Here is a 461373-nt window from a genome sequence, read left to right on the forward strand (position 1 = left end):
CCGCGCGCAGACCCAGGCTGATACGCCGACCGGAGGTCTCATCCATGGTCGGGAACGACGGGTCCATGGTGTAGCCGCTGGTGCGTTCGTTGGTGAGGTTGATGCCCTTCAGACTGATCTTGATGTTGTCAGTGATGCGGTAGCCAATCGACACATCCATCTGGCCATAGGCATCGCGCCAGATCGGGTACAGGTTGTAACCGATCGACTCGACGTACTCATCCTTGTGGTTGTACGAAACGCGGGCATCGAAGCGATCGTTCTCGTAGTACGCGGTGAAGTTCCAGGTCTTCTCCGACAAACCCGGCATCGGCGTGCGGATGCCCAGGGCAGACTCACCGGCCAGCGAGCTGTCCAGCATCGTGTAGTTGGCATTGATGCCGAAACCATCCAGCCAAGGTGTGAACATGTTCAACGGCAGCTGCGCGACGAGCTCGATGCCGTCGACTTCGTACGCTCCCTTGGCGTTGACCGGCTGGTACACATCAAAGTCGTAGATGCCATTGAGGCTGCCGTTGGCGTTGTACACCGCCACGTCCTCGACCACGCCGGTCAGCGCGTTGATGACTACACCGTCAATATTTTTGCGGAAGTAGCTGGCGGCGAACAGCGCACCGTTGTCCATGTACTTCTCAAGGCCAATTTCCCATTGCTTGGCATAGGTCGGCTTCAGCGCCGGGTTGCCGTCGGTGAAGCGATAGGAGCTCCAGCTGGCGGTGCGCTTGTAAGCGATATCGGTCAGCGCCGGGCGCATCATCACCTTGGAGGCGGCCGCTCGCAGCAACAGACCCGAAGAAAGCTCGGCGGTCATGTTGAAGCTGGGCAGCAGGTCGTCATAGCTGCCGTCCTTTGATACCGGGCTGTCTGTATAGCCGGTGCTGCCATTGGGAAGCTGGATGGGATGGTAGCCGAACGAATCAACCTTGGTGTCCACGTAGCGCGCGCCGGCGTTGACGGTGAACGGGACACTGCCGATGTCAAAGGCGAAGTCGGCCATGGCATAGAAGCTCATCACCTTTTCGTCGACCTGGTAGTACTGGCCCGGGTCAAAAGGCGTGTAGAAGCCGTCGTAGCGGAACGCGTTGCGCGCGTACGCGTTGGAGATCTGCTGCCAGTTCAGTCCCTTGTTGGAGTAGCTGCCACCCGGAACGATGTCGTCGATGTACTCCAGCGGGCTGTCAGCCATCGTGCGGGTATTGACCCATGCGGCGCTTCCGGCAGTGGGGCCGGTGATCTTCAGCTCCCCGTACTGGCGCTGCTTGGAACGGTCGGTATAGCGTGCACCGAACCTGACCGTATGCAGGGCTGGCAGGAAGGCCATCTCCAGCAAACGGGTGACATTGACCTGGCCGGCGTACTTGTCGTCCTTCACCTTCTCCAGCGTGGTCTCATACGCTTCGAACAGGTAACGGCTGGGATCGTTGTACATGTCGAAACTGCCCGCCGCAGCAGTTGGAATCGTCTCGCCACTGCTGCCATTCCAGCGGGTGCGTGAGGGTGCATACGCAACGTGCTTGAGGTTGGAGGAATCCGAGGTCTTCTCCGCACCGGAATAGCCAACCAGGGCGTCCACCGACCAGCTGTCACCCTTCCAGTCCAACGCCAGGCTGTACTGGCTGTAGTCGGTCTTGTTTATCCGCTCCTTGCTCAGCATCTCGTGCTGGGTCGCGGTGTAAGAGACGTCACGCAGTACCACCATGCCGTATTCGGACAGCGTGGTCGCGTCGTACTCGTGGATGGTATCGAAGGTGCTGCGACTGGAAGCGGAATACGCAGCCGCATCGTATTCGTCCTCGGTGCTGTCATAGCCACCGACCATCGCGTCGAACGTCAGGCTGAAGTTGTTGCTTGGTTTGTACTGCAACGAGCCGGTCGCGCCCCACTTGTCCTGCTCGTTGAGGTAGACGCGGTCACCAACCTTGTCCTGGAACACCACCAGGTTGGTCTGGTTGGCGTCATTGCGGTTGGTGATATTGATCCCGGCATCGCGCAGCAGCACTGCCTGCGCCTGCGTACCGCGGGTGCCGGACGCAGTCAGGAAACGGGAGGATGGGCGGAAGTTGATGCCCGAGGTCGAATCAGTCCGGTTGGTACGCTTGGACTGCGAGTACGACACCAGCGCACCCCAATCGCCCCAGGTATCCGCGGCAAGGAAGGCAAAGCGCGGGTCCACCTCTTCCGAGATGCTGTTGTGCGCACCTTCGGCAGAGAACACCAGCTTGCGCTCGTTGTAGTCGAATGGACGCGCGGTTGAGATCTTCACCGACCCGGCAATACCACCCTCCTCGTCTGCCGCGGTTGGGGACTTCTGCACGGTCACCTGCTGGATGATCTCCGAGGCGAACATGTCGAACTCCACATCACGCCCACCGCTACCGGAAGCCGTCGCCAGGTCGTTGATCGAAACGTGGGTGTACTCCGAAGGCAGGCCGCGCACATTGACCTTTGTACCCAGGCCTTTGCTGCGCTCGATGGTCACACCCGGGACGCGCTGCAGGGCTTCTGCAAGGTTCTGTTCCGGAAAGTCAGCCACATCGGTGGCGACAATCGAGTCGGAGAACCCCACCGTGGCTCGCTTGATGTCCACCGCCTGCTCCAGACTGCGGCTGTAACTGCCGGTCACCTGGATGGTTTCCAGGTTGGCGGCTTCCGCTGCAGGGGCGCTGGCGCCGCTCTGGGCCAATGTCGCTTCCGGTGCTGTCACTGCAGCCGGTACCGCCAACGCGGAGACAGGAGCAGGTGAAGCCGGATCCTGCGCTTCGATGGTGACCGTGGTGGCGTTGAGGTAGCGATAGCGCAGCCCTGTCCCGGCCAGCAAGCGGGTGAGCACCGCATTCGCGCTCAGTCCCGCTGGCACGCCTTGCGTGCGCGGATTGCCTGCACTCTGGGCGTTGTAGACGAACTGCAGACCGGTCTGCCGCGACAGGGCGTTGAGCGCCATGTCCAAGGGCTGTGAAGCGATGGCTTCGCTGGCCACGCGGTCAGGCTCTGCAGCGTTGGCAGCTGCGGTGGCGGTGACTTGTAGTGCAAGAGCAATGGAAAGGAACAGTGTGCGGCGCATCGTGGGATCCAGTGAGGGAATGGCGGTGGTCACAGAACAGGTTTGTTCCTGCTTTCCCAAACTACGAGTGCGCAACGTGCCGATCGGGCACCGGTTTTTTAATGAATTTTTTCTTACAGCGCCTGCGCGGCCTGTGCGCGCACGCGCACGTGGATTCCGTCTGGCGCCACCTGCGTAACCAGTGTCGGTTGCTGGTCAAGAAACGCACGTAGTGATGCCACGTCATCCACACGCAGATTCCCCGTGAGCCGCAGTGCGCCCGCATCGTTGCTTACATGCAGGCGCAGCGTGTTGCGCCTATTGAAGCGGTCGGCCACGTCGCGTAGCGATTCGTCCCGGAACACCACCCTGCCCTTCCACCATGCGCTCATGCTGGCGGGATCTTCCTCGCTAACCGCCACACGTTGGTCGCGATAGTCCACCTGGGCCGCCTGACCGGCGCCGAGATTGGCCAGCATGCGTCCGCTTCCCCGGTCGCCACGCACGTGCACGCGTCCCTCGCTGACGGCAATGCGCGCCTGTTCCCGCAGCAACGACACATCGAACGTGGTGCCGATGTCGGTCACCTGCAGACCTGCGGCGTTTACCGAAAATGGGCGGCGATCCTTGCCCACCACGAAACTGGCCTGGCCGCGCTCGAGCTCAACGCGTCGCCCCAGCAGTGTCATGCGAACTGATATCTCGCTTTCCGCATCCAGCTGCACCACGGTGCCGTCTGTCAGCTTGATTTCGCGGGGAACCCTATGTGCGGCGGCGTAGTGCCCGGTACGGGGCCAGGCCAAGGTGGTCGCAACGCCCACAGCCAACATCAGAGCAGCCGCAAGCGCGATGCGCGGCCTTCCTAGTGCTGGGCTGGCGTTCGCTGCCGTAGGCTCTGCACGCGCACGCAATGGAAAACGTACTACGTTGTGTTCATTGCCAACGGGTGCTGGGGCCTGCAGCAGCGATTCCACGTCGATCGGCATCGCCCGGAATGCTTCCCCAAGCGCAGCGGCCACCTCGCTGATAGCCAAGTACTCACGCAGGTGTTCAGGAGAGACCAGCAGCCACTGCATGAACTCGCGCTGTTGCGAAGGGCTGAGTTCGCCTTCACGTTGCAGGGCATGCCAGTGCGCGGCTGCACTGGTCAGCGCCGAGGGATGTTCCACGGCCATGCTCAGCGGCTCCCCGCAGGATCGGCCATTACCCGGCGGCATACCGAAAGCCCGCGAACAACGTGCTTCTTCACCATGTGCGGCGATACACCCATGCGTTCTGCAATCTGCTTGTAGCTCAGTCCATCGCGATACTGCATGACCAGAACGGCGCGTGTGTGCTCTGGCAGCGTCGCCAGCAAGGTTTGTAGGTGCTGGCTGCGTTGTTCGCGTTCGGCGGCATCTTCCACGCATTCTCCGCTGGCCAGGTTTTGGGCCAGGCCGGTGATCTCTTCGATGGACAGCGTCGACCAACGTCGCCTCGTGGCTTGCTCGCGCGCGAGGTTCTGCGCGACGGTAAAAAGATACGCTTCCGGATTGGCGATCGGCTCACCCTTGCGTTCGTGTGCATGCAGCAGGCGCAGATAGGTTTCCTGCACAAGGTCCTCGGCATCCTGCCGCGCACCACGCCGCACGAAGAAACCGCGCAGCAATGGCGCGTGGTCTTCGAACATGCGCGCCAAGCGCCGTCTTGCCTGCTCGGCCACCTGCGTCGCCCTTACCCCTGAAGTGCGCGCAAGGTAGGCGGCGGATGTTACGAGCGCATGACCGACGGGCGCGCAATAGCTTCTTCCTCCTTGAAACGACGTCCGGTTGCATCATCTCAAGTACGCATGACGTCATGCCTTCGGCGGGGCGAAACCCGTCTGAGGGCATCAAGATCTGGACGATTCATGGAAGGATTTCGCTGCCGACGGTCTGCCGCAGCAATTGCCTCGTCAGCTGTAATCCGGTTTCGTCGCCTTAAGCCGCCCTTCGTCGCAATCTGTTTGCAAATTGAGCGACGGGTGTAACAAGGTGCGCCCCGGGGATGGGGCTGGCAGGCGGAACAGCTCCCCAGCGACACGGGCATATTCCACGGGGTTGATGCATGCACTTTGCAAACATTGCGGTTCACGTCGTGGCAGGCTCGATCGCGTTGGTGATAGGTTTCCTGATCCTGCTCAAGGAAAAGGGAACGGCAGGTCATCAGCGGCTTGGACTCGCGTTCTTATGGATGACGTTGCTGGTCTGTGCAACGGCTGCCATCGGAACGATCTTCTTCCGCTTCCTGCCTGCATTTGCCGTGCTGAGCCTGCTGGTCCCCTATCAGCTGTTCGGCGGCTGGCGTGCGGTGCGTACGCGGGAAAGAGGTCCAATGCGGATTGACGCGGGCGCGCTGCTGATTGCCCTGTTGCTCGCCTTGCCCTTGACCATGGAGGTACTCGGGCACGGCCGTCGGTTGACGGCCGTTGACTACTCGGCTGTAGGAGCGCTGGGCTTGATCCTGGCCTACGACGCCGCCAAATGGACGTTTCCCCGAAGCTGGCACGGCGCGATCTGGCGGTATGAGCACAGCTACAAAATGACGGCTTCGGTGTTTGCCATGCTTTCAGCGTTGATCGGCAACGTTGTCCGGATCGGCCAGCCGTGGTCGCAGTTGGCGCCTTCGGTGATCGGCTTGGTGGTGATCGCCGTATCGTTTGTTCGGTTGGGGCAACGGCAGATGTCTGGCAAGGAATCCCTATGAGCAGCCACCGTACCCATTGAAGGCACACTGCATTGGCTTTCAGTTGGCGCCGTTGGTCGCCACCTCAAGAATGTGGCGCGATTGGGGAAGTCCCCATCGCGCCACGTGGCAAGGGTGATGCTGGGCAAAACCTGACGGCGCTTACACCTGCGCCATACCACCATCCACAAAGAACTCGATGCTGTTGACGAAGCTGGCGTCTTCCGAGGCAAGGAAAGCCACCGCCTTGGCCACTTCCTGCGGCTCGCCCAACCGTCCCAACGGAACCTGTGCAGCCAGGTGATCGAACAACCCCTGCCTTGCCTCATCAGGCACCAGGTCACCCAGTCCAGGTGTACGGATCGGCCCCGGGCTCACCACATTGACCCGGATGTGGCGATCCTTCAGATCCAGCGCCCATGAGCGGGCAAAGTTGCGCACCGCAGCCTTGCTGGCGCTGTACACGCTGAAATTGGCAGTGCCCTGGACGGAAACCGTTGAGCCGGTGAGGATGACCGAAGCGCCATCAACCAGCAGCGGCAGCGCCTTCTGCACGGTGAACAGCACACCGCGTACATTGGTGGCGAAGATCCGGTCGAAGTGTTCCTCGGTGATCGCCCCCAAGGGCAGCATGTCGCCGCCGCCGGCGTTCGCGAACAGGATGTCCAGCTTCCCGGCGGCCTTGGCGATCTGGGCGTAGACCACGTCCAGGTCGCCAGGAAGCGATGCATCGGCACGAATGCCGCTGGCAGCCGGACCGATCGCGGTTACCGCCGCGTCCAGCTCAACCTGGCGACGGCCGGTAACAAACACGCGGGCACCAAGCGCAGCAAGGTGCTGGGCGGTGGCCAGGCCAATACCGGTGGTGCCGCCAGTGACCAGCGCTACCTTGCCGTTGAAACGATTGCTCATGACATTCTCCTGAGTGGCTGCCGGAAGGGGGTGGCAGCGGGTGGAAGAAGAATGGGCCAGTGCCAATCAGCGATAAATGCCACCTAATGACAATAACTATGCATGTGCATGCATAATCAATGTCATGAACCAACTCATCGCCATCCGTGCGTTTGCCCGCGTTGTCGAGGCCGGCAGCTTTACCCGTGCCGCTGACTCACTGGACATTCCCGTCACCACCTTGAGCAAGCTGGTGCGCGACCTGGAAGCGCACCTTGGCGTGCGCCTGCTGCAAAGGACCACCCGTCGGATAGCAATCACCGCAGAGGGCCAGTCGTACTACGAGAAGACCGGCCGCGTGCTACGCGACCTTGAAGACATCGACACCTCATTCGGCACCGCGCGCAGCGCGCCTCGCGGACTACTGCGCGTGGACATTGGCGGTTCTACTGCCCGCGATGTGTTGATACCGGCATTGCCGGACTTCATGGCGCGCTATCCGGACATCCGCATTGAACTGGGCGTCTCCGACCGCCAAGTAAACCTGATCGGCGAGAACGTGGACTGCGTTATACGTGGCGGTGCACTGGACGACTCCTCCCTGGTGGCCCGTCATCTGGGCGACACCCACCTGATAACCTGCGCGAGCCCGGGCTATCTGAAGGCGCACGGCGTACCGGCCTATCCCGACGAACTGCGTAACGGGCATCGTCTCGTCAGCTACCTGATGCCCTCCACCGGGCGTCCGGTACCGTTCCGTTTCCGGGGGGAAAATGGGGCTTTCGAGATCAAGCTCGATCATCGCATCGGCATCAACGAAAGCAACGCGCATCTCGCCGCTGCCATCGCCGGCATGGGGCTGGTGCAGACCTTCAGCTATGCAGCAGGCCCCGCGCTGCGGAACAACAGCCTGATAGAGGTGCTGCGGCCATGGCGACCGGCCGCATATCCATTCCATGTGGTGTACCCCACCAGCAGGCACGTAAGCCACCGCCTGCGGGTATTCCTGGATTGGTTGGCAGCCGTGATGCCACAACTGCTGGACGCGGATGGCGAGCTTGCCCCAGCGGACCAGCCAGCTCGTCGAGTCTGATCACAGGAGGTACTGCGGCGCAAATGCCGACTGTCCGCAAACGTGTTTCAGGCTTCTCTGAAAATGGATCGCAGTCGGCGTCCGCTGTCAGCCGGAAACAACGGTCCATACGCCAAATGTGCGTAGGCCTATCGGGCTTCCAGCTCCTTGAGAAGCTCGCGTATGCGCGTTTCGCCCGGCGCAAGTTCGCTGGCCCTCCGGTAACTGCTTATCGCCTGATCACGCTGCCCATTGGCAAGATAGGCTTCACCAAGACTGTCATGGACGTTCGCCGATTCCGGGTGTGCGTAGGCATTCCATTGGAACACCGTTACGGCTTCCGGCAGGCGCTTCATTCTCAACAGGCGATAGCCCAGTGAGTTCAAAGCTCTCTCGGAAACGTCGTACTCACTACTGGTGGCGCCCAATGCTTCATATGCACGCGTCATCCCAGGCACGCCCTGCGACAGCGCCACCGGCACCAGCAGGTCGCCCAGATTCTTCTTCGCCAGCGCAACTGGCTGGCCGTGGAGCACCGACATCAGCTCCTTGCCCAAGGTCGCCACCGTTTCGCCCTGCCAATAGTTGTCCAGGATGATCACCACTGACTGGTCCTGTTCAGCGCGGAGCCAATAACTCTGGTAGCCGGGAACGCTGCCTGTGTGCGATTCCACCTTGTAGGTGCCACCCGCAGGCAGCGACCAGTTTTCCACCTCCCAGCCGTATCCATAGCCTGAACGATGGTTTGTCCACATCACTTGCCGGGACTGCTCTGCCAATAGCAGATCGCCGTGCAACGCCTGATCCAGCCGGAACAGATCGTCAACCGTGGAATAGAGACCGGCTGCAGCGAACGAGACGCTGGGGTCGATCGGCATGGGCCGCGCCAGGCTGAGGTCGGGCCGGGTTTGGTAGCCGGTTGCCAAGCGCGGAACAAGTTCGCTGGCGTGATACAGCCCGCTCGCCGTCATCCCCGCCTTGCCCAGGATCCGCTGCTGCAGGTTCGCTTCGTAGCTGGCCCCGGTCACTTTCTCGATGATCAGGCCAAGCAGGAAGTATCCGTTGTTGTTGTACCGCCACTCTGCCCCCGGAGCGCTCACCAGCTTCCCGGGGATCCACGCCTTGGCGAAATCCTCTGGCTCGAACGAAAGCCGCGCTTGGGTGTTCCACCACGGGTCTTCGTAGCTGCGTGGAAGATCGGCGACGCCGGAAGTATGGTTCAGTAGCTGCGCAATGGTGACAGCGGCTGCAGGTGTGTTGGCGTATAGCGCCGGCAGGTACTCACCGAGTGTTCCATCCAGTCGCAAGCTGTTTTCCTGCACCAGTTGCATCACCAGGATCGCGGTGATCGGCTTGCTCAACGAGCCGATGCGAAAGACGCCGTCGCCCGTGTTTGCTACCTGCCATTCCCGGTTGGCCAGTCCGTATGCGCCGCGATACATGATGCGTCCGTGCTGGGCGACCAGCACAACGCCGTTAAAGCTGCGGTTCGCTGCATAGCTGTCCACCAACTGCTTCAGCTCAGCTGGGCCGGCCTGTGCCTTGGCCGTGCCAGCTGTGCCGGCAAACACTGCAAGAATGGTTGCTGCCAAGAGAATGGCCCGGCAAAAGCTTCGACTTCCCTTCACGGAAAACAGCAACATGGCGCCGGGCATCCCTGTATCTCGTCAGTAGAGACGGAGTTTAGCGGCCCAGAGCACGCGCCAGCTGGTCCAGGAGCCGTGACTAATGACCTATAGCTGCAATGCTCGAATGCTTGGCCATGGAAAGTTTCGTGGCATGCCAGACAAGCACTGTCGCATGCCCCGGCGCGCTGTCAGCACCGGGGCATGCGTTTCCTGCTGCCGATCAATATGTGCCGGTCAGGTTGAGGAACCAACCCTTGTGGTCGTAATCGAAGTCAGTCAGGTCATCGCTGAAGCGGGTGAAGTTGTATCCCGCACCGATGCGGAAGTGCTTGTTGATGTCACGGTCCACGCCGACCAGGAAGCCGTGCTTGGCACCGCCATCTTTCACATCCAGCCAACGGTACTCACCCAATGCATGCCACTGCGCACGAAGCTCGTAGCGCGCCTGGACCGCCGCGAAGGTGGTCGCCGAATCCAGCCACACCCCAGTGCCACGTCCCATCCGAACCTCACCTTCACGACGCGCCAGCTTGCCGGCGAATTCCCAGTGTTGGTCGTGCTTGTACACGCCCTCCAACGACACCACCTGCGAGCGCTGGTCATACTGTGCGCCGCCAAGCTGGCCCATGCTGGCCAGGTCGTAGAGGTAGGTGTAGCGGCCGAACAAGCCCCAGCGCTCGCTGTTCCACGGGCGATAGGCAAAGCCGAGGTTGCCCTCGATGAAGCGCGCGCCTTCCTGCGGGTTGCGGACGTCGTCGGTGTCGGCGTAGTTCAAACGTGCCGCAATCCGCCAGCTGTCGTTGATGCGGTGGGTCAGGCGGGTGGTGCTGACCCACTGCTCACGCTGCTCCGCACCGCTGTCCTCGCGCCACTCGATCTTGCTCTGCCAATCGGTCTCCGGAGACGTGTGGCCACCGGAGACGCTTATTGCGCGTCGGTCGACGATGCCGCCTGATCCAAGTTCCTGCAGCTCGCCCTCAGACAAGGTGAAACCGGTGTTCCAACCGCGTGCCGGGTAGAAATCCATGCCGAAGGTATGGGCAAGACCACTCTGTCCGCGCTCCTTCAGGAACTGGCTTTCGTTGAACACGTTGACCTGATTCGAGAGACGCCAACGCTGACCCAAGGTCCAGCCGTTCTGGCCCCCTGCGTTGAACAGAGAGTCATACTCGGTGGTATCGGTCGAATAGGTATAGCCACCGTATAGCGCGTGCTCCGGGCTCAGACGGTACTCGGCGTTCACCGTTGCCGCATGGCCGCGATCACCATCAGTGACCTCGGCGCCGACCGAAGAGTTGTCACCAAACAGATGCTTGGCACCAACGGTGAAGGCATCGTTGTCGGCATAGCGACCACCGTCATCATCGACGGTAAACTGCGCCACGCCGTAGAGCTCCAGCGTGGAGGCAATACGGTGCTGGTACTTCAACGCCGCCAACGTACCAACCGCATCTAAATAACTTCCTTCCTGGTTGACACGCCGCACTTCCAGCCCAAGCGTGCCGTCTTCACTGACGCGCCAATCCAAGGTCGCTTGCGCCTGGGTCAGCACGTCAGCGCCACGCTCGGCGCGGGTGTAGCGCGTGTAGATGCCAAGATCGGGTGTGAACTGGCCCAGCAGCTCGGCACCGTACTCCGTTACCGGCAAGCCATTGTCGTAGCGAGAGATCGAGTAGCCGGCATCGGTACGTCGCCACCACGCGCCCGCACTCCAGTCCTGCTCGGTCCAGCCCAGTTCCCTGAAATTGGCGCGTGCCTCGAGCGACTTCGCATCGCCTTCGCGGTTGAGCGCGGTGTTGTTCTGCTGGATGAAGCTCAGGCCACCATTGTCGGAGAAGAACGCCGGGACCCCGAAGGACTCGCTGCGTGCGTACTCAGCCTTCAGGTAAGTTCCCTTGCCGGCCTGCAGGGTGATATCGCCGCCCTTGAGCGTGTAGTCCTCTCCTGCCCTGTTTTCATCGATGTAGGTTGCACCAACGCCAACATGATCGCCGAACCAGTGTTTGCCGCGCAGGCCTACGGTCAATTCATCAGCATCGAAGCCAGAAGGAACCCACTCATAGTCCACCAGCAGGCGTTGTTCCAGTCCATCCAGCGGCGTGTCACGGGTCAATGTTGGGTTGTTGTCGCGGCTGATCTGGGCCAATGGCCGGGTCAGCAGGATGCGCCCCTGCAGTTCATCGACCTCATAGTCGGCGCCACGCTGCAGCACCACACGGTTCTCGGTACGTCCGGTGCTGCGGTCACGCGTTTCCAGCGTCACCACGTCCGAACCTGGCAGCAGATCGGTATGCCGCAGATAGTAGAGGCTGCCACCAGTACCGATGAATTCGTTATGTCCCGGCGCACTCTCCGGCTGCGACCCGAACACACGCAGTTCGCTGCCCGCATCACCCCAGCGGTTGCTCGCATTGGATCGCCAGTTCAGCGCCGCGCCGTACAGCGAACGCACGTATTGGCCGAATTCGGTACCAGTGAGCCCGGTGGCGTAGTTGCCCCATAGCGCCTGGTTCTTGTCCCAGTCCACGCGCAGGTAGAACCGCCCCATCGTGTCCACGTCACGATAGGTATTGGAATCGTCGCCATAGACCGGGTAGTACAGGTCTGGATCGAGGCGGCGGAACACATCCTGCGGATCAGCCTTGGTGAAACCATCGAACAGGCGCTCCAGGTCACGCTCGGTGGTATCGGCCTGGGCGGTCACGAGGTACTTGCCGCGTAGCTTGGCCTTGCCATAGAAAGCAAGCCGGCCATCGCTGATGACGTCATCCTGGTAGCGGCTGTCGCCCACGAAGGGCCGTGACGAACCACTGACCTTGTTCTGTGCGACGGTGACATCAGCCAGGCCGACACCAAAGAAGTAACGACCGGTTACATCCACGTCCAGCGTGTGCGCTGGCGCCGATGCTGCATCGCTGCCAGCGGCACCACCGAGCGTGATGTCAAAACGGTGACGTCCAACCGGCACAAGGTACTCGGCAACGAACTTGCGCTCCAGGTCGACCGGATAGCTCTGCCCGTTGATGTTCAACCCCGCGTCGGCCGGAATGTTGCGGCCCTGGATGCGCACCCGCGAACCGTATAGCGGTATGTTCTGCTGGCGCAGGCCGTTCTCGGTGAAGACGTCGTCGATCAGGCTTTGCGCCTGCGCCTGATCGCTGCTCATCGCGTTGCCCAGGCGGCGCTCGGTACTGTTGCGCAGCGCAGTGGCACCGCGCTCGGCCTCTTCCGGTGACACCAACTGCAGGCTGCGCGGCGAGGTTTCATCCACCTGCCCTTCGCCGCCGGTAGCCCGCACCACATACACCAAGGCGTCGCCCTTGCGGAAACGATACTTGGCAGGCAGCGTGCCATCCCACGCAACCTGGCTGACCGCGGCAACCTCCAGCGGTACCACCGCCAGCGGTTCGATCAGGTCAGCGTCATTGGCGCGATAGATACTGATTTCCAGCCGTTCGATGAACGCTGGATAGTTGCCGCGGACGTAAAACTGCACCGGCTTGAGGATGCGTGCACCGTCGAACGACACCACCGATGGCGCCGATACCGACAGCTCCGGCTGGCCAAGGGTTGGATCTTCTGTAGCCCAGATCACACCGCCACCTGGCAGGTCGATCGAGAACTTGCCGGTCACCACCGCCTTGTCCGCCGGCAGTGTCTCGATGCTCACGCGACGATCAGCCTGCAGCGCGGCCGAAGAGGAGCTCGCGCTGGTACCTTGGGAGACCGGGCTGTCATAGCTGCGGGTCCGCAGGCGGAACGATAGCCCGTCAGCTGCCCTGCAACCGTCGCTGTCACAGCTCACCTGCGCGGTGGTATCCGCACTTGCACTGGTGTCGCCGACAGTTGCAGCTTCCTGTGCCGCGGCGATCGGCGCCATGCCGGCCAGCAGCGAAATCAGGGTGTAATCCAGCAACTTCATCTTCATGTGCTTTTCCATGACCCGCCCCCCTTACTTGGTTGCGCCGGTTGGCGCACCCGGGTCGTTATCCAGTTCCACACGCAGTCCGCTCCGGGCCTGCGCACCAAGGCGCCCGGCGAGCGCGTCGAACACCGCCTTGGCCCGCTGCATACCCAGCGTCGCGTTGTAGGCATGGGCGCCGCGCGCGTCGGTGTGGCCCACCAGCAGCACGCTGCCCCCCTTCATCTGTTCCAGCGTCGCCGCCACGGTGTCTAGCAACGGAAAGAACTCCGGCCGGATCGTCGCCTTGGCGGTGTCGAACAGCACCGTGCCCAGCAACGCACCGTCGTGGCTTACACCTGCAACCATTGCGTCCTCACCTTCGGCCCGCGCCCGCGCAGTGACGACGAGCCCCTTGGCCGAAGTCTCATCGAGCTGCGACAGCAATGCGCCCTTGACGGCATTGGCGCGTTCCAGCGCCAGCGCCGCTTGCTCTGCGTCGGCCACGATCAGCACTTCGCCTCCATGGTGTGCGCGCACCTTGGCTGCCATCGCCTCCAGCAGCGGAGCATGGCCGGTCGGCAACATGGCGCTGCCGGGCGCGAAGAACACTTCGCCAAGCTCCATTTCCAGCTGCCCGCCTTCGGCCTGGATCAGCGCCTCGTCGTACTTCACGCCCCAATCGAAACGCACCGGCACGCCCGGCGTGAGCCGCCGCAGCAGCGGATTGTCAGTAGTGAACTGCGCTCCCGCCGGCAAGGTGGTCGGGTCGACCTTGAGAATGAAGTTGCGACCGCGTTCCCACGCGCCGCCGGAGATGCCAGCCAGGTGATAACGACCAAACTGGTCGGTCTCGATCAGCAGGCCTTCCACCGAGGCAATGCGGACGCCCGGAATACCACGCTCGTCGATGCCCAGGTTGCTGATCACGTAGTCCACCACGTAACCGTTCTCGCCCTGTGCGACCCTGCGTTCCACCACGGGCTGCGCTGCAGTCAGGCCCTTGGCAGCGTCTCCACTGGTTTCCACCGTGGTCACGCCATTGCGGTCCATCCGCACCGTTACGCCCTGTGCACTGGTCAGCACGAAATCGTCGGTGAACTCCAATGCGCGCAACGTCTGCCGCACCACCACCTGGTGATCACGCGCCGGATCGGCTGCCGACTGGCGGCCACTGATCGTGCCGACGTCAATACCATGCAACAACGGCGCGCTGGCATCGGCCTGCGGCTGCGGGCCGGCACCACGGTCCAGCGTGGTCGAGTTGGCCACGTAGACAGTCGCGGCAAAGCCGCCACGTACCTGCACACCGGCCAGTTGCGCGCTGTCCTGCCAACCATCGCCGTCGCGGTCATTGAAGACCGTACCAAACACCAGGCTGTCATCCAGCAGGGTATCGCCGACCACCGAAACTTCGGCGGTTGCGAGGTTGGACAGCACCGTACCGGTTGCCGACAACGCCTGCGCCTGGTTCACCTGGATGCCAACGCGGGTGCCAGCACCGACGCGCATCATGTAGACCAGCTTGGCGCTGCCACCAACCGCGATGTCCAGCCCTTCGAATCGCACCGGCGACTGGCCGGAGACGGTGGCGGCATTGTCACCATCGCTGACCACCAGCGAACCTTCCACGTAGCTGAAGCCTGCCGCCGGCGAGTCAACGATGCTGCCGTTGAGCAGCGGGCCGTCGCCGAGGTTCTCCACTGACAAGGTGTAGCGCACGAGGTCACCGATACGTGCTTCACGTGCGCCAGCGGTCTTGACCACGCGCAACAGTGCCTCGCCGCTCACCAGCACGATTGCATCGGCACTGTCGCAGTTGCTCGGGTTGAGCACTTCACAGATGGTGTACGGATAGCGATAGGTTGCAGGCGGCGTGCCCGCGGTGATGCGGATGCTGCCATCGGCATTCATCAGCAGGCCCGGGTGCGGGGCTGCGCCTGGAACCAGGGTCACCTGGCCAAGCTGTGCCGGATTGCCACCCAGGGTGTCGTTGCCGAGCACGCTGGGCGAGCTGCCACCACCGCCACTGCGTACCGGCAGCTGGGTGTCGTCTACCGCGCGGATGGTGGTCGCGCTTATCGTCAGCGTGACCGTGGCATCGTCGCAGTTGTCCGGGTTCAACGTCTCGCAGATGCGATAGCCGATGATGTAGGTGCCAGCTGGCGTACCCGCAGGAACGGAAACGATACCGGTAGCCGGATCCAGCAGCGGAACCAACCCACCATTGATCGCCACCGCCGGCACGGTCACGCTGCCGGTGATCTTCGCCGTATCAACCGGGCTGCCGTTGATCACGTCATTGTCATAGGCATTGCCGGCGACGGGCGTGCCGACGGAGCCATCCAGCGGAACAAGAACATCGTCGACCGCACCCAGCAAAGGCAGGATCGCCACGTCCACAGCACTGGAAGGGCTGTTCACCACGGGTGGCGCCGGCGTGCCTGGCGCGGTCGGCGGCTGACCAGCGGCCGTCGCACTGTTATGCACGGTGCCAGCCATCACGTCGGCGGCGGTCACGGTGTAGGTCGCTGTTGCAGTGGCCTTCTCAGCAGGCAGCAACTGGCCGCCTACACCCGGCCAGATGTAGGCCAGAGCGCTCAGCCCGGACAGCTGATCGTTGACCGAAACGCTGCTCAGGATGACGTTGCCGGTATTCTCGATCTCGAACGCGTAGGCGATGACGCTGCCCTCGCGATACGGACCGATCGAGGTGACGGACTTGCGCAAGGTCATCGACGGGACCTGCTCGGTGGCGGTATCCACCGAATCGGCGGGGCTGGTAACTGGCGGCGGTGTAGCGCCACCCGGTACGGTCGGGGGCTGACCAGTCGCGGTTGCACTGTTGTGCACGTGGCCTACAGCAACTTCTGCGGCGGTCACGGTGTGCACGCCGGTGCAGGTGGTATCCGCACCCGGCTGCAGCACGCTGCTTGTGCAGGCCGCTGCTGCATCCAACAACGGATCATTGACGACCACGCCAGTGAGGATCACATCGCCGGTGTTTGTCACCACGAACTGGTAACTGATCGCACCGCCAACGCTGTAAGGGCCGGTCGAAGTCACCGACTTGACGATGGACAGCGACGGGTTCTGGGCGGTAGCGGTATCCACCGAATCAGCCGGGCTGGTCACCTGCGGAGGCGTGGATGCGCCCGGTGCAGTCGGTGGTTGACCGGTTACGGTGGCGCTGTTGTGCACATAGCCCGCAGCGACTTCGGCCGCGGTCACGGTGTGCAGGCCAGCACAGGTGGTGTCTGCGCCTGGCTGCAGGGTAGTGACGGCACATACGGCGGGTGCATCCAGCAGCGGATCGTTGACCACGATGGCGGTCAACGTCACGTCGCCGGTGTTGCTCACCACGAATTGATAGCTGATTGCGCTGCCTACACCATACGGACCGGTCGAAACCACCGACTTGACGATCTCCAGCGACGGATTCTGCGCGGTAGCGGTATCCACCTGGCTCGGCGTACTGGTGATCGGCGACGGCGGTGTGCCTCCTGGCGGTGTCGGCGGCTGGCCAGACACGGTAGCGCTGTTGTGCACGTGACCCACTGCCACTTCAGCAGCAGTCACGGTATGCACACCTGTGCACGTCGTGCTTCCACCCGGCTGCAGCGTGGTTGCCAGGCAGATAGCCGGTGCGTCCAGCTGCGCGTCGTTGACCACGACGCCGGACAGGATCACATCACCGGTATTGGTGATGGCAAATGCATAGGTGATGGTGCTGCCAGCCCCATAGGGACCGCTGGATGTCACCGACTTGACCACGGTCATCGCCGGCGCCTGGTCGGTTGCGGTGTCTACCTCGCTCGGCACGCTGGTCACCACCGCCGGGGCTGGGCCACCAGGCGGGGTCGGCGGCTGGCCGGATACGGTCGCACTGTTATGCACGTTACCCACTGCGACTTCAGCAGCGGTCACCGTATGCACGCCCGTACAGATCGTGCTCGCACCAGGTTGAAGCGTCGTTACGGCGCAGCTGGCGGGCGCGTCAAGTCGTGCATCGTTGACGACTACCCCGCTCAGCGGCACGTTGCCGGTGTTCTCCAGCGCAAACTGATAGGTGACGCTGCTGCCGTTCGTGTACGGACCGGTCGAAGTAACCGTCTTGAGAATGGACAACGCAGCTGCCTGTGCGGCCACGCTGGTGGCCACCGGCGTGCTGTTGCAGCCGCTGATGCAGGCCGGGTCGCCACCACCAGTCACGCCGGCGGTGTTGTTGGCACTGCCGGCGGTCTTCGGCGTCACATTGATCGTGATGGTTTCCGATCCGCCGATCTGCAGCGCGGCCATCGCCACGCTGCAGCTGACGTTCTGGCCACTGATCACACAGTTCGGCGTGGCGGTGTTGATCGCCAGGTTGGCGGGTACCGCATCAGTCACGGTTGCATCAGCGGTAGCGTCAGCAGTACCGGTGTTGCTGACGATGATGGTGTAGTCGAACGGAACGGCGACCACAGCGGTTGCCGGACCGGTCTTGCTGATCTCAAGCCGCGGTGCGTTGATGGTGGTCGACACCGCGGTGCTGGCGCAGCCACTCGCGCAGGCAGCGTCGCCGCCACCAGTGACGGTGGCGGTATTGCTGACGTTGTTACCGGCAGCGGCGGTCGCAGTCACCGGAATGATGAAACTCGCCACGTTGCTGGGTGCGGTATTGGACAGACCAGCGGCAATGCTGCACACCACGGACTGGCTGCCGGCCGGAATCGCGGCGCAGCTGGCTGGGAGCGTACCTATGGTCAGGCCAGTTGGCACCAAGTCGGTGACGGTGGCCGCGACCGGGGTGGCGGCTTGGCCGACATTGCTCACATTGAGGGTGTAGTTGTATGGCACGCCGACCACGGCGGTGGCCGGGCCCGACTTGCTGATCTCCAGGCGTGCAGCGACAACCGGCGTATCTACCGCAGCGCTGCTGCAGCTACCGGCCGTTGCGCAGGCTGGATCACCACCACCGGTGACGGTCGCGGTATTGCTCAGCGTTGTGTTGTTGGTGATTCCCTGCGGCGTGACCGGAATGGTGATGGAGACAACGTTAGCCGGTGCCACATTCGACAGACCGGCGGCGATGCTGCACACCACGTTCTGGCTGCCGTTTGGACTGGTCGTGCAGATGGCCGGCAAGGTGCCGATGGTCAGACCGGTCGGCACCACGTCGGTAACGGTAGCAACGGCGGTGGTCGCAATGGCACCGGTATTGGTTACCGTCAGGGTGTAGTTGAACGATGCACCAACCACCGCGGACGCTGGTGCGGTGATGGATGCGCTCTTGCTGATCGCAAGCCGCGGCTGACCGGCAAACGCAACATGGAACGCACAATCCTCGTTCACCGGACTGATCGTGTATGTGTATGCGCCAGCCGTCGGACCGGTCAGCGTTCCTGGGCATGTGGCCGCGCCATTGGGAGTGGTCACCACCGGAACGTGGCCGGCAGTGCTGGGGGTGAGCGTGAAGCTGGTGCCCTGCCCGTCTTCGACTACCTGCGGCGAGGAATTGTTCAATGTGCCGCCGGCAACGCTTGGCGTCACCATCCACACCTTGGCGAACTCGGCGGTGACTTCGAGGTTCTGCGTGCCCATGCGTACATGGCATTCGCTGCCTGTTACGGTCGTGCAACCACCGGTCCAGGCCTTGAAGATCGAGCCATTGTCCGCCACGGCGGTCAGGTAGGCTTCCTGGGCCTCGCCCAGATTCGCCGAACTGCAGCCTGCGCGTGCACCACCCGAGGGGCAGGCGTAGACCGCAGGAATGGCATTGATACGGCCATCGCCAGCACCAATCGTATTGGCCGTAAGCCGGTGCTCTGCGCCGCTGACCGGCGTGCTGAGTCCGTCGGTGTTATTGCTGGAAACGCTGTCGGACATGCCTGCTGGTGGCGCGACGTTGACCACCGTCACAACTGGCGTGCCCGCTGCTGCAGCATTGAAACCGCTGACGGTGTAGGTCAACGACTGTCCGATAGGCAGATTGGCGGTAGTGGTCTGGATGGCGCCAACGCCGGAGCTGGTGGCTCCGCAGGTCGCCGTGCTGCCAGACGGCACCGCGCACGACCAGCTACCTGGGCCAGTGGTACCACTCACGGTCTGCGAAAGGCTTGCTCCGTTGGCGGCGACCGGACCATTGTTGGTCACCGTCACCGTGTAATTGATGCTGCCGTTGACCAGGTATGACGGGACATTCCCGTTGCTGACCTTGACATCAAGGTCGAGCAGCGAGGTGGAGGCAGTGAGGATGTTGGTTTTCACCAACGGACCGATGAACGGACTGACCGTATTGGCGCGGACGTCGTAGTCACCGTTGTTGATGACGTTGCTGGGGCTGGTGGTCGCTGCATCCGACGGCACAGTGAAAGTCACCGGGAAACTGCCACCGGCGCCCGCCACCAGGTCACCCACCGGGCAATCGATGTAGTCCGCGCGCGGCGACGTACCCGTGTGCGGCCCTGTGCAGGTGGCGGGCCAGGTTCCAGGCACGAACGCGAGCTTCTTACGGTCCTCCGTGATCGGCGCGGCAATGCGGACCACCGAGTTCAACGCGTACACACCGGTGTTGTTGACGTAGTTGTAGGTGTAAGTGACCTGCTGACCAGGCTTGCTCGTCGATGGACCGGTAGCGGCAACGCTCAGGCCTGGCATACGAGAGCCGAAGACGTCGATATAGAGCTGAGCGGTGTGGGAAGGGCCGCCATCCGCGCAGTTGGAGACGTAAATCTTCAGGCGCACCTGATCGCCCACGTCCAGCCTTCCATTACCTGGAGCGATGTCGAAACCCTGCCAGTTGGTGAACTGATAGTCGCCAAATGACTGCCAGGGAATGCCGGTCTGATTTGAGTAATTGAACGTATTGAAGAGCTGTGTATTGCCCTTGGTGAGGTTGATGACCTCAACAAAGAAGAACGGCTGGCGCTCGGCAGGATGGCCTGGATTGTTCAACACAGGCGCCATAGCGAAGCGGATGTGCACCTTGCCATCTACCGGATCGACATCGCTCAGAACCATCGTCGCGGTCTGTTCGAGCGCGTACGCCGCGTAGCCACCGTTGCCACCCAGAAGCGCGGAGGCAGCGCCTGAGAACGGATATTTGGCACCATTGCCGTTTGTCGACTCGGCTGTGCCCGGCGTGGTCAGGATCCTGACATTGTTGCTGAACGCGGACGCCATCGTATTGGTGCTTGGATAGGTTTCCAGCACACCACCCAAGGTCAACTGGCTACCCGAAGTTGGCGGAACGCTGGACAAGCCTACGTTCGAGCGCGTGTAGCGTTCCAGCTTCCACTCGGAGAAGTTCTGGGTCTCGAAACCACCGTTCTTGATCTGCGCCTGTGCTGCCGGTGCAACGCCAAACAGTCCGACCATGGCGAGCAACACGCCTGCAATCGAATGTCGACTGACGATAGAGTTCAAGGAATTGAGAAATGGAGCAACGATTTGCATGACGCGTTCCGTTGGGTTTGCGGAATGCTTGGAAGCCCGCGTGAATTGAGACGATGCTTCATGGGCAGCGGATGGGGGGCGTGCACCGAAAATCGGCGACACATCCACGATCTGTTCGCGGCGCCGCGGGCAATTGATCGGCTGTTTCAATGTGTGTGCTCCGCTGCGCGCTTGGCGTCATCCACCGTGTTGACGGTGATGCCGTTGGGCAAAACCATGTCTCCGGCGCGCTGTCCGGCCTTGCAGGTGCCCAACCAGCGGGCCTGGAACGGAACAGGCCCTGTGTTGCCCAGAGGAGCACCGGGCTTGCTGACGGTGTACGTACCGCCGTAGACATCCCGCATGTCGCCCCAGAGTTTCAGCTGCATGTCTGTTCGCTGGCCGTGGGTCGCGCAGACGGTAGCCACTTCGTGACCTGCACCGTTCGCATCACGTTTTACGGTGATGCTGCTGCACCCTTGCGGGGCCGGCAGCAGGAAGAACGGCACCACACGTTCGGCGTTGGCATCGGTGCACTGGAGCACGGTCAAAGCCTCCTGGCGGGGGCCACCAAGGCCACGCGGCGAATGTGCCTGCACGGTCACTTCCCACAGACCGGCTTGCCGCTGCGGCAAGCCGGTATAGGACGGCTTGCCTGCACTTGCGGCCAGCGCAAGTGGCGACCATGCCAGCAGCACAGCGATCACGGCATGCAACAAGCGTTCACCGATAGCTCGTAGCGCATATGCACGCACCGCGCCGCCAATCACGTGGGGCGTGCGTACGTCAGATACTGAATCCATAAACCCATCCAAGGTTTTGCGAGACATCCATTCACCGCCACCTCCTGTCCGCAGAAGCGCCGCTGATCGAAAAAAACACGTACGGAACCAGCGCCAGCTGCATTGCGGGCAGCGGTGCTAGTGCACAAAAACGACGGAATTAAGTTCAGAACTGCGAAACACACCCCTGCGCAGAACTGCACCCCGTCACAAGTTTAGCGGCCACCTTCACGAAATCTCAACAGGCAATATGCGTCACAAATTGCCCTTGGCCGCGCCAACATCGAACTACGGCAACCACGCAAGCCCTTCGCCGGCGACATGCAAGAACCGGGCCGCTTCACAAACACGGGCGCATCAGGTTGCACATGAAACGCGGAGAATTTCACTCACTATTTTTCACGGATGCGGTGAATATCGGTGCGTGCAATACACGAAGCCGATCAATAGATTCGGCCGCAGGATCACCGTCCCGCCACATGGGCCAACCGCAGCCGATCCAGTTGCGCCGCCCGAACCTGCATATGTTCGTATACCCAGTCAGAGCCGAAGAGCAGTCCCCCCATCCCGTGATCCACTTGACGGACTGGCCAGAGATCGCCACTTCCAGTGCAAACCACATGGAGAAGATCCTGGGTTCCGCACTTAGGTCGGAGATACGAAGAAGATTCCACGCAGGCATGACGGTTCCCTTGCCGCGGACCAAGCCCAGCAAGGGCATCAACATCAACCTGTCGGCGGGCGAGTCGCTCAAGGTGCTGGTGCACAATGAAATAGTGCGGAGCCAGATCACACATGAGGCGCTGGCCAGATCCTTGAGCATACCCACGCCATCATTGAAGCGGGCGCTGGACCTGCAACAGCCGGCTGACGTCGACCTTCTTTCCAGCATGGTGGCCGCCGTAGGCAAGCGACTGGTCGCCTACATCTCCTGACGCGATGGTGTTCGCGGACGGCGCAGATTGCCGACGCAGGCCTCCGGCTGATGGGCGGTGGCGCTCACCGGACGTTTTCGAACACGGCAACGTGAGAATCTGCCAGGTCGCTGGCAAAATGCATGGATACCGTCGTACCGATGCCCACGTCGCTCTGCGCGCTGACACTCCCGCCCGCGCGCACCAGCAGGTCGTGCACGACGGACAGACCAAGCCCGCTGCCCTGCCCCCTGGGCTTGGTGGTGAAGAAAGGCTCGAAAGCGCGTGCCAGTACCTCCGCCTCCATGCCCGTGCCGGTATCCGCCAGGTCCAGCACAAATCGACTGCCGTCCCTCCGTGCGCGCAGGGTGAAGTCACCCCCGCCAGGCATCACATGATCCGCGTTCGCGGCCACGTTGAGGACCATCAGGTCGAACTGCATCCGGTCGAAGAACACGGGCGGCAGATCATCATCCAGCTTGATATCAACGTTCACCCCCGGCCCCATCAACTGCCGCACCATGGGCAGGAGCAGTTTCAATGCTTCGCCGGGATCGAACCACTCCTCAACCCCATCCTCATGATGCACCAGGGACAGCAGCCGACGCGTCATCAGGTTGGCACGCGCCAGCGCCGAGTCCACGCCAATCAGGGACTCCCGCATCCTCGCTCCATCATCGCTGCGTAGGCCGCCCTGTACGTAGCCGCCTGCAACCGCCAGAACATTGCCGAAGTCATGGGCGACGCCACTTGCAAGCCTGCCGACGGCTTCCATCTTCTGCGCCTGGACCAGCTGTGCGAAGGTCCTTTCGCGCTCGGCCATCTCTTCGGTCAGGCGCTGGTTGGCCACATCGAGCGCATCTCCGCGTTGCCTTGCCTCAAGAAAGCTCTCACGCAGCGCTGCCGAGCTTCGGTCAAGCACGATCGTGATCATCAGGAACATCGCGGTGCTGAAAGCAGCGTCGCCCAGAAGCGCGGCTGCTTCACCCTGGCGGCCAATGTCGACCCAAATGCCAAGGAAGAAGGCGACGCTGATGCACAGGAACATCAACCACAGCGCCAACCGCCCGACAATCAAGGCCGCGATGGCCAGCCAGATCGCCAGTACGGGTTGATCGAAACGCTGCCCTCCAAAACCGGAGTTCAGGTATGCCGGAATCAAGGTCACGCTGAAGATGCCCAGCAGTACATATGCGGCGGCTTCAAACTTCCCCCTGCGAACGAGGAAGAAGCTCATTGCCGCAACGCAGATCACGGACAGGCTCAGCAACATGCTGGTTACTTCACCGGGCCGCCAGGGAATGTCCACCAGGAACGCCCGGTAACACCAGGCCGCCGCCGGCAATGCCGCCAGAAGAAAGGCGATCAGCTGGAGCATCGGCGCATTGCGCCGATTAACCGGATCGGCGATGGGCACGTCACGCAGCCATCCCAGCATGGCCCGCCATAGCCGCGGGCCGGCGCCCCACACGCTTTTGGCTGGCATCGACAGTTTGCTCTCCATCCCTGATCTCTCCGCCCTTCTATCCGTCCGACAATAGGATGAAACACTTGCCAACGACTCTGCAAAGGGCGCGGAGCCGAACCGGCGCTGGCATAGCTTGCTTACAGGAGCAGCAGATAGCCAACCCCGCGGACCGTGGTAAGCGGCAATTCGCTGCCGGTCGTAGCATGGATCTTGCGCCGTAGGCGATGGATCAGCATTTCAAGGCGATGCAGATCGAAGTCCTCCCCTTCGCTGCCCAGATGCTGCAGGACGAGGTCCCGCGCCACCACACCTCCATTGGCCCCTTCCAGCATAAGCAGGAACAGGCGCTCGCCCTCTGACAAGGCGACCTCTACCCCGGAAGGCGAGGAGAGGCGCCAGCCCTGTGCGATCAGACTCCACCCAGCCCTCGGTGGATCACGCAGAGCGGGCATCTGCGCGCCCGGCGAGGTCCGGCGCAGGACGCTGCGTACTGTGGCGACAAGCACGTCGATGTCCACTGGCTTGGCGAGATAGGCATCCGCCCCCTCCTCCAGCCCGCGGACGTGGTCCTCCGAACCACGCCGCCCGGTCAACATCACAATGCCGACGTTACCGAGCTTGCGCAGGTGCTGGGTGACCATGAAGCCGCTCTCGTCGGGCAGGCCGACATCCACGATGAACAGGTCATGGGAGCGGAAACTCAGTGCCCGGTACAAATCCATTGCGCAGCCCACGCCATGGACGTCAAAACCCTCCTGTCGCAACCCCGGGACAAGGAAGTTCTCGCGCAGTTCGTCCTCGTCCTCGACGACCATCACGGACAGTTTCTTCGGTTGCTCCTGCATGCCGTCTCTACACGGTGACAAGCGCGCATGATCGCACCTGTCGTTGGCCACGTCATTTCACCCCTAGCGCCGCAAGCTGCGCCACAACGGCCATCAGCCTTGGCTGCGGTAATGCTCAACCCATTCCACGGACTGGGCGACGCCGCCAAACGGGAAGATATGCAGGCTCACGGTTCCATGTGCTTCCGTCAGCCCGCTGGCCAGGCGATCAACAAACCGATCCGGCCCCGCCGTTCCAAACAGCTTGCCGATCGAGATGCCGTACTTGGACCAGATCGATGCGCTTGCACTGACGCCGCACATCGCCGCATAGCGTGCGAGCACCGCAACCCCTGCCGGGCCTGGCACACCCACGCGCACTGGGTGATTGATGCCGCGCTGGCGCAGCTCGGCCAGCCACGTCAACACGATGTCGGCATCAAACCCGAACTGGGTGACGATCAGTGGCACCATGCCACGGCGCTCGATGCTGTGGCACTTGCGCTCAAGCACTTCCCAGCGCTGGCTCTCATCCATCACCGGGTGACCTTCCGGATGCCCGCCCACGCCTATGCGCTTGATACCCGAGCGCTCGAACACACCCGTTTCGATCAGCGAGGCGCTATCGGCAAACGGCCCCTTGGGGCTTGCTGCGTCCCCGGCAATCACGAAGCAGCGGTCGACTCCGGCGGCGTCGACCGCGCGGGAAATAAACGACTCCACCTCGGCGAGCGAGGCGAAGCGTCGAGCCGGTACATGCAGCATGGGTTCAAAGCCCAATCCGCGAACTGCGACGGCTGCGGCCAGTCGCGCTGCGTTGTCTTCACCCGGCAGGTAGGGAATGAAGACGGTCGAGCCGGATGAGATCCGGGCTGCTGTTGCGGTCAATGCGGGAATGGCTTTGGCGCTCACTTCCAACGAGTAACCTGCGGTGATGTCGTTCGCGGACATGGGCATATCGGGATGATTCAAGGGTCTTACCGTAATGGCTTTCAAGTTAGCACCCCGCTCCGCTCTCTGATCCAGCGGGCGAAGCGCCGGTGAGCAGCTTGCTCGTGGTGTGTGTCAAACAGCGTCAACGGTGGTGTTCAACGGCGCGGCTTGTCTTCGGCCGCCGGTCCAATGGTCGAGGCGGCCACAGCGGTTGAGTTGCGTGCCAGCTCGATGAAGGCGCGCACATAGTCGATGCTGGTGTCCGTTTCACGCGCACCAAGGAAGATCTGTTTGGCGATGCCGCGCGCGCCCAGCCGCACCGGCACCACCTCCATCCTGCTTGCATATTCTTCCACCAACCAGCGCGGCAGTGCGGCTACGCCGCGGCCGCTGGCCACCATCTGCACCATGATGTCGGTGGTTTCGATGGCTTTGTGCCGCCGTGGCGTGACGCCCGCAGGCAGCAGGAACTGGCTGTAGATATCCAGGCGCTCGATATCCACCGGATAGCTGATCAGGACCTCGCGGGTCAGCTGCCGCGGTTTCACGTAGGTCGCCGAGGCCAGCGGATGGTCCTTGGCCACGACCAGCACCTGCTCATAGTCGAACACGGGCTCGAACTTCAGGCCTAGTTTGAACAGGGGGTCGGGGGTGACCAGCAGGTCGATCTCGTAACCGAACAGCGCCCCGATTCCGCCGAACTGGAACTTCTGCCTGACGTCCACGTCCACGTCGGGCCATGCCGCCAGATAGGGCGACACCACCTTGAGCAGCCACTGATAGCAGGGATGGCATTCCATGCCGATGCGCAGCGCGCCGCGCTCGCCCTGCGCGAACTGGCCCAGGCGCTCTTCGGCCAAGTCCAGCTGTGGCAACACCCGGTTCGCTACCGCCAACAGGTATTGCCCGGACTGGGTGAGCCGCAGGCTTCGGCCTTCGCGCAGCCAGATGTCGGTTCCCAGCTGCTGTTCGAGCTTGCGGATGCTGTGGCTCAACGCTGACTGGGTCAGGTTCAGCACGCCTGCCGCAGCGGTCAAGGAGCCCTGCTTCTCGACCTGCTGGACGATGCTCAGGTGGATGCGCTCAAGCATATGAATGAATTTTCTTCATGGAATGGTGAAATTAAACCATTTTACGTCATGGAAAACCGCAACTAGGATCGAAGCTCACCAGCCGCTCCATTCAGCTGGCTGACGATCCAGCCCCCAAGAAGGCAGAAATGACTCACCCTCCCCCACTTCGCGTCGTCTCGGTCTCCGGTGGGCTGCACCGCCCCTCCAAGGCCGCAGCCCTGGTCGAGCACCTGTCGAACCTGATTGCAGCCGAGGTTCACTGCGAAACCCAGCTTGTCGAGCTGGGCCAGCTCGCCCCGCACATGGCCGGCACCGTCAGACGCAGTGAACTCCCGGATACGGTGGAGCTCGGACTGGCAGCAGTCGAGCAGGCGGATGTGCTGGTGGTCGCCACGCCTGTCTACCGCGGCTCGTATACAGGGCTGTTCAAGCACTTCTTCGACTTTGTTGACCAGGACGCGCTGATCGACACACCGGTTCTATTGGCCGCCACAGGCGGCAGCGAGCGCCATGCGCTGATGATCGATCACCAGTTGCGACCACTTTTCAGTTTTTTCCAGGCGCGCACCTTGCCGCTGGGCGTGTATGCGACCGACAAGGACTTCGCCGGCCACACGTTGGACAACGCGGACCTGATCCAGCGCGCCAGGCTGGCGGTCGAGCGGGCATTGCCAGTGCTCGACTTGACCCGCCGCACGACAACAAACATCAGCCGAAACATCGCCGCAGCCTGACAGCGATTCCCCCTGCCGAATCAGCACGACGCTGTGCCGGCCCTCATCCGCAGAACCTACGGTAGCGCCCCGCCATGAAAGACAACTTCGAATTCAGCATCAAGCGCATCAGCTTCGATGAAAACTACCAGCCATTGGACAGTACGCGGCTGACGACCAACTTCGCCAACCTGGCCAGAGGCAATAGCCGCCAGGAAAACCTGCGCAATACGCTGAAAATGATCGACAACCGGTTCAACAGCCTTGCCGATTGGGACAACCCGATGGGCGACCGCTACGGCGTCGAGCTCGAGATCATCTCTGCCGAGATGGAGGTTTCCGGTGCAGGCCAGGCAGACGCCTTCCCGCTGATCGAGATACTGAAGACAACCATCGTAGACAGCCGGACCAAGGCGCGCATCGACGGAATCGTAGGGAACAACTTCTCTTCCTACGTGCGTGACTACGACTTCAGCGTGCTGTTGCCGGACTACAACAGCACCCGGACTGCGTTTGCAACGCCGGATGACTTTGGCGACCTGCACGGAAAGCTGTTCAAGCACTTCGTGAACTCGCGCGTCTACCAGGAGAACTTCAGCAAGCCGCCGGTGATCTGCATCAGCGCATCCAGCAGCAAGATCTACCACCGCACCGCCAATCAACACCCTGCTCTCGGCGTGGAGTATCTGCAGAACGAGCTGTCCTCAACCGACCAGTACTTCGCGAAGATGGGCATGCAGGTTCGCTTCTTCATGCCGCCGGACAGCGTTGCGCCGCTGGCGTTCTACTTTTTCGGCGACCTGCTGGGCGACTACACCGATCTCGAACTGATTGGCACCATCAGCACGATGGAGACCTTCCAGAAGATCTACCGGCCCGAGATCTACAACGCCAACTCGGCGGCAGGAAGTGTCTATCAGCCGAGCTTGAAACACCAGGACTACTCGCTGACGAAGATTGTCTATGACCGTGAGGAACGCAGTCAGTTGGCAATCAAGCAGGGACGCTTCACCGAAGAGAACTTCATCAAGCCTCACCGGCAGACGCTGGAACAGTGGGCCGCTGCCTGCGCGCTCTGATCACTCCAAGGATTACGAAACAACCCACCATGAAGAAATTGTTGCCTACCTCTACCGCCGGCAGTCTGCCCAAACCCGCCTGGCTTGCCCAACCCGAAAAACTCTGGTCGCCATGGAAGCTCCAGGACGAGGAGCTGCTTGAAGGCAAGCAGGACGCGCTGCGCCTGTCCCTGCACGAGCAGCAGCAGGCTGGCATCGACATCGTCAGCGATGGCGAGCAGACCCGCCAGCACTTCGTCACCACCTTCATCGAACACCTGGACGGCGTTGACTTCGAGAAGCGCGAGACCGTACGGATCCGCAACCGCTACGACGCCAGCGTGCCCACCGTCGTGGGCGCGGTCAGCCGGCAGAAGCCGGTGTTCATCGAGGACGCCAAGTTCCTGCGCCAGCAGACCAAGCAGCCGATCAAATGGGCGTTGCCCGGCCCGATGACGATGATCGACACGCTCTACGACGACCACTACAAGAGCCGCGAAAAGCTGGCCTGGGAGTTCGCCAGGATCCTCAATCAGGAGGCCAAGGAACTGGAGGCCGCAGGCGTCGACATCATCCAGTTCGACGAACCCGCCTTCAACGTCTTCTTCGATGAAGTCAACGATTGGGGTGTTGCCGCCCTTGAGCGTGCGATCGAGGGACTCAAGTGCGAGACCGCCGTGCACATCTGCTACGGCTACGGCATCAAGGCCAATACCGACTGGAAGAAGACGCTGGGCTCGGAATGGCGCCAGTACGAAGAGTCCTTCCCGAAACTGCAGCAGTCCAACATCGACATCATCTCGCTGGAATGCCAGAACTCGCATGTGCCGATTGACCTGATCGAGCTGGTACGTGGCAAGAAGGTGATGGTCGGTGCAATCGATGTGGCCAGTGACATCATTGAGACACCTGAGGATGTCGCCAATACCCTGCGCAAGGCACTGCATTTCGTGGATGCAGACAAGCTCTATCCATCCACCAACTGCGGCATGGCTCCGCTGTCTCGCCCGGTAGCCAGGGGCAAGCTGCATGCGCTCAGTGCTGGCGCTGAGATCGTTCGTCGCGAACTATTGACCTGAACTGCATGGCCCCGGAAAGCGAGCACCCGGGGTAAATGTTTGACAGGCACCGAAAGCAGGCCTTGAAGGTAAATCAGGGTGCCCATCAAATCGTGGATATCCTCCACTACAGCCGATTGTCAGCTGCACGCACGCCGGTAACGCACGGCAACCGCGCCGTTGCGCAACGGCGTCGACGAGATCAGCTCGAGATGCCGCGTCTTGGCCAACCCACGCTGATAGAGGGTTGGCCCGTGACCGGCGATCCTGGGGTGAATGAGGAACCTGTACTCGTCGATCAGATCCAGCCTGTCCAACTCGGTAGCGAGCCTGCCGCTACCGAGCAGCACGCCAGCCGGGGTCGCCTCCTTGAGTTCCTGCACGCGCGTGCGCAGGTCACCCCCGAGGCGGTGGCTGTTGGTCCAAGGGAAGTCCGTTCGCGTTGACGACACCACGTACTTCGGCTTGGTCTCCAGTTTGACGGCCCATTCACGCATGGCCGCTGTCGCTTCTTCGTCACCGCGGACGACAGCCGGCCAGTAGGCCTCCATCATCTCGTAGGTAACCCGGCCCCAAAGCATCGCCCTGGCCTCGTCCATAAGGCGACTGAAGAACGCATGTGTTTCATCGTCTGCGATACCCTCCTGGTGATCGACGCAACCGTCCAGGGTGAGATTCAGGCTTAAAGTCAGAAGTCCCATGTGAACCAGCTCGACGTTGGGGGTTCTAGCGGTTTGGCACCGGCCAGCATGAGCATTGCAGCACTGCCCAGGTATTCATGCCGTGATTAGCCAGCACCTGCATGTCCTGCAGCAACTGACAGCGCGAAAATTATCTGGGCCATATAGTAGAGCGGCAATCCCCATAGCCGGTTGATCGCTCCCGGCGCTACGAAACGATTGCGGGCGACCGCAACGTCGGAGATCGCAAACATCACCGCACCCAGCGCAGGCAGCCACATTCCGGAGGCTCCACTTGCTGCGATTGCCAAGGCGCACATGGCAACAATGGCTGTCACGTAAGCGCCAACGGCGCCGCGATAGAACGCCTTCAAGTAGTTCCAGAGCCATGCCATAACCGCGACTCCGACGCAGCCCATGGCGGCGAACCCCGCAAGCAACGCGGTGGCCGCAATGGGTCTTGATGCAAACGCAATGGCATAAGCCACATGCGCTAGCAGGAAGCTGGCCAGCCCAAACAGGAAGATTCGGCTTTTCTGAGACAGCAGGAAGACATCGCCCACCCAACTCAGCGCAAGCCCAAGCAGGATCCATTGGCCGTAGGACGAAGCCGTCGCGCCGAGCTGAAGCGCCAAAGCTAGGAATGCGGTACTTGCGGCAACTTTCAGCAGGGCTTTGCCTGCTTTCCAGCCGCGGTACTCGCAGAACAGCAGCGCAGCACAGGCGGCGAGGCAAGCGATTATTGTGCAACTTGTTGCAGTAGGCATGGTGATCGGCGTTTCCCCAACGCTGCAGTGATGTCAAGCTGAAAGTGCGGCGCGAAGGCGCGAACTATCGGCCATGGTTACGGTGACCAGAGGACGAACGGAATCGCAGCCAGCCTCTATACCAAGATTGCCTTGGCCGGTGCCGCCGGGGCAACAGGGTCGGTCCAGACCGGGAGATGGGCATTTATATGTCTGTTGCACCCGCGTGGCCGTACTCATCACAGGGTTGAGCTATTCTTCCCCCAAGAAGCGCATTCCAGTACTCCACATCGCTCAGCCAAGCCGACAGGTCGCCGCCCGCATGTCCAGAGTCGATCCAACTTCTGTTGACGAAAGACCACTTGGAGTCACCGCTCGACGCACCGTCCGCTGGTGCAAGGGCACACGGAGCGCCATTGTCGATAGCGTGGCCGAGGAAGTGCCCGTCGCGATGCGCTACAACGGCGAGCCCTTCTCGGTAATGATGGCCACACCGTCAGATCTCGAAGATCTGGCGTTGGGTTTCTCGCTGACCGAAGGGCTCATCACCGATGCCTCGGAGTTGATCGGGGTCGAAGTACGCCCGTGCATTGAGGGCATAGAGCTGCACATGCAGGTATCCCTTGCTGCACCTGCAGCTACGCTATCAGCGGCGTCCAGTCGGGCCTTGCCCGGCCGTAGCGGCTGCGGCTTATGCGGTGCACGATTGCTGGAAGACGTGGTGCGGCTGGCACCGCCGATTCAGGCGCCATCGACGTTTCCACTCGCCTCACTTCGGTTGGCTCTGTCCTCGCTTCCCGCAATGCAGCCCTTGAACCTCGCCTCGGGCTCCACCCATGCCGCGGCATGGGTGGAGTTGGACGGGCGAATCTCGCACGTTCGAGAGGATGTCGGTAGGCACAACGCATTGGACAAGCTGGTCGGCGGCCTGCGTCGCGGGTCCGTCTCTACCGAAGCGGGCCTCGCCCTTATTTCGAGCCGGGCCAGTTATGAAATGGTGAGCAAGGCCGCCCACGCTGGCATGGCCGTTGTTGCTGCCGTTTCTGCGCCCACGGCGCTTGCCATCGATCTGGCCAACGCAGCTGGCATCTGCCTGATCGGCTTCGCCCGGCGTGATCGATTCAACGTGTATTCGCACCCGGAACGGTTGCTGGGATTTGAAGATCCGAACAAGGAATGGTGAAGACCAGGAATCAGCCAGCGGAAAGCAACAGAGCGCCCGCGCCGTGAAATCACGTGGAAACAACATTCGCACGCTCAGTGTTGCAGTCGGATCTGGAGTTGCCCCGTCGTCTGGAGTGAGATCCTGGAGGCATCGCTTGGGAAACCCGCTTGACGATCACACCGTCCTGACTGGGTTTGAAGGTGCCGACCGGAAGCAGACGTTCGACAGCCCGTCGCAAGTGACAACGGCCGCCGGGAGCAGGTGTCGGGTTCGCCCTCCCCTTCTTCGATGTACCCCTGAGAGAGTGAGGCTTCAACATGACCGAGAAGGACATCCCCGGCATTCGCCAATACGATGCTCCGGCAGGCGGCTGGGGAGCGCTGCGGGCTACTGCGAAGGCAATCAGTGATCAGATGGCCGCCCCGGAGGCCGCGGTCACCTTGTTCCGGACCAACAAGCCGGAAGGCTTCGATTGTCCCGGCTGCGCGTGGCCTGACCGCAAGCACACTTCGACCTTCCAGTTCTGCGAGAACGGCGCGAAGGCGGTGACCTGGGAAGCCACCAGGAAGCGGGTCACCCCGGAGTTCTTCGCGGCAAACACCGTTTCCTCGCTTCTGGAAATGACGGATTTCCAGTTGGAGGATCAGGGGCGTCTGACCCATCCCTTGGCCTACAACCCGGAGAAGGACATCTATGAGGCCGTGGAATGGGATGACGCGCTCAGCCGGATCGGGCAAATCCTGCGCGATCAGCCCGACCCGAACATGGTTGAGTTCTACACCTCCGGGCGCGCTTCCAACGAGGCTGCGTTCCTTTACCAGATATTCGCCCGTGAATACGGGACGAACAATTTCCCCGACTGCTCCAACATGTGCCATGAGGCAACCAGCGTTGGCCTTCCGTCGTCGATAGGTATCGGCAAGGGCACCGTCTCGCTGGATGATTTCGATGCCTGCGAGCTGATCATTTCCATCGGGCACAATCCTGGAACCAACCACCCCCGCATGATGGGAACGCTGCACGAGGTCGCACGCCGCGGCGCCCCCATCATCGTGCTCAATCCCCTGCGTGAGCGCGCCCTGGAACGCTTTGCCGATCCGCAGGACCCGCTGGAGATGGCGACACTCGGGGCAACGGAAATCGCCTCTTCCTATCTGCAGCCGCGCATAGGCGGCGATGCCGCAGCACTGAAAGGCATCATGAAGGCCCTGCTGGAGATGGACGCGGCCGAGGGTAGAGACGCCGGGATTCTGGATCGCGCGTTCATTGAAGAACACACCCGGGGATTCGACGCCCTCGCCGAAGACTTGCAGGCAGCGAGTTGGGACGGAATCGTGTCCGAATCCGGCTTGCTTGAGGATGACCTGCGCAAGGTCGCCCAAGCCTATGCCAAGTCCAACGCGACCATCATCACCTACGGCATGGGGATCACCCAGCACAGCACGGGCACCAGGAACGTCCAGCAGATCGCCAACCTGCTGCTCCTGCGAGGCAACTTTGGAAAGCCCGGTGCAGGCATTTGCCCACTACGTGGGCACTCCAACGTCCAGGGTGACCGCAGCGTCGGCATTACCGAGAAGCCAAGCGCAGAGATGATCGATCGGATCGAGAAGCGGTTCGGATTCCGCGCCCCAGAAGATCATGGTCACGATGCCGTTGCTGCCATGCAGGCCATCATCGAAGGCCGATCGACCGTACTGATCTGTCTCGGCGGCAATCTGGCGGTGGCGCTCCCCGATGGCGACGCCTGCTTCGCCGGCATGCGCGGGCTCGTGATGTCGGTACACATTGCAACCAAGCTCAATCGAAGTCATCTGCTGGTCGGCAAGAACACCTTCATCCTGCCCTGCCTCGGCCGAACCGAGCTGGACATCCAAGCCACCGGGCCGCAGGCAGTCACCGTCGAAGACTCAATGTCGATGGTGCATGCATCGCGCGGAAAGCTGAAGCCAGCCTCCGAACAACTGCGTTCCGAGCCGGCAATCGTTGCCGGCATTGCCAGTGCAGCCCTGCCATCAAGTCGCGTGCAGTGGATGGATTTGGTGGCCGACTACGATCTGATACGCGAGGCCATCGAAGCGGTATTCCCAGATTTTTCAGACTACAACGCCAGAATCCGGATTCCGGGTGGCTTCCGCCTGCCACTGCCGCCTACTGAACGCATCTGGCGCACTGCATCGGGCAAGGCCGAGTTCCTTCGCTTCCCGGGGCTGGCCGAAGACCCAAAACCTGCTGACAAGGCGGTACTCAAGCTGGCAACCATTCGGAGCCACGACCAGTACAACACCACCATCTACAGCCTGGATGATCGCTACCGCGGTGTCTTTGGTCGCCGCGATGTCGTGTTTATGAACGAAGCGGACATGGTCGAGCGCGGGATCCAGCAGGGCGATTGGATTCGTATCAGGACGGCGCTGGACAACGAGGGCGACAGGTTGCTTGAGAACGTCATCGCAGTGAGCTACCAGATTTCCCGTGGCTCAGTAGCAACTTATTACCCCGAGGGAAACTGCCTAATCCCGCTGAGCTACATCGACCCTGCCAGTGGCACGCCTTCCTACAAATCAGTGCCGGTGCACATCAGCCGGGCGTAGTCACCTTCCTACCTTCGTGGCGATTGGTGGTTGAAGGGTATCGGGCGGGAGGCTTCCTGGGGCGTTGCTTCATGACGCGGCCTCAACTCTCTCCCGCAGGACCGCCCTTCCCCGCCGCGAACGCGAGGAACTGGTGGATGGGAAGCGCCTTCGCATATAGCCAGCCCTGCCCGAACTGCACATCGGAGTGCTTCAGATAGCCTTCCTGTTCCAGCGTCTCGATTCCTTCGGCGATGACCATCAGCTTCAGGGCATGCGCCATGTTGATGATGTGGTCCGCCACGATGCTCTGCGCGGCGTCAGCGCCGATAACACGGGTAAAGGACTTGTCTATCTTGAGTGCGTCAAGCGAGAGGCCTTCCAGCAGGGAAAGGCTCGAATAGCCGGTACCGAAGTCATCAATGGTGATCCGGTAGCCAAGGGAGCGGGCGTTGCCGATCACCGCTGCAGCCGCTGCGGCATTGATGAACCCCCGTTCGGTGATCTCCAGCCAGATCTGTGTCGGCTGGAGACCTGCCTTGGCCACTGCTGCGTTCAAGCCATGCAGGAACCGCCCACTCTCCATCTCATTGGCGGGTATGTTGATAGCAAGATGGGCATCAGCATGCCCACGCAGATACTGGCTCATTTCGGCCACGCCTACGTCGATCACCAGGTCGGTCAGCGGTGAGATGAGGCCGGTGGCCTCCGCCAGCGGAATGAACTGGTCAGGGAATGCCATCGGCGTACCTGGCCGCTGCCACCTGACCAGCGCTTCGGCACCGATGCACAGCCCAGTCGCAAGGTTGATGATCGGCTGGTAATGAACCACGAACTCCCTGTTCCTGATCGCCAACTCCAGCGTCTTCGCCGGCGACAGCTGCTGCCTCGATACCCAGATGATGAGGCCGATCAGGATCAACGAGATCGCCGCGCCGATGGGTAACAGGTAACGCCAGTCCATGCCCGCCGTGGCTCCGGTCAGTGCGGTATCGGTCAGCGCAAAGGCGACGAGGCCAGCCACAGGTCGGGAGGAGAATGCGTATCCAGCGCCACTGCCCGGATCCGCTCCCGCAAGCAGTCTCTGCATCACCTGCGGTTTGACGACCCCTGAGGCTTCGAGAACCCGCCCGTCCCGACTCGCCACGCCATACACGACCTGGGTACTGATCACCAGGTCGGTAAGCCTGCCCGGGGTAATCAGCACACCATAGTCACCGCGGCGGACCTCCACCCGGGGCTCTCCCCTGAACAACCTGGGCAACTCGGCATAGGAGAGTGTGCTGCCGTCGCCAAGATCCAGATCCGCATCGCCGGCCGGCACTGGTGGCGAGATCACGCCAAGCCGGGTGCACACCAGCTGACCATCCCGGAAGTAACCAAGATCCTCGATGCTGCGCGCATCGGCGACCACCTGTCCCATCTCCTTCAAGTGTTCCGGCGAGCAGTCGGCTCTATCGATGCGGCCGGCACGCAGCAGTGCTCGCTTGGCATCATCCAGCGTTCGCTCGGTGCGCTTTGCAGTGGATGCGGCGACATCGTCCAGATGCTGTTGCTGCGAGCCCAGCGCCTGCTCGCGCTGCACCCAGGACAAGCCGATCAACGGAAGAACACCCGCCGCAATTGCCAGAACGCCGGCGGCAAGCAGTACCGATTTCCGTCTCATGCAACCCCGCCGTCTCGGCACGCATCCAATCCGGTCAGCGTACCGCAAAGGCGCTGGTCATCGCAGCGTGCGAAGCCGTCAGGCGGACGGGGGGCCGATCAGGCCGTCAATGTCGAGTCCCGGCGGGCTTGGCCCCGACCAAAGCCCTGCCCGCATTTCACATCGACACCCCAATGATCACACTGGAGGCATTGAACAGCACTGTCGCTGAGCTGCCTTCTTCCAGTTCCAACGCCTCAGTTGCGGCACGCGTGATTACCGCGACAACACTGCAGCCATGGCCGATGTCCACCACCACTTCGTCGTTCACCGCACCCTCGGTTATCCGCGCGACTTTGCCGCTGAACTGGTTCCGCGCCGAGCATCGCGCGCTCCGGTCCTGCGCCAGAATCACCGAAGACGCCTTGACCAGCGCGTAGGCGGGCATACCTACCTCCAGCCCCAACGATTCCATGCTGCCGTGGGTGATGGTCGCAACAACCGTCAGCCCGGGCGCGACTTCAATCTGCACCTCATCGTTGACCGCACCGGCGGCGACAGCGCTGATCCTGCCGTGGAATTGATTGCGTGCGCTGGTGATCATGCCGATTCTCCGTATCAGTGCCATGTCTTCGTCGAGACCAGCGGGAGCCTGCTGGGATTGCAGAAAGGCGCGGTGCGCACGTTCCAGCTGCTCGAAGCGTGCAACCAGCTGGCGCCCGCGTTCGGTCAGTTGGGCGCCACCGCCGCCACGGCCGCCTACGCTGCGTGCCACCAGCGGTTCACCCGCTGCGGTGTTCATTGCGTCCACGGCATCCCAGGCATTCTTGTAGGTCATGCCCATCCGCTTGGCGGCCTGGCTGATCGACCCGCAGGCGTCGATGAAGCCCAGCAAGGCGAAGCGCCCACGACCGCCCAGGCTTTGCCCGGCCACGTTCAGCCATAGGCTGCCTTGCAGCTCAAGCAAAGGATCGGTCTCGCTCATCTTGTCTCGTCCTGCCTGCAGTAGCTGCTGAAAGTGTAAGGCCCGGGCGATCTCCTTCCGGCTTGATATCGATCAAGGACGACCTGGCGCTGGCCGCTGAGAATCCCCGCATCGGTCACGAAGTTGACCTCACCGCACCGTTATATCATCTTGGATATAACGAACCCGAGGAATGCGAGCATGCGCACTTGTCGTTTCGTTCTGCCGCTGTCAGCCCTACTGCTACCCCTGTCCGCCGCAGCCGCCGATACGGCAGCCGCCCCGCCGGTTTTCACCTTGGGCAGCGTCGATGTCCATGCCGAGCGCGGCACCTCCCCTACCGTCGCCGAACGCAGCCTGGATGCTGACCGCATCCAGCAGCTGGATCGCAATACCGTCGGCGATGCGGTCAGCGTACTGCCCGGCGTCAGCCTGGCGCGCAATTCCCGTAACGAGGACATGGTCTACCTGCGCGGTTTTGACCCCCGCCAGGTACCGGTGTTCCTTGATGGTGTTCCGCTCTATGTCCCATACGACGGCTATGTCGATTTCGGCCGTTTCACTACCTTCGACCTCGCCCGCATCGAAGTCGCGAGCGGCGCCGCTTCGCTGCTCTACGGCCCCAACATCCTGGGCGGCGCCATCAACCTGATCAGCCGGCGGCCAGAGCGCCCATTCGAGGCCGACCTGCGCCTAGGCATCGCGGATGGCGGCGAGCGCAAGGCAGCAGTGAACCTCGGCGGTCGCCAGGGAGATTGGTACTACCAGATCGGCTGGTCGATGCTGAAGGCGGATGAGTTCCCGCTTCCCGACGGATTCGTTGATTACAAACGCGTGCCTACAGACACCGGCGATGATCGCCGCAACGCCGACCGTGAGGACCGCAGGCTGTCATTCAAGCTCGGTTACATGCCCCGCGAAGGCGATGAATATGCGATCGGCTACGCACGCCAGGATGGCGAGAAGGGCAACCCGGTATATACCGGCACCGCACGCAGCGGCATCCGCTACTGGCGCTGGCCGTGGTGGGACAAGGACAGCCTGTACTTCATCGGCAATACCCAGCTCGGCCAGCACACGACACTGCGCACCCGCCTGTACCGCGACACCTACGGCAACGGACTGGAGGCCTATACCGACGGCAGCTATCAGACCGCCTTGGACAACACCAGCTTCCCCAGCATCTACGACGACAAGACGATCGGTGGCTCGCTCACCTTGGCCAACGATGCCCTGCCTCGCCAGCAGCTGCAGCTGGCGCTGCACTACAAGGAAGACCAGCACAGCGAGCGCAACCCGCACTCGCCGACCAAGGACTACCGCGATGTCACCACCTCGGTGGCGATTGAAGACCGCATCGCCTTGACCGACACCGCGCACCTGCGGGCAGGCATCGGCTACGACCGCCGTGAGGCCAAACGTGTCTATTACTGGCCTACCGGCAGCGCCGACGCCACCAATGCCGTACTGGAATATGCGCAGCAGTTGGCGCCGGACCAGCAATGGTATGCAAGCGCCGCGCGGCGTACGCGCTTCCCCACCATCAAGGACCGCTACTCAGCCCGCATGGGCGCCGCCCTGCCCAACCCGGACCTGGCACCTGAGCACGCCACCCATTTCGAACTGGGCCTGCGCGGTAGCTGGTGGCAAGGCAGCCAGCTGCAGGCAGCTGTGTTCCACAGCCACATTGATGACCTGATCCAGACTGCGATAGTTGCCTCCACGGAGTGCGGCGGACGTACCTGCAACCAGGCGCAGAACATCGGCCGCGCCCGCAACGTCGGCTTGGAGCTCGGTCTGCAACAACATCTTGGCGACAACTGGAATCTGCAGGGCAGCTACACCTGGCTCCGCCGTACAAACCTGGAAAACCGCAACGTGGCCCTGCTCGACACCCCGCGGCAGCGGCTGTTCATGGCGGTTGCCTGGCAGTTGCTGCCGCAGCTGCGACTGCAGGCAACGCTGGAGGCCGAACAAGGCCGCAAGGTCAGCTATGCCGACACTGCACGACCGGTGCGCGCCCTGCCGGGCTTCGGCACCACCGGGCTGAAAGCGAGCTGGTCGCCACGTGGCAATGTCGACTTCGATCTGGGTGTGCGCAGTATCGGCGACAAATGGTATGAGCTGGCCGACGGCTACCCGATGCCCGGCCGCACCTGGTTTGCCAACGCCAACTGGAAGTATTGAGCATGAGCAGTCTTCAACCAGCTCGCATCGCCGCCATCGTGCATGACGGCAACGGCGAGCCTGATGGCCTGCTGGCGGCATTCGCTGCCCGCCAGCTCACAGCAGGCCATCGGGTTCGCGGGCTGGTGCACCTTCCGCATGAGCCAAGCGCGACAGGCAAACGCATGGTGCTGATGGACGTGACCGATCCACACTCGCGTTACCCGATCAGCCAGGCGCTGGGCGCTGCTTCCTGTGGCTGCAATCTTGATCCCCGCGGCATCGCTGACGCCAGCGTGGTACTGCGTCGCGCAGCGCAGGAACCCGCGGCGCTGGTGATCGCCAATCGTTTCGGCACCTTGGAGTCACAGGGAGGTGGCATGGCCGACGAACTGCTGGCGCTGATGCTGGCCGGCATTCCCCTTCTCACAGCGGTGAAGCTGCCTTATCTGGATGCCTGGAGGGAGTTCACTGGCGGTATGGCGGTTGAGCTTCCCGCTACGGACCAGGCACTGCAGCAATGGTGGGATGACTGTCGTTCGCATGATCAGGAGGTGACATGAAGCGTCGCGCATTGTTGCAGGCGTTTGCGCTGGCTCCGCTGTTGTTTGGCGGGGGCAAGTTGCTGGCCATGCCCGCACAACGGGTGCTGCGCTTGGGTGAAACCAAGAGCACGCCGCAGCGGGTATTTGCCGCTGGCGCACCCGCGGCGGTACTGGTAGCGGCAATCGCACCGCAACGGCTGCTGGGTTGGCCCATGCGGGTTTCGCCTGCAGCACTGGCGCAGCTGCCTGCTTCATTGCGCAACCTGCCGATGGTCGGCCGGCTTGCCGGTCGTGGCAGCACCGTCAGCCTTGAACGCCTGCTTGAGCTGCAGCCGGATCTGGTGCTTGATGCCGGTGATTTCGACGCGAGCTACCGCGATTCCGCCGAGCGCGTTTGGCAGCAGACCGGTATTCCGGTCGAGCTGGTAGCCGGTCGCCTCCCCGATCATCCCGCACAGCTGCGCCATGTCGGCAGGCTGCTCGGCGTCACCGCGCGTGGCGAGGCCCTGGCGCGGGCAGCTGAAGCACAACTGGCGCTGGTGCGCGAAGTGCTCGCCACCCGCCCTGCCAGCTCACGCCCGACGGTCTATTACGGTCGCGGCAGCGATGGTCTTGAAAGCGGCTTGGCCGGTTCGATCAACACGGAAGTCATCGAGTTCTGCGGTGGCCGCAATGTTGCCGCGGCGGCAGGTAACGGAGGGCTGGCACGTGTCTCATTGGAGCAGTTGCTGGCTTGGGACCCGGACGTGATCCTGACCCAGGACGCTGCTTTCGCTGCAAGCGCTGCCAAGGACGCGCGTTGGCGCAGCCTGCGTGCGGTTCGCGAAGGCCGCCTGCACTGCGCGCCATCCCTGCCGTTTGGCTGGCTGGACGGACCGCCCGGTATCAATCGTCTGCCGGGCTTGCCGTGGTTGTTATCGCGCCTGCACCCAGGCGCATCGCCCGCGCTTGCGCCAGCGGCGCTGCGTGCACGTATCAGCACCCTGCATCAGCTGCTATGGAGCCAACCATTGCCTGATGAAATCGCTCGCAGTCTGGATGGTCGCCTGTGACAGTGCGGCCAATGCCCCGTTGGGCTTGGCATGCCGGCGGCTGGGCGCTGCTGGCGACAATGGTGTTGCTGGCATTCTCGGTTGGCAAGTTCCCCATATCTCCAACAACGTTGATGCAGGCGATCGGCTGGAAGCTGTTCGGCATCGGCGAGCCAAGCCCGTCTGCCGTGCATGCGGCGCTGTGGAATATCCGCCTGCCGCGCGTGATCGCCGCTGTGCTGATTGGCGCTGTGCTGTCTGCGGCCGGGGCCGCCTATCAGGCGATGTTCCGCAATCCACTGGTCTCGCCGGACATTCTCGGTGTGTCAGCGGGCGCGGGGCTTGGTGCATCGTTGGCATTGTTCCTCGGCCTGCCTTTGTTGCTGGTGCAGGGCTTCGCGTTTGCCGGCGGGCTGGCCGCAGTTGGCCTTGTCTGTCTTGTAGCCGCGCTTGTGCGTCGGCACGAGCCAGTATTGGTTTTGGTGCTGGCCGGCGTTGCGGTGTCTGCGCTGTTGGGCGCTGGTATCTCGCTGCTTAAGCTGCTGGCAGATCCGTACACCCAGCTTCCCTCGATCACGTTCTGGCTGCTCGGTGGCTTGAACGCGGTTGTAGTTGGCGATTTGCGCGTGACCGCGCCGCTGCTGCTGGTCGGCTTGCTGCCGCTGCTATTGCTGCGCTGGCGGGTAAATCTGCTGAGCCTGGGCGACGAAGAAGCACGTGCATTGGGAGTCGCGGTCACGCCTTTGCGCTGGACGCTGATTGCCGCCGCCACGCTGTGCACGGCCGCCGCTGTGTCACTGGCCGGCATCATCGGTTGGGTTGGGCTGGTCGTACCGCATATCGCGCGTCTGCTGGTAGGCGCGGATTTCCGTCGGCTATTGCCGGCCAGCCTGTTGCTCGGCGCCAGCTTCCTCCTGGCCGCCGACACACTTGCACGTACCTTGGCGCCGATTGAACTGCCGCTCGGCATTCTTACCGCCTTCGTCGGTGTCCCGTGCTTCCTGTTGGTGCTTGCACGCAGCGAGAGCCGGGCATGAACACGGAAGCCAAGCTGCTGGAAGCACGCCAACTGACGATAGGCCACCATCGGCTTCCCTTGGGCACTCCCATGGACTTGCACGTCCGGGCAGGCGAAGTCCTATGCCTGTTGGGCCCCAACGGCTGCGGCAAGACCACGCTGTTCCGTACGCTGCTTGGTCTGCTTCCCCCCATTTCCGGGCAGGTTGAGTTGCAGGGTGAACCACTGCATCTGCTAGGCCGCAGTCAGCGTGCGCGGCAACTGGCTTATGTTCCGCAGTCGGCGCCCTTCGCCTTTGCGTGGCGGGTGCTGGAAGTGGTCGCGATGGGCCGCGCGGCCCATCTTGGTTTGCTGGCCACACCAACGCGTGCAGATGAAGCGATTGCCATCGAATGCCTGGATCAGCTTGGGATTGCGACTTTGGCACAACGCGTGGTCGGCACACTCAGCGGCGGCGAGCGCCAGCTGGTGCTGATCGCGCGTGCGCTTGCGCAACGTGCGCGGGTCCTGATCATGGACGAACCCACCGCCAGCCTCGACTTCGGCAACCAGCTACGCATTCTCGATACCGTTCGCACGCTCGCTGATCGCGGCATCGGCGTGCTGCTGTCCACGCACCAACCGCAGCATGCCCTGCAGGTGGCTGACCGCATTGCGCTGATGGCCAATGGAAGCCTGCGAGCGGTTGGACCAGCGCACCAAGTGGCCACGCCCGAGCGGCTTGCGCAGCTCTACAACGTCGACGCCTCACGCATTGCCACCGCCCTTCCCAGCTTGCAGCAACTGACCTGATGACCTCACTTCCTGCCCCTATCGATCACATGTCCCGCTACCGCCAGCACCTGCTGGCCTGCGGCTTCCAGGCCAAGCCAGCCAGCGAATGGGATGCGCGGGCGACACAATCCAGCTGGAAGCGACGGCACGACGACTACAGCCAGGCCTTTCTGGCACGGCTCGACCTGAGCGGCGTGGACAGTGTGCTGGACGTGGGATGCGGCCCTGGCTTGCTGAGCATTCCAATCGCCGCGCAGGTGCAAGAGGTTCACGCGCTGGACTACAGCCAGTGCATGCTTGATGGCCTGCATGCTGCCATCGGCGCGCAGCAGGTACACAACATCGAAGCGCATCACCTGTCATGGGAGGACGACTGGAGCGAAGTGCCTGTCTGCGACGTCGCCATCGCCTCACGTTCGCTGATGGTCCCTGAGCTGGAGCGGGCGCTGATCAAGCTCGACGCGCACGCAGCACAGCGCGCCTACGTGACCTGCACCACGCAGCCGCGTTCTGGCGTCCTGGAGCTTGCGATGCTGCTTGGCCGGCAATGGATCCCCATGCCGGACCATCGCTATGTGATGGAACTGCTTTGGGAAATGGGGCGGGAACCCCGGCTCGACTACCTGCCGGTTTCAGCATTGGACCAGACGCAGACCGCCGAAGACCTGATCCGTCAGGCAGAACAGTTGTTCGGCGAGCTGCAGATGAACGAGCGCAGCAGGATTGCGGAGTGGCACGGGCATTCGCCCCTGAATCGGCTCGGACTCGCACCCACAAAGCGCTGGGCCTTCATCTCCTGGGAGACCGCCAGTCACAGTCGCTGAAGCGACGCGGGGAGCTGATGTCTCAGGGGCCTGGGCCCGGTACCTGGCCTTGATTCCCCTGCATCAGCTCCAGAAGGACCGGCCCAAAACGCAGCTGAGCAGGCTCTGCAGCCCGCCCATCAGTCCGGCATTGGCGCCAAGCCCCTGATATCTGGGACAATTGCCGCCGGTCGGGCGTGCCCGGCCCGCTACAGCATGGACCCGCATCGAGGCGGTCATCGCTCTGCTGTCCATTCACGGCTTGCTGCCGCTATTCCCGGATCGTCATTTGAACGCCATCGATACACCTGTTGCTCCTGCCCTGCCCCTGGCCGATCGTCTGCGCGAAGCGCTGGATCTGTTGGAAGCCATCGAAGCCGATCGCGGCATGCTCGACGCGCTGCCCGAAGCAGACCGCGTGCGCCTGCACCAGGTCGTTGCCAAGGTATTCCACCCGGAACCAAAGGCTCGCCGGCAGATGCTCAAGAAGCAGGCCCGTGAGCGTCATCAGGAAAAGGTGCGCAAGTCCGAGGCGCTGCTTGAACAGACTGGCATCCGCGCCCTGCGTCGCAAGCCAGTATTCAGTACCCCGAACTACTTCCCGCCGCATGCCGCCGGCCTGCACGATGCCAGCAACGGTGAAGGCGCTGCAGCAGCCGAAGAGCCGGTGCATTCGCCCGAACTACGCCATTGCTATGTCTGCAAGCAGAAGTTCACCCAGCTGCATCACTTCTACGACCAGATGTGCCCGGTTTGCGCCGACCTGAACTACATCAAACGCACCGAGACCGCCGACCTGCGCGGACGTGTGGCGCTGCTGACCGGTGGCCGGGTCAAGATCGGCTATCAGGCTGGTTTGAAACTGCTGCGTGCCGGTGCCGAGCTGATCGTCACCACCCGCTTCCCGCGCGACTCGGCGGCACGATATGCCGAAGAACCCGACTTCGCCGTGTGGGGTCATCGCCTGCAGGTATACGGGCTGGATCTGCGCCACACGCCGAGCGTGGAAGCCTTCTGCAGTGAGCTGCTGGCCACGCGCACCCGCCTGGACTTCATCATCAACAACGCCTGCCAGACCGTGCGCCGCCCGCCGCAGTTCTACGCGCATATGATGGCTGGCGAGACCGCTGCCGTGCAGAGCCTGCCGGACACCATCCGCAAGTTGATCGGCAATTACGAAGGCCTGCGCAGCGCTGACCTGCTGCCGGTCGCAACGACTGCGCTGCCTTCGCCGCAAGCGATCGGCACCGATGGCCTGACCCGCGCCGCCGAGTTGTCGCAGGTGCCGCTGCTGGCCGACGAACTGCTGGGCCAGCACCACCTGTTCCCGGATGGCCGCCTCGATCAGGACCTGCAGCAGGTGGATCTGCGCGACAGCAATTCCTGGCGTCTGCGCATGGCCGAAGTACCTTCGGTGGAGCTGCTGGAAACGCAGCTGGTCAATGCCATCGCCCCGTTCATCATCAATGCGCGCCTGAAGCCGCTGATGCTGGCCACGCCGGAGCGTGACAAGCACATCGTCAATGTGTCGGCGATGGAAGGTCAGTTCTACCGCAACTTCAAGACCACCCGTCATCCGCATACCAATATGGCCAAGGCCGCGCTGAACATGATGACGCGCACCTCGGCGGCCGATTACCAGAATGACGGCATCCACATGAACAGTGTGGATACCGGTTGGGTGACCGACGAAGATCCGGCGGGCCTGGCAGCGCGCAAGGTGCAGGAAGAACGCTTCCACCCACCGTTGGACATCGTTGATGGTGCCGCACGCATCGTCGACCCGATCATCCACGGCTTCAACACCGGCGAGCATGTCTGGGGACAGTTCCTGAAGGACTACGCTCCTACCGACTGGTGAGGCCGCAGCAGCAGTCTGAGCCGACAATTCGACGCCCCCGGCTGTAAATCCTGTCGTTTGGCTCGGGCCCGGCTACCCTCATCCTGTCGTAAGGTATGCCGGCGCCCTGCTGGCGATCCGGACCACCCGCAGATACTGAATTGCGACACCATGATCTGCGCCGGCACCGACTGCGGAATGGAATGACACGTGGAGAAGAAGTCCTTGCCTGAGGGTATGTCGGTGCTGCCGCGCGAGTTCTACCGCCGCCACCCGACATTGGTGGCTCCGGAGCTGCTCAACAAGCTGCTCCTGCGCGCGGATGGTCGCTGTGCGCGCATCGTTGAAGTTGAAGCCTATGCTGGCAGCGAGGATCCTGCTGCCCACTCGTATCGCGGAAAGACAGCTCGCAACGCAACGATGTTCGGCCCGCCAGGGCATCTATATGTCTATTTCACCTATGGCATGCACTGGGGCAGCAACGCGGTCTGCGGGGAAGTCGATGAAGGCGTGGGAGTGCTGCTGCGCGCGGCGCAACCGCTTGATGGCCTGGATCTGATGCACCGTGCCAGGCCTGCCGCGAAACGCTTGATCGATCTGGCCAACGGTCCTGGCAAGCTTTCGCAGGCGTTCGGCATCAACCGCGAGTTTGACGGCGCGGATCTCGTGAGTGGCGATCACGGCATCCGCATCGTGTCCGATGGCACGCCTCCGCCAGCGTCGCCGGCAATAGGTCCACGCGTTGGGATATCCAAAGCCGTGGACTTGCCGTGGCGCTGGTCAGTGCCGGGGCATCCCAGCGTTTCAAGGCGTTAGTCACCGCCCAGGGGAGCAGATTGGCGCACCCAGCGCCGCGCCCGCGATAGCGCGCCAGCCATCATGGCGTCACCAGACAGGTAACGGAGACCACTACCGTCCCGTTGTTTGCAGGAAGGCTTGGGATGATCAGCCCTGAACCGAACAGCCCCGCTCGACTGAGCGTTGCGGGACACGTCGCCGCCCCGCTTGCACTGCAGGTAGGGGGCGCGGTTGGCGTCATGCAGTCCAGATGCCCATTCGGGGTATCACTGAGGATGGCGTTGCTGACGTCCGCGGGGCCGAGATTGCTCGCCGTCAAGGTGTAGTTGATGGTGTCGCCGACCCTTGCGTTGGCGCTGGGCGTGGCTTTCACAACCGATAGGTCGGCCTGGGGTGCAGGATCGGTATCGGTGGCGGTGTTGTCGTTCGGCGTTGCATCTTCATAGTCGGGCGGCACGGTGATGGTCGCGGTATTGGTGAGCATCGGGTGGGTCTGCGGATATCCCAATGGCACGGCCATGGTCAGCGTGTAGGTCGCCTGCGACACAACGCGGCTGGTCTCATCAAACTCCAGGTCCAACGTGTCATCGATGGCGCCGGTGCCGCTGCTCTGTCCGCACTCGCCGTTGCCCTGGGTAATCTGGCAGGTCCAGCTGGCGGTGGAGATACCGGCGGGCAAAGCATCCTGTACGCGCAGGTTCTGTACGCCGATCGGGCCGCGATTGCTGACCACGATGCTGTACACCACGTTGGTTCCGGGCATATAGGTGTCGCTGGGCAGGTCGTTTGGTCCTTGTGTCGGCGTATTGGTCTTGCTGATGCCCACATCAACGCCAAAGACTATCTGCGCCGATGCGCAGTGCGCCCCGTCATTGCTGCCGACCACCGGCGAGCCGGATAGCCGGGTGCCTTCACCGGTGATCAGATCGAACGCATAGAACCCGCCCGGATCATTTCGCGAGCCATACAACGCAGTTGGGGTTCCAAACAGTGCACCCACATTGCCCAGTGCACCGTTCGCAACTGGCAATGTGGTGACCTGCCCGGTACCCGGATTGATCCAGGCGACGGTACCGTTCTGGTTGACCGTGTACAGCCTGTCATTGATCCATGCCAGGTCAGCGCCGCTGACTGTGCCACCAACAAGATTGATGCGGGTCGCGGTGCCGGGCAGCGTGCTCAGGTCGATACGGTAGATCGCACTGACCGTCGATTGGGTTTTGACATACAGGAAGCCATCCGTGCCGATCTCACCGGCGTTGTAGGTGTTGTTCACGGGCGTTCCCGGCGGTGCCGGCAAGCCGCTGACCGCGCCCAGTACTTCGGTGGAACCATCGGAATGGATGCGCACCAGGTTGGTGGTACCGATGCGAATGCCATACAGGAAGTTGTCGGCCGCGCGGAAGCCAACCGCGTTGTACGGCACGCTGCCCGTTCCTATCGGTATCAACGTGAACGGCACGGAGCTGGTATCCACCCGCGACAAGGTGGTGTTGTCCTGCCCGGTTGGTGCCTGGCTGATGAACATGTCCGGGCTGCACTGCGGGAACGGCCCTGCTATTGCAAACAAGCGGTTTCTGTCCAGGCCGGACCGCAACCCGCTCGGCGAGGACTGCAAGCCTGGGCTGGCGCGGCTGGCTGAACGATTGCCACTGCCGCGGGCAGCGCTGTCACTGGCAGCGGCTTGCGGTGCCGATGGCGCAGGCAAGGCTGCCACTGGCTGCACGCTGTCACTGTCACGCACACTCAAGCGTGGCGCAGTGCTGTCGGCAGCCGGTTGCAGGGCGGCCTCAACCGTGAGGGCAGAATGCTGCTGCGGGTACTCCGCAGGCACGTTGAATGTCAGCCGGTACAACAGGTTGCTGTTTGTCGGCAAATGCGCAAGCGCGTCAAACGCACCAGCACCCTGCGCCGCAGGGCAACGTGCGCCCCCCTCTGCCTGGCATGTCCATCGTGCCTGTGCGATGCCAGCTGGCAGTTTGATCTGCAACCGGCCCCGGAACGTTTCCGCACCGGTATTGGACGCACGCAGTTGATAGCTGACCTCACTGCCAGCTTGATAGTGGTCATCAGGCAAGTCCGCTGCGCCGAGCGCCGGACTATTGGTGATGGTCAACAGCAAGCCCTTCTCGCTTTCTTCGGCGCCTGCGGCATGCTGCGCACGCGCGGATCCCGCCACGCCAAGCATCAGCAACATCCATAACGCCGCCGCCCACCAATGTGTTGGCATCAAAACAGGCTGACCATTACTGGTCGGAAGCTGCCGGGTACGGTCATTGGTCATGGCTTCAGTCCTGGGGAGCGCCCGTTGGCGTCAGTACATGCCGGTCATGTTGAGGAACCAGCCGCGGTGGTCGTAGTCGAAGTCGGTCAGGTCATCACTGAAGTCGGTGAAGTTATAGCCAACGCCAAGGCGGAAATTGCGACTGATATCGCGGTCCACGCCTACCAGGAAACCCTGCCGGGTGCCACCATCGGCAACGTCCAACCAGCGGTACTCGGCTAGTGCGTGCCACTGGCTGCGTAGCTCGTAGCGCAGTTGCGCGGCTGCGAAGTTGGTAGCCGAATCGAGCCAGGGGCCATAGCCGCGCTGCATGCGCACATCGCCATCGCGGCGCGCCAGCTTCAATGCGTATTCCCAATGCTGGTCCTGCTTGTAGACACCTTCCAGCGAGAAGACTTGCGTGCGTTGATCGTACTCGGCACCTCCAACCTGCCCCAACGTAGCCAGGTCGTACAGATAGGTGTAGCGGCCGAACAATGCCCAACGCGTGCTGTTCCAAGGCCGCCAGGCGAAGCCGAGGTTGCTCTCCAGGAAGCGTGCATCCGCCAGCCGGTCGTAGGCATCATCGGTATCCGAATAGTTCACACGCGCGGCGATCCGCCAGCTTTCGTTGATCTTCCAGGTGAGCCGATGGGTGGTTACCCATTGCGTTCGATTCTCCGCACCCCGGTCCCGCCGCCATTCAACCTTGCTCTGCCAGTCTGTCGCTGGTGCTGTATGGCCGCCACTGATGCTGACCGCACGGCGGTCGACATTGGCGCCGCCGGCTTTTTCCAGGTCGCCGCTCTGCAAGGTGAAGCCGAGGTTCCAGCCTTGCGCGGGATAGAAGTCCATACCATAGGTGTGCGATAGCCCGGACTGCTGCGGCTCCTTGATGAACTGGCTTTCGTTGAACATGTTGCTGCGCTCGGACAGGCGCCAGCGCTGGCCCAGCGTCCAGCCGTTCTGACGATTGGGCTCGAACAGTGATTCATAGTCGGTGGCGTCAGTGGAATAGGTGTAGCCGGCATACAGCGAGTGCTCCGGTGTCAGCCGGTACTCGCCGCTGAGCAAGGCGGAGTTCCCCCGATCACCAACGCTGCCTTCGACAGTGACGGACGACTGGTCACCAAACAAGTACTTGCCTCCAGCAACCAAGGCGTTGTTGTCTTCGTACTGGCCGTGGTCGTCATCCAGCGTCGCCTGTGCCAGCCCATATAGATTGACGCTGGTGCCGAATTGATGTGCATACTTGACCGCACCCAACAGCCCCATCGCATTGCCAAGCAGGCGCTGCTCTTCTACCCGACGGACTTCAGCGCTGAGCGTGTCGTCATCACCAATACGCCACTCCACGCTCGCCTGCGCCTGGGTAAGCGCCTGCCGCCCGATTTCGGCACGGCTATAGCGGGCGTACAGGCTCAGATCGGTCGTCAGCTGGCCGAGAACCTCGGCTCCGTATTCGGTGACGTCGCGATTGGTGTCGTAGCGGGCAGTGGAGTAACCCGCATCGGTATCGCGCCACCACGCCCCGGCGCTCCAATCGAGCGTGGTCCAACCCAATTCCTTGAGATTGGCGCGGGCCTCGATGGACCGGGCGTCGCCCTTGCGTTGGCCGACCAGCCGATTGCTCTGCACGAAGCTCATGCCGCCGTTGTCCGAATAGAACACCGGCGTACCGAATGACTCGGTGTGGGCATACTCGGCCTTGAGGTAAGTACCCTTGCCGGCCTGCAGGGTCAGGTCGGCGCCGCTGAGGGTATAGTCCTCGCCGCTGCGGTTCTCCTTGACATAGGTAACGCCTACACCAACATGATCGCCGAGCCATTGCTTGGCGCGTACACCGGCGGTGATGTTGTCATCGTCGAAGTCGCTGGGTACCCATTCGTAGTCCACCACCAGGCGCTGCTCGTAGCCTTCCAGGGGGCTGTCGCGGGTGAGCGTAGGCACGTTTTCGCGGGTGATCTGGGCCAGTGGTCGGGTCAATAGCAGCCGGCCCTGCAGCTCATTTATCTGGTAATCCACGCCGCGAATCAGGGTGAGGCGCTGCTCAACGCGGCCAGTGGCAGGATCACGGATCTCCAGTACCACGACATCCGAGCCCGGCAGGATATCGGTGTTGCGCAGGTAGTAAAGACTGCCGCCGGTACCGGCGAACTCATTGTGCCCGGGGGCGGTTTCGGCCTGTGAAGCAAAGCCACGCAGCTCGGTGCGCGGCTCACCCCAGGCATTGATGGCGCGCGAGCGCCAGTTCACCGCTGCACCATAAAGTGAGCGCACGTACTGGGCATACTCGGTACCGGTCAGGCCGGTAGCGTAGTTGCCCCACAGGGCCTGGTTCTTGTCCCAGTCCACACGCACATAGAAGCGCCCCATCGTGTCGACGTCGCGGTAGGTACTCGAGTCGTCACCGTAGGTCGGGTAATACAGGTTCGGGTCCAGGCGCCGGAAGATGTCCTGTGGCGTGGCGCTGGTGAAACCATCAAACAAATGCCCGAGATCCTGTTCGGTGGTGTCGGCCTGGGCGGTGATCAGGTATCTGCCCCGCGCCTTGGCTTTCAGGTAGAACGCCAGACGCCCATCGCTGATGATGTCGTCACGATAGCGCCCGTCCACGCTGAGCGGCGCAGTCGAGCGACTGATGTCATTCTGCGCGATGGTGACATCGGCCAGACCGATACCGAAGAAGTAGCTGCCGGTTACATCCACTTCCAGTTGCTGATGCTGCGCCTCCGCAGGCCCGTTCCCCTGCCCCGCTGCTTGCAGTGCGATATCAAAGCCGTGGCGGCCGACCGGCATCAGGAACTCCGCTGCGAACTTTCCCTGCAGATCGACGGGATAGGGCTCGCCATTGATGCTCAGGCTGCGACCTTGCGGCAGGTTACGGCCCTGTATGCGCACCCTCGAGCCGTAGACCGGGATGTTCTGCTGTCGCAACCCGTTGCGGGAAAACACATCGTCGACCAAGCGCTGCTGTTGCGCCTGCTCCACACTCAGGGCGCTACCCAACGCCTTCTCGGTGGCATCACGCAGCGAACGGTTGCCCCGCTCCGCTTCTTCCGGGGTGACCAGCTGTATTCGGCTCGGTGCGGTCTCGTCCCACGCACCGTCTGCTGCATAAGCGCGCACCACGTAGACCAGATCATCACCCGCACGGTAGCGATAGCGCTCCGGCAGCGCACCATCCCATTCGGCCTGGGCAACACCGCTTGGTTCGACTGCAACCGTGGCCAACGGTTCGATAAGGTCGACGTCGGCATCCCGGTACAGCAGCAACTCCATGCGCTGGATGAAGGCCGGGTAGTTGCTGCGCACTGCAAAACGTACTGGCGCAACAACGCGCTGCCCGTCGAATGCAACGAACGACGGTGCCGATACAGCCAGCTCCGGCTGGCCGAGATTGGGATCCTCGGTTGCCCATACAACACCGCCATCTGCCAATTGCAGCGAGAAACGACCAATCGCCACCGCCTGCCCAGGAAGCTTACGCGCCACGGTGACACGGCGGTCCGGTTGCAGCGCCTGGATCGAAGAACGCGGGCTGGTGCCGGTGGTAACAGGCTGGTCATAACTGCGTGTACGCAGTTGGAACAACAGACCTTGATCACTGCTGCAGCGCGTCGTGCTGCAGTCCAATGCTGCAGCATCCGCGGACGTTGGAGGAACTGTTGCAGCAGGCGTCTGCGCGTGGGCGGCGCCGCTGGCCAGCAGCCCTGCCAGCGTGCAATCGAGCAGTCTGCGCTTCATGGCGTTCCCTCCTGCAGCGGCACGTCCAAGGGTGCATTGGGATCCGATTCGGCCTGTACCCGCACCTTGCCACGCATGGATGGTGACAACAGCGCAGCGATTGCCTCCTGCACCGCGCGGGCACGGCGCAGCCCGAGTGCGATGTTGTACGCATAACTGCCGTGCACGTCGGTGTGGCCGACGATGCCGATCTGGCCACCACCATCGCGTTCCAGCGCAGCGGCCACCTCTGCAATCAAAGGCTTGAATTCAGGACGAATGATGGCCTTGTCGTTGTCGAACAGGATGGTCCCGAGTAGTGCTGCGTTACTGGACCAGCCAGCGATCAACGGTGACAGGCTGCTGGCATCATTGCGGATACTGAACCGCAGCTGCTCCAACTCCGACGGCTGCAAGCGCGATTGCAGCGCGTTCCTGAGTGCAGTGGCGCGAGCAAATGCGAGCGCCGTCGGCTCGCCATCGGCACTGATCTGTATCTCCCCGCGTCGGCCCCGCATCTGTTCGGCGATCCGATCGATTACCGAGCCATAGCGTTCGGAAATATCGGAACTTCCAGGTGCGAACAACACTTTTCCAAGCGCCAGTTCAACCAACTCTTCGCCACCAGCAATGCGTCCAGGCGGCAGCTTGACCCCCCAATCGAAACGGACCGGGAGCCCGGGTGTAACGCGCCGCAGCAGCGGGTTGTCGGTGGTGAATTCAGCGCCGGCCGGCAAGGTGACCGGATCCACTTTGAGGATGAAGTTGCGCCCGCGTTCCCACGCGCCGCCGTTCACGCCGACCAGGTGATAGCGACCGAACTGGTCGGTCTCCATCAACAAGCCCTCAACCGAGGCGATGCGCACGCCGGGAATGCCACGCTCGTCCACACCTTCATTGCTGATAACGTACTCGACGGTAGTACCTTCGGTGTCCACCGATACCCTGCGCTCCACCTGCGGCAAGGCTGCACTCAAACCCTTGCTTGCGTCGCCCTGCAACTGCACCCGGGTCTGACCGGACGTGTCCATGCGCAGTTTGAATCCTTCCGCGCTGGTCAATACGAAATCATCGCTGAAGTTGGCGGCGTGCAAACGCTGGCGAATTACCACCTGGTGCCGCTGCGCTGGATCGGCATCAGACTGACGGGCAGCGATTTCCCCGAGCGCCAGCCCCTTCAGCAAGGGCACACTCGCATCGCTCTGCGCGATCTCCGCACCATTGCGCACCACCACGGTGGAACCGGGAACATAGTCAGCCGCCGCGAAGCCGCCCTGCACGCTCACCGAAGTCAGATCCGCACGATCCTGCCAACCATCACCATCACGGTCATCGAATACGGTGCCGATGATCAGGCTTTCATCGAGCAATGGGTCTGGGCTGAGTACTACCTCGGCGGTGGCAATGTTGGATATCGGGGTATTGGCTGGCGACATCGCCTGGGCCTGGTTGATGTGGGTACCCTGGCGCACGCCTGCGCCAACACGCATCAGGTACGCCACGCTGATCACGCCGCCGGCCGGCAGGTTGAGTCCGCTCAACCGCACCGGTCCGACGCCGCTGGCGGCCAGCGGATCGCCCCCGCTTTGCTGAAGCGAGCCGGATACGAAACTGAAGCCCGCAGGTGTGCTGTCAACGATGCTGCCATCGATCAGATCTACGCCACTGACGTTCTCGATCCGCAGTGTGTAGCGCACCAGATCGCCGACCTTCACTTCACGAACGCCCGCAGTCTTGGTGATGCGCAGTAGCGGATCATCGACTGGATGCTGGGTACTGCAGTTGTCACAGCCCGGCGGCTCGGGCCCACCACCGCTGGGTACAACACTGTTGTTGACGACACTTCCGGCTTGCTCGTTGACCGTCGCGTCGTAGCTGAGGTTGTGTACGCCAACCGCGGTTCCCACCGGCAAAGTGCAGGTCACCGTGGTTCCACTCCGGCTGCACTGGGCAGGCAATCCAGTGATGGTCAGCCCCGCATCGGCCGTGTCGACCAGGACCAAGGCTTGCGTGATGGGCGCATTGCCGATCACTGCAGTCAATGTGTAGCGCAGCACCTGGCCACGTTCGACTTGGGTACCGCTGCTGGGATCGGCAGACTTGCTGACATCCACTATCGGGGTCAGTACGGGCGTGTCGGTTCCGCAGTTGCCGGTGCAGGTAGGATTGTCGCCGCCGCTGGCAAGCACGGCATTGCGCACCGAACCGCTTGCCGCGGACGTCACCACCGCCGTATAGCTCAGCGTATAGGTACCAACGGCTGTGCCAGCGGGCAGGCTGCAGACCAACGGGCTGCCCGCGGTGCAGGTGTAATTGCCTACATCACCCAAGGTACCGAACTGCAGGCCCGGTCCCGGCGTGTCGGTGAGGGTTACCACATCAGTGGTCGGCGCCACCGTGATGGTAGTGGTCAAGGTGAAGGTCATGCTGTCGCCGGCCCGCACCTCCGTCTGCCCTGCCGGCAACAGCACGCTCTTGGTGTAATTGACCACTGGTTCGGACAGCGGATTGTCGATCTGGCAGACGGCACAGCTGCCATCGCTGGGCACGACGCTGTTGTGCACGGCGGTGGTGGCTGCAGTGGTCACCAGCGCGCTGTAGTTGACCGTATAACTGCCCGCAGGCGTTCCCGCCGGAAGGCTGCACACTACCGGGCTTGCAGCATTGCAACTGAAGCTTCCGGCAGCAGTTATCGCAGTGAAACCCAGGCCTGGACCGAGCGTATCGGTCAAGGTCAGCGGGGCAGTAAGCGCGCCACCCGAGATCACGGTGGTAACGCTGTAGACCAGGCTCTGCCCGCGCACAACTGCGATACCCGCACCTACATCAACGGTTTTACTGGTGGCTATCTCCACCAACGGGTTGACCGTTGTACACGTGGTACAGGTACCTTCGCTTGGTACCACGCTGTTTGCCACGGATGTTGTCGCGTCCGCGCTTACCCGTGCGCTGTAACTGACGGCATAACTGCCGGTTGCGGTCCCGGATGGCAAGGTGCACACCACCGGGTTCCCGGTGGTGCACGAGAACGCTCCGGCGCTGGTGATCGCATTGAACGTGAGCCCGGCACCCAGGGTGTCGGTGATGGTGAAAGGTTGGCTCAAGCTGCCATTGCCGCTGATCACCGTTGTCACCGTATAAGTCAGCAGCTGGCCACGCTGTACCGCGGTGCCGCTGCCAACGTCCACGGCTTTGCTGCTGACGATCTGCAGCAATGGGTTGTCAGTCGAGCAATCGACGCAGCCTCCTTGGCTGGGAACCACGGTATTGCTGACCGAGGTGGTCGCGCTGGCCTGCACCAGCGCCGTGTAGCTGACTGTGTATACGCCTGCAGCCGTTCCGGTTGGCAATGTGCATATGACTGGATTACTGCCATTGCAGCTGAAGCTGCCGGCATTGGTGATCGCCCCGAACGCCAATCCCGCGCTCAGGGTATCGGTCAGCACCAGATCGCTGAGCAGGGTGCCCGCGCCAGAGATGCGCGTGGTCAGGGTGTAAGTGATGGTGTCGCCAACCTGCACACCCGTGCCATTGCCGATGTCTGAGGCTTTGCTGGTCAGCACATCGACAAGAGGATCAAGCGTGGAACAAGGGTCACAGCTGCCTGCACTGGCCGTCACCGTATTACGTACCGAAACGGTCGCACTGGCCGCCACCGTTGCCGCATAGCTGACTTCATAGGTACCGGCGGGCGTACCGGCAGGCAGGCTGCAAACCACAGGATTGGCAGCATTGCAGCTGAAGGCACCTGCGCGGGTAATCGAATCAAAGCTCAGGCCACTGCCCATGCTGTCGGTCAGGGCCAACGGCTGCGTCAGCGCACCGCCGGTGATCGTCGTGGTAAGCGTGTAGATCAAGGTGTCGCCAATCGCAACCTGGGCACCATCACCCACGTTGGAGCTCTTGACCGTGGAGATCTCCACCAGCGGATTGACCGTGGTGCAGTCAGTGCAGGTGCCACCATCTGGAACGACCGTGTTGCTGACCTGGGTCACAGCGCTGGCATTGACCGTAGCGCTGTAGCTGACTGGATAGCTGCCCGCCACTGTGCCTATAGGCAAAGTGCAGCGGACCGGATTGCCTGCGACGCAGCTGAAGTTCCCTGCCGCAACAATGCCACCAAAGCTCAAGCCAGGGCTAAGCGTGTCGGTCAACAGCAGTGGTACGGTCAGGCTGCCATCACCGCTGACCACGGTGGTAACCGTGTAGACAATGGTCTGTCCCCGCTCGACGGCAATACCGTTGCCGATGTCCGAGCGCTTGCTGGTTGCAAGGGTCACCAAGGGATTGGTGGTTGTGCAATCAGTGCATGTTCCTTCACTTGGAACAACCGTATTGCTGACTTGGGTTACCGCGTTCTGAGCCACCTCCGCGGTATAGGAAACGCTGTAGCTGCCTTCCGCCGTTCCAGCGGGCAAGGTGCAGACCACCGGTGCGGTGGTGTTGCAACTGAAGCTTCCGGCTGTGGTTACTGCGCCGAAGTTCAAGCCACTACTCAGCGTATCGGTCAGTGTCAGGGTATTTCCCAGTGGACCGCCACTGACCTTGGTCGTCAAGGTATAGGTGATCGTCTGGCCGATGCCGACCGATACCCCGTTGCCCACGTCCGAGCCTTTCACCGTTTCCAAGGTGCCAACCAAGGGGGTGACCACGGTGGACGTGTTGTTTGCTGGATTGGTGTCGGTCACGCCCGCAGGTGTGGCAATCCTCGCGGTATTGGATACCTGGGCCGTCGCAAGCGCTGGTAGCAGCCCCAGCGCCATGGCGAGGTACACGGTTCGCAGCAGTTTGGCAGGCCGAACGTAGGAATGATTGGTCACGTGGACTATTTCCTGGCAGGCAACGCAACCGCACTCCGGCTATCTCAACCGATGGGCGCAGCGTTCGCACAAACGGGTAATTACGTTCTGCTGAATGAGCCAACCGCTGCGGACCTTCGTAACAGCCGGCTACTAGCCATTAACGCCGCTGAATGTAGGCGCGCACCTGATGGCTGCACCAGCGTAGATACACCGCGTGGTGACCAGTAAAACTACGAGATTCAGCGCCACTAACACCCAAAGGGAGCCAGCTTTCTGGACTATGCCGGTTAGATCCGCTCGGCCCAGAATTTATGCGGCGATGCTTGTGATCGACGCCCATCGAAGCCCTGATTCACCAACCTGCGATTCGCTGCCGGCCGAGTAGTTTTACCGAACAAACCTGCGAGTGTTTACGTATTGCCTGGGATTTGTGCATGCCGAATTCTAGTCATCGGTGCTTGAAGCGCCTCCCCTCCCCGCGCGGACCGGTGACCATGAGCAGATTCCCTCCTCCCACTGCTATCGCCGGAGTGATTGCTGGCGTGGTTTCCCTGTTTGGCTTGGCCTCACCAGCGCACGCGGTTGAGGGTGGGCTGGGTCGGTCTATTACCGGCCTGCAGGTCACCGACTACGCCGGCGTGGTTCCGCCGAAACCCGGTTGGAACATGGCACTGGGTTATGTCCATTACTCCGGGCAATTCGGTGCCGATCGCGAGCTGCCGATCAGTGGCGTCGCCACCCTGGGCATGGACGCCAGCTTCGATCTGTACTCGATCAGCGGTGTGTACGTGTGGCCGACCAAAGCCGGACGCTGGAACTTCGCATCATTGCTGACCGTGCCATTTGCCAACATCGACCTCACCGCGCATGTCTCCGCTGGCCGCTTGACCGGCCGGGTCAACGACAGCCTGAAGGGCGATCTCTACGACATAAGTTTCTCACCGGCGACGGCGGGCTACCATTTCGACGAGACCCATCATCTGTCGCTGGCGCTATCGATATCGGCGCCGGCAGGCAGCTATGACCCGGATCGATTGGCAAACCCCAGTCTCAACGCCTGGGTGTATACGCCCACGGTTGCCTACACCCAACTTGGCAGCCATGGCACGGTGGAATGGAGCACGTCCGTCGGCGTCGACTTCTCCACCCGCAACAACGCCACCAACTACCGCAGCGGTGCCGTATTCCACGTCGACTCACAGCTGGTCAAGCGCTGGCCCAATGGCTGGGGACTTGGCGGTGTTGGTGGCTGGATCGAGCAGATCGGAGATGACAGCGGCCCGCTTGCCGACCGCCTCAATGGCTTCAAGGGCCACTCACTCGCTGCTGGCGCCGTCGTCTCGTATACGCACAAGCATGAAGACATGAGCGTGGCGGTGTCGCTGCGTTGGCTGCATGAGTTCGATGTCAGCCGGCGGCTGGAAGGCGATCCTTTGATGCTCACTGGGACGATATCCTTCTGATCGGGCCCGCCCCGTGCACGCCAACGGAGCACTCGCCGATCGCGCCGTTGGCCGTACCAGCACACTGCTCGCGACAGGTCACCGAGCGGGGCCTCGCCCAAGAACGCCAGGCTTCGCGCTTCGCTGATAGGCTCAACGTGGATACAGCAACGTCACAGTGAAGCGCAGACCCCAATCCGGGCCGCCACGCGGGGTCTCCATGTAGCCGCGAACGCCGCCTTGGAAGCTGATCATCTGACTACCAATCTTTGTCACCTTCGAGTAGCCGATATTCAACGGCACGCTCCACTGACTCGCCTTCCAGTCATAGGAAGATTCCAAGTTGAAGGTCAGCGTACGGCCGCCAGGGAAGGCACGCGAAAGAAAGGGCTGCACGAAGCTTGTGCTGATGTCGGAGCGCCGGCTACCTACACCAGCCACATCGACGATGTGGTTGACCAATGCGCCGTATGTCCACTGATGGTCTTGCTTGAGCAGCACGACCGTTGGCCCGGCACCCCAGGTATCAGCACTCAGATCATCGGTGCCTGTCGGCAACAAGAGTACAGGACCAACGCCCCAGACCAGGCCCCCAGGGCCAGATTCTTTCGGGGAGAAAAAGAAGCTCTGGGTGATATCACCTATCCCAGCCTGGTCTGTGCCGGGAATTACGTCGTCCTGGTAGACCAAAGGAAGAATGGTGCGTGAGATGACGTTCCAATCCTCGGAGATGGAGAACGGCGCCACTGGCTGGACATTCAGCTGATGCCGGTAGCCTTCATCACCCCAGGTTTCATCATAGTTGTATTGAAGCGGCACGCTGATCAAGGCGGCGACCGGATTGGACAGCTTCCTGGCAAGTTCGTCTGCATTCTGTGCCGCTGCCGTTCCAGGGATAACCGGGGCTGCAGCAAGGACAAGGATCAAGAAAGGCTTCATCGTCTGCGTTCCTCTTGGTTCCAATGTGGCTTTCAATGCACGCTACGCTGCAGGTCCAACATCGGCTCCTGCGGGACTGTAGTCATGCCGGTGGTTGGGCGATCCAGATCCAGCACCAAACTCACGGCCAACGAGAATGCCAGCAGCAACAGCGAGGTCGCTTTTCGCTGTTGCGCGCGCTCGTAACCCACCAGACCGGCTGCCAGAAGTGCAAAGAACAGCAGCATGCGCAGTATTCGCGGGGGAATATGATCCTGTCGTGCCGCGTAGCGTTCGGCAGCCAGGTCAATCGACTCATTGGTGGTACTGATCAACAACGACGCGCGCGGCGTGTCTTGGAAGCTCGCCACACTTTTCGTCATGACGTCCCACAGCTCGGCTTGCACGGAGACCGTGCGAGCGTACCGCCGCGCCTCTTCATCGGCGCTGTCGGCCTTCGCGAACTCCACCCGGACATCGATGTAGCGCCGCAACACATCCCGCACCCGGTCAGCTTCATCCACCGGCAAAAGATCGGTTCGAAGCCACATCGTCCCCAGAGCATTGGCCTCTTTGACCACAAGCTGACGGCGTTCGTCGTAACGTCCAAGCGCTATCGAGAACGTAAAACCGATCAACAGCGCCAGCAGGCCAAGTACCGACGTCATCGCAAAAGCGTCTCCGTCGGCCTTCTCGTCAGCGGCAAGTTCATCTTCTGCAAAGTCGGGCTTGCTTGTACGCCAAGCATCTCGTTGGCGCCGAATCAGTGCGCCGATCTCCCGAGCACCCAACAACAACAGAAGAAACAGTATCGTCAGTAGCCACAATGGAAGATAGGGGTAACTGGTCGAGAACATGTCTACCTCAGTCCGATCTGGGCTTGGCGCGAGGCGTAACCATCTGATTGCGAGGGCTGCCTCCGCTGGCAGAACGCGATGGTGTCAAGCATGTGCCTTGCAGTTGGCACTTACCTCAGTAAAGCCATCAACTTCCTTCCGGTATTTCTACTGGCAGAGCGCTGTACTCACTTGAATCTTGGCTGGTAGATTTACTGGAGAAAGCTAAGCATTGCCACGCATGCACAAGCTGCGACTACGCGCCACAGTTGGGGGCACTAAAGACGTCAGCGAGGACATCATGAGTCAGCCTTCCCTCCCCCTCGAACCAGCCGAAAAGCCCACTACATCCACCGTTCTTGCCCGTGGCCGCACGCATCTGGCCAATGAGCGCACGCATCTGGCTTATCTGCGCACCACAGTCTCTTTGATCGGCTTCGGCATCACCATCAATCGGTTCAGTGGCTATCTCATCCAGAATGACGATGTGCCAAAGGGCGACCACCTGCTGCTGCGCAATGCCGAGAGCGCGGGCTTCGGAATGGTTCTACTTGGGCTCGCGCTGCTGGTTTGGTCGCTACTGCGCTATAGAGATGTCAGCAAGGACATTGACCGTGGGGTGATGGTGTCGCGTCATCGCGCGACCACCATCGTCACCTTGGGTCTGCTATTTCTCGGCGGCGTGACCGCCGTCTGGCTGTTCATCAGCTGAGGAGCATGATGATGAAAATCTGCCCGATACGGGTGACGCTGTCATTGCTGTTGGCCGCATTGATTTTGATTGCCGCGCCGCTGATACATGTTCATGCAAAGCCCGCGACTGACTCGGCGCCTGCATCTGCCGATCCCGGAATACCACGCAGCTCGGGCAAATGACTGGCCCCATGGGGGTACTGCACCGGCAAACGAAAGCTGCTGCCGGGCCAGGCTCCAACTACGGTTGATTAGACGCCGGGGCGCACGGGTGTTCTGGCGCTCCAGGCACTTGCAAGCGCCGTTATTCCGGCTCGGCACGCCCATGATGCTGCCGCTCACGAATTTCCTCCATGTCCCTCTCCAGGAAGTAATTGAGGAATGTCCTTACCACCGCAATAGCCGCAAGCTGGCCAATCGCATCCCATGTGGTGTAGATCGATGACTCGATGATGTCTGCGGCTAGCTGGAACGTAAGCGCGGCAACCAGCCATCGTCCATAGTCGAGCCAGATGTCACGCCGCTGCACGTTCGTTCCACCTTTAGCCAGCATCTTCATGACCTTTGCGAAGGCTATCGTCGTTGCGATGACGATGAGGATCAAGGCAAGCATATCGATCACGGCGACTGTTGGTTCTGTCAGGCGTATCAGCCACGCTCTCAACGGCAGTAGATCCTGCTCCCTTTCCATAGCAGCCAATACATTCATTTCAAACCCTTTTCATTCAAGGCTTCATTGCACGAGATCACGCTGCTCGCAGCGTTTGTCCGTCCGACCCAACGCAATGCTCACCGACCGTCATCCTCGTACGGGAGTAATTCCCCCCGACGCTCGCCAACCAAAGTGGTTCAAAGCTTCGCTCGTGGATGACGCATACGCATCAGTAAACCTTCCCTTCTTGCATGCGTAGTCTTACTTGGAGCAGTAAATGTACTGAGCTGGCCTAGGCCTTTTTTCTGTAGCCGGCGTACTGGCGCAGGCACATATTTCAACGGGCAATCCCTTCCCTGCAGCAACGCCGCCCCGTCGCTCCCGCAATCGTTTCTCCGGGTGCTCTGAACGTATCGGCGGAAGTTCAGTACCGACCTCCTGGAGAGAGACACTCATGGCCAGCAAACGTTCCGGCGCAGCGTCCAGCACTTCGTCCACCCTTACTCCCAACATTCTCCCTCGCCCGGACTTCAAGTTTCCCGGCGAAGTTGGCCGGACCTACCTGGAGTCGGATCCACCGCAGTTCCCGCAACCCGTAGCCGCGCCCGAGGGCGCACCGAACATCGTCCTGCTGCTGATTGATGACTGCGGCTTTGGCCAGTACGGTACCTTCGGTGGTGGAATTCCCTCGCCAACGATGGACAAGCTGGCCGCCGAAGGCCTGCGCTTCAACCGCTTCCATACCACTGCGCTGTGCAGCCCAACCCGTGCTGCGTTGATCACCGGGCGCAATCATCACTCTGCCTCGTTCGCCGGTATCACCGAGCTGGCCACTGGTTACGACGGTTACACCTGCGTCTTGCCAAAGAGCTGCGGAACCATTGGGGAAGTACTGCGCCAGAACGGCTACATGACCGCCTGGATAGGCAAGAACCACAACACACCGCCGTGGGACACCAGCCAGGCCGGGCCATTCGATCGCTGGGCCAATGGACTGGGGTTCGACTATTTCTATGGCTTCAACGCGGGCGACATGAACCATTGGGATCCGATCCTCTACGAGAATCGCAACCTCGTCCCGAGATCGACCGATCCTGATTACCACCTCACCACCGACATTGCTGACAAGGCCATCGCCTGGGTACGCCAGGTCAGTAGCCTGGCTGCCAACCACCCCTACATGCTCTATGTCGCCACCGGCGCTACGCATGCGCCGCACCATATATGGAGTGAGTGGGCGGACAAATTCAAAGGGCAGTTCGATGGTGGCTGGGACAAGTACCGTGAGCTGACTCTGGAGCGGCAGAAGAAGCTGGGCGTCGTTCCCAAGGACACCAAGTTGACCACCCGCTCGAAGGGATTGCCGGCATGGAGCTCGCTCAATGCTGACCAGAAGCGCCTCTACGCGCGGATGATGGAAGTGTTTGCCGGCTACGCCGCCCATTGCGACTACGAGCTCGGCCGCGTCGTCGATGCCTGCAAGGCACTTCCGGGTGGCGACAACACGATCTTCATCTATATCGCTGGCGACAACGGGTCCAGCGCTGAAGGCGGGCTTGAAGGCTCGCTGTGCGAGAACCTGTTCTTCAATGGCATCAGCGAAAAATGGACTGACAACATCAAGGTCATTGATGAGCTGGGCGGACCAAAGCACTTCAACCACTTTCCCTCCGCCTGGGCGCATGCAATGAACGCGCCGTTCCAATGGACCAAGCAGGTCGCCTCGCACTTCGGTGGCACCCGCAATCCGATGATCATCTCCTGGCCCGCCAGGATCAAGGACAAGGGTGCATTGCGCAGCCAGTTCCTGCATACCATCGACCTTGTGCCGACGCTGTATGAACTTTGCGGGGTGACTGCGCCACGCGAACTCAATGGCGTTGCACAAAAGCCAATCGAAGGAGTCAGTTTCGCCTCCGCGTTGTGGGATGCGAAGGCCGCGGAGACCCGCAAGACCCAGTACTTCGAGCTCGGCTGCAACCGAGGTCTTTATCACGACGGATGGATGGCTTCCTCGCCATCGTTCGTTCCGTGGGAGCCGAACCGCGGCGAATGGGATCCGGACACCGCGCCGTGGGAACTCTACAACGTGGCGGAGGATTTCTCGCAGGCCAATGACCTCGCGCGCAAGTACCCGGAGAAACTGCGGCAGCTGCAGGACGCCTGGTGGGTTGAGGCCGCCAAGTACAACGTGCTGCCGTTGGACTGGCGGGCAAGCGCGCGCTTGAACTCCGAAGCCATGGGCCGCCCCAGCCTGGTTCGTGGCCGCGAGGAGATTATCTACTACCCCGGTACGATTGCCGTGCCGGATGGTGCCTCACCGCCGATGCTCAACAAATCCTGGACCATTACCGCTGAAATCGAGGTGCCCAAGGGACTTGCCGAGGGCATGATCGTCACCCATGGCGGGCTGGAAGGCGGCTATGGCCTTTATCTTCGCGACGGAAAGCCGACCTTCGTCTACAACTTCCTCTCCCAGGAACGCAGCACCTTCGCCGCCACCCAGGCACTTCCACCCGGCAAGACGAAATTGGTGGTCGACTTCAAGTACGACGGCGGCGGCATGGGCAAGGGTGGGACGATCACCCTCAGCGCCAATGGCAAAACCCTGCTCAAGGGACGCCTTGAGCGTACCGTGCCGGTGCAGTTCTCGCTGGGCGAAGGATTGGACATCGGGATGGATATCGGCTCACCGATCGACTTCACCTACGAGCTTCCCTTTGTCTACACCGGCAAGATCAAACAGGTGCAGATCCGGCTGGGGAAGCTCGATATCGCACCCAAGAAAACAAGCGCTGCGGTGAAACAGCAGGCAACAGCGAAGAAGACCGCCAAGGCCTGATTGACACCCACCAACAAAGAGCGCTGCCCGTTTGCGCAGCGCTCTTTGCTTTTTCAATCTATGGCTATCACTCCCTGCTCAGGTGCAGGCTCAGCCCTTCTGCGGTGTTTCTCACCAGCACCAGGTCGATATCAGGGTTGCGTCCGCGAACCTTGACCAGCACATCCTCGCCGTCATCGATCTCGGTCTTGTACAGCGACGTCCCGTACTGCTTGCGAATTGCATCGCGGATGAGATGCGCCACGCGGTTCTCGTGGGTTCCCGCTGGTATTGGCACAACCAGGCTGCTCGCCTGCGCTCCTTCGGGTGTCAGTGAGAACTCAAGTTCACCAGCAACATTGGCGCTATGGTTCACCGCGATCCGCCACTTGTTGGACGGCTCGGCGGCGGCAGGTGGTGCAATGGTCACCACCGCGCCGAGCACGCCTAGGAGCAGATAACCAGCTTTGATTTTCATGAGCCACCTCGTCAGGTTGTCCATCCGGGAAACAGCATAGTTGAACAGCACGCCTCCATCCGGTCATGGGCAGAGCACTCACTTATCCGGATACACGCGCTTCCACTCGTTCTTCATGTCCACGACAACCCACTTGCCGGTGGCTGCCGCGTCCAGCGCCTTGTCCAAGGTGCCTATCTTCGAATGACGGTCATAGGCCCATTCACGCTCGGCATCGGTGTGGTGGACCAAGCCAGCGAAACGCGGTCCCTGCCCTGCGCTGGTCCATTGCAGCATTTCCAGATCGCCATCGGAATTACCGAAGGCGAACAGTGGGCGGCGCCCGATGAAGCGCTGGATGGCAACCGGCTTGCCGGCATGGTCATCCAACAGGCCCAGTTCGGGCAGTTTCATCAGGGTCGGCACGCCATCGCGCAGCCGGTATTCGAGCTCGCCGTAGCTGCCTATCACCTGGTTCGGCGGGATGCCGTAGGTCTGCTCGGCCCAAGGCCGCATGAACTCCTGTCCGCCACCGGAGACGATATACGTGGTGTAGCCATGCGCTCGCAGGTAGTCCAGCAACTCCAGCATGGGCTGATAGATCATGTCGGTGAAGCGGCGCTGGCTGGTGGGATGGCGTGCGTGCTCGGCCCAGTCCAGCACCTGAGCGTGGAACTCATCCACACTCATGCCTGCGTGCGTGGTTGCCATGAGCTGCATCAAACCCTTCTCCCCGCTTGCCAATGCCCCTTTGATGTCGCCGGCGAGGATGGAGCGAGTGGGTTCGGTGTCCTTCATTTCCGGATGCTCCGCAGCCAGTGCGCGCACCCGCTCCATCAGGAAGAACACCTGGAAGTACACCGGCTGCTCCGCCCATAGCGTGCCATCGTTGTCGAAGGTGGCAATACGCTCCGGCTCCGGCACGAAGTCAGCGGAGCCTGCGCTGGTAGTACGCTCGACGAATGCGATGATCGCCTTGCGCGACGGTCCGTTCTGCCACGATGGCAGGGGCTCGGCGGCCCAGGCGCCAACCTGGATCAGCAACGCTGCAAACAGGACTATGCCCCGTATCAGAACTCTGTTCATTTCATTCTCCTGTCCCTTAGCGCCAGGCACTGCCCATCTGGATGTAGAAGGTTTCGTCCTCCGGCCCCCAGGCGTAATCGATGCCGGCATACATGCCCAGCTGGCGAACCAGCAGGTAGCGGAAACCCGCCCCTTTGCTGACCTGGCTGGATCCGTCCGCAAAGCTGTTATGGCGGCCCCAGGTACGGCCGGCACCGACAAAGCCAATCAAGGCCCAGCGATGGCTGACATTCCAGCGCAGCTCGCTCTCCAATGTGGCCGCGCGCCGGTCCTGGTAACGCGCCGAGCCAATGCCGCGCAGGTCGATATACGGCAAGCGATAGAAAGGAACCTCGCCATTGGCCCAGCGCATGTCTGCACGCAGGCCGAGCACCGTGCGGCTGCCCAAAGGCACATAACCGTAAGCGTGCCCTCGGTAGCTCTGGAAGTTGCTGTCGCTGCCGAAGGCTTCGTCATAGGCGTTTCCTTCCACCATTCCCAGCCAACCACGTGACGGGGTGAATGTGTTGTCACGGCTGTCGTACTCCAATGACACCCCCAGCCCGGAAGTCTTGCTGGCAAGTTCCTTGTCAGTGAAGAACGTGCGATCACTGTCCTGGTTGAACGAAAGCTCCAGATCCATATAGATCCAGGCCAGGCCAAGGTAAAGGTCGCGCTTGCCGAGACGCCGGAACACCTGTTGGAACGAGGCAATGCCATCGGTGTTGTAACTGATCTCACGCGGTGCCAGCAGCTTGTTGCCAGGCGTGTGGAAATCCAGATTCACAGATGCTTTACCGACACCACCGCGATATCGCCAACGGTCCTCGTCGAAATGCAACTCCGCACCAGCGCCAAATGCTTCGGTGCCGTTGGAGGTACGCATCGCCATCACGCCATAGATGTCCGGCGCCACCATCGCCAGCTTTTCGCTGCTGTCCGGTTCGGCTGCAGGTCGCGCGTTCGGGCGAAAGAAAATCAGCGCGACGCCGCCACCATTGCCTACCGCCGGATCGGTGATGATGATGGGCACAGGCAGGAAGCCGCCCTTGCGCTCCAGCAGCCAGCGGGACGCGTCGAGCTTGCCGTCCTGCGGATCGTGCATCAGTTCCCAGAATCCGGGCCTCTCCTCTGCGTTTTCGGCAGCTTCATCTGGAACAGCAGCCCGCGGTGCCTTTGCCGCCGCATGCAGACAAGCTGCGCATGCCAGCACGCCCAGCAGCCGCAATGGCAGCCGCGCACGCATCAGTGGCGGAATCCGCCGCCATGCATCCGTCCACCGCCCAGCCCTGGCCGGAAGCCACCGACAGGTCGACCGCTACCGCCGCCACTGCGCGGTACATTCACATGGGTGGGCTGGCGGGCGCTGATGCGTTCGTCACCACGTTCGCGCGCGGCACGGTCGCGATCCAGTGATTGCCGGGTCTGTCCGCTCAGGTTCTTCGAGGTGTCCGGACGGGTTACCTGGCTCCAGTCACCGTCGTTGTAGTGATACACATGGCCATCGTGACCGGCATAGATGTTGTCATTGACGTCGACGACACCGCCATGATGCAGCGTGCCGGTATCGGCGTTGTAGTGGAAACCACCAGCGCCCTTGGCTTCATTGCCCGCCCGGTCTTGCGTATCGAAGGCCGCGCCACCGGCAGCACCATGCGGTCCGGCAACCGCGCCACCCGCTGTCTCGGTCACCCGGCCGGTACGGTCGTTGACCACGGTTCGTGCGCCTGCCGCTGCTGCGCGATCCGTATAGGGATTTACGGCCACCGCGCCACCACCGGCAACCACGCGGCCGGTCTGCGGGTTGTAACGGATACCTTGTGCGGCAGCTGTGGTAGTGCCGGTGTACAGATTGGTGTTGATGCCAGCGCGGCCAACACCACGGCCGCCTGTCGCCTCGTTGTAGAAGCCGCCGCGTGCGGCGCGACCAACATTTCCGGTCCATGGGTCGGCCCATGCCGCAGCGGTACCGCGCACGGCGGCATTGCCCCAATGCCCGTAGACATTCCATGCAGCCGCACCACCGCCCCACCAACCCCACGGCGTGGCGGGCCCGTACCACGGTCCCCACCAGGGACTATAAGGACCGTACCAACCGTCGTACCAGCCCCAACCCCAGCCAAACGTCCAACCAACCCAGGCGTTCCAGCCGAAGTACACACCCATGCCATAGGTCAACGGACAGCCGTACCAGTACGTGCCGATCCAGGGATTGCAGGGATATGCAGTGCCGTACACCACCACGTTGTCGGACACCACGGTGCCGTAGTAGCCCGGCGTATAGCCAACCTGCACCTGGTCGTTGTCATGCGAGTAAATACGAACGTAGGTGACGTAGTGCAGCGCTGAGCGCGTCGGGATGCTGTAGATCACTGCCGGTACCGACGTTGCAACCGTCCACGGGCCGATTGCGGTATTGGCGACGAACCAGATGCCTTTGTCGACAGCATAGAAATGGCTGGCATCCACCCGCAGCACCGGCGTTGCGGTGTTACGTGCGTACTGCAGCTTGGTCCCTTCGATTGCCACGAAACTCGGTGCACCGTCATAGATCACGTCCAGATTGACGCTGCCGCGCTGCACGCTGGCGGTCTGCGGAATGCTGTTGGCGATCAGTGCTTCACGCGCTTCCGGGGTGCCGGCAATCGAAGCCAGGACGCCGCTCTTTGGGTGGTCCGGCGGGATTTTTGCGAAGCCGGCAGGCAGTTGCCGTGATGCGACGTACGTCCACGGGCCGTGGCTGCTCTGCGCACTGAACCAGCGCCCCGACACCAGTACGTACCAGCGATGCCCTGCGGCACCATCGACGAACACGTCGGCGCCGGTATTGGTGATATAGCTCAGCTGTGTACCGGGGATCGCTGCGAACGCCGGCTCGCCCTGTACCGAGATCAGCTCGGCAGGACTGCTGTGCACGTAGATCTCCGGCCACTGGCCAGCGTCCAACATGCTTTTCAGTGCTGCCGGCGGCTCAGCCATCGCATCCACCTGCCTGCTATCGAGCGCTGCTTTGGCTGCCTGCTGCAGCGCTGCAGCAGGCGTGGCTTCCGGGCTCCAGGGGCCGGCGAGTGTGGCGGCGCTGGCCCAGCGCCCACCCAACGACAGGTAGTAGCGCCCTTCCCGCTGCAGCAGCAACGAGCGGCTGTTTATCACCCGCTGCACGCCAGCCACGTTGGTAGGCTTCAGCACGGGTTTGCCGTCCACCAGCACCAGCACAGCTGGCGTGATGCTGAAGATGATCTCCGGTGGATCATTGCGCACGGGCTGGGACGGTGTTGGTGCGGCTGCGCCGACAATGGCCAGTGCCGACTCCAGTTGGTCCAGCGACACCGTCAGCGTCGGCGTTGCCAGCAGTTGCTTGCGTGCGGCAGCCAGATACGCTGCCTGCCTGTCGGTAGCGGTTGGAAAATTGGCGTTGCTGATCACGGTGTCCGACAGCACCACGGCACGTGCCTGTTTGTCTACCTGGGTCTGTGCACTGAAATCCAAGGTGCCGTAGTCGGCGGTGGGCAGCTTTTTGCCATCCGCACCCGTTTGTTCGCCGGTGTCCACCGACATCACCATCTGCCCACGCAGCGTTTCGCCCTGCCACGACTGCAACTGTGGCTGGTGCAGATGGAAGTTGATGCCGTCAGCGGAGTATGCGCGTGGGAACGGACGCGCGTCGACATTGTCCGTGGTGGTTGCGCGCGGAGGCGGCGGCTGGCCCGCGGCACCAGCCGGATTGCTGACGGCCATGATTGCAAGCAGCAACCAGCGCACCACCGTGCTTCCACCAAACCATGCGTTGCACATATGCCACCCCGATACGGACATCACGATGCTGAGCGATAAAAACGGCGCGGGCCCGGAACCGGCCATGAGCCAGTGGGAGAGGGCCGGGCCCGCGCCAAGACAAACCTGTCGTGCTTCAAGGCGTGGAAGAACCCCCCGGGAACTCGGCAAACATCTTGTTCAAGCCTGCCTCGACTGCTTCGTTGACCTTCTCTGGCGAGCTGGGAACCGTGCCACTGGCCGTGCCACGCCAGATCGCCTGCTGGGTGCGCGCGTCGAACATGTCCAGCACCAGCGTCCCAACATCGTAGGTATGCACCGTCGTGCTTGCCGAACCCATCCCCATGCCGCCGCCCCAGCCACCGCGCCAACCCCAGCCACCCATGCCGGTACCGGTGTAGAAGGTGTCCAGGGTCTGCTTCTGCGAGGTAGCCACATGCCCGGCCAGGGCAACATCGCCGCTGCTTTGACCCTGTGTCCAGCCCTTGGCGCGCAGCCGCGCATCGATACCGTCCACGATCCGCTGCTGGACCAGCGGCGACACGCCGGAGGGCTTCTGTGCCCAGTAATAGGAATGGTAGTTGGCGAAATTCGCATTGCTGGCCTGGTCCGTCTTGACCGTCGGTGTCGACGTACAGGCAGCCAGCGTCAAGGTGGCCAATGCCATGGTGAGGATCTTCATTGCAGTTCTCCAGTCGGGGTTGGCCGTGGCCTGCGTTGGCAGACGTACGGAAAGCACTCAGCGTGGTGGATTGACGACGATGTACTGCACATTGGTCCCGGCGTACTGCGGCTGGTACCAGGTATTGCCGCATTGCTGGTAGGCGATGCCGTTGATGACGGTGGTGACGCAATTGGGCTGCAGCGAAGTGACGATCGAGCCGATCACCGCCGAGGTGACGGCAACGCCAGCGGTGACCGCTGCTGCCGTCGCGAACGGATGGTCGTCCCAATCGTCCCAGTGATCGTGATGATCGTCATGCACATCAACGTCGACATTGACGTTGCGGTTGATGTCGCGGTTCACGTTGCGGTTGTGGTTTATGTTGGCGTTGTTGTTGGTACCACCACCACGATTGATGTCGTGCCGCGGCGTCTGGCCACCGGCCTGCCTGTTGTGCGCAGGGCTGGTCGCCGGCCGGTTGACGCTGGTACGCGCGGTCGCGCGGGCTCCGCCTTGGTGGCCCGCAACACCACCGCCACGCGCCGCCTGCGCGTCCACTGCCACGCCAACTGCGAAGGCCAGCAGCAGTGCGCCCGCCGCCGGGATGGAGAATCGGCATTCGTTAGGTGCACGCATGTTCATTTCCCCTCTGGCTGCATGGCAACCGCATCGACAACGAGGATGCCGATACGCGCAGCATCCTTCGGCGGCGTGAATGTGTACGCTGTGGACGCGATGGGAGCACGGACATCCCATTTCAAGCGCGCCGTGTACGCAGGCTGCGCGGGATCATCCTGACTGATGATGACGATCTTTCGCGGCAGGTTATCGCTTGTACCGATCCACAGCTGCCAATCCACATCCGTTTGCTGGAAGGCGTATTGCTCGACCGGCGTACCATCCACGCTCCCAGCGCCTATATGGTTTGCCGATATGAGCGTGGGACGCGGCGCTGTGGCGCTTCCCCATTGAAACAGGTCGGCCAAGGGCAGATCGATGCCGTAGTTGTTCCACAGTTTTCCGGCGAGCTCACCCAGGGTCGCGTTGACTCCATCGACGCTGGCGTAGTATTTCAAGCGTGGCGAATACAGCGTCATCGTGTTGCCATCGTAATAAAGCTGGCGATGGGCACGCGCACTTTCGATATCCACGAACAGATGCCTGGGCGGCTGCACCTGGTACTTGAGCTGACTGTCCAGCTCGATTTTCTGGCCGTTGTCGAGCACTACTTCGGTACTGGCCTCCGACGCAAGCGTGAACTGCTTCAGTGCCCGCAATGCAGCGCCCATTCGTTCCAGCGCGGCTACGGCTTCGGCGTCCACCGCAGGGCTCTGCGCCTCCGCAGGTGCAACCGCAGCAGGCTTGGCAGCCTGCAAGGTCACAGGCAGCGCCGACAGCAACAGCGCGGCTCCGGCAACGATGCCTATTCGTTTTGTCGTATTCATGCGTTCTGCTCCGTTTACGAGGCTCACATTCGCTGCGTTCGCCGGCAATCGTCATGTCATTACGTGGTCCCCGATGCTGCCGGTGGAGGCTGTTGCATCAGCAGTTACCCGCGCACCACACACCTGAACCCAAGGTGCGACGTCGCCGTGTCGATGCATTGCGCCATCCGTGCTGCGGGCCGATAGCGCCTGCAGTAGCTAGGCGCACAAAGATGCGAGCCACCTTTGGTAACCCTGCGCGGTATGGCAATGGCACTGTGCGGGTCATGGCTGTGCTCTTGCTTGCCGCCGCGAGGATTGTCGATGGCGCAGCACGGCTTTCCCTGCAGTTCGTGATGGGAGCCGTACCAGTCGTCGGTCCATTCCCAGACGTTCCCAATCATGTCCAGCAAGCCGTAGCCGTTAGCCGGGTATGCGCCTACCGGCGATGTCCACTCATAGCCGTCATGCTTGTCGTTGCGCCACGGAAACTCACCCTGGAAGGTGTTGGCCATGAATCGACCGCCTGGAACCAGCTCATCGCCCCAGGCAAATTCGCTATCGGCGCGGCCACCGCGAGCGGCGAACTCCCACTCGGCTTCGCTGGGTAGGTGTTTTCCGGCCCAAGCGGCGTAGGCCGCTGCATCCTCATGCGCAACCTGCACTACGGGATGCAAGTCCAGGCCTTCGATTGAGCTCTCGGGACCACGCGGGTGGCGCCAGTCAGCGCCCGCGATGTACTGCCACCACTGATAGTGGTCCGAATGATCCACCGGCCCTGGCGGCGGCACGAACACCACCGACGACGGCACCAGCATCGCAGGGTCCGCACCCGGATAGTCCTCCGGATTGGCTGGCCGCTCGGCCAAGGTCACATGCCCGGTTGCCTCGACAAACTGCCTGAACTGGTAGTTGGTGACCGGACTGACGTCAATACGGAACGGCGCCACCCTCACCTTGTGGGCAGGACGTTCCTCGGGATAGTGATCGTCCGAACCCATGACGAACACGCCGCCCGGGATCGATACAGGAACTTCACTTGCTTGGCACATCTGGGCTCTCCCTGCAGAAGTGTTGCCATTCGTTCGATGGCGTGGCGGAATCCTGTTCTATCCAAGTGCTGATCCGTCGAGTACCTCGCGGCCAGCACCAATCAAACCGAGCAGTGGCACAGCAGCCAGCTGGATGACGAGCTTCACTCAGGCGAACGGCGCCACGTTGAAGACCATGCTGACAATCGCAAACAATCCGAGCAGCCAGAGCAGGCCCGCGGTGATCAAGGTCGCAGATATCGGATAGGGGCTCTCCCCATGCAACAGACCTTGCTGCACCATCTGGTTGCGCTCCTGCCGCAGCGCTCTCATGAAGTTCAAGTGATAGACAATGCCCAACGTCAGCGCCAGGATGCCCAGCGCGACCATTGCCACGCCGAAATTTCGCGGCGCATTGGACGCCAAGCGCAGGTCCGTGTCGTGAATCAATTTGCTGAAGACCTGGAAGATCGTGAAGCCGAAGCTGATCAACGACAACGCCGTGCGCATGATCGACATCAGCGTCCGGTCAGCACTCATGCGGGTACGCTGGAAGGACATTCCCGTACGCCGCATCGACATCTCGCTGCGATCGCTGGACAGGTCCGTCCGATACTCGGACAGGTCGGTGCGATGCTCGGACAGCCCGGTCCGGTGATTGGACAGGCCCGTACGGTATGCCGAGTAGGCAACTGACGCTTCGTCGCTGTTGTCCTGGCTCACATCCGGAATCGGGGGAATCGGCTGGGACACATTGCGGTCCGGCCGCGCGTGCGCATCAGCGTGCACGACAGCTTTGTTCCTGTGCTTCATGAGTGACGCCCGCCAGCGTTGCGCAGGTTCCACCATCTGGCGACACGGGCGACTGGCCCGCGCAGCAACAGATAGGGAATGAAGGCCAGCAATACCGAGATGACGAAGGTCTCCAACGGGTATTTGAAGGCGCCGAACACCTTGAACTGGTAGATCACATCCATTGCGACGCCGAGCAGCAAGACCCGCGTCACCGCGGTCACACCTTCGCGGATCGACTGCACGCGCTCGTTGTGCGGCGAGGACATCAACCCAACCATGTACGGTGAGCGGCCCAGCTTTGCATCCTTGATGCCATCGTGCAGCGCGGCCAGGAACGCCATCGTCGGCTGCAGGAAGAATCGAAAGGTCATCGGCCCATCGGCTCTCCCGAACATATCGCTGGCAAACCGGTGCAGATACTCCAGGAAGCCATCCACGGGCGACACTCCTCTGGCTGAGTGGGCAGCATGGTCGCGGCGGGCAACGCAGACAATCACGATTACTACTGATGGTGGTTCAGTATTTTTACTGCTGGTTGCGCGACGCCCGGTCACTAAGCTGGCTGCACCGCGTCAGTCCGTCGCGAAGAGGCCGCATAGGATGACATCCGACGACTTGTCGCTGATGCGGGGCGGGCTGGTCTATCGCATCATGCATCGGCTAGGCCTGCTGCACAGCAGGCACTCGTTGCCACCGCTGCTGGCGACGCTGCTGGTTCTGCTAGCTTGCCTGCCCTTGGTGCTGATCTCTGCGTCGGAAGGCACCTTGCTGCCTGGAAAGGTCACCATGCCGTTGAGTGCCGACGCTTCGGTCTATGCACGTTTTGCCTTGGCCCTGCCTTTGCTTGTGCTTGCCGCCGCACCTGCTGATCGCCTGCTGCGCAGCGCCGTGCGCCAGCTCAACCGTGCCGGCTTGATCCCACACAGCCAGCGCGAAGCCTTCGACGCGCTGGTCACGCGTGCACGTGCCTTGCGCGATTCGCACCTCCCGGAATGGCTATGCCTGCTGGTAGCGCTGGTACCGGCCTTTCTGAGCGCGCCAATCGTCACCGAGCTGCACCAGATCAGCGGCTGGCACAATCGTGCCGATGGCGCCGCATCGGTCGCGGCGTGGTGGGCGTGGTGGGTATCAATGCCGCTGTTTCGCCTGGTAGGCCTGATGTGGATCTGGCGCTTCCTGATCTGGACCGTATTGCTGTGGCGGCTGACCCGGCTGGACCTTGACCTGCGCCCACCGCATCCTGATGGGGCCGGCGGACTCGGCTTTCTGGGCTTCGCGCAACAACGTTTCTCCGCACTGTCGCTGGCCGGCGGCATTGTGCTGTCAGGCAGCTGTATCAATCATTTTGCTTATGCCGGGCAGACGCTCGCCGATGTCCGCTATCTACTGGCCGCCTACATCATTGGTTCGACTGTATTGTTCCTGGCGCCCTTGGGCTTGCTGTCACCCGCATTGATACGCGCCAAGCGCCATGCGCTGCTCAAGTACAGCGCACTCGGCCACCGCGCCATTCGCAGCTTCGATCTGTATTGGAAGCGCGGGCGGCCAGAGGAAGAGACACCGCGCCTGGTGGACAGCCCGCAGCCGTCGGCCCTGGCCGACTTCGGCAGCGTGTATGCCAGCCTTGCCAATATGTCGTTGATACCGATTTGCCGCGGCAACGTGCTGTGGATGCTGCTGACGGCAGCGGCTCCCCTGCTGCCACTGGTGTTCTTCGCGATGTCGGTCGACAGTCTGGTGCGCAAGCTGGCCTCGATCCTGTTCTGAGGTCGGCAGCAGATAGCGTCACGGCGGGGAATCGGTGTGCTCGGCATCCATCCGTTTGCTGATAGATGCGGACATGAAGGGCCTTCCCGCAAGCACCTCGTGCATGCCGAACAGCAGCTCTTCGCCCGCGTCGGCCTTCAGCACATAACCGCAATGCGGGTGCGCCATCGCACGCTGCACCAGTGCTGGATCATCGTGCATAGTGATGAAAACAACATACTCAACCACGCCTTCGGCGAGCAGCTGCTCAGCCGCTGCCAGTCCATCCAGCCCCGGCATGGTGATATCGGTGACCACCACTTGTGGCCGCAGATCGCGCGCCATCGACAGCAGTGAGTGCCCATCCTCGACCCAGCAAACCACATCAAACTCGGTGGCAAGCAGCATCTGCAGCGGCCGGGCTACCGCCATGCTGTCTTCTGCCAGCAGTACCCGAATCGGCTTCATTGTTTTCACCGACGCAACCGTCGTCGATGCGATGTTGGCCTGTGCCCAACGTTGCCGCCACAGGAAAACAACCAGCCAGCTGCAAGTAAAACTACTTGCTTTGTTCAGGCCAGTTGCTGGCCTTCGTCACGGAAGGCCTTGATCAACCCGAGCTGGTGCGCCCTACGCACCAACTCCAGCGTTCCGTGCACCCCCATCTGCTGCATGATCGCGTACTTGTGCGATTCCACCGTTCGCACCGACACCCCAAGCTCGTAGGCGATCTGCTTGGAGCGCAGGCCCTGCGCGACCCAATCGAGAATACGCCGCTGTTTGTCCGTAAGCGCGAAACGGTCAACCCGCCCAGCGGAGGTCAGTGCCATGGCCGCCAGCCCGGAGGCCAGATACACCCGCCCAGCCAACACTTCGTCCATGGCATGCAGCAGCTCATCGCCTGCTGCTGTCTTGAGTACGTAACCCCCCGCGCCGGTACGCAGCGCCTCGGCGACGATGGCGCAGCTATGGTGCATGGTCAGGAACACGAAGGGAGTGCTGTCACCTTCAGCACGTAGCCGGCGCATCACATCAATACCGGTCATGTCATCCATGCTGATATCGGTGACCACGATGTCCACACCGCCTGCCCGGACCGCGCGCAGCAGTGCCTCGCCAGACAGGACCAGGCGGACTTCAGAGAATCGGTCACGCAACAGGCGGACGACCCCCTCGCCGACCATCACGTGATCGTCGGCGACCAACACCCGCAGGCTCGGCCCCGCTTCTTGCAAAGAGCGTGTTTCCATTCATGCACCTCCACCAGATAGCGAAAGCGAAAACCGGAAAGCGCCGCGCAGATAGCGCAAGCCCCCTTATGTAGGCCGCATGGTATTAGCTGAGCGTGTAGTCAGTGTGATTTTTTTGTTTTATTGCATGCTGTGTGCGTTTCACTTGGCCGCTCACCGAACAAGTCGCGGTAGTCACTGGCAAAACGACCGAGGTGAGAGAACCCTGAGCGAAACGCAATCTCGGTTACACGACTGCCAGGCTCGTCCAGCAGCAGCTTGCGTGCCTGGTTCAAACGCGCCACCTGATACCAGCGCTTTGGCGTCATGCCGTAGATATCGCGAAACACACGCTCCATCTGCCGCTCGCTCATCGACAATGCCGACTCCAGCGAGCGGCTGCTGAACTGCTGCGCCTCGTGACTGCGCAGGTATGCCTCGGCCCGCTGCAGAAAACGCTCCTTCTGTTGCAGGCGATCCATGGTTACAACAGCCTCGCCAGCACCAGACGCACGCTCCAACGCAGTGACGAACGCATCCAGCAGCAGTTCGCCAAGCATGTCTGCTTCGGCGACCGGGGTTGAAGGGCCCCATTGCGACGCCCGGTGCAAGGCAAGCTGCACGCGCATCCTCAGCTTCAGGTTGCGGTCTGCTGTTCGCGGACAAAGCCTCCATCCGTGCTGGGGCAGCGCCAGCTCGCGCCTGAGGCGGCAGAAAATGGCTGCCTGCAAGCTGCTGCGCGGGATACGCAACACCGCCCACTGCCACAAGGGTGATACCGACCGCACCGCCAACTCGCGATCTTCGGCGAAGATCATCAACTGCCCTTCCTCGACGCGGCGGCCGTTGAGCCACATAGGTTCGCCGCAGCGGGTTGCCAATGCCAAACCCATCATGTCGGGGGCAAACATGCCCTTGGCCAGCACCTGCTGGGTGTAAGTGCCGCGGTCCAGGCTGAATGCTGGAAACACCAGGCGCTGCGCACGGGCTTTGAAGTAGCCTGCTCCAAGCAGGCGCTGCTCGAAACTCGTGTCCTTGACCACACCCAGCAACGCGTCAGGGTTGAATCCGTCTATATCGAGGCAACCGTACTGCATGCCGTGAGCTGCAAGAATCGTGGCGTCCATCGCTCACCTGTCGGAAAGTGGATAGCGGGTTGGATCCGTGCGCCGTATAACAAAGGGTGAAACGGGGGCGGGATCAATGCTCCCATCGCCGTTCGCGTAGCAGCCTGCCCTTTCAGCGGCGGCACAGCATGTGCGATGCAGCGATGGCGCCATGTGAAGATGGAGCTACGTGCATGGGTGTGCGCAGCCTTTTGGTGCAGTTGTCACAGATTGAGTCACACCGAGCCACAACCCGGTTTGCGGGCATGGCGGCCATTGCTGCCACCGCCCAGCTGGTGTCCGTGGAGCCATGGATCTCCGGTCGCGGTGGCCATGCGCTGTGGATGCCCGGCGCAGCCTTGATGTGCGCATTGCTATGGCGGCCCTATCGCGAGTGGCTTGCGTGCTTCGCCGGTGCTCTGCTTGGTTGCATCGGCGTGCTGGCACTGCGTGGTGCTACCGCGGCGGAGACCAGCTCGCTGATCCTCGGCCTGCTGATACTGGTCACCGCCGCCACCTTGTTGATCCGCCAGTTCGGCCTGCTCGATGTGGTGAGGGTGGACTTTCCACAGGTCGCCACATTCTGGGTGATAGCGGTGCTGGCACTACCGCTGACCAGTACCGGCTGGACTCTGTTGGTGCTGCGCAACACACCACTGCCCGACTTTTCCGGCACCTGGCAGAACCTGCTGCTGGCCAATGCCCTGCCCTACCTGCTTATCGTGCCCACCTTCATCGCCTTGGTGCGCATGCATCGGCGAGGCAGGGCCAACCGGTTGTTGCCACCGTTGCACGCATTCCTGGCATTGGCATCACTGCTGCTGTTGTGGATTGCATGGATGTTGCCCTGGGCTTCACCAATGGCCGAGCCGGTACTGATGCTGGCCTCCACCCTGCTGATGGCGGGGCTGCTACTGGTGTTGGGACCTGCGGGAGCATTCCTCGGCTTGTCATGTTCGACCGTGCTGTGCATGGCGATCAGCACCCATGGTTGGGGTCCGCTGGCCATGGGTGATGGCCAGCGCACCACGCTGGCAGTGCAATTGTGGGCATTTGGCGATGGCATCACCCTGCTCCTGCTGAGCGTGCTGGTGGAACAGCGGCAGAGCGCGCGCAGTTCGCTGCAGGCTGCAAGCACGCGTCTGGCTGACATGACCGCGCAGATGCTGCGTGTTCAGGAAGAAGAGCGAACCCGCATCGCGCGTGACCTGCACGACGACATCAACCAGTCGCTGGCTGCGATTTCCATCCAACTCAGCTCGCTCAAGCGCGCAGCTCCGGCCGTGGCACGCGAGCAGATGGAGCGCCTGCAGGAGCAGGTGCTGGAAGTATCCGGCGATGTTCGCCGGCTCTCGCACGACCTGCACCCGAGCCTGCTGCGCTACACCAGCCTGTCCAGCGCACTGCGTGGCCTGTGCGGCAGCTCCTGCAGGCACGCCAACACCCGCGTTCACTGCGACATCAACGACGAAGACGTGCTGGACGAACAGCAGAAGCTCAACCTGTTCCGCATCACCCAGGAGGCGATCCACAACGTCAACCAGCATGCGCATGCGCACAACGCATGGGTGCGACTGCACTTTGGCAGTGGCCAAGGGTTGCTGGAGATCGAAGATGACGGCGTAGGCGTTGACCTTGATGGTCGCGGCGTCCGCCGCGGGTTGGGCATGATCAGCATCGAGGAGCGCGCAAGGCTTCTAGGGGGCAGCTCACACCTGCAGCGGGCTCGCGACAGCGGCACCCTGCTGTCGATCATCTTTCCTATCCACCGCCCCGCACTGGCCGATTCGCCGATAAGCGAAACTACCTAGCAGCCCCCAGTAGATTTACCGCAGCCCACGTTGGTCGCGCCTCGCACAATGTTGGCTCGACCGTTGGCGCTGCGGCAGCGGCGCGTTGGAGCTCCGCATGCCCGACCCTGCCAAGCAACGCGAGCGTGCACCGACAACCGACAGGCGGGCCCGGCAGCGCTGTGCTTGGGGTTGCTGGGCAGGCATTCTGCTGGCGATCTGCCTGCCCAGCGCAGCGGCGGCGCAAACTCCCGTCCATGCATCGACCCCAACCCTGCCGGAGCCTCCGACACAGTGCGTTGGCTTGGTGCTGGGTGGCGGCGGCGCGCGCGGGGCAGCACATATCGGCGTACTGCAGGTGATGGAGCGCGAACGCATTCCGGTCTGTCAGATTGCCGGCACAAGCATGGGCGCAATTGTCGGCGGGCTCTATGCCAGCGGCTATACCACCGACGAGCTGCAATCCCTGATCGAAACCCTGGATTGGGCAGATCTGTTTGTCGACGACGCCCCACGGCGCGATCAGCCGATGCGGCGCAAGGATGCGGACTTCCGCTATCTGTTGAATCTCGAGCTCGGCATCCGCGATGGCAAGGTAGTGATGCCGGGCGGACTGGTACAGGGACAGAAGCTGTTGCTGCTGCTACGGCGCCTGACCCTGTCCAGCTGGAATGTGGACGACTTCGCTGCATTGCCCATCCCTTTCCGCGCCGTTGCCGCCGACATCGGCACCGGTCAACGGGTTGTCATGCAGAGCGGCGACCTGGCACTGGCGATCCGCTCCAGCATGTCCGTGCCAGGTGCGTTCGCCCCGTTGCGCGTGGACGGGCATCTTCTGGTTGACGGCGGCATGGTCGACAACGTGCCGATCGACGTGGTCCGCGACATGGGCGCGCAGCAGCTGATCGTGATCGACGTCGGCTCACCGCTACGCACGGAAGCCTCACTGACCAATCCGGTGGCGATCATGGACCAGATGATCGGCGCACTGATGATCGAGAAGACCCAGCGTCAGCTGGCCACGCTTGGCCCTGAGGATGTGCTCATTCGCCCCGAGCTCGGTGATATCAGTGCCGCACAGTTTGACCGTGGCAAGGAAGCAATCGCCGCTGGCGTCGCAGCCGCGGAGGCGGCCTTGCCACAGCTGCGCAAGCATGCCGTTGATCCTCAGCACTACACGGCCTACCGTGCACAGCAGCGCAAGCGGGACTTTGACCCCGGCCTGGTCAGCTTCCTGGAAATCGCCCCCAGCCACTCTGTCGCCGCGCAACAACGCGTGCAGCGCGCCTTGCAGGGTGAAGTTGGGCAGCCGCTGGATGTCGAACGCCTGCAGCAGGATCTGGGCGTCGCCTATGGCTCCAACCGCTTCCAGCAGCTGGACTACCGCGTAATGGAACGCGACGGCGAACGCGGCCTGCAGATCATCCCCACCGACCGGCCCTGGTCGGTGTTCGGCAAGGTTGGTTTCCAGCTCAGCGACAACTTTGCCGGCCGCAACAGCTACATGATCTCGGCCGAGCTGACGGTTGCCGACATCAACCGCTGGGGGGGGGAATGGCTCAACGTTCTGCGCGCCGGGCATATAAGCGGCCTGCATTCCGAGTTCCATCAGCCACTGGGCGCAGCCTCCAATTTCTACCTGCAACCGAGCCTGCAGGCGGAAGCCGAGACGCTGCCGCTGTGGGCAGGCGACCAGCAGATCGCAGAGTACCGGATCAAACGCCGCGCACTTGGCCTGACCGTTGGCTACACCCCGACCCCCACCTTTCGAATCAGCGCGGATATCGCACGCGGCCGTGACAGCAGTGACGAGCTGATTGGTAACCCACTGGACTTCCAGCGTGACAAGCAGGATTTCGCAGCACTGACCCTGGGCACCACCTGGGACTCGCTGGACAGCATCAACTTCCCCACCCGCGGCTGGCGCCTGGATCTCGATTACGAAATGTACCGGCAGGCGCTGGGCGCTGACGTGGACGGTGATGTAGTGCGGATTACCGGCGACTGGGCGCATGCCTGGGGCCGCTACCACCTGCTGCTTGGCGCACACCTGAGCAGCGCAGTGGACGACGATCATTTCTTCCGCGCGCAGAGCTTTCTCGGTGGCTTCCTGAATCTCTCCGGCTACGACGAGCGCGCCCTGTTCGGCAACCAGAGTGCCTTGCTGCGTGCAGTGGTTTACCGCCGCACCGGCGACACCACCCGCCTGTTCTCACTGCCGGTTTACCTAGGTGCCAGCGTGGAGACAGGCAACGTCTGGCAGACCCGTGCAGCGGTGGACGCTGACGACCTGGTCCTGGCTGGCAGCCTCTTCGCTGCAATCAATACTCCACTCGGGCCGATGTTCCTGGCTTACGGCTACAACGACCAGGGCCAGTCCTCGTGGTACCTGACATTTGGTTCGCTGCTGCAGCCGATGAGTAAATAGACACGCAGCTAGGTAGTTTTACTGCCGCGATCCTGCTGCTTTTTCGGGTTCGCCAGCGTGCTGAGATCCGTAGGCTTCCCAGTTAAACCCCGGAGCCAAACCATGGACGCCAAGAAGCCAAACATCCTGTTCATCATGGCCGACGACATCGGCTGGTTCAACGCCAGCTGCTACAACGACGGCATCATGGGCTACCGCACTCCCAATATCGATCGCATCGCCAAAGAGGGTGCGAAGTTCACTGATTTCTACGGCCAGCAAAGTTGTACCGCCGGCCGTGCCGCATTCATTACCGGGCAATCGCCGATCCGCACAGGCCTCACCAAGGTCGGCATGCCAGGCGCCACGTTGGGCCTTGGAAAGGATGATCCTTCTGTGGCCAACGTACTCAAAAGCTACGGCTATGCGACCGGCCAGTTTGGCAAGAACCATCTCGGCGATCGCAACGAGCACCTGCCTACCGTGCATGGCTTCGACGAGTTCTTCGGCAACCTCTATCACCTCAATGCCGAGGAAGAACCGGAGTATGAGAACTACCCGAAGGACCCCGCGTTTCGCAAGCGCTTCGGGCCGCGCGGCGTGCTCAAGTGCAAGGCGACGGACAAGGACGATGCAACCGTCGACGAACAGTTCGGCAAGGTCGGCAAGCAGGTGATCGAGAACACAGGGCCGCTTACCCGCAAGCGCATGGAAACGGTGGACGAGGAGTTCGTGGGCGCGGCACTGGACTTCATCGACCGCAACAATAGTGCTGGCACGCCCTGGTTCTGCTACGTCAACCCCACCCGCATGCATGTCTTCACCCATCTCAAGCCGGCATCACATGGCAAGACCGGGTTGGGGCTGTATCCGGACGGCATGGTCGAGCTGGACGGCTACGTTGGCGAGCTGCTGAAGAAACTCGATGATCTGGGGATCGCCGACAACACCATGGTGGTGTTCACCACCGATAACGGTGCTGAAGTGATGACCTGGCCGGACGGTGGCGCGACCCCGTTCCGCGGTGAGAAGGACACCAACTGGGAAGGCGGCTGGCGTATTCCCTGCGTATGGAAGTGGCCGGGGGTGATCGAGCCGGGCCGCGTCATCAACGATATTGCCTCCTTGCAGGACTTCATCCCAACCTTTGCTGCAGCAAACGGTGATACGGATCTGGTCGAGAACCTCAAGAAAGGACATGCACTGAACGGGCAGCAATTCAAGGTGCACATGGATGGCGAGAATCTGCTGCCGTTCCTGCGCGGAAAAGAAGCCGAGTCCCCGCGCAAGGCCTTCATCTATTGGAGCGATGACGGTGAGTGCATGGCCGTGCGCATTGGGCGCTACAAGGTCGTGTTCCTCGAGCAGGTAGAGAGCGGAATCGAAGTGTGGCGAACGCCGCTACGCGAAATGCGGGTTCCAAAATTCTTCGACCTGCGCTCGGATCCGTTCGAGCGCGGCGAGGAGAGCATCAAGTACAACGATTGGCTATTGCAGCAGAACTTCCTGATGTATGCGGCCCCACCACTGTTGGTCAAATGGTTGGAAAGCTTCAAGGAATTTCCGCCGAGGGCGAAGTCTGCCAGCTTTACCATCGACCGGGTCGTTGAATCAATGATGCCGAAATCCTGAGCTCCGGCTTCCGCTCGGCCCCCGCCGGAATCTTCTGCAAGGCAGAAGTGCCTTTGACGCTGCGCAGCCTAACGAGGTCTGCGCAGCGTTTGGAAACGGCCCGCGCCACACGTTTGACCGGATGCTGTTCTACGCACAGGCATGACGTCCTCTCCACAGCATCCAGCACAAGAGAGTCCCCATGAAAGACCATCCTTGGTTCTGGGTCATCAGCTTGTTCGTCGTCCCGCTGGTGGCCGCGTTGGTGGTCAGCCTGGCGGTACGCCATCGAGGTCTTACCGCCAATGCCGTGCTGACGTGGTTTGTGCTGGTGTGCTGGTGCGCAGCCGTGGGGATAATTCTGGTCAAGGTCGAATGAGTCAGCTGGGCCGTATTGGCGTGGCCTCCACCGCCGAGCCCTCATCAGGGCGCACACTTCCATCGCGTCGTATGTCGGGTTTCCGCCTGGAGTGGGGACCTGCAGCGCAGGCGTAACTTGACTGGAAGGGGTTTTTCTCAATACTCCGCTGATGCTGAGCCAACACTTCCTGTTCTTCTTCGCCATGCTCGGCGCCTTCAATGGCCTGATCGCGGCAACCCTGCTGTGGTCACGGGCCAAGGGCGAGCCCACCCAGCGCTGGCTTGCACTGCTGATCCTGGTGGTCGGCGTACGCACCGGCAAATCGGTCGCTTTTTACTTCTGGCCGGACATTCCCAGAGTCGTTCTGCAGCTCGGGCTGACCGCCTGCTTCCTGATCGGGCCGTGCCTGTTCTTTCTATTACGCTCTGCCCAACGTAACAGCGCTGGACTGACCAGCGTCGACCGTTGGCATGTTGGCGCACTGCTGGCGGCAGCCACCGCAGTGAATCTGTTCCTGCCCTACCCCAGCCATCCCGAGCTCTGGCGGTGGACTTTGACCCCTGCCATCCAGTACGTCTGGCTTGGCTACCTGCTGCTTGCCAGCGCGCAGCTGTACCGCCACCGCAGTGGTGTGATGTCGACGCCATCGGGCAAGCTGCTGCTCGGCGCGCTGGTCGGGGTCTGGCTGATCTGGGCGGCTTATTTCACCTCCGGCTATACCTCTTACATTGTTGGCGCGCTGTCCTTCACCTTCGTCATGGCTGCCAGCGTGCTGGTTTATCTGCGGCTTCGCTCCGGCCAGGCACCGATCGAGCCCTACCAGGATCGGCGGATTTCCGACGCCGATGCCGCCCCGCAACTGCAGGCCCTGGCCGAGCTGATGGGCAGTGAGCGTCTGCACCTCGATCCGGCCCTGACCCTGCCGCGACTTGCGCGCCGGCTGGGCATACCGCAGACCCGCTTGTCGCAGCTGCTCAACGACAACCAGCAGACCTCGTTCAAGCAGTACCTGGCACAACTAAGGGTGGTCGAGGCCAAAGAGCTCCTCCTGCAGCTGCCCGCGAAGCCGCTGGAGCTGGTTGCAGAACAGGCCGGCTTCCAGTCCATGTCGACCTTCCACAGCGCCTTCAAGAAACATGAAGGCATTACGCCTGCAGCCTTCCGTGCGGCTGCAAGCGACTCCGGGAATCGATTCCAGCACTCCTGAATTAATTCCCAAGACATTGATTTGAAAGGGATCGCCTAGCCTGCTGACTCCACACCACGAGTCAGCACCGATGCCCATATCCCGCTTCATCCCCACCCTGCTGATACTGCTGCTGTTCGCCTGGCCAGGCGCCTCCCCAAGCGCCCACGCCAGTGGACGCGGCGTCCTGAGCAATCCACTGGCCAGCGCATCGGCACCAGCCACCTTCGCGGCAATCTCCACCAGCAAAGCCGGGACGGCCGCCGGCACCGACGCCAAACAGGGCCGGATCCTGTTCATCATCGCCAGCAGCAAGGTCCACGGCGGCTCGACGCTGCCGGCGAGTGTCAGCTTCGGCGAGGTGGTCAACGCCTGGGATGTCTTCCAGGCTGCCGGCTACGGCGTGGACTTCGTCTCCCCGGAGGGCGGCGCGGTGCCGATCCTGGACAGCTATGTCAGCCAGGACATGGAGCCCCGCCTGCAGGACACCCGCATCATGGACGGCCTGCGCAATACGGCCACCCCGGACCGGATCGACCCCGATCGTTATCGCGCCGTCTATTACGTTGGTGGCAGCAACGCCATGTACGGCGTTGCCGAAGATAGCCGCTTGCAGGCCATCGCCATGCACGTCTACGAGCACAACGGCGGGGTGGTATCGGCGGTCTGTCACGGCACCGCTGGGATCGTGAACCTCAAGCTGGGCAATGGCCAGAGCCTGCTCGCCGGCAAGCGCATCACCGGCTTTCCGGAAGAGCACGAGGACCGCGATGCGGCCTACTTCAAGCAGTTCCCGTTCCTGATCCGGGAAACCGTGCAGGCCCGCGGCGGCATCTTCCGCGCCGTGGACAACGAGGCGCCTTACATCGAAGCCGACCAGCGCGTGCTGACCGGCCAGAACTACGCCTCGGCGACGCCGCTTGCGCAAGCCGTGGTCGACCTGCTCCGCAGCCAGGCCAAGCCTGTCACCAACAACGCAGCCAGCAACTGATCCGCGCAGCCGCGACCAATCGCTTCACTGATCCCGTTGCATCCAACCTACCCAGGACACCCATGAACATGTCAATCCGCTCAGCCTTCCTTGCAGCAGCACTGCTCCTGCTTCCCACCTCTGCCATGGCGCAGAACGCAAATCGACCTGCAGTCGACCAGGTAATGCAGCAATTGATGCGCGGCTTCGAAGCCGGCGACGCCGCTGAGATACACAAGGCATTCCGCAAAGATGGCGTGGTCACCGGCTATTCGACAACCGACAACAAAGTGAGGACGATCAGCGGCGAGGAATGGGCATCGGGGTTTCCAGGCAGGCCAGCTGCAGATGAGGATCAGCGCCACCGCAGCTACGAGATCCTCGACGTCACTGACGAGATCGCAATGGTGAAGGTGTCGCTGGACTACCCCGGCTGGGACGGCGTGGACTACCTGGCGCTGCTGAAGATCGACGGCAAGTGGATGATCGTCAGCAAGTCGTGGGGTGGCAAGCGCAAGCCTGCGAAGTCATAAGCCGCGCCCGCAGTAACGACAATGACCGCCTCGCAGCGCGCCTGGGCTATTCCAGCCGCGCTGCCAGTGCATCAGCGTTGCCGCCACAGCGCGCAGCAACGGGCTGCGGCAATGGACTTGCTGGCTGCCAGCACTCAGAACGAAGCGTCGTGACCCTGTGCCTCACGCTGCAGCCAGCCCAGGAACGATGCGACTGCCGGTTTCTCATCCGCGCCAGGCAAGGTCACCGCATAGTAGGCAAATGCAGCCGGCCAGGGCCGGTCAAGTGCGACCGAAAGGTGTCCGCCAGCCACTTCCGCCTGCACGTACACGTCGCGCACCAAGGCGATTCCCTGCCCTGCCTCTGCGGCTCGTATCAGCAGCACGTCATCATCGAACGCCGCGCCGCGCTCGATGCGTGGGTCATCCGCCATCCCCAATGCCTTGAACCAGAGACGCCAGTCGCTGCGATCCGAATCCTGCAGCAATGGATACTTGAGGCAGTCCTTTGGCGATTGAATACGTGGGCCATCCGCCAGCAAACGAGGGCTTGCCACCGGCAGCAGAACCGGCGACGCCAGATGCCGGGATACCAGGCCCGGGTAGCTGCCAAGACCATGGCGGACCGCGACGTCGACACGATCCCGCCGCAGATCGACCAGTACCGACGAAGCTTCCACGCGCACCTCGATATCCGGATGCGCTTCGGTAAAGCGCCCAAGCCGCGGCACCAGCCATGACGCAGCAAAACTTGGCACGGTACTTACCGTCAGTGTCTGCCGTCCATTGATTGCCTCCAACACCGCCATGCTGTCCTGGATGGTATCGAAGGCACGTAACAACGCTGGATATACCTGCGCTCCTGCAGGACTGAGCGCTACCCCATGGCGGTTGCGTACGAACAACGTCACGCCAGTGCGCTCACTCAACAACTTCAACTGCTGACTGACCGCGCCTGGGCTGACCCCCATGACCTCGGCGGCCGCCTTGAGACTGCCGTGGCGGCCGGTCTCGACGAAGGCGCGCAACGCCAGCAAGGGCAGGACTGCTCCCATGAAGATTTTTCCTGATTCAGAGTAAAGGCATCGCTTGCCGGCGACGCCAGCCGGACAACAGCATGCGACGTTTTAGCAGGTTAGGAAAGCTAACTTTCGCAAGGACCGAGGTTTGTCGCTCTCAGCCTGGCGTGGGCGTACTGATCTAGAGCTGCACCCAACCGCTATGGCCATAACGCACAGGTGCTTGCAAAAGCCAACGCAGCAGTAAATCCAATAGACGAGAGCAAAGCGCGGTGCCGCAGCGGCGGGTTCCGTACCCCATGCCCGGAGCGCCTGACATCCCGATCGGCGCCCATCTATACATTAGATTTTCTAACTTCATGGCGCCGCGTAAATCGTTTTTCGACGCGGCACGCGATGTCTAGACTGCGCGCATCCCAGCCACTCGATCTTCTCCGCAACGAAACACGTAGCCGCCACACGCGTGGGCACAGGCGCCAAGGCTGTTCATGCGCAGTAGCAGCTGAAGAACGCCGCCAAGCCCAGAAATCCTGGACCTGCTCAACCACGAGTACCCCGTCTACGTTTCGCCAGATCACCCGCTTAAAAGGACCGGCCCATGTCGAACCCGATGCTCCACCTCTACACCGATAGCTCGCCAAACGGTTTCAAGATATCCATTGCGCTGGAGGAGCTCAGTCTTCCTTATCAACTGCATCATGTTCGCATCGGCAATGGCGAGCATCAGCATCCGGACTACGTGAAACTGCATCCGCATGCACGCATCCCGGTGTTGGTAGACGATTCTGCGGGCGTCACGATCTTTGAATCGTCCGCCATCCTCCTGTATCTGGCCGAACGCACTGGTCGTCTGCTGCCACGCGAGCCTGCTGAGCGCTGGGAAGCCATCACCTGGCTGATGTTCCATTCCGCCAGCGTCGGGCCGATTCTTGGCCAGCGGGTTCACTTCGAGCTGTTCGTCGAGCCAGCCTTGCCGCCAGTAACTGATCGCTACCGTCGTTTGAGTAACAATTTCTTTGAGACGTTGGATCGACGGCTTGCTGATCGGCCATGGCTTGCTGGCGACGAATACTCAATCGCCGATATCGCTGGCTTCGGCTGGACGCACATCGCCCGCATCGTTGGTTTTGATTTCAGCGCCTACCCGAACCTGACTGCTTGGCATGAGCGTGTCGCCCAGCGACCAGCCGTACAACGCGGCGTACTGATCCCCGAAGCCGCAAGCGGCGCATGAACGAGACTCCAGCAATGACTTCAACGATTTCCATCGCCGCATCTACAGCGGGTGTAGCTGGCGCGTCTTCTGCGGCGTTCGCCCACCACCCCGGCTACCAGCGCATGTTCCGCCAAGATGCCCTGAGCCTGGGCATCTTCCTGCCGCTGCGCTTCTATCGCGGCGACATGCAGGTGCTCGAAGGCCAGGCCAAATGGGTGAGCCAACTCGACCGTGCCGGCTTCGCGGCCGTGTGGACGCGCGATGTTCCGCTGTTCGATCCGCTGTTCGGCGATGCCGGTCAGGTATTCGATCCCTTCACCTATCTGGCCTTCCTCGCAGCACAGACCGAGCGGATTGCGTTGGCCACTGGCAGTGCCATCTTCTCGCTGCGCCACCCCATAGATCTTGCGAAGTCGGCAACAACCATCGACCAGCTGTCCGGAGGACGCCTGGTAATGGGAATCGCCTCTGGTGATAGGCCGGTAGAGTTTCCCGCCTACGGACTGGAGCACGCCACCCGTGCGGAACGATTTGCAGACACGCTCGAGTATGTCCGCCAACTGATGCAGGCCGGTGACCTGAACGTCAACTCGCGACTGGGCACCGCCCGAGGCGTGCAACTACTGCCCAAGCCCGTCGCAGGCAAGGTGCCGATGCTGGTAACCGGCAGCTCCCGGCAGACGTTGCAGTGGGTCGCGGAGCATGCCGATGGCTGGCTGACGTATCCTGACGCGACCCACGACGCTGCGGGCCCGAAACGACTTGCAGCAAAGATCCGCGCGTGGCGTGCACTCATTCCTGACGGTGGTTTCCGCCCCCATGTCACCAACGAATGGCTGGACCTGGTCGAAGATCCCAACCATCCACGGACGCCCATGGATGGCGGCTACACGCTGAGAACCGGCCGCAATGGACTGATCGATCTGCTTGGCGAATGGCGGCTTGCAGGCGTAAATCATGCGGCGTTGGGCATCCAATTCAGCAAGCGACCAGTTGCTGAAGTCCTGCAGGAGCTGTCCGAATACGTTCTGCCGTTGTTCCCGTCCCACCATGCGCCCACACCCATAACACCGGGTTGGTAGCTGCTATTGCTTCGCGCTCGGCTCATCGAGCGCGAAGCAGGTATGACTGCAAACGCCAGGCCAAGACCAGCTTAGGCGCTAGCGCCAGCATTGAGATGCAACACTCACGCTGCCTGCTCCGGCGGAGCGCGCGCCGTCAGCATCGCAAGCACCGCGGCAGATACCAGTACCCCTGCGCTCATCACGAAACTGCTGCGGTAGCCAGAATAGTCAAACAGCAGCCCGCCGAAAGTGGAGCCCAAGGCAATCGCCAGCTGGATCACTGCCACCATCAGGCCGCCACCGGCTTCTGCATCGCCCGGCATGGTCTGTGCGATCCAGCTCCACCAGCCTACCGGCGCAGCAGTTGCAAAGAGCCCCCAAAGTGCCAGCAGAAGCGCTACCGCACCCGCTGAGCTACCGAACAGCGTCAAACCCAGCGCGATCGCGGCCATGAGTACCGGGATAACGACCAACACCCGGTACAGGCCGTGCTTGAGGATGCTGCCTACAACGGCTGTACCGATGACGCCGCTGAAACCGATGCCCAACAGCACCCAGGACAACGCAGAGACCTCAAGCCGTGTCACCGTCTCCAGGAATGGCCGGATGTATGTAAACAGCGCGAACTGGCCCATGAAGAATGCGGCGCAGGCCAGCATCCCGAGCAGGACAATCCTGCTCCGAAGCAAACGGATAACGCCACCGGCAGCAATACCCTGCCCAGCTTTCATGGAGGGCAAGCTACGCCACTGCCAGACCAGCGCAACCAGTGCTATCGGTACAAGGCAGAAGAACGCGCTGCGCCAGCCCATGACCGCGCCAAGATAGCTGCCCAGCGGGGCGGCAATCACCGTTGCCAAGGCATTGCCCCCATTGAAGATGGCCAGGGCGCGTGGCACCTGTGCCGGCGGCACCAGTCGCATCGCCGTGGCTGCGGACATCGACCAGAAGCCGCCGACAACGATGCCGATAAGCGCGCGGCCGATCAGATAGACCGGGTAGTTCGGCGCCAAGGCCACGACACTGCCGGATACCGCCATCAATGCGGTCAATACCAGCAGCAACAATTTGCGATCCGCATTGCCTGCCAACCGCGAAATGCACAAGCTGGTCAGCACCGCGAAAGCGCCGGAGATGGCAATACCCTGCCCCACCTGCCCTTCGCTGACATGCAGGTCCGCAGCCATCGGCGTGAGCAGGCTGACAGGGAGGAATTCGGACGCAATCAAGGCGAACACGCACAGAGTCATGGAGAACACGCCACTCCAATGCGATGCAGCCTCTTCCAGCTCCGGACAGGCACGCTCGGGCGTGCCGACAACGGGAGTCGACATGGGAAACCTCTTTGATGATGTTGGTTGTTATCAGCAGCGCGACATTGGCGCAGCTGCCACGCAAACGAGCGCGTGCGCTCAGCCGTGCTGAAAGAACAGCAGAAGGATCACAGCGTCTTTTAGTCGGTGCTGGTACGGATTGAATGCTCGCCGCGTGCCCACGAGCACAGCCGCAACCTTAGGCGACAGTTCCAGCTCCGCCGCAGCCACGTCGGCACAGACAAGGCGCGAAAGCCTAGCGAGCAGCTTGGTACTGCTCGTCGCTAACCTGCTCCATCCACTCGACGTTCTCGCCTTCAAGTACGCCGGTGACAGCCAAGTGCGTCATCGCGGCTGTTGCACTGGCACCGTGCCAATGCTTTACGCCTGCTGGACAGATGACTACGTCGCCCGGGTGAATCTCCTGAACAGGCTTGCCCCATTCCTGCGTCAGCCCCACGCCAGACGTCACCACCAGGCGCTGCCCTGCCGGATGCGTGTGCCACGCCGAGCGTGCGCCCGGCTCGAAGGTGACCCATGCACCGGAAGCAGTCAGCGCCTCATCGGCAGACCACGCCGGGTCAATGCGCACTCGCCCAATGAAGTATTCCGAAGGGCCTTCCAGCGAGGCTTGGCTGCCAACGCTTGCCACGAGTTGGGCTTGTACTGCTGCAGGCAGTGGCTTCTCCGCGACCGCGGCCATCGGCAAAGCCACCGCGACGAGCCCAAGGCTCTTCAGTGAGTCGTGCATGTAGGTTCCTTGATGGCGCTCTGGCGTATCCGCCAAGCGGGTAACGACTGCTGCATTCAATCGGCAGGTCGTTGATGTAGATGCAGGCTCGGCGGGCGACGCCGCATGCGTAGCCCACCATGCCGTTCGCCGTAGCTGGCACGTCGCTCCCGGCAATGGAAGCGACGACCACTTGCTACGGTCCCCAGTCCGGAACCGCATGGCTGCCCTCGGGCAACCATGCATCTGCTTGAACGCCAGCCGGACTCAGTTACCCAAGGTGGCGTTGTCGATCACGAAGCGGTACTTGATATCGCCCTTGAGCATGCGCTCGTAGGCTTCGTTGATCTCCTCGGCACGGATCAACTCGATATCGGCCACGATCTTGTGCTTGGCGCAGAAATCCAGCATCGCCTGGGTTTCCGGAATACCACCAATCATCGAACCGGCCAGGGTGCGACGCTTGGTGATCATGTTGAACACATTCGGCGAGGGATGCGGCGTTGCCGGGGCGCCCACCAGCACCATTGCACCGTCACGCTTGAGCAGTGCCAGGAAGGCATCCAGATCATGCGGCGCGGCCACGGTGTTGACGATCAGGTCGAAGCGTTTGGCCTGTGCCGCCATTGCTTCGGGATCGCGCGAGACGACTACTTCATCCGCACCCAACGCCAACGCTGCCTCGCGCTTGGACTCGGAGGTGGTGAAGGCAATGACGTGCGCGCCCAGCGCATGCGCCAGCTTGATGCCCATATGGCCGAGACCACCAATGCCGACCACGCCCACCGTCTTGCCAGGGCCGGCATTCCAATGCTTCAGCGGCGAATATGTGGTGATGCCAGCGCACAGCAAGGGCGCTACGGCTGCGAGCTGGTCCTCGGGATGACCGATGCGCAATACATAGCGCTCGTGGACGACGATTTCCTGCGAGTAACCGCCCAGGGTCCAACCGGGTGCATCAGCAGTGGTGCCGTTATAGGTGCCGACCATGCCGTCGCAATAGTTTTCCAGACCGGCATCGCAGTCGTCGCACTGCTTGCAGCTGTCAACGATGCAACCGATACCAACCAGGTCGCCCGGCTTGAAGCCACTGACGTGTGCGCCTACTGCGGCAACACGGCCGACGATTTCATGGCCAGGCACACAGGGGAACTGGGTGCCCGCCCATTCGGCGCGGACCTGGTGCAGGTCGGAGTGGCAGATGCCGCAATAGGCGATGTCGATCTGCACATCATGCGCACCCGGCGCCCGGCGGCTGATATCCATCGATTCCAGCGGCTTATCGGCGGCATAGGCGCCATAGGCTTTGACAGACATGGGAACTCCGGCGGTGATTGGGGAAGGCGGCCATTGTCCACCCGGATGACTCGCCTGATAAGGTAATCAATGCTTCTAGCCATTATTAGCTGAACTAATCAATCAGCCATGCCACACTGCCGTCATGGCACGACGCAACCTCAACGATCTACTCGCCTTCGTCACCGTCGCACGTGAAGGAAACTTCACCCGCGCCGGGGCGCTGCTGGGCGTCTCACAATCCGCCCTGAGCCAGGCCATCAAGGCACTGGAAGAGCGCCTGCAGATCCGCCTGCTCACCCGCACCACCCGCAGCGTCTCGCCCACGCCAGCGGGGGATCGCCTGTTGCTGGCCATCGGCAACCGTTTCGATGAGATCGAAGCCGAACTCGACGCACTGACCGAACTACGTGACAAACCGGCCGGTTCCCTGCGCCTGACCTGCGGCGACCATTCGCTGCAGACCATCCTGTTGCCCAAGCTGCTGCCGCTGCTGCACCGCTACCCGGACATCCGCATCGAGTTCGACGTCAGCTACGCGCTGCGCGATATCGTCGCCGACCGTTTCGATGCCGGCGTGCGGCTGGGCGAAAGCATCGACAAGGACATGATCGCTCTCCCGATCAGCCCGATGGTACGGATGGCGGCAGCTGCCTCGCCGGCCTACTTCGAGAAACATCCGATCCCCAAAGTCCCCGCCGACCTGACCCGCCACAGCTGCATCAACATCCGCTTCGCCACCTCAGGCGGCCTGTACGTCTGGGAGTTCGAGCGCAATGGCCGGCAAGTGAACGTGCGAGTGGAGAGCCAGCTGGTGTTCAACACCTCGCCGCCAATGGTGCAGGCGGCGCTGGATGGCCTGGGCATCACCTTCCTGCCAGAGGAAGAATTCGGCAATCACATTGAACAAGGCCGATTGGTGCGCGTGCTGCAGAACTGGTGCCCGCCCTTCCCCGGCTACCATCTCTACTATCCCAGCCGCCGTCAGCACTCAGCTGCGTTCGCGCTGGTGGTGGATGCACTGCGGATCTGAGCGGAGGCCTCAGACGTGCTGCTCCCGACAGCAGGCAACAAGGCGGAAAAACTCAGTGTTCAACTGCAACAGGCATTCGCATGCACAGTCAACGATCGCCAGCGAGCAGATGATTCGGCCTGGCCCGGGGTGCCAGCATTACTTGAGTGCCAGCTTGCCTTTGCTGTGGTGCCGTCGCACCAGTTCTTCCAGATAGATATCCAACGCAGCCCTTGCGTCCTCGGATGTTTCCTTGTGCTTCAAGGCCCAACTCAATCGATCCATGAGCACCGGGTCACGGCAATCGTCCAGGCTGCTTTCATCCCATTGCCGTGCTTTGCGATAGCGCTTGGCGCGCTCGGCCTGCGATAGCGGCGTATCGTAAAGCCGAGGCCGGCCCCGACGTTTTGCTGGTGCGGGCACGGCGTCATCCACTACCTGCTGATCATCAACCATTTTCATTTCCCTGCAGATCGCGGGCAATCATAGAGTGATACGTCACTATTTGTGTACTGATTTGTACCGCGTTGCGTTTTCCAGCAAATAATCGTGCAACAGCATCGATCATGCCGCGATTTCCTTGCCAGAAACCGCAGGCCAGAAGTGCAAACGAGCATGCCTTCTTCTACTTCCGAGCCTCCTTCGGCAACGCCCCGGTTCGTAGAAAAGTCTGCACAAGCAGGGCATCTGCATGCAATTGCAGGGATCCTGACAGGTAAACTAATTCGCTCCCTGCTGTGCGGATATCGAGCCGACACTGCGCAAAGTTCAGACTTGTCCTACAAAGCCCAAGCGTTGAATAGGACCCGTAGTGCTTACTTTGCTGACAGGACGCTCATAAAGTAACGACAGACGCATAGCAACCCATAGCCTCTTTGCCCCTTCATGCCATGCGCCGGCCATCTGCAGCGCAGCTGACTGCGCTGCAGACGTTTCCCCCGTTCAATAACTGAAGCCGATCCGCCATGAAGCCACTCAGCCTCCGCGTTGTCCTCGCGGACGATCATTCAGCCGTGCGTGCCGGCCTTCAGTACGTACTCACCGCCGCCGGTACCATTTCCGTCACCGGCTCGGCGCGTAATTCCACCGAGCTCATGGACGTACTCGCACGCAGCCCCTGCGATGTCCTGATCTCCGACTACTCCATGCCGGGTGGTCGCTACGGGGACGGCATTGCGCTGTTCAAGCTGGTCAAGAAGCGCTACCCGTCGATCAAGATCGTGGTACTGACCATGCTCGAAAACCCGGGCATCGTGCATTCACTGTTGAGTCTTGGCATTTCCTGCATCCTCAGCAAATCCGATTCACTGAATCACCTGATGCCTGCAGTGCACGGCGCCTTCGCCAATGGTCGCTATCTTTCGCCCACCATCACCGAGATCGCAGGTTCCGTCACTTCCGGCAACTCCGGCGTGCAGACACTCACCACCCGCGAGCTGGAGGTGATCCGCTTCTTTGTCTCCGGCTTGACTGTCAACGAAATCGCCGAGCGCTTGAGCCGAAGCAAGAAAACAATCAGCACCCAAAAGGGAGCAGCCATGTTGAAGCTGGGATTGAAGCGCGATGTCGACCTGCTCAGGTACGGCATCGAGTCTGGTCTGGCCGATGCCGAGGCAGGGCCATCCATCGCACGCGCCTCCTAGTCCGCCATGCAGCATTCACCGGCAGCCTTGGCTCTTTGCTGACAGCATCGCAAGTGAGCCAGCACAGCCCCTGCAGCCGCCAATTCCGAAGTCTATCGGCCTTGTAAAAGGCAAGATATCTCCGGCTTATTGGGACAGGTCCTATGGCTGCGCCAGACCGCTTGACACAACATGAGCAAATTCCTTGTGCGGCGCCAATGTGGCGCTCGCATGCGTGCTTTGCTTTTGAGCTGCGGCTGAGAACCTACAAAGATGGACAAGAAAACCGCAGACGTAAGGCGGCTGCTGATCGACTTCGCCCGACTATCCACCCTTCAGAAGAATCAATTCCTGGAGACACTCAATCTCTTCATGTACGCCTCGCCACAGCGCAGGCGCAAAATCATGTTGCAGTGGGAGTCGGGGAAGAACGGGCTCGACCTTGATTGACCCAGCCTTGTGCTGAGCCGATCACCAGGCTCCATCGTTCCCGGCAACGATACGACGCCAGCTACCTCAACCTCAACTTGCCTCGGATGCGGGCGGGGTACCGCCTGACGAGGTAACCAGCCCGTTTTCCATGGCATAGCGCAGCAGGTCAACGTCCTTCTCGATGGACAGCTTCTCCATCGCACTGGCCTTCTGCGTACTGATGGTTTTCTTGCTTCGATGCAAGCGCTCGGCGATCTCGTTGACCGTCAATCCAGACGCATAGAGCCTCACTACCTCAGACTCACGGATACTCAGGACACCGGCAGGGTTGCGACTGCGACGGTTGAGCTCGATTCCCTGTACAACCTTTTCAATGGTGGGCGAGTAGTAACGCCCACCGCTCTGTGCTGCATGTACAGCCGGCACAAGATGCGTCAGGGCATCCGACTTGCTTACTATGCACATCACGCCCTGCGTCAACAGGGTGTGCAGCACCGCTGGATTATCCAACATGGTAAGCACCACCAGCTTCACCTGCGGGTAGCGCCTGGCAATCATTCCGAACAGCGCGATCCCATCGCCAAAGTCGCCCGCGGGCATCGCGTAGTCAGAAACAACCACATCGCATGCAACACTACCCAACAGCGCCATCAGCTCCGTTGAGTCCGCCGCTGTCCCTACAAGATCGAGGGTAGCCACGGTTGAAAGCTCGTACTTCACCCCGGCGATCATACCCGGATGATCGTCAGCCAAGATCACCCGGATCTTGAAACCACTCATGGCTTGGCTCTCCCTGAAGTGCGCTGGCAGCTGGCCAATCCAGGCTGAGGAGGCATCCCCTACCCTGCCAGGCACGTCAGGACAGAATTTATGTCACATCGCGCTCAAAGACAAAGACTTATGAGAGAAATTTTGAGACACCCCGGCTGGGCCAACGCCGGCGGCCCGATCAGCCCATATTCCAGACCCTCCGCATGGAGTCCGCATGCTTTTTGGCCCGCTGACGAGAACTGCGACCACCACGGCTGGGGCGCTTCCTGGATACATGCCGGGAGCAACCGTCGCCCCTCTGCCTCCTCGCACCGCGTCGCTCTCGCGCCGGGCGGTTGACCGGCATGCGCAGGGGTCTGCCGAATCCGCACCGGGCGACTCAACAACTGCCGTGATCACCCACCTGCACCTCCGCTGCCTGTCACCGGATCCTTCGACCGTAATGGCCAGCCACTGAGCGCACCCGGCAAACCGCGCGACACCGCAAATGCCACAACACGAAAACCCCTGGCCTGCTGGCCAGGGGCTTTGGAGAGAAACCCTGCAATGGCTGGCGATACAGGCTCCGTGTATCCATGCGGCATCAGCCATCATGCACTGCGCCGACGCCGCAGTGCGCCCCAGTTCAATCCTGTTGCGCCATGTATTGCACATAGTCGGCCTTGCTCATCGCACGTCCATGCAGATAGCCCTGGGTGGTGTGGCAGCCCAGGCTACGCACCATGTCCAGATCCAGATAGGTCTCCACACCCTCGACAACTACCGTGGCGACCATCTGCCTGGCCATCGCAATCGTACTGGCGAGCAAGCAGCGCGCATGGGCATGATCACGCGCGGCCACCAGCATGCTGCGGTTGATCTTCAGCTCGTTGAAGGGCACGTGCAGCAGTCGGTCCAAGGAGGAATCGCCGCTGCCGAAATCATCGATGGCGCAATTGAAGCCGCGCAACCGCAGCTGGGTGACAGCCCCCGCAAGCGCTGGATTGCACAGCTCACCGCCATCTTCGGTGATCTCGATGACCACCCGGCCCGGGTCTACACCTGCATGGTAGGCATGATCGGCAACGCTCTGCGCCCAATGCACACCCGTTGCCACCCGCGCCGGCACATTGACCGCCATCAGCAAGGTTGAACCGGGGTCTTCGGCAGCGAGGCAGTCAAATGCGCAGGAAAGCATATAGTCCGTAAAGGACTCGAGCAGCCCGGCGCGCTCGATTGCCGGGAGAAACTCAGCGGGTGCCAGCACCGTGCCGTCCGGCCGGTGCCAACGCGCCAGCACTTCGGCGCCTCGCAGCACCCCGGTGATGGCGCAGTGCTGCGGCTGGTAATAGGCCTGAATCTGCTGATCGAGCAAGGCTTGACGCAGATCTTCGGCAGTGAACGCCTGCGCCGTCGTACCGGCGGCAGCCATGGACGCCGGCGGCTGCGTCGCCAGCTCCAGCGAGGTGGTGATGATGCCGCGAATCTGCTCAGCCTTGAGCGGCTTGCGTAGCGCCGCAACCACGCTGAGGCCACGATACGCTGCGTAAGCAGATGCAGCGTTCAGAATCCGACTGGGCTGGCTGCTGACGATCACCAGGCGGGCAGATCGGCAACGCTCGGCCAGCAGGTCGATGACCTGCAGCCCGGTGAGGTCGGTGATGTCCAGATCGAGGACCACCAGATCCCAGCTCCGATCCCGCAATGCGGCTACCGCGCGGGCTCCGTCCAGGGCGGAAATCACTTCAGACACGCCTGATTGACGCAGCATCTTGACCATCGGAAGATGCTGCAGCTCATTGCCGTCAATCACCAGAGCGTTCTGGATCATCTGGTTGTCCGGTCGCGGCGACACAAATTGTGCAAGAGCGTTCATTGGTGATGTCTCCACGCCAGAAGCGGCGGTATCAGGGAAGGGACTGTATTCGATGAAGTCATTGTTCCAGCGCAGCCATCGGGGCTACATCGGCCTAGTCCGAATATTTGTCTCGCTCCCCTCAGACAACGCCCAGAAACTAGGCCTTTCACCAGCGAAACAGGCGATTGCCAATCGTGAGTGGAATCTCAAATGGCAGCTGACAGCAGCCCGGCGCAGAACCCGCCTGGCCCACGGCTACCTTCCCGTGCAAATGTCTTGAAGCTGTTGAGCCGGCATCAACGTACCCTGCTCTATGTGGGCGGCATCGTCACGACGCTGATCCTTGGCGTGGTGACGGCCGTGGTGATCCACTCGCAGATCAGGGACTACATCGCAGAGCGGCACGCCGACCAGACCAGCCGTCGCATCGCACTGCAATCGGTCTTTGCTGTGCGCGAAGGCGCCATGCGGATTACCACTGCGCAGGAAGAATACGCATGGGAGTCACGGCAGAAACCTGACCCTGAGCTTGTCGGCAGGCTCAGGGACAGTCGCGGCCGCATGACCATCCAACGCTCGGGCAACTCACCGTATGTACTGGTTCTTGCCGACACCGACCAAGGGCATACCCTGGAAAGTTTCGCGCCCTATCTCAAGCTGGCCGACGAAGTCAGCAATCAGGCAGGCACCTTCGCCCGCGCCTTGATGGCATCGATCTATTTTTCGAACCCCGACCGAACCTTCCTCGGCGCCGGCCCGCTTGCCGACGGCAAGCTGCTCACCTCACACGCGACAGAATCCACCGCTGCCCTCATCCAGCGGTTTACTCCAGAACAGCCACCGTCAATCACCATGGTCGACCGGCTACAAACAACCGTTCCCCAGTGGTTGCCAATCAGCAGTGATCCGCTGACCGGCAAGCCTTCAATGCTGCCGCAGCAACAGGCGTTTGCCAACGACAAACCGTTTGCCGTGTTCGTCGCCTCGTACCCCATTGAACTTGTAACCAGCTCGCTTGCTTCAACGCAGACGGACGAGTTCTGGATGATTGCCAACTCCCGAGGTGATCTGTTCCTCGGTGCCCACCAGCCCAACGCACGCCAGATCGCAGGTTTCCCGGTCAGTCGCTGGGCCGCAGGCGCACCCGCCGACAAGCGCGGCAGGTTCGAGAAAATGGATGGCCGCTTCATCGCCACAGATCCGATTTCTCCTGCCAACGGCGGTTGGCAGCTGATCCATACGTTCTCCTGGCGGACCATCATCACCGCCTTGTGGCCAACCCTGCTTGCGTACATCGCATCAATGCTGCTCGCGATAGGCTTTGTCTGGACGGTACTGCTGCTGATTGAACGAAAGGTTTTCCGTCCCGGCTATGTCCGATCGGAACAGATAGTCGAAAGCGAGAACCTGAACCGGACCATGGTTGAGTCCGCGGCATTCGGTCAAGCGCTTGTTTCGGTTTCAACGGGCGAGGTGCTGCTACAGAACGCGGTCATGGCATCGTATGCGGCGGCGAGCAGCGATTCGGCTCAGCCACTGCACCTTGAGTTTCTCGATGCATTCCGTACACACGATGCCGAAGCCCTGGCTTCACCGGGCATCGAGCTCAACCTGAGGACGGGCGACGGCACAATCTGCGCGTTACTGGTGAGCATCGTCCCGACCAAGTACCGCAGCATGGATGTCCTGCTCTGCAACTTCACCGATATCACCCTGCGCAAGAAGATCGAGCAGGAACTGGAGAATGCGCGCAAGGCTTCGGAAGCCGCAAACGAGGCAAAGTCGACCTTCCTGGCCATCATGAGCCATGAAATCCGCACACCGCTCAATGCGATCATGGGCAACCTTGAGCTGCTTGAACGCACAACGTTGACGGCGGAACAGAGCAATCGGCTACACGCGGTTACCTCATCATCCTCTGCCCTGTTGAATATCATCAATGACATTCTGGACTTCTCCAAGGTCGAGTCCGGGCAGATGACGATTGAGTCGATACCATTCGACCTCAAGGAAGTCGCGCAGCAGTGCATCGAGATGTTCGCACCCATGGCCCAGGCCAAGGGACTGGGTATCGACCTCATTGTCGACGATGGCCTGCATGCGCGTTATATGGGCGATCCGACACGCATCCGCCAGATAATTTTCAATCTGGTCAGTAACGCAATCAAGTTCACCGAGGCTGGCGATGTGCTGCTCGAGGTATACCTGCAGGATGATGCAAGCAGCAACTCCGCCATCGTGCTCGGCGTGAGCGATACCGGCATTGGCATCAGCGCGGCACAGCAGGCCACGCTTTTCACCACGTACTCGCAGGCCGATTCCAGCATTGCCCGTCGCTACGGCGGCACCGGCTTGGGCCTCGCACTTTGCAGGCGCTTGGCGGAGCTGATGCACGGCAACATCCAGGTCAAGAGTGCACCGGGCAACGGCAGCACCTTCATCGTCACCCTGCCATTGCAGGATGCCGGCACAACGACCACCCAGGAACTGCCGACGACTAGTGCGAAAACCCAGCAGCGCGCCGCAATGCACGTACTCGTCGTCGACGATCATCCGGCCAACAGAAAGCTGCTGCAGTTGCAGCTGGAGGCACTCGGCTGCACCGCAAGCACGTTCGAAGAATGTGGCTCAGCAATAGCTACATTCAGCAGCCAGCACTACGACTTGATTCTGACCGATCTGAACATGCCGGGCATGGATGGTTTTACCTTCGCCAGCTATCTGCGTAACCGCGGGGTCGATACCCCCATCATCGCCGTTACCGCGCATGCCTCTGACCGGGACCAGGCCCGCAGCAAGGAGGCCGGCATCAGCACCATTTTGATAAAGCCTGTTCTGCTTGAGGCACTGCGTACGACGCTTGCGCAGATCGGCAATGGCGTTCCAGCCACACCGCGTGGTCAGGAACAATGGGATATCGCCACGGGGGTATTGCCACCAGAGGTGCACGCCCCGCTACTGTCGTCCCTTGAGGCATCCGTTGCAGCCATCCAGCAACTCTTGCAGGACAAGCAAGCTGGCTCTGCATCGCAGGCCGCCCAACAAGCGCTCGAGCCGATTGGAAAGCACCTGCATTCCCTGCGCGGGGCTTTCGCCTTCATACATGAAACAGTCATTGCGCAGAAATGTGCTGCGATGGAGCAGTTACTGCAGGAGAAAAATCTGAGCGCGCTGCAGACCGCATTGGACGAGTTTGACATGGCAGCTCACGCCGCGTTGGAGCGCAGGCGCCTGCAATCCGCGCCCACGGCGGGCCCGGATCAGCAACGCTTGTGATGGCTCACCCCGCCTGTATGTTTGGCGGCAGCTAGCAGCGCTGCGATGGCACTCTGTCCGCGATAGCCGCCAAGGAGCCATCCGCACCACAGGCACCGACCGGCCAGGCAGCTGCAGCAGCCGCCCGCTCCATCGCCTTACCAGCAAGCCTCATGAACCTTGTTGTCCCAGAAGCTCGACATCGCGAAGTCACGCTTCAACCCCGCCTTCGCATAGGCGCGCTCGCGGCCCAACCGTGCTTGGGCACAAGCGTCGATCTTCGCCCCAGCCCTGCTGCGCTGCCCTGCGCTTGACCCTCTTCGTCTCTGCGATCGATCGTTCTGTCGCGGTTGAGGCCGCGACGACGTCTTGGGCTCTCCCGCCGCGCCATCAATGGCTTCTGCCCGCACAGCCCAATGCCTCACCTCGGCGCCGGAGCATGGCGTGGATTGATAGACATGCCCTTCACCCTCCAAGCACTTGTAGACCGTCAGCTCCTGCGCCAAAGCGTCTGCAGTGATCAGCCCCAACAACATCACCGGAAGCAAGCTTCTCAAGGCACCGTCCCTGTTTACCTTTATGGTCTACAAGGTGCCAAACGCCTGGAGTGCTGGATGTCCGCGATCAGAGCGTATTGGCGTCGGACTTCGCCGCTGCATGTCGCAGCACACCTCCTCGGCGCGTGCTGCACCGGACGTCGCATCCAGTCCGGGCCTCCACCGTACCCAGACGGCGGATTGCGTCTTTTTCAGCCCCGTCTCATTGGATGAAGAAATTTCTTCACAAATCGCTTGCGGGAAATATGAAGCCCCGCTATTATTTCTTTCTCGGCAACGACGTAACAACGTTTCACCGGGGCCATAGCTCAGCTGGGAGAGCGCCTGCATGGCATGCAGGAGGTCAGCGGTTCGATCCCGCTTGGCTCCACCAAATCCGAACATTAGGCCGTTTGGATTGTCGACAATTTGATGAGTATAACGCGTCCCCATCGTCTAGAGGCCTAGGACATCACCCTTTCACGGTGGCGACCGGGGTTCGAATCCCCGTGGGGACGCCATTCATCAGGTACAAACGGACCCAGCCGTATCGGGTCTTTTTTTATCGAAGCAATCCTCCCAAGAAATTGCACGGAAGAAGAAAAAGCTTCCAATTCGATAAAAGACCGCTATAATAGCGGGCTAGCAACAACGTGGGGCCATAGCTCAGCTGGGAGAGCGCCTGCATGGCATGCAGGAGGTCAGCGGTTCGATCCCGCTTGGCTCCACCAATTCAGGCCTTAGGCCGCCTGAATCTACAACTTGAGATTTGAAGAATACGCGTCCCCATCGTCTAGAGGCCTAGGACATCACCCTTTCACGGTGGCGACCGGGGTTCGAATCCCCGTGGGGACGCCATTTCTAAAAAGCTTCGAGCGATCGAAGCTTTTTTCTTGCCTGCGATTTACAGCGGTGCTGCCCTGCCCGCCCAGGCCGAACACAGCACCCAACCGCCAGCGAGTCCTTCATCGACAGCCAGCATCCCGCGCCAGCATACTTGAGCGCTATTTGGGCGCGGGCAACAGCAAGGATCAACCAATGAACATGAAAGCACTCGCCATCTTGTTGGCCGGGGCACTTCTGGCGTTCGCAGGGACCACGCTACACGCCAACTACCTCTTTGCCGAACGCTCGCAAGCGCCCGACCCGAGCAAAGGCGAGATCATTGAGTTCAAGGTAAAAGGATCGGATCGCACGGTTTACATCACCAGCGGTGACCGCATGCAGCATTGGTCGATTCTCGGCGCCGGGATTCTATTGTTCCTACTGGGCGCCAAGGGCGGCGCCCTGCAGCGAAACCGCGTACAGAACTAAGCCCGCGAGCAGCTGCATACCTTTGTGGGAGCGGCGTAAGCCGCGAAGCCACGGATCCAGAAGGCGGCAGCACGACACTCGGTTGTTCCCAATATCGCCAGCTTCGCGGCTTACTCGGCTCTCACATCGATGCGGGAGATTAAGGCATCGCCGGGCACGCCCCTGCCGAGCATGGCTCGGCACTACAGGCCCGAGCAAGCGTGTTGCTGCGCTTGGTTTTGTAGGAGCGGCGTAAGCCGCGAAGCCACAGATCCAGCAGGTGGCAATGCGATGCCCAGGTATTACTGGCTTCGCGGCTTACACCGCTCCGACATCCATCGTGCAGATCATCGTATGGGCGGGAACGCCCCTGCCGAGCATGGCTCGGCACTACTGGACTGCACGTCGCAATTGGAACTGCCTGCCAAATTTCAGGCAAAGAAAAAGGCACCGATGGGTGCCTGTTTTCTCTGGTGCCGAAGGGGGGACTCGAACCCCCACGCTTTTAAGGGCGGCGGATTTTGAATCCGCTGCGTCTACCGATTCCGCCACTTCGGCTGGCAGGAGCGGAATTATAGCGGAGCTTTGCGCGCTTGGGCAGGTCCCAGCCAAAAATATTTCTGTAATGCCTGTTTCGGCGACTGGCTATACTTCACCCGATCCGGATACAGGGGCAAACGATGGGCTCGCTCGAAGGCACGAGAGTGCTGGTCGTGGAGAACGACGAGTTGAATGCCATGCTGCTGCAGATGCAGCTGGAGATGGAAGGCATGCAGGTTGGCGGTGTTGCCGCCTCGGTCAGCGCTGCCCTGCAGATGATCGACGAGCTGCAGCCACAACTGGTTTTCCTGGACTATTGGCTGGCATGCAATGAGAACAGCAGCCCGGTTGCCGAATGTCTGAGGCAGCGTGGCATTCCATTCCTGGTTGCTACCGGCATGGAAATCAACCAGCTTCCAGCGGTGTTCGATGCCGGCGTAAAGCTTTCCAAGCCCTATACCGGCAGTGATCTCAGCCAGGCACTGCGTCGCGCACTTGCTCCGGCCTGAGCAAGCTCATGAGTGCGTAGAGCAAGTTGCCCTGTAGGAGCGGCGTGAGCCGCGAAGCAGATGCTGCTACAGGTCGCCTTGAATTCCTGCGCTCCAGCACCGTCAGCTTCGCGGCTTACGCCGCTCCTACAAGAGCGGCGACTCCTACTCAGCTGCCGCGCTTTGCCCTTGCGAACGCATCGGCCAGTGCATTGTTCGCCGGCGCAGCAGACACTGCCGGCCGGCCACCGCCATTGCCCGGATTGCGCGGACGCTGGCCACCATCACGTCCAGCACCCGGGCCACGCCCCTGCCCCGCATTGCGCTCATCACGCTCGGGCTTCCTGGCGGGCGCGGGCGTATCTTCCAGACGCCGGGTCAACGCGATGCGCTTGCGCGCCACATCCACCTCCAGCACTTTGACCTTGACGATATCGCCCGCCTTGACCACGTCGCGCGGGTCTTTGACGAAGGTATCGGACAAGGCCGAGATGTGGATCAGGCCATCCTGGTGCACACCGATATCGACGAAGGCACCAAACGCGGCGACGTTGCTGACAACGCCTTCCAGAATCATGCCTTCGCGCAGATCCTTGATGTCCTCGACGCCCTCGGCAAAACGCGCGGCCTTGAACTCGGGGCGTGGATCGCGGCCTGGCTTCTCCATTTCCTTGAGGATGTCGCGCACGGTCGGCACACCGAACTTGTCGTCGGTGAACTGCTCGGCCTTCAGACTGCGCAGGTAACTGCCATCACCCAATAGCGCCTTGATCGGCTTTGCCGCGGCAGCGACGATGCGCTCGACCACCGGATACGCTTCCGGGTGAACCGCGGAGGCGTCCAGCGGCTCGTCGCCATCGGCGATCCGCAGGAAGCCAGCGCATTGCTCAAAGGTCTTGTCGCCCAGGCGCGACACCTTCAACAGATCCTTGCGGCGCTTGAACGGGCCGTTCTCGTCGCGGTGACGAACGATGTTCTCGGCCACCGTCGCAGACAGACCCGAAACGCGGGTCAACAACGCTGCAGATGCCGTGTTGACGAAGACGCCAACCGCGTTGACGCAGTCCTCGACCCGCGCGTCCAGGGCCTTGGCCAGGCGGAACTGGTCGACATCATGCTGGTATTGGCCCACGCCTATGGCCTTGGGCTCGATCTTGACCAGTTCGGCCAAGGGATCCTGCAGGCGCCGCGCAATCGAGACCGCCCCGCGCAGCGACACATCCAACTCCGGGAATTCCTTGGCAGCAAACTCAGACGCGGAATACACCGAGGCGCCGGCTTCGCTGACCACCACTTTCTGCAGTTTGGAATTGCCGCAGGCAGCGATTGCCTCACCGGCCAGCTTGTCGGTCTCGCGGCTGGCGGTGCCGTTGCCAATCGCGATCAGCTCGACGTTGTGCTTGATGCACAGCTGTTTGATCGTCTGCAGCGACTGCTCCCACTGCCGGCGCGGTTCGTGCGGATACACCGTATCGGTGGCCAGCAGCTTGCCGGTCGCATCGACCACGGCGATTTTGCAACCGGTACGGATGCCCGGATCCAGCCCCAGTACTGCCTTCGGCCCAGCCGGCGCTGCCAGCATCAGATCTTTCAGGTTATCGCCGAACACCGTGATCGCCTCGGCCTCGGCTTTCTCGCGCGCCTGATTGAACAAGTCCAGCAGCAGGTGCATATGCAGCTTGGCGCGCCAGGTCAGGCGGCAGGCATCCAGCAGCCAGCGATCGGCCGGGCGCTCCTTGTTTGCGATGCCCGCGTTGAACGCAACGCGGCCTTCCGCATACTGGTGCCCGGCTTCAACATCGCTGCCCGGGTCCAACTCAAGGAACAGGAATTCCTCGCGACGCGCGCGGAACAAGGCCAGCAAACGGTGCGAGGGAATCTTTGCCAACGCTTCGGCATGCTCGAAGTAATCGCGGTATTTGGCGCCTTCGGCTTCTTTGCCTTCAGCTACCCGCGCACGGATGATGCCGTTGCCAGCCAACCAGCTGCGCAACTCACCAACCAACGCGGCGTCTTCGCCCCAACGCTCCATCAGGATGGCGCGCGCGCCCTCCAGTGCAGCCTTGGTATCGGCGACACCCTTTTCGGCATCGACAAACCCAGCAGCAAAGACCTGCGGGTCCAACATCGGATCGCCGAGCAGACCGTCGGCCAGCGGCTCCAGCCCTGCTTCGCGCGCGATCTGCGCACGCGTGCGACGCTTCTGCTTGTAAGGCAGGTACAGATCTTCCAGCCGCGACTTGGTATCCGCGCCCATGATCTGCTCGCGCAAGGCGTCGCTGAGCTTGCCCTGTTCGTCAATGCTGGACAGGACTGCCTTGCGGCGATCCTCGAGCTCACGCAGATAGGTAAGACGACTCTCAAGATTACGCAGTTGGGTGTCGTCCAGGCCGCCGGTCACTTCCTTGCGGTAGCGGGCGATGAACGGAACGCTGGCGCCCTCATCAAGCAGCGCGATGGCTGCCTTGGTTTGAGCGGCCTGTGCGCCGATCTCGTCGGCGATTGTCTGCGCGATCTGCTGCGCGAGCTTGATGTCTTGCATTGCCGGTGCGGTAGCCACGGTGACGGGAGCTACCATTCTGGCAATGCGCGGGCGCCGGGGAAAGCCGTTGACAGCACGCGCCGGACCTGTTGCCCGGCGCGTATAGCTGAATACTCAGGCCAGATGCTTGTACAGCCGTTGGCTGGCGACATCGTCACGCAGGTCTTCCAGCACCATTACGCGCATCGAGCCCCTGCCGGTCACTGGCATCATCCGTTCGACGTAAATTTCCGGGCCATGCTCGGTATCTGCGCGGGTTTTGCTGAAGCCGTAGGGCAACACACCCTTATCGCCATCCTTGCTGCCACCGATATAAAGAACAATTGCCATGGTGGTTCGTGCTCCTGTTGGATCTGTAACAGGTGCAACGATACGTGGGGATACGTTACAGAGATGTACATAAAAGGTTGTCGTTTGATGTCAGCGTTCATTGCAGCAACATCGACGACAGCCGCTTTCAGTGCCGCGCAGGCCACCAACCACGGCCGTGCATGGCGTAATAGTCTGCCGCACGCTCGAATGGGTTACGCACGCTTACGCCTCCGCACAACAGGTAGACCGGCAGGAAAAACGGGCCCAACACCAGGTACTGGAAAACATGCGCGCGCTCGTGATCGCCGAGGCGCACGCGCGGCTGTACGCAACGACCGGCGCGGTGCTCGTAGGTCAGGCACAAACCGTCCAGATCATCGCCGGTGTGCAGGATCACCATACCGAAGGTGATCGCACCGCCTGGCCCCCAAGGCCAACGCCGGAACACCAGGGCAGATTCCTTGCTGCTCCAATAGGGACGGGCCCCGGCAAGCGCGCCCAGTGCGCCGCCGATCAGACCGATCAAGGTATTGGGCGAGGTCCAGATTCCACCCAGAATGCGCAGCCACACCGGAGCCATCGCGAGCTGCATGAGGCTCAGACCCGCTGCCTGGTTCTGGTGACCGGCCAGCTCACCTCAGCCAGCCGGCGCACGCAGGCGACGCAGTTGCTGCAGGAACCACGCCGAGGCGTCCTGCTCCTGCGCGCCGCTGCAGGAGACCTTGTACGCCTTGCCACTCATGCTGCTGCGGCTGGCGGCACGATCGATGAACTGCTCGCTGCTGTCGACCATGTCGCGCTTGAGCAGGTAATCGTATTTGCGCTGCAAATGGCCGCGCGCAGCCACTGCGTCGTACCAGGTGCCATTGCGCTGAAAACGGCAGCCGGAGGTTTCCAGCGCCTGCATCAAGCCACTGATCTCATGCTGTGTTGCCGCATTGGGAGCGGCAGCTGCAGGCAGTGCCACCAGTGCCAAACTTGCGGCCATCAGCAAATTACGAACCAGCTTCTTCATACTCGCTCACCCAACCAATCATTGATGGCGCCAGGCACTTCGCGCTGGGCGCGCCCCGACACATAGATGCCGATGTGGCCACCGCGAAAACCCAGCTCGGTGTAATCGGTGCTGCCAACCTGCGCCTGCATCGCCTTGGATGCGGACGGCGGAACCAGATGGTCCTGCTCGGCATAGATGTTCAAGATCGGCATCTGCACCTTGGCCAGATCCACCACCTCGTCGCCGATGCGGATGCTGCCATTCATCAGGCCATTGCCTTGATAGAACTGTTTGACGAACTCGCGGAACGTTTCGCCCGCCAGATCCGGTGAATCGAAGATCCACTTTTCCATCCGCAGGAAGTCCTCGAGGGCTTGCTTGTCGTCGAGGATGTCCATCAAGCCCACGTATTTCTGCACGTTCAAGCGGAATGGCTTGAGCATCAGGTAACTGGCGTTCATCAGATCAGCCGGGATGTTGCCCAGGGTGTCGACGAACAGATCCACGTCCACATGCCGCGCCCAATGCGAGAGCATGTTGTCCGCAGTGTGGAAGTCCACCGGCGTCACCATGCTGATCAGGTTCTGCACTTTGTGCGGGCGCAGCGCGCTGTAGCACAGCGCAAAAACACCGCCCTGGCAGATGCCAAGCAGGTTGACCGGTGCATTATCACGCTGCGCACGCAGGTGGTCGACCGCGCCGTCGATGTAACGCAGCAGATAGTCTTCCAGGGTAAGGAAGCGCTCGGAGCGGTCCGGGTAGCCCCAGTCCAGCACGTAGACGTCCTGGCCAAGCGCCAGCAGCTTCTGCACCAGCGAGCGCCCGTCCTGCAGGTCAACCATGTAAGGCCGGTTGACCAAGGCGTAGACAATCAGCAAGGGCGGCTTGCTGGCATCGGCCTGATCGCTGACGAAGCGATACAACTTGACCTTGCCGTCGCTCCACACTTCCTGGCGCTCGGTGACGCCATAGTCCACGTCTTCAACGCCGGGCAGCAGCTTCAAGCCATCGACAAGCTTACGCTGCCATTGCAGGGTTTCCTGCAACAGGTCGTCATTGCCAAAACCAAGCGGGCCCTTCATTTGCTGCTCCTGCGGCGGGCCGGTGCTGCTTTCGGCTTGGCGGCGGCAGCGGTTTTCTTCGCCGCCACTTTCTTTGCTACAACCTTCTTGGCTGCAGGCTTCTGCGCGGATTTCCCGGCAGACTTCTTGACGACTGCTTTCGACACCTTTGTCACTGCCTGTTTTGGCACAGGTTTCACCGGCTTGACAGCGGGCTTGGGCTGCGAAGGCGTTGCCGCCTTGCCCGCTGCTGCGCCCTGCGCTGCCGGGCTCGCCTGCTGAGTAGCAGCAATCAAACGCCGTACCTGCCGCTCAAGCTCGGCGATGCGCCGATGCGCGGCATCCATTTCAGTGCGGGTGGGCACGCCCATCGCATCGCAGGCGCGCTCCAGCTCGCTCTGCGAGGCTGCGCGCAGCCGCATCTGGGCGTTGGCCAACTCCCCATAGATGCGTTGGAAGTCTTCGGAGAGGGCTACCTTTGCGTAGGCTTCCTCAGCGGCATCGATCCATAGATCGAACATCGCACGGGCGCTGGTCAGCTGGCTGCCGGGCACTTCGTGCTCGGCCAGCTTGGCCTCGAAACGCTTGAATGCGTCGTCCAGAACCGCGCGAATGGTGTCCACATAAGCTTCGGCGCGCGCCTGGTATTCCTGCTGGATCTTCAGCAAGGCCTGCCAGCGTGCCTGGTGCTCACGGGCCGGGCCAAATGCCGGTGCGTTCAACCAGTCGCCGCCGCCGAAGCCGCTTTGTGCCGCCTTGGCGAACTCGCGCAGCCAAGGCTGGTCGTTCAGTGCGTTGCCGCCGCGTGCGGCGCCCAGCATCCACTGCAGCAGGTCATCACCCTGCCCCGCCTGCACCGCTTCGCGCCATGCGCCGGCCACTTCCGACGCCGAGGTGTCTTTGCCGGCAAAGCGCGCGGCCACCTGCTGCATCATGCCCAACCAATCGCCGGCCTGATGCTGGAAACGCGCGCCCAGCGCCTGTACTTCCGGAGGCGTGTCGGTGCTGACCAAGCGGGTCCACTGGGCAATGCTTTCACGCCAGGGGAAATCGCCGCCCGCCGCCGCACCGGTACCTTGCATGGTCTGTGACCACGCCTCCCAGTAGCCGCGCATGCTGGCCTCGAAATCCGTGTTGTCGTTGTTGCCTGCCGCCATTGCCTTGCTCCCGGGATGCCCGGTGATGATAGCAATGCGACCGGGCTACCGGCGTCAGGGCTTGGGAATACGCAGCGTCTTGCTGATCATCAACGAGCCGGACAGCGCGAACAGCAGCACCAACGGATGCAACTGCCACGGCCCCAGCTGCCAGCTGCCGCCCCACAGCGCCGGACCAATCGCACTGAAGTGGGCCGCCAGGGCCAGGACGATGACCAGCGCCAGGCTGGTGGGGATCGGCGTGCCTTCGAAATACGGCACCTTGTCCGACTCACCGGCGATCTCCTCGGCAGTGACGTTGTAACGGGCCAGTCGGCTGACACCGCAGCAGACGAAGTAGCTCAGGATAAGCCAGTCCCAGCCGCCCTGCATACCGCAGGCATACGCAAGTGCCGCCGGCGCCACACCAAAGGAAATGACGTCGGCCAGCGAATCCAGCTCGCGCCCCAAGGTGGACGAGGACTGCCGCCAACGGGCAACGCGCCCATCCAGCGCATCGAAGATGAAGGCCAGCGGGATCAAGGCCATGCCGAACATCAGGAAGCCGCGTTCGCCATCCTGCAGGAAGCGCATCGCCGCGAACACCGCACCGGTGCCGCAGAAGGCGTTGCCGAGGGTGAACCAATCGGCAAGCTGGAACTCACGGAGCATCGAGAAATGGCGTTTCATGGGAACTCGCGGTGCATGGACCGCAACAGGGTACCGCGAGCACCTGAACAGTGGACAGTACCCGCGCCGCGACGCACGAAATGAGGTTCCCAAATATCGCTTGGATCGCTAAGGTCGCTGCAGGACCCAGCCATCGCCACGTCCCAACCACACACCTGGACGCAGACGATGCTGGACACCCCCACCCTGGCCGCGCAGTTGCGGCAGCCCCATGGCGATGCCGCACTGGCGGTCGCTGACTCGATGAACCGCAGCAACGGCGAGCTCAACAAAGCCGCGATCAGCTTGCTGGCAGTACTGCCCGGTGAGCACGTACTGGAGATCGGCCCCGGCAATGCCGCCTTCGCTCCCTTGCTGCTGAAAGCACCGGGCAGTCGCTATCTCGGCATCGAGCTGTCGCCGGAAATGGTGCGGGCAGGCAATGCCAGGCTTGCTGATGCGGGATTGGCAGAACGCGCGGCACTGCAGCTGGGCGACGCCAATGCACTTGCGCTGGAAGATGCCTGCGTCGACGCCGTGCTGGCAGTCAACATCAGCTACTTCTGGCCGTCATTGCCGCCGGTGCTGGGCGAACTGGCACGCGTGCTGCGTCCGGGCGGCAGGCTGTGCCTGGCGTTCGGCGACCCGGCGTTCATGCGAACGCTGGCCTTCAGCGCCCACGACTTCCATCTGTACACGCGCGAAGACTTCGAACATGCCCTGCACTCGACCGGGCAGTTTGCTCGCCCGGCATGGCACAGCCATCAGGAGACGGGCATCAGCAACGACGGCCGGCAGGTGCAGAAGCACTTCCACATCCTGCTGGCACAACGCGAATGAGCGCTTACAGGCGGGTGTAGCTCCAGGACTGCATGCGTCCGTCGCGGTACGGCATCACGCCGTGGAACGGGCGCGGGTCCGCATCGAACACCAGCGGCAGGAAATGGCGGTCGCCCTCCCACAACGGCAGCGACTCCAACTGGTCCACCGCCACCCATTCCAGAGTGCCTTCGCGATTCACTTCCATCGGCGTGCCGGTGAAGTCATCAATGACGAAGATGAAGGCGAACCAGTCCTCGCCGTTCTTGCCGAAGCCAGGCCAGCTGATGCTGCCGCGCAGGCGCGTCGTGCCGCACTCGATGCCCGCCTCTTCGCGAATCTCGCGATGCATGCAGGCGAGGATGTCCTCGTCGGCTTCCATCTTGCCGCCCAGCCCGTTGTACTTGCCCAGGTGCATGTCACCGGGACGGGTATTGCGGTGGATCATCAAGGCCTTGCTGCCGTCGGCGGACAGTACGTAGCCGAGCGTGGCCATAATCGGGGTGTACGGCATAGCGACAACCGGAACCAGAGGGGCGTGCAGTATGCCCGATGCGCACGCCGCGCCTCAGCTCGGCAGCACATCCATGCGTCGCATTGGCACGACAGTCTCGTCGACACGGCGCAGCGTGGCAACGCTGTGGCCGCGCTCGGCCAGATATTCCAGCCATTTCCCAAGGAAGGTATTCATGCGCATGCGGTGGCTGATCAGCGCTTCCGGCGGCGGATACATACCCATCACGTCCTGCCAGCGCCGGCCCACGTAGCAATGCGTGGTTTCGGCCTGGCGTGCATCGCGGTACAGACGCACGAACGCGGAGGGATCCGGCTCGCCGGTGACCGGATCGCAAAGGTCGTAGGTCAGACGCAGCTCCACCGTATAGCGGTGGCATTCGATCACATCCAGGCGCACGTCCAGGCCATCGCCGACGCTTGAAAGGTGACTGCCGACATGCAGACGATCCGGCGCGAACAGCCGCATCAAATGATCATGATTCTCCGCATACAAGCCCATCAGCCAGCCGAGCCGGCTGAGCCTGGGGATGCGATCGATGCGGGAAAGTGCGCCTGCCATGGAGCCGATCCTACACGTCAGGGCATGCAAGTGGCATCACCAGTAGTGCCGAGCCATGCTCGGCAGAGGCATTACCCAGGAACCCACCTGTAGTGCCGAGCCATGCTCGGCAGGGGCGTTACCGGTAGAGCCTCTGCCGAGCATGGCTCGGCACTACCGTTGGTTTTTCAAGCGCCCTTTGGCTTAGAACATCTCCCGCTGCAGGCTCAAGGTGCTCAGCACCTTGCTGGAGATCTCCTCGATCGAGGTGTGGGTGGTGCTCAAAGTCGGGATGCGCTCCATGCGGAACATGGTCTCGGCCGCGGCGACCTCGCGCTTACAGGTCTCGAAACTGGCATAGCGCGAATTCGGGCGCCGCTCCTGGCGGATCTGCTGCAGGCGTTCCGGGTCGATGGTCAAGCCGAACAGCTTGTTGCGGTACGCGCGCAGACGCGGCGGCAGGCGATCCTGCTCCAGGTCTTCCTCGGTCAAGGGGTAGTTGGCCGCGCGGATGCCGTAATGCAGTGCCAGGTAGATGCAGGTCGGGGTCTTGCCGGCGCGCGACACCGCCACCAGCACCACGTCGGCCTCGTCATAGTTCACCGCGATGCCATCGTCGTGGCTCAGCGCGAAATTCATCGCATTGATCCGGCGGTGGTAGGTATCGAAGTCCACCATGCCGTGCGCCTGCCCCACCTTGGAGTGCCGCGCGGAACTCAGCTCCTGCTCCAATGGCCCGATGAATGGGGCGAAGACATCCAGAACCAGCGCCCCGCTCTCTTCCAGAATCATCCCCAAACTGGAATCCACGCAGGAACTGATCACGATCGGACGCACCTGGTAGCGCTCGCCGGCGGCTCGGATACGCGCCGCCGCGTCGTGCGCCTTGTCGGCATCGTCCACGAACGACATGCGATCAGTAACGAAACTGAAGCCATTGAACTGGGTCAACAGACTGTGGCCAACGGTCTCGGCGGTGATGCCGGTGCCGTCAGAAACATAGAAAACCGGCCGGATTGCCGTCATGAAAGCTTCCTTCAGAGTGTGATCCTGACCACGGGTCAAGCGTGATGGCCTAGCCTGTCCCCAAAAAGACAAGCACAAGACAAAGTATTGTCACAAGCTTGTGCGGCTTCGGTGTGCACTGCATCATATTGGCTTCTTCCTACGGACGTGGCCATCCCAAGCCCGCCACGGGCGATGGCCTCAACGGAGCATCGCGCTTGAACGAGAATATCCTGTGGTTGCATGAGCTGCGCTTGGCCGATCTGGCCCGCGTAGGTGGCAAGAACTCCTCGCTCGGGGAGATGATCGGCAATCTAGCCGGTCTGGGGGTGTCCGTCCCCGGTGGTTACGCAACCACCTCCGAAGCGTTCAAGGACTTCATCGCCCATAACGACCTGTCCAAGCGCATTTTCGACAAGCTGGCCACGCTGGACGTGGAAGATGTCGCTGCACTGACCGTTGCCGGCAAGGAAATCCGCGGCTGGGTGATCGACGCCCCGCTGCAGCCGCAGCTGGACAAGGACATCCGCGATGCCTACGCCAAGCTGAGCGCCGAGAATGGCGGCGGTGACATCGCCGTTGCCGTGCGCTCCTCGGCCACCGCCGAAGATCTGCCGGACGCCTCGTTCGCCGGCCAGCAGGAAACCTTCCTCAACGTGACCGGTGCCGACGACGTCGTGCACAAGGTCAAGGAAGTGTTCGCCTCGCTGTACAACGACCGTGCCATCGCCTACCGCGTGCACCACGGCTTCAAGCACGAAGACGTGTTCCTGTCCGCCGGCGTGCAGCTGATGGTGCGCTCGGGCGTGGGTTCTTCCGGCGTGCTGTTCACCCTGGACACCGAATCCGGCTTCCGCGACGTGGTGTTCGTCACCTCCTCGGTCGGCCTGGGCGAAATGGTCGTACAGGGCGCGGTCAACCCGGACGAGTTCTACGTCTACAAGCCCAGCCTGCATGCTGGCAAGCCGGCGATCCTGCGCCGCTCGCTGGGCTCCAAGGCCATCCGCATGGTCTATTCGGACGTCCCGGGCGAGCGCGTCAAGATCGAAGACACCCCGGTCGAGGTGCGCAACACCTTCTCGATCAGCGATGAGGACGTGCAGGAACTGTCCAAGCAGGCGCTGGTCATCGAAAAGCATTACGGCCGCCCGATGGATATCGAGTGGGCCAAGGACGGCGTCAGCGGCAAGCTGTTCATCGTCCAGGCGCGCCCGGAAACCGTGAAGTCGCGCGCCAAGGCCACCCAGATCGAGCGCTACGCGCTGCAGGAAAAGGGTGAAGTCATTGCCGAAGGCCGTGCCGTTGGCGCCAAGATCGGCGCTGGCGTCGCCCGCGTGGTCAAGTCGCTGGACGACATGGCCCGCGTGCAGCCGGGCGACGTGCTGATTGCCGACATGACCGACCCCGATTGGGAGCCGGTGATGAAGCGCGCTTCGGCCATCGTCACCAACCGTGGTGGCCGCACCTGCCACGCCGCGATCATCGCGCGTGAGCTTGGCGTGCCGGCCGTGGTCGGCTCGGGCAATGCGACCCAGCTGATCCAGGACGGCCAGGAAGTGACCGTCAGCTGCGCCGAAGGCGACACCGGCTTCATCTACGCCGGCAAGCTGGCCTTCGACCGCAGCACTACCGATCTGGGCAACATGCCGCCGGCACCGTTGAAGATCATGATGAACGTGGCCAACCCGGAACGTGCCTTCGACTTCGGCCAGCTGCCGAATGCCGGAATCGGCCTGGCCCGCCTGGAAATGATCATCGCCAGCCACATCGGCATCCACCCGAATGCGCTGCTGGAGTACGACCGCCAGGACGCTGCCACCAAGAAAAAGATCGACGAGAAGATTGCCGGCTACAAGGATCCGGTGAGCTTCTATGTGGACCGTCTGGCCGAGGGCATCGCCACCCTGACCGCCTCGGTCGCACCGAACCCGGTGATCGTGCGCCTGTCGGACTTCAAGTCCAACGAGTACGCCAACCTGATCGGCGGCAACAACTACGAGCCGCACGAAGAGAACCCGATGATCGGCTTCCGCGGCGCCAGCCGTTATGTCGATCCGAGCTTCTCCAAGGCCTTCGCGCTGGAATGCCAGGCCGTGTTGCGCGTGCGCAACGAAATGGGCCTGGAGAACCTATGGGTGATGATCCCGTTTGTTCGCACCCTGGAAGAAGGCCGCAAGGTGGTGGACGTGCTCGCCGCCAATGGCCTGAAGCAGGGCGAGAACGGCCTGAAGATCATCATGATGTGCGAAGTGCCGTCCAACGCACTGCTGGCCGATGAATTCCTGGAAATCTTCGACGGCTTCTCGATCGGCTCCAACGACCTGACCCAGCTGACCCTGGGCCTGGACCGCGATTCCTCGATCGTCGCGCACCTGTTCGACGAGCGTAATCTTGCGGTCAAGAAGCTGCTGTCGATGGCGATCAAGAGCGCACGCGCCAAGGGCAAGTACGTCGGCATCTGCGGCCAGGGCCCGTCCGATCACCCGGATCTGGCCGAATGGCTGATGCAGGAAGGCATCGAGTCGGTGTCGCTGAACCCGGACACCGTGGTCGACACCTGGCTGCGCCTGGCCAAGCTGAAAGCCAATAGCTGATCCAGCGATTGATGCATGAAAACAAAACCCCGCCTTGGCGGGGTTTTGTTTGTCTGCGAGGTGGCGACAGCTTCAGATGATTGTGGGAGCGGCGTAAGCCGCGAAGCTGGCAGTACCTGCAGGCATCAAAAGCCAACCCCTCCCCAACCCTCCCCTTGGCTGCGCCAAAGGGAGGGAGCGCAGCTGTAGGAGCGGCGTAAGCCGCGAAGCCACGGTTCAGCCAGGTCGCAGGTGTGTTGGTGATTTCAGCATTTCCAGCTTCGCGGCTGACGCCGCTCCTACAAGGCGGCGCTAGCGGCTCACACCAACTCCGCCGCAGCAGCCACCACATCCGCATCACCCGGCAACACCAACAGTGCCGCACCAGCCAGCGGCGTATAGGTATCCACACCGGTCACCCGACGCAGCGGCACCTGCCCATGGCCGGCCTCGACCAGGGCGGTGATCACGCCCTCGCCGACACCTGCACTCTGCCGGCCTTCGTCGAGCACGATGATGCGCTTGGCACCCTTGGCCTGCCCGGCGATATAGCCGGCATTGAGCGGCACCAGCCAGCGCAGATCCACCACCCGTACCTTCCAGCCATGCTGCTGCTCGATGGTCCTGGCAGCACGCAGCGCCATCGGCACGCCATTGCCGTAGCTGATGATCAACAGATCATCATTGCCTTCGCCGTAAACCCTGCCCTCGCCCAGCGTCAGCGCCTGATCCGGCGCCGGATACGGGAACAGCCATTGGCCATCACCTGCGGCATGCAGATCCTTGGTCATGTACAGCGCGATCGGCTCCAGGAATACGCAGACCCGCCCGTCCACTTTGGCCAGCGCAGCAAGCGTACGCAGCATCGCCGCGGCATCATCGCCGCGCGATGGGCAACCAACCACCAGACCCGGGATATCGCGGATGGCAGCGATCGAGTTGTCGTTGTGGAAGTGCCCACCAAAGCCCCTCTGATAGCCCAGCCCAGCGATGCGGATCAGCATCGGGTTGCGGTACTGGTCATTGGAGAAGAACTGCAGTGAACAGGCCTCACCGCGAACCTGATCGGCCGCGTTATGCAGATAGGCCAGGTACTGGATCTCCGGCAGCGGCAGCATGCCCATGTTGGCGAAGCCCTGGGCCATGCCCAGGATCATGGTTTCGTCGAGCAGGGTATTGAACACACGACGCGGACCAAATGCCTTCTGCAAACCCTTGGTGACGGTGTAGACCCCGCCCTTCTGCGCCACGTCCTCACCGAACAGCAAGGTCTCGGGGTACTTGGCGAACAGGTCGTGAAGCGCCTGGTTGATCTGCACCGCCAGATGCTTGGCCGGCTGGTTCTCCGGCAAACCAGCCTCACTGCCGAATACCTGCAGGCGTCGTTCGCTGTAATCGGCGCGCGCCGCCTCGGCCTGCACCTTGTCCGGCGTATACGGCGCCAGCGGCGCGATCACATCCTGCAGCGCGGTCAGGCGTGGGCGTTTGTCGGCGTCTTCGGCGGCGGCAAAGCAGCGCTGGCGGGTGTGTTCGTACAAGGCCAGCACTTCGGCCTTGTCCATCAGCCCGGACTCCACCGCAACCTGTGCCGAACGCAGCAACGGATCGCCTGCTTCGACCGCACACAACTCCTCGAGTGCGCGCCATTCGATCTCGAAATCGGTACCGGCATGGCCCATCAGCCGCGTGGTGCGCAGGTGCAGGAAGGTCGGCCGCCGCGTGCGCCGGCAATGCTCGACTGCGCGCTGCACGTCGGCATAACCGTTGACCAGATCCAGACCGTCAGCATGGAAGTAGTCCAGCCCGGGCCGATGGCGGAAGCTCTCGGCGATCCAGCCTTCCGGCGTCTTCACCGAGATACCGATGCCATTGTCTTCGCAGACGAACAGTACCGGAGCGGGCAGCTTCTGGAAGCTGCTCCAGGCGGCTGCATTGAACGCGGTCTGCGCGGTGGCGTGGTTTGCCGAGGCATCGCCGAACGAGCAGATGGTGATGCTGTCATCGGGAATCGGCAGCCCATGCCCCAGCCGCTTGCCCGCCTCGATCGCCATCGCCGTGCCCAAGGCCTTGGGCAGGTGCGAAGCGATGGTCGAGGTCTGTGGCAGCACCCACAAAGGCTTGCTGCCCCACACCTTGTGGCGGCCGCCGCTGGCCGGGTCGTCCTTGCTGGCCGCGAAGGACAGCGCCGAGTCCATCACCGGGTCCATGCCCGGCAGCTTGCGGAAGCGCTCGGCCATGAAGCCGCCGGAGCGGTAGTGCAGGAAAGCCGGATCGGTATGCCGGGCAGCACGGGCCACCATGGCATTGCCTTCGTGGCCGGAGGAGCCGATCGTGTAGAAGACCTTGTTCTGTACACGCAACACGCGCGCCATCAGGTCCAGATGGCGGCTGATCAACTGCGACTCGAACAACTCGCGGAAGCCTTGGGCATCCAAAGCACTACCGGGCAACACCGGCGCTGCAGGTTGTGGTCCATGGTCCGGGCCTGGCGGCAGTGCGCCGACGAATTCGGTGAAGTTGGTATCGCAGATCTCAGCGCGGTTCAGCCCTTTCATGCGGGCCGGGATGGGATTCGGTACACGAGCAAACATGCAGACAGGCTCCACAGAAAACTGGTGAGACGACGGAATCAAGCATCGATGCGAAGGTTCAACCCGCGAGTATCGGCATGAAGCCGGGCTGGGCCTGCACGGCCTGCAGCCAGCGCTGGATCGCTGGGTAGGAGGACAGGCCAATGCCGCCGTCTTCGGCGACAGCGGTATAGGCAAACAGGGCGATATCGGCCACACCGTAGTCAGCACCGGTGAACCATGCGTTGTTCTGAAGGTGCCGCTCCATCACCGCCAGGGCCTCATGGCCGCGCTCGCGCAGCCGCGGCAGCTCAGCGCGACGCGGTGAATCGGCCGGCGTCCAGATGCTGATGAAGCGCGCAACGGCGATGTAGGGCTCGTGGCTGTACTGCTCGAAGAACATCCAGGACAGTGCCTGGGCCCGCTGCCAGCCGTCGCTGGGCAGGTAGGGGGTGCCTTCGGCCAACCAGAACAGGATGGCATTGGATTCGACCAGCACGCGGCCATCGGCGCGCTGCACCAGCGGGACTTTTCCGTTGGGATTGAGGGCGAGGAATTCCGGCGTGCGGGTCTGGCCCTCGGCGCTGTTCACCTCAACCCAGTCGTAGCGCGTGCCCAACTGCTCCAGCAGCAACCTCACTTTGTGGCAGTTGCCCGAGGTGGACATGCCATACACCCGCAACCCTGCACCCGAAACACTCACTGATCCACTCCCCGCTGCTGATTGGCAGACGACAGTATCCATCTGAACGGATCAAGGGGGCTGCGGTAAAGCTGCGACCGCAGCAAAAAAACTGTCAGCGACGCGTCATCCATGCGTGCCTGGATTGCCCCCACACATCCACCTCGATATCGGCCGGCGCCGGCAATCGCGCTTGCCGCAGCAAGGTGGAGCCCAACTTGCGCGCCACCGCCACCGAGCTGGTATTGGCGGGCACGATGGTATGGATCACTTCCTGCCAAGCCAGCGTATCGAAGGCCCAGTCGATGCTCGCCCGCGCCGCCTCCGGTGCGTAGCCACGGCCCCAGAACTCGGAAGCAATACCCCAACCTACTTCCGTGCCCGGCCAGCCATGCGGCTGCCACGGCCCGATCCGGCCAATCCAGCGCCCGCTGCTTTTCTCGATCACCGAGAACATGGAGTAGCCCAGCAACTGCCAACTCCCGGTCAGCGCAGCCAGGCTGCGCCAGGCGACCGAAGGCGGTTGCACGCCGCCGAGATGCTGCATGGTCTGGGGATCGGCGCAGAACGCAGAGAAGGCCTCGAAGTCTTCGGCAGCCGGTGGCCGCAGCAGTAGGCGCTCGGTTTCCAATCGCAGGTCGAAAACACTCATCGCGGTTCCTGTGTGCAGACAAACAAGGACGACGAGCTTGCGCCGGCCACCCGAACCGGTCAAATCGGTGATACCCGGCCGGTAACTACTTGTGGGAGCGGCGTAAGCCGCGAAGCTGACAGTGTTCGCTACCTGAAGATGTATTCGAGCCACCCGATAGCGTGTGGGCTTCGCGGCTCACGCCGCGCCTACAAAAACAAAAATCCGATGCCAGAGGTCTGACATCGGATTCCGGGTGACTCGCTTACTGAAGCAGTCGGCTTACGGCTGGCGCTGCTTACTGACGGTTCGCAGCCGGTGCCATCGCCGCGGTCTGCGTCACCAGCTGGCCGTCGATGACCGGCAGGCGGTCACTGGCCGGCTTGTCCTGCATGCGCACGGTCTTCTCCGCACCGTCGTAACGGTAGGTCACGTCGTAACCGATGGTCTGGTTGGCATTACCCAGCGACACACGCTCGCCCGGACGGCTGTCCATTCGCATCGTGCCGGTGCTGCCATCAGGCTTGCGGTAGGTGACGTTGTAACCTGTGATGCGACTGGATTCGGCAGTGCGCTGTTCGGTATGGCACTGGCGCTCGGTGCGGTTGACCACACGGCCACCCACATGGCGCTTGTCGACCTGGTTACCGATCACGCCACCGGCGACGGCACCGGCTGCAGTGGCGGCCTTCTTGCCATTGCCGCCGCCGACCTGGTTGCCCAGCAGGCCACCGATCAGGGCACCGGCCACGGTGCCACCCACATTGCCATCACGCTCGGGCAGGCGCTCCTGCACCACAACGTCCTCGCAGACTTCATGCGGGGTGCTGGTGGTGGAGGTTTCGCGGATCGGGTCACTGCCGGTGACAGTGCCGTAGACGCGCTCCTTCTGCGTCACCGGGGCTACCTTGAGCACGTCGGCGTACTGCAGCTGCGGCTCGGCCGGGGTTTCCACCTTGCCGGTAACGGCCGCATCGTCCACCAGTGGCGAGCTGTCCAATACCGGGCGCGCACCTTCCACCAACGGTGCGGTGCTGGCCTTGTCGCGGCCCTGCATGAAGGCGGCAGTGGCGATGCCACCTACCAGCAACGCGCCGGCGGCAACCAAAACGGTCGTGGTTGTGCTCTTCATGATCTGTCTCCGTGCGGCTGCCCGCGTTTGTCTTGGGTGAATTCCAGCACGAGCTAGCTGAACAAAGCCCGGTATTTCTGTCACATCCCTATCGAAATCATTCAACTCGTCGCAATATTCAGCCTGCCAGCCCCGATCCCACGGGGCAGCCTGAATCTCCCTTCATCTGGATACGCCATGTCGAGCATGATGTTGTCGCCGTTTCTGGAATGGGCACGCAAGCTGCGCTACCCCACCCTGTTCAAGCTGACCGGTGCGCTGTTCGTCATCAGCATGCTGCTGCCCGACCCGATTCCGTTTGTCGACGAGATCCTGTTTGGCCTGAGCACCCTGTTGCTGGCCAACTGGAAGCGACGCAAGGATCCGGCCGAGCCGCCGATCCTGCCGGGCAAGCGCTGAGCCGTGCAGCTGGTAGACAGCCACTGCCACCTGGATGCAGCTGAATTCGACGCCGACCGTGAGGCGGTGATCGCCCGCGCCGGCGCTGCTGGCGTGGGCATGCAGATCGTGCCGGCGGTGACCGCTGCCAGTTGGCCCAAGTTACGCGACGTGTGCGCTGCAGACACCGGGCTGCATCCGGCTTACGGCCTGCATCCCATGTTCCTGGTCGAGCACCGTCCCGAGCATCTGCAGCAACTGCGAGATTGGGTGGAACGCGAAAAGCCCTGCGCCATTGGCGAATGCGGGCTGGATTTCTTTGTCGGCGATCTCGACCCGGCAGCACAGCGCATGTACTTCCAGGGCCAGCTTGAGGTCGCGCGGGACTTCCAGCTACCGCTGATCGTGCATGCGCGCCGCGCCCTGGATGAAGTGATCCTGCGCATCCGCCGGGTTGGCGGACTCAGTGGCGTGGTGCACAGTTTTTCCGGCAGTCCAGAGCAGGCCAGGCAGCTATGGGATATGGGCTTCATGATCGGCTTGGGCGGTCCCATCACCTATACGCGCGCCAACCGGTTGCGCGGCCTGGTGACGCAGATGCCCTTGGAGTTCCTGCTATTGGAAACCGATGCCCCGGATCAGCCGGATGCCGGCATCCGCGGCCAACGCAACGAGCCATCGCGATTGCGGCAGATCCTCGACACCGTCGCTGAGCTGCGGCAACACCCTGCGGCGGATATCGCAGCGCAGACCACGGCCAATGCAAAGCGGTTGTTCAATTTGTAGGAGCGGCGTAAGCCGCGAAGCTCGTACCGCCCCCGCCGCCAGAGATTCCGGAATCACTGCAATCTTGGATTGCGTGCCTACGCTGGCTCGGAGAGATGCTCAGCTTCGCGGCTTACGCCGCTCCTACAAACCAACGCCGCTCCCACAAGTCCGCTCGCCTTTACGCGCGGTTCTTCAGCAGCATTTCCAGCGCCTTGCCCACTGCCACGAATGCAAATGCACCGGTGATGTGGGTTGCCGCGCCCAAGCCACCGCCGCAATCCAGATTCAACGCTTCGTCCAGGCCAAGGTTCGGGCGGATGCCGCAGACGCTGCCGTCGGCCTGCGGGTATTTCACGTTTTCCAGCGAGTACACTGCCGGCACGCCAAAGTAGCGCTTTGCGCTCTTGGGGAAGTTGAACTCGCTGCGCAGCTTCTTGCGGATCAGCGCCATCATCGCGTCGTGTTCGGTACGCGACACGTCGCGCACCCGCACCAGGGTCGGATCGGTACGTCCGCCAGCCGCGCCGATGGTGAGCATCGGCAGCTTGCGGCGGCGGCACCAGGCGATGGTTTCCACCTTGACCCGGAAGCTGTCGCAGGCGTCGATCACCAGGTCAAAACCACGGTCCAGCAGCTCGGCCATGTTGGCCGGGGTCAGGAACGACTCCACCGCCTCGACCTGGACGTCCGGATTGATCGCGCGGCAGCGCTCAGCCATCGCCACGGCTTTGTTGCGACCGTACTGCCCGGCCATCGCCGGCAGCTGGCGATTGGTATTGGATACGCAGATATCGTCAGCATCGATCAGGCTCAGGTGGCCAACGGCAGAGCGCACCAGCGCTTCCACGATCCACGAGCCAACCCCACCCATGCCGACCACGGCGACCTTGCAACCACTCAGGTGGGTGATGGTACCGGCCCCGTACAGCCGGTCGATACCGGCAAAGCGCTCACGCAGTTCTTCTTTCATCCACGCATTTTACGGCCTGCCCCGACCTGCGGCGAGCCGGCCGCAAGCACAATGACGCGGGCTTCGCCTGTACCGCTGCATAATCGACGGAAGTCCCCACTCGTTGCCATTAGCCTGGAGCCAACGCAATGTCCGACCCCGCAACCACCCGCCCTCCGTCCAAAGCCTCGCGCTACCTGTTCGTGCTGCTCGCCGGCCTGTTGATCGGGGTGATTGCCACCGTGATGGGGATGCGCGCCATCCAGGCCCGCCAGGATCATTTCCCGGACAGCCTGATGACGGTCATGGCCAAGCAGACCCAGCTATTGGGCGAGAGCCAGAAACAGAACCGCTGCAGCATCAACGACACCACGCCGCGCCTGCAGACCTTGCGCGCCCTGGCCAACGACCTGGAGACCGCATTCCCGGGCCTGCGCGATGACGAACGCTTCCAGCAACATGCCAGCCGCTACCGCGCCACATTGAATGATGCGCTGGCCAAACCACCGGCAGATTGCGCAACACTCGCTGCTGCAGTGCAAAAAATCGGCAGCGACTGCAAGTCGTGCCATCAGGACTTCAAGTAAGCAGACTGCGTTTTCACCTGTGATTGGCCCTCCATTCACATGCAAAACCGCAGGATCTTCGCCGCGGGTCACTCAGTAGTACCCACTTCCAATCTGGCAAGGAGAAACATCATGAAGATCCAACTGATCGCTGCAGGCGCAATTGCCAGTCTGGCGCTGGCCGGTTGCGCCACTTCCCCCGGTTACGGCGGTGGGTACAACAACGGCGGCTACAACAATGGTGGCAACTACGGCAACAACGGCGGCTACAACCAGAACCGCTGCACCGATTGCGGCATCGTCACCCGCATCGATACCGTTGCCTCCGGCCGCACCGCACCGAGCGCTACCGGCGCGATTCTCGGCGGCATCGTCGGCGCTGTCGCCGGCCATGAGATCTCAGACAAGACTGGCGGCAGCAAGGGCAACCAGAACATCGCCGCCGTGGCAGGTGCCGTAGGCGGCGCGATGGCCGGCAACAAGATCCAGCAGAACGTCACCGGCAACTCGTATGACATCCAGGTGCGCATGGACGATGGCCGCGTGATCGTGGTCAACCAGAAGGATCTGGCCGGCATCCGCGAGAACACCTATGTGCGCGTGGTCAACGGCCGCGTGGTCATCCGCTAAGCCCGCAATACCAGCACTGAAGGAAAAGGCCCGCTTGCGCGGGCCTTTTCTTGACTGGACTGCCGGCCGGATCAGACCGGTTGTACGGCGTCAGCCTGCAGGCCCTTCTGGCCCTGCACGACGGTGAAGGTGACCTGCTGGCCTTCCTTCAAACTCTTGAAGCCATCGGACTGGATGGCGCGGAAGTGCACGAACACGTCCTCACCACTTTCGCGGCTGATGAAGCCAAAGCCCTTGGCGTCGTTGAACCACTTGACGGTACCGGTTTCACGATCAGACATTTCGACTAACTCCTTGTAACGCTCTTGTTTGATGGATACGCCCGGTGAGGCGGCTGGTTGCAAGGAGGAAGCGAGGTGCAGCGATGTAGCAAATCCTTCGATCTACCCATCAGGCCACGATTCACGGTGACCTTGCCAAGCTCAGCGGCTGCAACTTAACCCGGGTCAAACCAAATTGCAACACCGCGCAGCAGGTTAAAGTCAACCCCTATTGGACCCCCTTCAGAACACACATGGACTATTCATTCATCTTCTATCTGGTCGGCGCCCTGCTGGTTCTGGTTGGCATAGCCGGCATCATCCTGCCTGCACTCCCGGGGGTTCCGCTGGTTTTCGTCGGTCTGTTGCTGGCCGCCTGGGGGGATGGCTTCAACCGGGTCGGCCGGTTGCCGCTGGTGGTACTGGGTGTGCTCACGGTCATTTCGATAATCGTCGATGTGATCTCCACCATCGCCGGGGCCAAGAAGGTGGGCGCCAGCAAGCTGGCCCTGATCGGCTCGGCCATCGGCACGGTGGTCGGGCTGTTCTTCATGCCGATCGGCCTGTTCGTGGGCCCATTCATCGGCGCGCTGGGGGGCGAATACCTGCACGGCCGCCAGCTCGGGCAGGCCACCAAGGTCGGCCTCGGCACCTGGCTGGGAATCGTGCTTGGGGTAGCCCTGAAGCTGGGCCTGGCCATCACCATGGTCGGCGTATTCGCCCTGGCGTGGTTCTTCTGAACCGCGTCGTGACTCCCCCTCGACAGGCGAATCGCCGACAATCCCTGACTAGCCACTGATGGCGGTGGGCGAGCCTTGCTGTTCGCCCCGGCCCGGCCACCCCACAGCGACCGGATGGAACCCATGCAAACCCGAGCCCTTCCCCATGCCCTGCTGCTCGCCCTGAGCGGCGTCAGCACCTCCGTCCTCGCCCAGGAATCGATCACCACCCCGGCATCACCGCAGGCCTGCTTCGCACTGGAGACGGATGCTGCCCGCCTGGCCTGCTATGACAGCGCACTCGGCCGCAATCCAACTGACACCCGCGCCGCCGACGCTGCCGCCGCTGCCGCCCAGCAGGCGCGCAAGGAAGCCAAGGCCACCGCCAAGGAACTGGACGAGCCTCTGCCGCGCCGCAACGAGCTGTTCGCCCACGACGAGCTGGCGACTGCTGCCGCCAATGCCGGACGCGGCTCCCTGCTGGACAGCCGTTGGGAACTGGCCAAGGACTCCAAGCTGGGCCTGTTCCAGCTGCGCGCCTACAAGCCGGTCTACCTGTTGCCCGCGTTCTGGAGCAGCAAGCCCAACGAGATGCCGCACTCGCCCAACCCGAACAACACGGTGACCCAGGCCGAGGAGCTCGACAGCACCGAGTTGAAATTCCAGCTCAGCTTCAAGACCAAGGTCACCGAGAATCTGTTCGGCGACAACGGCGACATCTGGGTCGGTTACACCCAGAGCTCGCGCTGGCAGGCCTACAACAGCGAGCTGTCACGCCCGTTCCGTGAAACCAACTACGAGCCGGAGGTGATGCTGACCTTCCGCAATGGCTACTCGCTGTTTGGCTGGAACGGCCGCATGACCGGCATCAGCCTCAACCATCAGTCCAATGGCCGCAGCGATCCACTGTCGCGCAGCTGGAACCGGGTGGTGGCCAACATCGGCCTGGACCGCGAGAACTGGGCCATCATGCTGCGCCCCTGGTACCGCATCCCGGAAGGCCGCCGCGATGACAACAACCCGGACATCGAGGACTACATGGGCCGCGGCGACGCCACGCTGGTCTATAACCGCAACGGGCACGAGCTGGCCATCACCGGCCGTCACTCGCTGCGCAGCGGTGCCCGCGCGCACGGCTCGCTGCAGATGGATTACGGCTTCCCGATCAACAACCTGCTGCGCGGCCACGTGCAGGTGTTTGATGGCTATGGCGAGAGCATGATCGACTACAACCACCGCGCCACCTACATCGGTGTCGGCGTGTCGTTGCTTGAGTGGTTCTAAGACCATGAAGGCGACCATCTGGCATAACAACCGCTGTTCCAATTCGCGCGGCGCACTGGCCTTGCTGCAGGAGTCAGGCGTCGAGGTCGAGGTGATCAATTACCTCGACACACCACCTTCGCAGGCCGAGCTGCGCGACCTGCTCACCGCGATGGGCATGCCCGCACGCGACCTGCTGCGCAGCAAGGAGGCCGCCTATGCCGAACTGGGCCTGGCCGCCAAGCTCGATGACGAGGCCGCACTGATCGAAGCAATGAGCGCACACCCGGCGCTGATCAACCGGCCCATCGTGCGCACCGCCAAGGGCACCGCGCTGTGCCGGCCACCGGAAACCGTGCTGGGCTTGATCAGCTGAGCCTGCGGCGCTGAAACAGACCCGTCGGCGCAGGCACTGCCTGCGCCGATGCTGTTTCAGTGCGCCTTGGCGCTGGCCTGGACGATGGCATCGTAGAGCTCTTCAAAACTGTGCTGGGGCTGGAACAGCTCGCCGTTGATGAAGAACGCCGGCGTGCCGTTTACCCCGCTGCGCAGGCCGCTCTCCACATCACGCTGGACACGCTGCAGCTTCTCGCTGTCATCCATCGCCGCAGCCAGACCTTCTTCAGGCAAGCCCAGCTCGCGCATCAGTTCGCGATACACCACTTCGCCCAGCTGCTGCTGGCTACGAAACAAGGCATCGTGCGCCTCCCAGAACTTGCCGTGCACGGCGGCGAACTCGGCAGTGATTGCCGCCGGTAGCGCCTGTGGATGCGACTGCACCAACGGGAAGTTCCGGAACACCAGGCAGAGCTCGGCGCCAAAACGCTGCTGCAGCCGCTTGACCAGCGAGAACGCCTCACCGCAGTAAGGGCATTGGTAATCGGCGTATTCCACCAGCACGACCGCCGCATCCAGGCGTCCCTGGATATGGTCATTGGCACTCACCGGCACACTCAATCTGCTCATCCGCCTACTCCAGATCATTGCTGGCATGCCAACGCGAGGCCTGGCACGTGCCCACTACCGCAACGCTAACCGGAGCGCTGCTCAACCGGTGTGAATTGTGCTGCCTGGGAATGCCGCGCTACTTCCCCCGTTCAGCAGACACAGGCAGAATCGGCCGACCGAAGACAGGAAGTCCCCACATGGCCCGTGCCCACCGCTCATTCTTTGCCTATGGCTCTGCGTTGCTCGGCGTGCTGAGCCTGTTGGCTGTGGCCTGCTTCCACTTTCCCGAACTGCTGACCAGCCGGGAGTTCCGCGCGGTCTACAACGAGCAGTTTGCCCGCCATATGCTTCTGGTTGGCCTGGCCGCCGCCTTCATCATGGGCACCATTGCGATCCTGCGTGATCGCAACAAGCGCATCGCTACCCTGGGCGTAGGCACGGCCACCCTGGCGGTGCTGCTCGGCGGTACCAATGTGCAGTTCGACGCCATTGGCCAGACGCCTTACTCGCTGGGACTGGACTGGTTCGTGCTGTCGTTGTTCTTCTCGGCGCTGGTGTTCGTGCCGCTGGAACGCTACCTGGGCAAGCGCGAACTGTCGCCGCTGCGCCCGGGCTGGCGCACCGACGTGGCCTACTTCTTCATGAGCCATGTACTGGTGCAGTTCATCCTGATCCTGGTGACCGCTTCCACCTCGACGATTGCCGGTCTGGCAGCCTTTCCGTCGTTGAAAGCGGCGATCCAGTCACTGCCGGTGTGGGCGCAGTTCCTGATCGCAGTCTTCGTCGCCGACATGGCGCAGGCGTTGCTGCACCGCGCCTACCACAACATTCCCTGGCTCTGGCGCTTCCACGCGGTGCACCACTCCAGCCGGCACATGGATTGGCTGGCCGGCTCACGCGTACATTTCGTCGAGATCGTGCTGACCCGCAGTGCGGTCCTGCTGCCATTGCTGATCCTCGGCTTCTCCACCTCGGCAGTGAATGCCTACGTGATCCTGGTCGGCCTGCAGGCGGTGCTGGCACATGCCAATCTCGGCATCCGCTTCGGCTGGCTGGAGTACCTGCTGGTATTACCGCGCTACCACCATTGGCACCACGCCCGTCAGCAGGAGTACATCGACGTCAACTACGCCATCCACCTGCCGCTGGTGGACATGCTGATGGGCACCTTCAAGCTGCCGCGCGACCAGACGCAATGGCCGCAGGAGTACGGCGTGATGAAGCTGGAGACAGTACCGAACGGCATCATCAAGCAACACCTGATGCCGTTCCAGGGCGGGCGCAAGTTCGAGGACCACGTGGATTGAGCGATCCAGGCTTTTGCTCTTGTGGGAGCGGCGTCAGCCGCGAAGCCACAAATGTCTACGCTTCATCCTGCATACCACCGCCCACTCACCACCAATCATCAATCCCCTCACGCCGATACACCTCGGCGAAGGCTGGCCGCGCTTTCATCCGCGCAGCATGCGCTGCCAGCACTGGCCAGCTATCGGTAGGCCGCGGCATGTTCCGGCTCCAGCGCATCAGCATGGTCAGCATGAAATCAACCACACTCAGCTGCTCATCCAGCATGTAGGGCCCGTGCGCGGCCAGGTGCTCAGCCACTTGCTGCCAGGCCGCTTCCAACTGGGCGCGAGCGCGCAGTTTCACCTCGTCTGCATTCGCCTCACCGGCCGGCTCCTGCGGGTAGAACCAGCCACGATACGCGGGCATCAAGGTGTAGATGCAGAAGCACATCCAGCGGTAATAGTCCCCGCGCGCAACCGTACCCGGTGCGGGCGCCAGCCCTGCCTGCGGATACAGATCGGCCAGCTGCATGGCAATGGCACCGGACTCGGTTAGCACCTGACCATCGATGATCAACGCGGGCACACGACCGGCCGGATTGATCGCCAGGAATTCCGCTGACTTCTGCTCACCGCGTTCAAAGTCGAGCTGGCGCAGTTCATGCTCAACGCCGAGCTCGATCAGCAACCAATGCACCACCAACGACGCTGTACTTTGCGATCCATACAAAACAACCGACATGCGCGGAATCCCCGGCTGGAAAGAGACATTCTAACCAGGCCAGACACCGCACTTGCAGGAGCGGCGTAAGACGCGAAGTTGATGAACCAACCGCCACAGCAACAGCAAAAACCAAATGCCCCCTCCCCAACCCTCCCCTTGCCTACGGCAAAGGGAGGGCGTAGTGCCGAGCCATGCTCGGCAGGGGATTTCCCTGCACCCCATCAGCCACGGAATGTGGGAGCGGCCTAAGCCGCGAAGCTGATGATTTGATGCTTCCCCGGCAAAGCCTCTGCCGAGCATGGCTCGGCACTACAGGCTCGCTGAAGCTATCGGTCGGTTCAGTTGCAGCTGTTCATGCAGCTGTTCAAGCGCTCTCCGCACACCGAGGCGGCAGACCGGTTCTGGCAGAACGCCTGCGAGGTCTGGCAGGCGCCGCGCAGCTCCGGATTGGTGATCTTGTCGCACTGGTTGCCGCGGTTCGCATCGCCGCAATCACCGTAGCCGCTGGGGTTGGCGTTGCAGCGCTGATAGGCATTCTGGCAATAGTTCACGCAGGCTGCCGGGTCATTGCGCGGCGCGTTACCCCAACCTCCACCATCACTCGCACAAGCTCCGAGCAACAACACCACACAGGCAAACAACCATTGGAACCGGTGCATCGAACAGTCCTTGAAAACGACGACGGCCCGAGCATAGCCCGGGCCGTCATTGCATCACCAGTGACAGGTGTCGATTACTCGACGATCACCGGAATCTTGCCGATGCGTGCCTGCCATTCGCGGGGACCAGTCTTGTGCACCGATTCGCCGGTGGAGTCGACCGCCACGGTCACCGGCATGTCCTGCACGGTGAATTCGTAGATGGCTTCCATGCCCAGGTCAGCAAAGCCGACCACCTTGGAAGCCTTGATCGCCTTGGACACCAGATAGGCCGAACCACCGACCGCCATCAGGTAGGCCGACTTGTTGTCACGGATCGCCTCGATCGCCGCCGGGCCGCGCTCGGCCTTGCCGACCATGCCCAGCAGGCCGGTCTGCTCGAGGATCTGGCGGGTGAACTTGTCCATGCGGGTCGCGGTGGTCGGGCCGGCCGGGCCCACCACTTCGTCACGCACCGGATCAACCGGGCCGACGTAATAGATGAAGCGGCCCTTCAGGTCCACCGGCAGCTGCTCACCCTTGTTGAGCATCTCGACCATGCGCTTGTGCGCGGCGTCGCGGCCAGTCAGCAGCTTGCCATTGAGCAGCAAGGTCTGGCCCGGCTTCCATGCAGCCACTTCTTCCGGGGTGATGTTGTCCAGATCGACGCGGGTGCCCTTGGAGGCGTCGTAGGTCAGCTTCGGCCAGTCTTCCAGCGACGGCGGGTCCAGCATCACCGGGCCGCTGCCATCCAGGGTGAAGTGCGCATGGCGGGTAGCCGCACAGTTCGGGATCATCGCGATCGGCAAGTTGGCAGCGTGGGTCGGGAAATCCTTGACCTTGATGTCGAGCACCGTGGTCAGGCCGCCCAGGCCCTGCGCGCCAATGCCGAGTGCGTTGACCTTCTCGTACAGCTCCAGGCGCAGCTCCTCGGCACGGTTGGAAGCACCACGGGCCTGCAGATCGGTGATGTCGATCGGCTCCATCAGCGATTCCTTGGCCAGCAGCATCGCCTTCTCGGCGGTGCCGCCGATGCCGATGCCGAGCATGCCCGGCGGGCACCAGCCGGCGCCCATGGTCGGCACGGTCTTGAGCACCCAGTCGACGATGGAATCGGACGGGTTGAGCATGGCGAACTTGCTCTTGGCCTCCGAACCGCCACCCTTGGCGGCGACGATCACATCGACCGTATTACCCGGCACGACCTTGACGTTGACCACACCCGGGGTGTTGTCCTTGGTATTGGTGCGCTTGCCGGCCGGATCAGCCAGCACCGAGGCGCGCAGCTTGTTGTCCGGGTAGGCGTAGGCGCGGCGGATGCCCTCATTGGCCATGTCCTCGACGCCCATGGTGGCGTCGTCCCAGCGCACGTTCATGCCGATTTCCAGGAACACGGTGACGATGCCGGTGTCCTGGCAGATCGGCCGATGGCCTTCGGCGCACATGCGCGAGTTGATCAGGATTTGCGCGATGGCCTCTTTGGCCGCCGGCGACTCTTCGCGCTCATAGGCAGCGGAGAGGTTCTTGATGTAGTCGACCGGGTGGTAGTACGAGATGTACTGCAGTGCGTCGGCGACGGACTGGATGAGGTCTTCCTGCTTGATCGATGTCACGGCTTGCTCGCTTGCTGAAGGCTGGCGGGGGTTCAGCCCACCATTTTACGCCTTGGAGCCGCGCAGTGCCGCCCGCCCTTGGTTGTAGGAGCGGCGTCAGCCGCGAAGCCGGTGAACGGACAGATCTCCAGCTTCGCGGCTCACGCCGCTCCCACAAAAGCTGGACCTTGTTCAGGCAAAGTGGCGCTGTCACGCCAGCCCGCCCCACGCCGTCCTGCCCGTATGAACCCCGAAACCACCTTCCAGACCCATCGCCCGCGCCTGCTGGCACTGGCCTACCGCATGCTGGGCAGCCGCGCCGATGCCGAGGACGTGTTGCAGGACGCCTGGCTGCGCTGGGCGGGCAGCGACACCTCCGACATCCGCGACGCCGAGGCCTGGCTCGTCACCGCCACCACCCGACTCAGCCTGGACCGCCTGCGCGCGGCCAAGCGTGAGCGCGAGCACTACCCCGGCCCGTGGCTCCCGGAACCATTGCAGGTCGAACTGCCGCCCGACACCGCATCCGATCCTGCACAGATCCACGCCGTCGCCAACGAAGTCTCCGTCGCCTTCCTGACCCTGCTGGAGCAACTGAGCCCGGACGAGCGCGCCGCTTTCCTGCTGAAAGAAGCCTTCGACCACGACTACCGCCAGATCGGCAGCCTGCTTGGCCACAGCGAGGCCAACTGCCGGCAACTGGTGCGTCGGGCCAAGCAGCGCCTGCAGGCAGGTGCACCACGCTTCCAGCCGGCGCCGGCACAGCATAGGCAGCTGCTGCAGCGCTTCATGGACGCGGCCCAGCGTGGCGACAGCCCCGCCATCCAGGCCCTGCTGCATGCCAATGCCACCCAGTTCCCCGACGGTGGCGGCATCGTCACCGCTGCCATCCGCCCACTGCGGGGCGCCGAGCGCATCGGCCGCCTGTACTGGGCCATCGCCCGCCGCGGTGCTGCCCTGCCCGCCCAACTTGGCTACGTCAACGGCGAACTGGCAATCCTGCGCTTCGCCGAAGGCAGGTTGGCGTCATTCACCACCATCGAAGTGGTGGATGGGCGCATCGCAGCCCTCTACAGCGTGCTCAATCCAGAAAAGTTGCCCCCGCTTGTCACGCACGAAGCCGCTGCTGCGTCCTTGTAACGAAAGACGGCCATCGTGGCTGTCTGGAGAAACCTGATGTCCGCTACCACCTTCCCACGCGTGCCCTACACCCGCCTTGCCGCCGATGCCTTCAAGGGTCTGCTGGCCACCAGCAAGGCCGTGCATGACAGCTCCATCGACCACGAACTGCAGGAGCTGGTGTTCCTGCGCGTATCGCAGATCAACGGCTGCGGCTACTGCATGGACATGCATGCCACCGCACTGCGCAAGGCCGGCATCGAGCCACGCAAGCTGGACACCCTGCCGGCCTGGCATGAAAGCCGCTTTTTCGATGAGCGCGAGCGCGCCGCCCTGGGCTGGGCCGAGGCGATGACCCGGCTGCCGGATGGCGCGCCCTCGCAGACCGCCTTCGACGCGTTGAGGCCGCATTTCGACGACAAGGGCATCAGCGACCTGAGCATGGCCGTGGCGGTGATCAACGCCTGGAACCGACTCGGCGCCAGCCTGCTGCCCCCGCTGCCCTGATCGAATGGCGAACCCAAGGCCATCAATCCAGACCGGACTGATGGCCGCAGCCGGCGCCACACCGCACAATACGGCGCATGGGAACCCTTGTACTGATCCTCGACCTCATCGGCACCTTCGTCTTCGCCCTGTCCGGGGCGACGATGGGTGTGCGCCGACGGCTGGATATCTTCGGCGTGCTGGTGCTGTCGTTCGCGGCGGCACTGGCCGGCGGCATGACCCGCGACCTGCTGATCGGCGCTACCCCCGTGGCGGCCATCAGCGACTGGCGCTACCCGGCGATCACCTTGGCCGCTGGCGTCGTCACCTTCTTCTGGGCGCCGCTGATCGAGCGCATGCAGTACCCGGTGCGGATGTTCGATGCGATGGGGCTGGCTTTGTTTGCCGTGGCCGGTACGCAGAAGGCACTGGCGTATGGCATCGACCCGCCGATGGCGGCTGCCTTGGGCATGTTGACTGGCATTGGCGGCGGCATTGCCCGTGATGTGCTGCTGGCACAGGTGCCGCTGGTCTTGCAGGCCGAGTTGTATGCGGTTGCGGCGTTGGCCGGTGCTGCCGTGGTCGCCGTCGGTTATTGGCTGGGCTTGCCGCCGTTGCCGTGCGCCCTGGTAGGTGCTGGACTGTGTTTTGGCCTGCGGATGATGGCGATGCATTTTGGTTGGCATCTGCCAGTGGCCTTGCAGTCATCGGAGCCCCCGCCGCCGGAAGGGCCGCGGAGTTGAGGTAGAGCAAGAACCAAAGCCAAGGCACCCCTCCCCGGCCCTCCCCTTGCCTGCGGCAAAGGGAGGGAGCGAAGCCCCGGTAACACCAAACTCACACTGCATCGGCCATCTTGGAAGTCCCGTTTCAACAGGACCCAACCATGTCCGCAGAACGCTCCGACACCCTGATCGGCGATGACGTCGTCCGTACCCTTGGCCAACAATCCGAGACGTCGCAGGTGCTGGCCCAGGTCAAAGACGGTCAGGTGACCTTGTCCGGCGATGTACCCAGCACCGATGCGAAGCACAAGGTCGAGACCGTTGTTGCGGCCATCGAAGGCGTGCACAAGGTGATCAATCATCTCAACGTCGACAGTGGCAAACGCTCGTTCGGTGCCGCCGGCGAGGCTGTCCGTGACAACCCAGATGGTCGCGACGATGCGCAAATGGGCGATATCGACCTCGGCAAGGACGGTTGAGCCCACTGATGCACCGGGGCCAGTGCATTTGCGGGTAACCTGAACCCGCACCTCGCCGCTTGAGCCACACATGCCACACCCCGAGCCCGCTCCCGCCAAGAAACCCAGCTTCCGCGAGCGCGTCGATGCGATGCGCAACCTGCCGCCCTTCCTGCGGCAGGTGTGGCAGACCAGCCGTTGGCTGACACTCGCCAGCCTCGGCCTGCGCCTGGTCCGCGCCTTGATGCCGGTGGCGATGCTGTATGTGGGCAAGCTGATCATCGATGAAGCGGTGCGCCTGGCCGGCGCAGGCCCGATGCCGCCACTGGCAGAGGCGTTCTCCAGCGGTCATCTCAACACCCTGCTTGAACTGCTGTTGCTGGAATTGGCCATCGCGATCGGCTCGGACCTGCTCGGCCGGCTGATCAGCTACGCCGATTCACTGCTCTCCGAGCTGTTCACCAATGCAACCAGCGTACGGTTGATGGAGCATGCCGCCGAACTCGATCTGGAAGATTTCGAGGACCCCGACCTACAGGACAAGCTGGACCGCGCACGCCGCCAGACCATGGGCCGCATGAGTTTGATGAGCCAACTGTTCGGGCAGGTGCAGGACACCATCACCGTCATAAGTTTTGCCGCCGGCCTAGTGGTATATGCGCCGTGGCTGATCGTGCTGCTGGCAATTGCCCTGGTCCCGGCCTTCATTGGCGAATCGCATTTCAACACCCTGGGCTATTCGCTCAACTTCAGCTGGACGCCCGAGCGCCGCCAGCTTGATTACCTGCGCCAGGTTGGCGCCAGCGTGGAAACGGCCAAGGAGGTGAAGATCTTCAACCTCAACCGCTTCCTGATCGACCGCTACAAACTGCTGGCCGAACGCTTCTACAAGGCCAACCGCGCACTGGCCCGCAAACGCGCCTTCTGGGGCACGCTGCTGGCCGCCCTGGGCACGCTTGGCTATTACGCTGCCTATGGGTACATCGCCTGGCGCACCATCCGCGGCGACTTCAGCATCGGCGACCTGACCTTCCTGTCCGGCAGTTTCCTGCGCCTGCGCCAGTTGCTGGAAGGCCTGCTCACCGGCTTCTCGCAGGTCGCCGGGCAGGCGCTGTACCTGGATGACCTGTTCTCGTTCTATGCCATCGAACCGGAGATCCGCTCACGCCCGGATGCAGTGGCGATACCGCGCCCGATCCGCGAAGGCTTCGTGTTCGACAACGTTGGCTTCCGTTACCCCGATGCCGAGCGCTGGGCGGTACGCAACCTCAGTTTCCATCTGCAGGCGGGTGAAGTCATCGCCCTGGTCGGCGAGAACGGCGCCGGCAAGACCACACTGGTCAAACTGCTGGCGCGCCTGTACGACCCGGACGAGGGCCGCATCCTGCTCGATGGCCGCGACCTGCGCGATTACGACCTGGATGACCTGCGCGCAAATATGGGCGTGATCTTCCAGGATTTCGTGCGTTATCACCTGTCCGCCGGCGAGAACATCGGCGTCGGTCTGGTGGAGTCGATGTACGACAAGGACCGCATACAGAACGCGGCGCGGCGCGCGCTGGCCGATGAAGTGATCGACGCCCTGCCCGCTGGCTACGACCAGCTGATCGGCCGCCGCTTCAAGACCGGCGTGGACCTGTCCGGCGGCCAGTGGCAGAAGATCGCCATCGCCCGCGCCTATATGCGCGACGCGCAGGTGATGATCCTCGACGAACCGACCGCAGCCCTGGATGCGCGGGCGGAGTTCGAGGTGTTCCAGCGCTTCAAGGAGCTGTCCGACAACCGCACAGCGGTGCTGATCTCGCACCGGTTCTCATCGGTACGCATGGCCGACCGCATCCTGGTGTTGGCCGACGGCCGCATCGAAGCCAGCGGCACTCACGAAGAACTGATGATCGAAGGCGGGCGCTATGCGGAGTTGTTCGAGCTGCAGGCAGCGGGCTATAGGTAAGCCACCACATGTAGTGCCGAGCCATGCTCGGCAGAGAGCCCACCTGTAGTGCCGAGCCATGCTCGGCAGGGGCTCTACCGGTAAAGCCCTTGCCGAGCATGGCTCGGCACTACCCATACTTCGGTCAAATGAGATTCATTCCCATTTATGGGAAATCGGCTAGAATAGACCGGTCTCCAATCTACGAATCACGGCATGTCTTCCGCTTTTGGCGCCGAAACGGTGCTTGAGGTCCGTCACTGGACGGACGCCTACTTCAGCTTCTCCACCACCCGCGACAGCGGCTTCCGCTTCGAGAATGGCCAGTTCGTGATGATCGGGCTGGAAAACGAAAACGAAGGCGCCCGCCCGGTGTTGCGTGCCTACTCCATCGCCAGCGCCAACTGGGAAGAGCAGCTGCACTTCTTCAGCATCAAGGTGCAGGAAGGTGCGCTGACCTCGCGCCTGCAGCACCTCAAGCCCGGCGACAAGGTACTGGTCGGCAAGAAGCCCACCGGCACCCTGCTGATCAGCGATCTGCATCCTGGCAAGAACCTCTACCTGCTGGGCACCGGCACCGGCCTGGCGCCTTGGTTGAGCGTGGTCAAGGACCCGGAAACCTACGAGCGCTTCGACAAGGTGATCGTCTGCCACGGTGTGCGCTACGAGAAGGACCTCGCCTACCGCGAGTACTTCGAGCAGGAGCTGCCGAACGACGAGATCCTCGGCGATATCGTCCGCGACAAGTTGCTGTACTACCCGGCGGTTACCCGCGAGCCCTTCCCCAACCAGGGCCGCCTGACCTCGCTGATGGAAAGCGGGCAGATGCAGGAAGCACTTGGCCTGCCGCAGCTGGATCCGGCCAATGATCGCTTCATGATCTGCGGCAGCCCGCAGATGCTGGCCGACCTGCGCACCGTGCTGGATGCACGTGGCTTTGAGGTCTCCACCCGCATCGGCACCCCGGGTCACTACGTGTTCGAGCGCGCTTTCGTAGAGAAATAAGAAGATCTGTGGGAGCGGCGCAAGCCGCGAAGCTGGCGTTGCCGCCGAGTTGGGCGGTTCTGCGAGCTTCGCGGCTTACGCCGCTCCCACACGACGACGCTTACAGCGCCGCCTTGATATCCGCTTCCAGCGCCTCCGGGCGCGCGGTCGGCGCGTAGCGGGCAAGCACCTGCCCGTTGCGGCCGATCAGGAACTTGCTGAAGTTCCATTTGATCGCGGCAATGCCCAGTGCGCCCCGCTTTTGCCGCTGCAGCCACTGCCATAGCGGATCAGCGTCGGCCCCGTTGACCTTGAGTTTGGCCGACAGCGGGAAACTGACCCCGTAATTGATGCTGCAGAAGTCCTGGATGGCGGCGGCATCGCCCGGCTCCTGGTGACCGAACTGGTCGCAGGGGCAGCCCAGCACCACCAGCCCCTGCGGGCCCAGCGCCTGCCACAGCTGCTCCAGCCCCTCGTACTGCGGGGTGAAGCCGCATTTGGACGCTGTGTTCACTATCAGCAGCACCTTGCCATCAAAGGCGGCCAGCGGCAGCGGACGGCCATCCAGGGCGGTCAGCTCGAAATCAAAGGCATTGGGCATGGCGCGGCTCCTGACAGGACGGCCAGCGTACGCCATCACGGCGCCAACGGCATGCAAGATGTGGCCTTTCAGCGCAACCCTGCCATTCGACACACCCCTACGGGCGCGCCTGCAGGTACCCTGAAAGATCAGTCTTTTACCGGAGTTTCCGCCTTGAACACCCGTCTCGCCCTCGCCCTTGCCGCGACCCTGGGTCTTGCCCTGCCGGCCTACAGCCAGGTCGCAACCACTGCGACCACCCAGTCAGCCCAGCAGGCCAATCCGTTCTTCGCTGAAAGCCCGCTGCCGCTGCACTACCCGCAGTTCGACAAGATCAAGGATGCCGACTTCGCACCGGCCTTCGACGCTGGCATGGCCCAGCAGTTGCAGGAAGTGGAAGCGATCGCCAACAACCCGGCCGCCCCCACCTTTGAAAACACCCTGGTCGCGCTGGAAAACAGCGGCGCCGTGCTCGACCGTGCCACCACCGTGTTCTTCGCGCTGATTGGCGCCGACACCAACGACGCGCGCAAGAAGCTGCAGGCCGACTATTCGGCCAAGTTCGCCGCGCACAGCGATGCCATCAACCTCAACGGCAAGCTGTTCTCGCGTATCGAGACCCTGTACAACAACCGCACCAAGCTGGGCCTGGATGCGGAAAGCCTGCGTCTGGTCGAGAAGTACCACGACAACTTCGTCCGCTCCGGCGCCAAGCTGTCCGACGCCGACAAGGCCAAGCTCAAGGCGATGAACGCCGAGCTGGCCAACCTGGGCACCAAGTTCAGCCAGAACGTGCTGGCCGAGGTCAACGCCTCTTTCATCGTCGTCGATGACGTCAAGCAGCTGGACGGCCTGTCGGCCGAGCAGATCGCTGCTGCCGCCGAAGCCGCCAAGGCCCGCAAGCTGGATGGCAAGTATGTCATCGCCCTGCTCAACACCACTGGCCAGCCGCCGCTGACCAACCTGGCCAACCGCGAGCTGCGCCAGAAGATCTACGAAGCCTCGATCTCGCGTGGCAGCAAGGGTGGCGAGTACGACAACACCGCGCTGGTGTCGCGCATCATGACCCTGCGCGCAGAGAAGGCCGCACTGATGGGCTTCCCGAACTTCGCCAGCTACTCGCTGGGCAACCAGACCGCCAAGACCCCGGAAGCAGTCAATGCGATGCTGGGCCAGCTGGCTCCGGCCGCCGTCACCAACGCCAAGCGCGAAGCCGCCGACCTGCAGGCGATGATCGACAGCGAGCAGAAAGCCGCTGGCAAGCCGACGTTCGAGCTGCAGCCGTGGGACTGGGCCTTCTACAGCGAGAAGGTGCGCCAGGCCAAGTACAACTTCGACGAGTCGCAGCTCAAGCCCTACTTCGAGCTGAAGAACGTGTTGGAGAACGGCGTGTTCTTCGCCGCCGGCAAGGAATTCGGCCTGAGCTTCAAGCAGCGCAGCGACCTGCCGGTCTACCACGAGGACGTCACCGTCTATGACGTGTTCGACGCCGACGGCAGCCAGCTGGCGATCTTCATCTTCGATCCGTATGCACGCGAGTCCAAGCGTGGCGGTGCATGGATGAATGCCTACGTGTCGCAGTCGGGCCTGACCGGCGACAAGCCGGTGGTCGCCAACCACCTCAACATCCCCAAGCCGCCGGCCGGCAAGCCGACCCTGCTGACCTGGGACGAAGTGACCACCACCTTCCACGAATTCGGCCATGCGCTGCACGGCATGTTCTCGGACGTGAAGTACCCGTACTTCGCCGGCACCGCGGTGCCGCGTGACTTCGTCGAGTTCCCCTCGCAGGTCAACGAGATGTGGTCCGACGAGCCGACCATCCTGGCCAACTACGCCAAGCACTACCAGAACGGCTCGGCCATGCCGCAGGCGCTGCTGGACAAGGTGATCGCCGCGTCCAAGTTCAACCAGGGCTTTGCCACCACCGAGTACCTGGGCGCAGCAATGCTGGACCAGAACTGGCACCAGATCGGTGTTGGTCAGATCCCGGCACCGAAGGACGTGATGAAGTTCGAGCATGAAGCGCTGGTCAAGGACGGCATCTATTACGCGCCGGTCCCGCCGCGCTACAAGACCCCGTACTTCAGCCACATCATGGGCGGCTACTCGGCTGGCTACTACGCCTACATCTGGTCGGAAGTGCTGGACGCCAATACCCAGAAGTGGTTCCGCGAAAATGGCGGCCTGTCGCGCGCCAACGGCGACCATTTCCGCAAGACCCTGCTGTCCAAGGGCGGCAGCGTTGATGCGATGGAGCTGTTCCGCAACTTCGCCGGCCACGAGCCGCAGATCGAGCCGCTGCTGGAGAAGCGTGGTTTGACCACCGGCGCTGCTGCCAAGTAAGCAGTCGCTGGTTTTGTTGGAATGAAAACGCCCGGCTTTGCCGGGCGTTTTCTTTTGCTTCGTGCGGTAGATCAAAAGCCACCCTCATCCGCCCTCCGGGCACCTTCTCCCGCACGCGGGAGAAGGGAGTGGTCGGGCACCGCGGGGGTCTTATGCATTGTTTGCGCGCATGCATTGCGCGGCGAGCCTTCAGCTCAAGCAGCATCCCGCTTTCCCTTCTCCCGCAAGCGGGAGAAGGTGCCCGGAGGGCGGATGAGGGGGCTTTGTGCTTCTGGCTTTGTGCTTCTGGCTTTGTGCTTCTGGCTCTATGCTCTGGACTTCGCACAACCAACGAGCAGTCAGCGAGAAGGTTCAACCAAGCCTACCGCCCGCGCTCCACAATCACCGTAGCAGTCATGCCATTGGCCAGCACAACACCCTTCGCAAACGAGCCCGCATCCAATTTGATCCGCACCGGAATCCGCTGCGCCAAGCGCACCCAGTTGTAGGTCGGGTTCACGTTCGCCAGCAGGTCGCTGCCGGTCGGGCTGTCCGCATCGGTGATGCCATGCGAGATGCTTTCGATATGCCCGTGCAGCTCCTGCCCGCTCATCAGCTGCACGCGCGTGCCATCACCCACATGCAGCTGCGCCAACTTGGTCTCTTCGAAATAGCCGTAGACCCAGAACGAATTGGTATCGATCACCGCCAACTTTGCCGCACCAGCGGTGGCATAGTCGCCCTGCCGCACTTCCAGATTGGTCACATAGCCATCCACCGGCGCCCGCACCTGGGTGCGCTCCAGGTTCAATTCGGCCGTATCCAATGCCGCCTGCGCCTGCTCCACTGCAGCCAAAGCCTGCTGCTGCGACGCACTGGCCTGTTGGCGACTGGCCTGCGCCTGGGCAACACCGGCGCGTGCGGCCTGCGCAGCACTGAGCGCATCGGTACGCGCTTCTTCGGAGATCAAGCTGCCGGTAATGCGCTGGCGCCGCTCGTACTGCTGCTCGTAGCGACTGGCATTTGCACTCTGCTGTGCAGCTCCCGCCGCCGCTACCTGGATGCTTGCGCCCGCGGCTCGCGCGGAAGCCTGGGCGGCGGCCAGGTTACCGCGCGCCTGGTTCAAGGCGTTCTGGTAGCGCGCCGGATCGATCTGATAGAGCACGTCGCCACGCTTCACCAACTGGTTATCACGCACGGCTACCGTGCTGACAGGGCCGGAGACATCCGGCGCCACGCGCACCACTTCCGCACGCAGGCGACCTTCGCGGGTCCATGGCGAGTACATGTAATGGCGCCACATCGCCATCGCGATCAGGGCGGCAATCACCACCACCACGGCGGTTATGGAGAAACGAAGGATGGATTGGACTTTGGGGGTCATGGGAATTCTCAGAACAGCAGCAGGCCGAAGCCACCAAACAGACAGATGAAGATCGCGGTACGGAACAGGGCCGGATGCCAGACATTGCGATACCAACCGCGACGACCAGCCAGCGTGTCCAACGCCCATAGCGCGACGCAGACCAGCAGGAACAACAGCAGCAGGCCGGGAAACAGGGTTCCGGCGAATGCGATTTCAATGGGCATGACGGGGTGTCTCCAGAATGTGATCCGCTGGCGCGATATAGGTCGCCATGACCGAGCTGTCATCCACCATCGCCAATCGCACAAGGCGCAGATGCAGCAGCACTCGCGCAGCAACACCACCGGCAACAGCCTGCATGCGGGCCAGCGCGATCGCCTGGGTCAGCGCAGCATCGGCGCGCTGCCATGCCTTCGCATCCGGCATGGCGAAGAAATCGGCCAAGGCCTGCACCACCGAATCCACATGCAGGTGCAGCTGCGTTGATGCCGGCTCACGTGCAACATCCTGCCGCAGGTGGATCAGGGCGCGTCCCGTTTCATTGACTGCCAAGGCCCAGGCCAGCTGCTCGCGTGACTCCTGGCTGCCTGCTGCGGTATGGGTGACGATCTGGTGCAACAGATCGCTGTTGATGCTCTCGAAGCGGTGCTGGAGTCCACGCAGCGGTGCCTGTGCAGCCAACCCAACCTGCGCGCGCAAGCCAGCCATCTGCCGCCGTCGCAACCACGCCGTTCCTACCAGCGGTGGCATCAGGGCGAAGCTCAGCACCGCCGCACCCATCGCCATCATCTGCGAGGTGCCTTCGTTGAAAAAGCGCACCGGATCAAACGCATGCACGCTGGTGATGGCAAGGATATTGACCAGACCCATCGTGTAGCCAAGACCGAATACCGACAGCTTGGGCCGACTGACCATATAGGGGCCGACCATGAAGAACGGCAGCAACCCCGCAACCAGCAGGGTGAAGCCCTCCATCCGGGTCAGCACCATGTAATCGCAGACATAGGCCGCGATCACGCCGAGCAGATACCCCCAGGCTACCCTCCCGGTGATACGCGCTGCGTTCGGCATGGTGGCGAACAGGCCGGAGAAGATGGTCGCCAACAACATCACGTTGACCGCCATCGCCCAGCCGCTGGCGGCCCACAGCGCGCCAAGCAGCAACATGGTGATGGCGGTACGAGTGAATGCTACTGCGGCGCCGAGGTAATCATTGCCGCGGGTGAAATGCGCGCGCGCATCGTCTTCGGTGGGTGCGATCTGCAGGGTCAGCTGCCGGCGTGCATGCACGTAGTGCTCGAGCTCCTTCACGAAGCGCCGCAACAACTGCGCACCGACATCGAAGTCTTCGATGTGTGCGACATCACTCATGGCATCGCGCAACTCGACTGATCGCGCCGTCAGGCCTCTGCGTACTGCATTGATCTGCTCCGCCAGTTGCGCCGGCGACTGTTCGCTGGATTGCAGGGCCGTGCCCAGAGGCTTGTACAAGGACTGCAATGCCAGACCCGCGGATGGATCAGGCTGACGCAACAGACGGTTGATCAGATGGTGCAAGGACTGGAACGTAGTCGATGCCGCCATGAAGCGCTGGTTGAAGTGCTGCAGGTGCGCGCTGCGGGCGCGGGCTTCACCGTCTTCGAAGATCACCGAGCTGCGCAGGTCTTCCAGCGCCACCGCGTCGCGAACCACGCGCAGATGCGCCTGCTCCATGCGCTCGCGCGGGACCTCGCCAAGCAAGGCGCCGCGCATGAAGCCAAGGAAGTTCTCGTACTGGCTGTTGATTGCTGCGCGCAAGGTGTCACGCAGGCGCACCGGGAACAACGTGTCGCTGATCACAGCGGTCACCAGCAGGCCCAACAGTACTTCGCTGATACGCGCTACCGCCGAGTCGAAGACCTGCCCCGGATGGGTGGAGATCACCGGCAAGGCGATGATCGCAGCGGTATAACCGGCCAGCACGAAGGCATAAGACTTGAAGTTGCGATGCAGGGTGGCCCCGGCAGTGCAGCCGGCGATCCATAGCGCCATCAACAGCAGGAACGGCTCTCGCTGTTGCGGAAACAGGCCCACGATCAACAGCGCACCTGCTGCCCCGGCGAAGGTGCCGAGTACCCGGTAGAAGGCCTTGGCCAGCACCATGCCGCTTTGCCGGTGCATGACGATGACCGTGGTCATCATTGCCGTGCCCGGCTGCGGCAACTGCAAGCGCATCGCCAGCCAACCGGTCAGGAAGAACGCCACGGTCGTTCGCAACACGAACAGCCAGGTGTCGGCTTCGCCCTTGAGGAAGCCGCGCATGCCAGCGTACCAAGGCGCCGCCGGCGCACTTGTCGATGATGGGATGGAAGACATGGCGCGCTCAGATGGCCTCGATGCCGCCCAGCATCTTTTTCAGCAGCCGTTCGAGCTGGTGCTGCTCACCCTCATCCAGACCCTGCACCTGCAGGGTCAGCAGCTCCGCCATCTCCGGAAGCAGACTCTGGATGCAGGCCAGGCCTTTGTCGGTCAGGTGCAGGCCCAGCTTGCGCCGGTCATTGGTGTCCGGAATCCGCTCCAGCAGGCCCTTGTTGCACAGCTGGTCGGTGAGCCGGGTGATGTTGGCCGACTTCTCTGTGGCGGCCTCGGCTAGCTCCGATGGCGTCAGCGGGTGATCCGGCGTGCCGTACAACATCATCAGGATGTTGTATTCGGCGTGGCTCAGGTCGAAATCACGCAGCACCGCGTTGGCGCGGTCGTGTACGGTCTTGTAGATGCCCTTGACCAGGCGCACCAGCACCGCCGGTTCACGCGGGAACCCCGGCCAGCGGGCGCAGGTGGCATCAATCCGGGTTTCGGTCGCGTCGAAGCTGCTCATGGGCTATCCGGCTCATCGAGGAATGAGGCAGATAATACACATGTGTAATATAAACTTCTAAAACAGTTTTACGGTTACAGCGCTCCGCGTTCAGCGTGGCGACAGATATCCCTCCCGAACCCCACGTGGCGACAGCAGCAATTGCCACAGCTGCGAGTGTCGGGTGCGGAAAGTCGCCATCGAGGCGGCCAGGTAGAAGCGCCACATGCGCCTGAAGCGCTCGTCGTAGCGCGCGTCCAGTTGCTCCCAGGCCGCTTCCACGTTGTCGCGCCAGGCCTGCAGGGTGCGGTCGTAGTCGGTGCCGAAGTTGTGCCAGTCCTCCAGCACGAACAGCCCTTCCATGGCATGGGTGATCTGCGCGGCCGAAGGCAGCATCGAGTTGGGGAAGATGTATTTGGCGATCCACGGGTCGGTGCGGTCGCGGCTGACGTTGGTGCCAATGCTGTGCAGCAGGAACAAACCCTGCTCGCCCAGGCAGCGCCGGGTAACCTCGAAGTAGCTGCGATAATTCTTGACCCCGACATGCTCGAACATGCCCACCGAGAACACGGCGTCGAAATGTTCGTCCAGCTCGCGGTAGTCCTGCAGGCGTATCTCGATCGGCAGGCCAGCACACAGCTCACGGGCAAACCCGGCCTGCTCCTGCGAGATGGTCACGCCGACGCCCTGCACGCCATAGCGCTCGGCAGCGAACTTGAGAGCCTCACCCCAACCACAGCCGATATCCAGCACACGCATGCCCGGTTGCAGGCCGAGCTTGCGGCAGATCAGTTCGAGCTTGGCTTCCTGCGCGTCGTCCAGACTGCTGGCGTTGCGCCAGTATCCGCAGCTGTAGACCAGCCGCTTGCCAAGCATGGCCCGGTAAAGATCGTTGCCCAGGTCGTAATGACGCTTGCCGACCTCGTAGCTGCCATGCCCACTCTGCAGGTTGAAGAGCTTGGCCTTGAGCGCATCCCAGACTTCGCCGCTGCCATGCACGCGTTCATCCAGCCGTGCATCCAGCAGATGGGTGAGCAGGCCATCCAGCGAATGCGCCTGCCACCATCCATCCATGTAACTCTCACCCAGACCGAGCGAGCCGTCGGCCAGCACCCGCGCATAAAAGCGCGGGTCGAGGATGTCCAGGTCCTGCGGCCGGTCACCGCCAGGGGTGATATCGGCCTCCTGCAGCAGTGCTTCCACACGTCGTTGCAGCCCCGCATCCATCACTGACCTCCTGTGTTTCAGGGGCTCGCGAACAGGCCCCGATAATCCGCCGCCACATGCGGCAACAACACGGCTGCGGGCACATCCACCGTCTGCGTGCCATCCGAGTACGGACCCACCTGGTAAGGCGGGAACACGAAGCGCAGTGCCGCAATCTTGCCCGCCACGTCCATCACCGGCTGGAACTGGGCGAAGTTGGTGGCGTCGGCCGTGGTGCCTTCGTCGATCATCTTGGACAGGTTGCGGACCTGGGCCTGCTGCTCTTCCGGCGACAGGTCTTCGCCCTGCGCGCGCACCGTGGCCTGCTCAAGCAGCTTGTCCTCGGTGAAGTCGCTGACTGCCTGCCAGCCCTTGGCCGTCGTGATCAGATCCTCGGCCTTGAGCAAGTGTTGCTGCTCCGGCAGCCATACAAAACGCGCAACCAACGGCTGGCCATGAGCGCCGCCGGTATAGCTGCTGCCATCGGCAGAGACCGCCACCACCGTCGGCGATTCGACCAGCATGTCGAAGGCGAGTGACAGTTCGTACGGCGCGGTCGGCTTGTCGTTGCCCAGCTCGGCCACCGACTTCAGCAGGTCGGCCTTGGCATGCCCTGCATAGTCGCTCAGTGCGTTGGCCAGGCCCGGGTACTTGGCGGCTGCCGGCGGGTAGCTGATGCCGACGACATAGCTGGGGGTATTTTCGATCACATCGCGCAGATCGACTGCCGCAGGTGCGACCGCAACCGGCGCCTGCACCGGTTCCGCGGCCGGTGCGGCCGGCGCACCTTGCTCATCCTGCTTGCAGCCAGCCAATGCCAGCAGCAATACCGCTGCGGCAGACGATCCCCGTACCAACCTGTTCATGCCCTGTCATCCCTTGAAGGTTTGTGCGGCCGCCCGGTCGGGCTTGGCCATGCAAGCGGAATTATCCCAGCAGGTCCGCATATTCGCCATGGCGCTGCATGAAAGTAGCGGCATACGCGCAGGCCGGCACCACCTTCCAGCCCGCTGCCCGGGCGTGATCCAGCGCGAACCGGGTCAACTGGGCGGCGATGCCGCGGCCACCGATGGCCTCGGGGACCCCCGTATGGATGATGACCATGACCCCGTCACGCAGCTCGTATTCCAGCACCGCGCGCTGGCCATCGACCACGGTCTGGAACCGATGCGCTGCGGCGTCATGCTCAATGGTTGGAACTGGCGGTTGGTTCAAGCTCATGGCTGCTCCTGCATGGCGCGGTGGATTGGGTCGAATGGGCGTGGCGGCGTGCCCAATCGGACACAAACGCCGCATTGCGTCACTTTCCGACATCAGTGCCGCCAACACCACCCCAATCAAACCATGGACTACGTCTCAAAAGCTGGCACGGGTTTTGCTGTGCTTACCAACAGACAGACAACAACGGAGGTGTCCCATGTTCGACAACGACCGCACGATGCAGATCCCGGCAGACGATCATGATGCCACCCTGCTCGAAGGCCTGTTCCAGCTGACCGTCGCTGGGGAAACCAACGGCTGGGAATTCAAGAAGATCGACAGCGAAGTCTATTCGCGCTTCCTCGACAACTACGCCGTCTAAGCCCAGCTTCAGCCCCCGCTCTGAACGCGCGCCGGCCGCCATTGCCGCAGCGCCGGCGCTGTGAAAAAGAAAGGGGCCGTGACGCAACAAAGCGCCCGGCCCCTACTCTTGCGGGCCAGGCCCGCTCCCGCCCCACTCCGCCGATCAGAAGCGGAAGCTGGGGTTCATCAGACTCTGCAGGAAGTGCTGCAGCAGCTCGGGCTCCATGATCAGCATGAACATCACGCCGAACGCGGCACCGGCAAGGTGCGCGCTGTGATTGACGTTGTCCCCGCCCTTCTTGTCCATCCAGATGCTGTAGCCAACGTAGAACGCGGCGTACACGATGGCCGGGGCCGGGATGAACATGACCAGGATCAGCTTCCACGGCGCGATCAGGATGTAGGCGAACAGCACCGCTGACACCGCGCCTGACGCCCCCAGGCTCAGGTAGTTCGGGTTCTTCTGGTTCTTCAGGTAGGTCGGCAGGATCGATACCACCAGCGCCGACAGGTAGAACAGCGGATAGACCCACCACTGCCCGGTCGTACCGAGCATGATGACCTCGATCGAGCGCCCGAAGAAATACAGGGTGACCATGTTGAACAGCAGGTGCCCGAAATCAGCGTGGATGAACCCATAGGTCACCAGCCGGTCGTACTGCTTGTGTTTGTCGATCGCCGGCGGCCACAGGATCAAGCGGTCAGCCAGCTTGCGGTTGTTGAACGCCATCCACGACACCAGGGCGGTGACGGCGATCAGGATCAGGGTTATCGGTCCTTGCATGTTCAAACCGCCCGGTAGTTGTCGACCATCTTGTAACGGCGTGCGTAGATGCCGAATGCCAGTGCCGCAATGAAGGCAAAGCCGGCGAAGAAGAACATCAGGAACGCGGTCTCGCTCAAGCCAGTACTGGCAATACGGTCAGTGACCGCATGGTTGCGCACCGCCGCATTGGACAGCAGCACCCACAGGTTACCGATGGTGGTGGTCAGGTTCCAGAAGCTCATCACCACGCCCTTCATCGACGCCGGCGCCTGGCTGTAGGCAAACTCAAGACCAGTCGCCGAGACCAGCACTTCACCGAAGGTCAGCAGCGCATAAGGCAGTACCTGCCAGAAGATCGACATGGCATCGCCACCGTCCATCACCACCTGGATGCCGCCCACCACGATCCAGGCCAGGCCACTGAAGGCGATACCGGCGGTCATGCGCCGCAGCGCGGTCGGCTCGAAGCCGAAGCGACGCAGGGCCGGGTACAGCACCAGATTGTTGAACGGGATCAGGATCATCACCAGCAGCGGGTTGAGCGCCTGCATCTGCGAGGCGGTGAACCAGCTGGGCATGCTCATCTGCTGGCCCTGCAACACCCAAGTCGAGGCCTTCTGGTCAAACAGCGAAAAGAACGGGGTGGTCAGGGCGAAGATCACCAGCACCTTCATTACCGAACGCACGCCCTCGACAGCCGCCTCCGGGTGCACGCCGCGGGCGCGGTCCAGCTGCAGCATGGTGCCGCCACCGATACCGGCCAGCACCGAGACCAGTGCCAGACACAGGCAGATCACGATGCCCAGGCTGGGCACCAGGGCGAACGAAGCCAGCGCCAGCAGTACGCCGAGCACCGCCACCACCAGGCCCATACGGCCCTGGCCCGGGGCTTGTGCCAGCAGCGCTGTACGCACCACGTTGGCGAAAGAATGCGGGTCCTTGGGCGGCAGCGGTACCAGCACATAGCGCTTGCGGCCCAGCCAGAACACGAAGGTGGCCACGAACATCAGGATGCCGGGGATACCGAACGCCCACTGTGGGCCGAGGTTCTTCAGCGCCAGCGGGATCAGCAGCGAGGCGAACAGCGAGCCGAAATTGATGATCCAGTAGAACGCGTCAAACACGATCTTGGCCAGATGCTTGTTGCCCTGGTCGAACTGGTCGCCCATGAACGACGCCACCAGCGGCTTGATGCCACCAGCGCCCAGGGCGATCAGCCCCAAGCCCAGGAAGAAGCCTTGGCGGTTGCCCTCGAACAGCGCCAGGCACAGATGGCCGACACAGTAGATCAAGCTGAACCAGAGAATGGTGTGGTACTTGCCGAAAAAGCGGTCTGCCAGCCAGCCACCGAGCAGCGGGAAGAAGTACACGCCGATCATGAAGCTGTGCATGATGTCCTTCGCCTCGCCAGCACGGCCTTCGGCGGTGATCTCCTGCAACAGCAGCGAGGTGATCAGGAACTGCACCAGGATGTTGCGCATCCCGTAGAAACTGAAGCGTTCGCACGCCTCATTACCGATGATGTAGCCGATCTGGCGCGGCATCTTTGCCTTGGGGTTCGGGGCTGCTGCCACGTCGTTGGTCGTCATCTGCGGGCGATCCGTGAGTACAAAGGTTGCAAGCGTAACGCATCACGCTGCCTGCCAGACTGGAACCGCTAGGTAAAACACCTACCGCCCATACCAGCAAAACCCTATTACAGCCGTCTGCACGCCCCTTCTACGCGGAAAGCATTAGGATGACATTCCCTCATCTTGAGGCGTTGCAATGCTGCGCTGGGGCTGTTTTGGTCTGCTTGTCCTGTCATTTGGCGTCATGGCTGAGCCGGTCATACCGGTCATCAAGATCGCCAACCTGCGCCTGCCCGACAGCGGCGAAATCTGGACCGGCCAGCGCGACCGGATCGCCGCGCTGATGGAAGACCTGCGGCCGGACGTGATCGTGGTGCAGGACGTGCGCCAGCTGGCCAACACCGCCAACCCCGCCTGCTGGCTGGGCAGCCGCCTCAAGTACAGCTGCGACTTCATCAGTGCCGACCGCCCCAGCCAGCCGGTGCGCCGCGGCAATGCGGTGCTGACCCGCCTGCAAGCCCAGCAGGACGGCATTACCCTGCTGCACGGCGACGACGCGCCAACCGCCGCAGGCATGCAGCGCCTGCAGCTGCAGCAGGCCCAACTGAACATCTATGCCGCCAGTATGTGCCCCAGCGACAACAACCCGGTCTCGCGCGGTCACCAGGCCGCGGATCTGCGCTCCTGGATGGATGCCACCGCCGAAGGCCTGCCGTCACTGATCATCGGCAACTTTGCCGCGCCCACCGAGGAACTGGTACGGCAACTGCCCGGTTATCAGCCGGCACGCAGGAATCCGTCCAATCGCCGTGGTGATGCCCGCGTCGCAGCCGACGCGCAACACGGGCTGGACGTGCTGTATCAGGTCCGCAGCTTCGCCGACATCACCCAGCAGGCGATCCAGCTGCCGGCCAGCGATGCACAGCCGGCCCCCGAGCCGCTGGGCATGATGGCAACGCTGCGCATTACCCGCCTCCCCGCCACCGATAGCGTCGAGCAACCCTGAGGCGGCAGTTGCCCAGGGTCGTTTGTGGGAGCGGCGTCAGCCGCGAAGCTGGCATTGCTGCTGGGCCTGGCATCCAGGCAATCTGATGAATGCACTGGCTTCGCGGCTGACGCCGCTCCTACAAAAGCCAGCCAACGCGCGTACAAACCAACCGCCCATGACCGGCTTTGTTTGTAGGAGCGGCGTCAGCCGCGAAGCTGAGGTTGTTGCAGCTTCCGGAAGCATCGCAACCTGCTGATTGGCGTGCTTCGCGGCTGACGCTGCTCCCACAACATGGGGTTTGGGACGCCTTCAACGGCAAAGGCCGGGCAATGCCCGGCCTTTGCAGGAGCGGCAGTCCCAGCCGGGACCGCCGCTTCATGTCACCGCTATCAGGCAATCGCTTCCTGGTAACGACGCTCGACTTCGTTCCAGTCGACCACGTTGAAGAACGCGCCGATGTATTCCGGGCGACGGTTCTGGTACTTCAGGTAGTAGGCGTGTTCCCACACGTCCAGCGCCAGGATCGGGGTGTTGCCGTCCATCAGCGGGCTGTCCTGGTTGGCCGAGGACTCAACGACAACCTTCTTGTCCGGAGTCACGCTCAGCCACGCCCAGCCGCTGCCGAAACGGGTCAGCGCAGCCTTGGTGAAGGCTTCCTTGAACTTCTCGAAACCGCCAAGCTGCGATTCGATGGCCTTGCCGACGTCACCGACCGGCTCGCCGCCGCCGTTGGGCGACATCACGGTCCAGAACAGCGAGTGGTTGGCGTGGCCGCCACCGTTGTTGCGCACCGGGCCCTGCAGGTTTTCCGGCAGCGACTTGGTCTTCTTCACCAGCTCGTCAACCGGCAGGTCGGCGTATTCGGTGCCTTCCAGCGCAGCATTGACGTTGTTGATGTAGGTCTGGTGGTGCTTGCTGTGGTGGATCTCCATCGTGGCCGCATCGATATGCGGTTCCAGGGCGTCGTAGGCGTAAGGCAGCTTGGGCAGGGTGTAAGCCATGAGGGATCTCCTTTGGATAGCCGGTTTCTGTGTCTGGTCGAAAAACCAGACGGTGCGCTATCAATGGTAGGGACGAAGCAGCAACTTACCAAGGGTGTTGTAAAGGAAACTTTGTCCCGCACGCGGGCGGTGGACAGTGCAGGCGCGATCTGCGCGGGCGTTGTTACCACCACGTGAAACCTGCGTACTGAACCATCTGTTCAACAAAGACGCTGTCATGGCGTGATAATCACCGCCTGTTCCGGAATTCTCCTACTGCCCATGCGCAAGCCCATGCTCCTTGTCTTCGCCATCGTCCTGCTTATCGGCGGGCTGTGGGGCATGCGCGTGCTGCAGCAACCTGCGCCTCCGCAGTTCGCGCCGTCGCTTTCGCAGGACTCGCCTGCATCGGCCGAAACCAGCCAAGCCGCACACGCTGAGGAACGCAGCAAGGACCCGCTCCCGGCTTTCCTGCCGGCAGAAGCGCGCGAGACCATCGCCCTGATCCAGCGCGGCGGACCGTACCCGCATCGCCAGGACGGCAGCACCTTCGGCAACCGCGAGCGCCAGTTGCCGCAGAGGCCGCGTGGCTATTACCGCGAATACACCGTGGATACACCAGGACTGAGCCATCGTGGCGCCAAGCGCATCGTCACCGGCGGCGACCCGCCGGATGCCTGGTATTACACCGATGACCATTACGAGAGCTTCCGCAGCTTCGAAGTCCCCGCCAGGAGTACGCCATGAGTGACAGCGGTTTCGATATGGGCCTGGAAGATGTGAGCCAGGCCGGCGTCTACGGAGTCGGCGACGGCGACCTCGGTGGCTTGGCCGCGGTAGCCCGCGATGCCGGCTTGCGCGTGTGCCGCATCGATCTGGAAGGCTGCGCCGACAAGCGCACCTTGTTGATGCGACTCGGCACCCAGCTCGACTTCCCCACCGGCTGGAGCCGCAACTGGGATGCGCTGTCTGATGGCCTGCGCGATCTGTCCTGGTTGCCGGCAAACGGCTATGCCTTGCTGTTCAGTGACGCAAATGACCTGCGCCAAGGCAGCCCGGCTGACTTCGATACCCTGCTGGACGTGCTATCCGAAGCCTCGGCCAGCTGGGCCGAGGACAAGGTGGCGTTCTGGGCCTTCCTGGAACTGCCCGGTGGCGGTGAGGAAGCAGCTGGCGACGAAGAAGAGTAACCCTCAGCGGGCGGCCTGCAGCCAGCGCGCCAGGCCTTCCAGCTGTTGCGCCTGGACCTTGTCCACCACTGGCGCCAGGGCGCTGAGATCATCGGGGCTGTAACCGCCTGCGCGGTAGCGCCAACTTATCCGGGTAGATGAGCCTTCTGCCTGCAACGTCCACTCGGCGACACCGTACAGGCCCATGCCCTGCATCGGCCCCAGGCCGCCAGTCATGCGCAGGGTTTTCTCCGGATCTACGAACACGACCTGCAGGTGTTGCGCTTGCTGTGCGCCTGCGCGTTCGCAAAAGCAGCCACCGGCACGGGCATCGATGGAGAGCGTTGCAGCCTTGCCCCACCAACTGTGGTCTTTTGGCCACCAATGATCGATATCAGCCGTCATCGCCTGCCAGACGCGCGCTGGCGTGGCAGCGATCTGGACACTGTTTTCGACGGTGAAGCCACCGGGTGTGGCGTCTTTGACTTCGGCGTAGGCCGGTAAGGCGAAAGCTGTTGCGAGCAGCAGGAGCGTATTGAGTCTGCGGTGCATGGCTGCTGCTCTTGTTGAATGGCATGAGCATGCGCGGAGCGTGGTTGGGCCGCAAGCGCTTGGGCTCATGGCGAAGAGCCCCCCCCCAGCCCTCCCCTGCACCTGCGGTGCAAGGGAGGGAGCGTAGTGCCGAGCCATGCTCGGCAGGAGCCTTCCCAGCAACCAATCAGCGCTGCAGCTGTAGGCAGAAAAACCCAAAGATCAACAACTCAAAGCACCCCTCCCCAACCCTCCCCTACGCCCACGGCGCAAGGGAGGGAGCAGAGCATCAGCCGACCGACGCCGAAACCGGCCCTTTCAGTTCGATGGTGTTGCCATCCGGGTCTTTGAAGTACAACGACAGGCCATCCCCTTCTGCGCCGAAGTTCACCTCGGCCGCCGCCAACGGCGTTGCGCCGTGCTCGGACAGATACGCAACCATGCCCGCCTCATCGAAAGGCTCGACCCGCAGGCACAAATGATCAACATTGCGCGCCTCCGCTCCCGGCCCGGCACCACCGCGCGCACCCAACGTGCCATCCAGACTGATCAAGTCGATCATCGACGCACCGGCACGCAGATGCACCAGACCAAGATGGTCGCGTCGTCGCACCACCTCGCAGCCCAGCACGGTTGAATAGAACGCAATGCTGCGCTCCAGGTCGCGGACCCGGAACACCACATGATCGATACGTGCAACGTCGAACGGCCGTTTCATCATCACCTCGCAGCATCCATGGACACCATCGTGCCGTCCTCGGCGAGGACGGCAGGTGAAGCAAGGCGTAGACCGTCAACGCCGGATCAGGCGTCCAGTTCCTGCCAACGTGCGTAGGCGGCATCCAGTTCGGCCTGCACCTTGGTCAGCTGCTGCGTATGCGCGGTGACTTCGGCGCTGGATCGGGTATAGAACGAGGGATCGTTCATCGCCGAGGTCAGACCTTCCACATCCAGCTCCAGCTTTTCGATCCTGGCCGGCAGCTGCTCCAGCTCGCGCGCGTCCTTGAAGCTGAGCTTGCGCTTGGGCGCGGCCTCGGCAACCGGGGCCGCCGGTGCAGCAGCAGGTGCTGCGGTCGCCGAAGCCTTGGCCACCGCCATTGCGGTCTGGGTCGGTGCCGGGCGCTGGCGCAGCGAGTCGCTGTAGCCGCCAATGTAATCGCCCACCTTGCCCTCGCCTTCCAGCACCAGCGTGGACGTCACCACGTTGTCGAGGAAGTCACGGTCATGGCTGACCAGCAGCAAGGTGCCGGTGTAATCCGCCAGCAGCTCTTCCAGCAGCTCCAGGGTTTCCACGTCCAGGTCGTTGGTCGGTTCGTCCATCACCAGCAGATTGGACGGCTGTGCGAACAGCTTGGCCAGCAGCAGGCGGTTGCGCTCGCCACCGGACAGGCGGGTGATCGGCGCGCGTGCGCGTTCCGGGGTGAACAGGAAGTCCTGCAGGTAGGCATGCACATGCTTGCGCTTGCCGTTGAGGTCGATGAAGTCCGCGCCTTCGGCCACGTTCTCGATCGCGCTCCAGTCCTCGCGCAAGGTGGCGCGGTACTGGTCGAAATAGGCGATCTGCAGGTTGGTGCCCTGCCGCACTTCGCCGCTGTCCGGCTGCAGTTCGCCCAGCAGCAGCTTCAGCAAGGTGGTCTTGCCGCTGCCATTGGGGCCGATCAGGCCGATGCGGTCACCGCGCAGGATGGTGGTTTCGAAATCCTTGACCATCACCCGCTCGCCGAACGAGAAGGAGATGTTCTTGATGTCGATGACCTTCTTGCCGGAGTTCTCGGCACCGGCCGCTTCCAGCTTGACGTTGCCACCAAGCTCACGGCGCTGGCTGCGCTCGTTGCGCATCGCCTTGAGCCGGCGCACGCGGCCTTCGTCGCGGGTACGGCGCGCCTTGATGCCTTGGCGGATCCAGACTTCTTCCTGCGCCAACAGCTTGTCGAAGCGGGCGTTTTCCTGCGCCTGCGCGTTGAGGCGTTCTTCGCGACGGCGCTCGTAGTTGTCCCAGTCGCCCGGCCAGCTGGTCACCTGGCCGCGATCGATCTCGACGATGCGCGTGGCCAGGGCACGCAGGAAGCGGCGGTCATGGGTGACGAACACCACGCAGCCGTTCCAGCCCTTGAGGAAGGTTTCCAGCCAATCGATGGCTTCGATGTCCAGGTGGTTGGTCGGCTCGTCGAGCAACAGCACGTCCGGTCCGGCGACCAGCGCACGCGCCAGCAGCACACGGCGCTTCATGCCGCCGGAGAGTCGACCGAATTCGGCGTCGCCATCCAGGTCGAGCTTGGTCAGGGTTTCCTCGACGCGCTGGTCCAGGCCCCAGCCATCGGCGGCATCGATCTTGGCCTGCACATTGCCCATTGCCTCGCCATCGAAGACTTCGGCGTGGCTCAGGCGATGGAACTCGGCCAGCCAGTGACCGAGCTCGCCGAGGCCATCGGCGACCACGTCGAACACGCTGCCGGCAGCGCCGTGCGGCACTTCCTGCTCGAGCCGGGTGACGCGCACGCCCTGCTGCACGCGCACCTCGCCGTCATCGGGCTTGAGCTCGCCAGCCATCAGCTTCATGAGAGTGGATTTGCCGGCGCCGTTGCGGCCGATCAGGGCGATGCGCTCGCCAGTCTCGATCGACAGTTCGGCTTTTTCCAGCAACAACGGGCCGCCGACGCTGTAGTCGACGTTCTGCAAGGTAATCAAAGGCATGGGCGTATTGTACGGGCTCTGGCGGTCGACCGCGCTCAATCGTCGCTAAACACATCCGCCGGCAGGCCGAGCAGCTGGCGCAGGCTGGCCGGAATCCGCTTTCCGGGATGGCGAACCGCCCATAGCTGACGCTGCAATGGCGGCAAGGGCGTCGCCAACACCTGCAGCTTGCCCAACGTCACCAGGTCAGCCACCGTATGCCGCGACAGGCAGGCCAGACCCAGCCCGGCGACCGCGCCCTGCTTGATCGCTTCGGTGCCGCCCAACTGCAGCACTTCCGCGAAGCCATGGAGATGCGGCAACAAGGCCTGTTCGGCAGCCTCGCGAGTACCTGAACCGGGTTCGCGCAGCAGCCAGCGTGCTTGTCGCAGCATCGCCAGATCCGCTCCGCTTTTGTACCGCGCGGAAAGCGGGTGACGTTCGCCAAACACCACCACCAGTTCGTCCTGCTGCCAGTGCGCCACTTCCAGCCCGGGCTCGTGGCTGGGCCCTTCAATCAGGCCGACATCCACTTCCAGCCGTTGCACGGCGGTGGTGACCTCGCGGGTATTGCCGATCACCAGTTCGACATGCGCGTGTGGATTGGAGGCCTGCAGGTCGGCGATACGTGCCGGCATCAGGTAGTTGCCGATGGTGGTGCTGGCCCCGACCTGCCAACGCACGGCCGCACCGGTCTGGCTGTCGGCTCGGAACCGACGCTCGATATCGGTCATACCCGCGAGCAGGGCCCGCGCCTGTGGCAGCAAGGCCCGGCCGTGGCCGTTCAGCACCAATCTGCGGCCAATCCGATCGAACAAGGCCAACCCGAGCAGGTTCTCCAGTTCGACCAGCGCAGCACTGACCGCCGATTGCGACAAGCCCAGTAACTCGCCTGCCGCCGTAGTGGTACCGGCTTCGGCAATGCCGGAAAAGATCTGCAACTGGCGTAGGGAGAGGTGCACGGCCTATCTCTAAAATAGGTAGATTTAACCAATATTATCCGTTTTACAGGTAATAACCTCGGATGCAGCATGGGCTATCTTCTAATAACCCAACGTTATGAACACCTCGACCCAAGGGCTGACCTCAATGCCCCTCCCCCGCCTCCCCGGCCTGCTGCTGACGGCCGCCGTCGCTGGCCTGTCGATCTGGCTGGGCACCTTGCCGTGGATGCAGGACCACGGCATCAGCGCGCTGACCCTGGCCATCGTCATCGGTATCGTGCTGGGCAACACGGTCTATCGCAGCCTGGCGACACGTGCTGATGCAGGCGTTGGTTTCTCCAAGGCCACCCTGCTGCGCGCCGGCATCATTCTCTATGGTCTGCGTCTTACTCTGCAGGATATCGGCCAGGTTGGTGTTGCTGGCGTGGCGATCGATGCGCTGGTGCTGTGCTCGACCTTCGGCCTGGCCTGGTGGCTGGGCACCAGGTTGCTGGGCATGGATCGCAATTCGGCGCTGCTGATCGGCGCTGGCAGCTCGATCTGTGGCGCTGCAGCGGTGATGGCGGCAGAACCGGTGATCAAGGGCCGCGCCGAACAGGTGGCCGTTGCCGTGGCCACGGTGGTGGTGTTTGGCACGATCGCGATGTTCCTGTACCCGCTGCTGTATCAGTGGGGCGTGTCGGCGGGCTGGATGCCGCTGGATGAAACCGCGTTCGGCGTGTTTACCGGTTCTACCGTGCATGAGGTTGCGCAGGTAGTGGCTGCAGGTCGTGCGGTCAGTGAGCCTGCCGCCGATGCCGCGGTCATCACCAAGATGGTGCGGGTGATGATGCTGGCGCCGTTCCTGGTTGGTCTGTCTGCATTGCTGGCGCGTGGCCAGAACGGCGGAAATGGCGAGCGTTCGAAGATCACCATTCCGTGGTTTGCGTTCGGCTTCATCGCGATGGTTGGATTCAATTCTTTGCAGCTGCTGCCGGTTGGGCTGGTGCATGTGCTTGTTGAGCTGGACACCGTGTTGCTGGCGATGGCGATGGCTGCGCTTGGTCTGACCACGCACGCTTCGGCGTTGCGTCAGGCCGGTGCCAAGCCGATGTTGTTGGCTTTGTTGTTATTTGCCTGGCTGTTGGTTGGCGGCATGCTGATCAATCTGGGTGTGCGGGCTGTCCTGGGCTGAGGCGCTAGCGGGAAGGCCCCTGCCGAGCATGGCTCGGCACTACAGGATTGGGGCCGCGACTGCTTTAGCCCCTCTCCCGCGTGCGGGAGAGGGGTTGGGGTGAGGGCCGCTTTTCGCTGGTAAAGCCCCTGCCGAGCATGCCTCGGCACTACAGGATTGGGGCCGCGATGGCTTTAGCCCCTCTCCCGTGTGCGGGAGAGGGGTTGGGGTGAGGGCCGCTTTTCGCTGGTAAAGCTTCTGCCGAGCATGGCTCGGCACTACAGGATTGGGCCCCCGATGGCTTTAGCCCCTCTCCCGTGTGCGGGAGAGGGGTTGGGGTGAGGGCCGCTTTTCGCTGGTAAAGCCTCTGCCGAGCATGGCTCGGCACTACAGGATTGGGGCCGCGATGGCTTTAGCCCCTCTCCCGCGTGCGGGAGAGGGGATGGGGTGAGGGGCGCTTTTCGCTGGTAAAGCACCTGCCGAGCATGGCTCGGCACTACATTTCAGAAACAAAAAAGGCCTTCCCGGTTACGGGAAGGCCTTTGCACTTTCGCTTGCAGCTCGATCAGGCTTCCGGGCGCATGTACGGGAACAGCAGCACGTCGCGGATCGAGGCGCGGCCGGTCAGCATCATCACCAGGCGATCGATACCGATACCCAGACCGCCGGTCGGTGCCATGCCGTATTCCAGCGCACGGATGTAGTCGGCGTCGTAATGCATGGCCTCGTCATCGCCACCGTCCTTGGCTTCAACCTGGGCCTGGAAGCGTGCAGCCTGGTCTTCCGGGTCGTTCAACTCGGAGAAGCCATTGGCCAGCTCCTTGCCGTTGACGAACAGTTCGAAGCGATCGGTGTAGCCGGCGTCGTTGTCGCTGGCACGGGCCAGCGGCGAGACCTCGACCGGGTGATCGGTGATGAAGGTCGGCTGGATCAAGGTGTGCTCGACCGTGGCTTCGAAGATTTCCAGCAGCAGCTTGCCCCAACCGTAGCTGGGCTTGACGCGGATCTTCAGGCGTTCGCAATGGCGCAGCAGCGCATCACGATCAGTGCAGTCAGCGGCAGTGATTTCCGGATTGTGGTGACGCACGGCTTCGTCCATGCGCCAGCGGCGGAACGCCGGAGCCAGGTCGATCTGTGCGCCATCCCATTCAACAACGGTGGTGCCGAGCACGCTCTGCGCGACATCGCGGATCACGCCTTCGGTCAGGTCCATCACTTCGTTGTACGTGGCGTAAGCCTCGTACAACTCCATCATGGTGAATTCCGGGTTGTGGCGGGTGCTGACGCCTTCGTTGCGGAAATTGCGGTTGATCTCGTAGACGCGCTCAAGGCCGCCAACCACCAAACGCTTCAGGTACAGCTCCGGCGCAACGCGCAGATACAGATCCAGGTCCAGCGCATTGTGGTGGGTGGTGAACGGCTTGGCCGTGGCGCCGCCGGGAATGTAATGCATCATCGGCGTCTCGACTTCGAGGAAGTCGCGGTTGTCCAGCCATGCACGCATCGCGCGGATGATCTTGGAACGCTTGATGAAGACGTCGCGCGATTCCGGAGTGACGATCAGGTCGACATAACGCTGGCGGTAGCGCTGTTCGACGTCGGCCAGACCGTGCCACTTGTCCGGCAGCGGGCGCAGCGACTTGGTGAGCAGGCGGATGCTGGTCGCCTTGACCGACAGTTCGCCGGTCTTGGTACGGGTCAGGCCGCCTTCGACGGCGATGATATCGCCCACGTCCCAGCCTTTGAACGCCGCGTAGATCTCGCCCAGTGCGGTGGCCTGCAGGAACAGCTGGATGCGGCCGCTCTCGTCCTGGATCTGGGCGAAGCTGGCCTTGCCCATGATGCGCTTGGCCATCAAGCGGCCGGCCATCTTCACGGTGCGGCCGGTGGCTTCCAGCGCTTCGCTGGTCCAGGCCTCGGCATCGGCGTACTCGGCCTGCAAGGTGCCGGCGAAGTCTTCACGGCGGAAGTCGTTCGGGTAGGCGATGCCCTGCCCGCGCAGCGCCGTGAGTTTCGCGCGGCGCTCGGCGATGAGGCTGTTCTCGTCGACGGGAAGCTGCTGCGTTTCAGGGGTCTGTTCGGTCATGGCTTTGATTTCAATTTGGGGGAGATAACCAAGGTGCGGCCACCGTCTGGTGAAACCGCACCGTACAACAAGGGAATGGCCCGCGCAGGGCCATTCCGGATCACGCGTCGCTGCGTTTGGCGCCGGCTTCCAGGCCAGACTTGAGGCTGGCCTCGATGAACTCATCCAGGTCGCCGTCCAGCACCTTCTGCGTATCGGTACGCTCAACGCCGGTGCGCAGGTCCTTGATACGGCTCTGGTCGAGCACGTAGTTACGGATCTGGCTACCCCAGCCGATGTCCGACTTGGTCGCTTCCAGCGCATCACGCTCGCTGTTGCGCTTCTGCACTTCCAGTTCGTACAGCTTGGCGGCCAGCATCTTCATCGCGGTGTCGCGGTTCTGGTGCTGGCTGCGGCCGGTCTGGCAGGCAACCACGGTGTTGGTCGGGATGTGGGTGATACGCACCGCCGACTCGGTCTTGTTGACGTGCTGGCCGCCGGCACCGGAAGAACGGTACACGTCGGTGCGCAGGTCAGCCGGGTTGATGTCGATCTCGATGTTGTCATCGACTTCCGGCGACACGAACACCGAGGTGAAGCTGGTGTGGCGGCGGTTGTCCGAGTCGAACGGCGACTTGCGCACCAGGCGGTGCACGCCGATCTCGGTCTTCAGCCAGCCGTAGGCGAACTCGCCTTCGACGCGGAAGGTGGCCGACTTGATGCCTGCGACGTCGCCGCCGGACACTTCCATCAGCTCGGTCTTCCAGCCGCGCGCTTCGCACCAGCGCAGGTACATGCGCAGCATCATTTCCGCCCAGTCCTGGGCTTCGGTACCACCGGCACCGGCCTGGATGTCGACGAAGGCGTTGCAGCTGTCCATTTCACCGGAGAACATGCGCTGGAACTCGAGCTTCTCGATGTGCGACTGGAACTTGTCCAGATCAGCCACCACCGCCAACGCGGTGTCCTCGTCCTGCTCGCTCTCGGCGAGTTCAAGCAGTTCGGTGGCTTCGGACAGGCCGTCCAGTACATCGGCAATGCCGGTGACGGTCTTGTCCAGCATCGAGCGTTCACGGCCCAGGGTCTGGGCGTACTCGGGGTTGTTCCAGATGTCCGGGTTTTCGAGTTCGCGGGTTACTTCTTCGAGACGTTCTTTCTTGACGTCGTAGTCAAAGATACCCCCTGAGCGATAGCACGCGATCGGTGAGATCGGTGATTCGCTGGCGGATGGGATTCAGTTCGATCATGGTCGGTCTAGTAAGGCAGACAAGCCGACGATTCTAGCATCCAGGCGGCTCCTGAATTGGCCCTTTGGGGCGTGAAGACGTTCTCGCTGAATAGACACAACTTAACGTTAGAATCGCCTCCTGACCCGCGAAGACGGGAAAAGGAGACATTTCTGACCATGAAGGACCTAAGCTTGAACGCCAGACACGCTCGCCTCTTTGCAGCTATCACCTTGACCCTGGCCCTTGGCGCCTGCCAGAAGCTGGGCGGGATCGCCTCCACCGGCGGTGACAAGGCCCCTAACCTGACCGTCGGGGAGACGGTTTCCGGTGAAATCACCTCTTCCAGCACCCTGAACTACAACGACGGCAGCCGTCACCAGGGCTACAAGGTCACCATGAAGAGCGGCGAAGCCGTCTCGCTGGAACTGGGCGGCTCGCTCAGCGGCCAGCTGGCGGTGTTCGACGGCCAGAACATGATTGCCAATGCGTCCTCCTCCGGCTCCGGCGAAGGTGACTCCAGCAGCTCGGTCAACCTGGCCTTCCGTGCCCCCAAGGACGGCACCTTCCTGGTCGCGGTCAACAGCGCCAGCGCCGACGCGTTTGGCCCGTTCAAGCTCAAGAGCGCCAAGGTCGTGCCGTACGACGGCAAGCCGCTGGGCGCCGACAGCGAGATCACTGACTGGCTGATGGGCGACAAGCAGGAATACAAGCTCAAGGTCGACAAGGCCGGCCTGTACGCCGTCACCCTGGAGTCCAGCGCGTTCGACTCCTACCTGCACCTGAACGGCCGCAACGTCGAGCTGGAAGACGACGACAACGGCGGCAACCTCAACGCCCGCATCCGCACCTACCTGGAGCCGGGTGAGTACACCATCGCCGCCTCCTCGGTGAACAGCCACACCGGCTCGTTCAAGCTCAACGTCAAGCTGACCCCGACCGAGAATGGCCTGGTCACCCGTGACGGCACCGCGCTGACCGTTGGCCAGACCGCTCAGTCGATGATGGACTCGCGCGGCCGCCGCACCTTCGTGCTGAACCTGGACGCGCCCAAGCAGATCCAGTTCGACGCCATTGCCGACGGTTTCGACTCGGTGCTGCACATCACCGGCCCGGGTGTGGACGAGGAGAACGACGACGGCGGCAACGGCACCAACGCCCGACTGACCCTGGACCTGCGCGCCGGCCGTTACATCGTTGCAGTCACCAGCCTGGGCAGCCAGCAGGGCGTGTTCGAGCTGGAAACCACCGATCTGGGTGGTGATGTCGCCGCGCCCAGCAGCAACCGCAAGGATGCCGCCGAAGAAGCTGCCAGCGCTACCGCTGACGCAGCCGCTGCTGTCATCAACTAAGCCACACCGCCTATCCCGCCTACCGGCGTGATGGGCCATCCGCCACGCTGCCTGCCCCCGCAGGCAGCGTGGCTGCTTTTTACCCCTGCTTCCACATCAAGGAGTTCAAGTGAAGCGACTCGCAGCCGGACTGCTGTCCCTTGCCATTGCCGCCGCCGTGCACGCCCCCGCGTATGCCGCCGGCCCTGCCCGCCCGCTCGCCGTTGACGGCGATGTTTCCGGCGAAATCACCTCTTCCAGCCAGATCAACTACAGCGACGGAACCCGCAGCCAGCTGTTCTCGCTGCAGATGGGTGCAGGCCAGGCGGTATCGCTGAAGCTCAACGGCGCGCTCAAGGGCACGCTGGCCGTGTTCAACCGCGACGTGCTGGTATCGCGCACCGACGGTGGTGGCGAAGGTAATGCCACGCTGAGCATGCGCGCCGACAAGGCCGGCCAGTACCTGGTCGCCGTCAGCGGCGCCGACGCCCGTGCGTTCGGCCCGTTCCAGCTGTCTGCCGAACCCATCGTCGCCTATGACGGCAAGCCGCTGACCGCTGGCCGCCGGGTAACCGATTGGCTGACCAACGGCGACAAGACCTTCGTCCTGCAGGTCGACAAGCCGGGCCTTTACACCATCAACCTGGAGTCCAGCGAGTTCGATGCCCGCCTGGAACTGAGCGGCAACGGCCTGAACTTGGAAGACGATGACGGCGGCAGCAACCTCAACTCTCGCCTGGTCGCTCCGCTGCAGCCGGGCCGTTACACGCTGACCGCAGGTGGTCTGGGCGAGGCCTCGGGTGCGTTCTACCTCGGCGTCGAGCAATCGGATTTCCCGGAAGGCCTGGTCTTCAACGACGGCACCACTCTGCCGCTGGAAGGCACGGTCAGCGGCTTCATCGGTGCTGATGACACCCGCAGCTTCGTGCTGAAGCTGCCGGAGCGTCGTCGCGTGCAGCTCGATGCCAGCGGCAAGGAACTGGACACCATGCTCACCGTGCAGGGCGGCGATATCACCCTGAGCGACGATGATGGCGGCGGCGGAGTCAACTCGCGCATCAGCCAGGTGCTGGATGCTGGCGAGTACAACGTCTCGGTGCGTTCGGTGAACAGCCGTGGCGGTGTGTTCCAGCTGGCTACCTCCACTGCGGCCGCACCCGATGGCCCGACCCGCCCCGAGCTCAAGCTTGGCCAGGTAGTCAACGGCCAGCTGCGTGCCGGCAACCGCGACCTGTACACCCTGGAAATCCCGCGCAAGGGCAAGTACGTGATCAGCATGACCTCAGGCTCCTCCAGCCTGGACGGCATGATCACCCTGATGCGCAATGGCGAGGAGGTCGCCCAGCAGGACGACAGCGACTCCAGCCTGGATCCGAACCTGGAAATCGAACTGGAAGCAGGCCGTTACATCGTCTTCGCGCACAGCTTCGACCCCAACGCCACCGGCAGCTACCGCCTGCTGGCGCGCCGCAAGTAAGCGAGCGGCACAGAAAGGCCGATGCCAGATCCCTGGCATCGGCCTTTTCTTTTTGCAGGAGCGGTGTAAGCCGCGAAGCTAGCACCGCCAAACCCTCGCCCTGACGCATCGATTGCTTCGCGGCTTACGCCGCTCCCACAAACAGATGGCAGATGGCAGATAGCCAGCAAGCGGCTCAGCGCACCTCGAACTCACCCACCAACACGGTATCGCTGGCGTCCTGCAAACGCATGGTCACCGCTTTGTCCTGCTGCTGCGGCGTGCCCCAATGCGTACTCAACCTCAGCATCAAGGTGGTCGCCCCGGTGACCAGCTGCTGACGGCTGCCAAAGTAATTTGCCTCCACCTTGTAAAGGCCCGGCTTGGCCTCGCGCAACGAGAACTGCTCCGGACCATAACCACCGGTGAAGTCCTGCGACATCTGCCCACCTTGGCGAGTCAGGCGGTTGCCGTAGTACGCACGTTCGCCGTTGGGATCGGTCACCCACAGATCCATGTCGCTGTTGTCCGCATCCCAGGCCAGCACCACACGCAGATCCAATGGCATGGCCTTGCGCAAGCGTGGATCAACCTGCTTTGCATCCAGCGACGGGCCACCGCGTGCGATCAGGTTGGTCAGTTCATCCAGCGCGATCAACGCCACCCCATCGAAGCGCCCGTCCCATTGCCGCTGCACCACCTGATAGAACGGATCAATCGACTGCTGCGAACGCCCCGCCGCTTCCAATGCCAACCCCAGATCACGGAAGCTCTGCGGCTCATCATCGGCCATCGCCAGAACCTGCTCGAACACCGGCACTGCCAGCGCCGGTTCACCCGTCTGCATCAAACGATAGCCAAGCACGCGCAGCAGATGGCGATTATCCAGTTCCATTTCCGCCAGATTGGACAGCACCCGCAGCGCCAACTCGCGCTGCCCACCGGCCAACATCATGTCGGCCACATCCAGGAAGAACGCGCTGCTGTTGGCATTTGCTTCGCGCTCGTCCAGGTACCAGGCATACAACTCGGCGGCAGGTGCCTTGCGCAGGCGCTGCGCGACCGGCGAGTCCGGTTCCCACGCAGCAAGTTTGATCTGTACGTCGCCGGAATTGATCGGCGTATCCACGGCAGGGTATTGGCGCGGAGCGGCGGCGTTGGCGTTAACTACCACCCTGTCCAATGACTGTGATTCGGCCGCTACGTACGCGGGCGGTGGCGGTGGCGGTGGCAGGGGCGACGCCATTGCCGGCGCCGACGCTGGCGCGTCGCGTAAACGATGCCTCTCCGACTGCTCAGTCTGCGCCACCTTCGGTGGTGCATCTTTCGGCCAACGCTTGTCCCACCACGCCTGACGCTGCTTCCATTGCTCGGCTACATCGTCGAGATGGGTCTTGCGCGCGGCCTCGCGGTCGGCAACCTGACGGGCAAACCGGCGGTCATATTCAGCGCGCAAAGCTGCCGGCGGACGGATCGCGTAACGCAGGTAGTCCTCGATCGTATCCAGCACCAGCAAGGAGCTGCCTTCGCTGACCATGCCGAACTGCTGCGACAGCAACTGCATCGCCTCGCGATTGCCGCGCGGATCTGCGGCCAATTGCTGCAAGCGCGCCTGCGCCCACAATCCAGCCATCAGACCAGCATCAGCGTTGTCAGAGGTGGCGCTCAATGTCTGCCATTGGCCGCCATTGATCCGCACGCGCAACCCGGTCGGCGCTGCTTCGGCGCGTGCATACAGCCACAACCAGCCCTGCTCCAGACTTCGGCGATCAATCACCACATCGTGCAGCCCCGGAGCTGGCGCCACTTCCACTGTCGTCGGTGTGGCCAGCAAGCGGCTTGCCGCCGCACTCACATCATCGGTTCCGAGCTGCACCAGGCTGCCACCATTCGCCTCGCTCCAGCCACGCAGACGCGCCGTGTCGGCGCCAGCGGCCGCACTGCTGATGGCAAACAGTCGCTGACCCGCTGTCAGCGCAGGCAAGGCCGATGCCCCCCAATTGGACAAGCCATCACTGAGCAGCAGGTACTCGCCGAGCGCTGCATCCGGCTTCCAGGATGCCAAGGCGCTGGCACCATCATTTGGCGTCTGCTCCAGGACCCGCCGCAACGCACTCCAGTCGCCCTTGCGGATGCTGAAACGCCGCTCGGGCTCCGGCCTATCGCGCAGCACCGTCAATACAACATTGCCCTCGCCCATCGCAGCGAAGTAGCGATCCAGCAAAGCGAACTCGCGTGCCCGGTTGCGCGAGTTCGCCGAACCCGATGCATCCCACAGCAGGCCAACTGCCGACGGCAGTTGGCGCGCTGGTGCCAGTACAACCGGCAGTTGCGCGGACAGATAGTGCTGGCCGTCATGGCGCGCGACCTGCAACGCGGCTTGCGGTTTGGCTGGCAACTGCCATTGCAGCTGCGTCGGCAGCTGCCGACCGCTGCCCTGCCAATCCAGCGCACCGGCCATAAGTCGGAACGGTGCCTGCCCCAGCTTGTCCGCGCCCGCCGCACGCAAGCGCAGGCTGACCTTCCCGGCGGATGCAGCAAACTGCAGAGGCAGGCGCCATTGCCATCCCGCGCTGGACAAGGGCATCGCCTCGCGGATGGTCAGCTGCACCCGGCGGCTACCACCTGCAGGCAAGGGATATACGCGAAGGCGGAACTGGTTGCCGGCGGTCTGCTCAAGCAGCGCCGGGTCCTGGCCTTGCCGAGTGATCGCCTCGAACACCTGGCGCCCACGCTCCTTCGGCACCGGCACCGCGTCGCGCAGCTGCCCATCGATATCCAGGGCGAAGCCACTGATCTGCTGGCCATCGGCCAGGGGGAACTGCAGTTCGCCCTCCATCACCCGTCGATTGGGATTGTGGAAGACCAGCTCGATCCGGGTCTGGGCGACGCCAGCCTGCACCTCGCCGTCGATGCTCGCCCGACGCAGCTCGATTGGCTGTTCGTCCTTGGACACGGCAATCAGTACCGGCGGCCGCACCAACTCCCTGCCCTGCTGCGCGGCAACGGGCGTCACCGCCACGCCCAACAGCAGGCAAATCATCCAACAACGCCGCCAGCTAACCATGCTCATCGCAGCACTCCGTCCAAGGGTTGGAAGATCAAACGCACCAACAGCCACAACGGGGTTGGCGGATCGATCGTTCCGCTGCTGGCGCCTGCATCCCCCACCGGGCTGCCCAACACAAGCTCCCCCCTTTTGGCATTGTGCCGGGATTCGGTGGGAAACAACCTGCTGGGACCTATCCCCCCTGCAACAGTTTTGCCATTACGCGGACGTCAGTCGATCGCTTGCGCCCGCACAGAGGGCCAGAACATCATGAGCCGGCCGTTGCGGAGTGGCTACTTACAAAGTTGTTGGAACTACCGCTCCAGAACATACACAGCAGCCTCTTCACCAAACTCCAACTCCATGGCTCGCCTTACCAGCCCGGGAAGGGCGTACCAGGACTTCCCAGCGAACGCATCGAGATTGGCAGAATCCGCCTGCTGACTCAGCCATAACACCTCAGCACGACGCATTCTGATGTTCTCGTCTTTCAAGAGGGCCCGTCTGTGCCTCTTCATGAGAAGCCGCAGATCTTTCACCGTCAGAATCCCAAACCTACTGAGTTCAGAGGGGAGCTCATCAAGAGTGGCTTGGCTGTAATCATTGCGGCGCCGAAACAGCGGTCGAACCACCATGCCAATGGTCTTTGTATTCAAAGGTGCCAATTCGGCTTTTACACGTGCACTTTGATGCCTCATGAAAACCCCTCTCGCCCGAGTTGAGCCAACATCCGCCAAGTCGTGCACAGATCGCGTGCATGCAGAGCGTGCATGAAAAAAACGCAGCTCAGAAGATCATGGTCATCGCCGAAGTAAGAACACGCCAACCCGACGCGTCGTGGCGCAGCACGGCCGCGTGCTGCGATCCGCAGGTTCCACCGCACCAGAACCCAAATCCAAGGTCGTAATCACCATCCGGACGCCGGGTGGGGATGCCCAAGCCCATGTTCATCGAATCACCTACACGCGTGCCCTCGCTTGGTGGCTGCCACGCCGAGCCAGGCATCAGCTGGACGCCAAGTTCCCCAAGGTCGCGGATCGACGCCGGCGACAGGTCGATCGCGCTGTCGCCCTTGGGTGAACTGATGGAGACATAAACCGGCATGCGGTTGCTTGCCAGATAGCCGCCGGGCGCTGATTGATGGCGCAAGACTGCCTTCATTACTCCCTGCAGATCAGGTACCGGATTCAGCACAGCCTCGGCCAGCGCCTGCCGCTTGTCACGTGCTGACTGCAATGCAACTCCTGCGTCGCCCTTGGTGACGCAATCGGTGGCTGGAAGTTCGCGTACGCAGACCTCATCGGAGGTCTCATTGACGGATATCTGGTAACGGTGGAGCGCACTGGATTCACCGCGCTCGATCAACAACGCCCACTCGTTGTTGGCTGGGTCGAAATCCGGTCCATTGACCATCGAATCAGCACGGCCAAACCTTGCAACCAGCGCCTTGTCCGCTTCCGCGATCACCTGCATCTGGTTCAACAAGGGCTGTGTTTCCTCCCCATGGGCGGCAACCACAGCGAACGAAACCGATGTTGCCAGCACTGTTGCAAGAACCGACTTCTGCATCATGTTTGTTCCATCCAGACCCGTTGAACGCATTGTGCCGCTTTTAGCCAGCGCGCCAAGGGCCCCGCCCCCCCCCTTTTTTCTTGCTCAAGCCGACGCAGACTCCTCCCGGTGGTTGCTCAACCTTGACTTGAGTGCCGGCAAGTACCGCCGGCTACAGGCAACCTGCTTGCCATCGGTCATGTGCAGCAAGGCCTCGCCACCTTCCAGCGGTTCAATGGATACCAGGTGGCCGAGATTGATAAGCCAGCTGCGATGGACACGGACGAAGCATGCCGCATCCAGCTTCAGTTCCAGCGCGGCCATGGTGATCCGCAGCGGGTAGTCATGGCCTCGCAGGTGCAGGTTGACGTAGTTACCGGCGGCCTGCGCCCATTCGATATCGGCGGTTGCGATCAGGAAGTCACGGCCGAGCTTGCGCACCAGCAGGCGCTCGGGATGCTCGATCGACTCCATCGGCGGCCCGGCATCGGGCTCGGCCAGCAGCTGTGCCTCGCCCTGCAGGCGTCGGCGCAGGAAGCGGTAGCCATCGATGCAGAACAGGATGGCCGCGTAGGTGCGCACGTCCTTGAGGTATTCGTAGAGCAGCTCGTCAAGCCAGGCGCCGACGTGGTAGCGCTCCCCGACCAATGCATAGGCGAGCATTCTGAGCCCGAACATCGTCAGCACATGCAGCAATGAGATCGGCACGCTTGCCAGCAGGTACCACGGCAGGCGCCGGCGCCAGTTGTCCATGTGCAACGGCCAGCGCCGGCTGAACCAGACGATCGCCGGCACCAGCAACAGCAACCAGACCAGCCCGCTGGAGAACTCCCAGACCCAGGGTTCCCACCACTCCATGGAGGGCGCACCGGAGCGGTTCGCATCCATCCAAGTGGTGATCGCATTGCCGCTGCAGTTGATCAGCACCAGCAGCAACCAGAACAGCAGCTCCAGTGTTCGCCGCGGCGGGGTCGAACGGTTCAACAGTGTAGGCAATACGATCTGGCTCATCCGCGCATTCTAGACGGCGCTGCCAACGCCACTGTCTTTGGCCATCCCCCGATCGCCTCCATTCGTCCCTCAAAGCCCGCAGGCCGGCCCTTTCCGGCCAACGAACCGAGCTGCGCGGGCTGATATGTAGACCTTCTCCATACGCAGGACATGCAATGCACAGGCGCCACGATCTGGATTGGCTGCGGGTGATCGCCTTTGGCATGTTGGTGGTCTACCACGTGGGCATGTACTACGTGAGTTGGGACTGGCACGTCAAAAGCCCGGCGGCGAGCACCGCGCCGGAACCCTTCATGCTGCTGACCTCGCCATGGCGGATGTCGCTGCTGTTCCTGATCTCCGGCGTCGCCACCGCTTTCATGTTCGAACGCCAACCCGCCGGGCCGCTGCGACGTCGCTCCTGGCAACTCTTGCTGCCGCTGCTGTTCGGAATGGCGGTGATCGTGCCGCCGCAGGCCTACTACCAGGTGGTCGAACAACTGCCCGGCGGCTACAGCGAGTCTTATTGGGCGTTCTACGGCAAGTACCTCAGCGCCTACCAAGGCTTCTGCGACAGCGACGGCTGCCTGCGGGTGCCGACCTGGAACCACCTCTGGTTCCTGCCCTATCTGTGGAGCTACACCGTGCTGGCCTGGCTGTTGTGGCGGCTGTTGCCGGCGCGCGCGCTGCAGCGCCTGCGGCAATGGGCCGGCGTTGCCCTGGGCGGATGGGGAGCACTACTGGTGCCGGTACTGCTGCTGGCAACAGCGCGCCTGCTGCTGGTCAACCGCTTCGAGCAGACCCACGCTCTGACCGATGACTGGTACAACCATGCCCAGTACGCAAGCGCGTTCCTGATCGGTTTCCTCGCCGCCTTCAGCGGCCGCTTCTGGGAGTCACTGCAGCGGCTGCGCTGGCTGTCGTTGGCCCTGGCAGGCGCCTGCTATGCAGCCCTGATCCATACATGGTACTTCTCCGGCTACAACGATGCGCAACCGCCGCCGCTGGAGCTGCGCCTTGCATTGCGGGTCGCCTGGGCGGTGGATCAATGGTGCGCCATCGCCGCCTTGCTGGGCTTCGCCTACCGCTGGCGCGAAGCCGACAGCCCGCTGTTGCGCTATCTCACGCTTGCCGTGTTTCCGCTCTACATCCTGCATCAGACCGTGATCGTGGTGCTGGCGCACAGGCTCAAGCCGCTGCAGCTGCAACCTGGCATCGAGGCCGTGCTGCTGATCGTGGCGACCTTCGCCCTGTGCCTGGCCGCCTACGAACTCATCAAGCGCTGCGGGCCGTTGCGACCACTGTTTGGGCTGCGCAGCCGGCCGCCAGAACGCTTCGTCCGGGTAACTGCCAAAGCTGTGCGCGAGCGAGGAAACTGAGTTGGAACCAACACCAGACTGTTGCGCTTTCGCCCAGCCCCACAGCCTGTACCGGCCGGGCTGAAAGCAACTCAGCCGGCCTCGGCGCGCGGCTCGCCAACCAGCGGCCGTTCCGGCGCCGGCTTGCTGGGGAAGGCATGGCGCAGGATGCGCCACACCACCTGGCCAAACTGGCGCGGCAGCGAACCTGTGTTGTAGTGCTGGCCGTAGCGCGCGCAGATGTCCTTCACGTCCACCGCCATCGCCGCATAGCGGTTAGCGGGAATATCCGGGTAGAAATGGTGTTCGATCTGATGACTGAGATTGCCGGTCATCACGTTCATCAACTTGCCGCCGGTGAGATTGGACGAGCCGCGCAGCTGGCGCAGATACCAATGGCCGCGGCCTTCGTTGCGGACACATTCCTTGGGAAAGGTCTCGGCGTCGGCGGTGAAGTGACCGCAGAAGATCACCACGTAGGTCCAGACGTTGCGGATGATGTTGGCCGCCACATTGCCCAGCAATACCGGCAGGAAGAACGGGCCGGCCAAGGCCGGGAACAACACATAGTCCTTGAGGATCTGCAGCATCGCCTTGCGGCCTACCGGACGCGCCTGCTTCCACAGCTGCTTGAGCGTCATCTTGCCCACCAGCACGCGGCCGATACGCAGATCCTGTATGGCGATACCCCACTCGAACAGCAGCGCGAACACCACCGCCACGAACGGCTGGGCCAGGAAGAAGGGGTGCCAGCGCTGCTCGGGGAAGATCCGCAGCAGGCCGTAGCCGATGTCATCGTCCAGCCCACGCACATTGGTGTAAGTGTGATGGCGGAAGTTATGCGTCTTGCGCCAGTTTTCCGAGGTGCCGGCGATATCCCACTCGTAGGTCTTGCCCTGCAGCTGCGGGTCGCCCATCCAGTCGTACTGGCCGTGGATGACGTTGTGCGCCAACTCCATGTTTTCCAGGATCTTGGAAAGTGCCAGCAGCAGCACACCGGCTATCCAGGCCGGCACCAGCACGCTGTGCACGAAGGCACCGAGGAACAACAGTGCCCGCCCCGCCACGCCTGTCCAGCGCACCGCGGCGACGATCCGGCGGATGTAGCGGGCGTCGCTGGCACCCAGCAAGGCCTGGTGCTTGGCTTTTACGGCGTCGAGTTCATCACCGAAGGTCTGCAGCTCGGCAGGCGACAGCACGCGGTTGTGCACGGAAGACATGACTTACAGCTCCAAGGTCAAATCGGTACTGGCGCTGCTAACGCACAGTTTGAGCGGAACGGACGGTTCGCTGGTGTAATCGCCGGTCAAGGTGTGGCGGGTAATACCCGAGGTCTTGCCGCATACGCAGGTATTGCAGATGCCCATCCGGCAGCCGCTGGCTGGCTGGATGCCTGCGGCTTCCAGCGCTGGCAACAAGGCAACCCCACGCGGCACGGTCAGCGTGCGGCCGCTCTTGAGCAGCTGTACCTGCACGCTACCCTCCTCCAACTCGGCCAGCTGCGGGACGCTGAACGCCTCGCTGTCGAAATGCGCCACCTTGGCCTGCAGGCGCGCACGCGCGGCCTCGACAAAGCCTCCGGGGCCGCAAGCCAGCACATGGGCGGAATCCAGCTCGCCAAGGCTGGCGAGATCGAAGCTGTCCACGCGTGGCGCGGCTTCACCGGTCACCGCCAGATGCAGGCGGAACGACGGGTGCCGCGCGGCAATGGCATTGAATTCGTCAACGAAGCACAGCTGCTCGCGCTGACGCGCCCAGTAGATGAGATCGACCGGACCCGGCATACCCTGCGCGTCGAGCAGGCGCAGCAAGGCCCGCATCGGCGTGATGCCGCTGCCCGCGGCCAACATCACCAGCTTGGGGTCTGGTGTTGCCGGCAGCAGCATCTGGCCAAACGCCTGGCCCAGCGCGAATACCTCGCCCACTTCGGCCTGCTGTACCAGGTGCTGGCTGAGCTTGCCGCCGGCAATGCGCTTGACCGTGATCGCCAGACGGCCGCTCTGCAGCAGGGTCGGGCTGTAGCTGCGGGTGGTCAATCGCCCATCCAGCTCCGCGCCCAGATTGATGTGCTGGCCTGCCTGCAGCCCCAGGAAGTGGCGATTGGGCTGCAGCTCAAGCGTTACCGCGTCGGCGCTGGCCGGGTAGCGCGCCACAAGACGGGCCAAAGGCCGCCGCAGCGTCCACAGCGGATGCACCCGGGTAGACCAGAAATCGAAGAAGCCCTCGCTCAGCCAGGGGATCGGCGGCGGCGCGGTATTGCGGTAGACAGCACTCATGGGCCAACTATACGACCGAGCATACAAGCGTGTATACACTTGTATATTGCCAGTACAGGCTATGATTCACGGACCTGACCGGCCCGAGCCCCATGACAGCACGCGAACAGCCCCTGCCCGCACACGACGACCTGCACCCGGCGCGCAAGGCTTCCATCTCGCGTGACGACCTGCTTGCGGCCGCCCTGTCCCTTATTGGCCCGCACCGCAGCGTGTCCACGCTGAGTCTGCGCGAGGTTGCACGCGAGGCCGGGATCGCACCGAATTCGTTCTACCGCCAGTTCCGCGACATGGATGAATTGACGGTTGCGCTGATAGATCTGGCCGGCCGCTCGCTGCGCACCATCATCGGTCAGGCGCGGCTGCGCGCGGCCGACAGCAACCGCGGCGTGATCCGGCTGTCGGTGGAAACCTTCATGGAGCAGCTGCGCGCCGACGACCGGCTGATGCATGTATTGCTGCGTGAAGGCACCGCCGGCTCGGATGCGTTCAAGCAGGCCGTGGACCGCGAGCTGGGGTATTTCGAGGAAGAGCTGAAGGCCGATCTGGTCCGTTTGGCTGCGCTCGATGGCGCGACCCTGTTCGAGCCGGCGCTTGCTGCCAAAGCCATCACCCGCCTGGTGTTCGCCATGGGCGGTAGCGCGATCGACCTTCCGGAAGAGCGCGACCCGGAGCTGATCGAGGAGATGTCGCAGATGATCCGCATGATCATCACCGGCGCCCGCGCGCTGGCACGGCATCCGGTCAGAGCCTGAACCCCGCAGGGCTTTTGTAGGAGCGGCGTAAGCCGCGAAGCTGGCGGTCCGTCCGATCACAGCTGATCCCGCAACTTCATTGATGCCAGCTTCGCGGCTTACGCCGCTCCCACAAGCTGCCTATCGGTAATGCCCCTACCGAGCATGGCTCGGCACTACCTCTGCAAGCATTCGCGGTAACGGCCATCTACCCGGTTCGCGAACCACTCGGTGGTCAGTTCACGGGTGATCTTGGGGCTGTCCAGGCGGATGCCGGGAATAACCGCGCGCGGCAACGACGTTCCGGCGCGTGCATCCGCCAGCGCAAAGACCTGTCGGTGCAGATCGCCATCACTGAACTCCAACCGGTCTGACTGCGAAAGCGCAAGGCGTATCTCGCGTTCATCCATGCCCAGCTGCGGCGCCAGACTGCGCACCGCGCGCTCGGTCTGCCCGGGTTCATCGAGTGGCGCATCCGGCACCAGCAGGTCACCGTCCAGTGCCAACGGCTCACCGGTCAAGCTGCTGACCGCGCTCTGGAATGCGGCATTCCGGCTGGCATAGCGCCCTGCGTTGTAATCGGCAAAACGATGCACTTTCCGGGTGTAGGGCGTCTGGTAGTCGAGAAGATGCGCGATGCCGAAGTACACGCCACCACGACGGGTGAACACTTCATCGCGAATGCTGCGTGCCACCGGATAGGGATAGCGCTGCGCGTTGGCCTCCGCAAACGGAATGCTGACCTGCATCGCGCCTCCGGTCTGCACCGGGTTCTTGCCAGCGAACAAGCGTCGGCCCATCGGTGCACGGCCGATGATCTCCTCATAGAGCTCGCTCAGATCACGCTCGCTGCGCACCCGCGCCAGCTGCTCACCATAGCTGCGACCATCATTGCCCTTCACCTTCAAACCAGCGTCCACCAGCAACTTCGGTATATGCATGGCGGCCGCGCGGCGGTCTATTTCACCGCGCGCAATCCGCGGCAGATTCGGCACCTCGGGATTGGCGCGGTAACCGGACTCCTGCTCGATCACCGCCAGCGTCGCGCAGATGTTCTCTGGATTGGCTGGCAATTGCTGCGCGGCCAACGCTGCCTGGATATCTGCCGCCCAAGCTGTACGGTCAGCGGTCTTGGCGGGGATGCGCCGCGCGATGTCCGCGCGCACTACATCCACAGCTGGCCCCGCCGATTTTGGCGGCGCACTGCTACAAGCGGCCAGCGCGGCCAATACCACCATACCGAAGCTGCTGCGGAACCCGCGCGGAAATACCATAAATCCAAGCTTCATTACACAGACCCTTACAGCCGCGTTCGTGCGCAGACCCTACCGCAGCAGGCCAGCTACGCAAAGCCCGTCACCCTGCGAGCACGGCTGCTCGGCTTTGCGCTAGGCTTGCCGTCCCACCCTGCCCGTGCAGCCAGTGAAAACCGTCCACGCCACCCGATACATCACACCGCTGCGCGAAGGCGGTTCATTGCCGGCAGTGATAGAAGCCGATGACGATGGCATGTACGTCATCAAATTCCGTGGTGCCGGCCAAGGCCCCAAAGCCCTGATCGCCGAGCTGGTGGTTGGCCGGCTTGCACAGGTACTCGGCCTGCCGATGCCGGACATCGCCTTGGTCGAGCTCGACAAGGAATTCGCCCGCACCGAGCCCGACCCGGAAATCCAGGACCTGATCCGCGCCAGCGAAGGCACCAATCTGGGCAGCGATTACCTGCCCGGCGCGATCAATTACGACCCGGCCGCGATGCAACCCGATGCCGAACTGGCCTCGCGCATCGTCTGGTTTGATGCCTATACCAGCAACGTGGACCGCACCGCGCGCAATCCCAACCTGATGGTCTGGCACCGCAAGCTCTATCTCATCGATCACGGCGCCGCGCTGTACTTCCACCACGACTGGGAGAACGCCGGTGAAGCCTGCGGCAAGCCCTTCGTGCTGATCAAGGACCACGTGCTGTTACCGTATGCCAGCGCGATTGCTGAAGCCGACAAGCACTTGAGCCCCTTGCTGACCGATGCGGTGATCGACGGCATCGTCGCGCAGATTCCGGAGAGCTGGCTGCAGACCGAGCCAAGCTTCGCCGATGCCAGCGCCTACCGCTCGGCCTACGCCAGCTATTTGAAACGCCGTCTGCAATTGCGCGAAGCCTTCGTCCAGGAGGCCATCCGTGCCCACGCTGCACACCTATGATTACGCCGTCATCCGCGTGGTACCGCGGGTGGAACGCGAAGAATTCATCAACGTTGGCGTAATCGTCTCCTGCCCCAGCGCCGGCCATCTGCAGGCCGCCATCGAGATCGATGTCGCGCGCCTGCAGGCATTTGCGCCGCAACTGGATCTGGGCGGCGTGCAGCCCTGGCTCGATGCCATCGTTGCGATCTGCCGCGGCGAGCCAGGTGCTGGTCCGATCGCGCAGCTGCCGCCACGCGCACGCTTCCACTTCCTCACCGCCAAGCGTAGTTCGGTGGTGCAGACCTCGGTCACCCATGTCGGGCGTACCGCCAACCCAGCCGGCATCGTCGAGCATTTGCTGGAACGTATGGTGCGTACACCGCGCTGAGTCGTCGGCGGGGATGCCGGGCCAGCCGATAACTGTGGAGCGGAGCCATGCTCGGCATGGGCTCTAGCAGTGAAGCACCTGCCGAGCATGGCTCGGCACTACGGGATCCGCACGGTACAGGTAGTGCTTTTCGCTGCGGCATTGCGCCGCAGCGGCTGGTTGGCTATGGGCTTGCCGCTACGAGCTAAAGCCTTGCCCTCACCCCAACCCCTCTCCCGCGAGCGGGAGAAGGGCTAAAGCACTGCGAGCGCAAGCATTCCTAGCCCCTCTCCCGCTTGCGGGAGAGGGGTTGGGGTGAGGGCAAGCTTCTAGCCGATGAAGCCAGACGCCTCAAAAGAAAAGCGCCGGCATGCCGGCGCTTTTCCAAACCCAAACCCTGCAGAATCAGGCTTCCGGTACGGCCGGTTCCACTGCTTCCACAGTGCCTGCTGCATCGTCTTCCAGCACCTCGTCCTCGGCATCGAGCGAAGCATCCAGACGCTCAACCGCCTGCAGCTTCTCGCCCTTGGAGAGGCGTATCAGGGTCACACCCTGGGTGTTACGGCCGACGCGCGAGATCTCCGAACCGCGGGTACGCACCAAGGTGCCACCGTCGGAAATCAACAGCACTTCATCACCCGTACCCAACAGCACCGCGCTGACCAACTTGCCGTTGCGCTCGCTGGTCTGGATGCCGATAACGCCCTGGGTGCCACGCCCCTTGCGCGGGTAATCGGCCAGCGGGGTGCGCTTGCCGTAGCCGTTCTCGGTCGCGGTCAGGATGTACTGCACGCCGGCATCGTCTGCAGCTTCGACGATCTCGCCGCCGTCCACTGCCACTTCCTCGACGCCGTTGTCATCCTCGTTCTCATCCTCAACGCCGCCCGCACTTTCAGCGACGATCAGGCTGACCACTTCCTCGCCCTTGGGCATCTTGATGCCGCGCACGCCGGTGGCGGTACGGCCCATCGAGCGGACCTTGTCCTCGCCGAAGCGAACGGTCTTGCCGTTGGAGGCGAACAGCACGATGTCGCGCTCACCATCGGTCAGGCCAACGCCAACCAGCGCGTCGCCGTCATCCAGATTGATGGCGATCTTGCCGCGTGCCAGACGGAACGCGAACTCGCTCAGCGGGGTCTTCTTGACCGTGCCGTTGCGGGTAGCAAAGAACACGAAGTGGTTTTCGTCGTACTCACGCACCGGCAGCACGGCCTGCACGCGTTCACCGTTCTCCAGCGCGATCCAGTTGATGATCGGACGACCACGTGCGTTGGAACCGGCTTCCGGCAACTGATGCACCGGCAACCAGAACACCTTGCCCGAGCTGGTGAAGGTCAGCAGCGTGTCGTGCGTGTTGACCAGCCACAGCTGCTCGATGAAATCCTCGTCCTTGGTCGCTGCGGCACTGCGACCACGGCCACCGCGACGCTGGGCACGGTAGGCACTAACCGGCTGACGCTTGACGTAACCGGCACGCGACAGCGTCACCACCACGTCTTCCGGCGCGATCAGATCCAGGATGTCCAGGTCTTCTTCGCTGTGACGGATTTCGCTGCGACGCACATCGCCAAACTCGGAACGCACGTTCTCCAGCTCTTCGCGGATCCCCTGCAGCAGTACATCCGGGTTCTCCAGGATGCGGATCAGGCCAGCGATGGTTTCCAGCAGCAGCTTGTACTCTTCGGTCAGCCTGTCCTGCTCCAGCCCGGTCAGGCGGTGCAGGCGCATTTCCAGGATCTGCGTGGCCTGGACTTCGCTGAGCTGGTAGTTGCCATTGACCAGGCCGATGCCCTTGGGCAGGTCTTCCGGACGCGATGCCTCGGCGCCAGCAGCGCCCAGCAATGCACCCACCAAGCCCGGCTGCCACACCTTGGAGAGCATGCGCTCCTTGGCTTCAGCCGGATTGGCCGAGGTCTTGATCAACTCGATCATTTCATCGATGTTGGCCAAGGCAACGGTCAGGCCTTCCAACACGTGCGCACGCGCACGCGCCTTGCGCAGTTCAAAGATGGTGCGGCGGGTGACAACCTCACGGCGGTGGCGGATGAACGCCTCCAGCATTTCCTTGAGGTTCAACAGCTTCGGCCGGCCATCGACCAGCGCCACCATGTTGATGCCGAACACCGACTCCATCTGGGTCTGCTGGTACAGGTTGTTGAGCACAACCTCGGCCGACTCGCCACGCTTGATTTCGATGTAGATGCGCATGCCGTCCTTGTCGGACTCATCACGCAGCTCGCTGATGCCTTCGAGCTTCTTTTCCTTGACCAGCTCGGCGATCTTCTCGATCAGCCGTGCCTTATTCACCTGGTACGGAATCTCGGTGACGATGATCGACTCGCGACCATTGTCGGCCACTTCGATATCGGCCTTGGCACGGATGCGCACGCGGCCACGGCCGGTGCGGTAACCGGCAATGATGCCGGCGGTGCCATTGATGATACCGGCGGTCGGGAAATCCGGGCCCGGGATGTATTCCATCAGCCCATCCACGTCGATCGACGGCTCGTCGATCAGCGCGATGCAGGCATTGATGCACTCGGTGAGGTTGTGCGGCGGGATATTGGTCGCCATGCCCACCGCGATACCGGCCGAACCGTTGACCAGCAGGTTCGGGAACCGGGTCGGCATGACCGTCGGTTCCAGTTCCTTTTCATCGTAGTTGGGCTGGAAATCGACGGTTTCCTTGTCGATATCGGCCATCAGCTCATGCGTCAGGCGCGACATGCGCGCCTCGGTGTAACGCATTGCTGCAGCAGAGTCACCATCGACCGAACCGAAGTTACCCTGGCCGTCCACCATCATGTAACGCAGCGAGAACGGCTGCGCCATGCGCACCAGCGTGTCGTAGACCGACGCGTCGCCATGCGGGTGGTACTTACCGATGACGTCACCGACGATACGCGCCGACTTGTAGTACGGCTTGTTGCTGTGCGCGCCCAGTTCATTCATCGCGAACAGGACGCGGCGATGAACCGGCTTGAGGCCATCGCGGGCATCGGGAAGTGCGCGGCCGACGATCACGCTCATCGCGTAATCGAGGTAGCTCTTGCGCATCTCGTCTTCCAGGTTGACCTGGATGATTTCCTTGGCGTTTTCTGCCATTCGGGTTCCGTTGTCAGGTAGCGATCCCGTCCGCCGGCAGCACCTTGACGGGCCGCCCTGCCGGAAACTCGGATCAACCTGCGGAGTCTACCACAAGGGCAGGTTTTTCGCCGCCATTTAGGGCGCTTTTACCGGAAGAAATCAGGAACTTAGGGGCAGCCAGTGGTAGAGCCGAGCCATGCTCGGCTGAGGCCTTACCGATAGACCTTAGTAGGAGCGGCGCAAGCCGCGAAACCACACATCCAGCAGGCCATAGCCCTATTCAACCTGTAGAGCCGAACCATGCTCGGCTGGGGCACTACCGGGAAGGCCTCTGCCGAGCATGGCTCGGCACTACCCTTGACGCCTTACCGGGAAGGCCTCTGCCGAGCGCGGCTCGGCACTACCATTCGCGCCTTACCGGGAACGCCTCTGCCGAGCGCGGCTCGGCACTACCGGTTAGTCGGCGAACGCGGCAGACATCGTGGCCAGGTCCGGCTTCAGGATCACGCCGCGCTCGGTGACGATGGCGTCGATCAGCTCGCCCGGAGTCACGTCGAACACCGGGTTCCAGGCGGCGATGCCCTCGGCCACGGTGCGCACGCCGCCCACGCCGAACAGTTCACCCGGATCGCGCTGCTCGATCTCGATCTCGTCGCCGTGCGCGGTGTTCATGTCCACGGTCGAAGACGGGGCGACAACCATGAACTTGACCCCGTGATGGCGCGCCGCGATGGCCAACTGATAGGTGCCGATCTTGTTGGCGGTGTCACCATTGGCACAGATTCGGTCAGCACCAACGATTACCCACTGCACCGCTCCAGTCTTCATCAGGTGCGAGGCGGCCGAATCGGCAATCAGGGTCGCGTCGATACCGTCCTGCTGCAGCTCCCAGACGGTCAGGCGTGCGCCCTGCAGCCACGGCCGGGTTTCGCCTGCAAACACCTTCGCAATACGTTCCTGCGCGACGCCTGCGCGGATCACACCCAGGGCGGTGCCGAAGCCGGCGGTTGCCAGCGAGCCGGTATTGCAGTGGGTAAGCACACCGCTACCAGCGTCGATCAAACCCGCTCCCAATGCACCCATGCGGCGATTGGCAGCGAGATCCTCATCGGCGATGGCCTGCGCTTCCAGCGCGGCAACCTGCTTCCAATCCGCACCAGCAGCAGCCAGTGCGCGGCGCATGCGCGCCAGCGCCCAAGCCAGGTTGACCGCAGTCGGGCGTGAGGCATTGAGTCGATCCAGTGCCGGTGCCAGCACCTGCAAGGCAGCTACACCGTCTGCGGCCTGGACCTCTTTCGCCGCCAACACCACGCCCCACGCAGCCGCGATACCAATGGCGGGCGCACCGCGCACGGTCAAGGCGTGAATGGCCTCGGCAACCGCATCGCTGTCATGGCAGAGCACATGCTCAACGACAAACGGCAGCTTGCGCTGGTCCAGCAGCTCCAGGGCCTCGCCGGTCCAGCGGATCGGGCGGATATGGTCGTAACGGGCGTAATCAATTGCAGAGGTATCGTTCATGCCGCCATTGTAATAGGCGCCGCCCGGCCCGGATCAACAACTCAGTCGCGGCACATCGGCCTCAATCCGCGGAAAACTCGCCGCGACAGCCCTTGTCCACCCAGATGCCGTTGCGGTCCCAGCCCCAGCTGTCACCTTCACGACAGGCAGCATTGGACAACTGCTCGACCAGAATGACTCTGCGCGTGACGCTGACGCCGCATTCGCGGCGCAGTTCGCCCTTGGACTCGCAGGTGATCCTGCGGGGAACCTCGACAAACCCCGAACCATCCTCGGCGCCAACCTCGAACAGGCCCTGGCAACCGCGACTAACCCAGATTTCCTTGCCACTGTATCCCCAGCTGCGTCCTTCACGGCACGGCAGCACCGACTGCTGTCGCAGCAAGCGCACAGGCGCTCCGCGCAAAATCACCGGGCAAACCTCGGTCCGCCCCTTTGATTCACAGCGCACCACGCGGCGTGTCGTGCGGGTGGAAGCCTGCCGTCTCGCGAATTCGGCCTTGCAGCCCTGGCTTACCCAAACCGCGTCACCCTCGACACCCCAACTGGTCTCGCGGATGCAGTCGCGCTTGGACAGCTGCCGCACCAGCTGCACGCCGGCACTGGTGTCCATCGGGCAGAACGCCCGCATTTCACCGTCAGCTTCGCAGCGCACCACCTGCCTGCTCGCCGCCGTTGGCGCGGCCTCCTGCGCCGCCAGCATTGTCGGCGCGAGCACTAGCAGCAAGCCGCAGAGCCGTTTCATCAGGTGTTCCCCTACTGGGTCATGATGGCTTCCGGTGATCACACACTGCCTGAGTCATTGTGAGCAAAGCATCATCATCGTCGCGGAAACAATGCAGGTCCATGATCAAACGCAAACCAGATTCAGGCGTTGGCGAAATCGAACGCCAGCACATCGGCAATGCGTGGCGTCCCGGCCAAGGCCATCAACAGCCGATCAACACCTACCGCGACACCGGCACAGGCCGGCAATGACGGCAACGCTGCCAGGAACGGCTCGTCCAGCGGCGGCTGTTCAGCGCCACGCGCCGCACGCACTGCCAGATCGCGCGCAAACCGCTGCCGTTGCTCGTGCGCGTCGTTCAGCTCGTGGTAGCCATTGGCCAGCTCGACCGGCCCAAGGTAAAGCTCGAAGCGTTCAGCCAGTGGCGGCGTGCCGGGACGGATCTTCGCGAGCGCGGCCTGGCTGGCCGGCCAGTCATGGATCACGGTGATGGCGTCCACGGCGAACTGGGACTGGATGCGATGGGTCATCAGCAGGTCCAGCCAGTCATCGCGGGTCAAACCATCCGCGGCAATCCCGACATCACCCAAGCCCGAGCGCAGCTGTGATTCATCGGCCAGGAATGGATCCAACGCAACCGCCTGCAGGAACAGGTCGCGGTAGCTGACGATACGCACCGATGCGTGCGGCCGCCCCACCAACGCCAACGACTCCTGCACCAGCGTGATGGTTTCATCGATCAGGCGGTGGTGATCCCAACCAACCCGATACCACTCCAGCATGGTGAACTCGGGATTGTGGCGGCCACCGGTCTCCCCATTGCGGAACACCCGCCCCAGCTCATAGCAATCGCCAACGCCTGCGGCCAGTAAACGCTTGAGCGGATATTCCGGCGACGTACGCAGCCAACGCTGCGCCGAACCGGCATCGACATGACCGCTGAAACGGGTGTGGAAGCCTTCGATGTTCGGCTCGGTATTGCCCGCCGCCGACATGATCGGGGTTTCCACTTCGAGTACGTCGCGCTCGGCAAAAAAATGCCGGATCAACGCATTCAAACGGGCACGCTGGCGCAGGGCTTCGATCACGAGTGCAGACGCCCGGCAGCGCCGTTCAAGGCCAGCGTCAGGATGTCGCGCTCATCGTCGCGATAGCCCGCCGACAGATACAGCGACTTGGCCTTGGCATTGTGGTGATTCACTTCCAGACGGATCACCGCTGCGCCCTGCCCTGCGGCCCAGTCGCGGGCCAGTCCAAGCGCCTGTCGGCCCCAGCCGCGGCCGCGTGCAGCCGGCCCCAGATACAGCTCATCCAGCAGCACGAAACGACCGCCCTGCTCGACACTGAAGCACCAACCCAAGGTGATGTAGCCGACGACACTGTCATCGGCCTGCAACAGCAACACCGAGCCACAGCTCGGCTGCTCCAGCAAGGTCTGCAGGCCCGGTTCGACCCGCTCGGCGATATAGGGAATCTGGTCTTCCACATAAAAATCGCGAACCATCGCGATCAGCAGCGGGAAGTCTGCGGTTTGCGCGATGCGCACCTTGATCTCACTCATGCCTGTTCTCCCTGCTCAGCGAGGAAGGCAAGCAGACGCGCTTCGTCCCACACCTCCACACCGAGCTCGTTTGCCTTGTCCAACTTGGAACCGGCTTCGGTGCCGGCCACCACGAAACTGGTTCTCTTCGACACGCTGCCTGAAACCTTGGCACCCAGCGCCTCCAGCTTGGCCTTGGCTTCGTCGCGACTCATCTGCGCCAAGGTGCCAGTCAGCACCGCGGTCTTGCCATCGAGTACGCCTGCGACCTGTTGCTGTTCCAACGGAGTGATCGCAAGCAGACGCTCCAATGCAGCACCGGCGTCGCTGAACAACTGCGCGTTGGCATCGACATTCAGCCACGCGACCAGGGCATTGGCGGTCTCCGCCGGCAGGCCAGCGGTCATGAAGTTATGAGCATCTTCGTCAAGAATCGCCGCAGTCGAACGGAACGCTTCGGCCAGCTGACGCGCGCGCACCGGCGTGACCTTGGGGATTTCCAGATCCGCCAGCAGCGTAGCCAGGTTCAGGTCCACGCGCAGCTTGGCGTTGGGCGCGTGGGTATCGCTGATCTGCACGCCACGTTCCAGCAATGCATCAATGGCTTGCTGGTTACCCGGCTGGGCCATGAAGTGGCCAATCGAACGAGCCACTTCGCCACCGATATCGGGCACGCGCTTGAATACCGGCCACGGCAGGTGGCGGATCAACTCAAGATCACCGAACCACGCAGAAAGCGCCTTGGCAGTGCTTTCGCCCACATGTTCGATACCCAGCGCGAACAGCAACCGTTCCAACGTGGTGTTGCGGCTGGCAGCAATCGCAGCGATCAGGTTGTCGGCCCACTTGGTGGCGATCTTTTTGGTGTTCCACTGGAAGCTGGCAGGCACCGACAAGGCCTGTGCACGCCAGGACGCATCGCCTGCATCCAGCTTGAGGATGCGATTGAGCGTGTCACCGCTACCTTCCGGCTGCAGGTGCAGGCCGAGCTGCGACGCCAGCGTTTCCGGTGAGTCGGCATCCAGCGCCAGCTTCAGCACCAGCAACTGGTCGCGGTTGAGTGCATACAGATCGGCGACGCCGCGCACGATGCCTGCATCGACCAACACCTCGATGTACTTGTCGCCGAGCCCGTCGATGTCCATCGCCTTGCGTGAGGCGAAATGGGCAATGGCTTCCTTGCGTTGTGCCGGGCAGCTCAGTTCGCCCGAGCAGCGCCAAGCCGCCTCGCCTTCCTCGCGCACGATCTCCGAGCCGCACACCGGGCAGGCACGCGGCATCTGCCAAGGCATGGTGCCTTCGGGGCGACGATCAACAATGACGCTGACCACTTCCGGGATCACGTCGCCGGCACGGCGCACGATAACCGAGTCGCCAACCCGCACGTCCAGGCGCGCGATCTGGTCGGCGTTGTGCAAGGTGGCATTGGTTACGACGACACCGGCCACATGCACGGGCTTCAACCGTGCAACCGGCGTCGCCGCGCCGGTGCGGCCGATCTGGATCTCGATGGCCTCGACCGTTGTTGTCTGTTCCTGCGCAGGGAATTTGTGCGCGATCGCCCATCGCGGTGCGCGTGCGACAAAGCCCATTTCCTGCTGGCCATCGCGATCATCGAGCTTGTAGACCACGCCATCGATGTCATAGGCCAGGCTGTCGCGGCGCTCACCGATGTCGCGGTAGTACGCCAACAGACCTTCGGCACCCTGCACCACCTTGCACAGGTCGCTGACCGGGAAGCCCCACTGTGCCAGCTGCGCCAGGGTTGCCGAATGCGTTTCGGGCAGCTCGCCACCGGACACTTCACCGAGGCCATAGGCATAGAAACTCAGCGGCCGTTGCGCACTGATCTTCGGGTCAAGCTGGCGCAGTGAGCCGGCCGCGCCATTGCGCGGATTGGCGAGCACCTTGCCGCCGTGCAGGCGGGCCTGCTCGTTGTAACGCTCGAAATCGGCGCGCGGCATGTAAACCTCGCCACGCACCTCCAGCACTTCAGGCCAGCCCTGGCCGTCCAGTTGCTGCGGAATAACCTTGATCTGGCGAAGGTTGGCGCTGACATCTTCGCCGGTGGCACCGTCGCCACGGGTGGCACCCTGCACGAACACGCCGTTCTCGTAGCGCAGATTGATGGCCAGGCCATCGAGCTTGGGCTCAGCGGAGAAGAACAGCTCGCGGCGATGCAGGCGCTCATCGATGCGGCGCACGAAGTCATGTACTTCGGCATCGCTGAAGGCATTACCCAGCGACAGCATCGGCACGGCATGCACGACTTCCGGGAAGCGCGATGACGGCTTGCCACCGACCTGATGGCTGGGCGAGTCCGCACTGTCCAGTTCCGGGTGTGCGGCTTCGAGCGCTTCCAGCTCGCGCATCAACCGGTCGTAGTCGGCGTCCGGGATGATCTGCTCGTCGTGCTCGTGATAGGCACGCGAGGCGTCGGCCAGCTGGCGGCGGAGTTCGCTGATGCGCTGGGTGGCGTCGGTATTTTGATTCATGCGGCGATTTTACCTGCGCGGAGTGAAAGCGCGGGTGAGCTGGTGGTGCATTGGCTTTACGTCTACTGCGAACAGCACCCCTCCCCGACCCTCCCCTTGCCTGCGGCAAAGGGAGGGAGCGACGCTCTGCCCCCTCCCTTTCGCGTAGCGAAGGGGAGGGTTGGGGAGGGGTAGCTCTTAGAGCTTTACCAACGCGGCGACTTGGTCAGCGGCGGCGCCTGATGCTGGCGGTCATAGGCGCGCAGATCATCGCGGATATGCGCGATGCGCTGACGGCCCAGGGCATTGCGGCTGTCATCCAGCACCACGCCATCCAACAGTTCGCCCATGCGCTGCACGGTCGGCAGCATTTTTTCCCAGGCATCGAGCGCGGTCATTGGCGCCGGCAAAGTCAGGAAGAAGGCGATGGCCGGGGTTTCCATCTCACGGATGTTGGCCATGTCGAAACTGCCCGGCTTCATGATGCTGGCCATCGAGAAGATCGGGCCGCGCTCCGAGTGTCCTTCCACCAGACGATGGAATACATTCATGTAGCCGAAGACCAGACCGGTCTTCTCCGCCGCCACCACGATGTCCTCGCCACGCAGCACCTGCCCGGAACGGGCAGCCACGTACAGCGAGACGATCTTGTCGAAATCCTGGGTAGGCCGCTTGCCCAGCTCACTGAGGTTGCCTGCGTCCACATCGGGCAGGCCGAGCTCGGGCTGGGTTACGCCGTCGCCTTCTGTGCCACCCTCAGCCCGCTCGGCACCGACAGCACCGTCGGCGGCGCCCAACACCGGCTCGCGACGCGGTTGCTCGCCACTGGCAGGCTCCTTGCGCTTGCCTTGCGCCAGCCGCTTGGGCCGACTGAAAAAGAAAATGGCCGCTACCAGCAAAACGCCGGCAACCAGAATGCCGATACGCAACAGTGCCGTGTCAGACATGCGCTGCAGTCTCCGGATTAATCGTTCAGGTGGTTAAAGGATGGCACGTCAGGCCGCGCCCGCCAATCGGGCAGCCTCTTCCAGATCAACACTGACCAGGCGGCTGACGCCCGGCTCACGCATGGTGACACCCGACAACTGGTGCGCCGCCTCCATCGTCGCCTTGTTATGGCTGACGAACAGGAACTGCACTTTCTCGCTCATTTCCTTGACCATATTGGCCAGGCGACCGACGTTGGCCTCGTCCAGCGGCGCATCCACCTCGTCCAGCAGGCAGAACGGGGCCGGGTTGAGCTGGAAGATCGCAAACACCAGCGCCACCGCGGTCATCGCCTTCTCACCGCCGGACAGCAACGAGATATTGGATACGCGCTTGCCCGGCGGCCGCGCCATGATGGTCACGCCGGTATCGAGCAGGTCTTCGCCAGTCAGCTCCAGGTAGGCATGGCCACCACCGAACAGGCGCGGATACAGCGCCTGTACGCCGGAGTTGACCCGGTCGAAGGTGTCCTTGAAGCGGCCGCGGGTTTCGCGGTCGATCTTGCGGATGGCGTCTTCCAGGGTTTCCAGCGCGGTATTCAGATCGACGTTCTGCGCCTCCAGGTACTCCGAACGCTGCGAGGCCTCGCCGTATTCGTGGATTGCAGCCAGATTGACCGGCTCCAGGCGACGCATGCGGCCGTCGATCTGGTGCACGGTCGATTCCCAATCCGACACGCGCGCATCTTCGGGCAGCGTGTTGATCACGTCCTGCAGCACGAAGCCGGCCTTCTCCACCGCAGCCGACAGCTGCTCGGCACTGAGCACCAAGGCCTGCTGGTCCAGCTTGCGCTGCGAGATGCGTTCGCGCTGCGCCAGTGACTGTTCGTCGCGCTGGTGGCGGGTCTGCTCCAGGCCGCGCAACTCATGATCGATACCATCGAGCAATGTGCGCGCTTCGGCCAGCACGCGATCAACTCGTACGCGCTCGGCCAATGCGTTCTGGTGCTCGGCCTCCAGCGTATGGACCGGTGTATCGCCCTCGTCCAGCTGCGAGTGCAATTCGCCAAGACGTGAATCCAGCTGGCCGCGCTGGGTGCCCATGCGTTCCAGTGCATGGCTGAGCGAACTGATCTGGGTGCGCTGCGATTCCAGCGTCAAGGCCAGCGCATGCATGCTGTCGCGCACATTGCGTGCAGCATCTCGGGCCTGGTCGCGGGCATCACTCATCTGCCTGCGCTCGCTTTCCAGCGCGTGCCGGGCCGACTCCAGGTCGCCCATGCTGGACACGGCCTCATCCAGTCGCAGGCGCGCCTCGGTGGCCTGCTCGCGGCTGGCGTCGAGGGTTTCCAGCAATTGCGCCAACTCGGCTTCGATACGTTCAATGCGTGTGCGCGTGGATTCCAGCTTGCCCTGCTGGCTCTGCAGTTGCCCCGCCAGCTCCGAAGCACCACGGTGGGCCTGATACAACGATCGCTGCACGTCCTCCCGCTGCTGTTCGGCGGCCAATAGCTGGTCCCGCAGCGCAGCCAGTTGCTGCTCCAATGCAGCCTCACGTTGCTGCAAGGTCTCGATCTGCTCGCGCAAGGTGACAATCTCGCGCTCACGCAACAAGGCGCCCTGCTCGGCAGCGCCGGAGCGCGACAAGCGCACCCAGCCCTGCCCCAGGCGTTCACCGCTGCGGGTTATCACCGAATCGTTGTCACCCAGCTTGCGCTGCAGCTGCTGTGCCTGGGCGAGATCTTCAGCGCCGTGCAGATGCGCCAGCAAGCGACGGATCGCCAGCGGCCCCTGCACTTTTGCCGCCAATGAGGTCGGCGCGAAGTCCGCCTTGCCATCGGCGCTGGCAACCAGCGCGATGCGCCCCTCACCCAGCTCAGCCAGCGCATCAACCAGGGCTTCCGGTGCATCCACCAGCACACCTTCGATCAGCTGGCCGAGCGCGCTTTCAACGGCATTTTCCCAGCCGCTTTCAACGGTGATGCGCTCGCCAACGCGCGCTGCCGAATCCAGCCCGCGTGCTTTCAGCCATGCCGCAGCCGCGCCCTGCTCCTGGCCGAGTGCAGCCTGCTGCAGCGTTTCCAATGAGGAAAGCCGGCCGCGCGAGGACTGCGCCTGCTTGCGAACATCAGCCAGTTCCGACTGCCCGGCACGCTGCTGCTCCTGCAGCGTCGCCACCGATTCCTTGCGCAGCTCGACCTGCTCACTCAAGGTTTCCAGCGCGGTCTTCTGGGTTTCGTGTTCCACCTGCAGCTGTTCGAAGGCCTCGGCCAGCGCATCCAGGTCCAGACCTGCGCGCTCTGCCTGCAATGCTTCGCGGCGGCGATCGGCTTCGAGGACTTGTTTGTCCAGATAATCCACGCGGGTGCGCTCGACCTCGCCGGAGCGGGTTGCTTCGGAGGTATTGCGGTTATGCGCTTCCCAGCGCTGCTGCCAATCAGCCAGTTTTGCCTCGGCCTCGCGCAGCGCTTCTTGGCGGATCTCGTTATCTTCCTGCAACTGCTCCAGCTGCGGCTCGGCGTTCTCCACCGACTCACGCAGCACGATCAACTTGGCTTCGTCGCCGCTGATGTGCTGACCCAGTTCGGACAGCGCCTGGCGGGTTTCATCGCGCGCCTTGTGCAGGCGCTGCGCCAGCTCCCGCTGGTGATGAATCTGCTGCTCAAGCCGGGCCAAGGTGCTGCCCACCTGGTACACGTCGGCCTGCGCCTTGTTCAAATTCTCTGACGCTTCTTCGCGACGCACACGGCCGGTTTCAATGCGGCTCTCGGCATCACGCTGCTCGGCGATCAGCTGCTGCAGTTTGGTCTCTTCACGCGACAGCGCTTCGCGCAGGCCGCCCAGACGCCCATCAAGGCCACGGTATTCCAAGGCCTTCCATTCCGCATCCTTGACCCGGCGCTCTTCCTGCAGCGCCTGGTACTGCTCAGCCTGGCGCGCCTGCCGCTTGAGGTGTTCGAGCTGCTTGCCGATTTCCTCGCGCAGGTCGTTGAGGCGATCCAGGTTCTCGCGGGTGTGGCGGATGCGGGTTTCGGTCTCCTTGCGACGCTCCTTGTACTTGGAGATGCCGGCGGCCTCTTCCAGGTACACGCGCAGGTCTTCCGGGCGCGCCTCGATGATCTGGCTGATCATGCCCTGCTCGATGATCGAGTAGCTGCGCGGGCCCAGCCCGGTGCCGAGGAACAAATCGGTGATATCGCGGCGGCGGCACTTGGTGCCGTTCAAGTAATAGTTGCTGCTGCCATCACGGCTGACCGTGCGCTTGACCGAGATCTCGTTGAACGAGGCGTACTCGCCAGAGATGGTGTGGTCAGCGTTGTCGAAGATCAGCTCCACGGTCGCCTGCGACACCGGCTTGCGTCCGGCCGAACCGGAGAAGATCACGTCGGTCAGCGAATCGCCGCGCAAGCGGCTGGCCGAGCTCTCGCCCATCACCCAGCGCACCGCATCGATGATGTTGGACTTGCCACAGCCATTGGGACCGACGACGCCGGTCATATTGGTCGGCAGGTGCAACGTCGTTGGATCGACGAACGACTTGAAACCGGAGAGCTTGATCGTGGATAGACGCATGGAATCGGGCTGTTGGCGGACATCGGCAGCAACTGCCGACACCCGGAATGAGGTTCCGGAGGTTCCCTTCCCGCACTCAACCCGTTGATATTCCGCAGAATTCAACTGAAAAAGCGCGGCACTGGCAACCGAGTATAGCTATACCCATGGCCGCCGGTGGCCAGGCCGACCGGCCGGCCAAAAGAAACGGGCGCCTTGCGGCGCCCGTTCTTTACAGCCAATGCGGCAGGATCAAGCGTCGGCTTCGACGATGACCTTGACGGTGGCTTCCACATCGGCGTGCAGCTTGACGATGACGTCGAATTCACCGACGTTGCGGAAAGCGCCTTCGCCCATGATCACTTCGCTCTTGTTCAGCTCCAGGCCGGCAGCGGTGAAGGCTTCAGCGATATCGCGCGGGCCAACCGAGCCGTACAGCTTGCCTTCGGTCGAAGCGTGCGCACCGATGGTGACGCTGGCGCCTTCGAACTTGGCAGCGCGGGCTTCGGCTTCGTTGTGCGAGGCCTGTGCCTTGGCTTCGTACTCAGCGCGCTTGGCTTCGAACTCGGCGATGTTGCTGGCGGTGGCCGGAACGGCCTTGCCCTGCGGCACGAGGAAGTTACGGCCGTAGCCCGGCTTCACGTCAACCAGGTCGCCCAGGCCGCCGAGGTTGGTCACTTTCTGGATAAGAATCAGCTTCATGGTGTAGCTCCGTTATTCGTTAGCGGCGCCAATGGCACCGCAACGCTTGCTGTCCGAATAGGACGGTGGGTACGGAAAATCCGGCCAAGGCCGGATTTCCTGTCGAGAATCCGCAGCGAGTGCGGATTCCTCCGAAAAATCGGATTAGACGTCGTGGTTGTCCGTGTACGGGATCAGGGCCAGGAAACGGGCGCGCTTGACGGCCGTGGCCAGCTGGCGCTGGTACTTGGACTTGGTGCCGGTCACGCGGCTCGGAACGATCTTGCCGTTCTCGGTCAGGTACTGACGCAGGGTGTTGAGATCCTTGTAATCGATCTCTTTCACGCCTTCAGCGGTGAACTTGCAGAACTTGCGGCGGCGGAAGAACTTGGACATGAAAGTGCTCCTTATTCAGCAGAAGCGGCGTCGTCGCCGGCTTCGTCATTGTTGGAAGATGCACCTTCTTCGTCGTCACGACGACGGCGCTCGCCACGCTCGGGCTTGTCACCCTTCTCGTCCTTGCTCTTCATGATCAGCGACTGCTCGGTGTCGGCCTCGTCACGCTTGATGACCAGGTTGCGCAGCACGGCGTCGTTGAAGCGGAAGCTCTCGGTCAGTTCGTTCAGAACTGCCTGGTCGGCTTCGATGTTCAGCAGAACATAGTGAGCCTTCACCAGGTTCTGGATCGGGTAAGCCAGCTGACGACGGCCCCAATCTTCCAGACGGTGGATGGTGCCGTTGCCGGCTTCGACCAGCGCCTTGTAGCGCTCGATCATGGCGGGGACCTGTTCGCTCTGGTCCGGGTGGACCAGGAACACGACTTCGTAATGACGACTCATGTTTTTATACCTTTCGGATATAGCCCTGACGGGCTGGACAGCCCCCCGCTGTGTATCGCGGTGGGGCAAGGAATCCTGCACTTGGAGCGCAGGAAGCCGGGCATTATCCATTGGAAGTGGACTGGAGGCAAGTTACCCCGGCCGGTGCAACACAGTATCCGGCGCCGGAACGGGCCTCGGCCGCTACGGATGCTGCGTCGCAACAGTACACTATGTAACCGATTCCACGCCCTCCCCGGACCGCCTGACGTGAATTCCACGCTTTCCTTGGCAGCGCAGCTGACGCCGCGCCAGCGCACTTTCATCCTCATCGCACTCTCACTGGGTGGCTTCGCCATCGGCACCAGTGAGTTCGCCAGCATGGGCTTGATGCTGGAAATCAGCCGCGGCCTGGCAATCAGCGAAGCCCAGGTCGGCCACCTGATCAGCGCCTACGCCATCGGCGTGGTGGTCGGCGCACCACTTCTGGCCTTCGCCGGGGCCAGCCTGCGCCGCCGCAGCCTGCTGCTATGGCTGATGGGCTTCTACGCCATCGGCAATCTGGCCAGTGCACTGGCGCCGAGCTATCACACGATGCTGCTGGCGCGTTTCGTCGCCGGCCTGCCGCATGGCGCCTATTTCGGCGTGGCCATGCTGGTCGCCGCCTCGATCAGCCCGCCGGAACAGCGTGGCGCCGCTGTTTCCAAGGTGCTGCTGGGCCTGTCCATTGCCATCCTGCTCGGCAACCCGCTGACCACCTGGCTTGGCCAGCAGTTCAACTGGCGCAGTGCCTTCGTGCTGGTCAGCCTGCTCGCCCTTGCCACGGTGACGATGGTTGCCCGCCAGCTGCCAGCCGATCCGAACGAAGTCCGCACCTCGCCGATGCGTGAACTGCGTGCCTTCAACACCAGCCAGGTATGGCTGGCATTGGCCATCGGCGCGATCGGCTTTGCCGGCATGTTCTGCGTATTTACCTATCTCGCACCAACCCTGGTCAATGTCACCGGCATCAATGAGCGCTGGATGCCGGTTGCGGTCGGCCTGTTCGGCGTCGGCGCGATCATCGGCAATGTTGCCGGCGGCAAGCTGGTTGACCGGCTGCAGTTCCGCGCCGCCGGCGTACTGCTGGCGTGGTCGATCGTTGTGTTGATGCTGTTCCCACTGGCCGCGAATTCAGCCTGGGCGATGGTGCCGGCGATCATCGCCGTGGGCACGATGGGCGCGTTGGCGGTGGCCCTGCAGACCCGCTTGATGGACGCCGCCGGCGAGGCCCAGACCCTGGCCGCCGCCTCCAACCATGCCGCCTTCAATACGGCGAACGCGCTCGGCCCGTGGCTGGGCGGCATGGCGATTGGCGCGGGTTATGGCCACGCCTCCACCGGCTATGTAGGCGCGGCGACGGCAGCGGTTGGTTTGCTGCTGTGGGGTATTGCGGTGATGCTGCAGCGACGCGCCAGCACCTCAACACAGACCGCCAACCCCTGCCTGGACAGCTGAAACGGCGGCGACGGCATTTGTATTCAATAAGGGATAGTATTGAATACAGCCGCAATCGGAGACTCCCATGTCACGAGCAAACACCACGACCATGACGGTTCGACTCAGCGGACCTTTGAGCGACTTCGTGGCCGCCAACGTGGGAGAACACGGCGCTTATGAAAATGTCAGCGAATACATGCGCGACTTGATCCGACGCGACAAGGAACGTGCGGAAACTGAAGCTTTCGAGCGACTCAAGGCAGAGCTGGCTCACGCCTTTGCCGCGCCCGAGTCGTCGTACCAGCCGTTGACGGCAGCCGAGGTCATCGCCCGTAACCGGCGCTGAGCACCGGAACATGGCCCAGATCCGAATCCAGGAAGCCGCGTCCTACCGGCTTGACGAGATCTACCGCTACACGCGGGACCATTGGGGCGAAGAACAGGCGGAGCGCTACATCAACGGATTGTTCGAGGCGCTGGATGGTGTTTCGACACGGCTTACGCCATCACGCCCCATTCCGGGTGAGTTTGGCATCGATGGTTTCTTCTTTCGTTACGAGCAGCATGTCGTGTACTGGCGACGGCTTTCCAATGGGGACATCGGTGTCGTCACCATCCTGCATGCACGAATGCACCAGATCGACAGGTTCAGCGAAGACTTCGAAACCTAGCCAGTAGTGCCGAGCCGTGCTCGGCAGGGCTTTCCCGGCAAAAACCAGCACCCGTAGTGCCGAGCCATGCTCGGCAGGGGCCTTATGCACAATCCCGGGCGTCGCCGGTAATGTCCCAGCCGAGCATCGCTCGGCTCTACAGGGGCAGGCGCTCTGCGATCCTGGCTTCTCTGGCCTCGACACCGCGCCTGCTTCGCGGCTTACGCCGCTACAGAAGGAGCAACCACCGCCTTGCTCAGCGGTGCATGTCGTCGGTGGTGAAGCTCTCGCCGCAACCGCATTCGGCCGCTGCGTTGGGATTCTTGAAGGTGAAGGTCTCGCTCAGACCCTGCTTGCCGAAGTCGATCTCGGTGCCATCCACCAGCGGCAGGCTCTGTGCGTCCACGTAGATGCGCACGCCGTCCTGCTCGAATACGGTGTCGCCCTCACGCTCATCCTTGGCCAGGTCGGTGACATGGCCCCAGCCCGAGCAACCGGTGCGGGTCACGCCAAAACGCAGGCCAAGCGCACCCGGGGTGCCGCTGACGAAGCGCTGCACGCGGGAATGGGCGATGGGGGTCAGATGAACAGCCATGGTGGGGCGACTCCAGCAGAATTACGGTCCAATTATAGATGGAGGCGGCCCGCCGGACTGCAAGCGTCGATAAATGCTCGCTTGCCCGGGTGTTGAACCGCTAAAATCTCGCATTCACAGATCGAGTCGATCAACAGAGGATTCAAGTCATGACGGTGGTCAGCGTTGCACACGCCCTTGCCGGGAAGTTCCCGGAAGGCGGAGAAGTCACAGTCCGCGGGTGGGTCCGCACGGTGCGCGGCTCGGCTGGACTGGCCTTCGTCAACGTCAGCGATGGCTCGGGCTTTGCCCCGATCCAGGTCGTGGCCACCGAAGCCCTGTCCAATTTCGAAGACATCAAGAAGCTGACCCCAAGCTGCTCGGTGATCGCCACCGGCACCCTGGTCAAGTCGCAGGGCAAGGGCCAGAGCTTCGAGATCCAGGCACAGAGCCTCGAAATAGTCGGCTGGGTCGAAGATCCGCTGACCTACCCGATCCAGCCCAAGCCGATGTCGCCGGAGTTCCTGCGCGAAGTGGCGCACCTGCGCCCGCGCACCAACCTGTTCGGCGCTGTCACCCGCATCCGTGACTGCCTGTCCAAGGCCGTGCACCGTTACTTCCACGAGAACGGTTTCTACTGGATCAGCACGCCCATCATCACCAGCTCCGATGCGGAAGGTGCCGGCCAGATGTTCCGTGTCTCGACACTGGACATGGCCAACCTGCCGCGCAGCAGCGATGGCCAGATTGACTTCAGCCGTGACTTCTTCGGCAAGGAAACCTTCCTGACCGTGTCCGGCCAGCTCAACGTCGAGGCTTACTGCCTGGCACTGAGCAAGGTCTACACCTTCGGCCCGACCTTCCGTGCCGAGAACAGCCACACCACCCGCCACTTGGCCGAGTTCTGGATGGTGGAGCCGGAAATCGCCTTCGCCGACCTGGCCGAAAACGCACGCGTGGCCGAAGATTTCCTGAAGTACCTGTTCCGCGCCGTGCTCGACGAGCGCGCCGACGACATGGCCTTCATCGCCGAGCGCGTGCAGAAAGACGCCATCACCCGCCTGGAAGCCTTCGTCAACGCACCGTTCGAGCGCATCGAGTACACCGATGCGATCAGCCTGCTGCAGAAGTCCGGCAAGAAGTTCGACTATCCGGTCGAATGGGGCCTGGACCTGCAGACCGAGCACGAACGCTGGTTGACCGAGGAGCACGTAGGCCGCCCGGTCGTGGTGACCAACTATCCGGAGCACTTCAAGGCTTTCTACATGCGCCTGAACGATGACGGCAAAACCGTCGCCGCGATGGACGTATTGGCCCCGGGCATCGGCGAGATCATTGGCGGCAGCCAGCGCGAAGAGCGCCTGAACGTGCTCGACGCACGCATGGCGCAGTTCGGCCTGGATCCGGAGCACTACCAGTGGTACCGCGATTTCCGCCGCTACGGTTCGGTGCCGCATGCCGGTTTCGGCCTAGGCTTCGAGCGCCTGGTGGTCTACGTCTGCGGTCTGTCCAACATCCGCGACGCAATCCCCTACCCGCGCGCACCGGGTTCGGCGGAGTACTGATTCATTTGATCCAGTAACAGGAGGCGGTGCCGTTGACCTTGTTCTTCGCTCTTTGCTTCGTTGGCGTGGCCATTGCCGGCCTCAGCGCCTTCCTGATTTTCTGGCCGTTGACGCTGGTCCATATCCGCGACCGGCATCCGGCGCTGGCCACCGAATTCGGTGCCGGCGCCTTCCTGAAACCAGAGTGCCTGCGCTGGCTGCTGGGCCGCGGCTTCACCGGCATCGCCGACCGCTCACTTTCCGGGCTGGCAACGCCCGCCCGCATCGCCCTGTTGGTGACGTTCGGCGGGCTGGGCATGGCACTGCTGTTGTGGCTTTTTTCGCAGGTAATGAAATGACTGACTTCGAGAACACTCCTGACCAGTGGTGGCTGGCACAGCTCGGCGGCACCCTGATCTGGGCGCGCCTGCGGGTCCGTCCGGGCGGCACCGCCGAGATCCTTGACAGCGATGGCAACACGCTGAGCTACGACAGCGAAGACACCGCCCGCGGACAGCTGTTCGATGCCGAATTCGTCGCCTTCGACGGCATGGACGAAGAGGATGCGCTGCACCGTGGTTTCTCGCTGCACGAGGTGACCCCGCCGCAAGGCGACGACGACACGCTGCGCGAGCGCATGGTGCAGTTGCTCGGCACCCGGGTCTAAGCGGCCATTCGTGTTCGCCCAGCGCGCCTTCGTCGAGACCGACCTGCTCTGGCTGGACCGCCTGCTGGCCCGCGACCCGTTCGTGACCCTGCTGACCACCGGCGACGATGGACTACCGGAGCTGACCCGCGTGCCGGTGCTGTACCGGCGCGAAGGACAAAAAGTCGAACTGATCGGGCATTGGGCCCGAGCCAACAAACAGTCGCGCCACCTCGGCCGCGCCAAGGTATTGGTCGACGGCCCGCAAGGCTATGTATCGGCCAGCTGGTATCCGGACAAGGAAAGCGCTGCGCGCGTGCCTACCTGGAACTACGCCGCCGCTGAACTTGTCGGCGAACTGCATAGCTTCGACGACACGCCGGCATTGGCCCAACTGCTGTCAGACACCAGCCATTTCTTCGAGGCCAGCGTCGGCCAGGACTGGCAGTTCGATGCCAGTCTGGACGATCACGCCCCTTCGCTGCGCGCCATCGTAGGCTTCCGCCTGGACGTGCAGCAGATCCAGATCAAGCTGAAATTGAGCCAGAACCACCCGCAGGCAAACCAACTGGCGGTGATCGAGGCCTTGCAGGCCCTGGACACCGCCGATGCCCGCGAACTGGCGCAGTGGATGCAGCTGTATCGCAATGAGCACGGCGACCAGCCTGATGTCTGACCCGCGCACCGTTTCCCGCGACGCTGCCGTGCAAACGCGCAGCAGCGCCCTCCCCCTCAAGATCGCAAGGGAAGCTTCACCATGAAAGACATCCATAACCTGCTGCAGAAGAACCGCGAATGGGCGGACCGGATCGAAAAGGAAGATCCCGAGTTCTTCCAGCAACTGTCCAAGCAGCAGAGCCCCGAGTACCTGTGGATTGGCTGTTCCGATTCGCGCGTACCCGCCAACCAGATCATCGGCATGGCGCCGGGCGAGATCTTCGTCCACCGCAACATCGCCAACGTGGTGGTGCATACCGACCTGAACTGCCTGAGCGTGATCCAATACGCCGTGGACCAGCTCAAGATCAAGCACATCCTGATCGTCGGCCATTACGGCTGCGGCGGCGTGCATGCAGCCTTGAACAAGGTGCGCGTTGGCCTGGCCGACAACTGGCTGCGGCACGTCGGTGATGTCGCCCAGAAGCACGACGACATCCTGTCACAGATCGACGACCCGGAGCTGCGCCATGCGCGCCTGTGCGAGTTGAACGTGATCGAGCAGGTGGTCAACGCCTGCCGTTCGACCATCGTGCAGGACGCCTGGGCCCGCGGCCAGAAGCTGATGGTGCACGGCTGGGTCTACAGCCTGCGCGACGGCCGCGTCAGCGAGATGGGCATTGATGTGGGCTCGCCGGAGGAGTTGCAGCCTGCGTATGAAAAAGCACTTTCGTTCGTACCGCGCAAAGGCAAACGGCACTGAGCGGGGGAAAATCCTGCCGGAGTTGGGCTCCCCAAATCCCAACCGGAGCTAGGCTTCCTCCCCTCTCCCGCTTGCGGGAGAGGGGCTGGGGGTGAGGGCCTACCGCCCCAGCCAAGTCAAAACCCTGCCCTCATCCGCCCTTCGGGCACCTTCTCCCGCATGCGGGAGAAGGGACAGAGCAGAAGCCAGAGCAAAGCCAAAGCCAAAGCAACAGCCAAAGCAAGAGCAAGAGCAAGGCCAAAACCGCAACAGCCCACCTCCCCAACCCCCCAGCCCTCACCAAACAGGCCCCGCATGCTCCCCCTACCCCTGAACCTGCTCGGCTGGATCGAAGAACACCGCCATCTCCTGAAGCCGCCGGTCGGCAACAAGATGATCGAGAACGGTGACTTCATCGTCATGGTGGTTGCCGGCCCGAACAGCCGCAACGACTACCACTGGGATGAGGGCCCGGAGTGGTTCTTCCAGCTCGAAGGCGAAATGGTGCTGCGCGTGCAGGAAGATGGCGCAGTGCGCGACATCCCGATCCGCGCCGGCGAGATATTCCTGCTACCACCCCGCGTGCCGCATTCGCCACAGCGCATGCCCGGCTCGATCGGCCTGGTCGTCGAGCGCAAGCGCCTGGACCATGAACTCGATGGCTTCATGTGGTTCTGCCAGCAATGCAACCACAAGATCTACGAAGAGTTCTTCCACCTGAAGAACATCGAGACCGATCTGCCCAAGGTCTTCGACCGGTTCCATGCATCCATCGAACACCGTACCTGTAGCCAATGCGGGGCCGTGCACCCACTGCCAAAACCGGTCACGCCAGAGGCCTGAGTGGCCGGGCGCGGTTACACTGCGGGTACATCCTCGACGTGCCCGCACCGATGAACGAAACGCTGTCACCTGCCCACGCCACCGCACTTGATGCCGCCGATCTGCTGCGCCACCTGCGCAGCCAGTTCCTGATCCCGCAGCACCAAGGCACCGATCAAACCTATTTCGTCGGCAATTCGCTGGGCCTGCAGCCACGCGGCGCACAAGCGATGGTGCAGGAAGTGATGGACCAGTGGGGCCGCATCGCCGTCGAAGGCCACTTCACCGGGCCGACGCAATGGCTGAGCTATCACCGTCTGGTGCGCGATTCCTTGGCCGGCGTGGTTGGCGCGCTGCCGCACGAAGTCGTCGCGATGAACACGCTGAGCGTGAACCTGCACCTGATGATGGTCAGCTTCTACCGCCCGAGCAGCGAACGCCCGGCGATCCTGATGGAAGCCGGGGCCTTCCCGACCGACCGCCATGCGGTCGAGGCACAGATCCGCTTCCACGGCTTCAATCCGGCCACCGATCTGATCGAAGTGCAGCCGGACGAAGCCAACGGCACCATCTCGATGCAGGCCATCGAACAGGCCATAAGCGAACACGGCAAGCGCGTCGCACTGGTGCTGTGGCCGGGCGTGCAGTACCGCACCGGCCAGGTGTTCGATCTGGACGCGATCACCCGCCTCGCACGCGCGCAAGGCGCCAACATCGGATTCGATCTGGCCCACTCGGTTGGCAACGTGCCGTTGAACCTGCATGAGGTCGCACCCGATTTCGCGGTGTGGTGCCACTACAAATACTTGAATGCCGGTCCGGGTGCGGTTGCCGGCGCATTCGTGCACGAACGCCATGCCAAGGACACCTCGTTGCCGCGCTTCGCCGGTTGGTGGGGCCACGAGCAGGCCACGCGCTTCCAGATGGCACCGGAGTTCGTGCCGGAACTGGGCGCCGAAGGCTGGCAGCTGAGCAATCCGCCGGTGCTTGGGCTGGCCCCGCTACGCGCATCGCTGGCGCTGTATGACGAGGCCGGCATGGATGCGCTGCGCACGAAGTCGCTGAAGCTCACCGGCTACCTGGAGACCATGGTGCGTGCGCGCCTGGACCATGTACTGCAGATCATCACCCCTGCCGAACCCGAGCGCCGCGGCTGCCAGCTGTCGCTGCGCGTGGCCGGTGGCCGCGCGCAGGGCCGCTCGCTGTTCGAGTACCTGCAATCGGTGGGCGTGCTCGGCGACTGGCGCGAGCCCGATGTGATCCGCATCTCGCCCACGCCCCTGTACAACCGCTACAGCGATGTCTACCGCTTCGTCGACGAAGTGGAAACCTGGGCTGGCGTCTGACCAACGGAATACTGTGACTTGAACACCCCCACCCCACGCAGCCTCACCCTGATCGGCGCCGGCCTGGCCGGCTCCCTGCTTGCCATCCTGCTGTCGCGACAAGGCTGGAAAATCACGATCTACGAACGTCGTGGCGACCCGCGCATCGCCGACTACGAGTCCGGCCGCTCCATCAACCTGGCGCTGGCCGAACGCGGCCGCAATGCCTTGCGTCAGGCTGGCGTCGAAGACGAGGTGATGGCCAAGGCGGTGATGATGCGCGGGCGCATGGTGCACCCGCGCCAAGGCGCGGCCGACCTGCAGCGCTACGGCCGCGATGACAGCGAAGTGATCTGGTCGGTGCACCGCAAGGACCTCAACACCACCTTGCTGCAGCTGGCCGAGGAAGCCGGTGCGACCGTGCATTTCCACCGTCGCCTGCATACCGTGGACTTCGATGCCGGCTATGCCCGCTTCATCGATGACCGCGACGACCAGCCGCATGACATCCACTTCAACACGCCGCTGATCGGTGCCGATGGTGCTGGCTCGGCGCTGCGTGCAGCGATGAATCGCAAGCTGCCGTTGGGCGAGCGCATCGAGTTCCTCGATCATTCGTACAAGGAACTGGAGATCCCGCCGGCAGCAGATGGCAGCTTCCAGATCGAAGCCAATGCCCTGCACATCTGGCCGCGCGGCAACTACATGTGCATCGCCCTGCCCAACGACGAAGGCACCTTCACAGTCACCCTGTTCCTGCCCAATGAGGGCGAGCCCAGCTTCGCAACGGTGCGCAACGGTGCCGAGGCCGAGGCGCTGTTCCAACGCGACTTCGCTGATGCGCTGCCGTTGATACCGGACCTGCGCGCCGACTGGGAGCAGCATCCGCCTGGCCTGCTCGGCACGCTGTATCTGGAGCGCTGGCACCAGCGTGGCAAGGCGGTGCTGATCGGCGATGCCGCGCATGCGATGGTGCCGTTCCACGGCCAGGGCATGAACTGCGCATTCGAAGACTGCGTGGTGCTCGCGCGTTGCCTGGCCGAGCATCCCGGCACCGAACAAGCCTTCGCCGCATTTGAAGCCGAGCGCAAACCCAATGCCGCCGCCATCCAGCAGATGGCCCTGGACAACTATCTGGAGATGCGCGACCGCGTCGCCGACCCAAGCTACCTGCTGCAGCGCGAGCTGGAGCAGGCCCTGCAGGCACGCTGGCCAACCCGTTTTGTGCCGCATTACACGATGGTCACCTTCCTGCACACGCCGTATGCGATTGCGTTGGAGCGTACCCGTCTGCAGCAGACCATTCTTGCCGACGCCACCGCCGGTCATGATTCGCTGGACAACATCGACTGGGCCGCTTTGGAGCGGATCGTCCACGACCGCCTGTCGGTACTGGAAGGAGCGCACTGATGGCAGAGAGCTTCCTGTTCTATGACCTGGAAACCTTTGGCCAGGACCCGCGCCGCACCCGCATCGCCCAGTTCGCCGCGGTACGCACCGATGCCAATCTGAAAGTCATCGACGAGCCGGTCAGCTTCTACGTCCAGCCGGCCGACGACCTGCTGCCCTCGCCGATTGCCACGCTGATCACCGGCATCACCCCGCAGCATGCGTTGGCCGAAGGTGTCAGCGAGGCCGAGGCCTTCGCCCGCATCAACGAGTTGATGAGCAAGCCGCAGACCTGCACGCTTGGCTACAACACGCTGCGGTTCGATGATGAATTCGTGCGTTACGGCCTGTTCCGCAACTTCCACGATCCCTATGAGCGCGAGTGGCGCAGCGGCAACTCGCGCTGGGACCTGCTCGACATGCTGCGGCTGGTGCACGCACTGCGCCCGGACGGCGTCAACTGGCCCAAGCGCGAAGACGGCGCCACCTCGTTCAAGCTCGAACACCTGGCGTTGGCCAATGACGTGCGCGAGGGCGATGCCCACGAGGCGCTGTCCGACGTCTACGCCACCATAGGCATGGCAAAACGCTTCCGTGAAGCGCAGCCGCGCATGTGGGACTACGCATTGCGCCTGCGCGACAAGCGCTACGTCGGCAGCCTGCTCGACGTGGTGGCGATGGAGCCGGTGCTGCACATCTCAATGCGCTACCCGGCCAGCCGCCTGTGCGCCGCGCCGGTGCTGCCACTGGCGCGCCACCCACACATCAACAACCGGGTGATCGTGTTCGATCTGGAAGGCGATATCGAGCCGCTGCTGGAGCTGTCGGTGGAAGAAATCACCGCGCGCTTGTACACCCGCGCGGCCGATCTGCCCGAAGGCCAGCAACGCATTCCGCTGAAGGAAGTGCACCTCAACAAGGTGCCGGCACTGGTTGCCTGGAACCACCTGCGCCATGCCGACTTCGAGCGCCTGGACATCGACCCGGCAGTGATTGAGGCCAAGGCCGAAAAGCTGCGCGCGCTCGCCCCGCAACTGGCCGAGAAGGCTCGTCAGGTGTTCGCCCGTGAACGTACGAACGATGGCCCGATCGACGCCGATGCCTCGCTGTACGATGGCTTCCTTGCCGAAGGCGACAAGGGCCTGCTCAGCAAGGTGCGCACCGCCCCGCCGGACGCATTGGCCGAGCTGGAACAGCGCTTCCGCGATCCGCGCCTGCCCGAGCTGCTGTTCCGCTACCGTGCCCGCAACCATCCGCAAACGCTGGACGCGACCGCACGCTCACGTTGGGACGCATATCGTCAGCAACGTTTCACCATTCCTGGCATGGCCGAGCAGACCTTGCCGGAATACGTCGCGCAGATTGCCGAATTGCGCGAGGAACACAAGGACAACCCGGCTTCGCTGGCCCTGCTTGATGCACTGGACCAGTGGGGCCACAGCCTGCAGGACACACCATGACCCAGTATTTCAGCGACGCCAGCTTCAAGTTCCTGCGCGGGCTGGCCCGCCACAACGACAAGACCTGGTTTGCCGAGCACAAGCAGCAGTACGAGGACCATGTACGCCAGCCCTTCCTGCGCCTGATCACCGACCTGCAGCCCGACCTGAGCGAGGTCAGCACGCATTTCCAGGCCGATCCGCGCACCGTTGGCGGCTCGCTGTTCCGCATCTACCGTGATTCGCGCTTCTCCCACGACAAAGCACCCTACAAGACCTGGCAGGGTGCACGCCTGTTCCATGAGCGCCGCAAGCAGGTGCCGGCGCCGTCGTATTACATCCACCTGGCACCGGGCGAGAGCTTTGTTGGTGCTGGTATTTGGCACCCGGAACCGGACGTACAGCGCCGCCTGCGTCAGTTCATCCTCGACAACCCCGGCAGCTGGAAGGCCGCCGCGCATGCGCCGGCCACGCGCAAGCGCTACGAGTTCGAATCCAGCGAGAAGCTGGTACGGCCACCGCGCGGTTTCCCGGCCGACTTCGAGTTCATCGACGACCTCAAGCACCGCAATTGGGTGCTGTGGCGCTCGCTGGACGACGAGGTGATGACCGGCCCGCGCCTGCGCCAGACCCTGGCCAAGGACCTGGCCGCACTCGGTCCGTTCGTCGACTACCTATGCGCCGCGCTGGACCTGGAGTTCTGATTAGCGTGGGCTTCACGCAAACCAACCTGGTTTGCGGCACGCTTGGCGGCAACCTTCGACAGGAAGCCGCCATGACCAGCATCCACCTGCAAGTCTGGATCGATGCCCCGCTGGCCACCGTCTACAGCGGCCTGGCCAGCGCCGAGGGACTGAGTCACTGGTGGATACCGCACCAGCAATCGCTCATCGACGGCGACACCGTGATCAGCCACAACCCCGGCTCCGGCCATGGCGTGGTCGCGCTGAAGCTGCTGGAGATCATTCCCGAGCGCTGTATCCGCTGGGAAGTGATCAGCCGTCACCCGCCACAAAGCCCGGCCTCGGCCTGGACTGGCACCGAGATCCGTTTCGACCTGTCACGCCGGGCCAGCCCCGGCGCCTGGCGCGGTCTTCCGCATGAAGGCGAGCCGATGACCGTACTGGAGTTCCATCATCTGGGCTGGAACGGCGACAGCGAATACCTTGGCTTCTGCAGCCAGGCCTGGGCCGAGACACTGGTACTGTTGCGGCGCTGGGCCGAAGCGCGCAGCCCAGCACACAGCTGATACCGAGGACCGCAACGCAATGAAGAAGTGGATACTGCCCGCCGTCATCGCTGCACTAGTGCTGCTGGGCGCTTACGTGATCGGAGGCCCCTATCTGGCAATCCGCGGCATCAGCCAGGCCATCGAGCAACGCGACACCGGCAAGCTCGCGCGCCATGTCGACTTCGGTGCGGTGCGGGTCAACATCAAGGCCCAGCTCAACGACTATGTGGTGCGACGTGCTGGCACCGCCGTGCAGTCCAGTCTTCTTGGCCAGGTAGCATTGGGTGTGGCCGGCAACCTCACTGGCGCCAGCGTCGATACCTTCGTCACCCCGCTGGGCATTGCCGCCCTACTGCAAGGCGACAGCCTGTGGAAGCGGGCCATCGGTGACACCGTCGGTGGTGACACATGGGCACCGCCATCGCCGGCCAAGCCACTGGCCAATACCACCGGCCATTACGAATCGCTGTCGCGCTACACCGCCACCACCCATCTGGAGGATGGCCGCGAAGTCGTGTTCGTGCTCAGTCGCCAGGGGCTGCGCTGGCGGCTGACCAATATCGTGCTGCCGCTGGGACAGGCGCCGGGCTGACCGGCGCCGGTTCCGTCAGGCAATCCTGCGCGGCGCTTCCTCGATCACGCTATCGGCGAGGAAAGCCTCCAGCGAATCATCCATCGCCTGCATCCACGGGGTGTGATGCAACGGTGCCAGCGTGCCGGTCAGCACCGAGCGATAGCTGTAGTTGCGATAGCCAAGGATGTCCTTCTTCTTGTCGTGCTTCCACTGTTTGAACAACGTGGCCACGGCCTCGACGTTGAAGTCCGGGTAGTCGGTGGCATCGAGCAGATCACGCACGTATTCGGTCTGGAAGTCGATGTCCTGTGCCGCCGAAGTCGTCGCCTCCTCGCGCGCCAGCCAGGCTTCGCTGTCTGCACGCATTGCCTCGGTGGTCGGTAGCGCGATCCTGCCGAGGATCACGTCGCGCGCATACCAGGCCTGCGCATCGAACATGTTGAAGGTGTAGTACTGATCCTGCATGCCGAGATAGATCAGCTTGGGGTTGTCGATCCAGAACACACCCTTGTACAGATCACCGGGATACAGGCGATTGCGGGTACGCAGGGTCAATGCATCGGGCAGGAACGGGAAATGGTGCTGATAACCCGTGCACAGCACGATCGCATCCACGTCCTTGCTGCTGCCATCGATGAAGTGCGCGGTGTTGCCTTCAACACGCTGCAGCAGGGGTTTTTCTTCAAAGGCCGCCGGCCAGTCGTAGCCGGTTGCCGCGCTGCGATAGCTGAAAGTCACCGACTTTGCACCGTACTTGTAGCATTGCGTACCGATGTCCTCGGCCGAATAGCTGCTACCTACCAGCAGCAGGTCCTTGTCGGCGAATTCGCAGGCATCACGGAAGTCGTGCGCATGCAGCACGCGCCCCGGGAAACGATCCACGCCTTCGAAGAACGGCGCGTTCGGCGTGGAGAAATGCCCGGTGGCAACGATTACCCGGTCGAACTCCTCGGTCAGCAACTCGTCTTTCTTCAGGTCGCGGACGGTGACGGTGAAGCGCTCGGTCTCTTCCGAGTAATCGACCCATTGCACGGCCATGTTGAAGCGGATCTGATCACGCACACCGCTCTTTTCGATACGGCCCATGATGTAGTCGCGCAGCACGGCACGAGGCGGATAGGAGGCGATCGGGCGGCCAAAATGCTCTTCGAAACTGTAGTCGGCAAACTCCAGCGCTTCCTTCGGGCCGTTCGACCAGAGGTAGCGGTACATGCTGCCATGTACGGGTTCGCCATAAGCATCCAGCCCGGTACGCCATGTGTAGTTCCACATCCCGCCGAGATCGGATTGCTTTTCAAAGCAGACGATCTCTGGCACTTCAGCCCCACCTCGACGGGCGGATTCAAAGGCACGAAGTTGCGCCAGGCCGCTCGGGCCGGCTCCAAGAATGGCGATACGCATGGTCATTCGGGTTGTTTCTCCTGTGTAGCTGCAATCGCGTAAACGCGACGGCACTGCGCAAGGGCGCGTTATGCGCCGTGCAGGAGAGACAATGCGTCCAGTCCCGCGCGGCGCGCGAAACACCCGGCCGCCACGCAAGGCAGCGCGAAAGGGAATGGCAGGTACATGACGCTACCGGTCGGGGAACAGGCCCCGCCCCTGGATCACCGGGTGGGTGCAGTGCGGGAGAGATCTGCTGCATTCGTGCAGATCAGGACGCGGCGGGATTGCCGCTGGTTCAGCTTGGAACCCGCGAAAGCGCCTTCATCCTAGCATGCGACGCTTTTGTAGGAGCGGCGTAAGCCGCGAAGCCACAAATGTTGCTGAAGCGGCATTGGCTGCAATTGCAGGCAGCAAGCATTCGGCCTTGTTACCAGCTTCGCGGCTTACGCCGCTCCTACAAACAACCGGTTCAATCCGGATTGGCTACACCATGCGGCACATGACCAGCGGCCACGTGCTGACGTGCACTGTCGATGTTGTGCTGTGAATCGTCAAAGAAGATGTCGGCACCGAACGCTTCCAGGAACGGGCCTTTGTGGCGGCCGCCGAGGAACAGCGCTTCATCCAGGCGCACGCCCCACTCGCGCAGGGTGCGGATCACGCGTTCGTGCGCAGGTGCCGAACGTGCGGTCACAAGCGCGGTGCGAATCGGTGCTGCTTCACCGGCCGGGAATGCGGCCTGCAAGGCATGCAGGGCCGACAGGAAATTACGGAACGGACCACCGCTGAGCGGCTCATGCGCGCGTTCGCGCTCATGACGACCGAACGCCTCCACGCCCTGCTCGCGCGAGATGCGCTCGCTTTCATCACCAAAGATCACCGCGTCACCATCGAAGGCGATGCGCAGCTGGGTCTTGGAGCGGCCGGTATCGGTAGCCGCTGCCGAAGCAGCAGCTACCTCCTGCGCGCTCTGCGGCAGGATCGTCGCCGCAGCGATGCCGTTGACCAGCGCACGACGCACCGAGTCCGGGTTGGCCGAGAGGAACAGATCGGTACCAAACGGCTTGACGTAAGGCCAGGTCGGCTCGCCAGCAGTGAAGGTTGCCCGCACGATATCCAGCTTGTAGTGCTGGATGGAATTGAAGATGCGCAGGCCGGTATCGGCGGAATTGCGCGATAGCAGGATCACCTCGACCCGCGGCGTTTCCACCGGTGCGCCGTCATTCAATGCCAGCAGCTTGAGCACCACCGGGAAGGCCACACCCGGCTTGAGCACATCGTCTTCGTGCGCCCGCTGGTAGGCGGCATAGGCCTCAAGACCTTCGCGTTCGAACAGGGCATGGCCCTCTTCAAGGTCGAACAAAGCACGCGAGGTAACCGCGACGGTGAGAAGCCGGGGAGTGTTGTCACCCATGGACGATGAACCCAATACGATCAAGGAACGGGACCCAGTCTACCCGGAAGCGGCCCCGCTGCTGCCATTCCGGCATTCAGACCATGAACTGTTCGCTCAGGATGCGTTCTTCGAGGTTGTGCTCGGGGTCGAACAGCAGGGTCACCTGGCGCTCGCGCGACTCACGGATGGTCACTTCCACCACGTCGCGGGTTTCGTGCGAATCGGCGGTGACGCTGACCGGGCGCTTGTAAGGATCAAGCACGCGGAAGCGTACTTCGGTCTCGGCCTTGAGGATGGCGCCACGCCAACGCCGCGGGCGATACGGCGCCAACGGGGTCAAGGCGATGGTGTTCGAACCCAGCGGCAGGATCGGACCGTGCGCCGAGTAGTTATACGCGGTGCTGCCGGCGGGGGTGGAGACCAGCACGCCGTCGCAGATAAGCTCTTCCACCCGCTGCTGGCCATTGAGATCGATGCCGATATGCGCGGCCTGGCGGGTCTGGCGCAGCATCGAGACGTCGTTATAGGCCAGCGAACCGGTGGTGGTGCCGGATTCGGTTAGCGCGATCATTTCCAGCGGCCGCAGGTGGGCTGGCTCAGCCAAGGCCAGACGCTGGATCAGATCGTCTTCGCGATGGTGGTTCATCAGGAAGCCGACGGTGCCCAGTTTCATGCCGAACACCGGCTTGCCCTTGCTGCCATGGCGATGCAGGGTCTGCAACATGAAGCCATCGCCGCCCAGCGGGCAGATCACGTCCGCGTCCTCCGGGTTGTGGTCGCCGTAGCGGGCAGCCAGGGTGACACGGGCCTGCTGGGCAGTCTCGACGGTGCTGGCGAGGAATGCGATTCGGGGGGACACGGGCGCGTCTTTTGGTTCGGCTTGGAGGGCGAGGATAACCCGCTGATGCGTTGGCTGGTGCTTTCGTTTGCTTGGAAACTGAAGGCCAACGGCAACAGCTTGCCCTCACCCCAACCCCTCTCCCGCAGGCGGGAGAGGGGCTACAGCTGCAATTGCGCAGAATGCCTGCGCTCGCGGTGGACTAGCCCCTCTCCCGCGAGCGGGAGAGGGGTTGGGGTGAGGGCAAGCTCTTGATTTCCCCAAAAGAAAACGGGCCCAAAGGGCCCGTTCTCCAAAACAAAACCTAACGCCTTAAGCGCCGTGCGCAGCCAACTGGCCCAAACGCTGCACCGCCACCGACACCGTCGGGTAGTCCAGCGTCTTCTGCTCGGCCAGCTCGGCCAGCATTGCCAGGGTGAAGCGCAGGCCACTGTCATCACGGCCCAACCACGCAGCCACCTTGGCCTCCGCGGTCGCACCCTTCATCGACAGCACCTGGCCAGCCAATGCACGCTGATGTGCGGCCAGCTCGTCGCGCAGCACGCCACGGGCAACTGCATGCCAACGGCCGTTGACCTCCAGCGCGTCGATCTGCTCGAACAGCCACGGCATCTGCAGGGCTTCGCCCAGGCGGAAGTGGACCTTGGACACGTCCACCGGCTTGAGCTTGCGCGGACGCGCCAGCTCAATGATGTCGAATGCCGGTTCCAGGAACTGCAGTTCGGACAGCTGCTGTGCCAGTGCCGCCGGCAAGCCCTTCTCCTTCCACGCCACAACGCTGGCCTCATAGGCCGGACGCTGCGAATCAGGCAGCACGCCCGAGGCGACGCGGATGTCGTTGAACGGGCCCTGGTAGCGATCCACCGCGGCAGTGATGCCCGGCATCGCACCCGGACGGGTCAGCAGCCAACGCACGAACGAGCGCTGCAGCTTCCAGATCACTTCCAGTGCGTCCACCTGCACCGCTTCCGGCAAGGTGCCGTCGAGCGCATCGATCTGCGTCCACAGTGCACGTGCGTCCAGCGTTTCACGGCTGATGGTGTAAGCCTTGGCGACCTCGGCCACGGTGCGGCCGGTGTCTTCCTGCATGCGCATCAGGAAGGTGGCGCCCATGCGGTTGATGGTCTGGTTGGTCACGGCCGTGGCGATGATTTCGCGCTTCAGGCGGTGACGCTCCATCGCGTCGGCGTACTTCTTCTGCAGCGGCTGCGGGAAGTAACGCAGCAGCTCCTTGGACAGGTACGGATCTTCCGGGATGTCCGACTCCAGCAGCTGCTGGAAGGCGACGATCTTGGAATACGACAGCAGTACCGACAGCTCCGGACGGGTCAGGCCCTGGCCGCGCAACTTGCGTGCCGACAGCTCGGCGTCGGACGGCAGGAACTCGATCTGGCGATCCAGCAGGCCCTGCTTTTCAAGCGTGCGGATGAAGTGCTGCTTGGAGCCCAGACGCTTGCTGCTCATCCGCTCCATCAGGCTCAGTGCCTGGTTCTGGCGGTAGTTGTCCATCAGCACCAGCTCGCCAACCTCGTCGGTCATCGAGGCCAGCAGCTTGTTGCGCTGGTCCACGGTGAGCTTCTTGGCACGCACCACATCATTGAGCAGGATCTTGATGTTGACTTCGTGGTCGGAGGTATCCACACCGGCCGAGTTGTCGATGAAGTCGGTGTTGAGCAGCACGCCGACCTGCGCGGCCTCGATGCGGCCGAGCTGGGTCATGCCCAGGTTGCCGCCCTCGCCCACGATTTTGCAGCGCAGCTCGCCACCGTTGACGCGCAGGCCGTTGTTGGCACGGTCGCCGACATCGGCATTGGTTTCGCTGGCCGACTTGACGTAGGTACCGATGCCGCCATTCCACAGCAGGTCAACCGGTGCCTTCAGCGCGGCATTGATCAGGTCGGTCGGGTTCATCGCCTTGACACTGGCGTCGATGCCCAGTGCTTCACGCACTTCCGGGGTGATCTCGATCGACTTGAGCGAACGCGGGTAGATACCGCCGCCCTTGCTGATCAGCTTGCTGTCGTAATCAGCCCAGCTCGAACGCGGCACCTTGAACATGCGCGCGCGTTCCTTGAACGAGCTGGCAGCCACCGGGTTCGGGTCGAGGAAGATGTGGCGGTGATCGAAGGCGCAGACCAGGCGGATGTGCTCGGACAGCAGCATGCCGTTGCCGAACACGTCGCCAGACATGTCGCCGACGCCGACCACGGTGAAGTCCTGCTTCTGGCAGTCACGGCCCAGCGCACGGAAGTGGCGCTTGACCGACTCCCACGCACCACGCGCGGTGATGCCCATGCCCTTGTGGTCGTAGCCGACCGAACCACCAGAGGCGAACGCGTCGTCCAGCCAGAAACCGTGCGCACGGGCGATGCCGTTGGCGGTGTCGGAGAACGTCGCGGTGCCCTTGTCGGCAGCGACGACCAGGTACGGATCGTCCATGTCATGACGCACCACGCCCTGCGGCGGCACGATCTTGTTGTTGACGATGTTGTCGGTGATGTCGAGCAGGCCGTTGATGAAGCGCTTGTAGCAGGCCACGCCCTCGGCGAACCACGCATCGCGGTCCACCGACGGATCCGGCAGCTGCTTGGCGAAGAAGCCGCCCTTGGAGCCGACCGGCACGATCACGGTGTTCTTGACCATCTGTGCCTTGACCAGGCCCAGCACCTCGGTGCGGAAGTCTTCGCGACGGTCCGACCAGCGCAGGCCGCCACGGGCAACCGGGCCGAAGCGCAGGTGGGTACCTTCCACACGCGGGCCGCACACGAAGATCTCGCGGTACGGGCGCGGCTTGGGCAGGTCCGGCACCTTGGCGGCGTCGAACTTGAAGCTGATGTAGTCAGCCGGGCCGCCATCGGCGCGCACGCCGTCCTTGCGGACCATGTAATAGCTGGTACGCAGGGTGGCTTCGATCACGCCGATGAAGCTGCGCAGAATGCGGTCTTCGTCCAGGCTGGAGACGCCGTCGAGCAGCTTGATCAGCACTTCGTGGACCAGCGCCATGCGCGCGGCACGGTCGCTCTTGCGCGCCTTGACCACGCCATCGAGCAGCTTGATGGTGGCAGCGTCGTCACCGGCCAGCTGCTTGAACTGGGCCAGCTGCGCGTCCAGCACCGCCTTGTCGGCCGACGGGGTCGGCTCGAAGCGGGCTTCGAACAGTTCCACGATCAGGCGCGCCAGCAGCGGGTAGCGGTTGAAGGTGCCTTCCACATAGGTCTGCGAGAACGGCACGCCGATCTGCAGCAGGTACTTGCAGTAGCCACGCAGCATCGATACCTGGCGCCAATCCAGACCGGCGCCCAACACCAGACGATTGAAGCCGTCGTTCTCGGCATCGCCGTGCCAGACGCGGGCGAAGGCGTCGCTGAAAGCGGCATTGGCGCTGGCCGGGTCGATCGCACCAATGGTGGATTCGACTTCGAAGTCCTGCACGTAGACCGGCGCTTCGTCGACCATCAGCTTGTACGGGCGCTCGGCGATCACGCGCAGGCCCATGTTTTCCATCATCGGCAGCACGTCGGACAGCGGAATGTCTTCCAGCTGGCGGTACAGCTTCAGGCGCAGGCCATCGACCTCGTCACGACGGATCGCCTGCAGGCTCAAGCGCAGATCGTCCGGACCGGTCAAGGCATCCAGCTGGGCAACGTCGGCCGCAGCGATTTCGGCACTGGAATCTTCGATGTAACCGGCAGGCAGGGCCTTGCCGATACGCGAGGCAATGCGCAGGCCTTCGCCTTCACCATGGCTGTTGACCAGCGCTTCGCGCAGGTCGTCCTGCCAGTTGCGCAGCACGTGGGCCAGGCGCTTCTCCATGCCCTCCACGTCCAGCTCCAGGCTCTCACCAGCCTTGGGACGCACGATCAGGTGCACCTGGGCCAGCGGCGAATCACCCAATACCACGCTGGAATCGACGTATTCGCCGTGCAGCGCATCCTTCAACATGCTTTCAACGCGCAGGCGCACGTCGGTGTTGAAGCGTTCGCGCGGCAGGAACACAAGCGCCGAGATGAAGCGGCTGAACTTGTCGCGGCGCAGGAACAGGCGGCTACGCACGCGCTCCTGCAGGCCGAGCACGCCCATGGCGGTGCGGAACAGCTCGTCCTCGCTGGACTGGAACAGTTCTTCGCGCGGCAGCGACTCCAGGATGTGGCGCAGTGCCTTGCCGCTGTGGCTGGACAGGCTCAGGCCCGAACGCGCCATCACGTTCTCGTAGCGCTGGCGCACCAGCGGGATCTCCCACGGGCGGCGGTTGTAGGCGCTGGAGGTGAACAGGCCAAGGAAGCGCTGCTCGCCGATGATCTTGCCCTTGGCGTCGAATTCCAGCACGCCGATGTAGTCCATGTAGCCGCCGCGATGGATATGCGAGCGGGCATTGGTCTTGGTCAGGATGAGTGCGTCGTGCAGGCTGCTGGTGGCATTCAAGCCTTCCGCCGCCAGGCCCTTGACCGGGCGCGCGACCATCGTGTCCTTGCCACGCATCAGGCCCAGGCCGGTGCCGTTCTGGGCGACCAGCACTTCTTCCTTGCCCTTCTTCTCTACCTTGTATTCGCGGTAGCCGAAGAAGGTGAAATGGTTGTCAGCCGCCCAGCGCAGGAATTCCTGTGCTTCGGCGCGCGAAGCCTTGCTGACCGGCAACGGACGCTTGCCGAGGTCGTCGGCCAGTGCCACGGCCTTGTCGGTCATCGGCTGCCAGTCATTGACGATGGCGCGCACGTCTTCAACGGCGTTGGCAACGCGCTTGGCAACGGCATCCAGAGCATCGGCCGGCTGGCGGTCGATCTCCAGCAGCATCACCGATTCCAGCGCGCCGTTGCCGACGCCGCTGAGCTTGCCAGCCTTGTCGCGCGCGATGCTGATCACCGGATGACCCAGCACGTGCACGCCGATGCCCTGCTCGGCCAGTGCCAGCGTCACCGTGTCGACCAGGAACGGCATGTCGTCGTTGACGATCTGCAGCACGGTATGGGCCGATTCCCAACCGTCGGCCTTCAAGGTCGGGTTGAACACCCGCACATTGGCCTTGCCCGGCTTGCGGGTGCGGGCGAACTCCAGCATGCCCGCGGCCAACACCGCCCAGTCATCGGCCGAGTGCAGCGTGAACTCATCGGCCTCCATGCGCTTGTAGAACGCCGTAGCAAATGCGACTGCCTGCGCCTGCGCGGCTGCAGCGGGATAACGCTTCCGCAAGGCTGCAAATACCGGTTCTAGCGAGAGGCCGGCTTCCGCGATGTTCTGCTTCACAGCCGGTTTGGATTTCGTCTTTACGGACTTGGCAGCACTGTTTTGCGATTTCATGGCAGAGCTTTGGGTGTTGCTCGTTTGGAGAAACCGCGATTGTATCGCTGGTAACAAAAAGAACCTTGCTGCAGGGCCGCATTATCTGCATCGCGATTCAACGCGAAACCAATGCAACCACCATGTTTTTTGCTGCCGCAAGATCATCGAACGATGTCCGCCACCTGAATCTCGTTTGCTCACGTGACAGAGTGAAAGACGAATTACGTTGCGGTGTTTCTGAACTGGACGGTATAGTCCACCGCTTATGCAGACCCCCTTTGCCAACCCCGCGCCAATCGACGCGCGTGACGAGCGCGTGTTCGAAGCCGTGCGCGAATTGCTGGCCGAGCAAGGCATACGCTTGAGTATGGACGCGGTCGCATCGGCGGCTGGCTGTTCCAAACAGACGCTCTACAGCCGCTATGGCTGCAAACGCGAGTTGTTGCGGCAGGCCATGCAGTTGCATGTCTCCACCGCGACCGCCGCGTTATCTGTACGTGAAGACAAAGCGCTGCACGAAACCGTGCTCGATTTTGCGGTCGGCTACCTTGAGCATCGCAACAAACCCGGCGCCCGCCGTACCGCACAGTTGATTGGTGCCAGCGTCCACGAGTTCCGCGACGAAGCACAGTTCATGTATCAGGGAAGCAGCGAAGCGCTGCGAGAACATGTGGCTGAATGGATGCACACCGAGATGCAGCGCGGGCGCCTCAAGCATGACGACCCGCAGTTCCTGGCCGAGCTGCTGATCAGCATGATTGCCGGCCAGGATTTTGAAAGACAGCGCTTTCACGCCCCCTACCGCGATGATCCACAACAGCGTCGCCGCTGGGCCGAATTTGCCACCGACGGCTTTCTACGCGCCTTTGCCTGCGAGTACGAAACCGCCGCAGCTCCAAATAAAAACAACACCCGGAGTTCCTCCCGATGACCGCCCCACTCCGTCTTCTCGCTCTCACCTGTGCAGCGACACTGAGCCTTGCCGCCTGCAAGAAACCGCAGGAGCAAGCAGCCCCTCCTCCGCCGGAGGTTGGCGTGGTAGACGCCACACCACAGACCCTGCCTTTGCAGCGCGAGCTGGTTGGTCGCCTGTCGCCGTTCCGCTCCGCCGACGTGCGTGCCCGCGTGGCCGGCGTACTGCAGAAGCGCGTCTATGAGGAAGGCAGCACGGTCAAGGAAGGCCAGGTGCTGTTCCTGATCGATCCAGCACCGCTGCAGGCCTCGCTGGCGTCGGCCGAAGCTGCACTGGCTTCGGCCCGCGCCACCTACGTCAACGCCCGCGCCACCGCCAACCGCGCCCGCTCGCTGGCACCGCAGAGTTATGTGTCCAAGTCGGACCTGGACAGCGCCGAAGCCGCCGAGCGCTCCTCGGCAGCTGCCGTGCAGCAGGCCGAAGCGGCGGTCACCACCGCCCGCATCAACCTTGGCTATGCACGCGTCAGCGCGCCGATCGCCGGCCAGGCTGGCAAGCAGCAGGTCACCGAAGGGGCGCTGGTCGGCCAGGGCGATGTCACCCTGCTGACTACCGTCGACCAGATCGATCCGCTGTACGTGAACTTCTCGATGACTGCCGACGAGCTGAGCCTGCTGCGCGCAGCCCAGGACAAGGGCGCGGTGGCACTGGCCGGCGACGGCAAGACCACCGTGCAGGTCAACCTGCCCGACGGCAGTGCCTATGGCCACGAAGGGACGCTGGACTTCTCCTCGACCACGGTTGATCCGGCTACCGGCACCGTGTCCTTGCGGGCACAGCTGCCCAACCCGAACCACATCCTGCTGCCGGGTTCGTTCGTCAGCTTCAAGGCCAACCTGGGCGAGCGCCACAACGCTTTCCTGGTGCCGCAGCAGGCCGTGCAGCGTGATACCCAGGGCGGCTATGTGCTGATCGTGGGCAAGGACGGCAAGGTCGTGCGCAAGAACGTAAGCCTGGACAACCAGCAGGGCGGCAACTGGCTGGTTTCCTCCGGTCTGGCTGTTGGCGACAAGATCATTGTTTCCGGTGTCCAGAAGGTCAAGGAAGGCGCACCGGCCACGGCCAAGCCGTGGCAGCCCGATGCCGCCAAGCCCGCCGCTGGCGCACCGGCCGCGGCCCCGGCAAAGAAGGAATAACGGGACTCCGTCATGCCTAAATTTTTCATCGAGCATCCCGTCTTCGCCTGGGTGGTGGCGATCCTGATCTCGCTTGGCGGCGTGATCTCGATCCTCAACCTGGGCATCGAGTCCTATCCCAGCGTGGCGCCACCGCAGGTGACCGTCACCGCCAACTACCCGGGCGCCAGTGCGTCCACCGCGGAAAAATCGGTCACCCAGGTGATCGAGCAGCAGCTGACCGGCATCGACAACCTGATGTACTTCAGCTCGTCGTCGTCCTCCACCGGTCGCGTCACCATCACCCTCACCTTCGACAGCGGCACCGATGCCGATATCGCCCAGGTGCAGGTACAGAACAAGGTGTCGCTGGCAACCCCGCGTCTGCCCTCGGAAGTGACCAAGCAGGGCGTGGTGGTGGCCAAGGCCAACGCCGGCTTCCTGATGGCCGTTGGCGTGCGCTCGGACGACGGCAGCGTCGACCGTGACGCGCTGAACGACATCGTCGGTGCGCGTGTGCTGGAACAGATTTCGCGCGTTCCCGGCGTCGGCAGCACCCAGCAGTTCGGTTCCGAATACGCCATGCGCGTGTGGTTGAACCCGGAAAAGCTGCAGGGTTACCACCTGTCGGCAACCGACGTATACAACGCCATAGGCACCCAGAACCTGCAGTTCGCCGCAGGCTCGGTGGGCGGTGACCCGGCCCCCAACGGTCAGGCGTTCACCGCAACCGTGGCCGCCGAAGGCCGTTACAGCTCGCCGGAGGAGTTCGAGAACACCATCCTGCGGGCCAACAACGACGGCAGCGTGGTCAAGCTCAAGGACGTCGCCAAGGTCTCCTTCGGCGCATCCAACTACGGCTTTGACACCAAGTACAACGGCAAGCCGGTGGCGGTGTTCGCCATCCAGCTGCTGCCGGGTGCCAATGCACTGGACGTCTCCGAGGCCGTGCGTGCCAAGATGGACGAGCTTGCACCCAGCTTCCCGCAGGGTGTGAGCTGGTTCACCCCGTACGACAGCACCACCTTCGTCACCATCTCCATCGAGGAAGTGATCCACACGCTGGTGGAAGCCATCATCCTGGTGTTCCTGGTGATGCTGATCTTCCTGCAGAACTTCCGCGCGACGATCATCCCCACCCTGGTCATCCCGGTTGCCCTGCTCGGCACCTTCATGGGCATGCTGGCGATCGGCTTCACCATCAACCAGCTGACCCTGTTCGCGATGGTGCTGGCAATCGGCATCGTGGTCGATGACGCCATCGTCGTCATCGAAAACGTCGAACGCATCATGAGCGAGGAGAAGCTCGACCCGAAGCCGGCAACGCAGAAAGCCATGAGCCAGATCACCGGCGCCGTGGTTGCCATCACCGTGGTGCTGGCTGCGGTGTTCATTCCGTCCGCCCTGCAGCCGGGCGCATCCGGTGAGATCTACAAGCAGTTCGCGCTGACCATCGCCATGGCGATGGCATTCTCCGCCCTGCTCGCACTGACCTTCACCCCGGCCTTGTGTGCGGCCTTCCTCAAGCCTACCCACAACGAGAACCCGAACTGGGTCTACCGCACCTTCAACAAGTACTACGGCAAGCTGGAAAAGAGCTATGTCGGCACCGTCGGTGGCGTCATCAAGCACGCCCCGCGCTGGTTGATGGTGTTCGCGCTGCTGCTGGTGCTGTGTGGTTTCCTGTTCACCCGCCTGCCGGGCAGTTTCCTGCCGGAAGAAGACCAGGGCTATGCGCTGGCCATCGTGCAGTTGCCGCCCGGTGCCACCAAAACCCGTACCAGCGCCGTGTTCGACCAGTTGCTGGGCACCCTGCAGGAAGAAGAGGCCTTTGAAGGCCTGATGCAGATCACCGGCTTCAGCTTCATCGGTGCCGGTGAGAACGTGGGCATGGCCTTTGTCCGCCTCAAGGACTGGAGTGATCGCAAGGAAACTGCGCCTGAGTTCATCCAGAAAATGAACCAGAAGGCCTACGGCATCAAGGATGCGCAGATCTTCTTCGTCAACCTGCCGACCGTGCAGGGCCTGGGTCAGTTCGGCGGCTTCGACATGTGGCTGCAGGACCGTACCGGCGCAGGCCAGGACGCCTTGATGGATGCGCGTAACACCTTGTTGGGCGCCGCCAGCCAGGACAAATCGCTGGTCGGCGTACGCCCCAACACCCTGGAAAACGCACCGCAGCTGCAGTTGAAGGTTGACCGCGTGCAGGCCCAGGCCATGGGCGTGTCGGTCAATGACGTGTATACCGCGATCCAGATGATGCTGGCCCCGGTCTACGTCAACGACTTCTTCTATGGCGGCCGCATCAAGCGCGTCAACATGCAGGCCGACGCGGCCTACCGCACCGGTCCGGAATCGTTGAACAGCTACTTCGTACCGAGTTCGCTGAGCAAGGACGCCACCGGCCAGCCGGCGATGATTCCGCTCAGCGCGGTAGTGAAGTCGCAGTGGATCTACGCCCCGCCGGCGCTGAACCGCTACAACGGCTATTCGGCGGTGAACATCGTTGGTGCACCGGCTCCGGGCGGCAGTTCCGGCCAGGCGATGAGCACGATGGAACGGCTGGTGCATGACGACCTGCCGGTTGGCTTCGGCTATGACTGGTCGGGCATGTCCTACCAGGAAATCCTGGCCGGTAACGCCGCAACCCTGCTGATGGTGTTGTCGATCGTGGTGGTGTTCCTGTGCCTTGCTGCGTTGTACGAGAGCTGGTCGATCCCGGTCTCGGTGTTGTTGGTTGTGCCAATCGGCATCCTGGGCGCAGTGGTGTTCTCGCTGATGCGCGGCCTGCCGAACGATCTGTACTTCAAGATCGGCATGGTGACGGTGATTGGCCTGGCGGCAAAGAACGCGATTCTTATCGTCGAGTTCGCGGTGGAGCAGCGTGCCGCCGGCAAGACCCTGCGTGAGGCCACCATCGAAGCGGCGCACCTGCGTTTCCGCCCGATCCTGATGACCTCGTTCGCCTTCATCCTCGGCGTGCTGCCGATGGCGATCTCCACCGGTGCCGGCGCCAACGCCCGTCACTCGCTGGGTACCGGCGTGATCGGCGGCATGTTGTTCGCCACCGTGATCGGCGTGTTGCTGATCCCGCTGTTCTTCGTGAGCGTGCGGCGCATGCTCGGCGACAAGCTGGACGAGCAATCCAAGGAGTACATCGCACAGCACAAGGTGCACGCGATCCAGAAGGACCGCTGATACGAAAAGCCCCGGCAATGCCGGGGCTTTTTTTAAGCTTTTGTAGTGCCGAGCCATGCTCGGCAGAGGCATTACCGGTAAAGCCAATGCCGAGCATGGCTCGGCACTACAGGGGCAGTGCACGCCGGTGTGTTTAGCGCACGCCGGTTTCGTTGCGGGCGATGACCAGACGCTGGATCTCCGAGGTGCCTTCGTAGATCTCGGTAATCTTGGCGTCACGGAAGTAACGTTCCAGCGGCATCTCCTTGGAGTAACCCATGCCGCCATGGATCTGCACCGCCTGGTGGGCGATCCACATCGCCGCTTCCGATGCAGTCAGCTTGGCCACCGCTGCTTCAGTAGAAAAGCGCTTGTCCTGCGACTTGGTCCAGGCGGCACGCAAGGTCAGCAGCATCGCCGCGTCGAGCTTGCACTTCATGTCGGCGATCTTGGCTTGGATCATCTGGAAGCTGCCGATCGGCGCGCCGAACGACTTGCGATCCTTCACGTACGCCAATGAAGCTTCATAGGCGGCACGGGCGATGCCCACCGCCTGCGAAGCAATGCCGATGCGGCCCGAATCCAACAAGCTCATCGCGATCTTGAAACCCTCACCTTCCTTGCCGATCACATCTTCCGCGGTGGCAACGTAGTCCTGGAACTCGATCTCGCAGGTCGCCGATGCACGCACGCCGAGCTTGGGCTCGGTCTTGCCACGGCCGAAGCCAGGCTTGCTGGTGTCGATCATGAAAGCCGTGATACCGCGCGAGCGCTGTTCCGGGTCGGTCATCGCAAACAGCACGATGTAACGGGCCACCGGGCCGGAGGTGATCCAGCTCTTCTGGCCATTGATCACGAACGAACCATCGGCCTGCTTGACCGCGCGGCAGCGCATGGCGGTCGCATCGGAGCCGGACTGCGATTCCGTCAGCGCGAAGGCGCCGATCTCGCGGCCTTCGGCAATCGCCCGCACATAGGTCTGCTTCTGCGCCTCGGTGCCGTAGCCCAGCAGCGCGTTGCAGAACAGCGAGTTGTTGACCGACATGATGGTCGCGTGGGCGGCGTCGGCTGCCGACACCTCGATGATGGCCAGCACGCTGGAAATCGGATCCATGCCCGAGCCGCCGTACTCGACCGGCACCTCGATGCCCATCAAGCCGTTCTCACCCAGCAGGCGGATGTTGTCCAACGGGTACTCGCCAGTAGCGTCGAAGTGCTCGGCGCTGGGGGCGATCTTTTCTTTGGCGATACGGCGCGCGACGTCCTGCAGCATCAGCTGCTCGTCGGAAAAACTGAAGTCCACTACACCCCTCCCAGGGTTCATCAAGTTGCGATTGTAACCATCGCAACCCCATTCAGCCTATGCATCGCCTTGACCGAAACTGGCAACATCGCCAAAATATCTCTATATCGCGATAGGTAGATATTTATGGATCTGGAAGACTGGTCAACCCGTCTGAAAGTGTTCGCCGATGCGACGCGCGTGCGTCTGCTGACCTTGCTGGAACAGGAAGAATTGACCGTGGCCGAGCTGTCGGCCATCACCACGCTGGCGCAGCCGCGCGTGTCCACCCATCTGGCCCGGCTCAAGGAAGCCGGCCTGGTGCGCGACCGTCGCGCAGGTGTCTCGGCGTACTACCGCTTTGATGAAGCCGCGCTGGATCCTGCCCAGCGCGCATTGTGGCACGCGCTGAGCACTGGCAGCGACGATCCGCTGCTGCGCCAGGATGCTGAGCGCGTGCCGGCCGTGCTGGCCATGCGCGCCGCCGACCAGAACTGGGCCGACAGCGTCGCCGGTGACATGGAGCGCCATTACTCACCGGGTCGCACCTGGGAAGCGATGGCGCGCAGCGCCCTGCCCTTGCTGGAAACCGGCGACGTGCTGGATATCGCCTCCGGTGACGGCGTCCTCGCCGAGCTGCTGGCACCGCATGCACAGCGCTATGTCTGCATCGATACCAGTGCCCGCGTCGTCGCTGCCGCCAGCGAGCGCCTGCGCAAGCTGCCCAATGTCGAAGTACTGGAAGGCGACATGCACAAGCTGCCGTTCGCCGATGGCAGCTTTGATCTGGTCGTGCTGATGCATGCCCTCACCTATTCCAGCCACCCGGCCAAGGCCGTGGCCGAATGTGCTCGGGTACTGCGCCCACAAGGCCGGCTGATGCTGTGCAGCCTCGCCCGCCATGAGCACAAGGTCGCGGTGGAAGCGTATGGCCACGTCAATCTCGGCTTCAGCGGCAAGGAGCTACGCAAGTTCGTGGAGAAGGCCGGCCTTGAAGTTTCCAGTCTGGAAACCGTCACCCGCGAAAAGCGTCCGCCGCATTTCGAAGTGATTTCCCTGATCGCGCATCAACCCTGACACCTCTGGAATCCGGCCCGCCCTATGCAAGCCCTCCCCTGGCTCCACCCCGAACGCGTCAGCAAGCTGCTCGACGGCCTGGCCACGCGCATCCTGATCATCGATGGCGCGATGGGCACGATGATCCAGCGCCATCGGCTTGAGGAAGGCGATTACCGGGGGACGCGCTTCAGTGGCGGCTTTGACAGCCAGCACGTGCACGGCGCTGGCTGCGAACACGACCTCAAGGGCAACAACGACCTGCTGCTGCTGACCAAGCCTGAGGTGATCGCAGGCATTCACACCGCCTACCTGGAAGCGGGCGCGGACCTGCTGGAAACCAACACCTTCAACGCCACTTCGGTCAGCCAGGCCGATTACCACCTCGAGCATCTGGTCTACGAGTTGAACAAGGCCGGCGCCCAGATCGCCCGCCAGTGCTGCGACTCCATCGAAGCCACTACACCGGACAAGCCACGCTTCGTCATCGGTGTGTTGGGCCCAACCAGCCGTACCGCCTCGATCAGCCCGGACGTCAACGACCCTGGCTTCCGCAACACCAGCTTCGACGAACTGCGCGCCACCTACCGCGAGGCCATCGACGGCCTGATCGACGGTGGTGCCGACACCTTGATGGTGGAAACCATCTTCGACACGCTCAACGCAAAAGCCGCCTTGTTCGCTATCGAAGAAGTGTTCGATGCGCGTGGTGGCCGCCTGCCGATCATGATCTCCGGCACCATCACCGATGCATCCGGCCGCACCTTGTCCGGGCAGACTGCTGAAGCCTTCTATGCCTCGGTCTCGCATAGCCACCCCCTGTCAGTCGGCTTCAACTGCGCCTTGGGTGCCACCGACATGCGCCCGCACGTGGAAACGCTGTCACAGGTCTCCAGTGGCTATGTCAGTGCGCATCCGAATGCTGGCCTGCCCAACGCCTTTGGTGAGTACGACGAAACCCCCGAGGAAATGGCCACCACCCTGAAAGAGTTCGCCCAATCCGGCCTGCTCAATCTGGTCGGCGGCTGTTGCGGCACCTCGCCTGATCACATCCGTGCAATCGCCGAAGCCGTCGCCGGCCTGCCGCCGCGCAGGCTGCCGTTGGCGGCAGACAAGGCTGCTTGAGGAGCACATGATGAAGAAGATTCTTGTGGTCGGTGCCAGTGGCACCCTGGGTTCGGCAGTTGCGCAGCACCTGCGGCAACGGCATCAGGTCATCACCGCATCGCGCTCTGACCCACAGCACAGCGTCGATCTGGGCAGCGACGACAGCGTGGCCGCGCTGCTGCAGGCAGTCGGTCCGCTCGACGCCATTGTCGCCACCACCGGCAGCGTCCACTTCGGCCCGCTGACGGAGATGAGCCCCGCACAGTTTTCGCAGGGGCTGAACGACAAACTGCTCGGCCAGGTGCGGCTGGCCTTGCTTGGCCAGCACCATCTTCGTGATGGCGGCAGCATCACCTTGACCACCGGCATCCTGACCGAACAGCCGATCGCCCAAGGCGCCAGCGCCACCAGCGTCAACGCAGCGATCGAGGGTTTCGTCCGCGCCGCCGCGCTCGAACTTCCGCGCAGCCTGCGCATCAATGCAGTAAGCCCCAGCGTGCTCAGCGAAGCGCTGGACGCCTACGGCGACTTCTTCCCCGGCTTTGAACCGGTCACCGCCGCCCGCGCCGCGCTCGCCTACCAGCGCAGCGTCGACGGCATCGCCAATGGACAGGTTTTCAAGGTCTGGTAATGAGCAACGACACCGCAAGCCACTACACCCGCCTGTCCGGCCTTGAGCCGCTGGTCATCACGCCTGACCTGTTGTTCATCAACGTCGGCGAGCGCACCAACGTCACCGGCAGCGCGCAGTTCCGCAAGCTGGTCAAGGAAGAACGTTACGAGGAAGCCGTTGACGTTGCCCGTCAGCAGGTCGCCAGCGGCGCGCAGATCCTCGACGTCAACATGGACGAAGGCCTGATCGATTCCGAAAAGGCGATGGGGCGCTTCCTCAACCTGATCATGTCCGAGCCGGACATCGCCCGTATTCCGGTGATGGTCGACTCCTCCAAGTGGAGCGTGATCGAGGCCGGCCTGAAATGCCTGCAGGGCAAGAGCGTGGTCAACTCGATCTCGCTGAAGGAAGGCGAGGAACTGTTCATCGAACATGCACGCCTGGTGCGCCGTTACGGCGCCGCTGCGGTGGTGATGGCCTTCGACGAAGTGGGCCAGGCCGATACCTGTGAACGCAAGGTGGAGATCTGCACCCGCGCTTACCGCATCCTGACCGAGCAGGTGGGTTTCCCGCCGGAAGACATCATCTTCGACCCGAACATCTTTGCCGTCGCCACCGGCATCGAGGAACACGACAACTACGCCGTGGACTTCATCGAGGCCACCCGCATCATCAAGCGCACGCTGCCGCATTGCCATGTGTCCGGCGGCGTGTCGAATGTGTCGTTCTCGTTCCGCGGCAATGAAACAGTGCGGCAGGCGATCCACTCGGTGTTCCTGTACCACGCCATCAAGGCCGGCATGGACATGGGCATCGTCAACGCTGGTGCGATGCCGATCTACGACCAGCTCGACCCGGAACTGCGCGAGCGCGTCGAGGACGTCATCCTCAACCGTCGCCGCGACGGCACCGAGCGGCTGCTGGAAATCGCCGAGCGCTACAAGGGCAAGAAAGGCGAGAAGAAGGTCGAGGACCTCGCCTGGCGCGAGCGTCCGGTACGCGATCGTCTTGCCCATGCGCTGGTGCAAGGCCTGGATGCCTGGGTTGAGGAAGACACCGAGGAAGCACGCCTGCAGGCAGCGCGCCCGCTGGACGTGATCGAAGGCGCCCTGATGGACGGCATGAATGTGGTCGGCGATCTGTTCGGCGCTGGCAAGATGTTCCTGCCGCAGGTGGTCAAGTCCGCGCGTGTGATGAAGAAGGCGGTTGCCTACCTGCTGCCCTTCATCGAAGAAGAAAAGGCACGCACCGGCGAGGTCGGCAAGTCCAACGGCAAGATCATCATGGCCACGGTCAAGGGTGACGTACACGACATCGGCAAGAACATCGTCGGGGTGGTGCTTGCCTGCAACAACTTCGAGGTGGTGGACCTTGGCGTGATGGTGCCGGCGCAGAAGATCCTGGACGCCGCGCGCGCCGAAAATGCCGACATCATCGGCCTGTCCGGCCTGATCACGCCTTCCCTGGAGGAAATGAGCCACGTTGCCAAGGAAATGCAGCGCCAGGGCTTCGAGATGCCGTTGATGATCGGCGGCGCCACCACCTCACGCGCACACACTGCATTGAAGATCGACCCGTTCTACAGCGCGCCGACCGTATGGGTGAAGGATGCCTCGCGCGCCGTCGGCGTGGCCCAGTCGCTGATCTCGCGCGAACTGCGCGCCAGCTTCGTCGCCGCCAACGATGCCGACTATGCCGACATCCGCCAGCGTCATCGCAACCGTGGCGACGCCAAGCGTCTGGTCTCGCTGGAGCATGCACGCGGCCAGCGATTCACCTGCGACTGGAGCCAGTACACACCACCGACGCCAAACCAGCCGGGCGTGCATGTATTCGACAACTATCCGCTGGAAGATCTGCTGCCGGTCATCGACTGGACGCCATTCTTCCAGGCCTGGGAACTGGCTGGAAAGTACCCGGCAATCCTGACCGATGAGATCGTGGGCCCGCAGGCTAGTGATCTGTTTGCGGATGCGCAGGCGATGTTGAAGCGAATTGTTGATGAGAAGTGGTTGACTGCGCGGGCTGTGTTTGGGATCTGGCCGGCGAACAGTGATGGCGACGATGTGCGTATCTCCCTTCTCCCGCTTGCGGGGGAAGGTGCCCAAAGGGCGGATGGGGGGGGGCTTTCAGCTCCATCGCTTGTACCTCTTACCCTCACCCCAACCCCTCTCCCGGAGGGAGAGGGGCTTGAGCAACGCACCCTCCACTTCCTCCGCCAACAGGTCGACAAGCCTGCCGAGCGCCCTGATTTCTGCCTGGCCGATTTCATCGCGCCTGCAGACAGCGGCAAGCAGGATTGGATCGGCGCGTTCGCGGTCACCGCCGGCATCGGCATTGACGAACACGTTGCCCGCTTTGAAGCCCACCACGACGACTACAACGCCATCCTGCTCAAGGCGCTCGCCGACCGTCTGGCGGAAGCCATGGCAGAGCGCCTGCACCAACGTGTACGCACCGAATTCTGGGGCTATGCCAAGGATGAGCAGCTCGACAATGAGGCTTTGATCGCCGAGAAGTACAGCGGCATCCGCCCTGCCCCCGGCTACCCGGCCTGCCCCGAGCACAGTGAGAAGCAGACCATCTTCCAGCTGCTCGGTGCCGAAGGCATCGGCATGTCGCTGACCGAGAGCTTCGCCATGCTGCCGACCGCAGCGGTATCCGGCTATTACTTCAGCCATCCGCAAAGCCAGTACTTCGTGGTTGGCCGGGTATCGCGCGAGCAGGTCACCGACTACGCCAAGCGCAAGGGCGTGGAGCGGGCGCAGGTGGAGCGCTGGTTGGCCTCCAATCTGGATTACGATCCGGAATGATCCGCAGTTGCTGGCGGCGACAACCGCGCCGCCAGCGCCTATCCTGCCCGCAGTCCTCCAAGCCCGAACCCCATGCATAGCCGCAATGCAGAGCTGATCCGCAAGCACGCCGCACCCGGCCGCATTGGCCTGTGCGGCACGGATGACTGGGTGGGAAAGGCAATCCGCAAAGCGCAGGCGCCCTTGACCCGCGACGGTCACCGCAGCCTGTGGTCGCACGCCTTCCTGTTCAGTGAACAACGGTTGGATGGTCATTGGTGGGTGTTGGAGTCGGACCTGGACCTGCGTAATCGCCAACTTCGCCTCGGTGCACAGGAAAACCGCGCAGATCGCTATTTCGACGACGAAGCCTTCCCGAACCTGGCAATCCTCGACTTCGGCCTGGATGCCGCACAGACCCACAAGGTACAGATCGCCGCCTTGGACCTGCTCTCAGGACTGTCCAGTTACTCGCTGAGCGAACTGGTCGGCACCTTGTTCGCGATGCACAGCACCCGCCTGCGCCGCCGCACCAACCTGCTGTCCAAGGAAGGCGCGCTGTACTGCTCGGCGATGGTGCAACACTGCTATGCCGCCGCCGGCATCGATCTGCTGCCCGGCGTACATGGCAAGAACGTGGCACCGCAGGACATCTATGACGCCGCCCTGCCGCACACCACCCATTCGCTGATCCGCGACCTGGGCATTTCCAGCCTGCGCCGTTTCACCCATGGCGCCAAAGAGCTGCTGGACACACCGGTCGAAGACCTGTTCTGACCCGGTTGGCGTTGCGCTGCCGCCGACCTCAGCCCATTTCCTGCTCAAGCATCTGGATCAACAACGCGGCCAAGGCCTTGGCTTCAGGATCCGCTGAAGGACGGTGGAGGACCGCCAGCTCGACGCTGTCGATCCGCGGCAAGCCGGTCTCCACACCCAGCACCACATGTCCGGCTGTCATCGCGCGCGCCGGCAACAGGCTGATGCCCAAACCGTCGGCAACCGCCGATTGGATGCCACCAAGACTGGAGCTGGTGAAGCTGATGCGCCACCGCCGCCCCAGGCTTTCAATCGCGTCAATCATGTCCTCGCGGTACATGCCGCGCGGTGGAAACGCCACCAACTGCACTGGCTCCGTCCCGAACGAGGGACTGCTGGCACTGTCCACCCAGCACATCGGCTCCGGCCAGCACGCCACGCCCTCGCGGCTGCCACGCCGTTGCTTGACCAGGATCAGGTCGAGCTCGCCGCGGTCGTAACCCTCGGCCAAGGCACGACTCAAGCCGCTGCTGACCTCCAGCTTCACCCGCGGATAGGCCCTGGTGAACTCAGCCAACACCGGCGTGGTACGTCCTGCAGCGAAATCTTCCGGCACGCCCAGCCTTATCACCACCGCGGCACCATCGCCCGACAAGGCTTCTGCCAGCTGCTCGTTGAGCGACAACATCCGTCGGGCGTAACCCAGTACGGTCTCACCGATGTCCGTCGGCCGCACATCGCGCACCCCGCGATCCAGCAGGCGATGCCCGGCAAGGTCCTCCAGTCGCCGCACTTTCTGGCTGATGGTGGACTGGGTGGAATGCAGGCGCGCCGCGGCGGCAGTGAAACTGCCGCAATCGGCCACCATCACCAGTGCCCGCAGCAGATCCAGCTCGAAGTAAGCCCTATTTGTTTTTGAACTGGACTCGACCACGACATTTAATTTCACGATGGCTCGCCGCACTTGTAGCATCGCCTGCAGGTTTGGGCAAACGCCCTTCCCCGCTGCAGGCACACAGCAACCCGGACAGAGGCAGGCAATGAGCGTAGAGAACTGGATCGCCGCCCCGGCATTGGCTGCCGTGCTGCTCACTTCCAGCGGCGTCGGCACCAGCACGGTCAACGCGGAGCATCTGCAACAAGCGGCTGAAGCCGGCGACAGCCAGCGCATCGCCTTGTTGCTCAGCCAGGGCAGCGGCATCGACAGCCGCGATGCCAATGGACGCACGCCCTTGCTGCTCGCCATCCGTGCGCGGCAGGCCGAAGCCGCACGCGTATTGATCGCCGCTGGCGCTGATGTCAACGCCAAGGACCGCATGCAGGACAGCCCCTATCTCTACGCCGGCGCCAGCGGGCAGACCGAGATCCTGCAGATGACCCTGGCGCACGGCGCCGACCTGCGCAGTACCAACCGTTACGGCGGCACCGCGTTGATACCCGCTGCCGAACGCGGCCATGTCAGCACGGTGCAGCTGCTGATAGAGGCCGGCGTTGACGTCGACCACATCAACAACCTTGGTTGGACCGCGCTGCTGGAGACCGTCATCCTTGGTGACGGCAGCCAACGCTACGCGCAGATCACCCAATTGCTCATTGCCGCCGGTGCGGACGTCAATCTTGCCGATGAGCAGGGTGTGACGCCCCTGGCACATGCACGCCAACGCCGGCAAACCGTTATTGAACAGCTGCTGCGCGCAGCAGGTGCTCGTTGAAGCACTCCACGAACTCGCACTACCCGGCAACCGCCTACCACTGGAACCACCGATGAAGACCACGCTCGGCCTGCTGTTGACCACCCTCGCAGCAACCATCTCCCCTGCGATCGCAGCCCAATCCCAAGCAGACGTGGTGATCCGCCATGCAACCGTGATCGATGTCGAACACGGCCGCGCGATAGCTGACCAGGCCGTGGCCATCCGCGGCGGCAACATCGTCGCCGTCGGTGACGATGCACACATCGGAACGCAATGGCACGCGAACACCGCCATCGACGGCCACGGTCGGTATCTCATTCCCGGGCTGTGGGACATGCACGTCCACTTCGGCGGCGGTCCCGCGCTGATTGACGAGAACAAGGCCCTGCTGCCGCTTTACGTTGCACATGGCATCACCACCGTACGTGATGCATCCGGTGATCTGGCCGAGCAGGTGTTGTCGTGGCGCGGGCAGATCGCCAATGGCCAGTTGTTCGGGCCGCAGCTGTTCACCTCCGGTGCCAAGATCGAAGGCCTGGCGCCGGTCTGGAAAGGCACGATCGAAGCGGGCGACGAGGCTGGCGTCGATGCAGCCCTGGACCGCGAACAACGCGACAAGGTCGACTTCGTCAAGATCACCGACAGCACGCTGAAGCCGGAGTTGTTCCTGTACGCAGTCAGCCAGGCCAAGGCACGCGGCCTGCGCAGCTCCGGTCACGTGCCGATGGCATTGACCGTGGGCCAGGCCATCGAGGCCGGCATGAGCTCGATCGAGCATCTGGATTACGCCTACAAGGCTGGCGTGAAGGACGAAGCCGCGATCGCCGCTGATTTCGGCGCCGGCAAAATCGACCGTGCTGAAGCCAATCGCAGGCTGCGCACCGGCTTCGACCGCGCCACGGCGATGGCAGCCTATCGCCGTTTCGCTGAGCTCGGCGTCGCAGTGACCCCCACCTTGGACGGCGGCCGCATCATCGACTTCCTGGATGTCGAACCGCGCGACAACGACCCCTATCTGGCTTATATCGGTCCGGGGCTGCGCGACACCTACACCTGGCGCGTTGAACGTGCAGCCAAGGCTACCCCCACGCAGATCGAAGCCCGCCATGCGCATTACGCCGAGGTCGCCGCGGTGCTGCCGATGCTGCAGGAGGCAGGCGTGCGCATCATGGCGGGCACCGATGCGGGCTTCCTGAACTCCTATAACTTCCCGGGAATCGGCCTGCATAACGAGCTCGCACTGTATGTACGCGAAGGGCTGACGCCGGTCCAGGCGCTGCAGTCGGCTACCCGTGCTGGCCCGGCGTGGTTCGGCAAGCTCGACCGCTACGGCGCAGTCGCTGAAGGCAAGGCTGCCGACCTTGTGTTGCTGGAGCGCAACCCGCTGCAGGACATCGCGGCCACCCGCGCGATCAACACCGTGGTGATGCGCGGCAAGGTCTACGACCGCGCCGCGCTGGACGCCATGCTGGCCGAGACGAAGGCGCAGGTCGCCGAGTGGAACGCCAAGGCCAAGCCCTGATCTGCGCACACGGGCATAGACCGGCGAAGCGACTCAAGCAGCACCGAAGCCCGCCTTTTGTAGGAGCGGCGTAAGCCGCGAAGCAAATGATGTGTCAGCTGGCATGTATCTCGAGAACTGCAGCAGCGCCAGCTTCGCGGCTGACGCCGCTCCTACATACGGATATCCAACCTGTCTCCCGGATGCACTGCGCCAACCCGGGCTACCTGCAGGACGCACAGACCTGCATCGATTTTGTGGGGGCGGCGTAAGCCGCGAAGCAAGCGCATTGCCAGCTGGCAAGGACCTCAAGCACTCCAACAACACCAGCTTCGCGGCTCACGCCGCTCCTACAATCCCAAGCCCGCAAAAGGCACAATAGGCATCGCGGCACATGCCGCCCCCCTTGCCTACCCAGCGCGTCCAGCGCCTTGCCATGACGTCCGTTGCCCTGCCAGCGCAGACCGTGCCGACCGCACGCCTGTCGAGCTTCTATTTCTTCTACTACGCCGCGCTGGGCGCGTTTACGCCGTATTGGAGCCTGTACCTGCAGTCGCGCGGCATGACCGTCACCGCCATCAGCGTGATGATGAGTCTGTGGTACGCCACGCGGGTGATCGCTCCCAGCACCTGGACCTCGCTGGCGGCGGTCTCGCCACACCCGATCCGCTGGCTGCGCGTGGGCTGCATACTGACCATCGCCTGCTTTGCCGGTTTCCTGGTGCCCGCGCCGCCCTGGACGCTGTACGCGGTAATGATCGCGTTCTGTTTCTTCTACAACGCGGTGATGCCGCAGTTCGAATCGATCACCATCACCCACCTGGGCGCGGACAGCCATCGCTACGGCATGATCCGGGTCTGGGGCTCGCTGGGCTTCATCATCGTGGTCACCCTGTTCGGCTGGCTGATCGAAAAGCATGGCGCGGGCAAACTGCCGTGGCTGATGCTGCCGCTGTTCGCGCTGTTGACCGGCTCGGCCTTCCTCAACCGTTATGCGCGCGATATCGGTGCGCGCAGCCAGCACGGTGCAGGCTTCTGGAGCATCGTGCGGCAGAAGCCGGTCCTGGCCTTCTTCATTGCCGCCTTTCTCGAGCAGCTGTCGTTCGGTCCTTACTACACCTTCTTCTCGCTCTACATGGACCAGCACGGCTACAGCACCTCGGTGCTCGGGCTGATGTGGACCATCGGCGTGGTGTTCGAAGTGGCGGTGTTCTTCCTGATCGCGCGCTTCTTCCGTCGCTGGGATGCCAGCTGGCTGTTGATCATCTCGATGGGCAGCGCGGTGTTGCGCTGGTGGGTTACGGCGCTGTGGCCGGAGAACCTGCCGGTGATGCTGGTAGCACAGACCACCCATTGCCTGGGCTTCGCCGCCTTCTTCGCCTCGGCCATGCAGCTGCTGGCGCGCTACTTTCCGGGCAACCTCAATGGCCACGGCCAGGGCCTGTTCTATGGCTTTTCGTCTGGGCTCGGCGGTGTGCTCGGCGCGCTGATCGCTGGACAGCTCTGGCAGTTCGGCGACGGCAAGGTCGCCTTCATGGTCGGCGGCTGTTTCGCCCTGCTCGGCACCCTGATCGCCTGGTACTGGCTACCGCCTTCGCGCCAGGCCCGGCGCATCCGCTGAATCCTGCAGGCAGGCCAAACCCCTGCTATAACTGCGCCATCTCACGGCACAGGGGGCTCTGTCATGAAATACGGTTCCAGCCTGTACACCTTGCTGTCGGCGATACCTCTGCTTGCAAGCAGTACTGCCCACGCCAGCGACAACTCGATCGCGCCGATCGGCATGTTCGCCGGCGTCTGCCTCGATCTGCTCGACAAGCCCGATACCTTTGCCGAGGTGATGAGCAACCGCGCAGACCGCGTGCAGGGTGCGGAGGCAAGCGAGTTCCTCGGCCACAAACCCGGCAAAGCCTGGTATGTCAGCCACGAAGGCGTCCCTTACGGCTTCTCCTGGGCCGATGATGGAACCTGCCGGACAACCATCTTCAGCGGCGATTCCAAGGGGCTCGCCAAAGAGTTCGGTGACCTTGGTCGGATGGCCCCTGCAGGCTACACCTCGAAAGCGGAACTCACCTCGATCGACGAAAGGGGCTGGACGGTCCACACCTACACCTGGCACGGCGACGGCGAAGACCGCGCCATCCAGATGCGCCTGTCACTCAATCCCGAACCCGGTACGGGTTTACGCGGCAATGCCAGTGCCCGTTACGTTGCAGCACCGCGTTGAGCTCGGGCAACTGATCCGCGATCACACAACCTCGCGCCGCGTGCACGCTGCGCGATCGCACCAGGTCGAGGAACACACCGAACCTTCAGCCTCGATTCCGGGCCAAGGCAGCGATCCCAGCCTCCCTATCGCACGCAGAACACGTCCGACTCAACGTATTTCCGCCGCCTGATGGCTGCGGAATGAGGGCAGCAACACGCGATTGCCGTAACCGCTCAAATGGTCACCGTCGAAATAGAGCGGCCTCCCCGCTTGCTCTGGCTGGCAGGTCGTCCCTGGGCACAGTACCGGCAACGGGTCCCAGACACTTGCGCCAGACAGCGCCTGCGCCACCTGCTGCAAGCTGGTCAATGCGGGTGCCCGCAGTGCTTCCATTCGCTCACGCGCAACCGCCATGCCATTCACACAGATTGGATTGCTGCGGTTGAACGCATCCGAGCAGCGGAACGGCGGGGCAGCCAGCACCGGCTTCGGCGCTTCCAGCACGATCCGCACGCCGCGATCCGCCAGTGGTTTCAGCTCGACGATCGCAGCCTGCACGTCGGCAGCACGTTGCGCGGCTGATGCCTCACTCAGTACCGATGCATACGCCTGCTGTTGATCGAACAGGCCATATTGCTCAACCAGCCTTGGCACCCGCAGACCGGGCAGGAACAGCACATCGCCGGCACGCGCCTGGGCGGTAACATCAGCCAGCGTGTTGTGTACGTAGGCATCGCAGCCCGGATCGGCTTGTTGCCGACCTTGCAATCCGACCAGCGCACAGCCTGTACTTGCGTACAGGCGGGCCTGCCCACCGTCGAGTAGAACCACGCGGCGGAGCATTTCGCCATATGCCAATGCATGCGAGTCACCCGCCACGAACAGACGCCACTCAGCGCCTTTCCCAGCAGCGCACTTGCCACGCTCGAACTGCTGCACGTGACCATCCGTGATCGACACGCGCGACACCACCAGTTCGCAATCAGGGAATTCCTTCTTCAAGCTCTTCGCATATGGGTACCAGTCCAGCGGATGGCGACTGACCGTGCTCAGGGAAATATGCTTGGCAGCGCGTTCCAACTGTTTCTGCGCGGCCATACCCAGCAACACCAACACTACGCCGGTTGCCACCCAACGCAGGTCCGAGCCACGCCAGCGTCTGCCAAAGCGCAGCGGCTGCTCGACCCAGCGCCATGACAGCCAAGCCAACACCGCGGTGCAAACCAAAGCCAGTGCCCCGGTGAGCAACGAGTCCAAGCCAACCGTCCAACGGAACAGCACGAATACCGGCCAATGCCATAGATAAAGCGAATATGACATCCGCCCTATCAGCAGCATCGGTTGCGCCGACAGACCGCTGCCGACCCAGCTGGCAGCGGAGCGATGCAGCAACGCCAGCAAACCCAGCGTGCCCAGCACCGGCCATAAACCATCGATCCACGGCGAGTGGCCGGGACGCGCAGCCCACAACCCATAAGCCAGCATGCTGGCACTGCCCAACTGCAACAGCATGGACCAAGGCCCCGTCGTCAGGCGCGACTCTGCGGTCACATGCCTACGCATGTCGAGCATCTGGAACAGCAGTACACCCGCGCCCAACTGCCAGAACCGCGTGGTGGTCTGGTAGAAGGACGCGATCTCCTGCCCGCCCTGCAGCGCGCGGCTGATCGCAAACAGCAGCGAACCAGCCGTGGCAAGGCCAAACAACAGCATCGACAAGCCCCGGCCCCGGCCGCCTTTGGACCAAGCCATGAACAACAGGGGGAACAGCAGATAGAACTGTTCCTCCACGCCGAGTGACCAGGTATGGGTGTAAGGATTGAACTCACTACGTGGCGAGAAGTAATCGTTGTCCGTGCCGGCCAATACCCAGTTGCTCAGCCCCACAAAGGCCATGCGCCCGGTCTTGCCACTGGTTTCGCTGAGCCAGGACTCGGGAATGAACAAGGTGCTCAGCAGGCCGGTGACCAGCAGGCACACGACCAGCGCCGGCATGATCCGGCGCATGCGCCGCGCATAGAAACCCAGCACTCCCTTCCAGCCACCGAAGCTGGAAGAGCGCGCCACAGAGGCACTGACCACATAGCCGGAGATCACGAAGAAGACATCCACGCCGGTAAAACCGCCCGGCAACCAGCTCGGATTGAGGTGGTAGAAGATGACCGCGAGCACGGCAATGGCACGCAGGCCGTCAACGTGGGGGTAATAGCCTTCCTGCTTCGGATGTCCCTGCATTGCATTCCCCTCAAGAAAACGGGCGCCGCTGGCGCCCGTTGTCTGCATCATATCGAATCGCTTACCAGACCAGATCATCCGGCACCTGGTACTGCGGATCCGCGTAGGGATCCGCATCGGCCGGCGCGTTCGGGTCGACCTTCAGCGCCACGGACTGGGCAAACACCTGCTCGGCCTGCGCCAGTACTTCGGCGGTCACCAACAGGTAGCGACCGTTCTGCTGCAGCACGCCCAACTCACCTGCATTGAGCGCCTTGAGCTGTTCGGCATTGACGTAGACACGCTTGATCTTGCCGCCATAGGGGAAGTGACGGGCGATGTCGGCGTTCGGGTCATTCAAACCCTTGTCCTTGATCAGCTCGTCGAGCTTGGCGCGCGCTTCACGGCGCAGGCGTGCTTCTTCCTGTTTGGCCTGCTCGGCCTGGATACGCTCGTCCTTTTCCTTCTGCGCACGGATCGCATAGGCCTTGGCCAGGTCGATGTCTTCCTGCGAGCGCGGCTTGCGTGGACCGGACTGCGGCCGGCCCTGCCCCGGCTTGCCAGCATGGGCAGGCTTGTTGCCTGCCTGCTGCGGTCGGCCTTGGCCCGGCTTGCCCTGCGGACGGCCGTCCCGGCGCACTTCCGGCTTGCGCTCCGGCTTGGGAGCAGGCTTGAAACCCAGCCCGAGCAGCTGGTCGCGAATATTGTCACTCATAGGGAATATCAGTAGTGCGGGGGCGGTGGTTCGTCGGCGGCATCGGCATACAACGCCGTGCGCACCTTGCCCAGGTCATCAAGAAGGTGGCGCAGGAGATCTGCATTGCGTGAGCCCTGCATCCGGGCATCAGCCAATGCTTCGCTCATCTCCGCCAGGGCATGCTCCTGGAAAGAGACGCGCATCTCCAGCTCAACCAAGCGTGCTTCCAGCGCCTGCTCGCGCTGCTCAGGTGTTGATTCATGCATGTACGGAACGTCCTCGACCAATGCCGTAATACGCCAGGCCTGCGGCTTCTATTTCTGCCGGGTCGTAGAGGTTACGGCCATCAAATACCACCGCATCGCCGAGCGCTTCGCGCATACGCGTGAAATCGGGGCTGCGGAACTGCTTCCACTCGGTGACTACCACCAGAGCGTCTGCGTCATGTAGTGCGGCAAATGCGGAATCGCAGAAAACCAGGTCATCTCGCTCGCCAAAAATACGGCGTGCTTCTTCCATGGCCTCCGGATCGAACACCTGCACCTTTGCTCCGGCCTCCCACAGCTGGGCCAATACGCGTCGGCTCGGTGCCTCGCGCATATCGTCGGTATTCGGCTTGAATGCCAAACCCCACACAGCGAAGGTCTTGCCGCGCACGCCCTCGTCTTCGCCGCGGTCGTAATGACGTTGGATCAGCTCGAAGAGATGACCCTTCTGCGCGGCATTCACCGCTTCAACCGCGTTGAGCAGCTGCGGCTGATGGCCGTGCTGTGCGGCCGTGCGCGCCAGCGCCTGCACGTCCTTGGGGAAACAGGAGCCGCCGTAGCCTGCGCCTGGATAAATGAAATGCCAGCCAATACGTGGATCAGAACCGATGCCCTGGCGCACCTGCTCGATATCGGCGCCTACGCGCTCGGCGATATTGGCGATTTCATTCATGAAACTGATCTTGGTCGCCAACATCGCATTGGCGGCGTACTTGGTCAGCTCGGCCGAACGCACGTCCATTTCCACGACGCGGTCGCGGTTGCGATTGAACGGCGCATACAAGCGGCGCAATACCGCAACCGCCTGCGCACTGCTGGCACCAATGACGATGCGATCCGGGCGCATGCAGTCTGCGACCGCATCGCCTTCCTTCAGGAATTCGGGATTGGAGACGACGTCGAACGCGATCTCCTGGCCTCGTGCTGCCAGCTCTTCGGCAATGGCAGCACGAACCTTGTCCGCGGTGCCAACCGGCACCGTCGATTTGTTCACCACCACCGTCGGCCGCGCCAGATGGCGGCCGATGGTGCGGGCGACCGCCAACACGTACTGCAGGTCGGCGCTGCCGTCTTCATCGGGCGGCGTGCCAACCGCGATGAAAACCACTTCACCGTGGCCAATGGCCTGCGCGGCGTCGGTGGTGAAAGCCAGCCGCCCGGAGGCGTGATTGGCTTTCACCATCGGTTCCAGGCCAGGCTCGTAGATCGGGATGATGCCCCGCTCCAAGCCCTGGACCTTGGCCTGGTCGATGTCGACGCAGACCACGTCGTGTCCTACTTCCGCCAGGCAGGTCCCGGTGACGAGACCTACATAGCCGGTGCCGAAAATAGCTACACGCATGGTTGCGCCTGCTCCGTGGCCAGCCTTACGGCATCACGCCCAGCAACTCGACGTCGAAGGTCAAGGTTGCGTTCGGGCCGATCGGACCACCCTGGGTGCCGTTCTCGCCGTAAGCCAGCTCGCCCGGAATCCAGAAGCGGTACTTGGAGCCAACCGGCATCAATGCGACGCCTTCGGTCCAACCCTTGATGACCTGGTCCAGGCCGAAATCAACCGGCTGACCGCGCTGGTAGCTGCTATCGAACACTTCGCCGCTGAGCAGCTTGCCTTCGTAGTTGACGCGCACGCGGCTGGTAGCCATCGGGCGCTCGCCGCTGCCGGCGCGAAGCACCTGGTACTGCAGGCCCGAAGCGGTGGTCACCACGCCCGGCTGGGTCTTGTTCTTGGCGAGGAAGGCATTGCCCGCTTCACGGTTGGCCTGGGCGGCCTTGCCAGCCTCAGCCTTCATTTCAGCTTCCTTGGTGGCGCTGAATGCCTGCAGCACGCCCTGCGCCTGCTCGTGGGTCATCAGCGGGGTGCCCTTGGAGAACACGGTGCTGATCGCCTGGAACACCGAATCCAGATCGATATCCTTCTGGATGCGCGCCAGCGACGGACCAACGGCAAAGCTGCCCAGCATCAGGCCAACCTTCTCGCGGTCAACCGACGGCGGTGCGCTGCCCGGAGCCATGCCCGGAACCTGCTGACCCGAACGGGCCATCATCACGGTGCGCAGCGCCTGGTCGGTCTTCTGTGCTTCTTCCTGCGACAGCAGCGGCGGGTTGCCGGCAAAGGCGTTCTCGACAGCGCGGCGCAAAGCAGCCACGTCTACTTCCGAGGCAACCGGCTCAAACGAGCTGGCCACGTCGATACCGATGGCGTAGCCAATCTTTTCACGATCCGAGGTCAAAACAGACTTCTCCTTGGTCGCCGCCGCAGCGGCAGGTTGTTGCGAAAAAACGACCCCGGGGGCCGCCATCGCCAAAATCAGAAGCGACGCAACCGCGCCACGCTTTCCCATCTTCATTCGCTGCATTCCTGGAAGTGAACAAACGCCACCGGCGGCGCGAGGGGCGACATTGTCGCATGCACGCCGCAGATGTCGAGGCGCATCAGCGCCGTGGTGCTGGTGCGGCCAGCGCGCGGTCGATTGCCGCACGCAGCTCGGGATCATCCGGCTTCACCCGGCTCGGGAACTGTGCCAGCACCCGCCCATCGCGTGATATCAGATATTTGTGAAAGTTCCATGCCGGCGCCACGCCGCTGATACGGGTCAGGTCCTGGTACAGCGGCGTCGTTTCCGGGCCGATTACATGGACTTTCTGGAACATCGGGAATTTCACCCCGTATGTAAGCGTGCAGAACTCCTGGATCTGCTCCTCGCTGCCCGGCTCCTGGCCTTTGAAATCGTTGGACGGGAAGCCCAATACAGCAAAACCGCGCGGCGACAGTTCCTGCTGCAATGCCTCCAGGCCCTCGTATTGCGGGGTGAATCCGCATTTGGAGGCGGTGTTGACCACCAGCAGCACCTTGCCGCCATATGCGCGATTCAGGTTTATCTCGTCTTTTCCGGCCAGCGAACGGAAGTTGCGGTCCAGCAAAGGACCCGCCACCGCATCCAAGGCGCCGCCCGAGGCAGCCACAAAAGCAATTGAAATCAATAAATTACGAATGTTCACTGGATTCTCCTGAACACGACAAGCAAGTTTGGAACGGCATAGGCCATTAGTTTGGTCAGAATCGGTTGCATGTCGGCGTGTCGGTGTTATAGTTGCATACAACACCAGCCACCCTACACAGGGAGCCCTCATGAACACCAAGCACGGCAGACACGCTCTCCACGCACTGATGGTCACAGGCACCTTGTTGTTGCTGGGCTGCTCAACCTCCCTCGGCAACGGACTTGCCGATGCCAAGGATTATGCAGCCCAGGCGGTCGGTGATGGACAGGATGCCGACGAAAGCCCCAAAGCGAAACGACCGGCCCGGCGCATGCGGACCAGCCTTTCGATGCCTTATTTTTCTTTCGCACAGCTGAATTCGCGGAGCTGACCCATGAGCGATATCCAGTGGAGCGATGGCGCTCCCATTTACCGCCAGCTGAAGGATCGCGTGATTGCGATGATGCTGGACGGAATCCTGAAGCCGGGCGATGCCCTGCCCTCGGTACGCCAGGTGGCGGCCGAGTACCAATTGAACCCGATCACCGTCTCGCGCGCCTACCAGGAGTTGGCCGACGAGAACCTGGTCGAGAAGCGCCGTGGCCTTGGTATGTTCATGACCGAGGAGGCCGCACAGAAACTGCGCGGCAACGAGCGCGATCGTTTTCTCAATGACGAATGGCCGGCCGTGCTGGAGCGCATCCAGCGCCTGGGCCTGACCATGAAAGATTTGCTGCCACCGGGGACCAACCTATGAACGCCGCCGTCGAAGCCGTCGTTTCCGCCAAGGGCCTGCGCAAGGCTTACAAGCAGAAGCCAGCGCTGGACAACACTAGTTTCACCATTGAACCAGGCCGCATCGTCGGTCTGATCGGCCCCAACGGTGCCGGCAAGACCACGGCGCTCAAGGCCGTACTCGGCCTGACCTCGTTTGACGGCGACCTGCAGGTGCTGGGCATGGACCCGCGCAGCCAGCGCGACGATCTGATGAACGATGTCTGCTTCATTGCCGACGTGGCAGTGCTGCCGCGCTGGTTGCGGGTCAAGGAGGCCATCGATTTCGTCGCCGGCGTGCACCCGCGTTTTGACCGCGCCCGCTGCGAGCGCTTCCTGGCCAATACCAAGCTCAATCCGAAGCAGCGCGTGCGTGAGATGTCCAAGGGCATGGTCGTGCAGCTGCACCTGGCGCTGGTGATGGCGATCGACGCCAGGATCCTGGTGCTGGATGAGCCCACCCTGGGCCTGGACATCATGTACCGCAAGGAGTTCTACCAGCGCCTGCTGGAGGATTACTTCGACGAACAGAAGACCATCATCATCACCACCCACCAGGTGGAAGAAGTCGAGCACATCCTTACCGACGTGCTGTTCATCCGCGATGGCAGGATCGTGCTGTCGTCGGACATGGAAGCCCTGGCTGGTCGCTACACCGAGCTGCTGGCTTCCGCCGACGCGCTGCAGGCCGCACGCGCCCTGGCGCCGATCGAAGAGCGCGCACTACCGTTCGGCAAAACCGTGCTGCTGTTCGACGGCGTTGACCGTAACCAACTCGCCGCCATGGGCGAGATCCGCACCCCCGGCCTGGCCGACCTGTTCGTGGCCACCATGAAGGGAACCTACGCATGAACGCCGCTCATCACATCTCCCCGCTCGGCAAGTTCAAATGGCTGCTCAAGCGTGAGTACTGGGAAAACCGGGGCGGCTTCGTCTGGGCCCAGGTCATCACCGGTGGCATTGCCATCCTGTTCGCCACCATTGGCGCCCTGATTGGTGCGTTCGCCGCGCGCAAATCCGATGGCATCAACCACATGGGGGATATCAGCGAGTACCTGAAGGTAATGGGCGCGTTCGGCGATGGTCTGCTGCTGGCAGGCATCTTCCTGGCCTCGCTGATACTTGCCTTCGTCGTGTTCTTCTACGCGCTGGGCAGTCTCTACGATGACCGCCGCGACCGCAGCGTGTTGTTCTGGAAGTCGCTGCCGGTATCCGACACCCAGACCGTGCTGTCCAAGGCATTGTGGGCGCTGGTGCTGGCACCGCTGATCGCAATGGCGATCGGCCTGGCTGTCGGTCTGGTGTTGTGGGTGGTTGCCATGTTGGGTGCGGCCGGTGCCGGCGCCACCAGCCCCTGGGCAATCGCCACCCATTCGCACCCGTTCCGCATCCTTGGCCTGGTCCTGAGCACCTTGCCGATCAGCCTGCTCTGGGCACTGCCTACCGTTGGTTGGTTGATGTTCTGCTCGGCGCTGGTACGTACCAAGCCGTTCCTGTGGGCAGTGCTGCTGCCGCTGCTGGCCTGCACCATGATCAGCATCCTCGGCGCCATGCCGGGCGTGAAGCTGCCACTGGGCTGGATCTGGTACACCGTCGCCTACCGCGGCCTGCTCAGCGTGTTCCCGTCATCCTGGCTGCCGCGTGGCCTGACCGACACCAACATCAGCGGTGAAAACCTGCAGACCCCGGCCGACCTGGTTCAGTGGCTGCTGCAGCATCACAGCCTGGGTCAGGTATTGTCGAACCCGGATATCTGGATCGGCGCCGCGGTCGGTATCGTTCTGATCGTCGCCGCTATCTACCTGCGCCGCCGTCGCGACGACATCTGAGTTCTGATCAGGAGAATGTTCATGCACAAGACGTTTGTATTGGCCGCATTGCTGGCTGCGCCGGGCGCAGCCATCGCCAGCCAGCCCTGCGCGTTTACCGCACCGCAGTCGCTGAACCTCGACCTGGGCAGCAGCAAGACCGTGATGTTCGAGGTGAACAGCCATGACCTGCGCCTGCAGGCCAGCCCAGGAGCGAGAGCGGCCATCAGCGGACGTGGCTGCGCTTCCAGCCAGGAACTGCTGGACCAGCTCACGCTGAGCCAGCGCAAGGTTGGCGACAAGCTGGTGGTGACGCTGGAACGCCGGAACCAGGGGCTGAACATCAACATGGGCAACACCTACGCCTATCTGGACCTGACCGGCAGCCTGCCGGACGACATCCTGGTACAGCTCAAGGTCGGTTCCGGTGATGCCTCTCTGGTCGGTGCCAAGAGCATGAGCGCCGACGTGGGTTCTGGCGATGTCAGTGCGCGTGATATCAAGGGCCTGGCAACGGCGGCAGTGGGCTCAGGCGATGTCGAGTTCCACAACATCGGCTCGCTTCACGTGCTTTCGGTGGGCTCCGGCGACGCCAGGATCGACGGCGTCCGCGGCGACGCCCGGGTTGGCACTGTCGGTTCCGGCGACGTCGAGCTGCGCGGTGTACAGGGTGCCGTAAGCATCGAAAGCATCGGCTCCGGTGACGTCGACATTCGCGATAGCCGCGGCGCCGTGCAGTTGGGCTCACTGGGCTCGGGCGACCTCGACGTCCGTGGCGCCGCCAGCCTCAAGGTCGATAGCCTCGGCAGCGGCTCGGTGAACCACTCCGACATCACCGGCAGCATCGACCTGCCGAAAAAACGCTAATTCCTTCTTATCGCAACGGAACGCAGACCATGAAGATCCTCAACGCACCCCTGCTTGCTCTTGCATTGGCCATCCCGCTGGCCGCCTGTGGTGAAAAGCCGGCAACCAACGCACCGGCGACCGACAGCACCATTGGTGCCAAGGTCCGCGAAGCAACCGACAAGGCCCGCAAGGAAATGGCGGAGGGCAACATCAGCATCGGCTCCGATGGCGCCAAGGTCGAGGTCACTCCGACCGGCGACCTGCTGATCAACAGTACCTCCATCCCGCTCAACGACAGCCAACGCGCGATTACCCTGCGCTACCGCACGCAGGTGATCGGCATCGCCGAGGCTGGCATCGACATCGGCGTGCAGGGGGCCAACCTCGGTGCGCAGGCTGCGGGCGAAGCGATCAAGGGCATCTTCTCTGGCAACTCCGAGCAGATCGAAGCACGCATCAATGCCGAGGCGGACAAGATCAAGGCCAGCGCCGCCAAGATCTGCGACCAGCTGCCTGCACTGATGGCCACCCAGCAGCAACTGGCTGCGGCGGTGCCCGAGTTCAAGCCGTACGCAAAGATGGACCAGAGCGATATCGACGATTGCCGCAATGGCAATGGCAATGTCCAGCTCCCCTGATCCGGGGGCCTGACCTGCACTCTGGCGGGGGCGGTAGAATGACCGCCCCCGTCGTTGTTGCCCCACTGCCATGAAAAGACTGCTGTTGCTGATCCTCGTTGCCTTCGCCACCCTCGCGACCGGCTGTGATCGTGAGAAGTACGCCGAGCACCGCAGCGAGCGCAGCAAGCCCAAGACCGAAGTCACCCTGGAGCGCATCGCCATCCGCCGCGCGCCCTACCCCAACCTGGACATCCTGCCGGACGGCCGCCTGCGCGTGGATGACATCGTCATTCCCTTGAATGCCGAGCAGCAGGCAATGCTGCAGACCAGCTTCGTCAAGCTGCAGATCCTGCGCCAGAACACCTTGGTGGACGCCGATCCGGCAGCGGCGCAGGAGCGCACGTTGCCGCTGCAGCTTCCGGAAGGTCAGTCGCCGTTCCCGCCGGACCTGGCCAAGCACATTCCCGAGTTCGAGAAGTACGACGAAGCCCTGGCCAACCTGCGCGCCGTGCGCTGAGCCAGCCGCACCCCGGGCAACGCGATTAACGCCATGTAGTGCCGAGCCATGCTCGGCAGAGGCCTTACCGGCGAACGCTGCCCTCACCCCAATCCCTCTCCCGTACACGCGAGAGGGGCTCAAGCCGCAACGCCGACCATGGGTCGGCGCTACGCGACTCAATGGTCGTGGATGCCGCCCAGGGTCAATGCCGCCGGGTCCAGCAGGCGCTTCAGCTCGGCCTCGGACAAACCACTGTCCTCCAGCGCCACTTCCAGCACCGGCCGCTGCTCCTTGTAGGCACGCTTGGCAATCGCCGCCGCCTTCTCATAACCGATGATCGGGTTCAGCGCCGTCACCAGGATGGGATTGCGGGCCAAGGCTTCACGCACCCGCTCCTGCTTGACCACCAGGCCCACGAACACCTTGTCGGCCAGCAACGTCATCACGTTGGACAGCAGCTGGATCGAATCCAGCAGGTTGGCCGCGATCAGCGGTAGCGCCACGTTCAACTGGAAGTTGCCGGTCTGCCCGGCCACGGTGATCGCCGCATGGTGGCCAATCACCTGCGCAGCCACCATCACGGTTGCCTCCGGAATCACCGGATTGACCTTGCCCGGCATGATCGAGCTGCCCGGCTGCAAGGCGGGCAGTTCCAGCTCACCCAGACCCGCCAGCGGACCGGAGTTCATCCAGCGCAGGTCATTGGCGATCTTGATCAAGGCCACCGCCAGCGCATTGAGCTGGCCTGACAGTTCCACCGCGTCATCCTGCGCAGCCAGCCCTTCAAACTTGTTGGCCGCACTCTCGAACTTGACCCCGGTGCTGAGCGACAGCGCCCGTGCCACCTTGCCGCCAAAGCGCGGATCGGCGTTGATGCCGGTACCGATCGCGGTACCGCCCAACGGCAAACGGCGCAGGCGCTTCAAGGCATCCTCGATGCGTCCTTCGGCCGAGGCCAGCTGTGCCGACCAGGCACCGAATTCCTGGGCGAAGGTCAGCGGCATCGCATCCATCAGATGGGTGCGGCCGGTCTTGACGATCTTGCCCAGCGTGCGGGCGCGCTTGTCGATGGTCTTGCGCAGGTGCTTCAGCGCCGGCAGCAGCGATTCCACCACCTCGAGCTGGGCCGAGACGCGGATGGCGGTCGGGATCACGTCATTGGAGCTCTGCCCCAGGTTGACGTGATCGTTGGGGTGCACCGCGGTCTTGCCGGCCTTGCCGCCATGGTTGGCAAGCGTGGCGATGACCTCGTTGGCATTCATGTTGGACGAGGTGCCGGAGCCGGTCTGGTAGACATCGATCGGGAACTGGCTGTCATGCGCGCCGATGGCCACCTCGGTCGCCGCCGACTGGATCGCCTTGCCAACGCCCTTGGGCAGCAGCCCCAGCCCGGTGTTGACCTCGGCCGCGGCGCCCTTGATCAGGCCCAGCGCCCGGATGAAGGCGCGCGGCATGCGCTGCCCGGAAATCGGGAAATTCTCGACTGCACGCTGCGTCTGCGCGCCCCACAGGGCCTCGGCGGGCACCTGCAGTTCGCCCATGCTGTCGTGTTCGGTCCGGAAACCACTCTTGGAAACCTTGCTCATCATCAACTCCGCACATCTTCGTTGGGGTAAAAGGAAGCTGCTGCGGCTGGCAATGGGCAGACTTCCCGGGCTGGCGGCTGCGCACACCATACCCGTCATGTGCGGCGATGGCACCTGCGGCCGACGGGATTCAATGGCCCGCCAGCGGTCGTTGCCCCGGCAGCGTAGAATATGCGCCCCCGCTACTGCCCAACGCCTGCCGCCATGACGGATACGTCCCGCCAAGAAGCCGCCCTGCTCGCCCTGTCCCCGCTTGATGGCCGTTATGCCGGCAAGGTCGACGCCCTGCGTCCGATCTTCTCCGAGTACGGCCTGATCAAGGCCCGCGTCAAGGTCGAGATCGAATGGCTGCTGGCGCTGGGCGCCGAACCGGGCATCACCGAGCTGGCCGACTTCTCGGCGGCCGGCAAGGCCAAGCTGCGCGCGCTGGCCGATGGCTTCTCGGTCGAGAACGCTGCCCGCGTCAAGGAGATCGAGCGCACCACCAACCACGACGTCAAGGCCGTGGAGTACTTCATCAAGGAGCAGCTCAAGGACGACGCCGAGCTGGCACCGGCACTGGAATTCGTGCATTTCGCCTGCACCAGCGAGGACATCAACAACCTGTCCTACGGCCTGATGCTGGCTGAAGCCCGCGACAAGGTGATCCTGCCCGGTTACAGCGGCATCGCCGCCTCGCTGCGCCAGCTGGCCCACGCCCAGGCCGAACAGCCGATGCTGTCGCGCACCCACGGCCAGACCGCCTCGCCAACCACCCTGGGCAAGGAACTGGCCAACGTCGTCGCCCGCCTGGAACGGCAGATCCGCCAGATCGGCGCGGTCGAGCTGACCGGCAAGATCAACGGCGCCGTCGGCAACTACAACGCCCATGTCGTGTCTTACCCGAACATCGACTGGCCGGCCTTCGCCGAGCGTTTCGTCACCTCCCTGGGCCTGGTATTCAACCCCTACACCACCCAGATCGAGCCGCACGACAACGTCGCCGAGATCGGTGACGCCGCGCGCCGCGCCAACACCATCCTGATCGACCTGGCCCGCGACATCTGGGGCTATATCTCGCTGGGCTACTTCAAGCAGAAGCTCAAGGAAGGCGAAGTCGGCTCCTCGACCATGCCGCACAAGGTCAACCCGATCGACTTCGAGAATGCCGAAGGCAACTTCGGTATCGCGAATGCCCTGTTCGAGCACTTCAGTGCCAAGCTGCCGATCAGCCGCTGGCAGCGCGACCTGACCGACTCCACCGTACTGCGCGCCGTCGGCACCGCCTTCGGCCACAGTCAGGTCGGCCTGGAGTCGCTGGCCAAGGGCCTGGGCAAGCTGACCGTGAACCCGGAGCGCCTGGACGCCGATTTGGACGCCGCCTGGGAAGTGCTGGCCGAGGCCGTGCAGACGGTGATGCGCCGCCACGGCCTGCCGAACCCGTATGAGCAGCTCAAGGCGCTGACCCGCGGTCACGGCATCACCGTCGATTCGATGCGCGAGTTCATCGAGACCCTGGAACTGCCGGCCGATGCCAAGCAGCGCCTGCGCGAGCTGACCCCGGGTGGGTATGCCGGTCTGGCGGCGCAGCTGGCCAAGGCGATCTGAGCCGCAGAAATGCTGGATACCTAGAGCCCCTCTCCCGCTTGCGGGAGAGGGGTTGGGGTGAGGGGAAGCTTCTGGATGTAGTGCCGAGCCACGCTCGGCAGAAGCTTTCCCGGTAGAGCCCCTTGCCGAGCATGGCTCGGCACTACAACTGCATTATCTGCATTGCCGGTGAAGCCCCTTGCCGAGCGTGGCTCGGCACTACAGATGCTTTGCTGGTAACGCCCCCTGCCGAGCATGGCACTACGGGTGCATTCTTTTCGCTGGATTTGATCCAGATCAGTCGCCTACGGTGCGTATTGCCGCGAACAAGGGGACAATGGAGGTCTGCGCGTCATCCGCGCCCCTGTTCGACCTCCGTTGCAAAGGATTTCCCCCATGGCTGCACGCAAGCAAAAGACCTATCCGATCGAAGTCCAGGCCAAGCCCGGCCTGCCGCTGGGCATGAGCCCGGCCACCTTCCTGCGCGATTACTGGCAGAAGCGCCCGCTGCTGATCCGCGCCGCCTTCCCGGATTTCGAAACCCCGGTAATGCCTGAAGACCTGGCCGGCCTGGCCTGCGAAGAAGGCGCGCTGGCGCGCATCGTCAGCCATGACCGCGCCACCGACGGCTGGACCCTGCGCACCGGCCCGTTCCAGGAAGAAGACTTCCCCGGCATGCCTGACCACAACTGGACCCTGCTGGTGCAGGACGTGGACAAGTGGGACCCCGAAGTGCGCGCCCTGACCTCCTACTTCAACTTCCTGCCGCGCTGGCGCATGGACGACGTGATGATCAGCTTTGCCGCCACCGGCGGTTCGGTTGGCGCCCACGTCGACCAGTACGACGTGTTCTTGCTGCAGGCCCATGGCCAGCGCCGCTGGCAGATCGATGCCAGCGAGTCGACCAAGGGCAAGCGTCCGTCGCTGGAGTTCCGTCCCGACGTCGAACTGAAGCTGCTGAAGAAGTTCAAGGCGACCCACGACTGGGTGCTGGGCCCGGGTGACATGCTGTACCTGCCGCCGAACGTGCCGCACAACGGCGTTGCCGTGAACCCCTGCCTGACCTTCTCGTTCGGCATGCGCGCGCCGTCCTCCGCTGAGCTGATCAGCGACTACCTGGACGATCTGGTCGCCGATGCCGACGAATCCATCCGCTTCCAGGACCCAGACCTGAAGCTGCCGGAAGACCCGAACGAGATCGACGAGGCCGCGATGAAGCGCGTTGTCGCCGCGCTCAACGCGCTGCGCATGAACGACCCGGATCGCCTCGGCAACTGGTTCGGCCGCTTCATCACCACTTACCGCGCTGCTGGTGACATCCTGCCGTCGCAGGCACCGCCGTCGCCGGAAGAAGTGGTCGCCGAGCTGGAAAATGGCGGCGTGCTTGAGCGCCACCCGTGGGCCCGTCTGGCCTGGCGCCGCGCCACCCGTGGCGCCTCGCTGTACTGCTCCGGGCTGGCGTTCCAGCTGTCGACCAAGGACGCACAGACCCTTGCCGGTACCGAACAGATCGATATCGCCCTGTTCAACAAACTCGGCAACAAGGGCCGTGATGCGCTGATGGAGCTGATCGTCGGCGGCCATTACCAGTTGCTGGACGTGGAAACCATTGCCGCCATGCTCGCCGAGCAGGACGCGCTGGAAGCCATGGACGAGGTGGCCGAAGACGACCAGGTCGAGGAAGAGTTCGACGACGAGGACTTCGATGACGAGGCCGATGCCCCGGAAGTCGAGATCGAAGTGATCGAGTACAGCGAAGCCGGTGAAGGCGAGCCGTCCAGCGCCAACATCGAGACCGTGCTGGTCAATGAGGAAGGCGTCGAAGTCGTGGTGATCTGTGACGACGGCGAGGAAGAAGACGAAGACGACGCGGAAACCCCGTCGGCATGAGCCAAACCGCGATCTTCCATGTAGAGATCGCCGACTACGCCGTGCAGCAGGCCCTGCTGCACGGCGTGCGTCATACCGTATTCGTCAGCGAGCAGAACGTCCCGGCCGAGCTGGAAGTAGACGAGCTGGACCCGCTCAGCGACCACGCGCTGGCCCTGGATGAACACGGCCAAGCCATCGGCGCCGCCCGCTTGACCCCCGACCAGCACATCGGCCGGATGGCGGTGCTTGCCGGCTGGCGCGGCAAAGGCGTTGGCCAGGCCCTGCTGAATACGCTCTTGGTTGCTGCCCGCAAACGCGGCTGGGGCGAGGTCAGCCTGCATGCACAGCTGCATGCCCGCGACTTCTACGCCTGCAATGGGTTTCTGCCGGAAGGTGTTGAATTTGAAGAAGCCGGCATCGGTCACCAGACCATGCGCCGGCGTCTGGACGGAGCAATGCGGGTGCAGGACCCGGATCAGGCCCGCGCTGCCACCGCTGCGGTGATCCATGCTGCGCGCCGCCATTTGCACCTGCAGCTGCGCGGCAATGACGCACTGCTCGCCCAGCCCCTGGTACTGGACGCCTTGCGTCGGTTTGCCACCGCCCGCCACGACAAGCAGGTACACGTGCTGCTGCACGAAGCCGACCTGCCCGCCTTGCCCGCGGCCTTCATCGCACTGGTGCAGCGCCTGCCCAGTGTGTTCCATCTGCGTGAACCAGTGGACCCGGCGGATTGCCAGGTAGCCTCGGCGGCGATCAGCAACGATCAGGGAGACTGCTACTTTCGTCCAATAGGTGCCCGCGTCGAAGGCGAACTGGCACTGGACAGCCCCGCCCGCGCCCAGCAGCAGGAGCTGCTGTTCAAGCGCATATGGGAGCGTTCACGCGCTTGCAACGGACTGCGCGTACTAGGTGTCTGAGCATTGACCTGGGCAGGACAAGCCGCAGTCAGGTATTAATGCGCGGGACAGTGTAGGTGCCCCTTCCTGTCCAGTGAGGGGTATAATTTCGTGGTTAGAACACGCCCGCGCGCGACGCTGTCGCAGGTCCGCCGGTTCCCAGAACTACCCCACAAGTGAATCCGACTCTCCATCGTGGACAATCTACTGAAGCAGTTTGCGCAATCATCGCAGCTCGCCGGCGGCAACGCCTCCTATGTCGAGGACCTGTACGAACAGTACCTCGTCTCCCCGGACAGTGTGGACCCCAAGTGGAAGTCCTACTTTGACGGCTTCAAAGGCCGCGAAGCTGGCGATGTGCCGCACTCTGCCGCCATCGCACACATCACCGAAGCCGCGAAGAACGCCGGCAAAGTCGGCGCCAACGCCGGTTCCGGCGACGAGCGCGAGCGCAATGTCGGCCGCCTGATCACCGCCTACCGTTCACGCGGCCACCTCGGCGCCAATCTTGATCCGCTGGGCCTGACCCCGCCGGTCAACCCGCCGGACCTGGGCCTGCCCTTCCACCACCTCAGCGATGCCGACCTCAACGACGAGTTCAGCACCGGTGGTGTCGGCGGCCAGCCGCGGATGAAGCTGCGTGACCTGTTTGCGCGCCTGAAGGCGACGTATACCGGCTCGATCGGCGCAGAGTTCATGTATATCGCCGAAGTCGAGCAGCGCCAGTGGCTCTACCAGCGCCTTGAGGCTGCCGGTGGCAACTACAACCTGGATGCCGACACCAAGCGTCGCACCCTGGAGCGCCTGACCGCGGCCGAAGGCCTCGAGCGTTACCTGCACACCAAGTACGTCGGCCAGAAGCGCTTCTCGCTGGAAGGCGGCGACTCGCTGATCCCGATGATGGACACCATCATCCGCGACGCCGGCAAGGAAGGCGTCAAGGACGTGATCATCGGCATGGCCCACCGTGGCCGCCTGAACGTGCTGGTCAACACCCTCGGCAAGAACCCGCGCAAGCTGTTCGACGAATTCGAAGGCAAGTTCGAGCACGACGACCGCGCCGTTGCCGGTGACGTGAAGTACCACATGGGCTTCTCGGCCGACGTCGCCAGCGATGGTGGCCCGGTGCACCTGGCCCTGGCGTTCAACCCGTCCCACCTTGAAATCGCCGATCCGGTAGTTGTCGGCTCGGTGCGCTCGCGCCAGGAACGCCGCAACGACACCGCGCGCAAGCAGGTGATGCCGGTCCTGATCCACGGCGACGCTGCATTCGCTGGCCAGGGCGTGGTGATGGAGCTGTTCCAGATGTCGCAGGCCCGCGGTTTCGCGGTCGGCGGCACCGTGCACATCGTCATCAACAACCAGGTGGGCTTCACCACCTCCAACCGCGACGACTCGCGCTCGACCCTGTACTGCACCGACATCGCCAAGATGGTTGCTGCCCCGGTCCTGCACGTGAACGGCGACGATCCCGAAGCCGTGGTGTTCGCGGCCAAGCTGGCTTATGACTTCCGCCAGCAGTTCAACAAGGACGTCGTGATCGACCTGGTCTGCTACCGCCGCTGGGGCCATAACGAAGCCGACGAACCAGCGATCACCCAGCCGCTGATGTACCAGGTGATCCGCAAGCACAAGACCACCCGCGAGCTCTACGCAGAGCAGCTGGAAGCCGCAGGCATCATTGCTGCCGGCGCCGGCAAGGAAATGGTCGACGCTTACCGCAACAAGCTGGACTCCGGTGAAGTCACCACCGAGCTGGCCACGGTCGAAAAGACCCCGGCCACCAGCAAGATGTTCGTCAACTGGCCGAAGTACCTGTCGGGCAAGCTGTCCGATCCGGTCAGCACCAAGGTCGACATGGGCAAGCTGACCCAGCTGGCCACCATGATCAACACCATTCCGGAAGGAGTGGAAGTGCATTCGCGCGTGGCCAAGGTGTACGACGACCGTCGCAAGATGGCCGCCGGTGAAATCCTGGGCGACTGGGGCTTCGCCGAGAACCTGGCATACGCAACGCTGCTGGACGAAGGCAATGGCCTGCGCCTGGTCGGCCAGGACGTCGGTCGCGGCACCTTTACCCACCGCCACGCGATCCTGCACGACCAGAAGACCGATAACTACTACCTGCCGCTGCGGCAGCTGGTCGAGTCGCCGGAGCAGGCCACCATCATCGATTCGCTGCTGAGCGAAGAAGCAGTGATGGCGTTCGAGTACGGCTTCTCCACCACCGACCCGAACACCCTGTGCATCTGGGAAGGCCAGTTCGGCGACTTTGCCAACGGTGCCCAGGTCGTGATCGACCAGTTCATCGCCTCCGGCGAAGCAAAGTGGGGCCGCATCTCCGGCCTGACCCTGCTGCTGCCGCACGGCTATGAAGGCCAGGGCCCGGAGCACAGCTCGGCACGCCTTGAGCGCTTCCTGCAGCTGTGCGCACTGGAGAACATGCTGGTCTGCGTGCCGTCGACCCCGGCGCAGGCATTCCACATGCTGCGTCGCCAGATGCGCATGGACACCCGCAAGCCGCTGGTCGTCATGTCGCCCAAGTCGCTGCTGCGTCACAAGCTGGCCGTGTCCAGCCTGGACGAAATGGCCAATGGCGAGTTCCAGCACCTGATCGGCGACGCCACCGCGGACGTCAAGAAGGTCAAGCGCGTGGTCGTGTGCTCGGGCAAGGTCTACTACGACCTGCTGGAAGACGTGACCAAGCGCGGCCAGGACGACGTTGCACTGGTTCGCGTTGAACAGCTTTACCCGTTCCCGCGCCCGGCGCTGGCTGCCGAACTGAAGAAGTACGGCAAGGCCACCGACGTCGTGTGGTGCCAGGAAGAGCCGATGAACCAGGGTGCGTGGTACCAGATCAAGCACCACCTGCAGGCATGCGTGGCTGATGGCCAGGCCCTGCACTATGCCGGTCGCCCGCGTTCTCCGTCGCCTGCTGTTGGCCACATGTCCGATCACCTGCGCGAACTCGCACAGCTGCTCGCCGACGCGCTGGTCAACAAGATCGACGACAACTACGCCGAATAAGCCCCCTTTTCCACAAGAAAACGAAACCAGGAAATCAGCCAAATGGCCACCGAAGTCAAAGTACCGGTACTGCCCGAATCCGTCTCCGACGCCACCATCGCCACCTGGCACAAGAAGGCTGGCGAGGCCGTCAAGCGTGATGAGAACCTGCTCGACCTGGAAACCGACAAGGTCGTGTTGGAAGTACCGGCGCCGGTTGATGGCGTGCTGAAGGAAATCAAGTTCCAGGAAGGCGACACCGTCACCTCGAGCCAGATCCTGGCGATCATCGAGGAAGGCGCGGTTGCTGCTGCCGCTCCGGCTGCTGCTGCCGAAGCACCGAAGGCTGCTGCCCCGGCCGCCGCCGCTCCGGCTGCTGCCGCTGCACCGGCCCCGGCTGCCAAGTCGGCTGCCGACGCCCTGCCCCCGGGCGCCCGCTTCTCGGCCATCACCGAAGGCGTGAACCCGGCTGACGTGTCCGGCACCGGCCGCCACGGCGCGGTCACCAAGGAAGACATCGTCAACTTCGCCCGCAACGGCGGTGTCGGCAAGGCCGGCGGTGCACGTCCGGAAGAACGCGTGCCGATGACCCGCATGCGCAAGCGCATTGCCGAGCGTCTGATGCAGTCGAAGAACTCGACCGCCATGCTGACCACCTTCAACGAAGTCAACCTGTCCAAGGTCTCGGCTGCGCGCAAGGAACTGCAGGAAGAGTTCGTCAAGGCCCATGGCATCAAGCTCGGCTTCATGAGCTTCTTCGTCAAGGCTGCCGCCAACGCGCTGCAGCGCTTCCCGCTGGTCAATGCTTCGATCGATGGTGACGACATCATCTATCACGGCTACTCGGACATCTCGATCGCGGTGTCGACCGAGAAGGGCCTGGTGACCCCGGTGCTGCGCAACGTCGAGCGCATGTCGTTCGCCGACATCGAGAAGGCAATTGCCGATTACGCCAAGAAGGCCCGTGACGGCAAGCTGTCGCTGGAAGAACTGCAGGGCGGCACCTTCACCGTGACCAACGGTGGCACCTTCGGCTCGCTGATGTCGACGCCGATCGTCAACCCGCCGCAGAGCGCCATCCTCGGCATGCACGCCATCAAGGACCGTCCGATCGCCGAGAACGGCCAGATCGTGATCGCTCCGATGATGTATCTGGCCATGTCCTATGACCACCGCATCATCGACGGCAAGGATTCGGTGCAGTTCCTGGTGGACATCAAGAACCAGCTGGAAAACCCGGGCCGCATGCTGTTCGGTCTGTAATTGCTCTGAGCCCCTCTCCCGCTCGCGGGAGAGGGGTTGGGGTGAGGGCAAGCCTCACCCGCACCCTCATCCGGCGCTACGCGCCACCTTCTCCCGGCGGGAGAAGGGACAGGCAACAAGGAATCTCAAATGGCTGAACAATTCGACGTCGTCGTCATCGGTGCTGGTCCGGCCGGCTACCACGCTGCCATCCGCGCCGCACAGCTGGGCCTGAAGACCGCCTGCATCGATGCAGCGCTGGGCAAGGACGGCAAGCCGGCCCTGGGCGGCACCTGCCTGCGCGTGGGCTGCATCCCGTCCAAGGCGCTGCTGGACTCCTCGCGCCAGTACTGGAACATGGGCCACATCTTCGATCAGCACGGCATCAGCTTCAACGACGCCAAGATCGACGTGAACAAGATGGTCGGCCGCAAGGACGCCATCGTGAAGCAGTTCACCGGCGGCATCGCCCAGTTGTTCAAGGCCAACAAGGTTGCCACCTACTACGGCTTCGGCCAGCTGCAGGCCGGCAATGTGGTCAAGGTCAAGCAGCACGACGGTTCGGAAGTCGAGCTCAAGGGCACCAACGTCATCATCGCCGCAGGTTCGGATTCGATCGAACTGCCGTTCGCCAAGTTTGACGGCAAGCACATCGTCGACAACGTCGGCGCGCTGGACTTCACCGAAGTGCCGAAGCGCCTGGCCGTGATCGGCGCCGGCGTGATCGGCCTGGAACTGGGCAGCGTGTGGAAGCGCCTGGGTTCGGAAGTGGTCATCCTGGAAGCACTGCCGGACTTCCTGGCCGCCGCCGACGCCGAAGTGGCCAAGGTTGCTGCCAAGGAATTCAAGAAGCAGGGCCTGGACATCCGCCTCAACGCCAAGGTCTCCAAGACCGAGATCAAGGGCGAGGAAGTCATCGTCAGCTACACCGATGCCGAAGGCGAAAAGACCCTGACCGTCGACAAGCTGCTGGTGGCCGTTGGCCGCCGCGCCGCCAGCAAGGGCCTGTTGGCCGAAGGCACCGGCGTGCAGCTCAACGAGCGTGGCCAGATCGTGGTCGACGACCATTGCCACACCGGCGTCGATGGCGTCTGGGCGGTCGGTGACTGCGTGCGCGGCCCGATGCTGGCCCACAAGGGCTTTGAAGAAGGCGTCGCCGTGGCTGAACTGATCGCTGGCCTGCCGGGCCACGTCAACTTCGACACCATCCCGTGGGTCATCTACACCGAGCCGGAACTGGCATGGGTCGGCAAGACCGAAGCCCAGCTCAAGGCCGAGGGCATCCCGTACAAGGCTGGCAGCTTCCCGTTCGCCGCCAACGGCCGCGCCGTCGCCATGGTGGAGCCGGCTGGCTTCGTCAAGGTGCTGGCACACGCCGAAACCGACCGCGTGCTGGGTATGCACCTGGTCGGCGCCAATGTCTCCGAGCTGGTGCACGAAGGTGTGCTGACCATGGAGTTCAGCGGCTCGTCCGATGACCTGGCCCGCATCTGCCACGCCCACCCGTCGCTGTCCGAAGCAGTACACGACGCGGCGATGGCAGTGACCAAGCGCGCCATCCACAAGGCCAACTAAGCTCCACGGCCTGTGACCTGAAGGCTCCGCTCCGGCGGAGCCTTCTTGCTTTTGTAGTCCCCGGTCTGCACGCGTATTCATCAGCAGCAGAGCGACCACCTCTTCCCATCCATCAGGAACAACACATGAAGTCCATCTGCGTCTATTGCGGCTCCAACCCCGGCGCCAAGCCCATCTACGTCGAACGCGCCACCGAATTGGGCACGCGCATCGCCAACGAAGGCCTGCGCCTGGTCTATGGCGGCGGCCGTACCGGTCTGATGGGCGCGGTTGCAGATGGCGTGCTGGCAGCAGGTGGCGAAGTCACCGGCGTGATCCCGCAGCACCTGGTGGACATGGAAGTCGCGCACAAGGGCGTGACCTCGCTGGAAATCGTCGGCTCGATGCATGAACGCAAGTCGCGCATGTTCGACCTGTCCGATGCCTTCGTCGCCCTGCCCGGCGGCTTCGGTACCGCCGAGGAGATCTTCGAGATGCTGACCTGGCGCCAGCTCGGTATCGGCCACAAGCCCTGCGCCTTCCTCGACATCGACGGCTTCTACCAGCCGCTGATCGGCATGATCGACACCATGGTCAGCGAGCGTTTCCTGCACCCGGAGCAGCGCGAAGACCTGTGGTACGGCGACGACGCCACCCAGATGCTGGAGTGGATGCGCAACTACTCGCCGGCCCAGGCCGACAAGTGGTTCGACGAGAAGAAGCGCAACGCGCTGCGCTGAAGCAACCAGCAAGCTTTTATGTAGAAGCGGCGTAAGCCGCGAAGCTCGTAGACCATGCAGGTCGCATACATTCCGCGCTCAAGAGCAAACGCGCATCGCGCAATTGCAACTGACACGCACCGGATGGATTGCCAGCTTCGCGGCTTACGCCGCTCCTACAGACCTGCAGCAGCCTTCTTGCGCTGCAGGCTCTGCTCGCACGGGGCCGGGTAGCCGAGCAGATAGCCCTGGCCGAAATTGCAGCCGAGCTCCTTGAGCGTCTGCAGCTGGCGCTCGTCTTCTATGCCCTCACCTATCGTCTCGATGCCCAGCGTGCGCGCCAACGAGAGCACACCCTGTACCAGGGCCATCGTGCTGCTGCTTCCTTCATTGTGCAGACCGGCTACGAAACTCCGATCCACTTTCAATGCGCTGATCGGGAACCGGTGCAGATAGGACAATGCCGAATAGCCGGTGCCAAAGTCATCCAGCTGCACCACAACGCCGCGCTCGCGCAGCTGGTGCAGGGCGCGCAAGGTGCGCGGCTCATCGTCCAGCAAGGCCATTTCGGTTATCTCGACGCGCAGCCGTGCGGGGTCCGCGCCCGCCGCATCCAGCATTCCCAACAGCCGTGGAGCGAACTCAACCGAGCGGAAATGACGGGGCGAGACATTCACGGAGATATAGCCGGCCGTCGACGCCGCCATGTCTTCCATCACCTGCTCGTAGATCTGCCAATCCACCTGCTCGATCAGGCCACTTTCTTCACCCAGTGACAGGAACTGCCCGGGCAGCAGTACGCCACGGCGCTCATGCTGCCAGCGCAGCAGCGCCTCGTGGCCAACCACCTGCCCGTCAAGCAGCGACACGATGGGCTGGTAGTAAGGCAGGAAGTCGCGCTTCTTGATTGCCCGCCGCAGGTCCGCTTCCAGCTCCAGGCTGCGCATGGCCTCGTCATGCATCGCACCGTCGAACATCACGCAGCGGTCCTGGCCCTTGAGCTTGGCCCGGTACATCGCCGCATCCGCGTCGCGCAGCAGGTCCGCGCCGGAGGTGTAGCGTGTATCCCACACTGCAATGCCGATGCTGCCGGACGGGAACAATTCGCGCCCATCCACCCACATCGGAGCTTCCAGCGCCTTGAGCAGGCGCCGGCCCAGATCCATCGCCGCGTTAGAACCACGGTCGGAGTGGACCAACAGCGCGAACTCATCGCCGCCCAAACGCGCCACGACATCGTCGCCACGCACCAGACCGACCAGGCGTCGTGCAACCTCGACCAGCATCTGGTCGCCTGCCGCATGGCCGATACTGTCATTGACCCACTTGAAGCGATCCAGATCGAGGAACAACAACGCAAAGTGCGGGGTGATGCCCAACTCCGCATTCTCGATGGCACGCTCCAATCGATCCTGCAGGTGCAGGCGATTGGGCAAGCCGGTCAACACATCGTGCATCGCAAGATGGGTCAGGCGTTGCTCGGCGCGCATGCGCTCGCCGATCTGGCCCAGCAGCTTCTGGTTGACTTCGCCCAGCTCGCGGGTGCGTTCGGTTACCCGCAGCTCCAGGTCCGCATGTGCCTGCACCAGGCGCTGTTGATCGCGCTGGCGGGCAAGACTGTTGCCGATGGTGCGGGCCACAAACACCAACAGGCGCTGGTCATCAGCGGTGAATACGACCTGCGGGTTATAGCTCTGCACCGCGATGACGCCGACAACCTCGTCATCGCTGAACAAGGGCACGCCCAACCAGCACTGCGACTTGGCACCGAATTCCTTCAGGGCGCCAGTGGCGATCAGCTTGTCGATGTCCGCGCGCGTCAGCAACACCGGCTCACGCCGCTTCAACGCGTACTCGGTCAATCCATCACTGAAAACACGGGTTGCACGTTCGCGGTTGAAACGATCAACCGAGTAGACGAATTCGATGCCTGCTGCATCTTCGGTCACCATCGCGACATAGAAATTGCTGGCATCCAGCAGGCGACCGATGATCTCGTGCACCTGCGCATAGAACTCGCCAGCGGCCTTGCCGCTCATCGCCAGCTCGGAGATGTTGAACAGCGCGGCCTGCAGCAGCTCGGCACGCCGGCGCTCGATGATCTCGCCCTGCAGGTGATCGTTGATGTGCTCCAGGTCCTGGGTACGCTGCCACACACGTTGTTCCAGCTGTGCATGCGCCTGATGCCGGTCCATCGCGGTGAGGATGTGTTTGGCGACGAAATTCAGCAGCGCCAACTCCTCCTCGCCATAGCAGGCATCGGCCACATAACTCTGCACCACGATCGCCCCGCATACGCGGTTGTCGCGCCACATCGGCACGCCGAGCCAGTCGGTGCTCTCAACGCCTTCGGAGACGTCGTACTGCTGTTCCAGGTACTTGGCCAACTCACGCGAGGGGCCGCTCAGCGCGCGCCCCTTGCGCAATACTGCAAAGGTCAGGCTGGCCGGCATTTCCTCGTAGCTGTAGCGACGTCCGGGTTCTGGCAGATAACTGTCGTGGGTATCGACGAAATACAGGAACTCCAGGTTCTGCTGGTTCTCGTCGCACTCCACGATGTAGCAGTTCTCGGCATACATCAGCGAGCCGAGGATGCGATGGAAGTGCGCCATCATCTCGGTCATCGCCAGATCGGCACCAGCCAGGTCGGCAATCTCGAACAAGGCCTTCTGCAATTGTTTGGAGCGCTGCAGCTCTTCAATCTGTAGCCGCTGCCGCATCAGCTCCATGACCGATGCAAGCAACACCCGTGCGGTGCCCTGCCACGCGTCACCGCGGACCGTGGACATGGCCTCATCGGCATCGACCAGTACGACATAATCGGCGCCGACCTCGTCGCTCCAACTGAAGGCGTGGACAGACGCAGGCAGATCCGATGGATGCCCGGCCAAACGGTTGCTTGCCATCAGGCACAGCCGTCCGTCAGCTTCCGGAAAGCTGCAGCTGCCTTTGCCCAGCACACCATCACGCCACGCCAGCGCTACCGTGCTGGCGCGGGGCAGCATGCCCTGCAATGTCGCCACCGCCTTGGTGACCGGCGAAAATGTGTCGGCGCGCGGAGGATCAACCCGTGCGTCAAGCTCGCTATACGACATGTATCCGTTCTCTCTGGGTTCCGGTCTCCCGGAACTCCCCCCTGATTCCGCAGCATACCTTTCGCAGCGGTCAAGAGCAGTGGGTCGCAGAAAAAAGATTCCATTTCACAATTCTGAATAAGGCATTCCGCCCGCGCTCGCCGAGCTAGGCAGAACCCAGCCCAGCCACTACGCTTGGCAGGTGGATACCGCTGTCCAAACCCCTACCGATGAAGTGCTGATGTTGGCCTATGCCGACGGTGACAGCGATGCGTTCTCCGAGCTCTACGCCCGGCACCGCGCGCGGCTGTTCCACTATCTGCTGGGCCAGCTGCGTGACCGCCCCTTGGCCGAGGAGCTGTTCCAGGACGTCTGGCAGAAGATGATCAACGCCCGGGCCGGCTGGAAGCCCGATGCGGCCTTCGCCACCTGGCTGTTCCGAATCGCCCATAACCGCCTGAATGACCATTGGCGAGCTGCCCGTCATCGCCCGGCAGCGCCGGAAGACGCCGACGAGCGCACCGCGCGCCTGGCCGACGACTGCACGCCGGAGCTGGTCGCCGACGAACAGGCCCAGCGCCTGCAACTGCGCCAGGCCCTGGCCGAGTTGCCGCCGGAGCAACAGGAAGTCGTGATCCTGCGACTGGAACAGGAACTCAGCCTGGAGGAGATCGGGCAGATCACCGGCGTTGGCCGGGAAACCGTCAAGTCGCGGCTGCGCTATGCGATGGACAAGCTGCGCGCGAGGTTGAGCGAATGAACATTCCAGACATGCTGACCCCCGAAGAGCGCGAGATGGCGCGGCTGCTCGGCCGGCCTGGTGCCGGTGCGGCCACACCCAGCGCGCAACTGGACGCACGCATCCTGGAGATGGCGCGCACCGGGCCGCAGGCACAGGCGCAATCGGAGCAGCCTCAAATAGAAGTACAGCCCCAATACCGCGCCGCGACGGCGTCCGCCTCGCGTGGCCGCGGCTGGGGACGCCGCCGTGGGCTGGTGTCTTCATTCGCAGTGGCCGCGTCACTGGTATTGGTGGTTGGCCTGGCCTGGCAGCTGCGGCCGCTGACGCCACAGCAACCGGCGATGCAGCACGCCGAAATGTCCGCGCCCGCCGCTGAGGTAGCGCCCGCGGATATGGCAGCCGCCGAAGTCGCTGCTGCACCTGCGGCGCCACTTCCCGTCCAGGCCGCTGAGGATGCCGCAACGCCCGCTCCCGCTGAACCGCAGGTCAAAACCGTAGTCAGCGCGAAGGAGCGCAGCGTCGGCGCCGCACAGCCAGGCGCTGCGCACAACGACGAAATACCCGTCATCGAAAAGCCCGACGCCAGCAATGCAGGGCAATCGCCTCGCGCCTTCTCCGCCGCACCGGTTGTTGCGCCGCCCGCCCCACCTGCACCTCCCGCACCCATGATGGCTCCCGCACCGATGGCTGCCCCGGTTCAAGGCGAACAGGCCGCCACTGCCGACGTCGCACAGGACCAGCGTTACAGAACCGAGGCGGCACCAGCACGCGCAGCGCCGCCACGACTGACCACGACGGGCTCCACACCAGTTCCGCATGCCGGTGCCAAGACAGTCAGCAAGGCCGCCGAGGCACGCCGCCAGCGTGCGGAAGCCATTGCGGCCGACAGCACCCCCGACATCGAAGCCGATGCCATGCTGTCGCGCCACCAGTGGATCAAGCGCATCCGCGAACGGCACGAAAGCGGTGATCTGGAAGGCGCAAAGGCCAGCCTTCGCCGCTTTGCCCATGATTACCCGGAAGCCCGAATTCCGCGCGACCTGCGACCACTGCTCAAGGATTGAGCCGCATCCGCTACAGCTTTGCGGCGCGGCCACTAGAATGACGGCAATGCTCGATACTCTCGCCGTACCTGCCAGCCACGAGCTGGACGTCAAACACAGCCGCTTCCTCGCCCAGGCAGCGCCGATCGGTGATGCCGACGCGGCGCTGGCGTTCATCCAATCGGTTTCGGATGTGGATGCTACCCATAACTGCTGGGCCTACCGGCATGGCAATGAATACCGTTCCAGCGACGACGGCGAACCTGCCGGCACCGCCGGGCGCCCGATCCTGGCCGCGATCGATGGCCAAGGCTACGACCGCATCGCGGTGGTGGTGACCCGCTGGTACGGCGGCATCAAACTCGGTGCCGGCGGCCTGGTCCGCGCCTATGGCGGCACTGCAGCCGAATGCCTGCGATTGGCTCAACGCAGCCCCTTGGTGCCGATGACCGAACGCATCCTGCAATGCGGCTTCGAGGACATGGGCGTCGTACACACCCTGCTCGGCAACGCCGGCGCCGAGAAACTCGAAGAGCACTTCCTGCCCGAAGGCCTGCGCCTGCACGTGCGGCTGCCGGCAGACCAGATCGATGCGTTGGCCCTGCGCCTGCGCGACGCCACCCGCGACCGCCTACGTTTGAGCGAACCCGTGAACCATGACTGACACCTCTCCCGCCCAGCCCCGCAAGCTGCAGAAACTCGGCAGCCTGAAAACCCTGTGGCCGTTCGTGCGTCGCCACAGCGGCCTGTTCACGGCCTGGCTGCTTGCATTGGCGGTGTCATCCACGGCGACGCTGAGCCTGCCGATGGCGGTCAAGCAGATGATCGACCACGGCTTCTCCGGCGGTGGCGAAATCAACCGCGCCTTCCTGTTGCTGTTCATCGTCGCCGTGGTGCTGGCATTGGCAACCGCTGCGCGCTTCTTCTTCGTTTCCCTGTTGGGCGAAAAAGTCGTCGCCGACCTGCGCGGCAAGCTCTATGCACACCTGATTGGCCTGGATGCCGGCTTCCATGACCGCACCCGCAGCGGCGAGCTGGTATCGCGCCTCTCCGCCGACAGCGAACTGCTGCGCAGTGTGATCGGCTCGACCATGTCGGTCGCGCTACGCAGCAGCGTCACCGTGGTCGGCGCGATGGTGATGCTGTTCGTGACCAGCCCGCGGCTGGCGGTGTACTCCTTGATCGGCATCCCGCTGGCGGTGCTACCCATCGTCCTTGGCGCGCGCAAGTTGCAGAAGATCGCGCGTGCCAGCCAGGACCGTGTCGCAGACGCCAATGCGTTGGCTTCCGAAACATTGGGCGCGGTGCGCACGGTGCAGGCGCATGCCCGCGAGCCTTATGAGCGCGGTCGCTTCGAGGCCGCACTGGATGTGTCCGTGGCTACTGCAAGGCGCCGCATCCGCACCCAATCCTTCGTCACCGCCATCGCCATGGTGCTGGTGTTCGGGGCAATCGTTGCTGTCTTGTGGTCCGGTGCGCACGATGTGGTTGATCACCGGATGAGCGCAGGTACGCTTGGGCAATTCCTGTTGTATGCCTTGATCGGCGGCGGCTCGGTCGGCGCCCTGGCCGAAGTGTGGAACGAACTGCAGCGTGCTTCCGGCGGCATGGGCCGTATCGGTGAACTGTTGGCGGAGAGCCCGCAGATCACCGCCCCTGCGCAGCCGCACGCCCTGCCCTCACCGATTCGCGGCGAGATCCGTTTCGAGCATGTGTCCTTCCACTACCCGCAGCGACCGGATCAGCCAGCGCTGGATGATTTCAGCCTGAGCGTCGCGCCGGGCGAAACCGTCGCGCTGGTTGGGCCATCTGGCGCTGGCAAGAGCACTGTATTGTCGTTGCTGCTGCGCTTCCACGACCCGGACAGCGGCAAGCTATGCTTGGACGGCGTCAACCTGCGCGAACTCGATCCAGCACAACTTCGGCAAAGCATCGCCTTGGTGCCACAGCAGCCTGCCCTGTTCGCCGCCAGTGCCGCCGACAACATCCGTTATGGCCGGCTGGAGGCCAGCGACGAGGAAGTACGCGCCGCCGCACGTTCAGCCGAGGCCGATGACTTCCTGATGCAGCTTCCGGAAGGCTATGCCAGCGACCTGGGCGAACGCGGCGCACGCCTGTCCGGCGGCCAGCAGCAACGCGTGGCCATCGCCCGCGCATTGCTGAAGGACGCACCGGTACTGCTGCTGGACGAAGCCACCAGCGCACTGGATGCGCAGAGCGAACGTGCGGTGCAGCAGGCACTGGAGCGGCTGATGGCCGGGCGCACGACGCTGGTTATCGCCCATCGCCTGGCAACGGTGCTCAAGGCCGACCGCATCGTGGTGATGGACCACGGTCGCATTGTCGCGCAGGGCACGCATGCTGAACTGTTGGCACAGGACGGTTTGTACGCCGAGCTGGCGCGCCTGCAATTCATAGATTGAGAACGCTGCGCTAACGCCTGGGTAACAAGGCCAGCGGCAAGCTCGCTGTGTGCCCGCAGGTACTGAAATGCGAGCACCTTTCCAGCATTGGAGGCGAACCATGGCGTTCAGACAGTTCCCCGCAACCACACGCGATGGCGAGAGCTGCATCGTCATCGAATTCCTTGATGAGCCCGGCAACACTCAGGCCAGCAGCACAAGCCGTCCACCGCGTTACGAGCTTGCCGATGGCCGACCCTTGCTGCGTCGCGGCAGCAACCTGTTCAGTGCCGACGGCGAAGTCAGCCTGTCGATGAACCAGCCCTACCGGGCCTGACCCACACCCAACAGCGCGCCGTGACGATCGCCGGCGCGCATCGGGACGCTTACCTCGGCCGGTCTCCGGTAATTCTGAATACGCTATGCCGATCCGGCTGCAGACTGGTCAAATTTTCACCAACCATCTTGACAGCCTTGTGCCCCAAGGGATGTAGGGGTTTATCCACATGCTTGCACACACTCGCCTGTGGATTAAGTCGCAGACTTTGAGACGCAGGTGGGGTGGCCCCCTCCCTTTGGCGCAGCCAAGGGGAGGGTTGGGGAGGGGTGCTTTGGGCTCTTGCAGTTGCAGTTGCTCTTGCAGCTGTTGCCTCGCGAGCTTCGCGGCTTACGCCGCTCCCACAGATCCGCCCCCTCCCTTTGGCGCAGCCAAGGGGAGGGTTGGGGAGGGGTGCTTTTGGGCTGTTGCCGTTGCCGTTGCTCTAGTTGCTGGCTCGCGAGCCGCGTGGCTTACGCCGCTCCTACAACCGATGCGCTTACCGATCCAGCACGCGGCCTATGCCGCTGCTGTTGATCTCGTCGCTGGCCGCTGCAATCACCCCAGCCGAATAAGCCTGCACGAAGCCCATACGGAAGTGCACTTCGCCACTCGGCGTACGCGAAGAGTGAATCGAGGCCAGGCTGATGCGATGCCGCTCGAACACATGCAGCAGCTCACGCAATGAACCGGCGCGATCCTCCGGCAGATGCACGCTCATCGCGCGTTGATCGGTCAGGTCCGCCAGCAGGTAACCAATACGCTCGAAGCTGTAGTTGCCATCGCGCAGGGTCTGCTCATCCACCGCGGCCTTGTTGTCGGCCAGATACTGCGTACGGAACGCCGCACGCGCGGCATCATCGCCCTGCCCCACCAGACCGCGCAGCTGCTGCAGCTGCTGCAAGAGGTGATCCAGCACTTCGCCTGCGTGCGGATTACCAAACTGGATGTCTTCGTAGATGGCCGGATTCAACGACAGGATGCGCGAGATCACCGCTGCATCCAGCTCGAACGCAGCCGAGCGATAAGGCATCAACTCGCTCAGCGAACCCAACATCGGCGCGTACTCGCGCAGCACGCCGGCCTGGGCCAGATGGGTGGCATGCACCATCGCCTGCACCAGCGCCATCACCCGGTCGTGGTGCTCGGCTGTCCCCCGCACGCATTCGGCCTGCAAGGCGATGCACAGTTCATCCAGCCATGCCTGCCAACGCGCATCCAACCGCGCTTCGCAGACCACCATCACCCTGCCCTTCAAGGTCGGCGCCTTGGGTGGCGCAGTCATCGGGTGCAGGCCTGCGACCGACGCCTGCGATTCCAGCATCGCCGCGACCGGCTCGGCCTTGATCGAGGTGACGTCCAGCCACAGCTTGCCGCGCTCACGCCCGGCCGATTTCCGGATGTAGTCGCGGATCAATGCAGGCGTATGTCGGATCGGTGCCGAGAACAGCAGCACATCGGCCTGTTCCAGCAACTGCTCCGGCGTCTGCGAGTCCACATCGACCGGATCATGACCGATCACCTGCAAGCCCATGCGCGTTTCGAAGAAACCGCGCAGCCAACGCCCAAAGGCACCGCCGCTACCGACGATGCCGATGACCGGACGCATGCTCACGCCAGACGCTCGGCGCGGAAGCGGTACGGGGTACCCAAGGCAGCTGGTGCAGCCGCCAACACGTCAAACTCTTCCACTCCAGTAGCCAGCGTCGCTTCCAACGCCGCATGCACGCCGGCGATCGCGCGGCTCACACCGTCCTCGAAACTATGGCCTTTGAGCAGGAAGGCGACCAGCAGCGACATCAGTACATCACCGGTACCGGCCACATCCACCGGCAGATGCGGCGAGGTCCAACGCCAGATCTGTTCGCGGCCGATGGCCAAGGTCACCAGCTCGCCCGGATCACCGGACACCGAATGCGCGATCACCCATTCCGGCCCGCGCTCCAGCAGCTTGCGCGAAGCAGCGATGGCATCGTCCTGCTCCAAGGCAGGCATACCGGTCAGCCGACCGAGCTCGAAGGCGTTGGGCGTTACCAACCAGGCATGCGGCAACAGGCGCTCGATGAAGATCTTTTCCAGCCCCGGCTCAACGTAGGGGCCGGTATGGGTGTCACCGATAACTGGATCCAGGCAGTAACGCAGGTTCGGCGATTGCGGCAGTACTTCATCCAGCCAATCAGCAAACGCGGCTCCATTGGCGACGCTGCCGAAATAACCGGAAACCAAGGCACCGGCGCGTTGCGGCAAGCCCCGTTCGGTTGCGCCCTGCAGCAGTTCCGCGAACCAGTCTGCAGGCAGCACACGGCCGCGCAACGTCGCGTAGAACGGCGCGTTGCTGAGCAGCGTGGTGGGAATTTCGGCGACGCGCAGGCCCAGGGCGCGCAGCGGCGGTACTGCCGCGCTGTTGCCGGCATGGCCGTACACAAGCTGGGATTGCACGGAGATCACGTCCACCGGCGACGGCCCATCCGGGCGTTGCCGACGACCGTGCACGAGATGGCTATGGTCGACTTCGTTCATCGCCCTATTCTACGTCCGCAGGGCAAGGCGCGACTGCATACGCTTGCGCGCGCAACCAATAGCAGAGGGCATAACGAGGTAGTGCCGAGCCATGCTCGGCAGGGGCATTACCGGGAACGCCTCTGCCGAGCATGGCTCGGCACTACAGTGACGCATCAGGACTTCATGCGTTCCCAGAAGCCCTTTACGCCGTCGATGAAGGTCGCCGACTTCGGCGAGTGCTTGCGCGCTTCTTCGCCGACAAAGGTGGCTTCAAACTGCTCCAGCAGCTTGCGCTGCTCGGCCGTCAGGTTGACTGGGGTTTCCACCACGACGCGGCAGTACAGGTCACCTTCGGTACGGCTGCGCACCGACTTGACGCCCTTGCCGCGCAGGCGGAACAGCTTGCCGGTCTGGGTCTCGGCCGGGATGCGGATTTCCGCCTCGCCGCCCAGGGTTGCGACACGGATTGCGTCGCCCAGCGCTGCCTGCGAGATACGTACCGGCACTTCGCAGTGCAGGTCATCGCCATCGCGGGTGAAGATGGCATGCTCGCGCACGCGCACTTCCACGTACAGATCGCCTGCCGGCGCACCGGCCGGCCCGGCCTCGCCTTCGCCCTGCAGGCGGATGCGGTCGCCGGTATCAACGCCTGCAGGCACCTTGACCGACAACACCTTGTCTTCCTCGACACGACCGTTGCCGTGGCAGGTCTTGCATGGCTTGCTGATGATCTGACCGCGACCATCGCAGTTATGGCAGGCCTGCTGCATGGCGAAGATGCCACGCTGCACACGCACCTGGCCACGACCACCGCAGACATTACAGGTCTCGACCTTGCGGTCTTCCGAGCCGCTGCCGTCGCAATCGCCGCACTCGGCCAGGGTCGGGATCTCGATGCGGCGCTCAACGCCGGCCACCGCTTCTTCCAGGTCCAGCTCCATCACGTAGCCGATGTCGGCACCGCGACGCGGCTGACGCGGACCGCCGCCACCTCCGCCAAAGATATTGCCGAAGATGTCGCCGAAAATATCATTCATGTCCGGACCACCCGGACCACCGCCGCCGCCCATGCCATGCTCGAACGCAGCGTGGCCGTGGGCGTCGTACATGCGCCGCTTATTGCCGTCGGACAGGGTTTCGTACGCCTCCTTGCACTCCTTGAAGGCAGCTTCAGCGGCAGCATCGCCCGGGTTGCGGTCCGGGTGGTGCTTCATCGCGCAACGGCGATAGGCCTTCTTCAACTCTTCATCGGTGGCGGTGCGGGCTACGCCCAGTACTTCGTAATAATCGCGTTTCATCGGCACATGAGGTTCTGTAATCGGGGTTGGGAATCAGGGACGAAAAGCCTGGTATTGCAGATACCGGAAGGGGATCCGGAAGCCGGAACAGTAGTTCCGGACCCCGAATCCCCAGTTACAACACCGGCCTTGCTTACTTCTTGTCGTCCTTGACTTCGGTGAACTCGGCGTCCACCACATCGTCATTGGACTGGGCACCGGCGTCGCCGCCCGGAGCCGGACCGCCCTGCTCACCAGCCGAAGCGGCGGCAAACAGCGCCTGACCGGCTTCTTCCAGCGACTTCGACTTGGCTTCGATCTGTGCCTTGTCGTCGCCCTTCATCGCGGTTTCCAGATCGGCCAGTGCGGCTTCAACCTTGCCGATCACGTCGCCGCCAACCTTGCTGCCATGCTCGGTGATGGCGCTGCGGGTGGCGTGGATCAGACCGTCAGCCTGGTTGCGGGCCTGGACCAGCTCCTGGAACTTCTTGTCTTCTTCGCGGTTGGCTTCCGCGTCGGCGACCATGCGTGCGATCTCTTCCTCGGACAGACCCGAACCGGCCTTGATCTCGACCTTCTGTTCCTTGTTGGTCTTCTTGTCCTTGGCCGACACGTGCAGGATGCCGTTGGCGTCGATGTCGAAGGACACCTCGACCTGCGGCATGCCGCGCGGTGCCGGCTCGATGCCGGACAGGTCGAACTTGGCCAGCGACTTGTTGTAACGGGCCTGCTCGCGCTCACCCTGCAGCACGTGCACGGTCACGGCCGACTGGTTGTCCTCGGCGGTCGAGAAGGTCTGCGAGGCCTTGGTCGGGATGGTGGTGTTCTTTTCGATGATCTTGGTGAACACACCGCCCATGGTCTCGATGCCCAGCGACAGCGGGGTCACGTCCAGCAGCAGCACGTCCTTGACGTCGCCGCCCAGCACGCCGCCCTGGATCGCAGCACCCAGTGCCACGGCTTCGTCCGGGTTGACGTCCTTGCGCGGTTCCTTACCGAAGAACTCGGTAACAGCCTGCTGCACCTTCGGCATGCGGGTCTGGCCGCCGACCAGGATCACTTCGCTGATGTCGCTCGAACGCAGGCCTGCGTCATTCAACGCAACGCGGCACGGCTCGATCGACTTCTTGATCAGCTCTTCGACCAGGCTTTCCAGCTTGGCGCGGGTCAGCTTGATGTTCAGGTGCTTCGGACCGGAAGCGTCTGCAGTGACGTACGGCAGGTTCACTTCGGTCTGCTGCGCGGAAGACAGCTCGATCTTGGCGCGCTCGGCGGCGTCCTTCAGGCGCTGCAGGGCCAACGGATCCTTGCGCAGGTCGATGCCCTGGTCCTTCTGGAACTCTTCAACCAGGTATTCGATGACGCGGTTGTCGAAATCTTCGCCGCCGAGGAAGGTGTCACCGTTGGTGGCCAGCACTTCGAACTGCTTCTCGCCGTCGACGTTGGCGATCTCGATGATCGACACGTCGAAGGTGCCGCCGCCCAAGTCATACACAACGATCTTGCGGTCCTTGTTGTCACCCTTGTCCAGGCCATAGGCCAGGGCAGCCGCGGTCGGCTCGTTGATGATGCGCTTGACGTCCAGGCCAGCAATGCGGCCTGCGTCCTTGGTTGCCTGGCGCTGGCTGTCGTTGAAGTAGGCCGGCACGGTGATGACCGCTTCGGTGACCTTTTCACCGAGGAAGTCTTCGGCGGTCTTCTTCATCTTTTCCAGCACGCGGGCAGAGATTTCCTGCGGCGCCATCTTCTTGGCATCGCTGGTCTGTACCCATGCATCGCCGTTGTCATGCGCCAGGATGGCGTACGGCACGTGGGCGATGTCCTTCTGCACTTCGGCGTCGGTGAACTTGCGGCCGATAAGGCGCTTCACCGCGTAGAAGGTGTTCTTCGGGTTGGTGACGGCCTGACGCTTGGCCGAGGCACCCACCAGTACTTCGCCGTCCTTGGTGTAGGCGACGATGGAGGGCGTGGTGCGATCGCCTTCCGAGTTTTCAATGACGCGGGCCTTGCCGCCGTCCATGATCGCCACGCACGAGTTGGTGGTGCCGAGGTCGATACCAATGATCTTGCCCATGGGGGACTCCTGAGATTCGTTTGCCGGCAGCCGCCGGGGATGAATGGGATGTGGGGGACGACCTGATGACATTCAAGTCATCCCCGGAACACTGTTTGCCGACGGCCGCGCCGGATTTAGGCAGCGGCCAGCCAGCGCGGCCGATCAGTCGGCCTGGGCCACCACAACCAGCGCCGGCCGCAGCAGGCGCTCGTTGAGCAGGTAGCCCTTCTGGAACACGGTCACTACCGCACCCGGGGCCACGCCAGCCGGTGCCGGCACCTGGCTGATGGCCTGGTGATGCTCCGGATTGAAAGCCTGGCCGGCCGGGTCCAGCAGGACCAGACCGTTGTCAGCGGCTACTTTGAGCAGCTGCTTGTAGGTCAGCTCCATACCTTCACGCAGCGGATTGGGCTCACCGCCAGCGGCAGCCAAGCCTGCATCCAGGCTGTCGAACACCGGCAACAATTCGCCAAGCAGCTTCTCGTTGGCGAACTTGCGGGCCTGGTCGATGTCACGGGCCACACGCTTGCGCTGGTTGTCCAGATCGGCGCGTTCGCGCAGCGATTCGGCCTTGACCTGCTCCAGCTCGGCACGCAAGGCCTCGATCTGGTCGTGCTGCGCGTCGTCACCGCCCATGGCGGCGTTCTCGGGGTCGAATTCAGTGTGCTCTTGGTTCATTTCCGGTTTCCTTGGCGGATGTTCTGCCGCCTACCCCGCCCCGTATGTGGGCTGTACCGAAAGTTTCAAGGCTCCGGCTCACTCCATGAGACGCTTTGTTCCTAATCTGGGCCGGCCATCGCCTGTCCTACATTGACCTATCCGGCCCGCATGCTAGCTTTGCGCGGCCCCTAGACCTGCCCGCCATGCTCAGACATCTATCGATCAAGGATTTTGCCGTTGTCCGCGCCACCGAACTCGAGTTCGGACCAGGCATGACTGTTGTTTCCGGCGAGACCGGCGCCGGCAAGTCATTGATGGTGGACGCATTGGGCTTCCTGTCCGGCCTGCGCGCAGACTCCGGCGTGGTCCGCCACGGCGCCAGCCGCGCCGAGCTGTCAGCCGAATTCAGCCTGGACGACGACGCCCCGGCGCGCAGCTGGCTGCGCGACAACGAGCTGGACGACGAGGAGCAATGCCAGTTGCGCCGGGTGATCCGCGCCGACGGCGGCTCCCGCGCCTTCATCAACGGCCGCCCGGTGCCGGTATCACAGCTGTCCGAACTGGCCGGCTTCCTGGTCGAGATCCACGGCCAGCACGACCAGCAGGCGCTGCTGTCGCGCCCCAGCCAGCTTGCCCTGCTCGACGCATTTGCCCGCAACGAGGCCGAGCGCACCGCTGTGCGTGGCGCCACCACGCAATGGCAGGCATTACTCGACGAGCGCGATGCGCTGTCCCAGCAAGGCGACGTCTCCGACCGCATCGGCTTTCTTGAGCACCAGCTCGGTGAGCTGCAGCGCGAAGAGCTGGAGCCGGCAGCCATCGCAGCGCTGGGCGCCAGCCATCGCCGCCAGGCCCATTCCACCGCCCTGATCGAAGCCTGCCAGCGCGCTGGCGGACTGCTCAATGGCGATGAAGACGAACCGTCGCTGCTCTCGTTACTGCAGCAGGTGCGAAATGAGCTAGGCAGGGTCAGCCAACACGACGCCCGCCTCGGCGAGGTCGACGCCATGCTGGATGCCGCCGGTATCCAACTGCACGAAGCGCTGGCCCAGCTGGACCGGGTCCAGGACGACCTGGATAGCGACCCGGAAGCCTTCGAGGACATCGAGCACCGGCTGAGCCGCCTGCACGATCTGGCCCGCAAGCACCGCGTGCCAATGGAAGAGCTGGCCGCCACCCGCGACCGCCTCGAAGCCGAGCTGGAGCAGCTGCGCGGCGCCGACGAGCGGCTGGCCAAGCTGGCCGGCGAGATCGACAAGGCTGCCGCCCGCTGGCAGGCCGTGGCTGCCAGCCTTTCCAGCAGCCGCCAGGCGGCAGCCACCTCCCTGTCCGACACCACCACCGCGCTGATCGGCGAGCTGGGCATGGGTGGCGGCCAGTTCCTTATCGAACTGGAGCCACAGACACAGCTGCGCCCGGACCCGAATGGTGCCGAGCGGGTCGAATTCCTGGTCGCCGCCAACGCCGGCCAGCCGGCCCGGGCCCTGCGCAAGGTCGCCTCCGGCGGTGAGTTGTCGCGCATCTCCCTGGCCATCGAAGTCGCGGCATTGGGCTTGGACGCCGTGCCAACCATGGTTTTCGACGAAGTGGACTCCGGCATCGGTGGCGCCATCGCCGACATCGTCGGCAAGAAGCTGCGCGCCCTGGGCGAGCGTCGCCAGGTTCTGTGCGTGACCCATCTGCCGCAGGTCGCCTCCAAGGGCCACAGCCATTACCGGGTCAGCAAGGCACCGGTGGAAGGCATGACCCAGAGCGCGGTTGAGCTGCTGGATGCCAAGGGCCGCGAGGAAGAGCTTGCGCGGATGCTGGGCGGTGCCGAGGTGAGCAAGGAAGCGCGGGCCGCGGCGCGGAAGTTGCTGACGGAAGCCTGATAGCAAAGAGGCTTGGCTTTTGGCTTTTGGCTTTTGGCTCTGGCTCTAGCTTTAAAGCCCCTCTCCCGCCTGCGGGAGAGGGGTTGGGGTGAGGGCAGCTTTGGGCTCTTGAGGCTCCGCTCCAAAAACACCCCTCCCCAACCCTCCCCTTCGCTGCGCGAAAGGGAGGGAGCAGATCTCGAGCGGGAGCGCTGCCCGCTGAGGCCGCACCCGTGAAGCCCCTGCCGAGCATGGCTCAGCACTACAACGGCCTTGGCAGTGCCTTGGGAAGGCCCCTGCCGAGCGTGGCTCGGCTCTACATCCAAGCCATTGGGGGACACAAACAAAAACACCGGCCATTGGCCGGTGTTTTCAATTCAGCAGCAACAGCCCAGAGGCTGCGCCGCCAACGCCTTATTTACGCTTTTTGCGCACATAGAGCACCAACGAGTGCTCCTCCAGCTCGAAACCGTGCTCTGCCGCAATCTTCCGCTGCAGCTCCTCGATTTCCGGGCTTTCGAACTCGATGATCTTGCCCGAGTCCACGTCCACCATATGGTCGTGGTGGCCGCCACGGTCCAGCTCATAAACCGCCTGGCCGCCCTCGAAATTGTGCTTGAGGACCAGCCCAGCCGCCTCGAACTGGGTCAGCACACGGTAAACCGTGGCGAGCCCGATCTCATCACCGCAATCAAGCAGCTGGCGGTAGATGTCCTCGGCAGTGAGGTGGTGGTGCTGGGGGGTGTTCTGTTCGAGCAAGGCAAGGATGCGCATCCGTGGATGCGTTACTTTCAAGCCGACTTTGCGCAGGTCATTGGATTCCATAGCCATCATGTTCATTGGCGGTTTAACGCCAGTTATCTCCGGTCAGATCGCGCTGGGTGCCGGGGAGTGTATCATCGACCTGATTTCCTCAACCGCCCTACCTAATGCGCAACCTCCTGTTGATCGCCGTTGTCGCCCTGTCCACTACTGGCTGCGGCATCATCTACAAGCAGCCCATCTATCAGGGCAACCTGATCCGTGAACAGTCCGTTGCGCAGTTGCAGGTCGGCCAAAGCAAGCAGCAGGTCAATGCGCTGCTGGGCACGCCGTCCATTGCCGACCCGTTCCACGCCCAGCGCTGGGACTACACCGCCAGCCAGCGCGTGAACCGCCTGGGCAAGACCGAGGTGAAGAACTTCGTCGTTTTCTTCGAAAACGACCTGGTCACCCGCTGGGAAGGCGAGTATTTCCCGACCCAGGACGCGGATCTGGCCCGCAACAGCGTGCGTCAGTTCGGCCGCAACCTGGCCAAGGACAAGAAGAAGGGCCGCTGACCCGGCGCCTCTTCGCAGGTCAATCGCCGCCGCGCGCCCGCCGGCGGCGATTTTCTTTGGGGTCGACCAGCAAGGGGCGTAGCAGCTCCACCCGATCGCCGTCCTGCAGCAGTTGCTGTGGCCGCGCCAGCACACCGTGCACCGCCATTGCCACTGCTTCCGCTGCACCATCCAGCGCCGCCTCGGCCACCGCATCGGCGACCGTGCAGCCTTCAGGCAGCTCCAGCTGCCGCTGCTGGTAATGGTCCGGCCAGGCCAGTACCACCTCTACGCGCATCGCTCAGAGTTCCTGATCGGCCACGCGCACGAAATCGTTGACCATGCGGTCAGCCAGCCCCTGGAAGCCCAGCGCCAAGGCCGGCCCCAGCAACCGCGAAGTCGGTTCGAACTCCAGTTCCAGACTGACCTTGCAGGCGCCTTCGGACAGGGCATGGAACTCCCAGCGGCCGTGCAGGCGCTTGAACGGGCCTTCGCGCAGCTTCATATCGATGCTGTGCGGGCGCTGCAGCGTGTTTTCGGTCATGAACCAGGTACGGAACGAACCCAGCCCCAGATCGAGCCTGGCGACCAGCCGCTCCTCGCCCTGCTCCAGGATTTCCGCCTTGTCACACCAGCGGAACCGGCCCGGATAGGCGGCGACATCGTTGACCAGGTTGAACATGCGCTCGGCGGAGTGTTCGACCAGCGCGCTGCGACGAATGGTTGTCATGGCGATACAGATACAGAAAGTGTTCGGGGAGCCCCCGAATCGGAGACAATACGGAAATGAGCAAGAAACAAAGCAAGGATAAAGCAAAGAGCGGGACGGCCGACAAAACCATCTCGTTGAACAAGCGCGCGCGCCACGAATTCCACCTGGAAGATCGGGTTGAAGCCGGCTTGGTGCTGCAGGGCTGGGAGGTCAAGGCGATCCGCGCCGGTCGCGGCAACATGACAGACGCCTATGCGTATGTCCGTGATGGCGAGATCTTCCTGATCGGCGCGCAGATCACCCCGCTGATCCAAGCCTCCACCCACACCGTTCCGGAAGACCGCCGCCAGCGCAAGCTGCTGCTGCACCGTCGCGAGATCGACAAACTGATCGGCCGCGTCGAACGCGACGGCTACACGCTGGTGCCTACCGCGATGTACTGGAGCAAGAACAAGATCAAGATCGAGATCGCGCTGGCCAAGGGCAAGCAGAATCACGACAAGCGCGATACCGCCAAGGAACGCGACTGGGACCGTGAGAAGCAGCGCGCGATGCGCGCCCACAACCGCAACGCCTGATGTCTACACAGCGCGCAGTGCAGGTAGCCAGCGCGCAGGATGTGCAGACGCTGTGCGCAAAGCTGCTGGCCTTCAATCGCAAGGCCAGCGGCCATAGTTTCGATGAGCTGCCAGTGCAGCTGGCCAGCCATGACCGGGACGGAACCTTGTGCGGCGGATTGCTCGGCGATATCTGCGCAGGCTGGCTCGCCATCCATGTGCTGTGGGTTGATCCGCAGCTGCGCGGTCAGGGATTGGGCAGCCAACTTCTGCTACAGGCCGAGCAACAGGCCAAGGCTGCTGGCGCGCACAGCGTTGTGCTGGATACCTTCGACTGGCAGGCCGAAGGCTTCTATCTCCGGCACGGCTACGAGGCTTTCGGGCGACTGCCCGACTTTCCGCCCGGCCATGAACGCATCTACCTGCGCAAGACGCTTTAGCCCATCAATATCCGACGCAGATCGCGTCGTTGCACGCCGGGCGATTGCAAGACCGCGTACAGCACACTCAGGCTGACCACTTCACTCAACTCAACCGCTCTGCGGTCATCACCGCCGAGCCATCGCCGTGCTTCCTCGGCAGCTTCCGGCGGCAACAGGGCAAGAATCGCGGCATCGTCCAAGCCATCAACCTGCAGCTGCAGCGCGCGCGAAAACCGCATGACACGCGCGGTATGGATCAGCAACTGAGCCAAACCCAATGCCATCGCGACGACTGCAGCCCGCTCCACCCCGGCGGCCACGAGTCCAGACCATGATGATTGCAGCACCAGCAACAGCACTACCGCCACCAGATAGACACCAAGCCAGCGCTGACGCACTCGCCGCACCCAACCCAGAAGTCCCGCGCAGAGCAGCAACACCAGCGGCGCCAGCTGCGGCCAATAGCTCCGCCCCAACCACGCCGTGATCACCACAACAACCACCAGCAACAGGTAGAGCGGAGCCGGCGCCAGCGCGCGTCGCCGAAATCCTGTTCCAACTCCACCTGCCAACAATCGCAGGCTGCGCAGACCGCGCTGCTGCATGACCACATCCACCAACTCTAACTTGATGCCGACCATGGTCCGTCGGCAGACGTCGCAGAAAGGTCGGTGCGGCGTTAAGCCCCACCTGATGCATTCAAGTTGATGCGACGACGCAGACGCAGGTAGCCATGAAGATAGTTGACTAGACTGGCGCCCTACCAAGGAGCTCTACGACGATGGATCGCTGGTACACCGCAACGCTGTTGTCGCTGATCGTTCACCAGATAGATGCCGCTTACTGGCACGAATGGGAGATGTTCCGCGTGCCCGGCGGCATTCAAGGCTTTCTGTTGTTCAACGTACTGGCAGTGGGCCTGCTGCTCCACGGCTATCGGCAAGTGGCGTTGGCTACGCCACAAGCGAGGCGTTATGCCCTGCTCTGCGGCGGCATTGGTGTGCTAACCGCCCTGCTCCACGCCGGCTTTGCCGCAACAGGCAAAGACCAGTTCGGCCTGCCGTTATCCATCGCGACCATTGTCGCCTGCCTGGCGACAGGCACCGGCCTTTTGCTGAAAGCCCGGCAAGATCCCAATTCACGCGGGTGACTGTTCAGGGTTTTCCCTGTAGCATTCGTCTCGTCAGCGAGGCTGTGGTCAGAACATCGTCTACAGCCCTCATGAATCAACGTCTTACCGGGGGTGCACTGGTTTCGACGGGGGTTGTGAAGTCGCTTGGCGCATGCCGAGGGGGTAGCTTTCCTCGTAAATCCAGCTGCAAAACTCTAGTTGCCAACGACGACAACTACGCTCTCGCCGCTTAAGGCGTAAGCCCCGAACCCACTTGTGCCCGTGCTCGTGGATGTAGGGTCATTATCACGGAACCGGCTGTGACGGCTGCCTGTCAGTCATGGCTTAACCAAAACAGGCTGGTCCTGGGGTGCGCTTTGCACACCGTGCTGCCACGGGACGAGACCCAACGGTGAGCTAAGCATGTAGTGCCGGGGATGGAGTGCCTTCGGACGGCGGTTCAATTCCGCCCACCTCCACCATTCTCACCTGCAAAACTAGCGTAAGTAGCTTGATTTTGCAAGGTTTATTGGTGATTTACGAGCCTCAAACGATACCCCTTCAAGGTATCGTTTGAGGTATCGTTTTGCCCAAACCCTTTCTGTTGAAGCGCGCCAGCGGGCTCTATGCCCGCTTTCTTGTGCCCGCTGACCTGCGCTCGCTGTTGGGGTGCCGCTTCCTCGTCCGCGCCCTGCCCGGTCGAGGCGACGCCGCCCGACTGGTCGCGGCACGCATGGCGATGGCACTATCAGAGTCCTTCAAGGCGCTACGCACAGGGACGATAGTGAACGACGACATCAAGGACATCTTGCGCAGGGTGCGCGAGAACGGGCATCAGGACCTGACTATCCAACAGGTGCGCCTGCCCAACGGGCTGACGCTCGGCGGCGTGGAAATCAACACGGCCGAGGACCGCCGCCTGTTCCGGCAGACCGTTCAGGACTTGAACGCCCTGGCAGCAAAAGACCCGCTCATGGCGGGCATGCACGGGTGGGAACCACCACGGCCCCCAGCACCACCTGCGCCTCCCGCCGGGCCGCTGCTCTCCGAGCGCATTGACGTCTACCTCAGCGACATGCGGCGAGCCCAGCGGGCCGTGCGCAACGTGATGGACACCGAATACACGCTGCGCCTGTTCCTCGCCCTCGGCGGCGACAAGGCGATTGAAGAGGTCACGGCCACGGACGTGCGTTCCTTCCTGGACGCCCTGGCGGTCTACCCGGCAAATGCCAGCAAGAAAGCCGTGTTTCGTGGCCTGACGCCCCTGGAAGTGGTGCAAAAGGCGAAGGGCGGCGGCCACCCCACCCTGCTGGAACGCACCCAGGAAAAGCGCCGCGACCACTTGGCCGCTTTCTTCAACGCTCAGGCCGACGAGGCCCTCATTCCCAAGGCGCCGCACAAGGCCATCATGAACCGCTCCAAGTCCAAAACTGATGCCCCAACCCGCGAACCCTTCACGCCCGCAGAGCTGGCCGCGCTGTTCGATTCCGAAGCCTTTCCTGAGTGGGCCAGCAAATACCCGCACCGCTGGTTCGGCTCTATCCTGGGCGTGGCCACGGGCGCGCGCATCAATGAGTTGGCCCAGCTCTACGTCGATGACGTGGCCGAGGTTGGGGGCCACTGGGGCATCCACATTCGCGCCCAGCGACCGGACCAGCGGCTGAAGAACGCGCACTCCTCGCGTTTCGTCCCCCTGTCCGACACCGTGCTGCAGGCGGGGTTCCTGGCGTTCGTCGAGGACGTGAAGCGCGCCGGGTTTGAACGCCTGTTCCCGCACCTCCAGCACACAGAGGCCGGCGGCTACGGCGACACCATGGGCGACCAGTTTCGCGCCTACGCCATCAAGCGCGGCCTGACCGGCCGCCTGAAATCCTTCCATTGCTTCCGCCACAACATCGTGAGCAACCTGGTCAACGAGCGGGGCATTGCCATCCAGGTGGTGCAGGAAATCACGGGGCACGACCTGACCTTGCCCAGCGGCCTCAGGCACTACGTCAATCCGGGCACCATCCCGAAACGCTTTGACGCGCTGAATGCGTATGGCCCGCCGGTGACACTGCCCGCCTACACCTCCGGCCAGTTTGAGCTAGCGTTCAAGCAGGTCCGCCACATCGAGCGGCGGCGCGCAACGGCCGCGAGCAAACGCCACTCAACCAGCCAGAAAGGATAGCCATGGAAACATCACCCAAATCACTGAAAGCTGCTTCGCTGAAGGATATCGAGGAAGCTATTGCGCAGGCCCTCTCTCAGTTCACCGCCTTCTCACCCACTGTCGAAATCCGGGCATTCGAAGTGGTCGAAGCAACCGCAATCGATGTATTGACCCGTGACACCTATCGTTTTGAGCTGAAAGTGAAGGTTCCGAAGCATGACCCCACCAAAGGACACTTCGATTTTGAATGAGCGCGCGCCCGATATGCTTTGCAGTAACAGAAAAGCACTCATGCGTTTGCCTTCTCAGAGCCTAAAGCTTTGCTAAAGCTCCCCTGCTTTTGCCCTTCGGCTTCGGGGTCGCCTCCGGCTCCCCCTTGCCGAAGGGCAAAGTCTCCCCTAACCCCGCTGACTAAAAGCGGTGGGGTGGACTTGGCCCGTGCGTTGCCCCGTGATGGCGGCCCCTAGCACTCAGGGCGTGGTGATTCTCTGCTCTGCACCACTACGACAGGTTCACGCGAGCAACCGCGCCGGGTCCGGGTCCTGTCACCAAGGTTCTCTTGGCGTCTCTCCGGTGTTGCTTTACTTTTCCCGTGCCCAGGCGCGTTTTTCCTGGGGCTTCTCCTAGCAACGAACCATTGGTAACGGGACCGCGAATGGGAGACGCTGCTGGGGCCAGATTGAGCACTCCCCAGTTACCATCGACATCTGCGTTACCTGGCTGGCGCGAGTTTCACCCCCCTCGCTTTACTGCCTGCGCACCCGGTGGCGGTCAGCCCGAGCCCGCAATGGGCTCCCGGAAACCGTGCGCACCCCAACTCAATGGGTCGTCGTGATACGGCTACCAACGGCCTTCGGGCTGGGCAGACAGGGAGGAGAGAAAAGGAGGGGGGCTTGCGGGTCCGTCCAGGCTTGCTAAGGTGTCCTCAAGGGGCACCGCCTGGGCATGTCGTAGCTGATTCCTACATTTGCTCGCCTCCGAGTCGCTCAAACTCGGGGGCCATGAATCCAAACTAAGACGCCCTCGGCTTTTGTCAAGCCGGGGCGTTTTCGGCTCGGAAGGCAACTTAGGAAGCGCGACCATCCACAAGGAGCGCGTTGAAGGCTTCGCCTATTGCCTTCTCCGTCTCCTGGATTTGCTCCAGAGCAGCTTGGATGTGGTTATGGAGTTCCTTCTCATCACCCCCGTCAGGAACGTCTGACGCGATTTTCCAGGCGCTGTGGAGGCGGCTCGTCTGAGAGAGCGCAAACGCCAAGCGGTTCGCAGTCCTCTCGCCAAATAGGTCTGCTTTTTCTAGAAACTGTGAAGGAAGTTCCACTTTTACTTCATAGGCTTTGCCTGCAAAAACTCGCCTCAGCGCCTGGCTGTCAATCAGATCCAGGAGAGTCGTTGTATCGCCGTTTGATGGAACGACTGACGCTCGGAAGCGCGCGATGTCTATCTGTGCTGCTCCGACCGGCGCCGTCATTATCTGGGCCAGCAAGCGACGGGTGGCGGCCCGCTCCCTCGCCCTTCGCATGCCGTCCGCTATCCATATGCCCAATGCGATAAGAGCTGCAATGGCTGTCCAGTCCAAGCCTGAGTCTTTACAGAGCCACACGGATTCACCATCCTTCAGTCGTAGCGGTTGAAGCAATCCTGCTTGCGCGCGTGATCCTAGGCAAGACCTTAACGAGGCCGGTTCGATACCTGGTAGGAGACGGATGTGCTCGTAACAAAGGTTTTAGGCCCGTGCCCCGCCTGCGGTCATGGGCGATACGGCAATGTAGACGTATACGGCAATCATGTCCTTCGGGGATGCGAGCGTTGCCGGGTGTCAGAGCAGCTCTGGCTTCCCCCACTTCGCAAGAAGATCCTATATCTGGACCAACCGTTTTTCAGCGGGGCGTTTCGTGGGGGGGAGAGGAACCGTCACTATGTCGAACTCGCAGACCACATACAACGCGCAGCCTCGGCGCAGTTGGTCACCATCCCCCGCTCTTCGATACACGACTACGAGACGCGGCTTTGGGAACGCGGTGACGAGCTCTTGGAGTTCATCAAACGAACAAGCCGTGGCCACACATTTGAGAGGGCATACAACGTCGAACGCCGGCAGATACTGGCAGGGTTTAGACGCTGGCTCGCAGGCGAGGTGGCAGCCTATCCGTTAACCCAGTCCGAGGCGCTTTCTGAGCGGGTGCACGACTGGGATGGCTACTTTGTGGTGGGGGTCCGGCACCAGCCAGGAGACAACGAGGCCCAGCGAGAGTTCAAGCGGCAGTCGTTGGAAGGTTTGCTTAACCTTTTCGACGGCTGGCGGGCGTCTGAGGAAACGTTTGAGCAGTGCGTTGCCGGAGAGCTGGCCGGAGCGAAAAGACTTTACCTGGATACCTTCCTCACCTACTTCACAAGGGTGGGGCAAGGGGATTTCTCCGCTCTGCTTGACTCTCCAATAATCTCGAAGGTGGTGGAGCAGATGCGGCATCTCCTCCCGCCAGAGCAAACGTTCCAAGAATCAATGCGAGCCTGTGCTTCCTTCTTCGATTCCGAGCATTTCGCGCAGCTTCCATTCCAGCATGTGCGTGCTTGCTCATACGCCACGCTTCAGAGGATGGTTCGGAACGGCGCTTATGTAAATCTTGAGCGTGCTCGCGGGAAGCTGAGCGGGTTCTACTCAGATGTGGACCATGCAGCGTTCTACGCACCATATTGCGATGCCATAGCGTTGGACCAGGCGATGGCAGAGCTGATGGGTGAAAGAGGAATAGACCTGGAGCAGGCCTTCGGAGTAAAGGTGTTTAGCCTGAATCACCTCGAAGAGTTCCATGGCTGGTTGGACGCGTTAGAGGCGGGCGTCACCGATGAACATCGTCAGGCCTTGTCCAACGCGTATCCAGAGTGATGCCTTCTTGGTTGTTCGCACGCATCCGTAGCTAAGCATCCCCGTGTCAGGAAATGATGCTCAGCGCAAGAATCGCCAGCATCGGAACCATGGCGATGAGCCCGATGAAGCCCCAGATGCCGCAGGCCGTGATTGCCCATAGCTGGCCCACATTGAAGTGACCAGCGCTGCGCTGTGCAGCCGCGTATGCCGCTGCGGGTTGGAGTCGCTCCGCGCGCCTCCGCAGCACGCGGGACATCACTGGCCCAATGATGAACCCAAAAGGTCCGGTTAACAGAACCGCGACGCAGAAGCAAAGGGTTAGACGTGCCTGCGGGGTCATCACTGAGGTGGTGGGGGCTGGTGCGTAGTTCATGGCCGTTCCCTGGGCGGGTAGCGGGGTGCTACCTTTAAGGTAGAGACTACCTCAAAGGGAGCGTTGCAGTCATGCTGAAAGTTGGTCTTTTTGCCGGTTGCGCACGTGTCCCAATCACCCCCAGCCCCCCGCCAGCTTTTCGCCGACCGGCTGAGGCAGGCCCGAGCACTGCGCGGGGTCGGCAGCCAGCGCGCCTTAGGTCTGCTCATGGGGCTTGATAAGAACCTGGCCGGCAACAGGGTCAACCGGTATGAAAGCCAAGCGCGGGGGATAGACCTGGACGGGCTGGGCAAGCTCGCCGAGGTGCTTGGCGTTCCAATGGCCTACCTGGTGGCCGAGGACGAAGCGATGGCCGACGCGGTGCTGGCGCTTGCTCAGTTGTCTCCGGAGCAACGCGCCAAGGCGGTTGCGGCCCTGCTCAAGGCCGCGGGGACGGACGACGGGGCGGACTGACCGACTCCGTTGGCCGCAAGGCCTGCTCCGGGGTCTGCGGCACCGGGCCCATCTCCCGCATCGGCGCGAGCTCGTCAGTAGGTTTGACGGGCGGGAAGTGCTTCGGGAAGTGCGTCAAAAAATCCGCCTGCGCAAGCTCGAACGCCACCCCGGCTTGGTTCTTGGCCTCCCGGGTCGTATCGCGGAGCTTCCGAGCCTGCTGCTCCTGCGCCTTCGCTTGCCGCTTCTGTTCCTGCGCCGCCTGGGCAGCCTTGTCTTCGGCGGTAGGCCGTCCCACCTTGCGCAGCGCCGTAGACAGGAAATCTGCGGGCACCGGGAAGGTGTTGGCGTCAGCCACGGCCCTGCGCCGGGCCAACCGAGCCTGTTGCCGTTCTTCGCTCGCCTGCACATGTGCAGCCCGGCATTCGAGCAGGTCTGTGTGGCACTTGATGAGTGCGCGAGAGGCAGAACGTTGCTCAGGCGTGGCGTTGCTGTTGCCAGATTGAAGGGCCCGGCGTGCCACCTTGAACATCTGTTCAATCATTTCTTCTAGATTCTTCGCCGCCTGGTCTCCGGCCATGATTTCCGCCTGTCTGTTCTGTGTGTGTTTGCGTGAAGCGCGCTCGATGCCTGCCGCCCCCTTGCCCTGCTGACCGCCCCCAACGGGGGCCTGCCGGGGCATGGATGACCCGGCTTTGTGCGCAGCTGGACGCTGTGCACGCGCCTGGATGGCGGCCCCTGCCCTGGGTGTCAGCTCTTGGGCTGAAATCCTGAGCACCGCTGGACGAGGGTCGTGATATCGCGGTGCATCTGGCCGCAAAACACGACTAAATCCGCCGGCTTCGGGCGCTCGTCGTCCCCCCGCGGCCAAGCCAGGGTTAAGGCTGTGGAGTGGGCGCAGCGCAGGCACGCGCTCGTCGCCAGGTCCGGGTTTTCGGACTCGGACAGCATCAAGGCTATGTCGAGTGAGAGCGGGGGCGCGGCGTCGCTGGGGGTGGGCTGAGTCATGGCGTGAGGCCTGTGGGGTAGAAGGGGAACTGCGAGACGGGGCGGCCGACTGTTGGCGCTCCAGCAACGCACGGGCGTGCAGGGCCTGCTCGTCGACCATGCCCAGCCGGCCTTCGGCGGCGGCTTGGGACTTGAGTTCGCGGAAGCGGTCGGCCTGGGCCTGGGCTTGCTGGGCGTTTTCGGCCCGCACCCTCTGGACGCGTTCGACGCGGGGGCTGCGCTTGCCCCGACGGGCGGCAGCGGTGGCGGTCCGGCCCACCTTGGGCTCCGGCTGGCGGTCCAGCTCGGCGGCCTGGGCAAAGTCGCCCACGGTGACGGCGGCCATCTGCCGGTCCAGCAAGCTGCGGTGGTCCACGCGCGCGACCAGGCCGGCGCGTTCCAGGTGGGCGTTGATGGTGTCGGCCACCTGGGCGCGCACTTCTTCCACGGCCCCGGTTTTGCGGTCGTCCAGTTCGCGCGTTTTTGCGCCCAATCCGGTCGGCTCCATTCGCCGCGTCGTCGCCAAAATGTGCACGTGGTGGTTGCGCTCATCGGCCTTCTTGTCCGGGGCATGGATGGCGAACATGGCCGCAAAGCCGAAGCGGTCCACTAGGTTGGCGGTGATGTCGCGGGCCAGCTCTGCGCGTTGTTCCTCGGTCAGCTCGTGCGGCAGCGACACCAGGAACTCCCGTGCCACCACCGAGTTTTTCCGCGTCTCGGCGGCTTCGGCAGCGTTCCAGAGTTGGGCCGGGTCTTGAACCCACTCGAGGGAGCCGGCCGGGGCCAAAATGCCCGAGGCCACCACGCCCTGCTTGCGGGTGTAATCGTGACGCTCGCCCGTGCGCAGGTCGGTGACGTCTAGGCCCGCGCGATACGCCGCGCCGGCCACGGCGCTGGCGCCCTGGCTTCGGCTGACGGTTTTGATTTCGCAACGGTAAATGGCCACACGGTCCCCAAGCTTCGGCAAACCCGCCAGTCCCCGTTTACGGGGGCGTCCGGCGGAAGGGGGCAGCGAGTGCGTAGCGCTCGCGGGGTGTCGGGGGCGAAGCCCCTGACCGCGGGCAAACTCGAAGAGTTTGCATAACCGCGCTCTTGTTGTTTTCTTCGGGCGCTTCGCACCCTCTGAAAACCGCATGAGAACCGGGCTGCTCGCTGCGCTCGCTGGCCCCTACATCCAGCGTCCCATGCACGCAGAAACTGTCAACTTTTTAGCCAAAATAAAAAGCGGCGCTCGCTGCTCGCTCGCGCCAGTTTTGGGGCGATGCCCCTTGCGCTCCGCGCTGAATCTGCTTGCATGGGTTATCAGGACTTAATGCAGGCGTGCCGTGGCGGATGTTGAGAAGCAAAAACTAAAACTGGCGAAGATTCTTGAAGTCGCCGCGAAGGAGCAAGCAAAGCTCATGCTGGCCGAGAAACAGCAGAAGCAACGGCAGGCCCGCCACGCCGCACGCGAGAAGGCCAAGGAACGCGCCGCACTGTTTCGCAGCGCCGATGCGCACCGCAAGATTGTGCTCGGCGGGTTGACCATCGCTGCGGGTGCGGACGACTGGGACCCGGCAGAAATCGTCGGGGCGCTCCTGGTCATTGCAACCCAACTAGAGCGTGAGCCGCAAAAGCGGGAAGCACTGCGGGAACGCGGCATCAAACACTTGGAAGAACGTGCAGCTGCACGTGAGGCGGCACGATCATGAGTGCTCTGCGTCCTAACAAACTCGTCATGGGCTACACCTTGGTCGAGGTTCTGCTGGTCCTCGGCGTCTCGTCCGCGATAGCGGCCGCCGGCTGGCTGTTGTTCGGCCCGACAAGCGTGGCCGCAGATGTGAAACAGACGCAGTTGGATTTCAGCGAAACGGCCAACGCCATCGACCGTAGCCTAGGAATCCTCGGGGGCTTCTCCGGGCTGTCAACGTCCCTCGTTAAAGCCGACGGCCTGGCTGCGCAGCGTCTCCGCCGCGATGGCGGCCTGCTCAACGCCTGGGGCGGTTCGGTCTCTTTCCTGCCGAACACGGTGCGACGCGGAAACGACTCGTTTTTAGTCGAAACCCGCGACGTGCCCAAGTCCGCGTGCGTCCGGCTGATTGGGGCCATGGCCGGCGATTCGGCTGTTTGGGATGCTCAGGTCAACGGCCAGTCGGTCTACGTGGGCCACAAATACGACCCCGCAACCGCTACGGTCGCCTGCGAGCGCGACGGCGGGGACCGGGTCGGTTTTGTGTATTTCTCCGGCTTGGCGTCCGGCTCGTCAGTCGCGGTGTCACCCATTGCACTGCCCCCTGCTCCGCCATCGGTGGACCCGGTCAACCCCAGCACTCCGGTGGGCCCGGTCGATGGGGCCCCCGAAGTGGACGATGCAATGCCTGGAACGCCTGGCGTGGTGCCGCCCGGACCGCCGGCGATACAGCCGCCGGTCGTGCCAACGGCCCCGCCAGCACCAGCAACTCCGACGACTCCCCAGCCGTCGCCGGTTGTCACGCCGACACCGACGCCGACACCGTTGGCTACGTGCGCAGTGCCGTCACCCGCGTCGAGAACTGAGACGGAAAGCCAGGCCGTGGGTTGCCCTGCCGGACAGTTGGGCAGCCTGGCCCAGAGCCGCAGCCGGGCCGGCACCTATGCCTGTCCTGAGGCTTGGGCCGCCCCGGTCCTGACCTGGGGCGGGTGGAGCGCCTGGGCCACCACGTCCAGCACATGCGCGCCGGCCTGCGTGCTGCCGAACCCCAGCATGCAAACGAATACCGAGACCCGCACCGCGTCGCAGACGCTGGCATGCCCATCGGGCCAGCTCGGGGGCATCACGCAAACACGGCAGGAACAGCGGACGCAGACCCGTGCGGCGTCCTGCCCGGCGCCCACCGGGACGTATGCCTGGGGCACCTGGTCGGCGTGGTCGGCCTGGGCTGGCATCACGACCTGGGTCACCACCTCCAACACCTGCACAACCCCGGCACCACCGGCAAAAACCTATCCGTCCTACAGCGGGAAATCGTGGATTTCCTGGGGCGACGGTGGGCTTTACGGCTGGGGCGTGTTCTGCTCGGTCTCTCAGTTCTACGCTGACCAATCGCACTGCACGCAGAGCGTTAATACCAACGATGACGCGACGTTTTCCCCTGTAATGCCTCAAGAGCAGGCGTTGACGACAGAGCGCCGGTCCTGCGTTGCTGCGCTTCAGCAGAAGCTGACCCCGATGCCTGGATTTGGCTCCCCAAGCACCGGGACCGTGAGTTGGCCGACAGAGTGCGCATGTGAAACGGTGGGGGCCGGGTCAGCCTTCTACTGGCAGAGCGTGGGCGCATCCGACTGGTCCGCTTACGAGTTCAAATGCCCGTAAACGGCCATTGAATCACTCAGTGGAGAGAGAGACCGGGCCATGGCGCTCGGTCTTTCCATTGATGAGCTGCAGCAAGGTGCCGCCCGCTACCAGCCATCCATTTCCGTTGGCACGGTCGGCCTTGCTGAAGCCGGCCGCCCCGTCGTTGCGCAGCGTCGGGGCTCCGGCATTGCCGTCCCGATAGAACTGGCTCCAAGCCCTGGCTGCCGGCGTCATCGTCAGCAGCCTTTGCCAAGGGTGGCTATGAATGGTTTCGCCGGTAAAGACGAAGCCTTCCAGCACATCGCTGGTCCGAATGGCGCAGCCGTGGGGGACGCCATCCGTGTAAAGGCGGAACGAAAAGCGCTGCCCATCGCTGGCGATTGCACCGCAGGCCTCGGTTCCGCTCTGCCGGGTGAAGTCGTGAAGCGCGCGGCCAGACCGAATAAGGAAATCAGCCAATGCTTCCCCTGGTTCGCTGGAGTAGTCGCCCAGGTGCTGACGCTCCCAACCCTGTTTGATTCCGGTGGGCGGAATCGAACCGCCCTGCGCCCAAGCCGGGCCGCCGGCCACCAATGCCAAAACTGCCAAGATTTTCCACAGCATGCCGTCCTCTTTCGAGAACGGCCGCCCACGAGCCCCTTACCGTGCTGCATGCTACGATTGGGTATCGTTTGAGGTATCGTTTTGAGGGGACGGCGTCACCGGCTTTTCCTTGCAGTTCAACTGCTTAGGAAGGGGTGCCAGGACGATCCGCCCACCTCCACCATTAGATGGACCGTCAAGGTCCCGACCAGGCCGGAAACCCAGTAGCAACAAGGGTTTCCGGCCTTTTTTGTTTCCGCGTCCGCGCGACTGCGGGAGTGCCCTTGGGCATTTGGAGGGTCTCGTGCTGTGGATTCATCCCGACGCTCCACTTGCCCGCGCTGGAAGATCCCTTGGCTCCTACTTCCTGGAAGGGCGGGGCCTGACCAGCTGACAACTCTGGGCTCATAGGACCTTGCCATAGTCCCAATTTGGGACTATGGTTTCCCCTATGCGAGTCATAGCCCTTTCGACGCTCAAGGCGTTCTGGCAAGACAAACCCGAATATGCCGATGCCGAAGAGCCGACGATGGCTTGGTACAAGCATGCTGACGCGGCCGACTGGAGCCAGCCAGCTGAGGTCAAGGCGGATTTCGGCAACGCAAGCATCCTCAAGGACGGCAGGGTTGTCTTCAACATCGCAGGCAACAAATACAGGCTGATCGTCTGGATCAACTATCACTATCGAGTCGTGTACGTACGTTTCATTGGTACTCATCCGCAGTACGACGCCATCGACGCCCAAACCATTTGAGGTAATCCATGGACATCAAGCCCATTAAAAATGAAGCCGACTACCGTGCCGCATTGGGCGAAATCGACGGCCTGATGATGGCTCTTCCCGATACTCCGGAGGGCGATCACCTGGATGTCCTTGTCACGCTGGTGCAGGCTTATGAAGCAAAGCACTATGCGCTTGAAGCGCCCAACCCTATTGAGGCCATCAAGTTCCGCATGGAGCAGTCTGGCCTGACAGTGAAGGATCTGGTCTCCAGCATTGGTCAGCCAAACCGGGTGTATGAGGTACTGAACGGCAAGCGCGAGCTGACACTCCCAATGATCCGCAAGCTGCACAAGAACCTTGGCATTCCCGTAGAGAGCCTTGTCGCAGCCTGACCCCCTTCCCAAGCCTCATTATCTGCGGCCTCTGTACGTCGGCGTCTTTCCTTGTGCATGGACAGGTTACTGATTGCCGAGCTGATCAAGGCAGTCGCGCTGATCAACGCCCCACCCTCAACCCGCACATGAGGCGCTGATCAGCACAGGCACTCATCACAGCCTCGCGCCCTCGATTTGCGAGCAGCAATCAACACTGTCGCGGCCCGTATCGTCACTTCATGGCGCGGCACCCATTCCTCACAGCCTGCCCTGCCCGTCTCGTAGCTCAGGTGGGCAACAGACCACGCTCCCGCGTGGCGTAATGTGATGATCAAGTTTGACGAACCACGATTCGCCGAGCCGCTCGACCAGGTGAGAGGCAGCCACCTCGTTGACATAGATTGCCGTCGGCCACCCTTTGAAGTTGGCAGCTCTTGCCGAAGTAACGCTTTCTGGAAGCATGGCCCAGCACGGAAGCTGGTGGCCTCAACTGCCGGGAGCGGTTCGGGACTGAAAGTAGTCGAGCCCCGCCGTCGGCTTGAATGAATCATCAACTGGCGCGCGCATCACTTCTGCTCTGGACGATGGCAGCGCTGAGCTTGCGCCACCAGTTTGCCGCGTATGGATGCAGCCATTTGCGTGGCAAGGGCTTGCCAAACCGGGATTTACGAAGCACGCGCTCCTTGAGCCAGTCGATCTTGAATCCGGCCCACTCGGGAGCAGGAAACATCGCCATATTGAATGAAACAGCGGGGCGCACTTCGTTCCAGAAGATGGCTTCCAGTTCTTCAAGCGAGTACTTGGACTGCGCGCAGGCGCGAGCGACGTCTGCAAGAAAGATCAACGGATCGGTGTCCATCCAGAAATTCTGCATGTGATCCCACACCGGGGTGCGATCCTGAATGTCTTCGCAGGGCGGCCTCATGCCAGCAAGCTACCAGATAGCCGGATCCTTGGTCCCCATCATGTGACTGGCACACAGAACGCTGGATAGTGGGCTTCTCCGCAGATCGAGCAAACCACGCTCACCCCGGTATGCTGCTGCCGTGCCGCCCGTCATCGGAGATGGCGCACAACATCTGCGGTCTGGCTGGATCTGGATTGCGCCGCGCCATAATGTGATCCTGCTCCGTGCTGATGATCATCCGACTCGTATCCAGCAGCTGCACTGCCATCTCTTCGAGCCATCAGGTTAGCCAACGTCGAAGCCATCAGAACCAATCGCAAGGAGATAGAAGATGGAAATATCCGTTCGTCCTGCCACTGCTACTGACATGGAACCCGTCGCCTCGCTCTTTGATGAATACCGACAGTTCTATGGTCAAGCTTCCGATCCCGGCTTGGCCGGGGAGTTCATTGGCGCCCGTCTGCACGAGGGATCTTCCCTGATCCTGGTTGCCCTTGATTCGGCTGGCCATACTCTCGGCTTCACCCAGCTCTATCCACTGTTCGATTCAGTTGGCGCAACGAAAAGCTACGTTCTCTACGACCTGTTTGTGTCCCCGGACGCTCGTCGTCTTGGCGTGGCCAGAAAGCTGATGATCGCGGCCGTTTCCACAGCGAAAGGGCTTGGAGCTGGACGCATTGAACTGCAGACCGCGAAGGACAATGTTCCAGCGCAAAGACTGTATGAAGGCCTCGGATGGGTCCGGGACAACGATTTTTACGTCTACGCCATTGCACCATGAAGCAACGCCCGCCCAGGTCCTCCAGCCACCAACCGCACACGCTGTCCAGCGGGCCCTGAGATCCCCTGCCCCGCTCCGCATCAGCCTTGTCAGATAAATCCTAGTCTCTATAAGGTGTAACCCTCATTGAGGTAAGGGCATCCCCGACAGCACCATTGCAAGCTATTGGCTGGCAGCCATCACAGCGGGTGCTGTATGGACTACGAGAAGTTGCGGGATAGCTTCGATGTTCTTGCGCAGCAGGTCGTGCAGGACGCGACGTCGCTTGGCGAGTACGAGCGCAAGCAGAAACTGCTGGAGATGCATCAACTGGTCGACAAGATCGTCGAGGTGGTGCCAGACGATGACGAACAGGCCAGCATCCTGTGCCGGCTGGAAGATCTGGTCTACCGCGCCAACAGCGCCATCAACGCCGCTGAGCAGCTTGAGAACCTGAGGAAGAAGTCCGCCCTGGCCTATGGCTGGTCGCTGCACACGGACTGATTTGACCGAGCGCACCCAGGCCGCAAGGGATTGGCCGCTGGATTGGCAATTTTGGTCGCTCGCGACATCACTTCTGAGAGCCGGCGACTCCGCACTACGCATTCAGCCCTGAACTCCGGCACCATAGCCATCAGGGCCGCCTACGGGCGCGCACTGGATGCAGCAAGGTCGGCTCGACCTTGCCGCCTACCCACCGTCATGGATTACGGCAATGGCAGCCCAACGCGCTTCCCAGCATTCACCTACCCGGCTGATGAGAGCCGTCGCCAACGTATTGTTCGCCGCCTGTGCGGCCTGGCCTGCACTCGCTGGCGCCGCCGCAGCACCCGAGCGGCAAGCCACCACACCCAAACTCGAAGGCAGCCAGCTCACGATGCTGGACGCCGCTTTGGCGAGCCTGCCAGCCCAGCGCCCCGGCGTCACCGACATCTATGTACTCGGCGTGGCCGGCGATGCCGACGAAGACGTGTTCCCCAATGAAGTGGCCTACCTGCGGCAACTGTCGGCAGCACGCTGGGGTGCCGAAGGCCGCATGATCAGCCTAGTCAATCAGCCCGCCTTGGGTCATGGCGGCCCGCCGCAGGTTCTGGCTACCGCCGACAGCATCGGCCATGCCCTCAAGGGACTCGGGCAGAAACTGGATCCGAATGAAGACGTGCTGTTCCTCTACCTGACCAGCCACGGCCTCCATGACAACAGCGTCTATCTGCACACCGGCCGCGACCAGGAAGATTACCTTGCACCAGCGCAGCTCGCGCGGATGTTGGACGAAGCACAGATCGGCAATGCGGTGGTCGTGGTTTCGGCCTGTTTCTCAGGCGCCTTCGTCCCAGCGCTGATTTCTCCGCAACGTATGGTGATCACCGCGGCGCGCAAGGATCGCCCCTCCTTTGGCTGCGGCAATACCGATAGCGCCACCTGGTTTGGCCGCGCCTTCCTGGTCGAGGCCTTGAACACCACCAATGACTTCGCCCACGCCTACACGCTGGCTGCAGGCACCGTCCGCCGCCGCGAGAAAGAGCAAGGCGAGCTCCCCTCCGAACCGCAGTTCAAGAACGGCAGGGCGGTGGCAAACGTGCTCGAACAATGGCGCGCTGGCTTGCCAGAGGCTCCCGCTGTGCCCTATCCCTTCGTTTACCAGCGCCCATCCGGGACCAAGACCGTCACACCCAAGAGCAAACCTGCCACCAATAATCGCAAGGGCTGAATCCTCCCCTTGGGCGCTGGATGAAGCCCGCGACGCTACCCATTCAGGATGGCAAGCGCCGCTGCCCGGCTTCTGCGAAAATATGGCATGACTGACTTCTCTTCCCTGCCGCTGTCGCCGGCACTCGCTCCTGGCATCGACGCGCTGGGCTATACCTCGATGACGCCGGTTCAGGCGCTGGCCCTGCCGCCGATCCTGGAAGGCCGCGACGTGATCGCGCAGGCCCCGACCGGCAGCGGCAAGACCGCCGCCTTCGGGCTGGGCCTGCTCAACCGGCTCGACCTGTCGATCAGCCGCACCCAGGCGCTGGTGCTGTGCCCTACCCGCGAACTGGCCGACCAGGTCGGCAAGCAGCTGCGCAAGCTGGCCACCGGCATCCCCAACCTGAAGCTGCTGATCCTCACCGGCGGCATGCCGCTGGGTCCGCAGTTGGCCTCGCTGGAAGCGCATGACCCGCAGGTCGTGGTCGGCACCCCCGGCCGCGTGCAGGAACTGGCGCGCAAGCGCGCGTTGAACCTGGGTCAGGTCCGCAGCTTCGTGCTGGATGAAGCCGACCGCATGCTGGACATGGGCTTCGAGGAGCCGATCCGCGAAATCGCCGGTCGCACCCACAAGGACCGCCAGAGCCTGTTGTTCTCGGCCACCTTCCCGGAAGCGATCCGCGAACTGGCACGTGCCCTGCTCAATGAGCCGGCCGAGGTCACTGTCGATGGCCAGGCCGAAGCGCCGGCCATCCAGCAGCTGTTCTTCGAAACCGAGCCAGCCAATCGCCAGAAGGCATTGGGCGGTTTGCTGCTGAAGTACACCCCGGAATCGGCGGTGGTGTTCTGCAACACCCGCAAGGACGTCGACGAAGTAGCCAACTCGCTGCGCCAGTTCGGCTTCTCGGCACTGGCTCTGCACGGTGACATGGAACAGCGCGACCGCGATGAAGTGCTGATGCAGTTCTCCAACCGCAGTTGCAACGTGCTGGTCGCCAGCGACGTGGCCGCGCGTGGCCTGGACGTGGAAGACCTGGCTGCCGTGGTCAACTACGAGCTGCCGACCGACATCGACACCTACCAGCACCGCGTTGGCCGCACCGGCCGCGCCGGTCGCAATGGTCTTGCACTGAGCCTGGTCGCCGGCCGCGAACGCAGCCGCGCCGATGCACTGGAAGCACAGCAGGGCAAGCCGCTGAACTGGCAGAAGACCCCGCTGGCAACCGCGCGTCCTGCAGAACTACCGCAGGCAGCGATGACCACCCTGCGCATCGATGGCGGCAAGACCGACAAGCTGCGCGCTGGCGACATCCTCGGCGCACTGACCGGCGATGCCGGGCTGTCGGCCAAGGCGATCGGCAAGATCGACATCTTCCCCACCCGCTCCTACGTGGCCATTGCCCGTGAGCAGGTCGGCAAGGCTTTGGCCCGCCTGGAAGCCGGCAAGATCAAGGGCAAGCGTTTCCGCGTCCGCAAGATGTAAGCAGGCGCCGGCCCAGCCCGGCGCTTGAGCGCGCACATGTCATCCCTGCCCGACTCCAGCTCGTCCAGCATTGCGGGTGATACGCATGCCACGGAATTTCCGTGGCGTGCGGTGTGTGCGGGTTGGCTGCTGCTGACCTTGGTCACCTTGCCAGCGGTGCAGCTGACCGGACCCGCAGCCGGTAGTCTGGCTCCTGTCGAGCTGATGCGTTCCCTGCTGTTCCTGCTTGGCATCTACAGTCCATGGCTGCTGGCGACACCTGGCCTTTGGCAGCTTTGCGCGCGCTGGCCGCTGGGCATGGGCAGCGATGCCAAGACGACGAGCAAGCTGCTGGCCGCCGGAATCTGCATCATTCCTGCGCTGTCGCTGATTGGCTGGCTGTTTGGGTACTGCCTCTCACAACTGGCACTGCCACGCACGCTGCCCGACAACTGGCTGCATGCGGTTATCGCCACCAGTCTGTTCGCGCTGCCGACCTATGTCGCAGTCATCGGCATTGGCCAGGCAATGGTCTATATCCGCCGCTATCGCCGCCGTGGTGAGCTGCTGGCGCAGGCACGTGAACAAGCCTTGCGGGCTCGGCTGAATCACCATTTCCTGTTCAACGCGCTCAACGCCATCGGCGCACTTGGCTACCGCGATGCCGAGCGCGCTGACGCTGCCTTGGCGCAGCTGGGCGAGTTGTTGCGCAACCTGCTGCAGAGCGAACCCTTCGTCGCCCTGCGTGAGGAAGTGGCGCAGGCAATGGCCTTCATTGAATTGCAGCGACTGCTGCAGCAACAGCCTGTGCAGGTGCAACTGCAGGCCAGCGCCGATGCTTGGGATGCGCGCGTGCCCAGCCTGCTACTGCAGCCATTGATTGAGAACGCCGTGCGCTTCGCCAGCACCTCGGACACAGACGAGGCCACCATCAACCTGCAGTTCGAGTCGCACGATGATCTGCTTCACCTGCAGATCCGCAACCCGCTTGGCGATGCCGCGGCCGGCATGGGTATCGGCCTGCAAGCCAGCCGCGAACGTCTGCAGGCGATCTATGGCGAGCGTGCCACGCTCCACGCACAACGCGATGGTGCGCACTTCCAGGTAAGCATCCAGCTACCACTTGCCAGCAGCGAGCAATCCGCGTGATCCGCACCCTGATGGTCGATGACGTGGCGCTGGCCCGCGACAAGCTGCGCCATCTTTTAGCTGCGCACCCGGATATCCATATAGTCGGCGAAGCACCCAGCATCGCCCTGGCCCGTTCGCTGCTGGCTACTAACCAGGTCGAGCTGTTGCTACTGGACATCCAGCTGCCCGATGAAGATGGCCTGCAACTCGCACGCAGCCTGCCAGCACCCGCACCAGCAATCATCTTCACCACCGCCCACGCCGTGCATGCGCTGGCCTCCTACGAACTGGGCGCGGTCGACTACCTGCCCAAGCCACTGGATGCCAGCCGGCTCGCAGTGGCGCTGGAGCGCGTGCGGCGACACCTCGCACGCGAAGTGATCAACCCGATGGCGCCGCTGTGCATCCGCAATGGCAGCCGCACCGACTACGTGTCGCCGACCGACATCGACTACATCGACAGCGCCGGCCACTATGCCTGCCTGCATGTCGGCAAGCAGGTGCATCTGCTGCGCGAGAGCATCGGTCGCCTCGCCGAGCAGCTGGCGCCGGCCGGCTTCGTGCAGGTGCAGCGCGCGGTAATCGTCAATTGCGCACGCGTGCGCAGCCTCCTGCCGCGCCGCAATGGCGATGCGACGCTGGAACTGCTCGATGGCACCCAGCTGCCGCTGAGCCGGCTTCATCGCGAGGCATTTGAAGCGACGATGCATCAGCACAACTGATCGCGCACGGTTCACGCCAAGCCCGGCACGGCCTGCGCCATTGGCAGCATCAACATGTTCCGGCGCAGTGCCAGCAGCGGCAACATCGCAGGCCGCTCCTCGTTCACAACACCCATGCTCAAACATCTATTGCTTCCGCTGCTGCTCAGCTGCAGCTCCCTGGCCCTTGCCGCTGAACTGCGCGTATACCCCGTGGACGGTCCAGCCGATCAATCGGTGCAGATCAGCGTTGCCGGCCTGCTACCAACTCAAGCTGTGAAACTGCAACTTTCCATGCAGGACAGCAGCGGTAATCGATGGCTGGCGCACGCAAACTACCGTGCCGATCACCAAGGCATTGCCGATACCGCCACTGCAGGCGCCGAGGCTGGCAGCTACGCGGGTGTCGATGCGACGGGGCTGTTCTGGTCGATGCGGCCAGAAGCTGGCAAAGGCCATCCCACACCACTGCCGATGCGCAGCGATGCCGACGGCTTGCGTTATGCACCAGCAACGATGCAGCTGGAGGCTTTCGTTGATGGCGAACGGATCGGGCAACAGACTTTGCTGCGGCGGATCAATGCAGCCGACGTCGTTGCCACACCATTGCAGGTGCAAGGCGTGGTGGGAAATCTCTATCACCCTGCAGGGGCATTGGATGATGGCCGCCGACACCCAGTCGTGATCACCCTCGGCGGCGCCGAAGGCGGCATCGACACCGCGAATCTATACGCCGCCTGGCTGGCATCCAACGGTTTCGTCGCAGTGGCCGTTGCCTATTACCGGATGCCGGGACTGCCCAAGGATCTGATCCGCGTCCCCATCGACCCGGTCAGCAGCACGGTCGACTGGCTGCGCACCCAGCCCTTTGCTGGCAAGGTCGGCGTGATGGGCGGTTCCTGGGGCGGCATCGTGGCGATGGCAGCCGCCGCACACGACCCGCGCCTGCAGGCGGCGGTGTCGTGGGTAGGCAGTCCCGCGCCGTTCCGCGGCATCCGCCGCGATGTGCAGCCGGCAGATTTCCGCGCGGTTGATGAGCCGGCGTTGAGCGTTGGCGGCCGCGATCTGCCGTTCCTGCCCTATGTGGAACAGCTCAACTGGAACCAGCCCGGTCCGCATGCTGCGGCGCTGGAGCGAGCAATGCTGCCAATCGAACGCATCAACGGCCCGCTACTGCTGGTCGCAGGTGGTGACGATCAGCTCGGGGTTTCCGGCGAGATGGCGGCATTGGCGATGCAACGCCTGAAGCGCCGCAGCGCGCCGCAAGCGGACGCCCTGCTGTATTACTCCGACGCGGGCCACCTGATCACCCCATTCCTGCAGCCCACTACCTTCCGCAGCGATACCGGTCCATACATCCCGGTTGGCGGCACTGCCGAAGGCTATGCCCGCGCCGACCGGGAAAGCGGCCCGGCAGTATTGGCCTTCCTGCGGCAGACGCTGGCCGAAGGGGACATCCGGCTGAACCGCTGAGCCTGCCTCAGGCCGCGCGAGCGCGCGGCGTTGCCCGGAATGCCGCGGCAACAATCGCCACGCTGGCTGCGACAAACAGCGCCAGCGCGGTGGTCTCGCCCATGCCGCGATGGATCAGCAGCAGGTACACGCCGATGCAGGTCGCCAGCGCAAACATCGGCCAGGCAACACGGCGGAACACACGCCAGACCAGCACCGCGCTCAGCACCCAGCCACAGGCAAATGCCACCGGGTCCAAGGCAAGCGAGAACTCATAGACGTTGCAGATGACGAACCACGCAGTCCAGCCAAGCATCGCCAGCAGCAGCGCCAATCCAGCCAACACACGCATGGCGCGCATCAGGCGAACACCGCCACGCTCTGGCGGCCGCGCATCACCACCCGGCCCTGCTCATCCCAGACCTGCATGTCCTGCGATGAATAACCATCGCGCGCATGCTGGCTGAAAGAGCGCAGCAGGAACCACTCACCCTGTGGCACAGGCTCAAGCAGCTCTACGTTCCAGGTGATCGAGCTGATCGGTGCTGGGGTGCTGAAACTGGTGAACGCTGCCGGCGGCATCGCATCGCCCATCGCAATCAGAGCCACGGCAGGATCTACTCCGCTGGCATCCCGATGGCGAATCCAAGTGAGCAACTCCGGAATCTCCGCAGCCGACACCGGCATCGCGCCACCGGCAGGACGCATCTGGAAGTTCCGGGTGAAGGCCGGCGCGAACGGCATCGCTGCCATATCGAAATCGCGGTACGCGGCAGGCCCCTTGGCCGGCAGCTCGCCGGCGAAATCATGCGCAACCGCGCTGTCACGGGCGCGCCCGAGTACCAGCGACAAGCGCGCTGCCAAGGCGTCGCGGAGTACACATCCACGCCAATATTCACCACCGACTTGCCCTCACGCAGCACCGCCGGCTCAAAGCGCAGCATGCCGGCGGCTGGACCTATGAAGGTCACCTGCATCGAGCGCAGCGGTGGCAGCGCTGCCGCGTGGCTCTGCATCGCTGCAGCCACGCCCAACGCACTGAGCACACCGCCATAAGCGGTGCGACCCTGGCGCCAACTGTCAGGGAGCAGCAGCCCTTGTTCACCATCGAAGGAAGACAGCAGCTCACTCAACGTCGGCATTCGGAACTCCGCGGATTAGGGGTGGATCAGGTGCTCAGTAAACCAGTGTAGCGGTCAACGGCAGGCCAGCAGGCCAGCGCTCACGGCCACCAAGGCCATCCAGTTCGACCAGCACCGCGCCACCAAGGACGTGTGCCTCAAGCTGGGCAGCAAGTTGCAAGGCAGCAAGCAAGGTGCCGCCAGTAGCCAGTACGTCATCGACCAGCAGCACGCGCGCGCCCGGCGGGGTTGCGCCGACGCTGACTTCGATGCGATCGGTGCCGTATTCCAGCGCGTATTCCTGCTTCAGCGTTGCGCCCGGCAGCTTGCCCGGTTTGCGCACCGGTACGAAGCCCACGCCAAGCTCCAGCGCCAGCGCGGTGCCGAGGATGAAGCCGCGTGCCTCCACGCCCAGCACCGCATGCAGGCCGGCGTCACGCCACGGCTCGGCCATGGCCTGAACGGCGGCACGGAAGCAGGCGCCATCACCCAGCAGCGGGATGATGTCCTTGAACAGGATGCCGGGCTTGGGGAAGTCGGCGATGTCGCGGATCGGGCGCGACCATTCGGGGTAGGCAGAGGAAGTCATATCGGTCATTCGTGGAGAGGTGCTCAGGAGCTGCACGACAGCATCGAGCAGCCGGCGCGGTTGCGCGCCCATTCCGGACGCTTGTCGGCAAAAGCCTCGCGCCCGGGTTGTTCGTCGTAAGGATGCCGCATCACGTCCAGCAAGTCCGTGATTCCGGCCATATCGCCTTGTTCGGCACGGTCGATGGCCTGCTGGGCCAGCCAGTTGCGCAGCACGTACTTGGGGTTCGCAGCCTGCATGGCATCAAGGCGCTGTTGCGGCGGCTGCCCTGCGCCCTGGACCCGCGCGGCGTAGCGCTGCAGCCAGTCGGTCAGTGCCGGCAGCACCTGCTCGCGGGCAGCCGGCGAGTAGAAGGCCTGCTCCAGCGGGTCAATCTCCGGCGCGTCGATATCAATGGACGCCAAGGCGCGGAACGCCAGCGTCATGTCCATCTCGCCTTCCTGCAGCAACCGCTGGAACTGCGCCATCAGCTCGGCGTCGCCGTCGCGGAATTCGCCCAGGCCGAGCTTGGCGACCAGATGCGCACGCTCTTCGGCCTCATAGCGCGCGCGGAAGCCATCCAATCCGGCCTGCAAGGGTACAACCTCGGCAAACAGCGGCGACAACGCCTGCGCCAACCGCACCAGGTTCCAATACGCCACCTGCATCTGTGTACCGAAGCGATAGCGTCGGCCCTGCGCATCGGTGGTGTTCGGCGTCCAGTCCGGATCGTAGTCCTCGACCCAGCCATAAGGGCCGTAATCCAGGGTCAAACCAAGAATGGACATGTTGTCGGTATTCATCACGCCATGTACGAAGCCGACCCGCATCCACTGCGCCACCATCACTGCGGTACGCGTGCAGACCTGCGCAAACCAGTCGGCATACAGCGCCTCGCCATTGCCTTGCAGCTCGGGGTAATCACGGGCAATGCAGAAATCGACCAGTTGCCGCAGCAGCGCGACATCACCGCGCGCCGACGGCAGCTCGAATGTGCCGAAGCGGATGAACGACGGTGCGACCCGGCACACCACCGCACCGGGTTCGGCCTGCGGATGACCGTCGTAGAACATGTCGCGCATCACCGGCTCGCCCGTAGCAACCAGGCTCAATGCGCGAGTGGTGGGCACACCAAGATGATGCATGGCCTCGGAGCACAGGAACTCACGCAGCGAAGAACGCAGTACCGCGCGGCCATCGGCGCCGCGCGAGTACGGGGTTGGGCCAGCACCTTTGAGCTGCAGTTCCCAACGCTTGCCATTGGCCAGCAACTCACCCAAGGAGATGGCGCGGCCATCGCCAAGCTGCCCGGCCCAGTGACCGAACTGATGCCCGCCGTAATTGGCGGCCCACGGCTGCATGCCGGCGAACAAGGCATTGCCGCCGAAGACCTCGACGAATTCCGGGCTGGTGACCGTTGCCGCATCAAAACCAAGCAACGCAGCGACCTCGGCCGAGTACGCCAGCAGCTGCGGCGCAGCCACCGGCGTCGGCATTACTGTCGACCAGACGGCCCCCAGCACCTCGCGGCGACGCGCACCGGATTCGGGGTCACCCGGCAACTCGTGCTGGAAGCGGTTATCAAATTGCGGAAGCGTGTCGTTCATCAGCTGGAAATGGGGGCTGGCAGGCACCGCTGCAAGCTCAGCGTGCGCCGCCCACCTTGTCCAGCGCACCACCGCGCTGCTCGGCGCGCTGATAGGCAGGCCGCTCCGCAATACGTGCCAGGAAGGCCTGCAGCTTCGGGTAATCGGTCATTGGGCCGGCACGCAGCGCAGCCGCCTGGATGGGGAAGCTCATCTGGATGTCAGCTGCACTGAAGCGCTCGCCGGCAAACCAGGTCGATTCGGCCAGCGTCTGTTCCATCCAGCCCAGGTGCAGGCGCAGCTGCGGGCTGATGAAGGTCTTCATCACTTTGTCGACGATGCTGTGGGCGATCGGCTTGGCGAAAAACGGCAGCGGTGCCTTGCGCACCTTGGCAAACACCAGGCTCATCAGCAGCGGCGGCATCGCCGAACCTTCGGCGTAGTGCATCCAATAGTGATAGTGCAGGCGCTCCGGCGCTTCTACCGGCAGCGGCTGCGGCGACAGCTTGCGCTCCGGGTCGTAGCGGTCGGCCAGGTATTCGAGGATGGCCCCGGATTCAGCCAGGATCAGCGTCCCGTCCTGCAGAACCGGCGACTTGCCGAGCGGATGCACCTTGCGCAGTTCCGCTGGCGCCAGCCAGGTCTTTGGGTCGCGCTTGTAGCTGACCACTTCGTAGGCCAAGCCGAGCTCTTCCAACATCCACAGCACGCGCTGCGAGCGCGATTGTTCCAGATGGTGCACGGTGATCATCGCTGGCTCCAGCTCAATTCAATCGAAATCGAAGCTGCATCCTAACCAGCGCCGGCAGAACGCAGCGTCAGTGCGAGACGAAACCCGATGGGAAAGCACAAATAAAAACGCCGGAAGCTTTCGCTTCCGGCGTTCCAAGCAACCTTACGGTAGCAAGGGGTCGATTAGACCGCCTGCACCTGGTCAGCCTGCATACCCTTCTGGCCCTGCACGGCGACGAAAGTCACCTTCTGGCCTTCCTGCAGCGACTTGAAGCCGTTGCCCTGGATGGCGCGGAAATGCACGAACAGGTCCGGGCCGCTTTCCGGGGTGATGAAGCCGAAGCCCTTAGCGTCGTTGAACCACTTGACAGTGCCGGTCTGACGATCAGACATGTACTAACTCCTGAAACATAAGTTGAAATAATCGCAGCCACCGGAGATCGGGGCCGAGACTGAGTTGCAGGCGTTGGTAAAGCGGATCGATGAGCCGATCAAGAAGATCAACTGCATCAGGCCACGATTCACGGTGACCCTTGCAAGCACAGTGGGATGGACAATACGCCGCTTTGTTCCAAAAAGCGATAATTACCGTATTCAGAAACCCATTTTGATTCAGTTCGTCCATTAAGTGGCTGAAATTAGTCAATTTTCTGACGATAGCCCGGAACCAGCAAAGTCCGAAAATCCAATAGACTGCGCGGCATGAGCCCTGAAGACGCCGTTTCCGCCACCCGTTCGCCCACCCAGATCTGGGTCGATGCCGATGCCTGCCCCGTTGTGATCAAGGAAATCCTGTTCCGCGCCGCCGAACGGGCCAAGGTCGAGACCGTGCTGGTCGCCAACCAATGGTTGCGTACCCCGCCCTCGCGCTTCATCCGTGCCATGCAGGTGCCCGGCGGCCCGGATGTTGCCGACGATGCCATCGCCGAACGGGTCAATCCCGGCGATCTGGTGGTCACCCAGGACATTCCCCTGGCAGCACGCGTGCTGGAAAAGAAAGCCATCGCGCTGAATCCGCGTGGTGAGCTCTACACCACCAACACCATTGCCGAGCGCTTGTCCGTGCGCAATTTCATGGAAGAACTACGCGGGGCTGGCATCCAGACCGGCGGCCCAGCCACCTTGCACGCGCGTGATCGCCAGGCTTTTGCCGCGCAGCTCGACCGCTGGCTGGCGCAGCGGCGCTGAAACTCACAGAAGCTCACGCCCACTACGGAACGCCCGCTGCCGTCCGTCGAGCGGATCGACGAAGCTCAGATGCCGTGCCAGCAGTTGCAGCGGCTGGCTGTAGTCATCAGCCGCGCGCTCGAGCACCTGCGGGTAGAAATCGTCACCGATGATAGCCGCGCCCAGCGCCGCCATATGCACGCGCAACTGATGCTTGCGCCCACTCACGGGCTCCAGCGCATAGCACCAGATATCACCACGCCGCTCGATGACATCCACCCGGCTCAAGGCATTGGCCTCGCCCGCCAGCTCGGCCATGCGGAAGAAAGGCTCGCCGCGGCCGATGCGACTGTTCCGCTCTAGCGGGAACTGCAGCGCCGGCAAGGCCGGAGCAAGGGCTTCATAGCCCTTGTCGATGCGGCGCTCGGCGAACAACCGCTGGTACAAAGCTCGTGTGTCCGGGTTACAGGAGAACAGGACCAGTCCGGCGGTGCCGCGATCAATCCGGTGCAGCGGCACCAGCTCGCGATTGCCGGTGCTGGCGATCAGCCGCGCAAGCAAGGTCTGTCGTACGAAGCGCCCGGCCGGGGTGACTGGCAGGAAGTGGGGCTTGTCGGCCACCAGCAGGTGCGCATCCTGGTACAGGATCTGCTCGGCGAAAGGTACTTCCGGCTCGTCGGCAACCTCGCGGAAGTACTGGATCTCCAACCCCGCCCGCCACGGCTGCGTCGGCAGCAACGGCTGGCCGTCACTGCCCTGCACCCTGCCCCGCGCAAACCGGTCCTGCCATTGCACCTGGCCTATCGCCGGAAACCGCGCGCACAAACCTTCCAGCAGGCTGGTCCACGGGCCTGGCGCAAGTTGCAGGCGGCTGGGCAGATCATGATCAGGCACGTCGGGGCGGGTCCGTTGCAGGGCAAGGCATTATGATGGGCGGTCTTTGTACCCGGTATTCCCATGGCCCTCACCGCCACCATCCGCAAGGCCGAGCTGCAGATCAGCGACATGGACCGCGGCTACTACGCGACCCACAACCTGACCCTGGCCCAGCATCCCTCCGAAACCGACGAGCGCCTGATGGTGCGCCTGCTCGCCTTCGCCCTCAATGCCGAGGACCGGCTGGAGTTCGGCAAGGGCCTGAGCAGCGAGGACGAGCCGGACCTGTGGCAGCTGGACTACACCGGCGATATCGAGCAGTGGATCGATCTCGGCCACCCGGACGAGTCGCGCGTGCGCAAGGCCTGCAACCGCAGCCGCCGCGTGCAGATCGTCAATTACGGCGGCAATGCCTCCGATATCTGGTGGCAGAAGCAGGGCAAGCACCTGACCCGCTTCAACAACCTGTCGGTGGTCGACCTGCCGTCTGCGTTCGTCGAGCGCTGGGGCGAACAGGTGCAGCGGGCGATGCGCTGGAGCGTGCTGATCCAGGATGGCGAGGTGCAGATCCTCAATGATCACATCCAGCTGGACGTGATCCCGGTGTGGCGCAAGCGCCCGGCGGAGTAAGCAGTAGTGGCAGACAAGCTAATCCGCTGCGACGTATTGGTGATCGGCGCTGGCGCGGCCGGGCTGATGTGTGCGCTCACCGCCGGCCAGCGCGGCCGCATCGTGCAGGTGATCGATCATGCCAACAAGGTTGGCAAGAAGATCCTGATGTCCGGCGGTGGCCGCTGCAACTTCACCAATACCGGCACCACCGCAGCGAACTTCATCTCGAACAACCCGCACTTCTGCAAATCAGCGCTGGCGCGTTATACGCCGGCCGATTTCATCGAGATGGTCGAGCGCCACGGCATCGCCTATCACGAGAAGGAACTCGGCCAGCTGTTCTGCGATATCTCCTCCAAGCAGATCGTAAAGATGCTGCTGGACGAGTGTTCCGACGCCGGCGTGCAGATCCGCACCGACTGCGGCGTGCAGCAGATCGAGCGTGGCACCGATGGTTTCCGCGTGCGTACCGCGCAGGGCCTGTTCCACAGCGCCTCGGTGGTGATCGCCACCGGTGGCTTGTCGATTCCCAGCATGGGCGCCAGCGGCTTCGGTTACGAGGTGGCGCGCAACTTCGGCCACGAACTGCTGCCGACCCGTGCTGGCCTGGTACCGCTGACGCTTAGCGGCACCCACCAGGAACGCTTTGCCGAGCTCAGCGGCGTTGCGCTGCCAGTGGAGGCGCGCTGCAACGGCAAGAGCTTCCGCAATTCCATGCTGATCACCCATCGCGGTGTCAGTGGCCCGGCGATCCTGCAGATCTCCTCGTACTGGCAGCCCGGCAACGACCTGCGACTGGACCTGCTGCCCGATCACGACGCAGCTGAATGGCTGCGGCAGATGAAGCGAGAGCGCGGCGCCTCCGAACTGCGCACCGTGCTGTCCGAGGTCATGCCGAGGCGACTGGCCCTGCGCCTGTGCGAGCAATGGCTGAAGGACAAGCCGATGCGGCAGATGGACGAGCCCGAACTCAAGGCAGCCGCCAGCCTGCTGTCGGACTTCCCGTTGGTGGCCAGCGGCACCGAGGGCTACCGCACCGCTGAAGTCACCCTGGGCGGCGTCGATACCCGCAAGGTCTCCTCCTCGACGATGGAATCCCAGCTCGTCCCCGGCCTGCATTTTGTCGGCGAGGTACTGGACGTGACCGGTTGGCTGGGCGGCTACAACTTCCAATGGGCCTGGGCATCCGGCCGCGCCGCCGGCATGGCGGTGTAAGCGGATTCATCCACTCAGGACGCCCGCCATGCGGCCGCGCGCAATCCCTGCCGCTGCGCGCCCGGTCCGCGGCGGCAACGCCCCGCTGCCCGCCTTGCGACTACACTCACGGGAGCACGTCACAGGCAAGCGATCTGCGCATAGACGCCAACGCCGTGCATCGTGTATTAAACCCCGTCCCCCGGGAGTCTTGAATGCAGAACGCCAAAGACATCACCTTGCGCTTGCTGATCGTTGATGACAGCGCCGAGAGCGCCGAGGCCATCGTCAGCACCTTGCGCAACAGCGGCATCGCGGTGCGTCCGTCGCGGCCGCAGAGCGCCGACGAACTGAACCAGGCACTGGGTCAGCCCATCGACCTGGTGCTGGCAGCCAACTCTTACGCCATTCCCCAGTTGCTGTTGACCCAGCAGGTCGCGGCCAGCGGCAAGGACATTCCGATGATCCTGCTGAGCGACAGCATCGATGCACAGATGTTGCTGAACTCAGCCGCCAATGGCATCCGCGCCATCGCCTTGCGCCAGCAGCCGGATCACCTGTTGTCGGTGGTGCAGAACGAATGGACCGACCTGCAGGCGCGACGCGGCCTGCGCCGGATCGAGGCGCAGATGCGCGAGACCGAGCGCCGCTGCGATGCGCTGATCTCGTCCTCGCGCGATCCCATCGCCTACATCCACGAAGGCATGCACATCCGTGCCAACGAAGCCTACCTGGACATGTTCGGCTTCGAGTCCTTCGAGGACGTGGAAGGCATCTCGCTGCTGGACATGGTGGCGCCGCAGCATGTGGAGAACTTCAAGCAACTGCTGAAGTCGCTGAGCAAGGGCGAAGCACCGCCGCCGCAGTACGAAGTGCACGCTCGCAACCAGGATGGCGACACCTTCCCGGCGACCATGGAGTTCACCGCCGCCACCTATGAAGGCGAGAGCTGCTTCCAGATCGTGTTCCGTCGCCGCGAGGAGTTCGACCCCGAGCTGGCGCGCGAAGTAGAAGCCCTGCGCCAGCGCGACCAGGTCACCGGCCTGCTCAACCGCCCAACCTTCATGGTGCAGCTGGAGAACGCCGTGGCCCAGGTCGGCCGCAGCGATGGCCAGTACGGCTTCCTGCTGGTCGAACCGGATCACTATGCACGCCTGCTGCCCGATATCGGCCTGGACTCGGCCGATGCATTGATTGCAGCGCTCGGCCAGAAGCTGGCCCAGGCAATCGGCGAAGACGCGCAGCTGGCCCGCTTTGGCGAACACAATTTCGCCGTACTTACCGAAGGCGACTACGCGCACACCTCGCAGATGGCCGAACGTGTTCGTACTGCGTTTGCCTCTGCGATATTCAGCATCGGCGAACGCTCGGCTACCGTCACCGTCAGCATTGGCGGCGTACAGGTCGGCGAGAAGATTGCCAGCGTCGGCCAGGTCTTGAACCGCGCCAATGACTGCGCGCGCGCGGCGATCGAGCTGGGCGGCAATACGTTCAAGGTATTCGACCCGGGCGCGGCTGACCGCGTCGAGGAAGAACGCATCCAGAGCTGGGTACAGCGCATCCGCCAGGCGGTGGCAGGCGATGGCTTCCATCTCCGCTTCCGGCCTGTGCTGAACCTGATGGGCGAGCCTATCCAGCTGTATGACACCTCACTGCAGATGGAAAACAACGGCGAGACGGTCGGGCCGGCGACATTCCTGCCGATCGCGCAGGAACATGACCTGCTGGCGCCGATCAACCGCTGGGTGGTTGCCAACGCCATCCGCGCGCTGGGCGAGCGTCGCCGCGCCGGTCACCGCACGCACCTGATGGTGCGCATCACCCCGGAGTCGTTCTCCGACCCCGAGCTGCTGTCGGTGATCCGCACCGGCCTGCTGGCCGAAGGCGTGGAAGGCGCGCAGCTGTGGCTGCAGATTCCGGAGGCCAAGGTCTTCACCCACCTGCGCAACGCGCAGCAGTTCCTCAGTGATGTCACCGTGCTGGGCTGCAAGGTCGGTCTGGAGCAGTTTGGCTCGGGTCTGGATTCGTTCCAGCTGCTGGCGCATTTCCAACCCGGCTTCCTCAAGCTGGACAGCGCGTTTACTGCTGACCCTTCGCTGGCCAAGGAGCAGCTGGAGAAGACCCAGGAGATCACTACCAAGGCGCAGTCGGCGGGCATTTTGACCATCGCCGAGTTCGTGGCCGATGCGTCGACGATGAGCTTGCTGTTCAGTGCCGGCGTGGATTACGTGGAAGGCGATTTTGTCGGGCCGCCGACGGCCGAGATGGATTTTGAGTTTGGTTGATGGGTGATTGGGCTGCGTTCTGACGTTCCGCGCTAGAAGCTGCCCTCACCCCAACCCCTCTCCCGCATGCGGGAGAGGGGCTAGCAATCCGCGAGCGCGAGCAATGTCTGCAACCTCAGCTCTAAAGCCCCTCTCCCGCCTGCGGGAGAGGGGTTGGGGTGAGGGGAAGCTCCTAGCTAGAGATGCAAAAAAGAAGGCCGCGTAAAGCGCGGCCTTCTCTCATCCAAAAAACCGAAAACTCAGACCTCGACAATCCCCGGAATAGCCACATCCGGATTCACATCGGCCTCGTAATCCACGCCGTCGATACCGAACCCGAACAGGCGCAGGAAATCGGCCTTGTAGCCGGCCAGGTCGCTGATCTCGTACAGGTTCTCGTTGGTCACCTGCGGCCACAGCTCCAGCACCTTGCCCTGCACTTCCGGCGCCATTTCCTTGTAGTCCGCACGAAGACGGCCTTCGCCGTCCACCAGTGCGATCTCACGGCCCTGCGCGTCCTGCAACTGCTGGCGGATGTGGTCAGCCGCGTTGGCACCGCCCTGCGGGCCGTTGTACAGAATGTCGTACAGGGTATCGAGCTGCTCGATGCAGCCTTCGTGCGTACCCTGCTCTTTCATCACCTTGAACAACAGCGACAGATACAGCGGCATGGTCGGGATCGCCGAGCTGGCCTGGGTTACAACCGCCTTCAGCACCGACACACGCGCATCGCCGCCCAGCCCCTGCAGCTTGTCGCGGATGGCCAGCACCTTGGCGTCCAGATCCTTCTTGGCAGCACCGATGGAACCATTCCAGTAAATGGCCTGGGTGATCTCTTCGCCCACGTAGGTGAATGCAGTAGTGGTGGCACCTGGTGCCAGCACGCCAGCCTCAAGCAGCGCATCGATCCACATCTGCCAGTCTTCGCCACCCATGACCTGCACGGTGCCAGCGATTTCCTCGGCCGTTGCCGGCTGCAGCGTGGTTTCGGTCAGCACTTCCTTGTCGGTGTCCAAGCCACGCAAGGTGATCGGCGCGCCAATCGGCTTCAGAGTGGAGCTGATGATTTCGCCGGTTTTGGGGTGCTTGCGGCGCGGCGCGGCAAGGCTGTAGACCACCTGATCGACCTGACCCAGGTCGGCCTTGATGATCTCGATGACCTTCTGCTTCACCTCGTCGGAGAACGCATCGCCGTTGACGCTGCGCGCATACAGGCCAGCCTGGTGTGCGTACTTCTCGAACGCAGCCGAGTTGTACCAACCCGCCGTACCCGGCTTGGTCTCGCTGCCCGGACGTTCAAAGAACACGCCCAGGGTAGCGGCATCACTGCCGAACGCCGCCTTGATGCGGGCGGCCAGACCGTAACCGGTGGAGGCACCGAGCACCAGCACCTTCTTCGGGCCATTGGCCAGCTTGGGCTGGGCCTTGATGTAATCGATCTGTTCCTTGACCGCCGCATCGCAACCAGTCGGATGGGTGGTGACGCAGATGAAGCCGCGCACACGCGGTTTGATGACCATGAAAACCTCGGTTGGCTAAACAGAAGACAGCAGCACAAGCAGTTTGCGCGCTGAACCGGGAGGATCGTAGTGCGCTGCCGCATCGAAAACAACCGACGCCACCGCATGGACCGCCCTGCCCTCGCCCTTATCGCGGGCAAAAGAAAAGCCGCGCTGGGCGCGGCTTTTCAGCGAGGCAGTGCGATTCCGTCAGGGACGACGGGCCAGCTCTTCCTCATCCTTGGCCTTGGGCAGCAGATCCTGCTTGCTGACCTTGAACGGACCAATGCTCAGCAGCGGCACGGCCACGATGATAGAGGAGATGACCACGATCACGGCACCCACCATGTGGGTTTCGGCCAGGCCTTCCATCGACTCGCCACCGAACATGTACAGCGCCAGTGCGGACAGGAAGAACAGCACCGCGGTGATGACCGTACGCGACAGCGTCTGGTTGATCGAGCGGTTCAGTACTTCCAGCGGCTCCACGCGCAGGCTGCGGAAGTTTTCGCGGACACGGTCGAACACCACGATGATGTCGTTGATGGCAAAACCCATCACCGACAACATACCGGCCAACACGGTCAGGTCGAACTCGCGGCCGAGCAGCGACATGTAGGCAACTGTCAGGATCAGGTCGAAGAACGCGGTGATGCTGGCGACGATGGCGAACTTCCATTCGAAGCGGGCAGCGATGTAGATCAGGAAGCCGATGACCATGAACAACGTGGCGTAGATGCCGTTCATCGCCAGGTCCTTGCCGACCTGCGGACCAACGAACTCGCCCGGCTGGACGGTGGCGACATTGTCCGCCGCAGTCACCGCAACACGGACATTCTCGGCAACCTTCTGTGCAGCATCGGCAGCATTGTTGTGCTCGCCATCTGGCGGCAGGCGGATCATCAGGTCATTGCCGCCGCCAACGCTCTGCACCTGGGCGTTCTCGAAGCCAGCCTTCTCCAGACGCTCGCGCACCGTGTCGGCGTCGATGCTCTTTTCAAAGTGGGTGCGTACGACCGTGCCGCCGGTGAACTCCAGCGCGTAGTTGAAGCCCTTGAAGCCGATGATGGCGAACGAGGCCAGCAGCAACACCACCATGATCGCGAGCACCGGCTTGCGGTGACTCATGAAGTCGATGTTGGTGTCGTTCGGAACGATGTGAAGTGGAAACAGTTTCATGCAAGGAGTTCCTTGGAAAACCCGCACCGGTCAGGTGCGGGCTTCTGCGAAGAGATTCGCGTCAGATGGCCACGGAGTTCAGCTTCTTGCGCTTGGCGTAGATCAGCGTCGCCAGAGCACGCGACACGGTGATCGCAGTGAACATCGAGGCAAAAATACCGATGATCATGGTCAGCGCGAAGCCCTTCAGCGGGCCGGTACCGAACGCGTACAGCGCCACACCGACGATCAGGCCAGTGAGGTTGGCGTCGAGGATGGTGCCCGAGGCACGCTCGTAACCCTCCGCAATCGCCTTCTTCGCCGGCATGCCCAGGCGCAACTCTTCACGGATACGTTCGTTGATCAGCACGTTGGCGTCGACCGACAAGCCGACCGACAAGGCCAGACCGGCAAAGCCCGGCAAGGTCATGGTCGCACCGAACATCGACATCACCGCCACCACGATCAGCAGGTTGAACAGCAGCGCCACCGAGGTGATCACGCCGAACATGCGGTAGTAGATGGCGAAGAACACCAGGGTGAAGATGAACGAGAAGACGACCGCCTTGACGCCGCGGTCCACGTTTTCCTTACCCAGGCTCGGGCCGATCACGTATTCCTCGACGAAGTCCATCGGCGCAGCCAGCGAGCCTGCGCGCAGCAGCTTGGCCAGGCCATCGGCTTCGGTCTTCTCCAGGCCGGTGGTCTGGAATTCCTTGCCGAACACGCCATTGATGTTGGCCACCGAGATCACTTCTTCCTTGACCCGGAAGCTGCGCTGCTCCACGCCATTGACCATGGTCACCTGCGGAATCCGCTCGGTGTAGACCACGGCCATCGGCTTGCCGACATTGGCGCTGGTGAAATCAAACATGCGCTGGCCGCCGACGCTGTTCAGCGTCACGCTGACCGACGGCAGGCCGTTCTGGTCAGTGGAGGTTGCGGCCTTGACCATCTGGTCACCGGTGACGATGGTGCGCTTGTTCAGCAGCACCGGGCGACCGGCGCGGTCGCGGTACAACTTGGCTTCCGGCGGGATGCGGCCGGTGCTGGCGGCATCTTCGGCATTGCCATCAACCACGGCGCGGTATTCCAGCGTCGCGGTGGCACCAATCATGCGCTTGGCTTCGGCCGTGTCCTGCACGCCCGGCAACTCGACCACGATACGGTCTTCGCCCTGGCGCTGGATGATCGGCTCAGCCACGCCCAGTTCGTTGACGCGGTTGCGCAGGGTGGTCAGATTCTGTTCGATGGCGCCGGAGGCGATCTGCAGCATTTCCGCCTGCGGCACGGTGGCGGTGATGCGATCGCCACTGACCGAGTAACTGAAAGTCGGCTGTGCCTTGGCCAGTGCAGCACGAGCCTTGTCGGCATCGGCAGCATTGGTCAGCGCGACCGAGATATCGCTTTCGCCACGACGCTCGACCGAACGGTAGGAGACGCGGTTGTCACGCAGGGTGGTACGCACGTCTTCGGTGAAGGCTTCGAAGCGCTTGTCCACCGCGGCCTTCTGGTCCACCTGCAATGCGAAATGCACGCCGCCGACCAGATCCAGACCCAGCACCATCGGCTTGCCGCCGAGATTGGCCAGCCAATCCGGCACGGTCGAGGCCAGGTTCAGGGCGACGGTGTAGTTTTCGCCTGCCGTCTCACGCAGCACCTCATTGGCGCGCGACTGGGCGTCCAGCGAAGTCAGGCGGACGATCAGGTTGTTCTCGCCCTCCTTCTCCACCGACTTGGCGGTGACACCGGCCTCGCCCAGCGCCTTGTTGACGCGCTCTTGCAGCGCATCATCAATCTGCCCACCACGGTTGGCGGTGATCTGAACGGACGGATCCTTCTGGTAGATGTTGGGCAGCGCATACAGCGCGCTGACCGCCAGAACGATCAGAATCAGGAAGTACTTCCAGCGCGGAAATTCAAGCATTGCAGGATCCTGCGCGACGCCGGTGCGGCGTCACGACGTGACGGAAAGGGATCAGCCTCAGGCGGCGTTCTTCAGCGTGCCCTTGGGCAGGACGTTGCCGACCGAGCCCTTCTGCACGCGGATGCGGACGTTGTCGGCCACTTCCACGGTGATGAAGTTGTCGCCGATGTCGGTGACCACGCCAGCAATACCGCCGGAGGTCAGCACTTCGTCACCCTTGGAGATCTTCTCCAGCATTGCCTTGTGTTCTTTCTGGCGCTTCATCTGCGGGCGGATCATCAGGAAGTACATCACTGCGATCAGTGCGATGGGCAGCAGGAAGGTACCCATGCCCGGTGCGGCCGGAGCGGCCTGGGCGACGGGAAGCAGGATAGCCATGAGAGTCATTTTGTAATCCTTGATGTTGGGCGGCACCCACCCGGGCCGGATGGCCTGCAGCAGTTACCGCGAAACGGGGTCAGCCGTGAAGTATGCCACGCGTCCGGGAGCGCGTCCCGGACAGTGTGAAGACCGCTACTCCCCCGACAACGCCGGGACACTCATGCCCCGGGCTGCATAGAAGGACTCGCGGAAGGCCAGGAAGGTTCCCGCCTCGATGGCCGCGCGCATGTCGGCCATCAGTTTTTCGTAATAGAACAGGTTGTGCAGGGTGCCCAGCATCGGCGCCAGCATCTCGTTGCAGCGGTCCAGGTGACGCAGGTAGGAGCGGGTATAGCCACCGGTACAGGCGTGGCAGCCGCAGCCCGGCTCGATCACGTCCATATCGCGCTCATAGCGGGAGTTGCGGATGCGAACCGTGCCAAACGAGGTGAAAAAGTGGCCGTTACGGGCATTTCGGGTCGGCATGACGCAGTCGAACATGTCCACGCCACGGGCCACGCCTTCAACCAGGTCTTCCGGCCGGCCAACGCCCATCAGGTAGCGCGGGCGATCGGCGGGCAGGATCGGATGCATGTGGTCGAGCATGGCGTTGCGCTCGTGCTCGGGTTCGCCCACCGCCAGGCCGCCGATGGCATAGCCGTCAAAGCCGATCTGCTGCAGGCCCTCGGCCGAGCGGCTGCGCAGCTCGGTGTGCACGCCACCCTGGACGATGCCGAACAGCGCTGCGTCGTTGCCCATGGCGTCATGCGCGTTACGGCTGCGCTGGGCCCAGCGCAGGCTGAGCTCCATCGACTTGCGCGCCACCGGCTCGGTGGCCGGGTACGGGGTGCATTCGTCGAAGATCATGACGATGTCCGAATCCAGCACCTTCTGGATCTTCATGCTCTCTTCCGGGCCCAGGAAGACCCGGGCACCGTCGGTCGGCGAGGCGAACGTGACGCCTTCTTCGGTGATCTTGCGACGATGCGCCAGCGAAAACACCTGAAAACCACCCGAATCGGTCAGGATCGGGCCATTCCACTGGCAGAAGCCATGCAGGCCGCCATGGTCGGCGATCACGTCCAGACCCGGGCGCAGGTACAGATGGAAGGTATTGCCGAGGATGATCTCGGCCCCGAGCGCACGCACCTGCTCTGGCAGCACGCCCTTGACCGTGCCATAGGTGCCAACGGGCATGAAGGCCGGGGTCTGCACGGTGCCACGCGGGAAGGACAGCTGGCCGCGGCGGGCGCGACCATCGGTGTTCTGGAGCTTGAACTGCAATCTGGACATGGAAGCATTGAGGCGTCAGTTGCGCCAATTGTCGCGGATAAGGGCCAGCAGGGCGAACTTTCGGCTGGAACCGTCTATCGGATGGGTCAGTCAGCGAAACGGACCGGCGCTGGATCGTGCCAACCCAGGCCGACTTCAGCCCCGATTTCCGGCAGCTGGTCGGGGGCGAAGTCCAGCTCCAGGCGCTCACCACCGGCCAGACGCACCCAACCACTACTCCCCGGCCCACGGAACACCACGGCCTCCACCCTTGCGCGCAGGGCTGCCTGCGGGTCCAGCTGCAGGCTCTGCGGGCGCACCAGCACCCGCCCACCCTCGCCCATTCCCAACTGCGCTGCATCCACAACTGTGCCACGGCCGATGAAGCCGGCCACGAACGGATCCAGCGGCGCTTGGTACAGCGCCTGCGCCGTGTCCCATTGCAGCAGACGACCGTCGTGCATGACGCCGATGCGGTCGGCCATGGCAAAGGCCTCGCTCTGGTCATGGGTCACCATCAGCACGGTGGTGCCGGCGGCCTTGAGCAGCTCACGCAGTTCGCCGGCAAGCCGCTGGCGGGTATCGACGTCCAGATTGGAGAATGGCTCGTCCAGCAACAGCAGGTCCGGCGCCGGCGCCAAGGCGCGGGCCAGCGCCACGCGCTGTTGTTGGCCTCCGGACAGCTCATGCGGATAGCGCTGCTCCAACCCCGGCAACCCCACATACTGCAACAAGGCCTGCACCCGCGCCTTGCGCTGCGCGCGCGGCAAGCCACGCAGGCCAAAAGCAACGTTCGCCGCCACATCCAGGTGCGGGAACAAGGCGTAGTCCTGGAACATCAGGCCGACCCTGCGCTGCTCGGCCGGCAGCGCCTGCTGCGGCGTCGCCAGTTCCCGACCAGCAAGCACGATACGGCCCTGCTGCAGCGGCTCGAAGCCGGCAATGGTGCGCAGCACGGTGGTCTTGCCGCAGCCGGATGCACCGAGCAGGCAGCCGATCTCGCCGCGTCCGAGCTGCAGCGACAGCCCATCCACAACCCGCTTGAACCCGCCTGCGGCGGGGTAACCAATCTGCAGGTCCTGCAGCAGCAGCTGTGCATCAACGTGCATCTTCGACTCCATATGCGGCACCGGCACGTACCAGCAGGATCACCGGCAACAGGCCGCTGACCACAATCAGCAAGGCCGCCACGGCCCCTTCCTCATACGTGCCCCGCGCCGCTTCCGCGTACAGCCAGGTAGCAAGGGTTTCGAAATTCATTGGCCGCAGCACCAGGGTGGCTGACAGCTCTTTCATGGTGTCGACGAACACCAGCAGCGCCGCGGCAGTCAGGGCTGGACGCAACAACGGCAGATGCACACGCCGCAACATGCCCATCGCACCTTCGCCCAGATTGGCCGCGGCCTGATCCAGCGACAGTGGAATCCGCGCCAGACCCGATTCAATCCCGCCGACAGACACAGCCAGAAAACGCAGCGTATACGCCAGCACCAGCACGCTGACCGAGCCCATCAACAACATCTGCGGCGAGCCACCAATCAGCGCCAGCGCACGTCCCACCAGCGCATCAAGCCCACCCAGCGGCAGCAACAGCCCGATCGCCAGCACCGTGCCCGGTATCGCATAACCCATGGCTGCAGTACGACTGTTGACGGTTGCCAAGCCATCACGCCGCCGCGCCTGCGCCAGCCGCAATGCCCACGCCACCAACAAGCCAAGCGTCATCGCCACCAGGGTTGCCAGCAAGGCCACCCGCAGCGTGTTCCACAACGCGACCAGCAGTTGTGGCGAAACCCCGCCAAGCTGCAGACGCGCGACCGCTTCCCACAGCAGATAGGCCGCCGGCACCAGAAAGCCCAGCAGCACCGGCAGCAGCCCCAACAGCAGCGCAAACACCGCACGCGCGCCATGCAGTTGCAATGGCTGCAACGGACGCGGCCGCAGCACGCTGGCGTAACGCTGCCGCCTCCGACCGTGCCGTTCCAACGCCAACAACAAGGCCACCACACCAAGCATCGCCAGCGCGATCTGCGCCGCACCGGCCAGATCGCCGCGACTGACCCAGGTGGTGTAGATCGAGACCGTCAGCGTCTGCACGCCGAGGAATTCGGAGGCACCGATGTCATTCAGGGTTTCCAGCAAGGCCAGCGCCACGCCCACTGCAATTGCTGGTCGCGCCAACGGCAGCGCGACCCGCCAGAACACCTGCAATGGTGTTGCGCCCAAACTGCGCGCCGCTTCCAGCAAGCCCGCAGCCTGGGTCATGAACAAGGCACGGGTGGTCAGGTACACGTAGGGGTAAAGCACGAAGCCGAGCAACACGATGCAACCGCCGAGATGTCGGATATCCGGTAAACGGAAATCGCGCGGGCTGTCATAGCCGAGCAGGTCACGGATCAATCCCTGCACCGGACCAAGCGGATGCAGCACATCCAGATACGCGAACGCTGCGATATAGGTAGGCACGGCCAAGGGCAGCAGCAAGGCCCAACTCAGCAGCTTGCGCCCGGGGAATGCAAACGCCGTTACCAACCAGGCACTGCCGGTACCAAGCACGCCGACCAGAACGCCGACACCCAGCAACAGCAGGCCGGTATTGAGCAGCGCCGTAGGCAACACATTGGCCCATAGATGCGCCCACAGCCCGGCACTGCCGTCGCTAGCCGCCCACGCCAGGCCCAGCAGCGGTGCCAGCATCAAGGCTGCCACCGATGTCGCACCCAGCAGCCACGGATTCCATCGCAACACCATCAAGCGCTATCCATTACAAAGCAGCAGGCCGGCACCGCATCCGCAGCGCCGGCCTGTCGGGAAGCCGCAGGTTCAATTATCGAAGCCGACCTTGTCCACCAGCTCACTGGCCAACTTGCGGTTGGCGACGACCTCGGCCAATGGCAGCGGATCCACCTTCATCGGACCGAAGCTGGCAACCACCGGGTCCAGCGCAACGCCAGGCTTGACCGGATATTCGTAATTGGCGCGTGCATACAGGCTCTGCGAGCTGTCACTTACCAGGTATTCCAGCAGCTTGACCGCGTTGTCGTGATTGGGCGCATGGCGGGCGACAGCGGCGCCTGAGATGTTGACGTGGGTACCGGTATCGGCGGCGCTGGCAAACACCGGGCGCACCACCTGGATGGCATCACCCCAAGCGCGCTGCTCCGAGCCTTCTTCGGCATTTTTCATGCGACCAACGTAATACGCATTGGCCACGCCGATATCGCAGATGCCGGCAAGGATGTCGCGCGCCACATCGCGATCACCACCAGCGGCCTTGCGCGCGAGGTTGGCCTTGACCGCGCGCAACCAGGCTTCGGTCTTCTCCGCACCGTCGTGCGCGATCATCGCCGCGAACAGGCTGGTGTTATAGGGATGCTGGCCAGAACGGATGCATACCCGGCCCTTCCACTTCGGGTCGGCAAGGTCTTCGTAGGTGAAACCGGTCAGGTCCAGATCCTTGTCGGCATAGACCACGCGGTCACGCAGCGACAGTGCGAACCATTGGCCTTCCGGCGAACGCAGGTGCGCCGGAATCGCGGTTTCCAGCACCGACGAGTTCACCGCCTGGGTGTGGCCGGCCTCGACCACGTCGAGCAAGCGACCGGTATCCACCGTCATCAGCACGTCAGCCGGCGAACGCTCGCCTTCTGCCGCGAGCCGTTCGGTCAAGCCGTCCTTGAGCATCACGGTATTGACCTTGATGCCCGTGTCCGCGGTGAACGCGTCCAATAGCGGCTGTACCAGCCCGGGCTCACGTGTGGTGTAAAGGTTGACCTCACCCGCTGCAGCCTGCGGTGCGGCCGCGGGCGTAGCGGTATCACTGGTTTTGGCGCAGGCGCCAAGCAGGACGAGGGAACACAGGGCAGCCAGATGGCCGGCGGCACGCTTCGGATGACGCATGATTTACTCCGGAAGTGGTCGTCGGTCCCGGCCACGATGGCCGGACACGGATCAAATGAGAACTTATCTCATTTGATCCGTCCGTGCACTGCGTCAATCAGCCGCACCTACCGCAGCGGGGAACAGCAGCATGGCATCGCCGTAGCTGAAGAAGCGGTACTTCTGCGCGATGGCATGCGCATAAGCTTCGAAAACACGCTCCTTGCCGGCGAATGCGCTGATCATCATCAGCAAGGTGCTTTCCGGCAGATGGAAGTTGGTGACCATCGCATCGACGCTGCGGATGCGATAACCCGGGGTGATGAAGATCTGGGTTTCGCCCGCGTAAGGATGCAGTTCGCCCTCGCGCATCGCGCTCTCCAGCGCCCGCACCACGGTGGTGCCAACACCAATCACGCGGCCGCCGGCAGCACGGGTGCGCCGCACCTGCTCGACCAGCTCGGCACCTACATTGAGCCATTCGCGGTGCATGACGTGCTGGGAAAGATCGTCCACCCGCACCGGCTGGAAGGTACCTGCGCCGACATGCAGGGTGATGTGGCCGAACTGCACGCCACGTTCGCACAGCTGCCCCAGCAGCGCTTCATCGAAATGCAGGCCCGCGGTCGGTGCAGCCACGGCGCCCACCTGCTTGGCGAACACCGTCTGGTAGCGCTCGCGGTCATCCATACCCGGCTCACGGTGGATATAAGGCGGCAGCGGCAGGCGGCCTTCGTGCACCAGCCAGGACTCCAGAGACTCCGGAATATCAAAGCGCAGCACATAGAACTCGCCATCGCGGCCAAGCACCTCGGCTTCGCCACCGGCATCAAGCTGAATGCGACTGCCGGCCTTGGGCGACTTGCTGGCGCCGATCTGTGCACGTGCCTGCTGCCCGCCGAGCAGACGCTCGATCAGGATCTCGACGCGGCCGCCGCTGGCTTTCTGCCCGAACAGGCGTGCCGGAATGACGCGGGTGTCGTTGAACACCAGCAGGTCGCCGGGCTGCAGCAGCTCGGCCAGATCGCGCACCTGGCGGTCATCGAACGCGGCCGGTGCAGGCGGAACCAACAGCAGGCGGCTGGCCGAACGCTCGGCCAAGGGAGCCTGGGCGATCAATTCCTCAGGCAGGTCATAGGTGAAATCGGACTTCTTCAAGGCCGGAACTTCGTACGGGGAGCCGGGTATTGTAGCTCTCACGGGCGGAAGAGCTGGTTTTCCAAATTTCGGCTCCGATGCGGTGACCGCGTTGAATCAACAGCCATGAAAGCCGAAACGGCGACCCGTCCGGCACCGTCCCGACTGGATCAACGTTCAAACTTCGTGGAAAGAATGATCGCGCTGTTGGTCCGCTCCACCCCATCGACCGCGCCGATCGCATCGGTCACGACGTCCATCTCACTGACCCCGCCGACCACCACCATCGCGATCAGGTCATGGTTGCCGCTTACCGAATGCAGTGAGCGCACTTCGGTGATATCACGCAGCGCCTTGACCACCGCCGGCATCTTCTTTGGCAGCACCGTGATCAGCACGTGCGCGCGCACCTGGCCCTGCTCGTAGTCCTCGTGGGTGCGCACCGTGTAGCCGGCAATCACCCCCAACTGCTCCAGTCGGTCAATCCGGCTCTGCACCGTGGTCCGTGACAATCCCAGGCGACGGGCAATCTGCGCGGTTGACGCGCGCGCATCCTCACGGAGCACGGACAACAGGCGTTCGTCGGCAGGAGAAATATTCACATTGCAAACCAGCTTCGTCGATTCGACGAAATTACCCGAAAATCCGTCGAGATCATAGCTGCCATATGTCCAGAATCTCCACATAATGGGTATATACAAGAAACTTCTGGAGATGAGCATGACCGTACTCGGCCCCCTCGCCCCGCTTCGCGCGCACGCCGGCAGCCGCCTGACCCAAGGCCTGGACGACGCCAGCGTTGAACGCCTGGCCGTTGCTCACCCGGACCTGGCCGGCGCCATCGCCGCAGCCGCCAGCGAATACGCCCGCATCAAGGACGAAGCCGCCGACCTGCTGGATCTGGACGAACAGGACCAGATCGACGCCATGCAGGCCGGCTTCGTCAATTTCTATGCCGACGATGCCATCGTTCCCTATATCGCCCTGGCCGCCTGCGGCCCGTGGGTGGTCTCGCTCAAGGGCGCCGTGCTGTATGACGCCGGCGGCTACGGCATGCTCGGCTTCGGCCACACCCCGGCCGACGTGATGGCGGCAGCAGCCAAGCCGCAGGTCATGGCCAACATCATGACCCCGAGCCTGGCCCAGCGTCGCTTCGTGCAGGCCATGCGCAAGGAAATCGGCCACAGCCGTGGCGGTTGTCCGTTCACTCACTTCATGTGCTTGAACTCCGGCTCCGAGGCCGTCGGTCTGGCCGCACGCATCGCCGACATCAACGCCAAGCTGCAGACCGATCCGGGTGCACCGCATGCCGGCGCCACCATCAAGCGGGTGGTGATCAAGGGCAGCTTCCACGGCCGCACCGACCGCCCGGCCCTGTACTCGGACTCCAGCCGCAAGGCCTATGACCAGCACCTGGCCAGCTACCGCGGCGAAAACAGCGTCATCACCGTTGCGCCTTACGACGAAGCAGCGATGCGCAAGGTGTTTGCCGATGCCAAGGCCAACAACTGGTTCATCGAGGCGGTATTCCTGGAGCCGGTGATGGGCGAAGGCGACCCCGGCCGCGCGGTACCGGCCAGCTTCTACAAGCTGGTCCGCGAACTGACCCGCGAGCACGGCAGCCTGCTGCTGATCGACTCCATCCAGGCCGCACTGCGTGCGCACGGCACCCTGTCCTTCGTCGACTACCCGGGCTACGAGACGCTGGATCCGCCGGACATGGAAACCTATTCCAAGGCATTGAACGGCGCGCAGTTCCCGCTGTCGGTGCTGGCCGTCACCGAGCATGCCGCCAAGCTCTACCGCAAGGGCGTGTACGGCAACACCATGACCACCAACCCGCGCGCGCTGGATGTGGCCGTTGCCACCCTCGCCCGCCTGTCGCCGGAAGTTCGCCAGAACATCCGCCTGCGCGGCGAACAGGCCGTGCAGAAACTGGAAGCGCTCAAGACCAAGCTCGGCGGCCTGATCACCAAGGTGCAGGGCACCGGCCTGCTGTTCTCCTGCGAACTAGCCCCGCAGTTCAAATGCTATGGCGCCGGCTCCACCGAAGAATGGCTGCGCATGCACGGCGTCAACGTGATCCACGGCGGCGAGAACTCGCTGCGTTTTACCCCGCATTTCGGCATGGATGAAGAAGAGCTCGACGTGCTGGTGGACATGGTTGGTCGTGCACTGGTTGAAGGCCCGCGCCGGGCGCAGGCTGACGCCGCCTGATCTTCCGTGATGCGTAACGAAACAGGCGGCCATTGGCCGCCTGTTTCGTTGAAGATCCAGAAACGTTCGATCTATCAGCGCACGCTTGTAACCGCCAATGCAGGGCCAGGCTGTCCACCCCAACCGCCCAGTGCCTTGTAGACAGCAACGACACTGACATTCACCGAAGCCTCCGCTGCGGCCAATGCATCATCCGCGGCCAGCTGATTACGCTGCGCATCCAGCAACGCCAGGAAATCCTCGGAACCTTCGCGGTAGCGCAGCTGTGCCAAGGACTCCGCCTTGCGTGCCGCCTGCGCCTGCTCCGCCACAATGCCCAAGCGCGCCTGCTGCTTGGCGTAGCGGGTCAGCGAGTTCTCGGTGTCTTCCAAGGCCAGCAACACCGCCTTCTCGTACTCGGCTGCCGCGCCATCGGCCTGCGCCTTGCTTGCACGCAGGCGCGCACGCACGGTGCCGAAGTCGAACGCCGCCCAACTGATCGACGGGGTCAACGACCAGGCCTTGTTGTTGCCGTTCACCAGACCGGAGGCATCGCCGCCCAGGAAGCCGACGAAACCACTCAGGCTGATGCGCGGGAACAGATCGGCCGTCGCCACGCCAACACGTGCCGTGGCTGCAGCAAGGCGACGCTCGGCCATGCGCACATCGGCGCGCTGCCGCAGCAGGTCACTGGTATCGCCCAGCGGCAAGGCCTTGGCGAATGCAGGTACATCGCGTGGTTGCAGCAACGCGTCCAGCGAACCTGGACGCTGCCCAAGCAACACGGCAAGGCGATGCCGCGACTGCACCTCGGACACTTCCAGCAACGGAATATCCGCCTCGATCGCCTTCAAGCGGGCACGGCTGCTCTGCACGTCCAGCTCGCTGCCTGCGCCCAGTTCCAGCCGGGTTTCGGTCAGGCGCTGGGTCTCGCGCAGATTGACCAAGGTGTCGCGCGCAACCGCAATCCGCTTCTGTGAGCCGCGCAACTCGAAGTAATTGCGTGCCACCTCCGCCGCCACCATTACCTGCGCATCGGCAAGGTTGTCGCGTTCGGCGCCGAGGTCGGCCCTTGCCGCTTCGGCTGCACGCCGCTGCCGACCAAACAGATCCAGCTCCCAGCCTGCGTCGAAACCAAGTTGATAGGTTTCGCTGTAGACACGCTCGCCGCCGACCGATGCGTCGGGCTGCTTGCGCCGATCCTGACTGCCAGCAGCGGTAACGTGTGGGAGCTGATCCAAGCGTTGCTCGGTGAACGCTGCACGTGCAGCGCGCACGCGGGCCATGGCGATCTGCAGGTCCAGGTTCTCGCCGAGCGCGCCCTGCACCAGCTGCGCCAGCACCGGATCATCAAACTGCGCCCACCAGTTGGCCACCGGTGGTGCGCTGGAGAATGCGGCATCCGCCGCGCCCTGCAGGCGCACCGGCTCGACCGGTGCTGCCTTGTAGTCCGGGCCAACGGTCACGCAACCGGCCAGCAAGGCGCTGGCCATTGCCGTCACCAATACGCGCATCACCACGGCAGCACCTCGCCGAGGTAGCTGAAGCTGCCCGTCGGGCCATCGGCGCCAATCAAGGCCATGCCGACGCTGGAACGTGCGCCTTCGGCGATCTCGATCTCACCTTCGCCACCGTTCATGTCGGTCTTGACGTAGCCCGGGTGTACCGCATTGACCTTGACCGTGCCGTCGCGCAGCTCGTGCGCCAGCTGCACCGTCCAGGCATTCAGCGCGCTCTTGGACGCGTTGTAGGCCGGCACGATGAAACCGTAGATCGGGGAACCCGGCTGGGAATGCAGGGTCAAGGAGCCAAGGATGCTGGACACATTGACGATGCGCCCGGCCGGCGAGGCACGCAGCAGCGGCAGGAAGGCGAGCGTCACCTCAACCACGGCGAACAGATTGGTGTTGAAGGTGCTGCGCCAGGTTTCCAGTGTCTGGCCGCTGGCACCGGCCTGCGGGTCATCGACAAGCACGCCGGCGTTGTTGACCAGGATATCGAGACGACCGTGCAGCTGCTGCACGCGCTCGACCGCCACCGCAATGCTGTCGCTGTCGTTGACGTCGAGCTGGATGGCCTCGACCGGCAGGCCTTCGGCCTGCAGCTCCTGCGCCTTTGCGGCGGCGGTTTCGTAGCTGCGCCCGGCCAGCAGGGTGTGCACACCAGCGGCAGCAAGCTGGCGCACGGTTTCAAAGCCGATGCCGCGGGTGCCGCCGGTAACCAGGGCGATTTTCGTGTTCTGGGTATTCATTGGTTCTTCCTTGCAGGAATGAGGTGATACAGGCTCGGAAACATTTCAAACCGTCCTTGCCATTACGCTGGCAAGAACCTGCGGGAGGCGAACAACTGCCGCCTCCCGCAACGCATTCACAGATGCCTCAATGATGGATGGTCGGCTCGCCATGCTGCACCAACTTGCCGCCGCCGTTGCGTGAAACGAACTTGCGCAGCGCGACATAGAAGACCGGCGTCAGGAACAGGCCAAACAAGGTGACGCCCAGCATGCCGGCAAACACGGTGATACCCGTGACCGAGCGCACCTCGGCACCCGCGCCATGCGAGAACACCAGCGGGACGGTGCCGGCGATGAAGGCGATCGAGGTCATCACGATCGGGCGCAGACGCAGGCGGCAGGCTTCCAGTGCCGCTTCGACAATGCCCTTGCCGCCCATCTCCAACTCGCGGGCGAACTCGACGATCAGGATCGCGTTCTTACACGCCAGGCCCATCAACACCACCAGACCAACCTGCACGAACACGTTGTTGTCACCGCCGGTCAGCCAGACGCCAAACAGCGCAGACAGCAGCGTCATCGGCACGATCAGGATCACCGCCAGCGGCAACGACCAGCTCTCGTACAACGCCGCCAGCACCAGGAAGGCCAGCAGGATCGCCACCGGGAACACGATGAAGGCGGCCTTGCCCTGGGTCGCCTGCTGGTAGCTCAGGTCGGTCCATTCGGTGACCATGCCAGCCGGCAATACCTGCCCTGCAATCTCGGTGAGCTTGTTCATCGCCTCGGCCGAGGACAGCATGCGCGGATCGGCCTCGCCGGCCAGGTCAGCCGCCGGGTAACCGTTGAAGCGCAGCACCGGGTCCGGACCATAGGTTTCCTTGACGGTCACCATCGAGCCGATCGGCACCATTTCGCCGCGATCATTGCGGGTACGCAGCTTGCCGATGTCTTCCACGCTGTCACGGAACTGGCCATCTGCCTGGGCGATCACCTGCCAGGTACGACCGAACTGGTTGAAGTCGTTGATGTAGGCCGAGCCCAGGTAGGTCTGCAGCGTGTCGAACAACTCGGTCAGCTGCACGCCCTGTGCCTTGGCCTTGACCCGGTCAACTTCCGCATCCAGCTGCGGCACATTGGCCTGGTAACTGGTGATCGGATAGGCCATGCCTGGCGTCTGTGCAACCGCACCCTGCATGCTCTGCACCGCGTTCTGCAGGGCGCCGTAGCCGAGATTGCCACGGTCCTCGATGAACATCTGGTAGCCGTTGCCATTGCCCAGGCCCAGGATCGGCGGCGGCATCATCGCGAAGGCAAAGCCTTCCTGCAGCCCGGCGATCTTCTGGTTGATCTCGGCATTGATCTGCGCAGCGGTACGCCCATGACGTTCATTGAACGGCTTGAGCGGGATGAAGGCCACACCGGTATTCGGCGTATTGGTGAACTGCAGTGCATTCAAGCCGGGGAACGAAATGGTGTGGGCGACACCATCGGTTTCCTGGGCGATCTTGGCGACCTTGCGCAGCATTTCATCGGTACGCGCGATCGACGAACCTTCCGGCAGCTTCACGCCAGCGATCAGGTACAGCTTGTCCTGGGTCGGGATGAAGCCCGGCGGCACCAGCTTGAAGATCAGGCCGGTACCCACCAGCAACACCGCATAGACCACGAACACCGCACCGCGACGACCGAGGATGCGCGAAACACCACGCTCGTACTTCTCCGAACTGGTCTTGAAGAAGCGGTTGAACGGACGGAACACCCAGCCAAACAACTTGTCGATCAAACGGCTCGGTGCATCCTTGGCCGCACCATGCGGCTTGAGCAGACGCGCAGCCAGCGCCGGCGACAGGGTCAGCGAGTTGATCGCCGAGATCACCGTGGAAATGGCGATGGTCACCGCGAACTGCTTGTAGAACTGGCCGGTGACGCCGGACAGGAACGCCATCGGCACGAACACCGCACACAGCACCAGCGCAATCGCAACGATCGGGCCGGACACTTCCTTCATTGCTTGATGCGCAGCCGCGGTCGGCGACAGGCCTTCTTCGATGTTGCGTTCGACGTTCTCCACCACCACGATCGCGTCATCGACCACGATGCCGATCGCCAGCACCAGCCCGAACAGGCTCAGCGTATTGATCGAGAAGCCCAGCAGGTACAGTGCAGCGAAGGTACCGACCACCGACACCGGTACTGCGATCAGCGGAATGATCGAGGCGCGCCAGGTCTGCAGGAACAGGATCACCACCAACACCACCAGCGCGATGGCTTCCAGCAGCGTGGTGACCACGGCCTTGATCGAATCACGCACGAAGATTGTGGTGTCGTACACCGCCTCGTACTTCACGTCGGCCGGGAAGCTCTTCTGCAGCTCGTCCATGGTGCCGATGACGGAGTCACGGATCTCCAATGCATTGGCACCCGGCGCCTGGAAGATGCCGATACCGACCGCATTCTTGCCATCCAGCTGCGAACGCAAGGTGTAATCACCCGCGCCCAGTTCGATGCGAGCAACGTCGGACAGGCGCACCATCTCACCGTCCGTGCCAGCCTTGAGCACGATGTCGCCGAACTCCTGCTCGCTGCGCAGGCGGCCCTGCGCGTTGATGAGCGTCAGGAATTGGCTGTTCGGCATCGGCTCGGCACCAAGCTGGCCAGCCGATACCTGTACGTTCTGCTCGCGCATCGCACGCACGACGTCGCTGGCGGTCAGCCCGCGCGAGGCGACCTTGTCCGGGTCCAGCCAGGCACGCATGGCGTAGTCACCGCCACCGAAGATCTGCGCGTCACCTACACCAGGGATACGCGCCAGCCCATCCTTGACGTGCAGGCGTGCGTAGTTGCGCAGGTACAAGGTGTCGTAGGTGCCCTTGGGTGAGGTCAGGTGCACGACCATCAGGAAGGTCGGCGACTGCTTCTGGGTGGTCACGCCCTGCCGCCGCACGTCCTCGGGCAAGCGTGCCTGCGCCTGTGCAACGCGGTTCTGCACCTTCACCGCGGCTTCGTCCGGATCGGTACCCGGACGGAAGGTGACGGTCATCTGCAGCACGCCATCGGAACCGGCCACCGACTTGAGGTACATCATGCCCTCAACGCCGTTGATCGCTTCCTCCAGCGGCGTAGCCACGGTTTCAGCAATCACCTTGGGGTTGGCGCCCGGGTACACGGTACGCACCACCACCGACGGCGGCACCACTTCCGGGTACTCACCTATCGGCAGGAACGGGATGCTGACCAGGCCAGCGGCGAAGATCACGATCGACAACACCGCCGCGAAGATCGGCCTGTCGATGAAAAATCTGGAAAAATCCATGGGAAATCCTTGGAAAAGCTGGCGTCAGGCTGCAGCCGCCCTGCCCGCCCCCAATCGGGAGCAGGCACGCACGGCCGGCAGCCACGCCGGCAAACATGATTGGCGGCTTAGTTGATGCTGCTCACGGCCTGGGTGGCGGGTGCAGCACGCTGCATCGCAACCGCCTTGGCCTGCACCGGCATGCCCGGCATGAACACCTTCTGCACGCCGTCGACGATGACCTTGTCGCCGGCAGCCAGGCCTTGTTCGACGATGCGCAGGCCCTCGGCATTGCGGCCTAGCTGCACGTCGCGCCGCTGTGCCTTGTTGTCCTTATCCAGCACGTAGACGTACTTGCGGTCCTGGTCGGTCAGCACGGCCTTGTCGTCCACCAACACTGCCTGGAACTGGCCGCTGCCCAACAGCTGCACGCGTGCAAACAGGCCGGGAGTGAACTGGCGGCTGGCGTTGTCCAGCAGCGCCCGCACGCGGATGGTGCCGGTGCTGCGGGTGATCTGGTTATCGACGAAGTTGACCTTGCCGTCGTGCGGGTAGCCTTCCTCACCGCTCAAACCGACCTTCACCGGCAGCGCCTGGTCGCGCTCGCTCGGGCGTTCGCCATCGCGTGCCATCTGTGCGTAACGCAGATAGGTGGACTCGTCCGCATCGAAGTAGACATGCACCGTATCCAGCGACACCAGCGTCGTCAGCACGCTGGCGGCGTCACCGGCAGTGACCAGATTGCCAGCTGTCACCATCGCCCGCCCGGCGCGTCCATCAATCGGTGCACGCACCTTGGTGAACTCCAGGTTGAGCCGTGCGGCATCCAGAGCCGCCTGCGCGGCCTGCACCTGCGCGCCAGCCTGGTCGGCGCTGGCGCGCCGCTGCTCGGCGGTTTCGGCAGCGATGGCCTGCTGTTCGGCCAGACGACGCGCACGCTCGGACTCGCTGCGCGCAAGACCGGCCTGGGTGCGGGCACGGTTCAACTCGGCCTGTGCCCGGTTGAATTCGGCCTGGTAGCTGCGCGCGTCGATGGTGAACAGCACGTCACCCTTCTTCACTTCATCGCCTTCGACGTAATTGACCTTGTCGATGTAGCCGGAGACGCGCGGGCGCAGTTCAACACTCTGTACCGCCTCGATGCGGCCGCTGAACTCATCCCACTGGGCGACCTGCTTGATCAGCACTGGCGCAACACTGACTTCGGGCGCTGGCGGCGCGCCATTTTCGGCGTGGCCACCGCTGCAGGCGACCAGTACGGCCAGACTGAGCGCTGACATGCCGGCCAACGCGACGCGGCGCAACGTGGGTGATGGGGAGATACCTTTCATTTCGTGCTCCAAGGGGGAGGTGATCAGGGAATTGCAGGACTTCAAAGTGGAGCTCGACATCGCGGTGCCGGCGGCCAGCCGCGCACCGATCCGCGCAGCAGGTCCTTGGCCGGTCGTAACAGCGCTGGTTGCGGCGGGATCACTGTCCCGTCCGCGGAAATTTTTGGACCATTGGTGGGACAAAGCGCCCCAGTACGCGGCGCAATGCCACCGCGGCACCACGCCAGGAGGCTCCCGCGCCGGGCCCGTTCAAGTCGCCAAGCAAGGACTCAAACTGCAATGGATTCAATCGATTGCCCGCCAACCTTGAAGGCAAAGCATTGCGGTAACTGGGTTCGCGGCGTGGCGCTGGCAGAGCCATGGGGGAGCGCATACGCATGACGGCAAGTCCGGGTCGGGGGCAGGCGTACAAGATAGGCCTCAAAATCAGACTTGATTAGTACGGATTGAAGGGAATAATCATCCCGTCGCCGGCACAATTCCGCTGCCGCAAGAGTCCTACCCATGGCCAACGATCTCAACGACACCCTGATCTTCGTAAAAGTGGTCGAACAGGGCAGTTTCACTGCCGCTGCACGCCTGCTTGGCCAGCCCAAGACCACGGTCAGCCGCAAGGTGCAGGAGCTGGAAACCCGCCTGGGCGCGCGCCTGCTGCACCGGACCACGCGTCGACTTGGCCTGACCGAGGCCGGCACGGTCTATTACGAGCACTGCCAACGTATTGCCCGCGAACTGGACCAGGCCGAGAGCGCCGTCAGCCAATTGCAGTCCGGCCCACGCGGCTGGCTGCGTTTCACCGTGCCGTATTCGATCGGTACCTGCTGGATTGCCCCACTGCTGGGTCAGTTCCAAAGTGAATACCCGGAGATCCGGGTCGACATGCACCTGGGCAACGAAACGCTGGACCTGATCGCCGGGGAAGTGGACATGGCGCTGCGCGTCGGTCCCCTGCCCGACTCCAATCTGATCGCACGCAAACTGGGCAGCCTGCGTACCCAGGTGTTTGCCAGCCCGGCCTATATCGCCGTGCATGGCGAGCCCAAGCACCCGGACGAGCTGCAATTCCACCGCACCTTGGCCATACGCAAGGCGCACCACGGGCAGACCCAGCGCTTTACCTGGACCTTGGCCGAGAATGGCGGTGAGATGCGCGAATTTCCTGTCACCCCGCTGATCGTTGCAAACGATCCTTCAGCCCTCAATGCCGCGCTGGTGGCTGGCGAAGGCCTGATGTTGAGCAGCGATGTGATGGCCAAGCCCTTCGTCGAATCCGGCATGGTGCGGCAGGTCCTGCCCGGCTGGACCGGCCCGGATTACGACTTCAATGCAGTGTTTGCCGGCGGCCGCCTGGTCTCGCCCAAGGTTCGCGCGTTCATCGACTTCCTGGTCGCCAAGCTCAACTTCGACGCCAACTACATGATGCTGCAATGCCCGAATGCGAAGCGTCTGGCCGACATCGAGCAGGAGTATCAGCAGCGCTCGAAGGGCCACCCCAAGCTGCGGGTGGTGGAAGCACTCAGCGCCTGAGCACCGCGCTACGCACCAAACAGAAACGGCGGCCATGAAGGCCGCCGTTTCTGTTTGCACGAGCGATGCAGCGCTGGTTCGTAGTCCGGGTAAGCGCAGCGCACCCGGGATGCCGTCCAAGCATCAATACAGGATCAATAGCCGCGGTAGTACGGCCACAGCGGCACGATCTGCACTTCCTTGCAGCCGTCGTAGCGGCTACAGCTGCCGAAATAACCCGGCCCGGAGTAGCGCTGGCGCGCATCGCGGTTGTAAGGGCTGTTGTAGAAGTCAGGACGCGAGAAATGGCCGGCGCCGTCGTAACGGTAGGGCGTTTGGCCGATGCTGGATTCCGTGCGGAAGGTCTGCGCCAGCACCTGCGCGCCGTCGTTCCCCACATAGCCGTTCTCGTTGTCGTAGCGGACCAACCGGTAATAGATGGTTTCGCCGCCCTGCTTGCGACTGCGCAGCTGCTCCATCTGTCCACCACCGGCATCGGCATAGGCCTTGCCGCCTTCGAACAACACCTCGCTGGGGTTGACGATTTCCTCTTCCAGCGGCGGTTCTGCCGCCGCGCTCGTTGCTACTGCAAGCAACATGGCTGCTACAGCCAACTTGTTCCAAGCCTTACCCATAATGCGCATGACCACCCTCCTTGATTGGGCACCTGCCGCTAACGACAGTCCGCCGTGATCGCCCGACCAACACCCTTGGCCGGGCCGTCATTGCTACCGTCCGCCGTCATGGCGCGCAGCCTTGCCGGCAAGCACGCGACCGCAGATTCGGACAAATCCGTGTTCATTATAGGAGCAAGCTGCAGCCAGAGCCGTGAAACCGGTTGGATACTCAACGCGTCGGCTTCACCCGCTGGTACTCCTGCAATGCCTTGCGTACCACCTGCCGGGCCTCGGCCGCATCGCCCCAGCCGTTGAGCTGGATATCTGCCCCCGACGGCAGCTGCTTGTAGGTACGGAAGAAGGCCTCGATGCGCTGGACCTCCATGACTGGCAGATCCTGCAGGGTCTGCACTTTCGCGTAGGTCGGATCAACCGCATCGACCGGCACGCCAACGATCTTCTCGTCGGCCTCGCCCTTGTCGACCATGCGCAGCACACCCAGCGGGCGGAAGCGCACGATCGCACCCGGCTGGATAGGGAAGCGGGTCAGCACCAGCGCATCCAACGGGTCACCGTCACCGGCCAGGGTCTGCGGCATGGAGCCGTAGTTGGCCGGATAGGCCACTGGCATCGACAGGAAGCGATCCACCCGCAGCTCGCCATGCTCGCCTAGTTCGTACTTGATCACGCCGCCTGCGGGAATCTCCACCGCAAGCAGCACCTCCTCCGGCGCGTTGGCAGGCTGCGGCAATGCGAAGGGATGCAGCAGCTCCCCTGCTGACACGCCGATGGAAGCCGCGGCCAACAACACGCCGCACAACGCTGCCTGCTTGCTCTTCATCGGCTTATTCCCAGCACCGGTCATCGCGCCCCTTGGGCGACACCGCGCGCGGGCAGTCCCGCTGCTGGATGCGCCCTTCAGTGATCTCCTCGAACTGCTTGCCGCCATCGGTGCTGCGGCTGATCCGGAAGGCGTCATACAGACGGCCGGTTGCCGTGCGCGCCTCGTAACGCAAGCCCCTGTCGTCCAGGCGCAGCACCTGGAACAGCTGGGTATCCTCGGCGGTTGGCTTCATCGTCGCGCGTGCTTCCGGCGACAAGCGATACTGCTTCGGCCCGGCCACCGACGAAATGTACTGCGGCAGTGCCGCACCTTCATCGGCACGACGGCCATAGGTGTGATCGTGGCCTTGCAGCACCAGATCGACCTTGTGCCGCTGCAGTACCGGGCGGATCTCGCTGGCCAGCACCGAGGTGTCGCGCTCGGCGCGCAATGGGTACAGCGGCTGGTGCACGACCACGATATTCCAGGGCTGGTGACTGCTGCTGAGCACGCCCTCAAGCCAACCGGCCTGGGCTTTGGCGGTGCCCAGATCCAACGCCGAGGTCCCATCCAGCACCACCACGCGCAACCCCTGGTAATCGAACCAATAGGTCGTACTGGCAGTTGCCGCCGCACCATTGTTCGGCAATGCGAAGGTCACCGGCCAGTGTTTACCCAGCACGCGGCGTTCCTGCGGCGTGTCCTCGAACTCCTCGAAGTACTCGTGGTTGCCGGCAGCTGGCGCAACCGCCATGCCTGGCAGCAGCCAGCCACCGGCGGCGAACCATTCGCCCCATTCGTTGTCGTCTTCGCCATCACCGCCACTGACCAGATCACCCGCAAACAGCGTCAGCCGCGCATCAGGTGCGGTCTGCCAGCCCTGTCGCATGACGCGGCTGACATGGCTGAGGTTCTTGTTCTGGGTATCGCCGAAGTACAGCACGGTCAGCGGCTCACCGGGCGCAGCGGCAGTACGGAAGTGCTGCCAAGCGCTCCAGGTGCCCTGCCCCTGCACCCGATACGCATACAGCGTGTCCGCCTGCAGACCGTCGATCAGCGCACGGTGATGCTGGCTGCCGCCGTTCTCGGTCTGCAGCAGCTGGCTGCTGGCGCTTACCCGCCGCACCTGTCCCATGTCCGGCGAGTCGCCAGCAATGGTGATTTCCAGCAAGGCCGGCTGTGCCAGCGGCGCGGTGCGCCAAGCCACCGCAAAGCCGGTGCTGGCATCCTGCGCCGGCGAAGCGACGATGCGATCAGGAAATCCACTGGCCGCGTAATGCCGGCTCCCCGCCGGCACCTGTGTGTTGGGCTCGGCAGCTGGAGCGGCCCCCACCGCCCCAGCTGCGCCCAACAACGCTGCAGCAATCAGAACGACCAACGGCAGTCGCTGCCTCAAGGAACCATGCCCCCTCACTTGCCACAGTCCTGCGGCAACGACAGCGCCTTGGCGATGTCACGCCAATCGAAGGCCACCACGCCTTGATCGTCGTGCACCGCGTACAAGGCCCCCTGCGGGAAACGTGCCGACACCTGCTGGCTGTTCCAGATGCCGTCGGTATTGGCCACGGTATTGCCGTGGAACGAACCAACCGGTGCCAGCGTCTTGCGATCGAACAGGTGGAAGGTACTGCGCTCCTTGCCCTGCTCGGTGGTGATCCACCAGCCGCCATCGCCACAGGTACGCAGCATCACGCCTTCGGCCTGCGCCTTGAACTGGCCGCGACCGAAGGTCTCTCCACTGAAATCACCTGCCAGGTTGTAGACCTTGAACTCGCTGGCATAGGTTTCGTCTTCTTCGGCAATCAGCAGGCGGTCATTGGCCGGATCTCCCCAGATCGACTCGACCACGCGCAAGGCTCCCTTCGGCGAGGTATCGCCGATGCTGCGCACCAGTTTGGCCTGCACCGTGCCGCCGGCAACGCTGACGTGATAGCGACGCACGCGCTCGTTCAAACGCTCCAGCGCCGGCAGGATGTCGTTGCCCGCCGCATCCTCGCCATCGTCGTAGGAATCGGTGACGTATACGTCGTAACCGCCCTGCACCGGGTTCACCCACAGGCCGTACGGCTTGCGCAGGTCATTGCCCGCAAACACCCCCAACGGCTTGAAATCCGGCAGCTGCAACACCTGCACGCGATGGTTGTCGCGCTCGACGATGAACACCAGATCGCCCTGCACCGCGATGCCATTGGGGCGATCGAACTGCCCCAGGGCGGTGCCGGTGCTGCCGATATCGCGCAGGTGCTTGCCGGTCTGGCCGTCATAGACCACCAGCTTGTCGGTGGCCTTGGCAGTGGCGATCAACCACAGCTGGCCATCGGCGCCGCGCCAGCTGGCCGGCGAATCGATGTTGTCGGCCGGCGTCATCGGGGTCAGGAAGGCTTCGGCAATCAGCGTGGACGGGACTGCGGTCGCGCCCTCGGCAAGATCAGCGGCGGTCGGCGGCGTGGTGGATTTCGGGGTTGGATGGCAGGCGCTCAGCGCCAGCGCCACCGCGGTGGCGAGCAGCGCGGCCCTCACAGTGCCACCTTCACGCCGATCGCGTAGGTACGGCCGTATTCCTCGTTCTGCAGGGTGCGCGAGGAGATTCCCTGGTAAAGCTCCAGCGGCTCGTCCAGCAGGTTGGAGGCTTCCAGGTACAGACTCACGTTCTTGCTCAGCTTGTAGTCGAGGCTGAAGTCGAGCTGGGTGTGCGGCGCGACATAGATATCAAAGGCACGGCTGTCACCGATGGTGTCCAGGTACTCGCTGCGATAGACGCCAGCCAGACGCGTGCTGAGCCCACCCCACTCGTATCCGATGTGTACGCTATAGATGTTCTTGGAGGCACGCGGCAGGTTGAAGTCATCGTTCTCGCGTCCAGCGATACCCGGGTCAAAATCGGTATCCAGCCAGGTGCCGCTGGCACCGACCAACAAGCCCGACCATGCACCCGGCAGGAAGCTCAGCTGCTGCTGCCAATTGAACTCGGCGCCAAACACCTTGGCCTTGTCGCCGTTGATGGAACGGGTGACCTCGAAGCCCGGATATTCCGGATCGCTGTCGGTCATGGTCTGCACGATGTAGCCATCGATGGACTTGTGGAACAGGCCCAGCGAAATGATGCCGCTATCGCCCAGGTAACGCTCGAACGAGAAATCAAGATTGGTGGACTCGTACGGATCCAGGTTCGGATTGCCGATACGCGCTTCTTCATCATCGCGGTTGACTGCCAGGCGCGGCGAGACATCGCCGAACGACGGACGTGCCACGGTCTTGTTGACCGAGCCACGCAACACCCAGTCGTTGTTGGTGTCGTAACGCAGGTGCAGGCCTGGCAGCACACTGGTATAGCTGCTGCTGGCCGTGCGCGGCGTCACCGTGACGGTCTTGCCGTCGCTGGCGACATCGACGTCGTTGCCGGTGGCATTGAACTGCGTGTTCTCCACGCGCACACCACCGATCACGCGCAGTGCGCCGATATCCCAGGTACCCATCGCATAGGCCGACAGGATGTCCTCACTGGCTACATAGTCTTCTTCCAGCGAAGTCATCGTGTTGCCGGCGACATCGCCCGACCTGGCGCTGTACTTGCTGCCATTGGCCGCCCACCAGGCACGCATCGCCGCCGAGCTCATGCCCTGGCCGAGGCTGCCGCCACGGTGATCCAGGGTCTTGCCATTCCAGCTGCTCAGGTCAACGGCCGGGCCTGTGCGCAGCTCGACCTCGTCCACATTCACATCGCGCTCGCGCCAGCGACCCAGCACGCCGAACTTGTAGCTGGCCTTGTCGCCGTCGAAGCGGATATTGAGCTGCGCGCTGCGCTCGCTGTCGTCGATCTGCTTGGGCGACAGCACCACGCGGTCAAACGCATAGTTGCCGTTGTCCATCCAGCCGTTGTCGCTCAGGCTCAGGCCGGGAATGCCGCTGTTCTGGTTGAGCGTGGCAGACAGGTCGTCGCCGTCGTAATCGAAGCGCGCTTCCATTTCGTCATTCACGCGCTCGCGGGTCTTGGTATAGCCCACCTTGTAGTCCAGCACCGCGCCGCTCAACCTGTTCTCACCGCCCAGGCTGACCGCAAAGGCGTTCTCCTCCTTGGTGCGATAGCGCATGCGCTTGCTGATGGCATCGGCCGGCAGATCGTCCACCTGGTAGCGGCCGCCACCAAGGGCAGTGATTTCACCGTCGCCGAGGCCGAAGATCGTGCGCTGGCGGGTTTCGGCATCGTCGAACTGGCTGTACAGCGTGCGCAGGTAATAGCGGTTGGCATCATCGGGCCGCCAATCGAAATTCAGGTTGGCGCCGGTGCGCTCACGCTCGATGGTGTACTTGCGGCGCTGGATCTCCACCGCTGCCAGATCATCATCGGCGCCGCCGTCGAAATTGTCGTATTCGACTTCGGTGTTGTCGGATTCAAACGTGCGCTTCTGGTAGTTCACGCCCAGTGCCACACCGAAGGTTTCCCCAAACACTTCGCTGTAGTTGAACGCAGCCTTCGGGCTGGTCTCACCGGACAACTCCTGGTGACTGCCTTCAAGCTTGCCCTTCAGGGAGCGGCCATCACGGTCGAAGGCCGAGGCCGATTCCACCACCACCGCGCCACCAATGGCATCGCCTGGCATGTCTGGAGTGGCCGACTTGATCACCCGCAGGCGCTCGGTGGACTCGGACGGAATCACGTCCAACGGCGCTGCGCGCGAGGAATCCTCCGGCGTGCCGATGGCGATGCCGTCGATGCTGACGCTGTTCAAGGCCGCATCCAGGCCGCGGATCACCACGAAGCGACCCTCGCCCTGGTCGCGGGTGACGCTGACGCCGGGCAGGCGCTGCAGCGACTCGGCGACATTCATGTCCGGGTAGTCGCCCATGGAGTCGGAGGCAACCGCATCCTGCACGCCATTGGCGTCGCGCTTGAGCTCCACCGCACGGATCTGCGCTTCGCGCTGCGCACGCACTTCGATGCGTTCCAGATCGATGGCTGCGGCCGCACCACTGGCCAGCGTGGTCGTGCCATCGGCCGTGGCCTGTTGTGCATATGCAGGTGCGGCTGCCATGCAGGCCACCGCTGTCGTCACCGCCATCACCAAGACGCTCTTGCGCACTACCGCCCCCAATCTGTGTAAAGGATGGGTGTGCACGGTATGTCCGTTCAGTTGCATGACTGTTACAGACGCACGGCTGCAATATTTCAGTCCGTTACTGGCTGGGTACAGCGGGACTGCGGCAAACTATGTGCTCTTCCCTGTCATCACACCGCCATGAAAATCGTCGAAGTCCGCCACCCGTTGGTCCAGCACAAGATCGGCCTACTCCGCGATGCATCCATGAGCACCAAGGATTTCCGCGAGGTCGTCAACGAGCTCGGCACCCTGCTGGCCTACGAGGCCACCGCCAATCTTGAAACCGAGAGCCACACCATGGCGGGTTGGGCCGGTCCGGTACAGGTGCAGCGCATCGCCGGTGCCAAGATCACCGTGGTACCGATCCTGCGCGCCGGCCTGGGCATGCTGACCGGTGTGCTGTCACTGATTCCGGCCGCACGCGTCAGCGTTGTCGGCCTGCAGCGCGACGAGGAAACCCTGCAGCCCGTGCCCTACTTCGAGCGCCTGACCGGCCGCCTGGAAGAACGCGATGCGCTGATCCTCGATCCGATGCTGGCCACCGGCGGCACCTTGATCGCCACCATCGACATGCTCAAGCGGGCAGGCGCACGCCGCATCAAGGGCATTTTCCTGGTCGCCGCACCGGAAGGCCTGAAGGCACTGGAAGCCGTGCATCCGGACGTGGAGATCTACACCGCCGCCATCGACGAGCGCCTCAACGAGAAGGGTTACATCATGCCGGGCCTGGGCGATGCCGGTGATCGCATCTTTGGCACCCGTATCGGCTGAGCATCGCGGCCAGCCGGGCTGTTGCCGCCGCCAACCACCAACTCAAGCGGTGAACATGATGAAACGCGCCATCACTTTGGTTCTGGCCGCGGCGTTTGCAATCAGCACGCCGGCCGCCTTTGCCGCCGACAAGGTCACCCAGACTCCCGTGCAGTTCGCAAAGGGCATGAGCAGCTACAGCACCAGCCATAGCCTGCTTGGCTACGACAGCGTGAACTACACGCTGGATGCCAAGGCCGAGCAATCCATGCGGGTAAGCCTGAGCGGCAGCAGCAATGTCGGCTTCAACATCTATGCCCCTGGGGATATTCCCGGCGTTGCCACCGCTCTCGGCAGTGGCAGCTTGGGACAGGACTGGAACGGCATATTGCCTGCCTCCGGGACCTACACCGTGCAGGTGTACCAAGTGCGTGCGGTCGCCCGGCGCGGTGCGCAGGCGGCCTATGCCATTACCTTCGCGGTTCATTGACGTTGATCCCTGCCATGCGGGCCGGCATGGCGGCAGTGGCAAAGTCAGCAAGCGCCGCAGAGCGGCGCTTGCTGACTGAAACGAGCTGGCGCGAATTTGCGCAAGACGCGTAATCCGTCGAACCAACTGCAACGAATCAGCGGCGCAGCCAGCGCTCATTGGCAGCGGCAGGCGCCGCCAACAGCTGCCGCGCGTGCTCGTCCTTGAGCAGTTGTACACGCAGGAACGCCGTGCCCAGCTCGCGGGCGCGTTCGAACAACAGCTCCGGTTCTCCACCAATCAGGTTATGGTCGCCCCCGGCAAGTACCACGCCGGTCTTGTCGCCAGCAGGCGCCGTCTCGACGGGATAGAGGTGATCGACCGGGTCGCTGACGAAACCCGGCACCAGATCCTTGTCACCGGTGACCAGCAGCAAAGGCACCGCCAGCGAGGCATATGACTGCTCGTTGATCAGCCCCGGAATCCGGCCTGGCGACGAAAAGCCCAGCACAGCCACCACTGATGGATCGCGCAACGGCCCCAGTCCGTTCAATGCACCACCAAGCGTCGCCGAGATCAGCGTCCCCAGACTATGACCGGCTGCAGCAACCGGCATCCCGGGCCAATGCTTCGCCGCGTAGCCGCTGACAGCGCGCATGTCGACGAAGCGCTCGGTCAAGCCTTGTTGCAGCGAGAACTGCTCACGCTGCGGATACTTCATCGAGTCCACGTGCAGCGGTGCCAACACCACGAATCCGGCATCCGCCCAGGACTGCAGCAGGCGCTCGTAGCGTTCCGGCCAGGCACCGTGCCCGGAGGAAAACAGCACCACACCACGCACCTGTGCTGGCTCCCAGATCGCCAGCGTTGTCGAGCGCTCGGCACTGACCTGCAGTGGCAGCACCTGGGTTGGAGCCGCCAGCGCGGCAGCAGCGGGCCCCAGCAACAGGAGCACGGCAAGCCCGGCGCGTCGCAGCAGGGAAGGAAGTTTCATGACATTGCCCCGGATCTGAATGATGGGATCAATGTCGGTTTTGGCGACCTCCGGAATCAGTGCCGGAAGTCAGTTTTTTCAGCTGCCGTTGGTCAGCTCAGGCGGCCAGCGTACGCGCCTTCAACTCGGCCACTTCATGGGCGGTGGCAAAGCGCCCCTTGTCATCACGCACCACCTGCGCCATCGCACATTGCGGGTCATGGGTGAAGAACAGGTGCACGTTGCGCGCCAGTTTGTCCTCGAGGAAGGCCCGCTTCTCGTCGATCAGCAACTCGGCATTGCGGTCGTAACCCATGGTGATCGGCACATGCACCCAGGAACGGCCAGGTATCAGGTCGGCACAAAACACCACGCCGCCGCGCGGCTGGCCATTGACCCGCTCCGGACCAATGATTTCAGCCAGCATCAGGCCTGGCGTATGGCCATCGCTGAAGCTGAAACGTACTGACTCGCCCAATGCCTTTGAATAGGCACCACTGACGATTTCCAGGCGACCGCTGGCTTCCAGCAAACCGCTCAACTCGGGAATGAAACTGGCGCGGTCACGCGGATGCGGATGCCTGGCACGCTCCCAGTGCTCGGCGCCAATCACGAAGGTCGCATTGGGGAACAGCAGTTCCGGCTCGCGACCTTCCGACCATGGCGCCAACAGACCACCGGCATGATCGAAGTGCAGATGGCTGAGCACAACCACATCGATGTCTTCATGCTCGAAGCCGGCCTCGCGCAGTGAGTCGATCAACACATGACGCGGTTCCTGCACACCGTAGCGCTCGCGCAGCTTGGGCTCGAAGAAAGCACCGATGCCGGTTTCGAACAACACGGTCTTGCCACCCAACGGACTGGCCAGCAAAGCCCTGCATGCCAGTTCAATGCGGTTGGCGTCGTCGGCCGGCGCCCATCGTTCCCACAATGCCTTGGGAGCATTGCCGAACATTGCACCGCCATCGAGTTTTTGCGAGTTACCGCGGATCGACCATAGTTTCATATGAAAAATTCTACCCGCAGCGCGTTAAATATTCGCAAGGAATCGGTGGCGGATAATTGACGCCGGGGTACAGGTGGGGAACGCGGTGGTGTGCGCGGTTTGGTTGGAGCCGGCGATTGCCAATAGCTTCAGTACCAGGGTTGCGTGAGGTGGCATTACATTGTGGGAGCGGCGTCAGCCGCGAAGCTGACGCCGCTGAAGCGCTTGGCAACTGTAGCAACTCATGATTTACCTGCCTCGCGGCTGACGCCGCTCCCACAAAAAAATCCGATGCCAGCAACTGGCATCGGATTCTGGGGAACTCAAGCGTTCCAGTGAACAGCATTCCCGTCGAAACGGGGCTTGCTCGTTATCTCAGTCAGCCTTGCCTGACTTGCGAACCTCGGCACTGCCTACCGGGTTACGCGGATCGCTGCCGCCGCTGAGCACATTGCTGCGTCGATCCCACTCCACCGTCTGCAGGTTGCCCCAGACGTGGCTGGAACCACGACCGCCTTCGGCCGAGTCACCCGGCAGTTCAACCTTGTGGCCCATCGCCTGCAGCTGCTTGGCGACTTCCGGCGAGAACGCACCGGTCTCCGCCGAAATCTCATCCGGCAGCCACTGGTGGTGATAGCGCGGCAAGGCAGCTACCTGCTGTGCGTCCAGGCCAGCGTCATAGCCGAGGATGCCGAGCAGGACCATGGTGATGATGCGGCTGCCACCCGGCGTACCGATCACCACGACCTTGTCGTCGTTCTCCATGAACGTCGGCGTCATCGAGCTGAGCATGCGCTTGCCCTTGGCCGGCGCGTTGGCGGCATAGCCCATCACGCCGAAGGCGTTGGGTGTGCCCGGCTTCAGCGCGAAGTCGTCCATCTCGTTGTTCAGCAGCACGCCGGTGCCGGCCGGGATCAGACCCGAGCCATACAGCAGGTTCACGGTCTGGGTGCCACCAACGCGGTTGCCTTCGCTGTCGATGATCGAGAAATGCGTGGTCTCATCATCTTCCAGTGGCGTCGGGTTGCCCGACAGCAGGTCACTCGGCGTGGCCTTTTCCGGATGGATGGTTGCGCGCAGACCCTGCGCGTAATCGCGGCTGGTCAGCACCTTCTGCGGGATGTCGACGAAGTCCGGGTCGCCCAGAAAGAAGGTACGGTCGCGATAGGCACGACGCATCGCTTCCACCACCAGGTGGGTGCTATGCGCCTGGTCCATCTTGTTCAGATCCCAGGGTTCCAGGATCTGCAGCATCGAGGCCAGCGCGATACCGCCGGAGGATGGCGGCGAGGCCGTGGTGATCTTCCAGCCACGGTAGTTGAACACGATAGGCTCGCGGGTCTTGACCGTGTAGCCGGCCAGTTCCTCGGCAGTCCAGCGGCCGCCGGCCTGCTTCACGCCAGCCAGCAGCTTGCGCCCGGTCTCGCCGCGGTAGAAACCATCAAAGCCGTTGGCGGCCAGCAGCTGCAGCGTATGCGCCAGCTCCGGCTGCTTGAAGATATCGCCCTCGGCAATCGGCTTGCCGTTGCGCAGGTAGACCTCGCGGGTGCCCGGATAGCGATCCATCACTTCGCGACGGCTGGCATAGCCACGGGCCATGCGTGCATACACCGGGAAACCATCGGTGGCGACGCGGATTGCCGGTGCCAGCGACTCGCCCAGCGGCAACTTGCCATGCTCGCGCGCCAGCTTCACCAGCGCTGCTGGCAGGCCGGGGATGCCGGCCGACCACGGGCCATTGACCGAGCGGTCGCGGTCCAAGTTGCCGTTCTTGTCCAGGAACTGCTCGGGCGTTGCGGACTCGGGCGAGGTTTCGCGCGCATCCAGCATCAGGTCCTTGCCGGTCTTGGCGTCGTGCAGCAGGAAGAAGCCGCCACCGCCCAGACCCGAGCTGATCGGCTCGACCACGGCCAGGGTGGAGGACACGGCCACCGCGGCATCGAACGCATTGCCGCCCTTGCCGAGGATTTCCATACCAGCTTGAGTCGCCAGACTATGGCCGCTGGCGATTGCAGCGCCATCGGGATGTGCGGCGCGGGCCGGTGCGGTATCGGCTGCCCACGCGGCCGGTGACAGCACCAGTGCGAACAGCAGCAGGGAACGGGCAACGAGTTTCATGCCGTTGGATTCTCCGATTGGTAAAACTCAGGGTGATCGCGTTGCAGGCCGGCCAGTTTGGCCAGCAGCTGATCTTCGGTTTCGACGATATCCGGGTCCGGGTCGATGCATTCGACCGGGCACACCACCACGCATTGCGGTTCATCGAAATGACCGACACATTCGGTACAACGGGCCGGATCGATCACATAGATCGTCTCGCCCATTGCGATAGCCTGGTTGGGACAGGCCGGCTCACAGACGTCACAGTTGACGCAGAGCTCGTTGATTTTCAAAGACATTGCTGCGGTGTTCCCGTCAGAGCGGGGCTTGCAACCGGCGCCTGCCGGTTCATCGGTCCTGCTGTTCATGGGCTGCCAAGGGCAGCGCCGACAGCAAGCTTACCGGATACTGGTTTTGCCGGGGTCGAGGTCACCGCTTCCACAGCGTTCTGCGGATGTGGATGCTGGCCCGTGGAGCCGATTGAGCGGGTATGCGCTGCGTTGACCCGGCTCACCTCAGGCCAGAGCGGGGCCCAGGTGGTGGTTGAAACTGGAACCAGAGCCAGGCCTACGAAGAAAAGCCCCCCCTTCACGGGGATGAGGTCCTGGCAGAGACGGGGCCGCTGCGCGGCCCCGTCCCAGTGCGTCACTTGGCTTCGACGAAGATGTAGTCGGCGCCGGTCGGCTTGACGATGGTCTGCACGCGGGCGTTGTCAGCGGCGTCGCCGATGAACACCACGCGCACACCCTTCATCGAGTCAGCCTGCACGTCCTTGAAGCCGGTTTCGATCAGGTCGCCCATCTTTGCCGAATTCGACGAACCGAAGGCCAGCATGTTGCCCGGCTGGATACCACGGCCGATGGCGGTGGTTGCGCTCTCAACCTGACGGTCGTACTTGGCAGCGAATTCCGGGTCCGATGCCGGCGGCAGGTAGTACAGGAACGGGCTGGCGGTGATGTTGCCCATGTTCTGCACGGCAACTGCCTGCAGGTACTTCTTCCAACCCGCGTCGTCATCCTTGGCCGGGGCGACCAGCGCCTGCTGCGCTTCGACTACCGGTGCTTCTTCTTTCTTGCAGGCGGTTACAGCCAGCACCATCGAGGCGGCAAGCAGCACGCGCATCGTGTTCTTCATGATCGTTCTCCCGTTGAAAAGTGGTGTTACAAAAAAATTTACTGTCCGCGTGCTTCGCGGGCCTTGCGCAACGCTTCAAGCACAGTAGCCGGCACGAAGCCGGAGACATCCCCGCCCAACCGGGCGATTTCACGCACCAGCGAGGAGGAAATGAAGCTGTGCTGCTCGGAGGGGGTGAGGAACAGCGTCTCCACCTCCGGAATCAGATGTCGGTTCATGCTCGCCATCTGGAATTCATATTCAAAATCGGACACCGCGCGCAGCCCGCGCAGTAGTACCCCGCCGTGCACCGAGCGCACGAAGTGGGCCAGCAAGGTGTCGAAACCGACCACTTCCACGTTCTCGTGGTGCTGCAGCGCTTCCACCGCCAAGGCAACCCTCAGCTCCAGCGGCAGCGTCGGGCCCTTGGACGGGCTCTGCGCCACGCCAACTATCACCTTCTCGAACAGCGGCGCGGCACGGTTCACCAGGTCGATATGACCATTGGTGATCGGGTCGAAAGTGCCCGGGTATACGGCGATGCGGCGATTGGCTGAGGTCATGCGGGTTCGGTCGCGTTCATGTCGCCGCGAAGTGTAGCAGCGGCTCGGCGATAGAGGGCATAGGCCACCTCGCGGGTACTGCCCTCGCGGCGCAGTTGCCATTCCGGCGGCAACTGCAGCGCCGCGCCTACCGGCGCTTCCACGTAGAGCCAGGCATCTGCGGCCAAGTGCCGGGGCAGACGTTCGATCACCTGTTCCCACAAACCTGCGGCGAAAGGCGGATCCAGGAACACCACATCGGCCCGTGCCGGGGCAGCGCTGCCCAGCCATTGCAGGGCATCGCCGGCAATCACCTCGACCTGATCCCCTGCCCCCAACCGCCCGACCACGCCACGCAGGGCCGTCACCAGCTGCGGATCACGCTCCACCAGCTGTGCCGAGGCCGCGCCACGCGATACCGCCTCCAGGCCAAGCGCACCGCTACCGGCAAACAGGTCCAGGACACGGGCGCCGGGCAGCTTCGGCATCAACCAGTTGAACAGGGTCTCGCGGACCCGGTCGCTGGTCGGCCGCAGGCCCGGCAATTCAGGAACCTGCAACCGGGTGTTACGCCAGCGCCCGCCGACGATGCGCACCTGCCCGCTGGCGGCGGCGGGCGTCTTGCCACGGGCCGGACTCATCCGGCCCGCACCGGCAAAACCAAGGACAAAACGTGGCAAATCAAATACATCGGCAACCTGGATCCAACAGCTCTGAGTGCTGCAGATGATAGACCAGCACCCGCCCCGGCTGCGCCCACCTTGAAATCGGCCCATTCACCCTTACCCAAGCTGCAGTCACCGCGCAGCTGCGCGACCTAATCAGCAACGGAGCACCCCGACCGATGACCGAGCAGAATCACAAGGAAACCCGCGGTTTCCAGACCGAGGTGAAGCAGCTGCTGCACCTGATGATCCATTCGCTGTACTCGAACAAGGAAATCTTCCTGCGCGAGCTGGTGTCCAATGCCGCCGACGCCGCCGACAAGCTGCGTTTCGAAGCGCTGACCCAGCCCGAACTGCTCGAAGGCGGCGCGCCGCTGCGCATCCGCATCGAGGCTGATCCGGCCGCGCGCACCCTGAGCATCGACGACAACGGCATCGGCCTGAGCCGCGATGAGGCCATCGCACACCTCGGCACCATCGCCAAGTCCGGCACCGCCGAGTTCCTGAAGAACCTGTCCGGCGACCAGAAGAAAGATTCCAACCTTATCGGCCAATTCGGCGTGGGCTTCTATTCGGCCTTCATCGTTGCCGACCAGGTTGACGTCTACAGCCGTCGCGCTGGCCTGCCGGCCAGTGAAGGCGTGCATTGGTCGTCCAAGGGCGAAGGCGAGTTCGAGGTCGAGACCATCGACAAGCCCGAGCGCGGCACCCGCATCGTGCTGCACCTGAAGGAAGGCGAAGACAGCTATACCGACGGCTGGCAGCTGCGCAGCCTGATCAAGAAGTACTCCGACCATATCGGCTTGCCGATCGAACTGCAGAAGGAGCACCACGGCGAGGAAGCCGACAAGCCGACCACGCCGGAATGGGAAACCGTCAACCGCGCCAATGCGCTGTGGACCCGTGCCAAGTCCGAGGTCAAGGACGAGGAATACAAGGAGTTCTACAAGCACATCGCGCACGATCCGACCGACCCGCTGGCCTGGACCCACAACAAGGTCGAGGGCAAGCTCGAGTACACCTCGCTGCTGTATACGCCGGGCCGCGCACCTTACGACCTGTACCACCGCGACGCACCCAAGGGCCTGAAGCTCTATGTGCAGCGCGTTTTCATCATGGACCAGGCCGAGCAGTTCCTGCCGCTGTACCTGCGCTTCATCAAGGGCGTGGTCGATTCCAACGACCTGCCGTTGAACGTGTCGCGCGAAATCCTGCAGTCCGGCCCGGTGATCGACTCGATGAAGTCGGCGCTGACCAAGCGTTCGCTGGACATGCTGGAGAAGCTGGCCAAGGACAAACCCGAGGAATACGCAGGCTTCTGGAAGAACTTCGGCCAGGTGCTGAAGGAAGGCCCGGCCGAGGACTACGGCAACCGCGAGAAGGTCGCTGGCCTGCTGCGCTTCGCCTCCACCCACGACGGCAGCGGCGAGCACAGCGTTGCCCTGGCCGATTACGTCGGCCGCATGATCGAAGGCCAGGACAAGATCTATTACCTGACCGGCGAGAGCTTCCAGCAGGTCAAGGACAGTCCGCATCTTGAGGTATTCCGCAAGAAGGGCATCGAAGTGCTGCTGATGACCGATCGCATCGACGAGTGGCTGATGAGCTATCTCACCGAGTTCGACGGCAAGTCCTTCGCCGACATCGCCCGTGGCGACCTGGACCTGGGCAAGCTTGAGACCGAGGAAGACAAGAAGGCACAGGAAGAAGTCGCCAAGACCAAGGAAGGCCTGGCCACGCGCTTGAAGACTGCCCTGGGCGAAGAAGTTGCCGAAGTGCGCGTCTCGCACCGCCTGACCGACTCGCCGGCCATCCTCGCCATCGGCGAACAGGACCTGGGCCTGCAGATGCGCCAGATCCTGGAAGCCAGCGGCCAGAAGGTGCCGGACAGCAAGCCGGTGTTCGAGTTCAACCCGGCCCATCCGCTGATCGAGAAGCTGGATGCCGAGCCTGACATGGACCGGTTCAACGACCTGGCCCACGTGCTGTTCGACCAGGCCGCACTGGCCGCTGGCGACAGCCTGAAGGACCCGGCCGGTTACGTGCGCCGCTTGAACAAGCTGCTGCTGGAACTGTCGGCCTGACGACTCGCCGCCTCTCCCGCAAGCGGGAGAAGGGCGTAGTGCCGAGCCATGCTCGGCAGAGGCCTTCCCGGTAATGCCCCAAAAACCGCCCTCACCCCAACCCCTCTCCCGTGAACGGGAGAGGGGCTTCAATCAACAGCCCCCGCCCTACCGGCAACGCCGGCCACCTGACCGCCAGTGGTAGAATAGACAACTGATTTCAGGCCTTTTTCCTCCATGTTCAGCTTCTTTCGCCGCAAAAAGACCGACGACGCCCAACAGCCCGCAAAGCCGTCCACGCTGAGCGTTGAGGAACTGGCCGCCGCCTTCCCGCAGGCACCATCAGCGCAGCCGTCGCTGCCAGCAGAGCCGGACCAGCCCGAAACCGAACAGGCGGCGGTCGAAGTTGCCCCCACTGCTCCAGCAACTGCTGCACCGGAAGTGGAATCGGCCATCGCACTCGAAACCACTCCTGCTGCAACTGCGGTAGAGGTCACGGTACCGGCTGCCGTCGAAGCACCCTCCCCTGCAGTTGTGGCCCCCGTTCCGCAGGCAGCAGAACCGGTTGCTGCTCCTGTAGTAGCGGCTCCCGCACCAGTCGTCGCTGAAACCAGCACACCAAGCTCCCCCGATTCAGACGCAGCGCTGATCCCGGTCAACGCCGCTCCAGCTGCGCCTGTAGGCAAGCTCGGCTGGCGGGACCGCCTGCGCAACAGCAGCTTCGCGCGCAGCTTCGGCGGTCTGTTCTCGCGCAACCCCAAGCTCGATGACGACCTGCTCGACGAGATCGAGACCGCACTGATCACCGCCGACGTCGGCATGCCAGCTACCACGGCGCTGGTCGAAGACCTGCGCAAGCGCATGAAATCGCGCGAGTTCGCCGACGCCAACGCATTGCTGGCAGCACTTCGCGCCGACCTGATCGCGATGCTGCAGCCGGTCGCCAAACCACTGGTCATCGACACCAATGCAAAGCCATTCGTGATTCTTACCGTCGGCGTCAACGGCGTCGGCAAGACCACCACCATCGGCAAGCTGGCCAAGCGCTTCAAGGATCAGGGTCATAGCCTGATGCTGGCCGCAGGCGACACCTTCCGCGCCGCCGCCGTCGCCCAGCTGCAGATCTGGGGAGAGCGCAATGGCGTGGCCGTGGTCGCACAGGGCCAGAATGCCGATGCCGCTTCGGTTGCATTCGACGCACTGCAGGCCGGCAAGGCGCGTGGCACCAGCGTACTGATCGCCGACACCGCCGGCCGCCTGCACACCCAGAGCGGGCTGATGAACGAGCTGAGCAAGATCCGCCGCGTGCTCGGCAAGATCGACGAAACCGCTCCGCACGAAGTGCTGATGGTGATCGACGGCACCACCGGCCAGAACGCGCTGTCGCAGCTGCGCCAGTTCCATGCTGCGGCTGGCGTTACCGGGCTGGTCGTGACCAAGCTGGACGGCACCGCCAAGGGCGGCGTGGTATTTGCACTGGCCCGCGAGTTCGGCATTCCGATCCGCTTCGCCGGCATCGGCGAGCGCCCGGAAGATCTACGCGTATTCGATGCAGAAGCCTTCGTCGACGCGCTGCTACCGCAGGCATTGGGCAGCAATTGATCCAAAGCCCCTCTCCCTCCGGGAGAGGGGTTGGGGTGAGGGGAAGCTCTACGAGCAGGATCAAAAGCTCCCCTCATCCGCCCCTACGGGGCACCTTCTCCCGCCAGCGGGAGAAGGAATGCGAAAGCAACCGCCATCGCCTGCGAGCCAATGCCCAACTTCCCCAGCCAACTCCTCACCTGGTTTGACCAGCACGGCCGCCACGATCTGCCATGGCAGCATCCGCGTTCACCGTACCGGGTGTGGCTGTCGGAAATCATGTTGCAGCAAACGCAGGTTGCGACGGCAACTCCGTACTTCCAGCGTTTCGTGCAGTCGTTCCCAACGCTTCGCGACCTGGCAGCAACCGATAACGACACCTTGATGGCGCACTGGGCCGGCCTGGGCTACTACGCCCGCGCCCGCAATCTGCATGCAGCAGCCAAACAATGCGTCGAGCTGCATGGCGGTGAATTACCGCGTGATTTCGATGCCCTGCTTGCCCTGCCCGGCATCGGCCGCAGTACTGCCGGCGCCATCCTCAGCCAAGCCTGGAACGACCCGTTCGCAATCCTCGACGGCAACGTCAAACGCGTATTGACCCGTTATCACGGCATCAGCGGCTTCCCCGGCCTTCCTGTTATAGAAAAGCAGCTCTGGGCGCAGGCCGAAGCCCACGTCGCGCAGGTACCGGCGGGGCGCATGGCCGACTACACCCAGGCGCAGATGGATTTCGGCGCAACCCTGTGCACGCGCGCCAAGCCCGCCTGCATCCTGTGCCCGCTGCAGAGCAACTGTGTCGCGCATGCCCAGGGTCTGGTCGATTCACTGCCAACACCCAAGCCCAGCAAAGTCCTGCCCGAGCGCGAAGCCAGTGCCTTGCTGCTGGAAGATGCAGAAGGCCGCATCCTGCTGCTCAAACGCCCGCCGACCGGTATCTGGGCCTCGTTGTGGACCTTGCCGCAGGCCGACACTGACAGCGCGCTGCGCGAGTGGTTTGCTGCCAGCGTCAAGGGCAATTACGACAACGCCAACGAACTGCCGCTGATCGTGCATACCTTCAGCCATTACCGCCTGCACCTGCAGCCGCTGCACCTGCGCAAGGTCGCACTCAAGTCCAAGGTCGGCGACAATGCCGATCTACGCTGGGTAGCGCGTGACGAACTGGCCGCACTCGGCCTGCCCGCGCCCATCCGCAAACTGCTGGAACGTCATCCGGCGCACTGATTCGACAGGACCACACCATGCCCCGCTCCGTCTTCTGCCAATACGAACAACGCGAAACCGAGGGTCTGGATTTCGTGCCCTATCCCGGCGAGCTCGGCCAGCGCATCTTCGCCAACATCGGCAAGCAGGCGTGGGCTACCTGGCTGGCGCACCAGACCATGCTGATCAACGAGAACCGCTTGTCACCGCGCGACCCGAAGCACCGCGCCTTCCTTGAGGAAGAGCTGGTGAAATACCTGTTCTCTGGTGGCGCGGAAAAACCGGCGGGTTACGTCGCGCCGGAAGCGGAATAAGACCGGAAGCCTGTAGTGCCGAGCCATGCTCGGCAGAGGCCTTACCTGCGAGGGTTGATCCGTGCATGAAGGCTCAAGCCGGGCATTGCCCGGCTTGAGCCGTGAGGCATTGCTGGTGAAGCCCCTGCCGAGCATGGCTCGGCACTACAGATGGTGCTTCAGTTCGTTTCGGTGCCCTGATCCGCAGCGCGCTCGGAAATCTTGGCTTCGCGCAGCTCTTTCTCGGATGCACGCAGTGCCTTCACATCCAGCGGCTGGATGCTTTCGATGCGGCAGGGCACATGCGACATCGGGCCGCCGCCGTGCACGATCACGCGATCAAACCTCGCAGATACCTGGCCCATCATGTTGGTGATGGAAATAGCCGGCGCATAGGACAGATCCATGCACGGCCCACTCAGATTCAACAGCCAGGCTTCGGCTGGCTTGGTCCAGACCGCCAGGGCGCTGTCGCCCAATTCGGTCCAGCCGTTGAACGAGCCAAAGTATTTGAAATTGTTCACCGGAGCGCCTGCGTGGGCCCGGTACAACTCGAGCCGCTCGGTGCTGCTCAGCTTCCCGGTCGTCGCGCAACCGCCAAGAACGGCGGCCAGAACCATCGCAACAAGCACTTTCTTCATGACGGCAATCCTCATTGAAGGAAACAACCTGCTTTCACGCCTCTCCCCGCATCGCAGCTCCATGACTGACAGGAGCCGCATTGCCGGGAGATGATCAAACCCCGCTGCTGGCCAGCTCGTGCAACCGGCCCTCACGCAGCTCCAGCACGCGATCAAGCTTGCGCGCCAAACTGCGGTCGTGGGTGACCAGAACCAAACTGGTGCGCTGCTCGCGGTTCAACTCCAGCATCAGATCGAACACGGTGGCGGCGGTCTTGTCGTCCAGATTGCCAGTTGGCTCATCGCCGAGCACGCAGCCCGGCTGGTTGACCAGGGCACGCGCAACCGCGGTGCGCTGGCGTTCACCGCCAGACAACTCGCCCGGCTTGTGACCCAAACGATGGCCGAGCCCAACCGACTCCAGCAAAGCCTTGGCGCGGACACTCGCTGCGGCCGGATCACTGCCCCCAAGCATCACCGGAATCATCACGTTCTCCAGCGCGGTGAATTCCGGCAGCAGGTGGTGGAACTGGTAGACGAAGCCCAGCGAACTATTGCGAAGGTTGCCGCGCGCGGCATCGGACAGCGCCGACATGCGCTGGCCGGCGACATAGACCTCACCGGCGGTCGGGATATCCAAGCCGCCCAGCAGGTGCAGCAAGGTGCTCTTGCCTGCACCCGAGGCACCGACGATGGCCACGGTTTCGCCCGCGGCAACATTCAAGTCTAGGCCGTCGAACACCGGCGTGTGCATCTTGCCTTCGGCGTAGGTCTTGCCCAGGCCTTCGGCGCGGATTACCGATTCCATCAATGCGTTCTCATTCATAGCGCAGCGCCTCGGCCGGCTGGGTGCGGGCTGCGCGCCACGCCGGGTAAAGGGTCGCGGCAAAGCTCATCAGCAGCGCGACAATGGTGATCACCACGATGTCACCGGTCTGCATGTCGGTCGGCAGGCCGGTGATGTAGTACACATCCTCCGGCAGCAGCTTGATATTGAAGACGGTCTCGATCAGGCCGAGGATGCGTTCCAGGTTGAGGGTCAAGGTGATGCCACTGATCACGCCAACTATCGTGCCGAATACGCCGATCAAGGTGCCCTGCACCATGAACACCTGCATTACTCCGCGAGGCGTCAGGCCAAGCGTGCGCAGGATGGCGATATCGGCCTGCTTGTCGGTAACCAGCATCACCTGCGAGGACACCAGGTTGAAAGCACCCATCGCCACGATCAGCGACAGCAGGATGCCCATCACTGTCTTTTCCATGCGCAGCGAGTGGTAGAGGTTGGCGTTCTCCTGCGTCCAGTCACTCACCCGGTAATAGCCGTTGAGGTTGACTGCCAAATCGCGGGCCACGGTATAGGCCTGGTCCATGTCGTGCATCTTCAGGCGCACGCCGGTGACGCCGTCCATGCGCAGCACGCGCTCCATGTCCTGCATGTTGGTGAAGGCGACGCCGCGGTCCACTTCATTGGAGCCGGCCTCGAAGATGCCGCTGACCTTGAAGCGCTTGACCCGCGGCATGGCGCCCATCGGCGTGCCCTGCACTTCGGCAAGCGTCGCCACCACGCTGTCACCAACATCCACGCCCAACCAGATCGCCAGTTCCTTGCCGACCACCATGTTGAATTCGCCGGGCTGCAGGCTGTCCAGTTTGCCCTTGGTCATCTTCTCGGCCAGCACCGAGACCTTGGACTCCTGCGCAGGATCAACGCCCTGGATGATCGCGCCCTGCACCCGCAGGCCGCTCAACATGCCCTGGATCTCGATATACGGCGCGGCACCGGCTACACGCGGGTCCTTGGTCGCCACGTCGATGGCGTGCTGCCAGTTGGCCATCGGCTCGCCGTCGGCACTGACCGTGGCATGGGCGGACATCTGCAGCAGGCGGTCGCGGATCTCCTTCTGGAAGCCGCTCATCACCGCCAGGGTGGTGATCAGCACCATCACCCCGAGCGCGATGCCAAGGATGGAGGCCATGGAGATGAAGGAAATGAAGCCATTGCGGCGCTTGGCGCGCAGGTAGCGCAATCCGATTGCGACAGGTAAGGGTTTGAACATGCGTGTCTGCCCGGGAACTGGCAGCTATGGTGCCATTCCCGGCGGCTGGCGGGAAACGCCATGCGCCTTTACGGCCAGTCGCAGTTCACGTCGCTGCGCCCTGGGCAGCGTATCGGGCCAGAACAGCAGCTGTTGGCGGCGTTTACCCTGCCGCCAGCGCAGCACCAGCAAGGGGCCGCGCTCGAGCAGTTCGATCTGCTCCACGGGTATGCCATCGACACAGGAGAGGCCTGGAGGCGGCGGTATCAACAGGTCACGAGGCGGCCTGCGCGACTCGGCCCGTGCCTGCAGCAACCCCCAGCCAAGCACGCACAGGGCCAAGGGCCAGGCATGGCCCGGCTCCAATCTGCAGTTCATTATCGAAACAGCGGCAAGTACCGCCAGGCCCGTCAACGCGCGACTCAACCAGCGCGACGGTCGCCACTCACACCGGAAGGGAGCGGATGTAGGCGATGAGTTGCGCCTGCGACGCATCCGGACAGACCTCGTAGCCCATGGACCAGCGCCACAACTTATCGTCTTCGGTGTCCAGCAACTGCAGGAAAACCTCGCGCTCGGCGGCAGGTGCATCCAGCCAGCGGCGGTCAAGATAGCGGCCGAACAGTTGATCCAGCTCACGCATGCCACGCCGGCAACGCCAGCGCAGCTTCTTCAACAGGATTTCGTCTTCGGTCTGCATGGCTTCAAGCTTAAGCCCCTCTCCCGCGAGGCGGGAGAGGGGTTGGGGTGAGGGCAGCTCCTGGAGGAATTCATCCAGACCGCCACTCAACATTCAACAAGGGCAGCGTCAAAAGCTCCCCTCATCCGCCCCTACGGGGCACCTTCTCCCGCACGCGGGAGAAGGGAGAACAACTGCACATCAAGAGCGGGAACCCCAGCTTGCACCGGGGCAAGCCCGCATCAAGCGCGGCGCGCCATCATCAACTTCTTGATCTCGGCGATTGCCAGTGCCGGGTTCAAGCCCTTCGGGCAGGTGCGTGCGCAGTTCATGATGGTGTGGCAGCGGTACAGCTTGAACGGATCTTCCAGATCGTCCAGGCGTGCGCCGGTGTCTTCATCGCGCGAGTCGATGATCCAGCGGTAGGCCTGCAGCAGGATCGCCGGGCCCAGGTAACGCTCGCCATTCCACCAGTAGCTCGGGCAGCTGGTCGAGCAGCACGCGCACAGGATGCACTCGTACAGGCCGTCCAGCTTCTTGCGGTCGTCCGGCGACTGCAGGCGTTCACGGTCTGCCGGCGCCGGGGTCTGGGTGCGGATCCACGGCTTGATCGAGGCGTACTGCGCATAGAAGTGGGTCAGGTCCGGAACCAGATCCTTGACCACGTCCATGTGCGGCAGCGGGTAGATCGGCACTTCGGCCTTGCCGCAATCGGCAATGGCGCGGGTGCAGGCCAGGGTGTTGGTGCCGTCGATGTTCATCGCGCACGAACCGCAGATACCCTCGCGGCAGGAGCGGCGGAAGGTCAGGGTCGGATCAATCTCGTTCTTGATCTTGATCAGCGCGTCCAGAACCATCGGGCCGCACGCATCGAGATCGATCTCGTAGGTGTCGGTACGCGGGTTCTGGTCGCCATCGGGGCTCCAGCGGTAGATCTTGAAGGTACGCGTGTTCTTCGCACCGCTCTTGGCGGGGAAGTGCTTGCCCTTGGTCAACCGGGAGTTCTTCGGGAGTGCAAATTCAGCCATGTTCGTAAGTTCCCCGGATCAGTAGACGCGCGGCTTCGGCGGCACCACGGACACGTCATCGCTGAGCGTGTACATGTGCACCGGACGGTAATCGAAGCTGCACTTGCCCTTTTCGTCGACAGTGACCAGCGTGTGCTTCTGCCAGTTGACGTCGTCGCGGTCCGGGTAATCCTCGTGCGCGTGGGCGCCACGGCTTTCCTTGCGCTGCTCGGCCGAGTTGATGGTCGCCACTGCATTGAGCAGCAGGTTGTTCAGCTCGTAGGTTTCGATCAGGTCCGAGTTCCAGACCAGCGAACGGTCGGAAACCTTGACGTCCTGGAACGAATCGAACACCTGCGCCATCTTCTGGCAGCCTTCTTCCAGCGTCTTGCTGGTGCGGAACACGGCAGCATCGTTCTGCATGGTGCGCTGCATGTTGTCGCGAATGACCGAGGTCGGCGTATCGCCGTTGGCGTGACGCAGCTTGTCGAGCAGGCCCAGGGCCTTGTCGCAGGCATCGGACGGCAGGGTCTTGTGCGGCGCACCCGGCTTGATCGTCTCGGCGCAGCGGTTGGCCACGGCGCGGCCGAACACCACCAGGTCGAGCAGCGAGTTCGAGCCCAGGCGGTTTGCACCGTGCACGGACACGCAGGCCGCTTCGCCGATGGCGTACAGGCCCGGCACCACTGCATCGGGGTTGTCGCCGACCTTGCGCACCACTTCACCGTGGTAATTGGTCGGGATGCCGCCCATGTTGTAGTGCACGGTCGGAATGACCGGAATCGGCTGCTTGTGCACGTCCACGCCTGCGAAGATGCGCGCGCTTTCGGCAATACCCGGCAGCTTGTCGTCGATCACGCCCGGGCCGAGGTGGGTCAGGTCGAGCAGGATGTGATCCTTGTGCTCGCCGACGCCGCGGCCTTCACGGATTTCGATAGTCATCGAACGCGACACCACGTCACGCGATGCCAGATCCTTGTAATGCGGTGCATAGCGCTCCATGAAGCGCTCGCCACTGCTGTTGCGCAGGATGCCACCCTCGCCTCGCACACCTTCGGTGATCAGGCAGCCGGCACCGTAGATACCGGTCGGGTGGAACTGCACGAATTCCATGTCCTGCAGCGGCAGGCCGGCACGGGCCACCAGGCCACCGCCGTCACCGGTACAGGTGTGCGCCGAGGTGGCGCTGAAGTAGGCACGGCCGTAACCGCCGGTTGCCAGCACCACACCCTGCGAACGGAACAGGTGCAAGGTGCCTTCGGCCATGTCCAGGGCGAGCACGCCGCGGCACACGCCTTCGTCGTCGAAGATCAGGTCGAGTGCGAAGTACTCGATCATGAACTGCGCGTTGTGCGCCAGCGACTGCTGGTACAGGGTGTGCAGGATGGCGTGGCCGGTACGGTCGGCGGCGGCGCAGGTACGCTGCGCGGACGGGCCTTCACCGTACTTGGTGGTCATGCCACCGAACGGACGCTGGTAGATCTTGCCTTCTTCGGTGCGCGAGAACGGAACGCCGTAGTGCTCCAGCTCGATGATGGCCGGGATGGCCTCACGGCACATGTACTCGATGGCGTCCTGGTCGCCCAGCCAATCCGAACCCTTGATGGTGTCGAAGAAGTGGTAACGCCAGTCGTCCTCACCCATGTTGCCGAGCGCGGCGGAAATGCCGCCCTGCGCTGCCACGGTGTGCGAGCGGGTCGGGAAGACCTTGGTGATGCAGACAGTCTGCAGGCCCTTCTGGGCCAGGCCAAACGTTGCACGCAGGCCAGCGCCACCGGCGCCGACGACGACCATGTCGACCTTGTGTTCAGTAATGTTGTAAGCGGACATGTATCAGTTCCCAAACGCGATGCGGGCAACCGCAAAGATGCTGACGATGGCGCCGAGCACGGCGACGAACTTGACCGTGGTCTGCAAGGCCAGGGCCATCAGCGAGTTGTGGATGTAGTCCTCGAGGACCACCTGCAGGCCAAGCTGGGCGTGCCAGAACATGGCGACCAGGAAGCCACCCAGCAGGATCGCGTTCCACGGCTTGGAAATGGTTTCCACGGCGGTGACGTAATCGGCGCCCATCAGGCTCAGCACCAGGCACAGGAACCAGATGGTCAGTGCGACCAGGGCGGTGGCGGTCAGGCGCTGGTGGACGAAGTGCTCGGTACCGGACTTGGCGCTGCCAAGGCCACGCGCATTCTTCAGCGGGGTGCGGTACTTGCTCATGCGGCAGCTCCCAGGCAGACGTAGGCCCAGATCAGGGCGGTCAGCACCAACGAGGCAATCACCGACATCCAGCTGCTGCGGATGAAGGTGGCCTTGGCGTAGCCGATGGCGAAGTCCTGCACGATATGGCGGATGCCATTGCACAGGTGATAGGCGAAGCACCAGCTCCAGCCGAACAGGATCACCTTGCCGTACCAGGCGCCGGCGTGGGTGGTGAAGCAGTTCCAGGACTCAGGGCCCATCATCAGGGCGAACAAGCCGCCCGCGATGATCAGGGAACCGACAGTCAGAATGATGCCGGTTACTCGATGCAGGATCGAGGTGGCCATCTGGATCTGCCAGCGATACACCTGCAGGTGCGGAGAGAGGGGGCGGGGTCTGTTCGCCATTCGCTGACTCATATCTCGGCTGGGCGGCTCAATGCCGCGTTGGCTCAACGCTGCTCAGAAATCTATGCAGCGCCCGTTTTTCTCCCAATCGCCATACCGCACCGGATCGAGTCCGCCGCGGCCGCCTATTTCCTGAGGCACCGGCGTAACCTCGGGAAGCGGCTGCTTCTCGGGGCCCAACGGGGCTTCAGCTTCGGGCTCGGGAGTGGGGGTTGTTTGGCCTATCATTGGTGGTCTCGCAACGCACAAATTTTAGTCCTCAGTCACGTGTCTGACAACCTCGCCCCTGCTTTCACCGGTTTCCGCACGCTTTCCAAGGCTCAGATCGTGAGCCTTGCCGGAGCCGATGCGGTCGCTTTCGCCCAAGCCCAATTCGCCAATGACGTGCCCTCGCTGGCCGACGGTCACTGGCAATGGAGCGCCTGGCTGACCGCCAAAGGCCGCGTGCTGTCTATCTTTCAGCTGGTACGGGTGGACGCACAGACCCTGCTGCTGGTCTGCCACGACGGCGGCGCCGAGGCCATGGCCGAGCAGCTCCGTCGCTTTGTCTTCCGTCGCAAAGTCGTCATCAGCCATGCCAGCGCGCTGGCGGTGAACGCCGCCCTGGAAACGCCCGGTCAGGCGCGTGGCGCGCAAATAGCGCAGCTGGCCGACGGCGTCATCGAACTGGACGTGGGCAGCGCAACGGTGCCGCGAACGCTGCAGATCAGCAGCGCAGCAAGCTCCGTTGACGACACAACGGCTGAATTGGCATGGCGTCAATACGACCTTCGTTTCGGCCTGCCCCGCCTCGAGGATGCGCAGCGCGAGCAATGGACGCCGCAGCAGCTTGGGCTCGATCGCTTGAACGCCTACAGCGTCAAGAAGGGCTGCTATCCGGGCCAGGAAATCGTCGCCCGCACCCACTTCCTGGGCAAGGCCAAGCGCTCGCTGGCGCTGCTGGAATGCGCCTCATTCGCAAATTCTGGCGACGCGGTCCAGCACGGGGACAGCAACATCGGCAGCGTCGCCTGTGTGGCCGGCGCATTGGCGCTTGCAGTGCTGCCACTGGAGTTGCCGGAAGGCCCGCTACTGGTCAATGGCGAGGTCGCCAGCATCCAGCCGCTGCTGGAAGGCCTGGCACGCTGAAGCCCGGTAGTGCCGAGCCATGCTCGGCATTGCGCCTCACCTGTAGTGCCGAGCCATGCTCGGCATGGGGCATTGCCGGTACAGCCCCTGCCGAGCATGGCTCGACACTACAGGATCAGACGCTGGCTTCGATGCGATTGCCACTGGCTGCATCAAAGAAATGCAGCGCCGGCGAACTGACTTCCACCGAAATCTCCTGCCCAACCTGCGGCAACTGCTGCGGGGCGACGCGCATGATCAGCGCCTGCTCGCCATAGCGCAGGTTGACGAAGATCTCGTTGCCCACCGGCTCCACACCTTCGATGCGCGCATTGAACGCCGCCGGACCATTGCCAGGCTGCAGATGCTCAGGCCGCACGCCAACCACCAGCGGCTTGCCAAACCAGACTGGATCCAGCTTCACTGCACCGAGTGCCACATCGCCAGCGTCGTCGCGACTGGACTCCAACCGCAGCACCGCGCTTCCCGCCTCATCGCGCCGCACGTCGCCACGCAACATGTTCATCGCCGGGCTGCCAAGGAAACCCGCAACGAACAGATTGACCGGCTTGTCGTACAACGCCATCGGCGTGTCGATCTGCTGGATCACGCCCTCGTTGAGCACAACGATGCGTTGGCCCAGCGTCATCGCCTCGACCTGGTCGTGGGTGACATAGATCATCGTCGTGCCCAACTTGCGATGCAGCTGCGCGATCTCGGTGCGCACCGAATGACGCAGCTTCGCATCCAGATTGGATAGCGGTTCGTCCAGCAGGAACACCTCCGGCTCGCGCACCAGCGCACGCCCCAGCGCAACACGCTGGCGCTGACCACCCGACATCGCGCGCGGCAGCTTGTCCAGCATCGAGGTCAGGCCCAAGGAATCGGCGGCATCCTGCACGCGACGCTGCACCTCGGCCTTGTCATGCCCACGCAGCTTCAAGCCGAAGCCCAGGTTCTCGGCAACGGTCATATGCGGGTAGAGCGCGTAGTTCTGGAACACCATCGCGATGTCCCGATCCTTCGGCGCCACATCATTCACCACGCGCTCGCCGATCCGCAGGCTGCCAGCACTGATCTCTTCCAGCCCCGCCACCATTCGCAGCAGTGTGGACTTGCCACAACCCGATGGCCCCACCAGCACCATCAACTCGCCATCGGCGATATCGAAACTGGCCCCGGCCACGGCGACCTGCCCGTTGTCATACACCTTGCGCACACTGTCGAATTGAACCTTGGCCATCACTACCTCGTTGCGAGTCGAAACCTGGAGCAGCGGAACACTTGCGTTACAGCGAGAGAACAGTTTCCTGCAATCGTATACATCCGAAACATTGTGCACGGTAAGCATATTCATATGGCACCATCGCAGTCGCCCTCACATGGCACCTGCGTCCCACTGCACGGACCCGATTCCGCCCTTGCAGCATGCTGCATTGCACAAGCCCAGGTTGCCCACGCCCGCTCCCTCGCGCCGATGGACGCGGACGTCCCAATCACGGCGCAGGCCTTGAAGACGAACAATTGACAACGATGTCATCCGCACCCGAAACTCGTGCAATGCACGACACCCTCTTCCTGTTCGGTGCCACAGGCGATCTGGCCCAGCGTTATCTGTTCCCGTCCCTGCTACGCCTGCTTGGCGACGGCCTACTCCCGGAAGATTTCCGCGTCCGTGCCCTGGCCTTGTCGCCGCATGACACCGAGAAGTTCCGCGACCTGCTGCGTCCACGCCTGGAAGCGGCCATGCCGCATGCCAGTCAGGAGGACATCGGCAACCTGCTCAACCGCATCGACTACCGTTCGGTGGACCTGCGCAACGCCGAGTCGGTCGCCGAGGCGGTCAAGGACCTGGTGCACCGCAAATGCGTCAGCTATCTGGCGATCCCGCCGGGCCTGTACATCTCCACCTGCGAAGGCCTGGCATTGGGTGGCGCATTGGCTGCGCCCAACCGCCTGATGCTGGAGAAGCCGATCGGTTCGGACAGCGACAGTGCCGAAGAGATCCTGCAGTCGATCGGCAAGCTGGTCGACGAAGACCGTGTGTTCCGCCTCGACCATTATCTCGGCAAGGCCGCGGTGCAGAACCTGATGGCCCTGCGTTTCGGCAACACCTTGCTGGAAGCGGTGTGGAACCGTAACTACATCGCCTCGGTGCACATCCTGGTCGCCGAAAGCGACGGCGTTGATGGCCGTGACTCGTATTACTCGCGCTCCGGCGCGCTGCGCGACATGGTGCAGAGCCATATCCTGCAGCTGCTGTGCCTGGTGGCGATGGAGCCGCCGGCATCGCTGGAAGCCGACCGCATCCGCGACGAAAAGGTGAAGGTGCTGCGCGCCCTGCGCCCGCTCGATGCCAAGCATGCCGCCAAGGACAGCGTGCGCGGTCGCTACACCGCCGGCACCATCAACGGCCAGCCGGCGCAGGCCTACCAGCCGCCGGAAGGCAGCGAGGCCGAAACCTTTGTCGGCGTCACCGCGCATATCGACAACTGGCGTTGGGCCGGCGTGCCCTTCCATCTGGTTACCGGCAAGCGCCTGCCCGAACGCACCACGCGCATCGAGGTCAACCTCAAGCCGGTGACGCATTGGCTGTTCGAGCGCCCCGACCGCAAGAACGCCACCCCCAACCGCCTGACCTTCCAGCTGCAGCCGCAGGAGAACATCCAGCTCGGCCTGATGAGTTCGCTGGCCGGCCCGGAATGGGGTGCGCTGGAACTGCAGCCGCTGGAACTCGAGCTTTCCGTTCCCACCGGCCTGCACCGCCGCATCGCCTACGAGCGCCTGTTCCTGGACGCCTTCAACGGCAACCACGCTCTGTTCGTGCGCGACGATGAAGTCCGCGCCGCCTGGGCCTGGATCGACAGCGTCAGCGACGCCTGGAAGGCCGCCGACCTGCCAATGGAGCCCTACCCGGCCGGTGGCTGGGGTCCGCAGCTGGCGCAGGACTTCCTGCCCGAATCCATCGCCGCCGATGCAGGCCCGGAGCAGGGGCTGTGAGCCCCAGCGCCGACCTTGTATTGGTAGCGGACATCGGCGGTACCAACGCGCGCTTCGCGCTGGCCGACCGTTCCGCCGCCACGCCGCTGGACCAGGGCAGCATCGACGAATACCCGGTGGCGCAGTTCGCGTCCTTGGCCGACGCCGCCGCGCACTACCTGCAGGAGCGCGACGCCAGCGCCAGCAGCGGCGTGTTCGCGGTAGCTGGCCGCGTCGATGGCGACGAAGCACGCATCACCAACCACCCCTGGGTCATCTCGCGTTCGCGCACCGCCGAGCAGCTTGGTTTCGGACAGCTGCACCTGATCAACGACTTCGTCGCCCAGGCCATGTCCATTGCCCTGCTGGGTGTTGATGATGTGGTGCAGGTTGGCGGCGCCGGTTGGCAGCCGGCAGCGGACGGCGAGTCACGCAATTACTGCGTGCTTGGCCCCGGTACCGGTCTTGGTGTTGGCGGCTTGGTGGTGCGTGACGGCCGCAACTACCCGTTGGCCACCGAAGGTGGTCATGCCAGCTTTGCACCGAACTCGCCAGAGCAGATCCGCATCCTGGAAATCCTCTCGGCCCAGTTCGGCCGGGTTTCCAACGAACGCCTGGTCTGCGGCCCCGGCCTGGTCAACATCCATCGCGCCATCTGCGAGATAGCGGGTACCGATCCGGGCCTGCTGCAACCCGCCGAGGTCAGTGCACGCGCCGCCGAAGGCGATGCGTTGGCGAGTCGTGCAGTTGAAGTTTTCCTTGAAATCTTCGGCGCCGTCGCCGGCGACGCAGTACTGGTACAAGGCGCGTGGGACGGCGTGTTCCTGACCGGCGGCCTGGTACCGCGCCTGCTGCAGCAACTGCAGCACTCCGGCTTCCGCCAGCGTTTTGAAAGCAAGGGCCGGTTCTCCGCGACGATGTCGCAGATTCCCTCGATGGCCATCACCCATCCCTGCCCCGGCCTGCTCGGTGCCACCGCATATGCGCTGGACCTGCAACGCGCCAACCCTGGAGTTACTGCATGAACGCCGCTGTTTCCGACCGCATCACACTTGTCCGCCACGCTGACGAAGAGGCCTGGACCGAAGGTGTCGCCAAGGAAATGGCAGCGCTGTTGAGCGCGGAAATCAAGCAGCGCGGGCGTGCCCGCATGCTGCTGTCCGGTGGCACCACGCCGGCGCCGATCTACGAGCTGCTCTCCGACCAGGGCCTGGAATGGGCACGGGTGGAAGTCGGCCTGGCCGACGAGCGCTGGCTGTCGCCGCAGGACAAGGACAGCAATGCCTGGTTGGTACGCGACAGTTTCCTGCGCCATGCAGAAGGTGCGCACTTCGACCCGCTGGTGCGGGTTGGCCTGCCCATCGCCGAGTGTGTGCATACCGCCAATCTGCTCGCCACCCACTCGCAGCCGGCCTGCCTGGTCGTGTTGGGCATGGGCAACGACGGCCATACCGCTTCGCTGTTCCCGGGCTCGGCGGACCTGCCGCAGGTACTTCAAAGCAAGCACCCTTACGCAGCCTTGGACGCAACCGGCTGCCCGGTCGCCAAGAACTGGTCGCTGCGCATCACCCTGACCCCACACGGCCTCGCCTCAGCCGGTGAACGCCTGCTGCTGCTACGCGGCAAGCAGAAGTTGGAAGTGCTCAACGCAGCGCTCGCCTCCGGCGATGTGCACACCTACCCGATTCTTGCTGCGATCAATGCACCCGGCAACAAGCTGCGCGTGCATTGGGCGCCTTGAAGCGGAGAGTGCGAGACCGGGAGTGGGAACGGAAACACATGCCCCCCATTACCGGCGGGCCGAGCAGGCCATGAGCCCATCGCCCGAGCAGAACCAAACATCGCCAGCCCCTATTTCACATTCGCAGCCATAGAGCCATGCATCCTAAAATCCAAGCCATCACCGATCGCATCCGCCAGCGCAGCGCTCCGTCGCGCGCGGCTTATCTGGCCGGGATTGATGCCGCGCTGCGCGAAGGTCCGTTCCGTTCCCGCCTGAGCTGCGGCAACCTGGCCCATGCTTATGCTGCCTGCGGCCCAACCGACAAAGGCCGCCTGCGCGGCGACGTGACGCCCAACCTGGGCATCATCACCTCGTACAACGACATGTTGTCGGCGCACCAGCCGTTCGAGAATTACCCGCAACTGATCCGCGACGCTGCGCGCGAGCTGGGCGCAACCGCCCAGGTTGCCGGTGCAGTACCCGCGATGTGCGATGGCGTTACCCAGGGCCGTGGCGGCATGGAGTTGTCACTGTTCTCACGTGATGTCATCGCGCAGGCAACCGCAATCGGCCTCAGCCATGACATGTTCGACACCACCATCTATCTGGGCGTGTGCGACAAGATCGTGCCGGGCCTGCTGATCGGCGCCCTCGCCTTCGGCCACCTGCCAGCGGTGTTCGTGCCGGCCGGGCCGATGACCCCGGGCATTCCCAACAAGAAGAAGGCCGAAGTCCGCGAGCGCTACGCCGCCGGTGAAGCCACGCGCGAAGAACTGCTGGAAGCCGAATCGGCCTCGTACCACGGCCCGGGCACCTGTACTTTCTATGGCACCGCCAATTCCAACCAGGTCCTGCTGGAAGCAATGGGCGTGCAGCTGCCGGGCGCATCATTCGTCAATCCGGAACTGCCGCTGCGCGACGCACTGACCCGCGCCGCCACCGCACGCGCCCTGGAGATCAGTGCACTAGGCGATGACTTCCGTCCGTTCGGCCGCGTCATCGACGAGCGCGCCATCGTCAACGCCGTTGTCGCCTTGATGGCAACCGGCGGCTCCACCAATCACACCATCCACTGGATCGCCGTCGCACGTGCCGCCGGCATTGTGTTGACCTGGGACGACATGGACGAGCTGTCGCAGATCGTGCCGTTGCTGGCGCGCGTCTACCCGAACGGCGAAGCCGACGTGAACCGTTTTGCCGCCGCTGGCGGCCCCGGCTTCGTGTTCCGCGAGTTGATGGATGCCGGCCTGATGCACGCCGACGCAACCACGATTGCCGAAGGCGGTATGCGCACCTTCGCGCAGGAGCCGCGCCTCACCGATGGCAAGGTCACTTATGTGCCCGCCGCCGAACTCAGCGGCGACGAAGAAGTGGTGCGCCCGGCCTCCAATCCGTTCGAAGCCCAGGGCGGCCTGCGCCTGCTTCGCGGCAATATCGGCCGTTCGCTGATCAAGCTGTCGGCAGTGAAGCCGCAGTACCGCACCATCGAAGCGCCGGCCGTGGTGGTCGATGCGCCGCAAGTGTTGAACAAACTGCACGCTGCCGGTGCATTGCCGCAGGACTTCGTCGCGGTGGTTCGCTACCAGGGGCCGCGCTCCAACGGTATGCCCGAACTGCATTCGCTAGCACCGCTGCTCGGCCTGTTGCAGAACCAGGGCCGGCGCGTCGCGCTGGTCACCGATGGCCGCCTGTCCGGTGCCTCCGGCAAGATCCCGGCCGCCATCCACGTCACTCCGGAAGCCGCACGCGGCGGCCCCATCGCACGCATCCGCGAAGGCGACATCATCCGCCTGGACGGTGAAGCCGGCACGCTGGAAGTGCTGATCGATGCCGCCGAATGGGCCGCACGTGGCATTGCCGCCAACACCGCACCGGCCGGTTCGGACATGGGCCGCAATCTGTTCGCGATGAATCGCCGCATCGTCGGCCCGGCCGATCAGGGCGCGATCTCGATTTCCTGCGGCCCGGCGCGTCCGGACGGCAGCCTGTGGGACTACGACGCCGAATACGAACTCGGCCACGACCACGCCGCGGCCGCTGCACCGCACGAAGCCAACGACGCCTGAGATCCAGGATTCGCGAACACGTTATTCAGGAGGACACCATGAGCATTGCCCAATACCAGGACCGCGCCGAGCAGCTGTTGAGCGCCGCCGGCATCCTGCCCGTCGTTACCGTGCACACCCTCGACCAGGCGCGCGCCGTCAGCGCCGCCCTGCTCGAAGGCGGCCTGCCTGCGATTGAACTGACCCTGCGCACGCCGGTGGCGATGGAAGCGCTGGCCATGCTCAAGCGCGAGCTGCCGGATGTAGTGGTAGGCGCCGGCACCGTACTGACCGTCGAACAGATGCAGCGCTCGATCGATGCTGGCGCGGACTTTCTGGTTACGCCGGGCACCCCGGCGCATATGGCCGATGCCCTGGCTGCCGCGCCGTTGCCGGTGGTTCCGGGTGCTGCCTCACCGACCGAACTGCTGGAACTGGTCGCGCGCGGCTTCCGTATCTGCAAGCTGTTCCCGGCCACCGCGGTTGGCGGGCTGGCAATGATCAAGGGTGTTGCCGGTCCGATTCCCGAGCTCAAGCTCTGCCCCACCGGTGGCATCACTGAAGCCACCGCAGGCGACTACCTGGCGCAGAAGAACGTGGTCTGCATCGGCGGCTCGTGGATGGTGCAGGACAGCTGGATCCGCAATGGCCAATGGGACGAAGTGAAGAAGTCCGCCGCCGCTGCTGCTGCCATCGTCAAGCAGGCACGCGCTGGCTGACAAGAATCGGCTTTTGTAGGAGCGGCGTCAGCCGCGAAGCCGGCAGCAAACAAACCACCTGCATCCAATCCCCAAGGCTTCGGCAGGGATGCAGGTGCTGGTGATGCGTCGCCCGCAAGAGTCGTCAGCTTCGCGGCTTACGCCGCTCCTACAGGCGTTTTCGGGAACGCTCCTGCCGAGCATGGCTCGGCACTACAGCCGGGCAAAGGAAGCTTGCTGCATTTGTTTTTCTCAGATCCGACGGAAGCTCTTCCTCTCCCTCTCGTCGACTGGTCTGCGCCTCGGCATTCGAGGCGCAGTTTTTAATCCTCAGCGTTTGCTGCGCTCACTGCGCCGCAGTTCGGCAGGAATCTCGATCTCGACCTTGGCCGGCAAGCTGCCGATATGCAGCTCGTTGCCCAGCCACTGTGCCGGTTCACCATTGATGCTCGCCTCTCCCGGCGTGCCTTCATAAGGCCATTGCAGCAACAGCCCGGCCGCGGGCAGGCGCAGCCCTTCCGATACCTGCAGGGTCAGCTGCTTGTCACTGCGCTGCAGCGAATAGCTCAACATGCCGTGCGAGGTATTCAAGTCCTCGATGGCGATGCCCTTGCCGGTCAACCAGCTGGTGGGCACGCCTGCCGCCAGCACGATCGGCCCATCTACATCACGCTCGTAGGCGAACATGTCCAAGGCCGAGCGTACGAAGTCGGATGCCACCCAGGCATGTGGCAGATCGCCGACGAAGAACGGCTGGCGCGGCGTCGAAGACACCACTTCGGCCCATTGATTCCATGCCGGCGGTGCTCGGTCCTTGAAGAAGAACTCGGTTGCTTCCCAGGCCCGCGCACGCCACCCCAGGCGCACGAAGGCGCTGACGTTGCGCCATTCGTAGGGCGTGTAATCCTTCCATTGACGCTTGCCATCGCGGCGCTCGGCGAAGTGCTGCCAGTAGCGCTCGAAGGTATTGTCCAGGGCCGGCTGCGGCAACCTGCCCTGTTCGCCGCCCGGTGCCAAGGCGATGGTGGTCGAGGTTGCATCGAAGTCACCCAGCTCCACCGAACCGGGCAGGTAGTCGATCTTGTGCGCCGCCATTGCCGCGCGCAGCGATTCGTCCAGATCCTGGCGGAACTGATCGCGCGATGCGGCCATCGCCAGCGCTTCGGTTTCCAACCCCAGGGCCGCCGCCATGTCGGCAGCGTCCTTGTAACCGCGCAGCGCCCAGAAGTTGTCCCAGTACGAATGCACCGGCTTGGCCGAATAGCCTTCATGGCTGATCGAGGCCGGCATCATGCCGTAGAAGCCGGCGTTGCGCGCACGGTTCTCCTCCGTGCGCTCACTCAGGCGCAGTTGCTCCATGTAGTTCCACGCCATCTGCACGTGCGGCCACATCTGCTGCAGGAAGGCAGTGTCTCCGGTATGCCGCCAGTACTCGGCGATGGTGTAGATCAACTCACCATGGCTGTCGTTCTCCGGTACCGGGTCGCTGCCGCGTGCATCCACGCAGCACGGCACCATGCCGTTCTCGAACTGATACGGCGCATACCAATCCACGTACTGGCGCACCGCATCGGCGCGCCCCATCCGCAACAGGCCTTCGGAAATCATCGCGCCATCGCGGATCCAGCTGCGCGCATAGGAACGCGTGCCCGGCTGCAAGCTAGGCCCAACCCGCGAGATCAGCATATGTGCCAGTGCGGTGCGCAGCGTATTGGCCAACGGTTGGCCCGCCTCCGGCACGCGCAGCTTGAGCTGATCGAGCTTCTGCCGCCACATCGTGGCAACCTGCTGCTGCGCCTTGTCGGCATCGAACCTGGCCGGCATCTGCCAACTGCCGGTCTGCGGCAGTACCAGCACCACTTCGCGGCGCTGACCCGGCTCCAGTTTCCAGTTGTAGACCAAGGCGCCCGATGCCAGTCCGGTGGCATCGTGGACTTCCTGCGTGGCCCGCAGGCTCTTGTCAGCCAGATGAGTGACATCCAGCTTGCTGTCGAAACTGCTGGCAAAACCCGCGTCGGCCGGAAGCGAGGTATACACACGCGGTTGACCGTTGACGCTTATCTGCCCGGTACGCACTGCCAGATTATCGATGCGACTGACGCCGCCGACGGTATTGAGGAACTGGCTGGGCGGATTGACCTGGAACGGCCGCACCGCGAGCGCCAATCGGTACTCGTGCGCCACCTTGTCGGTATTGCGCAGCTCGTAGCGCGCCACCAGCTGTGCCTGTTCCGGCCGACCCTGTACGAAGCCGCTGACGTTCAAGCCGAAACGCTCGTGCTCCCAAGCTACCGCCGGCATCGGCAGATAGCCGTCCAGCAAGCTCTGGCTGGACTTCACGTCAGCCCAGCCGATCACCTTGCCATCCAGCACCACGAACGGCTCGATGCTGAAGCCACCCTTCATCGCTTCCAGCGCGCCATCCTCGCTGATCAGCGCCTGTTCGCGGCCGCCATCAAGGCCGAGAATCGTCCAGTAAGGTTGCTCGCCGCTGAAGCCCCGCGGCAAGAAACCGCGCGGCAGATCCGCCGCTATCGAACGGATGAAATCATTCGGGGTATTGGCAAACGACAAGGGCTTGAGACTGATATCGCGGATGCCGTAACGCCAGTTCGGCCCATCAACCAGATCGAAGCGCAGGTAACGCGCCTCGGTCTCCGGCAATGCCAGCCATTCCCTGCCGCCGGTGCCGCTGGTGACTTCGCGCAGGGTTTTCCAGTCGCGACCATCTGCCGACGAACGCACCACATAGCGTGAAGCTTCCAATCCCGGCGCCCATTGCACCACTGCACCGCCGAACTCGCGCACCTTGCCCAGATCCAGACTGACGGTCTGCTGCTTTACGCCACCACTGATCCACAACGTATCCGGCTTGCCATCAGCGATGCGTTGCTGCAGGGCGGTGGCGGTATCGGCGATCACCGTGGTGGTCAGCGCCGAGTTGTCTTCTTTCGGCAGCGGCTGCAGGGTCAGCTGATCGAAGCAGACCGTGCCACGGCCACCGACCTTGCTGTAGATGGTGAACTCCACCGCCGCGCTGCGGCGCAGGGTTTTGTCCTGATCCGGCCCCCAGGCTTTCTCGATATGCCGCTTGCGGTAACTGATGCGGGTCCAGTTCTTGGGGAAGTTGAAACCGGGCCGATTGACCCACCACACGTTGTCGCCGCTGGCATCGACCAGCTTGAACTGCAGGTCGTTGGCCGGTGAATCACCGCGCAGGTCGAAGGACAGCTGATAGTTCTCCGGCCAGGTCACATCCAACGGCCGACGGATGCCGACATAGCCGGAGACTTCGTGGAAGTCATAGTCCAGGCACAGCGCACGACCGTTGTTGCCGGCAACCGGACGCAAGGAGCCACTAACCTGCGGCGAGGTGATCAACTGCCACGCGGCAATATCGTCGAACTTGGCCAGCACGGCAGCGCTGGCCGGCTGCACCCATGCCAGCAGCAAACCCAGCAGGCCGATCGCATAACGCATATTCATCACCAGAATCCTGATTCACCATCGGCAACAGCAGCCGGATTTTCGCAAAGTTCAACGCCATTCGCGGCGGTTTGTTTCGTTTGGAAGTGCAGCCACAGCCCGCTTACGGGCTGCGCTGCATCAGCCCTTGACGCTGCCCAGCAAAAGACCCTGGATGTAATAGCGCTGCAGCACCAGGAACAACAACAGCACCGGCAACACCGTGACCACCGCGCCGGCCATCATCATTTCCACGTCCATGATGTGCTCGCGCGACAAACTGGCCAGCGCCACCGGCAAGGTGTAGTGCTCCTGGTCGGTCAACACGATCAGTGGCCACATGAAATCGTTCCATGCGCCCATGAAGGTAAAGATCGCCAAGGTCACCAGTACCGGCTTGAGCATTGGCAGAACGATCTGGAAGAAGATCCGCGCCTCGCTGGCACCGTCGATACGCGCCGCTTCCAGCAACTCATCCGGAATCGAGCGCGCGTACTGGCGCACCAGGAAGATGCCGAACACACTCGCTAACGCGGGAACGACCACACCACCAAAGGTGTTCACCAGGCCCATCTGCTTCATCAGCAGGAACAGCGGCAGCATCGCCACCTGTGCGGGGATCACCAACGCAGCCAGCAGCATCTGGAACAACCGCTCGCGACCGGCAAAACGCAGTTTGGCGAAGGCATAACCGGCCAGGGTGTTGAACAGCAGCGAGCCCAAGGTGATCGCAATCGATACCAGCAAGCTGTTGACGAAGTTGTTGCCCATGCCGGTGCGGGCGAACAAGGCCTGGTAGTTGGCCAGTGTGGTGTGCGCCGGCAGCAACGGCGGCGGGAACTGCGATGCCTGCCCACTGGGCATGAACGACACCGACAGCATCCACGCCAGCGGTGCCAGGCTGATCACCGCCAGCAGCAACAGTCCACCATTCACCCACCACGCATGCCAACGCGACTGTCCGATCTCGCGGCTGATACCTACCCGACTCATACCAGCTCCCTGCGCTTACCGAAGCGCAACATCAGCGTGGTCACCGCCAGGATGATCAGGAACAACAGGAAGGCCACGGCCGAGGCGCGCCCCAGGTTCCACCACTTGAAGCCCTCTTCGAACATGAAATAGAGCACGCTCACGGTACTTTGCAGCGGATCGCCACGCGTCATCACATACGGCTCGGCAAACAGCTGGAAGTAACCGGATACGGTGATCACACCAACCACCAACAGCACCGGCCCCAGCATCGGCAAGGTGATATGCAAGAACTGCTGCCAGCGCGAGGCACCGTCGATCCTTGCTGCCTCGTACAAGTCCTTGGGAATCGCCTGCAGGCCGGCCAGGAAGATCACCATGTTGTAGCCGAAGTTCTTCCACACCGCGAAACCGATGATGGTAGGCATTGCCCAGTTCGGGTCACCAAGCCAATCGATCGGATTGATGCCGACCTGCCCCAGCCCCCAGTTCACCAGCCCGTATCGGGTGTGGAACAGATAACGCCAGATCACCGCGACCGCGACCAAGGTGGTCACCACCGGCGCAAACAACGCGGTGCGGAACAGCGCCTTGAAGCGCGAAGCCGGTGCGTTGAGCAGCAGTGCCGCGCCCAACGAAACGCCTATCGACAAGGGCACACCGGCCACGACGAAGTAGGCGGTATTGCCCAGCGACTTCCAGAACATCGGCGTCTGCAACAGATCGATGTAGTTGCCCAGGCCGTTGAAGCGCAGATTGTGCGGATCGGCCAAGGCATAGAGATCAAAGTCGGTCAGGCTCAAGGCCAGCGCCGACAGCACCGGCAAGCCAAAGAACACACCGATAACGATCAGTGCAGGTGCGGCGAAGATCCAACCCGCCAGTGAACTGCGCTTCATGGTGCCGCCTTGGCAGCTGCATCAGCCTGCTGCTCGACGATCCAACGGCGCTTGGCAAGGATGTCATCCACCTGCTGATCCAACTGTTCGACCGCCTTGTCCTGCGGCAAACCACCGCGCACCACCTGCTCGGTCACCACCCGCATCTGTTGGGCGATGCGCTCCCACTCCAATACCTTGGGCGTGGGCTTGACGCGCTCGAGCTGATCGGCGAATGCGGCGGTCAGCGGATCGTCGCGAAGCTCCGGCGAGTCCCAGGCGCTGCGCCGTGGCGGCAGGTCACCAATGATCTTGTAGAAACGCTGCTGGATCGCCGGCCGCGAAAGGAACTCGATCAGCTTCCATGCCGCCTCTTTCTTCTGCGAAGAACGGAACACCACCAGACTGGTGCCGCCGGCAATGCCTGCACCCAGACCATCAGGACCGGGCAGCGGCGTTGCGCCCCACTCGCCCTCTAGTCCGGGCGGCTGGCGCTGGCGGAACTCGCGGATATTCCACGGGCCTGACAGATAGAACGCGGTGAAGCCGCGGAAGAATTCATCCCAGACATTGGAAATCTGGGTCTCGGACATCTTCGGCGCCCAGCCCTGCTCGAACATATTGTCGTAGAAGGCCAGCGTGCGGCGGAAACCGGGGCTGCGGAAGTTGCCGCGGGTGTCGCCATCGCGCAGCAGCGCATCCTCCTGTTGCAGCGCGAATGACAGCTGCGGCTCGAATTCGTTCAAAGGCATCAGCACCGGATAGCCGCGGGCGCCCATGACCTTCTTCAGCGCCGCATTCATCTGCTCCCATTCGGCCCAGGTGTTGGGCGGCTGTGTATAGCCGGCCTGGCGCAGCAGATCCTTGCGATAGAACAGCAGGCGCGTGTCCACGTACCACGGAATGCCAACCAACTCGCCATTGACGACATTGGTATCCCAGATACCCGCAAAGTAGTCCTGCTCGTCGATGACCGCGGACGATTCGACCAATGGCTGCAGCGGTGTCAGCGTCTGCAAGGTGGCGAATTCGGCAATCCAGGTGTTGCCCAGCTGGCAGACGTCCGGCAGGCCGTCGGCCGCATATGCCGTCAACAGCTTCTCGTGCGCAGCGGTCCATGGAATGTTCTGCACATCAACGCGGATGCCCGGGTTTTCCGCCTCGAATTCACGCACCAGCTCGCCGACGACCTCGGCCTCACGGCCCATCGCCCAGAACCGCAAGGTGGTGCCCTGCTCCGGCTTGGCACAGCCCGCGAGCAACAACAGCAACAGCATCGACAGCGCGCGCATCATTGACCGCGCATCACTGCTTCTTGACCGCAGGTGCAGCCGGCTGCTCGCTGGCCGCCTTCTGCTCTGCCGCTGCCGCAGCGCGCGACTCGGCAATACCCGACGCGCGTGCCGAAGCGGCCTGCTCGTCCTTCTGCAACGGCTGGAAGCTGTCTTCCGGTGCCAGCCAGCCACCAGTGAAACCAGCCCGCTCCAATCCCTTGCGGATGTACGGGTTCTTCTTCATCACCTCCCACACGAACTCATCGCGGTAGTTGGCGATGCCGGCCAGGATCGGGCCCTGATCAACGGCGATGTAATCGCTGGCCACCCAGCCGCGCTCAGGAATCAAGCGCCCGGTCTTGAGCGGGATGTCGTAGCCGAAGCTGGGGTTGAAGGAATCCAGGAAGCCATAGCTTGAGTACAGGTAATCGCCGTAGCGCTTGTGCATTTCCACCGTGGCCGGGATCACGACTTCCGGTGCGAACGGCAGCGAGGAGATCGCTGCTGACGGCACGATGGTGCCGTCATCGAAGTTCTCGCGCAGGCCTGCGCCACGTGCCGAATAATGGCGGAACTGGCGCTGCTCACCCTTGTATTCCTGGGTGGTGTTCTGCGGCCCGTCGCCTGCGGTCAAACCCCAGACATTGGCGCTGTAATCCTTCCACTGCATCGGGTTCTCAATCGCATATTCGCGTTGCGCCAAGGTGGCGCGGCGGCTGTTGAGGAAGTAATCGATGCCACGCTCACGCATGTACGGGTCCTGGATATCGCGGAAGTCGATCCAGACATGGCTGTACTGATGGCCGAACAGCGGCCCGAACGACAGATACTCCTGCCCTTGGTACACGCCCCAATCGTTGTCATAGGTACGCGTCCACACGGTCCACGCATCAGGTTCGACCGGATGTGTCGGCGAACCCAGGGCCAGCACGTACAGCATCATCGCTTCGTTGTAGCCCATCCAGTCGTGCTGGATGAAGCCACTCTCCGGGAACCAGCCCATCGATACCAGCGGCTTGTTGCGTTGCAGCCACTGCCAGTCGACGCGCTTGTAGATGGTATCGGCAATCTGCCGGATCTCCTTCTCGCGCGGATCGTCCTGGTCGTAGTAGCTCTGCGCGAACAACACACCCATCAGCAGCAGGGCGGTATCAACGCTGGAAAGCTCCACCCAGCTGTCGTAGCGGCGGCCCTGCTGCATGTCGAGGAAGTGGTAGTAGAAACCCTTGTAACCGCCCTTGCCGGTGCGTTGCGGGCCACTGGGCAGGTCACGGAAGAACTTCAGCGTGACCAGGGTGCGCTCCACTGCCTGGTTGCGACTGACCCAGCCGTTCTCGATGCCGATCGGATACGACGTCAGTGCAAATCCAACCGAGGCGATGCTGGCAAACGGCCGCGACGGATAGCGGTCCGGGGTAAGACCGTTCTGTTCGTTGGTGGTGTCCCAGAAGAACTGGAAGGTACGCCGCTCGATGTCGTCGAACAACGGCGGCAATTCCGGCTTCATCGGCCGTGGCGGCAGGTCCGCCTCGATCAGGATCACCTGTGGCAACACTTTCGGCATCGGCGGCTCCGGCGCCTTGCCACAGCCCCCCAACAACGCCAGCCCCATACCGGCGAGAACACAGGCCAACAATTGCGAGGTACGTGACTTGCTCAAGGCGACATCCATCTTGAAAACATAGCGCCACATTCACGTGGCGAAAGCGTGCTGCATATAGGAAACGTCCCGGCCGGAAATGCGCCGGCCGGGACGCTGCCGCTTACCAGTCCAGACCGAACGAAAGCTTGAAGGTGCGGGTGGCGTACTGATCCCAGCTGCTGACCACACCCGAATTCCAGTTGATGCCGTAACCGCCCCAATTGGTCCAATTGAAGACATTGATGACGTCGGCACGCACTTTGAGCTTCAGGTCGGTGCCGGTATCCCAGGTCTTGGTCAACGACATGTCGAACTGCTTGAACGCACTTCCACTCGCCTCCCAGCTGTGCGGGCGCTCATAACCGCCGTACGCCGCAGTGCCGTCAATGTCCCAGCGCTTGATCTTGCTGGACAGGGTCAGCTTGCCAGACGCACTCATGCCCCAAGGCAGATCAGTGAAGCCGCTGACCACCACGCGGTGTTTCGGCGCCCAGGCGCCGTCGAACCAGCCACCCTGCTGGAAGTACCAACCGTAGACCGGATCCTTCTCGTGGATGTTCTGCTTGGCGTCGGTATAGGTGTAGGCAACGTTGATGTTCCACGGACTTTCAGCCGTATACGGCTTGTCCAGGCTCAGCAGCAATGCGGTGTTCTTCGACTCGAAGCCATTGGTCGCCACGATCAGCGAGCCCAGGCCCGGCAGGCCGGGTGCGTTCCACGGGCTGCCGTTGGGGGCAAAAACGCCGCCATCGGCATAGCGGTTGCCACGCGAGATCAGCAAGCCATCCTTGTAACGGGTGTGCTGGATGGTGGCCGAGCTGTTCCAGTCCTGGCCAATCAGGTTGAAGCTGCTGCGGATGCCCAGGCTGAACTGGTCTGAGTACGGGGTCTTCAACTTGTTGTCGAACATCCACACTTCGCGACCGGCCTCGGTCGAATCGATCAGCGACATCAGGTAGTCGCGATCAAGCAGTTGCGGGCTCCACTCCAGGCAGTCACCGCCAACCACGCAGGCGTGGCCCGGCGAGTTGATCTTGAAGCGACGGGTCGGGAAGGTCGCCTTGCTGCGCTCCAGCTGCAGGTAGTCGAACAGGTTGCGGTCATAGGAACGACCGACGCCGCCGAACAGCACCAAGCGCTCATCGCCACTCAGGTCATAGGAGAAGCCCAGGCGCGGCTGGATCGCGTCCTTGAACGGCTTGCGGTTGTTGCCGGTGCTGATGTAACGGTTGACGTCGATGCCACCCAGCGCCAGCGTCTGCGCATAGGTCTGCCCGGCCACGGCATTGGGGTCCTGGCTGTCCAGCGAAGCCAGCACATCCGGCGCAGTGGCGAAGTCCAGGTACGACGGGGTCTTCTCGTAGTCCCAGCGCAGGCCCAGGTTCAAGGTCAGGCGATCGGTGACATCCCAGTCATCCTGGATGTAGATGCCGAACTGCTTGTTCTTGGAGGTGACCGAACCGCCATCGGTGCCGCCAGCCGGGCTGCCGAAGCGCACGAAGTACGGAACGACGCCGCCCTGGTTGATGTCGTAATAGAACTGCGGGTTGTAGGGCTGCTGCTCGATGGTATCGAGATCAACCTGCTTGTACTTCACACCGAACTTGAGCGTATGCCCTTCCCAACCGAAGAAGGTGGTGTCGTTCTGGAACGACCAACCCTTCTGGCCCTTGTCCTGCAGGCCGCCATCGCCGGCACCGATGCGGTAGATCTGCTTGCCGTCATCGCCACTGCCGTCGGTCAGCACGCTGCCATTGCCGAAATTCACCGGCGCCTTGGTCCAGAATGCCTTTTCATAGGTCAGGTGCGAATCGCTGAGCCAGTTGGTGCTGGAGTACTGCCAGCGCAGGTCGTAGCGATCTTCGGTCACGCCGGTATCGGTGCCGTAGCTGCTTGCGCTCTGCCCGCCCACGTTGCCGATCTCGCTTTCCTCGCGGCGCTTGTAGGTGAACTCGAGCAGGTTGGCATCGTTGACCGACCAATCCAGCTTGCCGAAGTACAGGTCTTCCTTGAACGGCGTTGCGGTGGCACCAAGCTGGTCACGCCATGCCTGCGGCAGATCGCTGGGCAAGCGGCCCTCGCCTGCCTTCAGGTCCTGCGGTGCGTTGTACTCTTTGGCTTCATAGGTGACGAAGAAGTGTGCCTTGTCCTGCACGATGGGGCCGCCGAAGCTGGCGCCGTACTGCTTCTCACCGGAACGGGTCTTGCCGACGCCGTTCTTCTCGCTCTCACGCGGCTCACGCCAATCCTGGTTGGTGTAATCCCAGAAGAACGAGCCCTTGAATTCGTTGGTACCGGACTTGGTCACCGCCGTCACCGCGGCCGAACTGATCTGGTCGTACTCGGCCTTGTAGTTCGAGGTGATGACCTTGTACTCGCCGATGGCCAGCTGCGGGAACGGATTGCCACGGCTCGCGTCCTGGCCGGTGATGCCGCCCTGGGTGACGTAGTTCTTCTGGCCCACGCCATCGATGTAGACGTTGACGTTGTTGGCGCTCTGCACGCCGCCACGCAGCTTGGTCGAGCCATTGGCCGGGTTCTGCTCGAACGCCATGCCTGGCACGGTGTCGGCGAACGCCAGGAAGTTGCGCGTGCCCTGCGGCAGCGCCTGGATCTGCTGCGGCGTGATGTAGGTGGCGATCTCCGAGGTCTTGGTCTCGATCGGCGCCTGCGCGGTAACCTGCACCGCGTCCAGCGTGGTTGCCGAACCGCCGCCGGTTTCAGCCACACCACCCACGCCCAGGTTCACTGTCGCGGTCTGGCCCACCTGCACGGTGATGTTCTGGCTGCTGGTCTTGCCGCCGGCATTGACGTCGATCTTGTAGGTGCCCGGCGGCAGGCCGGCCAACGAGTAGCTGCCGCTGCCAGTGCTCTGCACACTGCGGCTCAAGCCGGTGGCGATATTGGTGGCAGTGACCTGTGCCTGCGCGGCGGGGGCCGAGTCAGCCATCACCTGGCCGCGGATGGTCGCACCGGTGCTCTGCGCGAATGCAGGTGTTACGCCCAGCAGCAGGCATGCAGTCAGCGCGCTGCTGAGCAGCTTGCGTGTGGGGCTGGATTTCCGAGCTTTATTGTTCATTCTTTACCTCTCCCAAAGCGGCGGCATAGGCCGCGAGGAACGTTTTTGTGGGGAACCATCCCGGTCTATCGCCGGGTCAAGGAAAGTCACACGCGGCAGTGGAGTCGCGCACAACCAAGGTTGGAACCAGCGTCACGGCCGGCGCTGTCTGCGCCTGCCCGCTATCGATCATCTGCACCAGTTGCAGCATCGCCCGCTCGCCCAACTCCGCGATGCTGACCTGCATCGTTGTCAACGCGGGGTGAACAAAGCGCGCCAAAGGGATATCGTCGAAGCCGGCAAGCGCCACTTGCGCAGGAACTTTGACCCCTGCCTGCGAGAACGCATACAGGCAACCCAAGGCCATCATGTCGTTGGCGGCGAACACCGCGTCCGGCAGCGATGCCGCAGCCAGCAGCGCCAATCCAGCCTGATGACCGGAGCCTTCGTCGAAGTCGCCTTGCAGTTCGATGGCTTCAACCTTGCCATCGAACGCCGCCATTGCTTCGCGGAAACCCAGCAGGCGCTGTTGTGCATCGTGGTTATGCGCGGGCCCGGCAATGAAGGCGATACGGCGGTGCCCGATCTCGAGCAGATGCCGGGTCATGCTCAGCGCACCGGCGTGGTCATCGATGCTGAAGACCGGATACTGTGCCTCGGCCAATGGCGTGTTGATCAACACGGTTGGCAGCGCAGGCGGCAGGTTGTCGACCAGGAAATCGGAATCGCCCGCATAGGGCGACAGCACCAGCAGACCATCGACGCGCCCGCGCATCGCCTGCAGCACAGAGCCCTGCTGTTGCTGGTCACCGTGATAGCTGGACACAAGCAGATGCCGCCGATGGGCACTGGCCACACCGTCAATACCGCGCATCAATTCGGAAAAGAACTCGCCATACAGGTCGGGAAGCACCACACCGACTGTCTGGGTACTGCGGCTGCTGAGGCTACGGGCGGCCGCGTGCGGGGTGTATCGAAGCCGGCTGGCCACTTCCAGCACCAGCTTGCGTACTGGCGCGGCGACATTGTCATGGCCATTGAGGGCGCGCGACACAGTAGCGACGGAGACGTTTGCCTCGCGGGCAACATCCTTTATCGTTATTGCCGATTTCGCCACTGGCCTACCCTCCGCAGTACAGGGTCCAGCGGACTGTAAACGTTTTCAAACCCGCTTGTAAACACTTCGTTAGCCCACCTTGTCCTGCCGGGACAAGTGCTGTCCCGATGCCGCAGGTGCTGCGCCCAAAACAAGCGGCTCAGTCGGCACCACCGTGTTCTTGCGGCGTAAGCGCCTTGATCGACAGTGCATGGATGTCCGTCTCCATCATCTGACCGAGCGCGGCGTACACGGCACGGTGTCGGGCCAAGGGTGCTTTGCCGGCAAACGCATCACTGACCACCAGGACCTTGAAATGACCGCGCCCATCACTGGCACCGGCATGGCCGGCATGGCGGTGGCTGTCATCCTTCACTTCCAACTGCTGCGGCGCAAAAGCGGCCTGCAAAGCAGTCTGGATCCGCTCGACCCGGCTCATGGCAACACCTTCCGGAAGGGACGGACTTCCACGCGCGTATAGACCCCTGCAGCCACATACGGGTCGGCATCGGCCCAGGCTCGCGCTGCTGCCAGGTCCTCGAAACTGGCGATCACCACGCTGCCGCTGAAGCCGGCCGGACCCGGGTCTTCCGCGTCAATCGCAGGACATGGACCAGCCAAAAGCAGCCGCCCCTGGTCAAGCAATGTCTGCAACCGCGCCAGATGCGCCCCGCGCGCCTGCAGCCGCGCCGCCAGCACATCCTCACCGTCATAGCCCTCGATTACGTACCACACTGGCCTTTCTCCGCTTGTCTGCTGAATGGAAGGATGCCAAGTCTAGCGTCACAAGGCTGGACACCGCCCTGCCCGGGCGATTACTCTTTAGTCCATTGCACGCAGCCGGCCAGTAGCCGCCCGGTGCGGTAGCGGGTCAGGCCCGCCACCCAACCACCGGAGCGCATCACTTCCCGGGCCGCGTAGACGACCTCCTCGTAATGACGTTGCCGCTGATCCTGCGGCGCGCCTTGTTGTTCATGTTTGGAAGCGCGCCGAACAAGCGCGAGTAGCTCGTAATACATGGGCTGGAATGCTCCCGGGCGGGAACCTGGGGCGTATCCGGCTCGCAATACCCCGAATGTCGACCTGATGACTTCCGAACTCGCGCACGACGCGAACCCGCCAGCGCAGCATCCCTTACCTCAGCAGCAGGAAATGCCGCTGGCGATGGTGCATGGCCAACCGGTACTGCAGATCCCCCAGGATCTGTACATCCCGCCGGATGCATTGGAAGTCATCCTCGACGCCTTCGAGGGCCCGTTGGACCTGCTGCTTTACCTGATCCGCCGGCAGAACCTGGACATCCTGGATATCCCGGTCGCCGAGATCACCAAGCAGTACGTGGAATACATCAATGTCATGCAGGAGCTGCGCTTTGAACTGGCAGCGGAGTACCTGGTGATGGCGGCGATACTTGCTGAAGTGAAGTCGCGGATGCTGTTGCCGCGCCCACCCAGCATCGAGGGCGAAGAAGCAGATCCGCGTGCCGAGCTGGTACGTCGCCTGCAGGAATACGAACGCTTCAAACAGGCCGCCGAGGATATCGACAGCCTGCCCCGACAGGACCGCGACACCAGTCTGGCGCACGCCTTCGTGCCGGAGCGGGTGCTGGTCAAGGCACCACCGCCGGTGGAGCTGAAGGAAATGCTGCTGGCGCTGCACGATGTACTCAAGCGCGCCGAGCTGTTCAGCGGCCACGCGATCAAACGCGAAGCCCTGAGCGTGCGGCAGCGCATGGGCGATGTGCTCAGCCTGCTGGAAGGCGACAAGTTCTACCGCTTTGAAAGTCTGTTCACTGCCGAAGAAGGCAAGCTCGGCGTCCTGGTCACCTTCCTTGCAGTCCTGGAGTTGGCCAAGGAGCAACTGCTCGACATCGTGCAGGAAGCCCCGCTCGCCCCGATTTATGTGAAGTCCCTGGCCACCGGCAACACCAACGCACCGCTGCAGTTCTCCAGCGAGTTCGATGACGCTGACACCCCCGCCTGAGCAACCGACCCAACGCATGGATCAACCGCTGATCAACCGTATTGTCGAAGGTGCCCTGCTAGCTTCCAGCCAGCCGGTCACCTTGGCGCAATTGCAGGGCCTGTTTCCCGAAGATGAGCCGGCGCCGCCGGGCAGCATCGAGCGGGCACTGGAACTGCTGCGCGAAGGCTGTGCCGGACGCGGCGTGGAACTCACCGAAGTGGCCTCCGGCTACCGCTACCAGATCACCAGCGAAGTGCATGGCTGGGTGTCGCGACTGTGGACCGAGCGCAAGACCCGCTACACCCGCGCAACCCTGGAAACCCTGGCGCTGATCGCCTACCGCCAACCCATCACCCGCGGCGAGATCGAGCAGGTGCGCGGCGTTGCAGTGAGCAGCAACATCATCCAGGCACTGGAAGAGCGCGAGTGGATCCGGGTCATCGGCCACCGCGACGTGCCCGGCAAGCCGGCCCTGTTCGGCACCACCAAGGGCTTCCTGGATTATTTCGGGCTCAAGCGTCTGGACGAACTACCGCCACTGTCCGAACTGCGCGACATCGGCGAGCTGGAACCGCAACTACCGCTGGATGGCGACGGCCAACCAGCTGCCCCGCTAGCCGCTGGTGCCGCCTCGCCGCAGCGCCTGGACGCCGCCAACGACAGCGACTCAACAACCGCAGCCACGCCAGAATCCCCCGATTCGAACGCGACTGCATCCGACACCGCCTTCACCGGCGAACCCGACGCCGCGCCGGGAGAGCGCGCGGCGGAAGTGGAACAAACTGAAAACAACGCCGTCGCGACGACGACCGTGGCTGTTGATGTAGCCGATTCCGAACCAGAGGCCGACGCGGAAAACGCCGGCCGGAGCCAAACAGATGAGTGACACCCCGCGTAAACCTTCGTTGAACAAGCTCTCGCTCAAGCGCGAAGCCGACACCGAACAGCAGCCCAAGCTTGAAGAGCGCCTGCACAAGGTACTGGCGCAGGCCGGCCTGGGCTCGCGTCGCGCGCTTGAGCAGCGCATCGCCGACGGCCTGGTCAAGGTCAACGGCGAAGTCGCCAAGACCGGCATGTCGATCAAGAGCGGCGACAAGATCGACCTCGACGGTCGCAGCTTCGTTGCCAGCGCCCTGACCGACCCGTCGCGCGTACTGATTTACAACAAGCCCGAAGGCGAAGTCACCACGCGTGACGATCCCGAAGGCCGACCGACCGTATTCGAAGCGCTGCCGCCGTTGAAGGGCGCACGCTGGATCGCCATCGGCCGCCTCGACATCAACACCACCGGCCTGCTGCTGGCTACCACCGACGGTGAACTCGCCAACGCGATGATGCACCCGTCGTTCGAAGTCGAGCGCGAGTACGTGGTGCGTGTGCGTGCACCGGAAGGCGAAGAGAAGGTCTCCGACGAGATCATCGAGCGCCTGGGCCGCGGCGTGCTGCTGGAAGACGGCGGCGCCAAGTTCGACGAAGTCGAGCGCATTGGCGGCACCGATTCGCACGACTGGTTCCGCGTGGTCGTCAAGGAAGGCCGCAACCGCGAAGTGCGCCGCCTGTGGGAATCGCAGGGTTGCCAGGTCAGCCGCCTGAAGCGCACCCGCTACGGCAAGATCGAGCTGCCGCGTGAACTGATGCGCGGCAAGTCGGTGGAACTGACCACCCAGCAGGTAGACGCGCTGCGCGCCCAGCTCAAGCTGGAAGAAGGCACCCCGTCTGCCCTGACCCTGCAGCCGGTGATCGGCCAGCGCAAGGCAGTCAAGACCACCCTGCGCGTTTCCCGCGAAGGCAGCCGCGGCAACGCCTACGTCAACGGCCACAACAGTGCCGACGAAGGCCGCGAACTGCGCCGCTTCGACAACGTGCGCGAAGACCGCGGCGGCCGTGGCCGTGGCGGCAAGAGCGGCGGCGGCTTCAAGGGCGGCCTGACGGTCAGCGGCGAAGCCGCTGCCAAGCAGTCGCAGAAGCCGTTCAAGCAGCGCAAGCCCGCTGGCGACCGCAGCCTTCCGGAAGGCAATCCGGCTGCATTCCGCACCTGGTACGTGCCGGACGGCGTCAGCACCGGTCCGAGCGGCCACCGCAATGCAGGTCCGGGCGCAGCACGCGGCCCGGGCGGCAACCGTGGTCCGGGTCGCGGCCCGGCCGCCGATGGCCAGGCTCGTCCCTACGGCAAGCCGCGTCCGGGCGGCGCCCCGGGTGCCAGCCGTGGCGGTCCGGGCCAGGGTCGTTCGCAGGGCGCAGGCGGTCAAGGCGCAGGCCAGGGTCAGCGCAAGCACCCTTACGGCCACCCGGGCAATGCCCCGAGCTTCCCCTCTGACCACGCCAACCCGGGCTTCAACCCCTACGGCGCACGTCCGGCCGGCGGCCGTCCGAGCGGCGGCAACCGTGGCCCAGGCGGCCCCGGCGGTCGTCCGTCAGGTGGTCCGCGCCCGGGCGGCAACCGTCCCGGCGGTGCAGGTCGCCCAGGTGGCGGTGGTCGTCCAGGCGGCGGTGGCAATCGCGGCCCGCGCGGCGGCTGATCCAACGCGCTGACAAAACAACGCAGCAACAGAACGCCCGGTGCAACGCACCGGGCGTTCTGGTTTTAAAGCCCCTCTCCCAAGGACTGGAGGCCAGGGCGGGCTTCAGCGTCTAAATTTGCCATGGGCCTTGAACCCCATGGAAATTTCCCATTTGGAGAAATTTGGTATATTTTCCCAATACCCACCTGTAGACAGCCGCCATGGACCTATCCCTGAACCTGCTGGATCTGGAAAAGACGCCCGCCAGCGACGTCAAGGCCAAAGGCTGGCCTGACCTGATGCGCAAGGTTGCCAAGCTGGGTGCGGTGGTGGTCACCAACCATAACCACCCGCAGGCGGTGGTGGTCTCTGCCGAGGAGTACCAGCGCCTGGTTGCGCAGGCCACTGGCACGTCGGAGGCCGCACAGCGCGCGCAATCACTCAAGCGGTTGCAGAACGAGTTCGATGCGCACCTGGCGGTACTCAACGACGGCCAGGCACTGTCCAAGGCCTTGAACCGCCCTGCCCGTCGCGGCTTGAAGATCATCCCGGGCAAGTCACTCTGACCGATGGCACGCATCCTGGTATTAGCCGGCGTCAATGGCGCCGGCAAAAGCTCGTTGCTGGGCATGATGCTGGCGCATGACGGCGCCACCTGGTTCAACCCCGATGCTTTCACCCGGCAACTGGTGGAGCAGGACTGGCCATTGGCAGAGGCCAATGCAACCGCATGGCAGGAAGGCACCCGGCGCCTGCGCGAGGCGATGCAGTCCAATCACGACTACGCTTTCGAGACCACGCTGGGTGCCAACACCATTCCGAAGTTGCTGCGCGAGGCCTGCGACCAACATGAGGTGACAGTGTGGTTCTGCGGGCTGGAAAGCGTCGAGCTGCACCTGCAGCGGGTTGCCGAGCGTGTTGCCGCAGGCGGCCATGACATCCCCGAAGACAAGATCCGCCAGCGCTATGACAGCTCGCGCCTCAACCTGATCGAGCTCCTGCCGCACCTGACGACATTGCACGTCTACGACAACAGCCGGCCACCGGATGTCGATGGCCTTGTGGAACCGTTGGTGGTGCTGGAAGTGGACAGGGGCCGCATCCTCTGCCCGGTCAGCCAGGAAGAGTTTGCACAGGTACCGGAATGGGCCAAATCAGTGGTGTGGGCGGCGCTCAAGGCTTTTCCTGGAGCCAATGAAGACTGAGCCTCAACGCAGGGGATTTGCGTCCGCTGGCAACTGATTTGCACCAGTCTGCTCTGCGTTGGGCTTGAGAATTCAAGCCAATCCGAGAGCGCAGCAAGCGCGGCATAAGTACGCGGAATGCTCGTGAGCTGCACGTGCGAGGTCGCGCGAAAAGCTCCCCTCATCCGCCCCTGCGGGGCACCTTCTCCCGCAAGCGGGAGAAGGGAGCAGCGGTCAAGCACCGCTTCCTCCGTTGCTTCGGCTCTGGCCGTTGCTTCGGCTCTGGCCGTTGCTTCGGCTCTGGCCGTTGCTTCGGCTCTGGCCGTTGCTTCGGCTCTGGCCGTTGCTTCGGCTCTGGCCGTTGCTTCGGCTCTGGCCGTTGCTTCGGCTCTGGCCGTTGCTTCGGCTCTGGCCGTTGCTTCGGCTCTGGCCGTTGCTTCGGCTCTGGCCGTTGCTTTCATGCCTTCCCTTCTCCCGCAAGCGGGAGAAGGTGCCCCGTAGGGGCGGATGAGGGCAAGCCCTTGCTCTACAGCAAGCCCCTCATCGCATGGTCAGCGGCGTTCGATCACGAACTTGCCAAATCCAATGCCCAGGCTCCAACCGCGCCCGGTTCCTGCCAAGGCCAGCGAAATATCGCCCTTGGTCATCGCCTGCGCGTCGGTAGCACGCGAGGCGCTGGCATGCACTTCGGCTGCGGCGTACGTACCCAGCAGATCGTTGAGCGAATAAGCGCCGGTGAACCGGCCACGACCATCGGTGATGGTGGTGCGGCCAACGGTCAAACCACCACCCTTGGCAGTGATCTTGACCGGGATGCTGGCACCGTTCTCGCAGGTGATCGTGCCGGTACCGCTCGATGTCTTGTAGAACGCCGACCAACCGGTCAGGTTGTAGCGCAACTCACAGTCGATATTGCCCGCCGCCTGTGCTGCCGGGGCGATGCCCATCGCCAGCACCGCAGCCATCGCCATCATCTTTTTCATCGCGCATCCTCTGCTTGATTGAACCGGCACCGAGCCTGACAGCCCCCTCGCCCATTGCAAAGGGCTGGCAGCTGCGGCGCGCGGCCAGCGTTCAGCGAACCACCACCGGTCCACCCAAGGTAAATGCATCGGCATCCAGCATCGCCGGGAAACGCTCCCGATGCGCCGCCAGCGCCTGTGCCGAAATGGTCGTGGTGACCACCTGCTCGCGCTCGCGGATCTCCACCTGCGGCTGGCCAAGGAAGTCGATCACCGCACTGTCGCCCGAATAATGCAGGCCATTGCCATCGACACCGATACGGTTCACCACCGCCACGTAACACAGGTTCTCGATGGCCCGTGCACGCGCCAGTGTCTGCCACGCATACGCGCGCGCCGAAGGCCAATTGGCCACGAAGATCTGCAGGTCGAAATCCATCTGCCCGGCCCGCTCCACGTCGAAGCGATTGCGGCAGAACACCGGGAAACGCAGGTCATAGCAGATCTGCGGATTGATCCGCCAACCCTTCCATTCCACGCACAAGCGCTCGTTGCCGGCCGCGTAGCGCTTGTGCTCGCCGCCATAACGGAACAGGTGACGCTTATCGTAGTAGTGCAACTCGCCGTCAGGCGTGGCCCACAGCAGGCGGTTATAGACGCCGCCGTCGACCCGCAGCTGCACGCTGCCAGTCACTACCGCTCCCAGCGCGCGCGCTTGATCGGCAATCCATGCAACGGTGGGACCGTCCATGTCTTCGGCCTGGTCAATCGCATCGTTGGAAAACCCGCTGGTGAACGTCTCCGGCAGGATCACCAGATCGGTGTTGCCCGCCAGCGGCGCCAGCAGCGCACCGTAGTAGTCACGATTGCCGGCCGGGTCGTGCCAGCGGGTATCGCCCTGCACGAGGGAAATACGCAGGTCCTGCATTGTCGTCATCGTCCTGTCAGCCATGAATAAAGAACTGCGCTGGCCGCCAAGCTGGCACCCAGCATCGGTACAGCCCACTGCAGCCGCGCAATCCAACGATTAACTGGCTGACGCTGCTCGATAGCATCAAGCAGCGCCAGATACTCGCGGGTATAGCGACCAAAGCTGCCACGGAACGCCAGGTAACCCTCGTCCACTGCAACGCCACGCGCACGCAAGCCGGGCTGCACCACGGAAAGGAACAAGTAGCCTTTCACCAGCGCGGCCAGCACCAACACGCCCAATAGCGCCGCAAAGACTGGAAAACCGGAAGCCATGGACACCTCGCAGGTCAGAGCGCGCGCAAGCGCTCGATCGCCGCATCCATGGTGGCGTCGTTCTTGGCGAAGCACAGGCGCACCAGACGCTGCCCGGCCGGCGGGGTCTCGTAGAACGGCGACAGCGGAATCGCAGTCACACCCTTCTCGATGGTCAGCCAGCGCACGAACTCATGGTCCGGCAGGTCGCTGATCGCCGAGTAATCCACCAGCTGGAAGTAACCGCCCGGCACCGGCAGCGGCTTCAAGCGCGTGCCCAGCAACTGCTCGCGGAAGCGATCACGCTTGGCCTGGTAGAACGCACCAAGTTCCAGATGATGCTCGGGCTCATCGCGAATCATCGCGGCAAAACCATACTGCGCCGGGCTGTAGGTGGTGAAGGTGTTGTACTGATGCACCTTGCGGAACTCGGCGGTCATTGCCGGCGGCGCGATGGCGTAGCCGATCTTCCAGCCGGTGCAGTGGTAGGTCTTGCCAAAGCTCGAGATCACGAACGCACGTTCGCGCAGTTCCGGGTAACGCAATGCCGACTCGTGGCGGGCGCCGTCATAGATGATGTGTTCGTACACTTCATCGGAGATCAGGTAGATGTCGGTGCCACGCAGCACATCGGCCAGCGCCTGCATGTCGTCGGCAGTCAACATCGCGCCGGATGGGTTGTGCGGCGTGTTGACCATCAACATGCGCGTCTTCGGGGTGATGGCCGCACGCACCCGATCCCAATCCACCGCGAAGGTCTGCGGGTCCAGCGGCACATGCACGGCACGCGCTCCGGCGAGGTCGATCGCCGGCTCATAGCAGTCATAGGCCGGGTCCAGCACGATGACTTCCTCACCGGCCCGCACCACCGCGTGGATAGCATTGAAGATCGCCTCGGTGCCACCGGAGGTGACGGTGATCTCGCTGTCCGGGTCAACCTGCGCGCCATAACAGTCAAGCGCCTTCTGGGCGATGGCCTGGCGCAGCGGTGCCACGCCGGTCATTGGCGCGTACTGATTCAGACCGTCACGCATGGCCTTTGCGGTTTCATCGATCAAACGCTGCGGGGCAGAAAAGTCTGGAAAGCCCTGTCCAAGATTGACTGCGCCGTGCTCGGCGGCGAGCTGCGACATCACGGTGAAAATGGTGGTGCCCACCTTGGGCAACTTGGTCTGCGGATGCATGGGTACGTACACGCCGGGGGAGAAAACCCCGAGTGTACGCAAAGCGGGCACGTCAGGCTTCCCAAACCGTGCCCGCAGGCCCCGGGACAGCGCCATCCCGGCGCTATACTGCGCGGCCCGATGCGCTGCCCAGCCTGCGCCACCTCCCAAGGACGGAAGCGCCCGATCCGATGATTGACACCGCCAACACCCTGCCACTGCTCAAAGCATGCGACCTGCGCTTCACCCGCAATGACGAACCGGTATTCGGGCCGCTGGACCTGCATGTGGATGCAGGCGAGGCACTGTTGGTGCAGGGAAACAACGGCGCCGGCAAGACCACCTTGTTGCGCGTATTGGCAGGGTTGCTGCGCCCGGACGAGGGCCAGATCGAGATCGATGGGCGCCCCGCCAGCACTACCGACCGGTCCCGCTATATCGCCTACCTGAGCCACCTGACGGCGCTCAAGCAGGACCTGGGCACACTGGAGAACCTGCATTTCCTGTGCGGGCTGCAAGGTCGGCGCGCGCGGCAGATGCCGGGCAATGCCTTGGCCATCGTCGGCCTGGCTGGTTATGAGGACACTCTGGTCCGGCAATTGTCGGCCGGCCAGAAGAAGCGCCTGGCCTTGGCCCGCATCTGGTTGTCGCCGGCCCCCATCTGGCTGCTGGACGAGCCCTATGCCAACCTGGATCTGGATGGGATCAATCTGGTCAACCGGATGATCTCCGCCCATCTGCGCAGCGGCGGTGGTGCGCTGGTAACCACGCATGGCGCCTATGCGGCACCGCCGGTGCGCAATCGCACCCTGACCTTGAGCAATCCGGCAGCACAGGAGGACGCGGCATGAGCCTGCCCGGTCCACAACCGACGCTGCTATCCGCTGCCCGCGCCCTGTTGGCCCGCGACCTGAAGCTGCTGTGGCGGCGCCGTGGTGATGCTGCGCAGCCAATTCTGTTCGCCCTGCTGGTGGTCGCGCTGTTCACCCTGGCCCTTGGCGGCGCCCCCAAGCTGCTGCAGAGCGTAGCTTCGGCGGTGCTGTGGCTGTCCATCCTATTGGCCGGCCTGCTGTCGCTGGACACCTTATTCCGCAGCGATGCCGAGGACGGCTCGCTGGAACAATGGCTGCTGTCGCCGGTGCCTCTGGCCTGGCTGGTGGCGGTGCGAGTGTTCTCGCATTGGCTGACCACCGCCTTCCCGCTGGTGCTGGTCAGCCCGCTGCTGGCCGAGCTGATGCACCTGCCCCGCGAGCAACTGCCGGTGCTACTCGCCGCGCTGGCACTGGGCACGCCCCTGCTGAGCCTGCTCGGCGCGGTAGTGGCCGCTTTGACCGTTGGCATGCGCCGCGCCGGCATCCTGCTGGCCCTGCTGGTGCTGCCGCTGTACGTACCAGTGCTGGTGTTCGGCGCAGGTGCGGTGGCTGCCGCGGCGCAGGGCTTCGATGCCAGTGGCGCACTGCTGATGCTGGCGGCCGGCTTGTTGGTCAGCGCCGTGCTCGCCCCGCTGACCGCAGCGGCGGCAATCCGCATCGCCAACTCCTGAAGCCAAAACAACGCTATTCTTGACGGCGACTTCACAAGGCAAATCAATCAGATGGCTGAGCAGCCCCACACGGAAGTCCCGAGCACAGACAAGCCCACCTTGCCGCCGCGCCCGGCGGTGGAGCTGCAACGCCGCGGCGAATTGCGGGTGGAGAAGTTCCTCGCGGCCGCCACCGAAGTCTTCAACGAAAAAGGCTACCAGGCCGCGCGCCTGTCCGACATCGTCAAGCGCGCCGGCGGTTCGATGGCCACGCTCTACCGTGCTTTCGGCGACAAGGAAGGCCTGATCCACGCCTTGATGGAGCAAAGCATCAATGACTTCGGGCGCAGCCTGGACACCTTGCTGCAGTCGCCGCTGCCGCCCGCGCAGGCCTTGGAAGAAGCCGCCAGCCAGATGGCCGAGGAAGTCCTCTCGCCAACCCGCCTGGCCTGCCATCGCGTGGTTATTTCCGAAGGCATGAATCAACCTGCGCTGCGTGATTGGTTCCATGCCCATGGCGTGGCGCCAATGGAAGTGCTGCTCAGCCAGTACTTCACCCGCGAAACCGCGGCCGGACGCATGTATATCGAGAACCCCGAACAAGCCGCGCATTTCTTTTACATGCTGGTGATCGGCGGCCTTGTCCTGCGTTCGGTCAATGGTCGCGTTGTCCTCAGCGACCTGCCCAAGGCGCAGAAACAGGCACGCGACGCAGTACGCTTGTTCATGGCCGGGGCCCTGCCCCGAGACTGACGCCAAGCCTGCTTCAATACCGCCATCCAGCGACGCACCCGCAGCAATTCAACGATATTCAACCAGTGACCGCTCTGCTTTTTTTGTGCAGAGCATCAAAACGATCTCGACGCGGCGTGCTTGAACATGGCTAGACCGCGCGGCGTCAGGCATGACCATCGCCAAGATCATGCGCCCAGCTACCCAGCTACTGTTTGGCACCACGTGACAAGTATCGGCCCGCGTAAAGGCCCCCACTGCAACCCGCCGATTTGCTGAATTTGGGTTATCTTGCGCTAGTCTGAAAACAGCAACGGTGGTGCGCAGTACGCACCGCCCAGCCGATCAGGCCGCAGCACGCGGCCCGGTCATCGTCTTCCTCAGCGAGCGAGCGGATGTTCAAAGGTTTAGCAGGTTGGTTTCACAAGCTGGGCTCCCCGCCTTACTTCGATACCTTCGCCGCCCGTTGGTCCACCTGGTGTTACATCGCCGCGCTGCCGCTGTTTGGTTTCGGCCTGTGGCAGGCGCTGGCCGTGGTGCCCGCCGACTACCAGCAGGGCGACAGCTTCCGCATTCTCTATATCCACGTGCCGGCGGCATGGATGAGCCTGTTCGTGTTCGGCTTGATGGCCTTCTACAGTGCCATCGCACTGGTATGGCGGATCAAGCTCTGCGAAATCCTGGCCATGGCCTGCGCACCCATCGGTGCCGCGTTCACCCTGATCACCCTGCTCACCGGCAGCATCTGGGGCAAGCCGATGTGGGGCACCTGGTGGGATTGGGACCCGCGCCTGACCACCGAGCTGATCCTGCTGTTCATGTACCTCGGGGTGATGGGACTTTACGGTGCCATCGATGACCGCCGCGCCGCAGCCCGTGCCGCCGGCCTGCTGGCCATCGTTGGCGTGGTGATGCTGCCGATCATCCGTTACTCGGTGGTGTGGTGGAACTCGCTGCACCAAGGCCAGACCATCCGCGTGTTCGGCGAATCCAGCATGGACGGCAGCATGATCCTGCCGCTTTGGATCATGGTGCTGGCCACCAAGTTCTGGTTCGTCGGCTCGCTGCTGTCGCGCGCCCGCGCCGACAACCTGCGCCGCGAAGTCGGCAAGGCATGGCTGCGTGAGCGGCTGGGGAAATCGGCATGACCTATTTCAAATACGTAGCACTTGCCTACGCCGTGTTCTTCGTCGTGCTGGCCTGGGACTTCATCGTGCCGCGCCTGCAGGTCCGCCAGCAACTGCGCGAGGCCCGCGCGCGCATCAACCGCGCCAGCCGCAACAGCAGTGCGCCGCAGGTTGACGAAGAGCTGAGCCGATGAGCCCGACCCAGCGCCGCCGCCTGCTGTGGGTCCTGCTGGTTCTGCTGGTTGCCGGCGCCGCGGTAGCGCTGGTCAGCACCGCCTTGCAGCGCAATATCGCCTATCTCTACACCCCGGCCGAGGTCAAAGCCGGCCACGTCGCGCCTGACGCGCGCTTCCGCTTGGGCGGCATGGTTGCCAAGGGCTCGTTCAAGCGCGAGCCCGGCGCATTGCTGGCGCGCTTCCAGGTCACCGACGGTGATGCGGTGCTGCCCGTCACCTATGACCGCATCCTGCCCGACCTGTTCCGCGAAGGTCAGGCGGTGGTCGCCACAGGGCGCATGGTCAACGGTGTGTTCGTTGCCGAAGACGTGCTGGCCAAGCACGACGAGACCTATATGCCCAAGGAACTGGCCGACAAGATGGGCGTGGCGCACGACAAGCACCAGGTCCCGGCCACCACCCCAACGACGGAAACGCCCTGAGTGCTCGGTGAAATCGGACAGGTATTACTGATCCTCGCCCTGCTGGCAGCCCTGCTGCAAAGCGTCCTGCCACTTATCGGTGCCCAACGCGGCATCCCGGCGCTCACCGCAATCGCCCGCCCGGCAGCGATGCTGCAGCTGACCATGGTGCTCGCCGCCTTCGTGGTGCTGACGATTGCCTTCGTGCGCCAGGATTTCTCGCTGCGCTACGTCGCCGACAACTCCAACACCCTGCTGCCGATGATCTACCGCTATTCGGCGGTATGGGGCGCACACGAAGGCTCGCTGTTGATGTGGTCACTGGTGCTGGCGCTGTGGACCGCCGCGGTCGCCGCGTTCTCCCGGCAGCTGCCGCCCGAGGTGATGGCGCGCGTGCTGGCGGTGATGGGCATGATCAGTGTCGGCTTCCTCGCCTTCCTGCTGTTCACCTCCAACCCGTTCGCGCGCCTGCTGCCTGCACCGAGCGATGGGCACGATCTCAACCCGCTGCTGCAGGACCCCGGGCTGATCATCCATCCGCCGCTGCTGTATCTGGGCTACGTCGGCTTCGCGGTGCCGTTCGCCTTCGCCATCGCCGCCCTGCTCGATGGCCGCATCGACGTGCGCTGGCTGCGCTGGACCCGGCCGTGGACCAATGCGGCCTGGGGCTTTCTGACCATCGGCATCGCGCTTGGCAGCTGGTGGGCGTATTACGAGCTGGGCTGGGGCGGCTGGTGGTTCTGGGACCCGGTCGAGAACGCCAGCTTCATGCCCTGGCTGGTCGGCGCGGCCCTGCTGCACTCGCAAGCGGCCACGGAAAAACGCGGTGTGTTCATCGGCTGGACCCTGTTGCTGGCGATCGCCGCGTTCGCGTTGTCCCTGCTCGGCACCTTCCTGGTGCGTTCGGGCGTGCTGACCAGCGTGCACTCGTTTGCCGCCGATCCTTCGCGCGGCCTGTTCATCCTGATCTTCCTTGGCATCGTGGTTGGCGGCTCGCTGCTGCTATACGCGCTACGTGCACCCGGCATCGGCGGCAACAGCGACGACCCACGCCGCGCATTCGCGCTCAACTCACGCGAAAGCCTGCTGCTGGCCAACAACCTGCTGCTCAGCTGCGCCTGCGCGATGGTGTTGCTCGGCACCTTGTATCCGCTATTGGCCGATGCGCTGGATCTGGGCAAGGTCTCGGTAGGCCCGCCTTACTTCGGCACGCTGTTCATTCTGCTGATGACACCGATGATCGTGCTGCTGCCATTTGGTCCGCTCAGCCGCTGGCAGCGCGAGCAAGGCCTGCGCACGCTGGCACTGCTGGCACCGTGGGCAGGATTGGCGGTGGTGCTGGGCATCATCGGCTGGTGGATGGCACCGCAGGGCAAGTTCAAGACCGGCATCGGTATTGCTGGTGCTGCATGGGTGGCCGGTGGCACCGGCTATTACCTGTGGCTGCGCCTGCGCAAGAGCGGCCGGCTCAATGCCGAAACCTGGGGCATGCTGATCGCCCACTTCGGGGTGGCCGTATTCCTGGTTGGCGCCTTGCTGGTGGAAGCCCTGCATGTACAGCATGAAGTCGCACTGGCGCCGGGAAAATCCATCGACGCCGGTGGCTATACCCTGGTGTTCGAAGGCGTTGATGCCACCGACGGGCCCAACTACCACTCCGATCGCGGCCATCTGCAGGTACTGCGCGACGACACCTTGATCACCCGCCTGCACCCGGAAAAACGCATGTACGCCAGCGGCGGCCAGCCCATGACCGAAGCCGGCATCCACCGCGCCCTGGGTGGCGATATCTACGTTGCACTGGGAGAATCACTGGGTGACGGCTCCTGGGCCGTGCGCGTACAGATCAAACCTTTTGTCCGCTGGATCTGGCTGGGCGCGGCGCTGATGGCGCTGGGTGGTTTCATTACCGCCGTCGACCGCCGTTTCCGCCGGCTGCCTGAGAAATCGAAATGAATACTCCAACGCCTGAATCCAAACCCAGCCATCGCCTGCCGCCGGTCGCCATTGCCCTTGGCGCGCTGTTCTTCCTCGGCCTGATGGGTTTGATGCTGTATGGCGTCAGCCGCTCCGGGCAACCTGATCGCGACAGCCTGCCCTCGGCGCTGATCAACAAGCCAGCCCCCGAATTTTCGCTGCCGGTACTGCATGACCCCAGCCTGCACGTCACCGACAAACAGCTGCGCGGCGCGCCCTATCTGCTCAACGTATGGGGCAGCTGGTGCCCGACCTGCCGCGATGAACACCCCATCCTCACCCGTTTCGCCGAAACCAAGCGCCTGCGCGTGATCGGCTACAACTGGAAGGACGAGCCCAGCGAAGCACTGCGCTGGCTCGAGCAGTTGGGTAATCCCTACATGGTGGTACTGGCCGACCAGGAAGGCCGCGCCGCACTGGACTGGGGCATCGCCGCCGCACCGGAGACGTTCCTGGTCGATGGCAGCGGCATCGTGCGCTGGAAGTACAGCGGCGCCATCACCCAGCAGGTGATGGACGAGCAACTGATTCCAGCACTGGAGAAAGTTGAAGCTGCTGCCGGAGGCAAGCACGGCGCACCGGATCTGGGCGCCGCACGATGAAAGCCTGGGCTGGCGTCCTGCTGTGGGTGTGCCTGGCCTTTACAGCCAGCGCGCAGCCCGTCGGCGACCCCAGCCCGCTGCAATACCGCGACCGCGCCGAGGAAGTGCGCTTCCATGCACTCACCGCCGAGTTGCGCTGCGTGCAATGCCAGAACCAGTCGCTGGCCGACTCCAACGCGCAGATCGCCCACGACCTGCGCCGCGAAGTGCTCAAACTGATGCATGAAGGCCGCAGCGACGCCGAGATCAAGCAGTTCCTGGTCGAGCGCTACGGCGAATTCGTGCTGTACCGCCCTCAACTGGAAGCCAGCACCGTCCTGCTCTGGTTCGGCCCCGGCCTGCTGTTGCTGGCGGGCGCTGTGTTGTTGATCGTGTATGTGCGGCGCCGTGGCCGCGCCGTTCCTGTTGCCCACAACGACGAAGCCAGCCAGGAAGAGCGCGAATGGTGAATGCTGGATTCCTGACAGGCGCTGGCGTGTTGGCGGTGCTGGCAACCGGCATCACCCTGTGGCCACTGTGGCGCGCCGGCAAGCGGCAGATCTGGGGCAGTCTGGTCGCGATGGCGCTTGTTGCCACCCTTGGCCTGTATCAGTTGCTGGGCACTCCGGCAGCGATGCAGCCCCAAGCTGAAGCCACCGATGCACCGCAAACCATCGAGGATGGCATCGCCCAACTGCAGGCCGCCCTGCAGCAGAACCCGGAACGTGTGGATGGCTGGGTATTACTGGCGCGCTCGCAGCTGGAGATCGGCAAGCTCGCCGATGCCGCAGCCACGTATCAGCGCGCTGTGCAACTGGCACCGGACGAACCCGGCCTGCTACTGGAAGCCGCACAGACCCGCGCCCAAGCGGATTCCAGGTTCCTGTTCGATGCCACCGCACAGCAATGGCTTGCCCGCGCACGGCAGATCGCACCGGACAATGAGCGGGTGATCTGGCTCACCGGCATCGTCCAGCGCCAGCAAGGCCAGGATGAACAAGCCGCGCAGACCTGGGAAACGCTGTTGCCGCGACTGGAGCCCGCCGCGGCCGTTGCATTGCAGGAGCAGATCAACATCGCCCGCGGCAAGGCGCCCGGCACCGCTTCTGGCAGCCGTTCTGCAAGCGCAGCAACCAGCAAGCCCGGTATCACCGTAACGGTGACGCTGGCACCGGCCTTGGCCGCACGCGCAGCCTCAGGCAAGGAAACCGTGTTCGTCATCGCCCGCATTCCCGGTGGCCCACCGATGCCGGTTGCGGTCGAACGCCACCCGGCACAAAGCGAAGCACTCACCGTCACCCTGGACGATAGCGACAGCCCGATGCCTACGCAGAAGCTGTCCGCCCTGCAGGAAGTGGAAGTTTTCGCCCGCCTGTCCGCCAGCGGCAACGCAATGCGTGGTGAAGGTGACGTCGAATCGGCGCCAGTCAAAGTGAAACTGCCGGCTGACAAGCCCCTGACCATCACGCTGGGGCAATAAGGCGCTGCAAGCTGCCTTGTGGGAGCGGCGTAAGCCGCGAAGCCGACCTTGCTGAGGCACGAGGCATCTGAGCCATCTGATAGATGTGCCAGCTTCGCGGCTTACGCCGCTCCTACAACAGAGGCAGAAGCATGCCCCTCTGAGTCCATGCACCCGGCAATACCCAGATAACCAGTGGTTATCATCCATGCGAAGATGCGCCCGGCATCCCCGTTAAAATTGGCAGATGACTGAATTCACTCCCGTCGGCAGCCGCTTCCACGCGCTGTCGTCCCCGTTCCCTATGAAACGTGGCGGCAGCCTGATTGGCGCCCATGTCGCTTACGAAACCTGGGGCACGCTGGCCGCCGACGCCAGCAACGCCATCCTGATCGTCACCGGCCTCTCGCCGGATGCCCACGCCGCCAGCAATGCAGACAACCCGGCCACGGGCTGGTGGGAGCCAATGCTTGGCCCCGGCAAGCCGATTGATACCGATCGCTGGTTCGTTATCTGCGTGAACTCGCTGGGCAGCTGCAAGGGCTCCACTGGCCCTGCTTCGCTTGACCCGGCCACCGGCAAGACCTATCGGCTGTCCTTCCCCGAGTTGTCGATCGAAGACGTGGCCAATGCCGCCGCCGAGGTCGTCCGCGCGCTCGGCATCACCCAGCTGGCCTGCCTGATCGGCAACTCGATGGGCGGCATGACCGCGCTCGCCGTTCTGCTGCAACACCCCGGCATTGCCCGTACCCATATCAACATCTCCGGCAGCGCCCGCGCCCTGCCCTTCTCGATCGCCATCCGCTCGCTGCAGCGCGAGGCCATCCGCCTCGATCCGGCATGGAACAACGGCGACTACGACGAACTGCACTACCCCGAGTCGGGCATGCGCATGGCGCGCAAGCTCGGCGTCATCACCTATCGCTCGGCGCTGGAGTGGGATGGCCGCTTCGGCCGCGTGCGGCTGGACTCGGACCAGACCGACGAAGACCCGTTCGGTCTGGAATTCCAGGTGGAAAGCTACCTGGAAGGGCACGCACGCCGCTTTGTGCGCCACTTCGATCCCAATTGCTATCTTTACCTCGGTCGCTCCATGGACTGGTTCGACCTGGCCGAGTATGCCGATGGCGATGTGCTGGCCGGGCTCGCCAAGATCCGTGTTGAACGTGCGCTGGCCATCGGTGCCAATACCGACATCCTGTTCCCGGTGGAACAGCAGCAACAGATCGCCGACGGCCTGCGCGCGGGCGGTGCCGATACCCGGTTCATCGGCATGGATTCACCGCAAGGCCACGATGCCTTCCTGGTTGATTACGACCGCTTCGGCCCGGCCGTCGCCCAGTTCCTGCAGGCGCTGCCGACAGCTGCATAACTGACGCTCTGACCATAGATGCAGGCAGCCACCGATGGCTGCCTGCATTCACAGCATCAGATGCTGACACCTCCGACAACAGGAGGTTGCCCATGCCTGTCTTGCTGCTGATTCTGCTGTTCTTCCTGGGTAACACGCTCAATAACGCGCACGCTGCTGCGCCGCCGCTGATGCTGGCCAACTCCTGGCAGGATGGCCCGGATGTATCGCGCTACCTGGTCAGTGAAAAGCTCGATGGCGTGCGCGCCCGCTGGGATGGGCATGCGCTGTGGACGCGTGCCGGCCACCGCATTGCATCGCCGGCATGGTTCACCCAAGGCTGGCCCAAACAGCAGATCGACGGTGAGCTGTGGATGGCGCGGGGTCAGTTCGAAGCAACCAGCGCCCTCATCCGCAGCAGCCCGGCCGATGAACTGTCGTGGCGCAGGCTCCGCTTCATGGCCTTTGACCTGCCTGATGCAAGCGGCGGCTTCGCCCAACGCCACGCGCAACTGGGCAAGATCATCGCCAATCAAGCCAACCCCCACCTGCTTGCCATCGAACATCAACGCATACCCGACACTCCAAGCCTGCATCGCCACCTTCGCGCGATCGTCAAAGCCGGGGGCGAAGGCCTGATGCTGCACCATCAGGACAATCCGTACAGCGACGGCCGCAGCACTGGCCTGCTCAAAATGAAGCTGTATGACGACGCGGAAGCGAGTGTCATCGGCTACGCCCCCGGCAAGGGCAAGTACACCGGCATGGTTGGTGCGCTGCTGATGCGCACCGACAGTGGCGCCCAGTTCCGCATCGGCAGCGGCCTCACTGATGCGCAGCGCGCGCACCCACCCGCGATCGGCAGCCGCGTGACCTATCGTTACAACGGCCTGACCGTACACGGCCTGCCACGCTTCCCGCGCTTCCTGCGAATTCGCGACGAACCCTGAGCGGCGCCAGCAGCGCCCTGTTGTAGGAGCGGCGTAAGCCGCGAAGCTGATACATCATCAGGTACCAAGGACTCCGAGACCCAGGCGATGCCAGCTTCGCGGCTCACGCCGCTCCCACAAACAACGCTGACGGCCATCACCGCAGTCCACCCCGGCTCTTTGTAGGAGCGGCGTAAGCCGCGAAGCTGATAGGGCGTCAGGTGCCAATGACTCCAGGCCCCATACGATACGGGCTTCGCGGCTTACGCCGCTCCTACAAGGGCAGATTCCTGCTACGGATATCTGGCCAAACCTCCGGAATATTTTTTATGGACCGCGCAAGCCGCTCGGCCCTGTTTGACTTCCCAGCCACCGGCATTTGCGCTGCAATAGCGCAAACGAACAGATGGAAGCTCGATGCGCTATCAAGGCCGGCTGCAGGATTGGAACGATGACAAGGGCTTCGGTTTCGTAATACCTAACGGCGGCGGTGATCGCGCCTTCGTCCACATCAAGGCCTTCGAGCAGCGCAGCCAGCGGCCCGCCAATGGAATGCTGATCAACTACGCAGTACGCAAAGATGATCGAGGCCGCCTCAATGCGGTTGCCATACGCTGCGCGACTACCGCCAAAACCACAGCCACAAGGCCAAAGCGTGCCCCTATCACTGCCCGCCTTCCACATGTCCTGCTTGGCATTACCGCCCTGCTCTGCATGTTGGCTTTATGGATAGCCAAGCTGGTGCCGGATTGGACCTTGCCAGTGATCGGTGGCATGAGCATCGTTGCGCTGGGCTTCTATCTGTACGACAAGGGTGCAGCAGCGCGCGGCCAACAACGCACTCCGGAAAACACATTGCATCTGATCGCCCTGCTCGGCGGCTGGCCGGGCGCGCTGATCGGCCAGGGGCTGTTCCGCCACAAGACCAGCAAGGCTAGTTTCCAGGTCGTCTTCTGGTTGACGGTCGTGCTCAACATCGCCGCGGTTTGGCTCGTGGCCAGCGGCAAGCTGAGCCTCCCGCTATAACCCGGGCAGCGCGGCATCCACGTAGCCCGGGTAAGCACAGCGCACCCGGGGCTCCCGCCCGCCACGCGTGAATCCACCAGGAGCCCACCTCAAGCGTGCGCTGCGCTCAACCGGGCCAAGCATTGTTTGTCCCTGGACGTGTCGCTGATTGATGCCACACTCCGGCAGTGGTGTGCCCCGCCACCACCACTAGCTCTGGCACAACCAAGCCCCCGGCTTGCTGGGAACCGTGCGGATCAGAATCTACTGCTTTCCGCCCAGCAACCATCTGCTATACCACCGTATTGGTGCCGGTGGCTTATCATTCGCCTTTCTCCAGCACCAGCACGGCATCATGGATCGAGCCCGTACGCAGTCCGCCTTCCGCAACGCTTGTCTGCGGCTTTTCGCTTTCAGTCTTCTCGCGCTGATCGGCCTACAAAGCACGTTCGCGCAGACCGCCCGCAAGCCCTCGCCCTACGAGTACCGGCCTGACCTCGCCGCGCCCGCAGCCAATAGCAGCCAGACCCCGGCACATCTGCCGCGCATCAGCAGCCGCGATGACTTCATGCGTCTTGCCCGGGTTTACAACCCCGGCACACCGCTGGAAATGCCGCACCTGATCTTCACCATCGATCGGCGAGATCCTGCCCGCATCTATTACATCAATACGCCACGCTTCGAGCTGCACGAGAACTTCGTGCGCCGCGAACGGCTCGTCGCGCAGCTGGACAAGGCCACTCTCAACGCGCAGTACAAGGATCCACAGCGCCGTTTCCTGTTCGGCACGGTGAGCTGGCAACGTGACCTGCCCGGCTATACCTATGAATTCTGGGAAGGCGACCAGCTCACACCCGCACTGCTCAGGCAGACCGACCAGTTGGTGCGCGGGTCGTTCTACGAGGCAATCCGGTTCAAGACCAATTCCACCCTGCACGAACAAACCGCACGCACAGCCGGCCTCCCCTTCATCACCCAGGAAGCACTGCTGCGTGAGCAGTCCTTCCTGCCGTTGAACACAGGCATTGCACAGGGTCGCTTGCGCATCGTTCGCTCCGTCGAGCAAGCGCGCGACCTGTCGCCACAGGACATCGTGGTACTGGATGAGGTCCCGATCTCGCTGTCACCGGTCGCAGGTCTGGTTACCCAGCGACCCTCGACGCTGCTGTCGCATGTCAATCTGCTGGCCAAGGGCTGGCGTATACCCAATGTCTATGTCCGCGACGCGCTGGCTGCTTTGCGCGTCTATGACGGGCAATGGATCGAGCTGGAAGTCACCAACAACAATTACAAGGTGCGTCCGGCCCTGCGCCCGGCATCCTCGCCATCGCGAACCACGCAAGCTTCCGTGCGCAACCTGCCTCGGCCCGACCTGTCGGTGACCGCGCTGAAGCCACTATCAGCTCTGCGCGCCAGGGACAGCAGCCATTGCGGGGTCAAGGCCGCGAATCTGGGCACCTTGAAAGCCGCGCTGCCGCCTTCGGCCCGGGTTCCCGATGGTTTCTGCGTTCCCTTCTCACACTACCAGTCTGCGATGCAGAGGCTGCGCATCGGTGAGCGGCTGACGGCACTGCAACAACGGCCGGGCTTTGCCACCGATGCCAGTATCCGCCGCGAGGCGCTCGCCGCGCTGCGCGCCGAGATCTCCAACGCCACACCGGATCCGGCGCTGGTCCGCAGCCTGCAGTCACAGTGGCAAGACCAGCTGCAGGGCCGCGGTGTATTCGTGCGCAGCTCCTCCAACTCCGAAGACCTGCCCAACTTCAGCGGTGCCGGCCTGTATACGACAGTGCCCAATGTGATCGCTGCCGATGCACTGGTACGTGCGGTGCAGACGGTCTGGGCATCGGTCTACAACTTCGAAGCCTATGAAGCACGCAGTGCCGCAGGACTGGGCCAGGACGCGGTTGCGATGTCGGTGCTGGTGCAGCTGGCAGCGCCATCGGACAGCTCCGGGGTGATGATCACCCGCGATCCGTTCGACGCAGGACGCCGCCACATCACCTATATCTCGGCCAAACGTGGCCTCGGCATCCGCGTGGTGGAAGGCAAGCGCCAGGCCGAACAGGTGATGTATTCGAACTGGTCAAAGGCCGTGCAGGTACTCAGCCGCTCCGCCGAAGACACCCAACTGGTCGCCAATGCCAGCGGCGGCGTGCGCGAGGTACCGCTCACCGGTTCGCGCCAGGTACTGACCGATGCCTTGATCGCACGCTTGGCCGCGGTTGGCGGCCGTACCAAGCAGGCGCTCGGCGGTATCGACCAGGACATCGAGTGGGCGGTGGTGGGCAATGACATCATCATCCTGCAATCACGGCCTTATGTGGATGGCAGCAACCGGTGATGGTCAAGCGGCTCCGTGCCGGCAACATCACCGCCCCGCTTCATCCAATGGGAGGTTCCATGGACAAGATCGACCTGAAGAACCAGTTCAATCAGCTCTACAAAGCCTCGGCCAAGGATGTGGCCGAGGTGGCTGTGCCTGCCTTCAACTTTCTTATGATTGATGGCGCCGGCAATCCAAATACGTCGCAGGACTACAAGGATGCGGTGGAGGCACTGTTCTCCGTCGCCTACACCATCAAGTTCGCACTCAAGAAAGCCGGGCGCCTGGACTATGGCGTGATGCCGCTGGAGGGGCTGTGGTGGGCGGATGACATGGCCAGCTTCCAACGCGATGAGAAGCAGCATTGGCAGTGGACCATGATGATCATGCAGCCAGCCGAAGTCAGCGCTGAGGACGTGGACGCAGCGATCATCAGCGCGCTGAAGAAGAGGCCATTGCCCGGCCTGTCAAAGCTGCGCTTTGAGGAGTTCCATGAGGGCCGCTGCGCCCAGCTGTTGCATGTCGGCCCATTTTCCAATGAAGGCCCGAGCATTCAACGCGTGCATGACTTCATTGGCGAACGCTCTGCGCTGCGCGGCAAGCACCACGAGATCTACCTGAGTGACATCAGAAAGGCCGCTCCAGAGAAGTGGAAGACCATCATCCGCCAGCCCATGCAATGATGTCGCGACGATGAGCAACCCGGCCTTCAGCCCGTCAAACAGGAGCTCCGCATGACTTTCTGGTTGGTCGCAATTGCAGCCAGCGTCGGCCTTGGCATGGCCGCAGGCGCATTCTGCCGTCGTACCTGGCTTGCGGTTCTGCTTGCCGCCATGCTCGGCGGCCTGCTCGCCCCATATCTGGGCCTGCGCTTTGTCTGGGACGTTACAGGTCACCACGACGCGCAGGATGGGCTGGCCTTCCTGTTCGGCCCGATGATCACCGTGCCTGTCGCCATTATCGTTGCCTACTGCTTCAAACGCTGGCGGCGAAGCAGGAGTGGCTGATGGTTCGCACCATCACGCCACCGCCCCGATAATCCCAGAGCCGGGCCACACCCGGCTCCAATCTGCCTAGTGCAGGACCAGCTTTCCCTGCTGCAGCCGATACTCACGCTGCACCACACCTTCCGGCAAACGGTCATGGGTGATCATCAACAGGCTGCGCTGGCCCAGTGCAGCCGCCAGATCGATCAGCAACGCATGCGCCGTATCCACATCCAGGCCTTCGGTCGGCTCATCCAGCACCATGATCGGTGCATTGCGTAGCAACGCCCGCGCCAAGGCCAAACGCCGCGCCTGCCCGGCCGACATCGTTGCGCCGTTCTCGCCAACCCATGCGGCCAATCCACCCTGTTGCCGCGCCCACTCGTTCAAACGCACCTGTGCCAACACCATCCACAGGGCTTCGTCACTGGCCTGCGGATCGCCCAGCCGCAGGTTATCGGCAATGCTGCCGGCGAACACCGGTGCGCCCTGCGGCAACCAGGCAATCTGCCGGTACCAATCATCCTGGGCAAATTCGCGCAGATCGATGCCACCGAAGCGCACCGCGCCTAGCTGCGGATCCCATAACCGCAGCAGCAGAGCCGACAACGTCGTCTTGCCGCTACCGCTGTCACCGCGGATTGCGATGCGATCACCCGCTGCAAGCCGCAGGTCCACCCCATCAAGCAGATTCCGTGTCTCGCCCGGCCAGGCAAACACCACCTGTTCGAAGCTGACGGTGGCATCGCCTACCGGCACAGCACGCGGCTGCATCGGGTCCTCCACCGCTGACGGTTGATCGACAATCTGCCGCAGCCGTTTGCCTGCGACCCGCGCCGACTGCAGCGCCTGCCACGCAATACCGCTGCCGGCAGCCACTTCCAACAGAGCGACGGTCAGGAAGATCAGGGTTGCAGCGAAGTGCGCCTCCACCTTGCCAGCCTGGAAGGCCGACAAAGCCAACCACAGCATCGCCACCAGCCCGAGGCCGGCAATGCTCGAGTGCAGCACATTGCCGGCGATCAGACGCCCACGGCGTCGTTGATCGCTGCGCGCCAGCTGTTGCGCGGCAGCGTCAACACGCAGCGCCCAATCGTCGCGGGCGTCCAGCGCGGTGAGGTCGGCCGCACCTTCCAAGCCTTCAAACGCCAGCGTGCGCAGGCTGGCACGTTGCTGCGCGCGCTCGGCCTCGACCGCATCGCCGCGGCGCACCGCAAACACCGGCACGCCCACGCCGACCAGCACCGCCAGCACCAGCAGCAGCACCGCCGCCGGCACATGGATCAAACCAGCCGCCAGTACCGTTGCCAAGGCGATGCCCGCCAGGGCCAGCAAGGGACTGATGGCGCGCACCATCAAGCCATCGACTTCGCCGATATCGGTGATCAGCCGCGCCAGCAATTCACCGGTACGACTGCTGCCCAGTCGTGCCGGTGCCAACGGCAATGCCCGCTGGAAGAACCACACGCGCAGGTCACGGGCGATGCGCAGGGTTGCGTCGTGGCCGACCAGTTTTTCAAAGTAGCGCGAGACAATCCGCGCCATCGTCAACGCGCGGATGCCGGCTGACGGTGAGAAGAAGTTGAAGGTGGCGCCCATACCCAAGGCACCAGCCAGCGCCGCAGCGGTGAGGAAGCCACCGGACAGACCCAGCAGGCCCACACCTGCCAGCATGGTGGTGAACAGCAGCAAGGTCGCCAAGGCCAGACGCCAGCGGTGGCGCTTGAATACATCACGCATCGTCAACGGGCTCATGCGTGCTCTCCCTGTATTTCGCGTTGCACGGAGTGCTGCAGGTCGATGACTTTGTCGGCCCAACGCATTGCCGCCTCACTGTGGGTTGCCATCAGCACGGTGCGACCACGCGTATGCGCAGCCAGCGCCTGCAGCAGATCGGCTTCGGTCTGCGGATCAAGGAAGGCTGTGGGCTCGTCCAGCAGGAACAGGTCCGGCTCCAGCAGCAGCAACCGCGCCAAACCTATCCGCCGCGCTTCACCACCCGACAGGCCGAAGCCGCGCTCGCCAATCACCGTATCCAGGCCCAACGGCAGATGCTGGGCAAAGCGCATGACCTGTGCGACTTCGGCTACGGCCTGCAGGCGCACAGCACTGACTGCCGGGTCGGCCAGACGCAGGTTATCGGCAATCGTTCCGTGGAACAGGTAGGGCCGCTGCCCCGCATATGCGATACGCACACCGTCGCGAACCACGATGCGTCCTTCCTGCGGCGGCAGCCAGCCAGCGAGGGCTTCCAGCAAGGTGCTTTTGCCGCTGCCGCTTGGTCCAATCAGCGCCAGCCGCTGACTGTCCCCGATCTCCAGCGAAAAGTCCTTCAACACATCGTGGGCCGCGCCTTGCGGACGCAGCCTGATGCTGCACACCGAAACCAGCGGCGCATGCAACTGCGCCGGTTCCGGCGCCACCAACGGCGCCGCGATCGCCCCAACCGATGCCGCTTCCTGATCATCGGCCAGCAGTCGTTCCACCTCGGCAGCTGCAGCCAAGGCATTGGCGCGGTCGTGGTAATGCGCGGCCAGACGCCGCAACGGCGCATAGAACTCCGGCGCCAGCAGCAGGCAGAACATGCCGGTACCCAGCGTCGGCACCAGCGAATGCAGCGACATCAGGCCCAGGTAGCTCAGGCCCAGGTACAAGGCCACCATCGCCACGCTTACCGAGGCGAAGAACTCCAGCACCGTGGAAGAGAGGAAGGCGATGCGCAGCACCTTCATGGTGCGTTCGCGCACGCCGTCGGCAGCAACGGCAACGCCTTCCAGCTCGGCCTCGCCGCGCCCGTACAGGCGCAGCAGGCCCAAACCCTTGATCCGGTCGGCGAAGTGGCCGCTCATGCGCGCCAGTTCACCCAACTGAGCGCGGCCGGCGGCCTCGGCCCCCCAGCCCACCAGCATCATGAAGAACGGCACCAGCGGCGCGGTGAAGATGAAGATCAGCGCCACCACCCAGTCCACGTAGGCCACGGCAGCGGCGATCAGCAGCGGCACGACCACCACTTCCACCCGCACCGGCTGGAACCCGGCGTAATAACCTTCGATGGCGTCGCCATGTGACAGCAGCAGTTCGCCAAGCTCGCCGGTGCGCTGGCGGCGCAGCCAGAGCGGCCCGCGCGCCATCAAGCGCCGGTAGACCTGCTCACGCAGGGCCAGTTTGGCGCTATCGGCCACCTTGCCAGCGGCGGTCTGCGCCACCCCGCCGAGCACGCTGCGCAGCAGTAGAACTACTGCCAATATCCAGAAACCGTGAATTACCTGTACCCAATCCAGCTGTTCCACGACTATGCTCTGGATCAACCAGGCAATAGCGCCAGCCTGCACGATCAGCAGCGCACCTGAAGTACAGACGGCCAAGGCCGCCAAACGCTGCTGCGACCGGGCTCCGGACGCCAGAGCCGCCAGCCACTGCTGCTGTACGCGGCGTTGCTGTTGCACCGCGTTGGAAAGTGGAACTTCGCTCAAGACTGACAACTCAGGTGAAGGAGAACCAGGTGATTGTAAGCAAGCCGTACCCAGCCTGCCGGCCCCACACGATCGGCGTTGGACAGCCAGCCCACATTGATCCAGATCAAGGCATTGGCAGGCCTGAACGGGGAGTATCGCTGCCATAGAACCCCTCCCAGCCACTCCATGACGCCCAATTCCCACGAGGTAGCCAGGCCATGATCGACTCAACAGTCGTAGAACTGTCACGTCTACAGTTCGCGCTGACCGCGATGTACCACTTCATTTTCGTCCCGCTCACGCTGGGGCTCTCTTTCATGATCGCGATCATGGAGAGTGTCTATGTGATGACCGGCAAGGATGTCTGGCGCCGGATGACCCTGTTCTGGGGCGTGCTGTTCGGCATCAACTTCGCCATGGGTGTGGGTACCGGCATCGTGATGGAGTTCCAGTTCGGCATGAACTGGTCCTATTACAGCCACTACGTAGGTGACATCTTCGGCGCACCGCTGGCCATCGAAGGCCTGATGGCGTTCTTCCTGGAAGCGACCTTCATCGGCCTGTTCTTCTTCGGCTGGGGCCGTTTGTCCAAGGTGCAGCATCTGACCGTGACCTGGCTGATGGCGCTGGGTACCAACCTGTCGGCGCTGTGGATCCTGATCGCCAATGGCTGGATGCAGTACCCAGTGGGTGCGGTGTTCAACCCTGAAACGATGCGCATGGAGATCGTCGATTTCGCCGCCGTGCTGCTGAATCCGGTCGCCCAGGCCAAGTTCGTGCATACCGTTTCGGCCGGTTATGTGGCCGGTGCGATGTTCGTGATGTCGATCTCGGCCTTCTTCATGCTGCGCGGCAAGCACCGTGACATTGCCCGTCGCTCGTTCGCGGTGGCCTCGGCGTTCGGCCTGCTGGCCTCCATCTCGGTTGCCGTGCTGGGTGACGAATCCGGTTACGCCACGGCCGAGAACCAGAAGATGAAGCTGGCTGCGATCGAAGGTATGTGGCACACCCATCCGGCCCCGGCTCCGTTCACTGCGTTCGGCATCCCGAACCAGAAGGAACAGCGCAATGACTTCGAAGTCCAGATCCCGTACGTGATGGGCCTGATCGCCACGCGTTCGCTGGACGAGGAGATCCCGGGCATCCTGGACCTGGTCGAACAGGCTGAAGGTCGTGTCAAGGGCGGCCAGATCGCCTACGCCGCGCTTGAGCGCATCCGCGCCGACAAGAATGACGTGGAAGCCCGCGAGGTCTTCGACCGTCATTGGCAGGATCTCGGTCACGGCCTGCTGCTGAAGCGTTACCGCGACGACATCGAGAACGCCACGCCCGAGCAGATCGCACAGGCTGCGCTGGATACGGTGCCGACGGTAGGCCCGCTGTTCTGGACCTTCCGCGTCATGGTTGGCCTCGGCATCTACATGATCGGCTTCTTCGCTCTGGCCTTCTATTACTCCTGCCGCAACAACTTCGAGGACAAGCGCACCTTCCTGCGGGTTGCCCTGTGGTCGCTGCCGGCACCGTGGATCGCCATCGAATGCGGCTGGTTCATCGCCGAATACGGCCGTCAGCCGTGGGCAGTTGATGGCGTGCTGCCGACGTTCTATGCCGCTTCGGGCCTGGCCGTCTACGAAATCCTGGCAACGCTGGTCGGCTTCACCGCGCTGTACACGGTGCTGCTGGTCATCGAAGTCAAGCTGATGCTCAAGGCCATCCGCAAGGGCCCGGACGACATCCTGCCCTCGCTGCAGCAGTCGGCCGTCGCAAACAACCACGCCAATGCCGCCGGCAACGGCCAGGCATAAGGCAGGAGAACACACATGGAATTCATTCTTCTGGACTACACGACGCTACGCGTGATCTGGTGGCTGCTGCTTGGCGTGCTGCTGATCGGCTTCGCGGTGATGGACGGTTTCGACCTGGGCGTTGGCACCTTGCTGCCGTTCGTGGCCAAGACCGATGAAGAGCGCCGCCTGGTGATCAACACCATCGGCCCGGTATGGGAAGGCAACCAGGTGTGGCTGGTGCTCGGTGGCGGCGCGATCTTCGCTGCCTGGCCGCCGCTGTATGCGGTGAGCTTCTCCGGCTTCTACCTGGCGATGTTCCTGATCCTGTTCGCCCTGATCCTGCGCCCGGTCGGCTTCAAGTACCGCGGCAAGATGCCCAGCCAGCGCTGGCGCAACAACTGGGACAAGGCGCTGTTCATCGGCGGCTTCATCCCGGCGCTGATCATGGGCGTGGCGGTTGGCAACGTGCTGCTTGGCGTGCCGTACCACTTCGATGACACCCAGCGCGTGTTCTACACCGGCAACCTGCTCGGCCTGTTGACCCCGTTCGCCCTGCTGGCTGGCCTGGTCAGCGTCGCGATGCTGGTCTCGCACGGTGCGGCGATGCTGGTACTCAAGACCAGCGGCCCTGTCGCCGAGCGTTCGGCAAAGATCGGCAGCATCGCCGCCATCGCCTCGTTCGTGCTGTTCGCCCTGGCTGGCGTCTGGGTTGCCTTCGGCCTGCCGGGCTACCAGATCACCTCGCAGGTGATCACCGACGGCGCCAGCAATCCGCTGTTGAAGACGGCTGAGTTCTCGCAGGCCGGTGGTTGGCTGCACAACTACAGCAGCATGCCGGCCACGATCCTGGCGCCGGTGGTGGGCCTGCTCGGTGCGCTGGCCAGCGCTGTGCTGCTGCGCAAGCGTCGTGGCGGCTTGGCCTTCATCGCCTCCGGCGCCTCCATTGCCGGCATCATCTTCACCGTCGGCTTTGCGATCTTCCCGTTCCTGCTGCCCTCCCCCACCAGCCCGGGCTCAAGCCTGACGCTGTGGGACGCTTCCTCCAGCCACCTGACGCTGTGGGTGATGCTGCTGGCCACCGTGATCTTCCTGCCGATCATCATCGCCTACACCACCTGGGTGTACCGCGTGCTGAAGGGCAAGACCACGCTGGAAGAAATGGGTGAAAACCCGAACGCCTATTGATCCGCAACGACGACATCAAGGAGACAACTCATGTGGTATTTCGCTTGGATTCTGGGTGCGGGCCTCGCTGCGACGGTCGCCATCCTCAATGGCATGTGGTTTGAAGCACGCGAAGCAAACAAGATCGATGCAAAGCGCTGAAAAACTGCGTGAAGGTATTGCCAAAACGCCGGACTGAGCGTATCTTTCCGGCTCCCTTCGCGGGGTGTAGCTCAGTCTGGTAGAGCGCTACGTTCGGGACGTAGAGGTCGCAGGTTCGAATCCTGTCTCCCCGACCAAAGGGTCGGAAAAGCCTGGAATGACGGCAACGTCCTCCAGGCTTTTTATTCGCCGATACATGGTTATCGGCAGCCAACGCATCACGCCCTGCAGGCAGCGCTGGCTGAACAAAAGAACTTGCAGGGCACGAGGTTTACCGCTATCATAGGCGGCTCCTTCGGGGTGTAGCTCAGTCTGGTAGAGCGCTACGTTCGGGACGTAGAGGTCGCAGGTTCGAATCCTGTCTCCCCGACCAATTTGACAAAAGCCGGCCTCTGGTCGGCTTTTGTTTTTGGTGGGTTTCAAACGGCGCCACCCACCGCGTCGGAGTAAGCAATGTCCACGCCCGCACCCTCCCCCATCCAGCACCCCCTGCTCAAGGGCCGCCTGCTGGCATTTGCCGCCATCGTCCTGGTCGCCGCCAACCTGCGCAGCGCGGTCACCTCGCTGACGCCACTGCTGGACAGGCTCGGCCACGTCTTCGATTTCGGCAGCACCATGACCGGCGTGCTCGGCATGATGCCGACCGCCGCCTTTGCCGTGTTCGGCCTGGCCACGCCACGCATCACCCGCGCCATCGGTTTGGAACGCACCGCCGTGCTGACCATGGTGCTGGCCACCATCGGCCTGCTGCTGCGCGCCTTCGCCAACGACGTTGGCATGCTGCTGCTCGGTTCCGCCGTCGCACTGGCCGGCATGGGCATGGGCAACGTGGTGGTGCCGCCGCTGGTGAAGCGCTACTTCGCCGACCGCGTTGGCACGCTGAGTACCATTTACATCACGGTGCTGCAGGCCGGCACGATGGTGCCTGCATTGTTGGCTGTGCCGGTGGCCGATGAGTTCAATTGGCGCATCTCGCTGGGCATGTGGTCGCTGTTGTCCGTAGCTGCGTTGCTCCCGTGGATCCTGCTGGCACGCAGCGCCCCGCGTATGGAAGCAGTGGCCACCAGCACCGAACATGCACCCGGTCGCGTCTGGAAGACCCAGTTGGGCTGGGGCATGGCGCTGATGTTCGGCATGACCTCGCTGGGCACGTACTCGCTGTTCACCTGGTTGCCGAAGGTGATGGTGGAAGCCGGCGCCAGCGAATCCTTCGGTGGCGTGATGGTGGCGGTGTATTCGGCGATCGGCTTGTTGCCATCGTTGCTGGTGCCGGCATTGGCAGTGCGCATGCGTAACCCGTTCCCGATCGCGGTGATGGTGTTCGTGTTGAACATGATCGCCTTCGCAGGCCTGTTGTGGGCACCTATGAGCGCGCCCTTGCTGTGGGCAGTGATCGCCGGCCTTGGCCCGTCGACCTTCCCGCTAGGGCTGACCCTGATCAACCTGCGCACGCGCAGCCAGGCTGGTTCCGCGGCGTTGTCCGGCTTCATGCAGGGCGTGGGCTACAGCCTGGCCAGCCTCGGCCCGCTGCTGTTCGGCTGGCTGCACGGCATGAGCGACGGTTGGGCATGGTCATTTGCCTTCCTCGCCTGCTGCTCGGGCGTACTACTGACCGGCGCCTGGTTTGCCTGCAAGCCGCAGCAGCTGGAAGATCACTGGAAGTGAGCTGCAGTTGATACAGGAAAGCCGCCGATGTGAATCGGCGGCTTTTTCGTATTCGCGCACCAGCACGGGGCTGACCGGTCGTTGTGGGAGCGGCGTAAGCCGCGAAGCTGACAGTGCTGGAGGTCTCGGAGCTTTGCGCACGCCGAAACTGAGGGTGCTTCACGCCTTACACGGCAACTGCAGAAGAACGAAGAGCGATGTCGGCCGTTGTAGCCCTGGTAAACGTAGCGCACCCGGGGAATGCAACGATCGAAACAACACGTCAACGAATGCTACGTTCCCCCGGGTGCGCTGCGCTTACCCGGGCTACGCCGACGGCTTACTTCAACGGATGCCTTACCTGGCCTTCGCCTCGCACCACGAAGCGCTCCACCGTCAACGCTTCCAAGCCCATCGGGCCATAGGAATGCAGGCGCGTGGTGGAAATGCCGATTTCCGCACCCAGGCCCAGCTCACCGCCATCGGAGAAACGCGAGGAGGCATTGACCATCACCACTGCTGAACGCAACGCACGCACGAAGGCTTCGCCATGCGCTGGGTTTCCAGTGGCAATGACTTCGGTGTGATCGGAGGTATAGGTCTGGATATGCGCAATGGCCGCAGCCAAGTCCGGCACCACACGGATTGCGAGGATCAGATCGAGGTACTCCGCGGCGTAGTCATCTTCCGTCGCCGGCACGGTGTCCGCCACCAGCATCTGCGTCGCCGTATCACCACGCAGCTCGACGCCACGCTCACGCAGCGCAGCCGCCGCCATCGGCAGGAATTGTGGCGCGATCGCCTCGTGCACCAGCAAAGTCTCCAGCGAGTTGCAGGCGGCTGGTCGTGAAGCCTTGCCGTCGATAAGCAGATCCACCGCCAACTGCAGGTCCGCGCTGTCATCGACATACAGATGGCAGACGCCCTTGTAGTGCTTGATCACCGGCACGCGCGCATGCTCGGCGACGAATCGGATCAGGCCTTCACCGCCACGGGGAATTGCCAGATCGATGATGTCGTTGAGCTGCAGCAGCTCCAGCATGGTCTCGCGGCGCAGGTCTTCGACCAGCGTAAGCGCCGCATCCGGCAGGCCTGCCTCGCGCAGAGCACGCTTGAGGCTGGCGGCAATCGCCGTATTGGAATGGATGGCCTCGGAGCCGCCGCGCAGGATCACGCCATTGCCAGCCTTGATGCACAGCGCGGCAGCATCGGCGGTCACGTTCGGCCGCGCCTCATAGATCATCGCGATAACGCCCAGCGGCACACGCACCTTCTGCACACGGATGCCATTGGGACGGTCGTAGTCGCGGGTAACCTCGCCCACCGGATCCGGCAAGGCGGCGACTTCCCGCAATGCATCGGCGACGCCGCGCAGGCGCTCCGGATTCAACGCCAGGCGATCCAGCATTGCCGAACCCACGCCCTTCTCGCGTGCAGCCTGCAGATCGCGCGCATTTGCGGCGAGGATGCTGCCCGCATCGGTTTCCAGTGCGTTGGCCATCGAGTTCAGCAGCGCGCTGCGGGCAGAGCTGGAAAGCAGGCCCAATTGCTGCGCGGCATCGCGGCACTGCAATGCCAGGGTGCGGATATCACTCATGTTCTGTCCTGCCAATTTTCAAAAGGAAGCTCACAGCAACACCAGGTCATCGCGATGGACCACGTTGTCGCCGTAGTTGTAACCAAGGATGGATTCGATCTCGCTGGTGTGATGCTGGCTGATGCGGCGGATATCGACGGCAGAGTACTGGCTGACGCCGCGTGCCACGCGCTGCTGCCTCTGCGGATCGAACAGGCGCACTTCCACCATATCGCCACGGCGGAACTCGCCTTCCGCCCCTACCACGCCACCGGGCAGCAGTGAGGCACCCTTGTCGCGCAGCGCACGGGCAGCGCCGGCATCGACCAGGATCGCGCCCGGCTCCAGTGGCGCGTGCTTCAGCCAATACTTGCGTGCGGCGATGCGTGACTGCCCGGCATGCAGGCGCGTGCCATGCAACCGGCCCTGCGCCAGACCGCGGACCACATCGCCGCTACGGCCATTGAATAGATAGGTATCGATACCCGCGGCACCGGCTTTGGCGGCAGCCTGCAGCTTGGTGTGCATGCCACCAGTACCCACCGCGCTGCCGCTGCCGCCGGCCATGGCGAGGATTTCCGGGGTCAGCTCGGTGACTTCGTTGATCGGCAGCGCATCGGGATTGCTACGCGGGTCAGCGGTGTACAGGCCATCGATGTCGGTAGCGATGAACAAGGCATCAGCATCGACCAAGGCGGCGACGATGGCGGCGAGGTTGTCGTTGTCGCCGAGCTTGAGTTCGTCGACGGACACCGTGTCGTTCTCGTTGATGACCGGCAGCGCGCCGAGTGCCAACAGCTCATTGAGCGTTGCCCGCGCATTGAGGTAGCGACGGCGGTTACGCAGGTCGTCATGGGTAAGCAGCACCTGCGCAACCGGGCGTTCGAAGAAGCGCTGCCACAGCCCGATCAGCTGCGCCTGGCCGAGGGCGGCCAAGGCTTGCCGTGCGGCCATGGCTGCACCGGCTTCGGCTGCCTTCGGGACTATCGCACGGCCAGCGGCAACTGCTCCGGAAGAAACGATCACCACTTCGCGCCCGGCCAGTACATTGGCCGATACGAACTGCGCCAGACCGAGTGCGAAACGCGGGGTCAAGCCGCCGCCATCGGCAGCCAGCAGGCTGCTGCCGACCTTGAGGACGGCGCGACGCCACTGCGGTAAAGCCTGCTCGGTGAACGGTGAGAACGAAGTCTGAATCATGGGATCAGCGCGTATTCCACTCGTGGATGGTCAGCTCTGAGCTGCCATGGATGGCCAAGGGGTCGGTCGCGACGATGGCCTTGGCGGCGTCGAGGGTGTCGACGTTCTTCAGCACGTAGGCGCCGCCGGTGCCGTCGCTGAATCCGCCGGTCAGGTGCAGCTGATCGTCGGCGCTGAGCGCATCGAGGAAGGCCTTGTGTGGGGCGATCACCGCGTCGTCGAACGACGGCTTGCGCATTGCCAGTACCAGATAGAGCTTCATTGCATTCTCCTTTAGCTGCGTATGACACCATGCCGAAGCTGAAGTTGGCGCGATTGCTTTCGCTTGGAACTTGCTGTGGCTGTGGCTGTGGCTATTGCTGTGGCTTTGGCCATCCCTTCTCCCGCCTGCGGGAGAAGGTGCCCGAAGGGCGGATGAGGGGGCTTTTGACTTTATCCAGCTAGAGGCTTCTCCTCACCCCAACCCCTCTCCCGCAGGCGGGAGAGGGGCTCAAGCCGGAGCAAAAACCAATACGGGCGCCTCTCGGCGCCCGTATCCAGCCATCAGCCCTGCAACGCGCTCCAGCGCGCGGCGAGCTCATCCAGCCTAAGATCCGCCGCAGCACCGGGCGACACACGCGCCGCCAAGCTGCCTTCGGGTGTACGCCCCTGCCCCGCTGTATCCGAGGCCTCCGCTGCAGCCTTGTAGGCATCGCGGAATGGCACACCCGCCACCGCGGCTTCCACTGCAACGTCAGTCGCGTACATGCCCGAATCAATCGCGGCGCGGATGTTGTCGTCGCGCCAATCCAGGTTCGACAACAAGGCCGGCAGCAGCTCCAGCGCCGCCAGACCACGACCAAAGCCGTGCACGATCGCGCCCTTGGAGTTCTGCAGGTCACGCTGGTAGCCAGACGGCAGTGACAGCAGCTGCTCGATCTCGGTGCGCGCGGCGGCAATGCTGGCATGGGTGGCGCGCATCAATTCGATGACGTCCGGGTTGCGCTTGTTCGGCATGATCGAGCTGCCGGTGGTGTACTGCGCCGGCAACGCCACGAATGCGAACTCGCCGGTGGTGAACAAGGACAGATCCCAGGCGATACGACGCAGGTCCAATGTCGCGCCACCCAAAGCTTCCAACGCAGCCAACTCGAACTTGCCGCGCGAGAGCTGCGCATAGATCGGGCTGATCTGCATGCGCGAGAAACCCAGCGCTGCCGTGGTGTGCTCGCGGTCGAGCGGCAGGTTGACGCCATAACCGGCCGCCGTACCCAGCGGGTTGGTGTCGATCAGCGCACGCGTGTCGCGGGCACGGATCGCGTTGTCGATGAACGCTTCGGCCCAGCCGGCCCACCACATGCCCGCCGAGGACACCACGGCGCGTTGGATATGCGTGTAACCCGGCAACGGCTGCAGCTGTTCGGCAGCAGCGCGGTCCAGCGCGACCTTGGCAACTTCAGTGCTGATCTGCGCTACGCGCTCCAGCTTGTCCTTCAGCCACAGGCGCGTGGCGACCAGGATCTGGTCATTGCGGCTGCGGCCGGTGTGGATCTTGCGGCCGGCATCGCCCAGACGCTCGGTCAGGCGCGCTTCGATGGCCGAATGGCAATCCTCGTACTGCTCGTCCAGCACGAACGCCCCGCTGCGGAAATCGTCGGCCAGGATTGCCAGCTCGCGCTTCAGCGCAGCCAACTCATCGGCACTGAGGATGCCGATGTGCTGCAGGCCTTCGGCATGCGCGGTGCTGGCCTGGATGTCGTGCAGGAAAAACTCGCGGTCCAGGATGACATCGTCACCGGCCAGGAAGGTCTGGATCTTCGCGTCAACCGCAACGCCGGGTTTCTGCCAAAGCAAATTAGTCATGTCGATCTCTCAGAAGACAATGCATTTGTAGGAGCGGCGTAAGCCGCGAAGCCAAAGATCCATCAGGTCTCCGGCACTACCCACAAACAAATCAGTACGGAACCGCCATCAGCTCATCCAGCCCCAACGCCCGGTTGAGGTTCTGCAATGCCTGCGTGGCCGCGCCCTTGAGCAGGTTATCGATGGTCGCCACCACCACCACGCGCTTGTTGCCCGGCGCCATGGTGAAGCCACCAATCTGCACGCCGTGCTTGCCGGCAATGCGACTGACCCACGGCGCCTCATCAACCACTTCGATCAGCGGCTCGTTGGCATAGCGCTGCTCATACAGCGCGACAATCTCCTCGCGGCTGCGCGGCTGCTGCAGCCACAGGTTGACGGTCATGGTGATGCCGCGGAAATGCGGGGCCACGTGTGGCATGAATTCCACCGGCACGCCGAGCTGGGTCGACACCTCGCGCTCATGCACGTGGTTGGTCAGCGCATACGGCATCAGGTTGTCGCGCAGCAGCTCGGGGTTGTTCTTGTCAGAAGGCGTAGTGCCGGCGCCGGACCAACCGGAAACACCAAAGCAGGTCGGCGGCCCAGCCAGCTGGCTCAGCAGCGGCGCGATCGCCAACTGCATCGCAGTGGCATAGCAGCCTGGGTTGCTGATCCGCTTCTGCCCGGCATAGCGCGCGCGGGTCAGCTCCGGCAGGCCGTAGTACCAGCTATTGTCGAAGCGGTAGTCTGCCGACAGGTCAACGATCACCGTATCCGGTGCGGCCGCATCCAGCGCGGCCACGAAGGGCTCGCCCTTGCCATTCGGCAGCGCCAGCACCACCGCGTCCACACCCTTGGCGGCAACCGCGTCCGGGCCCAGGCTTTCGTAGCGCAACTCGCCCTTGTAGTCCTCGTTGTGATCGGCCACGCGCTGCCCGTCGAGCTCACGCGAGGACACGAAGGCCAGCTCGATGCGCGGGTGTGCGGCCAGCAGGCGGATCAACTCGGCGCCGGTGTAACCGCGCGCGCCAACGATGCCTACCGAGAATTTCTTGTCAGTCATGAATGCGAATCCAGAAGGAATTGCAGGTGGGCTTTCACCGCCGGCCACTCCGTGTCGATGATGGAAAACACCACGGTATCGCGACGCGATCCGTCGGCGTGACGCTTGTGGCTGCGCAGCACGCCATCCTGCTTCGCGCCGAGGCGGGCGATGGCGGTACGCGAGGCATGATTGAACCAGCTGGTCTCGAAGCCAACGCTGATACAACCCAGGGTTTCAAAGGCGTGATGCAACAACAGCAGCTTTGCTTCGGTGTTCAAACCGCTGCGCTGCACGCGCGGGTGGTACCAGGTGTAGCCGATGTTCAAACGCGGCACGTCGGCTTCCAGCGCGTAGAAGCGGGTACTGCCAACCACCTCGCCACTGGCATCGCGAACCACGAAGGCCAGCACCCGGCCCTGCGACTGCGCTTCCAACGCAGCGACGACGTAGTGACCGGCGTGCTCGGGGGTTGGCACATTGGTGTACCAGCAGCGCGACAACTCGCCTTCCCCCAAGGCACGCTGCAGTGCCGGCACATGTGCGAGCTGCAAGGGCTCCAGGGTCACGTGCCGCCCCTTCAGGATTGGCACCTGACCCCAGTGTCCGGCGGCGGCCAGATCCATGCTCATCCCTGCAGGCTCGGTTTGCGCTCGCCGCAGTGCGCGACGTAGCCCTTGATGCTGTCGAAGTCATTGGCGCCGAACCAGAACACCTTCCAGTGGTCCAGCTTGTAGCAGCCATCCGACTCGGAATAGTAGAAATGATTGACCGGATTGCCGTTGCGCGAGCGCCAGAACAGCTGCGGGGTTTCCTCCAGCATCACGTTCCACACGGCACGTCCCAGGCCTTCGCCCTGTGCGTCATCCAGCACGGCGAACTTGTCCAGGTACACGCCTTCGGCCTCATCGGTCAGCACCACCGCAGTGCGGTAGTTTTCGCTGACATAGGCGCGCAGCAGTTTGGTCTTTTCGAAATAGTCCGGCACCAGCGTGCGGCCGAAGCTCGACTCGATCAGCCGCTTCAGGCGTGCGGTATCAAGTTGATCCCACGACGTTGCCTTTAGCACCTTTTCACCACGGCGGACCAGCGTACCGGAGCCCTTATGGGTGAACAGTTCCTTGGCCAGATCGGCCGGGCGCGTGATCGATACCGAGGATTCTTCTGGCAAACGATCCAGCAAGTCCTTGATCTGCTCGATCTTGACCCGCATGCCGCCGTGGATCCACGGCTGCTGCATCAGCTGGTCGTACTCGGTGGACAGGTTGATCGAATCGATCAGGTTGCCCTCTTCATCAAGCAGGCCACCGGTTCCGGTCAGGAAGATGATCTTGTACGGCTGCAGCTCCTGCACCAGCTCATTGGCGGCGAAGTCGGCATTGACGTTGAGGATCTGCCCGCTCGGGGTTTCGCCCAGGCTGGTGATCACCGGGATCGAGCCGGCGCGCAGGCTGGCCTCGATCGGCGCGAGGTTGACCTTCTTCACCTCGCCGACCAGGCCGTAGGTATCCAGATCCAGGTACTCGGCTTCGAACACACCGCCGGTGATCGAAGTGGCGCGCGCTCCGTTCTGCTGCAGCGCCTCGACCAGCTTGAGGTTGGATTGCTGGAACACCTTGCGCACGATAGCCAACGCTTCCGGCGAGGTCACACGCAGGCCATCGATGGTCTTCTTCTCGATGCCGGCAGCGGACAGTTCGGCATCCAGCTGCGGGCCGGCACCGTGCAGCACGATCGGGGTCAGGCCGACTTCCTGCAGGAACGACAACGACGAAGTCAGCGCTTCCAGATCGTCGCGCAGCACCGCGCCACCGACCTTGACCACGGCAAAGCGCTTGGCATCAAGCTGCGAGAAGCGCTTGAGGTACTGGCTGATTTCCTTCGCGCTGGCCATGCTCGAAAGCAGGCGGACGATGGTCTGGCGGGTCTGGCGGTGCGGCTGCATGGCTGGGGACATTACTTGTATCTACGTGGCGACGTTCAGCGTCGCGGGAAGGAGCCGGCGGCAGGCCGCCGGGCCACGAACGGCTCAGGCGCCGCGTTGCAGGATCTGCAGCACCGATTCGGCGTAACGCTGCAACTGCTCCAGCGTCACGAATTCATCGGCGGTGTGGGCCTGGGCGATGTCACCTGGGCCGTACACCATGGTTGTGTAACCACCGGCCGAGAACAGCGAAGCCTCGGTCCAGAAATCCACGGCATTGCCAATCGGCAGGCCAAGCTCGTCAGCGATATCACGCGCAGCCAGACGACGTTCCTCGGCGCGGGCGATATCACCGGAGGGCAGGCTCGGGCCGCGGAAGGTTTCTTCAAAGTGCGCGGCCTGCGGTTCGGCAAAACCGGCGAAGGTGCCCAGCAGCGCGTCAATATCCATCGACGGCAGCGGTCGGAAGCCAAAACGCAGCTCAGCTTCGGGCGCAATCATGTTGGCCTTGATGCCGCCTTCGACCCGGCCGATGTTGAAGCGCAGGCCAGTCAAGCCGCCGAAGCGCGCGTGCGCCAGCGACTCGACATGGTCCAGGGCCTTGCCGCCCCAACGCATCGCCTGATGCAGGGCGCTGGCCGATGGATCCTGCTTGCCCGAAGCATGGCCGGCGCGGCCCTGGAACTTCATCAGCACCGAACTGATGCCGCGGTGCGCGAGTACCGCTTCGCTCATGGTCGGCTCGGCGACGATCACCGCTTCATAGGCGATGCCACGCGCCAGGAAGGCAGCGATGCAACGCGGGTCATTGGCTTCTTCGTCACTGGAGAACAGGAAGGCAGCATCGCCATCGGTCAGGTTGGCGGCGGCCACCAGCGCTGCGGCGGCGCCCTTGATGTCGCAGACGCCGAGGCCGACAACGCGGTCATCGAGGCGGCGCATCACGTGCGGATCAGCCGACCAGTGCGGGGAATCCGGCACGGTATCCAGATGCACGTTGAACAGGTATTTGGGAGTGCCGCGCACCGCGTAGAAACTGACCGCACCAGCACCGTGGTCGATCACCTCGACATTGAAGCCCGGCAGGTTGTCGCGCAGGTAATCAAAGATGCCACCGGTGGTGATGGCACGCGGCGGATTGCGGGTGTCGTAGGACACCAGCTTTTCCAGGTGATCGAGGGTGGATTGGAGCAGCTTGGTCATGGCGGGCAGCAGGTCTCACAGCAATGATCGGAGGGCGTCCCTTCTCCCGCTTGCGGGGGAAGGTGCCCGAAGGGCGGATGGGGGGAGCTTTTGATTTGCCTTGTCTGCCTTGTGAGCGAACAACGACAGAAGCAGAAGCTGCCCTCACCCCAACCCCTCTCCCGTGAACGGGAGAGGGGCTTTGAGCATCACGCATCTCGCCTTAGCGATTTACCTGCGCATACAGCGTGGAGCTCATGCCGAACAGCTTGATGAAGCCTTCGGCTTCTTCCACGCCCCAGTCCGCCGACTGCGCGTAGGTCGCGCCCTTGGCATTGAGGATGTGCTCCGAACGCACCGCCACCGCATCAACGCGGCCGCCGCGGGTTTCCAGCACCACTTCACCGGTGACCTTGGCCTGCGAAGCCTTCAGGAAGGCTTCGATGTCGGTCTTGAGCGGGTCGTGGTAGAAGCCTTCGTACACCAGCTCCACCCACTTGCGTGCGACTTCCGGCTTGAAGCGGTTCTGCTGCTTGGTCAGAACGGTGTCTTCCAGCGCGCGGTGCGCGGCCAGCAGCGAGACCAGGCCCGGTGCTTCGTACACGATGCGGCCCTTCAGGCCGATCACGGTGTCGCCGGTGTACACGCCACGGCCCACGCCGTACTGCGCGAACAGCTTGTTGAGCTTGGCCAGGATCTGCTCACCCGGCAGTTCCTTGCCGTCCAGCGCAACTGCTTCGCCTTCAACGAACTTCAGGGTCACGGTCAGCGGCTCGATCGGCCAGGCGCTGCGCGGTGCGCACCAGCCACGGGCGCCTTCGCCCGGGGCTTCCCACTTGTCGATCTCGCCGCCGGACATGGTCAGGCCCAGCAGGTTCTCGTTGATGGTGTAGGCCTGCTGCTTGGCGCGCACGCCGAAGCCGCGCGCTTCCAGGTACTTCTGCTCGTAGGCGCGGGTCTGGGTGTGCTCCTTCTGGATTTCACGGATCGGCGCGACGATCTGGTAATCGCCCAATGCCTTCACCGCCAGGTCGAAACGCACCTGGTCGTTGCCCATGCCGGTGCAGCCGTGGGCGATGATGTTGGTGCCCAGCTCGGCGGCGCGCTTGAGCGCGGCATCGACGATCAGGTAACGGTCGGAGACCAGCAGCGGGTACTGGCCCTGGTAACCCTCGCCCGCCCACACGAACGGCTTGACGAAGCCATTCCAGATGGCCGGGCCGCCATCGACGGTGACGTGGCTGGTGACGCCCAGCTCGGCCGCACGCTTTTCAATGAAGTCACGCTCGTCGGCATCCACGCCGCCGGTGTCGGCGAACACGGTGTGCACGTTGTAACCACGCTCCTGCAGGTAAGGCACGCAGAAGCTGGTGTCGAGGCCGCCGGAGAAGGCGAGGACGATGTCTTTGCTCATGGGGAAGGAATCTCTGCTTTTGATCTTTGAGCCCCTCGCCCGCCGAAGGAGGGGTTGGGGAGGGGGTAATGAAATGGAGGCGTTGCCTGGAGCGAGGAGCGTTGCCCTCACCCCAACCCCTCTCCCACTGGGAGAGGGGCTAAAGCATTACTTGCCGATCACTGCCGCCATGATCGCCTTCTGTACGTGCAGGCGATTCTCGGCTTCGTTGATGGCAATACATTGCGGCGAATCCATCACGCCATCCGTTGCCTTGACGTTGCGGCGCAGCGGCAGGCAGTGGCTGAACACGCCGTTGTTGGTCAGCGCCATCTTGGCCTCGTCGACGATGAAGTGCTTGTACTGATCACGGATCGGCTTTTCCGGCTCCCAGTTGCCGAAGAACGGCAGCGCACCCCAGCTCTTGGCGTAGACGACATCGGCGCCGGCATAGGCACTCTGGATGTCGTGGCTGACCTGCAGCGAGCCACCGCTTTCGATCACGTTCTGCTCGGCCCAGCCCATGTAACGCTCGTCCAGGATGTAATCCGGGGTCGGGCACAGCAGGGTCACGTCCATGCCCATGCGGGTGGCGATGGTCAGCGCCGAGTTGGCCACGGCGGTGTTCAGCGGCTTGGGATGGTAGGTCCAGGTCAGCACGTACTTCTTGCCGCGCAGGTCGCTGGTGCCAAAGTGCTCCTGCAGCGCCAGGATGTGCGCCAGCTCCTGGCACGGATGGGTGATGGTCTCCATGTTGATGACCGGCACCGGCGAATACTTGGCGAAGCTCTTGAGCACCTGGTCCTCGCGGTCCTTGCTCCAGTCCACGAACTTCGGGAAGGCGCGCACGCCGATCAGGTCGACGTAACGGCCCAGCACCTTGGCCACTTCGGCAATGTGCTCCTCGGTATCACCGTCCATCACCGTGCCGAGGTTGAACTCGATCGGCCATGCATCCTTGCCCGGCTGCAGCACCACCGCGTGGCCGCCCAGCTGGAACGCGCCCAGCTCGAAGCTGGTGCGGGTGCGCATGGACGGGTTGAAGAACACCAGGGCGATCGACTTGCCCTTCAGGTCATCACCCAGCTTGTTCTGCTTGAACAACGACGCCTGGGTGAGCAGCGCGTCGAGCTCGGCGCGGCTCCAGTCCTGGGTGTTCAAAAAGTGCTTCAGAGACATCGATCCTTCCTTTGTTGCGGAAAACCACCGTCGCCGGTGGGCGGATGCGCATGCGCGCGGCTCATTGCGTTTGAAACTTTTACCGAACCAGAAACGAAAAAACCCAGCCTGGGCTGGGTTTTCAGAACGGACAGCACGAAGCTCCGGTCACCCAGCGAATATGTGGGATTCCGGTCGGCGGGCACGCGACGTCATGCCGGTGGCCATCCGGGCGGTGCTGGTTTCGTGCTGGAAGCTGGTGGCTTTCATCGTCGCGCATACTCGCACGCGGGTCGGGCCGGCGCAAGTGTCGCGGTGCAACATCACGGAACGCTGGTGGCAGCAGGCGGCGCCTGGCCGATATCCGGGGTGATCGACACCCGCAGCTTGAGCCGGTTACCGGGGTCTTCCGGCAGCCGCGAGCGGAATTTGATGCCCTTGTAGACGTAATCCACGTCATAGGCGATAGGCCGGCGGAACTCACGCCCGACCTCGACGATCTTGCATTCAGGGGTCAGCAGCGCAGAAGAACCGCCAACGTTCTGCGGGGCGAGCGCCATATCTTCTTCCTGCGCCTGCCCTTCCTGTTTGAACATGCCACGCACGGAGTCCCAGAAGCGGCGGAACCCGCCCTTGTCTTCCTCGCCCTTGACCTGCACCGGCGCCAGCGTGCGGGTGGACACCGGCTCGCAGTGCTCCTCGGTACGGCTGGCGCGCAGGGTCTGGAACACCGGCTCGACATTGAGCACCTGCGCATAGTCATAGCGCACGTTTTCCATGATCACCACGCGATTGCGCTGCTCTGGCTCCTGCGCAAGCGCGGGCACGGCGGCGCCAGCCAACAGGCAGATCATCGACAGCAATGGAGCAGGTTTCATCAAGATATCGGCTGGTGCTTTGGGCGCGGGTGGCGGGTACTAGTGTAGGCAGCACAGCTGCCCCGGGCCTGAACATTACCCATCCGTACGCGTATTGCCCAGCCCGGGGGTGCCCGACCCGGCCCGGACCGCTAGAATTGGCCGGTTCGCTCACCCCCGGATTGCCATGACCCTGCGCCTGCACAACAACCTGACGCGGCAGCTGGAGCCGTTTGCTCCGCTCGACCCCGCCGCCCCCACCATGTATGTGTGCGGCCCCACGGTCTATAACTATGTACATATCGGCAATGCGCGCGGCCCGGTGGTCTTCGGGGTGCTGGCCGACCTGCTGCGCCGCCGCTACGGAAAGCTGCGCTACGCCCGCAACATCACCGACGTTGACGACAAGATCAACGCCGCGGCCAAGGACCAGGGGGTGCCGATCTCGGCCATCACTGACCGTTTTGCCGCCGCCTACCGCGAGGACATGGCCGCGCTCGGCGTGGTCCCGCCGGAGATCGAGCCGGAAGCCACCGCGCATATGCCGCAGATCATCGCCATGATCGAGCAGCTGATCAGCACCGATCACGCCTACGCCGCCGAGGGCCATGTGCTGTTTTCGGTCAGCAGCTTCGCCGATTACGGCAAGCTCTCGCGCCGGGACCCGGAGGAAATGCTGGCCGGCGCCCGCGTCGAAGTGGCCCCGTACAAGCGTGATGCCGGCGACTTCGTGCTGTGGAAGCCCTCCAGCGACGACCTGCCGGGCTGGGCCTCGCCCTGGGGCCGTGGCCGTCCGGGCTGGCATATCGAGTGCTCGGCAATGGCTGCAGCGCATCTGGGCCCGACCATCGACATCCATGCCGGCGGCGTCGATCTGCAGTTTCCGCACCACGAGAACGAGATCGCGCAGAGCGTCTGCGCCCACGGCGGCCAGACCTTCGCCCGCTTCTGGCTGCACAACGGCATGCTCAACTTCGACGGCGGCAAGATGAGCAAGTCGATCGGCAATATCCAGCGTGTGCACGACCTCGTCCGCCAGCATCCGCCGGAAGCGCTGCGCTATGCGCTGCTGTCGGCGCATTACCGGCAGCCGCTGGAGTGGTCCGATGCGCTGATCGAGCAGTCGGTTAAGACGTTAGACGGCCTTTACAGAACGTTGCTCATCACAGACACCCTTCATGCAGAGCCAATCGTGCCTTCCAGCATCGAAGAGGCGCTTAACGATGACATCAACACTCCCAAGGCTCTCGCAATAATCGCTGAGATTGCAAAGAAGATTCGCTATAAATTCGCCCCTCCCGGCGGGCCTGCGTACGAGCAAGTTGGCGACAAGGCGCTGGAACTCGCGAACCTGAAGAGCGAGCTTCTTGGTGCAGGCTTGGCCCTGGGCCTTCTGCAGCAAGCACCCAATGCATGGTTCACACGAGGAACTTCTGCAGCCGACGATGCGCGCATCCAGGCACTGATCGATGAACGCATTGCCGCCAAGCAGGCGCGCGATTTCGGCCGCGCCGATGCCATCCGCGATCAGTTGGCTGCGGAGAACATCGTGCTGGAAGACACGCCGCAGGGTGTGCGCTGGAAGCGCGGGTAAGGCTTGCCCTCACCCCAACCCCTCTCCCGCGCGCGGGAGAGGGGCTTGAGCGAAAGCTGCAATTGCACATATAGCGTCCGCTCGCGGCGCACTGAGCCCCTCTCCCACCGGGAGAGGGGTTGGGGTGAGGGGGACCTCCCGCTACCCCACTCCAAAGCCCCTCGCCACCAAGGCGACCGGCCAAGCACAGGACCAACCATGATCAACTCCCCCTTCCCGCTCGAACCCACCCCCGCCGAAGCCCAGGCCGCCATCGCCGAGGAGTTCTCCTTCTTCGGTGACTGGTCCGAGCGCTACCAGTACCTGATCGACCTTGGCCGCAAGCTGCCCACTTTCCCGGAAGAATGGAAGACCGAAGAGCACCGCCTGCTCGGTTGCCAGTCCATGGTCTGGATCGTGCCCGAAGGCGATGCCGACAAGCTGGTGTTCCACGCGATCAGCGATTCGGCGATTGTCTCTGGCCTGATCTACCTGGCCCTGCGCGTGTACTCCGGCCGCTCGGCCAGCGAGATCCTCGCCACCGAACCGGACTACGTGTCAGCCATTGGTCTGGCCAAGCACCTGTCGCCGACCCGCAGCAATGGCCTTGCGGCGATGCTGGCCTTCATCCGCGAAACCGCCCAAGCCAAGCAGTGAACAACACCGGCTCCATCTCCGAGTTGTTGCGCCAGCCCGGCTACGTCCAGCTGCTGCTGTACCGCATCGCTGGCATGCTGTCCTACCAGATCGTCGCGGTCACGGTCGGCTGGCATATCTATGAAGTCACCCGTAATCCGTTCTCGCTGGGCCTGATCGGCCTGGCCGAGGTGCTGCCCTACTTCTGCGTGGCGCCGTTTGCCGGTTATCTGGTGGATCACCTGCCGCGTCGCAAGCTGGGCATGACGGCCTGTCTGGGACTGATCGCTACTGCCATCATGTTGGTGGCAGTGGCTACCGGCTGGCTGCCGGTCAAAGGCGTGTGGCCAATCTATCTTGCGGTCGCACTGACCGGCATGGTCCGCGCCTTCCTGTCGCCGGTCTACAACGCCTTGTTCGCACGCGTGCTTAAACGTGAGCAGTTCGCACGTGGTGCCGGTTTCGGCACCGTGGTGTTCCAGATGGGCATGGTGATCGGCCCCGCGCTGGGCGGCGTGCTGGTCGCAGTTGGCGGCAAGGGCCTGTCCTATGGTGTGGCGGCAACGATGGCCGTGCTGGCACTGCTCGCCCTGGCGTCACTCAAGGTCAGCGAACCGGCGCCGCCGCAGACCCGCGCACCGATCTTCGCCAGCATCGCCGAAGGCGCGCGCTTCGTGCTGTCCAACCAGATCATGCTCGGCGCGATGGCACTGGACATGTTCTCGGTGTTGCTTGGCGGCGTGGTGGCAATGCTGCCGGCCTTCATCCAGGACATCCTGCACTACGGCCCGGAAGGTCTGGGCATCCTGCGTGCGGCACCCGCATTGGGCTCGATCGCGGTCGGCCTGTGGCTGGCACGTCATCCCTTGCGGCGCAATGCCGGGCGCGTGCTGCTGTTTGCAGTGGCTGGCTTCGGCCTGTGCGTGATCGCCTTTGGCCTGTCCAAGAGCTTCTGGTTGTCGGCCATGATCCTGGTCTTCTACGGCGCCTGCGATGGCGTGTCGGTGGTGGTGCGTTCAACCATCATGCAGCTGGTGACGCCGGATGAAATGCGCGGCAGGGTGTCGTCGATCAACGGCATCTTCATCAGCTCGTCCAACGAACTGGGCGCGTTCTACGGCGGCAGCATGGCGCGCCTGCTGACCCTGGTGCCTGCGGTAGTCATCGGCGGTTGCGCGGTGCTTGGCGTGGCCGCCATCACCGCATGGAAAGCGCCGCAGCTGCGCAAGCTCGACAACCTGCAGGACCTGTAACCCAATACAGGCCGGGGCAAGCAGCAAGCTTGCCCCGGCTGCTGGATCTCAAGCGAATGCACCCATCAAGGCGCGTACTCGCTTTCCTGCTGCTTCTGGAATGCCTGCTGCGCGCGTATATCACGCGAAGACGCACCCACACGCAGGCTGTAGGTGCCCGCATCGGCCACCCAGCGGCCCCGGCTTGCATCGAACGAAGCCAGGTCTTTGCCGTCGATCTCGAACTGCAGCACCTGCGATTGCCCGGGTTGCAGCTCAGCGGTCTTGGCGAACGCACGTAGCTCCTGCGCAGGCTTTTCCAACGCGCCCTGTGGTGCACTCACGTAGACCTGTGCCGCCTCGCGCCCGGCAACCTTGCCGGTATTGGTGACCTTGACGCTGGCACGCACCAGACCCGGCTGGCTGGCGTCGACCTGCAGATCGCTGTAACCGAACGTGGTGTATGACAGGCCAAAGCCAAACGGATAGGCGACCTCGACCTTGTGCGTATCGAAGTGGCGATAGCCCACCCAGATGCCGTCGCTGTATTCCACCTCGGCTGCGCGTGCGATCTGGCCGAACAGGGACTTGTCGTTCGGATCAGGGCCCAGCAGCTCCTTGCCGGGAAATCCTTTGCTTGCCGGGTAGTCGCTCAACTGCAGGGCAAACGTGTCAACCAACTTCCCGGAGGGATTGACCGCCCCGGAGAGTACATCCGCTATTGCATTGCCCGCCTCCTGCCCGGGCTGCCATGCCAGCAGGATCGCGTCAGCAAAACGGTTCCAGCTGGCGGTCTCGATCACACCGCCAACGTTGAGCACCACCACAAGTTTCTTGCCCTGCGCGTGGAAAGCACTGGCGGTACGTTCAAGCAATGCATGCTCGGCCGGCGTCAAGCGAAAATCACCTTCGTCCTTGCGATCAACGAACTCACCTGAGCCGCGGCCGATGGTCACCACCGCGACATCTTGCTGTTGCGCCAGCCGCCGCAACGCCTCGTCGCTTACAAGCCGTTCGGCAATCCGTGGCGGGCTCAGGTACCACTCCGTCTTCGGCAGTTTGGCAACCTCTTCACCGATATAACGACTGTAGTCCTGATCCAGCCCACTCGCGTTGCTGAAGCCGACGTTCTGCAGGCCGCGCTGCAAGCTGACGGAATAGGCCTCGTTGACATCGCCACTTCCCGTTCCGCCGATGATCACCTCGTAGCTGGCATGGCCAAGCAGGGCCACCTTGGCTGCAGCAGGCAATGGAAGTGTCGTGTCGGCGTTCTTCAGCAACACCATGCCCTGTGTTGCAGCGCTACGCGAAATCTGCGCCCCAGCCTGTAGATCCGGCTGGTCCGAATGCGGCAATTGCCTGAATGCCCGGCTACGCAGGATCAGCTCCAGTATCCGGGTGACGTTGCGATCCAATACCGATTCACTCAACGTACTGTCAGCTACCGCCGCGAGGATGCTCCTGCGCTGTTTGCCGGTCCCTGGCATCAACAACTCATTGCCTGCACGCATCTGTGCAATCGCATCCTCGCCGCCGAACCAATCCGTCATCACCACGCCCTGGTATCCCCATTGCGCGCGCAGCACATCAGTCAGCAGCCACTGGCTCTCCGAGGTGTAACTGCCATTGAGCTTGTTGTAGCTGGACATCACCGTCCATGGCTGGCCTTTGCGCGCGGATATCTCGAAGCCTTTCAGGTAGATCTCGCGCAAGGCCCTTTCATCCACCTTTGCATTGATGGTGTTGCGATTCCACTCGTGGTTGTTGACCGCAAAGTGCTTCAACGATGCTCCAACCCCGCGCCCCTGCAGCCCTTGCACCAGGGCAGCAGCGGTCTCACCGCTGACAACCGGATCCTCGGAGTAGTACTCGAAATTGCGCCCACCCAGTGGATAGCGATGAATGTTCTGCGCGGGCGTCAGCATCACGTCGATACCGTAGGCGGCTGCTTCATCGCCAATTGCGGCACCTACCTGGCGAACCAGTGCCGGATCCCAGGCGCTGGCCAGTGCGCTACCGATCGGGAATGCGGTGGCATGGAATGTCTTGCCGGGTACATCCTTGCGGGTCGGGTCGATGCGCACGCCTGCCGGGCCATCAGCCAGCACCAATGACGGAATGCCAAGCCGTGGCACCGCCACGGTCGCGCCTGCCGCGCCGGCCACCTTGTCATCGATGCCACCAACCACCGGCGCCTGCATGTCCTCGGGCAACCCGGGGAAATTCATTCCCTGGCCTGTCACAAGTTCGACCTTCTCCTGCAGGCTCAATGCAGCAACCACCTGCTCAAGCGGTGCCGTGCCCAACTGCGGGAGCTCCTCGGCCTGGGCCAGGTTGAACAGCACAACATTCATCGCGATACCGAGCGTCAACATCGTGCGCCCGGACAGTTCCTGCCTCATTGCCATTTCATGTACTCCGGTATGCGCCCCGCGTGTCGGCGGCAGGACGCTGTGGTTCTGGAAGGGATGCATCCGCATACAGGCGACGCAGGCTCGTCAATTCAAGGAAGTCGCTGTCAGCAGCTGGTCAACACACCCGCGCCACAAGTTGCGTTTGCATTGTTGCGATGCGCTCACGGGAGCAACGGACGCGGCCAGCGCCAGATCAGAACGAGAAAGTCAGCTGACTCTGCAGATTCACCGCGTCGGGATGCTGCGTGGTGACCACCGGGTTGCGCGTGTAGCTCAAGGTATTGACCCAGTAGATTCCGCGGAACGCGCGCAGGGCGTACGAGACCGAGCCGGTGGAGCTGAAATGCACTGGATCCATGCCAAGGGAACCGAGATAGCGATGTGCGTCATCACCAACCTCGGTGCGGGTATAGCCGAAGGACACCATGTCCCCTGGCCGCTTGGCGAACGGCGCCAGGCTGTACAAGGTCACTGCATAGTCAGAGCTGAAAACATTGTGTTCGGCCGGAGCATGGTCGGCTTTCAGATTGAAGTACCAGCCGCGATAGGGCGTGGATGCATCGGGTTGGCTTAACTGATGATCGGCCACGATGTAGAACGCGCGATTGGTTCCCTTGCGATCCGGGTTGCGATAGTCGATGTAGAGCGTGCGGTTGTAGACCGTGCCCTGTCGTATCCAGGTCATGCGACGACCCGCACTGGACGCAACCCGATAGCCGATCTCGTTGACGTAGATCGGTTTTGCGTCCTCCACGCTCCACTTCAGCCCGGTAGGGTTTGCCTCGCTGTCAGCCAGAAAGCCATCAGGGCTTTGCGAACGCGCCACGCCAAAGTGGTCGTAGAACCGGCCACTCTTCGAGTACAGGCGGATATCCATGCCAGGCACTGGCTTGAAGGCTGCCATGCCGGCGAGATTGGGAATGATGCTGGATGGGCCGAGCGCGGAGGATGCCGTGCTCGCGCCCAGGAACAAGCCAACGAATTGACCAAGCATTCCGTAGTAACCGTACTGGATGCGCACACGCCCATCAGCGAATTCCTGCTCGACCGACAACTGCGTCACCGCCGCATCGTCGTTCAACCCTGCATCACGGTAGACCGTGCGCCAGCTGTTTGCTTCAAAGGTGAGCTGTGATTTCTTTCCCCACCAACCCAAACGCGACAAATCGTAGGTGGTGATGGTTGCCAGCGTGCCACTGAAACTCGGTCGCTGGCCGTTGTACACCTGCGGGCGGGCTTCCTGTCCACGCAGGTCATAGGTTTCCGATGCGCTGTAGAAGCCCATGAACATCCAACCCTTGTCGTACAGCTTCGGCCTAAGGCCCAACAGCTCAGGCGACAGCGTCTCGCAGGTGGTGATGATCGGCGATTCAGAGCCACGGCTCACAAATGCGTCGTAGTCGCGACAGCCTGGCACCGCAGATCCCGCCGACGCCTGCGCATCAGCCAGACTCGCGGCAGATTCAGCGGCGGGCTTCGCATAAGCCACGGACGCCGCAAGTACCAGGACTATCGCCAGCACCAACCTGCTGCTGATGATGTCCCTCCCGTTACATCCACGCGTGCTCATTACTTTTCTCTCCCGATTTGATGAAGAGCGGCCTGCACAACAACGTCGACCGCCCACGCTGAGGCAACAGCTCGGCATGCACTGAGCAGGCGAACTCGCCCGACCCAGGCACTCGACGTCGGCCTCTCGGCACGTTCTTCATCAGGTGGGGCGGCCGTTGCACGACCGCCGCAATCACTGCGACGGCGCGTTGCAGCTGCGTGCGATCCCCCTCCGGGATGTTGTTACGGCGATTCGACTCTTTGCCGTTCCGCCGACGCCGCCGCAGTAAACCTAGCAGCCAGTAGGTTTGTCAAAAACTGTGACATGGGCACAGTTTCAACGCAGATGGCGCGCGCAGGCGACACGGATACACTGCGCACCTACCGCGAAACTGGAGTGTGTTTTGCCAACCTCTACGCAGGCTTCGCCCGCGCCCAAAGCACGCCGTCGCTCACCCAAAGGTGACAAACGACGACAGCAGATTCTCGATGCGGCAATGCATGTGTTTGCACGTGATGGCTACAGCAATGCCTCCATCGCCGAAGTCGCGACCCACGTTGGCCTTACCCTGCCCGGCCTGCTGCATCACTTCCCGAGCAAGACCGACATGCTGCTTGCGGTACTGGAAGTGCGCGATCAACGCAGCCCGCGCCTGCCGCACTTGCCGCAGCACTACACGCTCGAGGATGCAGCCGCAGGCCCACCGATCCCCTGGCACCAGGTGGTGGAACAACTGCGTCTGATCAATCGCGCCAACGCCGACATCCCCGGCGTAATCAAGGCTTTTTCACTACTGAATGCCGAGAGCCTCAGCGAGGATCATCCTGCACAGGCGTGGTTCCACCAGCGCTCGGAATGGATGCTGCAGTACATCGCACGCAGCCTGCGCCAAGGTCAGGAGATCGGAGAGATCAATCCCGCAATCGACCCGGAGCAGATCGCCGCCGAACTGATCGCGATGATGGATGGCCTGCAGCTGCTATGGTTGCGCCATCCCGGAAAAATCGAGTTGGGCAGGCACTTCGAGGCCTATCTTCAACGACTTGGAGAGGCGCTGGCACCGCGCTGATACGACAGCTGCCAGCTCCTCCGCTCATGATGAAGGCGAGCGTTGCTTGAGCACGGCATGGGAACTGGCATCCAGCGCTTCGATTCCGGCAGCGAGTGAACTGAAATCCCCTTCACCCAGGAGTCTCTCAAGATGCCCGCAGTCATCAGCGATTTCCCTCGCATGAATCATTGCGAATGCGCCACGGATCGAATGCAGCTCCGCACCTGTTCGCGCACGGCCGACATCGGTCATGGCCGCGTCCGCATCAAGAACCGCCAATTCGTCGTGCAACTTGCGCAGTGAATCGTCCAACGAACCGAGCAGTGCCTGATGCACTTCCACAGGCAGGGGACCTTCCATCAAGCCTCCCTCCTTGCGGTGCGCTGATGATGACTGTCCGACACCCAGGCGTCGCCGAACCATCTTGTCCAGCGCGTCCAGCAGAATAGGCTTGGTCGCCACTTCATCGATTCCGATGTCCTTGCAGCGCTGGCGATCGCGCTCGGACACATGCGCGGTGATGGCAATTATCGGGATTCCAACACCCTGTTCCCGCAGCTTGCGCGCCAATGTATAGCCATCCATGCCTGGTATGTTGAGGTCCGTCATCACCAGGTCGTACTCATTTTCAGCGAGCAGCACGAGCGCCTCGTGACCATCTTCGGCCTGATCCGACCCATGGCCCAAGGTCTGCAATTGGAGACGTATCAGCTGCCGGTTGGCTGGATGGTCATCAACGACCAACATCCGCAGGCCCGAGGATGCCATGGCCTCGGAGGGCTTGGCTTCGGCACTAGCGTCGAGCTGCACAGGAGCGTCTTCACTCACCGGCAGAGGCAAGGTAACCAGGAAAGTGCTGCCGGCGCCGGCCTCGCTGTGCACGCTGATCGTCCCGCTCATCAGGTCGGCCAGACGACGGCATAGTGCCAAACCAAGGCCGCTGCCACCATAACGACGGGTGATGGTTGAATCCGCCTGACTGAAGGTCTGGAACAGCAACTTCTGCTGCTCCGGAGTCATGCCTATGCCCGTATCACTTACACCGATGACAACTTCAGGATCAGCCAGGTGCTCATCCCGCAGATAGACTTCCAGCAACACGTCACCTTGTTCCGTGAACTTGATGGCATTGCCGAGCAGGTTATAGATGATCTGCCGGATGCGCGTAGGGTCACCGATGTACGCCGCCGCAAGTGAATCATCAATGCTCAGGTCCAGCTGCAGTCCCTTTGCGCGCGCAGACGGCACGAAGAACTCAACCGCCTGCTGGGCAAGCGCCTTCAAGTCGAAGCTGATCGCCTCGATGCTCATCTGGCCGGACTCGACCTTCGAGAAGTCCAGGATGTCATTGATCACGCCAAGCAAGGTCGACGATGAGGACGCCACGGTTCGCAGCTGCTGCAGCTGATCTTCCGAAAGAGGCGTGCGCTCAAGCAACTCGAGATTCCCAAGAATGGTATTGAGCGGCGTCCGTATCTCATGGCTCATCGTGGCCAGAAATGCCGACTTCGCATGATTGGCATCCTCGGCCAGTTTGCGGGCTTGCTCCAACTCGTGCTGGGTCTTCTTGCGCAGGGTGATGTCCTTAAAGTTGCACAAAAGGACATCCATCCCCAGATACTTCGTACGCACGCTGCTGACCAGTAAATCGCAGCTGGAACCATCCTCCAAGGCGAGTTCGAACTCACGTTCGCCATGGGCTCCACCCGTGTCGCTGCTGAAAAGAGCGAGAAAGCGTGCATGCAAGGGCAGATCGCCCCGTCGCGCCGCTTCGGCATAATCCAGCATCGTGGCGTTCTGCAACATGACCTGGCCACTGGCGACGGAAAGCAACGCCAAACCAAAGGGCGCGGTGGTAACGATCGTTCGATTGAGATCTTCACTCTCGATGATCCGCTGCGAGCGCGCGAAGCCCGGCTTGAATACCTTCCGGTCAATGAGCAACAGCACCGTCCATACGAAGCCGATCATCAACAGCACCGCACCGATGTAGCTGACCAGGCGAGGCCACAATGCAGCCATGACAGTGCGCCAGGAGAAGGCGTGCAACAACCTCCAACCCGAATTGGATATCTCATCACTTACGATGAAGTAACCGTCGCGATAGCTCAGCCTCCGCAACTCGTCCCGCGGCACGTCGCTGGCAACACGCAGCACGTCGGCGGTAGTGCCCTTTCTTGCCGAACCAAGCAGAAGCCCGCCTGTCGGGCCAACAATGAGGGATGCCTCGTTCGGGTCCCCGCCGGCCAGCAGCGGCTCCAGCATCTGGGTCGGATAGGACGCCACGAACACCGCGAAGAGTTTGCCCTCAGATGCGGCCCCCTGCACCAGTCGTATGGAGGAAATGCCACTCAATGGATCCGCTTCAGGTGGCAACCACAAGGGAACCTTCGCATCGAGCAGGCGAGCGCGTACCGCCGGGTCGCCCAGATCCCCAAGGTCAGGCACGATGCGATCAAGCAGGGAGGCAGCGCTTGTCCCCATCATCTGCTGCGCAGCCGCCCCGTCAGGTAGCGGCCCAAGGACGACGAAGCGCCGGTCGGGACTGAAGAGGTAACCCGCCGCTGCCAGTTCCTGGGAATACGTCCCTGACTGGTAGCTCACATCGTCCGCCATCCGCAGGTAGGGACCGAAACGCTCAGCTGGGTAGTCACGGGTGATGTCGCCTATGACAAGTGCAGTCGGGAGGCTGCTGTTACGCTGCAGGACCATGCGTCCGTTGGCATCGGCGAAGCGCTTCATCAGCAGGGGATCCGGCTCCTGCCGCATTGACCACACGTACTCCTCCTGCCGCACACCGATGCGCAGTGCCGCTTCACGTACGGCAAACATCGCCCGCAGTGTTGTCCTGCGCAGCACATACTCGGTATGGCGACCGGCGACATAGTCCTTCACCTGCGATTGCACCATCACCACGGTGACGGCAATCAATACCAACGACGTCACCAGTCCACCAACGTAGAGCAGTAACCGCTGGTGCCTGCTCAGGAGGCTGAGCGGGCTGCCGCCTGATGGAGTTCCGCCCTTTGTACTGGAACCGAGCGAAGGCTCAATTGAGTGTGCTGCCATCTGTCCGTGCCCTGGCCAGGAGTTGCTCCATCATAGATGCCCTCAATGCCGTTCTGACGGTCTCAATGAAGCAGACCGGTGGAGCACATCAGCCACCTCTCGCTCGAACTGGATGCCTGCAGGGAAGCCGGCCCGGTCCTGACTTCGGCGGGCTGCGCCGCCAGCGCCAACGCACCCCCAACGCTGGGAGGAGCGCCAAGCCACCCTCGTTTGATCAGGCGATCTGAAGGATCGGCCAATAAAAAACCCCGCCGAAGCGGGGTTCTTGCCCAACAATGCGGCAGGCCTCAGTCGCCCTGCTGCTTCTGCAGGTGCTCCCAACGCTCCTGCGCATCGATCGTGCGCTCGGCGGTGAGGCGGGCTTCCAGGCGATCCAGGCCAATGTCTTCGCCGGTATCCACGCAGAAACCGTAGTCACCGGCTTCCAGACGCTTCAGCGTGCTGTCGATCTTGCCGATCAGCTTGCGGTAGCGGTCGCGGGTACGCAGTTCCAGCGAATTCTCCGTTTCGCGGGTTGCACGCTCGGCTTCATCGCCGATGTCACGCACTTCCTCACGCAGGTTCTCGATGGTCTGCTTCGATTCCTCGACCAGGTCCGCACGCCAGTTGAGCAGGCGCTGGCGGAAGTACTCCTGCTGCAGCGTGCTCATGTACTCCTCGTCGGCGCTCGGCTTGTAGCCGGCCGGCAGGATCGGACGGCCAGTGGCCTCGTCGATGTTGTATTCGACAACCTTGTACTTGCTGCGCGGCGCCGGAGCGGTCGAACGAGCGGTTACAGCGACTGCCACTTTGCCGACCGGACGAACGGCGACAGGAGCGGTGGATTTGACGGGAGTTTTGACGTTGGATTTCGAAACAGGCACGGGATTCTTGGATTGCGGGGCCTTGGCCGCTGGAGCCGGCTTGGCAGCAACCGGCGCAGGTGCCGGAGCTGGGGCCGTCTTGGCGACTTCGACCGAGACAGACTTGGCCGCCGCCGGCTTTGCAGCTGGCTTCGGTACGGACTTGACCACGGGTTTAACAGGCGTCTTGGGCGTTTTGGCAGCCACTGGTTCGGCCACCTTCTTGACTACTGGCTTGGTGGCCTTGGCAACCGGCGCAGCTGCTTTCTTGGCAACTGGCGCGGCAACCGGCTTGGTCACCTTCTTGACCGCGGCCTTCTTGGCGACAGGGGCCGCCTTTTTAGCGACTACCGTCTTAACCGCAGCCTTCTTGGCCACGGGCTTGCTGGCAGGAGCTGCTGGCTTGACCGGCGTTTTCTTCGCAACCGCCTTGCTGGCGGGTGCTTTCTTCGCGGCCGGCTTTGCAGCCTTGGCGACCGGCTTGCTTGCAACCGGCTTCGACACCGCCTTCTTGACTACAGGTTTGGCGGTTTTCTTGGCGACCTTGACGGCCTTTTTTGCAGGTTTTTTAGCAGCCACGAAACGCTCTTCCTTGTTTCCCCCGGGGCCCGGGAAAGCGGGCCTTTATAGCCTACCCGACCAGCAGCAGCAACCGCGCCGGACACCGTATGTGAACGGATGCCCGACCCGTGCAGTACAGGTCCGGTGGCGTCACCGGACCGTTTCGCGCAGTTCGGAACGTAACCAGGCGCGCCATCGCCCCTGGCTGGCAGCGGAAAGCACGTAGTCTTTACCGGCGCCATCCCGCATCCTGCGACAAATCCTGCTCGCTTGCCAAGTGGCTTATCATTCAACCGTGATCGGCCGACTCCTAATTGCCGTACTGCGCTCCTACAAGCGCTTCATCAGCCCCCTGCTAGGGCCGCGCTGCCGTTTCTATCCCAGCTGCTCGGAATACTCCATGGACGCGATCCGTATACACGGTCCGCTACGGGGGTGTTGGCTTACCCTGCTCCGGCTGGGGCGCTGCCATCCGTTCCACCCGGGCGGACTGGATCCGGTCCCCGAGCGCGCCGACTCCCCCTCTTGCCGCTGCACAGGAAAACACTGACATGTCCTCCACGCTCATCCGTAACGCCCGCATGGTCAACGAAGGCCGTACCTTCGACGGCGACCTGCGCATCGAGAACGACCGTATCGCGCAGATCGGCAGCGGCCTGACCCCGCGCGACGGCGAGCAGGTGGTGGACGCGGCCGGCCGTTGGCTGCTGCCGGGGATGATCGATGACCAGGTCCACTTCCGCGAACCCGGCCTGACCCACAAGGGCGACATCGCCAGCGAGTCGGCTGCCGCGGTGGCCGGCGGCCTGACCAGCTTCATGGACATGCCCAACACCAACCCGCCGACCCTGGATTCGACCATCCTCGAAGCCAAGTACGAGCTGGCCAAGGGCCGCGCCTGGGCCAATTACGGCTTCTACCACGGTGCCAGCAACGACAATCTGGAAGCGATCCGCGTACTCGACCCGAAGAAGGCACCGGGCGTGAAGGTGTTTATGGGCGCCTCGACCGGCAACATGCTGGTCGACAACCCGGAGACCCTGGACGCGATCTTCCGCGAATGCCCGACCCCGATCATCACGCACTGCGAAGACACGCCGATGATCGACGCCAACATGAAGGCGTTCCAGGAAAAATACGGTGACGCGCTGACCCCGGACATGCACCCGGATATCCGCTCGCGCGAGGCCTGCATCAAGTCCACCCGCTTGGCGATGTCGCTGGCGAAGAAGCACGGCACCCGCCTGCACGTGCTGCATATCTCCACCGCCGACGAGCTGGCGCTGTTCGAGAAAGGCCCGCTGATCCGCGCCGACGGCAGCCGCAAGCAGATCACCGCCGAAACCTGCGTGCACTTCCTGCATTTCGCACGCCCGGACTATGCGACCAAGGGCAACCTGATCAAGTGCAACCCGGCGATCAAGGAGGTGTCCGACCGCGAGGCCATCACTGCCGCGCTGGCCGATGACGTGCTAGACGTGCTGGCTACCGACCACGCCCCGCACACCTGGGAAGAGAAGCAGAAGCCCTATGCCCAGGCACCGTCCGGCCTGCCGCTGGTGCAGTACGCGCTGGTCGCCGCACTGGAGCGCGTGCACGAAGGCAAGCTGACCCGCGAACAGGTGGTGCAGAAGTTCGCCCATGCCCCGGCCCAGCTGTTCGACGTCGAAGAGCGCGGCTTCCTGCGCGAGGGCTACTTCGCTGACCTGGTACTGGTCGAGGACGTGCCGTTCACGGTCAAGCGCGAAGACGTGCTGTCCAAGTGCGGCTGGTCGCCGTTCGAGGGCACAACCTTCCGCTCGCGTATCGCCTCCACCTGGGTCAATGGCCAGCAGGTATGGGACGGCAGCAAGCTGGTGGGCGCACCGGCCGGCCAGCGCATGACCTACGACCGTTGATGCGTTCGTTCCTGATGATGGGCGCGCTGCTGCTGGCAGCGCCCCTGCTTACCGCCCTGCCCGCGCAGGCCCAGGATGGCATCGGCAACCTGCTCGACAACCGTGTGGTGTTCCCGGCCAGCGCCTCGCAGGGCGCAATGGTGATCGGCAAGGTGCCGGCCGGAAGCACGGTCCGCTATGCGGGCCGCGAGCTTCGGGTCAGTGGCTATGGCAGCGTGGTATTCGGCATTGGCCGCGATGAGAAGGGCCCGCTGCAGGTACAGGTGCAGCGCCCGGATGGCGGCAGCGAGACTGTTTCGATTGCGGTGACTGCGCGCGACTGGCCGGTGGAGAGGGTCAACGGCGTACCGCCAAAGACCGTGAATCCGCCGCCGGCAATCGCCGAACGGATTGCCCGCGAGCAGGCGCAGGTGACGGAATCGCGCAAGCGCGACGACAACCGCACCGACTTCACCCAGACCTTCATCTGGCCGGTGCAAGGGCGCATCAGCGGCCGCTTCGGCAACGCCCGCGTCTACAACGGACAGCCTGGCAGCGGTCATTCCGGCATGGATATCGCGGTACCCACCGGTACACCGGTGAAGGCACCGGCGGCTGGAATCGTGACGTTCGCGGGCCCGGATCTATACCTGACCGGCGGCACCCTGGTGCTGGATCACGGTTTCGGCATCAGTTCCAACTTCCTGCATCTGTCGCGAATCGACGTGAAGGTCGGCGACAGGATCGAGCAGGGGCAGAACATCGCCGCAGTTGGCGCAACCGGCCGCGCAACCGGCCCGCACCTGCATTGGGGCATGAACTGGTTCGACACCCGCATCGACCCACTGCTGGTGCTGGAACGCGGCAAATAACGCCAAGCAACTGTAGTGCCGAGCCATGCTCGGCAAGCGCTTCACCTGTAGTGCCGAGCCATGCTCGGCAGAGGCCTTACCGGTAGGGCCTCAGCCGAGCATGGCTCGGCTCTACAGGGCATTCCCAACATTGCTTGTGGGAGCGGCGTAAGCCGCGAAGCTGATGGATCAACAGCGCAAAGCTGCCCTCATCCGCCCTGCGGGCACCTTCTCCCGTAAACGGGAGAAGGGAGCGACTCCGGCAAACTCCGCCCTGCCGCCTCAGCCCCGCGCAGCCCGCCAACTGCGCCACAGCAAACCCGCAGGGCTCGGCTGGTACTCACCGCCACGGATGCGCGCCTGCTGGCGCCCACGCGCCAACACCGCATAGACACGGCGCGGGCGCGGACCGGCCACGCGCGACGGCCAGGCTGCCTGCAAGGCCTTGTCCCATTCCATCTCATTGCTGAAGGCCTGCGGCACCGCCGCGGCATTTTCCTGCACCCGCAGCGCCAGCATCTGTGTGGTCAGCGCCTCGGCAGCCGCCGGTGAAGGCTTGCTGCCAAACATCGCCGCCTCCACCGCCGCAGCCGCAGTCGCGTACTGCGCCAACACCTTGCGCGCCTGGGCACTATCGGCCACGCGATCACGCGCATCGATCAAGCTCGGCAAGGCATCCGCCAACTGTGCCCACGGTGCACGCACCGGCTCCAGCACGCGACCCAAGGGGTGCCGCGAGCGCTGCAGCTCCCAGCTGCGCAGCTCCTCGCCCCACCAGGCCAGCTTGGCGTCCTGCGGCGTGGTATCGCCGCTGGCGTTCAAGATGTCGTCGAATTCCTGCAGCAGCGCGAACCAGGCCACGCTGCGCTCACGATCGGCCTCGTCGACAAAGCGCTCCACGAAGGCCCATTCGGGCCAACGCTCACGCCACTTGTCCAGGAAGCTGTCCAGCGCACTGCTCACATCAAACCTCGTTGTTGAATCAGGCCGAAGCCGGTTGGGTAGCTGGCCATGCGGCTGGCTGCCAAAGTTCCTGCGGTAGCTCACAAATGCTGTCGGCCTGCCACGTCGACGGGTCATCGCCTTCGGGACGGTAACCCCACAACACGGCCACCGACGGCATGCCGGCAGCGCGCGCGGCGATGATGTCGCGCTCGTCATCGCCGACATAGACACAGGCACTGGCCGCGGTATTGATCCGCTGCGCGGCCACCTCAAGCGGCAACGGATGCGGCTTGCGCTCAGCCAGTGTGTCGCCGCCGATCAGCACCGCACAACGCTGTTCCCAGCCCAGCTGCGGCAGGATCAGGCGCGCCAGGTACTCCGGCTTGTTGGTGACGATGCCCCAGGCGGTGCCGGCGTTTTCCAGCGCCTGCAGCATGGTCTCAACGCCATCGAACAGCGTCGCGTACTGGCCGATCAGCGCTTCGTAGATCTCAAGGAACTCCGGCACCAGCGCGTGCCGTTCAGCATCGGCCATGTGCGGGAAGGCAACCGCCAGCATCGCCCGCGCGCCCTTGGACACCGCCGGGCGCAGCTGCTCCAGCGTCACCTCGCCCATGCCGCGCGCCTGCAGCATGCGGTTGGCGGTGACGACGAAGTCCGGCGCGCTGTCCAGCAAGGTGCCGTCCAGGTCGAACAACACCGCGGCCGGGAACCTGCCCGCACTCATGCCTGTTCCGGCTTGACCGCGTAGGCCAGGTAGTTGATGTCGGTGCGGCTGCTCAAGCGGGCACGGTTGCGCCAGGGTTCGTAGGCCATGCCACTGACGTCCTGCAGCGAGAAATCAGCGGCACGCAGCCATGCACCCAGCTCGGCCGGCTTGATGAATTCCTGGTAGTGGTGCGTACCCTTGGGCAGCAATCGGGCGATGTACTCGGCGCCGACAATGGCCACCGCGAACGCCGCCGGAGTACGGTTGATGGTGGACAGGAACAGCTTGCCGCCCGGACGAAGCAGACGATGACAGGCAGCGATGATGGCGCCTGGATCCGGCACGTGCTCCAGCATTTCCATGCAGGTCACCACGTCGAAGCTGCCCGGCTGCTCAGCGGCCAGGTCTTCCGCTGCCTGTACCCGGTAATCGACGCTGACGCCGGATTCCAGACCGTGCAGACGCGCGACCTTGACCAGCTCCGGGGCCAGATCGATGGCAGTCACCTGCGCACCTTCCTTGGCCAGCGCTTCGCTGAGCAGGCCACCGCCGCAGCCGATATCCAGCACCTTGGCGCCGCGCAGGGGTGCGCGATCAGCCACGTACTTCAGGCGCACCGGGTTGAGCGCATGCAGCGGCTTCTGCGGGCCGTCCGCATCCCACCAGCGGGTTGCCAACGCGGCGAACTTGTCCAGTTCGGCCTGATCGAAATTGGTGGAGGTGGAAGCTGCGCTCATATCGGTTTCCTCTTGCGGCCGCTTGGGGCGGCCGGGTGCGCACTCAGGCGCGGATGGTACGGATGCGGTCGCGCCACTGGCGCGCATTGGCGGTGATCGCGGCAATGTCCATGTCGACCAGCTCTCGCTGGACCAGCTTGGGCTTGCCGGCGATCCACACGTCGCTGACCTGGTGACGGCCAGCGGCATACACCAGCTGTGACAGCACATGGTGCAGCGGCTGGGTCTCCAGCGCGGACAGGTCCACGCAGGCCAGATCGGCCTGCTTGCCGACTTCGATCGAGCCGATGCGGTCACCGAAGCCCAGCGCGCGGGCGCCGCCCAGCGTCGACGCCCGCAGCGTGGTCGCCGCGTCCAGGGCGGTGGCGTCGTTGGCCACGGCCTTGGCGAGGATGGCCGCGGTGCGGTTCTCGCTGAACATGTCCAGGTCGTTGTTGCTGGCGCAGCCGTCGGTGCCGATCGCCAGATTGACGCCGGCCTTGACCAGCGCGCAGGCCGGGCAGAAACCCGAGGCCAGCTTCAGGTTGGACTCCGGGCAATGCACCACGCTGACGCCACGCTCGCCGCACAGGTGGATCTCGGCCTCGGTGAGCTGGGTCATGTGCACGGCGATCAGGCGCTCGTTGACCAGGCCCAGGCGATCCAGTCGCGCCAGCGGGCGCTGCCCGTGCAGGGCGATGGAATCGCTGATTTCCTGCGCGGTCTCATGCGTGTGCAGGTGCACGCGGCTGTCGAGCTGATCGGACAGCATCCGAACCCGCTCGAAATTGGCATCGCTCACCGTATACGGCGCATGCGGCGCGAACGCGGTGCCGATCAGCGCATCGTCGCGCCAGGTGTCGTGCAGTTCGGTGGCGCGGGCGAAGTACTCGTCATCGGTCTTGGCCCAGGCGCTGGGGAAGTCGATGATCACCGAGCCCACCAGCGCGCGGAAGCCATGCTTCTTGTAGACAGCAGCCTGCACGTCGGCGAAGAAGTAGTTCTCGTTGGCGCAGGTGGTGCCACCGCGCAGCATCTCGGCGATGGCCAGAGTGGTGCCGTCGGCAACGAATTCCGGCCCGATCACTGCCGCTTCCACCGGCCAGATGTGCTCGCGCAGCCAGGTCATCAGCGGCAGATCGTCGGCAACGCCGCGCAGCAGCGTCATCGGGTTATGGGTATGGGCATTGACCAGGCCGGGGATCAGCGCCGCTTCCGGGCGCGATACGACCTGCCTGGCGCTGAAGCGCGCACGGGCTTCGGCACGCGGCAGTACTGCCACGATCACGCCGTTGCTGATCGCCACCGCGTGGTCCTCAAGCACCACCGCATGCGGTTCCACCGGCACCACGTAACCGGCTTCGATCAAAAGGTCACACGCCTCGGGCGCGGTCTGGCTTGTAGTCATTGCATTACTTCCTGCCATTACGGTGCCTTGCGCCACCCTGCCTCAGTCACCCTTGGCAAAAATCCAACGCTTGGCAATGAACGAGAACGGGAGGATCAGCCCGAACACATAGACCCCCACCCCCGCCGGCAACACGAAGCCAAGCGGAATGGTGCAGGCGAAAACAACAAAGGGAATCAGGCCCCGCGCCAGCAACCAGCGTGCCTGCGCACGGCCGAGCTTGGCGTACAGCCCTTCCTGCTTCACCACCTGACGGCGGGTGAGCCAGGAGAACAGCGATATGCCGGTCAATACCAGCGAATAGAACACGAACCGGTCCGGCTGCTGCTCGGAAACCGCCGCCGAGTACTCGCGCGTGGCGAACGGCATCAGCACCACGAAGAACAGCTGCAGCAAGGCCAGCCACACCAGCCGGCCATTGACCCGGGTGACGTGTTTCCAGCTGAGCATGTGCCCGGTCCAGAACAGGCCGGTGACGATGAAGCTGATGAAGTACGAGATGAACAGCGTGGCGAATTCGCTGTTGGCGGCATCGCTACCCAACTGTTCGATCAATTCCTTGCCTGGCAGCCGCAACTCGATGGCCAGCAGGGTGATGACGATGGCGAACACCGCATCACAGAAAAAAACCACTCGATCATATGGAAACCGGTCCTCTCGGACCGGTTCCCCAACTGCCTGCTCGACGCTGGCCGGTTCGCTCATCGGCTTACTTGACGCGAGCCGAGTATTCGCCCGAACGGGTATCAACGCGGATGATTTCATCCTGGTTGACGAACAGCGGGACGCGGACCACGGCGCCCGATTCCAGCGTGGCCGGCTTGCCGCCGCCGCCGGAGGTGTCACCACGCACGCCCGGATCGGTCTCGACGATCTTAAGCTCGACGAAGTTCGGCGGGGTCACGTCGATCGGGGTGCCGTTCCACAGGGTCACCACGCAGGACTCTTCGCCCTTGAGCCACTTCTCGGCGCCGTTCATGCCGGCCTTGTCGGCCTGCACCTGCTCGAAGGATTCCGGGTCCATGAAGTGCCAGTACTCGCCGTCGCTGTACATGAAGTTCATGTCGGTATCGACCACGTCCGCTGCATCCAGCGAATCGGTCGACTTCATGGTCACTTCCTGGGTGCGGCCATCCTTGATCAGGCGGTACTTCACGCGGGTGAAGGCCTGGCCCTTGCCCGGCTTGACGTATTCGGTGTCGATGATGACAGCCGGTTGGTTGTTGACCAGGATCTTCATCCCGTTCTTTACGTCGTTCATGCCGTAACTGGCCATGCTGGAACTCCTGAATTGGCAAAACCGCCGCGTAGTGCGGGCGGCCGGATTAGAATGGAACGCCCGCCATCTGGTGGGCCATCTGTTTTTCTGACCGCCAATGATAACCGCAGCCCCCGCCCTCACTCCAGAAAAAGCCATCCTGACCCTGCCCGACGACCGCTGGCAGGCGCATTGGCGCCTGGCCATCCGCGATCCGGCCGAGCTGTTGGCTCTGCTGGGACTGGATGCCGGGGCGGTTGGTGTCTCGACCGATGCACTGGCGCAGTTCGCGCTGCGGGTTCCGCGCGGCTTTGTGGCCCGCATGCGCCATGGTGACCCGGCCGATCCCTTGCTGCGGCAGGTATTGCCGATCACCGACGAGATGCAGGTCGTGCCCGGGTTCAGCTTCGACGCCGTCGGCGACGGCGCGGCCAAGAAGGCCACCGGTGTGATCCAGAAGTACCGCGGCCGCGCCCTGCTGGTGACCACCGGCAGCTGCGCGATCAACTGTCGTTACTGCTTCCGCCGCCACTTCGACTATGCCGGCGAGAACGCGGCCAAGGGCGGCTGGCAGGAAGCCGTGGCGGTGATCGCGGCCGACCCGGGCATCGACGAGGTCATCCTCTCAGGTGGCGACCCGCTGTCGCTGAGCACCTCCAAGCTGGCCGAGCTGACCGAATCCCTGGCGGCAATCCCGCATATCAAACGCCTGCGCATCCACAGCCGCCTGCCGGTGGTGCTGCCCGAGCGCGTGGACGATGCACTGGTGCAATGGCTGCGCAACCTGCCCTGGCCGGTGGCCTTCGTGCTGCACGCCAACCACGCCAATGAATTCGATACCCAGGTGGATGCCGCACTGGCGCGCATCCGCGCTACCGGCGCGCAACTGCTCAACCAGGCCGTGCTGCTGCGCGGGGTCAACGATGACCTCGACGCACTGGCCGCGCTGAGCGAGCGCAGTTTCGCTGCCGGGGTGATGCCGTACTACCTGTACCAGCTGGACAAGGTGCAGGGCGCCGCCCACTTCGAAGTCAGCGACGAACAGGCGTTGGCCCTGCACGCCGGGCTGATGGCACGGCTGTCCGGCTATCTGGTGCCCAAGCTGGTGCGTGAGATCGCCGGCGACACCAGCAAGCGGCCGCTCCAGGTCGGATCGACCTGATCACAGCGACTCGAACGGGGCAGCCCAAGCCGGATGCCCCGTTCAAAGCTGCGCGGATCAGCGCAGCGCAGCCATCGCGCCGCGCTCCAGCAGACTGACCAGACCCGGCGCATCCAGGGGGCGGCCAAGCCAGTAGCCCTGGACCAGATCACAGCCGCGCTGGCTGAGCAGCTCGAACTGCGCTTCCTGCTCCACGCCCTCGGCCACAACGGTTATGCCCAGCGCGTGGGCCATGGCGATGATCGCGGTTGTCAGGGCCAGATCGTCGGCGTCGCGTTCCATGTCGGCGACGAAGCTGCGGTCGATCTTCACCCCATCCACCGGTACCTGGCGCAGGTGGCTGAGCCCGGAGAAGCCGGTGCCGAAGTCGTCCAGCCACACCCGCACGCCGGCCCGGTGCAGCTTCTCCAGCAAGGACACCGCCAGCATCTCATCGCCGATGACCGCCGTTTCGGTCAGCTCAAGGTGCAGTCGTGACGCAGCAAGGCCGGAGACCAGCAGGCTGCTCTCGACCTCCTGCAGCAGGTTGCCATTGCGCAGCTGCTTGGGCGACACGTTGACCGAGATGAACAACTCCTCGCCTATCGAATTGCGCGGCCATTGCTGGGCCTGTTCGCAGGCCGCGCGCAGCACCTTGGGGCCGATCACCTGGATCAGGCCACTCTGTTCGGCGACATCGATGAAGACTGTTGGCGGGATCGCGCCCAGTGCCGGGTGATCCCAGCGCAGCAGCACTTCCACACCGCACAACATGCGGTCGCGGGTGCGGAAAATGGGCTGGTAGACCAGCCGCAACTCATTGCGCTCCCAGGCACCGCGCAGTTCCTGCTCCAGATGCAGGCGTCGCTCCACGGCATGATCCATGGCCCGGCTGTAGTAGCGGAAACAGTTCTTGCCGGCCAGCTTGGCCTGGTACATCGCGATGTCGCCGTTCTTCAACAAGGCGGTGGCATCGGTCGCGTCTTCCGGGAACAAGGTGATGCCGATCGAGCTGCCCAGGAAGATCTCGCGCTGCTGGACATGCAGCGGCTTGGCCAGGTCGATCACCAACCTGTCGGCCAGCTGCTTGGCGATCTCAGCAGCACTGCGCGCCCCCTGCCCGATCAGGATGACGAACTCATCGCCGCCAAAACGGGCCAGCAAGGCATCGTCGCCGCCAATCTCCTCAACCGCGGCAGCAATATGCTGGGCAAACTGCAGCAGGGCGTCGTCACCGGCCTCATGGCCAAGGGTGTCGTTGACCCGTTTGAACTCGTCGATATCGATGAACAGCAGCGCCAGCCCCCGCTCCGCCACCTGCGCACCTTGCAGGCGGTGGTCCAGCGCCTCACGGAAGGCCAAGCGGTTGGTCAGGCCCGTCAGGGCATCGGTATAGGCCATCTGCCTTACGTCACGGTCGTGGCGGGCAATGCTCTGGCTCATGCGATCAAAGGTGCGCAGCAGCTCACCCACCTCGTCGCCGCGCCGGGTCGACTGCGTCTCGATCAGGTAGTCACCACGTTCGATCCGCCGCGCCGCTGCGCCCAGCCAACGGATCGGCCGCACCAGGGTGGTCTGTACATAGAAGGCCATCACGCAGGCGAAGGCGATCAACAGCAGCATCAGGCCGATTGCCCAACCCAGCTCACGTCGCTGCGCCTCCTGCATGCGCTGCTCCAGCGCCTGCATGGATGCGGCTTCCTGCGCGCGCACTGGCGCCAGATTCATGCCAATGCGCAGCCCGCCCAGGCGCTGATCGCCGATGGACAGCGGCACATCCACTTCCAGTATGGCCGGCAACTCCTGCACCTGCGATCTGCCAGCTGCCACCGCGGCAGCCGCCAGCGGATCCTCCATCAATTGCCCGTAACCGGCCACGTCAAACGAGCCATCATGGATCAGGCGACCTTCCGGATCGTGCACCAGCACGTAGCTGACCGACTCCTGCCGGGCGGTATTGCGCACCAGGCTGCCGATCGCCGACAGATCCGAGTAGTACAAGGGGTTGACCAAGGTGTCAGCCAAGGCATTGGCCAAAGCCGTGCCACGCTCGCGCACGCCCTGGTCGAACACCTGGCTGAGCACCTCACCACTGTTGCGCAAGGCCTCGCGTTGCGCGGCCGACTGGCGCACCAGCATCAACGCCACGATTGCCAGAACCACCAGCAAGGCGGTGCCACTGGCCAGCAGGAAACGGGCCTGCAAGCCAAACCGGGGACTACTCATTCCACCTCCATACGGATGCGCTGCAGGCCACGGCGCAGGCGCTCGAGGGCGCGCAGATTGTCCGGGTCCACCGGGTGGAAGCCGGTGGTACCGAAGAATTTAGCCAAGGCCGGGCCAGCCAGCGGATCGCTGCTGGCCTGCAACAGCACCTGCTGCAGACGGTCACGCACCGCCGGATCGAGGTCGGCGCGGACCATTTCCACGGCGCGCGGGATCGGCTCACTGCGGTACAGCACACGCATGTCCTGGCGGAATGCCGGCGGCATGGCGTGGTCATCGCTCCAATCCAGGCTGCTGATCACCCCGCCATCCACCACCCGCTTGTGCACGTAGGTGGAGATGTTCAATTCCGAGCGCGCAAACACATAGCCCACCGAGTCCTCGGCGGGGGTGTCACGCGGGTCCAGCAGGATTTCCGGCCGCAGGTTGTGGTCCAGCAACTCCATGGCTGGCACCAGGTAGGCACTGGTGGATAGCGCACTCTGCAGCGCCAAGGTGCGCCCACGCAGCCCTTCCAGCGTGGTCACCGGGCTGTCACGGCGCACGAAGAACACGCTGTGATAGCTGCCCACGCCGCTGCGCTCGGTCAGCAACAGCGGTTTGGCGCCAGCCCGCTGACCCAGCGCCATCGCGGTACCGGCGGTCTCGGTAACCCAGTCAACCCGGCCGCGCCGCAGATAGCTGCCCATCTGCTGCGCGTCCTTTGCCATCAGGATGCGTCCTTCGACGATCCCGACATCGCGCATGCGCGGCACCACATAGTCCAGCAGGGGCTTGAGCTGCTCGTAATGCGCCTTTGGATCATCACTGATCCGCCCCAACACCAACACCGAACGATCAACAGCTCCGACTGTCAAAGGCTGCACTACAGCCAGCGTCAGTACGGCTCCCCAAAGCCATCGCAGGACACCCAAAACGACACCCCCTAATCCATCCCCACAGATTACCGGCTTTCACAAAACGGTGACGAAGATCTCAGTTTTTTGACTCCGTGGCCAGCCTTGCCATGCGCTGGGCATCCGACAGAATGCCACGCATCAGCCGAACCTCATGCTCGGACAGCTCGGCCTTCATGAATAGGCGGCGCAATTTGCGCATGGCCGACTCCGGCGCGCGGCCCTTGTGGAAGTCAATCTGGTCCAGGGTGTCACCCAACTGGCCGAACAGCCCTTCCAGCTGGGCGTGGCTGGCTGGCGCCTCGTCGCGGCCCGGCTCGGCCGGCGCCGGCGTTGGCACGGCGCCCTGCGCCTCCAGCGAGGCCATCCGCACCTCATAGGCAAGAACCTGTACCGCGGCAGCCAGATTCAGCGAGCTGAACTCAGGATCGGACGGAATGTGCACGGCGGCGTGGCAGAGCTGCAGCTCCTCGTTGGTCAAACCAGTGCGCTCACGGCCGAACACGAAGGCCACTTCCGCCGGCTCGCCGGCCTTGGCCACGGCGCGCTGGCCTGCCAGTTCCGGCAGCAGTTCTTCCAACTGCACCCGGCGCGAGCGCGCGGTGCAGCCCAGCACCAGGCGGCAATCGGCCACGGCTTCGGCAAGGGTGGCCACTACCGGCGCATCGCCGAGCACGTCCTCGGCACCGGCCGAACGGCGGAAAGCATCCTCGTCCAAGGGTTTTTCCGGGGCCACCAGCACCAGCCGCGCCAGGCCCATGGTCTTCATCGCACGGGCCGCTGCGCCGATGTTGCCGGGGTGCTGGGTGCCAACAAGAACGAAGCGAATATGAGCAGAAACAGACATGGCGTTAAAAAATCAGGAGCGAGACAGCTGTAGATGGTAAACTGCGCGGCCGGTCAATGCGCCGGACCCGCTCTTTTCCCCCGCCAATCCGATCTCTGCCTTCACGGGAGCCTTTCGCCATGCAGAAACCCGCCGTAACCGTCATGGTCAAGGCCGCCCGCCTCGCCGGCAACGTCCTGCTCCGCAACATCAACAAGCTTGAAGCCCTCAACGTGGTACAGAAGGGTCGGATGGATTACGCCAGCGAAGTCGACGCTGATGCGGAAAAAGTGATCGTCAAGGAGCTCAAGCGCGCCTACCCGGAATACGGCATCTTCGGTGAGGAAGGCGGTATCCAGGGTGTCAACCGCATGATGTGGGTGATCGACCCGCTCGACGGCACCAGCAACTACCTGCGCGGCTTCCCGCACTACTGCGTCTCGATCGCCCTGGTTGAAAACGGCGAGCCGATCGACGCGGTGATCTTCGACCCGCTGCGCAACGAGCTGTTCACTGCCTCCAAGGGCAATGGCGCCGTGCTCAACGACCGCCGCCTGCGTGTGTCCGACCGCAAGGACCTGGAAGGCACGATGATCCACACCGGCTTCGCCCCGCGCGAACGCAGCCGTGCCAGCACCCAGCTCAAGACCGTCGACACCCTGCTGGTGCAGGCCGAAGACGTGCGCCGTACCGGCTCTGCCGCGCTGGACCTAGCCTATGTGGCCTGCGGCCGCGCCGACGCCTACTTCGAAGCAGGCGTGAAGGCATGGGACATCGCTGCCGGCGTGCTACTGGTTCGCGAGGCCGGCGGCAAGGTCTGCAATTACCGCGGCGCCACGCTGGACCGCATGGACTCGCGCGGCCCGGAAACCCAGCAGGTCGTGGCTGGCAACATCAAGGTGTGCGAAGCCCTGCAGAAGGTCATCGTCAACACCGGCTACGCCGCCGAGTTCGACCCGAAGTTCTGATCCAGCTGCCATGGCAGTGAATCATCCAAAAACCGATGCCTGCGTTCTGGCATCGGTTTTTTTGTGGGCAAATCTCTTGCAGATGCTGCTGTAGGAGCGGCGTAAGCCGCGAAGCAGAGACTCCATCAGATGACACACCCCCGCCAGCGCTCCAGCAACGCCAGCTTCGCGGCTTACGCCGCTCCTACAACAGCCTGGCCTCAGCCAGCAGACACCGCAGGAACCACAGCACCGACCACCGGCTGCCGGCCCCAGCCATAACGGGCGGCCAGCCAGATCTCCAGCAGCACCAGCGCCATCACGATCAGCAACGGCAGCAGCAAGCCAAAGTAGATGCCCGGCATCATCGAGCTGATCTGCGCCTTCAATAGACGGATCACCCCCTTGGTATGCAGCAGCTCGCTCATGCGCATGCCCAGCGCCTCGCGGAACACGGTCTTATCCAGCCCGCTGCGGCCACCAACCTCCTTCACCAGGCTGTCCTCCACCCACTGCAGCATCACTTCGCTGCGCAGGTGTTCGATGCCCCTGCGCGCCAAGCGCTGCGGCAAGCTTTCGCCGCTGAGCATGCTGATGTCGGCCAACCGATGCTCGCCGAGGTAGGACTCCACCGCCATGCGCGCAGCATCGTGCGCGGAAACATCATCGCGCAGCATCGCCTCCAATTCCGGCGTATCCAGCGAGCGTTCGAACTCGAGCCGCCAGACCTCGGTCGCGGCCTGCAGATGCGGCTGGAAATGATCGATCTGCTTGTACAGCGCACGCTGCCCACCAGCAACCAGCCCAACCTGCAATCCAATGAAGGCAAACAGCAACGGCAGTACCACCACATAGCTGGCGATCAACCAGTGATGCCAACGCCGTCGCCGGGCAAGACCACCGCGGCGCGCCAGCACGATCCACACTGCCACACCCAAGGCCAGCCCCAACACCGTACCGATCAGCGCGCCGCCGATCAGATCCAGCACGCTCAGCCCGTTCCAGAATTCCATTGCCCAATATTGCGCGTCCTGCACCACATGCTCCCCATTCGTCTGCAGTGTCTAGAGGGTAGACACAAACCCGTGGACCGAGAATACAAGTGTCTGGTTTCTACAGACGGCAAAACGCAAAACTGTTAGCTGCGTGCACAGTCAGCAACAAAGGCACAGTTGCATGCATGACAGCAAAAAAGGCAACGCCCCTTGCGGGGCGTTGTATTCAATCAATTGCGTGCCTTGCTGGAACCCTGACAGTTACTGCACGCAATGCGTGCAGCAAATCAACCGTTTGGATCAGGCTACCGTCGAGGAACGCAGAGCAGCGATGCGCTCTTCCAGCGGCGGATGGCTGAGGAACAGCTTCTTGGCGGTGGAACCGGCAATGCCAAACGCGGCAATCTGGGTCGGCAAGGTGCTCTGGCCGTGGTTGAGCTTCAAGCGCTCCAGTGCCGCGATCATCTTCTGGCGACCGGCCAGCGACGCGCCACCATGATCGGCACGGAACTCACGACGGCGCGAGAACCACATCGCGATCATCGTCGCGAACAGGCCAAACACCATCTCCAGCACGAACACGATGATGTAGTACGCAAAGCCACGGCCGCCGCCTTCGCGGTTGCCCGACAGCGCACTGTCGATCACGCCGCCGACAACGCGCGCCAACACGATCACAAACGTGTTCAACACGCCCTGCAGCAGCGCCATGGTGATCATGTCGCCATTGGCAACGTGGGCGATTTCATGGCCCAGCACCGCTTCGGCTTCGTCCTCGCTCATGTTGTGCAGCAGACCGGTGGATACCGCCACCAGCGCATTGTTGCGATTGGCGCCGGTAGCAAAGGCGTTGATTTCAGGTGCGTCGTACACCGCCACTTCCGGCATGCCGATGCCGGCTGCCTTGGCCTGGCGGGCCACGGTGTCCAGCAGCCAGCGCTCGGTCTGGTTACGCGGTTCGGTGATGACGACGGCGCCAGTGCCGCGCTTGGCCATGAACTTGGACAGCAGCAGCGAGATGATCGAGCCACCGAAGCCAAAGATGGCCGCCATGACCAGCAAGCCGCTCATCTTCGAAGGGTCTGTCCCCAAGAGAGACATGACGACACTTGCCAATGCGAGCACAGCCAAGTTGGTCAGAAGAAACAGCCCGATACGGGTAAACATGGGAAACATATCCGTGAGGATGGGAGATACAGGCAATTTGCGGCGCAAACAGCTTGAATTCAAGCATTAATCTGACCGACGATTCAGTTTCGATGCCAGCTATTCCTTACCGCGGCCGCTTTGCGCCCTCCCCGACCGGCCCCTTGCACCTGGGCTCCATGCTGGCCGCCTTCGGCAGCTGGCTGTTGGCCCGCCATGCCGGCGGCCAATGGCTGGTGCGCATTGAAGATATCGACCCGCCACGGGAGGTCGCTGGTGCGATCGAATCGCAGCTGGCGACGTTGGCTGCGTTTGGATTGATCTCTGATGCACCAGTGCAATACCAGAGCCAGCGCAATGCCCTCTACCAGGCCGCCATCGACCAACTGCTGGACCAGGGCAAGGCCTTTCCCTGCCACTGCAGCCGCGCCGACCTGGCCAGCCAAGGCGGCATCCACCGCCGCTGTGTCGCCAGCCAGCAGCGCCCGCAACCGGCCGTCCGCCTGCGCGTGGCCGACGGCAGCCATGTCAGCTTCGACGACGCCCTGCAAGGCCGGCAGGAACAGGACGTGGACCGGGACGTCGGCGACGTGGTGCTGCTGCGGGCCGACGGTTACTGGGCCTACCAACTGGCCGTGGTAGTGGACGATGCCGAACAAGGCATCACCCATGTGGTCCGCGGTGCCGACCTGATTGACTCGACCGCCCGGCAGATCCTGCTGCAGCTGGCGCTGAAGCTGCCCACCCCGAACTACCTGCACCTGCCGCTGCTGCTGGACGGCGCCGGGCAGAAGCTTTCGAAGTCGCAGGCAGCCATCCCGGTGGACAACGCCCAGCCGGTGCCCGTGTTGCGCTGGCTGTGGGCGGCGCTGGGCCAGCAACCAACGGCATTGGATGCTGCAGTCGGGGTTGCCGAGACGCTGCAGCATGCCGCAACCGCCTTCGAGCCGGCGCGGCTGCAAAAAACCTCGCTGCGGGCGCCTCTGCAGCCCCCGGGCTGAGCACAGTTTCATTAGAATCATGGGCTCCCCTGCACATCTGCCCTGGAGTTGAGCCCATGACATCGCGCGTCGCACTGGTCACCGGTGGTACCGGCGGCATTGGTACCGCCATCTGCCAACGCCTCGCCGATCAAGGGCACCGGGTCGCCACCAACTTCCGCAATGCCGAAAAAGCCCAGCAATGGCAGCAGCGCATGCGCGAAAAAGGCTATGACATTGCCCTGTTCGAAGGCGACGTCGCCGACCCGGACAGCGGCCGCGGCCTGATCCAGGCAGCGGAGGCCGCGTTGGGGCCGGTGGAGATCCTGGTCAACAATGCCGGCATCACCCGCGACACCACCTTCCACCGGATGAGCCCGGAGCAATGGCATGAGGTGATCAACACCAACCTCAACTCGGTGTTCAATGTGACCCGCCCGGTGATCGAGGGCATGCGCAAGCGCGGCTGGGGCCGGGTGATCCAGATCAGCTCGATCAATGGTCTCAAGGGCCAGTACGGCCAGGCCAACTACGCCGCGGCCAAGGCCGGCATGCACGGCTTCACCATCTCCCTGGCACGCGAAAACGCAGGCTTCGGCATTACCGTCAACACCATCTCACCGGGCTACGTGGCCACCGACATGGTCATGGCCGTGCCCGAGGAAGTGCGGGCCAAGATCATCGCCGACATCCCCACCGGGCGCCTGGGTAAGCCGGAGGAAATCGCCTATGCGGTCGCCTTCCTGGTCGCCGAGGAAGCCAGCTGGATAACCGGCTCCAATCTGGACATCAACGGCGGCCACCACATGGGCTGGTAATAGGGGCCTTGTGAGGGCCTGCGCCATGTTGCACGACATGGCGGTTCATGCTGCGCAACAAACCTAGTGTTCTCCAATACTTGCAACCTGTACTAATGGCGGTTGCAAGCCCTGCTGCACTGCGCCATGCTGCGCACCTACCGTGACGAGTGACTGCTTAATGGCTGCGACCCGCATCATCAAGAAGTATCCGAATCGCCGGCTCTACGACACCGAGATTTCCAGCTACATCACCATCGAAGACGTGCGCCAGTTGATCCTGGACGGCGAGGACTTCGAGGTCCGCGACGCCAAGAGCGGCGACGACCTGACCCGTTCGGTGCTGCTGCAGATCATCGCGGACAAGGAGCAGGATGGCGAACCGATGCTGTCCACCCAGCTGTTGAGCCAGTTGATCCGGTTCTACGGTGACTCGTTGCAGGGCTTCATGGGCAATTACCTGGAGCGCAGCATGCAGGTGTTCCTGGACCAGCAGCAGCAGTTCCGCCAGCAGATGGGCAACCTGCTCGGGCAGACCCCGTGGGCGATGATGAACCAGCTCACCGAGCGCAACCTGGAGCTGTGGCAGGAGTTCCAGCGCAACATGGGCGGCGGTTTTGGCGGCCCACGTCCGCCGGCAGGCGGCAGCAAGCCGACCGAGCCACCGCCGACCAGCACCGGCAGCAAGACCCGCAGCGGTCGCTGAGGGCAACGAAAAGGCCGACGCAAGCGTCGGCCTTTTGCTTTGTAGAGCTTTGTTTTTTTGTGGGAGCGGCGTAAGCCGCGAAGCTATCGCAGCATCAGACCTCAGCGGCTTCGCGGCTTACGCCGCTCCTACAAGAAGCTACAACAGCCTAGGCACTCAACGCTTGCAGGCGCTGCAGATCCGCTCGACCTTGTAGCCCTGCGCGCGCAGCTTCTCGACCACGCCATCGTTGCCCAGGAGATGCAGCGCGCCAACCACCACCAAGGTGTTGCCACGGCCCGGCTGCAGCCACTGCTGCAACTTCGGCACCCAGGCGTCGTTACGCTCCACGTTGATCCGCTGGTAAAGCCCCGGATACTCCCGCTTCATCTGCGCAGCCATGTCCCGCCACAGCATCACGTTATCGCCGCGACGCCATGCATCGTGCAGCTGGCGGCTCTGCTCGTCACCTTTCTCCACCTGCTCCAAGGCCTCGCGTAGCAGCTGGCGCTGCTCGTCGTTGCTCATGCCGTCGAGCATGCTGATCTGCGAGGCCGCACTTTCAAGGCCCGATGCCGGCTTGTTGGCCTGCGCGGCACGGTTCATCAGATACCGATCCAGCCCTGAATTTGGATCCAGGCCTTGCCGGGTCATCTGCGCGACGCTGATGGTCAGGCCTACAAACCAGGGCTTGAGCCCGCCCAGTCGCTCCACCGGCATGTTGTTGGCTGCACCCCAGGTTTCAAGCCGCTGCCAGGTAAGCGGATCAAGGTCATCCTTGAGCTGGCGTCCATCACGGCGCAGCGCCGCCTGCATCATCTGCGCGCCAAGCTCCGGCGAATTCATCTCCTCCGGTGACAGCTCGAACAACAACCGCTGCGCGCCTGCGAATGCACGGTCCACATCACTGGAGAGCGGATAGTCGTCCGGCTTGAGCAGGTGGAACGAGCCCAGCAGATACAACTCACTGCCCTGGGCACCACTCACCTTCCACAACAGTGGCACCGGCGGCTGCTTGGCCGCCGCCGGTTTGGGCGCAGCGGCGGCAGCGAAAAGCGGCGCGGACAATAGCAGCGCGGTCGCCAACAACATGCCTAAGCGCTTGCTCCAGCTCATGCGACAGGCTCCTGCTTGGGCTTGGCATAGGCCTTTTCGCCAGCCTCGATTTCCATGTCCAGACGATTCTCCGGTGGCGGCAAGGGACAGGTCGCAAATGGCGTAAACGCACACGGCGGGTTGTAGGCGCGATTGAAATCAATCACCACCTGGCTCTTCGCATCTGGCACATCCACATCGATGTAACGCCCAGCCGCGTAACTGCCACGGCCACTGGTGCGATCGGCAAAGATCACCTGCAGCGGACGACCAACATCGCCCAGCGCCTCCAGCCGCCAGGTACGTCCATCACGCTCGAACTCAATCGCACCGGCATTGGCCAGTTCGGTGGTCAGCCCAGTGATATCGACAATCGGGATTGTCTTGTTGACGTCATGCGGCACGAAGCGCGCGGTGATGCGCCAGCTCGGATCCGCCGGCCAGTAATCCAGATGGCTGAAGTTGACCCGCGCCGGCGCTTCGGCGTGTTTGACCCGCAAGCCGAAGCGCGGCCCGCGCTCGATCAGGCTCATGGTGCCCTTGTCATCGTCGAAATGGATCAGGGTCGGTGTCTCCGCATGATCGCTGTGCAGTGGAATCCGTCCCTTCACCACCTGCCCATCAACCTTGACCGAGACACCCGGCTCGGGCGCGAAGAACCAGGCATCACCCACACGCGTGACCAGGCCCATGCGCGGCGGCCCGGCTGCCAGGCGGATGCCGCTGGTGCTGCCGCTGCCGATGTAATGCGCTTTAAGATCCAGCCAATGCAGACCAACCAGGCTGGTCCAGCCGTCGGGGGCCAGCAATTCGGTCAACCGCTGCTCGCGCCACAACTCGTTGTCGTGGGCGAAGGCCGGATCGACCTGCACCTTCGGCGCAGCGTTCTTTGCGTCATCGCCGCAACCACCGAGCAGCATCGCGGCAATCAATGCCGCGCTCCCCAATACGTATTTCATCAACGCCCCCGCAGGAACCAGCGATCAATTTCAGCCAAGGAAAAGCGCGCCCAGGTTGGACGGCCATGGTTGCATTGCCCGGAGCGCTCGGTGATTTCCATGTCGCGCAGCAAAGCATTCATTTCAGGAATGGTCAGGCGCCGATTGGCACGCACTGCGCCGTGACAGGCCATGGTCGACAGCAGCTCGTCGCGCGCCGTGGCGATGCGTCGGCTTTGCCCGTGCTCGCGCAGATCGCCGAGCACATCGCGCAGCAGGCCTTCGGGCTCGGCGTTGGCCAGCAGCGCAGGAATGCTGCGCACATGCAGCGAGCCTGGGCCGGAACGGGTGACCTCGAAACCCAGCGCCGCCAGCGTTGCAGCCTCGCGCTCGGCGGTATCGGCGTCGCGCTCGCCCACTGCCAGGGTCATCGGCACCAGCAACGGCTGCGCATGCAGGCCGATGCCGTCGTGTGCGTTTTTCAGGCGTTCGTAACCGATGCGCTCATGCGCGGCATGCATGTCGACGATGATCAGGCCTTCAGCGTTCTCGGCCAGGATGTAGATGCCGTGCAACTGGGCAACGGCGTAGCCCAGCGGCGGCACCCCAGCCTCGTTCGAGGTCGGCGGCAACGATGGACCTGCGTCCGACTGCGGCGATCCGCCAGCATCATCGCCCACCGGCGAGTACAGCGCCGCGTAGGCCGAGGGCGCATCGGCTACCTGCAGGCCCAACGGCGATTGCCGTGCCTGCCAGTTTCCACTACCGCCGCCACCTGCGCTGCCGCCCGGGCGCGACAGCATGTAACCGCCTGCGCTGTAGCTGGGCGCTGGCTGTGCCTGTGGGTCGGCAGGATGCGCCTGCCCTGCGGCGGGCTCCATGCCGGCGCGGGTTTCGGCCAGCGCATCCTTCAAGGTGCGGTAGACGAAATCATGGATCAACCGCGAATCGCGGAACCGGACTTCGTGCTTGGCCGGATGCACGTTGACATCGACACGGGTCGGGTCGAGCTCCAGGAACAACACGTAGGCCGGCTGACGGCCGTGGTACAGCACATCGCCGTAGGCCATCTTCACCGCATGGCTGACGCTGCGATCACGCACCGAGCGACCGTTGACGTAGAGGTACTGCTGGTCCGCGCTGGCGCGCGAATACTGTGGCTGGGCAATCCAGCCATGCAGGCGCAGACCGGCCGCACTGTGATCCACGCGCAGCGCCTGGCGTGCGAAGTCCTCGCCCAGGGTTTCACCCAGACGCGCATCCGAATACAGGTCACCGGGCTTGTAGCGACGCGAAGGCTTGCCGTTGTGCGAGACACGCAACTCCACGTCCGGGCGCGCCAGTGCCAGCGAACGCAGCCATTCTTCGATATGACCGAGCTCGGTACGCTCGGCGCGCAGGAACTTGCGCCGCGCAGGCACGTTGTAGAACAGCTCACGCACTTCAACGGTGGTGCCTGGTGCATGCGCACGCGGTGCCACTTCACCGAGCTTGCCGCCTTCGATCTGCAGTGCCGAGCCGTGCTCGTCATCGGCACGGCGCGAGGCCAGGGTGAAGCGGCTGACCGAGGCAATCGACGGCAAGGCTTCACCACGGAAGCCCAATGTAGCCACCGACTCCAGATCATCCAGGCTGGCGATCTTGCTGGTGGCGTGGCGCGACACCGCCAGCGGCAACTGCTCGGCCGCGATACCGCCGCCGTTGTCACGGATTCGGATCAGGCGTACACCGCCCTCTTCCAGGTCGATGTCCACGCGCGTGGCGCCGGCATCGAGCGCGTTCTCGACCAGTTCCTTGACCACCGAGGCGGGGCGTTCAACCACTTCGCCGGCGGCGATCTGGTTGATCAGGATTTCCGGCAGCGGACGGATCGCATTCATGCGACACCGCCGGAGGATTTCGGGGCCGTGGCAGGGCGCAGGAGCGAGGATTGGCGGGGGATCAGACTGACTTCATGCATGCCGACGATGATAGCCGAGCATGGGCCGAACACCGCGACCAAGACGCTAATCCCTTCTCCCTCCGGGAGAAGGTGCCCCGCAGGGGCGGATGAGGGTAAGCCTGCTGCCGATGGGAGATTTGAGCAGAAAAGCCGGACAAGGACTGGTAGCTCACCGATCCTACTTCGCCCTGCCCTCACCCCAATCCCTCTCCCGCAGGGAGAGGGACTTCAAGCCTGTGCTGCCTTACTTGCTACCACCAGCAACGGTGCCAGCTGCAGCATCCATCTCGGCCTGGGCGCGGGCGGCAAACAAGGTGCCCGGCGGCGGCTGGCGGCTGAAGAACGTATGCACGCCATCCAACACGGCGCCGGCAATACGACGCTGATAGGCCGGATCGATCAGGCGGCGCTCTTCATCCGGATTGGAGATGAACGCGGTTTCGACCAGCATCGCCGGCATGTCGGAGGTGCGCAGTACCGCGAAGTTGGCCCGCTCAAGGTTCGGCTTGTGGTTGTTGCCGATACGCTTGAGGCCACCAAGCACATGCCCGGCCGCATCTTCGGATGCCTTCATATTGCCGCTCTGGGCCAGATCCAACAGCACGTTAGCCAAGGTGCCCTCGGTGCGGTTGAGACTGACACCGCCGATCAGATCGGCCGAGTTTTCCTTGTCCGCCAGCCAACGCGCACGCTGCGAGGACGCGCCCTTGGTTGACAACACATACACCGAAGAACCCGTCGCTGAGCGGTTCTCGGCCGCATCGGCGTGGATCGAGATGAAGATGTCGGCCTTGGCTGCACGCGCACGCTGGGCACGCATCGGCAGCGGAATGAACACGTCGGTGTCGCGGGTCAGGAAGGCGCGCAGGCCCGGGGTTGCATTGACCTGACGGGCCAACTCGCGTGCAACTGCAAGCGTTACGTCTTTCTCGCGCTTGCCGGTAGGCCCGACGGCACCCGGATCCTGGCCGCCATGGCCCGGATCGATCGCCACAACCAGATTGCGCATGCCCGGCGCCATGCGAATTCGTGACGCGTCACTTGGCATGACCGGACGCGGCGAAGGCGCTTGCGCTGCAGCAACCGGCGCAGCGGCAGCAGGTGCTGCAGTCGCTGGATTTGCCACGATCGGAGTCGGTACGCCGGTAGCAATGGTGGTGCGCACCGGCGTGCCCTGCCCATTGAGGATGGCTGCCGGTGAAGACGTCGATGCAACTATCGGCGGATTGGCGGTGTTGGCAGCGACAGTCGTTGTGGCGACCGGGGCCGCTTGGACCGGCGCCGGCGGCGTGGTCGCCTGCTGGCGCACGGCTGCGGTCAATGCAGCCGTTGCACGGGCAGCCTCGGCGCGTGCCTGCTCGGGATTCACCACAGCTGCGGCAACCGGCGGCACGCTTGCAGCTGGAGCAGTCGCGACGGGCGCGGCAGCAGCAGTTGCACGCGGCGGGGTTTCACCCGGCCACTCGATCAGCAGTTTGGATTCGGCACCCTGCCCCTGCATCTGCGGCTTGAACGCAGCCACGGATTCGGCCAGGTCGAACACGATGCGGAAGGTGCCGGGGACCGGATTACCGGTGCGTACGGCAGTGACCACACCAACAGCCGCAGGCAACTTGAGGCCGCGCACGCCGGTGGAGTCGGGGAAATCGATGACCAAGCGGTTCGGGCCAGCGAGACTGATGGTCTTGTAGCTGCCACCACCGGCCAACTGGATCTCGGCGCGGGTACCGGTAGCGCCTGCGCTCAAACCGAGGCCACGGATCTCACCGGCCCACGCGGAAGCGCTGGCCAGGCAGAGGCCGGCGACGGCGACAGACAATGCAAACAGGCGGTTTCCCGTAGTCATGGGCGGATTCAATCACCGGATTTCGGTAATTGCAACATTTTTTCCCTTAATAATCCGCAACCTGCCGTAACTTCCTGTTGTTACAGGGCAGGAAGCCCCTGCAAGTGACCCGTTTTGCGCAGCCGCTGCAACCAGTCCTCACCCGTCGGGCTATGTGCCTGCAGGCTTGCCCGGCGGCCGTGGCCGTCGATTTCCAGCGCCACCACCAGGTCCAACGGCGGCAGGCCGCCAGCCCCGCGCTCGGGCCATTCGATCAGCCAGAGGTCGGCACTGGCGTCATCCAGGCCGAGGAAGTCCAGCTCGCCGGCATTGCCGATCCGGTACAGATCCAGATGCCAGGCTTCGCCGGTATCCAGCGGGTAGCGCTCGATCAAGGTGTAGGTGGGGCTGCGGATGGGCCCCTGCACGCCCAGCGCGCGCAACAGGGCGCGGGCCAGGGTGGACTTCCCGGCGCCCAGGTCACCTTGCAGATGAACCACCGCCTGCGCGGGCCGGGTCTGTGCCAAGGCCTGACCCAGCAGGTCGGTGCTCTCGGCTTGGGGCAATGACAATTCGATCATGGGACACATTATGGATTGGCAAGGGTACGCAGGTGCGGCAATAGATCGCGCGGCAACAGCCCGCGCTCACCTTCGGCGGCCGCCGCATCGCCGGCCAGGCTGTGCAGCAAGGCACCGGTACTGGCGGCATCAAACAGCGACAGCCCCTGTGCCAGCAACGCGGCAATAGCGCCGGTCAGCAGGTCGCCCATGCCGCCAACCGCCATGCCCGGATTGCCGGCGGCAATGACCCGCGGCAGCTGTCCGGGGGCGGCAATCACGCTACCGGCGCCTTTCAGCACCACCACGGCTGCATAACGCGCCGCCAAGGCATGCGCGGCGCCGAAACGGTCACGCTGGATGCTGGCGGTATCGGTGCCGAGCAGGCGCGCAGCCTCGCCCGGATGCGGCGTAAGGATCGCCTGCGGGACAGGCCGGGGATCAACGGACAGCAGGTTCAAGCCGTCGGCATCGAGCACCAGTGGCTTGCCGCTGGCCAGCACTGCCGACCACAGCGCATGTGCCCAATCGTCCTGGCCCAGGCCCGGCCCCAATGCAATGACGCTGGCGCGCGCAAGCAGTGGCGCGAAGTCTTCCGAACTGTCTACGGCATGCGCCATCGCTTCTGGGCAGCGCGCGAGCAATGGCGCTACGTGCAAGGCGCGAGTTGCCACGCTGCACAGCCCGGCACCGCTGCGCAGCGCCGCTTCGGCACTCAGCATCACCGCACCGCCACTGCCATGGTTACCGCCCACGCATAGCACGTGGCCGGATTCACCTTTATGGGTATTGAGCCGGCGCGGCGGCAGAAACTGCAACAACTGCGGCCGGGCCCAACGCAGCGCGCTTGCACTGACGCCCTCAAACGCTGCGGCAGGCACCTCCAGATCGGCAAGCAGGCGCTGTCCCGCATGTTCCAGCGCTGCACCAGTGTGCAAGCCTTGATGCGGCACGATGAACTGCAGCACGCGTGCCGCACGCACCGCCGCGCCCGCCACGTTACCGCTGAGCGCATCGACGCCGCTGGGCACATCCAGTGCAAATACCGGCGCCGGCGCAGCATTGATCGCGCCGATCAGGGCCGCGTCATCGGCATCTGGCGCGCGGTTGAAGCCAATGCCGTACAGCGCATCGACGATCAGGTCGGCCTGCTGCAGGCATTCCATGGCGATCTCGACGTGGCCACCCACGGCCAGGTAATCGGTGCAGGCGCGTTGCGCCAGGGCCGTGCGCGGAGACGCAGCCGGCAGATGCAGCACGCTGACGTTGCGTCCGGACTGGCGGGCGTGACGGGCCAACACATAGCCATCGCCGCCGTTGTTGCCCGGCCCGCAGACCACCACGATGCGCCGCGCCTGCGGCCAATATTGCAGCGCAGTCTGCCAGGCGGCCTGGCCGGCACGCTGCATCAGGACATACGCGTCGCCACCCACGGCAGCGCTTGCTTGCCCATCAATCTGGCGGGCAGCGGCGATATCGAAAAGTTCGACGGGCTCTGACATGCAGGCAATTCTATACTTGCACCATGTCTGAAGCCGTTACCGCCGCAAATCCGGCGCAGTTGTCGCTGCGCATCCGCCAGCTTGCCCGTGAGGCAGGCTTCCAGCGCTGTGGGGTCAGCGGCATCGAGCTGGGCGAGGATGAGGCACACCTTGCCGATTGGCTGGGCAAGGGTCTGTACGGAACGATGGACTGGATGGCCCGCCACGGCACCCTCCGCGCGCGCCCGAATGAACTGCTGCCAGGCACGCTGCGGGTGATTTCGGTCGGCATGGATTACGGCCCCAAGGAGGATGCCGAGGCCTGGGCAACCTTGAATGACAGCGAACGTGCCTATGTGGCGCGCTATGCGCTTGGCCGCGATTACCACAAGCTTATGCGCAATCGTCTGCAGAAACTTGCCGAGCGCATCGCCAGCGAAGTCGGTCAGTTCGGCTACCGGGTCTTCGTCGACTCGGCGCCGGTGCTGGAGCGCGCCCTGGCACGCAACGCCGGACTGGGCTGGATCGGCAAGCACACCTGCCTTATCGACCGGAATGGTGGCTCATGGTTCTTCATCGGTGAAATCTACGTCGACCTGCCATTGCCGGTGGATGTGCCGGCCACCGCGCACTGCGGCAGCTGCACGCGCTGCATCGATGTCTGCCCCACCGCCGCCATCATTGCCCCGCATCGGTTGGACGCACGCCGCTGCATCTCCTATTTGACCATCGAGCACGAAGGCGCGATTCCGCTGGACATGCGTCCGCTGATGGGCAACCGCATCTATGGCTGTGATGACTGCCAGCTCGTATGCCCGTGGAACAAATTCGCCCAGCGCACCGACGAGCCGGACTTTCGCGCCCGCAACAATCTGGACACCGCCACCCTTCCCGAGCTGTTCGCCTGGGAAGAAGACGAATTCCTGCGCCGTACCGAAGGCAGCCCGATCCGCCGCAGCGGCCATGAGCGCTGGCTGCGCAATATCGCCGTGGCGCTGGGCAACGCAGCGCCCTCGGCTGCCGCACAGAACGCATTGCAAAGTCGCCAGACGCACGCTTCCGAAGTGGTTCGTGAGCATGTGCAGTGGGCCCTGCAGCGGCACACTGACGCGGCGCAGAAGCCTTAGCACCACTGCCCTTGCGATTCCAACACCATCACTCCCCGTAGTCGCCACAAGGAATGTGAATGAGCAACGAACTGTTAGCCGCCCCCTGCGCCATCGCGCCTGAGGACAAGCGCCGCCAAGCCCAGCTGGTCGGAGACGACCTGCTTCGCCACTACGGCAAGCGCAACTTCTACTCGGTGCAACAGGTGCGCGACGCCAACCGGCGCAACAAGATCGACCTCGATCTCGCATGCTGGTCACATGCCCTGTTCAACACCCATTCCGACTTTGACCAGTTGCATGCAGCCAGTGGTGAAGCCTGCGACTACGCCGCAATGAAGGCAGAGATGCTGCGCTCGATGGCCACCGACAGTAGCGCGAGCTGGTTTGATTTCGACCTGTCCTGGCTGGAATTCCCAGACCTGGACATCTCCCTCTTCGATTTCTTCGACTAAACCGGGCGCTCCCGTAAGATAGCGGCCGACAGCCCGTCCATGCCCTTGGCGCAGACGGGCGCCCTACCGGCACTGCAGTTCAATCATGACTTCCAACAACGACATCCTCACTCCCAACCAGCTCAACACCTTGGCGCGCGATCTCCTTGAGAGCACGTTCCCGATGGTGTGGGTGGAAGGTGAGCTGGGCAGTGTCAGCCGGCCCGCCTCGGGGCACCTGTACTTCACCTTGAAGGACGCGCGCGCGCAGGTGCGGGCGGCGATGTTCAAGCCCAAGAGCCAGTGGTTGAAGTTCCTCCCGCGCGAAGGCATGCGCGTACTGGTACGCGGCCGCCTCACCCTGTACGAAGCACGCGGCGACTACCAGCTGATCCTCGATCACATGGAAGAAGCCGGCGAAGGCGCATTGCGCCGCGCCTACGACGAACTCAAGGCCAGGCTCGAGGCCGAAGGGCTGTTTGACCCAGCACGCAAGCGACCGATGCCGGCGCATGTGCGGCGTCTGGCAGTGATCACCTCGCCCAGCGGCGCAGCGGTACGCGACGTACTGAGCGTGCTGGAGCGCCGCTTCCCGATGCTGGAAGTCGAGCTGCTGCCGTCGCTGGTACAAGGTGCCACCGCTGCCCCGCAGATCACCTCGCTGCTGCGCCAGGCTGACGCCAGCGGCCGTTACGACGTGATCCTGCTGACCCGTGGCGGCGGCTCACTGGAAGACCTGTGGGCCTTCAACGACGAACAGCTGACGCGCGCGGTTGCTGCCAGCAACACACCGGTAGTCTCCGCGGTAGGCCACGAAACCGACTTCAGCCTGACCGACTTTGCCGCCGACCTGCGCGCGCCGACGCCTTCGGTCGCGGCAGAACTGCTGGTGCCGGACCAGCGCGACCTGGCCCTGCGTGTGCGGCGCCTCGCGCAACGACTCAATCAGCTGCAGGTACACGCGATGAGCCAGGCCATGCAGCGCGCGGATCGCGCCGCACTGCGACTACAGGCACATAGCCCGCAGGCACGCCTGACCCTGCTGGAACACCGCCAGCAAACTGCCTTCACGCGACTGCAGTCGCAATGGCGGCAGCAGCTGGAACGCCGCAGCGCGCGCCTGGCACATGCGGCAGCGGTGCTGCGCAGCACCCAACCGCAA

404 protein-coding genes, 7 tRNA genes, 1 other RNA gene and 2 pseudogenes (2 of these 414 cut by a window edge) are annotated in these 461373 nt (G+C 63.1%); 195 read left to right on the forward strand and 219 right to left on the reverse strand.

Annotation, left to right across the window (positions count from 1 at the left end; all coding sequences use genetic code 11):
• The 3 genes from Q5Z11_RS10970 to Q5Z11_RS10980 all read right to left on the reverse strand — a co-directional run.
• A protein-coding gene (locus Q5Z11_RS10970) for a TonB-dependent receptor (RefSeq protein ID WP_303746450.1) crosses the window boundary here: on the reverse strand, window positions 1–3061 show its 5' portion. 8 nt of this gene lie to the left of the window's left edge; the window shows 3061 of its 3069 coding nt (coding positions 1–3061); it begins with the start codon at window positions 3059–3061; the stop codon falls past the left edge of the window.
• 113 nt (window positions 3062–3174) lie between these two features.
• Window positions 3175–4215, reverse strand: a complete 1041-nt coding sequence (locus Q5Z11_RS10975) for a FecR family protein (protein ID WP_303746451.1) — start codon at window positions 4213–4215, stop codon at window positions 3175–3177.
• Window positions 4216–4217: 2 nt separating this feature from the next.
• Entirely contained in the window at window positions 4218–4742 is a 525-nt protein-coding gene (locus tag Q5Z11_RS10980; protein ID WP_303746452.1) for an RNA polymerase sigma factor, read from the reverse strand.
• 383 nt (window positions 4743–5125) lie between these two features.
• Here Q5Z11_RS10980 and Q5Z11_RS10985 point away from each other — a divergent pair, with 383 nt between their 5' ends.
• A complete protein-coding gene (locus Q5Z11_RS10985) occupies window positions 5126–5764 on the forward strand; it encodes a DUF2306 domain-containing protein (protein ID WP_303746453.1) in 639 nt (212 codons plus the stop codon).
• 141 nt (window positions 5765–5905) lie between these two features.
• On the opposite strand, the gene Q5Z11_RS10990 is transcribed toward Q5Z11_RS10985, so the two are convergent.
• Window positions 5906–6655, reverse strand: a complete 750-nt coding sequence (locus Q5Z11_RS10990) for an SDR family oxidoreductase (protein ID WP_303746454.1) — start codon at window positions 6653–6655, stop codon at window positions 5906–5908.
• A 124-nt stretch (window positions 6656–6779) separates the two neighbouring features.
• Here Q5Z11_RS10990 and Q5Z11_RS10995 point away from each other — a divergent pair, with 124 nt between their 5' ends.
• A complete protein-coding gene (locus Q5Z11_RS10995; RefSeq protein WP_303746455.1) occupies window positions 6780–7727 on the forward strand; it encodes a LysR family transcriptional regulator in 948 nt (315 codons plus the stop codon).
• A gap of 128 nt (window positions 7728–7855) precedes the next feature.
• Here the strand turns inward: Q5Z11_RS10995 and Q5Z11_RS11000 are convergent, their stop codons facing one another.
• The 4 genes from Q5Z11_RS11000 to Q5Z11_RS11015 form a co-directional block, all read right to left on the reverse strand.
• Window positions 7856–9349, reverse strand: coding sequence for a serine hydrolase (locus tag Q5Z11_RS11000; RefSeq protein WP_303746456.1), 1494 nt, complete (start codon window positions 9347–9349; stop codon window positions 7856–7858).
• 205 nt (window positions 9350–9554) lie between these two features.
• The gene (locus Q5Z11_RS11005) at window positions 9555–13262 is read right to left on the reverse strand and encodes a hypothetical protein (protein ID WP_303746457.1); all 3708 of its coding nucleotides are present in this window, start codon (window positions 13260–13262) and stop codon (window positions 9555–9557) included.
• A 24-nt stretch (window positions 13263–13286) separates the two neighbouring features.
• Window positions 13287–20672 carry a DUF7507 domain-containing protein gene (locus tag Q5Z11_RS11010; RefSeq protein WP_303746458.1) on the reverse strand — a complete coding sequence of 2462 codons (7386 nt, stop codon included), beginning with the start codon at window positions 20670–20672 and terminating at the stop codon, window positions 13287–13289.
• Between the two features lie 146 nt (window positions 20673–20818).
• Entirely contained in the window at window positions 20819–21454 is a 636-nt protein-coding gene (locus Q5Z11_RS11015; protein ID WP_303746459.1) for a DUF3617 domain-containing protein, read from the reverse strand.
• A gap of 599 nt (window positions 21455–22053) precedes the next feature.
• Here Q5Z11_RS11015 and Q5Z11_RS11020 point away from each other — a divergent pair.
• A complete protein-coding gene (locus Q5Z11_RS11020) occupies window positions 22054–22368 on the forward strand; it encodes a hypothetical protein (RefSeq protein WP_303746460.1) in 315 nt (104 codons plus the stop codon).
• A gap of 64 nt (window positions 22369–22432) precedes the next feature.
• Here the strand turns inward: Q5Z11_RS11020 and Q5Z11_RS11025 are convergent, their stop codons facing one another.
• The 4 genes from Q5Z11_RS11025 to Q5Z11_RS11040 form a co-directional block, all read right to left on the reverse strand.
• Window positions 22433–23851, reverse strand: a complete 1419-nt coding sequence (locus Q5Z11_RS11025) for a sensor histidine kinase (RefSeq protein WP_303746461.1) — start codon at window positions 23849–23851, stop codon at window positions 22433–22435.
• A 101-nt stretch (window positions 23852–23952) separates the two neighbouring features.
• On the reverse strand, window positions 23953–24660 hold the full coding sequence (locus Q5Z11_RS11030; protein WP_303746462.1) for a response regulator transcription factor: 708 nt from the start codon (window positions 24658–24660) through the stop codon (window positions 23953–23955).
• A gap of 93 nt (window positions 24661–24753) precedes the next feature.
• The gene (locus Q5Z11_RS11035) at window positions 24754–25596 is read right to left on the reverse strand and encodes a methylenetetrahydrofolate reductase (RefSeq protein WP_303746463.1); all 843 of its coding nucleotides are present in this window, start codon (window positions 25594–25596) and stop codon (window positions 24754–24756) included.
• Window positions 25597–25727: 131 nt separating this feature from the next.
• Window positions 25728–26663, reverse strand: coding sequence for a LysR family transcriptional regulator (locus tag Q5Z11_RS11040; protein WP_303746464.1), 936 nt, complete (start codon window positions 26661–26663; stop codon window positions 25728–25730).
• Window positions 26664–26791: 128 nt separating this feature from the next.
• On the opposite strand from Q5Z11_RS11040, the gene msuE reads away from it, so the two are divergent.
• From msuE to Q5Z11_RS11055, 3 genes are all read left to right on the forward strand, one after another.
• Complete coding sequence (msuE, locus tag Q5Z11_RS11045) at window positions 26792–27379, forward strand: FMN reductase (RefSeq protein WP_303746465.1); 588 nt, start codon at window positions 26792–26794, stop codon at window positions 27377–27379.
• Between the two features lie 74 nt (window positions 27380–27453).
• A complete protein-coding gene (locus Q5Z11_RS11050) occupies window positions 27454–28437 on the forward strand; it encodes a DUF1852 domain-containing protein (protein WP_303746466.1) in 984 nt (327 codons plus the stop codon).
• 29 nt (window positions 28438–28466) lie between these two features.
• The gene (locus Q5Z11_RS11055) at window positions 28467–29495 is read left to right on the forward strand and encodes a methionine synthase (RefSeq protein ID WP_303746467.1); all 1029 of its coding nucleotides are present in this window, start codon (window positions 28467–28469) and stop codon (window positions 29493–29495) included.
• A 119-nt stretch (window positions 29496–29614) separates the two neighbouring features.
• On the opposite strand, the gene Q5Z11_RS11060 is transcribed toward Q5Z11_RS11055, so the two are convergent.
• Window positions 29615–30175 carry a dihydrofolate reductase family protein gene (locus Q5Z11_RS11060; protein ID WP_303746468.1) on the reverse strand — a complete coding sequence of 187 codons (561 nt, stop codon included), beginning with the start codon at window positions 30173–30175 and terminating at the stop codon, window positions 29615–29617.
• Between the two features lie 86 nt (window positions 30176–30261).
• Window positions 30262–30921: a lysoplasmalogenase gene (locus tag Q5Z11_RS11065; RefSeq protein WP_303746469.1), complete on the reverse strand. Its 660-nt coding sequence runs from the start codon at window positions 30919–30921 to the stop codon at window positions 30262–30264.
• Window positions 30922–31222: 301 nt separating this feature from the next.
• Here Q5Z11_RS11065 and fdhD point away from each other — a divergent pair, with 301 nt between their 5' ends.
• On the forward strand, window positions 31223–32083 hold the full coding sequence (fdhD, locus tag Q5Z11_RS11070) for a formate dehydrogenase accessory sulfurtransferase FdhD (RefSeq protein WP_303746470.1): 861 nt from the start codon (window positions 31223–31225) through the stop codon (window positions 32081–32083).
• Between the two features lie 299 nt (window positions 32084–32382).
• Complete coding sequence (locus tag Q5Z11_RS11075) at window positions 32383–34659, forward strand: FdhF/YdeP family oxidoreductase (RefSeq protein ID WP_303746471.1); 2277 nt, start codon at window positions 32383–32385, stop codon at window positions 34657–34659.
• A gap of 82 nt (window positions 34660–34741) precedes the next feature.
• Here Q5Z11_RS11075 and Q5Z11_RS11080 read toward each other — a convergent pair whose 3' ends face one another.
• Together Q5Z11_RS11080 and Q5Z11_RS11085 are read right to left on the reverse strand one after the other, a co-directional pair.
• Window positions 34742–36304 (reverse strand): EAL domain-containing protein, encoded by a 1563-nt coding sequence (locus tag Q5Z11_RS11080; protein ID WP_303746472.1) that lies wholly within the window; start codon window positions 36302–36304, stop codon window positions 34742–34744.
• A gap of 157 nt (window positions 36305–36461) precedes the next feature.
• Entirely contained in the window at window positions 36462–37268 is an 807-nt protein-coding gene (locus Q5Z11_RS11085) for a TOBE domain-containing protein (protein ID WP_303746473.1), read from the reverse strand.
• A 180-nt stretch (window positions 37269–37448) separates the two neighbouring features.
• Here Q5Z11_RS11085 and Q5Z11_RS11090 point away from each other — a divergent pair, with 180 nt between their 5' ends.
• From Q5Z11_RS11090 to Q5Z11_RS11125, 8 genes are all read left to right on the forward strand, one after another.
• Window positions 37449–39434: a TonB-dependent receptor plug domain-containing protein gene (locus Q5Z11_RS11090; RefSeq protein WP_303746474.1), complete on the forward strand. Its 1986-nt coding sequence runs from the start codon at window positions 37449–37451 to the stop codon at window positions 39432–39434.
• A 2-nt stretch (window positions 39435–39436) separates the two neighbouring features.
• On the forward strand, window positions 39437–39976 hold the full coding sequence (locus Q5Z11_RS11095) for a DUF2478 domain-containing protein (RefSeq protein ID WP_303746475.1): 540 nt from the start codon (window positions 39437–39439) through the stop codon (window positions 39974–39976).
• The gene (locus Q5Z11_RS11100; protein WP_303746476.1) at window positions 39973–41010 is read left to right on the forward strand and encodes an ABC transporter substrate-binding protein; all 1038 of its coding nucleotides are present in this window, start codon (window positions 39973–39975) and stop codon (window positions 41008–41010) included. Before Q5Z11_RS11095 ends, Q5Z11_RS11100 begins: the two co-directional genes overlap by 4 nt.
• Before the next feature lie 11 nt (window positions 41011–41021).
• On the forward strand, window positions 41022–42026 hold the full coding sequence (locus tag Q5Z11_RS11105) for a FecCD family ABC transporter permease (protein ID WP_303746477.1): 1005 nt from the start codon (window positions 41022–41024) through the stop codon (window positions 42024–42026).
• Window positions 42023–42799 carry an ABC transporter ATP-binding protein gene (locus Q5Z11_RS11110; RefSeq protein ID WP_303746478.1) on the forward strand — a complete coding sequence of 259 codons (777 nt, stop codon included), beginning with the start codon at window positions 42023–42025 and terminating at the stop codon, window positions 42797–42799. Before Q5Z11_RS11105 ends, Q5Z11_RS11110 begins: the two co-directional genes overlap by 4 nt.
• Window positions 42799–43605: a class I SAM-dependent methyltransferase gene (locus Q5Z11_RS11115; protein WP_303746479.1), complete on the forward strand. Its 807-nt coding sequence runs from the start codon at window positions 42799–42801 to the stop codon at window positions 43603–43605. Before Q5Z11_RS11110 ends, Q5Z11_RS11115 begins: the two co-directional genes overlap by 1 nt.
• Before the next feature lie 268 nt (window positions 43606–43873).
• Window positions 43874–45445 carry an SDR family NAD(P)-dependent oxidoreductase gene (locus tag Q5Z11_RS11120; RefSeq protein ID WP_303746480.1) on the forward strand — a complete coding sequence of 524 codons (1572 nt, stop codon included), beginning with the start codon at window positions 43874–43876 and terminating at the stop codon, window positions 45443–45445.
• Window positions 45446–45661: 216 nt separating this feature from the next.
• A complete protein-coding gene (locus Q5Z11_RS11125) occupies window positions 45662–46240 on the forward strand; it encodes a DNA-3-methyladenine glycosylase (RefSeq protein ID WP_303750018.1) in 579 nt (192 codons plus the stop codon).
• Between the two features lie 61 nt (window positions 46241–46301).
• Here the strand turns inward: Q5Z11_RS11125 and Q5Z11_RS11130 are convergent, their stop codons facing one another.
• From Q5Z11_RS11130 to Q5Z11_RS11140, 3 genes are read right to left on the reverse strand one after another with little or no spacing between them, the layout of a single operon-like run.
• The gene (locus tag Q5Z11_RS11130; protein WP_303746481.1) at window positions 46302–48506 is read right to left on the reverse strand and encodes a DUF6923 family protein; all 2205 of its coding nucleotides are present in this window, start codon (window positions 48504–48506) and stop codon (window positions 46302–46304) included.
• Between the two features lie 30 nt (window positions 48507–48536).
• On the reverse strand, window positions 48537–52232 hold the full coding sequence (locus Q5Z11_RS11135; RefSeq protein WP_303746482.1) for a TonB-dependent receptor: 3696 nt from the start codon (window positions 52230–52232) through the stop codon (window positions 48537–48539).
• Entirely contained in the window at window positions 52229–57031 is a 4803-nt protein-coding gene (locus Q5Z11_RS11140) for an OmpA family protein (RefSeq protein WP_303746483.1), read from the reverse strand. Before Q5Z11_RS11140 ends, Q5Z11_RS11135 begins: the two co-directional genes overlap by 4 nt.
• 476 nt (window positions 57032–57507) lie before the next feature.
• Here Q5Z11_RS11140 and Q5Z11_RS11145 point away from each other — a divergent pair, with 476 nt between their 5' ends.
• Window positions 57508–58476, forward strand: a complete 969-nt coding sequence (locus tag Q5Z11_RS11145) for a SphA family protein (RefSeq protein WP_303746484.1) — start codon at window positions 57508–57510, stop codon at window positions 58474–58476.
• A gap of 132 nt (window positions 58477–58608) precedes the next feature.
• Here Q5Z11_RS11145 and Q5Z11_RS11150 read toward each other — a convergent pair whose 3' ends face one another.
• Window positions 58609–59394: a transporter gene (locus Q5Z11_RS11150; RefSeq protein ID WP_303746485.1), complete on the reverse strand. Its 786-nt coding sequence runs from the start codon at window positions 59392–59394 to the stop codon at window positions 58609–58611.
• Between the two features lie 32 nt (window positions 59395–59426).
• Entirely contained in the window at window positions 59427–60230 is an 804-nt protein-coding gene (locus Q5Z11_RS11155) for a bestrophin-like domain (protein WP_303746486.1), read from the reverse strand.
• Window positions 60231–60450: 220 nt separating this feature from the next.
• Between Q5Z11_RS11155 and Q5Z11_RS11160 the strand changes: the two genes are divergently transcribed.
• Both Q5Z11_RS11160 and Q5Z11_RS11165 read left to right on the forward strand, forming a co-directional pair.
• Window positions 60451–60921 carry a YidH family protein gene (locus Q5Z11_RS11160; RefSeq protein WP_303746487.1) on the forward strand — a complete coding sequence of 157 codons (471 nt, stop codon included), beginning with the start codon at window positions 60451–60453 and terminating at the stop codon, window positions 60919–60921.
• Window positions 60922–60926: 5 nt separating this feature from the next.
• A complete protein-coding gene (locus Q5Z11_RS11165) occupies window positions 60927–61085 on the forward strand; it encodes a hypothetical protein (protein ID WP_303746488.1) in 159 nt (52 codons plus the stop codon).
• A 121-nt stretch (window positions 61086–61206) separates the two neighbouring features.
• Here the strand turns inward: Q5Z11_RS11165 and Q5Z11_RS11170 are convergent, their stop codons facing one another.
• Window positions 61207–61611 (reverse strand): DUF1622 domain-containing protein, encoded by a 405-nt coding sequence (locus Q5Z11_RS11170; RefSeq protein ID WP_303746489.1) that lies wholly within the window; start codon window positions 61609–61611, stop codon window positions 61207–61209.
• 397 nt (window positions 61612–62008) lie between these two features.
• Between Q5Z11_RS11170 and Q5Z11_RS11175 the strand changes: the two genes are divergently transcribed.
• Window positions 62009–64396 (forward strand): arylsulfatase, encoded by a 2388-nt coding sequence (locus tag Q5Z11_RS11175; protein ID WP_303746490.1) that lies wholly within the window; start codon window positions 62009–62011, stop codon window positions 64394–64396.
• Window positions 64397–64463: 67 nt separating this feature from the next.
• On the opposite strand, the gene Q5Z11_RS11180 is transcribed toward Q5Z11_RS11175, so the two are convergent.
• From Q5Z11_RS11180 to Q5Z11_RS11225, 10 genes are all read right to left on the reverse strand, one after another.
• The gene (locus tag Q5Z11_RS11180) at window positions 64464–64904 is read right to left on the reverse strand and encodes a hypothetical protein (RefSeq protein ID WP_303746491.1); all 441 of its coding nucleotides are present in this window, start codon (window positions 64902–64904) and stop codon (window positions 64464–64466) included.
• A 27-nt stretch (window positions 64905–64931) separates the two neighbouring features.
• Window positions 64932–65918 carry an HAD family hydrolase gene (locus Q5Z11_RS11185; protein ID WP_303746492.1) on the reverse strand — a complete coding sequence of 329 codons (987 nt, stop codon included), beginning with the start codon at window positions 65916–65918 and terminating at the stop codon, window positions 64932–64934.
• A gap of 16 nt (window positions 65919–65934) precedes the next feature.
• Entirely contained in the window at window positions 65935–67002 is a 1068-nt protein-coding gene (locus tag Q5Z11_RS11190) for a BamA/TamA family outer membrane protein (RefSeq protein WP_303746493.1), read from the reverse strand.
• 140 nt (window positions 67003–67142) lie between these two features.
• On the reverse strand, window positions 67143–69713 hold the full coding sequence (locus tag Q5Z11_RS11195; protein WP_303746494.1) for a hypothetical protein: 2571 nt from the start codon (window positions 69711–69713) through the stop codon (window positions 67143–67145).
• A gap of 94 nt (window positions 69714–69807) precedes the next feature.
• Window positions 69808–70353, reverse strand: coding sequence for a DUF4136 domain-containing protein (locus Q5Z11_RS11200; RefSeq protein ID WP_303746495.1), 546 nt, complete (start codon window positions 70351–70353; stop codon window positions 69808–69810).
• Window positions 70354–70410: 57 nt separating this feature from the next.
• Window positions 70411–70971: a hypothetical protein gene (locus tag Q5Z11_RS11205; RefSeq protein ID WP_303746496.1), complete on the reverse strand. Its 561-nt coding sequence runs from the start codon at window positions 70969–70971 to the stop codon at window positions 70411–70413.
• A gap of 2 nt (window positions 70972–70973) precedes the next feature.
• Window positions 70974–71780, reverse strand: a complete 807-nt coding sequence (locus tag Q5Z11_RS11210) for a DUF2092 domain-containing protein (protein ID WP_303746497.1) — start codon at window positions 71778–71780, stop codon at window positions 70974–70976.
• Window positions 71781–71884: 104 nt separating this feature from the next.
• Entirely contained in the window at window positions 71885–72811 is a 927-nt protein-coding gene (locus Q5Z11_RS11215) for a formylglycine-generating enzyme family protein (RefSeq protein WP_303746498.1), read from the reverse strand.
• 147 nt (window positions 72812–72958) lie between these two features.
• A complete protein-coding gene (locus Q5Z11_RS11220) occupies window positions 72959–73543 on the reverse strand; it encodes a YidH family protein (protein WP_303746499.1) in 585 nt (194 codons plus the stop codon).
• Between the two features lie 56 nt (window positions 73544–73599).
• Window positions 73600–73956, reverse strand: a complete 357-nt coding sequence (locus tag Q5Z11_RS11225; RefSeq protein WP_303746500.1) for a hypothetical protein — start codon at window positions 73954–73956, stop codon at window positions 73600–73602.
• 229 nt (window positions 73957–74185) lie between these two features.
• Between Q5Z11_RS11225 and Q5Z11_RS11230 the strand changes: the two genes are divergently transcribed.
• Window positions 74186–75352 (forward strand): hypothetical protein, encoded by a 1167-nt coding sequence (locus tag Q5Z11_RS11230; protein WP_303746501.1) that lies wholly within the window; start codon window positions 74186–74188, stop codon window positions 75350–75352.
• A gap of 18 nt (window positions 75353–75370) precedes the next feature.
• On the opposite strand, the gene Q5Z11_RS11235 is transcribed toward Q5Z11_RS11230, so the two are convergent.
• From Q5Z11_RS11235 to Q5Z11_RS11245, 3 genes are all read right to left on the reverse strand, one after another.
• The gene (locus Q5Z11_RS11235) at window positions 75371–75799 is read right to left on the reverse strand and encodes a response regulator (protein WP_303746502.1); all 429 of its coding nucleotides are present in this window, start codon (window positions 75797–75799) and stop codon (window positions 75371–75373) included.
• A 104-nt stretch (window positions 75800–75903) separates the two neighbouring features.
• On the reverse strand, window positions 75904–76581 hold the full coding sequence (locus Q5Z11_RS11240; protein ID WP_303746503.1) for a response regulator transcription factor: 678 nt from the start codon (window positions 76579–76581) through the stop codon (window positions 75904–75906).
• A 101-nt stretch (window positions 76582–76682) separates the two neighbouring features.
• Window positions 76683–77687, reverse strand: coding sequence for a helix-turn-helix domain-containing protein (locus Q5Z11_RS11245; RefSeq protein WP_303746504.1), 1005 nt, complete (start codon window positions 77685–77687; stop codon window positions 76683–76685).
• A 245-nt stretch (window positions 77688–77932) separates the two neighbouring features.
• On the opposite strand from Q5Z11_RS11245, the gene Q5Z11_RS11250 reads away from it, so the two are divergent.
• From Q5Z11_RS11250 to Q5Z11_RS11280, 7 genes are all read left to right on the forward strand, one after another.
• Window positions 77933–79477 carry a sensor histidine kinase gene (locus Q5Z11_RS11250; RefSeq protein WP_303746505.1) on the forward strand — a complete coding sequence of 515 codons (1545 nt, stop codon included), beginning with the start codon at window positions 77933–77935 and terminating at the stop codon, window positions 79475–79477.
• A 97-nt stretch (window positions 79478–79574) separates the two neighbouring features.
• Complete coding sequence (locus tag Q5Z11_RS11255) at window positions 79575–81884, forward strand: patatin-like phospholipase family protein (protein WP_303746506.1); 2310 nt, start codon at window positions 79575–79577, stop codon at window positions 81882–81884.
• A gap of 102 nt (window positions 81885–81986) precedes the next feature.
• Window positions 81987–83495, forward strand: a complete 1509-nt coding sequence (locus tag Q5Z11_RS11260; protein WP_303746507.1) for an arylsulfatase — start codon at window positions 81987–81989, stop codon at window positions 83493–83495.
• A 181-nt stretch (window positions 83496–83676) separates the two neighbouring features.
• Window positions 83677–83853, forward strand: a complete 177-nt coding sequence (locus Q5Z11_RS11265) for a hypothetical protein (protein WP_303746508.1) — start codon at window positions 83677–83679, stop codon at window positions 83851–83853.
• A 151-nt stretch (window positions 83854–84004) separates the two neighbouring features.
• Window positions 84005–85042, forward strand: a complete 1038-nt coding sequence (locus Q5Z11_RS11270; RefSeq protein WP_303746509.1) for an AraC family transcriptional regulator — start codon at window positions 84005–84007, stop codon at window positions 85040–85042.
• 70 nt (window positions 85043–85112) lie between these two features.
• Entirely contained in the window at window positions 85113–86012 is a 900-nt protein-coding gene (locus Q5Z11_RS11275) for a type 1 glutamine amidotransferase domain-containing protein (protein ID WP_303746510.1), read from the forward strand.
• Between the two features lie 68 nt (window positions 86013–86080).
• Entirely contained in the window at window positions 86081–86524 is a 444-nt protein-coding gene (locus Q5Z11_RS11280) for a nuclear transport factor 2 family protein (protein ID WP_303746511.1), read from the forward strand.
• Between the two features lie 134 nt (window positions 86525–86658).
• On the opposite strand, the gene Q5Z11_RS11285 is transcribed toward Q5Z11_RS11280, so the two are convergent.
• Complete coding sequence (locus Q5Z11_RS11285) at window positions 86659–87558, reverse strand: LysR substrate-binding domain-containing protein (RefSeq protein WP_303746512.1); 900 nt, start codon at window positions 87556–87558, stop codon at window positions 86659–86661.
• 562 nt (window positions 87559–88120) lie between these two features.
• On the opposite strand from Q5Z11_RS11285, the gene Q5Z11_RS11290 reads away from it, so the two are divergent.
• Both Q5Z11_RS11290 and Q5Z11_RS11295 read left to right on the forward strand, forming a co-directional pair.
• Window positions 88121–88756: a glutathione S-transferase family protein gene (locus Q5Z11_RS11290; protein WP_303746513.1), complete on the forward strand. Its 636-nt coding sequence runs from the start codon at window positions 88121–88123 to the stop codon at window positions 88754–88756.
• 14 nt (window positions 88757–88770) lie between these two features.
• Window positions 88771–89820 carry an LLM class oxidoreductase gene (locus Q5Z11_RS11295; RefSeq protein WP_303746514.1) on the forward strand — a complete coding sequence of 350 codons (1050 nt, stop codon included), beginning with the start codon at window positions 88771–88773 and terminating at the stop codon, window positions 89818–89820.
• A 104-nt stretch (window positions 89821–89924) separates the two neighbouring features.
• Here the strand turns inward: Q5Z11_RS11295 and Q5Z11_RS11300 are convergent, their stop codons facing one another.
• The 3 genes from Q5Z11_RS11300 to Q5Z11_RS11310 all read right to left on the reverse strand — a co-directional run bounded on the left by Q5Z11_RS11300 (window position 89925) and on the right by Q5Z11_RS11310 (window position 93162).
• Window positions 89925–91136 (reverse strand): MFS transporter, encoded by a 1212-nt coding sequence (locus Q5Z11_RS11300; protein ID WP_303746515.1) that lies wholly within the window; start codon window positions 91134–91136, stop codon window positions 89925–89927.
• Between the two features lie 235 nt (window positions 91137–91371).
• Window positions 91372–91866, reverse strand: a complete 495-nt coding sequence (locus Q5Z11_RS11305) for a (R)-mandelonitrile lyase (RefSeq protein WP_303746516.1) — start codon at window positions 91864–91866, stop codon at window positions 91372–91374.
• Window positions 91867–92112: 246 nt separating this feature from the next.
• A complete protein-coding gene (locus Q5Z11_RS11310; RefSeq protein WP_303746517.1) occupies window positions 92113–93162 on the reverse strand; it encodes an NAD(P)-dependent alcohol dehydrogenase in 1050 nt (349 codons plus the stop codon).
• A gap of 124 nt (window positions 93163–93286) precedes the next feature.
• Between Q5Z11_RS11310 and Q5Z11_RS11315 the strand changes: the two genes are divergently transcribed.
• Window positions 93287–94174: a LysR family transcriptional regulator gene (locus Q5Z11_RS11315; protein WP_303746518.1), complete on the forward strand. Its 888-nt coding sequence runs from the start codon at window positions 93287–93289 to the stop codon at window positions 94172–94174.
• A 138-nt stretch (window positions 94175–94312) separates the two neighbouring features.
• Here Q5Z11_RS11315 and Q5Z11_RS11320 read toward each other — a convergent pair whose 3' ends face one another.
• A complete protein-coding gene (locus tag Q5Z11_RS11320; RefSeq protein WP_303746519.1) occupies window positions 94313–94609 on the reverse strand; it encodes a hypothetical protein in 297 nt (98 codons plus the stop codon).
• Window positions 94610–95118: 509 nt separating this feature from the next.
• Between Q5Z11_RS11320 and Q5Z11_RS11325 the strand changes: the two genes are divergently transcribed.
• Window positions 95119–95796, forward strand: a complete 678-nt coding sequence (locus Q5Z11_RS11325) for a response regulator transcription factor (protein ID WP_303746520.1) — start codon at window positions 95119–95121, stop codon at window positions 95794–95796.
• A 252-nt stretch (window positions 95797–96048) separates the two neighbouring features.
• On the forward strand, window positions 96049–96225 hold the full coding sequence (locus tag Q5Z11_RS11330; protein ID WP_303746521.1) for a hypothetical protein: 177 nt from the start codon (window positions 96049–96051) through the stop codon (window positions 96223–96225).
• A gap of 72 nt (window positions 96226–96297) precedes the next feature.
• On the opposite strand, the gene Q5Z11_RS11335 is transcribed toward Q5Z11_RS11330, so the two are convergent.
• Complete coding sequence (locus Q5Z11_RS11335; RefSeq protein WP_303746522.1) at window positions 96298–96987, reverse strand: response regulator transcription factor; 690 nt, start codon at window positions 96985–96987, stop codon at window positions 96298–96300.
• 616 nt (window positions 96988–97603) lie between these two features.
• A complete protein-coding gene (locus Q5Z11_RS11340; protein WP_303746523.1) occupies window positions 97604–98833 on the reverse strand; it encodes an EAL domain-containing response regulator in 1230 nt (409 codons plus the stop codon).
• A 192-nt stretch (window positions 98834–99025) separates the two neighbouring features.
• Between Q5Z11_RS11340 and Q5Z11_RS11345 the strand changes: the two genes are divergently transcribed.
• From Q5Z11_RS11345 to Q5Z11_RS11370, 6 genes are all read left to right on the forward strand, one after another.
• Window positions 99026–102091, forward strand: a complete 3066-nt coding sequence (locus Q5Z11_RS11345; RefSeq protein ID WP_303746524.1) for a hybrid sensor histidine kinase/response regulator — start codon at window positions 99026–99028, stop codon at window positions 102089–102091.
• A gap of 833 nt (window positions 102092–102924) precedes the next feature.
• Window positions 102925–103000 (forward strand) — tRNA-Ala (locus Q5Z11_RS11350).
• Between the two features lie 51 nt (window positions 103001–103051).
• Window positions 103052–103127: transfer RNA gene (locus Q5Z11_RS11355), tRNA-Glu, on the forward strand.
• Between the two features lie 134 nt (window positions 103128–103261).
• Window positions 103262–103337 (forward strand) — tRNA-Ala (locus Q5Z11_RS11360).
• A gap of 51 nt (window positions 103338–103388) precedes the next feature.
• Window positions 103389–103464 (forward strand) — tRNA-Glu (locus tag Q5Z11_RS11365).
• 180 nt (window positions 103465–103644) lie between these two features.
• Complete coding sequence (locus Q5Z11_RS11370) at window positions 103645–103920, forward strand: hypothetical protein (RefSeq protein WP_303746525.1); 276 nt, start codon at window positions 103645–103647, stop codon at window positions 103918–103920.
• A gap of 450 nt (window positions 103921–104370) precedes the next feature.
• Here Q5Z11_RS11370 and Q5Z11_RS11375 read toward each other — a convergent pair.
• Window positions 104371–104457, reverse strand: a tRNA-Leu gene (locus Q5Z11_RS11375).
• A gap of 122 nt (window positions 104458–104579) precedes the next feature.
• Here Q5Z11_RS11375 and Q5Z11_RS11380 point away from each other — a divergent pair.
• On the forward strand, window positions 104580–104948 hold the full coding sequence (locus tag Q5Z11_RS11380; RefSeq protein WP_303746526.1) for a response regulator: 369 nt from the start codon (window positions 104580–104582) through the stop codon (window positions 104946–104948).
• A 148-nt stretch (window positions 104949–105096) separates the two neighbouring features.
• On the opposite strand, the gene Q5Z11_RS11385 is transcribed toward Q5Z11_RS11380, so the two are convergent.
• The 7 genes from Q5Z11_RS11385 to Q5Z11_RS11415 form a co-directional block, all read right to left on the reverse strand.
• The gene (locus tag Q5Z11_RS11385; RefSeq protein WP_303750019.1) at window positions 105097–107469 is read right to left on the reverse strand and encodes a Tex family protein; all 2373 of its coding nucleotides are present in this window, start codon (window positions 107467–107469) and stop codon (window positions 105097–105099) included.
• A gap of 114 nt (window positions 107470–107583) precedes the next feature.
• A complete protein-coding gene (locus tag Q5Z11_RS11390) occupies window positions 107584–107799 on the reverse strand; it encodes a hypothetical protein (protein ID WP_303746527.1) in 216 nt (71 codons plus the stop codon).
• A gap of 127 nt (window positions 107800–107926) precedes the next feature.
• A complete protein-coding gene (locus tag Q5Z11_RS11395; protein ID WP_303746528.1) occupies window positions 107927–108373 on the reverse strand; it encodes a hypothetical protein in 447 nt (148 codons plus the stop codon).
• A gap of 45 nt (window positions 108374–108418) precedes the next feature.
• Window positions 108419–108796 carry a YfeK family protein gene (locus Q5Z11_RS11400; protein WP_303746529.1) on the reverse strand — a complete coding sequence of 126 codons (378 nt, stop codon included), beginning with the start codon at window positions 108794–108796 and terminating at the stop codon, window positions 108419–108421.
• The gene (gene phaC, locus Q5Z11_RS11405) at window positions 108793–109860 is read right to left on the reverse strand and encodes a class III poly(R)-hydroxyalkanoic acid synthase subunit PhaC (RefSeq protein ID WP_303746530.1); all 1068 of its coding nucleotides are present in this window, start codon (window positions 109858–109860) and stop codon (window positions 108793–108795) included. The genes Q5Z11_RS11400 and phaC overlap by 4 nt, the downstream gene beginning before the upstream one ends.
• On the reverse strand, window positions 109857–110996 hold the full coding sequence (gene phaE, locus Q5Z11_RS11410) for a class III poly(R)-hydroxyalkanoic acid synthase subunit PhaE (RefSeq protein WP_303746531.1): 1140 nt from the start codon (window positions 110994–110996) through the stop codon (window positions 109857–109859). Before phaE ends, phaC begins: the two co-directional genes overlap by 4 nt.
• 54 nt (window positions 110997–111050) lie before the next feature.
• Window positions 111051–111665 (reverse strand): CDP-alcohol phosphatidyltransferase family protein, encoded by a 615-nt coding sequence (locus Q5Z11_RS11415; RefSeq protein ID WP_303746532.1) that lies wholly within the window; start codon window positions 111663–111665, stop codon window positions 111051–111053.
• A 168-nt stretch (window positions 111666–111833) separates the two neighbouring features.
• Between Q5Z11_RS11415 and Q5Z11_RS11420 the strand changes: the two genes are divergently transcribed.
• Complete coding sequence (locus tag Q5Z11_RS11420) at window positions 111834–112484, forward strand: class I SAM-dependent methyltransferase (RefSeq protein WP_303746533.1); 651 nt, start codon at window positions 111834–111836, stop codon at window positions 112482–112484.
• Between the two features lie 4 nt (window positions 112485–112488).
• On the opposite strand, the gene Q5Z11_RS11425 is transcribed toward Q5Z11_RS11420, so the two are convergent.
• From Q5Z11_RS11425 to ppsR, 3 genes are all read right to left on the reverse strand, one after another.
• Entirely contained in the window at window positions 112489–112977 is a 489-nt protein-coding gene (locus Q5Z11_RS11425) for an NUDIX hydrolase (RefSeq protein WP_303746534.1), read from the reverse strand.
• A 54-nt stretch (window positions 112978–113031) separates the two neighbouring features.
• Complete coding sequence (locus Q5Z11_RS11430; RefSeq protein ID WP_303746535.1) at window positions 113032–113538, reverse strand: DUF1249 domain-containing protein; 507 nt, start codon at window positions 113536–113538, stop codon at window positions 113032–113034.
• A gap of 183 nt (window positions 113539–113721) precedes the next feature.
• Window positions 113722–114543 carry a posphoenolpyruvate synthetase regulatory kinase/phosphorylase PpsR gene (gene ppsR, locus Q5Z11_RS11435; protein ID WP_303746536.1) on the reverse strand — a complete coding sequence of 274 codons (822 nt, stop codon included), beginning with the start codon at window positions 114541–114543 and terminating at the stop codon, window positions 113722–113724.
• 197 nt (window positions 114544–114740) lie between these two features.
• Here ppsR and ppsA point away from each other — a divergent pair, with 197 nt between their 5' ends.
• Window positions 114741–117116, forward strand: coding sequence for a phosphoenolpyruvate synthase (gene ppsA, locus Q5Z11_RS11440; protein WP_303746537.1), 2376 nt, complete (start codon window positions 114741–114743; stop codon window positions 117114–117116).
• A 299-nt stretch (window positions 117117–117415) separates the two neighbouring features.
• Here the strand turns inward: ppsA and Q5Z11_RS11445 are convergent, their stop codons facing one another.
• The 4 genes from Q5Z11_RS11445 to Q5Z11_RS11460 all read right to left on the reverse strand — a co-directional run bounded on the left by Q5Z11_RS11445 (window position 117416) and on the right by Q5Z11_RS11460 (window position 122110).
• A complete protein-coding gene (locus Q5Z11_RS11445) occupies window positions 117416–119686 on the reverse strand; it encodes a thiamine pyrophosphate-dependent enzyme (protein WP_303746538.1) in 2271 nt (756 codons plus the stop codon).
• A gap of 58 nt (window positions 119687–119744) precedes the next feature.
• On the reverse strand, window positions 119745–120368 hold the full coding sequence (locus Q5Z11_RS11450; RefSeq protein WP_303746539.1) for a glutathione S-transferase family protein: 624 nt from the start codon (window positions 120366–120368) through the stop codon (window positions 119745–119747).
• A 94-nt stretch (window positions 120369–120462) separates the two neighbouring features.
• On the reverse strand, window positions 120463–120999 hold the full coding sequence (locus tag Q5Z11_RS11455) for a GNAT family N-acetyltransferase (protein WP_303746540.1): 537 nt from the start codon (window positions 120997–120999) through the stop codon (window positions 120463–120465).
• 277 nt (window positions 121000–121276) lie between these two features.
• Window positions 121277–122110 (reverse strand): glycine zipper 2TM domain-containing protein, encoded by an 834-nt coding sequence (locus Q5Z11_RS11460; protein WP_303746541.1) that lies wholly within the window; start codon window positions 122108–122110, stop codon window positions 121277–121279.
• A 177-nt stretch (window positions 122111–122287) separates the two neighbouring features.
• Here Q5Z11_RS11460 and Q5Z11_RS11465 point away from each other — a divergent pair, with 177 nt between their 5' ends.
• Window positions 122288–122509 carry a DUF6116 family protein gene (locus Q5Z11_RS11465; protein ID WP_062166057.1) on the forward strand — a complete coding sequence of 74 codons (222 nt, stop codon included), beginning with the start codon at window positions 122288–122290 and terminating at the stop codon, window positions 122507–122509.
• Window positions 122510–122512: 3 nt separating this feature from the next.
• Entirely contained in the window at window positions 122513–123274 is a 762-nt protein-coding gene (locus Q5Z11_RS11470) for a TatD family hydrolase (RefSeq protein WP_303746542.1), read from the forward strand.
• 160 nt (window positions 123275–123434) lie between these two features.
• Here the strand turns inward: Q5Z11_RS11470 and Q5Z11_RS11475 are convergent, their stop codons facing one another.
• Window positions 123435–124226 carry a tRNA threonylcarbamoyladenosine dehydratase gene (locus Q5Z11_RS11475; protein ID WP_303746543.1) on the reverse strand — a complete coding sequence of 264 codons (792 nt, stop codon included), beginning with the start codon at window positions 124224–124226 and terminating at the stop codon, window positions 123435–123437.
• Window positions 124227–124354: 128 nt separating this feature from the next.
• Here Q5Z11_RS11475 and Q5Z11_RS11480 point away from each other — a divergent pair, with 128 nt between their 5' ends.
• Together Q5Z11_RS11480 and Q5Z11_RS11485 are read left to right on the forward strand one after the other, a co-directional pair.
• Window positions 124355–124792, forward strand: coding sequence for a cytochrome c (locus Q5Z11_RS11480; RefSeq protein ID WP_303746544.1), 438 nt, complete (start codon window positions 124355–124357; stop codon window positions 124790–124792).
• A gap of 111 nt (window positions 124793–124903) precedes the next feature.
• Window positions 124904–125401, forward strand: a complete 498-nt coding sequence (locus Q5Z11_RS11485) for a glycine zipper 2TM domain-containing protein (RefSeq protein ID WP_303746545.1) — start codon at window positions 124904–124906, stop codon at window positions 125399–125401.
• Window positions 125402–125472: 71 nt separating this feature from the next.
• Here the strand turns inward: Q5Z11_RS11485 and Q5Z11_RS11490 are convergent, their stop codons facing one another.
• The gene (locus tag Q5Z11_RS11490) at window positions 125473–125682 is read right to left on the reverse strand and encodes a cold-shock protein (protein ID WP_057631916.1); all 210 of its coding nucleotides are present in this window, start codon (window positions 125680–125682) and stop codon (window positions 125473–125475) included.
• 233 nt (window positions 125683–125915) lie between these two features.
• Here Q5Z11_RS11490 and Q5Z11_RS11495 point away from each other — a divergent pair, with 233 nt between their 5' ends.
• The 3 genes from Q5Z11_RS11495 (at window position 125916) to arsC (ending at window position 128019) form a co-directional block, all read left to right on the forward strand.
• The gene (locus Q5Z11_RS11495) at window positions 125916–126401 is read left to right on the forward strand and encodes a DUF456 domain-containing protein (protein WP_303746546.1); all 486 of its coding nucleotides are present in this window, start codon (window positions 125916–125918) and stop codon (window positions 126399–126401) included.
• A 114-nt stretch (window positions 126402–126515) separates the two neighbouring features.
• A complete protein-coding gene (locus tag Q5Z11_RS11500; protein ID WP_405051590.1) occupies window positions 126516–127664 on the forward strand; it encodes a phospholipase A in 1149 nt (382 codons plus the stop codon).
• 4 nt (window positions 127665–127668) lie between these two features.
• Entirely contained in the window at window positions 127669–128019 is a 351-nt protein-coding gene (arsC, locus tag Q5Z11_RS11505) for an arsenate reductase (glutaredoxin) (protein ID WP_303746548.1), read from the forward strand.
• A 56-nt stretch (window positions 128020–128075) separates the two neighbouring features.
• Here arsC and Q5Z11_RS11510 read toward each other — a convergent pair whose 3' ends face one another.
• Window positions 128076–128609: a DsbA family protein gene (locus Q5Z11_RS11510; RefSeq protein ID WP_303746549.1), complete on the reverse strand. Its 534-nt coding sequence runs from the start codon at window positions 128607–128609 to the stop codon at window positions 128076–128078.
• 179 nt (window positions 128610–128788) lie between these two features.
• Here Q5Z11_RS11510 and Q5Z11_RS11515 point away from each other — a divergent pair, with 179 nt between their 5' ends.
• Window positions 128789–129898 (forward strand): sterol desaturase family protein, encoded by a 1110-nt coding sequence (locus Q5Z11_RS11515; protein ID WP_303746550.1) that lies wholly within the window; start codon window positions 128789–128791, stop codon window positions 129896–129898.
• A gap of 85 nt (window positions 129899–129983) precedes the next feature.
• Here the strand turns inward: Q5Z11_RS11515 and Q5Z11_RS11520 are convergent, their stop codons facing one another.
• The 3 genes from Q5Z11_RS11520 to Q5Z11_RS11530 all read right to left on the reverse strand — a co-directional run bounded on the left by Q5Z11_RS11520 (window position 129984) and on the right by Q5Z11_RS11530 (window position 132852).
• On the reverse strand, window positions 129984–130619 hold the full coding sequence (locus tag Q5Z11_RS11520; RefSeq protein ID WP_303746551.1) for a glutathione S-transferase family protein: 636 nt from the start codon (window positions 130617–130619) through the stop codon (window positions 129984–129986).
• 320 nt (window positions 130620–130939) lie between these two features.
• Window positions 130940–131260 carry a hypothetical protein gene (locus Q5Z11_RS11525; RefSeq protein WP_303746552.1) on the reverse strand — a complete coding sequence of 107 codons (321 nt, stop codon included), beginning with the start codon at window positions 131258–131260 and terminating at the stop codon, window positions 130940–130942.
• A gap of 74 nt (window positions 131261–131334) precedes the next feature.
• On the reverse strand, window positions 131335–132852 hold the full coding sequence (locus Q5Z11_RS11530; RefSeq protein WP_282271569.1) for a fumarate hydratase: 1518 nt from the start codon (window positions 132850–132852) through the stop codon (window positions 131335–131337).
• A 222-nt stretch (window positions 132853–133074) separates the two neighbouring features.
• Here Q5Z11_RS11530 and sigJ point away from each other — a divergent pair, with 222 nt between their 5' ends.
• From sigJ to Q5Z11_RS11560, 6 genes are all read left to right on the forward strand, one after another.
• Window positions 133075–133971: an RNA polymerase sigma factor SigJ gene (sigJ, locus tag Q5Z11_RS11535; protein WP_303746553.1), complete on the forward strand. Its 897-nt coding sequence runs from the start codon at window positions 133075–133077 to the stop codon at window positions 133969–133971.
• A gap of 36 nt (window positions 133972–134007) precedes the next feature.
• Entirely contained in the window at window positions 134008–134457 is a 450-nt protein-coding gene (locus tag Q5Z11_RS11540) for a carboxymuconolactone decarboxylase family protein (RefSeq protein WP_303746554.1), read from the forward strand.
• 77 nt (window positions 134458–134534) lie between these two features.
• Complete coding sequence (locus tag Q5Z11_RS11545; RefSeq protein ID WP_303746555.1) at window positions 134535–135179, forward strand: trimeric intracellular cation channel family protein; 645 nt, start codon at window positions 134535–134537, stop codon at window positions 135177–135179.
• 140 nt (window positions 135180–135319) lie between these two features.
• Entirely contained in the window at window positions 135320–135637 is a 318-nt protein-coding gene (locus Q5Z11_RS11550) for a BON domain-containing protein (protein ID WP_303746556.1), read from the forward strand.
• Between the two features lie 70 nt (window positions 135638–135707).
• Window positions 135708–137567, forward strand: a complete 1860-nt coding sequence (locus Q5Z11_RS11555; RefSeq protein ID WP_303746557.1) for an ABC transporter ATP-binding protein — start codon at window positions 135708–135710, stop codon at window positions 137565–137567.
• Between the two features lie 195 nt (window positions 137568–137762).
• Window positions 137763–138551 (forward strand): ferredoxin--NADP reductase, encoded by a 789-nt coding sequence (locus Q5Z11_RS11560; protein WP_303746558.1) that lies wholly within the window; start codon window positions 137763–137765, stop codon window positions 138549–138551.
• A gap of 100 nt (window positions 138552–138651) precedes the next feature.
• Here the strand turns inward: Q5Z11_RS11560 and Q5Z11_RS11565 are convergent, their stop codons facing one another.
• Window positions 138652–139131 carry a glutathione peroxidase gene (locus Q5Z11_RS11565; protein WP_303746559.1) on the reverse strand — a complete coding sequence of 160 codons (480 nt, stop codon included), beginning with the start codon at window positions 139129–139131 and terminating at the stop codon, window positions 138652–138654.
• A 153-nt stretch (window positions 139132–139284) separates the two neighbouring features.
• Between Q5Z11_RS11565 and Q5Z11_RS11570 the strand changes: the two genes are divergently transcribed.
• Window positions 139285–141456 (forward strand): M3 family metallopeptidase, encoded by a 2172-nt coding sequence (locus tag Q5Z11_RS11570; RefSeq protein WP_303746560.1) that lies wholly within the window; start codon window positions 139285–139287, stop codon window positions 141454–141456.
• A gap of 361 nt (window positions 141457–141817) precedes the next feature.
• On the opposite strand, the gene Q5Z11_RS11575 is transcribed toward Q5Z11_RS11570, so the two are convergent.
• From Q5Z11_RS11575 to Q5Z11_RS11605, 7 genes are all read right to left on the reverse strand, one after another.
• Window positions 141818–142819: an efflux RND transporter periplasmic adaptor subunit gene (locus Q5Z11_RS11575; RefSeq protein ID WP_303746561.1), complete on the reverse strand. Its 1002-nt coding sequence runs from the start codon at window positions 142817–142819 to the stop codon at window positions 141818–141820.
• Between the two features lie 8 nt (window positions 142820–142827).
• Window positions 142828–143025, reverse strand: coding sequence for a DUF1656 domain-containing protein (locus tag Q5Z11_RS11580; protein ID WP_303746562.1), 198 nt, complete (start codon window positions 143023–143025; stop codon window positions 142828–142830).
• On the reverse strand, window positions 143015–145156 hold the full coding sequence (locus tag Q5Z11_RS11585; RefSeq protein WP_303746563.1) for an FUSC family protein: 2142 nt from the start codon (window positions 145154–145156) through the stop codon (window positions 143015–143017). The genes Q5Z11_RS11580 and Q5Z11_RS11585 overlap by 11 nt, the downstream gene beginning before the upstream one ends.
• 7 nt (window positions 145157–145163) lie before the next feature.
• Complete coding sequence (locus Q5Z11_RS11590; RefSeq protein ID WP_303746564.1) at window positions 145164–145658, reverse strand: MarR family winged helix-turn-helix transcriptional regulator; 495 nt, start codon at window positions 145656–145658, stop codon at window positions 145164–145166.
• A 90-nt stretch (window positions 145659–145748) separates the two neighbouring features.
• A complete protein-coding gene (gene cfa, locus Q5Z11_RS11595; RefSeq protein ID WP_303746565.1) occupies window positions 145749–146864 on the reverse strand; it encodes a cyclopropane fatty acyl phospholipid synthase in 1116 nt (371 codons plus the stop codon).
• A gap of 17 nt (window positions 146865–146881) precedes the next feature.
• Window positions 146882–147709, reverse strand: coding sequence for a DUF3298 and DUF4163 domain-containing protein (locus Q5Z11_RS11600; protein WP_303746566.1), 828 nt, complete (start codon window positions 147707–147709; stop codon window positions 146882–146884).
• Window positions 147710–147770: 61 nt separating this feature from the next.
• The gene (locus Q5Z11_RS11605; RefSeq protein ID WP_303746567.1) at window positions 147771–148064 is read right to left on the reverse strand and encodes a GNAT family N-acetyltransferase; all 294 of its coding nucleotides are present in this window, start codon (window positions 148062–148064) and stop codon (window positions 147771–147773) included.
• 196 nt (window positions 148065–148260) lie between these two features.
• Between Q5Z11_RS11605 and Q5Z11_RS11610 the strand changes: the two genes are divergently transcribed.
• On the forward strand, window positions 148261–148425 hold the full coding sequence (locus Q5Z11_RS11610; RefSeq protein WP_303746568.1) for a hypothetical protein: 165 nt from the start codon (window positions 148261–148263) through the stop codon (window positions 148423–148425).
• 144 nt (window positions 148426–148569) lie between these two features.
• On the opposite strand, the gene Q5Z11_RS11615 is transcribed toward Q5Z11_RS11610, so the two are convergent.
• Together Q5Z11_RS11615 and Q5Z11_RS11620 are read right to left on the reverse strand one after the other, a co-directional pair.
• The gene (locus Q5Z11_RS11615) at window positions 148570–149190 is read right to left on the reverse strand and encodes a rhomboid family intramembrane serine protease (protein ID WP_303746569.1); all 621 of its coding nucleotides are present in this window, start codon (window positions 149188–149190) and stop codon (window positions 148570–148572) included.
• A 2-nt stretch (window positions 149191–149192) separates the two neighbouring features.
• Window positions 149193–150761 (reverse strand): POT-type proton-dependent oligopeptide transporter, encoded by a 1569-nt coding sequence (locus Q5Z11_RS11620; RefSeq protein ID WP_303746570.1) that lies wholly within the window; start codon window positions 150759–150761, stop codon window positions 149193–149195.
• 226 nt (window positions 150762–150987) lie between these two features.
• Here Q5Z11_RS11620 and Q5Z11_RS11625 point away from each other — a divergent pair, with 226 nt between their 5' ends.
• On the forward strand, window positions 150988–151749 hold the full coding sequence (locus Q5Z11_RS11625; protein WP_303746571.1) for an endonuclease/exonuclease/phosphatase family protein: 762 nt from the start codon (window positions 150988–150990) through the stop codon (window positions 151747–151749).
• Between the two features lie 371 nt (window positions 151750–152120).
• Here the strand turns inward: Q5Z11_RS11625 and Q5Z11_RS11630 are convergent, their stop codons facing one another.
• A complete protein-coding gene (locus Q5Z11_RS11630) occupies window positions 152121–152732 on the reverse strand; it encodes a superoxide dismutase (protein ID WP_303746572.1) in 612 nt (203 codons plus the stop codon).
• Window positions 152733–152993: 261 nt separating this feature from the next.
• Here Q5Z11_RS11630 and Q5Z11_RS11635 point away from each other — a divergent pair, with 261 nt between their 5' ends.
• Window positions 152994–153458 carry a ribonuclease domain-containing protein gene (locus Q5Z11_RS11635; protein ID WP_303746573.1) on the forward strand — a complete coding sequence of 155 codons (465 nt, stop codon included), beginning with the start codon at window positions 152994–152996 and terminating at the stop codon, window positions 153456–153458.
• Window positions 153455–153901, forward strand: a complete 447-nt coding sequence (locus Q5Z11_RS11640; protein ID WP_303746574.1) for a barstar family protein — start codon at window positions 153455–153457, stop codon at window positions 153899–153901. The genes Q5Z11_RS11635 and Q5Z11_RS11640 overlap by 4 nt, the downstream gene beginning before the upstream one ends.
• 3 nt (window positions 153902–153904) lie before the next feature.
• Here Q5Z11_RS11640 and Q5Z11_RS11645 read toward each other — a convergent pair whose 3' ends face one another.
• The 4 genes from Q5Z11_RS11645 to Q5Z11_RS11660 all read right to left on the reverse strand — a co-directional run bounded on the left by Q5Z11_RS11645 (window position 153905) and on the right by Q5Z11_RS11660 (window position 158046).
• Entirely contained in the window at window positions 153905–154432 is a 528-nt protein-coding gene (locus tag Q5Z11_RS11645) for an SRPBCC family protein (RefSeq protein ID WP_303746575.1), read from the reverse strand.
• A 268-nt stretch (window positions 154433–154700) separates the two neighbouring features.
• On the reverse strand, window positions 154701–155132 hold the full coding sequence (locus Q5Z11_RS11650; protein WP_303746576.1) for a VOC family protein: 432 nt from the start codon (window positions 155130–155132) through the stop codon (window positions 154701–154703).
• An 83-nt stretch (window positions 155133–155215) separates the two neighbouring features.
• On the reverse strand, window positions 155216–157105 hold the full coding sequence (locus Q5Z11_RS11655; RefSeq protein ID WP_303746577.1) for an ATP-binding cassette domain-containing protein: 1890 nt from the start codon (window positions 157103–157105) through the stop codon (window positions 155216–155218).
• Between the two features lie 35 nt (window positions 157106–157140).
• Entirely contained in the window at window positions 157141–158046 is a 906-nt protein-coding gene (locus Q5Z11_RS11660; protein ID WP_303746578.1) for a LysR family transcriptional regulator, read from the reverse strand.
• Window positions 158047–158173: 127 nt separating this feature from the next.
• Between Q5Z11_RS11660 and Q5Z11_RS11665 the strand changes: the two genes are divergently transcribed.
• Complete coding sequence (locus Q5Z11_RS11665; RefSeq protein ID WP_303746579.1) at window positions 158174–159202, forward strand: YeiH family protein; 1029 nt, start codon at window positions 158174–158176, stop codon at window positions 159200–159202.
• Window positions 159203–159746: 544 nt separating this feature from the next.
• On the opposite strand, the gene lysS is transcribed toward Q5Z11_RS11665, so the two are convergent.
• Both lysS and prfB read right to left on the reverse strand, forming a co-directional pair.
• The gene (gene lysS, locus Q5Z11_RS11670) at window positions 159747–161267 is read right to left on the reverse strand and encodes a lysine--tRNA ligase (protein WP_303746580.1); all 1521 of its coding nucleotides are present in this window, start codon (window positions 161265–161267) and stop codon (window positions 159747–159749) included.
• A 100-nt stretch (window positions 161268–161367) separates the two neighbouring features.
• Window positions 161368–162493, reverse strand: a protein-coding gene (gene prfB / locus Q5Z11_RS11675; protein WP_303746581.1) for a peptide chain release factor 2 whose coding sequence is annotated in 2 segments (ribosomal slippage) — window positions 161368–162417 and window positions 162419–162493 — 1125 coding nt in all. Because the reading frame shifts where the segments join, the coding sequence is not laid out codon by codon here.
• A gap of 173 nt (window positions 162494–162666) precedes the next feature.
• Between prfB and Q5Z11_RS11680 the strand changes: the two genes are divergently transcribed.
• On the forward strand, window positions 162667–163824 hold the full coding sequence (locus Q5Z11_RS11680) for an ABC transporter substrate-binding protein (RefSeq protein WP_303746582.1): 1158 nt from the start codon (window positions 162667–162669) through the stop codon (window positions 163822–163824).
• Window positions 163825–163933: 109 nt separating this feature from the next.
• The gene (locus tag Q5Z11_RS11685; protein ID WP_303746583.1) at window positions 163934–165280 is read left to right on the forward strand and encodes an ABC transporter substrate-binding protein; all 1347 of its coding nucleotides are present in this window, start codon (window positions 163934–163936) and stop codon (window positions 165278–165280) included.
• Between the two features lie 175 nt (window positions 165281–165455).
• Here Q5Z11_RS11685 and Q5Z11_RS11690 read toward each other — a convergent pair whose 3' ends face one another.
• From Q5Z11_RS11690 to Q5Z11_RS11700, 3 genes are all read right to left on the reverse strand, one after another.
• Window positions 165456–168326, reverse strand: coding sequence for a VIT domain-containing protein (locus Q5Z11_RS11690; RefSeq protein ID WP_303750020.1), 2871 nt, complete (start codon window positions 168324–168326; stop codon window positions 165456–165458).
• A gap of 768 nt (window positions 168327–169094) precedes the next feature.
• On the reverse strand, window positions 169095–169880 hold the full coding sequence (locus tag Q5Z11_RS11695; protein WP_303746584.1) for a hypothetical protein: 786 nt from the start codon (window positions 169878–169880) through the stop codon (window positions 169095–169097).
• A gap of 84 nt (window positions 169881–169964) precedes the next feature.
• Window positions 169965–170870 (reverse strand): LytTR family DNA-binding domain-containing protein, encoded by a 906-nt coding sequence (locus Q5Z11_RS11700; RefSeq protein ID WP_303746585.1) that lies wholly within the window; start codon window positions 170868–170870, stop codon window positions 169965–169967.
• A gap of 155 nt (window positions 170871–171025) precedes the next feature.
• Between Q5Z11_RS11700 and Q5Z11_RS11705 the strand changes: the two genes are divergently transcribed.
• Window positions 171026–172228 (forward strand): acyltransferase family protein, encoded by a 1203-nt coding sequence (locus Q5Z11_RS11705; protein WP_303746586.1) that lies wholly within the window; start codon window positions 171026–171028, stop codon window positions 172226–172228.
• 71 nt (window positions 172229–172299) lie between these two features.
• On the opposite strand, the gene Q5Z11_RS11710 is transcribed toward Q5Z11_RS11705, so the two are convergent.
• Window positions 172300–173427 (reverse strand): fatty acid desaturase family protein, encoded by a 1128-nt coding sequence (locus Q5Z11_RS11710; RefSeq protein ID WP_303746587.1) that lies wholly within the window; start codon window positions 173425–173427, stop codon window positions 172300–172302.
• A gap of 3 nt (window positions 173428–173430) precedes the next feature.
• Entirely contained in the window at window positions 173431–174483 is a 1053-nt protein-coding gene (locus tag Q5Z11_RS11715; protein ID WP_303746588.1) for a ferredoxin reductase, read from the reverse strand.
• Window positions 174484–174575: 92 nt separating this feature from the next.
• On the opposite strand from Q5Z11_RS11715, the gene fabR reads away from it, so the two are divergent.
• Complete coding sequence (gene fabR / locus Q5Z11_RS11720) at window positions 174576–175238, forward strand: HTH-type transcriptional repressor FabR (RefSeq protein WP_303746589.1); 663 nt, start codon at window positions 174576–174578, stop codon at window positions 175236–175238.
• 155 nt (window positions 175239–175393) lie between these two features.
• Here fabR and Q5Z11_RS11725 read toward each other — a convergent pair whose 3' ends face one another.
• Window positions 175394–176506 (reverse strand): DUF1615 domain-containing protein, encoded by a 1113-nt coding sequence (locus Q5Z11_RS11725; protein WP_303746590.1) that lies wholly within the window; start codon window positions 176504–176506, stop codon window positions 175394–175396.
• Between the two features lie 133 nt (window positions 176507–176639).
• Between Q5Z11_RS11725 and Q5Z11_RS11730 the strand changes: the two genes are divergently transcribed.
• Window positions 176640–177416: a HipA family kinase gene (locus Q5Z11_RS11730; protein ID WP_303746591.1), complete on the forward strand. Its 777-nt coding sequence runs from the start codon at window positions 176640–176642 to the stop codon at window positions 177414–177416.
• A complete protein-coding gene (locus Q5Z11_RS11735; protein WP_303746592.1) occupies window positions 177394–177786 on the forward strand; it encodes a DUF3037 domain-containing protein in 393 nt (130 codons plus the stop codon). The genes Q5Z11_RS11730 and Q5Z11_RS11735 overlap by 23 nt, the downstream gene beginning before the upstream one ends.
• A gap of 384 nt (window positions 177787–178170) precedes the next feature.
• Here Q5Z11_RS11735 and gyrA read toward each other — a convergent pair whose 3' ends face one another.
• The 11 genes from gyrA to rpsF form a co-directional block, all read right to left on the reverse strand.
• On the reverse strand, window positions 178171–180870 hold the full coding sequence (gene gyrA / locus Q5Z11_RS11740; RefSeq protein WP_303746593.1) for a DNA gyrase subunit A: 2700 nt from the start codon (window positions 180868–180870) through the stop codon (window positions 178171–178173).
• A gap of 438 nt (window positions 180871–181308) precedes the next feature.
• Window positions 181309–182373 (reverse strand): S-methyl-5-thioribose-1-phosphate isomerase, encoded by a 1065-nt coding sequence (gene mtnA / locus Q5Z11_RS11745; RefSeq protein WP_303746594.1) that lies wholly within the window; start codon window positions 182371–182373, stop codon window positions 181309–181311.
• A gap of 61 nt (window positions 182374–182434) precedes the next feature.
• Complete coding sequence (locus Q5Z11_RS11750) at window positions 182435–183118, reverse strand: DUF3011 domain-containing protein (RefSeq protein ID WP_405051591.1); 684 nt, start codon at window positions 183116–183118, stop codon at window positions 182435–182437.
• Window positions 183119–183240: 122 nt separating this feature from the next.
• Window positions 183241–184188 carry an EF-P lysine aminoacylase EpmA gene (gene epmA / locus Q5Z11_RS11755; RefSeq protein ID WP_303746595.1) on the reverse strand — a complete coding sequence of 316 codons (948 nt, stop codon included), beginning with the start codon at window positions 184186–184188 and terminating at the stop codon, window positions 183241–183243.
• Window positions 184185–184661, reverse strand: coding sequence for a GNAT family N-acetyltransferase (locus Q5Z11_RS11760; protein ID WP_303746596.1), 477 nt, complete (start codon window positions 184659–184661; stop codon window positions 184185–184187). Before Q5Z11_RS11760 ends, epmA begins: the two co-directional genes overlap by 4 nt.
• Entirely contained in the window at window positions 184658–187135 is a 2478-nt protein-coding gene (gene ligA / locus Q5Z11_RS11765; RefSeq protein ID WP_303746597.1) for an NAD-dependent DNA ligase LigA, read from the reverse strand. Before ligA ends, Q5Z11_RS11760 begins: the two co-directional genes overlap by 4 nt.
• A 185-nt stretch (window positions 187136–187320) precedes the next feature.
• A complete protein-coding gene (zipA, locus tag Q5Z11_RS11770; protein WP_303746598.1) occupies window positions 187321–188061 on the reverse strand; it encodes a cell division protein ZipA in 741 nt (246 codons plus the stop codon).
• A gap of 48 nt (window positions 188062–188109) precedes the next feature.
• Entirely contained in the window at window positions 188110–191613 is a 3504-nt protein-coding gene (smc, locus tag Q5Z11_RS11775; RefSeq protein WP_303746599.1) for a chromosome segregation protein SMC, read from the reverse strand.
• A 231-nt stretch (window positions 191614–191844) separates the two neighbouring features.
• Window positions 191845–192294 (reverse strand): 50S ribosomal protein L9, encoded by a 450-nt coding sequence (rplI, locus tag Q5Z11_RS11780; protein WP_303746600.1) that lies wholly within the window; start codon window positions 192292–192294, stop codon window positions 191845–191847.
• A gap of 144 nt (window positions 192295–192438) precedes the next feature.
• The gene (gene rpsR / locus Q5Z11_RS11785) at window positions 192439–192669 is read right to left on the reverse strand and encodes a 30S ribosomal protein S18 (RefSeq protein WP_002804494.1); all 231 of its coding nucleotides are present in this window, start codon (window positions 192667–192669) and stop codon (window positions 192439–192441) included.
• Between the two features lie 11 nt (window positions 192670–192680).
• Window positions 192681–193112, reverse strand: a complete 432-nt coding sequence (gene rpsF, locus Q5Z11_RS11790) for a 30S ribosomal protein S6 (protein ID WP_282266085.1) — start codon at window positions 193110–193112, stop codon at window positions 192681–192683.
• Between the two features lie 249 nt (window positions 193113–193361).
• On the opposite strand from rpsF, the gene Q5Z11_RS11795 reads away from it, so the two are divergent.
• The 3 genes from Q5Z11_RS11795 to Q5Z11_RS11805 all read left to right on the forward strand — a co-directional run bounded on the left by Q5Z11_RS11795 (window position 193362) and on the right by Q5Z11_RS11805 (window position 195241).
• Complete coding sequence (locus Q5Z11_RS11795) at window positions 193362–194588, forward strand: MFS transporter (RefSeq protein ID WP_303746601.1); 1227 nt, start codon at window positions 193362–193364, stop codon at window positions 194586–194588.
• Between the two features lie 67 nt (window positions 194589–194655).
• Window positions 194656–194916, forward strand: coding sequence for a ribbon-helix-helix domain-containing protein (locus Q5Z11_RS11800; protein ID WP_303746602.1), 261 nt, complete (start codon window positions 194656–194658; stop codon window positions 194914–194916).
• A gap of 10 nt (window positions 194917–194926) precedes the next feature.
• Entirely contained in the window at window positions 194927–195241 is a 315-nt protein-coding gene (locus Q5Z11_RS11805) for a type II toxin-antitoxin system RelE/ParE family toxin (RefSeq protein WP_303746603.1), read from the forward strand.
• A gap of 235 nt (window positions 195242–195476) precedes the next feature.
• On the opposite strand, the gene Q5Z11_RS11810 is transcribed toward Q5Z11_RS11805, so the two are convergent.
• A complete protein-coding gene (locus Q5Z11_RS11810; RefSeq protein ID WP_282266089.1) occupies window positions 195477–195815 on the reverse strand; it encodes a HesB/IscA family protein in 339 nt (112 codons plus the stop codon).
• Window positions 195816–195964: 149 nt separating this feature from the next.
• Between Q5Z11_RS11810 and asnS the strand changes: the two genes are divergently transcribed.
• The 12 genes from asnS (at window position 195965) to Q5Z11_RS11870 (ending at window position 206181) form a co-directional block, all read left to right on the forward strand.
• Window positions 195965–197359, forward strand: coding sequence for an asparagine--tRNA ligase (gene asnS / locus Q5Z11_RS11815; RefSeq protein ID WP_303746604.1), 1395 nt, complete (start codon window positions 195965–195967; stop codon window positions 197357–197359).
• 32 nt (window positions 197360–197391) lie between these two features.
• Complete coding sequence (locus Q5Z11_RS11820; RefSeq protein ID WP_303746605.1) at window positions 197392–197697, forward strand: hypothetical protein; 306 nt, start codon at window positions 197392–197394, stop codon at window positions 197695–197697.
• Window positions 197694–198005: a hypothetical protein gene (locus Q5Z11_RS11825; RefSeq protein WP_303746606.1), complete on the forward strand. Its 312-nt coding sequence runs from the start codon at window positions 197694–197696 to the stop codon at window positions 198003–198005. The genes Q5Z11_RS11820 and Q5Z11_RS11825 overlap by 4 nt, the downstream gene beginning before the upstream one ends.
• Window positions 198006–198015: 10 nt before the next feature.
• Window positions 198016–198660: an FMN-binding negative transcriptional regulator gene (locus tag Q5Z11_RS11830; RefSeq protein ID WP_303746607.1), complete on the forward strand. Its 645-nt coding sequence runs from the start codon at window positions 198016–198018 to the stop codon at window positions 198658–198660.
• A gap of 81 nt (window positions 198661–198741) precedes the next feature.
• Window positions 198742–199404 (forward strand): carbonate dehydratase, encoded by a 663-nt coding sequence (gene can / locus Q5Z11_RS11835; RefSeq protein ID WP_296246133.1) that lies wholly within the window; start codon window positions 198742–198744, stop codon window positions 199402–199404.
• A 294-nt stretch (window positions 199405–199698) separates the two neighbouring features.
• On the forward strand, window positions 199699–200226 hold the full coding sequence (locus tag Q5Z11_RS11840; RefSeq protein ID WP_303746608.1) for a 3-hydroxyanthranilate 3,4-dioxygenase: 528 nt from the start codon (window positions 199699–199701) through the stop codon (window positions 200224–200226).
• Between the two features lie 50 nt (window positions 200227–200276).
• Complete coding sequence (gene kynU / locus Q5Z11_RS11845; RefSeq protein ID WP_303746609.1) at window positions 200277–201551, forward strand: kynureninase; 1275 nt, start codon at window positions 200277–200279, stop codon at window positions 201549–201551.
• Window positions 201552–201569: 18 nt separating this feature from the next.
• Window positions 201570–202940, forward strand: a complete 1371-nt coding sequence (locus tag Q5Z11_RS11850) for an FAD-dependent oxidoreductase (RefSeq protein WP_303746610.1) — start codon at window positions 201570–201572, stop codon at window positions 202938–202940.
• Window positions 202940–204379 carry an exodeoxyribonuclease I gene (gene sbcB, locus Q5Z11_RS11855; protein WP_303746611.1) on the forward strand — a complete coding sequence of 480 codons (1440 nt, stop codon included), beginning with the start codon at window positions 202940–202942 and terminating at the stop codon, window positions 204377–204379. Before Q5Z11_RS11850 ends, sbcB begins: the two co-directional genes overlap by 1 nt.
• Window positions 204376–205062, forward strand: coding sequence for a DUF2461 domain-containing protein (locus tag Q5Z11_RS11860; RefSeq protein WP_282266112.1), 687 nt, complete (start codon window positions 204376–204378; stop codon window positions 205060–205062). Before sbcB ends, Q5Z11_RS11860 begins: the two co-directional genes overlap by 4 nt.
• A 71-nt stretch (window positions 205063–205133) precedes the next feature.
• Entirely contained in the window at window positions 205134–205607 is a 474-nt protein-coding gene (locus Q5Z11_RS11865) for an SRPBCC family protein (RefSeq protein ID WP_303746612.1), read from the forward strand.
• Window positions 205608–205626: 19 nt separating this feature from the next.
• The gene (locus Q5Z11_RS11870) at window positions 205627–206181 is read left to right on the forward strand and encodes a DUF2939 domain-containing protein (protein ID WP_303746613.1); all 555 of its coding nucleotides are present in this window, start codon (window positions 205627–205629) and stop codon (window positions 206179–206181) included.
• Between the two features lie 15 nt (window positions 206182–206196).
• Here the strand turns inward: Q5Z11_RS11870 and Q5Z11_RS11875 are convergent, their stop codons facing one another.
• The 4 genes from Q5Z11_RS11875 to Q5Z11_RS11890 all read right to left on the reverse strand — a co-directional run bounded on the left by Q5Z11_RS11875 (window position 206197) and on the right by Q5Z11_RS11890 (window position 215075).
• Window positions 206197–207570 carry an NAD(P)-binding domain-containing protein gene (locus Q5Z11_RS11875; protein WP_303746614.1) on the reverse strand — a complete coding sequence of 458 codons (1374 nt, stop codon included), beginning with the start codon at window positions 207568–207570 and terminating at the stop codon, window positions 206197–206199.
• Window positions 207571–208015: 445 nt separating this feature from the next.
• Window positions 208016–208960: a 5'-nucleotidase gene (locus Q5Z11_RS11880; RefSeq protein WP_303746615.1), complete on the reverse strand. Its 945-nt coding sequence runs from the start codon at window positions 208958–208960 to the stop codon at window positions 208016–208018.
• A gap of 76 nt (window positions 208961–209036) precedes the next feature.
• The gene (locus Q5Z11_RS11885) at window positions 209037–209801 is read right to left on the reverse strand and encodes an NAD kinase (protein ID WP_303746616.1); all 765 of its coding nucleotides are present in this window, start codon (window positions 209799–209801) and stop codon (window positions 209037–209039) included.
• A gap of 291 nt (window positions 209802–210092) precedes the next feature.
• A complete protein-coding gene (locus Q5Z11_RS11890; protein ID WP_303746617.1) occupies window positions 210093–215075 on the reverse strand; it encodes an NAD-glutamate dehydrogenase in 4983 nt (1660 codons plus the stop codon).
• Window positions 215076–215322: 247 nt separating this feature from the next.
• On the opposite strand from Q5Z11_RS11890, the gene Q5Z11_RS11895 reads away from it, so the two are divergent.
• From Q5Z11_RS11895 to Q5Z11_RS11905, 3 genes and pseudogenes are all read left to right on the forward strand, one after another.
• Window positions 215323–215988 carry a TetR/AcrR family transcriptional regulator gene (locus tag Q5Z11_RS11895; protein ID WP_303746618.1) on the forward strand — a complete coding sequence of 222 codons (666 nt, stop codon included), beginning with the start codon at window positions 215323–215325 and terminating at the stop codon, window positions 215986–215988.
• Window positions 215985–217154: pseudogene (locus Q5Z11_RS11900) on the forward strand (efflux RND transporter periplasmic adaptor subunit); the annotation flags it as partial. The gene Q5Z11_RS11895 and the pseudogene Q5Z11_RS11900, both read left to right, overlap by 4 nt.
• A 24-nt stretch (window positions 217155–217178) precedes the next feature.
• Window positions 217179–220343 carry an efflux RND transporter permease subunit gene (locus tag Q5Z11_RS11905; RefSeq protein ID WP_303746619.1) on the forward strand — a complete coding sequence of 1055 codons (3165 nt, stop codon included), beginning with the start codon at window positions 217179–217181 and terminating at the stop codon, window positions 220341–220343.
• Window positions 220344–220476: 133 nt separating this feature from the next.
• Here Q5Z11_RS11905 and Q5Z11_RS11910 read toward each other — a convergent pair whose 3' ends face one another.
• Complete coding sequence (locus Q5Z11_RS11910) at window positions 220477–221625, reverse strand: acyl-CoA dehydrogenase family protein (RefSeq protein WP_303746620.1); 1149 nt, start codon at window positions 221623–221625, stop codon at window positions 220477–220479.
• 126 nt (window positions 221626–221751) lie between these two features.
• Between Q5Z11_RS11910 and Q5Z11_RS11915 the strand changes: the two genes are divergently transcribed.
• The 5 genes from Q5Z11_RS11915 to Q5Z11_RS11935 all read left to right on the forward strand — a co-directional run bounded on the left by Q5Z11_RS11915 (window position 221752) and on the right by Q5Z11_RS11935 (window position 227949).
• Window positions 221752–222681, forward strand: coding sequence for an ArsR/SmtB family transcription factor (locus tag Q5Z11_RS11915; RefSeq protein ID WP_303746621.1), 930 nt, complete (start codon window positions 221752–221754; stop codon window positions 222679–222681).
• A gap of 24 nt (window positions 222682–222705) precedes the next feature.
• Entirely contained in the window at window positions 222706–223785 is a 1080-nt protein-coding gene (locus Q5Z11_RS11920; RefSeq protein ID WP_303746622.1) for a homocysteine S-methyltransferase family protein, read from the forward strand.
• Window positions 223786–223795: 10 nt separating this feature from the next.
• A complete protein-coding gene (locus Q5Z11_RS11925) occupies window positions 223796–224398 on the forward strand; it encodes a short chain dehydrogenase (protein ID WP_303746623.1) in 603 nt (200 codons plus the stop codon).
• The gene (gene metH, locus Q5Z11_RS11930) at window positions 224398–227193 is read left to right on the forward strand and encodes a methionine synthase (RefSeq protein ID WP_303746624.1); all 2796 of its coding nucleotides are present in this window, start codon (window positions 224398–224400) and stop codon (window positions 227191–227193) included. The genes Q5Z11_RS11925 and metH overlap by 1 nt, the downstream gene beginning before the upstream one ends.
• A 72-nt stretch (window positions 227194–227265) precedes the next feature.
• The gene (locus Q5Z11_RS11935) at window positions 227266–227949 is read left to right on the forward strand and encodes a hypothetical protein (RefSeq protein ID WP_303746625.1); all 684 of its coding nucleotides are present in this window, start codon (window positions 227266–227268) and stop codon (window positions 227947–227949) included.
• 28 nt (window positions 227950–227977) lie between these two features.
• Here the strand turns inward: Q5Z11_RS11935 and Q5Z11_RS11940 are convergent, their stop codons facing one another.
• A complete protein-coding gene (locus Q5Z11_RS11940) occupies window positions 227978–228877 on the reverse strand; it encodes a LysR substrate-binding domain-containing protein (RefSeq protein WP_303746626.1) in 900 nt (299 codons plus the stop codon).
• Window positions 228878–228968: 91 nt separating this feature from the next.
• Here Q5Z11_RS11940 and Q5Z11_RS11945 point away from each other — a divergent pair, with 91 nt between their 5' ends.
• The 4 genes from Q5Z11_RS11945 to Q5Z11_RS11960 all read left to right on the forward strand — a co-directional run bounded on the left by Q5Z11_RS11945 (window position 228969) and on the right by Q5Z11_RS11960 (window position 233350).
• Window positions 228969–229640 carry an ankyrin repeat domain-containing protein gene (locus Q5Z11_RS11945; RefSeq protein ID WP_303746627.1) on the forward strand — a complete coding sequence of 224 codons (672 nt, stop codon included), beginning with the start codon at window positions 228969–228971 and terminating at the stop codon, window positions 229638–229640.
• Window positions 229641–229692: 52 nt separating this feature from the next.
• Window positions 229693–231144, forward strand: coding sequence for an amidohydrolase family protein (locus Q5Z11_RS11950; protein ID WP_303746628.1), 1452 nt, complete (start codon window positions 229693–229695; stop codon window positions 231142–231144).
• A 415-nt stretch (window positions 231145–231559) separates the two neighbouring features.
• Window positions 231560–232744: an MFS transporter gene (locus tag Q5Z11_RS11955; protein ID WP_303746629.1), complete on the forward strand. Its 1185-nt coding sequence runs from the start codon at window positions 231560–231562 to the stop codon at window positions 232742–232744.
• A 63-nt stretch (window positions 232745–232807) separates the two neighbouring features.
• Complete coding sequence (locus Q5Z11_RS11960; protein ID WP_303746630.1) at window positions 232808–233350, forward strand: NMCC_0638 family (lipo)protein; 543 nt, start codon at window positions 232808–232810, stop codon at window positions 233348–233350.
• A 150-nt stretch (window positions 233351–233500) separates the two neighbouring features.
• Here the strand turns inward: Q5Z11_RS11960 and Q5Z11_RS11965 are convergent, their stop codons facing one another.
• The 6 genes from Q5Z11_RS11965 to Q5Z11_RS11990 form a co-directional block, all read right to left on the reverse strand.
• Window positions 233501–235567 carry an acyltransferase family protein gene (locus Q5Z11_RS11965; RefSeq protein ID WP_303746631.1) on the reverse strand — a complete coding sequence of 689 codons (2067 nt, stop codon included), beginning with the start codon at window positions 235565–235567 and terminating at the stop codon, window positions 233501–233503.
• Window positions 235568–235628: 61 nt separating this feature from the next.
• Window positions 235629–236261, reverse strand: coding sequence for a DUF2058 domain-containing protein (locus tag Q5Z11_RS11970; protein ID WP_303746632.1), 633 nt, complete (start codon window positions 236259–236261; stop codon window positions 235629–235631).
• 8 nt (window positions 236262–236269) lie between these two features.
• On the reverse strand, window positions 236270–236509 hold the full coding sequence (locus tag Q5Z11_RS11975; protein ID WP_303746633.1) for a SlyX family protein: 240 nt from the start codon (window positions 236507–236509) through the stop codon (window positions 236270–236272).
• On the reverse strand, window positions 236502–237851 hold the full coding sequence (locus Q5Z11_RS11980) for a UDP-glucose dehydrogenase family protein (RefSeq protein ID WP_303746634.1): 1350 nt from the start codon (window positions 237849–237851) through the stop codon (window positions 236502–236504). The genes Q5Z11_RS11975 and Q5Z11_RS11980 overlap by 8 nt, the downstream gene beginning before the upstream one ends.
• A 25-nt stretch (window positions 237852–237876) precedes the next feature.
• Window positions 237877–238857, reverse strand: coding sequence for an FKBP-type peptidyl-prolyl cis-trans isomerase N-terminal domain-containing protein (locus tag Q5Z11_RS11985; protein ID WP_303746635.1), 981 nt, complete (start codon window positions 238855–238857; stop codon window positions 237877–237879).
• Between the two features lie 85 nt (window positions 238858–238942).
• Window positions 238943–239491 (reverse strand): glutathione peroxidase, encoded by a 549-nt coding sequence (locus tag Q5Z11_RS11990; protein WP_303750022.1) that lies wholly within the window; start codon window positions 239489–239491, stop codon window positions 238943–238945.
• 148 nt (window positions 239492–239639) lie between these two features.
• Between Q5Z11_RS11990 and Q5Z11_RS11995 the strand changes: the two genes are divergently transcribed.
• The 7 genes from Q5Z11_RS11995 (at window position 239640) to Q5Z11_RS12025 (ending at window position 244059) form a co-directional block, all read left to right on the forward strand.
• Window positions 239640–239882 carry a hypothetical protein gene (locus tag Q5Z11_RS11995; protein ID WP_303746636.1) on the forward strand — a complete coding sequence of 81 codons (243 nt, stop codon included), beginning with the start codon at window positions 239640–239642 and terminating at the stop codon, window positions 239880–239882.
• 3 nt (window positions 239883–239885) lie between these two features.
• Window positions 239886–240248 carry a GntR family transcriptional regulator gene (locus tag Q5Z11_RS12000; RefSeq protein ID WP_303746637.1) on the forward strand — a complete coding sequence of 121 codons (363 nt, stop codon included), beginning with the start codon at window positions 239886–239888 and terminating at the stop codon, window positions 240246–240248.
• Window positions 240245–241117 carry an ABC transporter ATP-binding protein gene (locus tag Q5Z11_RS12005; RefSeq protein WP_303746638.1) on the forward strand — a complete coding sequence of 291 codons (873 nt, stop codon included), beginning with the start codon at window positions 240245–240247 and terminating at the stop codon, window positions 241115–241117. The genes Q5Z11_RS12000 and Q5Z11_RS12005 overlap by 4 nt, the downstream gene beginning before the upstream one ends.
• Complete coding sequence (locus Q5Z11_RS12010; RefSeq protein WP_303746639.1) at window positions 241114–242094, forward strand: ABC transporter permease; 981 nt, start codon at window positions 241114–241116, stop codon at window positions 242092–242094. Before Q5Z11_RS12005 ends, Q5Z11_RS12010 begins: the two co-directional genes overlap by 4 nt.
• Before the next feature lie 21 nt (window positions 242095–242115).
• Window positions 242116–242940 (forward strand): DUF4097 family beta strand repeat-containing protein, encoded by an 825-nt coding sequence (locus tag Q5Z11_RS12015; RefSeq protein ID WP_303746640.1) that lies wholly within the window; start codon window positions 242116–242118, stop codon window positions 242938–242940.
• Window positions 242941–242969: 29 nt separating this feature from the next.
• Window positions 242970–243560, forward strand: coding sequence for a DUF2884 family protein (locus Q5Z11_RS12020; protein WP_303746641.1), 591 nt, complete (start codon window positions 242970–242972; stop codon window positions 243558–243560).
• Between the two features lie 70 nt (window positions 243561–243630).
• Entirely contained in the window at window positions 243631–244059 is a 429-nt protein-coding gene (locus Q5Z11_RS12025) for a hypothetical protein (RefSeq protein WP_303746642.1), read from the forward strand.
• A gap of 158 nt (window positions 244060–244217) precedes the next feature.
• Here the strand turns inward: Q5Z11_RS12025 and Q5Z11_RS12030 are convergent, their stop codons facing one another.
• Complete coding sequence (locus tag Q5Z11_RS12030) at window positions 244218–245627, reverse strand: class II fumarate hydratase (protein WP_303746643.1); 1410 nt, start codon at window positions 245625–245627, stop codon at window positions 244218–244220.
• A 204-nt stretch (window positions 245628–245831) separates the two neighbouring features.
• Here Q5Z11_RS12030 and purB point away from each other — a divergent pair, with 204 nt between their 5' ends.
• The 7 genes from purB to Q5Z11_RS12065 all read left to right on the forward strand — a co-directional run bounded on the left by purB (window position 245832) and on the right by Q5Z11_RS12065 (window position 256506).
• Window positions 245832–247214, forward strand: coding sequence for an adenylosuccinate lyase (gene purB, locus Q5Z11_RS12035; RefSeq protein WP_303746644.1), 1383 nt, complete (start codon window positions 245832–245834; stop codon window positions 247212–247214).
• A gap of 375 nt (window positions 247215–247589) precedes the next feature.
• Window positions 247590–249083 (forward strand): ribosomal protein uL16 3-hydroxylase, encoded by a 1494-nt coding sequence (locus tag Q5Z11_RS12040; protein WP_303746645.1) that lies wholly within the window; start codon window positions 247590–247592, stop codon window positions 249081–249083.
• Window positions 249080–249985 (forward strand): GNAT family N-acetyltransferase, encoded by a 906-nt coding sequence (locus Q5Z11_RS12045; protein ID WP_303746646.1) that lies wholly within the window; start codon window positions 249080–249082, stop codon window positions 249983–249985. Before Q5Z11_RS12040 ends, Q5Z11_RS12045 begins: the two co-directional genes overlap by 4 nt.
• Before the next feature lie 174 nt (window positions 249986–250159).
• A complete protein-coding gene (locus Q5Z11_RS12050) occupies window positions 250160–252991 on the forward strand; it encodes a 2-oxoglutarate dehydrogenase E1 component (protein WP_303746647.1) in 2832 nt (943 codons plus the stop codon).
• 42 nt (window positions 252992–253033) lie between these two features.
• Window positions 253034–254233 carry a dihydrolipoyllysine-residue succinyltransferase gene (gene sucB / locus Q5Z11_RS12055; RefSeq protein WP_303746648.1) on the forward strand — a complete coding sequence of 400 codons (1200 nt, stop codon included), beginning with the start codon at window positions 253034–253036 and terminating at the stop codon, window positions 254231–254233.
• Window positions 254234–254362: 129 nt separating this feature from the next.
• Window positions 254363–255787: a dihydrolipoyl dehydrogenase gene (gene lpdA, locus Q5Z11_RS12060; protein WP_303746649.1), complete on the forward strand. Its 1425-nt coding sequence runs from the start codon at window positions 254363–254365 to the stop codon at window positions 255785–255787.
• 125 nt (window positions 255788–255912) lie between these two features.
• Window positions 255913–256506, forward strand: a complete 594-nt coding sequence (locus tag Q5Z11_RS12065; RefSeq protein ID WP_282272078.1) for an LOG family protein — start codon at window positions 255913–255915, stop codon at window positions 256504–256506.
• A gap of 155 nt (window positions 256507–256661) precedes the next feature.
• On the opposite strand, the gene Q5Z11_RS12070 is transcribed toward Q5Z11_RS12065, so the two are convergent.
• Window positions 256662–259580, reverse strand: a complete 2919-nt coding sequence (locus Q5Z11_RS12070) for a bifunctional diguanylate cyclase/phosphodiesterase (RefSeq protein ID WP_405051592.1) — start codon at window positions 259578–259580, stop codon at window positions 256662–256664.
• Between the two features lie 181 nt (window positions 259581–259761).
• Here Q5Z11_RS12070 and Q5Z11_RS12075 point away from each other — a divergent pair, with 181 nt between their 5' ends.
• From Q5Z11_RS12075 to Q5Z11_RS12095, 5 genes are all read left to right on the forward strand, one after another.
• Complete coding sequence (locus tag Q5Z11_RS12075) at window positions 259762–260319, forward strand: RNA polymerase sigma factor (protein ID WP_303746650.1); 558 nt, start codon at window positions 259762–259764, stop codon at window positions 260317–260319.
• Window positions 260316–261365 (forward strand): hypothetical protein, encoded by a 1050-nt coding sequence (locus tag Q5Z11_RS12080; RefSeq protein ID WP_303746651.1) that lies wholly within the window; start codon window positions 260316–260318, stop codon window positions 261363–261365. Before Q5Z11_RS12075 ends, Q5Z11_RS12080 begins: the two co-directional genes overlap by 4 nt.
• A gap of 46 nt (window positions 261366–261411) precedes the next feature.
• On the forward strand, window positions 261412–262008 hold the full coding sequence (locus Q5Z11_RS12085) for an IMPACT family protein (RefSeq protein WP_303746652.1): 597 nt from the start codon (window positions 261412–261414) through the stop codon (window positions 262006–262008).
• Complete coding sequence (locus tag Q5Z11_RS12090) at window positions 262001–263767, forward strand: ABC transporter transmembrane domain-containing protein (protein WP_303746653.1); 1767 nt, start codon at window positions 262001–262003, stop codon at window positions 263765–263767. Before Q5Z11_RS12085 ends, Q5Z11_RS12090 begins: the two co-directional genes overlap by 8 nt.
• Window positions 263768–263867: 100 nt before the next feature.
• On the forward strand, window positions 263868–264083 hold the full coding sequence (locus Q5Z11_RS12095; RefSeq protein ID WP_303746654.1) for a hypothetical protein: 216 nt from the start codon (window positions 263868–263870) through the stop codon (window positions 264081–264083).
• A 478-nt stretch (window positions 264084–264561) separates the two neighbouring features.
• Here Q5Z11_RS12095 and Q5Z11_RS12100 read toward each other — a convergent pair whose 3' ends face one another.
• From Q5Z11_RS12100 to grpE, 5 genes are all read right to left on the reverse strand, one after another.
• Complete coding sequence (locus Q5Z11_RS12100; protein ID WP_405051691.1) at window positions 264562–265671, reverse strand: prephenate dehydrogenase; 1110 nt, start codon at window positions 265669–265671, stop codon at window positions 264562–264564.
• 2 nt (window positions 265672–265673) lie between these two features.
• Complete coding sequence (pdxY, locus tag Q5Z11_RS12105; protein WP_303746656.1) at window positions 265674–266582, reverse strand: pyridoxal kinase; 909 nt, start codon at window positions 266580–266582, stop codon at window positions 265674–265676.
• A 155-nt stretch (window positions 266583–266737) separates the two neighbouring features.
• The gene (gene dnaJ / locus Q5Z11_RS12110) at window positions 266738–267862 is read right to left on the reverse strand and encodes a molecular chaperone DnaJ (protein WP_303746657.1); all 1125 of its coding nucleotides are present in this window, start codon (window positions 267860–267862) and stop codon (window positions 266738–266740) included.
• 133 nt (window positions 267863–267995) lie between these two features.
• The gene (gene dnaK, locus Q5Z11_RS12115; RefSeq protein ID WP_303746658.1) at window positions 267996–269915 is read right to left on the reverse strand and encodes a molecular chaperone DnaK; all 1920 of its coding nucleotides are present in this window, start codon (window positions 269913–269915) and stop codon (window positions 267996–267998) included.
• A 144-nt stretch (window positions 269916–270059) separates the two neighbouring features.
• Window positions 270060–270575 carry a nucleotide exchange factor GrpE gene (gene grpE, locus Q5Z11_RS12120; RefSeq protein ID WP_303746659.1) on the reverse strand — a complete coding sequence of 172 codons (516 nt, stop codon included), beginning with the start codon at window positions 270573–270575 and terminating at the stop codon, window positions 270060–270062.
• Window positions 270576–270760: 185 nt separating this feature from the next.
• Here grpE and recN point away from each other — a divergent pair, with 185 nt between their 5' ends.
• Window positions 270761–272428, forward strand: coding sequence for a DNA repair protein RecN (gene recN / locus Q5Z11_RS12125; protein ID WP_303746660.1), 1668 nt, complete (start codon window positions 270761–270763; stop codon window positions 272426–272428).
• 393 nt (window positions 272429–272821) lie between these two features.
• Here the strand turns inward: recN and fur are convergent, their stop codons facing one another.
• A complete protein-coding gene (gene fur, locus Q5Z11_RS12130; RefSeq protein ID WP_282271992.1) occupies window positions 272822–273232 on the reverse strand; it encodes a ferric iron uptake transcriptional regulator in 411 nt (136 codons plus the stop codon).
• Window positions 273233–273336: 104 nt separating this feature from the next.
• On the opposite strand from fur, the gene Q5Z11_RS12135 reads away from it, so the two are divergent.
• Window positions 273337–273726 carry an outer membrane protein assembly factor BamE gene (locus Q5Z11_RS12135; protein WP_303746661.1) on the forward strand — a complete coding sequence of 130 codons (390 nt, stop codon included), beginning with the start codon at window positions 273337–273339 and terminating at the stop codon, window positions 273724–273726.
• Between the two features lie 19 nt (window positions 273727–273745).
• Here Q5Z11_RS12135 and Q5Z11_RS12140 read toward each other — a convergent pair whose 3' ends face one another.
• Window positions 273746–274003: an RnfH family protein gene (locus tag Q5Z11_RS12140; protein WP_303746662.1), complete on the reverse strand. Its 258-nt coding sequence runs from the start codon at window positions 274001–274003 to the stop codon at window positions 273746–273748.
• A gap of 3 nt (window positions 274004–274006) precedes the next feature.
• Window positions 274007–274435, reverse strand: a complete 429-nt coding sequence (locus Q5Z11_RS12145; protein WP_303746663.1) for a type II toxin-antitoxin system RatA family toxin — start codon at window positions 274433–274435, stop codon at window positions 274007–274009.
• 56 nt (window positions 274436–274491) lie between these two features.
• Here Q5Z11_RS12145 and smpB point away from each other — a divergent pair, with 56 nt between their 5' ends.
• Window positions 274492–274995 carry an SsrA-binding protein SmpB gene (smpB, locus tag Q5Z11_RS12150; RefSeq protein WP_303746664.1) on the forward strand — a complete coding sequence of 168 codons (504 nt, stop codon included), beginning with the start codon at window positions 274492–274494 and terminating at the stop codon, window positions 274993–274995.
• The gene (locus Q5Z11_RS12155; RefSeq protein ID WP_303746665.1) at window positions 274995–275414 is read left to right on the forward strand and encodes a GNAT family N-acetyltransferase; all 420 of its coding nucleotides are present in this window, start codon (window positions 274995–274997) and stop codon (window positions 275412–275414) included. The genes smpB and Q5Z11_RS12155 overlap by 1 nt, the downstream gene beginning before the upstream one ends.
• Here the strand turns inward: Q5Z11_RS12155 and Q5Z11_RS12160 are convergent.
• Entirely contained in the window at window positions 275411–276001 is a 591-nt protein-coding gene (locus Q5Z11_RS12160) for a hypothetical protein (RefSeq protein ID WP_303746666.1), read from the reverse strand. The genes Q5Z11_RS12155 and Q5Z11_RS12160 overlap by 4 nt on opposite strands.
• Window positions 276002–276177: 176 nt before the next feature.
• On the opposite strand from Q5Z11_RS12160, the gene Q5Z11_RS12165 reads away from it, so the two are divergent.
• The 4 genes from Q5Z11_RS12165 (at window position 276178) to Q5Z11_RS12180 (ending at window position 278910) form a co-directional block, all read left to right on the forward strand.
• Window positions 276178–276546 carry a DUF6713 family protein gene (locus Q5Z11_RS12165; RefSeq protein ID WP_303746667.1) on the forward strand — a complete coding sequence of 123 codons (369 nt, stop codon included), beginning with the start codon at window positions 276178–276180 and terminating at the stop codon, window positions 276544–276546.
• 89 nt (window positions 276547–276635) lie between these two features.
• Window positions 276636–276989, forward strand: a transfer-messenger RNA (tmRNA) gene (ssrA, locus tag Q5Z11_RS12170).
• A 302-nt stretch (window positions 276990–277291) separates the two neighbouring features.
• Entirely contained in the window at window positions 277292–278677 is a 1386-nt protein-coding gene (locus Q5Z11_RS12175; protein WP_088375435.1) for a site-specific integrase, read from the forward strand.
• 2 nt (window positions 278678–278679) lie between these two features.
• On the forward strand, window positions 278680–278910 hold the full coding sequence (locus tag Q5Z11_RS12180) for a hypothetical protein (RefSeq protein ID WP_088375436.1): 231 nt from the start codon (window positions 278680–278682) through the stop codon (window positions 278908–278910).
• Window positions 278911–279725: 815 nt separating this feature from the next.
• Here Q5Z11_RS12180 and Q5Z11_RS12185 read toward each other — a convergent pair.
• The gene (locus Q5Z11_RS12185; RefSeq protein ID WP_253247590.1) at window positions 279726–280235 is read right to left on the reverse strand and encodes a DUF4684 domain-containing protein; all 510 of its coding nucleotides are present in this window, start codon (window positions 280233–280235) and stop codon (window positions 279726–279728) included.
• Window positions 280236–280619: 384 nt separating this feature from the next.
• Between Q5Z11_RS12185 and Q5Z11_RS12190 the strand changes: the two genes are divergently transcribed.
• On the forward strand, window positions 280620–281543 hold the full coding sequence (locus tag Q5Z11_RS12190; protein WP_303746668.1) for a hypothetical protein: 924 nt from the start codon (window positions 280620–280622) through the stop codon (window positions 281541–281543).
• A gap of 46 nt (window positions 281544–281589) precedes the next feature.
• Here Q5Z11_RS12190 and Q5Z11_RS12195 read toward each other — a convergent pair whose 3' ends face one another.
• Window positions 281590–281898 carry a hypothetical protein gene (locus Q5Z11_RS12195; RefSeq protein WP_088375439.1) on the reverse strand — a complete coding sequence of 103 codons (309 nt, stop codon included), beginning with the start codon at window positions 281896–281898 and terminating at the stop codon, window positions 281590–281592.
• A 150-nt stretch (window positions 281899–282048) separates the two neighbouring features.
• Between Q5Z11_RS12195 and Q5Z11_RS12200 the strand changes: the two genes are divergently transcribed.
• On the forward strand, window positions 282049–282351 hold the full coding sequence (locus tag Q5Z11_RS12200) for a helix-turn-helix domain-containing protein (RefSeq protein WP_405051692.1): 303 nt from the start codon (window positions 282049–282051) through the stop codon (window positions 282349–282351).
• Here the strand turns inward: Q5Z11_RS12200 and mobQ are convergent.
• On the reverse strand, window positions 282317–284263 hold the full coding sequence (mobQ, locus tag Q5Z11_RS12205) for a MobQ family relaxase (protein WP_088375444.1): 1947 nt from the start codon (window positions 284261–284263) through the stop codon (window positions 282317–282319). The genes Q5Z11_RS12200 and mobQ overlap by 35 nt on opposite strands.
• Before the next feature lie 379 nt (window positions 284264–284642).
• Here mobQ and Q5Z11_RS12210 point away from each other — a divergent pair, with 379 nt between their 5' ends.
• Together Q5Z11_RS12210 and Q5Z11_RS12215 are read left to right on the forward strand one after the other, a co-directional pair.
• Window positions 284643–285008, forward strand: coding sequence for a conjugal transfer protein TraD (locus Q5Z11_RS12210; RefSeq protein WP_088375440.1), 366 nt, complete (start codon window positions 284643–284645; stop codon window positions 285006–285008).
• A complete protein-coding gene (locus Q5Z11_RS12215) occupies window positions 285005–286648 on the forward strand; it encodes a type 4 pilus major pilin (RefSeq protein WP_303746669.1) in 1644 nt (547 codons plus the stop codon). Before Q5Z11_RS12210 ends, Q5Z11_RS12215 begins: the two co-directional genes overlap by 4 nt.
• Window positions 286649–286660: 12 nt before the next feature.
• Here the strand turns inward: Q5Z11_RS12215 and Q5Z11_RS12220 are convergent, their stop codons facing one another.
• Window positions 286661–287233: a hypothetical protein gene (locus Q5Z11_RS12220; protein ID WP_088375442.1), complete on the reverse strand. Its 573-nt coding sequence runs from the start codon at window positions 287231–287233 to the stop codon at window positions 286661–286663.
• 430 nt (window positions 287234–287663) lie between these two features.
• Between Q5Z11_RS12220 and Q5Z11_RS12225 the strand changes: the two genes are divergently transcribed.
• Window positions 287664–287966 carry a type II toxin-antitoxin system HigB family toxin gene (locus Q5Z11_RS12225; RefSeq protein ID WP_303746670.1) on the forward strand — a complete coding sequence of 101 codons (303 nt, stop codon included), beginning with the start codon at window positions 287664–287666 and terminating at the stop codon, window positions 287964–287966.
• 8 nt (window positions 287967–287974) lie between these two features.
• Window positions 287975–288328 carry a helix-turn-helix domain-containing protein gene (locus Q5Z11_RS12230; protein WP_303746671.1) on the forward strand — a complete coding sequence of 118 codons (354 nt, stop codon included), beginning with the start codon at window positions 287975–287977 and terminating at the stop codon, window positions 288326–288328.
• A gap of 532 nt (window positions 288329–288860) precedes the next feature.
• Here the strand turns inward: Q5Z11_RS12230 and Q5Z11_RS12235 are convergent.
• The gene (locus tag Q5Z11_RS12235) at window positions 288861–289235 is read right to left on the reverse strand and encodes a DUF7079 family protein (protein WP_450097588.1); all 375 of its coding nucleotides are present in this window, start codon (window positions 289233–289235) and stop codon (window positions 288861–288863) included.
• 313 nt (window positions 289236–289548) lie between these two features.
• On the opposite strand from Q5Z11_RS12235, the gene Q5Z11_RS12240 reads away from it, so the two are divergent.
• The 7 genes from Q5Z11_RS12240 (at window position 289549) to Q5Z11_RS12270 (ending at window position 296436) form a co-directional block, all read left to right on the forward strand.
• Window positions 289549–289998, forward strand: coding sequence for a GNAT family N-acetyltransferase (locus Q5Z11_RS12240; protein WP_303746673.1), 450 nt, complete (start codon window positions 289549–289551; stop codon window positions 289996–289998).
• Between the two features lie 195 nt (window positions 289999–290193).
• Complete coding sequence (locus tag Q5Z11_RS12245) at window positions 290194–290481, forward strand: hypothetical protein (RefSeq protein WP_303746674.1); 288 nt, start codon at window positions 290194–290196, stop codon at window positions 290479–290481.
• Between the two features lie 211 nt (window positions 290482–290692).
• Complete coding sequence (locus Q5Z11_RS12250; protein ID WP_303746675.1) at window positions 290693–291688, forward strand: C13 family peptidase; 996 nt, start codon at window positions 290693–290695, stop codon at window positions 291686–291688.
• An 87-nt stretch (window positions 291689–291775) separates the two neighbouring features.
• Window positions 291776–293152: an ATP-dependent RNA helicase DbpA gene (gene dbpA, locus Q5Z11_RS12255; protein ID WP_303746676.1), complete on the forward strand. Its 1377-nt coding sequence runs from the start codon at window positions 291776–291778 to the stop codon at window positions 293150–293152.
• A gap of 36 nt (window positions 293153–293188) precedes the next feature.
• Window positions 293189–294280, forward strand: a complete 1092-nt coding sequence (locus Q5Z11_RS12260; RefSeq protein ID WP_303746677.1) for a sensor histidine kinase — start codon at window positions 293189–293191, stop codon at window positions 294278–294280.
• Window positions 294277–294984 carry a LytR/AlgR family response regulator transcription factor gene (locus tag Q5Z11_RS12265; RefSeq protein WP_303746678.1) on the forward strand — a complete coding sequence of 236 codons (708 nt, stop codon included), beginning with the start codon at window positions 294277–294279 and terminating at the stop codon, window positions 294982–294984. The genes Q5Z11_RS12260 and Q5Z11_RS12265 overlap by 4 nt, the downstream gene beginning before the upstream one ends.
• A 114-nt stretch (window positions 294985–295098) precedes the next feature.
• Window positions 295099–296436, forward strand: a complete 1338-nt coding sequence (locus tag Q5Z11_RS12270) for an acyl-CoA thioesterase/bile acid-CoA:amino acid N-acyltransferase family protein (protein WP_303746679.1) — start codon at window positions 295099–295101, stop codon at window positions 296434–296436.
• 7 nt (window positions 296437–296443) lie between these two features.
• Here the strand turns inward: Q5Z11_RS12270 and Q5Z11_RS12275 are convergent, their stop codons facing one another.
• The 7 genes and pseudogenes from Q5Z11_RS12275 to Q5Z11_RS12305 all read right to left on the reverse strand — a co-directional run bounded on the left by Q5Z11_RS12275 (window position 296444) and on the right by Q5Z11_RS12305 (window position 300815).
• On the reverse strand, window positions 296444–296776 hold the full coding sequence (locus tag Q5Z11_RS12275) for a hypothetical protein (RefSeq protein ID WP_303746680.1): 333 nt from the start codon (window positions 296774–296776) through the stop codon (window positions 296444–296446).
• Window positions 296776–297267: a thioesterase family protein gene (locus Q5Z11_RS12280; protein ID WP_303746681.1), complete on the reverse strand. Its 492-nt coding sequence runs from the start codon at window positions 297265–297267 to the stop codon at window positions 296776–296778. Before Q5Z11_RS12280 ends, Q5Z11_RS12275 begins: the two co-directional genes overlap by 1 nt.
• A gap of 83 nt (window positions 297268–297350) precedes the next feature.
• Window positions 297351–297557, reverse strand: a pseudogene (locus Q5Z11_RS12285) (acyl-CoA thioesterase domain-containing protein); the annotation flags it as partial.
• Window positions 297558–297591: 34 nt separating this feature from the next.
• Window positions 297592–298134: an adenine phosphoribosyltransferase gene (locus tag Q5Z11_RS12290; protein ID WP_303746682.1), complete on the reverse strand. Its 543-nt coding sequence runs from the start codon at window positions 298132–298134 to the stop codon at window positions 297592–297594.
• A 14-nt stretch (window positions 298135–298148) separates the two neighbouring features.
• Entirely contained in the window at window positions 298149–299711 is a 1563-nt protein-coding gene (locus Q5Z11_RS12295; RefSeq protein ID WP_303746683.1) for a protein adenylyltransferase SelO, read from the reverse strand.
• 37 nt (window positions 299712–299748) lie between these two features.
• Window positions 299749–300441, reverse strand: a complete 693-nt coding sequence (locus tag Q5Z11_RS12300) for a glutathione S-transferase family protein (RefSeq protein ID WP_303746684.1) — start codon at window positions 300439–300441, stop codon at window positions 299749–299751.
• Between the two features lie 164 nt (window positions 300442–300605).
• Window positions 300606–300815, reverse strand: a complete 210-nt coding sequence (locus tag Q5Z11_RS12305; protein WP_054659637.1) for a cold-shock protein — start codon at window positions 300813–300815, stop codon at window positions 300606–300608.
• 309 nt (window positions 300816–301124) lie between these two features.
• On the opposite strand from Q5Z11_RS12305, the gene Q5Z11_RS12310 reads away from it, so the two are divergent.
• On the forward strand, window positions 301125–301610 hold the full coding sequence (locus Q5Z11_RS12310) for a YaiI/YqxD family protein (protein ID WP_303746685.1): 486 nt from the start codon (window positions 301125–301127) through the stop codon (window positions 301608–301610).
• 3 nt (window positions 301611–301613) lie between these two features.
• On the opposite strand, the gene Q5Z11_RS12315 is transcribed toward Q5Z11_RS12310, so the two are convergent.
• Window positions 301614–302483, reverse strand: a complete 870-nt coding sequence (locus Q5Z11_RS12315) for a pseudouridine synthase (protein ID WP_303746686.1) — start codon at window positions 302481–302483, stop codon at window positions 301614–301616.
• Window positions 302484–302546: 63 nt separating this feature from the next.
• On the opposite strand from Q5Z11_RS12315, the gene Q5Z11_RS12320 reads away from it, so the two are divergent.
• The 3 genes from Q5Z11_RS12320 to Q5Z11_RS12330 all read left to right on the forward strand — a co-directional run bounded on the left by Q5Z11_RS12320 (window position 302547) and on the right by Q5Z11_RS12330 (window position 306556).
• Window positions 302547–303095: a YaeQ family protein gene (locus Q5Z11_RS12320; RefSeq protein WP_303746687.1), complete on the forward strand. Its 549-nt coding sequence runs from the start codon at window positions 302547–302549 to the stop codon at window positions 303093–303095.
• 6 nt (window positions 303096–303101) lie between these two features.
• Window positions 303102–304292, forward strand: coding sequence for a BaiN/RdsA family NAD(P)/FAD-dependent oxidoreductase (locus Q5Z11_RS12325; protein WP_303746688.1), 1191 nt, complete (start codon window positions 303102–303104; stop codon window positions 304290–304292).
• A 194-nt stretch (window positions 304293–304486) separates the two neighbouring features.
• On the forward strand, window positions 304487–306556 hold the full coding sequence (locus Q5Z11_RS12330; RefSeq protein WP_303746689.1) for an EAL domain-containing response regulator: 2070 nt from the start codon (window positions 304487–304489) through the stop codon (window positions 306554–306556).
• 239 nt (window positions 306557–306795) lie between these two features.
• On the opposite strand, the gene fabV is transcribed toward Q5Z11_RS12330, so the two are convergent.
• The 10 genes from fabV to Q5Z11_RS12380 all read right to left on the reverse strand — a co-directional run bounded on the left by fabV (window position 306796) and on the right by Q5Z11_RS12380 (window position 318369).
• Complete coding sequence (gene fabV, locus Q5Z11_RS12335; RefSeq protein ID WP_303746690.1) at window positions 306796–308055, reverse strand: enoyl-ACP reductase FabV; 1260 nt, start codon at window positions 308053–308055, stop codon at window positions 306796–306798.
• Window positions 308056–308244: 189 nt separating this feature from the next.
• Complete coding sequence (gene secF, locus Q5Z11_RS12340; RefSeq protein ID WP_303746691.1) at window positions 308245–309213, reverse strand: protein translocase subunit SecF; 969 nt, start codon at window positions 309211–309213, stop codon at window positions 308245–308247.
• A 61-nt stretch (window positions 309214–309274) separates the two neighbouring features.
• Window positions 309275–311119, reverse strand: coding sequence for a protein translocase subunit SecD (gene secD / locus Q5Z11_RS12345; RefSeq protein ID WP_303746692.1), 1845 nt, complete (start codon window positions 311117–311119; stop codon window positions 309275–309277).
• A 57-nt stretch (window positions 311120–311176) separates the two neighbouring features.
• Window positions 311177–311506: a preprotein translocase subunit YajC gene (gene yajC, locus Q5Z11_RS12350; protein ID WP_303746693.1), complete on the reverse strand. Its 330-nt coding sequence runs from the start codon at window positions 311504–311506 to the stop codon at window positions 311177–311179.
• A 126-nt stretch (window positions 311507–311632) separates the two neighbouring features.
• Window positions 311633–312772, reverse strand: coding sequence for a tRNA guanosine(34) transglycosylase Tgt (gene tgt / locus Q5Z11_RS12355; RefSeq protein ID WP_303746694.1), 1140 nt, complete (start codon window positions 312770–312772; stop codon window positions 311633–311635).
• 86 nt (window positions 312773–312858) lie between these two features.
• Window positions 312859–313860, reverse strand: coding sequence for an ABC transporter ATP-binding protein (locus tag Q5Z11_RS12360; protein WP_303746695.1), 1002 nt, complete (start codon window positions 313858–313860; stop codon window positions 312859–312861).
• On the reverse strand, window positions 313850–315502 hold the full coding sequence (locus Q5Z11_RS12365; RefSeq protein WP_303746696.1) for an ABC transporter permease: 1653 nt from the start codon (window positions 315500–315502) through the stop codon (window positions 313850–313852). Before Q5Z11_RS12365 ends, Q5Z11_RS12360 begins: the two co-directional genes overlap by 11 nt.
• Before the next feature lie 72 nt (window positions 315503–315574).
• Window positions 315575–316651, reverse strand: coding sequence for a Fe(3+) ABC transporter substrate-binding protein (locus Q5Z11_RS12370; RefSeq protein ID WP_303746697.1), 1077 nt, complete (start codon window positions 316649–316651; stop codon window positions 315575–315577).
• A gap of 93 nt (window positions 316652–316744) precedes the next feature.
• The gene (queA, locus tag Q5Z11_RS12375) at window positions 316745–317788 is read right to left on the reverse strand and encodes a tRNA preQ1(34) S-adenosylmethionine ribosyltransferase-isomerase QueA (RefSeq protein ID WP_303746698.1); all 1044 of its coding nucleotides are present in this window, start codon (window positions 317786–317788) and stop codon (window positions 316745–316747) included.
• A 149-nt stretch (window positions 317789–317937) separates the two neighbouring features.
• Entirely contained in the window at window positions 317938–318369 is a 432-nt protein-coding gene (locus tag Q5Z11_RS12380) for an Lrp/AsnC family transcriptional regulator (protein ID WP_282271858.1), read from the reverse strand.
• Between the two features lie 118 nt (window positions 318370–318487).
• On the opposite strand from Q5Z11_RS12380, the gene Q5Z11_RS12385 reads away from it, so the two are divergent.
• Complete coding sequence (locus Q5Z11_RS12385; RefSeq protein ID WP_303746699.1) at window positions 318488–319984, forward strand: aminotransferase class III-fold pyridoxal phosphate-dependent enzyme; 1497 nt, start codon at window positions 318488–318490, stop codon at window positions 319982–319984.
• A gap of 74 nt (window positions 319985–320058) precedes the next feature.
• Here Q5Z11_RS12385 and Q5Z11_RS12390 read toward each other — a convergent pair whose 3' ends face one another.
• The 4 genes from Q5Z11_RS12390 to Q5Z11_RS12405 all read right to left on the reverse strand — a co-directional run bounded on the left by Q5Z11_RS12390 (window position 320059) and on the right by Q5Z11_RS12405 (window position 326813).
• Window positions 320059–321477 (reverse strand): efflux transporter outer membrane subunit, encoded by a 1419-nt coding sequence (locus Q5Z11_RS12390; protein ID WP_405051693.1) that lies wholly within the window; start codon window positions 321475–321477, stop codon window positions 320059–320061.
• Window positions 321477–322214 (reverse strand): SDR family oxidoreductase, encoded by a 738-nt coding sequence (locus Q5Z11_RS12395; RefSeq protein WP_303746701.1) that lies wholly within the window; start codon window positions 322212–322214, stop codon window positions 321477–321479. Before Q5Z11_RS12395 ends, Q5Z11_RS12390 begins: the two co-directional genes overlap by 1 nt.
• A 127-nt stretch (window positions 322215–322341) precedes the next feature.
• Entirely contained in the window at window positions 322342–325512 is a 3171-nt protein-coding gene (locus Q5Z11_RS12400; protein ID WP_303746702.1) for an efflux RND transporter permease subunit, read from the reverse strand.
• A 107-nt stretch (window positions 325513–325619) separates the two neighbouring features.
• Complete coding sequence (locus Q5Z11_RS12405; protein ID WP_405051694.1) at window positions 325620–326813, reverse strand: efflux RND transporter periplasmic adaptor subunit; 1194 nt, start codon at window positions 326811–326813, stop codon at window positions 325620–325622.
• A 513-nt stretch (window positions 326814–327326) separates the two neighbouring features.
• Here Q5Z11_RS12405 and Q5Z11_RS12410 point away from each other — a divergent pair.
• Window positions 327327–328349 (forward strand): LysR family transcriptional regulator, encoded by a 1023-nt coding sequence (locus Q5Z11_RS12410; protein WP_303746703.1) that lies wholly within the window; start codon window positions 327327–327329, stop codon window positions 328347–328349.
• Between the two features lie 134 nt (window positions 328350–328483).
• On the opposite strand, the gene Q5Z11_RS12415 is transcribed toward Q5Z11_RS12410, so the two are convergent.
• The 5 genes from Q5Z11_RS12415 to Q5Z11_RS12435 form a co-directional block, all read right to left on the reverse strand.
• Window positions 328484–328978, reverse strand: a complete 495-nt coding sequence (locus Q5Z11_RS12415) for a hypothetical protein (RefSeq protein WP_405051593.1) — start codon at window positions 328976–328978, stop codon at window positions 328484–328486.
• Between the two features lie 196 nt (window positions 328979–329174).
• Window positions 329175–329786 (reverse strand): inorganic diphosphatase, encoded by a 612-nt coding sequence (locus tag Q5Z11_RS12420; RefSeq protein WP_303746705.1) that lies wholly within the window; start codon window positions 329784–329786, stop codon window positions 329175–329177.
• Window positions 329787–329790: 4 nt separating this feature from the next.
• On the reverse strand, window positions 329791–331164 hold the full coding sequence (locus Q5Z11_RS12425) for a metallophosphoesterase (RefSeq protein WP_405051594.1): 1374 nt from the start codon (window positions 331162–331164) through the stop codon (window positions 329791–329793).
• A 14-nt stretch (window positions 331165–331178) separates the two neighbouring features.
• Window positions 331179–332288, reverse strand: coding sequence for an NHL repeat-containing protein (locus Q5Z11_RS12430; RefSeq protein ID WP_303746706.1), 1110 nt, complete (start codon window positions 332286–332288; stop codon window positions 331179–331181).
• Window positions 332285–334828 (reverse strand): TonB-dependent receptor, encoded by a 2544-nt coding sequence (locus Q5Z11_RS12435; RefSeq protein WP_405051695.1) that lies wholly within the window; start codon window positions 334826–334828, stop codon window positions 332285–332287. The genes Q5Z11_RS12430 and Q5Z11_RS12435 overlap by 4 nt, the downstream gene beginning before the upstream one ends.
• 177 nt (window positions 334829–335005) lie before the next feature.
• Between Q5Z11_RS12435 and upp the strand changes: the two genes are divergently transcribed.
• Together upp and Q5Z11_RS12445 are read left to right on the forward strand one after the other, a co-directional pair.
• Complete coding sequence (upp, locus tag Q5Z11_RS12440; protein ID WP_303746708.1) at window positions 335006–335638, forward strand: uracil phosphoribosyltransferase; 633 nt, start codon at window positions 335006–335008, stop codon at window positions 335636–335638.
• 58 nt (window positions 335639–335696) lie between these two features.
• Window positions 335697–336107: a g-type lysozyme inhibitor gene (locus Q5Z11_RS12445; RefSeq protein ID WP_303746709.1), complete on the forward strand. Its 411-nt coding sequence runs from the start codon at window positions 335697–335699 to the stop codon at window positions 336105–336107.
• 136 nt (window positions 336108–336243) lie between these two features.
• On the opposite strand, the gene Q5Z11_RS12450 is transcribed toward Q5Z11_RS12445, so the two are convergent.
• From Q5Z11_RS12450 to rsmD, 7 genes are all read right to left on the reverse strand, one after another.
• Window positions 336244–337080 (reverse strand): alpha/beta hydrolase family protein, encoded by an 837-nt coding sequence (locus tag Q5Z11_RS12450; RefSeq protein ID WP_303746710.1) that lies wholly within the window; start codon window positions 337078–337080, stop codon window positions 336244–336246.
• A gap of 97 nt (window positions 337081–337177) precedes the next feature.
• Window positions 337178–338068, reverse strand: a complete 891-nt coding sequence (locus Q5Z11_RS12455) for an MBL fold metallo-hydrolase (protein ID WP_303746711.1) — start codon at window positions 338066–338068, stop codon at window positions 337178–337180.
• A 354-nt stretch (window positions 338069–338422) separates the two neighbouring features.
• Window positions 338423–340165, reverse strand: a complete 1743-nt coding sequence (ggt, locus tag Q5Z11_RS12460) for a gamma-glutamyltransferase (protein WP_303746712.1) — start codon at window positions 340163–340165, stop codon at window positions 338423–338425.
• Entirely contained in the window at window positions 340162–340446 is a 285-nt protein-coding gene (locus Q5Z11_RS12465) for a YfhL family 4Fe-4S dicluster ferredoxin (protein ID WP_282268820.1), read from the reverse strand. The genes ggt and Q5Z11_RS12465 overlap by 4 nt, the downstream gene beginning before the upstream one ends.
• A 346-nt stretch (window positions 340447–340792) precedes the next feature.
• Window positions 340793–341281 (reverse strand): hypothetical protein, encoded by a 489-nt coding sequence (locus Q5Z11_RS12470; RefSeq protein WP_303746713.1) that lies wholly within the window; start codon window positions 341279–341281, stop codon window positions 340793–340795.
• 38 nt (window positions 341282–341319) lie between these two features.
• Complete coding sequence (gene coaD, locus Q5Z11_RS12475) at window positions 341320–341823, reverse strand: pantetheine-phosphate adenylyltransferase (protein WP_303746714.1); 504 nt, start codon at window positions 341821–341823, stop codon at window positions 341320–341322.
• On the reverse strand, window positions 341820–342443 hold the full coding sequence (gene rsmD / locus Q5Z11_RS12480) for a 16S rRNA (guanine(966)-N(2))-methyltransferase RsmD (protein WP_303746715.1): 624 nt from the start codon (window positions 342441–342443) through the stop codon (window positions 341820–341822). Before rsmD ends, coaD begins: the two co-directional genes overlap by 4 nt.
• 203 nt (window positions 342444–342646) lie before the next feature.
• Between rsmD and htpG the strand changes: the two genes are divergently transcribed.
• From htpG to Q5Z11_RS12500, 4 genes are all read left to right on the forward strand, one after another.
• A complete protein-coding gene (gene htpG, locus Q5Z11_RS12485) occupies window positions 342647–344551 on the forward strand; it encodes a molecular chaperone HtpG (protein WP_303746716.1) in 1905 nt (634 codons plus the stop codon).
• 216 nt (window positions 344552–344767) lie between these two features.
• A complete protein-coding gene (ftsY, locus tag Q5Z11_RS12490) occupies window positions 344768–346132 on the forward strand; it encodes a signal recognition particle-docking protein FtsY (protein WP_303746717.1) in 1365 nt (454 codons plus the stop codon).
• Window positions 346133–346282: 150 nt separating this feature from the next.
• Window positions 346283–347338: an A/G-specific adenine glycosylase gene (mutY, locus tag Q5Z11_RS12495; protein ID WP_303746718.1), complete on the forward strand. Its 1056-nt coding sequence runs from the start codon at window positions 346283–346285 to the stop codon at window positions 347336–347338.
• Between the two features lie 17 nt (window positions 347339–347355).
• A complete protein-coding gene (locus tag Q5Z11_RS12500; protein ID WP_303746719.1) occupies window positions 347356–347631 on the forward strand; it encodes an oxidative damage protection protein in 276 nt (91 codons plus the stop codon).
• A 158-nt stretch (window positions 347632–347789) separates the two neighbouring features.
• On the opposite strand, the gene Q5Z11_RS12505 is transcribed toward Q5Z11_RS12500, so the two are convergent.
• The 10 genes from Q5Z11_RS12505 to Q5Z11_RS12550 form a co-directional block, all read right to left on the reverse strand.
• Window positions 347790–348251: a DUF6491 family protein gene (locus tag Q5Z11_RS12505; protein WP_303746720.1), complete on the reverse strand. Its 462-nt coding sequence runs from the start codon at window positions 348249–348251 to the stop codon at window positions 347790–347792.
• A 94-nt stretch (window positions 348252–348345) separates the two neighbouring features.
• The gene (gene lolD, locus Q5Z11_RS12510; RefSeq protein ID WP_303746721.1) at window positions 348346–349056 is read right to left on the reverse strand and encodes a lipoprotein-releasing ABC transporter ATP-binding protein LolD; all 711 of its coding nucleotides are present in this window, start codon (window positions 349054–349056) and stop codon (window positions 348346–348348) included.
• Window positions 349049–350290 (reverse strand): lipoprotein-releasing ABC transporter permease subunit, encoded by a 1242-nt coding sequence (locus Q5Z11_RS12515; RefSeq protein ID WP_303746722.1) that lies wholly within the window; start codon window positions 350288–350290, stop codon window positions 349049–349051. The genes lolD and Q5Z11_RS12515 overlap by 8 nt, the downstream gene beginning before the upstream one ends.
• Before the next feature lie 24 nt (window positions 350291–350314).
• Window positions 350315–350647 carry a hypothetical protein gene (locus Q5Z11_RS12520; RefSeq protein WP_303746723.1) on the reverse strand — a complete coding sequence of 111 codons (333 nt, stop codon included), beginning with the start codon at window positions 350645–350647 and terminating at the stop codon, window positions 350315–350317.
• Between the two features lie 67 nt (window positions 350648–350714).
• Entirely contained in the window at window positions 350715–350969 is a 255-nt protein-coding gene (locus Q5Z11_RS12525; protein ID WP_303746724.1) for an FAD assembly factor SdhE, read from the reverse strand.
• Between the two features lie 221 nt (window positions 350970–351190).
• A complete protein-coding gene (locus Q5Z11_RS12530; RefSeq protein WP_303746725.1) occupies window positions 351191–351976 on the reverse strand; it encodes a succinate dehydrogenase iron-sulfur subunit in 786 nt (261 codons plus the stop codon).
• An 18-nt stretch (window positions 351977–351994) separates the two neighbouring features.
• Complete coding sequence (sdhA, locus tag Q5Z11_RS12535) at window positions 351995–353785, reverse strand: succinate dehydrogenase flavoprotein subunit (protein WP_303746726.1); 1791 nt, start codon at window positions 353783–353785, stop codon at window positions 351995–351997.
• Between the two features lie 3 nt (window positions 353786–353788).
• Window positions 353789–354172 (reverse strand): succinate dehydrogenase, hydrophobic membrane anchor protein, encoded by a 384-nt coding sequence (sdhD, locus tag Q5Z11_RS12540; RefSeq protein ID WP_303746727.1) that lies wholly within the window; start codon window positions 354170–354172, stop codon window positions 353789–353791.
• Window positions 354169–354561: a succinate dehydrogenase, cytochrome b556 subunit gene (gene sdhC, locus Q5Z11_RS12545; protein WP_303746728.1), complete on the reverse strand. Its 393-nt coding sequence runs from the start codon at window positions 354559–354561 to the stop codon at window positions 354169–354171. The genes sdhD and sdhC overlap by 4 nt, the downstream gene beginning before the upstream one ends.
• A gap of 54 nt (window positions 354562–354615) precedes the next feature.
• Window positions 354616–354789, reverse strand: coding sequence for a DUF1674 domain-containing protein (locus tag Q5Z11_RS12550; protein ID WP_303746729.1), 174 nt, complete (start codon window positions 354787–354789; stop codon window positions 354616–354618).
• Between the two features lie 39 nt (window positions 354790–354828).
• Here Q5Z11_RS12550 and ygfZ point away from each other — a divergent pair, with 39 nt between their 5' ends.
• Entirely contained in the window at window positions 354829–355689 is an 861-nt protein-coding gene (gene ygfZ, locus Q5Z11_RS12555; RefSeq protein WP_303746730.1) for a CAF17-like 4Fe-4S cluster assembly/insertion protein YgfZ, read from the forward strand.
• Window positions 355690–355804: 115 nt separating this feature from the next.
• Here the strand turns inward: ygfZ and Q5Z11_RS12560 are convergent, their stop codons facing one another.
• A complete protein-coding gene (locus tag Q5Z11_RS12560) occupies window positions 355805–356911 on the reverse strand; it encodes an ABC transporter ATP-binding protein (RefSeq protein WP_303746731.1) in 1107 nt (368 codons plus the stop codon).
• Window positions 356912–357096: 185 nt separating this feature from the next.
• Here Q5Z11_RS12560 and zwf point away from each other — a divergent pair, with 185 nt between their 5' ends.
• From zwf to eda, 5 genes are all read left to right on the forward strand, one after another.
• Window positions 357097–358668 (forward strand): glucose-6-phosphate dehydrogenase, encoded by a 1572-nt coding sequence (gene zwf / locus Q5Z11_RS12565; protein WP_405051595.1) that lies wholly within the window; start codon window positions 357097–357099, stop codon window positions 358666–358668.
• Window positions 358665–359672 carry a glucokinase gene (gene glk, locus Q5Z11_RS12570; RefSeq protein WP_303746733.1) on the forward strand — a complete coding sequence of 336 codons (1008 nt, stop codon included), beginning with the start codon at window positions 358665–358667 and terminating at the stop codon, window positions 359670–359672. Before zwf ends, glk begins: the two co-directional genes overlap by 4 nt.
• A complete protein-coding gene (gene pgl / locus Q5Z11_RS12575; RefSeq protein WP_303746734.1) occupies window positions 359669–360388 on the forward strand; it encodes a 6-phosphogluconolactonase in 720 nt (239 codons plus the stop codon). The genes glk and pgl overlap by 4 nt, the downstream gene beginning before the upstream one ends.
• 137 nt (window positions 360389–360525) lie before the next feature.
• A complete protein-coding gene (gene edd / locus Q5Z11_RS12580) occupies window positions 360526–362436 on the forward strand; it encodes a phosphogluconate dehydratase (protein ID WP_303746735.1) in 1911 nt (636 codons plus the stop codon).
• Window positions 362437–362474: 38 nt separating this feature from the next.
• Window positions 362475–363134, forward strand: a complete 660-nt coding sequence (gene eda / locus Q5Z11_RS12585; protein WP_303746736.1) for a bifunctional 4-hydroxy-2-oxoglutarate aldolase/2-dehydro-3-deoxy-phosphogluconate aldolase — start codon at window positions 362475–362477, stop codon at window positions 363132–363134.
• A 309-nt stretch (window positions 363135–363443) separates the two neighbouring features.
• On the opposite strand, the gene Q5Z11_RS12590 is transcribed toward eda, so the two are convergent.
• The 10 genes from Q5Z11_RS12590 to Q5Z11_RS12635 form a co-directional block, all read right to left on the reverse strand.
• Window positions 363444–366593, reverse strand: a complete 3150-nt coding sequence (locus Q5Z11_RS12590) for a discoidin domain-containing protein (protein WP_303750026.1) — start codon at window positions 366591–366593, stop codon at window positions 363444–363446.
• A 126-nt stretch (window positions 366594–366719) separates the two neighbouring features.
• Entirely contained in the window at window positions 366720–367556 is an 837-nt protein-coding gene (locus Q5Z11_RS12595) for a carbohydrate ABC transporter permease (protein ID WP_303750027.1), read from the reverse strand.
• An 11-nt stretch (window positions 367557–367567) separates the two neighbouring features.
• Window positions 367568–368449, reverse strand: a complete 882-nt coding sequence (locus Q5Z11_RS12600; RefSeq protein ID WP_303746737.1) for a carbohydrate ABC transporter permease — start codon at window positions 368447–368449, stop codon at window positions 367568–367570.
• Window positions 368446–369720, reverse strand: coding sequence for a sugar ABC transporter substrate-binding protein (locus Q5Z11_RS12605; protein WP_405051696.1), 1275 nt, complete (start codon window positions 369718–369720; stop codon window positions 368446–368448). The genes Q5Z11_RS12600 and Q5Z11_RS12605 overlap by 4 nt, the downstream gene beginning before the upstream one ends.
• Before the next feature lie 13 nt (window positions 369721–369733).
• Window positions 369734–371266, reverse strand: a complete 1533-nt coding sequence (locus Q5Z11_RS12610; protein WP_303750028.1) for a glucoamylase family protein — start codon at window positions 371264–371266, stop codon at window positions 369734–369736.
• Window positions 371267–371465: 199 nt separating this feature from the next.
• Window positions 371466–374423: a TonB-dependent receptor gene (locus Q5Z11_RS12615; protein ID WP_303746739.1), complete on the reverse strand. Its 2958-nt coding sequence runs from the start codon at window positions 374421–374423 to the stop codon at window positions 371466–371468.
• Between the two features lie 76 nt (window positions 374424–374499).
• Entirely contained in the window at window positions 374500–375519 is a 1020-nt protein-coding gene (locus tag Q5Z11_RS12620; protein WP_303746740.1) for a LacI family DNA-binding transcriptional regulator, read from the reverse strand.
• A 139-nt stretch (window positions 375520–375658) separates the two neighbouring features.
• On the reverse strand, window positions 375659–375937 hold the full coding sequence (locus tag Q5Z11_RS12625) for a BolA family protein (RefSeq protein ID WP_303746741.1): 279 nt from the start codon (window positions 375935–375937) through the stop codon (window positions 375659–375661).
• Window positions 375934–376233, reverse strand: coding sequence for a YciI family protein (locus Q5Z11_RS12630; protein WP_303746742.1), 300 nt, complete (start codon window positions 376231–376233; stop codon window positions 375934–375936). Before Q5Z11_RS12630 ends, Q5Z11_RS12625 begins: the two co-directional genes overlap by 4 nt.
• Window positions 376234–376313: 80 nt before the next feature.
• On the reverse strand, window positions 376314–376517 hold the full coding sequence (locus tag Q5Z11_RS12635) for a hypothetical protein (RefSeq protein ID WP_303746743.1): 204 nt from the start codon (window positions 376515–376517) through the stop codon (window positions 376314–376316).
• Between the two features lie 67 nt (window positions 376518–376584).
• Here Q5Z11_RS12635 and Q5Z11_RS12640 point away from each other — a divergent pair, with 67 nt between their 5' ends.
• The 5 genes from Q5Z11_RS12640 (at window position 376585) to Q5Z11_RS12660 (ending at window position 381169) form a co-directional block, all read left to right on the forward strand.
• Window positions 376585–377481: a segregation and condensation protein A gene (locus tag Q5Z11_RS12640; RefSeq protein ID WP_303746744.1), complete on the forward strand. Its 897-nt coding sequence runs from the start codon at window positions 376585–376587 to the stop codon at window positions 377479–377481.
• A 16-nt stretch (window positions 377482–377497) separates the two neighbouring features.
• On the forward strand, window positions 377498–378349 hold the full coding sequence (gene scpB / locus Q5Z11_RS12645) for an SMC-Scp complex subunit ScpB (protein ID WP_303746745.1): 852 nt from the start codon (window positions 377498–377500) through the stop codon (window positions 378347–378349).
• A complete protein-coding gene (locus Q5Z11_RS12650; RefSeq protein ID WP_303746746.1) occupies window positions 378342–379982 on the forward strand; it encodes a pseudouridine synthase in 1641 nt (546 codons plus the stop codon). The genes scpB and Q5Z11_RS12650 overlap by 8 nt, the downstream gene beginning before the upstream one ends.
• Before the next feature lie 203 nt (window positions 379983–380185).
• Entirely contained in the window at window positions 380186–380530 is a 345-nt protein-coding gene (locus tag Q5Z11_RS12655; RefSeq protein WP_303746747.1) for a type II toxin-antitoxin system prevent-host-death family antitoxin, read from the forward strand.
• A 3-nt stretch (window positions 380531–380533) separates the two neighbouring features.
• Window positions 380534–381169 (forward strand): hypothetical protein, encoded by a 636-nt coding sequence (locus tag Q5Z11_RS12660; protein ID WP_303746748.1) that lies wholly within the window; start codon window positions 380534–380536, stop codon window positions 381167–381169.
• 530 nt (window positions 381170–381699) lie between these two features.
• Here Q5Z11_RS12660 and Q5Z11_RS12665 read toward each other — a convergent pair.
• The 4 genes from Q5Z11_RS12665 to Q5Z11_RS12680 form a co-directional block, all read right to left on the reverse strand.
• On the reverse strand, window positions 381700–382131 hold the full coding sequence (locus Q5Z11_RS12665; protein WP_303746749.1) for a peptidase associated/transthyretin-like domain-containing protein: 432 nt from the start codon (window positions 382129–382131) through the stop codon (window positions 381700–381702).
• A 91-nt stretch (window positions 382132–382222) separates the two neighbouring features.
• Window positions 382223–383038 carry an amidohydrolase gene (locus tag Q5Z11_RS12670; RefSeq protein ID WP_303750029.1) on the reverse strand — a complete coding sequence of 272 codons (816 nt, stop codon included), beginning with the start codon at window positions 383036–383038 and terminating at the stop codon, window positions 382223–382225.
• A gap of 5 nt (window positions 383039–383043) precedes the next feature.
• Entirely contained in the window at window positions 383044–383355 is a 312-nt protein-coding gene (locus Q5Z11_RS12675; protein ID WP_303746750.1) for a hypothetical protein, read from the reverse strand.
• Window positions 383356–383369: 14 nt separating this feature from the next.
• On the reverse strand, window positions 383370–384518 hold the full coding sequence (locus tag Q5Z11_RS12680; RefSeq protein WP_303750030.1) for a pyridoxal phosphate-dependent aminotransferase: 1149 nt from the start codon (window positions 384516–384518) through the stop codon (window positions 383370–383372).
• A 170-nt stretch (window positions 384519–384688) separates the two neighbouring features.
• Between Q5Z11_RS12680 and ccmA the strand changes: the two genes are divergently transcribed.
• The 16 genes from ccmA to Q5Z11_RS12760 all read left to right on the forward strand — a co-directional run bounded on the left by ccmA (window position 384689) and on the right by Q5Z11_RS12760 (window position 399150).
• On the forward strand, window positions 384689–385348 hold the full coding sequence (gene ccmA / locus Q5Z11_RS12685; protein WP_303746751.1) for a heme ABC exporter ATP-binding protein CcmA: 660 nt from the start codon (window positions 384689–384691) through the stop codon (window positions 385346–385348).
• On the forward strand, window positions 385345–386040 hold the full coding sequence (ccmB, locus tag Q5Z11_RS12690) for a heme exporter protein CcmB (protein ID WP_303746752.1): 696 nt from the start codon (window positions 385345–385347) through the stop codon (window positions 386038–386040). Before ccmA ends, ccmB begins: the two co-directional genes overlap by 4 nt.
• A gap of 51 nt (window positions 386041–386091) precedes the next feature.
• Window positions 386092–386772, forward strand: coding sequence for a TetR/AcrR family transcriptional regulator (locus tag Q5Z11_RS12695; RefSeq protein WP_303746753.1), 681 nt, complete (start codon window positions 386092–386094; stop codon window positions 386770–386772).
• Window positions 386773–387146: 374 nt separating this feature from the next.
• Window positions 387147–387899, forward strand: coding sequence for a heme ABC transporter permease CcmC (gene ccmC, locus Q5Z11_RS12700; RefSeq protein ID WP_303746754.1), 753 nt, complete (start codon window positions 387147–387149; stop codon window positions 387897–387899).
• Entirely contained in the window at window positions 387896–388072 is a 177-nt protein-coding gene (gene ccmD, locus Q5Z11_RS12705; RefSeq protein WP_303746755.1) for a heme exporter protein CcmD, read from the forward strand. The genes ccmC and ccmD overlap by 4 nt, the downstream gene beginning before the upstream one ends.
• Window positions 388069–388536 (forward strand): cytochrome c maturation protein CcmE, encoded by a 468-nt coding sequence (gene ccmE / locus Q5Z11_RS12710; protein ID WP_303746756.1) that lies wholly within the window; start codon window positions 388069–388071, stop codon window positions 388534–388536. The genes ccmD and ccmE overlap by 4 nt, the downstream gene beginning before the upstream one ends.
• Window positions 388537–390471, forward strand: a complete 1935-nt coding sequence (locus Q5Z11_RS12715) for a heme lyase CcmF/NrfE family subunit (RefSeq protein WP_303746757.1) — start codon at window positions 388537–388539, stop codon at window positions 390469–390471.
• Window positions 390468–391094, forward strand: a complete 627-nt coding sequence (locus Q5Z11_RS12720) for a DsbE family thiol:disulfide interchange protein (RefSeq protein WP_405051596.1) — start codon at window positions 390468–390470, stop codon at window positions 391092–391094. The genes Q5Z11_RS12715 and Q5Z11_RS12720 overlap by 4 nt, the downstream gene beginning before the upstream one ends.
• A complete protein-coding gene (locus Q5Z11_RS12725) occupies window positions 391091–391543 on the forward strand; it encodes a cytochrome c-type biogenesis protein (protein WP_303746758.1) in 453 nt (150 codons plus the stop codon). Before Q5Z11_RS12720 ends, Q5Z11_RS12725 begins: the two co-directional genes overlap by 4 nt.
• Window positions 391537–392553 carry a tetratricopeptide repeat protein gene (locus tag Q5Z11_RS12730; RefSeq protein ID WP_303746759.1) on the forward strand — a complete coding sequence of 339 codons (1017 nt, stop codon included), beginning with the start codon at window positions 391537–391539 and terminating at the stop codon, window positions 392551–392553. The genes Q5Z11_RS12725 and Q5Z11_RS12730 overlap by 7 nt, the downstream gene beginning before the upstream one ends.
• A gap of 226 nt (window positions 392554–392779) precedes the next feature.
• Window positions 392780–393904 carry a homoserine O-acetyltransferase MetX gene (gene metX, locus Q5Z11_RS12735; RefSeq protein WP_303746760.1) on the forward strand — a complete coding sequence of 375 codons (1125 nt, stop codon included), beginning with the start codon at window positions 392780–392782 and terminating at the stop codon, window positions 393902–393904.
• A gap of 92 nt (window positions 393905–393996) precedes the next feature.
• Window positions 393997–394833 (forward strand): DNA ligase, encoded by an 837-nt coding sequence (locus Q5Z11_RS12740; RefSeq protein ID WP_303746761.1) that lies wholly within the window; start codon window positions 393997–393999, stop codon window positions 394831–394833.
• A 396-nt stretch (window positions 394834–395229) separates the two neighbouring features.
• Window positions 395230–395838, forward strand: coding sequence for a cold shock and DUF1294 domain-containing protein (locus Q5Z11_RS12745; protein WP_303746762.1), 609 nt, complete (start codon window positions 395230–395232; stop codon window positions 395836–395838).
• Window positions 395839–396172: 334 nt separating this feature from the next.
• Window positions 396173–398161, forward strand: a complete 1989-nt coding sequence (locus Q5Z11_RS12750; protein WP_303746763.1) for a PEP/pyruvate-binding domain-containing protein — start codon at window positions 396173–396175, stop codon at window positions 398159–398161.
• A 59-nt stretch (window positions 398162–398220) separates the two neighbouring features.
• A complete protein-coding gene (locus Q5Z11_RS12755) occupies window positions 398221–398826 on the forward strand; it encodes a GyrI-like domain-containing protein (protein WP_303746764.1) in 606 nt (201 codons plus the stop codon).
• Between the two features lie 51 nt (window positions 398827–398877).
• Window positions 398878–399150, forward strand: a complete 273-nt coding sequence (locus tag Q5Z11_RS12760; RefSeq protein WP_303746765.1) for a hypothetical protein — start codon at window positions 398878–398880, stop codon at window positions 399148–399150.
• Window positions 399151–399216: 66 nt separating this feature from the next.
• Here Q5Z11_RS12760 and cydC read toward each other — a convergent pair whose 3' ends face one another.
• Window positions 399217–400884, reverse strand: coding sequence for a thiol reductant ABC exporter subunit CydC (cydC, locus tag Q5Z11_RS12765; protein WP_303746766.1), 1668 nt, complete (start codon window positions 400882–400884; stop codon window positions 399217–399219).
• Window positions 400881–402602, reverse strand: a complete 1722-nt coding sequence (gene cydD, locus Q5Z11_RS12770) for a thiol reductant ABC exporter subunit CydD (RefSeq protein WP_303746767.1) — start codon at window positions 402600–402602, stop codon at window positions 400881–400883. The genes cydC and cydD overlap by 4 nt, the downstream gene beginning before the upstream one ends.
• Before the next feature lie 200 nt (window positions 402603–402802).
• Here cydD and Q5Z11_RS12775 point away from each other — a divergent pair, with 200 nt between their 5' ends.
• The 6 genes from Q5Z11_RS12775 to Q5Z11_RS12800 all read left to right on the forward strand — a co-directional run bounded on the left by Q5Z11_RS12775 (window position 402803) and on the right by Q5Z11_RS12800 (window position 407362).
• Window positions 402803–404389 (forward strand): cytochrome ubiquinol oxidase subunit I, encoded by a 1587-nt coding sequence (locus Q5Z11_RS12775; RefSeq protein WP_303746768.1) that lies wholly within the window; start codon window positions 402803–402805, stop codon window positions 404387–404389.
• A gap of 15 nt (window positions 404390–404404) precedes the next feature.
• Complete coding sequence (cydB, locus tag Q5Z11_RS12780; RefSeq protein WP_303746769.1) at window positions 404405–405556, forward strand: cytochrome d ubiquinol oxidase subunit II; 1152 nt, start codon at window positions 404405–404407, stop codon at window positions 405554–405556.
• Between the two features lie 30 nt (window positions 405557–405586).
• Complete coding sequence (cydX, locus tag Q5Z11_RS12785) at window positions 405587–405697, forward strand: cytochrome bd-I oxidase subunit CydX (RefSeq protein ID WP_282269734.1); 111 nt, start codon at window positions 405587–405589, stop codon at window positions 405695–405697.
• Window positions 405698–405757: 60 nt separating this feature from the next.
• Window positions 405758–405834 (forward strand) — tRNA-Pro (locus Q5Z11_RS12790).
• A 159-nt stretch (window positions 405835–405993) separates the two neighbouring features.
• Window positions 405994–406070, forward strand: a tRNA-Pro gene (locus Q5Z11_RS12795).
• Between the two features lie 80 nt (window positions 406071–406150).
• Window positions 406151–407362: a CynX/NimT family MFS transporter gene (locus Q5Z11_RS12800; RefSeq protein WP_303746770.1), complete on the forward strand. Its 1212-nt coding sequence runs from the start codon at window positions 406151–406153 to the stop codon at window positions 407360–407362.
• A gap of 319 nt (window positions 407363–407681) precedes the next feature.
• Here Q5Z11_RS12800 and Q5Z11_RS12805 read toward each other — a convergent pair whose 3' ends face one another.
• From Q5Z11_RS12805 to Q5Z11_RS12855, 11 genes are all read right to left on the reverse strand, one after another.
• On the reverse strand, window positions 407682–408938 hold the full coding sequence (locus tag Q5Z11_RS12805) for a glutamate-5-semialdehyde dehydrogenase (RefSeq protein WP_303746771.1): 1257 nt from the start codon (window positions 408936–408938) through the stop codon (window positions 407682–407684).
• 30 nt (window positions 408939–408968) lie between these two features.
• A complete protein-coding gene (gene proB / locus Q5Z11_RS12810; RefSeq protein ID WP_303746772.1) occupies window positions 408969–410117 on the reverse strand; it encodes a glutamate 5-kinase in 1149 nt (382 codons plus the stop codon).
• Window positions 410118–410121: 4 nt separating this feature from the next.
• A complete protein-coding gene (locus tag Q5Z11_RS12815) occupies window positions 410122–410379 on the reverse strand; it encodes a YciI family protein (RefSeq protein WP_303746773.1) in 258 nt (85 codons plus the stop codon).
• A 281-nt stretch (window positions 410380–410660) separates the two neighbouring features.
• A complete protein-coding gene (locus tag Q5Z11_RS12820; protein WP_303746774.1) occupies window positions 410661–411959 on the reverse strand; it encodes an argininosuccinate lyase in 1299 nt (432 codons plus the stop codon).
• 91 nt (window positions 411960–412050) lie between these two features.
• Window positions 412051–413004, reverse strand: a complete 954-nt coding sequence (argC, locus tag Q5Z11_RS12825) for an N-acetyl-gamma-glutamyl-phosphate reductase (RefSeq protein ID WP_303746775.1) — start codon at window positions 413002–413004, stop codon at window positions 412051–412053.
• Window positions 413001–413615 carry a GNAT family N-acetyltransferase gene (locus Q5Z11_RS12830; protein ID WP_303746776.1) on the reverse strand — a complete coding sequence of 205 codons (615 nt, stop codon included), beginning with the start codon at window positions 413613–413615 and terminating at the stop codon, window positions 413001–413003. The genes argC and Q5Z11_RS12830 overlap by 4 nt, the downstream gene beginning before the upstream one ends.
• Window positions 413612–414940, reverse strand: a complete 1329-nt coding sequence (locus Q5Z11_RS12835; protein ID WP_303746777.1) for an acetylglutamate kinase — start codon at window positions 414938–414940, stop codon at window positions 413612–413614. Before Q5Z11_RS12835 ends, Q5Z11_RS12830 begins: the two co-directional genes overlap by 4 nt.
• 72 nt (window positions 414941–415012) lie before the next feature.
• Window positions 415013–416110: an acetylornithine deacetylase gene (locus tag Q5Z11_RS12840; protein ID WP_303746778.1), complete on the reverse strand. Its 1098-nt coding sequence runs from the start codon at window positions 416108–416110 to the stop codon at window positions 415013–415015.
• A 202-nt stretch (window positions 416111–416312) separates the two neighbouring features.
• Entirely contained in the window at window positions 416313–417503 is a 1191-nt protein-coding gene (locus Q5Z11_RS12845) for an argininosuccinate synthase (protein WP_303746779.1), read from the reverse strand.
• A 147-nt stretch (window positions 417504–417650) separates the two neighbouring features.
• Window positions 417651–418661: an N-acetylornithine carbamoyltransferase gene (locus tag Q5Z11_RS12850; RefSeq protein WP_303746780.1), complete on the reverse strand. Its 1011-nt coding sequence runs from the start codon at window positions 418659–418661 to the stop codon at window positions 417651–417653.
• Window positions 418662–418963: 302 nt separating this feature from the next.
• On the reverse strand, window positions 418964–419518 hold the full coding sequence (locus tag Q5Z11_RS12855) for a hypothetical protein (RefSeq protein WP_303746781.1): 555 nt from the start codon (window positions 419516–419518) through the stop codon (window positions 418964–418966).
• Window positions 419519–419684: 166 nt separating this feature from the next.
• Between Q5Z11_RS12855 and cysS the strand changes: the two genes are divergently transcribed.
• The 3 genes from cysS (at window position 419685) to Q5Z11_RS12870 (ending at window position 422959) form a co-directional block, all read left to right on the forward strand.
• Window positions 419685–421091, forward strand: a complete 1407-nt coding sequence (cysS, locus tag Q5Z11_RS12860) for a cysteine--tRNA ligase (protein WP_303750032.1) — start codon at window positions 419685–419687, stop codon at window positions 421089–421091.
• A 198-nt stretch (window positions 421092–421289) separates the two neighbouring features.
• Window positions 421290–421727, forward strand: coding sequence for a SufE family protein (locus tag Q5Z11_RS12865; protein ID WP_303746782.1), 438 nt, complete (start codon window positions 421290–421292; stop codon window positions 421725–421727).
• Complete coding sequence (locus Q5Z11_RS12870) at window positions 421724–422959, forward strand: MFS transporter (protein ID WP_303746783.1); 1236 nt, start codon at window positions 421724–421726, stop codon at window positions 422957–422959. Before Q5Z11_RS12865 ends, Q5Z11_RS12870 begins: the two co-directional genes overlap by 4 nt.
• A gap of 65 nt (window positions 422960–423024) precedes the next feature.
• Here the strand turns inward: Q5Z11_RS12870 and Q5Z11_RS12875 are convergent, their stop codons facing one another.
• Together Q5Z11_RS12875 and Q5Z11_RS12880 are read right to left on the reverse strand one after the other, a co-directional pair.
• A complete protein-coding gene (locus Q5Z11_RS12875; RefSeq protein ID WP_303746784.1) occupies window positions 423025–425340 on the reverse strand; it encodes a beta-glucosidase in 2316 nt (771 codons plus the stop codon).
• Window positions 425341–425545: 205 nt separating this feature from the next.
• Complete coding sequence (locus tag Q5Z11_RS12880) at window positions 425546–426922, reverse strand: carbohydrate porin (protein WP_303746785.1); 1377 nt, start codon at window positions 426920–426922, stop codon at window positions 425546–425548.
• A gap of 301 nt (window positions 426923–427223) precedes the next feature.
• Here Q5Z11_RS12880 and Q5Z11_RS12885 point away from each other — a divergent pair, with 301 nt between their 5' ends.
• Entirely contained in the window at window positions 427224–427973 is a 750-nt protein-coding gene (locus tag Q5Z11_RS12885) for a TetR/AcrR family transcriptional regulator (protein ID WP_303750033.1), read from the forward strand.
• A 24-nt stretch (window positions 427974–427997) separates the two neighbouring features.
• Here Q5Z11_RS12885 and Q5Z11_RS12890 read toward each other — a convergent pair whose 3' ends face one another.
• Together Q5Z11_RS12890 and dksA are read right to left on the reverse strand one after the other, a co-directional pair.
• Entirely contained in the window at window positions 427998–430901 is a 2904-nt protein-coding gene (locus tag Q5Z11_RS12890; RefSeq protein WP_303746786.1) for an ATP-binding protein, read from the reverse strand.
• 410 nt (window positions 430902–431311) lie between these two features.
• Window positions 431312–432445, reverse strand: a complete 1134-nt coding sequence (dksA, locus tag Q5Z11_RS12895; protein WP_303746787.1) for an RNA polymerase-binding protein DksA — start codon at window positions 432443–432445, stop codon at window positions 431312–431314.
• Between the two features lie 259 nt (window positions 432446–432704).
• Between dksA and yidD the strand changes: the two genes are divergently transcribed.
• From yidD to Q5Z11_RS12910, 3 genes are read left to right on the forward strand one after another with little or no spacing between them, the layout of a single operon-like run.
• On the forward strand, window positions 432705–432977 hold the full coding sequence (gene yidD / locus Q5Z11_RS12900) for a membrane protein insertion efficiency factor YidD (RefSeq protein WP_303746788.1): 273 nt from the start codon (window positions 432705–432707) through the stop codon (window positions 432975–432977).
• 1 nt (window position 432978) lies between these two features.
• A complete protein-coding gene (locus tag Q5Z11_RS12905) occupies window positions 432979–434325 on the forward strand; it encodes a dihydroorotase (protein ID WP_303746789.1) in 1347 nt (448 codons plus the stop codon).
• A complete protein-coding gene (locus Q5Z11_RS12910; protein ID WP_303746790.1) occupies window positions 434325–435176 on the forward strand; it encodes a M23 family metallopeptidase in 852 nt (283 codons plus the stop codon). Before Q5Z11_RS12905 ends, Q5Z11_RS12910 begins: the two co-directional genes overlap by 1 nt.
• Before the next feature lie 261 nt (window positions 435177–435437).
• Here the strand turns inward: Q5Z11_RS12910 and Q5Z11_RS12915 are convergent, their stop codons facing one another.
• From Q5Z11_RS12915 to efp, 6 genes are all read right to left on the reverse strand, one after another.
• A complete protein-coding gene (locus Q5Z11_RS12915) occupies window positions 435438–436118 on the reverse strand; it encodes an isoprenoid biosynthesis enzyme family protein (protein ID WP_303746791.1) in 681 nt (226 codons plus the stop codon).
• A gap of 19 nt (window positions 436119–436137) precedes the next feature.
• Window positions 436138–436827 carry a phosphoglycolate phosphatase gene (locus Q5Z11_RS12920; protein WP_303746792.1) on the reverse strand — a complete coding sequence of 230 codons (690 nt, stop codon included), beginning with the start codon at window positions 436825–436827 and terminating at the stop codon, window positions 436138–436140.
• Window positions 436824–437546: a bifunctional 2-polyprenyl-6-hydroxyphenol methylase/3-demethylubiquinol 3-O-methyltransferase UbiG gene (gene ubiG, locus Q5Z11_RS12925; RefSeq protein WP_303746793.1), complete on the reverse strand. Its 723-nt coding sequence runs from the start codon at window positions 437544–437546 to the stop codon at window positions 436824–436826. Before ubiG ends, Q5Z11_RS12920 begins: the two co-directional genes overlap by 4 nt.
• A 43-nt stretch (window positions 437547–437589) precedes the next feature.
• Window positions 437590–438933 carry a TRZ/ATZ family hydrolase gene (locus tag Q5Z11_RS12930; protein WP_303746794.1) on the reverse strand — a complete coding sequence of 448 codons (1344 nt, stop codon included), beginning with the start codon at window positions 438931–438933 and terminating at the stop codon, window positions 437590–437592.
• A 42-nt stretch (window positions 438934–438975) separates the two neighbouring features.
• Entirely contained in the window at window positions 438976–439566 is a 591-nt protein-coding gene (locus Q5Z11_RS12935; protein ID WP_303746795.1) for a TMEM175 family protein, read from the reverse strand.
• A gap of 76 nt (window positions 439567–439642) precedes the next feature.
• Window positions 439643–440209 carry an elongation factor P gene (efp, locus tag Q5Z11_RS12940; protein WP_282266739.1) on the reverse strand — a complete coding sequence of 189 codons (567 nt, stop codon included), beginning with the start codon at window positions 440207–440209 and terminating at the stop codon, window positions 439643–439645.
• A 100-nt stretch (window positions 440210–440309) separates the two neighbouring features.
• On the opposite strand from efp, the gene epmB reads away from it, so the two are divergent.
• Window positions 440310–441353, forward strand: a complete 1044-nt coding sequence (gene epmB / locus Q5Z11_RS12945; RefSeq protein WP_303746796.1) for an EF-P beta-lysylation protein EpmB — start codon at window positions 440310–440312, stop codon at window positions 441351–441353.
• Window positions 441354–441410: 57 nt separating this feature from the next.
• On the opposite strand, the gene Q5Z11_RS12950 is transcribed toward epmB, so the two are convergent.
• The 3 genes from Q5Z11_RS12950 to Q5Z11_RS12960 all read right to left on the reverse strand — a co-directional run bounded on the left by Q5Z11_RS12950 (window position 441411) and on the right by Q5Z11_RS12960 (window position 445301).
• A complete protein-coding gene (locus Q5Z11_RS12950; RefSeq protein ID WP_303746797.1) occupies window positions 441411–443558 on the reverse strand; it encodes a putative bifunctional diguanylate cyclase/phosphodiesterase in 2148 nt (715 codons plus the stop codon).
• On the reverse strand, window positions 443555–444472 hold the full coding sequence (locus Q5Z11_RS12955) for a phosphate/phosphite/phosphonate ABC transporter substrate-binding protein (RefSeq protein WP_405051597.1): 918 nt from the start codon (window positions 444470–444472) through the stop codon (window positions 443555–443557). Before Q5Z11_RS12955 ends, Q5Z11_RS12950 begins: the two co-directional genes overlap by 4 nt.
• A gap of 61 nt (window positions 444473–444533) precedes the next feature.
• Window positions 444534–445301: an RNA methyltransferase gene (locus Q5Z11_RS12960; protein ID WP_303746798.1), complete on the reverse strand. Its 768-nt coding sequence runs from the start codon at window positions 445299–445301 to the stop codon at window positions 444534–444536.
• A 119-nt stretch (window positions 445302–445420) separates the two neighbouring features.
• On the opposite strand from Q5Z11_RS12960, the gene Q5Z11_RS12965 reads away from it, so the two are divergent.
• Entirely contained in the window at window positions 445421–446248 is an 828-nt protein-coding gene (locus Q5Z11_RS12965; protein ID WP_303746799.1) for an inositol monophosphatase family protein, read from the forward strand.
• Window positions 446249–446448: 200 nt separating this feature from the next.
• Here the strand turns inward: Q5Z11_RS12965 and Q5Z11_RS12970 are convergent, their stop codons facing one another.
• Window positions 446449–447240: a hypothetical protein gene (locus tag Q5Z11_RS12970; RefSeq protein WP_303746800.1), complete on the reverse strand. Its 792-nt coding sequence runs from the start codon at window positions 447238–447240 to the stop codon at window positions 446449–446451.
• A 282-nt stretch (window positions 447241–447522) separates the two neighbouring features.
• The gene (gene htpX, locus Q5Z11_RS12975) at window positions 447523–448389 is read right to left on the reverse strand and encodes a protease HtpX (protein WP_303746801.1); all 867 of its coding nucleotides are present in this window, start codon (window positions 448387–448389) and stop codon (window positions 447523–447525) included.
• A gap of 92 nt (window positions 448390–448481) precedes the next feature.
• Here htpX and gluQRS point away from each other — a divergent pair, with 92 nt between their 5' ends.
• The 3 genes from gluQRS (at window position 448482) to phaR (ending at window position 450851) form a co-directional block, all read left to right on the forward strand.
• Window positions 448482–449369 (forward strand): tRNA glutamyl-Q(34) synthetase GluQRS, encoded by an 888-nt coding sequence (gene gluQRS, locus Q5Z11_RS12980; protein WP_303746802.1) that lies wholly within the window; start codon window positions 448482–448484, stop codon window positions 449367–449369.
• Window positions 449370–449425: 56 nt separating this feature from the next.
• On the forward strand, window positions 449426–450166 hold the full coding sequence (gene phbB / locus Q5Z11_RS12985; RefSeq protein WP_303746803.1) for a beta-ketoacyl-ACP reductase: 741 nt from the start codon (window positions 449426–449428) through the stop codon (window positions 450164–450166).
• Between the two features lie 160 nt (window positions 450167–450326).
• Window positions 450327–450851, forward strand: a complete 525-nt coding sequence (gene phaR / locus Q5Z11_RS12990) for a polyhydroxyalkanoate synthesis repressor PhaR (protein WP_303746804.1) — start codon at window positions 450327–450329, stop codon at window positions 450849–450851.
• 156 nt (window positions 450852–451007) lie between these two features.
• On the opposite strand, the gene Q5Z11_RS12995 is transcribed toward phaR, so the two are convergent.
• The 6 genes from Q5Z11_RS12995 to Q5Z11_RS13020 all read right to left on the reverse strand — a co-directional run bounded on the left by Q5Z11_RS12995 (window position 451008) and on the right by Q5Z11_RS13020 (window position 458692).
• Window positions 451008–451946, reverse strand: coding sequence for a TraB/GumN family protein (locus Q5Z11_RS12995; RefSeq protein ID WP_303746805.1), 939 nt, complete (start codon window positions 451944–451946; stop codon window positions 451008–451010).
• Window positions 451943–452884 (reverse strand): DUF1684 domain-containing protein, encoded by a 942-nt coding sequence (locus Q5Z11_RS13000; RefSeq protein WP_303746806.1) that lies wholly within the window; start codon window positions 452882–452884, stop codon window positions 451943–451945. The genes Q5Z11_RS12995 and Q5Z11_RS13000 overlap by 4 nt, the downstream gene beginning before the upstream one ends.
• Window positions 452884–454743 (reverse strand): DNA mismatch repair endonuclease MutL, encoded by a 1860-nt coding sequence (gene mutL, locus Q5Z11_RS13005; RefSeq protein WP_303746807.1) that lies wholly within the window; start codon window positions 454741–454743, stop codon window positions 452884–452886. Before mutL ends, Q5Z11_RS13000 begins: the two co-directional genes overlap by 1 nt.
• Window positions 454744–455049: 306 nt before the next feature.
• Window positions 455050–456651, reverse strand: a complete 1602-nt coding sequence (locus Q5Z11_RS13010) for an N-acetylmuramoyl-L-alanine amidase (protein WP_303746808.1) — start codon at window positions 456649–456651, stop codon at window positions 455050–455052.
• Window positions 456652–456731: 80 nt separating this feature from the next.
• Complete coding sequence (gene tsaE, locus Q5Z11_RS13015; RefSeq protein ID WP_303746809.1) at window positions 456732–457211, reverse strand: tRNA (adenosine(37)-N6)-threonylcarbamoyltransferase complex ATPase subunit type 1 TsaE; 480 nt, start codon at window positions 457209–457211, stop codon at window positions 456732–456734.
• An 8-nt stretch (window positions 457212–457219) separates the two neighbouring features.
• On the reverse strand, window positions 457220–458692 hold the full coding sequence (locus Q5Z11_RS13020; RefSeq protein WP_303746810.1) for an NAD(P)H-hydrate dehydratase: 1473 nt from the start codon (window positions 458690–458692) through the stop codon (window positions 457220–457222).
• Between the two features lie 23 nt (window positions 458693–458715).
• Between Q5Z11_RS13020 and queG the strand changes: the two genes are divergently transcribed.
• The 3 genes from queG to xseA all read left to right on the forward strand — a co-directional run.
• Window positions 458716–459798, forward strand: coding sequence for a tRNA epoxyqueuosine(34) reductase QueG (gene queG, locus Q5Z11_RS13025; protein WP_303746811.1), 1083 nt, complete (start codon window positions 458716–458718; stop codon window positions 459796–459798).
• A gap of 59 nt (window positions 459799–459857) precedes the next feature.
• A complete protein-coding gene (locus Q5Z11_RS13030; RefSeq protein ID WP_303746812.1) occupies window positions 459858–460232 on the forward strand; it encodes a DUF6559 family protein in 375 nt (124 codons plus the stop codon).
• Window positions 460233–460317: 85 nt separating this feature from the next.
• Window positions 460318–461373, forward strand: the 5' portion of a protein-coding gene (xseA, locus tag Q5Z11_RS13035) for an exodeoxyribonuclease VII large subunit (protein WP_405051598.1). It continues 312 nt past the right edge of the window; the window shows 1056 of its 1368 coding nt (coding positions 1–1056); the start codon lies at window positions 460318–460320; the stop codon falls past the right edge of the window.

Source organism: Stenotrophomonas sp. 610A2 (assembly GCF_030549615.1).
Lineage (GTDB): Bacteria > Pseudomonadota > Gammaproteobacteria > Xanthomonadales > Xanthomonadaceae > Stenotrophomonas > Stenotrophomonas pigmentata.

Bases quoted from the DNA above. Each gene is read 5' to 3' on its own strand.
- Q5Z11_RS10975 (WP_303746451.1), bottom strand. From the start codon at position 4,215: ATGGCCGTGGAACATCCCTCGGCGCTGACCAGTGCAGCCGCGCACTGG.
- Q5Z11_RS10985 (WP_303746453.1), top strand. From the start codon at position 5,126: ATGCACTTTGCAAACATTGCGGTTCACGTCGTGGCAGGCTCGATCGCG.
- Q5Z11_RS10990 (WP_303746454.1), bottom strand. From the start codon at position 6,655: ATGAGCAATCGTTTCAACGGCAAGGTAGCGCTGGTCACTGGCGGCACC.
- Q5Z11_RS10995 (WP_303746455.1), top strand. From the start codon at position 6,780: ATGAACCAACTCATCGCCATCCGTGCGTTTGCCCGCGTTGTCGAGGCC.
- Q5Z11_RS11000 (WP_303746456.1), bottom strand. From the start codon at position 9,349: ATGTTGCTGTTTTCCGTGAAGGGAAGTCGAAGCTTTTGCCGGGCCATT.
- Q5Z11_RS11005 (WP_303746457.1), bottom strand. From the start codon at position 13,262: ATGAAGATGAAGTTGCTGGATTACACCCTGATTTCGCTGCTGGCCGGC.
- Q5Z11_RS11010 (WP_303746458.1), bottom strand. From the start codon at position 20,672: ATGCAAATCGTTGCTCCATTTCTCAATTCCTTGAACTCTATCGTCAGT.
- Q5Z11_RS11015 (WP_303746459.1), bottom strand. From the start codon at position 21,454: ATGGATTCAGTATCTGACGTACGCACGCCCCACGTGATTGGCGGCGCG.
- Q5Z11_RS11020 (WP_303746460.1), top strand. From the start codon at position 22,054: ATGGAGAAGATCCTGGGTTCCGCACTTAGGTCGGAGATACGAAGAAGA.
- Q5Z11_RS11025 (WP_303746461.1), bottom strand. From the start codon at position 23,851: ATGGAGAGCAAACTGTCGATGCCAGCCAAAAGCGTGTGGGGCGCCGGC.
- Q5Z11_RS11030 (WP_303746462.1), bottom strand. From the start codon at position 24,660: ATGCAGGAGCAACCGAAGAAACTGTCCGTGATGGTCGTCGAGGACGAG.
- Q5Z11_RS11035 (WP_303746463.1), bottom strand. From the start codon at position 25,596: ATGCCCATGTCCGCGAACGACATCACCGCAGGTTACTCGTTGGAAGTG.
- Q5Z11_RS11040 (WP_303746464.1), bottom strand. From the start codon at position 26,663: ATGCTTGAGCGCATCCACCTGAGCATCGTCCAGCAGGTCGAGAAGCAG.
- msuE (WP_303746465.1), top strand. From the start codon at position 26,792: ATGACTCACCCTCCCCCACTTCGCGTCGTCTCGGTCTCCGGTGGGCTG.
- Q5Z11_RS11050 (WP_303746466.1), top strand. From the start codon at position 27,454: ATGAAAGACAACTTCGAATTCAGCATCAAGCGCATCAGCTTCGATGAA.
- Q5Z11_RS11055 (WP_303746467.1), top strand. From the start codon at position 28,467: ATGAAGAAATTGTTGCCTACCTCTACCGCCGGCAGTCTGCCCAAACCC.
- Q5Z11_RS11060 (WP_303746468.1), bottom strand. From the start codon at position 30,175: ATGGGACTTCTGACTTTAAGCCTGAATCTCACCCTGGACGGTTGCGTC.
- Q5Z11_RS11065 (WP_303746469.1), bottom strand. From the start codon at position 30,921: ATGCCTACTGCAACAAGTTGCACAATAATCGCTTGCCTCGCCGCCTGT.
- fdhD (WP_303746470.1), top strand. From the start codon at position 31,223: ATGTCCAGAGTCGATCCAACTTCTGTTGACGAAAGACCACTTGGAGTC.
- Q5Z11_RS11075 (WP_303746471.1), top strand. From the start codon at position 32,383: ATGACCGAGAAGGACATCCCCGGCATTCGCCAATACGATGCTCCGGCA.
- Q5Z11_RS11080 (WP_303746472.1), bottom strand. From the start codon at position 36,304: ATGAGACGGAAATCGGTACTGCTTGCCGCCGGCGTTCTGGCAATTGCG.
- Q5Z11_RS11085 (WP_303746473.1), bottom strand. From the start codon at position 37,268: ATGAGCGAGACCGATCCTTTGCTTGAGCTGCAAGGCAGCCTATGGCTG.
- Q5Z11_RS11090 (WP_303746474.1), top strand. From the start codon at position 37,449: ATGCGCACTTGTCGTTTCGTTCTGCCGCTGTCAGCCCTACTGCTACCC.
- Q5Z11_RS11095 (WP_303746475.1), top strand. From the start codon at position 39,437: ATGAGCAGTCTTCAACCAGCTCGCATCGCCGCCATCGTGCATGACGGC.
- Q5Z11_RS11100 (WP_303746476.1), top strand. From the start codon at position 39,973: ATGAAGCGTCGCGCATTGTTGCAGGCGTTTGCGCTGGCTCCGCTGTTG.
- Q5Z11_RS11105 (WP_303746477.1), top strand. From the start codon at position 41,022: ATGCCCCGTTGGGCTTGGCATGCCGGCGGCTGGGCGCTGCTGGCGACA.
- Q5Z11_RS11110 (WP_303746478.1), top strand. From the start codon at position 42,023: ATGAACACGGAAGCCAAGCTGCTGGAAGCACGCCAACTGACGATAGGC.
- Q5Z11_RS11115 (WP_303746479.1), top strand. From the start codon at position 42,799: ATGACCTCACTTCCTGCCCCTATCGATCACATGTCCCGCTACCGCCAG.
- Q5Z11_RS11125 (WP_303750018.1), top strand. From the start codon at position 45,662: ATGTCGGTGCTGCCGCGCGAGTTCTACCGCCGCCACCCGACATTGGTG.
- Q5Z11_RS11130 (WP_303746481.1), bottom strand. From the start codon at position 48,506: ATGACCAATGACCGTACCCGGCAGCTTCCGACCAGTAATGGTCAGCCT.
- Q5Z11_RS11135 (WP_303746482.1), bottom strand. From the start codon at position 52,232: ATGAAGCGCAGACTGCTCGATTGCACGCTGGCAGGGCTGCTGGCCAGC.
- Q5Z11_RS11145 (WP_303746484.1), top strand. From the start codon at position 57,508: ATGAGCAGATTCCCTCCTCCCACTGCTATCGCCGGAGTGATTGCTGGC.
- Q5Z11_RS11150 (WP_303746485.1), bottom strand. From the start codon at position 59,394: ATGAAGCCTTTCTTGATCCTTGTCCTTGCTGCAGCCCCGGTTATCCCT.
- Q5Z11_RS11155 (WP_303746486.1), bottom strand. From the start codon at position 60,230: ATGTTCTCGACCAGTTACCCCTATCTTCCATTGTGGCTACTGACGATA.
- Q5Z11_RS11160 (WP_303746487.1), top strand. From the start codon at position 60,451: ATGCACAAGCTGCGACTACGCGCCACAGTTGGGGGCACTAAAGACGTC.
- Q5Z11_RS11165 (WP_303746488.1), top strand. From the start codon at position 60,927: ATGATGATGAAAATCTGCCCGATACGGGTGACGCTGTCATTGCTGTTG.
- Q5Z11_RS11170 (WP_303746489.1), bottom strand. From the start codon at position 61,611: ATGAATGTATTGGCTGCTATGGAAAGGGAGCAGGATCTACTGCCGTTG.
- Q5Z11_RS11175 (WP_303746490.1), top strand. From the start codon at position 62,009: ATGGCCAGCAAACGTTCCGGCGCAGCGTCCAGCACTTCGTCCACCCTT.
- Q5Z11_RS11185 (WP_303746492.1), bottom strand. From the start codon at position 65,918: ATGAACAGAGTTCTGATACGGGGCATAGTCCTGTTTGCAGCGTTGCTG.
- Q5Z11_RS11190 (WP_303746493.1), bottom strand. From the start codon at position 67,002: ATGCACGATCCGCAGGACGGCAAGCTCGACGCGTCCCGCTGGCTGCTG.
- Q5Z11_RS11195 (WP_303746494.1), bottom strand. From the start codon at position 69,713: ATGTCCGTATCGGGGTGGCATATGTGCAACGCATGGTTTGGTGGAAGC.
- Q5Z11_RS11200 (WP_303746495.1), bottom strand. From the start codon at position 70,353: ATGAAGATCCTCACCATGGCATTGGCCACCTTGACGCTGGCTGCCTGT.
- Q5Z11_RS11205 (WP_303746496.1), bottom strand. From the start codon at position 70,971: ATGCGTGCACCTAACGAATGCCGATTCTCCATCCCGGCGGCGGGCGCA.
- Q5Z11_RS11210 (WP_303746497.1), bottom strand. From the start codon at position 71,780: ATGAATACGACAAAACGAATAGGCATCGTTGCCGGAGCCGCGCTGTTG.
- Q5Z11_RS11215 (WP_303746498.1), bottom strand. From the start codon at position 72,811: ATGTGCCAAGCAAGTGAAGTTCCTGTATCGATCCCGGGCGGCGTGTTC.
- Q5Z11_RS11225 (WP_303746500.1), bottom strand. From the start codon at position 73,956: ATGACCTTTCGATTCTTCCTGCAGCCGACGATGGCGTTCCTGGCCGCG.
- Q5Z11_RS11230 (WP_303746501.1), top strand. From the start codon at position 74,186: ATGACATCCGACGACTTGTCGCTGATGCGGGGCGGGCTGGTCTATCGC.
- Q5Z11_RS11235 (WP_303746502.1), bottom strand. From the start codon at position 75,799: ATGAAGCCGATTCGGGTACTGCTGGCAGAAGACAGCATGGCGGTAGCC.
- Q5Z11_RS11240 (WP_303746503.1), bottom strand. From the start codon at position 76,581: ATGGAAACACGCTCTTTGCAAGAAGCGGGGCCGAGCCTGCGGGTGTTG.
- Q5Z11_RS11245 (WP_303746504.1), bottom strand. From the start codon at position 77,687: ATGGACGCCACGATTCTTGCAGCTCACGGCATGCAGTACGGTTGCCTC.
- Q5Z11_RS11250 (WP_303746505.1), top strand. From the start codon at position 77,933: ATGGCGGCCATTGCTGCCACCGCCCAGCTGGTGTCCGTGGAGCCATGG.
- Q5Z11_RS11255 (WP_303746506.1), top strand. From the start codon at position 79,575: ATGCCCGACCCTGCCAAGCAACGCGAGCGTGCACCGACAACCGACAGG.
- Q5Z11_RS11260 (WP_303746507.1), top strand. From the start codon at position 81,987: ATGGACGCCAAGAAGCCAAACATCCTGTTCATCATGGCCGACGACATC.
- Q5Z11_RS11265 (WP_303746508.1), top strand. From the start codon at position 83,677: ATGAAAGACCATCCTTGGTTCTGGGTCATCAGCTTGTTCGTCGTCCCG.
- Q5Z11_RS11270 (WP_303746509.1), top strand. From the start codon at position 84,005: ATGCTGAGCCAACACTTCCTGTTCTTCTTCGCCATGCTCGGCGCCTTC.
- Q5Z11_RS11275 (WP_303746510.1), top strand. From the start codon at position 85,113: ATGCCCATATCCCGCTTCATCCCCACCCTGCTGATACTGCTGCTGTTC.
- Q5Z11_RS11280 (WP_303746511.1), top strand. From the start codon at position 86,081: ATGTCAATCCGCTCAGCCTTCCTTGCAGCAGCACTGCTCCTGCTTCCC.
- Q5Z11_RS11285 (WP_303746512.1), bottom strand. From the start codon at position 87,558: ATGGGAGCAGTCCTGCCCTTGCTGGCGTTGCGCGCCTTCGTCGAGACC.
- Q5Z11_RS11290 (WP_303746513.1), top strand. From the start codon at position 88,121: ATGTCGAACCCGATGCTCCACCTCTACACCGATAGCTCGCCAAACGGT.
- Q5Z11_RS11295 (WP_303746514.1), top strand. From the start codon at position 88,771: ATGACTTCAACGATTTCCATCGCCGCATCTACAGCGGGTGTAGCTGGC.
- Q5Z11_RS11300 (WP_303746515.1), bottom strand. From the start codon at position 91,136: ATGTCGACTCCCGTTGTCGGCACGCCCGAGCGTGCCTGTCCGGAGCTG.
- Q5Z11_RS11305 (WP_303746516.1), bottom strand. From the start codon at position 91,866: ATGCACGACTCACTGAAGAGCCTTGGGCTCGTCGCGGTGGCTTTGCCG.
- Q5Z11_RS11310 (WP_303746517.1), bottom strand. From the start codon at position 93,162: ATGTCTGTCAAAGCCTATGGCGCCTATGCCGCCGATAAGCCGCTGGAA.
- Q5Z11_RS11315 (WP_303746518.1), top strand. From the start codon at position 93,287: ATGGCACGACGCAACCTCAACGATCTACTCGCCTTCGTCACCGTCGCA.
- Q5Z11_RS11320 (WP_303746519.1), bottom strand. From the start codon at position 94,609: ATGGTTGATGATCAGCAGGTAGTGGATGACGCCGTGCCCGCACCAGCA.
- Q5Z11_RS11325 (WP_303746520.1), top strand. From the start codon at position 95,119: ATGAAGCCACTCAGCCTCCGCGTTGTCCTCGCGGACGATCATTCAGCC.
- Q5Z11_RS11330 (WP_303746521.1), top strand. From the start codon at position 96,049: ATGGACAAGAAAACCGCAGACGTAAGGCGGCTGCTGATCGACTTCGCC.
- Q5Z11_RS11335 (WP_303746522.1), bottom strand. From the start codon at position 96,987: ATGAGTGGTTTCAAGATCCGGGTGATCTTGGCTGACGATCATCCGGGT.
- Q5Z11_RS11340 (WP_303746523.1), bottom strand. From the start codon at position 98,833: ATGAACGCTCTTGCACAATTTGTGTCGCCGCGACCGGACAACCAGATG.
- Q5Z11_RS11345 (WP_303746524.1), top strand. From the start codon at position 99,026: ATGGCAGCTGACAGCAGCCCGGCGCAGAACCCGCCTGGCCCACGGCTA.
- Q5Z11_RS11370 (WP_303746525.1), top strand. From the start codon at position 103,645: ATGAACATGAAAGCACTCGCCATCTTGTTGGCCGGGGCACTTCTGGCG.
- Q5Z11_RS11380 (WP_303746526.1), top strand. From the start codon at position 104,580: ATGGGCTCGCTCGAAGGCACGAGAGTGCTGGTCGTGGAGAACGACGAG.
- Q5Z11_RS11385 (WP_303750019.1), bottom strand. From the start codon at position 107,469: ATGCAAGACATCAAGCTCGCGCAGCAGATCGCGCAGACAATCGCCGAC.
- Q5Z11_RS11390 (WP_303746527.1), bottom strand. From the start codon at position 107,799: ATGGCAATTGTTCTTTATATCGGTGGCAGCAAGGATGGCGATAAGGGT.
- Q5Z11_RS11395 (WP_303746528.1), bottom strand. From the start codon at position 108,373: ATGCAGCTCGCGATGGCTCCGGTGTGGCTGCGCATTCTGGGTGGAATC.
- Q5Z11_RS11400 (WP_303746529.1), bottom strand. From the start codon at position 108,796: ATGAAGAAGCTGGTTCGTAATTTGCTGATGGCCGCAAGTTTGGCACTG.
- phaC (WP_303746530.1), bottom strand. From the start codon at position 109,860: ATGAAGGGCCCGCTTGGTTTTGGCAATGACGACCTGTTGCAGGAAACC.
- phaE (WP_303746531.1), bottom strand. From the start codon at position 110,996: ATGGCGGCAGGCAACAACGACAACACGGATTTCGAGGCCAGCATGCGC.
- Q5Z11_RS11415 (WP_303746532.1), bottom strand. From the start codon at position 111,665: ATGAAACGCCATTTCTCGATGCTCCGTGAGTTCCAGCTTGCCGATTGG.
- Q5Z11_RS11420 (WP_303746533.1), top strand. From the start codon at position 111,834: ATGCTGGACACCCCCACCCTGGCCGCGCAGTTGCGGCAGCCCCATGGC.
- Q5Z11_RS11425 (WP_303746534.1), bottom strand. From the start codon at position 112,977: ATGCCGTACACCCCGATTATGGCCACGCTCGGCTACGTACTGTCCGCC.
- Q5Z11_RS11430 (WP_303746535.1), bottom strand. From the start codon at position 113,538: ATGGCAGGCGCACTTTCCCGCATCGATCGCATCCCCAGGCTCAGCCGG.
- ppsR (WP_303746536.1), bottom strand. From the start codon at position 114,543: ATGACGGCAATCCGGCCGGTTTTCTATGTTTCTGACGGCACCGGCATC.
- Q5Z11_RS11445 (WP_303746538.1), bottom strand. From the start codon at position 119,686: ATGTTTGCTCGTGTACCGAATCCCATCCCGGCCCGCATGAAAGGGCTG.
- Q5Z11_RS11455 (WP_303746540.1), bottom strand. From the start codon at position 120,999: ATGAGTGTTTTCGACCTGCGATTGGAAACCGAGCGCCTACTGCTGCGG.
- Q5Z11_RS11460 (WP_303746541.1), bottom strand. From the start codon at position 122,110: ATGAAGAGCACAACCACGACCGTTTTGGTTGCCGCCGGCGCGTTGCTG.
- Q5Z11_RS11465 (WP_062166057.1), top strand. From the start codon at position 122,288: ATGTCGAGCATGATGTTGTCGCCGTTTCTGGAATGGGCACGCAAGCTG.
- Q5Z11_RS11475 (WP_303746543.1), bottom strand. From the start codon at position 124,226: ATGAAAGAAGAACTGCGTGAGCGCTTTGCCGGTATCGACCGGCTGTAC.
- Q5Z11_RS11480 (WP_303746544.1), top strand. From the start codon at position 124,355: ATGTCCGACCCCGCAACCACCCGCCCTCCGTCCAAAGCCTCGCGCTAC.
- Q5Z11_RS11485 (WP_303746545.1), top strand. From the start codon at position 124,904: ATGAAGATCCAACTGATCGCTGCAGGCGCAATTGCCAGTCTGGCGCTG.
- Q5Z11_RS11490 (WP_057631916.1), bottom strand. From the start codon at position 125,682: ATGTCTGATCGTGAAACCGGTACCGTCAAGTGGTTCAACGACGCCAAG.
- Q5Z11_RS11495 (WP_303746546.1), top strand. From the start codon at position 125,916: ATGGACTATTCATTCATCTTCTATCTGGTCGGCGCCCTGCTGGTTCTG.
- Q5Z11_RS11500 (WP_405051590.1), top strand. From the start codon at position 126,516: ATGGAACCCATGCAAACCCGAGCCCTTCCCCATGCCCTGCTGCTCGCC.
- arsC (WP_303746548.1), top strand. From the start codon at position 127,669: ATGAAGGCGACCATCTGGCATAACAACCGCTGTTCCAATTCGCGCGGC.
- Q5Z11_RS11510 (WP_303746549.1), bottom strand. From the start codon at position 128,609: ATGAGCAGATTGAGTGTGCCGGTGAGTGCCAATGACCATATCCAGGGA.
- Q5Z11_RS11515 (WP_303746550.1), top strand. From the start codon at position 128,789: ATGGCCCGTGCCCACCGCTCATTCTTTGCCTATGGCTCTGCGTTGCTC.
- Q5Z11_RS11520 (WP_303746551.1), bottom strand. From the start codon at position 130,619: ATGTCGGTTGTTTTGTATGGATCGCAAAGTACAGCGTCGTTGGTGGTG.
- Q5Z11_RS11525 (WP_303746552.1), bottom strand. From the start codon at position 131,260: ATGCACCGGTTCCAATGGTTGTTTGCCTGTGTGGTGTTGTTGCTCGGA.
- sigJ (WP_303746553.1), top strand. From the start codon at position 133,075: ATGAACCCCGAAACCACCTTCCAGACCCATCGCCCGCGCCTGCTGGCA.
- Q5Z11_RS11540 (WP_303746554.1), top strand. From the start codon at position 134,008: ATGTCCGCTACCACCTTCCCACGCGTGCCCTACACCCGCCTTGCCGCC.
- Q5Z11_RS11545 (WP_303746555.1), top strand. From the start codon at position 134,535: ATGGGAACCCTTGTACTGATCCTCGACCTCATCGGCACCTTCGTCTTC.
- Q5Z11_RS11550 (WP_303746556.1), top strand. From the start codon at position 135,320: ATGTCCGCAGAACGCTCCGACACCCTGATCGGCGATGACGTCGTCCGT.
- Q5Z11_RS11555 (WP_303746557.1), top strand. From the start codon at position 135,708: ATGCCACACCCCGAGCCCGCTCCCGCCAAGAAACCCAGCTTCCGCGAG.
- Q5Z11_RS11560 (WP_303746558.1), top strand. From the start codon at position 137,763: ATGTCTTCCGCTTTTGGCGCCGAAACGGTGCTTGAGGTCCGTCACTGG.
- Q5Z11_RS11565 (WP_303746559.1), bottom strand. From the start codon at position 139,131: ATGCCCAATGCCTTTGATTTCGAGCTGACCGCCCTGGATGGCCGTCCG.
- Q5Z11_RS11575 (WP_303746561.1), bottom strand. From the start codon at position 142,819: ATGACCCCCAAAGTCCAATCCATCCTTCGTTTCTCCATAACCGCCGTG.
- Q5Z11_RS11580 (WP_303746562.1), bottom strand. From the start codon at position 143,025: ATGCCCATTGAAATCGCATTCGCCGGAACCCTGTTTCCCGGCCTGCTG.
- Q5Z11_RS11585 (WP_303746563.1), bottom strand. From the start codon at position 145,156: ATGTCTTCCATCCCATCATCGACAAGTGCGCCGGCGGCGCCTTGGTAC.
- Q5Z11_RS11590 (WP_303746564.1), bottom strand. From the start codon at position 145,658: ATGAGCAGCTTCGACGCGACCGAAACCCGGATTGATGCCACCTGCGCC.
- cfa (WP_303746565.1), bottom strand. From the start codon at position 146,864: ATGGATGCGGGGCTGCAACGACGTGTGGAAGCACTGCTGCAGGAGGCC.
- Q5Z11_RS11600 (WP_303746566.1), bottom strand. From the start codon at position 147,709: ATGAACAGGTTGGTACGGGGATCGTCTGCCGCAGCGGTATTGCTGCTG.
- Q5Z11_RS11605 (WP_303746567.1), bottom strand. From the start codon at position 148,064: ATGAGCTTGAACCAACCGCCAGTTCCAACCATTGAGCATGACGCCGCA.
- Q5Z11_RS11610 (WP_303746568.1), top strand. From the start codon at position 148,261: ATGTTCGACAACGACCGCACGATGCAGATCCCGGCAGACGATCATGAT.
- Q5Z11_RS11615 (WP_303746569.1), bottom strand. From the start codon at position 149,190: ATGCAAGGACCGATAACCCTGATCCTGATCGCCGTCACCGCCCTGGTG.
- Q5Z11_RS11620 (WP_303746570.1), bottom strand. From the start codon at position 150,761: ATGACGACCAACGACGTGGCAGCAGCCCCGAACCCCAAGGCAAAGATG.
- Q5Z11_RS11625 (WP_303746571.1), top strand. From the start codon at position 150,988: ATGGCTGAGCCGGTCATACCGGTCATCAAGATCGCCAACCTGCGCCTG.
- Q5Z11_RS11630 (WP_303746572.1), bottom strand. From the start codon at position 152,732: ATGGCTTACACCCTGCCCAAGCTGCCTTACGCCTACGACGCCCTGGAA.
- Q5Z11_RS11635 (WP_303746573.1), top strand. From the start codon at position 152,994: ATGCGCAAGCCCATGCTCCTTGTCTTCGCCATCGTCCTGCTTATCGGC.
- Q5Z11_RS11640 (WP_303746574.1), top strand. From the start codon at position 153,455: ATGAGTGACAGCGGTTTCGATATGGGCCTGGAAGATGTGAGCCAGGCC.
- Q5Z11_RS11645 (WP_303746575.1), bottom strand. From the start codon at position 154,432: ATGCACCGCAGACTCAATACGCTCCTGCTGCTCGCAACAGCTTTCGCC.
- Q5Z11_RS11650 (WP_303746576.1), bottom strand. From the start codon at position 155,132: ATGATGAAACGGCCGTTCGACGTTGCACGTATCGATCATGTGGTGTTC.
- Q5Z11_RS11655 (WP_303746577.1), bottom strand. From the start codon at position 157,105: ATGCCTTTGATTACCTTGCAGAACGTCGACTACAGCGTCGGCGGCCCG.
- Q5Z11_RS11665 (WP_303746579.1), top strand. From the start codon at position 158,174: ATGCCCCTCCCCCGCCTCCCCGGCCTGCTGCTGACGGCCGCCGTCGCT.
- lysS (WP_303746580.1), bottom strand. From the start codon at position 161,267: ATGACCGAACAGACCCCTGAAACGCAGCAGCTTCCCGTCGACGAGAAC.
- Q5Z11_RS11690 (WP_303750020.1), bottom strand. From the start codon at position 168,326: ATGGTTAGCTGGCGGCGTTGTTGGATGATTTGCCTGCTGTTGGGCGTG.
- Q5Z11_RS11695 (WP_303746584.1), bottom strand. From the start codon at position 169,880: ATGATGCAGAAGTCGGTTCTTGCAACAGTGCTGGCAACATCGGTTTCG.
- Q5Z11_RS11700 (WP_303746585.1), bottom strand. From the start codon at position 170,870: ATGAGCCAGATCGTATTGCCTACACTGTTGAACCGTTCGACCCCGCCG.
- Q5Z11_RS11705 (WP_303746586.1), top strand. From the start codon at position 171,026: ATGCACAGGCGCCACGATCTGGATTGGCTGCGGGTGATCGCCTTTGGC.
- Q5Z11_RS11710 (WP_303746587.1), bottom strand. From the start codon at position 173,427: ATGTCTTCCGTGCACAACCGCGTGCTGTCGCCTGCCGAGCTGCAGACC.
- Q5Z11_RS11715 (WP_303746588.1), bottom strand. From the start codon at position 174,483: ATGAGTGCTGTCTACCGCAATACCGCGCCGCCGCCGATCCCCTGGCTG.
- fabR (WP_303746589.1), top strand. From the start codon at position 174,576: ATGACAGCACGCGAACAGCCCCTGCCCGCACACGACGACCTGCACCCG.
- Q5Z11_RS11725 (WP_303746590.1), bottom strand. From the start codon at position 176,506: ATGAAGCTTGGATTTATGGTATTTCCGCGCGGGTTCCGCAGCAGCTTC.
- gyrA (WP_303746593.1), bottom strand. From the start codon at position 180,870: ATGGCAGAAAACGCCAAGGAAATCATCCAGGTCAACCTGGAAGACGAG.
- mtnA (WP_303746594.1), bottom strand. From the start codon at position 182,373: ATGAACGATACCTCTGCAATTGATTACGCCCGTTACGACCATATCCGC.
- Q5Z11_RS11750 (WP_405051591.1), bottom strand. From the start codon at position 183,118: ATGAAACGGCTCTGCGGCTTGCTGCTAGTGCTCGCGCCGACAATGCTG.
- Q5Z11_RS11760 (WP_303746596.1), bottom strand. From the start codon at position 184,661: ATGAGTGAGATCAAGGTGCGCATCGCGCAAACCGCAGACTTCCCGCTG.
- ligA (WP_303746597.1), bottom strand. From the start codon at position 187,135: ATGAATCAAAATACCGACGCCACCCAGCGCATCAGCGAACTCCGCCGC.
- zipA (WP_303746598.1), bottom strand. From the start codon at position 188,061: ATGTCTGACACGGCACTGTTGCGTATCGGCATTCTGGTTGCCGGCGTT.
- smc (WP_303746599.1), bottom strand. From the start codon at position 191,613: ATGCGTCTATCCACGATCAAGCTCTCCGGTTTCAAGTCGTTCGTCGAT.
- rplI (WP_303746600.1), bottom strand. From the start codon at position 192,294: ATGAAGCTGATTCTTATCCAGAAAGTGACCAACCTCGGCGGCCTGGGC.
- rpsR (WP_002804494.1), bottom strand. From the start codon at position 192,669: ATGTCCAAGTTCTTCCGCCGCCGCAAGTTCTGCAAGTTCACCGCTGAA.
- rpsF (WP_282266085.1), bottom strand. From the start codon at position 193,112: ATGAGTCGTCATTACGAAGTCGTGTTCCTGGTCCACCCGGACCAGAGC.
- Q5Z11_RS11800 (WP_303746602.1), top strand. From the start codon at position 194,656: ATGTCACGAGCAAACACCACGACCATGACGGTTCGACTCAGCGGACCT.
- Q5Z11_RS11805 (WP_303746603.1), top strand. From the start codon at position 194,927: ATGGCCCAGATCCGAATCCAGGAAGCCGCGTCCTACCGGCTTGACGAG.
- Q5Z11_RS11810 (WP_282266089.1), bottom strand. From the start codon at position 195,815: ATGGCTGTTCATCTGACCCCCATCGCCCATTCCCGCGTGCAGCGCTTC.
- asnS (WP_303746604.1), top strand. From the start codon at position 195,965: ATGACGGTGGTCAGCGTTGCACACGCCCTTGCCGGGAAGTTCCCGGAA.
- Q5Z11_RS11825 (WP_303746606.1), top strand. From the start codon at position 197,694: ATGACTGACTTCGAGAACACTCCTGACCAGTGGTGGCTGGCACAGCTC.
- can (WP_296246133.1), top strand. From the start codon at position 198,742: ATGAAAGACATCCATAACCTGCTGCAGAAGAACCGCGAATGGGCGGAC.
- Q5Z11_RS11840 (WP_303746608.1), top strand. From the start codon at position 199,699: ATGCTCCCCCTACCCCTGAACCTGCTCGGCTGGATCGAAGAACACCGC.
- kynU (WP_303746609.1), top strand. From the start codon at position 200,277: ATGAACGAAACGCTGTCACCTGCCCACGCCACCGCACTTGATGCCGCC.
- sbcB (WP_303746611.1), top strand. From the start codon at position 202,940: ATGGCAGAGAGCTTCCTGTTCTATGACCTGGAAACCTTTGGCCAGGAC.
- Q5Z11_RS11860 (WP_282266112.1), top strand. From the start codon at position 204,376: ATGACCCAGTATTTCAGCGACGCCAGCTTCAAGTTCCTGCGCGGGCTG.
- Q5Z11_RS11865 (WP_303746612.1), top strand. From the start codon at position 205,134: ATGACCAGCATCCACCTGCAAGTCTGGATCGATGCCCCGCTGGCCACC.
- Q5Z11_RS11870 (WP_303746613.1), top strand. From the start codon at position 205,627: ATGAAGAAGTGGATACTGCCCGCCGTCATCGCTGCACTAGTGCTGCTG.
- Q5Z11_RS11875 (WP_303746614.1), bottom strand. From the start codon at position 207,570: ATGACCATGCGTATCGCCATTCTTGGAGCCGGCCCGAGCGGCCTGGCG.
- Q5Z11_RS11880 (WP_303746615.1), bottom strand. From the start codon at position 208,960: ATGGGTGACAACACTCCCCGGCTTCTCACCGTCGCGGTTACCTCGCGT.
- Q5Z11_RS11890 (WP_303746617.1), bottom strand. From the start codon at position 215,075: ATGAAATCGCAAAACAGTGCTGCCAAGTCCGTAAAGACGAAATCCAAA.
- Q5Z11_RS11895 (WP_303746618.1), top strand. From the start codon at position 215,323: ATGCAGACCCCCTTTGCCAACCCCGCGCCAATCGACGCGCGTGACGAG.
- Q5Z11_RS11905 (WP_303746619.1), top strand. From the start codon at position 217,179: ATGCCTAAATTTTTCATCGAGCATCCCGTCTTCGCCTGGGTGGTGGCG.
- Q5Z11_RS11915 (WP_303746621.1), top strand. From the start codon at position 221,752: ATGGATCTGGAAGACTGGTCAACCCGTCTGAAAGTGTTCGCCGATGCG.
- Q5Z11_RS11920 (WP_303746622.1), top strand. From the start codon at position 222,706: ATGCAAGCCCTCCCCTGGCTCCACCCCGAACGCGTCAGCAAGCTGCTC.
- Q5Z11_RS11925 (WP_303746623.1), top strand. From the start codon at position 223,796: ATGAAGAAGATTCTTGTGGTCGGTGCCAGTGGCACCCTGGGTTCGGCA.
- metH (WP_303746624.1), top strand. From the start codon at position 224,398: ATGAGCAACGACACCGCAAGCCACTACACCCGCCTGTCCGGCCTTGAG.
- Q5Z11_RS11935 (WP_303746625.1), top strand. From the start codon at position 227,266: ATGCATAGCCGCAATGCAGAGCTGATCCGCAAGCACGCCGCACCCGGC.
- Q5Z11_RS11945 (WP_303746627.1), top strand. From the start codon at position 228,969: ATGAGCGTAGAGAACTGGATCGCCGCCCCGGCATTGGCTGCCGTGCTG.
- Q5Z11_RS11950 (WP_303746628.1), top strand. From the start codon at position 229,693: ATGAAGACCACGCTCGGCCTGCTGTTGACCACCCTCGCAGCAACCATC.
- Q5Z11_RS11955 (WP_303746629.1), top strand. From the start codon at position 231,560: ATGACGTCCGTTGCCCTGCCAGCGCAGACCGTGCCGACCGCACGCCTG.
- Q5Z11_RS11960 (WP_303746630.1), top strand. From the start codon at position 232,808: ATGAAATACGGTTCCAGCCTGTACACCTTGCTGTCGGCGATACCTCTG.
- Q5Z11_RS11965 (WP_303746631.1), bottom strand. From the start codon at position 235,567: ATGCAGGGACATCCGAAGCAGGAAGGCTATTACCCCCACGTTGACGGC.
- Q5Z11_RS11970 (WP_303746632.1), bottom strand. From the start codon at position 236,261: ATGAGTGACAATATTCGCGACCAGCTGCTCGGGCTGGGTTTCAAGCCT.
- Q5Z11_RS11975 (WP_303746633.1), bottom strand. From the start codon at position 236,509: ATGCATGAATCAACACCTGAGCAGCGCGAGCAGGCGCTGGAAGCACGC.
- Q5Z11_RS11980 (WP_303746634.1), bottom strand. From the start codon at position 237,851: ATGCGTGTAGCTATTTTCGGCACCGGCTATGTAGGTCTCGTCACCGGG.
- Q5Z11_RS11985 (WP_303746635.1), bottom strand. From the start codon at position 238,857: ATGAAGATGGGAAAGCGTGGCGCGGTTGCGTCGCTTCTGATTTTGGCG.
- Q5Z11_RS11995 (WP_303746636.1), top strand. From the start codon at position 239,640: ATGAACACCAAGCACGGCAGACACGCTCTCCACGCACTGATGGTCACA.
- Q5Z11_RS12000 (WP_303746637.1), top strand. From the start codon at position 239,886: ATGAGCGATATCCAGTGGAGCGATGGCGCTCCCATTTACCGCCAGCTG.
- Q5Z11_RS12005 (WP_303746638.1), top strand. From the start codon at position 240,245: ATGAACGCCGCCGTCGAAGCCGTCGTTTCCGCCAAGGGCCTGCGCAAG.
- Q5Z11_RS12010 (WP_303746639.1), top strand. From the start codon at position 241,114: ATGAACGCCGCTCATCACATCTCCCCGCTCGGCAAGTTCAAATGGCTG.
- Q5Z11_RS12015 (WP_303746640.1), top strand. From the start codon at position 242,116: ATGCACAAGACGTTTGTATTGGCCGCATTGCTGGCTGCGCCGGGCGCA.
- Q5Z11_RS12020 (WP_303746641.1), top strand. From the start codon at position 242,970: ATGAAGATCCTCAACGCACCCCTGCTTGCTCTTGCATTGGCCATCCCG.
- Q5Z11_RS12025 (WP_303746642.1), top strand. From the start codon at position 243,631: ATGAAAAGACTGCTGTTGCTGATCCTCGTTGCCTTCGCCACCCTCGCG.
- Q5Z11_RS12030 (WP_303746643.1), bottom strand. From the start codon at position 245,627: ATGAGCAAGGTTTCCAAGAGTGGTTTCCGGACCGAACACGACAGCATG.
- purB (WP_303746644.1), top strand. From the start codon at position 245,832: ATGACGGATACGTCCCGCCAAGAAGCCGCCCTGCTCGCCCTGTCCCCG.
- Q5Z11_RS12040 (WP_303746645.1), top strand. From the start codon at position 247,590: ATGGCTGCACGCAAGCAAAAGACCTATCCGATCGAAGTCCAGGCCAAG.
- Q5Z11_RS12045 (WP_303746646.1), top strand. From the start codon at position 249,080: ATGAGCCAAACCGCGATCTTCCATGTAGAGATCGCCGACTACGCCGTG.
- sucB (WP_303746648.1), top strand. From the start codon at position 253,034: ATGGCCACCGAAGTCAAAGTACCGGTACTGCCCGAATCCGTCTCCGAC.
- lpdA (WP_303746649.1), top strand. From the start codon at position 254,363: ATGGCTGAACAATTCGACGTCGTCGTCATCGGTGCTGGTCCGGCCGGC.
- Q5Z11_RS12065 (WP_282272078.1), top strand. From the start codon at position 255,913: ATGAAGTCCATCTGCGTCTATTGCGGCTCCAACCCCGGCGCCAAGCCC.
- Q5Z11_RS12070 (WP_405051592.1), bottom strand. From the start codon at position 259,580: ATGTCGTATAGCGAGCTTGACGCACGGGTTGATCCTCCGCGCGCCGAC.
- Q5Z11_RS12080 (WP_303746651.1), top strand. From the start codon at position 260,316: ATGAACATTCCAGACATGCTGACCCCCGAAGAGCGCGAGATGGCGCGG.
- Q5Z11_RS12085 (WP_303746652.1), top strand. From the start codon at position 261,412: ATGCTCGATACTCTCGCCGTACCTGCCAGCCACGAGCTGGACGTCAAA.
- Q5Z11_RS12090 (WP_303746653.1), top strand. From the start codon at position 262,001: ATGACTGACACCTCTCCCGCCCAGCCCCGCAAGCTGCAGAAACTCGGC.
- Q5Z11_RS12095 (WP_303746654.1), top strand. From the start codon at position 263,868: ATGGCGTTCAGACAGTTCCCCGCAACCACACGCGATGGCGAGAGCTGC.
- Q5Z11_RS12100 (WP_405051691.1), bottom strand. From the start codon at position 265,671: ATGCGTCCGGTCATCGGCATCGTCGGTAGCGGCGGTGCCTTTGGGCGT.
- pdxY (WP_303746656.1), bottom strand. From the start codon at position 266,582: ATGAACGAAGTCGACCATAGCCATCTCGTGCACGGTCGTCGGCAACGC.
- dnaJ (WP_303746657.1), bottom strand. From the start codon at position 267,862: ATGAAACGCGATTATTACGAAGTACTGGGCGTAGCCCGCACCGCCACC.
- dnaK (WP_303746658.1), bottom strand. From the start codon at position 269,915: ATGGGCAAGATCATTGGTATCGACCTCGGCACCACCAACTCGTGCGTG.
- grpE (WP_303746659.1), bottom strand. From the start codon at position 270,575: ATGAACCAAGAGCACACTGAATTCGACCCCGAGAACGCCGCCATGGGC.
- recN (WP_303746660.1), top strand. From the start codon at position 270,761: ATGCTCAGACATCTATCGATCAAGGATTTTGCCGTTGTCCGCGCCACC.
- fur (WP_282271992.1), bottom strand. From the start codon at position 273,232: ATGGAATCCAATGACCTGCGCAAAGTCGGCTTGAAAGTAACGCATCCA.
- Q5Z11_RS12135 (WP_303746661.1), top strand. From the start codon at position 273,337: ATGCGCAACCTCCTGTTGATCGCCGTTGTCGCCCTGTCCACTACTGGC.
- Q5Z11_RS12140 (WP_303746662.1), bottom strand. From the start codon at position 274,003: ATGCGCGTAGAGGTGGTACTGGCCTGGCCGGACCATTACCAGCAGCGG.
- Q5Z11_RS12145 (WP_303746663.1), bottom strand. From the start codon at position 274,435: ATGACAACCATTCGTCGCAGCGCGCTGGTCGAACACTCCGCCGAGCGC.
- smpB (WP_303746664.1), top strand. From the start codon at position 274,492: ATGAGCAAGAAACAAAGCAAGGATAAAGCAAAGAGCGGGACGGCCGAC.
- Q5Z11_RS12155 (WP_303746665.1), top strand. From the start codon at position 274,995: ATGTCTACACAGCGCGCAGTGCAGGTAGCCAGCGCGCAGGATGTGCAG.
- Q5Z11_RS12160 (WP_303746666.1), bottom strand. From the start codon at position 276,001: ATGCAGCAGCGCGGTCTGCGCAGCCTGCGATTGTTGGCAGGTGGAGTT.
- Q5Z11_RS12165 (WP_303746667.1), top strand. From the start codon at position 276,178: ATGGATCGCTGGTACACCGCAACGCTGTTGTCGCTGATCGTTCACCAG.
- Q5Z11_RS12180 (WP_088375436.1), top strand. From the start codon at position 278,680: ATGGAAACATCACCCAAATCACTGAAAGCTGCTTCGCTGAAGGATATC.
- Q5Z11_RS12195 (WP_088375439.1), bottom strand. From the start codon at position 281,898: ATGAACTACGCACCAGCCCCCACCACCTCAGTGATGACCCCGCAGGCA.
- Q5Z11_RS12215 (WP_303746669.1), top strand. From the start codon at position 285,005: ATGAGTGCTCTGCGTCCTAACAAACTCGTCATGGGCTACACCTTGGTC.
- Q5Z11_RS12220 (WP_088375442.1), bottom strand. From the start codon at position 287,233: ATGCTGTGGAAAATCTTGGCAGTTTTGGCATTGGTGGCCGGCGGCCCG.
- Q5Z11_RS12225 (WP_303746670.1), top strand. From the start codon at position 287,664: ATGCGAGTCATAGCCCTTTCGACGCTCAAGGCGTTCTGGCAAGACAAA.
- Q5Z11_RS12230 (WP_303746671.1), top strand. From the start codon at position 287,975: ATGGACATCAAGCCCATTAAAAATGAAGCCGACTACCGTGCCGCATTG.
- Q5Z11_RS12235 (WP_450097588.1), bottom strand. From the start codon at position 289,235: ATGAGGCCGCCCTGCGAAGACATTCAGGATCGCACCCCGGTGTGGGAT.
- Q5Z11_RS12240 (WP_303746673.1), top strand. From the start codon at position 289,549: ATGGAAATATCCGTTCGTCCTGCCACTGCTACTGACATGGAACCCGTC.
- Q5Z11_RS12245 (WP_303746674.1), top strand. From the start codon at position 290,194: ATGGACTACGAGAAGTTGCGGGATAGCTTCGATGTTCTTGCGCAGCAG.
- Q5Z11_RS12250 (WP_303746675.1), top strand. From the start codon at position 290,693: ATGGCAGCCCAACGCGCTTCCCAGCATTCACCTACCCGGCTGATGAGA.
- dbpA (WP_303746676.1), top strand. From the start codon at position 291,776: ATGACTGACTTCTCTTCCCTGCCGCTGTCGCCGGCACTCGCTCCTGGC.
- Q5Z11_RS12260 (WP_303746677.1), top strand. From the start codon at position 293,189: ATGTCATCCCTGCCCGACTCCAGCTCGTCCAGCATTGCGGGTGATACG.
- Q5Z11_RS12270 (WP_303746679.1), top strand. From the start codon at position 295,099: ATGCTCAAACATCTATTGCTTCCGCTGCTGCTCAGCTGCAGCTCCCTG.
- Q5Z11_RS12275 (WP_303746680.1), bottom strand. From the start codon at position 296,776: ATGCGCGCCATGCGTGTGTTGGCTGGATTGGCGCTGCTGCTGGCGATG.
- Q5Z11_RS12290 (WP_303746682.1), bottom strand. From the start codon at position 298,134: ATGACCGATATGACTTCCTCTGCCTACCCCGAATGGTCGCGCCCGATC.
- Q5Z11_RS12295 (WP_303746683.1), bottom strand. From the start codon at position 299,711: ATGAACGACACGCTTCCGCAATTTGATAACCGCTTCCAGCACGAGTTG.
- Q5Z11_RS12300 (WP_303746684.1), bottom strand. From the start codon at position 300,441: ATGATCACCGTGCACCATCTGGAACAATCGCGCTCGCAGCGCGTGCTG.
- Q5Z11_RS12305 (WP_054659637.1), bottom strand. From the start codon at position 300,815: ATGTCTGATCGTCAGACCGGCACTGTCAAGTGGTTCAACGACGCTAAG.
- Q5Z11_RS12310 (WP_303746685.1), top strand. From the start codon at position 301,125: ATGAGCCCTGAAGACGCCGTTTCCGCCACCCGTTCGCCCACCCAGATC.
- Q5Z11_RS12320 (WP_303746687.1), top strand. From the start codon at position 302,547: ATGGCCCTCACCGCCACCATCCGCAAGGCCGAGCTGCAGATCAGCGAC.
- Q5Z11_RS12330 (WP_303746689.1), top strand. From the start codon at position 304,487: ATGCAGAACGCCAAAGACATCACCTTGCGCTTGCTGATCGTTGATGAC.
- fabV (WP_303746690.1), bottom strand. From the start codon at position 308,055: ATGGTCATCAAACCGCGTGTGCGCGGCTTCATCTGCGTCACCACCCAT.
- secF (WP_303746691.1), bottom strand. From the start codon at position 309,213: ATGAAACTGTTTCCACTTCACATCGTTCCGAACGACACCAACATCGAC.
- secD (WP_303746692.1), bottom strand. From the start codon at position 311,119: ATGCTTGAATTTCCGCGCTGGAAGTACTTCCTGATTCTGATCGTTCTG.
- yajC (WP_303746693.1), bottom strand. From the start codon at position 311,506: ATGACTCTCATGGCTATCCTGCTTCCCGTCGCCCAGGCCGCTCCGGCC.
- tgt (WP_303746694.1), bottom strand. From the start codon at position 312,772: ATGTCCAGATTGCAGTTCAAGCTCCAGAACACCGATGGTCGCGCCCGC.
- Q5Z11_RS12360 (WP_303746695.1), bottom strand. From the start codon at position 313,860: ATGCACGTTGATGCACAGCTGCTGCTGCAGGACCTGCAGATTGGTTAC.
- Q5Z11_RS12365 (WP_303746696.1), bottom strand. From the start codon at position 315,502: ATGGTGTTGCGATGGAATCCGTGGCTGCTGGGTGCGACATCGGTGGCA.
- Q5Z11_RS12370 (WP_303746697.1), bottom strand. From the start codon at position 316,651: ATGCGTCATCCGAAGCGTGCCGCCGGCCATCTGGCTGCCCTGTGTTCC.
- Q5Z11_RS12385 (WP_303746699.1), top strand. From the start codon at position 318,488: ATGACCGTACTCGGCCCCCTCGCCCCGCTTCGCGCGCACGCCGGCAGC.
- Q5Z11_RS12390 (WP_405051693.1), bottom strand. From the start codon at position 321,477: ATGCGCGTATTGGTGACGGCAATGGCCAGCGCCTTGCTGGCCGGTTGC.
- Q5Z11_RS12395 (WP_303746701.1), bottom strand. From the start codon at position 322,214: ATGAATACCCAGAACACGAAAATCGCCCTGGTTACCGGCGGCACCCGC.
- Q5Z11_RS12400 (WP_303746702.1), bottom strand. From the start codon at position 325,512: ATGGATTTTTCCAGATTTTTCATCGACAGGCCGATCTTCGCGGCGGTG.
- Q5Z11_RS12410 (WP_303746703.1), top strand. From the start codon at position 327,327: ATGGCCAACGATCTCAACGACACCCTGATCTTCGTAAAAGTGGTCGAA.
- Q5Z11_RS12420 (WP_303746705.1), bottom strand. From the start codon at position 329,786: ATGAAGAGCAAGCAGGCAGCGTTGTGCGGCGTGTTGTTGGCCGCGGCT.
- Q5Z11_RS12435 (WP_405051695.1), bottom strand. From the start codon at position 334,828: ATGGCGGTGACGACAGCGGTGGCCTGCATGGCAGCCGCACCTGCATAT.
- upp (WP_303746708.1), top strand. From the start codon at position 335,006: ATGAAAATCGTCGAAGTCCGCCACCCGTTGGTCCAGCACAAGATCGGC.
- Q5Z11_RS12445 (WP_303746709.1), top strand. From the start codon at position 335,697: ATGAAACGCGCCATCACTTTGGTTCTGGCCGCGGCGTTTGCAATCAGC.
- Q5Z11_RS12450 (WP_303746710.1), bottom strand. From the start codon at position 337,080: ATGAAACTTCCTTCCCTGCTGCGACGCGCCGGGCTTGCCGTGCTCCTG.
- Q5Z11_RS12455 (WP_303746711.1), bottom strand. From the start codon at position 338,068: ATGAAACTATGGTCGATCCGCGGTAACTCGCAAAAACTCGATGGCGGT.
- ggt (WP_303746712.1), bottom strand. From the start codon at position 340,165: ATGAAACTCGTTGCCCGTTCCCTGCTGCTGTTCGCACTGGTGCTGTCA.
- Q5Z11_RS12465 (WP_282268820.1), bottom strand. From the start codon at position 340,446: ATGTCTTTGAAAATCAACGAGCTCTGCGTCAACTGTGACGTCTGTGAG.
- Q5Z11_RS12470 (WP_303746713.1), bottom strand. From the start codon at position 341,281: ATGAAGAACACGATGCGCGTGCTGCTTGCCGCCTCGATGGTGCTGGCT.
- coaD (WP_303746714.1), bottom strand. From the start codon at position 341,823: ATGACCTCAGCCAATCGCCGCATCGCCGTATACCCGGGCACTTTCGAC.
- rsmD (WP_303746715.1), bottom strand. From the start codon at position 342,443: ATGAGTCCGGCCCGTGGCAAGACGCCCGCCGCCGCCAGCGGGCAGGTG.
- htpG (WP_303746716.1), top strand. From the start codon at position 342,647: ATGACCGAGCAGAATCACAAGGAAACCCGCGGTTTCCAGACCGAGGTG.
- ftsY (WP_303746717.1), top strand. From the start codon at position 344,768: ATGTTCAGCTTCTTTCGCCGCAAAAAGACCGACGACGCCCAACAGCCC.
- mutY (WP_303746718.1), top strand. From the start codon at position 346,283: ATGCCCAACTTCCCCAGCCAACTCCTCACCTGGTTTGACCAGCACGGC.
- Q5Z11_RS12500 (WP_303746719.1), top strand. From the start codon at position 347,356: ATGCCCCGCTCCGTCTTCTGCCAATACGAACAACGCGAAACCGAGGGT.
- Q5Z11_RS12505 (WP_303746720.1), bottom strand. From the start codon at position 348,251: ATGAAGAAAGTGCTTGTTGCGATGGTTCTGGCCGCCGTTCTTGGCGGT.
- lolD (WP_303746721.1), bottom strand. From the start codon at position 349,056: ATGAATGAGAACGCATTGATGGAATCGGTAATCCGCGCCGAAGGCCTG.
- Q5Z11_RS12515 (WP_303746722.1), bottom strand. From the start codon at position 350,290: ATGTTCAAACCCTTACCTGTCGCAATCGGATTGCGCTACCTGCGCGCC.
- Q5Z11_RS12520 (WP_303746723.1), bottom strand. From the start codon at position 350,647: ATGAACTGCAGATTGGAGCCGGGCCATGCCTGGCCCTTGGCCCTGTGC.
- Q5Z11_RS12525 (WP_303746724.1), bottom strand. From the start codon at position 350,969: ATGCAGACCGAAGACGAAATCCTGTTGAAGAAGCTGCGCTGGCGTTGC.
- Q5Z11_RS12530 (WP_303746725.1), bottom strand. From the start codon at position 351,976: ATGGCTGAATTTGCACTCCCGAAGAACTCCCGGTTGACCAAGGGCAAG.
- sdhA (WP_303746726.1), bottom strand. From the start codon at position 353,785: ATGTCCGCTTACAACATTACTGAACACAAGGTCGACATGGTCGTCGTC.
- sdhD (WP_303746727.1), bottom strand. From the start codon at position 354,172: ATGAGCAAGTACCGCACCCCGCTGAAGAATGCGCGTGGCCTTGGCAGC.
- sdhC (WP_303746728.1), bottom strand. From the start codon at position 354,561: ATGGCGAACAGACCCCGCCCCCTCTCTCCGCACCTGCAGGTGTATCGC.
- Q5Z11_RS12550 (WP_303746729.1), bottom strand. From the start codon at position 354,789: ATGATAGGCCAAACAACCCCCACTCCCGAGCCCGAAGCTGAAGCCCCG.
- Q5Z11_RS12560 (WP_303746731.1), bottom strand. From the start codon at position 356,911: ATGGCCAAGGTTCAATTCGACAGTGTGCGCAAGGTGTATGACAACGGG.
- zwf (WP_405051595.1), top strand. From the start codon at position 357,097: ATGCTGCATTGCACAAGCCCAGGTTGCCCACGCCCGCTCCCTCGCGCC.
- pgl (WP_303746734.1), top strand. From the start codon at position 359,669: ATGAACGCCGCTGTTTCCGACCGCATCACACTTGTCCGCCACGCTGAC.
- edd (WP_303746735.1), top strand. From the start codon at position 360,526: ATGCATCCTAAAATCCAAGCCATCACCGATCGCATCCGCCAGCGCAGC.
- eda (WP_303746736.1), top strand. From the start codon at position 362,475: ATGAGCATTGCCCAATACCAGGACCGCGCCGAGCAGCTGTTGAGCGCC.
- Q5Z11_RS12590 (WP_303750026.1), bottom strand. From the start codon at position 366,593: ATGCGTTATGCGATCGGCCTGCTGGGTTTGCTGCTGGCATGGGTGCAG.
- Q5Z11_RS12600 (WP_303746737.1), bottom strand. From the start codon at position 368,449: ATGAAGCGCAGTTCACTGGCGGGTTGGATCTTCGCCGCACCTGCACTG.
- Q5Z11_RS12605 (WP_405051696.1), bottom strand. From the start codon at position 369,720: ATGCGCGCGCTGTCGATGCTGTTGCTGTTGTTGCTCGCGGGCTGTGCC.
- Q5Z11_RS12610 (WP_303750028.1), bottom strand. From the start codon at position 371,266: ATGCCGAAAGTGTTGCCACAGGTGATCCTGATCGAGGCGGACCTGCCG.
- Q5Z11_RS12615 (WP_303746739.1), bottom strand. From the start codon at position 374,423: ATGAACAATAAAGCTCGGAAATCCAGCCCCACACGCAAGCTGCTCAGC.
- Q5Z11_RS12625 (WP_303746741.1), bottom strand. From the start codon at position 375,937: ATGAGCCGGGTCGAGCGGATCCAGACTGCTTTGCAGGCCGCTTTTGCG.
- Q5Z11_RS12635 (WP_303746743.1), bottom strand. From the start codon at position 376,517: ATGTATTACGAGCTACTCGCGCTTGTTCGGCGCGCTTCCAAACATGAA.
- Q5Z11_RS12640 (WP_303746744.1), top strand. From the start codon at position 376,585: ATGACTTCCGAACTCGCGCACGACGCGAACCCGCCAGCGCAGCATCCC.
- scpB (WP_303746745.1), top strand. From the start codon at position 377,498: ATGGATCAACCGCTGATCAACCGTATTGTCGAAGGTGCCCTGCTAGCT.
- Q5Z11_RS12650 (WP_303746746.1), top strand. From the start codon at position 378,342: ATGAGTGACACCCCGCGTAAACCTTCGTTGAACAAGCTCTCGCTCAAG.
- Q5Z11_RS12655 (WP_303746747.1), top strand. From the start codon at position 380,186: ATGGACCTATCCCTGAACCTGCTGGATCTGGAAAAGACGCCCGCCAGC.
- Q5Z11_RS12660 (WP_303746748.1), top strand. From the start codon at position 380,534: ATGGCACGCATCCTGGTATTAGCCGGCGTCAATGGCGCCGGCAAAAGC.
- Q5Z11_RS12665 (WP_303746749.1), bottom strand. From the start codon at position 382,131: ATGAAAAAGATGATGGCGATGGCTGCGGTGCTGGCGATGGGCATCGCC.
- Q5Z11_RS12670 (WP_303750029.1), bottom strand. From the start codon at position 383,038: ATGCAGGACCTGCGTATTTCCCTCGTGCAGGGCGATACCCGCTGGCAC.
- Q5Z11_RS12675 (WP_303746750.1), bottom strand. From the start codon at position 383,355: ATGGCTTCCGGTTTTCCAGTCTTTGCGGCGCTATTGGGCGTGTTGGTG.
- Q5Z11_RS12680 (WP_303750030.1), bottom strand. From the start codon at position 384,518: ATGCATCCGCAGACCAAGTTGCCCAAGGTGGGCACCACCATTTTCACC.
- ccmA (WP_303746751.1), top strand. From the start codon at position 384,689: ATGATTGACACCGCCAACACCCTGCCACTGCTCAAAGCATGCGACCTG.
- ccmB (WP_303746752.1), top strand. From the start codon at position 385,345: ATGAGCCTGCCCGGTCCACAACCGACGCTGCTATCCGCTGCCCGCGCC.
- Q5Z11_RS12695 (WP_303746753.1), top strand. From the start codon at position 386,092: ATGGCTGAGCAGCCCCACACGGAAGTCCCGAGCACAGACAAGCCCACC.
- ccmC (WP_303746754.1), top strand. From the start codon at position 387,147: ATGTTCAAAGGTTTAGCAGGTTGGTTTCACAAGCTGGGCTCCCCGCCT.
- ccmD (WP_303746755.1), top strand. From the start codon at position 387,896: ATGACCTATTTCAAATACGTAGCACTTGCCTACGCCGTGTTCTTCGTC.
- ccmE (WP_303746756.1), top strand. From the start codon at position 388,069: ATGAGCCCGACCCAGCGCCGCCGCCTGCTGTGGGTCCTGCTGGTTCTG.
- Q5Z11_RS12720 (WP_405051596.1), top strand. From the start codon at position 390,468: ATGAATACTCCAACGCCTGAATCCAAACCCAGCCATCGCCTGCCGCCG.
- Q5Z11_RS12725 (WP_303746758.1), top strand. From the start codon at position 391,091: ATGAAAGCCTGGGCTGGCGTCCTGCTGTGGGTGTGCCTGGCCTTTACA.
- Q5Z11_RS12730 (WP_303746759.1), top strand. From the start codon at position 391,537: ATGGTGAATGCTGGATTCCTGACAGGCGCTGGCGTGTTGGCGGTGCTG.
- metX (WP_303746760.1), top strand. From the start codon at position 392,780: ATGACTGAATTCACTCCCGTCGGCAGCCGCTTCCACGCGCTGTCGTCC.
- Q5Z11_RS12740 (WP_303746761.1), top strand. From the start codon at position 393,997: ATGCCTGTCTTGCTGCTGATTCTGCTGTTCTTCCTGGGTAACACGCTC.
- Q5Z11_RS12745 (WP_303746762.1), top strand. From the start codon at position 395,230: ATGCGCTATCAAGGCCGGCTGCAGGATTGGAACGATGACAAGGGCTTC.
- Q5Z11_RS12750 (WP_303746763.1), top strand. From the start codon at position 396,173: ATGGATCGAGCCCGTACGCAGTCCGCCTTCCGCAACGCTTGTCTGCGG.
- Q5Z11_RS12755 (WP_303746764.1), top strand. From the start codon at position 398,221: ATGGACAAGATCGACCTGAAGAACCAGTTCAATCAGCTCTACAAAGCC.
- Q5Z11_RS12760 (WP_303746765.1), top strand. From the start codon at position 398,878: ATGACTTTCTGGTTGGTCGCAATTGCAGCCAGCGTCGGCCTTGGCATG.
- cydC (WP_303746766.1), bottom strand. From the start codon at position 400,884: ATGAGCCCGTTGACGATGCGTGATGTATTCAAGCGCCACCGCTGGCGT.
- Q5Z11_RS12775 (WP_303746768.1), top strand. From the start codon at position 402,803: ATGATCGACTCAACAGTCGTAGAACTGTCACGTCTACAGTTCGCGCTG.
- cydB (WP_303746769.1), top strand. From the start codon at position 404,405: ATGGAATTCATTCTTCTGGACTACACGACGCTACGCGTGATCTGGTGG.
- cydX (WP_282269734.1), top strand. From the start codon at position 405,587: ATGTGGTATTTCGCTTGGATTCTGGGTGCGGGCCTCGCTGCGACGGTC.
- Q5Z11_RS12800 (WP_303746770.1), top strand. From the start codon at position 406,151: ATGTCCACGCCCGCACCCTCCCCCATCCAGCACCCCCTGCTCAAGGGC.
- Q5Z11_RS12805 (WP_303746771.1), bottom strand. From the start codon at position 408,938: ATGAGTGATATCCGCACCCTGGCATTGCAGTGCCGCGATGCCGCGCAG.
- proB (WP_303746772.1), bottom strand. From the start codon at position 410,117: ATGATTCAGACTTCGTTCTCACCGTTCACCGAGCAGGCTTTACCGCAG.
- Q5Z11_RS12815 (WP_303746773.1), bottom strand. From the start codon at position 410,379: ATGAAGCTCTATCTGGTACTGGCAATGCGCAAGCCGTCGTTCGACGAC.
- Q5Z11_RS12820 (WP_303746774.1), bottom strand. From the start codon at position 411,959: ATGACTAATTTGCTTTGGCAGAAACCCGGCGTTGCGGTTGACGCGAAG.
- argC (WP_303746775.1), bottom strand. From the start codon at position 413,004: ATGACTGACAAGAAATTCTCGGTAGGCATCGTTGGCGCGCGCGGTTAC.
- Q5Z11_RS12830 (WP_303746776.1), bottom strand. From the start codon at position 413,615: ATGAGCATGGATCTGGCCGCCGCCGGACACTGGGGTCAGGTGCCAATC.
- Q5Z11_RS12835 (WP_303746777.1), bottom strand. From the start codon at position 414,940: ATGTCCCCAGCCATGCAGCCGCACCGCCAGACCCGCCAGACCATCGTC.
- Q5Z11_RS12840 (WP_303746778.1), bottom strand. From the start codon at position 416,110: ATGACCAAGCTGCTCCAATCCACCCTCGATCACCTGGAAAAGCTGGTG.
- Q5Z11_RS12845 (WP_303746779.1), bottom strand. From the start codon at position 417,503: ATGAGCAAAGACATCGTCCTCGCCTTCTCCGGCGGCCTCGACACCAGC.
- Q5Z11_RS12850 (WP_303746780.1), bottom strand. From the start codon at position 418,661: ATGTCTCTGAAGCACTTTTTGAACACCCAGGACTGGAGCCGCGCCGAG.
- Q5Z11_RS12855 (WP_303746781.1), bottom strand. From the start codon at position 419,518: ATGAAACCTGCTCCATTGCTGTCGATGATCTGCCTGTTGGCTGGCGCC.
- cysS (WP_303750032.1), top strand. From the start codon at position 419,685: ATGACCCTGCGCCTGCACAACAACCTGACGCGGCAGCTGGAGCCGTTT.
- Q5Z11_RS12865 (WP_303746782.1), top strand. From the start codon at position 421,290: ATGATCAACTCCCCCTTCCCGCTCGAACCCACCCCCGCCGAAGCCCAG.
- Q5Z11_RS12875 (WP_303746784.1), bottom strand. From the start codon at position 425,340: ATGAGGCAGGAACTGTCCGGGCGCACGATGTTGACGCTCGGTATCGCG.
- Q5Z11_RS12880 (WP_303746785.1), bottom strand. From the start codon at position 426,922: ATGAGCACGCGTGGATGTAACGGGAGGGACATCATCAGCAGCAGGTTG.
- Q5Z11_RS12905 (WP_303746789.1), top strand. From the start codon at position 432,979: ATGTCCTCCACGCTCATCCGTAACGCCCGCATGGTCAACGAAGGCCGT.
- Q5Z11_RS12910 (WP_303746790.1), top strand. From the start codon at position 434,325: ATGCGTTCGTTCCTGATGATGGGCGCGCTGCTGCTGGCAGCGCCCCTG.
- Q5Z11_RS12920 (WP_303746792.1), bottom strand. From the start codon at position 436,827: ATGAGTGCGGGCAGGTTCCCGGCCGCGGTGTTGTTCGACCTGGACGGC.
- ubiG (WP_303746793.1), bottom strand. From the start codon at position 437,546: ATGAGCGCAGCTTCCACCTCCACCAATTTCGATCAGGCCGAACTGGAC.
- Q5Z11_RS12930 (WP_303746794.1), bottom strand. From the start codon at position 438,933: ATGACTACAAGCCAGACCGCGCCCGAGGCGTGTGACCTTTTGATCGAA.
- efp (WP_282266739.1), bottom strand. From the start codon at position 440,209: ATGGCCAGTTACGGCATGAACGACGTAAAGAACGGGATGAAGATCCTG.
- epmB (WP_303746796.1), top strand. From the start codon at position 440,310: ATGATAACCGCAGCCCCCGCCCTCACTCCAGAAAAAGCCATCCTGACC.
- Q5Z11_RS12950 (WP_303746797.1), bottom strand. From the start codon at position 443,558: ATGAGTAGTCCCCGGTTTGGCTTGCAGGCCCGTTTCCTGCTGGCCAGT.
- Q5Z11_RS12960 (WP_303746798.1), bottom strand. From the start codon at position 445,301: ATGTCTGTTTCTGCTCATATTCGCTTCGTTCTTGTTGGCACCCAGCAC.
- Q5Z11_RS12965 (WP_303746799.1), top strand. From the start codon at position 445,421: ATGCAGAAACCCGCCGTAACCGTCATGGTCAAGGCCGCCCGCCTCGCC.
- Q5Z11_RS12970 (WP_303746800.1), bottom strand. From the start codon at position 447,240: ATGGAATTCTGGAACGGGCTGAGCGTGCTGGATCTGATCGGCGGCGCG.
- htpX (WP_303746801.1), bottom strand. From the start codon at position 448,389: ATGTTTACCCGTATCGGGCTGTTTCTTCTGACCAACTTGGCTGTGCTC.
- gluQRS (WP_303746802.1), top strand. From the start codon at position 448,482: ATGCCAGCTATTCCTTACCGCGGCCGCTTTGCGCCCTCCCCGACCGGC.
- phbB (WP_303746803.1), top strand. From the start codon at position 449,426: ATGACATCGCGCGTCGCACTGGTCACCGGTGGTACCGGCGGCATTGGT.
- phaR (WP_303746804.1), top strand. From the start codon at position 450,327: ATGGCTGCGACCCGCATCATCAAGAAGTATCCGAATCGCCGGCTCTAC.
- Q5Z11_RS12995 (WP_303746805.1), bottom strand. From the start codon at position 451,946: ATGAGCTGGAGCAAGCGCTTAGGCATGTTGTTGGCGACCGCGCTGCTA.
- Q5Z11_RS13000 (WP_303746806.1), bottom strand. From the start codon at position 452,884: ATGAAATACGTATTGGGGAGCGCGGCATTGATTGCCGCGATGCTGCTC.
- mutL (WP_303746807.1), bottom strand. From the start codon at position 454,743: ATGAATGCGATCCGTCCGCTGCCGGAAATCCTGATCAACCAGATCGCC.
- Q5Z11_RS13010 (WP_303746808.1), bottom strand. From the start codon at position 456,651: ATGACTACGGGAAACCGCCTGTTTGCATTGTCTGTCGCCGTCGCCGGC.
- tsaE (WP_303746809.1), bottom strand. From the start codon at position 457,211: ATGATCGAATTGTCATTGCCCCAAGCCGAGAGCACCGACCTGCTGGGT.
- Q5Z11_RS13020 (WP_303746810.1), bottom strand. From the start codon at position 458,692: ATGTCAGAGCCCGTCGAACTTTTCGATATCGCCGCTGCCCGCCAGATT.
- queG (WP_303746811.1), top strand. From the start codon at position 458,716: ATGTCTGAAGCCGTTACCGCCGCAAATCCGGCGCAGTTGTCGCTGCGC.
- Q5Z11_RS13030 (WP_303746812.1), top strand. From the start codon at position 459,858: ATGAGCAACGAACTGTTAGCCGCCCCCTGCGCCATCGCGCCTGAGGAC.